The sequence below is a fragment of the Enterobacter cloacae complex sp. 372C4 genome (genome assembly GCF_050030615.1).
Lineage (GTDB): Bacteria > Pseudomonadota > Gammaproteobacteria > Enterobacterales > Enterobacteriaceae > Enterobacter > Enterobacter intestinihominis.
In genome coordinates this window covers 3,386,905-3,845,822 of the sequence record NZ_JBLGUQ010000001.1, presented here as the reverse complement: position 1 = coordinate 3,845,822, position 458,918 = coordinate 3,386,905, and the positions used below count along the sequence as shown (strand labels likewise).

Here is a 458,918-nt window from a genome sequence, read left to right as displayed (position 1 = left end):
CAGCACACTGCCAGGCGTAACACCCTGTGCCTGCAACATTTTGCCCACCATCGGCTGCATCGCGCCGTTCCAGTCATAGTGCCGCACTCGCGGCGCAGGCTGCGCGGTATCGTCCGGATGTTCGATCGGGCCAGGCTGCGCCGGAATAGTCGGTACAGACGGCACGGTTGGAACAGGTTGCGCCGGTGTTGTTGGCTGTTCCGTTCCCGGCTTCGCCTGATCCACCGGTGCAGGTTCTTCCGTTCGCGTCACACAGCCTGCCAGAAAGAGTGCGAACGCACTCAGGAGCGCATAACGGCTCATTGTTTTAATCAAGGTTCACTCCTTACAAATAAAGATAAAGTCTCACCTTATGTGCACCCAGATAGCTGGCGCTGCCGTAGAGCGTGACCGACGATCTTGCCGGGACCGTCACGCTACGCGGCGCCTCAAGCGGGTGCATCTCAAGACCTCTCACGTCATACCAGTAGAAGCGATAATGCACCGTCACTGGCTCTTGCCTTTCGTTATAGAGCGTAGAGGAGGCAGAAGACTGGATTTCGCTTATGGTCAACGAAGGATTTTCCGCCGTGATGCCCGCAGCAAGCACTGAGGACTCCATCACCAGCGTCTGTTCTTCACTGACCGGGATGGCGGGACGCGCGCTGCACCCAACCATAACCAGCGTCACGATCAGCGCTGCAATACGCCCAGTTAACATATTAAAGACCTTTATGTGCCAGCATCGGTCCCAGTGGACGTCCACCCAGAAGATGCATATGAATATGATAGACTTCCTGGCCGCCATGGCGATTACAGTTCATGATCAAACGGTATCCATCTTCAGCAATCCCTTCCTGCTCAGCAATTTTCGCGGCCACCGTAAGCATACGGCCCAGCGCAACTTCATGCTCGGTTTTAACGTCATTGACGGTCGGAATCAGAATATTGGGAATAATAAGGATGTGCGTCGGCGCCTGGGGAGAAATGTCGCGGAAAGCCGTGACCAGTTCATCCTGATAGACAATATCCGACGGAATTTCGCGGCGGATAATTTTACTGAAAATCGTTTCTTCAGCCATGACCTTTTCCTTTTATGTTTAATCTGGCGTCGTGCGTCCGTTGTTAACACACATTGTCTGTTTTACTGTGTGACACAACACAAGAGTATGAGCGAGTTTCTCCTGTCCTTTCAACCTTCTCCCGTTATTTCTTTCCTGATTATCGCCCATCTGGCTGAAGAGGCATCGCTTTAGGACATTTCTTTTCTGAAACCTGATTTCAGTTCATCCCGAAACATCTGTTTACAGCGTTAATCACAATGCGTATATTTCGCATTTGCATTTTCATGCGCATTTTTAACATAGAAAACGACGTCAGCCCGTGCTAGCGGGACTGTCGCGCACTACCTTCACCATTCACTAAGGGTTTGATGATGTCTTTCATTAATCACATCAGGGATGGGCAACGTCAGCCTGCCGCAACACCTTCGTTGCTGGCCGCCTGCATTGCTATGGCATTGACGCCAACCACCGCTTTCGCTGCTTCAACAGCCGAAGATACCGTCGTCGTTGATGGGGGTTTTGATAACACACAGGATCTTTCTGCCAGCCAGGATCAGGATTACAGCGTAAAAACCACCACCACCGGCACCAAACTGTTGCTGGTTCCCCGCGACATCCCACAGTCCGTCAGCGTTATCAGCCAGCAACGTATGGCTGACCAGAATCTGCAATCCATCGGCCAGGTGCTGACGAACACCACGGGCATTACGGCGCAGGTGCAGGACAGCGACCGTACCGTATTTTACTCACGCGGATTTTTCGTCAGCAACTACGCCTATGACGACCTTCCAACGTCCATCAGTGAAGTGTGGAACTTTGGTGATACCGCCGCCGATACCGCAATTTATGACCGCATTGAAGTGGTCCGCGGCGCCACAGGCCTGATGTCCGGGACGGGCAACCCGGCGGCGTACGTTAATATGGTGCGCAAGCATGCGGACAGCCAGGAATTTAAAGGCAACGTCTCCGCCAGCTATGGCAGCTGGGACAAGCAGCGTTACGTGCTGGATCTCCAGGCGCCGCTGGTGGAATCAGGTAAGGTACGGGGTCGTCTGATCACGGGTTATCAGGACAACGACAGCTTCGTGGATAACTACCACTACCGGAAGAAATTCCTCTACGGCGTGATGGATGCAGATGTTACCGACAGCACGACCCTCTCTGTAGGGTATGAGTATCAGGAAAGCCATACCGCCGACCCAACCTGGGGCGGGCTGCCGACCTGGTACAGCGACGGAAGTAAGACCAACTACAATCGCAGCCAGACCGTCGCGCCTGACTGGGCCTATTCAGATAAAGACAGCACCCGCATCTTCGCTAACCTGACCCAGCGTTTCGATAATGGCTGGGAAGCGCACATCAACGGCATGCATGCTGAAACCAACTTTGACTCTAAGCTGATGTATATGTCCGGTTATCCGGATAAAGAGACCGGCGCGGGCCTGGTGGGTTACGGCGGCTGGAACCGCGGGGAACGCAAACAGGATGCGGTCGATGCCTTCCTGCGCGGCGGCTTCGATCTCTTTGGCCGTCAGCACGAGATGATGTTCGGCGGCAGCTTTAGCCGTCAGCGTAACCATTACGACAACACCATGCCGGATGCAGTATACGGCATGGTTGATGTCGGCAACTTTAAGAACTGGAACGGGAACATTGCCGATCCGCAGTGGACGCCGTGGAAACTCTACAGCAAGGATGATATTCGCCAGTCTTCAGCCTATTCCTCTGCGCGTTTCTCACTCGCCGATCCGTTGCATCTGATCCTGGGGGCGCGTTACACCCAATACAACATACGCTATAACCCCGCTGGTTCGCCGAATACCCGTCTGGAAAGCACCAAAGATGATGTCACGCCGTATGCCGGCCTGGTGTATGACATCAATGAGGACTGGTCGACCTACGTCAGCTATACCTCTATCTTCCAGCCGCAGGATAAGCGCAATGCCAGTGGACGTTATCTCGACCCTACCACGGGTAAAAGCTACGAAGCCGGGGTGAAGGCAGACTGGTTTAATACCCGCCTCACCACCTCGTTGGCGATTTTCCGCATTGAGCAGGATAACGTGGCCAGCAACACGTATACCTACATGCCGAGCGGTGAGTCGATTTATGAATCGATGGACGGGGTGGTCAGCAAAGGGGTCGAGTTTGAGCTCAACGGTGCACTAACCGATAACTGGCAGCTGACCTTTGGCGCGACGCGTTACGTTGCAGAAGATAAGAATGGCAACGCTGTCAGCTCCGATCAGCCGCGCACAACCATGAAGTTGTTCACCCGTTATCAACTGCCAATGCTGCCGGAACTGACCGTGGGCGGTGGCGTAAACTGGCAGAACAAAGTGTGGACGGACGTGGAAGGCGGTCCGGCAGGACGTTCCCGCGCGGAGCAAGGCAGCTATGGGCTGGTGAACCTGTTCAGTCGCTATCAGGTCACCAAAGACTTTGCTGTTCAGGCTAACGTCAACAACCTGTTCGACAAAGAGTATTACGACTACGTCGGATCGTATGTAGTGTATGGCGCGCCACTGAACGTTTCGGTGAGCGCGAGCTACGACTTCTGAGTATTAGGCCCGGTGGCGCTGCGCTTGCCGGGCCTACCCATCACGTAGGCCGGGTAAGGCGCAGCCGCCACCCGGCCCCCCAAACCGAGTAATAAAAAAGGCAGCCATTCGGCTGCCTTAGTCTCCCCAGATCACAGCTTAGTTGTTGCGGATGTACTCATCCATTTCGGTTTTCAGGTTATCGGATTTCGTTCCGAAGATTGCCTGAACACCAGAACCTGCAACAACGACACCTGCTGCGCCCAGTTTTTTCAGACCCGGCTGGTCGACTTTCGCAACGTCGGCAACGCTCACACGCAGACGAGTGATACACGCGTCCAGGTTAGTGATGTTCTCTTTACCGCCGAAAGCAGCAACCAGAGCAGGTGCCATTTCGCTGGTCACACCGGCTTTGCTGTCTTCCGTTGCATCTTCACGACCCGGCGTTTTCAGGTCCAGTGCTTTGATCAGCACGCGGAAGACGGTGTAGTACACCACTGCGTAGCCCGCACCCACGATTGGGAACAGCCACAGCTTGCTGCTGTTACCGGACAGAACGATGAAGTCGATCAGGCCGTGAGAGAAGGACGTACCGTCACGCATACCCAGCAGGATACAGATTGGGAATGCCAGACCTGCCAGTACCGCGTGGATGATGTACAGGATCGGCGCAACGAACATGAAGGAGAACTCGATCGGCTCGGTGATACCGGTCAGGAACGAGGTCAGCGCTGCGGAGATCATGATACCGCCCACTTTTGCACGGTTCTCTGGTTTAGCAGAGTGCCAGATAGCAATTGCAGCGGCCGGCAGACCGTACATTTTGAACAGGAAGCCACCAGACAGTTTACCTGCCGTTGGGTCGCCCGCCATGTAGCGTGGGATGTCGCCGTGGAACACCTGACCTGCTGCGTTGGTGTATTCACCAATCTGCATCTGGAATGGAACGTTCCAGATGTGGTGCAGACCAAATGGTACCAGGCAGCGCTCAATGAAGCCGTAGATACCGAACGCCACAACCGGGTTCTGGTAAGCTGCCCACTGAGAGAAGGTCTGGATTGCCGTACCGATTGGTGGCCAGATGAAGGACAGGACCACACCGGTGAAAATCGCGGCCAGACCAGAAATGATCGGCACAAAACGTTTACCCGCGAAGAAGCCCAGATACTCAGGCAGCTTGATGCGATAGAAGCGGTTAAACATATACGCTGCAATCGCACCGGAGATGATACCACCGAGAACACCGGTGTCCGCCAGGTGCTTAGCGGCAATCTCTTCAGCAGGTAAATGCAGTACCAGCGGCGCAACCACAGCCATGGTTTTCACCATGATGCCGTAAGCAACAACGGACGCCAGAGCGGAAACACCGTCGTTATTGGTGAAGCCCAGAGCAACACCGATAGCGAAGATCAGCGGCATGTTAGCAAAAACAGAACCGCCTGCTTCGGCCATCACGTGGGAAACTACGGCTGGCAGCCAGCTGAAGTTTGCAGAACCGACACCCAGCAGGATACCTGCGATAGGCAGTACGGATACTGGCAGCATCAGCGATTTACCGACCTTTTGCAGGTTAGCAAATGCATTCTTAAACATAATTGAGAGTGCTCCTGAGTATTTGTGCTTTTTTTTACGTTTTCACGCATTGGCCCGGGGGGAGTACCGCGCCGTGGACAGGACATCTAAGCGCCCTTTATTTATTACACAGAGTAAAATAATTCCCTCTGAGTTTGTTTGACGGCTATCACGTTTCAGTTCAAGACGGCCAAAAAACTTGCAGATATTTACATAAAGCATGTCTGGATGTGTCTAAAAACGCCATCACCGCCCCGAATGAGGCGGTGAACTTTACTCGCTTTAGTTATTAATTACGAGCCTAAAAATAACAGGTGTATCAGACAGATTGCAGGCGGGCGGGGTCAATATGGAACAGGCTGGCGAAGTTTTCCGTTGTCACGCGAGCCAGTTCTTCAATACTGACACCTTTCAGAACGGCCATATACTCAGCGACATCCCGGGTCATCGCTGGCTGGTTCTCTTTGCCACGATGAGGCACCGGCGCCAGGTACGGGGAATCGGTTTCCACCAGAATACGATCCAGCGGAACATAGCGCGCCGCATCACGCAGTTGCTCAGCATTACGGAACGTGACAATCCCCGAGAACGAGATATAAAAGCCCAAATCAAGCAGCTTACCCGCCGTTTCTCTGTCTTCTGTGAAACAGTGTAGTACGCCACCGCAATCCGTCACCTTTTCTTCCCGCAGGATACCCAGCGTGTCGGCGCGCGCATCTCGGGTGTGAACGATAACCGGCTTATTCAGTTCCCGGCCAATGCGGATGTGGTTACGGAAGGATTCCTGCTGGCGAGGTTTCGTTTCCGGAGTGTAGAAATAGTCCAGGCCGGTCTCGCCCATCGCCACTACGCCCTCTTCTGCGGCAAGACGGCGTAAATCCTCAACGTCGTACGCTTCATCCTGATTCAGCGGATGCACGCCGCAGGAGAAGACGACATTATCGCGCTCGCCTACCAGTTCACGCATGGAGCGGTAACCCGGCAACGTGGTTGCCACGGCCAGGCAAAATTTCACATCGCGCGCGGCGGCTTTCGCCAGCACGTCGTCCACATTTTTATGCAGGGATTGATAATCCAGGCCATCGAGATGGCAGTGTGAGTCGACTAAAAACATAATGTCTCTCTCAGAGGTGGGAAACCGGCGGTATGACACCCGGTTGCAGGTAGTGTTCGATACGCAGTAACTGGTCAGTCAGTAAAAGCTCGCGATTGAGACCGGTTACCGTCAAAAGTTGTTCACGACTCTGGCAGATATCATGAAGGATAGCGTGCAGCGACTGCCCTGACAGGCGATTCGCCAGCGTGGTGACCAGCGCCCACACGTCAGGGTTAGTCAGAAGCGTAGCCCCCTGCTGAATTTTGAGCGCATCCAGCAGCAGCGCGGCCAGCCAGTGCAGCCGTTCCGGAGCCTGATCGCTGTTCAGCGCTGGCAGCACGCTCAGCCAGTCATGGATGTCGAGGGCTGATTCAACCGCACGACACAGCGTTTCACGCTGGGACCACACCTCGGGCTGTAATAAGGCCAGCGCAGCCGCAGGCGCACCGCTGCACAGGCGCAACGCTGAGAGCGCCGCGTCTTGTGACACCGTCACTTCCCGCTCAAGCCAGGCGAGTGCCCAGGATTCCTGAGGGACAGCAAGGTGGTGAAGACGGCAGCGACTGCGCAGCGTCGCCAGCAAGCGTTCCGGCTCGCGGCAGGAGAGGAAAAACCAGGTGTTTTCTGGCGGCTCTTCCAGGGTTTTTAACAGCGCGTTGGCTGCGGCTTCCGTGAGCAGCGCGGCATCTTTCAGCCACACCACTTTCGCCCCCACCAGACGCGCATATTCGTACAGTTTCTCACTGACCTCACGCACCGCGTCGATACCGAGCGTATTTTTGCCCTTCTCAGGTTCGAGGGTGTAATAGTCAGGATGCGTGCCCGCCTGCATGAGCTGGCAACCCCGGCACTTACCGCAGCTTTTATGTCCTTCCGGCTGTTGGCACATCAGAAAGCGGGTGATGGCGTAAATCAACGCATCATCACCCATTCCCGGCAGCGCCTGGATCAGTAACGCATGATGCCCCCGACCAACCTGATAGCTGCCGATCAGCTGTTCAAAGTGTGGGCGCAACCATGGATACCATTTCATGCCTGCTGCTCCTGTAGCCACTGCGTAACGGTCTGCTGAATATCACATGTAACGTCTTCAAGGGATTGCGTCGCATCGATGGTACGAATGGTCTTGTCCTGCCCGGCCAGTTCCAGATAACGCGCACGGGTGCGGTTAAAGAAATCAAAAGACTCCTGTTCGATGCGGTCCAGTTCGCCGCGGGCACGGGCGCGCTTCAGGCCCACCTCAGGGGTCACGTCCAGATACAGCGTCAGGTCAGGACGGAAATCGCCCAGAACCGCGTCGCGAAGCGTAGCCAGCATGGCCTGATCGATACCCCGGCCACCGCCCTGATACGCCTGGGTTGAGAGATCGTGGCGATCGCCAATCACCCATTTGCCTTCTGCCAGAGCGGGTTTGATCACCGTCTCCACCAGCTGAACGCGCGCCGCATAGAACATCAGCACTTCCGCTTTGTCGGTAATAACTTCATCGCCAACGGATTTGATATCCAGAACCAGGCTGCGCAGTTTTTCCGCCAGCTGCGTACCGCCCGGCTCGCGGGTGAAGACCATGTCGGCGACGCCAAGCGATTTCAGCGTATCCACCACCACGTTACGGGCGGTGGTTTTGCCCGCCCCTTCGAGTCCCTCAATGACAATGTATTTACTGCGCATTTTTTTCCTTAAGTGCCTTCAGATAGTCCTGAACGGAGCGATTGTGACTGGCCAGGTTGGTATTGAACGTATGCCCCCCTTTTCCGTCAGCCACAAAATAGAGATACGGCGTTTTGGCCGGGTGCGCGGCGGCCTTCAACGATGCTTCACTCGGCGTCGCAATCGGTCCAGGCGGCAGGCCGCTAATCACGTAGGTATTATACGCCGTTGGCGTTTCCAGATCTTTTCTGGAAATCCTGCCGTTGTAGTTTTCGCCCATGCCGTAGATGACGGTAGGATCGGTTTGCAAACGCATGCCGATGCGCAGACGGTTAATAAACACCGAGGCAACCTGGTCACGTTCGGCAGCAACGGCCGTCTCTTTCTCGATGATCGAGGCCATCGTCATGAACTGGTTTTGATCTTGATAAGGCAGGCCCTCTGCTCGCCCTTTCCAGGCAGCGTCTACCGCCGCGACCATTTTGTTGTGCGCTCGCTTCAGAATTGCCACATCCGTCGTGCCTGCCGTATACATCCACGTATCGGGCCAGAACCAGCCTTCCACCCACTCGGGATGTTCGAATTTTAAGGCGTCTGCCACGGTCTGGTAGCGGTCATCTTTCAGCGTATGCTTGATGTACGGCGCGTCACGCAGTTGCCTGAGATAATCGCTCAGACGCATACCTTCCACAAAACGCAATGGGAACTGGGCTTCTTTACCACTCTCCAGCAGTTGCAGCATCTCGCGCACGGTCATGCCAGGGGTGAAACGATAGGTACCGGCCTTGAAATGGGACAGGTCCGGCTGAATACGCAGCAGCCACTGGAATACGCGTGGACGATTGATAATTTTGTCGTCATACAGCTGCTGACCAAGCGCCTGCCGCCCGGTCCCCGCTTTCAGGGTAAAAATCGTCTCGTCTTTAATCAGGATCTGACTTTCAGCCAGCTGACGGACTTTCCACACTCCCGCTCCGCCAGCGATTCCGAACGCAACGATAAGAAGGAGGACAAAGCGTAACATTTTCTTCATGACTACCTGGTTTGCTCACATAACGGGGCCAGAAACTGGAACAGCTCGCGGGATGACCAGCACTTGCGGTCATAAGCGCGAACGGGGACAACGGGCATCAGCGCATTGCAGATAACAACTTCTTCGGCAGCCAGCAGCGCCTCTTCCTTAGCGTTAACTTCGACAACGCGAAAGCCTGCGCGTGCCAGCTGTTGCAAACAAAACTGCCGCATAATGCCGTTGACTCCGGCCTGCTCCAGCGAAGGCGTGAATACGTCACTGCCCTTCCGCCAGAGTAAATTAGCCGCACAGCATTCCGTAATGTACCCTTCGCTGTCAAGAACCAGCGCCTCCCCGGCCTCCGTCTGCTCAAGATGAGTACGAATAAGCACCTGTTCAAGACGGTTAAGATGTTTTATGCCAGCGAGCATCGGGTTTCGCCCCAGACGTACCGGGCTAAGCGCCAGGACTACGCCCTCTTCACGCCAGTGCGCGTAATGGGAAGGATAATCTGAAACGGAAAGGATCCGCGCAGGATGCTGGCAGGCAGAACCGCTATAGCCCCGACCACCGCTGCCGCGGCTGATAATGACTTTCAGGACGCCGCTTGCTTTCTCTGACGCCAGCCGACGCATTTCACTTTCAAGAATGTCCCACTGCGAGAAGGGGATCAGTAATGCTTCGCAGGCTTTTTGTAAACGAAGGATATGGGCCCCGAGCAGGCACACGCCACCGTCGAGAATACGCGCGGTCGTGAAACAGCCATCGCCAAACTGGGTCGCCCTGTCGCTTGCCGGCAGCATTTCTTGCTCAAGGCCATTAATTAAAAACATAGTGGCTCCTTATGCATGGAGGCTCAGTCTGGCAGGATGTGGTTAGCCGGACAAGGGGATATCACCTAATAAAAAAGGCCCGGCAAGCGGACCTTTATTATCGTCAGCGACTAACCAGACTCAGACCTTTTTGAAGATCAGAGAACCGTTAGTCCCACCGAAGCCGAAGGAGTTACACAGGGTGTACTCCATACCGCTAACCTGGCGCGCTTCGTGGGGAACGAAGTCCAGATCGCAACCTTCATCTGGATTATCCAGGTTGATGGTTGGCGGTACAGCCTGATCGCGCAGCGCGAGAATAGAGTAGATTGATTCTACTGCACCCGCCGCACCCAGGAGGTGACCGGTCATGGATTTCGTGGAGCTCACCAGTACACGGCTGGCAGATTCGCCGAAGATAGACTTAACCGCCTGCGCTTCTGCTTTATCGCCCGCAGGGGTAGATGTCCCGTGCGCGTTAACGTAGCCAATCTGTGCCGGCGTAATGCCCGCATCACGGATGGCGTTTTCCATCGCCAGCGCAGCACCTGCGCCGTTCTCTGGAGGAGACGTCATGTGGTAAGCATCGCTGCTCATGCCAAAGCCAACAACTTCAGCATAAATTTTCGCGCCACGTTTTTTCGCGTGTTCGTACTCTTCCAGTACGATCATGCCTGCACCGTCACCCAGCACGAAACCATCACGGTCTTTATCCCACGGACGGCTCGCCGCCTGAGGATTATCGTTTCGGGTAGAGAGCGCACGCGCTGCACCGAAGCCACCGACGCCCAGCGGGGTACTGGCTTTTTCAGCACCGCCCGCAACCATAGCATCTGCATCGCCGTACGCGATGATACGCGCGGCCTGGCCGATGTTATGCACGCCAGACGTACAGGCTGTCGCGATTGAGATGCTTGGACCACGCAGGCCGAACATAATGGTCAGGTGACCTGCCACCATGTTTACAATCGTAGACGGAACGAAGAACGGGCTGATTTTACGCGGGCCGCCATTCACCAGAGATGTATGGTTTTCCTCGATCAGGCCAAGACCGCCAATCCCGGAGCCGATAGCAGCGCCGATACGGGTAGCGTTCTCTTCCGTAATCTCAAGGCCAGAATCCTGCATGGCCTGAACGCCAGCGACAATTCCATATTGAATGAAGGCATCCATCTTGCGCTGTTCTTTGCGCGAGATGATCTCTTCACAGTTAAAATCCTTTACTAAGCCAGCAAATTTCGTTGCATAGGCGCTAGTATCGAAATGGTCGATTAGGCTGATGCCGCTCTGACCGGCAAGGAGAGCTTTCCAGGTGGACTCTACGGTATTGCCGACAGGAGACAACATGCCAAGTCCGGTCACAACTACACGACGCTTAGACACGTTTGTCCTCCAGGGAGGGATAAAAAAAGAGATTCGTGGGACTACAAAAGATAAAACTCAGGCGGTCGAATGACCGCCTGGAGATGTTCACTTACGCCTGGTGACCGTTGATGTAATCAATGGCAGCCTGAACGGTGGTGATTTTCTCAGCTTCTTCGTCCGGAATCTCAGTATCAAACTCTTCTTCCAGAGCCATTACCAGCTCAACGGTGTCAAGAGAATCTGCGCCCAGGTCTTCAACAAAGGAAGCGGAGTTCACAACTTCTTCCTGCTTAACGCCCAGCTGTTCGCCGATAATTTTCTTAACGCGTTCTTCGATAGTGCTCATACTCTTAAATTTCCTATCAAAACTCGCTTTCGCGATGGTTTTCGTAGTGTATAAAATGTTGAAAAATTTGCAACTAAATCCCGGCAGGTCTTACCACGATTTTACGTTATTTTGAGGCCATTTGCCCAAATAACGCAAATATTTTCGATCGTGATTAAACCATGTACATCCCGCCGTTGACGTGGAGGGTTTCACCAGTGATGTAACCCGCTTCGTCAGAGGCTAAAAATGCAACCGCGCTGGCGATTTCTTTAGGGTCGCCAAGACGACCCGCTGGAACTGCCGCCAGCGTACCCGCACGCTGATCATCGGTCAGCGCACGCGTCATGTCCGTTTCAATAAAGCCCGGAGCAACAACGTTTACAGTAATTCCGCGGGACGCGACTTCGCGCGCCAGCGACTTACTGAAACCGATCAGACCTGCTTTCGCCGCAGCGTAGTTAGCCTGACCAGCATTTCCCATGGTACCAACCACAGAACCTACAGTGATAATACGTCCATGACGCTTTTTCATCATAGCGCGCATTACCGCTTTTGACAGACGGAATACCGATGACAGGTTGGTTTCGATAATATCGTTCCACTCATCATCTTTCATTCGCATCAACAGGTTGTCGCGAGTGATCCCGGCATTATTGACCAGAATATCCACTTCGCCAAACTCTGCGCGAATATTTTCCAGAACAGATTCGATAGATGCTGGTTCAGTCACATTCAGTACCAGACCTTTGCCGTTCGCACCCAGATACTCGCTGATGGCCTGTGCGCCATTCTCGCTGGTCGCAGTCCCGATCACCGTCGCGCCGCGCGCAACCAGTGTTTCAGCAATAGCACGCCCGATACCGCGGCTTGCGCCGGTCACCAGGGCAATTTTTCCTTCAAAACTCATGGTATTCCTCTTTTATTGCGAGAGTGCCGCTTTCATTGCTTCCGGCTCGTTAATCGCCGAGGCAGTCAGGGTGTCTACAATACGTTTTGTCAGACCGGTAAGTACCTTACCTGGACCGACTTCATACAGATGTTCAACGCCCTGAGACGCCATAAATTCAACGGTTTTGGTCCACTGAACTGGGCTGTAGAGCTGGCGAACCAGCGCGTTACGGATAGCCTCCGGCGCGGTTTCGCACTTGACATCGACGTTATTCACAACGGAAATCGTCGGTGCGTTAAAGGTCATTTTTTCCAGCTCAACCGCCAGTTTATCGGCAGCGGGCTTCATCAGCGCACAGTGAGACGGCACGCTCACCGGCAGCGGCAGTGCACGTTTTGCACCCGCAGCTTTACAGGCAGCGCCTGCACGCTCAACCGCTTCTTTATGACCCGCGATAACTACCTGGCCTGGCGAGTTAAAGTTTACCGGAGAAACGACCTGACCTTCAGCAGATTCTTCACAGGCTTTAGCAATAGAAGCATCATCCAGACCGATGATGGCAGACATGCCGCCCGTGCCTTCTGGCACCGCTTCCTGCATAAACTTACCACGCAATTCAACCAGACGGACCGCGTCAGCGAAGGCAATCACCCCTGCGCAGACCAGCGCAGAGTATTCACCCAGGCTATGACCCGCCATCAGCGCCGGCGTTTTGCCGCCCTGCTGCTGCCATACGCGCCACAATGCGACGGAGGCTGCCAGCAGTGCCGGTTGAGTCTGCCAGGTTTTGTTCAGCTCTTCAGCTGGGCCCTGCTGGGTCAGCGCCCACAGATCATAACCCAGCGCGTCAGAAGCTTCACGGAAAGTCTCTTCAATAACCGGATAGTTTGCTGCCATTTCAGACAACATCCCAACAGTTTGTGAGCCCTGTCCCGGGAACACAAAAGCAAATTGCGTCATTTTTTAATCCTTATCCTAGAAACGAACCAGCGCGGAACCCCAGGTGAACCCGCCACCAAAGGCTTCAAGCAAGACCAGTTGGCCCCGTTTAATTCGTCCATCGCGTACCGCTTCGTCAAATGCGCACGGTACCGATGCCGCAGAGGTGTTGCCGTGGCGATCAAGCGTCACCACAACGTTATCCATAGACATGCCCAACTTCTTCGCCGTCGCGCTGATAATACGCAGGTTAGCCTGATGCGGTACCAGCCAGTCGAGTGCGGCGCGATCCAGATTGTTCGCTTCCAGCGTCTCATCAACAATGTGAGCGAGTTCGGTCACGGCCACCTTGAACACTTCATTACCCGCCATTGTCAGGTAAATCGAACTGTCCGGATTAACGCGATCGGCGTTAGGCAGCGTTAACAGCTCGCCGTAGCGACCGTCAGCGTGCAGGTGCGTGGAGATAATGCCTGGTTCTTCGGACTGCCCCAGCAGTACCGCGCCCGCGCCATCGCCAAAAATAATGATTGTGCCGCGATCGGTTGGATCGCAGGTACGCGCCAGCACATCAGCACCGATCACCAGCGCATATTTTACGGCACCCGATTTAACATACTGATCGGCGATGCTCAGCGCATAGGTGAAACCCGCGCACGCCGCTGCAACATCAAATGCCGGGCAGCCTTTGATGCCGAGCATGTTCTGCACCTGGCACGCTGCGCTTGGGAAGGCATGCGTGGCAGATGTTGTCGCCACCACAATAAGCCCGATCTGTTCTTTATCAATGCCAGCCATCTCAAGCGCTCGCTGAGCGGCTTCGTAGCCCATGGTGGACACAGTTTCGTCTGGCGCGGCGATACGACGTTCACGGATACCTGTGCGCGTGACAATCCACTCGTCAGACGTATCTACCATTTTTTCAAGATCGGCGTTGGTACGCACTTGTTTTGGCAGGTAGCTGCCGGTACCTAAAATCTTCGTATACATGTACGCTCAGTCACTTTTAGCTAATACAGATCCCAGGCGAGCGGCAATCCTCTGAGGGACTTGTCGCTGCACCGCCTGCACTGCCTGTTCAATCGCGACGGTAAATGCTCGCTGATTGGCGGCGCCATGACTCTTAATCACGATGCCGCGCAATCCTAACAGACAGGCGCCATTATACTGGTCGGGGTTGAGGTGACTGAATCGCCGCGTCAGGCTTTTTTGTAACCAACGCTTTAATAAAATCAGCCACCAGGACCTTTTTTTACCTTCTCCCTGCGATTTCAGCAGAGAAAGGAACATTCGTACGACCCCTTCCATGGTCTTCAACGTCACGTTTCCGGTGAAGCCATCACACACTAATACATCCGTTTTGCCCGTCAGCAACTCATTGGCTTCGAGATAACCAATATAGTTGATGGAGGGAACCTGTTTGAGTATTTCCGCAGCGTCGCGGATACTGTCCAGGCCTTTGGTCTCTTCTTCACCAATATTCAATAACGCAACGCGGGGATTGGTAATCCCGACCACGTCTTCTGCCAGCACCGACCCCATCACGGCAAACTGAGCCAGCATTGTACTATCACAATCTACGTTAGCGCCCAGATCGAGCACCACCGTTTTGCCCTTCTGCTGATGCGGTAACACCGTCACCAGCGCCGGACGCTCAATGCCCTCAATCGGCTTGAGCAATAATTTCGACAGTCCCATCAGCGCGCCAGTATTTCCCGCGCTGACGCAAGCCTGCGCTCGCCCTTCTTTCACCAGCTCCAGCGCCATTCGCATAGAGCTGCCGCGGCTATTACGAATAGCCTGCGATGGCCGGGCATCACTGGCAATAACTGACTGCGCAGGAATAATCTGCAGACGCGAACGTTGTTCAAAGTCAGCTTTTGCAAGTAATGGCGTGATTGTGTCGGGATTACCGACTAAAAGAAGTGTGAGTTGCGAATTAGAATTCAGTGCCTGCAATGCTGCAGGCACTGTCACGGTAGGGCCAAAATCTCCCCCCATGACATCTAACGCCAGGGTTAGACGTGTCAAGGTATCGTCGCAGCCTGGTTCGGTAAACTCCCCGTTTTCACGGGGAAGTTCCTCACTAAGCCTAATCACGCTGACGTGTGATTACTTAGTGATAACCTTGCGGCCGCGGTAGAAACCGTCAGCGGTGATGTGGTGACGCAGGTGTTTCTCACCAGAAGTCTTGTCTACAGACAGGCTGGTAACTGCGGTCAGCGCGTCATGGGAACGACGCATGCCACGTTTGGAACGGGTTGGTTTATTCTGTTGTACGGCCATGGACCTTACTCCTCAATTACTTACGCTTTAAGCTGGCTAATACGGCAAATGGATTTGGTTTTTGCGCTTCATCAGGCAGTTCCCCAAAGACCATGTCCGCCTCGGACACTTCACAGTGTTCAGAATCATGCACCGGAACGACTGGCAGGGAGAGGATGACTTCATCTTCAACCAGCGCCAGAAGATCGATTTCACCGAATTCGTTAACCTCAATCGGTTCATACGCTTCCGGGAGTGCTTCAGCCTGTTCGTCAGAACGAACCGGACTGAAACAATACGTTGTGTGAACATGCTGTACAAACGGTTTCCCGCAGCGCTGACATTCGAGCGTTACCGTCACCTTTGCATCACCGGTTAAAACGGCGAGGCGCTGGTTGTCGATAGCGAACGACATGGAGCACTCTACATCACTGTCCACACTGACTACAGATTCGGCAATACGCTCAGCCTGATCGGAAGAATAGATTCCTTCGTAATCGAGGCGTTTTTGAGCCGTACGAACCGGATCAAGAGTCAGGGGTAATTTTACCTTTTGCATAGGGCGCGCATATTAACTTTGTAACGTCATAGAGTCAAAGAAAAAGGCAACCAGAGCTGCCTTTTGCCAATTATTCGCACACATTGCGGCCTGTAGTTTAAAATGGCTGGCATCGATACGCTATATCTGGTGATAAAAATATGCCAAATCTCGTCCTTGCTTCCACTTCACCTTATCGCCGAATGCTGCTGGAAAAGCTCGGGATCCCGTTTGAATGCGCCGCGCCGGAGGTGGATGAAACGCCACAGCCGGGCGAGTCACCGCGTCATCTGGTGACCCGTCTCGCGAAAGAGAAAGCACAGTCGCTGGCCGTACGTTACCCCGCTCATCTGATTATAGGCTCCGATCAGGTTTGTGTGCTGGACGGCGAAATCACCGGTAAACCGCATACGGAAGAAAACGCCTGCCAGCAGCTTTTGCGTGCGCGAGGCAGTATCGTGACCTTTTATACCGGCCTGGCGCTTTATAATTCCGCCTCCGGTCATCTGCAAACCGAGTGTGAGCCATTTGATGTGCACTTCCGTCATCTCAGCGAGGAGGAGATTATGGATTACGTGCGTCGGGAACGTCCTCTGAACTGCGCAGGGAGTTTCAAAAGTGAAGGGCTGGGAATTGCACTGTTCGACAAGCTGGACGGGCGGGATCCCAACACGCTGGTGGGGTTGCCGCTGATTGCGCTGTGCCAGATGTTAAGGCGAGAAGAGTGTAATCCGCTGACGATGTGATTTTTGCCCAGCGGCGCTTCGCTTGCATGGGCCTACGGATTTCGTAGGCCGGGTAAGCGCAGCGCCCCCCGGCACATAATCAGCCGCGCAGAACTTTCAGGCAGCGTTTCAACTGATCATCCAGCGGCGCTTCAATACGGATAACTTCACCGGTATTAGGATGGGTAAACTTCAGCGCTGCCGCATGCAGGAACAGACGCGACAGCCCCGTACCCGCCAACTGCTTATCAAACTCGCGATCGCCATAGCGATCGTCGAACGCAATCGGATGGCCTGCAAACTGGGTATGGACGCGAATCTGGTGAGTACGCCCCGTCACCGGACTACAGCGCACCAGCGTGGCGAATTCGTAGCGCTCTTCTACTTTAAATCGCGTCTCAGACGGTTTCCCTTCCTGATTTACACGAACAATGCGCTCACCGCTTTGCAGAATATTTTTCAGCAGCGGCGCCTGCACCACTTTCACGTGGGACTGCCACTGGCCGCGCACCAGCGCCAGATAATCTTTCTGCATCCCTTTTTCGCGCAGCTGTTCATGCAGGGAACGCAGTGCAGAACGTTTTTTCGCCACCAGCAGCACGCCTGAGGTATCACGGTCAAGACGGTGAACCAGTTCGAGGAAACGCGCTTCCGGGCGCAGCGCACGTAAACCTTCGATCACGCCGAAGCTCAGACCGCTCCCCCCGTGTACCGCCGTTCCGGACGGTTTATTCAGCACCAGAATGTGGTCGTCCTCATAAAGGATAACGTCGCTCAAAGCCGCGACTTTTTGCAGCTTCGGAGAAACGACCTCTTCTTCACGCTCTGCAACACGTACCGGTGGAATGCGGACTTCATCGCCCGCCTCGAGCTTGTACTCGGGCTTCACACGTTTTTTGTTCACCCGCACCTCACCCTTACGCAAGATGCGATAAATCATACTTTTTGGCACACCCTTCAATTGGGTGCGCAAAAAATTATCGATACGTTGCCCTGCCTCGTCGTCGGCGATGGCAACCATTTTTACGGCTGGAGTCTCTGTTTTCATGGTTGGCGATTCTAAATAGCGTCTGACATTAGCGCCACTCATTTTTCTATGCTTATATTTACTTTTATCCGGACCACTCCCCTTTCGCGCAATCGATTTGGTGGTTATTAAACCAATCACCCCGTTGAAGTGAAGAAACTGTGAGTAACCGGGTGATAATTGGTAAAAGTCATCTTGCTATAACCCGGCGAGCAGTGGAATAATGAATCCGTTTTCCGCGTTAAATCCGGGTTTTGTAAGGATGTCGACGGAATGACCAATTTTGTCTGACCGATCATCCACGCAGCAATGGCGTAAGACGTATTGATCTTTCAGGCAGTTAGCGGGCTGCGGGTTGCAGTACTTCCCGGTATAAGGATTGTTCTCTGGAGAGTTTTCCCAGGCAATTCCCCTGATAATTGCGCTGTGTTTCCCTATGAAATACAGGCAACCGACACTCTGCGCCTCTTAAGCGAGCGACAACCGTGAGGTTGGCGACGTGAATAGACACGAGGCCATCGGTTCATACCCCGGAAAGCGTCACCTTGCCCGCAGCTTTGTCGTCAATGTAAGAATAACGAGTAAGTTACGATGAAAAGAATGTTAATCAACGCAACTCAGCAAGAAGAGTTGCGTGTCGCCCTTGTGGATGGGCAGCGCCTGTACGATCTGGATATCGAAAGTCCTGGACACGAACAGAAAAAAGCGAACATTTACAAAGGCAAAATCACCCGCATTGAACCAAGCCTTGAAGCTGCATTTGTCGATTACGGTGCTGAGCGTCACGGTTTCCTTCCTCTCAAAGAAATCGCCCGCGAATATTTTCCTGCAAACTACAACTCCCATGGCCGTCCGAACATCAAAGATGTTCTGCGTGAAGGTCAGGAAGTTATCGTCCAGATCGATAAAGAAGAGCGTGGCAACAAAGGCGCCGCGCTGACCACCTTTATCAGTCTGGCAGGAAGCTATCTGGTATTGATGCCAAACAACCCGCGTGCGGGTGGCATCTCTCGCCGTATCGAAGGCGATGACCGTACCGAGCTGAAAGAAGCACTGGCAAGTCTTGAACTGCCAGACGGCATGGGCCTTATCGTGCGCACCGCAGGCGTTGGCAAATCTGCCGAAGCGTTGCAGTGGGACCTGAGCTTCCGCCTGAAACACTGGGAAGCCATCAAGAAAGCGGCAGAAAGCCGTGCTGCGCCGTTCCTGATCCACCAGGAAAGCAACGTCATCGTGCGTGCCTTCCGTGATTATCTGCGTCAGGACATCGGTGAAATTCTGATTGATAACCCGAAAGTGCTTGAGCTGGCTCGCCAGCACATCGCCGCACTGGGTCGCCCGGATTTCACCAGCAAAATTAAACTGTACACCGGTGAAATCCCGCTGTTCAGCCATTATCAGATTGAATCCCAGATCGAGTCTGCCTTCCAGCGTGAAGTGCGTCTGCCGTCCGGCGGTTCTATCGTTATCGATACCACCGAAGCGTTGACCGCCATCGACATCAACTCCGCGCGTGCAACCCGCGGCGGCGACATCGAAGAGACCGCCTTCAACACCAACCTTGAAGCCGCTGATGAAATCGCCCGCCAGCTCCGCCTGCGCGACCTGGGTGGTCTGATCGTTATCGACTTCATCGACATGACCCCGGTTCGCCACCAGCGTGCGGTTGAAAACCGTCTGCGTGAAGCGGTGCGCCAGGATCGCGCGCGTATCCAGATCAGCCATATTTCTCGCTTTGGCCTGCTGGAGATGTCCCGTCAGCGCCTCAGCCCGTCTCTGGGTGAGTCCAGCCATCACGTCTGCCCGCGCTGTTCCGGTACAGGTACCGTTCGTGACAATGAATCTCTCTCCCTCTCTATTCTGCGTCTGATTGAAGAAGAAGCGCTGAAAGAGAACACCAAAGAGGTTCACGCTATTGTTCCAGTGCCGATTGCCTCCTACCTGCTGAACGAAAAACGTGCAGCGGTGAGCGCAATCGAAGCGCGTCAGGGCGGCGTTCGCTGCATCATCGTGCCAAACGACGAGATGCAAACCCCGCACTATCACGTGCTGCGCGTGCGCAAAGGGGAAGAGACAAGCACCCTCAGCTACCTGCTGCCGAAGCTGCATGAAGAAGAAATGGCGCTGCCGTCTGATGAAGAGCCTGCCGAGCGTAAACTGCCTGAGCAGCCAGCTTTAGCGACCTTCATCATGCCGGAAGCACCGCCAGAAGCGACGCTGGAAAAACCAGCGGAAAAACCTGCTGTGCAGAAAGTGGCTCCTGCCGCGCCAAAAGCGCAGCCTGAGCAGCCTGGTCTCCTGAGCCGCATCATCGGTGCGCTGAAAAAAATGTTTGCCGCCGAAGAAGTTCAGCCTGAGGAGCCGAAAGAAGCGCCAAAAGAAGCGAAACCAGAGCGTCAGCAGGACCGTCGTAAGCGTCAGAACAACCGTCGCGACCGCAACGACCGTGGCGATCGTAATGAGCGCCGTGATAATCGTTCCGATAACAACGAAGGCCGTGAACAGCGCGAGGACAACCGTCGCAACCGTCGCGAGAAGCAACAGCAGAACGTTGAAGATCGTGAGATTCGCCAGCAGGCGGGCGATGAGTCCGAGAAGAGCAAACAGCGTGACGAGCAGCAGCCTCGCCGCGAGCGTAACCGTCGTCGTAACGATGACAAACGCCAGGCTCAGCAGGAAGTCAAAAACCTGAATCGCGAAGCGCCTGTAGAACAGCAGGACACTGAGCAGGAAGAGCGTACTCAGGTTATGCCGCGTCGTAAGCAGCGCCAGCTGACCCAGAAAGTACGTGTGGGTGTTGTTCAGGCCGAAGAAAACGACGTTATCGCGGTTGAAGCGGCTGAAAGCACAACGGGTACTCAGGTTGCGAAAGTTGACCTGCCAGCCGTAGTGGAAAATCAGGTTGAGCAGGACGAAAGCAGCGAAAACCGTGATAACGCAGGTATGCCGCGTCGCTCCCGCCGTTCTCCACGCCATCTGCGCGTGAGCGGTCAGCGTCGCCGTCGTTATCGTGACGAGCGTTACCCGACCCAGTCTCCAATGCCAATGACCGTGGCGTGCGCGTCACCTGAGATGGCATCCGGTAAAGTCTGGATCCGTTATCCGGTTGCACGTCCGGAGCAGGCTGTTGAAGAACAGGCTGTGACTGAAGAGGTGATTGCACCGGTCGTCGCAGTGGAAGACGTCGTGACTGAAGCGGCAACCGTGGTCGAACCGCAGGTTGTTGAAACAGCGCCGCCGCAGGCTGTGGAAGTGGAAACGACCCATCCTGAAGTGATTGCTGCACCGGTTGATGCCGCACCGCAGATCATTGCCGAAGAAGATACCGTGGTGGCTGAAGAAGTCGCGGAAGACGCTAAGCCTGTATCCGCAGCAGAAGAGCCCGCAGACGTTGCCGTCGAAACGGTGACGGAAGAGGTTGTTCAGGACGTCGAGATTCAGGTTGAACCTGTTGTCGAAGAGGTCAAAGCGCCTGAAGTGAAATCTGAGCCGGTTGAGATCGTTGAAGCTGTAGCGCCTGCTCACATTGCTACCGCGCCAATGACTCGTGCCCCGGCACCTGAGTACGTGCCTGAAGCACCACGCCATAGTGACTGGGTTCGTCCGGAATTCAACTTCGAAGGTAAAGGTGCTGCCGGTGGTCACAGTGCGACGCACATGGCTACTGCCCCAGCTACTCGTCCTCAGCCTGTTGAATAACGCACGCTAAGACTGAAAGCCGACCTTCGGGTCGGCTTTTTTATGGCTGTTGCAGGGGCTTTCTCATCCCGGTGACCTCCGGCATTATCTGCCGCATCAGCTCCAGAAAACGCCGCAAGCGCGCCGGATAATAGCGTGACCAGGGATAAACCAGATGTACCGGTAGCGCTGCTGGCTGCCACTCTGGCAGTAAATGCACCAGTCGCCCTTCCCGAATATCATCCTGTACCGTCCAGCTGGATACCACCGCCACGCCTAGCCCGGTGAGTGCCGTATTGCGCGCTACATACAAGCTGTCGGTACTCAGGCGTGGCGTAATGGTAACTCTCGCCGGGGTGGGTGTTGCCTCGTGGAAGAGCTCCACATGGCGTTGATAAAAAGAGCTAATGGCAATCCAGGGGAGATGTTGCAGATCGTCCGGCGTGTTAACCGCGGGAAAACGGGCAAGGAGTGCCGGTGACGCTACCACCGAGCGCGGCACTTCAGCCAGTAGCACAGACACGGTTGCCGGATCGACTTCCACGCCCACCCGAATAGCACAGTCAAGGTTGTCGCCGAGGAAATCAACCGAGCGATCGTTAAGCATCCACTCAACAGAAAGCTGGGGATAGCGCTGCAAAAATTGGGTTAACGGTTTTAGTAGCTGATCCTGGCCAAACGCGTGAGGCGCGCGCACCCTCAGCACCCCGACCGGTTCATCTTCCGTCTGCCCCACCTCGTCTTCCAGCGCCAGCCAGCTGTCAATCACCCGTCTGGCATGCTGATAGCAACGTTCACCGTCATCGGTAAGCCGTGTGGTATGGGTTGTGCGCAGCATCAGGCGCACGCCCAGCATGGTTTCAAGTGACTGCAACCGTCGGCTCACCGTGGCCTGGGTTGTTGCCAGCTGACGTGCCGCCGCAGAAAGGGACCCCGCCTCCACAATGCGAACAAAGGTTCGCATCAGCTCTACCCGATCTATACGCTCAGTCCGTTTCATATCATTTACACCTATACGCTACACGTATAAGCGTTTTACCACCGCGCCCGCTACCGTCGCAAGGCGTACTGATAAAAAATAGGCGCACACGACGAATGAGGAACATCTTATGAACACAACCACCACCCGGGCCGTAAGCCGCTGGGTAATCTTAATGCTGGCGCTCGGTGCGGGCTTCAGCGTGGCATCCATCTATTATGCCCAGCCTCTGCTGCCGCTGATGGGCTCAGACCTGCACCTGAGCATCGAAGGCATGGGCATGGTCCCGACGCTCACCCAGGCGGGTTATGCCTTAGGTATCCTGTTTCTGCTCCCGCTCGGCGATCGTTATGACCGCAGAACGTTGATCCTGATAAAAAGTGCAGCTCTGGCGCTGTTCCTGCTGGGTTGTAGCCTGACCGGACAACTGCATTCCCTGCTGCTCACCAGCCTGCTGATTGGCATGGCCGCCACCATGGCGCAGGATATTGTCCCGGCCGCAGCGATCCTCGCGCCGGAAGGCAAACAGGGAAAAACGGTCGGCACGGTGATGACCGGCCTGCTGCTGGGGATTTTGCTCTCCAGAACCGTGAGCGGCGTGGTGGGTGAAGCCTTTGGCTGGCGAGTGATGTATCAGCTGGCCGCCGCAAGCATTGCCTTTATCGGCGTGGTGATGTGGGCCGTACTTCCCCGCTTCGCCGTTCATTCCACGCTGAGCTACCCGGCACTGATGCGCTCCATGGAACACCTCTGGCGTCGCTACCCGGCGCTGCGTCGGGCTGCGCTGGCTCAGGGTTTTCTGTCGATTGCTTTTAGTGCGTTCTGGTCGACGCTGGCGGTCATGCTGCTGGAACGGTATCACCTTGGCAGCGCCGTGGCGGGTGGTTTTGGTATTGCCGGAGCCGCAGGCGCGCTGGCCGCACCGCTGGCAGGCGGTCTGGCCGATAAGCTGGGCGCCGGTAAAGTGACCCAACTGGGTGCCGCGCTGGTGACCCTCTCGTTTGCCCTGATGTTCCTGATGCCAGCCCTGGGTGTACACGGCCAGTTGCTCCTGATTGCCCTCTCCGCGGTCGGTTTCGATCTCGGTTTGCAGTCCAGCCTCGTGGCGCACCAGAACCTGGTCTACAGCCTTGAGCCGCAGGCCCGTGGGCGCCTTAACGCCCTGCTGTTTACCGTCATTTTCATCGGAATGGCGCTGGGTTCGGCATTAGGCAGCAATATCTATACGCTGGCAGGCTGGACGGGCGTGGTAGCACTGGCAACCCTGTGTGGTGCCATTGCGCTGGCTATCAGAGTGATTGAAAGCGCCCGGGTGGTGTCCGCTCAGGCAGAAAGTGTGTAAAAAAAATGCCCAACCCGGACGGGTTGGGCAGTCAAAACATGCCCAGTTTCAAGACATGTCAAACAGGTCAGAGTCTTATCTGTTCATCTGGAACAAAGACATACCCTGCATATCGCTAAAGGCTTTATACGAGGCCTGCAACGCCGCCTGCTGCATGGTGTAGGACGAAATCACCGAGTTCCAGTCTACGTCAACCAGGTCGCTCATCTGCTGAGTCTGGCCCAGCGCGCGGTCTTCACCCAGAGAATCCAGCTTGCCCAGCTCGTCCAGCTTGATGCCGAGGTCCGCGCGAACGGTCAGCACGTTGTTGAGGGAGTTGCTCAGGCCACGGTTGGCTTTATCAATAGCCGCCGTAAATGCTTCAGCCTTCGTTTCGTCATCGCCAATCGGCTTATTCAGCGCTTCAATTGCGGAGTCGAGGATCTTGAACAAATTCGTTTCCGGCGTACTACCATCTGGCTCTGGCTTCGCATTGCTGGTGAAGCTATCAAAAACTTCAGTGCCCGTATGGCTGATTTGCATCGTGCGCGCAGAGTCAACCTGCTGGCTGATTGGCGTTCCGCCACCCTTATAATCACCCGTAGCCTGGTCGAAAGCCGCCGCTTCGGTTTTGTAACCGGAAAAAATATAGCGACCGTTACCGTCCGTGCTGTTAGCCAGGTTCATGAGCTGATCGCGAATACCTTGCAGGTTCGTTGCCAGCGAAGCGCGGTCATCGTCACTTAACGTACCGTTGCCCGCATTGACAATCTTTTCCTGAGCAGCCTGGATAGCGGTTGTCACTTGCGATAACACGTTTTCTTCCAGCGAGACTTTCGTCGTAGCGAAGGAGCGCGCCAGCGCATACTGGCTGTTTTGCGTTTGGGCCTGAGAGAGCACAACAGCCTGCGAAGCGGCAATCGGATCGTCAGACGGACGGTTGATACGCTTCCCCGTAGACATCTGCTCGCCGTAGCTGAGCCAGAGGCTTTGGGAGTTCGTCACGCCGCGCATGCTTTGCTCATACATCATTTGAGTACTAATACGCATTTTTTATGCCTCAGCCTTAGCGGATATTGATCAATGCATCAAACAGCGTGCTCGCCGTTTGCAGCACCTGCGCATTCGCCAGATAGTACTGCTGATAGCGTTGCAGGTTGCCATACTCTTCATCCAGGTTAACCCCGGAGATTGACTGCTGTTGTTTGGTCAGCTGCGTAACAACGTTAACTTTGGTTTCGCTGCTGGTTTTCAGCGACGCCGTGGTGCTGCCCACCGTACTGACCAGCGCGGCATAAGCATCGTTAAAGGTTTTGTTCCCCCCCACCAGCTTGGCGCTCTGCAAATCCAGCAGCTTTTGGCCATTGGTATTGTCGCTTTCTCCGCTTCCTTGCGCGGAAGCCATCGCCAGTTTGGATTCGTCGCTGATCGCAACGTCCATATTCACGATAACGTCATTCACCGGCTTCACGATAAAGCTGTCTTTATTATTGGCCGAGCCGCTAATGTTGACGTTGAGGCCATCAAACGACAGATTACCGCTGGTATCCGGCATAGCCGTGAAGCTGGTGTTGTCTGACAGACGCGTGATTGTCCAGTCAGTACCGTTATACTCAACTTTGTAGTTTGTCGCCTGGACCTTGGTACTGTCCGTCATCGTTGCCGTCACGGACGCGCTTCCGGTGTTCTTACCGTTACTCAGCACTGCCGGGGAGCCAAAATCAAACAGCTTGCCGCCTGGGTCCCCGTTGGCATCAAAGCCCGCCTGGTGCTGGGTATTCATGGCATCCGCAAACGCCAGCGCCATCTGGTTAAGCGTATTTCGCGCCTGATCCAGATCCTGAGAACGGAACGTTAACAGCCCCCCAAGCGACCCCGTGGTGATCTGTTTTTCTGAGATCTCCACGTTGCCTGCTGCGGCATCCACATACGCAATCGTTGTACGTGCAGGGTCCGCGCTGGATTTCACCGCAGCCAGCTGGCTGGCGTTGCTGCCCTGGACCAGGGTGTAGCCGTTGGCGATAGAGATGTTGTAGGTGCCGCTGTCCTGTACGGTCACGTCCACACCGACTATTTTGTTCAGTTCGCTCACCAGCTGATCGCGCTGATCGAGCAGTTCGTTCGGGGATGCGCCCGCCCCTACGCCAGTCAGCCGGGAAATCTGATCGTTAAGGTTGGCAATCTGCTTCGCATAGTTATTGATCTGATCGACGCTGGTAGAAATCGCCGTATTGACCTGCGCATCCTGATCGCGGAGATATTGATCGTTAGTTTTGAACTGGTTTACCAGACCATCTGCCTTCCCGAGTACCGTCTGGCGTGCAGCCGGATCTTCTGCGTTACTCACCAGCATTTGCAGGCTTTTAAAGAAATCCTGGAGGTTGGCAGAAAGCGAGTTCGTGGTATCCGACAGCACGTCGTCAATTTTCGACATCTGCTGGTAGCGCGTGGTCAGGCCGCTGCTCTGGTTCTGCGCCGCGCGCAGCTGGTTGGTAATAAACGCATCATATTCACGCTGAACGCCGGAGACATAGACCCCGTTACCCACCCAGCCGCCACCGGTCAGGGTGCTGTTTGATGCGCCCAGAATGGTAGTCTGGCGGGTATAACCTGCCACGTTGTAGCTTGAAATATTATTACTGACGGTATTGAGTGCCGACTGCGCAGCACTGAGGCCACTCATGGCGCTGTTAATCAAACTGGACATGGGGGTTCCTTTTATACGTTCAGACACGAGTCCTGATGAAGGTTATCGGCAACCTCCACCGGGACTTGAGAACTTTCAGAACAGATTTTCGAGATCTGTGCTATACGCTTTGCTGACCTTCTCAGACATGGATTTCAGCTGCTGGATCATGCTGGTCAGCTTGCGTGCATAGTTTGGATCGGTCGCGTAGCCGGCATTCTGCAATGCCTGAGCGCCCTGCTCAGGCGTGGTGGCCTGGGTCACGGCGGTGTAGCGCGGATTCCGGCTCAACAGCCCGACATAATCCGACAACGCTTCCAGATACGAGCTGTAGACGCGGAATTTGGCTTTCACCTTCACTGCCGCACCGTTCTCATATTCGGTGGTGGTAATTTCCGTGGTCGGCCCCTTCCAGCTGGAGGTGGCCTTCACGCCAAAGATGTTGAAGCTCGGCTCGCCGTTCTCCCTGCGGATCTGGCGTTGCCCCCAGCCCGACTCCAGCGCCGCCTGCGCCAGAATCAGATGGTGTGGCACGCCGCTTTCTTCACTGGCAAGACGCGCCGGCAGGGAGAGCTGCGCCAGGAAGTCTTTGCTGTCGCCGGAGAGCGGCTCGTCACGCGTTTCTGCCGGCTTCGGCATCGCCTTACGCACCATCTGGGTCAGCGCCTGATTTTGATAACTGGTCACCTTTTCCAGATCAAACTTCAGCGGCACCTGCGGCGGAGCCTCTTCAGGTGGCAGCCCCTGAGCGGCTGCGGTCTGTTTCACAATCATGTCTGCCAGGCCGAGCCCCTTTCCGGCGGTCATTTGCTGGGCAATCTGCTGATCGTACATGCTGGTGTAAAGCCGTGTGGAATCGCTGCTGAACATGCCATCTTTCGGCAGGGTTTCACGCATGCTTTTCAACATCATCTGCACGAACATGCCTTCCACCTGACGGGCAACCGGGCGGATATTCGCCGCCGGATCCTTGCCCGCTTTGGTTTTCAGCTCGTTGAGCGACTGGGCATCCCAGGCGGCACTGGTCAACAGTTTGCTATCGGTCAGCATTTAGATGATTTCCAGTTTAGCGCGCAGGCAGCCTGCACTTTGCATGGATTGCAGAATGGACATCAGATCCATTGGCGTTGCACCCAGCGCGTTCAGGGCACGCACCACGCTGTTCAGGTTGGCGCTGGAGCGCACGCTCTGCAACGATCCGCCGCTCTGTCGTAAATCTATCTGCGTTTGCGGGGTCACTACCGTCTGACCGCCACCAAACGGGGTATCCGGCTGGCTGACGTTGGCCGAGCGGTTAACCGTGACGGAGAGATTGCCCTGCGCCACGGCGCAGCTGTCCAGCGTCACTTCGCGGTTCATCACCACCGATCCGGTACGGGAGTTGATAATGACTTTTGCATCCTGCACCGACACGTTCACTTCCATATTCTGGATATCGGCCAGCATCCGCACCTGATTGCTGCTACCGGTTGACGTGCGGATCTGCACGGTGCGGGCATCCAGCGCGGTGGCGCTGCCGTAACCCCGGCTGCGGTTGATGGTGTCAGCAATCTGCTGCGCCATCGTGAAGTCTTCGTTATTCAGTTGCAGGTTAATGGTGTTGCCGGTGCCGAACTGGGTCGGCAGCTCACGTTCGATGATCGCGCCGTTGGTAATACGTCCCCCGTTCAGCTGGTTCACCTGCACGCTGCTGCCGCCCGCCGACGCACCTGCCCCGCCAACCAGAATGTTGCCCTGCGCCAGAGCATACACCTGGCTGTCGACGCCTTTCAGCGGCGTCATCAACAACGTACCGCCGCGCAGGCTTTTGGCGTTACCCATCGACGAGACAACCACGTCGATGGTTTGCCCCTGACGCGCAAAGGCCGGATAAGACGCGGTCACCATCACCGCCGCCACGTTTTTCAGCTGCATGTTGGTCCCCGCCGGTACGGTAATACCGAGCTGAGAGAGCATGTTGTTCAGGCTCTGGGTGGTGAACGGCGTCTGGGTCGTCTGGTCACCCGTCCCATCCAGCCCCACCACCAGGCCGTAGCCAATCAGGGAGTTTTCGCGCACGCCCTGCACGCTGGTGAGATCGCGAATGCGATCGGCCTGCGCAACGGTAGCGACCAGCGACAGCGCCACGGCGAAGAGAAATTTATACATAGGTCACCTCGCTTACATCGGCGATAAGTTAAGGAAGAAGCGTTGCAGCCAGCCCATATTTTGCGCTTCGTTGATGTAGCCGTTGCCGACGTACTCAATGCGCGCATCCGCCACCTGTGTGGACGGTACGGTGTTGGTGCCGCTGATAGTGCGAGGGTTAACCACACCGGAGAAGCGAATGAATTCCGTACCCTGGTTAATGGCGATCTGTTTTTCGCCCACCACGTGCAGGTTGCCGTTCACCAGAACCTGGTCAACCGTTACCGTCAGCGTTCCGCTGAAGGTATTGCTGGCGTTCGCGCCACCTTTACCGTTAAAGGTGTTGCCGCCGGAGGCTTCCACATCCGCACGGGCGTTGCCGAACAGCCCTTGCAGATAGCGCGGTACGGTGTCGAAGCCAAAATTGGTTTTGCCGTCGCGGCTGGCGTTCGCCGACGAGCTCTTGCTCGCGCTGACGTTTTCCTGCAACACAATGGTCAGCGTATCGCCGACGTTACGCGGACGACGGTCTTCAAACAGCGGCTGATAACCGTAGTTAATCGGCTGCGCGGTCTGGAAAATAGAGCCGTTCACCACCGGCGAGGGGCCGGGAACGGGTTGGGCGGTAGTCGCACCCTGTACCAATGGTTTAGACGGGATCCAGGCACACCCGCTGAGGGTGACAGCCAGAACAGTCAGGATCGGATAACGAAACGCCGCGTTTTTTTGCATTGCCTTCATCTTCGAAAACAGGGAGCCGGTGCGACGTTTACCGCACCGGGCTACACCTTAGAGTTGCGTCAGTTTTTGCAGCATCTGGTCGGTCGTCGACACTGCTTTACTGTTAATTTCATAGGCGCGCTGGACCTGGATCATATTCACCAGCTCTTCCGCCACGTTAACGTTCGAGGTTTCCACATACCCCTGGTACAGCAGCCCCGCACCGTTCAGGCCGGGGGTACTTTCATTTGGCGTGCCGGAAGACTGCGTTTCGGTGTAGAGGTTCTCACCGATGCTTTCCAGTCCGGTATCGTTCATGAAGGTCGTCAGGTTGAGCTGACCAACCTGGACCGGCGCGGCCTGACCTTGCTGAGTGACACTGACGATACCGTCACGGCCAATGGTGATGCTCAGCGCGTTCGCCGGGATGGTGATCGCAGGCTGAACCTGGAAGCCGCCCGCCGTCACCAGCTGACCATTCTGATCCACCTGGAACGAGCCATCGCGGGTATAGGCGGAGGTCCCGTCAGGCAGTTGCACCTGGAAGAAACCCTGACCTTTGATGGCAACGTCTTTGCTGTTGTTGGTCTGGGACAGGTTGCCCTGGCTGTGCAGACGCTCGGTGGCGACAGGGCGTACGCCGGTACCAATTTGCAGACCGGACGGCAGCGTGGTTTGCTCAGAAGACTGCGCCCCTGGCTGACGAATCGTTTGATAAAGCAAATCTTCGAAAACCGCACGCTGGCGCTTGAAACCATTGGTGCTGACGTTTGCCAGGTTGTTGGCAATTACATCCATATTGGTTTGCTGTGCGTCCAGACCGGTTTTCGCGATCCATAAAGAACTGATCATAGGGAGTCCTGTTAACTCATAGCCAGAAGTTGGTTAGCCTTGCCTGCGTTTTCATCGACGCTGCTGATGATTTTCATCTGCATTTCGAAGCGGCGGGCGCTGGCGATCATGTCGGTCATGGCTTCGACCGGTTTGACGTTACTGCCTTCCAGCACGCCGGACATCACGCGGATGGTCGGGTCGGCCTGTAACGTGGCGCCACGCGTGGCCTGCGCCGCCTGGGTCAGACGGAACATACCGTCATCACCACGCTGCACTTCGTTGCCTTCCGCTTTCACCAGCTTCAGACGACCGACAGGCGCAACGGTGTTCGCCGGGTCGCCCGGATTCAATGCCGAGATCGTCCCGTCTGCCGCAATGGTCAACTCTGACCCTTCCGGCACCGTCAGCGGACCGGCTTCGCCCATCACCGGATGCCCCTGAATCGTCAACTGTCCGGTGGCGCTCACCTGAATGTTACCGTTGCGGGTATACCCTTCTGCGCCGTCAGCCGTTTGCACCGCCAGCCAGCCGTCCTGCTGAAGGGCAACGTCCAGCGGACGCGCGGTGTAATCCATCTGGCCTGGCGTCATGTCGGCGCCCGGCGTGGAGGCGGTGACCAGCGTACGCGTGGGCAATGACAGCCCTTCTACCGGCACCGCACGCAGTGCGTTGAGCTGTGCACGAAAACCAGGCGTGGAGGCGTTCGCCAGGTTGCTGGCGGTAACAGCCTGCTGATTGAGCGTCTGGCTTGCAGCCCCCATCGCTGTATATATTGCGTGATCCATTGCGCTTTCCCGTCAGCCGCTTAACGCAGGTTAACCAGCGTGTTGAGGATCTGATCCTGGGTTTTGATGGTCTGCGCGTTGGACTGGTAGTTACGTTGCGCGACAATCATGTTCACCAGCTCTTTACTCAGATCGACGTTGGAGGCTTCCAGCGCGCCGTTGGTCAGCGTGCCGAAGTTACCGGAACCCGCGGTACCCAGCAGGGCAACACCGGAAGACTGCGTGGCAGACCAGACGTTATCCCCTTCGGACTTCAGGCCTTCGTTGTTGGCAAAGTTTGCCAGCACGATCTGGCCCAGCACCTGGGTCTGTTCGTTGGAGTAGTTACCGACAACGGTACCGTCATCGTTGATCTGGTAGCTCACCAGATCGCCCGGCTTATAGCCGTTCTGGCTCGTCGCCACGATGTTGTTCGCACCGGTGTTTTGCTGCATGGAGTTGGCGAAACTCATTTTGAAGGTTGCCGCCGTTGCACCAGTGATCTCCCCGGTCTCGATATCGACTTCCCCACCGCCGGTCAACACACCGCTCTCATTAAAGACCAATGTGGTTGCCAGTTTCGCTGCATCTCCCGCTACGCTGCCGTCCTGCGAATACACCTTCCAGGAGTTAGCTGGAGTAGCGTCTTTGACATAAAACAGGTTCATGTTGTGCGCATTACCCTGACTGTCAAACACCGTCACGGTGCCTTTCTTGTTGTAAGAGTCAGGGTTGGCCGGGTCGAATGCGACGGTTGGCGCGGTATCGGTGGAGTTCAGGTTGATCTGCTGAGAGGCCGTGGTGGTGGACTTCGCCGCCATCAGCGTCGTTGGGATGGTGATCGCCTGCGGATTCGCACCGGTTTGCACCGTCGGCGGCGTGCCGGCAACCGGATATCCGGTTAACTGTAGCCCCTGCATGTTCACCAGGTTACGGTTTTCATCCAGCTTAAACTGGCCGTTGCGGCTGTAGAACACGGAACCGTTGGCATCCACCATACGGAAGAAACCGTTCTGGCTGATGGCGACATCCAGACCACGACCGGTGTTGGTGGTCGTCCCGTCGGTGAAGTCCTGGGTGATACCCGCAACCTTCACGCCCAGGCCCACTTTAGAGCCTGCAAACATATCTGCAAAAGACGCAGAACCGGATTTAAAACCATAGGTCGCGGAGTTGGCGATGTTGTTGCCAATGACGTCCAGGTTGGTGGCCGCAGCATTCAGGCCGCTGACCGCTTGAGAAAAGGCCATGACTTACTCCTGATAAGTATGAAGGCTTAGATAATCTGCCGAACTTCGTCGAGTGTGGTGGTACCGGAGGTACCCAAATCCAGTTTGTTGCCATCGCTACCTTTGATGACGCCCTGAACCAGGGCAAACTGTAGCGGCTGAGCCACCAGCTGCGTGGTGCCGTTGCTGGCGCTAATCGCAACCTGATACGAGCCGTTAGGCGCTTTAGTGCCGTCGGTCAGGCTGCCATCCCAGGTAAATGTATGAACGCCCGCTTTAAGCTCGCCAATCTCAATCGTGCGCACCACGTTGCCGCTGGCGTCTTTGATGGTGGCGGTGACTTTGTCGGCTGGCTGCTGCAACTCAACGCCAAACGGCGTCGTGGTGGTGGTGGACGTGCCATCGGTGGTGCTGGTGCCCGCCAGAATCGTGGTCCCCGGGATCATCACCCCGTGACCGATCAGGTTGGCGGCCTGCAAGGACTGGCTGTTATCGATTTGACCGGAGACCGAGCCGAGCGTGGTGTTCAGTTTCTCAATGCCGCTGACGGTACTGATCTGCGCAAGCTGCGTGGTCAGTTCGTTATTCTGCATCGGATTGGTCGGGTCCTGATTTTTCAGCTGTGCCACCAGCAGGGTCAGAAAGCTGCTCTGTAAATCGGAGGCATTGCTCCCGGTGAGAGAGCTGGAACCGGTTGCACTACTGGTGCTGTTGACGCCGGTATTTGTCGGGTCATTCACGTTTACGGCGATGGACATGCGTGTCTCCTTTACTGGCCGAGAGTGAGTGTTTTGAGCATCATGCTCTTCACGGTATTAAGCACTTCGACGTTTGCCTGGTAGCTGCGTGACGCGGACATGGAGTTCACCATCTCCCCGACCACATCCACGTTCGGCATTTTCACGTAGCCGCTGGCATCCGCGAGCGGGTTGCCTGGCTCGTAAACCAGCTTGTCGGGCGCCTGGCTCTCAACCACGTCCGCCACTTTCACGCCGCCCGTTGCCGCACCCGGTGCAGCATCAACCTGGAAGACGACCTGTTTAGCGCGATACGGTTGTCCGTCAGGTCCGGTCACGCTGTCGGCGTTGGCCAGGTTACTGGCTGCCACGTTCAGTCGTTTGGACTGCGCCGTTAATGCCGAACCGGCGATATCAAAAATATTCAGCAAGGCCATTTACTAATTGCCCCCCTGCAGGACGGTCATCATGCCTTTGATTTGCCCGCCGAGTAGCGTCAGGCCTGTCTGGTATTGCAGGCTGTTATCGGCAAACTGTGTGCGCTCCCGGTCCATGTCGACGGTATTGCCGTCAAGCGAGGGCTGATCGGGGACACGATAAAGTAAGTCAGTTGATGGCGCGGTCATCGCCTGAGCGGGAATATGCCGTGAGGATGTCAGGGCAAGTGAGACACCCGTCCCTTCGGCACGTCCACGCTCCATCACTTTTTTGAGTTCACTGGAAAAATCAATATCGCGCGCCTGATACCCGGGGGTGTCCGCGTTGGCGATATTGGCGGCTAAAATTTCCTGCCGCTGGGCGCGTAAGTTGAGCGCTTCCTGCTGAAAACGTAACGCGGCGTCGAGTTTATCGAGCATGTCTCCTCCGCTGATGAGAAAATTTCAGTTCACAGCTTAAATCTCACCCCGTCTCCCCTATCGACGGAATAAGCGCAAAATGCGTCGCTATTTGTTGCGTTGATGGAAAACCACTGCGGGTAGAATTTGCTTAATTCTGGACATGGTGGAACGTGCGATGCGGACTTTTAAACGTGGCCTTGCGGCGACCCTGCTGCTTTTGAGCCCTCTTGTGCAGGCTGAGGGGTTAGAGAACCAGCTCAATGCATTCTTTGCGCAGAAGCTGGCCGGTTTCAGCGATGACGTACGCGTGACCGTACGCACCCCGCCTAACCTTTACCCTTCCTGCGAAGCCCCGTCATTTAGCGTGACCGGCAGCACCCGATTATGGGGCAACGTGAATGTGCTGGCGCGTTGCGCCAACGAAAAACGTTATTTACAGGTTGCGGTTCAGGCGACAGGCAATTATGTTGTCGCCGCCGTTCCCATTCCCCGGGGCAGCCTGCTGCAACCAGACAGCGTAACGCTGAAGCGAGGCCGTCTGGATCAGCTTCCACCGCGGACGATGCTGGATATTAACCAGGCTCAGGAGGCAGTCAGCCTGCGCGATGTCGCTCCTGGACAGGCGATACAGCTCTCTATGCTGCGACAGGCGTGGCGGGTGAAGGCGGGACAACAGGTGATGGTAGTCGCCAATGGCGAAGGCTTTAGTATCAACAGTGAAGGAAAAGCGCTGAATAATGCCGCAGTGGCGCAAAATGCCCGGGTCAGAATGTCCTCAGGCCAGGTGGTCAGCGGCACGGTCGGTCCTGATGGGAATATTCTGATTAACCTGTAATCTTTTTAAAGATTTCGCGGCGACTGCCGATAAATATTCAACAAATGATGATGTCAGGCGCAAACGCCGCGAACCCTCGATGAGGACAACACTATGAGCATTGATCGTACATCAGCCCTGAAGCCGGTTAGCACTGTACAACCTCGCGAAACGAATGAGGCTGCCCCGCAAAAAACGCGTCTGGAAAAAACCTCGACGGCTAACAGCACCAGCGTCACGCTGAGCGATGCGCAGTCGAAGCTGATGCAGCCAGGCAGCAGCGATATCAACATGGAACGAGTTGAAGCGCTGAAAACGGCTATCCGTAACGGCGAACTGAAAATGGATACCAGCAAAATCGCTGATGCGCTGATTCAGGACGCACAGAGTTTCCTCCAGAGTAACTAACCGTATGAGTCGACTGTCAGAAATACTGGATCAGATGACGGTGGTCCTGAACGACCTGAAAACGGTGATGGACGCAGAACAGCACCACCTCTCTTCTGGTCAAATCAACGGCAGCGCGTTGCAACGCATTACTGAAGATAAAAGCTCGCTGCTGGCGACCCTGGATTATCTGGAAAAACAGCGACGCGCTGAGCAAGACACGAAACGCAGCGCCAATGATGAGATCAACGAACGCTGGCAGACCATTACAGAAAAAACCCAGCATCTTCGCGATCTCAACCAGCATAACGGCTGGCTGCTGGAAGGTCAGATTATCCGTAATCAGCAGGCGCTTGAGGTGTTAAAGCCCTATAAAGAGCCGGGGCTGTACGGTGCGGATGGTCAAACGGCCACGGCACGTATCACGGGCGGGAAAAAGATTTCGATTTGACGCACTAGCGGCATGTCATGAAGCGGGGAGCACCTTCTGGTGACTCCCCTTTTGGCGTTTATACCGTGCGGCGGGTAAACTCTTTCACCTTGAAGCCAAGCACCGCCAGCGTGGCAAAGTACGCCACCACCCCGACCACCACCACGGCCATCAGACGCATCAGGCGGTAAGGCATGGTGCCCTGCGCCCACTCAGGCATCACGTACAGCATGCCAACCAGCGCGGCCGCCATCACTACTACCGCGATCGCCAGACGCAGCAGGAAGCTTGCCCAGCCCGGCTGCGGGGTGAAGATATCCTGCTTACGCAGCTGCCAGTACAGCAGCCCGGCGTTGAGACAGGCCGCCAGACCAATCGACAGTGACAGACCCGCGTGTTTCAGCGGACCAATAAACGCCAGGTTCATCAGCTGCGTCATGATCAGCGTCACAATGGCAATCTTAACCGGCGTTTTGATGTCCTGACGAGAATAGAAGCCGGGCGCAAGCACCTTCACGACAATCAGCCCCATCAGCCCCACCGAGTAGGCTACGAGCGCACGCTGGGTCATGGCGGCATCAAAGGCGGTGAATTTTCCATACTGGAACAACGACACCGTCAGCGGTTTCGCCAGGATCCCCAGCGCCACCGCGCTTGGCAGCGCCAGCAGAAAACAGAGACGCAGACCCCAGTCCATCAGGCGGCAGTATTCATCGTGGTTGCCGCTGGCGAAACTTTTCGACAGCGACGGCAGCAGAATAGTCCCCAGCGCCACGCCCAGCACCCCGGATGGAAACTCCATCAGACGATCGGCGTAGTACATCCAGGACACCGAGCCCGACACCAGGAAAGAGGCGAAGATGGTATTGATGATAAGCGAGATCTGGCTGACGGACACGCCGAGTATTGCCGGTCCCATCTGTTTGATAACGCGCATTGCGCCCGCATCTTTGAAATTAATGCGCGGCAGAACCAGCATGCCGATCTTTTTCAGGTGCGGGAGCTGGTAAGCAAGCTGTAACACCCCGCCGACGGTCACGGCCCAGGCCAACGCCAGCACCGGTGGGTTAAAATGCGGCGCGGCGAACAGCGCAAAGCCAATCATGCTGACGTTGAGGAACGTGGGGGCAAAGGCCGGCACGGAGAAGCGGTTCCAGGTATTCAGGATGGCACCCACCAGCGACGCCAGCGAAATCAGCAGAATATAGGGGAAGGTTATCCGCAGCAGTTGCGTCGTCAGGGCAAATTTATCCGCCGTGTCGGCAAAGCCCGGCGCCGTTACCATGATTACCCAGGGCGCAGCCAGCATCCCCAGTACGGTCACGATCGCCAGCGCCAGCGTCAGTAAACCGGAAACGTAAGCCACAAAGACGCGGGTGGCATCTTCGCCCTGCTTGCTTTTATATTCCGCGAGGATCGGGACAAATGCCTGTGAGAAAGCCCCTTCGGCAAAAATACGGCGCAGCAGGTTCGGCAGCTTGAACGCAACGAAAAAGGCGTCAGTCGCCATCCCTGCGCCAAAAACCCTTGCCACAATGGCATCGCGCGCAAAGCCAAGCACGCGGGAAAACATGGTCATCGAGCTGACGGCCGCCAGCGATTTTAATAAGTTCATTAACGTGAAGTTCCACAACCCTACGGATTTCCAGGACGGATAAGCGAAAGCGCCACCCGGCAAAGCCAACAAGCGGCGCTTAGTCTAACCGGATTTCAACGAATTACTATCGGCAGATGTTACAGCGAGTTATTCCGACATGGCTTCGCGCCAGAGTCGTTCCACGATGCGCTGCGCCAGAATGGCCTGCTCCCCGGACGTTTCAGGAACCGTCTGATTCTGCACGCAGGTAATGAAGTGACGCGCGCAGCCCACAAAGCCACGCTGCTCCAGGGTGCTCTGCCAGCCGGGAACGGGTAACGCGAGCACGCCATTGCCCTTCTCTTCCCGCCACTCTCGCATATCGGTGACGTCATACAGCGCGCCATCCGTAACGGCCTGCACGGACTCGCGTTGGCTGCCCGCACGACGATGCATGCTGGTCGTCACCTGTAAATGCTCAACGGCAAAATGATGTTCGGCGTAAACCATTTCACCCTGCTCGTTGGTCAGCAGCGTGCCGCTTTGCAGCTGGGCTTTTCCGTTACTCAGCCACAGGGCCGTATCCACGACGTGGAGATAATCATCCAGCAGCGTGAACCGCAGATCGTTCGGCCCTACGCTGTCGGTACGGTGCTTATCCATACGCAGAGAGGCAAACGAGCCGGACTGCGCTTTAAGCTGCTGATAGAGCGGCGCAAAACGGCGGTTGAAGCCGACCATCAGCGTCAGCTTTTTACGCGCGGCCAGCTCAATCAGTCGTTCAGCATCCTGCACATTTTCCGCCAGCGGCTTATCAACGCAGACGTGAACGCCTGCGTTCAGCAACTCGCTCACCACCTGGAAGTGCGTCGCGGTTGAGGTATGCACAAATACCGCATCACATTCACGGGCTAAATCCTGGAGTGAGCCAGCATAAGGGATGCGCCAGGTTTTGCAGATGCGCTCTGCTTTCTCGCGGGTGGGCGACCACGCCCCTTGCAGCGTCCAGTCTGACGCGGCGCCTAAAACGGGCAGCCAGGCTTTTTGCGCAATCCCGCCCAGCCCCACCACTCCAATGCGTAATGTAGTCACGGTTAATCTCCCAGGTGTGCGAGTAAAGCATCCAGACGCTGCTTCAGCCCGGCAACCTCGTCTTCCAGGGCTGCCACGCGCGCGGTCAGGCTGTCGTTTGATGCTGGCGTGTCGGATTCGACGGCCAGCGTAGAGGACTCCACGTCGCCGCTAAACAGGTGCATGTAGCGGCTTTCACGCTTGCCCGGCTCGCGGGCCAGACGCACCACGTAAGGACCGTCCTCGCGTGAGGCTAATCCCTCCAGCGTCTGTTCAACGTCCTGCATATCCTGAAACTCATGCATGCGGGAGGCGCGTGTGCGCAGTTCACCCGGCGTCTGCGCCCCGCGCAGCAGCAGCGTGGTGATAACCGCCACTTCTGCGGCGCTGAGTTTTAAATCGCCAAATTCGGAATTACAAAAGCGCTGTTCATATTTAGTGACGCGATTACCGAAGCCGCTGACGGTGCGCAGGTAGTGGCGCTTCACCAGCTCATCAAGGATATCCTGCACCTCGTACTCGCCAAGGTTCATCACCGGCTCACGGTTCGTCTTTTGGTTGCAGGCCATCGTGACGGCATTCACGGAAAGAGGATACTGTTCCGGCGTCGTAACCTGCTTTTCCAGCAGGCAGCCAATCACGCGCGCTTCGGCGCCATTTAACTGATATTTCATCTTTTCTCCTTAACGACCCGCGGTCCACTCCTGCGTGGTGAGCGCGGTGAGGACATGGTCCCGCCACTCGCCGTCAATCAGCAGATAATCTTTGGCATAGCCCTCTTTCTCAAACCCCAGGCGGGCCAGCAGATCGCCGCTGCGCTTATTGTGCGGCATGTAGTTCGCCATAATGCGATGGATATGTTGCGTGCGCTGCATGTAGCGAATCGCCGCCGTCAGCGCCTCAAACATGAGCCCCTGCCCCTGCCATTTCTGGCCGATGGAATACCCGAGATAGCAGGCGTGAAACGACCCGCGTACTACGTTTGAAAAATTGGCAATGCCAACGATCTCTTTCTCTTCCGGATCGAGAAGCGCGAAATAAAACGCACTTCCCTGTTTGTGAAATTCCGCAATCATACTGAGGCGCGCCTGCCAGCCAGAGGGGTAGCAATGGCTCTCGTCCCGAACGGGTTCCCAGGGTTTTAAAAACTGGCGATTCTCGGCGTAATAATCCGCCAGACGCCAGGCATCACGCTCATGCACCAGACGAACGACCAGCCTGTCCGTCGTCAGACGCACTTTTGGCACATTACTGCGATAGCCAAACATCGATACCACTCCTTCCCGTCGCTTCTGCTCTGCCTGTTAGCTTTACTATACCTGCGCCTGTGCCTTCTGTGAAAACAGTGACATACCATTTTTATCGCTTTTCACATTTTTCGATGAGAACTCTCTATCAAAGCACCTTTTTGATAAAAAAATATTGTCGCCAGCAGGTATGTGAAAAAGCGCGGCGACACCGCAGAATATTAGCGTGCTCACCTTTTATTTTCCCTGGAGGGAAAATGTCCCGCGTATCACAGGCCAGGAGCCTGGGTAAATATTTCCTGCTCGTCGATAACATGCTGGTCGTGCTCGGCTTTTTTGTCGTTTTTCCACTTATATCGATTCGTTTTGTCGATCAAATGGGCTGGGCGGCGCTAATGGTCGGGATCGCGCTGGGCTTACGCCAGTTTGTACAACAGGGTCTTGGCGTGTTTGGCGGGGCAATAGCCGACCGCTTTGGTGCGAAACCGATGATCGTCACCGGCATGCTATTACGTGCGGCGGGATTCGCCACGATGGCAATCGCTCATGACCCCTGGCTGCTGTGGTTCTCCTGTTTCCTTTCCGGGATTGGCGGCACCCTTTTCGACCCACCGCGTACCGCGCTGGTGGTTAAGCTTATCCGTCCGCAACACCGGGGTCGTTTCTTCTCAATTTTGATGATGCAGGACAGCGCTGGCGCGGTAGTGGGCGCCCTGCTGGGAAGCTGGCTGCTGCAATACGATTTCCGCCTGGTCTGCGCCACCGGCGCGGTGCTGTTTATTCTCTGCGCGCTGTTTAACGGTCTGTTTCTGCCTGCATGGAAGCTGTCGACGGTAAAAGCGCCGGTGCGGGAAGGGCTTGACCGCGTGCTGAGCGATAAACGCTTCGTCACCTATGTTTTAACGTTGACCGGCTACTACATGCTCGCCGTGCAGGTCATGCTGATGCTGCCGATTATGGTTAACGATATTGCCGGCACGCCGGCGGCGGTAAAATGGATGTATGCCATTGAGGCCTGCCTTTCTCTGACTCTGCTCTATCCGATTGCCCGGTGGAGCGAGCGCCGTTTCCGGCTTGAGCACCGTCTGATGGCCGGGCTGTTGCTGATGACGCTGAGCATGATGCCCATCGGCCTGGTGAGCTCACTCCAGCAGCTGTTTATGCTGATTTGCACCTTCTATATTGGCTCAATCATTGCCGAGCCGGCCCGTGAAACCCTGAGCGCGTCACTTGCCGACGCCCGGGCCCGTGGCAGCTACATGGGCTTCAGCCGTCTCGGACTGGCGCTTGGTGGCGCGCTGGGTTACACCGGTGGCGGCTGGCTGTTTGATGCCGGAAAAGCGCTCCATCAGCCGGAGCTGCCGTGGGTCATGCTCGGTATGGTCGGCTTTATGACGCTGATTGCCCTCTGGTGGCAGTTCAGTGATAAACGCAGCACCCGCGGGATGCTGGAGCCTGGCGCCTGACCTTCTGGGGGAGGATATTTACCTCCCTTCACTATCAGTTTTTTCTGCTGGTTTCTCCAGGATCACCCTGACATACTGGCGTATCAGGACAGATGCGCCGATTTTATGTTGAGGAACACCATGAAAAAGATCGTTATTGCCGCTGCGTTAATTGTCAGTGGGCTGCTGGTGGGATGTAACCAGCTTACGCAGTACACCGTCAGTGAGCAGGAAATTAATCAGGCGCTGGAAAAACATAATAACTTTTCAAAAGATATCGGCGTGCCCGGCCTTGCGGATGCACATATCGTCCTGACGAATCTCGCCAGCCAGATTGGGCGCGAGGAGCCTAACAAAGTCACCCTGTCCGGCGATGCCAGCCTGGACATGACCTCGCTCTTCGGCAATCAGAAAGCGGATATCAAGCTGAAGCTCAAGGCGCTGCCGGTCTTCAATAAAGAGAAAGGGGCAATTTTCCTGCAAGAGATGGAAATCGTCGATGCGGTCATCACGCCGGATAAAATGAAACCGGTGCTGCAAACGCTGATGCCTTATCTCAACCAGTCGTTACAGAACTATTTCAACCAGCAGCCCGCCTACGTTCTGAGCGAAGACAAGAGTAAGGGCGAATCTCTGGCGAAAAAATATGCCAAAGGGATAGAGGTGAAACCGGGTGAAATCATCATTCCTTTCACCGACTAAATACTCCGGGCGCTCAGGCGCCCGTTTTTTTTAACGGAATAGTGTGCAAACGAAAACGTTTCCGCTTATGATTTGTGTCCGGCAAAAACAGCCATCTTATGACTGATCCCTTTCAAGCCGGAGCTTCCATGACTGTACAATCCCAGGTTCTCAAAATCCGCCGCCCAGACGACTGGCATATCCATCTTCGTGATGGCGACATGCTGAAAACCGTCGTGCCGTATACCAGCGAAATTTATGGCCGTGCGATTGTTATGCCTAACCTGGTTCCGCCAGTCACCACCGTCGAGGCCGCGATCGCCTATCGCCAGCGTATCCTTGACGCCGTTCCGGCCGGGCACGATTTTACTCCGTTGATGACCTGCTACCTGACGGACTCGCTGGATCCCAATGAGGTTGAGCGCGGATTTAACGAAGGTGTGTTCACCGCCGCGAAGCTCTACCCGGCAAACGCCACCACCAACTCCAGCCATGGGGTGACGAGCATTGACGCCATCATGCCCGTTCTGGAGCGTATGCAAAAACTGGGAATGCCACTGCTGGTGCACGGGGAAGTGACCCACGCTGACATTGATATTTTCGATCGCGAAGCGCGTTTTATCGAAACGGTCATGGAGCCGCTGCGCCAGCGTCTTCCTGGGCTGAAGGTAGTGTTTGAACACATTACGACCAAAGATGCCGCAGAGTATGTCCGGGATGGAAACGAATTGATTGCCGCCACCATCACCCCGCAGCACCTGATGTTTAACCGTAACCACATGCTGGTGGGTGGCGTTCGCCCACATCTGTATTGTCTGCCGATCCTCAAGCGCAATATCCACCAGCAGGCGCTACGTGAGCTGGTCGCCAGCGGCTTCCCGCGCGCGTTCCTCGGCACGGATTCCGCCCCGCATGCCCGTCACCGAAAAGAGGCGAGCTGCGGCTGTGCAGGCTGCTTTAACGCCCCGACCGCCCTGGCAAGTTACGCAACCGTCTTTGACGAGATGAATGCGTTAGGCCATTTCGAAGCCTTCTGCTCCCTTAACGGCCCGCGTTTCTACGGTCTGCCGGTTAATGACACGTTCATTGAGCTGGAGCGCAAAGAAAGCCAGGTTGAAGCGTCGATTGAGCTCACCGACGATACGCTGATCCCCTTCCTGGCCGGTGAAACCGTAAGCTGGACGGTAAAAAGCTAAAAAATTGTCATCCCCCTGTTGTCAAACCGCCAATATAACTGTATAAATAAACAGTATATTACACAGGGGGCATTTATGCGTATTGAAGTCACCATTGCCAAAACCACCGTCCTGCCTGCTGGCGCACTCGACGCTCTGGCGGGTGAGCTATCCCGACGTATTAACAGCACTTTTCCTGAAAACGATGGCGCCATAACGGTACGTTATGCGACAGCAAACCATCTTTCCGTCATTGGCGGCGCGAAAGAAGACAAAGACCGCATCAGCGAAATTTTGCAGGAAACATGGGAAAGCGCCGACGACTGGTTTATCACTGATTAAAATTTGCTCCCTCATTGTGTTTTTTTGCCGGGTCGCCCCGGCTTTTTTTCGTTTCGTCTCCTGAAAGTTCAAAATATTTCAGTATCTTCTTAGAAAATCGTGAACAAGATGACGTTTTATTGTTCGAACAATCCTAAAAAGCAGAAAAATGTGTTGCTACCCGTTTATTTTTTCCTGCGGAACCCTTATTAATTGATATACTGAAAAAGCTTTCAGAAAAACATGCATTGAACCTCAAAGTCGTTGTCTTCTAACACGCATTAAGGGGGTTATAATGGAAAAGAATAATGAAGTCATCCAGACCCATCCACTCGTTGGCTGGGATATCAGCACCGTAGACAGCTACGATGCGCTGATGCTGCGTTTGCACTACCAGACCCCGAATCAGCTAAACCGTGACGAAGCGGAAGTTGGACAGACGCTGTGGCTTACAACAGACGTCGCCCGTCAGTTTATTTCTATTTTGGAAGCAGGCATCGCAAAAATAGAATCTGGCGACTACCAGGAAAATGAGTATAAACGGCATTGACCTTATGCCCCTTTTCACTCAACAGGCACCCTCGCGGTGCCTTATTTATTTCGCTCTTGTATAAGCCCACATAGTTAATTACTCTGCTAACAAAGCGTTAGTAAAGAGAAGCCTATGAAATACGATTTGATCATTATCGGAAGCGGCTCCGTTGGATCTGCAGCCGGTTATTACGCTACGCAGGCGGGTCTGAATGTGCTGATGATTGACGCCCACCATCCCCCTCATTCTGAAGGAAGCCATCACGGCGATACCCGTCTTATCCGTCACGCTTACGGCGAAGGTGAGCGCTATGTACCGCTGGTGCTTCGGGCTCAGACGCTGTGGGATGAGCTGGCCGCACTCACCGAAGAACGCATTTTTGAGCGCACCGGGGTTATTAATCTGGGGCCCGCCAACTCCACGTTTCTGGCGACGGTCGAGGAGAGCGCGAAAGCCTACCGTCTGGACGTTGAGCGTCTGGATGCGAACGACATAATGGCGCGCTGGCCGGAAATTTCTGTCCCTGAAGACTACATTGGATTGTTTGAATCCAATTCCGGGGTACTGCACAGCGAAACGGCCATTAAGACATGGATTGATCTCGCCGCCAAAGCGGGCTGCGCACAGTTGTTTAACTGTCCGGTCACGGGCATCACCCACCATGCCGGGGGTTCAAACGTCACCACGTCTGAAGGTGAATATACCGCCGCACGCCTGCTGGTCAGTGCGGGAACGTGGGTGACGAAACTGCTGCCGGATCTGCCCATCCAGCCGGTACGCAAAGTCTTCTCCTGGTTCCAGTCTGACGGGCGTTACAGCAGCCAGAACAAATTCCCGGCGTTCACGGGCGAGTTACCTAATGGCGACCAGTACTACGGTTTCCCCTCGGAAAAAGACGCGCTCAAGATTGGCAAACATAACGGCGGACAGGTAATTTCCTCTGCGGAAGAACGCAAGCCGTACGGAGCCTATCCGCAGGATGGTTCCGAAGCCTTCACGTTCCTGCGTAATATTCTGCCGGGCGTAGGCGGGTTGCTTTATGGCGCAGCGTGCACCTACGACAATACGCCAGATGAAGACTTCATCATCGACACCCTGCCTGGGCACGACAACACCCTGATCGTAACCGGGCTCAGCGGTCACGGGTTTAAATTTGCCTCTGTGTTAGGTGAAATCGCCGCCCAGTTTGCTCAGGGGATTGCGCCTTCGTTTGATCTCAAACCCTTCGCGCTCTCGCGCTTTAGCCGATAATACCGCTACAGGCTCCGAATAACCGGAGCCTGATTTGCGAGAGGATCATGATGCGCAGACTGGTGAATTACCTTATCAATAACATCCGCGAGCATTTCATGCTCTACATTGTCCTTTGGTCGCTGCTGGCGATTGTTGACGTCATCTTTATTGTATTCTTCTGAAAACCATCACTGACGTTTATTGACACTCCTTTAAACTTATTTAACTTATAGTTTTTATAAAAAGTCATCTCAAATTTATTGAACGAAGCGATTGAAATACATTGCGGAAACATATTCAAATTCGCTGAAATAAAATAACTAAATAACATTATTCCTTTTTTTCAGTTGCATTATTTAATTAATCCGGCCATTTTTATTGCTCAGTCATTTGAGAACGGAAATTCATATGCAATGGCGTAACTCATCCAGCCGCTACGGAATAATATCCATGTGTTTACACTGGCTATTTGCACTTGCTGTCTATGCCATGTTTGGTCTCGGCCTCTGGATGGTGACATTAAGCTATTATGACGGTTGGTATCATCAGGCCCCCGAATTGCACAAAAGCATTGGGGTTCTGCTGATGATGGGTCTGGTTTTTCGCGTGATCTGGCGACATCTCTCTCCGCCCCCTCCTGCCCCCAAAAGCCATGGCCGTCTTACCCGCATAAGCGCTGTTGGCGCACATATCGCACTCTATGCCCTGCTGTTCGCCATTCTGATCAGCGGTTATCTCATTTCGACCGCAGACGGCAAACCGATCAGCGTGTTTGGGCTCTTTGACGTCCCTGCCACGCTGGCTGACGCCGGTTCACAGGCTGACACCGCAGGTGTGGTTCATCTGTGGCTGGCATGGAGCGTGGTGATCCTGTCTGTTCTGCATGGCCTTGCGGCCCTGAAACACCACTTTATCGATAAAGACGATACGCTGAAGCGCATGCTTGGCCGTTCGTCAGTTGACTCTGGAGCATAAAATGAAAAAACGCCTGTTGGGTATCGCATTAGGTTCGCTGTTATTTACCACCGGTTCGGCCATTGCCGCCGACTATAAAATTGATAAAGAAGGCCAGCATGCCTTCGTCAATTTCCGTATTCAGCATCTGGGTTACAGCTGGTTATATGGTACGTTCAATGATTTCGATGGCACATTTAGTTTCGACGAGAAAAACCCTGCTGCCGATAAAGTAAACGTCACCATTAATACTAACAGCGTCGACACTAATCACGCCGAGCGTGATAAACATCTGCGCAGCGCTGAATTCCTGAACGTAGGCAAATTCCCGCAAGCTACTTTCGCGTCGACAGAAGTGAAGAAAGACGGTGATAAGCTCGCTATTACCGGTAATCTTACGCTGAACGGCGTAACAAAACCGGTAACACTGGATGCGAAATTAATCGGCCAGGGCGACGATCCGTGGGGCGGAAAACGTGCTGGCTTTGAAGCCGCCGGCAAAATTCATCTGAAAGATTTTAATATCACCACAGATTTAGGACCGGCATCGCAGGATGTAGAGCTGATTATTTCGGTGGAAGGCGTTCAGCAGAAGTCATAAAACAGGCCCGGCAGGCTTTTACGCCGCCGGGCAATGTTTTACTCCGGGTCCGGAATACCCAGTTTGGTATTCAGTCGGCCCCGGGATTTATTAAAGATCTTATTCCCGTTCTCGCGCCCGGCACGGCGACGACGTTGCTCTTCTTCAGGCAGGATACTCTCTTCACTGCACAGCTCGCTACAGCAGCCATTAAACTTCTCGGCACATGCAGGACACTGAATAAACAGAAGATGACAACCGTCGTTTTTGCAGTTGGTATGCGTGTCGCACGGCGTACCGCACTGGTGGCAGTGAGCGATTACGTCCTCTGAAATTCGCTCGCCCATACGCTCATCAAACACAAAGTTTTTACCGATAAAACGCACCGGTAACCCCTGCTCGCGGGCGCGGCGGGCATATTCAATGATCCCACCCTCAATATGCCAGACTTTATTAAAACCGTTGTGTTTCATCCAGGCACTGGCTTTTTCGCAGCGGATCCCCCCGGTGCAATACATAACGATCTTTTTGTCTTTATGCTCCTGCATCATCTCAACCGCTTTCGGCAGCTGTTCACGGAAAGTGTCGGCAGGAATTTCCATCGCATTCTCGAAGTGGCCCACTTCATATTCGTAGTGGTTACGCATATCGATGAACACTGCATCCGGATCGTCGAGCATCGCGTTCACTTCAGCGGCCTTGAGGTACTCCCCCACATTCGCGGCATTGAAGCTCGGATCGTCGATGCCATCCGCCACAATACGCTCACGCACCTTCATGCGCAGCACCCAGAACGATTTGCCGTCATCATCCAGCGCAATGTTCAGGCGTAAGCCGTTAAGCGCCGGATCAAAACCATAAAGGAGATCGCGGAAGGCGCTGACTTTGCTTTCCGGCACGCTGATCTGCGCGTTAATACCCTCACGCGCCAGATAGACGCGACCAAACACGTTCAGGGCGGTGAAAGCCTGGTAAAGCGCATCGCGGGTCGCCTGTGGATCGTTGATGGTAAAATATTTATAGAAAGAGATCGTTGTGCGCGGTTCGGTTTCGGCCAACATACGCGCTTTCAACATCTCATTCGAAACGCGGTTGTGTAACACTGGCATGGTGTACAAGTCCTGCAATCGTTGAGAAATAAAAATCGGTCGGCATGATATAGCAAACAAAGACAATTTACATCCACACAATTTACGCTACATTTCAGTCAACCTGATTAATCAGACTTAACACTTGCATATTCTTTCATGTTTCGATGACAGACATTTTGGCTATGCCTCAAAAAATGAGACAATAGCCCTTCAGGACGTTAGAACACAGGACAGACATGACCCAGTTACCGAAATTTACTGCCGCGCTTTTACACCCACGCTATTGGTTAACATGGTCAGGCATTGGCTTGTTGTGGCTAATTGTACAGCTGCCTTATCCCGTAATTTTCCGCATGGGTAAAGGACTGGGCCGCATTGCTCAACAATTTATGAAGCGTCGCGCCAGGATCGCGTATCGAAATCTTGAGCTTTGCTTTCCTCAGATGAGCGAATCTGAGCGTCACGACATGGTGGTTAAAAACTTCGAATCTGTCGGCATGGGACTGATGGAGACCGGTATGGCCTGGTTCTGGTCGGATAAGCGCATGGCGCGCTGGACGGAAGTGGCCGGAACCGGCATGGATCCGGTGCATAATCTCCAGGCCAACCAGACTGGCGTCCTGCTGATTGGCGTTCATTTCCTGACGCTCGAAATTGGCGCGCGCATGTTCGGCATGCAGGCGCCGGGTATTGGCGTTTATCGTCCCAACGATAATCCGGTGATCGATTTGATACAGACCAACGGACGCATGCGCTCGAATAAAAGCATGATCGACCGCAAAGACCTTAAAGGGATGATCCGCGCCCTCAAATCAGGTGAAGTGGTCTGGTATGCCCCGGATCATGACTATGGCCCGCAATCCAGCGTGTTTGTCCCGTTCTTTGCGGTGGAAGAGGCCGCGACGACCACCGGGACCTGGATGCTGGCGCGGATGTCCAAAGCGGCTATCGTGCCGTTTGTACCGCGCCGTAAGCCGGACGGTTCAGGCTATCAGCTCATCATGCTGGAGCCGGAACTCGCTCCGCCGCTCGACGACGCGGAAACTACCGCGCGCTGGATGAACGGCATTGTGGAGAAATGCATTATGCTCGCTCCCGAGCAGTACATGTGGCTGCATCGCCGCTTCAAAACCCGGCCTCAGGGCGTCCCTTCTCGTTATTAATCTGCATGCGGTCTTCCGGGCCGCAAGCAGTTTTAGCTTTAAAAGCTCCCCGTCATTGCGGCAATCATACCCCAGGCGCATAATTAGCAGGCTTATTACCTCACTGGCCACGGTGCCCTGCACCTCATTATGCGGATAGTTATGTCCTCCACAGATGCTCCCATAAACTGGAAACGCAACCTGACGGTTGCATGGCTGGGCTGTTTTCTTACTGGCGCCGCCTTTAGCCTGGTAATGCCCTTCCTGCCCCTCTACGTTGAACAGCTCGGCGTCACCGGCCATAGCGCACTGAATATGTGGTCCGGCCTGGTGTTCAGCATTACGTTCCTGTTCTCCGCCATTGCGTCGCCTTTCTGGGGTGGGCTTGCGGATCGCAAAGGCCGCAAAATTATGCTGCTGCGCTCCGCGCTCGGCATGGCGATCATAATGCTGTTGATGGGGGTGGCGCAAAATGTCTGGCAGTTCCTGATATTACGCGCGCTCCTGGGTCTGCTCGGGGGATTTATCCCCAATGCCAACGCCCTGATCGCAACCCAAATCCCACGCCATAAAAGCGGCTGGGCATTGGGTACGCTCTCCACTGGCGGCGTAAGCGGCGCACTGCTGGGTCCGCTGGCGGGCGGGCTGCTGGCCGACCACTACGGACTGCGGCCGGTATTCTTCATTACCGCCAGCGTGCTGTTCCTCTGCTTCCTCGTGACGCTTATCTGCATCCGTGAGAATTTCACGCCGGTAGCCAAAAAAGAGATGCTGCACGCCCGGGATGTGCTGGCCTCGCTGAAAAACCCAAAGCTGGTGCTGAGCCTGTTTGTGACCACCATGATTATTCAGGTGGCCACCGGTTCAATCGCGCCTATTCTGACGCTCTATGTCCGCGATCTGGCGGGAAACGTCAGCAACATTGCTTTTATTAGCGGCCTGATCGCCTCTGTTCCCGGCGTGGCCGCGTTGCTGAGCGCGCCGCGACTCGGCAAGCTGGGCGATCGCATCGGCCCGGAGAAAATTCTGATCTGCGCCCTGATCCTCTCCGTCCTGCTGCTGATCCCCATGTCGATGGTGCAGTCTCCCTGGCAGCTCGGCGTGTTGCGCTTTCTGCTGGGCGCAGCGGACGGCGCGTTGCTTCCGGCGGTGCAGACGCTGCTGGTTTATAACTCCACCAACCAGATTGCCGGGCGTATTTTCAGCTACAACCAGTCGTTTCGCGATCTGGGTAACGTCACCGGGCCGCTGGTCGGCGCGGGGGTTTCGGCCAGTTTCGGTTTCCGGGCGGTCTTTATCGTGACGGCAGGCGTCGTGCTGTTCAACGCTGTTTATTCCTGGCTCAGCTTATCCCGGGCGCTACGCCCGGCGCGCATAACACAACATCGTGACGGCTAATTTACGCATTCATACTTGCAAAATCATATAATCAGCTATTCTTTCCCTGAATACCTTCACGAAAAACAGGGAGACACCAATGACCATGTACGCCACGCTGGAAGAAGCTATCGATGCCGCTCGCGAAGAATTCCTCGCCGATAATCCCGGCATTGAGGAAGAAGATGCTGACGTGCAACAACTCAATATCCAAAAATACGTCCTTCAGGACGGCGATATTATGTGGCAGGCCGAATTCTTTGCTGATGAAGGTGAAGACGGAGAATGTCTGCCGATACTGAGTGGTGTAGGTGCGCAGGCGGTATTCGACGGCGACTATGACGAAATTGAGTTACGTCAGGAGTGGCTGGAAGAAAATACGCTGCATGAATGGGATGAAGGTGAGTTTCAGCTCGAACCGCCGCTGGATACCGAAGAAGGTCAGGCCGCAGCGGACGAATGGGACGAGCGATAAGCTCTCGTTACTCGTAAGGGCCGTGGCTGGCATCGATGGGCAGCAGTAGCGTGTCGAAAATCAGCGAAAACGGCAGATCGAGCACGGTGAGATAGCGCCATGCGGAATCGCGGACATCCCACTGTACGCCGGGGTAGTACTGATTCCCGTGGCCCTGTCCGGGAATGGTGCGGCTGATGATGCTGCCGCAGCCGCTGAGCAGGCATGCCATCATGACGACGATGATTACTTTCATTTCTGACCTCTAAAAAAATACCGGCCTCACAGCCGGTATTTTATTTGGCGGGTGGCGCTTCGCTTACCCGCCCTACTTAACAACTTACTTCGCCTTCAGGGCCAGCGGATTCAGCTTCACGTCCTTGTAGTAGTTCACCCACGAAGAGTATCTCTCCGGAGAAGTCCACACGCGGTAGTGAAGCCGTGCCATCGTCACCGGATCGCTCAACAGCACCAGACGACGGTCGCGGTTAAGCTTTTCTGGCGTCTCATTCAGCGCCTGCTCAACGTGGCGATCGCGGGCGATCTCCAGCACCTGGCTGGCGCGGTGACGCGCAGTCGCCATCGCGGTTGCCAGCGCGTTGAATGACGGGTTAAACACGGCGTGCATAAAGCCATCATCCAGCGTGCGTTTGCGGTTCTGCTCCAGATAGGTATCGGTATCCACCAGCACCTGCGGCGGAGAATACTCTTCCGGGATCAGGAACAGCTTCCAGCGTTTGGTACGCAGGCCCACCGTAGAACGGCTGGAGATCACCGACACAAATGGCGACAGGATCAGCGAGAAGACGATTGGCGCCAGCCAGAACAGGAAACGCAGATCCAGCCAGGCCATACCAACGGCCCACACCAGGCCCAGCAGCAGCTGAGAGCCGTGGCGCATAAAGGCTTCACTCCATGGCGTAGAGTCATCGTCACGCTGCGGTGAATTCCACACCACTTCCCATCCCAGGAACGCGCTCACCACGAATACCGTGTGGAACAGCATACGCACCGGTGCCAGCAGGACCGAGAACAGCACTTCCAGCAGCAGTGAAAGGGTTACACGGCAGAAACCACCGTACTCCTTCGAACCTTTACACCAGATCAGAATGATACTGAGCAGCTTAGGCAGGAACAGCAGCACCATGGTCGACGCGAACAGCGCAATCGCCAGCTCCGGACGCCACTGCGGCCACACCGGGAACAGCTGGCGCGGTTGCAGGAAGTACTGCGGCTCCGTCAGGGCATGCACAACCTGCAACGCGGTCGAGAGTGCCAGGAACATAAACCACAGCGGCGCAGACAGATAGGACATGACGCCCGTCAGGAACACCGCACGGTGAACAGGGTGCATCCCCTTCACCAGGAACAGGCGGAAGTTCATCAGGTTACCGTGACACCAGCGGCGGTCGCGCTTGAGCTCATCCAGCAGGTTCGGCGGCAGCTCTTCATACGAGCCCGGCAGATCGTAGGCAATCCAGACGCCCCACCCTGCGCGACGCATCAGCGCGGCTTCCACAAAGTCATGCGACAGAATGGACCCGGCAAACGATCCTTCACCCGGCAGCGGCGCCAGGGCGCAGTGCTCGATGAATGGCTTCACGCGGATAATGGCGTTGTGGCCCCAGTAGTGAGATTCACCCAGCTGCCAGAAGTGCAGACCGGCAGTAAACAGCGGCCCGTAGACGCGGGTCGCAAACTGCTGGCAGCGCGCATATAGCGTGTCCATACCGGACGCTTTTGGCGAGGACTGAATAATACCCGCGTTCGGATTGGCTTCCATCAGACGGACCAGCCCGCTCAGGCAGTCGCCGCTCATCACGGAGTCCGCATCCAGTACCACCATGTAGCTGTACTGGTTACCCCAGCGACGACAGAAGTCATCGATGTTCCCGCTCTTACGCTTAACACGACGACGACGACGACGGTAGAAGATCTGCCCTTCGCCCTGCACTTCAGCAATCAGCTCCATCCAGGCTTTTTGCTCTGCCACGCAGATATCCGGGTTGTAGCTGTCGCTCAGGATGTAGACGTCGAAATGCGCCGCGTTACCGGTCGCCTTTACGGACTCCCAGGTGGCACGCAGCCCGGCGAATACGCGGTCAACATCTTCGTTACAGATAGGCATGATCAGCGCGGTACGGTGCTCAGGATTGAGGGGTTCATCCCCGACCGTCGACGCGGAAATGCTGTATTTGTCACGCCCCATCAGCAGTTGCAGGAAGCCCATCAGCGCCGTCCAGAACCCGGCGGAGACCCAACAGAACAGCACGGCAAACAGCAGAAGGATGCCGCTCTGTAAAATATACGGCAGCAGCTGCATGAAGGAGACCCAGATATCCTGGCCAATCATGTCAGCAGGGTTAATCAATGCCCAGCCCTGGTACGGCAGAATAGTTTTCATGTACCAGGTGGCGACAACCGTCTGTGCCAGCGTCAGCAGCAGCAGAATGTAACGACGAATCGTTCCCACGGTACGCCATTTCTGCTCGGACGCCTGCTGTTCTTTGGTCAGACGTGACAGATAGCGCGGCGTCACGTCACGCCCACGCAGGCGATCCCAGAAGCGACCCACCGGGTTGGTGCGCCACGGATCGGGGAACATAGAGGAACGCGTGGCCTTCGGCATCGCCTGTAGCTGGTCACGCCCTTCGTCATCCTTGATTAACTGCCCTTCTGCCAGCGAGTCTGGCCATGCCTGCTCCAGACGTGCCTTCACTGACCCCAGCGGCGTATCATCATCACGGGAAAAGTGACGATGTTCACCATCCAGCGCGGTGTGAACCGCGCGGATGTCGCTCGCAGGGAGTGCCGCTTTTTCAATGTCCGTTAGCGGCATGGCATCAATATATTCAGATGTATTATTCATTGGCAGGTAGCTGATAGCTCCAGGTTTCACTCAGCGGCTTATCGTTACTGACCAGCGCGGCGCGCATTTCAGTGGTCTGTTTCGGATCTTTCACCTTCACGCGCAGGGTCAAACGCCACCCTTTGGTGACCGGATTGTAACGCACGGCGTTCTCAACGATTTCACCGTTATCGCCAATGCTGGCCTGTGCCGTCACGGCAGTATCCGGCGCCAGTTTTTTCATATCCTGCCCGGTGAAGTCCACGATAAATGCCAGCGTGCCATCCGGCTGACGAATCAGGTTGGACTGCTTCACGTCCCCCGTAGAACGACGCGTCTGCATCACATACGCGTTATCCGGTGCGTGCAGTTTGTCTTCGTCACGGCTGAAGGTGATCGCATACTTGAAGTTCATCTCTTTACCGGCTTCAGGCAGCTGATCCGGTGTCCAGTACGCCACGATGTTATCGTTGGTTTCATCATTGGTTGGAATTTCAACCAACTCAACCTTGCCTTTACCCCAGTCGCCTTTCGGTGTAACCCAGGCGCTTGGGCGCAGATCGTAGCGGTCGTCCAGATCTTCAAAGCGGGAGAACTGACGGCCACGTTGCAGCAGACCAAAGCCCTGCGGGTTTTCCATCGCAAAGCTGCTGACGGCGAGGTGTTTCGGGTTGTTCAGCGGACGCCAGATCCACTCGCCGTTACCAGCATGAATGGAAAGGCCATTAGAATCATGCAGTTGAGGGCGGAAGTTAGTCGCCGGAGACGGCTGATTCGGCCCGAACAGGAACATGCTGGTCAGCGGCGCGACGCCCAGTTTGCCCACTTTATCGCGCAGGTAAACTTTAGACTGCACGTCAACCACCGTGTCACGCCCTGGCATGATCACGAAGCGATAAGCGCCTGTCGCACGAGGGGAGTCCAGCAGCGCATAAATTGTCAGACGTTTGTCGGTTGGTTTTGGACGTTCGATCCAGAACTCGCGAAAACGTGGAAATTCTTCACCTGATGGCAGCGCGGTATCAATTGCCAGACCGCGCGCAGAAAGCCCGTACACCTGCCCCGCGCCAATCACGCGGAAGTAGCTGGCGCCAAGCATGCTGACGATTTCGTCGTTTTTATCTTTGCTGTTAATCGGGTAAAGCACCTTGAAGCCTGCGAAGCCGAGGTCTTTCACCGTGTCTTTATCGTGTTGCACATCGCCAAAATTGAAATAATCCGGGCTGTACTTGATTTTACGTACCGCGGTCGCCGTCACTTCATTGATGGCAACCGGCGTGTCGAAGTACATACCCTGGTGGTAAAATTCAAGCTTGAACGGGGTTTTAATATTGTTCCAGTACGCTTTATCGTGATTGAACTGGATCTGCTGATAGTCCGCGTATTTCATGTCGCGGAAAACGGAGGGCAGGTTACTTTTTGGCGCTTCGTAGCTCTTGCCCGCCATCGATTTAGCCTGTTTTGCGACATCATCGATGTTAAAGGCCAGTGCAGATGAGGTATACAGTGACAACAGCACTGCTACACCCAACCAACGCATTTTCATCATTTGTGGTTTATGTTTCATAATAAGTAAGCACTTCCCCCTTTGTGTGCTTATATCGATCCGATCCATTTTAATGGAAACTCAGGCAATCCGACAACATTATCACTGCTTTGTTCAGCTCGCTGGCTCATGGATTAAGCAAATGAAAGAACCCGCTTTTCACTTTGCGTGCTTATCCTGGAGACAGGGTGTCGGTCTTGGTGTAGGGTTGGCTCCGAATGTAACCATTATGAGCCTTAGGGATAAGGCGAAAAGTCTGAGAATGCGCAAAGTTATATGAGCACAACCCCTGTACAACGTGAATATTTCCTCGACTCGATCCGCGCATGGCTCATGCTATTGGGGATCCCTTTTCATATTTCACTGATCTATTCCAGCCACACCTGGCATGTGAACAGCCAGATGCCCTCCTGGTGGCTGACGCTGTTCAATGATTTTATCCATGCCTTCCGCATGCAGGTGTTTTTCGTCATTTCAGGCTATTTCTCTTACATGCTCTTCTTGCGCTATCCCCTCAAGCGGTGGTGGAAAGTGCGCGTGGAGCGCGTGGGCATACCCATGTTGACGGCCATTCCGCTGCTGACGCTGCCGCAGTTCATCATGTTGCAGCATGTTAAAGGCAAGGCGGAAAACTGGCCTAATCTCTCGTTCTATGAGAAATACAACACCCTGGTCTGGGAGCTGATTTCCCACCTCTGGTTCCTGCTGGTACTGGTGGTGCTTACCACGGTGAGTTTGCTGATCTTCAGTCAACTGCGCCAGCGCGCGAGCGCCGCAACCTCGACCTTCTTCGCCAACATCACCCTGGGCAAGCTGTCGCTGCTGTTTCTTGCGCTGGGGGTCGCGTATGCCGCCGTCAGGCGTACCCTGCTCATTGTCTACCCTCCCATTCTGAGTGATGGGCTGTTTAATTTCGTGGTGATGCAGACCCTGTTCTACATTCCCTTCTTCCTGATTGGGGCGCTGGCATTTATTCATCCCCGGCTTAAAGCGCTGTTTACCACCCCCTCCCCCTGGTGTGCGGTGGGTGCTGCGCTGGCCTTCGCCGCCTATCTTCTCAATCAGCGCTTTGGCAGCGGGGACGCGTGGATGTATGAGACAGAGAGCGTGATAACGATGCTGATGGGCCTGTGGATGGTTAACGTGGTGTTTGCCCTTGGCCATCGTCTGCTGAATTTTAAATCAAGTCGCGTCACCTATTTCGTTAATGCTTCACTGTTTATCTACCTGGTCCACCATCCGCTGACGCTGTTTTTCGGGGCGTACATTACGCCGCATATCAAATCGAATGCGCTGGGCTTCTTCACCGGTTTGGTCTTTGTGGTTGGCATTGCCATCGTGTTGTATGAAATCCACCTGCGGATCCCGCTTTTGCGTTTCCTGTTCTCAGGCAAACCTCAGGTTAAAGCGGGATAACAAAACGGCGCCTCCAGAGCGCCGTTTTTGCTTTTCAGACATCAAAATGCTTGGCTGCGCGCGGTCAAAAGCCGCTGATACAGGTCGGCGGTGTGCTCATCGAAACAGACAAAAATGACTTTTTCCGGCATGGGTTTGAGGGAAAGGTAGTGATAAACGGTATTCACGGCGATCGTAGCTGCCGCTTCCTTTGGATAACCGTACACCCCGGTGCTAATGGCGGGGAACGCCATTGTCTTATAGCCGTTATCTGCCGCAAGCCGCAGGCAGTTACGATAAGCCTGCTCCAGAATCTCAGCCTCATGGCGGTCGCCACCGTGCCAGACGGGTCCAACGGTATGGATCACCGCTTTGGCCGGGAGATCGCCCGCAAGCGTAATAACAGCATGCCCCGGCGGGCACTCTCCCTGCTGCTGGCGCACGGTTTTGCATGCTTCAAGGAGCTGAGGGCCCGCGGCCCGGTGAATGGCACCGTCTACCCCGCCCCCACCCATCAGGGAGGAATTGGCTGCGTTGACGATCACGTCAACGTGCACCGTCGTGATATCGCCATGAATAACGTCGATTTGCGGTCTCATAAACACCCTCTGCAACCCGCCTTTTTCATCAGTGTATCGCAGAGGGAGAAGGAGAAAAACTGTCGCGAAAAAAACGGCGGTTAACGGTAATCCACCTGAACGACCGCAAGCGTTTTCTTTTCATTCAGGTATTTCATGGTGACAGCGGCCAGCGCTGAGTGAGGATGATGGCCCCGGAGCGCCTCGTCATAACTGATGGTATGCGTTTTCATACGGTTATTTTCCGGGCAGGAAATCGCAAACTGCCGATGCCGGGGCGTGACTTCGCACGGGTCAGCGACCACCGCGCCACGAAAATGAATCACCCCACCATTCTCTATAGTTGCTGAATAAGCCGGAGAAAAAAAAGAGGACAGGATCAGTCCCAGACCAGAAATAATACACGCTGCGGATTTGAACATTATTTGTACTCCTCAATGAAATTCGTCCTTGAGGGGTAAAAACGCTCCGTTATGACGTATCAATTTAAGCAACCCGTTTGCTGGGTTCTTGATATCAGCATAGCTTACCTGTGCAGCGCCGCCACTTTATTAAATCATTGATTTTATGAATGATTAAAGCGTCCTTGCCGGTGCGTTCCACTGCTGTGATAAATGAAGCGATTTTCCATCGGAAACGGTGACGATTATTTTTACCGCATCCCCTGAGCGAATATTTAAACTGATTCGCGTTAAATCAATCGGCTGATTAGCGGGTATAAAAAGAGTATTTTTCTGCCGCGATGTACTTTGTCCCCCCTGCCCCTGTCGGACAGATAACACCTCAACCTGACATTCGCAGGCGTCTGCCAGCGTGACCTGAGGAATAATGGTTGTCACATTTGCCTGCTGTGAGGTGCTGAACGTTATCTGGCTGGCAAGCGCGGCAAGGAGAATGAAGGTGCTCATGAGATCCTCCCGAAAAAAAACAGGGCGCATGCCCTGTTTTTTGGTACAGAAATGAATCAGTACTGGTGTGCGGTCGCGTTGTTGCCGAAGCCAACCTGGTGCACAGTCACCGTTGAGCCGGACGCTGTCTGGTCTACCGCCGCGCCGTTGCCGCCGCCGAACTGTTTCACGTTGATAACAGAGTCTTTGCTATTCCACTGGTCGATGGTGGCGCTGTTACCAAAGCCTTTTTGCAGCAGATCGATAGAACTGTCATCAGAGCCCTGGCCAACATCTGCGCCGTTACCGCCACCATGCTGGGTAATGGTCAATTCAGAATCTCGGGCGTCCGTCTGCAAAGCAAGCGCGGAGTTACCGCCGCCGTACTGGTAAATGCTCAGGGTTGAGTCAGGGCCGTTATTGCCGCCACCCCAGCCACCACCGTGACCGCCGCCAAATTGTGGTACCGCACCTGCGAAAGCACTGCCAGAAACTACGATTGCTGCAATAACTGCCACTTTGAAAAGTTTCATGGTAAACCCCCATCGGATTGATTAAGGCGTCACACATCGCTAGCGTTGAATAACGCGAATAGCCATTTGCGACTGTCTCTGTACTACAACTGCTGTTTTCTGCGTACCATACTGCGTTATATTCGCCCTGTTACCCGAGCCTTTCTGGATAATCATGGCGGTGTTGCCAAAAGCGCCCTGCTTAATACTCGCATCGTTGCCGTTGCCGGTCTGATCGATATAAGCAAGGTTATACGTCCCTGACTGATCAACATTCGCGCGGTTATTCCCGCCCTCCTGGGAAATAACGGACAGCAATTTAGAACCGCCCTGGCGTACATCAGCATTATTTCCTGAACCCTGTTGACCAATAATGGCTGCCTGATTGTATGAAGCTTTACTTAATTCATTTATCGCAAAATTATATTCAGAACTGGCTAAATCTGAATCACCTGCGATTACAAACCCAGGCGCACCCAGTAATGTAAACATCATAAACAACGTTTTGTTTTTCATGCTGTCACCCTGGACCTGGCTATAAAAAAGGTATTCCTTACTCCGTTAACGCGATTCGTTTTGTTAACGCCGCGTTACGGAAAAGAGTATGTCTGCCGAAACATGTTTAATATCTCACCCGTGCGCCTTATTTTTATATTCCCCTTCACCTCAAAGTCGTAAATCTCGCCTGAAACGACGGGATACTCGCCTAAAGCAGAAACCAAAAATGTCTTCCTGCGCTTGTACAACAGCGAGACAGGCTGTCCAACCTGTACCGGCTTCTTCAGACAAAAACGACAATGCCCTTTGTCACGCGCGTGACACGAAGCAAGTTTTCTTAAGAAAAAATTCCGGCTTAGGGAAGTCTTATGTTTTTAGCAGAGTTCATACTTTTTACCGGCTGGCTTACAATAATAAAAAACCAGATAATACAACTCATTATAATATACCGTATGGTTTTTAAAATCTGTGCACGTTTATACACCTGTACAACTTTCCCCTTATCTTAAAATCTATTAACCCCGCAAAATACACAAATAAATATCGAATTTTACATTCTGTTACACGATTAACACTTGCTTTAAAGTTTGCAATAGCTAGATTGAAAACAGCAGTACGTTATTTGTTTTTAATTTTACCGCCTCCTTTGGAGGAAGGTTTTTTAACTACACACAGCAGTGCCACACCTGCAGTACTTCTGGTGCCCTTTTCAATAATACGAGGGCAGCTGCCGGGTGTCATAAATAACGTGGGGTTTCATCATGTTTAATGAAGTCCATAGCTTACCCGGTCATACATTATTGTTGATCACAAAACCTTCCTTACAAGCGACAGCGTTATTGCAGCATTTAAAACAATGCCTGTCACTTAACGGGAAACTTCATAACATTCAACGTTCTTTTGATGATATCGCTCCTGGCAGCATCATTCTTCTCGATATGATGGAAGCGGATAAAAAACTGATCCATTACTGGCAAGATAATTTAAGCAGGAAAAACAATAATATCCGCGTATTGTTATTGAATACGCCTGATGAGTATCCTTTCCGCGAAATTGAGAGCTGGCCGCATATTAACGGCGTGTTTTACGTTACAGAAGAAGAAAACCGTGTCGTGGAGGGTTTGCAGGGCATATTGCGGGGGGAGTGTTATTTCTCGCAAAAACTGGCCAGCTACCTCATTACCCACTCCGGAAATTATCGCTATAACAGTTCGGAATCGGCCCTTCTGACGCACCGTGAGAAAGAGATCCTGAACAAACTGCGTATTGGTGCTTCAAATATTGAAATCGCCCGTTCGTTATTTATCAGCGAAAATACGGTTAAGACGCATCTTTATAATCTTTTCAAAAAGATAGCTGTTAAAAATCGCACGCAGGCGGTGTCGTGGGCAAACGATAACCTCAGGCGTTAATAGCATGAAACGCACCCTAAGTTGGATTGCCGCCGCAGGCATTATGCTTGCTGCCGGAAACCTTCAGGCTGTTGAGGTGGAAGTTCCTGGACTGTTGACCGACCACACTGTCACCTCTGTCGGACACGATTTTTATCGTGCCTTCAGCGATAAGTGGGAAAGCGATTATCCGGGTAATTTAACCATCAACGAACGGCCCAGTGCGCGGTGGGGAAGCTGGATCACAATAACCGCTAATCAGGACGTTATTTACCAGACTTTTTTATTCCCAACGAAAAGAGACTTCGATCAGAACGTCGCTTTCGCACTGGCACAAACAGAAGAAGCTATTAACCGCCTACAGTTAGATAAAGCCCTTTTGAGCACAGGCGATTTAGCAAAAGATGAGTTCTAGCAACGACACCTATTTCGGAGGCTGTAATGCGTCTCGCACACACAGTGATTTCGTTAATGCTCATTGCGCCGTTGAGTTGGGCCGGAAATATGACATTCCAGTTCCGCAACCCTAATTTTGGCGGCAACCCGAATAACGGAGCCTTTATGCTTAACCAGGCGCAGGCTCAAAATTCCTATAAAGACCCCAGCTATGACGATGATTTCGGTATCGAGACCCCGTCAGCTCTGGATAATTTTACTCAGGCCATCCAGTCGCAAATATTAGGTGGCTTATTAACCAACATTAATACCGGAAAACCCGGCCGGATGGTCACTAATGACTTTATCGTCGATATTGCCAATAAAGACGGGCAGCTTCAGTTAAATGTGACAGACCGAAAAACCGGTAAAACGTCGACAATCCAGGTTTCCGGTTTGCAGACCAGTTCAACTGATTTCTAAACAACCCCGAAATAAGGACAATTATTATGCAGCGCTTTTTTATTTTAGTTGCAGTGTGCTTATTAAGCGGTTGTTTAACTGCCCCGCCAAAAGAAGCCACTAAACCCACCCTAATGCCCCGTGCCCAGAGCTATCGGGATCTGACGCATCTGCCGGGTCCTACCGGGAAGATATTCGTCTCGGTCTATAACATTCAGGATGAGACGGGCCAGTTCAAACCGTATCCGGCCAGTAACTTCTCCACGGCCGTACCGCAGAGCGCCACCGCGATGCTGGTTACCGCCCTGAAAGATTCGCGCTGGTTTATCCCGCTGGAACGCCAGGGGCTGCAAAACCTGCTTAACGAACGAAAAATCATTCGTGCTGCACAGGAGAATGGTACCGTTGGCGTCAATAACCGCATGCCGCTACAGTCTCTCACCGCAGCCAATATCATGGTGGAAGGCTCGATTATCGGCTACGAAAGTAACGTGAAATCGGGCGGCGCGGGTGCCCGTTACTTTGGTATCGGGGCCGACACGCAGTATCAGCTGGATCAGATTGCCGTCAACCTGCGCGTGGTTAACGTGAGCACGGGTGAAATTTTATCCTCCGTGACCACCAGCAAAACGATTCTCTCATATGAAGTGCAGGCGGGGGTATTCCGCTTTATCGACTACCAGCGTTTGCTGGAGGCTGAAATTGGCTATACCTCTAACGAGCCGGTCATGCTGTGTCTGATGTCGGCCATCGAAACCGGGGTGATTTTCCTGATTAATGACGGCATCGATCGCGGCTTGTGGGATCTTCAGAATAAAAGTGACGTGAGTAATGCGGTGCTGGTGAAATACCGTGAGATGTCGGTTCCGCCGGAGTCATGATTGGCGGCGTATAAAAAGGCGAGATTTTCGTCTCGCCTTTTTTTTATTTACTTACCACAGGAACGTTCTGGCTCTTCTCGCGTCGGGCTGCAAGCCAGAGACCGCTGTTCTTCATAGCGTAGCCAAACAGTAATCCCAGCATGAGCGAAGGGACCACCAGCTTCCAGTCCCCCTGGCCTGCAAAGGTCGCGCAGGCACCCATGAACGTGCCGGGCACAAAGGACAACAGCAGATGTTTTGCCTGAACGCACATCAGGAAAGCCACAATACCGGTCATGACGTACCCCAGGATTTCCACATGCGGCGCCAGCGCGCTGCCCTTCATAATGATCAGCGCCCAGACCACGCCACTCAGTAACGTGCTGCCTGAAATAAAGAGCCCTTTAAAACCACCCTGCGGACAGGCGAAATAGGCCGTGCAGCCAAGAAAACCGGCCCAGCTCAACAAACCGAGAGATACCGCCACCCAACCCCAGAGGCCGGAGAGGATGCCAGTCGTGATTGCAATACAAAGTAATATGTTCATGGTGCGCATCTTAGCAGATGCGCACCCTAGAAATGAGATCAGAAGCACGTTACGTGCAAGCTGAAATGTATCGTTGCAGGATTTTTGTGATTAAAATCACTCTTCACTCTCTTCTTCCAGCTCATCCCACATGGCAGCGATAGCGTCACGCGTCAGCGGAGCCAGCGTTCTCCAGAACGGAGAGGTGGCGTGGGCTTCAACTTTACCCAGGAAGGTTCCGACCCACGGCAGCAGATACGTTTCGAACAGGGTTTCAATCGCCTCATTCTCATCATCACCTGCTTTATCTTCAATCCATGAGGCCGCCAGCAACAGGGTACCGATATGATCGGCAGGCATATCCGTCAGCGGCATGCCGCGTTCTGAAAGAAACGCCCGAACTTCCGCTTCGGTCGCACCTTCCTGCCAGGCAGAACGATACGGCGACACGCGACACTCTTCCCCCACGAACAGCGCGTTGTAATCCGTTGAAATCTGCTGCATATCGCAACTTTTTTGCAAGCGTTCCAGTAACTCATCCTGTTCCAGCGGCCAGCTCTGCGCCAGTTTACCTTCACGAATCAGGGTAAACAGCGGAACCAGCAGCGGATCCTGCGGCTGGCGGTAATATAAGGTGCCCAGCACGCGGCAAAGGATGGAAAACTCATTCATGTTTTTATTCCGTTATTAATTAAAGATCGGCAAATTCATCAATCGGCGCCATACCGCGCGACTCAAGGAAGTCGAGCATACGACGCGGCGTGACATTCAGGATCTGTTCTTCCGGGAAATTCACGTCCCGCAATATTTTCAGGCACTCACTAAAATCACCCAGCGTGAAGGCCGTGTGTGAATCAGAGCCCAGCGCCACCATTCCGCCCGCGTCACGCACGGCCGCCGCAACGTCGCGGCAGTTGGCCTCACTGCCCTTACGCGAATGCACGAACGAGGAGTTGTTGATCTCCAGCGCCACGCGGTGCTTCGCTGCGGCCTGTGCCACGGCCTGAATATCGATCGGGTATTTCGGGTTTCCCGGGTGGCTGATAATGTGCACATTGCCGCTGGCAATGGTGGCAATCATCGCCGCAGTGTTGGTCTCTTTATCCTGGGGCGCAAAGACCGGCTCGTGGAAGCCGGCGAGGATCAGATCTAACGAGGTCAGCATCGGGCCGGTGCAGTCAATTTCACCGTCGGTATTTTTGATGTTCGCTTCGATGCCTCGCAGTATCCCGATACCGTCAACCAGACGTGGCCAGATACGCATATTCACAAAATGCCAGTAGTGCGGCGCATCCGCCATATCCGGACCGTGATCGGTTATCGCAAACAGCTTGATGCCTTTCAGCTTCGCCTGAGCGATATAATCATGGAGGTTACTGTAAGCGTGAGTACTGGCGACGGTGTGCATATGCAGGTCAACGGGATACATCTTTCTCTCCTCTGCGGTTTTTCCAAAGGATAGCAGTTATCAGCGGCGAATATTAGCAAAAACCCGGCGAACGCCGGGTTTCTCTCAGTAGCCTCGCTGTCTGTCGACCTGTCCGGTCACCGCGTTGCCCTTCTCTATTTCGCTGATGGTATGCGAGATATACGCCACGGCCTCCGCCGGTCGCGTCACGGCCGCAATATGGGGCGTCATCGCCACGCGTGGATGTGCCCAAAGCGGGCTGTCTGTCGGCAGCGGTTCGCGGCTATACACATCCAGCATTGCGCCTTTCAGTTTACCGCTATCCAGCGCTTTCAGCAGATCGTCTTCCACAACGTGTACCCCGCGCGCCAGGTTCATTAAGTAGCTATCTTCTGCCAACTGGTTGAGGAGCGTGCCATTGATAATGCCGACCGTTTCCGCCGTATTCGGCAGCAGGTTAATGAGAACGCGTGTCCCTTTCAGGAACGCCGGGAGTTCGTCCAATCCGGCAAAGCTCTCGACGCCCGGATAATCCTTACGGCTCCGGCTCCAGCAGCGCAGTGGGAAGCCCCACGGGGCGAGCGCTTCGGCGACTTTCGAACCCAGCACACCCGCCCCGAGGATGCCGATGGTGAAATCTTCACGCTGATAATCCGGGAGCGGTTCCCAGTGGGATTGCTGTTTAAACGCCTGATAATCGTCGAAGCGGCGGAACCAGTGCAGCACCTGGCTTACGGCGTATTCCTGCATCTGCTCACCCATACCGGTATCTTCCAGACGAAACAGGGGAATATCTTCCGGCAGCATTTCAGGGTGTGCCTTAAGCTTACTGAGAATGGAATCCACCCCCGCACCAAGAGCAAACACCGCCTTCAAACGGCGTCCCTGAAGCATTTCGACCGGGGGATGCCAGACCAGCGCGTAGTCGGCATGTTCATTATCGCCCTGTTTCCATTCGCGAACGCGTGCGCCAGGCAGTGCCGCCGTGAGCGCCTTAATCCAGTAAGCCGTATCAAAAGTGGGGTGAAAGAAGATAATATCCATAGTCATTGCCTTTTAGTGCGCTGTTTTATTTCATTTTCAACTGGCTTGCCAGCATAACAAATTTATCGCTAAACCGCGTTGCTGATAAAAGAGGCGCTTTTCGCACATTTCGAAATCAGGTTGCCTGAAGTTTGTCTAAACACGCTAAATTACTGAAAAAGTGGGTTGACGGCAGTACGGCTTTTCCTTACATTAGCGCCCGTCCCGACAACAACGGGATGACAATATGGTGAGGTGTCCGAGTGGCTGAAGGAGCACGCCTGGAAAGTGTGTATACGGCAACGTATCGGGGGTTCGAATCCCCCCCTCACCGCCATATTTTAAGAAAAGCTCGCATGAAAATGCGGGCTTTTTTTTCGCATGTTGCACGACTGCGGGGGGATGAGAACCCCCGACCGGGGTTCGACAACTGGCGCAGCCAGTTGGACAGACTGTGAGCGTAGCGAACAGGCTGCCCGCAGGGCGAGCGAAGCGAGTCAATCCCCCCCTCACCCTAACCCTCTCCCCGGAGGGGAGAGGGGATAGTTAGGTGCTCGCATTCAGTTGTCCCCTGGAAACGTTACTCCTCCACCATCCGGGCATATTCTTCGGTTAGAAAATCCACCAGCGTCCTGACCGATGGCAGCAGGCCGCGCCGGGAAGGATACACCGCATGGATCACTTCCCTTCTGGGTTCCCAGGCATTCAGCACCCGAACAAGCTCACCTGAAGCCAGCTGATCCTTCACCATCAAAATGGGCAACTGTACCACGCCCACGCCCGCCATCGCTGCCTCCCGCAGCGCCAGCATATCGGTAGTCACCAGGCGCGGCGTGAAGTGAATGTCTGCTTTCGCCCCCTCCGGCCCGCTCAGCTCCCACTTATGCAGGTGTTTACCAGCGCCCATACTTAAACCCGGCCATTCGCTGAGCTCAGAAGGCATCGCCGGGTTGCCCATCCGTTCAATCAGTGTCGGCCCGGCAACCAGACAGTGACCCCTGTCCGCCAGCACCCTTAATACCAAATCGCTGTCATCAAACGGGCGCGGACGAACGCGGATCGCCACATCCACCCCCTCCCCCACCAGATCGACCCGGCGGTTGGTGGCTTCAAGCTGGAGGTTAATTCCCGGATAGCGCGCCATAAACCTCGCCAGCATGGGCCCCACGTGAACGTGCAGTAGGGTTACGGGGCAAGTGATCCTGACCATACCGCGCGGCTCAGCCTGTAAAGCAGCCACCGCCTCCTCCGCAGCTTCAGCCTCCACCAGCATGGCTTTACAGTGCTGATAGAACGTCTGCCCCACTTCAGTCACCGCAAACTGCCGCGTGGTACGTTGTATCAACCGAACACCCAGGCGTTCTTCCAGCTGCGCAATCCGACGGCTCAGTTTCGACTTTGGCTGATCGAGCGCCCGCCCCGCCGCCGCAAAGCCGCCATGCTCCACCACCTTCACAAACCATACGAAATCATTGAGATCCTGCATACGCCCTATTGTTCTATTTAAGGAACAGTGAATGTCATTTTTGCTATCTACCGGGATATTAACCCTGAATATAAGCTAATTACATCAACAGGACATCAGGAGTTAATCATGAAAAACGTAACAGGCGTGTATACCGCACCTCGTCCGCACTGGGTCGGTGATGGTTTTCCGGTTCGTTCGATGTTTTCTTACCAGACGCACGGCGAACCGCTGAGCCCGTTCCTGCTGCTTGACTACGCCGGACCACATACCTTCCCGGCGGATGGCGCAAAACGCGGCGTGGGCGAGCATCCTCATCGCGGTTTTGAAACGGTGACCATCGTCTACTCAGGCGAAGTTGAGCACCGTGATTCCACCGGCAGAGGCGGCGTTATTGGTCCAGGCGATGTGCAGTGGATGACGGCAGGCGCAGGCATTTTGCACGAGGAGTTCCACTCCAGCGCGTTCTCGCAGAAAGGCGGTGAACTGAAAATGATGCAGCTGTGGGTCAACCTGCCCGCCAAAGACAAAATGGCGACGCCTGGCTACCAGAGCATCACTCAGGCGGATATCCCGGTGGTCACCCTGCCGGATAACAGCGGAACAATGCGCGTGATTGCTGGCCGCTTTGGAGAGGTAACCGGCCCGGCGCATACCTTCTCACCGCTTAACGTATGGGATCTCGCGCTGCACCAGGGCAGCCACCTGACGCTCAATCAGCCCGAAGGCTGGAGCACGGCGCTGGTTGTTGTTGAGGGCAGCGTGACAGTGAACGGCACCACGCCTGCGGGTGAGGCGCAGCTGGTCGTGCTGAGTCAGAGCGGCGACAAGCTGCATCTCGAAGCCAGCAGCGATGCCAAAGTGTTGCTGATGGCCGGGGAGCCACTGAATGAACCCATCGTGGGCTATGGCCCGTTTGTGATGAACAGTAAAACCGAAATCGCCGAAGCTATTCGCGATTTCAACTCCGGCCGCTTTGGCCAAATCTAAACGTAATAAAGGAGCGCATTATGTCTACCCCTGCAAACTTCAACGGTGCACGTCCCGTTATTGACGTCAATGATGCCGTTATGCTGCTTATCGATCACCAGAGCGGATTGTTCCAGACTGTTGGAGACATGCCAATGCCTGAGCTGCGCGCTCGTGCAGCAGCGCTGGCAAAGATCGCCTCGCTGGCGAAGATCCCGGTGATCACCACGGCATCGGTTCCACAGGGACCGAACGGCCCGCTTATCCCGGAGATCCACGCCAATGCGCCGCACGCACAGTATGTGGCACGCAAGGGTGAAATCAACGCCTGGGATAATCCGGAGTTCGTGGCGGCGGTGAAAGCCACCGGACGCAAAACGCTGATTATCGCGGGGACGATTACCAGCGTTTGCATGGCCTTCCCGTCCATCAGCGCGGTGGCGGACGGATATAAAGTGTTTGCGGTGATTGATGCCTCCGGCACCTACAGCAAAATGGCGCAAGAGATCACCCTGGCGCGCGTGGTGCAGGCAGGCGTGGTACCGATGGACACAGCGGCAGTGGCCTCAGAGATCCAGCGCACGTGGAACCGTGAAGATGCGGGAGAATGGGCAGAGGTGTACACACACATCTTCCCTGCCTACCAGCTGCTGATCGAAAGTTACAGCAAAGCGCAGGACGTCGTGAAAAACAGCGAAGTGCTCGATTCGCAGCGTTGATCCTGCGCGGTGCGCCATAAGCTGATTAAGGCTTAACCGAACAGGCACGAATGCAGAAAATCTGCTTGACCGCTTTCGCGCAACTCCCTATAGTAGCGCCCCGTTGCCCCCCAAGCGGTCAGGCAGCAAAACAATATGGTGAGGTGTCCGAGTGGCTGAAGGAGCACGCCTGGAAAGTGTGTATACGGCAACGTATCGGGGGTTCGAATCCCCCCCTCACCGCCATATTTAAGATGAGAGCTCGTACGAAAGTACGGGCTTTTTTCTTTTATATTCTCCGAAAAGGGGGGGATGAGAACCCCCGACTGGGGTTCGACAACTGGCGGCAGCCAGTTGGACAGACTGAGAGCATAGCGAACAGGCTGCCCGCAGGGCGAGCGAAGCGAGTCAATCCCCCCCTCACCGCCATATTTGAAGAAGAGCTCGCATGAAAATGCGGGCTTTTTTTTCGCATGTTGCACGTCTGCGGGGGGATGAGAACCCCCGACCGGGGTTCGACAACTGGCGCAGCCAGTTGGACAGACTGAGAGCGAAGCGAGTCAATCCCCGCCGGTGCGGGTGATACCGCCTCACCCATAAAAAAAGCCCGCGCATAAGCACGGGCCCGTTTTAAACTATTCCTTAGTTATTCAACTTCCCCGCCGGCTGCTTTCCTTCAGGAGAAGAAACCTGCCCCGGCAATCCCCCCTCTTCATCTCTGCGCTCCCCCAGCCAGTAATCCGCATTTTTAATCCCAAGCCGAACCGGATCAAACTGTGGATCAATTCCCTGCGCATTCTGGGTTTCATAATCCTTCAGGCTGGCAAAGGCTTTTTTATGCAAGAGGACAATGGCAATAATGTTGAGCCAGGCCATCAGCCCTACCCCGATATCCCCTAATCCCCATGCCAGATCCGCGGTGCGGATTGTGCCATATACCGTGGAAGCCATCAGACATAATTTAAGCAGGAATGTCAGCCACGGACGGTGAATTTTACGGTTGATGTAGGCGATATTGGTTTCAGCGATATAGTAATAGGCAATGATGGTGGTGAAGGCAAAGAAGAATAGCGCGATGGCGACAAAGTAATTACCAAAGCCCGGCATCATACTTTCCATCGCTGTCTGCACATAGCCAGGACCCGCCGCCACGCCTGCAATACCGGTATAAAGGGCTGCGCCGTCGACGCCCTGAACATTATAAAGCCCGGTGATCAACAGCATAAACCCGGTCGCGGAGCAGACAAACAGCGTGTCGATATATACGGAGAACGCCTGAACCAGCCCTTGTTTCACCGGATGACTTACGGCTGCTGCCGAGGAGGCATGTGGCCCGGTGCCCTGCGCCGCCTCGTTGGAATAGACACCGCGTTTAACGCCCCACATGATAGCCTGGCCCAGAATAGCGCCAAATCCCGCTTCAAGGCCAAAAGCACTTTTCCAGATCAGCAGGATAACAGCAGGCAGTTTTTCAATATTGATCGCGATAATAACGCAGGCAACAATAATATAGCCGAGCGCCATAAACGGAACGACCATACTGCTAAAGCTGGCGATCCTTTTTACACCACCGAAAATAATGAAGCTTAACAGTACAGCCAGTATTGCCGCCGTAACGTTTGGGTTAAGACCGAAGGCAATATCCAGGCTGGCGGCAATTGAGTTTGCCTGTACGCCCGGAAGTAATAAACCGCAGGAGAAAATGGTCACAATAGCAAATAACCATGCGTACCACTTCACCCCCAACCCTTTTTCAATATAAAAGGCAGGTCCCCCACGATATTCGCCGTTAATTTTTTCTTTATAAACCTGACCTAACGTGGATTCAACAAAAGCAGAGCTGGCGCCTAAAAATGCCACTACCCACATCCAGAAAAGCGCACCGGGGCCACCAAAGGTAATGGCGGTCGCCACACCGGCGATATTCCCTGTCCCTACGCGGCCCGCCAGCGTCATCGTCAACGCCTGAAACGATGATACGCCGGCATCGGTAGCCCCGCCCTGAAACATCAGGGTAATCATATGTTTTATATGACGTAATTGCAGAAAACGACTACGCAGTGAGAAATAGAGACCGACACCCAGACATAAAAATATTAACGCAGGGCTCCAGATAACACCGTTAATTGCACTAACCAGTTCGTTCATGTATGACCCTCAGCGTGATGTTCCAGAGGAAACGATCCCCTGGTGTGTTTCTTCTTAGAATTTAATTTGAACAAGTACGAAACATAGATAATTACCCAAAAGACACCAACTTAATTTTTACTGCTTAGTCATGTTCTGTGACAACATTCACGTTTAATTTTCACCTAACAATTAGCGCGATCATTATATTCACAGGTATTTTGTGGGTATTGTAAATACATATCACATTTTTTCTAACTGTATAAAAAGCGTTCGCAGCAAATTAACAGTAATATTATTATTACCGCAAAACGGTGCGTAAATGCCGTTGAATGCTATAGGAAATAAATATGATTTAAAAAAAGCCATGCGAACAGAGGGAATAAAAGAAGCTTCCCGGCATGACGCCGGGAAGAAATGACTTAAAATGTGAAATGATCTTAGTCGGAGTACACTTCCAGCGTTCGTTGACACAGCGCTGAGCGGACGCAGTCCTCTTTTGTGAAGCGGACCACCCCTATCATCTCATCTTCCTCAAAACGTGACATAGCATCGCTCAGGCCAGACTTCACGCCCGACGGCAGGTCACACTGGGTAATATCGCCGTTGACGATAACCGTCACGTTCTCCCCGAGGCGCGTTAAAAACATCTTCATTTGCGCAGCGGTCACGTTCTGAGCCTCGTCAAGAATAACGACCGCATTTTCAAATGTACGTCCGCGCATATAGGCGAACGGCGCGATTTCCACCTTGCCAATCTCTGGTCGCAGGCAGTACTGCATAAAGGAAGCGCCCAACCGCTTCACCAGCACGTCATAGACGGGCCTGAAGTACGGGGCAAACTTCTCAGAAATATCGCCAGGCAGGAAGCCCAGATCTTCATCCGCTTGCAGTACCGGACGGGTAACGATGATCCTTTCCACGTCCTTATGAATCAGCGCCTCCGCCGCTTTGGCGGCACTGATCCAGGTTTTCCCGCATCCGGCTTCCCCGGTTGCAAAGATGAGCTGTTTACTCTCGATAGCATTCAGGTAGTGCGCCTGAGCTTCATTCCGCGCCACTATTGGCGATGCATCGCGGCTGTCCCGCGCCATGCCAATGGATTCTACGCCGCTCATCTGCACAAGCGAGGTGACCGATTCTTCTTCACGCTGTTTATGGCTACGTGAATCCCGTCTCAGCACACGTTTTGCTTCGCGACGAGCTTTGATCACTGCTTTCTGTCTTCCCATGGATAGCACCTTGAGTTGTTGGTATTCATCACACGCGCCAGCATCGGCACGATTATGCGCACGAACATCAGAGGGTTGGCTTCCTTGTAAGCCATTGCTTGCATTACCGGATGACGATACAGAACGGCTACGCGCACCGTTATGCACGTCGGTAGAAATCGTATTTAGAGGTGGAGGGGAGAATTTTGTGGTGAGGAAATCGCTGCCGGAGTCTGAGCCTCCGCGCCGGGTGCTGCGGTTGATGTGTTTACCTTGTCCAGTACAGGACGCAACCATTCGCGATCTCCATAGTGAGTCAATATCACTGCCGGGAACTACCGCTGTCTTATCTTAAGTACATCAGGAATTATCATAAATGCAACATTTATTTTACCTAGATGCAACCTTTAAGACTGCTCCTGCAGCGGAATCAGTCTCATATATGAATATTACAGAAATATAACAACAAGATAGTCATATGGAAAAATAATGTCCCCGCGAACTGTCGCAGGGACGATTATCAGGCTTCTATCAGACCCTGAGCGAGCCAGGTCTTCGCGTCACGCGCGCCGGGCAGGGCAAAGAAATAGCCGCCGCCGATGGGCTTGATGTACTCCTCCAGCGCTTCGCCGTTGAGCCGCTTCTGCACGGTGAGGAACCCTTTCTCCAGATCGTGCTGATAGCAGACAAACAGCAGTCCCATATCAAGCTGACCGGAATTGGTCACCCCCAACGAGTAGCTGTAGCCCCTGCGCATCATCAGGCTGGACTGGGTCTCTTTGGTGCGAGGATTAGCGAGACGAATATGGCTGTCCAGCGCGATAACATCTCCGTTCGGATCGCGGGCGTAGTCGGGTTCATTGTGCTCGTGCTTCATGCCGAGCGGTGCGCCGGTTTGCTTATCGCGGCCGAAGATCGTCTGCTGCTCTTTCAGCGGCGTGCGGTCCCAGAACTCCACGTGGAACTGAATGATACGCACCGCCTGATAGCTGCCACCCACCGCCCAGGCCGGTTCGCCCTGATCCGCCGTCACCCAGACCACGTTTTTCATCAACACGGTATTGCTGCTGTCCGGGTTGGCGGTACCGTCTTTGAAGCCCAGCAGGTTGACCGGCGTCTCTTTCCCTTTACTGCGCGCGGCGTGGTCTGAGATAAAACCTTCCCGCTTCCAGCGCACGCTGAGCAGATCCGGGGTGTGCTTGATGATATCGCGCAGGGCGTGGATCACCGTATCCTGGGTATTGGCGCAGATCTGCAACAGCAGATCGCCGTGGCACAACGCCGCGTCGAGAGAGTCATTCGGGAATCGCGTCATTTTTTGCAGCGCTTTCGGCTTCTGCTTCGCCAGACCGTAGCGATCATCAAACAGCGATTCCCCCACCGACACGGTGATGGTCAGATTATCGGGAGCGATAAACGCCCCGAGGATCCCGGAATCCATCGGCGGCAGGCGCGGATTCGGTGTTTCCGGTGCCGGACCGCCCGCCGTAAGGAAGGCAATGCGCGTGGTCAACAGCCTGAACAGACGCTCAAGGTCAGCCTTATCACTCGCCAGCGAATCGAAAGCCACCAGCATCATCGAGGCCTGCTGCGGCGTCAGGATTCCTGCCTGGTGCTCACCATAAAATGGCTGCGTTTCCATACGCGCATCCGGGGAGAGCGTGCCGGGGGCACTTTGCGGTTTTGCCGCATGCGCCACCGGACAGCCGCCCGCCAGGGCAAACACGCCGCCCAGCGCCCCTACCCCTTTTAACAACCGACGTCGGGAAGGTTCCGCCACGTCGTACTCATCATGCTTGTTCATCGCTTAGTCCAGACCCAGAACGCCACGCAGCAGGGAGAGATCTTCCGCCAGCGTCGTAATCGGGCCTTTCAGCGCGTTACGGTCAGCATCGGTCAGCTTGTCGTAGGTTTCGAACCCGTCTTTGGTACGGTATTTCGCCAGGATGGCGTCAACTTTCTTAAAGTTGGCATCCACTTTCGCCAGCAGTTCGCCGTTCTCTTTTTGCAGCTGGGGCCGCAGCAGATCGACAATTTTCTGTGCGCCGTCGACGTTTGCCTGGAAGTCCCACAGGTCGGTGTGGCTGTAGCGATCTTCTTCGCCGCTGATTTTGCTCGCGGCCACTTCTTCAATCAGACCCGCAGCACCCCCCACCACTTTCGACGGCGGGAAGGCCAGCTCGCTGATGCGTTTTTGCAGTTCCAGCACGTCGCTGTTGAGCTGATCGGCGTATTTCTCCATCCCTTTGGTGGAGCTATCGCCAAACAGGGCTTTTTCCAGGCGGTGGAAGCCGGTGAATTTCGGATCGGCGGCCTTCTGCTCGTAGTCATCTTCGCGGGCGTCAATGCTGCCATCGAGGTCAGAGAACAGCTCGGCAATCGGCTCGATGCGCTCGTAGTGCTGACGTGTAGGCGCATACAGAGATTTCGCTTTTTCGATATCGCCCGCTTTCACCGCGTCGGTAAAGGCTTTGGTGCCTGCCACCAGGTCAGCCGTCTCTTTGGTGACGTAGGCTTTATAGGCGGTAATGGCGTCGCCGAGGCTCAGCAGCGCGGTGCCTTTGGCCGCGTCCGCCGTCGCTGCGCCTTTGACGATCAGCTTACCTTTCGGGTTAGTCAGCAGGCCGCAGGTCATGTCATATTCCCCCGGCTGAAGATTTGCGGTCATTTTCTGGCTGAAGCCAGGCGCGATATTTTCACGCTCTTCCACCACCATCACGCCTTTCAGGATCTCCCACTCCAGCGCCTTCTGGCTGTGGTTCTGAATAATAAACTGGGTTTTACCGCTGTTAACCGTGATGGTCATCGGCTCGCACTGTTTATCGTTGACGGTGACTTTTACCTGCGGAATATCTGCTGCCTGAGCGGCGAAGGCAGACGCGAACAGCGCTGCCACACCAACCTGTAACGCGCTACGACGGAATTGAATAGCCATGTCTCTTCCCTTTAAAGTATGTTGTAACTAAACAAAGCGCTTCACGGCGCAGTACGCGACGGCTGAGCGCTGGGGCGCGATGGCATGAAGAACAGCACCAGCGCCGGAATAAGATAGATAAAGTACATCGCCACCTCGCTGACGCTCGGCGTTTCCTGGTAGCCGAAGATCCCTTCGAGCAGGGTACCGGTCAGTGAATGGGTCGACAGGACGTTGCTGAGATCGAACGCCACGTCCTGGAAGTGGTTCCACAGGCCCGCTTCGTGGAAGGCGCGGATCGCCCCTGCCGCCAGCCCCGCGGCCACCAGCAAAATAAACAGGCTGGTCCACTTGAAGAACGCGCCCAAGTTAAGACGAATGCCGCCCCAGTAGAGCAGGAAGCCAAGCACAACCGCCGTGGCCAGCCCAAGCATCGCGCCCAGCGGCGGCCAGATGCCCACGTCCTGCTGAAAAGCCGCGAGCAGGAAGAACACTGACTCCAGGCCTTCACGCGCCACGGCGAAAAAAACCATCATGATCAGCGCCCAGCCGTGTTGGTTGCCTTTTTGCAGGGCGTTATCCACCGCCTGCTCCAGCTGTACCTTCACGTTACGGGAGACCTTGCGCATCCAGAACACCATCCAGGTGAGGATCACCACCGCTATTACGGCAACAATGCCTTCAAAAAGCTCTTGCTCTTTCTGAGGAAATTCACCGGTGGTTTCGTTGATAAGAATACCCAGCCCCAGGCAGAGCGCCGCGGCCAGGAAGACGCCAACCCACATCACGCCGATCCAGCGTCCACGCTGGGTGCGCTTCAGATAACTGGCGATAAGGCTAACAATCAGGGCCGCTTCAAGGCCTTCACGTAACATAATGAGAAAAGGAACAAACATGCAGACACCTTAAATGTTTATCGCGGTCAACTGATGCAAAGAAAGGTAAATTCTTGTGATAGTGATTATCATTACGGCCACAAGAAAAACAAGCGAAATATGTGGAGTTTTGATGACCAGATGTAAACGCATTGCGGAATAATAATTGCCTGAGTAACCGTTGCGTTTATAAGGTATAACGAAAATGCCCATTTACGGTTAACCGGGGCTGTGGCTAAATGTCCGCCTCGAAAACCAACTGAAAATAAACCATGTTTAAAATTGTCCATTTCCTGCTGGCGCTGGTGATTATTCTTGCGCTCGCCTGGCTGGTGAGTTTCGACCGCCGAAAAATTCGCATTCGTTTCGTTTTACAGCTGATCGTGATTGAAATCGCGCTGGCATTCTTTTTTCTGCATGCAGAAAGCGGCCTGTTCATTATTAAACATGTCTCCGGTTTCTTTGAGTCACTGCTTAAATTCGCTGCCGAAGGGACGAATTTTGTCTTTGGCGGGATGGGTGAAAAAGGGCTGGCGTTCATTTTCCTTGGCGTGCTCTGCCCCATTATTTTTATCTCGGCGCTGATTGGTATTCTGCAGCACTGGCGTATTCTGCCGATCTTTATTCGGGTTATCGGGACGCTGCTGTCAAAACTGAACGGCATGGGCAAGCTGGAATCCTTTAACGCGGTGAGCTCACTGATACTCGGTCAGTCGGAAAACTTCATTGCCTACAAGGGCGTGTTGGGCGATCTCTCCTCGCGCCGCCTGTTTACGATGGCTGCAACGGCGATGTCGACGGTTTCGCTGTCGATTGTCGGTGCCTATATGACCATGCTCGACGCCAGATTTGTCGTCGCGGCACTGATCCTGAACATGTTCAGCACCTTTATTATCCTTTCGGTCATTAACCCGGCCCGCCCGGAAGCCGAACCCGATATCAAACTGGAAAAGCTGCATGAATCCCAGAGCTTCTTTGAAATACTGGGCGAATATATTCTGGCCGGTTTTAAGGTGGCGATGATTATTCTGGCGATGCTGATTGGCTTTATCGCCCTTATTAGCGCCGTTAATGCCCTCTTCTCCAGCGTATTTGGCCTGAGCTTCCAGCAGATTCTGGGTTACGTGTTTTATCCGCTGGCGTGGCTTATTGGTATTCCGCTGAGCGATGCCTTAAGCGCGGGCAGTATTATGGCAACCAAACTGGTGGCGAATGAATTTGTGGCGATGATCGAGCTGCAAAAAATAGCCCACCAAATGTCACCGCGCGGACTGGGGATTTTGTCAGTGTTCCTGGTGTCGTTCGCTAACTTTGCCTCCATTGGTATTGTGGCGGGGGCAATAAAAGGCCTGAACGAGCAACAGGGTAATGTGGTGTCGCGGTTTGGTTTACGCCTGGTATACGGGGCAACGCTGGTGAGTTTGCTGTCGGCGAGCTTTGCGGGGTTGGTGTTGTAAGTTTTGTGCGGTTAATGCCCGGCGGCGCTTCGCTTGCACGGGCCTACGATACAACAACGGCGGGATTTCCCGCCGTTTTTTATTAAAACTGTAAGCACACCGGCTGGTCGACCCGCATCACCGACTCCTGTGCGAAGCGGGATTTATAAATACCGCGTAAAGCCTCGATGTTTTTCTCGCTCTGCGCGTCTTTGCCGTGGATCAGCATCAGCGCCTTGCTCGGCTCGCGCGCCACCTTGCCGTCGTTACCCAGCCACTGACCGCGGGCATCAAATACCGTTAAGCCATCGCGAAAGCGCGGCGTCACGTCCTGGTCGACAAACTGCTGCCATTCGTTGCCTGTGATTTGCGCCCCGGCAGGACGGTTTAAGCCGAAATAGAGCGTGGTTTGCTGCATCTGATTTTCTGCTTTGCAGGTTTCCACCGCCGCATGCTGCGCGGGTGCGTTACAGCCCGCCAGCATCACGCATGCTGCCACCATTAGCCCTGTTTTAATTCTCATTGATGAAGACTCACATAGGTGAAAGGACTATCCCCTCTCCCCACCGGGGAGAGGGTTAGGGTGAGAGGGAAATTACTCAGCCTGGAGCTTAGACGGCGGCGCTGAGTGGTAATGCGCATCCGCTTCCGCAAAGCGCTTCTGCATAGATGCAGACGGCGCTTTACCCAGCAGGCTAAACACCACAATACCGAGGCTGCCGAAGATGAAGCCCGGGATAATTTCGTACAGGCCCAGCCACGCGAACTGTTTCCAGACGATAACGGTAACCGCACCGATGATCATCCCCGCCAGCGCGCCGTTGCGGGTCATGCGTGACCACAGAACGGAGAACAGCACCACCGGACCAAATGCGGCGCCAAAGCCCGCCCACGCGTAGCTCACCAGCCCCAGCACGCGGTTTTCCGGGTTAGCCGCCAGCGCAATCGCCACCAGCGCCACCAGCAGCACCATAAAACGCCCTACCCACACCAGCTCTTTCTGGCTCGCGCCCTTACGCAGGAACGCTTTGTAGAGGTCTTCGGTGATGGCACTGGAGCACACCAGCAGCTGACAGCTCAGGGTGGACATGACTGCCGCCAGGATCGCGGAGAGCAGGATACCGGCAATCCACGGGTTGAACAGGATCTGCGCCAGCTCGATGAACACGCGCTCGGCGTTCTGGTTCACCGCGCCCGCCTGCGCCGGGTTGTTGTTGAAGTAGGCGATACCGAAGAAACCGACCGCGCACGCCCCCGCCAGACACAGGATCATCCACGTCATGCTGATGCGACGCGCGTGAACGATGGTGTGGTGAGAATCCGCCGCCATAAAGCGCGCCAGAATGTGCGGCTGACCGAAGTAGCCCAGGCCCCAGCCCATCAGGGAGACGATGGCCACGAAGTTCAGCCCTTTCAGCATATCGACGTTTTCGATGCTCTTCTGCTTGATCACTTCCAGCGATTCACCAAAGCCGCCGACGGTAAAGATCACAATTATCGGGGTCAGGATCAGGGCGAAAATCATCAGACTCGCCTGCACGGTATCGGTCCAGCTTACCGCCAGGAATCCGCCCACGAAGGTATAGAGGATGGTCGCGGCCGCACCGGCCCACAGCGCCGTTTCATAGCTCATGCCGAAGGTGCTTTCGAACAGACGCGCGCCCGCCACAATGCCGGAGGCACAGTAGATGGTGAAGAACAGCAGGATCACCACCGCAGAGATAATACGCAATATGCGGCTGTTATCTTCAAAGCGTCCGGTGAAGTAATCCGGCAGCGTCAGGGCGTTGTTGTTGGCTTCGGTATGCACACGCAGACGGCCTGCTACCAGCTTCCAGTTGATCCATGCGCCAACGGTCAGGCCGATGGCGATCCAGCTTTCGGAGATACCGGAGATGAAAATCGCACCCGGCAGCCCCATCAGCAGCCAGCCGCTCATGTCGGATGCGCCCGCTGAGAGTGCGGTGACCATCGGGCCCAAGCTGCGCCCGCCGAGGATGTAGTCGTCAAAGTTTTTAGTGGAACGCCATGCCAAAAACCCTATCAGGATCATGCCAAAAATATAAACGAGAAATGTCACCAGCATCGGTGTGCTAATAGCCATTCAAATTCTCCAAAATGTCGAGCGACAGCCGTCCGGGCTGCCTTGTTATGTCATCACCGGAACGTAGTGATGTGTGTATGTGTTTCCGTTGGGCGCGCTATCCTGCCGTATACGCATCCCACTGACAAACGATTTAACACTGCATTTACATGAATTTCATCCCTGGTTTTATACGTCTTTCCTATAGGTTGCACTCGCTCACGCTTTTATGGGTTGCACCTTTAAAAAGTGTTAAGCACCGCATAAAAACTGGGCTCAGAAACCGCCGCGCGTTCTTTTTCACAGCTAACTAATCGTTAACAATCCATTCATTTTCCAGCTTGCAGACCAGGTCACATTTAACACGGTTGCACAAAGTTGCAACATGGTGGATATTTCACGCTATCAACAGAACGCTATTACAGAACAACAGGAGTTTTGGCATGGGGATGACCACCATGGGGGTTAAGCTGGATGACGCTACCCGCGAACGGATTAAAACCGCTGCGACCCGTATCGACCGCACGCCGCACTGGTTAATCAAGCAGGCGATTTTTAACTATCTGGAAAGACTGGAGAGTGAAGAAGGTCTGCCGGAGCTGCCTGCCCTGCTGGCGGGCGCTGCGAACGAAGGCGAAGAGGCCGCGACGGCCGCTGATGAGAACCACCAGCCGTTCCTGGAATTTGCCGAGCAGATCCTGCCGCAGTCCGTCAGCCGCGCCGCCATTACCGGCGCCTATCGCCGTGCCGAAACCGACGCCGTGCCGATGCTGCTGGAGCAGGCGCGCCTGCCGGAAGCCGTTGCCGCTCAGGCGCACAGCCTGGCGTATCAGCTCGCCGACAAGCTGCGTAATCAGAAAACCGCCAGCGGACGCGCCGGCATGGTGCAGGGTCTGTTGCAGGAGTTCTCCCTCTCCTCGCAGGAAGGCGTGGCGCTGATGTGTCTGGCGGAAGCGCTGCTGCGTATCCCAGATAAAGCCACCCGCGATGCCCTGATCCGCGACAAAATCAGCAACGGCAACTGGCACTCCCACATTGGCCGCAGTCCGTCCCTGTTCGTGAACGCCGCCACCTGGGGCCTGCTGTTTACCGGCAAGCTGGTCTCCACCCATAACGAAGCCAACCTGTCGCGTTCCCTGAACCGTATTATCGGCAAGAGCGGCGAGCCACTGATCCGCAAGGGTGTGGACATGGCGATGCGCCTGATGGGCGAGCAGTTCGTCACCGGGGAAACCATTGCCGAAGCGCTGGCGAACGCCCGCAAGCTGGAAGACAAAGGCTTCCGCTACTCCTACGACATGCTGGGCGAAGCGGCGCTGACCGCCGCCGACGCGCAGGCCTACATGGTCTCTTACCAGCAGGCGATCCACGCCATCGGTAAAGCGTCCAACGGTCGCGGTATTTATGAAGGGCCAGGCATCTCTATCAAGCTTTCCGCTCTGCACCCGCGCTACAGCCGCGCGCAGTACGACCGGGTGATGGAAGAACTCTACCCGCGCCTGAAGTCCCTGACCCTGCTGGCGCGCCAGTATGACATCGGCATCAACATCGACGCCGAAGAGGCGGATCGTCTGGAGATCTCCCTCGATCTGCTGGAAAAACTGTGCTTCGAGCCGGAGCTGGCGGGCTGGAACGGGATTGGTTTCGTTATCCAGGCCTACCAGAAACGCTGCCCGTTCGTCATTGACTACCTGATTGACCTGGCCAGCCGCAGCCGTCGCCGCCTGATGATCCGTCTGGTGAAGGGTGCCTACTGGGACAGCGAAATCAAACGCGCCCAGATGGAAGGACTGGAAGGCTATCCGGTCTATACCCGCAAGGTCTACACCGACGTCTCTTACCTCGCCTGCGCGAAAAAACTGCTCGGCGTGCCGAACCTGATTTATCCGCAGTTCGCCACCCACAACGCCCACACCCTGGCGGCGATCTACAGCCTGGCGGGTCAGAACTACTATCCGGGCCAGTACGAGTTCCAGTGTCTGCACGGCATGGGTGAACCGCTGTACGAGCAGGTGACCGGTAAAGTGGCCGACGGCAAGCTGAACCGTCCGTGCCGTATTTATGCCCCGGTAGGTACTCACGAAACCCTGCTGGCCTACCTGGTGCGTCGTCTGCTGGAGAACGGGGCGAACACCTCCTTCGTTAACCGCATCGCCGATACCACCCTGCCGCTGGACGAACTGGTGGCCGATCCGGTACAGGCCGTAGAGAAGATGGCGGCGCAGGAAGGCCAGATTGGTCTGCCGCATCCGAAGATTGCCCTGCCGCGCGAGCTGTATGGTGCAGGCCGCGTCAACTCGGCGGGTCTGGATCTCGCCAACGAACACCGTCTGGCGTCGCTCTCTTCTGCCCTGCTTAACAGCGCATTGCAGAAGTGGCAGGCCAAACCGATCCTTGAGCAGTCCGTTGAAGACGGTGAAATGCAGCCGGTGATCAACCCGGCAGAGCCGAAGGATATCGTCGGCTACGTGCGCGAAGCCACAGAAGCGGAAGTGGATCAGGCTTTGGAGAGCGCGGTGAACAACGCGCCAATCTGGTTTGCCACCCCGCCGCAGGAGCGTGCCGCCATTCTGGAACGCGCGGCGGTGCTGATGGAAGATCAGATGCAGCAGCTTATCGGCATTCTGGTGCGTGAAGCGGGTAAAACCTTCAGCAACGCCATCGCCGAAGTGCGTGAGGCGGTCGACTTCCTGCACTACTACGCCGGTCAGGTGCGTGATGATTTCGACAACGAAACGCACCGTCCGCTCGGCCCGGTGGTCTGTATCAGCCCGTGGAACTTCCCGCTGGCAATCTTCACCGGCCAGATTGCCGCGGCCCTTGCCGCAGGCAACAGCGTGCTGGCAAAACCGGCAGAGCAGACTCCGCTGATTGCCGCTCAGGGCATTAACATTTTGCTGGAAGCGGGCGTACCGGCGGGCGTGGTGCAACTGTTGCCGGGGCGCGGTGAAACGGTGGGTGCCAAACTGACCTCCGATAACCGCGTGCGCGGCGTGATGTTTACCGGTTCGACCGAAGTAGCCTCCCTGCTGCAACGCAACATCGCCACCCGTCTGGATGCGCAGGGCCGTCCAACGCCGCTGATCGCTGAAACCGGCGGCATGAACGCCATGATCGTGGACTCCTCCGCGCTCACTGAGCAGGTCGTCGTTGACGTGCTGGCCTCTGCCTTCGACAGCGCGGGTCAACGCTGTTCCGCCCTGCGCGTGCTGTGCTTACAGGATGACGTGGCTGACCACACGCTGAAGATGCTGCGCGGTGCGATGGCGGAATGCCGCATGGGCAACCCGGGCCGTCTCACCACCGATATCGGGCCGGTGATCGACGCGGAAGCCAAAGCCAACATCGAAAACCACATTCAGACCATGCGTGCCAAAGGCCGTCCGGTGTTCCAGGCGGTGCGTGAGAACAGCGAAGATGCCCGCGAGTGGCAGACCGGCACCTTCGTGCCGCCAACGCTGATTGAGCTGGCAAGCTTCGACGAGCTGAAAAAAGAGGTCTTCGGCCCGGTACTGCACGTTGTGCGCTACAACCGTAACAACCTCAACGAGCTGATCGATCAGATCAACGCCTCGGGTTACGGCCTGACGCTCGGCGTGCATACCCGTATCGACGAAACCATTGCCCAGGTGACCGGCAATGCTAAAGTCGGCAACCTGTACGTCAACCGTAATATGGTCGGCGCAGTCGTGGGCGTGCAGCCGTTCGGCGGCGAAGGCCTCTCCGGCACCGGCCCGAAAGCGGGCGGTCCGCTCTATCTGTACCGTCTGCTGGCAAACCGTCCGGAAAATGCGCTGGGCGTGACGCTGGCGCGTCAGGACGCGGACTATCCGGTGGATGCGCAGGTGAAAGCCGTGCTGACCCAGCCGCTGGACGCGCTGATTAAGTGGGCAGAAAACCGCCCTGAACTGCGTGCAATTGCGCAGCAGTACGGCGAGCTGGCGCAGGCCGGTACCCAGCGCCTGCTGCCGGGTCCAACCGGTGAGCGCAACACCTGGACGCTGATGCCGCGCGAGCGCGTACTGTGCGTGGCCGATAACGAGCAGGACGCGCTGGTGCAGCTGGCAGCCGCTACAGCAACGGGCTGTGAGGTGCTGTGGCCGGAAGATGCGCTGCATCGCGACCTCGCCAAACAGTTGCCAAAAGCGGTCTCGGCTCGCATTCGCTTTGCGAAGGCCGATGCCCTGCTGACCCAGCCGTTTGACGCGGTGATCTACCACGGTGATTCCGACCAGCTGCGCGAACTGTGTGAGCAGGTTGCGGCCCGCAGCGGTGCCATCGTTTCCGTGCAGGGCTTTGCGCGCGGGGAAACCAACCTGCTGCTGGAGCGTCTGTACGTGGAGCGCTCGCTCAGCGTCAACACCGCGGCGGCAGGCGGTAACGCCAGCCTGATGACAATCGGTTAATCGTGTAAACTCTCCCCGGTGACGCTACGCTTACCGGGGCTATATAACAGCCGCAGGCCGGATAAGCACAGCGCATCCGGCTTTTTTACATGGAGGGGATGATGAAAAGAGTATTTCTCGCAGGTGCAGCCCTGCTCATGAGCGCCAGCGCGCTTGCCGACGAGTGCAACAACGCGACCACCCAGCTCGAACTGAACACCTGTAGCGCGCAGCAGTACCAGGCCGCCGATAAAAAGCTCAACGAGACCTATCAGGCCGCCATCAAACGTGCGGCTGCACCTCAGCGCGATCTGCTGAAAAAGGCGCAGCAGGCGTGGATCAGCCTGCGCGACGCGGACTGTGCGTTTATCGGTTCGGGTACGGAAGGCGGGAGCGTTCAGCCAATGATTGTGAACCAGTGTCTGGCGGAAAAAACCGTGGAGCGCGAAGCGTTTCTGGCCACGCTGATGCAGTGTGAAGAGGGCGACTTAAGCTGTCCCCTCCCGCCGGGCTGACGCGGCACTGAACTATTCCCTCTCCCACAGGGCTGAGGGTTCCCCACAAATTAATGCGAGCACTGAGCAATCCCCTCGCCCCTCCGGGGAGAGGGTTAGGGTGAGGGGAACATACGGCGGTGGTGGTCATTCCGTTCACTTTATGTTCCTTGCTACTCTGTAACGACATGACCGGTGAACGTGCCAGGGTGGCTCAGTCGCCACCACCCTGGCGACCCGGGCTCCCGGCGGAAAATCGCCGCTTCGCGGTGCCCTCGGCTTATTCCTTCCGGCTTATCGGGTACGGGCGGAGGCAACGTCCCTGTAAAGCCGCCCTCTCGGCGCATCCCTGCGCCTCGCCCCGGCCGGAAGGCAAACGCCTCAGCGATTTACAGCCGGACCAGGGCATCGCTGACAGCCCTCAGTCATTTAGAAAGCAACTTTATTGCTTCTGCATAAAAAAATTACTGGGGATCCCTCAGCCCCGCGGGAGAGGGTTAGGGTGAGGGAAATTAGCGCACACGGATCCCTTCGATAATCATCCGCTGCACGTTTTCCAGGGTGCTCTGGAAAAACGCCTCGTCCTGGAGCGTTTTACCGGTTACCGCCTCGACCTGGACCGCGAAGTCAGCGTAGTGCTGGGTTGAGGCCCAAATCATGAAGATCAGATGATGCGGATCGACGGGCGCCAGTTTTCCGCTGGCGACCCATCCGGCAATAATGGCCGATTTTTCGTCCACCAGCTGCTTTAGATCTCCCGTCAGCTCCGCCTGCAACAGCGGCGCGCCCTGTAACATCTCCAGACAAAACAGCCTCGATGCCTGGGGATAATCACGCGATACCTCCAGCTTCAGGCGTATGTACTCCTCTATCGCCACCAGCGGGGCCAGCTCTTCGCGAAATGCTTTAAGCGGTGCGAGCCAGATATCCAGGATCTGCTGCATCACCGCCACATATAGCGCCTCTTTCGACGGGTAGTAGTAGAGCAGATTGGTCTTGGACACCCCGGCCTGCTCCGCCACCTGCTCAAGGCGCGTACCGTGAATACCAAACTGCGAAAATGTCTCCAGCGCAGCGCTGAGGATCGCCTGTTTCTTGGCGCTCACCGCCTGCGAACGTTTACCGGGTGTTTTCACTGCGCCTTGTGTCATTTTCGCTCTCCTTATTGGTTTGCCATAGCATAGCAAAAGCCCTGCTTTCTCTCGACATTTTGGGGAGCGGGGCTGCACCAAATCAAAAAGGAAAATGTACGGACAGGTAGACTTAACAGCCCACTTATATTACAAATTTGATATCACTTTTTTCTCGTTAAGTAAGGGCTTTTCCCATGCCTTTAGTCATACGACAAGCAACATTAGCCGATTCAGTATTACTAAAAGAGCTTGGCTATCGCATCTATCCAGCGCACTTTAAGCATATGTGGCAGTCAGAATCAGGATTGTATAATTATTTGGAATGTGAATATTCTCTTCCTGTTATTGAGCAGAATATTAATGACAAAACATAAGCTGGTATATAGCGGAAATAGATCATCGGATTAGTTTTGCGAAGCTGACATGGCAAGCGACTATCACTAATACAGACATTAGTGGTGTTCTTCTTGACAAACTCTACCTTGCCCCAACTAAAACGAATCAGCATTACGGTCAATTAATGTTTAAAAAAGTCATAGATCTTGCCCGAAGTGATGGAAAAAAATTTTTATGGTTGGAGGTTCTCGAGCAAAGCGAACATGCTCATAGATTCTATAAAAAGCAGGGAATACAATACATCAGCGACATCGTTTTCGAAACAGATTCACAGCGGAGCATACTCAAGATAATGGGGATGTGTATATAACGTCCGATTTTCGCTCACAGCGGACCATCGGTGCTGGCTGCATCGTGTCAGGAGTGGACCTTACAAATATCAGCGCAAGAATCAATAGAGAACAAACATACCAGCTCTGGGAGTGATCGTTTCACACAGGTAAAGAACAGACGCAATCACCAATTCTTATACCAAATCCAACCTCACCCGATGGTTTAATGTTTTACTGTTATTCTTCTTTGCTGACGAGAGTAAAAAATGATTGACCACACCGGATTCAACGTCATAAATCTTGAAGACAGTAAGTAATGTTACACAAATGTTCTTGCCAGTCTTGGCCGGGCAAGGCGGTAGGTTTTGGTCCCGCCCAACTCGATGAAGGGCAAGATCCTGGCGGTGCGTTCTGGTTAACACAGGGAACTCCTTCCACACCCCGAATGCATCTTGCCTTCAATGCAAAAAACAAAGAGGATGTTGAGGCATTCCACCGTGTCGCCCTCCAGGCAGGTGGAAAAGATAATGGTGCGCCGGGTTACAGGCCCCATTATCACCCTGGATATTACGCCGCGTTCATCCTTGATCCTGATGGGTACAATATAGAGGCGGTTTAACACGAGACGCGATAGTCGCTAATATACTTCCCCAATGCTGATAGACGATCCTGCGCAAATATTCAGGCAGGATCGTCTGACGGGTGATATCAGTTCAGTAAAAGCGTTGGTCAATTAATGCGTTTGGCATAATTACTTTCTCTGTATCATGAAAAGCGCTTACATCATTTCCTGTATTTCCGTTCCTCTGCTCATAGCAGCCGGTCAACTACCGTGATTTCTGAAGGTGTATCGGCTGTTATTTTACATAAATGGACGGAACTTTCTGTTTGTCAGGGTGACACGGAAAAGGACACAGGCGATACTTATCCTGGAAGATCGAGAGCTGACTGCTTTAGATTACAACAAAACTGGTCTGAAATATTGCTGAAATGGCGCGTTCCGGGTCTGAATCCCAGAAAATTGGCCCACGAAGCACCACGGTAGAAAACCCAGTTTTGCAGTATGGGGGATTATTATGGCTGAAGTCGTAGCTCATTTTTTGTCCTCGCTAACGCTGCGGGAGTTTCGTCGTTAAATGCCTCCCATGCCCTGACGGATATAGAGAGAACAGTCTGAGCATCCCGAGGAAGCAGATATTACAATGAAAGGATCAGTGATGTATTATCAATTATGCCAAAATTAACGGTGTTTTTTGTGGTATGGAGACTGCCTGCTCTGGCTTTTCTTCTTTTGGTTTTTATGGTTTTTATGGTTTTAAAATACGAGTCCGGTCTTGGGAAAAGCTCACTAGCAGCATTTATTTTTTTAGTTGCAGTTGTTTTATATAGGATATTTTTGAACTGATATGTTATCAGTCCCAGTGGATATAAAATGCTGTATGTCCAAGTGATTGCGGAGAATTAAAAGAGTGAAGAAAAGACGGCTGGTGCGGCTCGATGGCTGCATCCAGCTCTTATTGGGAGTGCATCTAGTGGGATCGCATGATAGATGATTTTTTAATCAACATTGCGAGTAGTGGTTATAAATATCCCGTCCTCCCTTCTGCGATAGTTTGAAAACATTACCCGGTTCATTACACATGCGACTTTCATAAAAGTTATCCGTTGTTATATTATGTAAACAGATAAGTCGTGTTCCATAGGTAATATCTTCGCGATCACTAGGAATTACTTCGTGTTCCGGTCCATACCAATATAGTTTGGTTTTATCGCCCTTTGCAATAAATGGAGCTGGATCACCAGAAGCCTCCTTATACTCAAATGTAAATTTTTCTCCATCACAAACCATATTCACCATGCATTTTGTATAACTTGTACTATAAGACAAATCTGAACCAGTATTGGGCTCGTATACAGTTACTTTTCTTCTCTCCCGGTATACAGAGTCTATTGTAACTATTCTTCGGTTGAGTTCCTTAGGTAATCTTAGGTTTAGCTCATAATCTTGTTTATGCTGGCAACTTTTTGATAAGTTTGTAACAGAGGAAAATAAATCTTTTTCTTGCATAAGGTTTTTTCGCATCAAATCTCGAAATTGAAGGAATTCATCTGAGTATGTATGACAAAAATTAAGGAGTGTCAGGATAAAACCAAACAAACTTAGTAATAAAAATGGGACATAACATACAAATATATCTGTGCTAGATGAGTAATACGCACCTATAGAAAGTGTACATAAAATCAGACCAAGCAATACAGCTAAACATGCAGATTTACCACGATTTCTTTCAGTGTCCATCATTCTGAACTCGATGCAATCGCAATCTCCTAGCCAGCATATCCTATAGCTATTAGGTGATATTTTATATACAATGATATAAAGATCGCTGTTTTTGGGAATGCATTCAATGGAATTAAAATTTGGTGTGACTGGTCTCAGATCGTAGTAACTTAAATAATAGTAGAACTCATTGTAGGTGATTCTTACGTATGAGGCATTGTTACCTTTCTCATCACACATTCTGTCGATTTTTACTTTGTCAAAAGGCAACCTGAGGCATTTATACATATCTTTGCGACCTAAATTATGTTTGATGTTTATGTCCTGGCACAAATTATAGAAGAAACAGGTCATGAAAACAATTCATACACATGATACATGGATTTGTGAAATATATTTACATGGTGAATTTCCCATTACCTGAAATTGGACAGAACAACCTGAACGTCCAAGCTGGTGATTGCTCCGAACCGTTGAATTCACAGCCAGCAGCGGGCTTTTAGTTGTTGTCAATGGGAGGGTATTTCAGCAAAATGAAATTACCTTTAAACACGGCAATTTTTTATGCAGTCTCCAACTATTAAATCTAGCTCCGGCAGGAGTTACTAACTCATAGAATAAAGGATGCACGGGATCGAATTATGCGTCCTCATAAACAGAATAAGCCTCGTAAACTGTATTGCAGCGTCAACACGACTACGCGGCACCATTCTAATAATCCAGGTGCTGAATATTGCTGGGAACGTAATCGTAAAAGAGTCGGGGATGAACTACTGGCCAAGCGCGAGTCAATACATGGCGGACAGAAGCATGGCCGAGACTACACACCATTGTTTTATTTTCTGATCAAAAAGATTGGCAAATCGTGGAATGAAATATTCAGCGAAGTATGTGGACGTCTTGATACCACCGAGCCTGTATTCTGGTTGGTCGCGCTACATGAGCATCAGCGAAGAGATTTATTCTGCATTGGCGAAAGCAGTTTTTATCCGGGTCTGTTTGTTGATGAGAATGGAATTCTGCAAGAGGTAAATACTTCAATCACGATAAAGGATGTTAAGGTGACTTGCCGCTGCTGCACACACACTTATATTGGAGAATCTGTACCCTGGATAGATTGAATAACAACACCTTTTATCCTGCCACGGGTGCGGCCCTCATCAGCAACGAGAGCGATTACTAACTTTTGCTTTTTGCTCAATGCGGACGACCCGCTCCCCAATCCCTTACCGCCCCTGCACCGCCATCGCGCATCGTTGCCTGTTTGCGTGCATCTATTTTGACCATTTAGTCCACTTTATTTGCACTCTATTCACCAACCTTGCGTTAACACATTAACAATAAAGCCCTTTTAAAAACTGGCATCCCCTTTGCAAAACCCTTTTCACGAGGCTGAACAGGATATGCAGGATGCAGCGCCACGTCTGACTTTCACCCACACAGAGATGAAGAGAGGTTCGTGATGAAAATTGGCGTATTTGTACCGATCGGCAACAACGGCTGGCTTATCTCGACCACGGCCCCGCAATACATGCCGACCTTTGAGCTGAATAAAGCCATCGTGCAGAAAGCGGAGCATTACCACTTCGACTTTGCGCTCTCGATGATCAAGCTGCGCGGTTTCGGCGGTAAGACCGAATTCTGGGACCACAACCTGGAGTCCTTTACCCTGATGGCGGGCCTGGCGGCGGTAACCTCGCGCATCCAGATTTACGCCACCGCCGCCACCCTTACCCTTCCCCCGGCAATCGTGGCGCGGATGGCCTCCACCATCGACTCCATCTCCGGCGGGCGCTTTGGCGTCAACCTTGTCACCGGCTGGCAAAAGCCGGAGTACGAGCAGATGGGGATCTGGCCGGGTGACGATTACTTCTCCCGTCGCTACGACTACCTGACTGAATACGTGCAGGTGCTACGCGATCTGTGGGGCACCGGCAAAAGCGATTTCAAAGGCGACTTCTTTACCATGAACGACTGCCGCGTCAGCCCGCAGCCGTCGGTGCCGATGAAGGTGATATGCGCCGGACAGAGCGACGCGGGAATGGAATTCTCGGCGAAATACGCCGACTTCAACTTCTGCTTCGGCAAAGGCGTTAACACCCCTGCCGCCTTCGCGCCCACCGCGGCACGCATGAAAGCGGCCGCCGACAAAATCGGGCGCGACGTGGGCTCCTACGTGCTGTTTATGGTGATTGCCGACGAAACCGACGACGCCGCGCGCGCCAAATGGGAACGATACAAGGACGGCGCCGACGAGGAAGCCCTGAGCTGGCTGACCGAGCAGAGCCAGAAGGATACCCGCTCCGGCGCGGACACCAACGTTCGCCAGATGGCCGACCCGACGTCTGCCGTCAATATCAACATGGGCACCCTGGTTGGCTCGTATGCCAGCGTCGCCAGAATGCTCGACGAAGTGGCTGCCGTGCCCGGCGCCGAAGGCGTGCTGCTGACCTTCGATGATTTTCTCACCGGCGTGGAAACCTTCGGCGAGCGTATTCAGCCGCTGATGCAGTGCCGCGCCCACATCCCTGCCGTGACGAAGGAGGTGGCGTAATGACGACCCTCAACGCTCGCCCGGAGGCCATCACCTTTGACGCGCAGCAGAGCGCGCTGATCGTGGTGGATATGCAAAACGCCTATGCCAGTAAAGGCGGGTATCTGGATCTGGCCGGGTTCGACGTCTCGGCCACGCAGCCGGTGATTGAGAATATCAAAACCGCCGTGAGCGCCGCGCGTGCTGCGGGCATGCTGATCGTCTGGTTCCAGAACGGCTGGGACGACCAGTACGTCGAAGCTGGCGGTCCCGGCTCACCCAACTTTCACAAATCCAACGCCCTGAAAACCATGCGCCAACGGCCTGAACTCCAGGGCACGCTGCTGGCGAAAGGCGGCTGGGATTATCAGCTGGTGGATGAGCTGGTACCGGAAGCTGGCGATATCGTACTGCCGAAACCGCGCTACAGCGGCTTTTTCAATACCCCGCTCGACAGCCTGCTGCGCAGCCGGGGCATTCGTCATCTGGTCTTTACGGGCATTGCCACCAACGTCTGCGTGGAGTCCACCCTGCGCGACGGCTTCTTCCTCGAGTATTTTGGCGTGGTGCTGGAAGACGCTACCCATCAGGCCGGGCCGGATTTTGCCCAGAAAGCCGCCCTGTTCAATATCGAAACCTTTTTTGGCTGGGTCAGTAACGTCGCCGATTTCTGCGACGCGCTGGATCCCCCGTTCGCCCGCATCGCCTGAGGAGAACCGCTATGCCGAAATCCGTGATTATTCCGCCGGGCACCAGCACCCCGATAGCCCCGTTTGTCCCCGGTACCCTCGCCGACGGCGTGGTGTATGTCTCAGGCACGCTGCCGTTTGATAAAGACAACAACGTGGTGTTTATCGATGACCCAAAGGCGCAAACCCGCCACGTGCTGGAGACGATCAAAACCGTGATCGAAACGGCGGGTGGCACGATGGAGGACGTGACCTTCAACAGCATCTTTATCACCGACTGGAAAAACTACGCCGCGATTAACGAGATCTACGCGGAGTTTTTCCCCGGCGATAAACCGGCGCGATTTTGCATCCAGTGCGGGCTGGTAAAGCCTGAAGCGCTGGTTGAAATTGCCACCGTTGCGCACATCGCGAAGTGAGGCCGCCATGAAACTGTCCATTTCCCCGCCCCCCTTTGCGGGCGCGCCCGTGGTGGTGCTGATTGCCGGGCTCGGAGGCAGCGGGAGCTACTGGCTGCCTCAGCTCGCCGTGCTGGGGCAGGAGTATCAGGTGGTGTGCTACGACCAGCGGGGCACGGGGAATAACCCGGATACCCTGCCGGAAGACTACACCCTCGCACACATGGCCGACGAGCTCGCGCTGGCGTTAACCGGGGCCGGGATCGCCCGTTACTGCGTGGTCGGCCACGCGCTGGGGGCGCTGGTCGGCCTGCGGCTGGCTATCGATAAGCCTGACGCCCTCACCGCGCTGGTTTGTGTCAACGGCTGGCTGACCCTCAATGCCCATACCCGACGCTGTTTTGACGTTCGCGAACGTCTGCTGCATGCGGGCGGGGCTCAGGCGTGGTTAGAGGCACAGCCGCTGTTTCTTTACCCGGCAGACTGGATGGCTGCCCGCGCTCCGCGGCTGGAGGCCGAGGAAGCGCTGGCGCTGGCCCATTTCCAGGGCAAAGCCAATCTGCTGCGCAGGCTGCATGCGCTGAAACAGGCCGATTTCAGCCGCCACGCTGCACGCGTTCGCTGCCCCGTGCAGATTATTTGTTCCACCGACGATCTGCTGGTGCCGTCCGTCTGCTCCGCGGAACTGCACGCCGCCCTCCCGCACGCCCGCAAAACGGTCATGCGCCAGGGCGGGCATGCCTGTAACGTGACCGCGCCGGACATCTTTAACACGCTGCTGCTGAACGGGCTTGCCAGCCTGCTGCACAGCCCTGAACCCGCTTTGTAAGGAGCCTGAATGAGCGAAGCCATCACGCCCGCCGCGCTGGAAACGCTGTTTACCGGCGCACGTACCCATAACGGCTGGCTGGATATACCGGTCAGTGACGAGACGCTGCGCGAGATTTATGACCTGATGAAATGGGGGCCGACGTCCGCCAACTGTTCCCCGGCGCGCATTGTCTTTGTGCGAAGCCCGGAAGGAAAAGAGAAGCTGCGCCCGGCGCTCTCCAGCGGCAACCTTGAGAAAACGCTCACCGCCCCGGTCACGGCAATTGTCGCCTGGGACAGCGAGTTTTATGAGCGCCTGCCTGTACTGTTCCCGCACGGCGATGCCAGAAGCTGGTTTACCTCCAGCCCCGCACTGGCGGAAGAGACCGCCTTTCGCAACAGCTCGATGCAGGCCGCGTACCTGATTTTCGCCTGCCGCGCGCTCGGGCTCGACACCGGGCCGATGTCCGGCTTTGACCGGGAAAAAGTGGACGCGGCCTTTTTCACGGGCACGCTGCTTAAAAGCAATCTGCTGATTAACATCGGCTATGGCGATATGAGCAAAGTCTATGGGCGCTTACCGCGTCTGACCTTCGAAGACGCCTGCGGGCTGGCGTAAGGAGCCATCATGACGACACCCGATCAACAAACCTTCCGTGATGCCATGGCCTGCGTCGGTGCGGCGGTCAATATCATCACCACCGACGGCCCTGCGGGAATGGCGGGCTTTACCGCCAGCGCGGTATGCAGCGTGACCGATTCCCCGCCCACTCTGCTGGTTTGCCTCAACCGTGGCGCGTCCGTCTGGCCGATTTTCAGCGAGAACCGCACCCTGTGCGTTAACACGCTGAGTGCCGGACAGGAGCCATTATCCAACCTGTTTGGCGGTAAAACGCCGATGGCGGAACGCTTTGCCGCTGCCCGCTGGCAGACAGGCGACACGGGCTGTCCACGTCTGGAAAATGCCCTGGCCTCGTTCGACTGCCGCATCAGCCAGGTGGTTAGCGTCGGCACCCACGACATTCTGTTTTGCGACATCTTATCCATCGTTCGCCACCCGGCACCGCAAGGGCTGGTGTGGTTCGACCGCGGCTATCACGCACTTATGCGACCCGCCTGTTAATCCGCATTCAGGAGACAGAACATGTTCGGACTTCCTCACTGGCAGTTGAAATCGACCTCCACAGAAGCAGGCGTGGTCGCGCCGGATGAAAGGCTCCCGCTCGGGCAGACAATGGTGATGGGCGTGCAGCATGCGGTCGCGATGTTTGGTGCGACGGTGCTAATGCCCATGCTGATGGGGTTGGATCCTAACCTCGCCATTTTGATGTCGGGTATGGGTACCCTGCTGTTCTTTTTTGTCACCGGCGGGCGCGTGCCCAGCTATCTGGGCTCCAGCGCCGCCTTTGTGGGAGTCGTTATTGCAGCGACCGGGTTTAACGGTCAGGGCATTAACCCCAACCTGAGCGTGGCCCTCGGCGGCATTATCGCCTGTGGGCTGGTCTACACCCTTACCGGTCTGGTGGTGATGAAAGTCGGCACGCGCTGGATCGAGCGGATGATGCCCCCCGTCGTCACCGGGGCGGTGGTGATGGCGATAGGCCTGAACCTCGCGCCGATTGCGGTGAAGAGCGTATCCGGCTCGCCGTTTGAAAGCTGGATGGCGGTGATTACGGTGCTGTGCATCGGCGTGGTGGCGGTCTTTACGCGCGGGATGATCCAGCGGCTGCTGATCCTGGTCGGGCTGATTGCGGCCTGTCTGATCTACGCGCTGCTGGCGAACGTGTTTGGTCTCGGCAAGCCGGTTGATTTCACACTGATTCACCAGGCCGCCTGGTTCGGGATGCCGCACATGACCTCGCCCACCTTTAACGCTCAGGCGATGATGCTCATCGCGCCTGTCGCGGTGATCCTGGTGGCTGAAAACCTGGGCCACCTGAAAGCCGTAGCGGGAATGACCGGGCGCAATATGGATCCGTATATGGGGCGGGCGTTTGTGGGAGACGGTCTGGCGACCATGCTCTCCGGCTCGGTCGGCGGCAGCGGCGTGACGACCTACGCGGAAAATATCGGCGTGATGGCAGTGACCAAAGTCTACTCGACGCTGGTCTTCGTGGCGGCGGCGGTGATGGCGATGCTGCTCGGCTTTTCCCCAAAATTCGGCGCATTGATCCACACCATCCCGGCACCCGTGATTGGCGGCGCCTCGATTGTTGTATTTGGTCTAATTGCCGTCGCGGGGGCACGCATCTGGGTGCAGAATCATGTTGATCTGAGCCAGAACGGTAACCTGATCATGGTGGCGGTCACGCTGGTGCTGGGCGCAGGCGACTTCGCCCTGACGCTGGGCGGGTTTACGGTGGGCGGGATTGGTACGGCGACCTTCGGCGCGATCCTGCTCAACGCCCTGCTTAGCCGACGCAAAGGGGATGAAGCGCAAGCGGAAGCCATCACCCCCTGAACCTGAAATAGCCGGGTGACGCTACGCTTACCCGGCCTACATGCCAATTGTAGGCCCGTGCAAGCGAAGCGCCGCCGGGCAAAACGGACAGCGTGCGCGTTGTTAGCTATCTGCCCCTTGTTCAGTGCCGAACCCGGCAGTCGCCTTACGTCGTTTTTTTAACTTTAACTCGCTCACCAGCACCCCGGCGACAATAAATGCCGCGCCCACCAGCGCCAGCAGCGGCAGACGCTCCCCGGCGAGTCGCCCGAAAATACCCGCCCACACCGGTTCACCGGTATAGATGACCGTCGCCCGTGTCGGAGATACGCTGCGCTGCGCCCAGTTCATGGTGACCTGAATAATAGCGCTAAAAATGCCCAGCCCCAGCGCCACGACGATAAGCCCGGTAGACATCGGCGGGACGGACTCCCCTGCCGGCACCATCGTCGCGAACGCCACCAGCGACGCGGTGGCAAGCTGCACGACCGTCACCCGCTTGACGTCCACTTTTCCTGCCCAGGCGCTAATCAAAATAATTTCTGCCGCAATGGCAACGGCCCCCACCAGCGTGATGATCTCTCCCGGCCCCAGCGCCAGCAGATTATTTCCCGGCCCGGCTAATAAAATGAGGCCGATGAACGCCAGCACGATACCAATGCACGACATCAGGCCCGGTATTCTGCCCAGGCACAGCCACTGCAACAGCGGCACCAGCGGTACGTACATGGCGGTGATGAAAGCGGATTTACTGCTGGAGATAGACTGAAGCCCCCACGTTTGCAGGCTATAGCCCATGGCAATCGCCACGCCAATAGCGACACCCGCTTTAAGCTCTGTCAGGGTCAACCCGCGCAGGGTTTTCAGCGAAATAAGCGCCACGGCAACCGCCGCGGTTGCAAAACGCAGCCCTACAAAGAAAAACGGATCGCTCATCGTGACCGCGTACTGAACGGCAAGAAAGGTTCCGCCCCAGAACATGGTGATCAAAATCAGGATGGCTTCCTGAGGCTTAATGGAGAAAGTAAAACGGGAAACGGACATGGGACACCAGCACGAAGAATCAATCCTGTAGTGTGCGATGCCTTTGATGACAGTTCAATGTAGCAGACATAAAAAAACCGCCGGGAAACCCGGCGGCAGAGAGTTAACCCGGCGTACTACTTGTTGCTGCCGTGGCTATTTTTACCCCCTTTTTTGCCAGCCTCTGATGCGCGCTGAGGGTCATTTTTAAAATTGCCCCCGCTAGACTGGCCACCTTTACGACCTGCTTCTGATGCTCTTTCACGGTCTTCAGCGAAATTACCTGAACCACCACGATGGTTTGCCATCTCTAACCTCCAGAGTGTGAAACATTAGACATCATATTGCATTCAGTAAAAGAGGATTCTTTCACCTCGCGGCTCAAGGACAGTGCCTTTATCTGTGCCGCGTGAAACTAAGCTTAGTGTAATGCGGCTATCCGGCAAGCGAGAGGTAATATTCTGCAACATGATCTCAGCCTTTCGTATGAAATATTGAGGAGGTTATCCATAAGCCATTCTTATATTTTGAAAAATCAGCGCCGCTAAAGTTGTTTCATTTTGCTACAAAGCACATAACGAAAAGATATTGTTATATATCAAATAAATGCCGTTCATTTTTGCAGTCTGGCCGTGATGTCATATCTTTAAAGTAACGCAGCGATCCGCTGTAAGAAAAACCAACGAGGAGTGATGCAAAATGGCAAAAGTTCTGGTGCTCTATTATTCCATGTATGGACACATTGAAACCATGGCTCACGCAGTTGCAGAAGGCGCAAACAGAGTAGACGGCGTTGAGGTTGTGGTTAAACGCGTACCGGAAACCATGCAGGCGGAAGCCTTCGCCAAAGCCGGGGGAAAAACACAAAACGCCCAGGTCGCCACCCCGCAGGAGCTCGCGGACTATGATGCCATTATCTTCGGCACCCCGACCCGCTTCGGCAATATGTCCGGCCAGATGCGCACCTTCCTCGACCAGACGGGCGGGCTCTGGGCCTCCGGCGCGTTATACGGCAAGCTGGCCAGCGTGTTCAGCTCTACCGGCACAGGCGGCGGCCAGGAGCAGACGATCACCTCAACCTGGACTACCCTTGCACATCATGGGATGGTGATTGTGCCGATTGGCTACGGCGCGCAGGAACTGTTCGATGTTTCCCAGGTTCGTGGCGGGACACCGTATGGCGCGACAACCATTGCCGGTGGGGATGGTTCACGTCAGCCAAGCAATGAAGAACTTTCGATCGCCCGCTATCAGGGTGAATACGTCGCGGGTCTTGCCAAAAAACTGAACGGCTAACCCAACAGGAGGACAAGTATGCCAACTCAAGAATCCAAAGCTCACCACGTGGGCGAATGGGCAAGTTTACGCAATACCTCTCCGGAGATTGCAGAAGCCATCTTTGAAGTCGCCAGGTATGACGAAAAGCTGGCTGAGCAGATTTGGGAAGAAGGCAACGATGAAGTGCTGGTTCGCGCTTTCGAAAAAACCGACAAAGACTCGCTGTTCTGGGGCGAGCAAACCATCGAACGTAAAAACGTCTGAATGTTCCCCCCGCCCGCGCGGGGGTTTTCTTCTATTTCGCCGCGTTGTTCATCACCGCATTGAATTTATCGATCGGACAGAAGCCGTTGCCATCTACCGGACAGCCCTTCAGCTCCAGCGTCACGCGCTGCGCAGGAGATTGCAGCGACAGCACGCTGGCATTACGCAACTGCTCAGAACTCTGGTAGACATACTCAATTTTCATCAGCTCCTGGTTAGTGTTGTTGTCATGCCAGCGCTGGAAGACAATTTTACCGCCAATCGGGGTTCGTTCCTGCTGGTCGTGCAGCTGATACGGCCTGAAATCCAGCGCGGTCAGCAGCGAGGCAATGTTGGAGTCGTGCCCCACCAGCAGGGTAATTTTTGGCGCTTTGGCCTGTTCGGTCACCAGCGCTTTATCAATGTACTTCACCAACGGTTTAGCCACGTTCTGCGCCACGTCCGTCGAGGTAAACAGCGAGTCCTGGTAGCCGTTTTTCAGCTTCGACAGCACGCGCCACTGCTGATCGGTTTTGATTTCCCCCCATGCCACCTGGTCTGCCGGGAATCCTTCGTAATACTGTAGGGTGAACGCATCCACCAGCGAGTTACCCACTTTCAGCGGCCCGGAGACACCCGGCTCTTTTTCATAATCGGCGCTGAACGTATCTTTCGCCTCCGTCAGGGAACAGACTTTTTTCTCCTTGCAGGACGGCGAGTCGCTATAGTTTGTCAGCTGCTCCAGCAGTTTGTAGCTTTCATCCAGCTGCATTTTCTGCCGTTCTGTCTCCATCGCTTTCAGCGCTTTCTCACGAAACTCAGGGGAATTATCGGTAATGACCGGATTGAAGGTGGGGTCCATGGTGCCCATTTTTTCCTGATGATGCACAGGCACATCGCACCCCGGGAACGCGCCGGTGATAAAGAACTGCGCGGTCGCCACGGTGCGCTGGAGGCTGTTGGCGTAGGCATAGACGGTACCCGCTGGTGGGCATTCACCCGTCTTCACCATCCCCTGCTCTGCCAGCCACTCGCGTATATAGTGACCCATATACACTTCCAGTACGCCCCCTTTGGTGGTGAGCTGTCCACCCGGGACGTCCCACTCCGGCCACTGCTTCGGCGTGGACTGCTCCAGCACGCTGCCGTTATTGGCGAGCGGCGCACGCAGGTTGTGGCGGCTCATGATGAGTACCTGTTCCAGCTGATAGCCGTCCGGTGTGTCCTGCGCCTGTGCGCCAAAGGTCACGGCAAGGGTACCTGCCACGGCAACTGCAAGTAGTGCTTTTCTCATCCCTAATTCCTCACACGTTTTTTTATGTCGCATTGAGTGTGACAGATTCGTGACAGGTTTTTCGGGAAGCATTTCTCAAACTGATGAATACGTGACACGCTGATTCAGAGGCTGATGCTGGTGACGATACCGACATACAGCGCCGCCCATGCGCAGGCTGAAAGCAGGCTGATGGCGTAAACCTTTATCGCGCTCAGCCTGAGCATGCCCGCCGCCAGCGGAACGATATAGCGCAGTACCGCCAGGAAACGCGAGGTGAACAACACCAGCAGGCCATTTTTATGCAGCTGGTGCTGTACCCGCAAAAACTTCCCGGCATGTTTTGCCGTGAAGCGTGACACTCGCCGGGTATGCCCCATCAGCTGGCCGATATGGTAATTCAGCACCGATCCTGCCGTAGCGCCCATCACCACCGCCAGCCACGTCAGCGCCGGATGCATACTCGACTGGCTGACGGCAATCCCCGCCAGCAGCATGACCGATGCGGGCGGGAGCACGGAAGAGATCAGTACCGTTGATTTACTCAGTGCCATAACAACGAGCAACGCGAAGAGATGCGTTGGATAATGCGCAAAATGATCCAGCAGCGTGTCCAGCCATGCCATTTTACTCTCCCCGGTAACATCAGAATTCCCCATTAGAAGTGAAAATAGTTAAATAAAACGTCAACATTCATTCAATAATATTCATTTAAACCATACTTAAACATTATTTAAATTCCTCAGCAGCCATTTTAAATCAGCGTATTATCCCTCACGTTTTACAACGATCTCGTTATGGCGAGGCTCCTGTACAAATACACGTTATCGCTCTGGTGGGTTCGAGAGAACCGGCACAGGGTAAAACAGGCACTGTCGAATCAAGGCTTTGCCAGTATAACTTCCCTTACGGGATACGGTGTACAGTGCTGAACCCAGGACGTGGGGATCTCCTTTCCGACATGCCCTGTCTTGCTCGCCCCTGAGAGATTTTATTATTCAAAGGGAAGTTACAATGTCTTACGCTATTCACAACCATAATCTGGCTTTTAACGACAGCGCCATCGCGCAATATATGAATACCGATTTTATCGTTATTGATATTTCATTATGCGTGGCTCTGGCACGCGAGCAGTTCTTTGAAAAATTAAAAGATGATGATATTCCGTCACATATTTTTATCGAAGACAACGGTCGCCTCGCGGGTTTGATTGCCGTACGTAAATTATTGCAGGCCACGGATACCGTACAGCCCGTTAAAGGTCTGATGATATCGGATTTTATCCAGCTTAAACCGGAAGATGAGCGGGCGGATGTCGCCGGGTTGCTGGCGCACGCAGGTGCGGATGTCGTACCGGTGGTGACCCACGGCAAGCTGGTGGGCTGCCTTACCGAGCGTGAAATCGCCCATCTGCTGGAAGATGACGTTACTGAAGATGCCCAGCTTCAGGGGGCAACGCTGCCGCTGGAGAAGCCCTATCTGGAAACCAGCGCCTTTAGCCTGTGGAAGAAACGCTCCGTCTGGCTGCTGCTGCTGTTTGTCGCGGAAGCGTATACCAGCTCGGTGATCCAGCATTTTGAAGAGGCGCTGGAATCCGCCATTGCGCTGGCGTTCTTTATTCCGCTGCTGATTGGCACCGGCGGAAACAGCGGGACGCAGATTACCTCGACGCTGGTGCGCGCCATGGCGCTGGGTGAAGTCCACCTTCGCGACGTGGGTCGCGTGCTGCGCAAAGAGATGAGCACCTCGTTAATGATTGCCGCCACGCTGGGCCTGGCGGGCTGCGTTCGTGCCTGGATGATGGGCATTGGGATGGAAATCACGCTTATCGTCAGCCTGACGCTGGTCTGCATTACGCTCTGGAGCGCCATTGTCTCATCGGTGATCCCGATGGTATTGAAACGTTGCAAAATCGACCCGGCGGTCGTTTCCGCGCCGTTTATCGCCACGCTGATCGACGGTACCGGGCTCATTATCTACTTCAAAATCGCACAGTATACGCTGGGGCTGGAATAACGAAAAAACCCTGCGATATTGCTATCGCAGGGTTTTCGAATTTGGCGGAAGCGTAGAGATTCGAACTCTAGAACCCTTTCGGGTCGCCGGTTTTCAAGACCGGTGCCTTCAACCGCTCGGCCACGCTTCCAAAGTGAGGCGCACTATAAACATCTCTGAGCATGATGTAAAGCAGGAAATTGCATTACGTTGAGCTTCTTGCCTCATTCCCTTCCGCTCCGATCACTTCTTCGTCATCGGCTGGCTAAAATGTAAACATTTATTTTTACATCACATAAACTTATTAGAATGAAAGTTTGTGATCTAGACTCTTTTTCATACACCGCAGCTTATCCGTGCAACATTGCCACCTCAATATGCCCTTGTAAGACCCTATTCACGCAGGTCACTGCGATAAGAGATTTTCCATGAAATTATTCGATACCGGTAACTACAGACTTATTCTCTGGCGTAAATTTCTGCCGTGGCTGATCCAGAACGGTGCGCAAAAAAACAACCCGCATGACTATTTTCTGGTGTACTTAAAAGATGCCGACAATACGCGTTATATTCTGAAGAAGCACGAAAGCAGCAACGTTGTGCTCTGCCCGATGCATAAAAGCGAAGATGTCAGTATGAGCGTGGAAGATATCAGCGAAATGCAGGCTGAAATCATTCACTATAAGCGCAATGGGTTTCAGGCTTACAAAGGCATTATCCCGTTTGCCTTTGACCATTATACGAAAATCATCACCTTAAAAACGGCCCTTGCTCGTCTGAAAGGGCGCTGTATTTCTGGCCTGAAATCTGATTCAGAAACCATCAGCCGGGACCGTTACAACTTGCTCAGGCTGCTGGTGACCGACTACGTCAACCAGCGCCCTTCGCGCGTTTCGTCTGGTTTCACCCAGCGGGAAGTGATCGCCATGCTTTACGGCACACTTTGGTATAAACATATCAAAAATGAGTCGTTTAGCAGAAAAATCGCGCTCTTACTTGAGTCGCTCGTGATCACGGGCGATCTCAGCGAAGAGGGTAAGGTGTACTACGTGCAGGGCCAGGCTATTACCACCATGGTCGAGTATGAAAAAGAGGACCAGCGGGTAACGCATCAGCAAAAAATGCAGAAAAAAATTACGCGTTTTATGTTTGCGATAACGCTATCTACGCTGCTGATTATTCTGGTTCTGCTGTCGATGGCCGGGGTCGTCGACCTCGCCGCTGTCTGGCAGAAAATACTACAGATTAAGCCTCTCAGATTTTTAATGAATTTTATCTAATACCCTGCCCATTAATTATGAATTTTATTTTTATCAGCGATAACTATTACCTTTGCCACGGTGTCTCAAGCTCACTGACATCTACCCATTTGATTCGCGATGAGGAGGATATTCACCATCTTTATGAGGTCGATCCCGAGCTGGATTTTATCATTGCGATTGAACAGGATAAGTTACGCAATAAAACCATTCAGCAGGTCAAAAAAGTCAAGCGTGATTACATTGTCCTGATGCATGAGATAGAAGCCAACAGCGCGGTGAGAATTGATAATATTATCTATTCGTCGATGCATTTTACTGCTCACCCTTTTCAGCAGCTGATGCGTTTTTATCGGGCGCTCAGGACACACTCCTTTACCCGACGCGAATATGACGTGCTAAAGCTTTTCCATATGGAAAATCATGAAATCGCGAAAAAGCTGCAACTGTCACAAAAAACGACCAGCACCTACCGCGTGAGGATCCTCGAGAAATTGAATATGCGTTCAAAAAACATTCTGGCGATGACCCGTATAAAATCGGCGATTGTCGATCAGAAACTGTGATCTTTTGGCTTACCTTGGGAAAACCGGGGCCTCAGGTTTCGCCCTGAGGGGGTTTGGCGGGCGCGGTATACCAGTTCTCTTTGGCAACCATTACGCTGCCCTCTGGCTGCATAACAAAATTCGGAGACATGATCTGCACGTTAAATTCGTTAAACACATCCTGTATCTGGCTATGCAGTTCATTGCGGGCAACCGCGAGGGACTGGTCGGGCAGCAGACGAACCTGCAACTCGTAGGCGATATACCAGTCCATTAACCCTAACTGGCGCACCAGCGGCGGCTCAGAAAGATCAATCCCTTTTGCCCGTTTCGCGGCCAGCTCCAGCATGGCATGCACCTGACGCCATGGGGTGTCATAACCAATAGTGACGCTGACCGTCAGATTGAGGCTGCCATCGGGCTGTAGCGCGCTAAGGTTGGTGATCTTACCGCTCACCACCACCGCATTGGGCACGGTAACGACATAATTTTCCCGGGTAATAATTTTGGTCGCCAGCATGCCTATTTCACTGACCTTACCTTCGTTATCCGCCACCCGAATGACATCGCCTTTACGCAGTGCGCGGGAGTAAATCAGGACCAGACCGCTCATGGCATGGTTCATCACCCCTGCCGAACCCAGCGTTAACATCAGGCCGAAGAAGACGCTAATACCTTTAAACGCCAGTGAGTTTGCGCCGGGCAGAAACGGCCAGGCAGCGGAGAGAGCAAATAGCCAGACGGCGACGGAAATGAGCTTACGGGTAGCCCCCACGGTTTCCGGATGTACGCCGGGAAGTTGCAGACGACCAGCCTCCACCTGATTCAGCACCATCCTCAGAAGCTTCAGAATAAAAGCGGTAATGAGGAAAATGATCAGAACAATCGTCAGCCCCGGCAAAGCCGAGACAATCGCCAGGGCAATTTGCTGCACCACGCGAAGCGACCAGTCTCCCAGCGACGTGCCCCACACCCGCGTCCACGGAAACAGACTAAATGCCCAGCTCAGCCAGACGTAAAAGCCAATCAAACCCAGCAGGAACATCAGCAAGGCGTAAAGCCGAATCTCAATGGCGCCAATGTACCGCCGCCAGCTTTGCGGCACCCGGCTGCGATTCTCCACAATACGCAGACGGTAGACGCGTCGAAACCAGCGCCAGGATCGCCAGGCGCCATAGCAGAGCAGCAAAAGCGCCAGCAGGCCAGCGGCAGCTTTTACCGTCGACAGCGCCAGCCAGCCGGTATCGTATTGATCGCGCAGCGCCATTCTCTGCGCTTCCATGCGCGCCAGCACGCGCTGCGCGGCCTGATCGAGGGTGAGATCGTCCCCTTCGTCCAAATCCCCTTCCGTCAGCAGCATCACGGGCTTACCGTTCATCACGATCAGCCGCCCCTGCTGGTTATAGCGGGTCACGGGGACGATAGTGAGCGGCTCACGCACGTCCGCCTCGGTAAAATTGCGCAGGGTGTTGCGGATGCGTAAAACGCGCTCCTCCGGCGTGGTCAGGCCAAATTTCGCCTGAAGCATGACGATCGGCTGATGAAAGATATAGACCGTCCGGGCGCGCTCCTGCTCAGAAGGCGCCTGGCGGGGCTCAGCGGCATACGATGAGAAGGCGCTCAGGGAGGCAAAACAGAACGCAAACGCGAGCAGGATCTTTTTCATCCTCACTACCCCAAATCAGAAATCTTGTTGTTTTTCAGGCAACCCGCGAATGCCAGGTGGGTATGTTGAGAATAGTCCAGCCTTTCGTTTCTGCAACAAGCGACGGTGAGCGTGTTGCTCTCAATCACAATATATGTATTATGTTATAACATAACAATTTGGGATTGTGTTCTATGTTACTTAAAAAAGGGTTATTTCTGGCTTTATTGCTCTCCACGGCGCCTGCCGCTTTCTCAGCAACCTCATGGCCCCTCACGATTGAAAATTGCGGCGTAAAGCAGACCTTTGCGCAGGCTCCTCAGCGCGTCGTGACCGTGGGACAGCATGAAACAGAATTACTGCTCGCACTGGGGCTGGAGAAAAAGATCGCCGCAACGTCGGTCTGGTTCGGCAAGCTCCCGGATCCGCTGGCAGATGCCGGGAAAAATATCCCCCGGCTTGCAGATAATTCCCCCTCATTTGAAGCCGTGGTGGGACAGAAACCTGAGTTCGTTCTCGCGCAGTATCACTGGCACATTGGTCCGCAGGGAGAAGTGGGCACCCGTGAGCAGTTTGCCTCGCTGGGGATTAATACGTGGATCTCTCCTGCCGACTGCACGGATAAAGCGGTGACGGAAACGTCAAACGCAGACGGAGCACGCAGCGCGCCGTTTTCGCTGGCCGAAATTTCACGGGAAGTGACAGATCTGGCGACGATATTTGATGTTTCCGCGCGAGGTGAGCAGCTTAATCATACGCTGACGGAACGTATCAAAAAGGCCCAGGGGCGCGTCTCAGCGAAACCGCTTCGCGTCGTATTCTGGTTCTCAAGTAGCCGTCTGAATGGCGATCCCTGGGTGGCGGGGAATTACGGCGCGCCTGGCTGGATCAGCCGCACGCTGGGGTTGAAGAACATTATTGACTCTCATGACGAATGGCCGGCTGTAACCTGGGAACATATTGCCCAGTCGCAGCCGGACGTGATTGTTATCGCCGGGATGTCCCGCAGGCTTTACCCTGCCGATGACGTTGAGGTAAAAAAAGCATTCTTGCGTAATGACCCGGTGACGAAGAACATGCCTGCGGTCAGGAACAACCACATTATTGTGGTGCCGGCGATGTCGTTAAACCCTTCATTACGTAACGTCGATGCGGTTGAGCTTATCAGCGAGCGGCTGGCTTCTTTCCGGGATGAACAATGAGTCATTTCGCTTTTGACCGCCGCCAGCAAGGTTTACTGGCAGCAGGCGTCATGGCGCTGCCGCTAATGCTGGTTTTTGCCGCCAGTATCGGTGATATGCCGGTGTCGTATGCCAGTACCGGGAAAGCGATCCTCAACGGACTGGGTTTGACCTCTTATGCGTTGCCACAAACGGAGGAGGGTATCGTCTGGCAATATCGCATGAGCCGGGCAGTGATGGCCGCGTGCAGCGGCGGTGGCCTGGCGCTGTGCGGGCTGGTGTTACAGTCGATCCTGCGTAACCCTCTGGCTGAGCCTTATCTGTTGGGGATTTCCGCGGGCGCCTCGCTGGGGGCCGTCTGCGTGATGCTTCTCGGCATGGGGGGAAGCGTGATTGGCGTGAGCAGCGGTGCGTTTGTCGGCTCCTGCGCCGCCTTTGCGCTCATCATGGTGATTACGAACGGGATGAGTGAAAGCCCCTCGCGCATTTTGCTGGCCGGTATTGCGGGCACCCAGCTCTTCAACGCCATGACCGCGTACGTCGTCAGCACGTCCGCCAATGCCGAGCAGTCTCGTAGCGTCATGTTCTGGCTGATGGGGAGTCTGAGCGGCGTGCGCTGGCCTGACGCGCTGCTGGCGCTGGCCGTTACGCTTGCGGGTTTACTGGTGGTATTGCTCTTTTCCCGGGCGCTGGACACCTTCACCTTCGGGGATGAGGTCTCCACCACGCTGGGGATCCCGGTTACCGCCGTGCGTATTGTCCTATTGCTGACCTGTGCCGTTGTCACCGCCACGTTGGTGAGCGCTACAGGCGCAGTGGGGTTTGTCGGGCTGGTCATTCCCCATGTGACGCGCATGCTATGCGGGCCGGGCCATCGCCGCTCGATCCCGCTGACGTTTCTCATCGGCGCCCACTTTATGATCCTTGCCGATATCGTCTCACGCACACTGATCGTGCACCAGGTTCTGCCCATCGGGGTGGTGACTGCGCTGGTGGGCGCCCCCGTCTTTGTGGCGTTGCTTTATCAAAACCGAAAGGAGCATCCATGAATATTACAGTGGCCGGGTTAACCGTAGCCCGACAGGCGCAGACGGTGCTTAAGGATATCGATCTCGACCTGCCATCCGGGCAGATTGTCGGCCTGTTAGGGCCAAACGGCTCAGGCAAGTCCACGCTGCTGCGCTGCCTCGCCGGGCTGTTTCCACGACACAGCGAATGTGTTGCGCTTAATGGCACAAGGCTTGGCTTGATGCCGCTGAAAATACGGGCGCAGCAGATGGCGTTTGTCCCGCAACATGCTGAGGTCGACGGGGAACTGACCGTTGAGGATATTGTCAGGCTGGGGCGTACGCCCTACCGGAAAACATTCCAGAGAACCACGCGCGACGATGAGGCTGCGGTTGAACAGGCGATTGGCCTGATGCAGTTATGCAGCTTACGCCAGCGGCGATGGCACTCTTTGTCAGGCGGAGAACGACAGCGAAGTCAGATAGCCCGCGCGCTGGCCCAGCAGCCGCAGGTGCTGTTGCTCGATGAACCGACAAACCACCTGGACATTCAGCACCAGCTGGAGCTGATGCGGCTCGTTTCACAGCTGCCGCTTACGGTGGTGGTTGCACTGCACGATCTCAATCTTGCGGCCAATTATTGCCAGCGTCTGATCCTCCTGAAGGCCGGGCAGATCGCAGCCACGGGCGCGCCCGAAGCGGTGCTGACGCCCTCGAACATCGCGGATACCTGGTGCGTAAAAGCTCAGGTCTGTAAGGCCGACGCCGGGATCACGATAAGCTATAACATGGGTAACATGGCGGAGAGCCAGAACAAAAGCAAAAACCCCTGCGATATTGCTATCGCAGGGGTTTCGAATTTGGCGGAAGCGTAGAGATTCGAACTCTAGAACCCTTTCGGGTCGCCGGTTTTCAAGACCGGTGCCTTCAACCGCTCGGCCACGCTTCCTAAGTGAGGCGAACTATAAACACCTCACCGCGCGCTGTAAAGGGTGCGCGCATTCGTTCGCTTTAAAAATAGCCAAAATGCGTTTAATCGGTTGAATAGCCAACAGATTGACCGTTTTACCAGCATAATATCCACCGCGGATCGTTAGTGCTTTTTGATGTACATATCTTTGGTGTAGTAGTAGCCAAGCTTATCCGGCGTGAAGCCCCCTACCCACGGTTTCACCAGGTGCGTGCGCACGTAGTGATAGACAGGGATCGCCGGCACATCGCGCCCCAGCAGATCTTCTGCCTGCTGATAGAACTTACCGCGCTCCTCCGCCGTTTTCGCCTTCGCCGCATTCACCAGAGCCAGATCGTATTCCGGATTGCTGTACTGAGTGGTGTTTTGGCTGTCACCGGTACGGAAGTTATTCAGGAAGGTTGCGGCGTCATCGTAATCAGCAATCCAGGCGTAGCGCACCGCGTCAAAGTTATGGGTGTGCATGGTATCAAGCATGGTTTTCCACTCCTGGTTTTGCAGCTTCGCCTCTACGCCGAGGTTCTTCTTCCACATCGAGCTGGCGGCAATCGCAATACGCTGGTGCGATTCCGAGGTGTTATAAAGGAGATTAAAGCTGAGCGGATGGCTGTCGTTAAATCCGGCTTCGGCCAGCAGTTTTTTCGCCTCGGCAATGCGTTTATCCATCGGCCAGCTGGCGTAATCAGGGTTCTGTAACTTGACGCCGCCAATATCCGGCTGGCTGATGAGCCATGCCGGGCGTTGCCCCTGCCCTAAAACTTTCCCGGCGATAATATCTTTATCCAGCGCCAGATTCAGCGCCTTACGCACGCGGGCGTCGCTGAACGGCGGCCGGGTGGTGTTGAATTCGTAATAATAGGTGGCAAGCTGCGGCGATACGTCCAGCTCGTTCCCCAGCGTTTTCTTCAGCTGAGCAAACTGGTTGATCGGCACCGTGTAGGCGATGTCGATTTCGCCCGCTTTGTAGCGGTTGACGTCAGCGGCTTCGGAGGAAATGGGCAGATAGGTCACCTTGTTGATGACGGTATGTTCGTTATCCCAGTATTTCGGGTTTCGCACCGCCACAATGCGTTCGTTCACCACCCACTGTGACAGTTTATAGGCCCCGCTGCTGACGAAGTGCTCCGGTTTGGTCCACTTATCACCGAAACGACCTACCAGGACTTTATCTATCGGCACCAGAGACGGGTGAGCCAGCATCGCCAGGAAAGCAGCATTTGGCTGGGTGAGCGTCACTTCCAGCGTGGTGTCATTGATGGCTTTCACGCCCAGCGACTCGGGTGCTTTTTTGCCTTCTGCGATATCAGTGCCGTTGACGATACGCATACTGCCGGGATAGCTGGCATACGGAGAGACGGTTTTCGGGTCGACCAGTCGCTGCCAGCTCCAGACAATATCTTCCGCGGTGATGGGGGTGCCATCGCTCCAGGTTATGCCCGGGCGCAGATGGAAAGTCCAGACGGTGTTATCTTTATTTTCCCATTTCTCCGCCAGGCGCGGCTGGATTTCACCTGCCGGAGAGACGCTGACCAGCCCGTCGAATAAATCGCTGATAATATTGAATTCGACATCGCTTTCGACTTTATGCGGGTCGAGCGAGGCGGGTTCACTGCCGTTGTTCCTGACCAGTTCCTGCTTATCTGCCAGCTGGGTTCCTGCCGGCACGTTAGCCGCCCAGGTTGCCGTGCTGGCGCACAGGACCCCTGCGGTTAACAAAGAGAGCGTAAAGTGCATGCGTGTTTGTGGTTTCATTTCCTTCGCCTTATTGTCTGTTTTTATGACGATCCGGAAATAACTCTTAGCGGCCTTAGGGAAATAACGCAATATTTTTCAGTGACCTATAAGAGGTTGATCTGAATACGCCTTGCATACCGCACTTCATTCTGAGTACAAAGGCTTTACCAGAATAAAAAACCAGCATAATCCCTAAGGGGCTGAGTAAAGATGGGTAAAACCACTTTGCGTCTGCCGCGCCGTTTCCTATTCTTTGCGCTAATTACATCTGTCATAAGAGAGTGACTCATGGATCGTATAATTACTTCTTCACGCGACCGCACATCGCTACTCAGCACCCATAAGGTGCTGCGCAATACCTATTTCATGCTCAGCCTGACGCTGGCGTTTTCGGCGATCACCGCGACGGCCAGCACCGTACTGATGCTGCCTTCTCCGGGCCTGATCCTGACGCTGGTGGGTATGTATGGTCTGATGTTCCTGACCTATAAAACCGCGGATAAACCGGTGGGTATTCTCTCCGCTTTCGCCTTCACCGGCTTCCTGGGCTACATCCTGGGGCCAATCCTGAACGCCTATCTGTCTGCCGGAATGGGCGACGTGATTGGTATGGCGCTGGGCGGTACCGCGCTGGTGTTCTTCTGCTGCTCGGCCTACGTGCTGACCACCCGTAAGGACATGTCCTTCCTCGGCGGTATGCTGATGGCGGGTATCGTGATTGTGCTGGTCGGTATGCTGGCGAACATCTTCCTGCAATTGCCTGCTCTGCATCTGGCAATCAGCGCGGTGTTTATCCTGATTTCATCCGGCGCAATCCTGTATGAAACCAGCAACATCATTCACGGCGGTGAGACGAACTATATCCGCGCCACCGTGAGCCTGTATGTGTCGCTGTACAATATTTTTGTCAGCCTGCTGAGTATCCTGGGCTTCGCCAGCCGCGATTAACTCACCGTGCTGTGAACAAAGCCCCGCTTATGCGGGGCTTTGTTTTTTTGGTAGACTGAGGCGGTTTTTGACTAACGCGTGAATGAATATGTTGAGTTTTGAAGGCAAAGAGATCGAAACCGATAACGACGGTTATCTGAAAGAGAGCAGCCAGTGGAGCGAAGCGCTGGCGGAGAAAATTGCGGAAAACGAAGGAATTACCCTCTCCCCGGAACACTGGGAAGTGGTGCGCTTTGTGCGCGAATTCTACCTCGAATTCAACACCTCTCCGGCTATCCGCATGCTGGTCAAAGCCATGGCGAATAAATTTGGCGAAGAGAAAGGCAACAGCCGTTATCTGTATCGCCTGTTTCCGAAAGGCCCGGCTAAACAGGCGACAAAAATTGCCGGCCTGCCAAAGCCGGTAAAATGCATTTAATAGCGAATACTGAAGTCAGCGTATTCCCGGCCGGGTTGATGCGGTTCCGTTAGCACCTTATCAACCCGCGCGCTGCGCGGTCCGCCCGCTTTCAGCCACGCCACCAGCTTCTCTACCCGATCCGCCTCACCGCAGGCCACAACCTCCACGCTGCCATCATCCATGTTACGCGCATACCCCGTCAGTCCGAGCTGAAGGGCTTCGCGCTGGGTGCTGTAGCGGAATCCGACGCCCTGTACAAGGCCATGGACCCAGGCAATGGTGCATACATTTGACATCATCCTTCTCCTTATCCGACTGGCGCGTTGCATTTCCTCGCTGAAGTCGGGAAAATGGCGGCCATTTCATTGGAATCGACAGAATAGCAAATTATGAGTGTACGTTTAGTGTTAGCCAAAGGGCGCGAGAAGTCATTACTGCGCCGCCATCCCTGGGTCTTTTCCGGCGCGGTTGCCCGCATGGAAGGTAAAGCCAGCCTCGGTGAAACCATCGATATTGTTGACCATCAGGGGAAATGGTTAGCACGCGGCGCATACTCGCCTGCATCTCAGATCCGCGCGCGCGTCTGGACGTTCGATAAAGAAGAAGCCATCGATATCGACTTCTTTGTCCGTCGTCTGCAACAGGCGCAGCAGTGGCGCGAGTGGCTGGCAAAGCGTGACGGGCTGGACAGCTATCGTCTGATTGCCGGTGAATCCGACGGGCTGCCGGGCGTGACCATTGACCGCTTCGGCAATTTCCTGGTGTTGCAGCTGCTGAGCGCCGGGGCGGAATACCAGCGTGCCGCGCTAATTAGCGCCCTGCAAACCCTGTTCCCGGAATGTGCCATTTACGACCGCAGCGACGTGGCGGTACGTAAAAAAGAGGGCATGGAGCTGACGCAGGGCCCGGTCACCGGCGAACTGCCGCCTGCCCTGCTGCCTATCGAGGAGCACGGCATGAAGCTGCTGGTGGACATCCAGGGCGGCCATAAGACCGGTTATTATCTCGACCAGCGTGACAGCCGTCTGGCAACGCGCCAGTACGTTGCCGATAAGCGCGTGCTGAACTGCTTCTCCTATACCGGCGGCTTTGCGGTCTCTGCCCTGATGGGCGGCTGTGCCCAGGTTGTGAGCGTCGACACCTCACAGGAAGCGCTGGATGTGGCGAAACAGAACGTTGAGCTGAACAAGCTGGATCTGAGCAAAGCGGAGTTTGTGCGCGACGACGTGTTCAAACTGCTGCGTAAATACCGCGACCAGGGCGAGAAATTTGACGTTATCGTGATGGACCCGCCGAAGTTTGTAGAAAATAAAAGCCAGCTGATGGGCGCCTGCCGTGGCTATAAAGACATCAACATGCTGGCGATCCAGCTGCTGAACCCGGGTGGCGTTCTGCTGACGTTCTCCTGCTCTGGCCTGATGACGACAGATTTATTCCAAAAAATCATCGCCGATGCCGCAATAGATGCGGGTCGTGATGTACAATTTATAGAGCAGTTCCGTCAGGCCGCCGATCACCCGGTGATCGCTACCTACCCGGAAGGGCTGTATCTGAAAGGGTTTGCCTGTCGCGTCATGTAACTTGAAAAGAGAAATATTGCCCGCACATAGTGTGTATGTAATGTTTCCCGGGAGGTGACTATGATTGCCAGCAAATTCGGTATCGGCCAGCAGGTCCGCCACACCTTGCTTGGATATTTGGGTGTGGTCGTGGATATCGACCCGGAGTATTCCCTTGATGAACCGTCAGCAGACGATCTGGCCGTTGACGCAGAGCTTCGCGCCGCGCCCTGGTATCATGTGGTTATGGAGGGCGACGATGGTCAGCCTGTCCATACCTATCTTGCCGAAGCGCAGCTGAGTGGTGAACTACAGGATGAGCATCCGGAACAACCCACTATGGACGAGCTTGCTCAGACCATCCGCAAACAGTTACAGGCGCCAAGACTGCGTAACTAAAGGTGTAAAAAAGCCCGTCAAGCGGGCTTTTTTTATTTTGCCAGCCCCAGACGGGGGATGTCGATTGCCGGACAGCGATCCATCACCACCTTCAGCCCGGCATCGCGTGCCAGCACGGCCGCCTGCTCATTAATCACGCCCAGCTGCATCCACAGCGTTTTCGCGCCGATGGCAATCGCCTCCTGCGCCACGCCCCAGGCCGCCTCTGAATTACGGAAAACGTCCACCATATCCACCTTTTCCGGCACGTCCGCGAGCGTCGCATAGCCCTGCTGACCCAGCAGCGTTTTCCCCGCCACCTTCGGCGAGACCGGGATCACGTTATATCCCTGGTCCAGAAGGTATTTCATGACCCGGTAGCTTGGGCGATCCGGTTTATCGCTCGCGCCGACCAGCGCGATAGTGCGCGTGGACGTCAGAATCTCGACAATGTCGTTCTCTTTCATGCTGTTCCTCCTGGTTTTTTTCAAAGTGTACGTCAAAGCAGACATCTCAACCACGCATCCCATACAGAAGTATGAGGGCAAAACGGCAAAATATGTCTATATGTTAGTAAACGTGTTTATCGAAAAATTTTGATACATTCTTACCAGGTAGTTTGTCTACAGGAGTCTGCTATGAAAACCGGCATTGCCTGGGCTGTGGTTGCGTTAATCATGCCGGTTTGTGTTTTCGCAACCACCCTCAGACTCTCAACCGACATTGACCTGCTGGTGCTGGACGGGAAAAAAGTCTCCAGCTCCCTGCTGCGGGGCGCAGACAGCATCGAGCTGGATAATGGCCCGCATCAGGTGGTTTTTCGGGTTGAAAAGACGATTCGCCTCGCCGACAACGAACAGCAGGTGTACATTTCGCCTCCGCTGGTGGTCAGCTTTAATACCCAACGCATCAGCCAGGTCAATTTTCGTCTCCCGCACCTTGAAACAGAAAAAGAGTCACTGGCATTTGATGCCTCACCGCGCATTGAGCTGGTGGACGGGGATTCTATGCCCATCCCGGTAAAGCTGGATATCCTGGCGCTGACAAAAAGGCCAAAAGGAACAGATTACGAAGCGGACACGGAGATCTATAACAGAGCCAGCAGGCGCGCCTCCCTGCCCCAGTTCGCCACCATGATGGCGGATGACAGTACCCTGCTTTCGGGCGTATCGGAGCTGGATGTACTCCCTCCTCAGTCGCAGACCCTTACTGAGCAACGCCTCAAATTCTGGTTCCAGAATGCCGATCCGGACACGCGCGCCCGTTTTCTGCAATGGGCGAAACGACAACCTTCGTCGTAAGCCACATTTTTTCGTCCTTTCTCTTGCAGCATCAGTCAGTTCCCGTCATCGTGTAGCGAGGTAACCTCACGGATAAGATTATGGAACTGACAACACGCACACTTCCGGCGCGCAAGCACATTGCTCTGGTTGCGCACGATCACTGTAAACAAATGCTGCTTAACTGGGTTCGTCGCCATCAGCCTCTTTTACAGCATCATGCCCTTTCTGCCACGGGAACAACCGGCAACCTGATCCACCGCGAAACCGGTCTGGAAGTGAATGCCATGCTGAGCGGCCCGATGGGGGGTGACCAGCAGGTCGGCGCTCAGATTTCGGAAGGTAAAATTGACGTTCTGATATTCTTTTGGGATCCGCTGAACGCGGTTCCGCATGATCCGGACGTTAAAGCGCTGCTGCGTCTGGCGACGGTATGGAACATTCCGGTAGCCACCAATCTTTCAACGGCAGATTTCATCATTGAATCGCCGCAGTTTAACGATCCGGTGGAGATTTTGATCCCGGATTATCAGCGTTATCTTGCGGAGAGACTGAAGTAGTTTTTTGCCCGGTGGCGCAGCGCTTACCGGGCCTACAGAATTTGCCCGGCGCGTTACGGCTTTCTCGCCACCGGCACGTCAATACTTTTCAAAATATCGACAAACACCGACGGCTCCTCTTTGTTGAACAAGAGCCACACGCGATGGCGCGCGCGGGTTATCGCCACGTACAGTAAGCGCCGCTCCTCTGCATCCGGGAAATCTTCCGGAACAGGCAATAACGCCTCTTCCATCACGGATTCCCGCGCCGGTGCCGGGAAACCGTCGCTCCCCTCTTTCAGCCCCACCACAATTACGTAGTCGGCCTGCTGCCCTTTACTGGCGTGAATGGTCATAAAATCGAGCTGTAGTTTTGGCCAGCGCGTTGCCGCTTTTTCCAGCGCCGTCGGCTTGAGGTGGTGATAACGCGCCAGGACCAGAATCCGTTCATCCGGTTTCGCATAGCCGCTCAGTTTATCCAGCAGCGGTTCCAGCTGATCGTCCGCCAGCAGCGTGACGGCCTTTTTATCCCCCGACGTCAGGCTGTTAAGCGGCTTCAACAGCTGATGCGGGTTCTGCTGAATAAAACGGTTGGCAATTTCACCAATCCGCGAGTTGAAGCGGTAGGTGGTGTCCAGATCGCTGCGATCGCCTTCCCCAAAATAGTGATGGAAGGCCGTCGTGAGGGAAAGTTGCGCCCCGCTGAAGCGGTAGATAGCCTGCCAGTCATCGCCCACAGCAAACAGCGACGTGTGTTTATTCTGCGCCCGCAGCGCCGAAAGCAGCGCAGCGCGCTGCGGCGAAATATCCTGAAACTCATCCACCAGAATGTGTTTCCACGGGCTGACGAAGCGCCCTTTCTCCAGAATGATAATGGCCTGATGGATTAGCCCGGAAAAATCGACCGCGTTTTCGTCTTTCAGCGCGGTTTTCCACGCTTTCAGCATCGGCGCCATCAGTTTAACCCGCTTAGAAAACACGGCGCGGATCGACTCCGGTGCGCTTTCTATCATCTCCGCCTGAGAGCCGCCGTGCATGCGCATCAGGCTTACCCACCGGTCGAGACGAGAGCCCAGCCGGCGCGCCAGCTTTTCATCCTGCCAGAAACTGCCCTCCGGCACCTCCCAGTTGAGTTCCTCTTCAAGCCACTGACGCCAACCTTTCGCCTGCGCCTTTTTTTCACTGCACTGCTGACGCCATGCCTTGATAAACAGCGCCTGGCGAGCCTGAGCATCATTCTCCAGCTTGCTGACAACAGGGACTTTTTTGCTGCCCTGTTGAATAATGTGTAAAGCGAGGGAGTGGAACGTGCGCGCCGAGATATCCTGAGTATGCAAACGCGCCTGAATGCGCTCATCCATCTCCTGCGCCGCCTTGCGACCAAAAGCCAGCAGCAAAATCTGGTCGGCAACTGCCTCGCCCGTTGTCAGAAGCCAGCCCGCGCGCGCCACCAGCACCGACGTTTTGCCGCTCCCTGCGCCTGCCAGCACCAGTAAAGAGTGCTCGCCATTCACCACTGCGCGCGCCTGGGCAGGATTGAGAGGCGATGATTCCACCGTACTGAAGAAATCGGCATATTGCGTAAGCATCGCCTCAGTCCAGGCCTGGTTATGCGCCAGACGGCTTTTCTCGATATCGCTAAGCCAGGCCTGACACTTCCGCCACGCATCGCGACAGTTATCAAATTCCTCAAGCCGCGCCACCGGTAAAGGCAATGCCGTCAGCGCCTGGGTGATTTTTTGCTGAAGCCCGGCGGTTTGCTGGCGCGTCAGCCACTTCTGCTGCGTATTGCTTAGCGCGATATCGTCCAGCACCTGATGCAGCACCTGTGCGGCAATCACGCTCATCTCCTGGCTCCACTGGTGCCAGCGCATGTTCAGATGATGGTGGAAGCGTTGGGTTTCCGCCCACTCGGTCCCGTGGAGTCGCACCACTTTCTCTGCCGGCAGAACGAACTCCAGCTCCCCCCATACCAGCCCTCGTTTACAGTGAATGGCCAGTAGCTGATTAAACGGAATAAGGTATTCGTGGCGTTCACCGGAGACTTTCACTCCCGCATTAAGAAGCACAACCTTGTCGTAAGGGTGCTGCGCCAGGCGTTTGCCCATTGAAGTTGCTTTCAGTTCCATATCCTGCCGGATCCACGAGGTCATAATTTGTCAGACAGTTTAACTGCCAGTTTTAAGGTGCTCCAGCCCAAAAAAACGTTACAATCACCGGGCGTTAATCATATCGAAGGAAATGAGGGTTTATGCGTACCGTTCTGAATGTGTTGAATTTTGTCCTTGGCGGTTTTGCCACCACCCTTTCCTGGCTTTTTGCCACCCTGGTGAGCATCGTGCTTATCTTCACCCTTCCGCTGACGCGCTCCTGCTGGGAAATCACCAAACTGTCCCTCGTTCCTTATGGAAATGAAGCCGTGCACGTGGATGAACTGGAGCCGGAAAGAAAAAATGCCCTGATGAATACCGGCGGCACGCTGCTGAATATTTTATGGCTAATCTTCTTTGGCTGGTGGCTGTGTCTGATGCATATCTTCGCCGGTATCGCCCAGTGCATTACGATTATTGGCATTCCGGTTGGCCTCGCTAATTTCAAAATTGCCACCATCGCCCTGTGGCCGGTAGGACGCCGAGTGGTTCCGGTCGAAGTGGCGCAAGCCGCGCGTGAAGCCAATGCCCGTCGTCGTTTTCAGTAATAAGGACTGGCCGCTCTCATGCTAAGCCCCCTGCTTCGTCGTTATACATGGAACAGTAACTGGCTGTATAACGTCAGGATATTTATCGCCCTCTGCGGCACCGTCGCTCTGCCGTGGTGGCTGAATGATGTGAAGCTCACCATCCCCCTCACGCTTGGGGTGGTGGCCGGCGCGCTGGCAGATCTCGACGACCGCCTGGCCGGTCGTTTGCGTAATCTGGTCATCACGCTGGTCTGCTTCTTTATTGCTTCCGCCTCCGTTGAGCTGCTTTTCCCGTGGCCCTGGCTGTTTGCCTTAGGGCTGACGGTGTCCACCAGCGGCTTCATTTTGCTCGGCGGCCTCGGGCAACGCTACGCCACTATCGCGTTTGGCGCCCTGCTGATTGCCATTTACACCATGCTGGGCGTCTCTCTTTACGATCAGTGGTATCAGCAACCGGTCCTGCTGCTATTGGGCGCTATCTGGTATAACCTGCTGACCTTAACCGGGCATCTTATTTTTCCGGTTCGTGCCTTACAGGACAACATTGCCCGCAGTTACGAACAGCTGGCCCACTATCTGGAGCTGAAATCCCGGCTGTTTGATCCGGATATCGAAGAGGACAGCCAGGCGCCCTTGTACGATCTGGCGCTGGCAAATGGCCAACTGGTCGCCACGCTGAATCAGACCAAAGCGTCTCTGCTCACCCGTCTGCGCGGCGATCGCGGTCAGCGCGGTACCCGGCGCACCCTGCACTACTACTTTGTTGCCCAGGATATTCACGAGCGCGCCAGCTCCTCGCATGTGCAATACGCTGACCTGCGCGAGAAATTTCGCTACAGCGACGTGATGTTCCGTTTCCAGCGTCTGCTGTCGATGCAGTCTCAGGCCTGCCAGCAACTTGCGCGCTCAATACTGCTGCGCACGCCCTATCAGCACGATCCTCGCTTTGAACGCGCATTCAGCCACCTGGATGCGGCGCTCGATCGCGTTCAGGCCAGTGGAACTTCGCCGGAACAGTTCAAAGCCCTGGGATTCCTGCTCAACAACCTGAGAGCCATCGATGCTCAGCTCGCCACCATTGAGTCTGAACAGGCGATGGCGATGCCGGGCAATGACGCTGACAACCAGCTTGCCGACGACAGTCTCAACGGTTTCAGCGATATATGGCTGCGCCTGAGCCGTCATTTTACGCCGGAATCCGCCCTCTTTCGCCATGCGGTAAGGATGTCGTTGGTACTGTGCGTCGGCTACGCGTTTATCCAGATAACAGGATTGCACCACGGCTACTGGATCCTGCTGACCAGCCTGTTTGTCTGCCAGCCGAACTATAACGCTACCCGCCATCGGCTCGCGCTGCGTATTGTCGGGACATTAGTCGGGGTCGCCATCGGACTGCCGGTGCTCTATTTTGTGCCTTCAGTAGAAGGGCAACTGATCCTGATTGTGATTACCGGGGTACTGTTCTTCGCCTTCCGCAATGTGCAGTATGCCCACGCCACGATGTTCATCACGCTGCTGGTTCTGCTCTGCTTCAATCTGCTGGGTGAAGGCTTTGAAGTGGCCCTCCCCCGTGTGATCGACACGCTTATCGGCTGCGCCATCGCCTGGGCGGCGGTGAGCTTTATCTGGCCGGACTGGCGTTTCCGAAATTTACCGCGCGTGTCCGACAGAGCAATGAACGCCAACTGCCGCTATCTGGACGCCATACTTGAGCAATACCATCAGGGTCGCGATAACCGTCTGGCCTATCGGATTGCCCGTCGCGATGCGCATAACACTGACGCAGAGCTGGCTTCCGTTGTCTCGAATATGTCAACTGAGCCGCGCGCCACGGCAGAAATCCGGGAGATAGCCTTCCGCCTGCTGTGTCTGAACCACACGTTCACCAGCTATATCTCTACCCTTGGCGCCCACCGAGAGAAACTGACGAATCCGGGCATCCTGGCACTGCTGGACGATGCCGTTTGCTACGTTGATGATGCGCTTCATCACCAACCTGCGGATGAGCCACGGGTTCACCAGGCACTGGATGAACTGGTGCAACGTATCGCACACCTTGATCCAGGCACCGACAACAAAGCTCCGCTGGTCCTTCAGCAAATTGGCCTGCTTATCGCTTTGCTGCCGGAAATTTGTCGGCTGCGACAGCAGATCGCTACCTGGCGGAATGATGGCCCTGCGACTCAGGCAGCGCATTAAACCACTCCGTAAGCTCCCGGCGAATATCCGCCGGGAGTGCCGCTTCATGTAACCCTTCAATCGCGCCTTCAAGCGCGAACAATACCCGGATACTCAGCGCTTTATTCTTAGAGCGCATTTTCAGCCAGCTCGTCTTCGCCCCCAACTGTCGTAGCGTCTCTTCATTAGTAATGCCCGCCTCCATAAGCAGGACCTCAATCTGAAAGGTCAGGTTCGGCAGATCTTTAAGCCGGTTACGCTGATGGCGCTGGTAGCGCTCTTTCCTGGCGGCATCGAGCGCAAACGAGGAGAGCTGAAGCAGTTTTTCCCTGTTTTGCCACAGACCTTCATCCACACGGTAGTAATTAAGCAGCACAGGACGTCCTCGTTTCATCAGGGTCAGAAAAGAAGAGGCGTTTTTTACACAGTATTTTGCACTTTGCTCACAGGCGCGAAGGTAAAGCTCACCGTCAGACACCATCGCGAACACCGCTTCATCCACGGCCAGGGTATAACCGCCAAACAGGGCGCGATGATGAATTTCGCCCAGCGGAGAGAGGTATTCTTGAGATTGATAAATCCGATCATAAGATATCTTTTTCATGATAATTCCATTAAAAATCATACAGTAACCACGATATTTCTTACTAACGGATCCGTTAGCAGGAAAATAGGCAACTTATTGCCGTTGGGCAAGATGATTTTTTCAGGTTCACCAGGAATGGATGAAATTTGCGAGTCGCTTTCCGAAAATGAGGTTGATCTTTATGCATACAGGGGTTACTGTATATCCATACAGTAACTACAGGGCTGGAATGAATATGTACACTTCAGGCTATGCAAATCACTTAACACCTTCTACTTCTGCCGCAGGCAATGCTGCGCAGAATTCTATCGGGCGTGAATCGACAGGGCTTATCAGTGAAGTGGTTTACCGTGAAGACCAGCCGCTGTTGACACAACTCTTACTCCTGCCGCTTTTGCAGCAGCTCGGGCAACAGTCTCGCTGGCAGCTCTGGCTGACGCCACAGCAAAAATTAAGTCGCGAATGGGTTCAGTCGGCTGGCCTGCCGTTAGCGAAGGTGATGCAGATTAATCAACTCTCCCCTTGCGATACGGTCGAGTCGATGGTCCGGGCATTACGTACCGGGAACTATAGCGTCGTGATTGGGTGGTTGCCTGAGGATCTGTCGCAAGAGGAACATTTGCGTCTGACTGAAGCGGCTGAAGAAGGTAACGCGATGGGTTTCATCATGCGGCCAGTTCGTGGAGATTCCTATCGCAGAGGACAACATCCCGGGCTAAAAATTCACTCAAATGTGTACCATTGAGTCATTTTAAGAGTTTTCCTGGAATTTTTTTCGACCGCAGTATGCAAAAAAAGTTCAACGCGCCAAAACTGCGGCAAGGCTTGTCTGACGCGGTTCTCGTTAATTTTACTGCACAAAATTCGTTCAAAAATTGTTAAATATTAGGTATACGGAACTTTTTTTTTCATATGCCTGACGGACTTCACACTTGTAAGTTTTCAGCTACGTTGTAGACTTTACATCGCCAGGGGTGCTCGGCCTAAGCCGAAGATATCGGTAGGTTTATATTTGACCACGCCCCCCGGTGAAGGATTTAACCGTGATTCCTCCGATGGAGATATTCATGGCAAATTTTGGATGATAACGAGGCGCAAAAAATGAAAAAGACAGCTATCGCGATTGCAGTGGCACTGGCTGGCTTCGCTACCGTAGCGCAGGCCGCTCCGAAAGATAATACCTGGTATGCAGGTGGTAAACTGGGCTGGTCTCAGTTCCATGACACCGGTTGGTACAACAGCAGCCTGAACAACGATGGCCCTACTCACGAGAGCCAGCTGGGTGCAGGTGCGTTCGGTGGCTATCAGGTTAACCCGTATGTTGGCTTTGAAATGGGTTACGACTGGTTAGGTCGTATGCCTTACAAAGGCGACAACGTAAATGGCGCTTTCAAAGCTCAAGGCGTACAGCTGACCGCTAAACTGGGTTACCCAGTAACTGACGATCTGGACGTGTACACCCGTCTGGGCGGCATGGTATGGCGTGCAGACTCCAGCAACAGCATCGCTGGTGACGACCACGACACTGGTGTTTCCCCAGTATTCGCTGGTGGCGTTGAGTGGGCAATGACCCGTGACATCGCTACCCGTCTGGAATACCAGTGGGTTAACAACATCGGTGACGGTGCTACCGTTGGTGTTCGTCCAGACAACGGCATGCTGAGCGTTGGTGTTTCTTACCGTTTCGGTCAGCAGGAAGATGCGCCAGTCGTAGCTCCAGCTCCGGCTCCAGCGCCAGAAGTACAGACCAAGCACTTCACTCTGAAGTCTGACGTTCTGTTCAACTTCAACAAAGCTACCCTGAAACCAGAAGGTCAGCAGGCACTGGATCAGCTGTACACCCAGCTGAGCAACCTGGATCCTAAAGACGGTTCTGTAGTGGTTCTGGGCTTCACCGACCGTATCGGTTCTGACGCTTACAACCAGGGTCTGTCTGAGAAACGTGCTCAGTCTGTAGTTGATTACCTGGTATCTAAAGGTATCCCAGCTAACAAGATCTCCCCACGTGGTATGGGCGAATCTAACCCAGTTACCGGTTCTACCTGTGACAACGTGAAACCACGCGCTGCACTGATCGACTGCCTGGCACCAGATCGTCGCGTAGAGATCGAAGTTAAAGGTATCAAAGACGTTGTAACTCAGCCTGCGGCATAAGTTATCGTCTTATAAAAAAACCCCGCCATGCGGGGTTTTTTATTATCTGAAGAAAAGTAAAAAGCTTATTTTTTACCTAACAGTGCCTGTAGATCGTTTTTCAACGTCGACATCTGGCTGGCATACTTCTCTTTGTGCTCGGCATCTTCAATCAGCTGCACCACCGTTTCCGACAGGGTTTTCCCGCGCCGTTGCGCAAGCCCGGCCAGACGCTGCCAGACCATGAATTCCAGGTCGATGGATTTCTTACGGGTGTGCTGATGCTCGGCATTGAAATGCCGTTTACGACGAGCACGGATAGTTTGCTTCATCCGGTTTAACAAGGCCGGATTAATGTGTTTCTCGATCCAGCCGTTGACCTGTACCGGTTCGTTTTCGAGGGTCAGCAACATATCCACAGCTTCTTGTGCCGCGCTGGCTTCGATGTAGCAGGTGATCAGCTCCCCTTCACGGTGCTTTTTGACCAGGTACTTCCATTTCCAGCCGCTTTCGAGGTTTTCCAGTTGTTGATATTTCATTGCGATCTCAGTGTTACCGTGTAACTCTGTTCAGAATATCAGTTTTTTGGCAATCTGCTGAAAAGAAATCATATCCTGTGAAACGTCGCAGGCGATCCGCATGACGAAAACCCGAATCCTGATTGGGCAGAGTGCGCCGCTTACGGTATACTCCACGGTTTTACTTCTGACTAAAAAACATCAACTTTGACCATTACGAAACTTGCATGGCGTGACCTGGTTCCGGATACCGAGAGCTATCAGGAGCTGTTTGCACAGCCAGACCTCACAAAAGAACACAAATTCATACTTAGCGAGACACAACCGCGTTTGCATTACGCGCTGGAGCAGATGTCATCCCCATGGGCTACATCTCCTTTCATGCTGCTCAAAGCCCCGGAAGAAGCCGAGTATCTGACGCTTCTCGGTGATGCCATGCGCCAGTTGCAGCCAAAAACGAATGCCGTTTTTGGTGGTCAGTATCATATTGCCGGACGCGACGTGACATTCGAACCTGCCACGCAGGCAGATGGACTGTTCGCTGCAAAAGGCGAGGTGATCACCGCCAACTGGGTGGAAGCAGAACAGTTGTTCGGCTGCCTTCGTCAGTTCAATGGCGATGTTTCACTGCAACCCGGGCTGGTACACCGCGCTAATGGCGGCGTATTGCTCATCTCCCTTCGCACACTGCTTGCGCAGCCGCTGCTGTGGATGCGCCTGAAAACGGTGGTGACGCAGCAACGTTTAGACTGGGTAGGCTTCGACGATTCACGTCCTCTGCCTGTTTCCATTCCGTCTATGCCGCTGTCGCTGACCGTCGTGCTGACGGGTGACCGTGAATCACTGGCTGACTTCCAGGAAATGGAGCCAGAACTCGCGGAGCAGGCGGTTTACAGCGAATTTGAAGACAATATTCAGATTGCAGATGCCGATGACATGGCGCAGTGGTGTCAGTGGGTTATGGCCGTGGCGGAACGTTTCGCGCTGCCCTCACCTGCCGAGGATGCGTGGCCGGGCTTAATCCGCGAGGCCGTACGCTACACCGGCGATCAGGAAACCCTGCCGCTCTGTCCGCTCTGGATCGGCAAACAGCTGCGTGAAGTGGGCGTTATCAGCGGCAACGGTACGTTCAACGGTGAGCAACTGTGCCAGATGCTGGCCCAGCGTGAATGGCGCGAAGGCTATCTTGCTGACCGTATGCAGGATGAAATTCTGCTTGAACAGATTCTGGTGGAGACCGAAGGCGAACGTATCGGGCAAATCAATGCCTTGTCCGTCATCGAGTTCCCCGGGCACCCACGCGCCTTTGGTGAGCCTTCCCGTATCAGCTGTGTCGTACACATTGGTGACGGCGAATTTACCGATATCGAACGCAAGGCCGAACTGGGCGGAAACATTCATGCCAAAGGCATGATGATCATGCAGGCATTCCTGATGTCTGAACTTCAGCTCGAGCAGCAGATCCCCTTCTCTGCCTCGCTGACCTTTGAGCAGTCCTACAGTGAAGTCGACGGCGACAGCGCCTCAATGGCAGAGCTGTGCGCCGTGATCAGCGCGCTTGCAGACGTGCCGATTAACCAGAATATTGCGATTACCGGGTCCGTGGATCAGTTTGGCCGTGCCCAACCGGTGGGCGGACTGAATGAGAAAATCGAAGGCTTCTTCGCAATCTGCCAGCAGCGCGGTTTAAACGGCAAACAGGGCGTGATAATTCCGGCACCTAACGCTCGCCATTTGAGCCTGAGCCAGGCGATTCTGGATGCGGTAGAGCAGGAACAATTCACCGTCTGGGCCATCGAAGGGGTTGAGGATGCACTACCCTTACTGACAAACCTGGTCTGGGACGGCGAAGGCCAGACAACCCTGATGCAGACCATTCAGGAACGTATAGCTCAGGCGACACAGCAGGATGCTCGTCATCGTTATCCGTGGCCGTTACGCTGGTTAAGTTGGTTTAGTGCGAACTGATCGGACTTGTTCAGCGTACACGTGTTAGCTATCCTGCGTCCTTCACTAAAATAAGGCTTACTGAGAACATGGTAGATAAACGCGAATCCTATACTAAAGAAGACCTTCTTGCCTCTGGTCGCGGTGAACTGTTTGGCGCGAAAGGCCCGCAGTTACCAGCCCCAAATATGCTGATGATGGACCGTGTCGTGAAAATGACCGAAACCGGCGGCAACTTTGATAAGGGTTACGTAGAAGCAGAACTCGATATCAACCCGGACCTGTGGTTCTTCGGTTGCCACTTTATTGGCGATCCGGTAATGCCTGGCTGCCTGGGCCTCGATGCCATGTGGCAGTTGGTTGGCTTCTATCTGGGCTGGCTTGGCGGTGAAGGCAAAGGCCGTGCGCTGGGCGTAGGCGAAGTGAAATTCACCGGTCAGGTTCTGCCTACCGCGAAGAAAGTCACCTACCGTATCCATTTCAAACGCATCGTTAACCGCCGTCTGATTATGGGCCTGGCGGACGGTGAAGTGCTGGTTGATGGTCGTCTGATCTATACCGCGAACGACCTGAAAGTGGGTCTGTTCCAGGATACCTCCGCTTTCTGATAACGGATTTTAGCCCCTTCCAGAAAGGCGAAACCTCCGCATTGCGGAGGTTTCTTTTTAAAGAGACGGTATCAAGCAAGTACTGCCCTGTCTCCGATGGCTTCTCGCCAGCCCCCTAGCCATTGGGACCTTTGATTCAGGGCCTGATAGGGACACATTTCTTTAGAACGTCCGGCGATGCCAGCCTGATAACCACGTTGATGAGCCCTTTCCAGGCGATCTCGTTTCTGTCTCTTCATGCCTCGTTTCCCTCATTCTTTTGTCTGGTGGAAAGAAAACAGTGGTTGCAATATGTGCAAGCACAGTTAACGAATACCCCGAATCTGCGTCAGCGTCAACGTTCAAAATTCATACGGGTGTCATATTTGTGAGCTACATGGAAGATCGTTTGTACAAAAAGTGTGATGCGGGACAAGTAACAACCTGAACGTAAAACGAAAAAAAAGCCGCAATCAGCAAGAAGCTGAGTGCGGCTTTCGTCGATGAATTTTACTTATGGCAGGCGGGAAATCTCTCTTGCTATAGTAGCCGACTCCTGTGCCCATCCCTGCGCAAGTACTTTCACCATTTCGTCATAGCCATCTTTCTGCTGCTTGAGTTCAAGATGGAAAGGACGCTTAATCAGCTGACCCTGGTGATTCAGCAGCCACTCCCCGCTGATAACAACGGCACCATCATAGCGGCCATGGAATCCCGTCACGTTAACATTCAGAGTGTCCTGATCGCTTCCCAGAGGCTGCGAGGCAACGACCCAACCGGGGAGCTGGCTGCTCAGATTCGCCACCAGCGTATTGCGTAGCTGCTGATCCAGCGGGCTGGCCCACAGGTTGTTGTTGGCGATTACGTACTGCACATCGCTGGTCTGGTAGACCACCCCATTGCCCGCCAGGTAATCTGGCACGGCAACCTGCTCAACCCACAGCAGACGGCTGCCCTGCGAGGCGCTGCTCTGCGCCCCCGACTGCGCGCTTAACGGCAGCTGGTAGTAGCTTTTGTTATCGCTTCCAGAGCTACAGGCCGTTAATACCAGTGCGCCTGCGATGATTAGCCATTTTTTCATTGTTTCGCCCTCTTAGGCTCAGGATCCTTTTTATCTTTCGCTTCAAACACCAGCGCGTTGCTCTTTTCATTGAGCGTTTTCAGAACGGGCTGTAGCTCGCGTAAAACCTGATCAAGACGTTGCATATCCGCCACCATCTTGTTGTAGGCCGCTGAGCCCGGCTGGAAGCCCTGCATACTGCGATTCAGTTCACGCAACGTTTTCTGCATATCCTGCGGCAGCTGCTGCATGGACTGGTTGGCCGTGATCTTGTTGATATTATCCAGGGTGGTTTGCAGACGTTGCATCGTCGCCTGGCTCTGATGCAGTGATCCCGTCGCAGCCTCAAGCATTGGATTCAGCGGCAGATTGTTGATCTTATCCAGCGTTTCCATCAGACGCTGTTGGATCTGCGCCAGGCCACTGCTGACCGTAGGAATGATTTTGTAGCCGCCAAATTCACGGACTCCCGTCATAGGTGGCGCTTTTGGATAGAAGTCCATATCGACATACAACGCCCCTGTCACCAGGTTGCCGGTTTTCAGCGAGCCACGCAGACCGCGATTCATCAGGTCGCTGATATGCTCCCCAATATCCTGATCTTCACCTATCTGGTTAATTAAACGCTCAGGCTCAATGCGTATCAGCACCGGAATACGATAATCATCATCAAGCATTTGCTTGAGTCCCGGAACAAAGTAAGGCACTTGCCCCACTGTACCCAGACGGATACCGCGGAACTCAACTGGCGCTCCTGGCTGCAAGCCGCGTACAGAGTCCTTAAAGAACATCAGATAATCGATGTGATCGGTATAGAGCGCATCCTGAATGCTTTTTTGATCGTCAAACAATCTGAAGGCGGTTTTTTCCGCCACCGGTTGTCCCAGATCTATACCTTCCGGCACGTCAAAACTGACGCCCCCACCAAACAGCGTGGTGAGTGAACCCATCTCAACGCGCATCCCCGCAGAGGTCAGATCCACAGCGATCCCACTGTCTTTCCAGAAACGAACGTTACTGGTCACCAGTCGGTCATTAGGCGCATTGATAAATAGCTGATAGCTGATGGTCCGTTTTTGCGGATCGAAGGTGCTCGTTTCAACCGAACCGACACGATACCCACGGAACAGCACCGGATCGCCCGGCGAGAGCTGGCCCGCTTTTTTGCTGTCCAGAATGACGCGGATCCCTTTTGCATCCGGTGGCGCAAGCGGCGGTGAATCCAGCAACTGATAGTTTGCTGGCTGGGCGCCTTTATTGCCGGGCTGGAGTTCAATGTAAGCCCCTGACAATAGCGTCCCTAAGCCGCTGATCCCTTCTCTTCCGACCTGCGGTTTCACCACCCAAAAAACGGAATCTTCATGGAGCAGTTTTTCCATGCCAGCATTCAGGCGGGCCTTAATTTCAACATGGGTTAAATCATCCGTCAGGGTCGCGCTTTCCACGACACCCACATCCACGCTGCGGCTCTTGATGGTGGTTTTTCCGCCCTCAATTCCCTCTGCATTGGTGGTAATTAGCGTGACTTCCGGTCCCTGATGGCTGTAATGATAAAACAGGATCCATGCACCGATCAGCGCGGTCACGATGGGGAAAATCCACACCGGCGACCAGTTTCTGACCTTCTGCACTTTAGCCTCTCCACTCTTATTTTCCATGCTCTTACTCTTCCTCATGGCTTGAATCGGGCTCACGATCCCACGATAAACGAGGGTCGAAGGTCATGGCCGCAAACATGGTCATAATGACGACCAAAGCAAACATCAGCGCTCCCATAGCGGGATAAATACTCATCAGCCCACCCATACGCACCAGCGCTGAGAGAACCGCAATCACGAACACGTCAATCATCGACCAGCGGCCAACAAATTCCACGACCTCATAAATCAGATGCATGCGCTCACTGTCACGCTTACCGTGCCCTTTTGCATCCCAGCAAAGCCAGGCAATGGCAATCATCTTTAAGGTCGGAACCATAATGCTGGCGAGAAATATGACGCCTGCAACAGGGTATGACCCTTCGCTCCACAGCAAAATCACCCCGGCAAGGATGGTCGAGGGCATTCTGTCGCCGAGCAGATCGGTGATCATGATCGGCAAAATATTGGCGGGCAGATAGAGCATGACAGAGGTCACCAGCAGCGCCATGGTCCATTGCAGGCTATTTTTGCGTCGGACGTGACCTTTTGTTTCACAGCGGGGACACACCTCGACATCCGCGGGCAGCACGGCGGTGCAGCAGGAGCAGGAGCGCAGCCCCTGACGGATACCCGGTACGCCCACCTTTACCGTCTGCGAGAGCGTCGGTGCCGGGGCAATATCGTCCCAGGTCCAGCGTCGGTCCACGCACTGGAAAGCGCGCAGTTGCAGCACGCAATACAGACACCACGGAATAAAGCTACTGCCAATCCCCACATCGCCGTAGGCCATCAGCTTCACGAAGCTGACCAGGATACCCGCCAGAAAAATTTCCGCCATCCCCCAGCTTTTCAGCTGGAACAGGATCCGCGCGAGTTTGATTTTAAGGGCGGTGGGCATCCTGACGCGATTGACCAGTAACAGAATGACGACCAGGCAAAAAGCCGGGACTATCTGCACGAACAGAAGAAAGAAGGTGCCAAGGCTGGCGTAATCTTCCGAAAACATCACGCCTGGAATTTCCAGTAACTCCACCTGGCTTACCATCCCGCCCACTTTCATAGAGATGAAAGGGAAGAGATTGGAGAGCAGTAACATGAACAGGGCTGCCAGTGCGTAAGCCGTAGGACGCTGCCTTGGCGCGTCCCACTCGGTCGTCAGCGTAGCTCCGCAGCGCGGGCAGGCAGCCTTATGTCCGTGACCAAGCTCTGGCAACGCCACGAGCATATCGCATTGCGAGCATAAAATATGCCGATCGGCATGGTGCTGGTCACACATAGATTATCCCTGTTTATGCGCCGTTTTTCAGAGACTCAAGGTACTCCCAGCGCTCAAATGCCTCTTCCAGCGCCTGCTCGGCCTGGGAGAGTTCAGCCAATACTTTCTGAGTATAGTCGTGAGGCTGCGTAAAGAATGACGCATCAGCGACCTGAATTTGCAGTGCTTCCAGTGCCGCTTCCAGCTCTTCCAGACGCTGCGGCAGCCCTTCGAGCTCGCGCTGCAAGTTATAGCTCATTTTAGCAGGAGACTTTTTGACAGTTTCTGCTTTCACAACAACAGGTTCAGCGAGATTTTTGGTCTTCGCCTGTTTTTGCGCCAGCGACTGCGATTGCTGTCCACGCGCGTCATGATAGCCGCCCACATATTGACCGATGCGTCCTTCGCCTTCGAAGATCCAGCACTCGGTCACGGTATTATCGACAAATTGACGATCGTGGCTGACCAGCATCACGGTTCCCTGATAGCCATCAATCAACTCTTCCAGCAGTTCCAGCGTTTCGACATCCAGATCGTTCGTCGGTTCATCGAGAATCAGTAAGTTACTGGGTTTCAGGAACAGGCGCGCCAGTAAAAGACGGTTACGCTCACCGCCGGACAGCGCGCGCACAGGCGTCAGGGCGCGTTTTGGGTGGAACAGGAAGTCCTGAAGGTAGCCCAGCACGTGACGCGGCTTGCCGTTAACCATCACCTCCTGTTTACCCTCTGCGAGGTTGTCCATCACCGTACGGTCCGGATCCAGCTCTGCGCGATGCTGGTCAAAGTACGCTACTTCCAGCTTGGTACCACAGTGAATACGACCGCTGTCGGCCTGCAACTGGCCCAGCATCAGTTTCAACAGCGTGGTTTTGCCGCAGCCGTTTGGACCAATAAGCGCAATTTTGTCGCCGCGCTGAACCTGTGCGGAGAAATCGTTCACCAGCACTTTGCCGTCAACCGAATAACTCACGTTCTCCATTTCGAAGACAATCTTGCCCGAGCGGGACGCCTCTTCCACCTGCATTTTGGCGCTACCCATGACTTCACGGCGTTCGCTACGTTCGCGGCGCATCGCCTTCAGGGCGCGAACGCGGCCTTCATTACGGGTACGACGCGCCTTGATGCCCTGACGGATCCATACCTCTTCCTGCGCCAGCTTGCGGTCGAACTCGGCGTTTTGCAGCTCTTCCACGCGCAGGTTCTCTTCTTTCTCCAGCAGATAGGTATCGTAATCGCCCGGATAGGTCACCAGCTTGCCGCGGTCGAGGTCGACAATGCGCGTGGCCATGTTGCGGATGAACGAACGGTCGTGGGAGATGAAGATAATGGTGCCATTGAAAGTTTTCAGGAACCCTTCCAGCCAGTCAATCGCTTCGATATCCAGGTGGTTCGTTGGTTCGTCCAGCAGCAGTACCCTGGGCCCGCTCACCAGGGCACGGCCCAGCGCGGCTTTACGCAGCCAGCCGCCGGAGAGCGCCGACAGCTCCATATCCGCTTCCAGGCCAAGCTGAGCCAGCACTTCGTTAATGCGGTTTTCCAGCTGCCACAGGCCATGGTGATCGAGCATCTCCTGCACTTTTGCCAGCTCGTTGAGATTTTTGTCGCTCGGGTCGGTCATGACCAGATGCGAAATCTCGTGGTAGCGCTTGAGGTATTCCGCCTGCTCTGAAATTCCTTCGGCCACAAAATCGTACACGCTGCCGGTAACGTTACGCGGCGGATCCTGTTGCAGACGAGAGACGACCAGATCCTGCTCGTAAACAATACGGCCGTCGTCCAGCCCCTGCTCACGGTTGAGGATTTTCATCAGCGTCGATTTACCTGCGCCGTTACGGCCGACCAGACAGACGCGCTCGTTATCTTCGATATGCAGCTCTGCATTATCAAGAAGCGGTGAGTCGCTGAAAGAGAGCCACGCGCCGTGCATACTAATTAAAGACATTTATTTTTCCTTTCAGACCGCGGAGATCAGCCAGCAGTTGTGGATTTGACGGTTACGGGCAAAGTCCTGAGACAGCGTTTTTTGGCTGATTTCTTGTGCTTTCAGTCCCAGTTCGGCCAGGCCGTCGTGATCCATGCGGAATCCGCGCTTGTTATTCGAGAACATAATGGTACCGCCTTTACGCAGCAGACGCTTAAGGTCGGTCATCAGGCGCAGGTGATCGCGTTGAACGTCAAAGCTATCCTCCATACGCTTGGAGTTAGAGAAGGTCGGCGGATCGATAAAGATCAGATCAAACTGCTCGTCGGTATCGCGCAGCCAGCCCAGCACGTCGGCCTGTAACAGGCGATGCTGACGACCGGTTAAGCCGTTAAGACGCAGGTTGCGCTCTGCCCACTCCAGATAAGTACGGGACATATCGACCGTGGTGGTACTACGCGCCCCACCAAGCCCTGCATGAACGCTGGCGCTGCCGGTATAGGAGAACAGGTTCAGGAAGTCTTTGCCCTTACTCATCTGGCCCAGCATGCGGCGGGCGATGCGGTGATCGAGGAACAGACCGGTATCAAGGTAATCGGTCAGGTTAACCCACAGGCGCGCGTTATATTCGCCCACTTCGATGAAGTCGCCCTTCTCGCCCATCTTCTGATACTGGTTTTTGCCTTTCTGACGCTCACGGGTTTTCAGCACCAGCTTGTTTGGCGAAATGCCGAGTACGGCGATGGTGGCCGCAATCACATCCAGCATACGCTGACGCGCTTTTTGCGCATCAATGGTTTTCGGCGGGGCGTATTCCTGAACCACCACCCAGTCTGCATAGCGGTCAACCGCCACGTTGTATTCCGGCAGATCAGCGTCGTAAAGGCGATAACATTCGATGCCTTCCTGCTTCGCCCACTTCTCAAATTTCTTCAGGTTTTTGCGCAGGCGGTTGGCATAATCTTCCGCCACGCCAGACGGTTTGCTGTCCGCTGCTATCTCTGCCAGATGGTAGTTTTTCTGCACGCAGTCCAGCGGGCCGTTTTTCGCCTTGAACTGGCGATCGGCACGTAATTGCAGGCAGCTCAGCAGCTCCGGCGAGGCGCTAAACAGGGAGAGGTTCCAGCCGCCGAAATGCGCTTTCATGTTGCGGCCCAGCAGGCTGTGTAGCGCAATCAGCGCTGGCTCACTGCCAAGACGCTCACCATACGGCGGATTGCTGATCACCGTACCGTACGGGCCTTTTGGCAGCGGATTGGTCAGGTTCGCCACATCTTTGACGTCGAAGGTCACCAGCTCACCGATACCGGCTCGACGGGCGTTGCTGCGCGCGCGTTCAATCACCCGTGGGTCGTTGTCCGAACCGTAAAAGTGAGAGGTGTACTCCGCCAGCCCTTTACGGGCACGGGTCTGCGCGTCGTCTTTGACCTCTTTCCAGAGGGCTTCATCGTGCTGCGCCCAGCCTTTGAAGCCCCACTGTCCACGATGCAGCCCTGGCGCGCGGTCGGTGGCCAGCATCGCGGCTTCAATCAGCAGCGTACCGGAACCGCACATTGGATCGAGCAGCGGCGTACCCGGCTGCCAGCCGGAGCGCATCACAATAGCGGCGGCCAGTGTCTCTTTGATTGGGGCCATGCCGGTGCGATCGCGATAGCCGCGCAGATGCAGGCCTGCGCCGCTCAGATCCAGGGAAATACTGGCAGTGTCGCCGTTCAGCCAGACGTTGATACGCAGATCCGGGTTTTCACGATCAACGTTCGGACGTTCTCTATTACGACGCGTGAAGCAGTCCACAATGGCGTCTTTGACGCGCAGGGCACCGTACTGGCTGTTGCGGATCTCATCGTTGACGCCGTTGAAATGCACCGCAAAGGTGGCGTCCGGGGTGAAGATCTCTGTCCAGTCGATCATCTGTACACCGGTGTAGAGATCAAGATCGCTGTAGACCTTGCACTCTTTCATCGGCAGCATGATGCGCGACGCCAGACGGCTCCACATCAGGCTCTGGTAAATAAGCCGCGTGTCGCCCTCAAAATGGACACCACCCTGAACCACCTGGCACTCTTTCGCGCCCAGGGTTTCCAGTTCAGTTTTTAACAGCTCTTCCAGCCCACGGGCCGTACTGGCAAACAGAGAATTCATATCGTCACTTTTACTCATAGAAAATTGTCGCGCATTATAGCTAATATGGCGTGTATGTCATAAAGTTGAAGGCTTATTTTATTTAGCGGGAGTGTGCAGTGGCGACGTTATCCAGGCTTTTTATTCATCCGGTGAAATCCATGCGTGGTATCGGCGTGACGCACGCGCTGGCCGATATGAGCGGATTCGCCTTCGATCGTATTTTTATGATCACCGAGCCTGACGGTACGTTCATCACCGCACGTCAGTTCCCGCAGATGGTTCGCTTTACGCCTTCCCCGCTTCATGACGGATTGCATTTGACCGCGCCAGACGGTTCAAGCGTCGTGATCCGCTTTGCTGATTTTGCGCCGGTTGAAGCGCCAACGGAAGTGTGGGGCAATCATTTTACCGCGCGTATCGCGCCGGATAACATTAACCAGTGGCTGAGCGGCTTTTTCTCACGTGACGTTCAGCTGCGCTGGGTTGGGCCTGCGCTGACTCGTCGCGTGAAACGCCACGACGCGGTTCCCCTCTCCTTTGCGGATGGTTTTCCCTTCCTGCTGACCAGCGAGGCCTCGCTGCGTGATTTACAAACCCGTTGCAAAGCCAGCGTGCAGATGGAGCAGTTTCGCCCGAATCTGGTGGTGACCGGAGCGGATGCCTGGGATGAAGATACCTGGAAAGTGATCCGCATCGGCAGCGTTATCTTTGATGTCGTGAAGCCGTGCAGCCGCTGTATTTTTACCACCGTCAGCCCGGAGAAAGGCCAGAAACACCCTTCCGGCGAACCGCTGAAAACCTTGCAGTCATTTCGTACCGCGCAGGATAACGGTGATGTCGACTTCGGCCAGAACCTGATCCCCCGCTCCAGCGGCGTAATCCGCGTGGGCGACGAGGTCGAAATTCTTACCCGCGGGCCTGCAAGAGTGTACGGCGCAGGCCAGGAAGAAGAAATGGTTGACGTTGTCACCAACGTCGCTTCCGCGGTGGATATTCACTGGGAAGGCAAAGTTATTCGTGGTAACAATCAGCAGGTGCTACTGGAACAGCTGGAGCAGGCGGGTATCCGCGTACCTTATTCCTGTCGCGCGGGGATTTGCGGATGCTGTCGCATTAAACTGGTCGATGGTGAAGTGAGTGCCCTGAAGAAATCTGCGATTGGCAGTGACGGCACGATCCTGTGCTGTAGCTGTGTACCGAAAACATCCGTACAGCTGGAAGCTTAAACCGCCTGTTCGAGGCTGAAGGAATCGACGCGCAGCTGAGGCTTCAGCCTGTCATTCATCACTTTGATGGCATCACCTAACTGCATGACTCGCCCGGCAATGGTCAAGCCGGGTTGGGCCAGCAAACAGAGCGCAGCGTTTTCACCGGGTTCAACCACCAGCAGATTCACCTCTTCTTCGGTATCGCTCAGATTGACGCTGGCCGCATCGCCGATAGCCGGGGTCCAGCTCATACCGTGCGCGAGGAAATGCCAGCTTTTCGGCATTTGTGGTTTCAGGAAACGGATCGCCACCAGCGCATTTAGTACCAGTTCAGCGCGCTGTTCTTTGGAGAGATTGAAGTCGCGGCATTTTTCTTCAAAAGAGAAATAGAGTGCAGCGTCGTCAACGCAAAAGCCTGAGGGAGCAAACGCGTCTGGCGTTAACATTCGGCGCGCAAAACGAGAGCGAAACAACATGCCATTGGCTAAGTCGAGCATCATACGGTCATGCTCGTCACAAAAATACCAGCGCCAGTTATCGTCAGGTTTAATTCGCATGTTTCTCTCCCGTCCCCAAAACGTCCTGTACTAAAAATGTCCTGTTTGCCGCTTCGCTTATAACACTAGTAATAAAAGACTATAATGTCTAAATAAGCAACAATGACGGAATATAAAACAACCAGGGCTGGAAATAAAGCCCTGGTTGTCTGATTAAGAGAAAAGATTAGATATGCGTGACAATTTCTTTAATCAATGGCGGCCCTTTAAAAATAAAGCCGGAATAAATTTGCACCAGTGAAGCCCCTGCCGCCATCTTCTCACGTGCAGCGATGACGGAGTCAATGCCACCCACGCCAATAATCGGCAGCTGGCCTTTTAATTCCGCAGAGAGTGCGCGAATAATTTCGGTGCTTTTTAATTGTACCGGACGGCCACTTAATCCACCCGCTTCGTCACAGTTTTTCATTCCCTGGACGAGGGAGCGATCGAGCGTTGTATTGGTCGCAATCACACCATCAATATTATGGCGAACTAAACTGTCGGCAACCTGGATCAATTCTTCTGCCGAAAGATCCGGGGCGATCTTAACCGCGACCGGAACATATTTATGGTGGATCGCCTGTAGTGCCGTTTGTTTATTTTTAATGGCGCTAAGAAGATCGTCAAGCGCTTCGCCATATTGTAATGAACGCAGCCCTGGGGTGTTAGGCGAGGATATATTCACCGCGATATAACCGGCATAGGCATAGACTTTTTCCATACAAATCAGATAGTCATCTTTACCCTGCTCGACGGGCGTGTCTTTATTTTTGCCAATATTAATACCCAGCACACCATCAAAATGGGCTTTCTTAACGTTCTCAACCAGATGATCGACGCCAAGGTTATTAAAGCCCATGCGGTTGATCAGCCCCTCGGCTTCAACCAGGCGGAACAGACGTGGCTTGTCATTTCCCGGCTGCGGACGCGGCGTCACCGTCCCGATTTCGATCGAGCCAAAGCCCATCGCGCCGAGTGCATCAATGCATTCGCCATTTTTGTCCAGACCGGCCGCAAGGCCCAGTGGATTTTTGAACGTCAGGCCCATGCATTGGACGGGTTTTTCCGGCACGTTTTGACGCACCAGCGCGGCCAGAGGCGTTCCTGTAATACGACGTAACTGCTGAAATGTAAATTCATGAGCGCGCTCAGGATCGAGCTGGAAAAGGGCTTTACGAACGAAGGGGTAGTACATGAACTCTCCTGGATTCCCGGTGTGCAAACCGGGAGGGGATTATGTGCGATCCCGCCCGGAAAGGGAATTGACCTGTGGCAAAAAAAAGCCATGTAAAACGCAATCGTTTACTTATCGGTTCGCTTCTTATGCTTTTTTCTGCATTCATCCTGAGGATAAATCATTTAGTGGAATAACCACGCAATGTCACACTCCTGAAAATTGTTATGAATGTTAGATAAAAGCAAACAATTAGTTATAAGGAGCAACCATGCGCGTCATTACCCTGGCCGGAAGCCCCCGCTTCCCCTCTCGATCCAGCGCACTGCTGGAATACGCTCGCGAAAAGCTTAATGCTCTGGATGTCGAAGTGTGTCACTGGAATTTGCACAATTTCGCGCCTGAAGATCTGCTCTACGCCCGTTTCGACAGCCCGGCGCTGAAAACCCTGATCGAACAACTTAAGCGTGCTGACGGGTTGGTCGTCGCGACACCAATTTATAAAGCCTCTTTTTCCGGTGCACTGAAAACGCTGCTCGATCTGCTGCCCGAGCGCGCGCTGGACGGTAAGGTCGTCCTGCCGCTGGCCACAGGCGGTACGGTAGCCCATTTACTGGCGGTGGATTATGCCCTCAAGCCGGTTCTGAACGCGCTGAAAGCGCAGGAGATCCTGCATGGCGTCTTCGCTGACGACTCACAGGTAATCGACTACCAGCATAAACCGCATTTCACGCCGAATCTGCAAACCCGCCTCGACAGCGCGCTTGAAACATTCTGGCACGCCCTTAATCGTCGGGATCGCCACGCGGCGGCATTTCATCAATCACAAGGAGTGGCGCATGTTTAAAACAGTTACCCGCATCGGGCTGGCAGGTCTGCTGGCAGTGGCATCGCTGGCTCAGGCAGCGGAGAAAACGCCGGAGAGCCTGCGTATCGGTTATCAGAAAGGCAGCGTCAGCATGGTGCTGGCGAAAAGCCATGCGTTGCTGGAGAAACGTTTCCCGCAGACCAAATTCTCATGGGTCGAGTTCCCTGCCGGACCGCAGATGCTGGAGGCGCTGAACGTCGGGAGTATTGATTTAGGCAGCACCGGCGATATCCCGCCGATCTTTGCCCAGGCGGCCGGGGCGGATCTGGTTTACGTTGGCGTTGAACCCGCCAAGCCGAAGGCAGAGGTTATTTTGGTGCCGGAAAACAGCGAGATCAAAAGCGTCGCCGATCTCAAAGGCCATAAGGTTGCTTTCCAGAAAGGTTCCAGCTCGCACAACCTGCTGCTGCGCGCGTTGCAGGAGGCCGGCCTTAAATTCACCGATATCCAGCCCGTTTACCTGACGCCTGCCGATGCGCGCGCGGCGTTTCAGCAAAAAAATGTTGATGCCTGGGCTATCTGGGATCCGTACTACTCCGCCGCACTGTTGCAGGGCGGTGTGCGGGTGCTGAAAGACGGCACCACCCTGAAACAAACCGGTTCGTTCTACCTGGCGGCACGTCCTTACGCTGAAAAAAATGGCGCATTTATTCAGCAGGTGCTGGATACCTTCTCTCAAGCCGATGCGCTGACCCAAAGCCAGCGTCAGCAGAGCATCACGCTACTGGCAAAAACCATGGGCCTGCCTGAACCGGTGATCGCCACCTATCTTGACCACCGTCCTCCCACCACCATAGCGCCGGTTGACGCCCACGTTGCCGCCCTCCAGCAGCAAACGGCAGACCTCTTTTATCAAAACCGCCTGGTTCCAAAGCAGGTGAATATTCGCGAACGCATCTGGCAACCCGCTGGCATTGAAGGAAAAAAATCATGAGTCTGAATCTTTTCTGGTTTTTACCCACCCACGGTGATGGACACTATCTTGGCACAGAAGAAGGCGCCCGCCCGGTCGATCACGGCTATCTACAGCAGATCGCCCAGGCGGCAGACCGCATCGGTTTTACCGGGGTGCTGATCCCGACGGGCCGTTCATGTGAGGATGCGTGGCTGGTTGCCGCGTCGATGATCCCCGTCACCCAGCGCCTGAAATTCCTGGTAGCCTTGCGCCCGAGCGTGGTGTCGCCCACCGTCGCGGCACGTCAGGCGGCAACGCTGGACAGGCTCTCCAACGGCCGCGCGCTGTTCAACCTGGTGACGGGCAGCGATCCGCAGGAGCTGGCGGGCGATGGCGTTTTTCTCGATCATACCGAGCGCTATGAAGCCTCCGCAGAGTTCACCCGCGTCTGGCGACGTCTGCTGGAAGGGGAAACCGTCACCTTCGAAGGAAAACATATCCACGTTCGCGATGCGCAACTCTACTTCCCGCCGGTACAGCAGCCGCGCCCTCCCCTTTATTTCGGCGGATCGTCGGACGTGGCGCAGGAGCTGGCGGCTGAGCAGGTCGATCTCTATCTGACCTGGGGCGAGCCACCGGAGCTGGTTAAAGAGAAAGTTGCTCAGGTACGCGCCAAAGCCGCAGAACATGGCCGTACGGTGCGCTTCGGCATTCGCCTGCACGTGATCGTACGCGAAACCAACGACGAGGCCTGGCAAGCCGCCGACCGTCTGATCGCTCATCTGGACGACGACACTATCGCCAAAGCACAGGCGGCGTTTGCCAAAACCGACTCCGTGGGCCAACACCGAATGGCCTCCCTGCACAACGGCAAGCGTGAAAATCTTGAGATCAGCCCGAACCTGTGGGCCGGGGTGGGTCTGGTGCGCGGCGGCGCCGGTACGGCGCTGGTCGGCGACGGTCCAACCGTAGCGGCACGCATTAATGAATACGCGGCGCTGGGGATCGACAGCTTTATCCTGTCTGGCTACCCGCATCTGGAGGAGGCCTACAAGGTGGGTGAACTGCTCTTCCCGCACCTGGATGTCGCTATCCCGGAGATTCCGCAGCCACGTCAGCTTCAGTTGCAGGGCGAAGCCGTGGCGAATGCGTTTATCCCGAGAAAAGTCGCGCAAAGTTAAGGAGCCACCATGTCTTCAACCGCACAAAAATGGCTGCTGCGCGCCGCGCCGTGGTTTCTGCCCGTCGGCATTGTCCTCGTCTGGCAACTGGCGTCTTCAACTGGCTGGCTGTCGAGCCGTATTTTGCCCTCTCCGGAGGGCGTTGTGGAAGCGTTCTGGTCGCTAAGCGCCAGCGGTGAGCTGTGGCAACATCTTGCCATCAGCTCCTGGCGCGCGGTAATCGGCTTTTCGATTGGCGGGAGCATCGGCCTGACGCTGGGGCTGATCAGCGGCCTGTCCCGCTGGGGTGAGCGGCTGCTGGATACCTCCGTTCAAATGCTGCGTAACGTGCCGCATCTGGCGCTTATTCCGCTGGTTATCCTGTGGTTCGGCATTGATGAGAGCGCCAAAATTTTCCTCGTGGCGCTGGGAACATTATTCCCGATTTATATCAATACCTGGCATGGGATCCGCAATATCGATCGCGGTCTGGTTGAGATGGCCCGCAGCTATGGCCTGTCAGGTTTTGCCCTGTTTACCCATGTGATCCTGCCGGGCGCCCTGCCCTCCATTATGGTTGGGGTGCGTTTTGCGCTCGGCCTGATGTGGCTAACCCTGATCGTGGCGGAAACCATTTCGGCCAACTCCGGCATTGGTTATCTGGCGATGAACGCCCGCGAGTTCCTGCAAACGGACGTGGTGGTGGTTGCCATTATCCTTTATGCCCTGCTTGGCAAACTTGCGGACGTCAGCGCCCAGTGGCTGGAACGTAGCTGGCTGCGCTGGAACCCGGCCTACACCGCTCAGGAGGCGAAAGCATGAATACTGCACGACTGAACCAGGGAACACCGTTACTGCTGAACGGCGTGACCAAACGCTACGGCGACAACACCATTCTGAATGCACTGGATCTGCATATTCCTGCCGGACAGTTTGTAGCCGTTGTTGGCCGCAGCGGTGGCGGCAAGAGTACCCTGCTGCGTCTTTTAGCCGGGCTGGAGGCGCCAAACAGTGGTGACATTCTGGCAGGCACTACGCCGCTGTCCACGATTCAGGATGATACGCGCATGATGTTTCAGGACGCGCGTCTGCTGCCGTGGAAAACGGTGATGGATAACGTCGGGCTGGGCCTGAAGGGCAGCTGGCGGGAGGACGCCCGGCAGGCACTCGCCGCGGTAGGGCTGGAGAATCGCGCGGGAGAGTGGCCTGCGGCCCTGTCGGGTGGACAAAAGCAGCGCGTGGCCCTGGCACGCGCGCTGATTCATCGTCCCGGCCTGCTGCTGCTTGATGAACCGCTCGGCGCGCTTGATGCCCTGACGCGGATCGAGATGCAGGATCTGATTGAAACCCTCTGGCAGACGCACGGCTTTACGGTGCTGCTGGTGACGCATGACGTAAGCGAAGCTGTGGCAATGGCAGACAGGGTGCTGTTAATAGAAGAGGGTAAAATTGGTCTGGATCTGACGGTGGATATTCCACGTCCTCGCCGGGTGGGATCGGCCAGACTGGCGGAGCTGGAGGCGGAAGTGCTGGATAGAGTGATGAAACGTGGAGAAGCGGAGATTCAGCGGATAAAGGCTAATGCCTGATGCCCTCACCCCGGCCCTCTTCAACAGGGAGCACGGCGCAAGGGCAAATCGTAGGCCCGGTAAGCGTAGCGCCACCGGGCTTTTTTACATCAGGCCAGCGCCTTTGTAATCTTCTCGTACAGATCGCCAGACAGATTTTCCAGCCCTTTCAGCTGCTCAAGCGCGGCGCGCATTTTCGCCTGACGCTGCGCATCGTAGCGTTTCAGGCGGATCAGCGGCTCAATCAGACGAGACGCCACCTGCGGGTTACGGCTGTTCAGCTCGGTTAGCATTTCAACCATGAACTGATAACCGCTGCCGTCTTCAGCATGGAACGCGGCCGGGTTGCTGCTGGCAAACGCGCCAATCAGGGAGCGGACGCGGTTCGGGTTGCTCATGGTGAACGAACGGTGCTTCAGCAGGCTGCGGACCTTGCTGAGTACATCGACTGCCGGACTGGTGGCCTGAAGAATGAACCACTTGTCCATCACCAGACCATCCTGATGCCACCTGTCGTCGTACTCCTGCATCAGCGCATCGCGGCACGGCAGCTCGGCGGCAACGCTTGCGGCCAGCGCGGCCAGCGCATCCGTCATGTTATCGGCTTCGTGGTACTGCTTGCTGACCAGCGTGTTCGCCAGCTCTGCCTCACCAAATGCCAGATAGCGCAGGCAGGTATTGCGCAGGGAACGTTTACCGATATCCGCATGTTCCACCCGATATGCGTCCAGCTTGTTGGCGTTGTAAATTGCGAGGAACTCATCTGCCAGTTCGGTCGCCAGCGTGCGGGTCAGCGCTTCACGCACGGCGACGATCGCAATGGGGTCGATGATGTCAAACAGCTCGGCGATTTCAGTCGCAGACGGCAGCGTTAAAATTTCAGCCGCCAGCGCCGGGTCAATATTCTCATCCAGCAGGATGGCACGGAAGGCGTCTGCCACATGAACCGGCAGCGTCAGCGGCTGGCCCTGCTGGTAACGGTTCACGTTCAGCTTGATGTAGGTCGCCAGCAGGCTTTGTGCCGCATCCCAGCGCGAGAAATCGTTGCGCGCGTGACGCATCAGGAACGTCAGCTGCTGATCGCTCCACTTGTATTCGAGTTTCACCGGCGCGGAGAACTCGCACAGCAGGGCAGGAACAGGCTGGAAATAGACGTTATCGAAGATAAAGGTCTGCTCTGCCTGGGTCACATTCAGCACGTTATGTACCGGGTGACCGCCCTTCTGTAGCGGGATCACGTTGCCTTCGTTGTCGTACAGCTCAACGCTGAACGGAATGTGCAGCGGATGTTTCTCTTCCTGCTCCGCCGTTGGCGGTGTGCGCTGGCTGATGGTCAGCGTGTACTGCTCAGTTTCCGGGTTGTAGTCGTCTTTGACCGTCACAATCGGCGTACCGGCCTGGCTGTACCAGCGGCGGAAATGAGACAGATCCACGTTAGAGGCGTCTTCCATCGCCTGGACGAAATCGTCGCAGGTGGCCGCACTGCCGTCATGACGCTCGAAGTAAAGCTGCATCCCTTTCTGGAAATTCGCTTCGCCCAGCAGGGTGTGGATCATGCGGATAATTTCAGCGCCTTTTTCGTACACCGTCAGGGTGTAGAAGTTATTCATCTCAATGACTTTATCCGGGCGGATCGGATGGGCCATTGGGCTGGCATCTTCTGCAAATTGCAGACCACGCATAGTGCGCACGTTGTTGATGCGGTTTACCGCCCGCGATCCCAGATCGGAGCTGAACTCCTGATCGCGGAAGACGGTTAAGCCCTCTTTCAGGCTCAGCTGGAACCAGTCGCGGCAGGTGACGCGGTTCCCGGTCCAGTTATGGAAATATTCGTGGCCGATAACGCGTTCGATATCGAGGTAATCTTTATCCGTTGCGGTATCGGTACGCGCCAGCACGTATTTGGAGTTGAAGATGTTAAGACCTTTATTCTCCATCGCGCCCATATTGAAGAAATCGACAGCAACGATCATATAGATGTCGAGGTCATATTCGAGGCCAAAGCGCGTTTCATCCCACTTCATGGAGTTGATGAGGGAGGTCATTGCCCACGGGGCGCGGTCAAGGTTGCCACGGTCCACGAACAGCTCCAGCGCGACTTCACGGCCAGAGCGCGTTTTAAAGGTGTCGCGCAGAACATCGAAATCGCCCGCCACCAGCGCAAACAGGTAGCAGGGTTTAGGGAACGGATCCTGCCACTGTACCCAGTGACGGCCATTCTCCAGTTCCCCTTCACCAATCCGGTTGCCGTTGGAAAGCAGGTACGGGTACAGCGTTTTGTCGGCAATAATTTTGGTGGTAAAGCGCGCCAGGACGTCCGGGCGATCCAGATACCAGGTAATGTGGCGGAACCCTTCGGCTTCACATTGGGTGCACAGGGCTACGCCTGACTGGTAAAGCCCTTCCAGCGCGGTATTGGCGGCAGGGCTGATTTCATTCACGATGCGCAGGGTAAAGCGTTCCGGCAGGTTGTCGATGACCAGCTGGTTGCCTTCTTCTTTATAGTCTGACCAGGCTTCATCATTAATATGCAGGGAAACCAGCGTCAGGTCTTCACCATCCAGACGCAGCGGCACGGCTGTCGCGCTCTGGCGCGTCACCTGGCTTACCGCCGTCACGACGGTTTTTGTGGCATCCAGGTCGAAGGTCAGATCGATATCGCTTATCAGGTAATCCGGCGCACGGTAGTCGTGGCGGTATTTAGCTTGTGGCTGTTGTGTCATAGAAAACCTTATGCATCGTTTGTCGAGTAACGATTCAATATATTCCGGTTGTGTAAAACGCGCTATGCAGAATGTTCATCTTTTCAGGCACAACGCCGTTTTTGCTACATTTTTATAACACGGGGCACGAAATGCGCTCGACCATAAAGTGTGCTTATGTTGTGATCGGGGTTCAATAAATCACTAAACAGGGTATACTCCGGAGTTGTTTATTGTACTAAACGCTCCCGTGAGAGGATGCTACAGCGCACCTATGACTCAATTCGCTTCTCCGGTTCTGCATACGTTGCTGGATACCGACGCGTACAAGCTGCATATGCAGCAAGCCGTGTTTCACCACTATCATGATGTTCATGTTGCGGCGGAATTTCGCTGCCGGGGTGACGACTTGCTGGGTATCTACGCAGATTCCATTCGTGAACAGGTCGATGCCATGCAGCATCTGGCGCTCACCGATGACGAATATCAGTGGCTTTCAGGCCTGCCTTTCTTTAAAGCGGACTATCTGAACTGGCTGCGTGAGTTCCGCTATAAGCCGGAACAGGTCACCGTCACCAATGATAACGGCAAGCTGGACATTCGTCTGACCGGCCCGTGGCGCGAAGTGATCATGTGGGAAGTGCCGCTTCTGGCCGTGATCAGCGAGCTGGCCCACCGTTATCGCTCCCCTGAAACCGGTGTAACGCAGGCGGTTGCCGCTCTGGAGAATAAACTCGTTGAGTTTTCCAGACTGACAGAAGGGCTGGATATGTCCCGCTTCCGTCTGATGGACTTTGGCACGCGCCGCCGCTTCTCTCGCGAGGTTCAGGAAGCCATTGTCAGACGTCTGCAACAGGAGCCGTGGTTCGTTGGCACCAGTAACTACGATCTGGCGCGTCGCCTTGATTTAACGCCGATGGGTACCCAGGCGCACGAATGGTTCCAGGCGCACCAGCAGATCAGCCCTGACCTTACCAACAGCCAGCGCGCCGCCCTCGCCGCGTGGCTTGAGGAGTACCCGGATCGGCTGGGTATTGCCCTTACCGACTGCATTACCATGGACGCGTTCCTGCGCGACTTTGGCCCTGAGTTTGCCGAACGCTACCAGGGTTTGCGCCATGATTCCGGGGACCCGGTTGAATGGGGTGAGAAAGCCATCGCCCATTACGAAAAACTGGGTATCGATCCCATGAGTAAGGTGCTGGTCTTCTCCGATAACCTTGACCTGGCGAAAGCCGTCGACCTTTATCGCCACTTCTCATCGCGGGTGAACCTGAGTTTCGGGATTGGTACGCGCTTAACCTGTGATATCCCCCAGGTGAAACCGCTGAACATCGTCATAAAGCTAGTGGAATGTAACGGTAAGCCGGTCGCGAAGCTCTCCGACAGCCCTGGCAAAACCATCTGCCATGACAAAGCGTTTGTCCGCGCATTACGTAAAGCCTTCGATCTGCCTCAGGTTAAAAAAGCCAGTTAACGGCTTCGGGGGAGCCTTCATGGCTCCCCTTCTCTTATTAATTTCTTATTTCTTCTCTTAAGACGGTGAAATTTACTTGTCTGATAGCGGATGGCAGGTAACATAGATATCCCCCCTATAAGGGCGGACAAGTGTTTATTTTTTCCGACTATTAACAGAGAGAATATTATGAGCGTTGTGCCTGTAGCCGACGTACTCCAGGGCCGTGTCGCCGTTGACCAGGAGGTCACCGTGCGCGGATGGGTGCGTACTCGCCGAGATTCTAAAGCTGGCATCTCCTTCCTCGCCGTCTATGACGGTTCCTGCTTTGATCCTGTACAGGCCGTCATTAATAATTCTCTGCCCAATTACAATGATGACGTTCTGCACCTGACAACCGGCTGTTCCGTGATCGTCACCGGTGTTGTGGTGGCCTCTCCGGGCCAGGGTCAGAGCTACGAAATTCAGGCGACCTCGGTGGAAGTGACCGGCTGGGTTGAAGATCCGGACACCTATCCGATGGCTGCAAAGCGTCACAGCATCGAATATCTGCGTGAAGTTGCGCACCTGCGTCCGCGCACCAACCTGATTGGTGCAGTGGCGCGCGTGCGTCATACGCTGGCGCAGGCGCTGCATCGCTTCTTTGACGAGCAGGGTTACTTCTGGGTGTCTACTCCGCTGATCACGGCATCCGATACCGAAGGCGCAGGTGAAATGTTCCGCGTTTCAACGCTGGATATGGAAAACCTGCCACGTACGCCGGAAGGAAAAGTCGATTACGACAAAGACTTCTTTGGTAAAGAAGCCTTCCTGACGGTTTCCGGCCAGCTCAACGGCGAAACCTACGCCTGTGCGCTGTCTAAGATCTACACCTTCGGCCCAACCTTCCGTGCGGAAAACTCTAACACCAGCCGTCACCTGGCGGAATTCTGGATGCTGGAGCCGGAAGTCGCCTTTGCCGATCTGAATGACGTGGCTGGCCTGGCAGAAGCGATGCTGAAATACGTGTTCAAAGCGGTTCTCGAAGAGCGCGCAGACGACATGAAATTCTTCGCTGAGCGTGTCGATAACGACGCCATCGCCCGTCTTGAGCGCTTCGTCTCCGCAGACTTCGCGCAGGTGGATTACACCGACGCGGTCGCTATCCTGGAAAAATGCGGCGAGAAATTCGAAAACCCGGTTTACTGGGGCGTGGATCTCTCCTCCGAGCATGAACGTTATCTGGCAGAGAAGCACTTCAAAGCACCGGTTGTGGTGAAAAACTATCCGAAAGACATTAAGGCGTTCTATATGCGCCTTAACGAAGATGGTAAAACCGTTGCCGCGATGGATGTTCTGGCGCCGGGCATCGGTGAGATCATCGGTGGCTCCCAGCGTGAAGAGCGCCTGGATGTGCTGGACGCGCGTATGCAGGAGATGGGCCTGAACCCGGCGGACTACAGCTGGTATCGCGATCTCCGTCGTTACGGCACCGTTCCGCACTCTGGCTTTGGCCTGGGCTTCGAACGTCTGATTGCTTACGTAACAGGTGTTCAGAACGTACGTGATGTGATTCCGTTCCCACGTACACCGCGTAACGCAAGTTTCTAACCGACCAAATCATTAATGGCCAGCAAATGCTGGCCATTATTTTATCCTGCAATGTCAGTTTTCGTCAGTCAAAAGTAAGCGTCTATAAACCACAACCCCGCCATTCCCTCTACCTGTTACGTTTTGTTTCCACGAAATATCCTTAGACAAAAAAATAACCTTATTCTTATTGTGCTTAATACAATCCTTACGCAATAGCACAAAAAACAACCACTTTCACAGCCATCTGGATGGCTTTTGTCGAATATAAGAAAAAATGAGCCGTTTAACTTCTGTTTATACGAAAGGCCTTTAGCTAAATTAAACATAAGGAAATCATATATATAAGAATAAAGTGGAGGTTTAATTCACCAGAACGCGCTGAAGTTTGAGGTGCTTCACAAAGTTCCCAAAAATACATATTTAGTTACACATATTTTCTTTTGGTAACTGAATCTTGAAGATTGTAGCACTTTCAGTGTAGCGAAACGGTTCTATGAATGGAAAGATGCCTGTCAGACACATAAAGACACCTAACTCTCATCAATAGTTCCGGAAATATTTATTGACAGAATTTATTGACGGCAGTGGCGAGTGTCATAAAAAAACCAATGAGGGTAATAAATAATGATGAAGCGCAATATCCTGGCAGTGGTAGTCCCTGCCCTGCTGGTAGCCGGTGCAGCAAACGCTGCTGAAATCTATAACAAAGACGGCAACAAATTAGATCTTTACGGGAAAGCAGTTGGCCTGCATTACTTCTCTGATTACGCGGGCAACGATGGCGACAACACTTACGCGCGTCTGGGCTTCAAAGGTGAAACTCAGATCAACGATCAGCTGACTGGCTACGGTCAGTGGGAATACAATTTCCAGGGTAACAATTCTGAAGGCGGCGATGCGCAGAACGGCAACAAAACCCGTCTGGCATTCGCAGGTCTGAAATTTGGTGACGCAGGCTCCTTCGACTACGGTCGTAACTACGGTCTGGTCTATGACGCAATCGGCATCACCGATATGCTGCCTGAGTTCGGCGGCGACACCGGCGCGAGCGATAACTTCTTCGCAGGCCGTACGGGTGGTCTGGCGACTTACCGTAACAGCAACTTCTTCGGCCTGGTTGACGGTCTGAACTTTGGTGTTCAGTACCTGGGCAAAAATGAACGTGATGACGCGGTACGTTCCAACGGCGACGGCTGGGCGACCTCTCTGAGCTATGACTACGAAGGCTTCGGCATTGTCGGTGCTTATGGCGCCGCTGACCGTACCAACAACCAGCAGACGCTGGAATGGGGTGAAGGCGACAAAGCTGAACAGTGGGCAACCGGCCTGAAATACGACGCGAACAACATCTACCTGGCAGCCATTTATGGCGAAATGCGTAACGCAGCGCGCCTGGGCAGCCGTGGTTTCGCTAACAAGTCTCAGGACTTCTCTGTTGTCGCTCAGTACCAGTTCGATTTCGGCCTGCGTCCATCCATCGCTTACTACAAATCTAAAGCGAAAGACGTAGAAGGTATCGGTGACGAAGACTACATCAACTACGTTGATATCGGTGCGACCTACTACTTCAACAAAAACATGTCTACCTATGTTGACTATCAGATCAACCAGCTGAAAGACGACAACAAGCTGGGCATCAACAACGACGACATCGTGGCTCTGGGTCTGGTTTACCAGTTCTAATCAGCACACCTCGTTGCTATATGCTTAATGAACAGGGCTTCGGCCCTGTTTTTTTATTCCCGAGAGAAAATAATAGCGACTTTTGAAAAGCCGCACGCTTTTCGTCGCAAACGGTTGGCATTTTGTAAATCTACCGTTAACCTGATAGCGGATTTCACTTCTGTAATCACAATGGAACTTCGTCATGTTTGAGAACATTACTGCCGCTCCTGCCGACCCAATTCTGGGCCTGGCCGATCTGTTTCGTGCCGACGACCGCCCTGGCAAAATCAACCTGGGTATTGGTGTATATAAAGATGAAACCGGCAAAACTCCGGTACTGACCAGCGTCAAAAAAGCTGAGCAGTATCTGCTGGAAAACGAAACCACCAAAAACTACCTCGGTATTGATGGTATCCCTGAATTTGGTCGCTGCACCCAGGAGCTGCTGTTCGGCAAAGGCAGCACCATTGTGAGCGAAAAACGCGCCCGCACGGCGCAGACCCCAGGCGGTACCGGCGCACTGCGCGTGGCGGCAGATTTCCTGGCGAAAAACACCTCTGTTAAGCGTGTCTGGGTAAGCAATCCAAGCTGGCCGAACCACAAGAGCGTGTTTAATTCTGCGGGTCTGGAAGTCCGTGAATACGCCTACTATGACGCGGCAAACCACGCGCTGGACTTCGATGGTTTGCTGGCCAGCCTGAGCGAAGCCCAGGCGGGCGATGTGGTGCTGTTCCATGGCTGCTGCCATAACCCAACTGGTATCGATCCTACGCTTGAACAGTGGGAACAGCTGGCTAAGCTGTCCGTTGAAAAAGGCTGGCTGCCGCTGTTCGACTTCGCTTATCAGGGCTTTGCCCGTGGTCTGGAAGAAGATGCTGAAGGTCTGCGCGCATTCGCCGCCGTCCATCAGGAGCTGATTGTCGCAAGCTCCTATTCCAAGAACTTTGGTCTGTATAACGAGCGTGTCGGCGCCTGTACGCTGGTGGCCGCTGACGATCAAACTGTCGATCGCGCATTCAGCCAGATGAAGTCCGTGATCCGCGCTAACTACTCCAACCCACCGGCACACGGTGCGTCTGTAGTTGCGACGATCCTGAGCAACGATGCGCTGCGCGCAATCTGGGAACAAGAGCTGAACGATATGCGTCAGCGCATTCAACGCATGCGTCTGCTGTTTGTGAACACGCTGGCTGAGAAAGGCGCCGACCGTGACTTCAGCTTCATCATCAAGCAGAACGGCATGTTCTCCTTCAGCGGCCTGACCAAAGAGCAGGTGCTGCGCCTGCGTGAAGAGTTTGGCGTCTATGCCGTTGCCTCTGGCCGCGTGAACGTTGCAGGTATGACGCCTGACAACATGGCGCCACTGTGCGAAGCCATTGTCGCGGTGCTGTAACCTGCACCCATAAAAAAAGCCTGCATCGCGCAGGCTTTTTTATTGAAAGGGTTTACCAGACAGGCATTTCATCCTGAAGGAACGGGTTATGCAACCGCTCATCGCCCAGCGTTGACATTGGTCCGTGTCCAGGGATAAACGTCACATCATCACCTAACGGTAATAACTTCTGCTTAATCGACTGAATCAGCTGACCGTGATCGCCGCGTGGGAAATCGCTGCGTCCTACGCCCCCTTTGAAAATCACGTCACCGGAAATCAGCAGGCGTGACACGTCATCAAAGAAGACAATATGGCCAGGCGTATGCCCGGGGCAATGCAACACCTGTAAAGTTACATTCCCTACGTTAACGCGATCGCCTTCGTTCAGCCAGCGGTCCGGTGTCAGTGGCTGACAGTCATCCAGACCAAACATGCGGCTTTGGGCAGGCAGCCCCTGAAGCCAGAACTCATCTTCTTTTTCCGGGCCGATAATCGGCACACCGTAGTGTTCAGCCAGTTCAGCCGCTGCACCCACATGGTCAAGATGGCCATGGGTCAGTAAAATCTGCATCAGCGTTACACCGCTGGCAGCGACTTCCTGCTTGATTGTCTCTGCGTCGCCACCGGGATCAACAAGCGCGGCCAGTTTAGTTTGTTCACACCAGATCAATGAACAGTTCTGTGAGAACGCGGTAACCGGAATAATACGATAGTTCATACTGCTCCTGTGTTTCGTTATTACCAGTGCCGAACCGGCCCGGTATCAATATGCACAAAGTTGCTACGTGGGTAGTATCCTACACCACCTGCGCGCATAGATAACGCCGCTTTGCGAATATTGGCTAACGAAACGCCTTCAATATGGAAATCCATCGCCTGCCCTTTGGTGTGATAGCTTTTTTTCGCTACCCCACGGCTGTGGGCGCGCAGTTCATTGTTGGTATCCAGAGAGCGATAGCCAGAAATGAGTTGCACCGGCCTTTTGGTCCCCAGCAGTCCCTGCAAGCGGTAAAGCTGATCGAATAATCCAGGGTCGATGGCTTTGATTTTGTTCGCGCGGAAATCACGGAAAAAATGGTTGAGTCGTGCTAATTCATCCTGAATATAGCCCCTGCCATCGAAAAATTCCGCTTTAAGCGTCTCACCAGTATGCAGATTGTTGAGCGTTAAAATACGCGGACGAGGTGTCGAGAGGGTGGCAAATGCTGGCGTCGGAAGGATGGCTGCTGCGCCCAGCGCAACGCCACCTAACGCCAGCAATTTGCGGCGATTAGCGTCAAATTTGTCCATGATAATCAGGTCTACAGGTAAAAGAAATTGTCAATATGCTTAGCGCACGAAGGGCACCATAACTGGCAAAGCCTGCTACGTCAAGGCGCCCAATCCCAGTGAATACGCGGCTTGCAGCCAGATCGCCTCATATTCACCATAACTTACGACAATCATTTTTACCGAACTACTTCATTTACCTGATTAATTGTTCCGCTTTTGGCAAGATTTGTGCGCCGGATCGCGCTGTCAGATCATAATTGTAAATATCTGTACGATACTGGGTACGTCCGTCCGCGCCCACAAACGCCGTCAGATAGTAAAGATTGACCGGAATATTGTGGCGGATATTGACGTAACGCGTATCCCCCTGCTTCAGGGCGTCTGATATCCGCGTATCGTTCCAGCCTGCATCCTGCAACAGCATATTCGCCAGCTCCGAGGCCTTATTCACGCGAACGCAGCCAGAACTGAGCGCGCGTGCATCTTTCTGGAACAGATTATGGTTCGGGGTATCATGCAGATAGATTGCGTCCGAACTTGGCATATTGAATTTGTAACGTCCGAGCGAGTTATGCGCACCCGGTGCCTGCTGGAAACGGAACGGCAGGTTCGAAGGCGTAATCGTTGACCAGTCGACCATCCAGGGGTCAATCGCTTCTTTGCTGTTCCAGCCACGCATCACCGTATAGTTGTGTCGCTCCAGATATCCCGGGTCATTCCAGACCTTAGGCAGGATATCTTTGCGCGCCAGCGTCGGCGGCACGTTCCACGGCGGGTTAACCACCACGTTATTCAGCGCGCTGCTCATCATCGGCGTTTTGCGGTCAGGTCGACCCACAATCACGCGGGACGCCAGCACTTCGCTACCGTCCTGATAGTAGACCAGAGAGTACGCCGGAATGTTGACCATAATGCCGGTGGATAACGTGCCCGGCAGCAAGCGCAAGCGCTGGATATTCAACGCCAGCACCCCTGCCCGCTGGGCCGGAGAGACGTTCAGCCAGTCGCGAGTCGATGGACCAATCACGCCGTCGGCGCCCAGCCCCTGCGCGGCCTGGAACTGCTTCACTGCCGCGACCAGCTCGCGATCGTAAGCGGCGGACTTATTGCTCAGCGCAACGGCGGTTTTCTCTTTTACCGGCGCCGACGGGCTGACGACTGCGTTTTGCGTCTCGTCGCCGGGCAGCGCAATTTTAGGGCCGCTGTCAAGCATGCCAGACCGTTTCATAATTTCGCGAATCGCAGGCACATCGCTGCTCCATTGTCCCGGACGCAGCGTTGCTGTTCCACGCAGCTGAGGCCACGGGCGGGAATCCGCGACCAGCTCAAGAAGCGACTGATGCATCGTGGCATACTGCGGGTGGGCGGGCGCAAGGCTTGCGATAAAGCGCGGCAGTTCACCGTTGTCCAGCGACAGCTGCCACTGATTAATGACGGACAGCGCGGGCGTCGCCAGCTTGTACGGTTTACTGCTGTATAACCAGCGGTTGCCGTTCACCGAAATCCCCGCCACAAACTGCAAGTAGCCCATCATGGCATCAGACAGCACCACATCACGCGCCTGTCCGGTAACGGCAGGGTCGGTCAGGAGTTCAACCCAGGTCGTGAACTGTGGCTGAAAACCTGCAATCGCCACTTCAGCCAGCTGCTGCTGGAAGGCACGTACCGCCTCGCGATTTTCCCACATCGGTTTCATATCGCGCGCAGCGTAAAGCAGCGTGAGCTGGTTAATATAAGCGGGAGTATAGCCCGAGGGCAGCCCGGTCATAAGCTGCTGGCGTAATGATTCAGTATCGATGCCTTCCGGCAGCGGTTTAATGCCGGCCATGATGGCCGTCGCCAGAGACTGATCCAGCGGTTGTGACAGCGACGTCGGCTGCGCGCCCATCGTCGCGGAGCTGTCAGTCGGTACAATTTCAGGCTCATCGGCCTGAGCGGTAAACAGTGGAGCAAACATCACTGTCAGGCACAAACTCAGCGCAGACAGCTGACGACCACGATCTTTCTTAAGCAACATCCCTTGCCCCCTGTTTTTCACGACATGCCCAGTATTCTGGAGCTTTCCTTCAGTATAGAAAGGCATACACGCTGCTGCCTTACCTTATGTAAAGAAGTTTAAAGATAACGCAGCCCTGAACACAAGTTAAGTGAATAAAAAAAGCGACGCCTGAGCGCCGCCTTTTATCATACCCGGGGTTAAGAGGCGTCAGCCGTGCCCGGTAAAGACTCCGGAGGCTGCGGCGCAAAGCCACGCAGACCTACGACGTGTACATGTTCACTGTTCTGGAACACTTTACGCACCAGCTTATAGGTTGTCCCTTTTTCCGGACTGATGTTTTCCGGCGCCGCGATGATGAGCTGCATATCGAGTCGCTCGCAAAGCTCAAACAGCGTGGCGATGGAGCGGGCGTCGAGACGCGCGGCTTCATCGAGGAACAGCAGACGGCATGGAGAGATGTCCTTGCCGCGCAGACGACGCGCTTCATCTTCCCAGCTCTGCACCACCATCACCAGAATCGACATACCGGTACCGATGGCTTCACCGGTAGAGAGCGCACCGGATTCCGCGCGCAGCCAGCCGTCTGAGCCACGGTTAACCTCAACTTCCATTTCCAGATAGTTGCGGTAGTCCAGCAACTCCTCGCCGATGGTTTGCGGCGTACGCTGGCCCATGTCAATCTGCGGATTCAGACGCTGATACAGCTTCGCCAGCGCTTCGGAGAAGGTCAGGCGGTTACTGTTGAACAGATCCTGATGCTGCTCATGCTGTTCAGACAACACGTCCAGCAGCGTGGAGTGCGCCTCACGCACGTTCACGTTCAGCCGCACGCTGTTTACCTGGCCAAACGACACGCTTTGCAGGCCCTGGTTCAGCTGACGGATACGGTTCTGCTCGCGCTGAATGGTTTTACGAATAATATTCGCCACGCTGCGGGAGCTGATTGCCAGCTTCTGCTCGCGGGAGGTCAGCTCCTCCGTCAGACGGCCCAGCTCGATCTCCATCTGTTCGATCGCTTCAACCGGATCGTCGGTACGGATGATGTCCTGACGAATACGTTCGCGTAAGTGCTGATAAACCGCCACGAAGAACTGAATTTTGCGCTCAGGACGCTTCGGATCTTCGGACATGCGCAGCACGTCGCGCAGGTGTTCATTGTCCGCCACGGCCAGACGCAGCGCACCCAGCGCCTTATCCGACATAGAGCGCAGTTCATCGGCTGACAGGTACGCCAGCTCGCGACGGTGCAGACGACGCTCCACGTTGTTGTCCTTCACCATGCGCATCACCGCGCACCAGCCCGCCTTCGCGGTCACAACCTGTTCACGCATCTCAAAATAGTCGCGCTCCAGCTTGCGCAGACGACGCGTCAGGTTGTCCATCTCCGCCTCACAGAAGGTCAGCGCTTTTTCGAGCTGATTACGACGCGCACGGTTGTTGCTGAGCTGAGCATGCAGCTCATCGCGGCGAATACGCGCCCGCTCTTCTGCGCCGCTGTCGGCGCGCACGCCAATGTCCTGCAACTCTTTATGCAGGTCATTTAACAGCTCTTTCTTGGTGTCGAAGGAGCTTTTCAGCGACGCCATGACCTGGCTGTACTGGCTCAGCTGTGCAGCGTGAGTACGCATCGCTTCACGGGCGCGCGTTCGTTCCGCTTCGGCCTGCTCAAGACGCTGGCGCAGCTTTTCATTCAGATCGCTGTTCCCGCTCAGCATTTCTGCTGAATCGGAGTAGCCGAAGTGTGCGCGACGTTGCACCACTTCCGTGAGGGCAAACGCCTGCTGACGCGCTTCGCGCTGCACCTGCTGTGACCAGGCGTAATCTTCTTTTAACTGCTCAAACTGTTCCGGGTCGCTCTGGAGAACGGAAACCATCGGCTCCAGTTTTGCCAGTTGATTGCCGTGTTGCTGCACAAAGCGCGCCGCTTCCTGCGCTTCGTCCAGACGTTCCTGAATCTCATCCACGCGGTCGGCGAGCGTATCGTCCGCCAGCAGGTTCAGGCGCGGCAGGATGCGGTTAAGGGCCGCAACGCCCTCTTTCGCCTGCTCAAACTGCACGCGACTTTGCTGGTTGTCATTTTCATGGCTGGCAAGCGCACGCTCCAGCTCACCACGGCGGGTGTTGAGCTTACGAATTTCGGCTTCCGGATCGGGCTGAAAGGCAACGCCCAGATGGCTGCCGATAAAGCGGCTGAACGCCTGATGCAGACGCTGGGTTTTCTGCACGTCAAACGACAGGGTCGCAAAACGCTCTGAAAGCGTTTCACGCTCGGCGTGCAGGCTTTCAATACGGTTTTCACGCGCGGCGCGGCCAAACAGCGGCAGTTCCGGGAAGCGCGAATAGCGCCACTGGCGATCGGCGATTTTCACCACCACCGCTTTTTCCAGCTCGTCGACGCTGAATACGCTGTCATCAAACGACTGCGGATCCCCTTCGATGAGGTAGAGATCTTCCGGGCAGTCTTCCAGCCCTGCAAGCTGGTCAGAAATCAGCGACAGATCCGGCACTACAATCGCGTTACGGGACGGACCGTACAGCGCGGAGAAGTACGGCGCATCGTCCAGGCCGACGTCGTCGTAAATTTCAGACAGCAGCACGCCGCCGAAACGCTCGGCTAACGCATTCAGGCGCGGATCTTCTGAGCCGCCTGGCTGGCTTAAACGCTCGATTTCTTCATCGACGTCACGCTTACGCGCGCCCACTTCGTCACGCTCAACAATCGCTTCGCGTTCGCGCTCTAGCAGCTGTTGCATGTATTCGGTGACGTCCTGGCTGGAGGCAAACTCCTGACCACACTGCTCGCTGAGCTGGTTCAGGCTGCTTTGTGCGGCCAGCCAGATCGGCGCACGCTGTAAGAGCGTCTTCGAACGGGACTGAAGCTGTTCCAGCTCCTGACGCAGCGTCATGCGCTGTTCGCTGGCGTTCGATACGGTATCGGACAGGGCCGCAATACGCGCTTCCAGCTCCTGATGCAGAGCCTCAAGCTCGTCGAAATCGTAATTTTTACCCTGACGTTTGCAGAATTCCGCCAGCAGACGCTCAGCTTCCTGCTGTTCACGCAGACGCTGTTCCAGCTCGTTCAGGCGCATGCGCAGCGGCTGCACCTGCTCGGCCAGATGGCGCTGATTAACGCCGTCGCGCAGTAGCTCACGGGCAACGTCCCATGCTTCGTTACGCGCCAGCGGACCGTTGATCGCCACCACCAGCTGGTACGCCTGCTCAAACTGGCTGTGTGCCGTTTGCGCCACGCTCATTTTCTGATCGAGAGAAAGCAGTTTCTCAGTGGCTTCCTGCTCTTTGGCCTGGAAGGTATCCAGCCATTCGTCAGCGCTTTCAGGGGTCAGGTCCGGCAGGTGGCACAGCTCTTTGGCACGCTGCAACGCCTGCAGCGCCTGGTTGTATTGGATCGCGCGGGTCTGCTGCACGTCCAGCGCCTGCTGGTAGTCTGCGAGCTGGCTTTTCAGCTCATCCACTTCCAGCTCGGCGGCTTCCGCGCGGGCTTCGTTCTCTTCCTGCAAATCGGCGGCTTCTGCCACCACTTCATTTTGCTCTTCAAGACGAATTTGCAGCTCATCGAGATCGGCTTCATAACGCTCGATTTTTTCCTGCTGACGCAGCGCGGTTTGCACCAGGTTCAGATGATCGCTGGCCGCCTGGTAATCGGCTTCCAGATCCCCTTCGGCACCGTTGTGCTCGCCCAGTTCGCGCGCCATTTCGACATGCTTATACTGCTCGGCGACCAGCTGTTTGCGGGAGGTAAACAGCTCGCGGCGGTATTCCAGCGCCTGATCGAGATGAATACGGCGCTCGTTGGCGTGACGCATATAGTCTGCCGCCACGTAGTTGGTGGCTTCGCTGATCAGGTGCTTAAACAGATCGCGGTCAGATTGCGTAACGCGAATCGCTTCCAGCGTCATGCGGTTTTCACGCAGCGCGGCTTCCATATCCTGGAAGGCCTTACGCACGCCGCTGTTTTCCGGCAGCAGGTAGTCGCGCAGGGAGCGGGTAATGGCGCTTGAGATACCGCCGTACAGGGAGGCTTCAATCAGACGGTAGTATTTACTACGATCTGACGCGCTGCGCAGACGACGGGCCACCACGCCGAGATCGAACATCAGAGAGTGGTAGTCGGTAATGGAGTTAAACTGCTTAAACTGCACGCCTTCGATGGCTTCCAGCTTGTCTTTCAGCTCCTGGAGCGTCAGAACGCGCGCCTGTCGTTCATTCAGGGTTTCCGTCAGCAGCGCGGTCGGCTGCACGGAGGTTGGCAGCCCCTGGATCGCAAACGGTTTGATATCTACTTTACGGTCGCGGCCGGCAACCTGCTGCAGGCGCACGCCTACAACCACGCGCTGATGACGGGAGTTGATCACGTCCAGCACCGAATAACAGACGCCCGCTTTCAGCTTACCGTGCAGCCCTTTATCTCGGGAGCCGCTCGTTGCACCCGCTTCAGTGGTGTTACGGAAGTGCAGCAGGGTCAGGTCAGGGATCAGCGCCGTCACGAAGGCCGCCATGGTGGTGGATTTACCTGCCCCGTTACCGCCGGAGAGCGTTGTCACCAGCTCATCCAGATCGAAGGTTCGGGCAAAGAAGCCGTTCCAGTTAATCAGCGTTAGTGAGCGAAATTTACCGCGTTCAATCATTACTCTTCCTCCCCGCTATCCGGCTGATTCTCTTCGTGCTCGTCATTGAGCTGCAAATGGTTTTCCACCGGCATCGCTTCACCGTCACGGATCATGCGCAGCTGTGCTTCACGCGCATCGTCACCCGCACGCACGTCGGCACCAAAGCGGAAGACCGATTCGGTAATGCGGAACTTGCTGCTGTCGTGACCCATGAACCAGACCATTCCCAGACGGCGCAGACGGTTCAGGGAAGAGCGAACTTTTTCCTGTAATTTCTGACGGTCCAGATCGGACCCCGTCGAGCGGTTATTTACCAGCTTGAGCAGCTTGCTTTCATCCGCCAGCGACAGCAGCTCATCGTAAAGCTCCTGCTGGGTGAAGATCCCTTCATTCGCCAGACGTTCCGGGCTGAGGTAGAGGTAGCAGAGAATTTTGCCGACCATCATATCCAGTTCGGAAAGCACCGAGCGCGGAATAAGCGTAGTAGAGCGCGGACGCAGGTAGAAAAACCCTTCCGGCGCGCGGATCAGCTCAACGTTATAGCGAGCGTAAAACTCTTCCAGATACTCCTGAAAGTCCATCAAAAAGGCGTGATTATCCAGCTCGTCAAGGCCAATGTGACGACCGGCACGCAGCTGGCTGTCCAGCGCCGGAAACAACGGATTCGCCAGCGCCTGTGCCAGCTTAACTGGCATCACTTGTTCAATATTTGTCAATGACATGCGCCTGTACCTTGGCTCCGTAATCGTTAATCGGCTGCCACTTCGGCGGCAGTCCGGTGAAATCGGCTTGTGCGATGCCCAGGCGCACCGCCTGGTCTACAACAATGCGGGCTACATCGAAGTGGCGCGCTCGCGGATACTGCGCCAGATAGTCGCGTACCACGAGGCCAAGATCCAGCGGTGCTTGTCTGGCTTTATAGACAGCGAGCTGTTCTTCGATCATCGCCGCAAGCTGCTCGCGAATTTCGTTAAATTCTTCGTATTCCAGATCCGGCGGCAGTTCCCCGGTAACCTCTTCATCACGCAGCGCCATCTCTTCGTCGCGCATATCCAGAAGACGATCGGCGTTGGCGTAGGTCAGCGCCCACGGCGCATCAAAGTAGGTCTGTACCGACTGGCGCAGACGCTGAGCAAAGACGCGGTTCTTATCCATATCGATGGCGGTACGGATAAATTTATGCACGTGGCGGTCGTAACCGATCCACAGGTCGATCGACTGCTGGCCCCAGCTGATAATGCGGTCAAGCTTACTCTGCAAATCAAACACCAGACGATCGATAAAATGCAGATCGTCGTGCGCAATCGTCGCGTCCTGGATGCGCAGCAGGTTGGCCTGTAGCTTATCCCCAGCCGCCTCCAGCGTATCCTGCAACTCACGTAGCGTACCGGACGTTTCTGACAGTAAAAGTTCACAGCTGGAGATGGCCGCACGCCAGTCTTTATTCAGCAGTTGAGCGATATCGTCTTTGACCTGCTGCTGCTGTTCGTCCATCAGACGTTGAGTCAGATCGATACTGTCGAAAATCTCGGCGACCGAGTATTTTAGCGGCGCGTAAACGTTGCGATGCCAGTGGAATTCGTCACCGTTTTCATCAGCCGCGTCGGCGGCACGCTTCAGCTCGCCTGCAACAATGGAGAGCTGCATGGAGAGACGCAGCGTGGAAAATTCGCGCTGGCGGATGTAATAGTCGGTAATGCCAATGCCCAGTGGCGTAAGACGATAGATGGCGTTTCCTTCCGCCTGCTCGCTGGTAAAGCGGTTCAGCAGACGTTGACGCACCATATCATTGATTGCGTTGTTGGCACGCACGCTAATGGTTTCGCTGGTTTGCTCAAACGCATCACTGACGTGGCGGAACGCATCCACCAGTTCGCCTTCACTCATTTCGCCATCCAGGCGTTCGCCGTTTAGCGTCGCAACCGCCAGCAGGAATGAGAGTCTGTCTACCGGCAGCGAGATGGAGAAATCGTTTTTCCTGGCCCAGGCAACCAGTTCGGGGACTGTCTGGGAAAATTCACTCATAGATTATCCTTGCATCTGCGGCTTGCGCGCGGTGACGTGGATATAGCGGCCAAGGCTCAGATAAGGCTCCTGGCGGCAGTACCGCGTCTCTATTTCTGTTAAGGCGTCTAAACAGTCATCCTGTTTTTGTTTATCACGCAGATAATCATGAAACACCCTCACGCCGGTTTTGCCGGTAATTTCCCAACCGATCTCCTCCAGCCAGCCATAGACCTGCTGCGGTTCACGGGGGAAATCCGGTGAAAGCGTGCGTCGTTTCTTTTTATACATGCCCTGCTGTACATAGCCAAAATTGCCGACCAGCACGTTTCGCATTAGCAGGCCGTTGGCATTGTAAAACATCAGCGATAACGCACCGCCCGGGCGCAACATCGACCACAGCGTTTTTAACATCGCTTGTGGTTCGGCGACCCATTCGAGCACAGCATGAAACAATATCAGATCAACCTGCGTTTCCAAATGCTGCGGAATGTCCTGAGCGGCGCAATGTATAAAATGCATGTTGTCGCTCACACCTTTCTCTTCTGCCGCTCGCCCGGCGCGCGCAACCATCTCGGCAGAAAGATCGCAAAGCGTGACGTGATGTCCCCGCTGCGCCATCAGAATTGCAGTCTGCCCTTCCCCACCGCCGGCATCCAGTACGCGCAACGGTCGGTCACCAAATTCAGCCAGCAGCTTATCCAGATCCTGCCAGAGGATCGTCTGACGAAGCTGACCTTTGGTGGTGCCATAAATGTTGCGCGAAAACTTTTCCGCGATGTCATCAAAATTGCGATCCCGCATTGGGAGGGTTCCACTCACTGCAAAACCGCTATTTTGTCACACCCGCGCGGAGAATGAACCACTCTGGTGTAATATCACGGGCAATCGCCTGCTGTATGGTTAAAAAAGGAACCAAAAAGGATGCTTTTTACCCTAAAAAAATATATCGGAGGCATGATGCTTCCCCTTCCCCTGCTGTTGCTTCTCATCGCGCTGGGGCTGGCATTGATATGGTTTAGCCGCTTTCAGAAAAGCGGTAAATCCCTCGTCACCGTGGGCTGGCTGGCGCTGCTGTTACTCAGCCTGCAACCGGTCGCTGACGGTTTGTTACGCCCGATTGAAAACACCTACCCGACATGGCAGGGAAATCAGAAGGTGGGCTATATCGTGGTGCTGGGCGGCGGGTATACCTGGGATCCGAACTGGGCGCCCAGCTCGAACCTGATCAACAACAGTCTGCCGCGTCTGAACGAGGGGATCCGCCTGTGGCTGGCCAATCCGGGATCGAAGATGATCTTCACGGGCGCTGCGGCAAAAACCAACCCGGTAAGTACCGCTGAAGCAGGGGCAAGAGTGGCTGAATCGCTTGGCGTACCACGTTCCGCCATCATCACGCTGGATAGCCCAAAAGATACCGAAGAAGAAGCTGCTGCGGTGAAACAAGCCATCGGTGATGTGCCGTTCCTGCTGGTGACCTCTGCTTCACACCTGCCGCGCGCAATGATTTTCTTTGAGAATCAGGGCCTGCATCCGCTTCCTGCTCCGGCAAACCAGCTGGCCATTGACGCCCCGCTCAACCCGTGGGAACGGATAATCCCGTCCCCGGTATGGCTGATGCACAGCGACCGCGTCGGTTACGAGACGCTTGGCCGCCTGTGGCAGTGGCTTAAGGGTTCGTCAGGCAAGCCAGGGCAGGAGTGATTTTGCGGCCAGATCGAAACTGGCCCGATTAAAGCGCCCGGTGTTGACCAGTTGCGCCACCTCATCCCAGAGAAGATAGAGCCAGCGTCGCCAGAGAAAGGCCTCCGCAACGGGGGCGCGCTGAAGATAGTGCCAGAGCAAATCTTCCGCCGCCCCGCCCTCGCTCAGCCTGAACAGTTCGTACTCGCGCGGCGCCCAGAGCATGATCCCCGGCCCGACCATTGCCAGAAGCTGATCGCTGCGCGAGTCTTTAAGCATACTGCGCAGCGTGAAGTTGCCGTGAACCAGCACGCAGTTGTCGTTAAAACCCTCAAACAGCGTCGGCAGACACTCCCGGGTGCGGAATAAAATACGTTTGTCCTGCATCGTTAAACCGGTGTTGTTGAACTGGTTCAGCGTGCCCCACAGCACTTCAACACGCTGGCGATACCACAGCGGCCACAGGTTTTCCTGGGTGCTGTCTACTGCGCCAACAAGACCCCGGCTGTCCTGCCGATGCCAGGCAAGCAGAGCCTCGACAATTTGATCTTTCAGCTGTTCCCAGCGCTCCGGTGTACGCGTCGGGGCTTCAACAGAAACCCCGCGTAAACGTTCGATAAGCAAAACATCCGGGCCGGGATGCTCCTCATGGGTCATCACGCCGTAGACCGTCGGCATACGGACTGTCCCTTCCCGCGCCAGCATCGACATTTTCCAGGCCAGCTGTCTGGCGACGCCCGGCGAGGTAAAACTTCTGGCCATCAGCGGCATGGGGTTTCCCTGACTGTCGTACAACGACCAGAGTGCGGTATCGGCCTTTTCATTCACGCATTCCACCCGGCTTAGCTGTTCGCCAAGGAGATGGCTGAGTTCAGCACGCAGCTGTTCCATATGAGATTACCCCCATTAAGACTACTGCTTTTATAATGAGCGCGCGAACCCCGGATGTCACCCGGTCGAGATCAATAATGAAAAAGAAAAGGAAGAGAACATCCCCCCAGAACGAGGGGATGGCAGCGAATTAACGCAATTCGACGCGTACGCGATCGAGATCTTCAGGCGTATCCACGCCGGTGCCAGGGACTTCCTGGGCAACCGCAACGTGAATTTTCTCGCCGTACCACAGCACGCGAAGCTGTTCGAGCATTTCGATATGCTCAAGCGGGCTTGGTGCCCAGGCGACATAGCGACGAATAAAGCCGGCGCGGTAGCCGTAAATACCGATGTGGCGCAGGAAGGTTTCACCGATCGTCTCTTTCGATTGCGCGAAACGATCGCGATCCCACGGAATGGTGGCGCGGGAGAAATAGAGCGCGTAGCCCTCTGCGTCCATGACCACTTTCACCGCATTCGGATTGAACGCCTCTTCAGCGTGGTGAATCGGCACCGCGAGGGTCGCCATGCCAACCTTACGCTGGGCCAGGTTGTCGGCCACCTGACGGATAATAGCCGCCGGGATCATCGGCTCATCGCCCTGCACGTTCACAATCACCGTCTCGTCACTGAAACCGCATTTTTCGACGACTTCCGCCAGGCGCTCGGTGCCTGACTGGTGGTCGGCACGGGTCATGCACACTTCCCCTCCCGCGGCCTCAACCGCTCGCGCGACATCCGGGTGATCGGTGGCGACGATGACGCGTCCGGCGCCCGATTCGCGTGCCCGTTCAAGGACATGCACAATCATCGGTTTACCGTTGATATCCACCAGCGGTTTACCTGGCAGGCGCGTTGAAGCATAACGCGCAGGGATAATGACAACAAAACTCATGGTTTGATCTCTTCTGCCACCAGAGAACGGGCTTCATTTTCCAGCAGGACCGGAATACCGTCACGCAGCGGGAACGCCAGGCTGTCCAGTTTGCAAATCAGCTCTTGTTTATCCTGGCTGTAATACAGTTTGCCGTTGCACACCGGGCAGGCAATAATTTCAAGTAAACGGTGATCCATAGTTCCTCCGTATGGGTAATTGCTAAAGCTTACCACATTCTTTTTTCAGGGAGTGCCTGTTTCCCAGCCACCTCGACAGGTCGTAAACAGCCCCGCAGGCACGCGACCGAGTACAATTTCATACGCCCCCTGCCAGCGCGCAAATTCACTGAGCGCAGACGTTAGCCCTTTTTCCAGGCCAGCCGTGACTTTTATGCCCTCTTCCAGCCAGAGCGCGATAATTTCAAGCGTGCCGGTTTTACGGTGCATTTTAGCGTCCATGCGCCCGACAAGCTGCCCTTTATGAAGCAACGGCAAAACAAAATAACCGTACTGACGCTTTTGCGCCGGGGTGTAGCATTCCAGACGGTAGCTGAAATCAAACAGCTGTTCGGCCCGCTTTCTGTCCCAGACTACGGGGTCGAATGGCGAGAGCACGGCACTGTGGGTCGCCTGGAGTTTGCCATCTTGCGCCTGCGCCAGCAGAGGGAACAAATCCGCATGCAGCCACATTTCACCTAACGACTCAACCGAGACCGGCATCACGCGCTGTTCACGCTGCCACGTTTCCAGCAGCGGTTTTAGCTGCGGCTGACGCAGGCGATAATAATCCGCCAGCCACTGTGGGCGGAATATGCCCAGGCTGCGGGCGCTGTTCCCGAGCATGATGGCTTCGGCTGCGTCCTGAGACAGCAGGTCACGCGTATCGTCCCAGTGAGGCATAACGCGGTGCGTGAGGTCATAAACGCGCTGAAAGTTGCGGCGCTCGACCACCATCACTTTGCCCGACGTAAACAGCCCTTCAAGATGGCGTTTGTGCGGTTTCCACTCCCACCATCCGCTTGCGCCTTTTCGCGGGTGTTCAAAATCCGCGGAGCGTACCGGACCGTTTTCCTGAATATGGGCAATCAGTTGTTCTATTTCATCCGCGTGTTCCACCATCCACTCCTGACGGTATTTCCAGCCCATTTTGTCCGGGGCGAGCATGCGGTGACGCACCAGTGCAAAATCGCTGCGCGGGAGAAAACAGGCTTCATGCGCCCAGTATTCCATCAGTTCGCCCTGACTTAGCGCATTATCCAGCCACTGCGGAGGATAGTTTCCCAGGCGGCTAAACAGGACCAGATACGGGCTACGCGCCACGATGTTAATGGTGTCGATTTGCAGCAACGACATGCGTTGCACGGTAGAGAGGATATCCGCTGGCTGCGCGCGGCGGCGGGGCTTTTTCAGAAGCCCCTGGGCGGCAAGATGCAGGTTTCGTGCGGCTGCAAGTGAGAGTTGCGGTAGAGACATGCGTTTTCCTGTCAGTCAAAGCGCCACCGGAACCGCGTAGAAGTTACTGCACTAACGCGAGCAGTTCCTTGAGCAAATGTTCCGGCTGTTCGCCGCTGAGTTCAGCATCAACCGGCAGATACCACCAGTTTTCTTTCGCAAAGGCCCGGCATTTTACCGCGTCTTTTTCCGTCATGATCAGCGTCTGGCCCGGTGCGGCCAGCCTCTCAACCTCTTCGGCAACCAGCGCCTGGTGATCGGCCAGCGGTACCCGTTTCTCCAGCCGCGCGCCGCACTGCTCCAGCGTCGCGAAGAAACGCGGCGGATGACCAATCCCGGCCATCGCAATCAGATGATCCAGTAACGCGACGTCTTTACGCTCGCCGGTCAGCATATTCACTGCCTTTCCGGGACGAAGATGCATCGGGATCTCACCCGCTCTGGCTTCACCACCGTTTACAATCACGGCATCGACGCTCTTCAGGCGCGACGCACGCTCACGCATTGGACCGGCTGGCAGCCACCAGCCGTTGCCAAAACGCCGCACGCCGTCAATAACCACGATCTCTTTGTCACGCGCCAGCGCGTAATGCTGCAAACCATCATCGGTAATTATGATTTGTACGTCATGCTCTGCAAGCAGTGCCTTTACGGCATCACTGCGCATCGGCGATACCGCAACCGGCGCGCCAGTACGTTGGTAAATCAGTACCGGCTCATCACCGGCTTCAGCGGTAGTCGTAGCTGGGCTCAGCACCAGTGGATACTGCGCCGCTTTACCACCGTAACCGCGTGAAACAACTCCCGGGCGGATACCGCGCTTCTGGAGCTGTTCTACCAGCCAGATCACCACCGGCGTTTTGCCGTTTCCACCCGCCGTCAGGTTGCCGACCACCACGACCGGTACCGGTGCGCGCCAGGCGCGCTTGATCCCGAGGCGATAAAGCAGACGAATAGCACCGCTCACCAGGCCATACAGCCAGGAGAGCGGGAGAAGCAGCACCCACAGAGGGGATTCACCCGACCAGATGCGTGCAATCATTGACCGAACTGCATTTTATGAAGCTGCGCGTATACACCACGTTGTTCCAGCAGGTCCGCATGGCTGCCGCGTTCAACGATAACGCCGTCTTCCACCACCACGATTTCGTCAGCCTGTTCGATGGTCGACAGACGGTGCGCGATAACCAGCGAGGTACGGTTTTTCTGTAATTCATCCAGAGCCGACTGGATAGCGCGTTCAGATTCCGTATCCAGTGCGGACGTTGCTTCATCGAGGATCAGAATCGGGCTGTTGCGCAGCAGCGCTCGGGCAATCGCGATACGTTGACGCTGACCACCGGAGAGCAGCACCCCGTTTTCGCCAATGATCGTATCCAGACCGTTATCCATTTTGTTAATGAAGTCCATCGCATAGGCCATACGCGCCGCATTCTCGATCTCTTCACGGCTGTACTCTTCGGTACGGGCATACGCAATGTTGTTTGCCACCGTATCGTTGAACAGATGCACGTTCTGCGAAACCAGCGCGACCTGGTTACGCAACGACTGTAGGGTATATTCCCGCAGGTCGTGACCATCAAGCAGGATTTCGCCCTGGTCGATATCGTAGAAACGGGTAATCAGGCTGGCAATAGTCGACTTGCCCGAACCGGAACGACCGACCAGTGCAACGGTTTTACCCGCCGGGATGGACAGGCTGATATCACGCAGCGCCGGCACTTCACGGCCTGGATAGGTAAAGGTCACGTTGCGGAATTCCAGGTCACCTTTAGCGCGCTCGATCACGCGTGTACCTTCATCTTTTTCCTGTTCGGAATCGAGGATGCTGAACAGCGTCTGACAGGCTGCCATCCCGCGCTGGAACTGGGCGTTGACGTTAGTCAGCGATTTCAGCGGACGCATCAGCGCAATCATGGATGAGAACACCACGGTAATGGTACCCGCAGTCAGGGTTTCCATGACGCTCGGGAAGCTTGCTGCATACAGGACGAAGGCCAGGGCCAAAGAGGCAATCAGCTGAATGATCGGATCGGAAATCGACGAGGCCGATACCATTTTCATCCCTTGCAGGCGCATTCTGTTGCTGACCTTGTCAAAGCGTTTGGTTTCGACTTCCTGACCGCCGAAGATTAACACTTCCTTATGGCCTTTCAGCATCTGCTCGGCGCTGGTAGTCACCTGCCCCATCGTATTCTGCATATTTTTACTGATGTTGCGAAAACGCTTTGATACCACGCGGATCGCGATGGAGACAATCGGCGCCAGCACAATAAGGATCAGCGACAGTTGCCAGCTGTAATAGAACATCATCGCAAAAAGACCGATGATGGATGCGCCTTCACGCACAACGGTAATCAGTGCGCTGGAAGAGGACGACGCCACCTGCTCTGAATCGTAGGTAATACGCGACAGCAGGGTACCGGTTGACTGTTTGTCAAAGAATGAGACTGGCATCCCCATCATATGGCTGAATAACCGACGGCGCATGGTCATCACCACTTTACCGGATACCCAGGAGATGCAGTAGCTGGATACATAGCTGGAGATTCCGCGTAAGATCATCAGCCCAATAACCACCAGCGGCATCCATAGCAGCACTGAACGATCCGTTTTACCAAAACCGTCATCCAGTAACGGTTTGAGAAGCGATAACATAAACGTATCGCTGGCTGCGTTGAGGATTAACGCTACGCCCGCCACGATCAAGCCTGCTTTGAAAGGTGCAATCATCGGCCAGAGCCGGCGGAACGTTTGCCACGTGGAGAGATCTTTGTCGTTATGCATTCAAAAAACCAGCATTTGTTGAAATAGCCGCATATTCTACCCGTTATCTACGGGCGCGCCAAACCACTGATGATACCAACGCGGTAAATAGTGTTCACGTAAGCGGCGAATTTGCCGACTTTGGTGCGAAAACGTCACAGTTATCTGTCCGGACTGCGGGGTATCAAGCCAGAGATATCCCTCAGTTCGATAGCGCCTGACTACTTTGATGGAAGGGAAACGCCACGCGTTATAGCGGGCCATCGAGGCCAGCGAAACCTGCCCCTCCACGCGCTGTAGCAGCGGTGTTGAAGATGACGTGTTACTCCCATGGTGCGGCACCTGAATCAGTGTAGCCGCAAGTTGACGCCAGCGGTGGCTCAACATTGCCAGTTCTGCCTGCGCTTCAATATCTCCGGTCAGTAAAACGCTCTGTTCACCGTCATCGATTTTTACCACGCAGGAGCGGTTGTTACCTTTCGCCGAGGTGTTTTCGGGTGGCCAGTGCACGGAGAACGTTAACCCATGCCACTGCCATCGCTGTCCACGAAAGCACGGAAGATGTCCGGTCCAGGCTAAGGGGCTTCTGATCCACATTGCAGGCCAGGCAGCTTTTAGCGATGTCAGTCCCCCCGCGTGGTCGAGATGTTCATGGCTCAGGATCACCCCTTCCGGCCTCAGATGATGCCAGCGTAGCCAGGGGATAATCAGCTGCTGCGCGCTGTCCCCACCGGGCCATGCCAGCCCGGTGTCATACAGAATGGCCTTCCCGTGACGCTCAATGACCATCGCCAGCCCTTGCCCTACATCCAGCATATGCAGGGACCAGCTGTCAGTTTTAATCCTGTGCCAGAGGGGAAATGCCATCACCACGCTGCCTGCCAGACAGACTGCGGGTACTGCGCTGAAGGCCCTGAATCGCCAGCCAATGATCAGCAGCCACGGCAGTAACGTCAGGTATTGCCAGCGTTCATCTACGTCCTGCCAGCCATTCGGTAAACGCATCAATAGCCAGAAAAGTCCTGCCAGAGATTTATCGGCTGCCAGCCAGACGATACTTTCCAGCGTCGCCACCGGAAACAGATGCAGAAACATGCCGAGCAGGATCAGTGGAACTGAGATAAACGTTACCAGAGGAACAGCAAACAGATTCGCCACCAGCGAGGAGAGACTGAAACCATGGAAAATCAGTACCTGAAGCGGCAACAGAAGCAGCAGCATTCCAACCTGCAAATACAACAGCGTAACCAGCGGCCGCAGGCACCGGCCACGTTGCCAGTGCGGGAGAGGCAACCACTGATACCAAAAAATAAGCGCGGCGACCGCAAACGCGGATAACGCCAGGCTTTGTGACAGTACCGCCAGCGGATCGAAAAACAGGATCGCCGCCACGCAAGTAAGCCATACCTGCCAGGGCGACCACTGGCGACCGCTCATTTTTAATGCGGCCAGCACCACAAGCGCCATAACCGTACGCAGCGCGGGCGGCTGCAAGCCCGTTAGCCATGCGTAAAACGCGGCAAAAATCAGACCTGCCAGTAAGGGCATATGCCAGATAATCCAGCGGCCCGGCAGGAAAAACTGGATGCCCCGAGCCAGTAGCCAGACAGCAGAAGCTGCCAGCGCAATATGCAATCCCGAAATGGCCATGAGATGCATCGTTCCGGTCTCACGCATCAGGTTTTTTATCTCCCGCGAGACCGACAGCCGCTCCCCCATTCCCAGCCCCAGGATCACGGGCCCCCACTGATATGCTGAAAGCGTATTCTGTAGTGATGTCAGGTATTGCGAACGCAGGCTACAGCGTGCGTCGATAATCTCCGCATGGGTAAACCGTCCGCTCAGCGTCTGGTGTCGGGCAAAGGCGTTTTTCTGCGAATCATAGCCGCCATCGTTGAGTTCTCCGTGTACCGCCCTGAGCCGCAGGGTCATCGCCCAGCGTTGACCCACGCAGACATTTTGAGGCAGGTAGTTGCCGTAGAGTGACACGCCCATAGCAGCCCACACGCGTTCTCCATTGAGGCTGATAATCCTTCCCTGATGCATCGTTGCGCCGTCAGTTGCGGTAATGACCACCTCGGCCTGCTGCGGTGCTCTCGTTAAATGGTTCATCGGCCACACGCTTTCCTGAGCGGCCAGGATCCCCCAGCACATAAAAAGCAATGCGAGGCCTGAAAACCTGAGCCATTTTCTCTGCTGTACGGATAACGCAATTCCTGCGGCAATCAGCAACCAGACAATATGCAAGTCTGGCAAAACGGGTAACCAATAGAGCGGGATTATGGCCAGAATGGCGCACATACTGATAACGTGGATCCCCATCTTCACCTCCATGTTTCAGGCGATTATGCGGCAGGAGTGATGCGTCGTCAGACAGAAAAGGCGTGATTTACAGCGGGCGCTGCAACGTTTTTAAGCGTTTACAGCAAAGAGAAAATTTAAATGCGGCGCGTATTCAGAAATGCAGGGCGGGATACAAAAAAAGCACCCTAAGGTGCTTTCTTTAAACTCAGTTTAACCCTGATGATTAAACTCAGTTACCGTAAATATTGGCGCGATCGCGCAGTTCTTTACCCGGCTTAAAGTGCGGAACATACTTTCCTTCCAGCTCCACTTTATCGCCAGTCTTCGGGTTACGCCCGGTACGTGGTGCACGATAGTGCAGGGAAAAACTACCGAAACCGCGGATTTCAATGCGCTCGCCCTGGGCAAGAGTGGTAGCCATATGCTCCAGCATCTCTTTAACGGCATCTTCCACAGCCTTGGCAGGGATATGCGGTTGCTGACTGGCAAGTCTTTCAATCAATTCTGACTTGGTCATGATTCCTCCGGTTCCTTTCAAACCCATTAGCTGAACAGCTTATTAAACAAGGGCGGCCGTAGCCGCCCTTTGTTATTGATTACAGGACGAATCCTGCAATCTGTCAAGTCTGCTCTCCATCCTTCGCGCTGTAAATGCGTTACAGCTCAAATGATGGTGCGAACCTGAACTTACTCGCCTTTAGCTGCTTTGAAAGCTTCAGCCATTGCGTTGTTAGAGAAGTTTGCATCTTCCTGTTTGTTCACAGTTGCGATTGCATCTTTCTCATCAGCTTCGTCTTTAGCACGAACAGACAGGCTGATTGCACGGTTCTTACGGTCAACACCGGTGAACTTAGCTTCAACGTCGTCACCAACGCTCAGAACCAGAGTTGCATCTTCAACGCGGTCACGTGAAGCTTCGGAAGCGCGCAGGTAACCTTCAACGCCGTCAGCCAGTTCTACGGTTGCGCCTTTAGCGTCAACAGCAGTCACTTTACCGTTTACGATTGCGCCTTTCTTGTTCAGTGCAACCCAGTTGTTGAACGGATCTTCTGCGAGCTGTTTAACGCCCAGGGAGATACGTTCACGCTCTGCGTCAACCTGCAGAACAACTGCTGCGATTTCGTCGCCTTTTTTGTATTCACGAACTGCTTCTTCGCCTGCAACGTTCCAGGAGATGTCAGACAGGTGAACCAGGCCATCGATGCCGCCGTCCAGGCCGATGAAGATACCGAAGTCAGTGATAGACTTGATTTTACCTTCAACACGGTCGCCCTTGTTGTGGGTTTCCGCGAACTGCTGCCATGGGTTGTTTTTGCACTGCTTCAGGCCCAGGGAGATACGACGACGTTCTTCGTCGATATCCAGAACCATCACTTCCACTACATCACCAACGTTAACAACTTTGGATGGGTGGATGTTTTTGTTGGTCCAGTCCATTTCGGAAACGTGCACCAGGCCTTCAACGCCTTCTTCGATTTCAACGAAGCAGCCGTAGTCGGTCAGGTTGGTAACGCGACCAGTCAGTTTAGTACCTTCTGGGTAACGCTTAGCGATAGCTACCCATGGATCTTCGCCCAGCTGTTTCAGGCCGAGGGATACACGAGTACGCTCGCGGTCGAACTTCAGCACTTTAACAGTGATTTCGTCGCCCACGTTCACGATTTCGCTTGGGTGCTTAACGCGTTTCCACGCCATGTCGGTGATGTGCAGCAGGCCATCAACGCCGCCCAGGTCAACGAATGCGCCGTAGTCAGTGAGGTTCTTAACGATACCTTTGACTTCCATGCCTTCCTGCAGGTTTTCCAGCAGCTGATCGCGTTCTGCGCTGTTTTCGGATTCGATAACGGCACGACGGGAAACAACAACGTTGTTACGCTTCTGGTCCAGCTTGATTACTTTGAACTCAAGCTCTTTGCCTTCGAGGTGCAGGGTGTCACGGACTGGACGAACGTCTACCAGAGAACCTGGCAGGAACGCACGAATACCATTCAGCTCAACAGTGAAGCCACCTTTAACTTTGCCGTTGATAACACCGACCACAGTTTCAGCTTCTTCGTAAGCTTTTTCCAGCGTGATCCATGCTTCGTGACGTTTAGCTTTCTCACGAGACAGCAGGGTTTCGCCGAAGCCGTCTTCTACTGCGTCCAGAGCAACGTCAACTTCGTCACCTACCTGGATTTCCAGCTCGCCCTGGGCGTTTTTGAACTGCTCAGCCGGGATGGCGGACTCAGATTTCAGACCGGCGTCAACCAGTACTACGTCTTTGTCGATAGCAACAACAACACCGCGAACGATGGAACCCGGACGGGTTTCGATTTCTTTTAAGGATTCTTCAAACAGTTGAGCAAAAGATTCAGTCATGTTTAATCTTCAGGTTAATATTAACGTCCACCTGGCTCCGTGCCGGATGGGGTTGTTTCACATACCCGCCGTCAATCCATTGCAGCGGGGGTACTGCTAAATCGGTCGCGATTACGCGAGTGCCAGTTTTTGGCGCGCATATTGTAGCGCTTTTTCAATCACTTGCTCAATAGTTAAACTGGTTGAATCCAGCACTAATGCGTCTTGCGCGGGAACAAGTGGTGCGACGGCGCGGTTACGATCGCGGTCATCGCGCTCTTTTATCTCGGATAAAAGGCGATCAAAGTTAACACTAAACCCCTTTTCCTGCAACTGAAGCATGCGGCGTTGAGCACGTTCTTCCGAAGAAGCGTCAAGGAAAATTTTCACTGGCGCATCAGGGAATACCACGGTTCCCATGTCGCGGCCGTCGGCGATCAGCCCCGGCGCTTCGCGGAAACCGCGCTGGCGACGTAACAGCGCTTCACGAACGCGTGGGAAAGCCGCCACCTGAGAGGCCGCATTGGCCACTTCCTGCGTACGGATTTCACCGCTGACATCTTCCCCTTCCAGGATCACTTCAAGGTTGCCATCAGTAGAGACAAAGCGCACATCCAGATGTGCAGCCAGCGGTACCAGCGCTTCTTCAGACGCAACATCTACATGATGATGCAGCGCAGCCAGCGCCAGCACGCGATAGATTGCTCCCGAATCTAAAAGATGCCATTGCAATGCTTCCGCCATCGCTTTGCACAGAGTACCTTTCCCTGCGCCACTTGGCCCATCAATGGTGATTACCGGGGCAATTGCCGTCATCTTTTTCTCCTTAATTAAGGCATACCGTTTACATGAACGCCGCGCATTATACGCGCCAACGTGCGCAACTGTTACCTTTGCGTGCAAATTACGGAATGATTGAAGCAGAGTGTAGAAGAAATGAAAGAGGATGACTGTCAGAAAGCGTAAGGAAATGCCGCATCAGGAGATGCGGCATACGATCGTCAGGCCAGGGTGCTAATGCGCGCCAGCTGTTCGAAGTAGTCCGGGAAGGTTTTCGCCGTGCACTTCGGGTCAAGGATGGTGACTGGCGTATCTGACAGCGCCACCAGCGAGAAACACATCGCCATGCGGTGATCGTTGTAGGTGCCAATTTCTGCAAATTGCAGTTTTGCCGGCGGCGTGACGCGAATGTAGTCTTCGCCCTCTTCTACCACCGCCCCCACTTTACGCAGCTCGGTTGCCATTGCGAACAGGCGGTCAGTCTCTTTTACGCGCCAGTTATAGATGTTGCGCAGCGTGGTGGTGCCTTTCGCAAACAGCGCAGCGGTGGCAATGGTCATTGCCGCGTCAGGAATATGGTTCATGTCCATGTCGATGGCGTTCAGCTCACCGTGCGTACAGGAGATGAAGTCATCGCCCCAGGTCACAACCGCGCCCATTTTTTCCAGCACGTCGGCAAAACGAATGTCGCCCTGCACGCTGTTGCGACCAATACCCGTCACTTTTACCGTACCGCCTTTAATCGCGCCTGCGGCAAGGAAATAGGAGGCGGATGAAGCATCGCCTTCAACCAGGTAGTGACCCGGAGACAGATACTGTTGGCCACCGCGAACCACGAAGCGTTGGTATGACTGGTTTTCCACCTCAACACCAAAGGTTTTCATCAGGTGCAGCGTGATATCAATGTACGGCTTAGAGACCAGATCGCCTTTAATGCTAATCACGGTATCATTTGGAGCCAGCGGTGCGGTCATCAGCAGTGCCGTCAGGAACTGGCTGGAGACGCTACCATCAACCTCAACATTACCGCCAGTGAAACCACCGCGCAGACGCAGTGGCGGGTAATTTTCTTGCTCAAGATAATCAATCTGCGCGCCGCCCTGACGCAGGGCATCGACCAGGTGGCCGATCGGACGCTCTTTCATGCGCGGCTCGCCGGTCAGCACAATATCGTTGCTCCCAAGACACAGCGCAGCGGCCAGAGGACGCATCGCCGTACCGGCGTTACCCAGGAAAAGCTCCAGCGCTTCAGCGGAATGTAATGCGCCGCCGTTACCGGTGACTTCACAACGGGTACGATCGTCTGACAGCGCGTACTGAACGCCCAACGCTTTCAGTGCATTGAGCATATGGCGCACGTCATCGCTGTCCAGCAGGTTGGAAAGGACGGTGGTGCCGTTTGCCAGAGCTGCCAGCAGCAGAGCGCGGTTCGAGACACTTTTTGAACCAGGCAGATTAATGGTGCCATCTACCCGCGCGATAGGTTGTAACGTCAGGGATTCCATGAAACTCAACTCTCAACTCAACATAATAAAAACCCCGCAGGAACGCTGCGGGGGTGAAAAACAGCCAATTAACCGTGACGACGTTCGAAGTCGATCATGAAATCAGTCAGGGCTTTAACGCCTTCCAGCGGCATCGCGTTATAGATAGAGGCACGCATACCGCCTACCACACGGTGACCTTTCAGCGCATGCAGACCCGCCGCGAAGGACTCTTCCAGGAACACGTTATCCAGGTTGTTGTCCGCCAGCTGGAACGGCACGTTCATGCGCGAACGGTTAGTTTTGGCGACATCGTTACGGTAGAAATCGCTCTTGTCGATCACGCCGTACAGCAGTTCAGCTTTTTGCTGATTGATCTTGTCCATCTGCGCCACGCCGCCTTTTTGCTTCAGCCATTTGAAGACCAGGCCGGAGAGATACCAGGCGAACGTTGGTGGAGTGTTGAACATGGAATCGTTGTCGTTCAGGACGGTGTAATCCAGAATTGACGGGCAAGACTTATGGGCTTTCCCCAGCAGGTCTTCACGCACGATAACGATAGTCAGACCCGCAGGACCGATGTTTTTCTGGGCACCCGCGTAGATGACGCCGTAGCGGCTGACGTCCAGCGGCGTGGACAGAATGGTGGAGGAGAAGTCCGCCGTCACAATGACATTTTCGCCAAAGTCTGGCTCTTCGTGAATAGCGATACCGTCGATGGTTTCGTTCGGGCAGTAATGAAGATACGCGGCGTTGTCAGAAAGCTGCCACTCACTCATCGGCTTCACGGCGCGCATACCGTCAACGGTCACTTTGGCATCGATAACGTTCGGCGTGCAATATTTGTGCGCTTCTTTTACCGCACTGGCCGCCCAGTAGCCGGCATCAACGTAATCAGCGGTGGATTTGTCGCCCAGCAGATTGAGCGGAATACCCGCAAACTGACCGCGTCCACCGCCGTGACAGAACAATACTTTGTAGTTCGAGGGAATGTTCAGCAGATCGCGAAAATCCTTTTCTGCCTCTTCCGCCACCTGAATAAACGCTTTACCCCGGTGGCTGACTTCCATCACCGACGTACCCAGACCGTTCCAGTCACACAGCTCCTGTTGAGCCTGTTTGAGCACGTCTGCCGGTAACATTGCCGGACCTGAACTGAAATTAAAGACTTGAGCCATTTCCCCTCACCACGCTAAAAGCCATAAGTTATAACTGTGGATATCGGTTTTATCACTCAGTGACACGCGCCGCAATGTCTAAAACTTATGGCCGAAGAAATGTGCCCCTCGTCACACAAAACAATCTGCCGTACCGTTGTCGCAAAACCGACAATATCGCTGTCAGGTAATGCGTTTAGCACGGCTAACCTTCGTCCATTCTGGATTTGTACAGCGAGGGCATAATTGATGATCGCCCGCCTGCATGACCACCACGTGGCTGCATTTTATGCAGGCATACTGGCCCGCATCAGGGACGGTTTTGTATCGCTCGATAAGCATATCCGGCAGTATGCACAGGCCGGGCTTGACCTCATCGTCAGGATAGTAATAAACGCTGATTTGACCGTTCGTTTCCATAATCGCCAGACGCACCTGCCCCAGTTGTTCAACGCTGCTTATACGTAGCTCCATAAAGAACTCAAACTCCGTCATATTGGCGCTTTGCACATTCTCCCAGGCCAGTTGACCATCTTCGACAATCACCACCGGTTTTCCTTCGAACAGATCTTCCAGTTTTTCACTTTTCGACATCAGCCACATGACCAGCCGGTACAGCAGCGCAAGCGTCACGAAGACGATAAAAACCGGCACCATCGGCACATCGTCATAAAAGGCAACGTCCCCTGCCGCCGAACCCAGCGTCAGGATAATCAGCACTTCAAACAGTGACATCTGCCGCACGCCGCGACGTCCGGTGATTTTCAGGAACAGGAAGACGAGTACAAAGGTGTACAGGCTACGCAACGCCACTTCGCCTAAAAACTCAGGTGGGACTTTATCAAACGCCATCCGCTGGAGATCAAATGCTTTCATTTTTTTATGCCTTAACAGTAGGTTACTGCTTATAAGCATAGCCCAGCCATTTATTTTCGCCGGAGATAGCACCCGTCACGCAAAACCCGTATCATTGCGCGCTTTACGTACGATAAAAGTGAACGCCATGACTCAAACGTTTATCCCCGGCAAAGACGCCGCTCTGGAAGATTCCATCGCTCGCTTCCAGCAGAAACTGACCGACCTGGGCTTTAATATCGAAGAAGCCTCCTGGCTGAATCCGGTGCCTCACGTCTGGTCCGTGCATATTCGCGACAAAGACTGTGCGCTGTGCTTTACCAACGGCAAAGGCGCGACCAAAAAAGCGGCACTGGCCTCTGCGCTGGGTGAGTATTTTGAGCGTCTGTCCACCAACTATTTCTTCGCCGACTTCTGGCTGGGTGAAACGATTGCCAACGGCCCGTTCGTTCACTACCCGAACGAAAAATGGTTCCCGCTACCCGAAGACGACGAACTGCCGGAAGGCATTCTCGATGCCCGCCTGCGCGCGTTCTACGATCCGGAAAACGAACTGACCGCCAGCATGCTGATCGACCTGCAATCCGGCAATGAGGATCGTGGTATCTGCGCCCTGCCGTTCACCCGTCAGTCTGACGAGCAGACCGTTTACATTCCAATGAACATCGTTGGCAATCTGTATGTGTCTAACGGTATGTCTGCCGGTAACACCCGTAACGAAGCGCGTGTACAGGGGTTGTCTGAAGTTTTCGAGCGTCACATCAAAAACCGTATTATTGCTGAATCCATCAGCCTGCCGGAGATCCCGGCTGACGTGCTGGCGCGCTACCCGGGCGTGGTGGAATCCATCGCCAAACTGGAAGCGGAAGGTTTCCCAATCTTTGCTTATGACGGCTCTCTGGGCGGCAAATATCCGGTTATCTGCGTGGTACTGTTCAACCCGGCAAATGGCACCTGCTTCGCCTCTTTCGGCGCGCACCCGGACTTCGGCGTGGCGCTGGAGCGTACCGTGACCGAACTGCTGCAAGGTCGTAGCCTGAAAGATCTCGACGTATTCACCCCGCCAACCTTTGATGACGAAGAAGTCGCCGAGCACACCAACCTCGAAACGCACTTCATCGACTCCAGCGGTTTGATCTCCTGGGATATGTTCAAACAGGACGCAGACTATCCGTTCGTGGACTGGAGCTTTGCCGGTACGACGGAAGAAGAGTTCGCCACCCTGATGGCGATCTTCAACGCGGAAGATCAGGAAGTCTATATTGCCGACTATGAACACCTCGGCGTTTATGCGTGCCGTATTATTGTGCCGGGTATGTCGGACATCTATCCGGCAGAAGATCTGTGGCTGGCGAACAACAGCATGGGCGCGCATCTGCGTGAAACCCTGCTGGCCCTGCCGGGCAGCGAGTGGGATAAAGAAGATTATCTGAACCTGATCGCCCAACTGGACGAAGAAGGACACGATGATTTCACCCGCGTACGCGAACTGCTGGGTCTGGCAACCGGAAAAGATAACGGCTGGTACACGCTGCGCATCGGCGAGCTAAAAGCGATGCTGGCGCTGGCGGGCGGCGATCTGGATCAGGCTTTGGCCTGGACCGAGTGGACGATGGAGTTTAACCAGTCCGTCTTCTCCGCCGAGCGCACTAACTATTACCGTTGCCTGCAAACGCTGCTCCTGCTTTCTCAGGAAGACGACCGCGAGCCATTGCAGTATCTGAACGCCTTCGTCCGCATGTACGGTGCAGATGCCGTTGAAGCTGCCAGCGCTGCGCTGAGCGGTGAAGAACCGTTCTATGGCCTGCAAGCGGTTGACAGCGATCTGAAAGCCTTCCCGGCGCATCAGTCGCTGCTGAATGCGTATGAAAAATTGCAGAAGGCTAAAGCCGCTTACTGGTCAAAATAAGCGCATATAACATTAATGGCTGTAGGCGTATTCAATCGCCTGAGCTATATTACGGGGCAATTTCATTGCCCCTTTTTTTTATTTTTCCGCAATGACGTTTAATTGTAATAATTAAGTTAACCACGGGTAAATATAAAAACGCTTACCTGGGCTTTACTGTTACTAATTCTAATAAATACTCCATTTTAATTAACTGTTCCACGGGAGGCTGAAGGAAAAAATTCAACTCTTTTCATAACTTTTAAAATTTATTTTTATACGGATAATCAAATACTTACTCCGCTTTTGCTGTAAAACCATACACATTGCGGGCCTATAAGCCAGGCGAGATATGATCTATATCAATTTCTCTTCTATAATGCTTTGTTAGTATCTCGTCGCCGACTTAATAAAGAGAGAGTTAGTGTGAAAGCTGACAACCCTTTTGATCTATTACTCCCCGCTGCGATGGCGAAAGTTGCCGAAGAAGCGGGTGTCTACAAAGCAACGAAACATCCGATGACGACGTTCTTTCTGGCCATTACGGCTGGGGTGTTCATCTCCATCGCTTTCGTCTTCTATATCACAGCCACCACCGGCACTGCCGGGATGCCTTTCGGCATAGCGAAACTGATTGGTGGTATTTGCTTCTCACTGGGCCTGATCCTCTGCGTCATCTGCGGCGCCGACCTCTTCACCTCAACGGTGCTGATTGTTGTGGCAAAAGCCAGCGGAAGAATTACCTGGGGTCAACTGGGGCGCAACTGGCTCAACGTCTACGTTGGCAACCTGATTGGCTGTCTGCTCTTTGTTCTGTTGATGTGGCTTTCTGGCGAGTACATGACCGCCAACGGCGGCTGGGGGCTTAACGTCCTGCAAACCGCCGACCACAAAATGCACCATACATTTATCGAAGCCGTTGCTCTCGGCATCCTTGCAAACCTGATGGTCTGCCTGGCGGTCTGGATGAGCTACTCTGGTCGTAGCCTGATGGATAAAGCCATGATTATGGTTCTGCCGGTTGCGATGTTTGTTGCCAGCGGCTTTGAGCACAGTATTGCGAATATGTTCATGATCCCGATGGGGATTGTTATCCGCAACTTTGCAAGCCCGGAGTTCTGGACTGCTGTTGGTTCAACCCCGGAAAGTTTTTCACACCTGACTATTATGAATTTCATTACTGATAACCTGATCCCCGTCACTATCGGGAACATTATCGGTGGGGGTCTGTTAGTTGGGTTGACATACTGGGTCATTTACCTGCGTGGCGGCGATCATCATTAATGGTTGTCTCAGGCAGTAAATAAAAAATCCACTTAAGAAGGTAGGTGTTACATGTCCGAGCTTAATGAAAAGTTAGCCACAGCCTGGGAAGGTTTTACGAAAGGTGACTGGCAGAATGAAGTCAACGTCCGTGACTTCATTCAGAAAAACTATACCCCGTATGAAGGTGACGAATCCTTCCTGGCTGGTGCGACTGATGCAACCACCAAGCTGTGGGACAGCGTAATGGAAGGCGTTAAACTGGAAAACCGCACTCACGCGCCAGTTGATTTTGACACCTCCGTTGCTTCTACCATCACTTCTCACGATGCTGGCTACATCAACAAAGCCCTTGAGAAAATCGTTGGTCTCCAGACTGAAGCACCACTGAAACGCGCAATCATCCCGTTCGGTGGCATTAAAATGGTTGAAGGTTCCTGCAAAGCGTATAACCGCGAGCTGGACCCAATGCTGAAAAAAATCTTCACCGAATACCGTAAAACCCATAACCAGGGTGTATTCGATGTTTACACCAAAGACATTCTGAACTGCCGTAAATCTGGCGTTCTGACCGGTCTGCCAGATGCCTATGGCCGTGGCCGTATCATCGGTGACTACCGTCGCGTTGCGCTGTACGGTATCGACTTCCTGATGAAAGACAAATACGCGCAGTTCGTCTCTCTCCAGTCTGACCTGGAAAACGGCGTAAACCTGGAAGCGACTATCCGTCTGCGTGAAGAGATTGCTGAACAGCACCGTGCGCTGGGTCAGATCAAAGAGATGGCGGCTAAATACGGCTGTGATATCTCTGGTCCTGCAACCAACGCTCAGGAAGCTATCCAGTGGACCTACTTCGGCTACCTGGCCGCTGTTAAGTCTCAGAACGGTGCAGCAATGTCCTTCGGCCGCGTATCTACCTTCCTGGATGCGTATATCGAACGCGATATCAAAGCAGGCAAAATCACCGAGCAAGACGCTCAGGAAATGATTGACCATCTGGTCATGAAACTGCGTATGGTTCGCTTCCTGCGTACTCCAGAATATGATGAGCTGTTCTCTGGTGACCCAATCTGGGCAACCGAATCTATCGGCGGTATGGGCGTAGATGGCCGTACGCTGGTAACCAAAAACAGCTTCCGCTTCCTGAACACCCTGTACACCATGGGTCCTTCTCCGGAGCCGAACATCACCGTTCTGTGGTCTGAAAAACTGCCACTGAACTTCAAGAAATTCGCCGCTAAAGTGTCCATCGACACCTCTTCTCTGCAATACGAGAACGATGACCTGATGCGTCCGGACTTCAACAACGACGACTACGCTATCGCGTGCTGCGTAAGCCCAATGGTTGTTGGTAAGCAAATGCAATTCTTCGGTGCGCGTGCAAACCTGGCGAAAACCATGCTGTACGCAATCAACGGCGGCGTTGACGAAAAACTGAAAATGCAGGTTGGTCCTAAGTCTGAACCGATCAAAGGCGACCTTCTGAACTTCGACGAAGTGATGGAGCGCATGGATCACTTCATGGACTGGCTGGCTAAGCAGTATGTCACTGCGCTGAACGTCATCCACTACATGCACGACAAGTACAGCTACGAAGCCTCTCTGATGGCGCTGCACGACCGTGACGTCGTTCGCACCATGGCGTGTGGTATCGCAGGTCTGTCCGTTGCGGCTGACTCCCTGTCTGCAATCAAATATGCGAAAGTTAAACCAATTCGTGACGAAGATGGTCTGGCTATCGACTTCGAAATCGAAGGCGAATACCCGCAGTTTGGTAACAACGACGCTCGCGTTGATGACATGGCGGTTGACCTGGTAGAACGTTTCATGAAGAAAATTCAGAAACTCACTACCTATCGTAACGCTATCCCGACTCAGTCTGTTCTGACCATCACCTCTAACGTTGTGTATGGTAAGAAAACCGGTAACACCCCAGACGGTCGTCGTGCTGGCGCGCCATTCGGCCCAGGTGCTAACCCAATGCACGGTCGTGACCAGAAAGGTGCGGTTGCCTCTCTGACCTCCGTTGCTAAACTGCCGTTTGCATACGCGAAAGATGGTATCTCTTACACCTTCTCTATCGTGCCAAACGCGCTGGGTAAAGACGACGAAGTGCGTAAAACTAACCTCGCGGGTCTGATGGATGGTTACTTCCACCACGAAGCGTCCATTGAAGGTGGTCAGCACCTGAACGTGAACGTGATGAACCGTGAAATGCTGCTCGACGCGATGGAACATCCTGAGAAATATCCTCAGCTGACCATTCGTGTATCAGGCTACGCAGTACGTTTTAACTCCCTGACGAAAGAACAGCAGCAGGACGTTATCACCCGTACTTTCACTCAGTCCATGTAAGTGGAATTGACTGAAATCACGCGTTAAAAAGCGTACAATAAAGGCTCCACGCAAGTGGGGCCTTTTTAACACCCTCGCTTCATCAGTCTCTTTTGTCCGCTATCTATACTTAATGGATAACAGCCAAAACAGACTCGACATAGCCTTTGAGCTGTGCATCTACATAGGCCCCCGGATGGGCCAAATTCGGAGATATCACCGCAATGTCAATTATTGGTCGCATTCACTCCTTTGAATCCTGTGGCACCGTCGATGGCCCGGGGATCCGCTTTATCACTTTCTTCCAGGGCTGCCTGATGCGCTGCCTGTACTGCCATAACCGTGACACCTGGGACACCCATGGCGGTAAAGAAGTCACCGTTGAGGATCTGATGAAAGAGGTGGTGACCTATCGCCACTTCATGAACGCGTCCGGTGGTGGCGTGACGGCATCCGGCGGTGAAGCTATTCTTCAGGCTGAATTTGTGCGCGACTGGTTCCGCGCCTGCCATAAAGAAGGTATTCATACCTGCCTCGACACCAACGGCTTTGTGCGCCGTTACGATCCGGTTATTGATGAACTGCTTGAAGTGACCGATCTGGTGATGCTCGATCTCAAGCAGATGAACGATGAGATCCACCAGAATCTGGTTGGCGTCTCAAACCACCGTACGCTGGAATTTGCCAAATACATTGCCAACAAAGGCGTCAAGACCTGGATCCGCTACGTGGTGGTACCGGGCTGGTCAGATGATGATGATTCTGCACATCGTCTGGGCGAATTTACCCGGGATATGGGTAACGTGGAGAAAATTGAACTCCTGCCCTATCACGAGCTGGGTAAACACAAATGGGTGGCAATGGGTGAAGAGTACAAGCTCGATGGCGTGAAGCCGCCGAAAAAAGAGACGATGGAGCGCGTCAAAGGTATTCTTGAGCAGTATGGCCACAAGGTCATGTATTAACGAAAAGGCCCGGTGAAAACCGGGCCTTTTTATATTCTATTTAAAGACGCCGTTAATCACCGAAGTCACAATCGCGGTACTCAGCGCAATTAAGACCAGGTCGTCACCCACCACGCGCCATTCATAGCCCGGATAAGAAGGAAGCTGACCCAGCATATCGGCTGGCACGGTTTTCTTCGCAATGCCCGGAGGCAGTGGCTTACCGCGCGCCAGGTTTTTCGCAATACCCGGAGGCAGGGAGTCGTAGCCCGTTAAGCCGTAATTCAGTGCCAGATGGCGGGCATGATCGAAGCTCACGCGGACGTCAACATCATGACCAACATCGTTGCTGTTTTTAAAGCTCTTATCCGATTTCCCTGGATTATCCTGGCCGTTATTGTGCTTATTACCATGGTTACCAGCGTTCCCGTTACCATGATTGCCGCTATTACCTTGTCCGCCACCGTTTCCGTGACCACCGCCATTCCCGTTTCCAGGATTAGCCATGGCCGGAGCCGTTGCAAACGTTAAAGCCAACACTACGGCAAGTGCGGTAGTGGAAAAACGACGAGTAGACATGATTGCTGCCTTTTAGTGGTAGAACTCATTTGAATTATCGCCAGGCAGTAAAAACTCACAATAAGTAAAAGTCTTATATGTGACAGGGACAAAAAAGCCTGTCATCGACAGGCTTTTATTTAATCAGGCATGTGCCACTGGCGTTGGGTGCTCGCCCGCTTTGCGCAGCAGCATTAACAGATAAATAAACGATACGCTGGCGATCATGATAAACAGCAGATTATCAGAGTAATTTTGCATGAGCATAGCGGTAAAAGTCGGCCCCAGTAAACTGCCGATGGTGTAACTCAGCAACAATGCCTGGTTCATCGCCACCAGCTGGTGATGCTCAACTTTCTCACAGGCCCAGGCCATCGCGACCGGATAGAGCGTAAAACCCGCAGCCCCCAGAATGAACAGCGCAGGCGCCATCGCGGCGTTGCTGAGCATGGCGAGACAGCCCATGATGACCGCGAAAACCTGGACGCGCAGCACCAGCAGACGACCAAAGCGGTCCGCCAGGCGGCCAATCGGCCACTGGCCGACAATCCCCGCGCTGACCATCACCGCCATCCAGAAACCGATCCCGGAATCGCTGACGCCCTGATGGTTGAGATAGAGCGGCATCAGGCCATAGAGCGACCCCAGCACAATCCCGGAAATAATACAGCCGTTTATCCCCAGGCGCGCCTGACGCAGTCTCAGCATCGGCCAGACGTGCGTGGCCTCCTGATGCTCACTGCTCTGGTTCACGATACGGGTAAAGAGCAGCGGCAGAATTGCGGCCAGCACCATCCCTGTTACCCATGGCAGAACGCTCATCAGGTCGGTTGGGAATTTGCTGACCATCAGTTGTCCCAGAACGGTACCGACGTAGTAAACCATCATATAAGCCGCCAGCAGACGCCCGCGATTACGGGACGTGCCGCTGCACATCAGCGCACTTTCAACCACCACCCAGATCATGGCGCAGCCAACGCCCGCAATAAAGCGCCAGACCATCCAGCTCCAGAAGCCGACCATCAGTCCTAAACCGGCGCATCCGACGGCAAAGATCAGTGACGCCAGATAATAACTGCGGTTAAAACCAAAGCGCTTAATAAGGCTGCCCGTTAATAAGGTACCCAGCAGATTGCCCGTAAAAAAGGACGAGCTAACCATACCCACCTGCCAGGTTGGTAAGTTTTCATGGGCGAGCCATAGCGGGACGAGTGTGTTCAACACCGCGATCGCCAGGGTCAGCAAAAGCAGGCCACAGAGCAACAAAAGCACCGGGCGGGTATAGGTGGTCATGGATTAAAAACCGTGAGGAAGTTCAGATTTCGTGCGCATCATGCCACTGGCAAAAACAAAGTCAATCCACCGATTCAGGCGTCACGCACGATATGCGCCTTGTCGATTTAAAAAACTCATCCTGCTAATGCAAAGCCTGCTACCAATATTAATTATCTATTTGTTTTTATTTATTTCCGGGAATTTTTACAACGAAACATCAGTCGAAAAATTTCATGAATGAAAAAAGAAAAGCCGGGCACTATGTCCCGGCTTTTTATAACAAAATCTAAAATTAGCTGGCGACAGCCATACCGACCGTCATATGCAGACCGTAAAATACGCCGCGACCAATTAACTCCCCTGCCAGCACCAGCACAAAGGCCAGTGACAGCAACGGTAGCGCAGGCGCGTAACCTTTAAGCTGAGGGGCAATCCAGCACACCAGCGCCGCCGTCAGCAGCACCACACGCCAGGCCATCAGAGAACCGTAATCCGGTACCAGCGCCGAAGCCTGTTGGATAGAGCTGTGAATCGTCGCCAGCTCCGCTCCCTGCATAAGCGCTACAACGGTACTGATGACCAGTGCCAGCAGCGAGACCGCGGGCAGCAGGCGCATCGCCCAACCATTAATGCCAGCTACACGCAGAAGCAGATAACCCAGCAGCGGCCCGCCAATAAACATGGTCAGGAAGAAGCTCATCGGCGTCCAGACGCTGTACCAGGTCGGAACGGTATCGATGGTGTTGTACACCCGGACCATCATCCAGACGAAGACAACGCCCAGTACCATGGTGACGATGAGCCACAACGCACGTAACCCTGACGGCAGCTTTTTCAGCGCTGCCAGTAACCACCCCAGCCCGCCAACTGCAAAGAAGATTGCGCCGCTGGCAATCTCGTTACTCAGCGAAGAGGCACCTACGCGGTTCAGGGAGTTAAACGCGCGCATCGGTGAGCCCAGGTGCAGCGTAGAGGCGATAAACCCAATCCCCATCAACACCCACAGGCCAAACATGCTCAACACTAAACGCTGCTGCTGTTCAGCATTGAGGTTCCCTTTTAACAGCGCCAGCGCAAGGACGATAAACCCGCCTGCAACACACTGCCCAAAGACCGTGAAGATCATAAGCGGCCATTCATGCCATCCACTTCCCATCTCACACCTCCTTCGGGTTTGCCAGGTAGCCGGTGGTGTCACCCGTCGGACGGCTGTTGGCGTTAGGTTTAATCACAATACTCGGCTTCGTGAAGTGCGCAGACGGCAGCGGCGCGACCGCAGCAAGTTGACCGTGTTTTTTACGCAGCTCTTCAATCGGGCCAAAGTCCAGCGCGCGCAGCGGGCAGGACTCGACGTAGATGGGCTTTTTGCCGTCCGCCACGCGGCTGTGGCAGCCGTCGCACTTGGTCATGTGGCCTTTAGCCGCGTTATACTGCGGCGCACCGTACGGGCAGGCCATGTGGCAGTAGCGACAGCCAATGCAGACATCCTCGTCCACCACCACAAAACCGTCGTCGCGCTTGTGCATTGCCCCGCTCGGGCAGACCTTGGTGCAGGCCGGATCTTCGCAGTGGTTGCAGGCAATCGACAGGTAATAGGCGAAGACGTTCTGATGCCAGACGCCGTTATCCTCCTGCCAGTCGCCGCCCGCGTATTCATAAATACGACGGAAGCTGACGTCCGGGGTCAGGTCTTTATAATCCTTGCAGGCCAGCTCGCAGGTTTTGCACCCGGTGCAGCGGCTGGAATCAATAAAAAATCCATACTGGGTTGTCATCGGTTACTCCTTACGCCTTTTCAACCTGAACGAGGTTTGTGTGGGATGGGTTGCCCTTCGCCAGCGGCGATGGACGCTGCGTAGTGAGAACGTTGATGCAGCCCGCCTGATCGATACGGTTCGCATCCGGGTTATACCAGGCCCCTTCCCCCAGCGCGACAACGCCAGGCATCATGCGCGGAGTCACTTTAGCTTCGATATGCACTTCGCCACGTCCGTTGAAGATACGTACGCGATCGCCATTACTGATGCCGCGCGCTTTCGCATCCATCGGGTTGATCCACATCTCCTGTCGGCAGGCCGCTTTCAGAACGTCAACGTTGCCGTAGGTGGAGTGAACACGCGCTTTGTAGTGGAAACCGGTTAACTGAAGTGGGAATTTCTCCGTCAGCGGATCGTTGTAGTTTTCGAAGCCAGGCGTATAGATCGGTAGCGGATCGATAACGTCCCCTTCCGGCAATTCCCACGTTGCGGCAATTTTTGCCAGCTCTTCGGAGTAGATCTCGATTTTGCCCGACGGCGTGGTCAGCGGATTGGCCTGCGGATCGTCGCGGAAGGCTTTATACGCCACGTGATGCCCTTCCGGATCGCGCTGCTTGTACATGCCCTGCTTGCGGAAGGTATCGAAGTCCGGCAGGTCTGGAATGGCTTTGCGTGAGAGCTCGTGCAGATGGCGCATCCACTCTTCCTGAGTACGCCCCTCTGTGAACTGCTGCTCAACGCCAAGGCGTTTCGCCAGCTCGGACGTCATCTCATAGATAGTTTTGCACTCGAAGCGCGGTTTGATGGCCTGGTCTGTGAAGATCACATAGGACATGTTGCCGCAGGAGGCGTCCAGCGCGAAATCCATCTGCTCAGAGGCGGTGCAGTCTGGGAGCAGAATATCGGCATACTTCGCCGATGAGGTCATGTGGCAGTCGATCACCACAATCATTTCGCACTTCTTGTCGTCCTGCAAGATTTCGTGGGTGCGGTTGATTTCAGAGTGCTGGTTGATCAGGCAGTTACCGGCATAGTTCCAGATCATTTTGATCGGCACATCCAGCTTATCTTTGCCCCGAACACCGTCGCGTAGCGCGGTCATTTCCGGGCCGCGCTCGATCGCGTCCGTCCACATAAACATGGAGATGCTGGTCTGAACCGGGTTATCCAGCGTTGGCATACGTTCAAACGGTACTTCATACGAGCCTTCACGCGCCCCGCTATTACCGCCGTGAATGCCGACGTTGCCAGTCAGAATCGAGAGCATAGAAATAGCGCGGGTGGCAATTTCGCCGTTCGCGTGACGCTGCGGTCCCCAGCCCTGGCTGATATAAGCCGGTTTTGCTGAACCAATTTCACGGGCCAGCTGAACAATACGTTCGACTGGAATGCCGGTGATGGTGGATGCCCACTCAGGGGTTTTCGCTACCCCGTCGCTGCCCTGACCAAGAATATACGCTTTGTAATGCCCGTTAGCCGGTGCGCTGGCTGGCAGCGTCTTCTCGTCATAGCCGACGCAGTATTTATCAAGGAACGGCTGATCGACGAGGTTTTCAGTGATCATCACATACGCCAGCGCATTGACCAGCGCCGCATCGGTACCAGGGCGGATAGGGATCCACTCGTCTTCTCGCCCCGCGCCGGTATCGGTGTAGCGCGGATCGACGATGATCATACGTGCGTTGGATTTGGCGCGCGCCTGCTCAAGATAATAGGTTACCCCACCGCCGCTCATACGCGTTTCGCCCGGGTTGTTGCCGAACAATACCACCAGCTTGCTGTTTTCTATATCCGACGGGCTGTTACCGTCTGCCCAGCCGCCATAGGTGTAGTTCAGGCCCGCGGCAATCTGTGCGGAAGAGTAGTCGCCATAATGATTGAGATAGCCGCCGCAGCAGTTCATCAGGCGCGCTACCAGCGTTTTACCCGGCGGCCAGGAGCGGGTCATGGTGCCGCCCAGCGTCCCGGTGCCATAGTTCAGGTAGATGGATTCGTTGCCGTACTCTTTGATCAGGCGCTGCATGTTGGTCGCGATAATATCGTAGGCTTCGTCCCAGCTAATGCGCTCGAACTTCCCTTCCCCACGCTTACCGACACGCTTCATCGGATATTTCAGACGATCCGGGTTATAAACGCGACGGCGCATTGAGCGGCCACGCAGACAGGCACGAACCTGGTGTAACCCTTCGTAGTTATCATCGCCGGTATTGTCGGTTTCAACGTATTTGATTTCACCGTCCACAACATGCATACGCAGCGGACAACGGCTACCACAGTTAACGGTACAGGCACTCCACACCACTTTTTCCGGGGCTGAAGCGGGAGACAGAGCCTCCGCCGCCGACGCCAGACGGGTAAAAGGAAGCGTAAAGGCGCTGCTGGCAACCGCCAGACCACCTATTGCCGTGGTTTTCATCAACCCACGGCGAGTGACCTCGGCAGCCATTAACGCTTCAGGCGCTTTGATTTTCATAAAGACTCACTTTGGTTGCTCACAAAGAAAAGAGAGGCGGCGCATACCGCTATGTAGTTTTATATATAACGAATTCCTTCGTTACAGGTGTTTTATGCTAACTTTCGTTCGGAGGAGTATTACTACTTTAGAGGGAGGGAATATTGCGTCGTATCAAATCAAAGATATAAAAAAAGCGCCCTGAGGCGCTTTTTTGTTTTGCAGCAAAATATTAGCCGATGAACTGCTGGCCTTTCATGTAAGGACGCAGCACCTCAGGGATCTCAATACGACCATCTGCCTGCTGGTAGTTCTCCAACACGGCAACCAGCGTACGGCCAACCGCCAGACCAGAACCGTTCAGGGTATGAACCAGACGGGTCTTCTTGTCGGACTTGCTGCGGCAACGCGCCTGCATACGACGCGCCTGGAAATCCCAGACGTTAGAGCAAGAGGAGATTTCACGGTAGGTGTTTTGCGCAGGCACCCAGACTTCGAGGTCGAAGGTTTTGCAGGCGCCGAAGCCCATGTCACCGGTGCACAGCGCCATACGGCGGTATGGCAGCCCCAGCAGCTCCAGCACTTTCTCTGCGTGACCTGTCATCTCTTCCAGCGCGTCCATAGACTCTTCCGGACGAACGATCTGCACCATCTCAACTTTATCGAACTGGTGCATACGGATCAGACCGCGCGTATCACGACCGTAAGAACCGGCTTCAGAACGGAAACATGGAGAGTGCGCAGTCAGTTTGATTGGCAGATCGTCTTCGTCGATGATCTCATCACGCACGAGGTTGGTCAGCGGCACTTCCGCGGTTGGGATCAGCGCGTAGTTGCTGCTGTCAGCTTCTTCGTCCAGCGGACGGGTATGGAACAGATCGCCGGCAAATTTCGGCAGCTGGCCTGTACCGTACAGCGTATCGTGGTTAACCAGATACGGAACGTAGGTTTCGCTGTAGCCATGCTGCTCGGTGTGCAGATCCAGCATAAATTGCGCCAGCGCGCGATGCAGGTGAGCAATCTGACCTTTCATTACCACGAAGCGAGAACCGGTCAGCTTAACCGCAGCCGCAAAGTCCAGGCCCGCGTGCATTTCGCCCAGCGTCACGTGATCGCGCACCTCGAAGTCAAACTCGCGAGGCGTACCCCAGCGTTTCACTTCAACGTTGTCGTTTTCGTCTTTGCCGACAGGGACGCTGTCGTCAGGAATGTTCGGGATCGCCAGAGCGATATCACGAATTTCAGCCTGAAGAACGTCCAGTTCAGCTTTCGCCTGATCCAGCTCTTCACCCAGTTTGTTCACTTCCAGGCGTAATGGCTCAATATCTTCCCCGCGCGCTTTCGCCTGGCCAATGGATTTCGATCGAGAATTACGCTCTGCCTGCAGATTTTCTGTTTGTACCTGCAAAACTTTACGACGCTCTTCAAGAGCGCGCAGCTTATCTACATCCAGCTTAAAGCCCCGGCGTGCCAGTTTTTCAGCGACTGCGTCTGGCTCATTACGCAGCAGATTGGGATCGAGCATGCTTATCCTGTGCTTATCGAATTAAAAGAGGAAAAAGTGACCACAGCCTGCGGCCACAGAGATATATTGCCAACATTACCGCAACGATTGAACTAACGGTAGCGTTTTATAGGGCTATTTTGATCCTGTCCGGCAAGCCAGGCGAGCTTTTCGCCAATCTTACCCTCAAGACCTCTGTTTGTGGGGTGATAATAGCGGGTTTGTGCCATCTCCTGCGGGAAATACTCCTCGCCGGCGGCGTAGGCGTTGGGTTCGTCATGGGCGTAGCGATACTCCTGCCCGTAACCCATCTCTTTCATCAATTTAGTTGGCGCATTGCGCAGATGAACCGGCACATCGTAGTCCGGACGTTCACGTGCATCCGACATCGCCGCTTTGAAGGCGGTATACACCGCGTTACTTTTCGGTGCGCAAGCCAGATACACAATCGCCTGCGCAATGGCACGCTCGCCCTCCGCAGGCCCGACGCGGGTAAAGCAGTCCCAGGCGGAAATAGCGACCTGCATGGCGCGTGGATCGGCATTACCGACATCTTCTGACGCAATCGCCAGGCAGCGACGCGCGACATATAACGGATCGCCACCGGCGGTAATGATACGCGCGTACCAGTAGAGCGCCGCATCCGGAGCGCTGCCGCGCACGGACTTATGTAATGCAGAGATGAGGTCGTAAAAACGATCGCCTTTATTATCGAAGCGCGCGCTACGCTCACCGGCAATTTCGGTGAGCAGTTCAGGCTTTAATACGCGCTTGCCCGCATCGTCCACTTCGGCCATATCGACCATCATTTCGAGCGTGTTCAACGCACGACGGGCATCACCGTTAACCAGTTCGGCGATAGCAAGACGCGTCTCGTCCGGCAGAACGATATCCTGCCCACCGTAACCACGCGCGTTGTCCTCCATCGCCTGCGTCAGAACTTTTTCGATATCTTCCGTGGTCAGCGATTTAAGCAGATACACGCGCGCCCGGGAGAGCAGCGCAGAGTTCAGTTCAAACGACGGGTTTTCCGTGGTGGCGCCGATAAAGAAAATCGTACCGTCTTCAATGTGCGGCAGAAAGGCGTCCTGCTGGCTCTTGTTGAAGCGGTGAACTTCGTCGACAAACAGAATGGTGCGACGTCCGGCATTGCGGTTTTGTCGCGCCCGCTCGATCGCCTCGCGGATCTCTTTCACCCCCGACGTGACCGCCGAGATGCGCTCAACGTCCGCGTTGGCATAGCGGGCGATCACTTCAGCGAGCGTGGTTTTTCCGGTGCCGGGTGGCCCCCAGAGGATCATGGAGTGCAGATGCCCCGCCTCAATAGCGCGCGGCAAGGGTTTCCCCGCAGCCAGCAGATGTTGCTGACCGATGTACTGCGCTAAATTTTCTGGCCGCATACGGGCGGCCAGAGGTTGAAACGCATTATCTGAAAAATCGAGCGACAGGTTGCTCACTCATGCCTCTTACTTATTGCGTTGGTCGTCCACCGTTACGCCCTGCGGCGGGGTAAAGGTGAATTTCGATGCATCAATGGCGCCGTTTTGCTGAGACTTCAACTGATAGCTGCTGCGCTGATCGTCCTGCTCAACCGCGCCGAACTGATTGATGGTACCGTTGCTGCTCACGTTAATGGTGAACTGCTTCAGATTACCGTTGCTGCCTTTTGGCGTAAGGACGAACTCATCACCGTTTTGTTTGATGTTGTACTGCTGCCAGTCGCTGGACTGGTTACGGGCAATGAGCATAAACGGCGTATTGCTGGTCGCGTCTTTTAGCCAGGTGGCGGTCGCCTGCTCAACAAACGGATTGTAGAACCACAGGGTTTTACCGTCAGACACCAGAACGCTTTCATCTGGCTGGGTCATGTGCCAGTTGAACAGATTTGGGCGTTTCACCCACAAATCTCCCTGGCCTTCCTGCACCGCGTTGCCGCTGCCGTCAGTCACTTTTTGCGTGAAGCTGGCGTGGAAACTGCTCACTTTATCCAGTCGGCTTTTAAGGTCGCTGGCTGCATCAGCCCAGACGCTGCTGGCAACAAAACTGGAGAGTAATGCACAGGCGATGGCGATTTTTTTCATTGTTATTCCTTAAAATACGTCTTCCCGATATGGGGGTTCCGTTTCTATTCTGTACCTGCCCGAAGGCAGGCGACAGAAGAATATGCTTAATTTTTGCTGATTTACCCTTCTTTGCAATCGCTGAAGATTACTCAAAAGGCGGTGGCGCCAGCACCTCACGGTTACCGTTGTGCCCCTGTTCGCTCACGATGCCCTGGGCTTCCATCTGCTCAATGATACGCGCCGCGCGGTTGTAACCGATACGGAACTGGCGCTGCACGCCGGATATGGACGCTTTGCGTTTTTCGGTGACGAAATTAACCGCCTGGTCGAATAACGGATCCAGCTCTTCGCCGCCGTCAAAACCACCGCCGCCACCTTCGTTTTCGCTGTCAGAGGTGATGCCGTCAACATATTGCGGTCGCCCGCGCGCTTTCCAGTCTTGCACAACCGCGTGCACTTCCTGGTCGCGAACAAACGCACCGTGAACACGCACCGGCGAGGTGGAGTTCGGCCCGGAATAGAGCATATCACCCATCCCCAGCAGCGACTCTGCTCCGCCCTGGTCAAGGATAGTACGGGAGTCAATTTTACTCGACACGGTAAACGCGATACGGGTCGGGATGTTTGCCTTAATAAGACCGGTGATTACATCCACGGACGGACGCTGCGTTGCCAGTACCAGGTGGATGCCCGCCGCACGCGCTTTCTGTGCCAGACGCGCAATCAGCTCTTCCACTTTCTTGCCAACGGTCATCATCAGGTCGGCAAATTCATCCACCAGCACCACGATGTAAGGCAGTTTTTCCAGCACCGGATGCTGGGCATCCATGCTGTCACCCGGCTTCCAGTATGGGTCCGGAATCGGACGGCCCATACGCGCCGCCTCGGCGATTTTCTCGTTATAACCGGCCAGGTTACGCACACCCAGCGCCGACATCAGCTTGTAGCGACGCTCCATTTCATTGACGCTCCAGCGTAATGCGTTGGCGGCGTCCTTCATGTCGGTAACCACTTCCGTTAACAGATGCGGAATGCCTTCGTAGACGGACAGTTCGAGCATTTTTGGGTCGATCATGATGAAACGCACGTCTTCAGGCTGCGCTTTGTAGAGCATACTGAGGATCATGGCGTTCACACCGACCGATTTACCCGAGCCTGTTGTACCCGCAACCAGCAGGTGCGGCATCTTCGCGAGATCGGCAACCACCGGATCGCCGGCGATATCTTTACCCAACACCACGGTCAGCGGGGACGGGTTGTCGCGGAATTTGGTGTTATCCAGAACTTCACGCAGATAAACGGTCTGGCGTTTCTTGTTTGGCAGCTCAAGGCCAACGTAAGGCTTGCCTGGGATCACTTCCACCACGCGTACCGCCACGGTGGACAGAGAACGCGCCAGGTCGCGGGAGAGGTTAGAAATACGCGCCGCTTTTACGCCCGGTGCCAGGTTCAGTTCGAAACGGGTGATCACCGGGCCCGGTGAGTAGTTCACCACGTCCGCTTTAATGCGGAAGTCAGCCAGACGCGCTTCCACCAGACGGGCCATCTGCTCAAGGGCAAAGGTATCCACCGGCTCGACTTCCGCTGGCGGTGGCGTTAACAGATCCAGCGACGGCAGCGGCGTACTTGGTCGTTGCAGCGGTCGGCTGTCTCCGTTACGCATCAGCAGCGGGTGAATCAGGCTCTCCTGCGGCTGTGGTGCTGGCTGCTGGAACTGTGGCTGAGGCGGTTGAGAAGGTGTCTGCGGCTGCGCATACGCCTGCGGCGCCGGCTGTTGCGGCTGCCCGTAAGCCTGTGGTGCAGGCGGCTGACGCACCGGCTCCGCTTCCGGCATTACGCTCGGCGTGAACAGCGGTTCGCTTGGGCCATCATCCACCAGATCTTTCATTGGTGAGAATTCGAAATCCGACAGCGAGAACGGGTTTGCCCCCGAAGGTTGCTCACCGGAATAACGCTGCTGCTGCGTTGCTGCAAACTGGCGCGCCAGCTCCGCTTCGGCCGCATCATCGTCGTCCTGCTGTGAAGGCACGTGATGCTGTGAAGGCACGTCATGCTGATACTCTTCGCCGTAACGCTGATTCTGCTGGGCAGCAAACTGACGCGCCAGCTCATCCTGATGCAGTTCGTCGGCATCATCTTCGTAGTCGGACTCACGGGCTTTTTCTTCCGCCATACGCTGGGAAGGCAATTTAATGCCATAAGAGGCCAGCTCCCGGCGAGTCGGTACGCGCACGCGGTTAGGGCGCGGCAGCTGTGGACCAATGCCCTCTTTCACCTGAGGACGCGGGGCGCTGTCGGTTGCCGGGCTGAATAGCGGAGCGGACGCGGCAGCTGCTGCCGTTGCCTGCTTCACGGCTTCTGCACCCGACGCAACGGCTGGCGTAGGTTCTACAGGTGGAACGCTGACCGAAGGCGCTTTTGCAACAGGCTCCTGCACCGGCTCGGGCACGGGCTGATACCAGGCGGCAAGCTGCTCGCGCTCACGGGCGCGGCGCTCTTCCACTTCTTCAAAATAGTATAATGGCGGACGGGATGGCTTCGCTTCCTCCACCACTTCGGGTTCAGACACCGGTGCAACGTATGGCTGTTCAGGTACAGCGGGTTCGGGCGTATAAGCCTGATACGGTTGTTGCGGCACGCTGGCAGGCTCAGGCGGCTGATACGGTTGCTGCCACTGTTCCTGCTGCACAGGAATATAACTTTCAGGCTCAGGCGCAATGGTCGGTTCAGGCGTATGGACGCCTGGCGCAGTCTGCCAGTCTACCTGCGGTTGCTGGATCGCGGACTCCGGTGCCGGAACAGGCGAGGACGGCATCACGGCTTCAACAGGCGCAACATGGGCCTGAGCAGCCGTCGTTGCGGCAGCAGCAGCGGCTACCGGTTCAGTCACGGAGTGGCCATTCAGCAGCGGATCGTATTCGTCATACTCTCCCGGCGTGGCTCGATGGCCAGAGAACAGTACGTCATCAGGGTCGACGGCCGCACCGCGATACTCAATCTGCTCGTCTTCATCCATACGTTTGCCGGAGAACAGCGCGGCATCCGTTTTACGGCCTAACGGGTTAGCAAATTTTTCAGCGACGCGCTGGCGGCGCGCCAGAGCACCGCGCAGAATACGCGCGCGGCGAGATTCACGCCGCTGTACAGGCGCCTCGTCTTCCTCTTCGTACTCATCTTCATACTCGTCTTCATCGACCCACGTATCGTCACGACGGGTACGGTTGCTGGCGAACGTCAGCAGCGTCAGAATAAAGCTGCCGATCTTCTCAGCAATGCTCACCCAGGACCAGCCGGTAAACAGCGTCAGGCCCGCCGCCCAGATACAGAGCAGCGCCAGCGTGCCGCCGCTGCTATGAAGCATCGGTTGCAGCGCGGAGCTCAACAGGCTGCCGATCACCCCGCCGGAGGCGAAGTACCAGATATCATCGGCGTTGATCGCCGCCAGCCCACAGGAGGTGAGGATCAGCGCCAGGGCGCCAATCAGGCGCAGCGAAACGGCAAAATAATCGATGTAGTCGTCGTTCTGTCGATGACGCCAGGCAAACCAGCATCCGCCAATAATGATGACGGGAAGGGTATAAGCCATCACTCCGAAAATGAAAAAGAGCGTGTCCGCAAGCCAGGCACCGGGAACGCCACCTAAGTTATGAATAGGCTCATGCCATGCGGTTTGCGACCAGCTGGGATCTGAGGGGTTGAAACTGAGTAAGGCGGCCATCAGCCAGACGGCAAAAAGGGCAATAACAATCAGTAACGCCTCGAGGAGACGACGTCCGCTGCTTAGCTTAGATAATGTGACTTCTTTGTCTTCAGTGTATTCCTGGCTCAAGAAAGGCTCTCCAGGTATCAGGCATGTCCTGCCTGTGTGCTAAAACGGACAACAGCGCCGGGTATCCCCGGCACTGTTGCTGTATGGATTAACAGGAGTGTAATCAAACTACACTGATTTTGCACCTGTTCCGTGTTAGCGCGTCTTAATAACCAGACGATTGCTCTGTTTGACCTCTTCCATCACCACATAAGTACGGGTGTCGTTCACGCCTGGCAGACGCAGCAGGGTTTCACCCAGCAGCTTACGGTAGGCGGACATATCAGGCACACGGGTTTTTAACAGGTAGTCAAAATCACCGGAAACCAGATGACACTCTTGAATTTCTTCAAGTTTTTGTACAGCGGCGTTAAATTGCTCAAACACATCCGGCGCACCACGATTCAGAGTAATCTCAACAAATACCAGAAGTGAGGCATCCAGATAATGCGGGTTTAGCAGAGCCGTATAGCCCTGGATAAAACCCTGTCTTTCCAGTCGACGCACACGCTCAAGGCACGGCGTCGGGGAAAGTCCCACACGTTTTGAAAGCTCGACGTTGGAAATACGCCCATCCTTTTGCAATTCATTAAGAATGTTACGATCGATACGGTCGAGATCTTTGCCAGGGCGCTTCTTGCTATCTACCATTATTATTGTCTCTCTGTATTCCTTCCCTACTCCTGCCTGGACCCTGTGCACATCACTGTTCAGAGCCTGCACCCGTTATTCATCACATCGCCTGGTTATGTATTAGACGCGATGTGGATTCGGGTTCTGCGGTAAGAAGACCGTTGCCCGAAAGCAGTCACAGACATCACGTATGGCGTCTGTCCACACCATGCGTAGATTTCACTGACCCGGTAAAAATGGCATTTACGTGCATGTCTATTCGGCATGCAGTTCATGCGTCTTTTTTTCTTCCTTGAATGTTTTCGCAAAAGCGCAGGGGATTGTCAAAGCAAAACATCGATTTTTAGTACAAGATGCCGGATATTCATTACGGGGGGGTATTAATCATCATTTTATTGCCTTATAAACGCGCGATTTTCAGTAGCAGACGTGATATGACCGTATCTGATCCATAGGGCGTGACTATTGCATATATCGGAAGCAAAACTGTCGTGCTCTTTTTTTACGGCAACAAATTCCCTACAATCCAGCCCATTGCCTGCCAACAACAATGGGGATCTCATGGGCACGACCAAACACAGTAAGCTGCTAATCCTTGGTTCTGGACCTGCGGGATATACCGCAGCGGTCTATGCTGCACGCGCTAACCTGCAACCGGTACTGATTACCGGGATGGAAAAAGGCGGTCAGCTGACCACCACCACGGAAGTGGAAAACTGGCCGGGCGACCCGAACGACCTGACCGGGCCGCTGCTGATGGAGCGCATGCACGAGCATGCTGCTAAATTCGAAACCGAAATCCTGTTCGACCACATTAATAAAGTGGATTTGCAGAACCGTCCGTTCCGTCTGACCGGCGACAGCGGTGAATACACCTGCGATGCGCTGATCATCGCTACCGGTGCCTCTGCCCGTTATCTCGGTCTGCCGTCTGAAGAAGCATTCAAAGGGCGCGGCGTATCAGCCTGCGCGACCTGCGACGGTTTCTTCTATCGCAACCAGAAAGTTGCGGTGATCGGCGGCGGCAACACCGCTGTGGAAGAAGCGTTGTATCTGGCGAACATCGCCTCAGAAGTACACCTGATCCACCGTCGCGACACCTTCCGCGCCGAGAAGATCCTGATCAAACGCCTGATGGATAAAGTGGCGAGCGGCAACATTGTGCTGCATACCAACCGTACGCTGGAAGAAGTGACCGGCGATCAGATGGGTGTGGCGGGTCTGCGAATTCGTGATACGCAGAACACCGACACCGTCGAAACGCTGGAGGTGGCAGGCCTGTTTGTGGCAATCGGTCACAGCCCGAACACGGCCATTTTCGAAGGCCAACTTGAGCTGGAGAACGGCTACATCAAAGTGCAGTCTGGCATTCACGGCAATGCCACGCAGACCAGCATCCCAGGCGTCTTCGCGGCTGGCGACGTGATGGACCATATTTATCGTCAGGCGATCACCTCTGCGGGCACCGGCTGTATGGCCGCGCTGGACGCAGAACGCTATCTGGACGGACTGGCAGAACAAGGTAAATAATCTTTACAAGTCAGTAACAAACGTAAATAAAGGCGGCCACTGGTCGCCTTTATTTTTGCTCACGTGTAACATGCAGATGTCTAATTTCTTATAACGTCACCTGCAAAGTACGCAATGGAAAAAACCCGTCAACAAGAGTTAACGCGCTGGCTGAAACAGCAAAGCGTTCTGTCCCGCCGCTGGCTTATGATTTCCCGCGTTCTGGGATTTATCAGCGGTCTGTTGATTGTTGCCCAGGCATGGCTGCTGGCCCGCATTCTCAATCATATGATCATGGAGAGCATCCCGCGCGAAGCGCTGCTGCTGCCGTTTATCGTTCTGGTGCTGGTTTTCGTCCTGCGTGCGTGGGTGGTCTGGCTGCGAGAACGGGTTGGGTTCCATGCCGGCCAGCACATCCGCTATGAGATCCGCCGCAAAGTGCTCGACCGGCTTTCGGAAGCCGGGCCTGCGTGGATCCAGGGCAAACCGGCCGGTAGCTGGGCGACGCTGATCCTTGAGCAAATCGACGATATGCACGATTACTATGCGCGTTATCTTCCACAGATGGCGCTGGCAGTGTTTGTGCCTCTGATGATTGTTATCGCCATCTTCCCTGTTAACTGGGTAGCGGCTCTGATCCTGATGGGGACCGCCCCGCTCATCCCGCTGTTTATGGCGATGGTCGGCATGGGCGCGGCAGATGCCAACCGTCGCAACTTCCTGGCGCTGGGCCGGTTAAGCGGCCATTTCCTGGACCGTCTGCGCGGTATGGAAACCCTGCGGATCTTTGGTCGCGGTGAAGCGGAGACCGAAAACATTCGCCTGGCGTCGCAGGATTTTCGTCAGCGCACCATGGAAGTGTTGCGCATGGCCTTCCTTTCTTCCGGCGTGCTCGAGTTCTTCACCTCCCTGTCGATTGCGCTGGTGGCGGTTTACTTTGGCTTCTCCTACCTCGGCGCGCTGGACTTTGGCCACTACGGTACGGCGGTCACGCTTTCCGCCGGGTTCCTGGCGCTGATCCTGGCCCCGGAATTTTTCCAGCCGCTTCGCGATCTCGGCACCTTTTACCATGCTAAAGCGCAGGCGGTTGGCGCTGCCGACAGCCTGAAAACCTTCATGGAAACGCCGCTGGCGCATCCTGAGCGTGGTGAAGTGACGCTGAATACGAACGATCCGGTGACCATTGAAGCACAGGATTTTTCTGTTCTGTCGCCTGAAGGCAAAGTGCTGGCAGGTCCGCTGAACTTTACCCTGCCCGCCGGGCAACGTGTGGTGCTGGTGGGCACCAGCGGTTCAGGTAAAAGCTCATTGTTGAATGCGCTGTCAGGTTTTATGGCGTACACCGGATCGCTGCGTATCAACAAAACGGAGCTGCGCGAGCTCGATCCTGATGCCTGGCGTAAACAGCTAAGCTGGGTGGGTCAAAACCCTCAGCTGCCTGCCCCGACGCTGCGCGAGAATGTGCTGCTGGCAAGGCCGGATGCACGTGACGATGAGCTGCAATCGGTCCTCGACCGCGCCTGGGTCAGCGAGTTTTTGCCGCTGCTTGCGCAGGGTGTCGATACCCTCATTGGCGATCAGTCTGCCGGGCTGTCAGTGGGCCAGGCACAGCGCGTCGCGGTTGCCCGTGCGCTGCTGAACCCCTGTTCGTTAATGCTGCTGGACGAACCCGCCGCCAGCCTGGACGCTCACAGCGAGCAGCGCGTGATGGATGCGCTTAACGCAGCCTCACGCCAGCAAACTACCCTGATGGTGACCCACCAGCTGGAAGGTATTGCCGACTGGGATCAGATCTGGGTGATGGAAAACGGACACATTGTTGAGCAAGGCGATTACGCCGCGCTTGTTGCCGCGCAGGGGCCCTTTGCGACCCTGCTGGCGAACCGTCAGGAGGATATCTGATGCGCGCCCTGCTTCCCTATCTTGCTTTGTATAAACGCCACAAATGGATGCTGACGCTCGGGATCGTACTGGCGATTATCACTCTGCTCGCCAGCATTGGCCTGCTTACGCTTTCTGGCTGGTTCCTCTCCGCGTCTGCGGCCGCAGGCTTTGCCGGGCTATACAGCTTTAACTACATGCTGCCTGCCGCCGGGGTGCGCGGCACGGCGATTACGCGAACTGCCGGGCGCTACTTCGAACGCCTGGTCAGCCACGACGCGACCTTCCGCGTGCTGCAACACCTGCGTATTTATACGTTCAGCAAATTGCTGCCCCTCTCCCCTGCCGGGCTGGCACGTTTTCGGCAGGGCGAATTACTCAACCGCGTAGTTGCGGATGTGGATACGCTGGATCACCTCTATCTGCGCGTCATCTCGCCCATGGTGGGCGCGTTTGTGGTGATTGTCGTGGTCACGCTGGGGTTGAGTTTCCTGGATGTTCCCATCGCACTGACGCTCGGCGGCATCATGCTGATGACGCTGATCATTCTGCCGCCCCTGTTTTATCGTGCAGGTAAAACCACCGGGGAAAACCTGACGCGTCTGCGCGGGGAATACCGCCAGCAGCTCACCTCCTGGTTGCAGGGTCAGGCCGAGCTCACCATTTTTGGTGCCAGCAAGCGCTACCGCACCCGTATGGAAAATACGGAACTGAACTGGCATGAAGCCCAGCGTCGCCAGTCTGAACTGACCGCGTTTTCTCAGGCGCTGATGATGTTAATCGGTGGGTTTGCCGTTATCGCCATGCTCTGGATGGCCTCCGGTGGCGTGGGCGGTAACCCGCAGCCTGGCCCGCTGATTGCGCTGTTTGTTTTCTGTGCCCTGGCAGCCTTCGAAGCCTTAGCCCCGGTCACCGGCGCCTTTCAGCATCTCGGCCAGGTGATTGCCTCTGCGCTGCGCATTACGGATATTGCAGAGCAGGAGCCGGAAGTGAAGTTCAGCGCGGGTCAAACCGCTGTGCCGGAGCAGGTCGCGCTGACGCTCAGCAACGTCACCTTCGCCTACGACAAGCAGGCGCAAAACGCGCTGGAAGACATCAGCCTTTCTGTTGATGCCGGGCAGCGCATTGCGATCCTTGGCCGTACGGGATGTGGCAAATCGACGCTTCTGCAACTCCTCACGCGCGCCTGGGACCCGCAGCAGGGCGAGATTCGGTTTAACGACCTTCCGCTGTCTGATTATAGCGAAGCGGCCTTGCGTAAAACCGTCAGCGTCGTGCCCCAGCGTGTGCACCTGTTCAGCGCTACGCTGCGCGATAATCTTCTTCTGGCGGCACCGGACGCCTCTGACGATACGCTGCGGGCGATGCTGGAACAGGTTGGGCTGTACAAGCTGCTTGAGGACGACGGGTTGAACAGCTGGCTGGGTGAAGGGGGCCGACAGCTTTCCGGCGGCGAACTGCGTCGTCTGGCCATCGCGCGCGCCTTGCTGCACGATGCTCCGCTGATGTTGCTGGATGAACCGACAGAAGGTCTGGATGCGACAACCGAGAGTCAAATTCTTGATTTACTGACAAAGGTGATGAAAGGCAAAACCGTGCTGATGGTCACTCACCGCCTGCGCGGGCTGGTGAATTTCGATCGAATAATTGTGATGGACAACGGACACATAATTGAGCAAGGTAATCACGCAGAGCTGCTGGCAAAACAGGGTCGCTACTACCAGTTTAAACAGCGCCTGTAGACTATATTTGTAGCGTCCTCTCTCGCGTACTGGAGTTCTGTTGTCATGCGCCTGGTGCAGCTTTCTCGCCATAATATTGCGTTCCCTTCTCCGGAGGGGGCGCTGCGTGAACCTAACGGATTGCTGGCTTTGGGCGGCGATCTCAGCCCGGCGCGTCTCTTAATGGCTTACCAGCGCGGCATCTTCCCGTGGTTTTCTCCCGGCGACCCGATTTTATGGTGGTCTCCGGACCCGCGAGCCGTGCTGTGGCCCGGGCAGTTTCACCTGAGCCGCAGCATGAAGCGTTTTCACGCAAATTCGCCCTATCGCGTCACGCTCAATCACGCCTTCGGGCAGGTTATCGAAGGCTGCGCTGAAGATCGTCATGAAGGCACCTGGATAACCCGCGACATCATTATCGCCTACCACCAGCTTCATGAGCTGGGCTACGCGCATTCCATCGAAGTATGGAAAGATGATGACCTCGTTGGGGGGATGTACGGCGTGGCGCAGGGCACGCTTTTCTGCGGCGAGTCGATGTTCTCCCGCGCCACGAATGCGTCGAAAACCGCGCTGCTGGTTTTTAGCCAGGAATTTGCCCAACGCGGCGGACAACTGATGGATTGTCAGGTGCTGAATGAGCACACCGCCTCGCTCGGCGCGGTTGAAATTTCCCGCCGACGCTATATCGAACACCTTGAACAGTGCCGACAGGAGACTCTTCCGCGCGATTTTTGGGTTCCCAGAATGCTCTTTATGCCCAATGCCTAAATGTTTTCCGCATATTTTTTATGAGGGTGTTATAATTACGCCGCAGAGTAGCTTCTGCCTGTTGCCCCGCCGCCGTTTGGGACCCTCGCTTCAGATAACGTCCTGACGTTTATCCTGTCGTATCCCCTTTACGAATGCGCTTTCCGTTCGGTTGTACCGTGACGCTTGGGCAATACGCTGAAATTGTTTTGCTGCGTTTTAAACGCGCAATTCTTTACTTAATTGATGAATTTCGGCATTATCTTGCCGGTTCAAAACTTGGTAGTGATACCCCAGAGGATTAGATGGCCAAAGAAGACAATATTGAAATGCAGGGTACCGTACTTGATACGTTGCCTAATACCATGTTTCGCGTAGAACTGGAAAACGGTCACGTGGTAACTGCGCACATCTCCGGTAAAATGCGCAAAAACTATATCCGCATTTTGACGGGCGACAAAGTGACTGTTGAACTGACCCCGTACGACCTGAGCAAAGGCCGCATTGTCTTCCGTAGTCGCTAATTGTTTTCGCCTGTAATGGCAGATGAATATTTAAAAGGTCGGGACAATCCCGGCCTTTTTTATTTATGGCCTTAGTGTGGCTGTGTCGGCAGATGTATTGTCATGCACGGGTTCATGGGTACGATTAAATCTTCAGCTATCGCGTGGGTAATGTCATGCAACAGTCCCGTCAGGTGCGGCAACATATCGCGGTCAAAATGCGAAACCAGCAGCACGTGGTTTAACGCCCGGCAGTAGTCACATTTCGTTTCTGTATCTTCCAGCAACCACTCTTTTTGTCGCGGCTGTTCCGCTTCGTCCTCAAATTCCACCACCTGAAAATCACGCATGGATTCTGTGAGGCCGGATTTTACCTCTTCCAGATAAGCTCCGAGACAGCGGCAAACGGGCTGCGTTTGCGGGAGAGATTTGCAGTCGAGAAGGATTTCGGTGAGCAGCTTGCAGCGCTCGGCCAGGGTTGGGAGATCGGGGTTGAGGGAGAGTTCGGTGTAGAGCTGGGCGAAGCTATTAATATTAGTCATATGTAATCCTTTATGCACGCAAGATTGTCTGTGCACACACTTTCAGGACGCCAATCCCGGCACCCGATTTTGCAGGTGCGACGCCATTTTATTACTGTAGATTTATCCAGCAACTGACTTCGAAAGAATCTGGAAAGCGCCTCGCAAAATTCCTCTGCGGCCTGATGCCCTCACCCCAGCCCTCTCCCACTGGGAGAGGGAGCAAACAAAAAAAACGGCAACCGAAGTTGCCGTTTTGCTTTTACCTTTCAACTCAGTGAGCCGCTTCCGGCTTGTGCTTCGCCGCACTCTGGAAATCGTACGTCAGTTCGTTCTTCGCCTGATCCAGCGCCACGGTCACCTGGCCGCCGTCAACCAGCGATCCAAACAGCAGTTCGTTCGCCAGCGGTTTCTTCAGGTTGTCCTGAATCACGCGCGCCATCGGACGGGCACCCATCGCACGGTCGTAGCCTTTCTCGGCCAGCCAGTTGCGGGCCTCCTGGCTCACTTCCAGCGACACGCCTTTCTGATCCAGCTGAACCTGCAGCTCGACGATGAACTTATCCACCACCTGATGGATCACCTCGGTAGACAGGTGATCGAACCAGATAATGTTGTCCAGACGGTTACGGAACTCCGGCGTGAAGATCTTCTTGATCTCCTCCATCGCATCGGTGCTGTTATCCTGATGGATCAGGCCGATGGATTTGCGCTCGGTTTCACGCACCCCGGCGTTGGTGGTCATCACCAGCACCACGTTGCGGAAATCGGCCTTGCGCCCGTTGTTATCGGTCAGCGTCCCGTTGTCCATCACCTGCAACAGGATGTTGAACACGTCCGGGTGCGCTTTCTCGATTTCATCGAGCAGCAGGACCGCGTGCGGATGCTTGATCACCGCGTCGGTGAGCAGGCCGCCCTGGTCAAAGCCCACGTAGCCCGGAGGCGCACCAATCAAACGGCTGACGGTGTGACGCTCCATATACTCGGACATATCAAAGCGCAACAGCTCAATGCCCAGCGCTTTGGAGAGCTGCACCGTTACCTCGGTTTTACCCACACCGGTCGGGCCGGCGAACAGGAAGGAACCGACAGGCTTGTGGTCATGCCCCAGGCCAGCACGGGCCATCTTGATCGCTTCGGTTAAGGCCTCAATAGCTTTATCCTGACCAAAGACCAGCATTTTCAGGCGATTGCCGAGGGTGCGCAGCGTATCACGGTCGCTCTGAGAGACGCTCTTCTCAGGGATACGTGCGATACGGGCCACCACGGACTCGATATCCGCTACGTTCACGGTTTTCTTACGCTTGCTCGCTGGCATCAGGCGCGCACGCGCACCCGCTTCATCAATCACGTCGATCGCTTTATCCGGCAGATGACGATCGTTGATGTATTTCACCGCCAGCTCCACCGCCGCACGCACCGCTTTCGCGGTGTAACGCACGTCGTGGTGCGCTTCGTACTTGGTTTTCAGGCCGTTGATGATCTGCACCGTTTCGTCAACCGACGGCTCGGTTACGTCGATTTTCTGGAAACGACGCGCCAGCGCACGATCCTTCTCAAAGATGTTGCTGAACTCCTGGTACGTCGTAGAGCCCATCACGCGGATCTTGCCGCTGGAGAGCAGCGGTTTGATCAGGTTGGCGGCATCTACCTGACCACCGGAAGCCGCGCCTGCGCCGATGATAGTGTGGATCTCATCGATAAACAGGATGCTGTTGGTGTCCTGCTCCAGCTGTTTTAACAGCGCTTTGAAACGTTTTTCAAAATCACCGCGGTATTTGGTGCCCGCCAGCAGCGAGCCGATATCCAGCGAGTAGATGGTGCAGTCGGCAATCACTTCCGGCACGTCGCCCTGCACAATGCGCCAGGCCAGACCTTCGGCAATCGCGGTTTTACCCACGCCAGATTCCCCCACCAGCAGCGGGTTATTCTTACGGCGACGGCACAGCACCTGGATGGCACGCTCCAGCTCTTTGTCGCGGCCAATCAGCGGGTCGATACCGCCAACGCGAGCAAGCTGGTTAAGGTTGGTGGTGAAGTTTTCCATACGATCCTCCCCGCCTGCTTGCTCTTCATTGCTGTTGATCTGTCCGCTGGGATCCGATGCCTGGTTAGGCTCGTCTTTTCGCGTTCCGTGAGAGATGAAGTTGACCACGTCGAGCCGGCTGACTTCGTGTTTACGCAGCAGGTAGGCCGCCTGGGACTCCTGCTCACTGAAGATGGCGACCAGCACATTGGCGCCCGTCACTTCGCTACGTCCGGAAGACTGGACGTGGAAAACCGCGCGCTGCAGCACGCGCTGGAAGCTGAGCGTCGGCTGTGTGTCGCGCTCTTCTTCACTGGCTGGCAGCACCGGTGTGGTTTGTTCGATGAAGGCTTCGAGTTCCTGACGTAGCGCCACCAGATCCACGGAGCAGGCTTCCAGCGCTTCGCGGGCAGATGGGTTGCTAAGCAGTGCGAGCAGCAAATGCTCGACGGTCATAAACTCATGTCGGTGCTCACGCGCTCTGGCGAAAGCCATGTTTAAACTGAGTTCCAGTTCTTGATTGAGCATAGGCACCTCCCCCAATTTTATGCCTTATCAGGCCTTTTCCAGCGTACACAGCAACGGATGCTCGTTCTCCCTTGCATAGTCGTTCACCATCGCTACTTTGGTTTCCGCTACTTCGGCAGTAAAGATGCCGCAGATCGCTTTGCCACGATAATGAACGGTAAGCATCAGTTGCGTTGCACGTTCAACATCATAAGAAAAGAACTTTTGTAGCACGTCAATAACAAATTCCATCGGCGTGTAATCATCGTTCATTAACATAACTTTATACATAGATGGCGGTTTTAGCGCGTCGCGCACTTTATCTTCCGCCAGCTGGTCAAAATCCAGCCAATCGTTGGTCTTACCCATTATGCATAACCACTTTGAATCTACCTCAGATGTTAGATAACAATCATCTATTACTGTCATCCGCGATGTCTGTCACAAACTGTTGCAATAGCGTTAACTGCCTCAAATTTTGGTTGATTATTGTCCCAACTCCAGCGCCAAACGCTTGACGGCTTCTTCCGTTTCTCTAAATTGTACAAGCGTGAGTTGGCGAGGTTTTGAACAGCCCCCACTCCACCACCGGTTCATTCCATCTTAATTTATAAGATTTACGAAGGATGTCGAAGCATGGAAATGGGTACTGTTAAGTGGTTCAACAACGCCAAGGGGTTTGGCTTCATTTGCCCCGAAGGCGGCGGCGAGGATATCTTCGCTCACTATTCCACCATTCAGATGGATGGTTACAGGACGCTCAAAGCCGGGCAGTCCGTCCGGTTCGATGTACACCAGGGGCCAAAAGGCAATCATGCCAGTCTGATCGTCCCCGTTGAAGCAGAAGCGGTTGCATAGCTCTCTGATTCATTGTGTACACCCTGCAGGCAAAATGCCAGCCCGATCGGCTGGCATTTTTATTTTCGGGTTATTCGCGCGCCAGCGCATCCACCGGATCCAGCCGCGCCGCGTTTCGCGCCGGTAGCCAGCCGAACAGAATACCGGTGAAGGTGGAACATAAAAACGCCGTCAGGATCGCCATCGGCGAGAAGCCAATCTCCCAGCCCGGTAAGAAGAGCTGGAGCGCAAAGGCGATCATCATCGAGAGCGCAATCCCCATCGCACCGCCCACCAGACACACCAGCACCGCTTCAATCAAAAATTGCTGCAGCACGTCGCTGGCTCTGGCTCCGACCGCCATGCGGATGCCGATCTCCCGCGTACGTTCGGTCACCGACACCAGCATAATGTTCATCACCCCTATCCCGCCGACGACCAGCGAAATCACCGCCACCAGCGTCAGGAACAGCTGAAGAGTACGTGTGGTCTTTTCCGCCGTTTTCAAGAGGCCATCCATATTCCAGGTGAAGAAATCCTTTTTCCCGTGGCGCAGGGTTAACAGCCGCTCCAGCTGCTGTTCCGCCAGCCCGCTGTCGTAGCCCTCCTTCACTCGAACGGTAATAGAGTTAAGCCAGGACTGCCCCATGATGCGCCCGGAAATGGTGGTGTACGGCAGCCAGACGCGCAGGATTTTGCTGCTGCCGAACATCGACTGCTTCTCTTCCGCCACGCCGATCACCGTCGCTGGCATGTTGCCTACGAGGATCACTTCCCCCACCACATTGGTCTTATTCGGGAACAGCTGCCTGCGGGAGTTAGCGTCTAACACAACCACCTGCGCCCTGCCCGCCAGCTGTTCAGCGTTGAAGGTCGCCCCTTCGCTGAAGGTCATGCCGTAGACGTTGAAGTAATCTCCGCTGACGCCGTTAGCGCTGGCCGCCACGTCGATGTTGCCGTAGCGCAGACGCAGGTTTTGCGAGACGGCAGGCGTGGCGGAGTTCACCCACGGCTGCTTCTGAATAGCCGCCAGATCGTCATACTTCAGCGCCTGCTGATACTGCGGCTCGTCGTCGCCAAAATCTTTGCCGGGGTAAACGTCGATGGTGTTAGTCCCGATGGCGCGAATATCTGCCAGCACCAGCTGTTTCGCCGCATCGCCCACCACCACAATCGACACCACTGAGGCAATACCAATAATGATGCCAAGCATGGTCAGCAGAGTGCGCATTTTGTTGGCCGCCATCGCCAGCCAGGCCATGGTCAGCGCCTCGCGGAAACCGCTGGAAAACTGGCCCCAGCCGGTTGCGGCCGGCAGCGGCTCTTTCGGCGCCGCCGCTCTGGACTGACGTGGCGGCGGGTTGCTGACCAGCTCGCCGTCGTGGATCTCGATAATGCGTTCCGCCTGCGCTGCCACCTGCGGATCGTGGGTGACGATAATCACCGTATGCCCCTGATCGCGAAGCTGATGCAGGATCGCCATCACCTCTTCACCGGAATGGCTGTCGAGCGCACCGGTTGGCTCATCGGCGAGGATCACCTGCCCACCGTTCATCAGCGCGCGGGCAATACTCACGCGTTGCTGCTGACCGCCGGAAAGCTGCGAAGGCTGATAATCAACACGCTCCGCCAGCCCAAGACGCGTTAATAGCGCCTTCGCGCGTTCGAGGCGTTTTTTGCGCTCGACGCCCGCATACACCGCCGGCACTTCCACATTCTGCGCCGCGCTCAGGTGTGAAAGCAGATGGTAACGCTGGAAGATAAAGCCAAAATGCTCGCGACGCAGCTTCGCCAGCGCGTCGCCGTCCAGGGTGGAAACATCCGTCCCGGCCACGCGATAGGTGCCGCTGGTAGGCTTATCCAGACAGCCGAGAATGTTCATCAGCGTTGATTTACCCGAGCCCGATGCCCCGACAATCGCCACCATTTCACCGGCTTCAACGCGCAGGGAGATGCCTTTCAGCACCTCCACCGGCCCGTCGCCGGACGGATAGCTGCGACGAATGTCATTCAGCTCAAGCAGCGCCGTCATTGCGCGGCTCCAGGCAGGCTTTCGCTGGTGACCACTTCCTCACCCTCTTCCAGCCCTTTAACCACCACCACGTCGGTGTCGTTACGTGCGCCAATCACCACTTCCCGCTCGCGGGTTTCACCGTTGCGCAGCACTTTCACCTTGTAGCGATTGTCCCCGGCGGATTCGCCCAGCGCGGAGAGCGGAACCGTCAGCACGTTTTTCACGCCGGTCAGCTGGATATGCACCTGAGCGGTCATGTCCAGACGCAGCACGCCCTGCGGGTTAGGCACCTCAAAACGCGCATAGTAGAAGATGGCGTCGTTGACCTTCTCCGGCGTCGGCAGGATATCTTTCAGCACCCCTTCATAGCGGGTTTGCGGATCGCCCAGCACCGTAAACCAGGCTTTCTGCCCCGGCTTAAGGTGAATGACGTCCGCTTCAGATACCTGGGCTTTCACCAGCATGGTGCTCATATCCGCCAGGGTCAGGATGTTCGGCGCCTGCTGCGCGGCGATGACCGTCTGGCCTTGCAGGGTGGTTATCTGCGTCACTTCCCCGGCCATTGGCGCAACGATTTGCGTGTAATCGAGGTTGGTTTTCGCCGTATCCAGCGAGGCCTGATTCCGCTTGATTTGCGCATCGATGGTGCCAATCTGCGCCTGCTTCACCGCCAGCTCCGTGGCGGCTGTGTCCAGATCCTGTTTCGAGATGGCCTGCGTTTTCGCCAGCGCCTGCTGGCGCGACAGGGTGACCTGAGCGAGATTACGCTCCGCCTGAGCCTGAGCGCGCTGCGCGCGCAACTCCATCAGCGTCGCTTCCACTTCGCGGATCTGGTTTTGCGCCTGCTCAGGATCGATCACGCCAAGCAACTGGCCTTTTTTAACCTTATCGCCAATCTCAACCGACAGGGTTTTAAGCTGACCGCTGACCTGCGCGCCCACGTCAACCTTACGCAGGGCATCCAGCTTCCCCGTCGCCAGCACGTTTTGTTGCAGCTCGCCCGGACGAACAATCAGCGTTTGATACTGTGGTACCGGCGCGTTCAGTACCTTCCATAACCAGAATCCGCCTGCTAACACCACTACCGCCAGCAGCAGAAACAGCTTTCTGCGTTTTCCCTTCAGGTTCATAAATATTCCAAATAATTGTTCTGGCTATCATCACCGTTGATTTTATCTAAACCACTCCTCAACGAAACCCCCGATCCCCGTAATCGTCGGGAATTGTTTACCCAATGTTGATAAAGCGCCTGCTGAAATAGCGAAATTCCACCAGAAGCAGGATCTAACATGTCTTCCATCGTCGATACACCTTATTCAACGCTGTCCCAGCCTAAATCGGGCTGGCAACTGTTTAAAAGCCTGGCATCGGGTTCCCTCACGCCGGGGCTGGCGTGGCAAAATCCGGCCTATCGACGTAAGTTTATGTTGCGCTCGCTGGCAACGCCGTTCACCACTGCGCGCCTGCTCGGAAACCTTGCAAAACAGCCCCGTCTGATGCAGATCCTGCGCGTGCAGCCCGGCCTGCCGTGCCGCCTGCACCGACCGTGGCTGACCGTCAATATGGGCCGTCAGAATACGCTGGACGCATTGGACAATCACTATCAGATGATGAGCCGCCATCTTCCGGCGTCACTGCTGAACGGCTACCTTTCCAGCCAGGGCATCACGCTGGTGACGTTAACGGGCAAAGAGGAGCAGCAGTTTAGCGTTCGCCTGAGCGCGGATGCGTTTCTGGACAAAGAAGGGGAAGCGACCCTCACTTTTTGTGACCACCAGAACACGGTGCTGGCCGAGCTGACCTTTACGCTGTGCAAATACCAGGGCAAGTCAACGCTCTTCATCGGCGGAATGCAGGGGGCGAAAGCGCATGTGCCGCACGAGCACATTCAGCTGGCGACCAAAGCCTGTCACGGACTGTTTCCAAAACGTCTGCTGGTTGAAGCGGTCATGACGCTGGCAGGCGCCTTCCCCGTCGAGCAGATCCTCGCGGTGAGTAACGCCACCCACATCTACCGCAGCTGGCGCTATCGCAAGAAAAAAGAGGGAAAATTGCTGGCTGACTATGACAGCTTCTGGCGCTCCCTTGGCGGACAGCAGCAGGAGAACGGCAACTTTGCCCTGCCACTGACCATGCCACGCAAACCGATGGAAGAGATTGCGAGTAAAAAACGATCCGAGTACCGCCGCCGCTATATCCTGCTTGATAGCCTGCATCAACAGGTATCGCAGGCGACTGCCCGTTAATCGGCCCTCCCGCGAGCCAGCCAGAGGACGCGGGAGAACATTTTACGCAGCAGCGTGGGCACCGACTCCACGCCCCGCCTGCCCGCTTCCGTCGCGACTTCAATGGCCAAATCCGGTTTTGACGACCGATGGATAGCTTTGGCAATCACCCGACGCATATTCATGGGCACATCCACCGGGATCATCGCCACGCGGTGAAAGACGTCGTCAAATCCCTGGCGGTACATAAAGTGCTCCATGTCCATCGCGGGCAACGTGGTCAGATGTTCCCGCTCCTCTTCACGATCGTTATTGAGCAGGCTGCGCACGGTCGCCGCATATTTTTTACCCGCCTCATCGCCATCCACCAGCACGTGCCACTCTATCCCCATCCGGCGCGCAAATTTGATCAGCGGCTTTAAGCCAGACTGAGCAAATTCGATCACTTTGATCCCTTCGGCATCAAAGTGGTGCCCGCACTGGCGCGCCAGCTCGTTTATCACCCAGGTTTCAGTTTCACCTTCCACCAGCAACCAGCAGCGGGCAAACAGGGAAGAGGCTCGGTTAAAACGGATATGAAACGCAATGCGCCGGCCATCTTCGGCATTTAACCCGCCGGGCCCGAGCCGGTAGGCGGTGACCCGCGAGGATTCACGCACCAGGCGGCAGACATACTCCACCGGCGTCAGGGAGAGCAGCTCGCCGGAATTCGTGGTGGTGACACGCTGCAACGGCAGCAGATTAAGAAGATGCCACGCCACGGAAAGCATAATCGGGTGCAGCCGCGTTTCCGGATCTTCCACCAGCAGCAGAGGGCGCGCGTCCCGATCCAGGCGCACCGTCCCTTTCGCCTGTAAAAGCGTGGAGAATAATCCCAGCAGGATCACCCGATGCGTGCGCCCGCTGGGGCGGTCGATCATGCGGTTGATAATATCGAGATAGCGCCAGCTTCGTTGCTCGTCGTGCGAGCGGCGGCGCATCAGGCGGTGGCGCGCCTGCCCCGTTCCCTGCTCGGAGAAGTAGTGCTCCAGCAGTTGGACCATGGCAGACAGTCCCTGACGGATCTGGCCGTCGGTGAGATTCTGCGGCCGCGAGACCAGTTCACGGGCGAGGAAATCCAGCTCGCGGGCGGTTACTTCCACCTCGGGCATATTCGGTACGGTGCCGTTACGGATCCGCCGCATAAAGCGCGCGTCTCGTAAGCGCAACACGGGGGAGAGGCGGATAAGATGGCGGGCAAGCTCGTCAATATTATCGAGCGGGATCGGATTCCCCTTCTCATCAAGAAATTCACGCAGGGTTAATACCCCGTCGTTTTGCGCCATTTCGCCCTCAAGGCGATAGAAAATACGCTGGAACCCATCTTCACAGGGCACCCAGCAGGGCGACATAGGGCGAAAACGACGCACGCGATGGCGTCCGGGCTCGGATTCGCGGAAGGTCAGAATGATATGCAGGTGTTTCTCGCGCCCGTTGACATCCCCCGGCGGAAACCAGAAGTCATCATGGACGAAGTGGTACAAGTTCTCTTCGGGCGAAAGCAGCAGCGTCAGGGCATCCAGCAGGCTGGATTTACCCCAGGCGTTTTCGCCTATCAGGACGTTGTTCTGTTCCAGTTGCAGCGACAGGCGGTTAATCCCGCGAAACCCGACAATCTCCACACGTTCGAGTAGCATACATCCCCCGCATTTCGGCCACTTTTTCCTTCAAGTTATCAGCAGTATAGCGGCAGGCTGTAGGTCACGACAGCAGAATATACGCCCCCTTAATTATTGGGCTATGCTCTAATTACCTCCTTTCTGAACAAGGATTGACATCACATTGCCTTAAATCAAATTTAGTGAATTTATTTGAGTGGCGAAGGGATGTTGATGGTTTCAAAATACTGGCTCTTTGAGTCGTCATCCCTTTATGGCGATATAACCCGCGCGCAGGAATGGGCGCGGACGTTTATTATTGAGGTGGTTATGTTCAGAAAATTAGCGGCAGAATGCTTTGGTACATTCTGGCTGGTGTTTGGTGGCTGCGGTAGCGCAGTACTCGCAGCCGCATTTCCGGAATTAGGTATTGGATTTGTCGGCGTCGCGCTGGCATTCGGTTTAACCGTATTAACCATGGCATTCGCCGTGGGGCATATTTCCGGCGGTCATTTCAACCCGGCCGTCACGTTAGGTTTATGGGCGGGCGGACGTTTCCCGGCGAAAGATATTATTGGCTATATTATTGCCCAGGTTATTGGCGGTATTATTGCCGCGGCGGTGTTGTACGTCATTGCCAGCGGAAAAGCCGGGTTTGACGCCGCGGCCAGCGGATTTGCATCAAACGGCTTCGGCGAACACTCTCCAGGCGGCTACTCAATGCTGTCTGCTATCGTGATTGAAATTGTGCTCACAGCAGGTTTCCTGTTGGTGATCCACGGCGCAACGGACAAATACGCGCCTGCGGGCTTTGCCCCCATTGCTATTGGTCTGGCGCTGACGCTTATCCACCTGATCTCCATCCCGGTGACCAATACCTCCATTAACCCGGCACGCAGCACCGCGGTGGCTATTTTCCAGGGCGGCTGGGCGCTTGAACAGCTGTGGCTGTTCTGGGTGATGCCAATTATTGGCGGTATTCTGGGCGGCGTGCTGTATCGCACCCTGCTGGAAAAACGCGATTAATTAAGTGCGGCCTGTAATGTCGGGTGGCGCTAAAGCTTACCCGACCTACGTGAGTGTGCACTTTGTAGGCCGGGTAAGGCGCAGCCGCCACCCGGCTTTCTTTTGCCGCTTTACTGTACAGCCTTTATTGGGTAGTGTCTCTGGCGCTTAAATGATACTCAAAAGGACCGGCTGTTCATGTTCTCAGGACTCCTCATCATTCTTCTGCCCCTGATTGTGGGCTATCTTATTCCGCTGCGTCATGAATCGGCCTTAAAGCTTATTAATCGTTTTCTCAGCTGGATTGTTTACGTCATTCTGTTCTTTATGGGGATCAGCCTGGCCTTCCTGGATAATCTGGCGACGAACTTGCTTTCCATCCTGCATTATTCTGCGGTTACGGTAGTGGTTATTCTGCTGTGCAATATTGCCGCGCTGTTCTGGCTTGAACGCACTATTCCCTGGAAAAATCACCATCATCAGGAAAAGCTTCCCTCCCGAATTGCGATGGCGCTGGAATCATTAAAGCTGTGCGGCGTGGTGGTGCTCGGTTTTTTACTGGGGCTAACCGGATGGGCTTTTTTACAGCACGCTACGGAAGCCAGCGAATATACGCTGATTTTCCTGCTCTTCCTGATCGGTATTCAGTTGCGAAATAATGGCATGACGCTGAAGCAGATTGTCCTTAACCGCCGGGGCATGATGGTTGCCATTATCGTTGTGGCCAGCTCAATGGCGGGGGGAGTGATTAACGCCTTTATTCTCGATCTGCCGCTGAAAACCAGCCTGGCGATGGCATCCGGTTTTGGCTGGTATTCGCTGTCCGGTATTCTGCTGACCGAATCGTTTGGTCCGGTGATCGGCAGCGCCGCCTTCTTTAACGATCTGGCGCGCGAACTGATAGCCATCATGCTGATCCCCGGCCTGGTACGCCGCAGCCGCTCTACCGCGCTGGGCCTGTGCGGGGCCACCTCAATGGACTTTACCCTGCCGGTGTTACAGCGCTCGGGAGGGCTTGAGATGGTCCCTGCCGCTATTGTACACGGCTTTATTCTGAGCCTGCTGGTCCCCATTCTGATGGCGTTCTTCTCAGCCTGATACTGCTTTGGCGGTAGTGAACCTGCCGCCAAAATTGCGCTAAATCAATAACCCTCCACTTAGTATAAGAAAGCACTTTTCTCCGTTGTGGCACAGGCATAACCTTAAACATGTATCTAAAATATAACTTTAACAGGTGTGATTATGTTTTGTGTGCAATGTGAACAAACCATCCGTACCCCGGCAGGCAACGGCTGCTCTTACGCGCAGGGTATGTGCGGCAAAACCGCAGAAACGTCCGATCTCCAGGACCTGCTGATTGCGGCGCTGCAAGGCTTATCCGCCTGGGCCTTCAAGGCCCGTGAATATGGCCTTGTCGATCACTATGTCGACAGCTTTGCGCCGCGCGCATTTTTCTCCACGCTGACTAACGTTAACTTCGATTCTCCACGCATTGTGGGCTATGCCCGCGAAGCGATTGCCCTGCGTGAAGCCCTGAAAGCGCAATGCCTGAATGCCGACGCCAGCGCCCGCGTGGACAACCCGATGGCGGAACTACAGCTGGTGAGCGACGACCTGGGCGAGCTACAGCGTCAGGCCGCCGATTTTACTCCCAATAAAGACAAAGCGGCGATTGGCGAGAACATCCTCGGCCTGCGCCTGCTGTGCCTGTACGGTCTGAAAGGTGCTGCGGCGTATATGGAGCACGCGCACGTACTCGGCCAGTACGACAACAACATTTATGCCCAGTACCACAAAATCATGGCATGGCTGGGCACCTGGCCTTCCGACATGAACGCCCTGCTGGAATGCTCGATGGAAATCGGCCAGATGAACTTCAAAGTGATGAGCATTCTGGATGCCGGTGAAACCAGCACCTACGGCCACCCAACGCCGACGCAGGTCAATGTCAAAGCGACCGAAGGTAAATGCATCCTGATCTCCGGCCACGACCTGAAAGATCTCTACAACCTGCTGAAGCAGACCGAAGGCACCGGCGTTAACGTCTATACCCACGGCGAAATGTTGCCCGCGCACGGCTACCCGGAACTGCGTAAATTTAAGCATCTGATCGGTAACTACGGCAGCGGCTGGCAGAACCAGCAGGTGGAGTTCGCCCGCTTCCCTGGCCCAATCGTCATGACCTCTAACTGCATCATCGACCCTACCGTGGGCGCGTATGACGACCGTATCTGGACCCGCAGCATCGTCGGCTGGCCGGGCGTGAGCCACCTTGAAGGCGATGATTTCGGTCCGGTTATCGCGCAGGCGCAGCAGATGGCAGGCTTCCCGTACAGCGAAATTCCGCACCTCATCACCGTCGGTTTTGGCCGTGAGACCCTGCTGGGTGCGGCGGATTCCCTGATTGACCTCGTCAGCCGTGAAAAACTACGTCACATCTTCCTGATCGGCGGCTGTGACGGCGCGCGCGGGGAACGTAACTATTTCACCGATTTCGCCACCCGCGTTCCGGAAGACTGTCTGATCCTGACCCTGGCCTGCGGTAAATACCGTTTCAACAAGCTGGACTTCGGCAACATCGAAGGTCTGCCACGCCTGGTGGATGCTGGTCAGTGTAACGATGCGTATTCAGCCATCATTCTGGCGGTCACGCTGGCAGAGAAACTGGGCTGCGGCGTGAACGATCTGCCGCTGTCGCTGGTGCTCTCTTGGTTCGAGCAGAAAGCGATCGTTATTCTGTTGACCCTGCTCTCTCTCGGCGTGACCAACATCGTCACCGGGCCGACCGCGCCAGGCTTCCTGACGCCGGACCTGCTGGCCATCCTGAACGAGAAATTTGGTCTGCGTTCCGTGACCAACGTTGAAGATGATATGAAGCAACTGCTGAGCGCGTAAGGAGTAACTCATGACCATGCCAACCTCACAATGTCCGTGGCGGATGCAGGTTCATCACATCCAACAGGAGACGCCGGATGTGTGGACACTGTCGCTGCTGTGCCATGACTACTACCCGTACCGCGCAGGTCAGTATGCGCTGGTGAGTGTGCGTAATTCGGCGGATACCCTGCGCGCCTACACGATCTCCTCCACGCCGGGCGTGAGCGAATACATAACGCTCACCGTCCGTCGTATTGATGACGGCGCAGGCTCCCGGTGGCTGACCCGTGACGTGAAGCGCGGGGATTACATCTGGCTGTCTGACGCGCAGGGCGAGTTCACCTGTGACGACAAGAAGGAAGACAAATTCCTGCTTCTGGCGGCAGGCTGTGGCGTAACGCCGATTATGTCGATGCGCCGCTGGCTGGCGAAATACCTTCCTCAGGCCGACGTGCAGGTGATCTTTAGCGTGCGTTCCCCGGAAGATGTGATTTTTGCCGAGGAATGGCGAAATTATCCGGTGACCCTGGTGGCTGAGCACAACGCGACGCACGGTTTTGTCGCGGGGCGTCTGAGCCGCGAAATGTTGCAAAGCGTGCCGGACATTGCGGATCGTACCGTGATGACCTGCGGCCCGGCGCCGTACATGGAGATCGTGGAGAAAGAAGTGAAAGCGCTCGGCGTGACCCGCTTCTTTAAAGAGCAGTTCTTCACGCCTGTAGCGGCAGCGGCGACCAGCGGGATGAAGTTCACGAAGCTGCAACCGGCGCAGACCTTCTTTGGTCGCGTGGGCACCACGCTGCTTGAAGCGCTCGAAAGCAATAACGTGCCGGTAGCGGCAGCCTGTCGCGCGGGTGTGTGCGGCTGCTGTAAGACGAAGGTGGTTTCCGGTGAATACACCGTCACCAGCACCATGACGCTGACCGATGCGGAAATTGCAGAGGGTTACGTGTTGGCGTGTTCATGCCATCCGCAGGGGGACCTGGTTCTGGCATAATCTGGCGCAGTGCCCCCATTTGTTGCCGGGTGGCACTGCGTTTACCCGGCCTACTTTGTACATGTTGGCTCTTCGTAGGCCCGGTAAGCGTTAGCGCCACCGGGCTTTTTGCCGGGTGACACTGCGTTTACCCGGCTTACGTTGTGCCTACTGCCTGTGCGTATGGAATACCAGGCAGCCAATACAGTGACTTTCTTCTAAGCTTGTAAGCGATATCACATAAAGGAGAAGGACCACCATGAAACAAACCGTGGCTGCATACATAGCGAAAACCCTGGAACAGGCTGGCGTAAAGCGTATCTGGGGCGTCACCGGCGATTCGCTGAACGGACTCAGCGACAGCCTCAACAAGATGAAGACCATTGAATGGATGCCCACCCGCCATGAAGAGGTCGCCGCCTTTGCCGCGGGTGCCGAAGCGCAGCTCACGGGCGAACTCGCCGTCTGTGCAGGTTCCTGCGGACCGGGAAACCTGCACCTTATCAACGGTCTTTTCGACTGTCACCGCAACCATGTTCCGGTGCTGGCGATTGCCGCACATATTCCGTCATCCGAAATCGGCAGCGGCTATTTTCAGGAGACGCATCCTCAGGAGCTGTTCCGTGAATGCAGCCACTACTGCGAGCTGGTCTCGTCGCCGGAGCAGATCCCACAGGTGCTGGCGATAGCCATGCGTAAGGCGATCCTGAATCGCGGGGTTTCGGTGGTTGTGCTGCCGGGGGACGTGGCGCTGAAGGCTGCACCTGAAACCGCCACCACCCACTGGTACTCTGCGCCACAGCCAACCATTACCCCTGCGGATGAAGAGCTTAAAAAGCTGGTGCAACTGCTGCGATACTCCAGCAATATCGCCCTGATGTGCGGCAGCGGCTGTGCCGGCGCGCATAAAGAGCTGGTGGAATTTGCCGCTAAGCTGAAGGCGCCAGTTGTGCACGCCCTGCGCGGGAAAGAACACGTTGAATACGATAACCCGTACGATGTGGGCATGACCGGGCTGATCGGTTTTTCCAGCGGCTTCCATACCATGATGAACGCCGATACGCTGATCCTGCTCGGCACCCAGTTCCCGTACCGCGCGTTCTACCCGACGGATGCCAAAATTATCCAGATCGACATTAATCCCGGTAGCATCGGCGCGCACAGCAAGGTGGATATGGCGCTTATCGGCGATATTAAATCCACCCTCGCCGCCCTCCTGCCGCTGCTGGAAGAAAAAACGGACCGCAAATTCCTCGATAAAGCCCTGAGCGACTATCGCGATGCGCGTAAGGGGCTGGACGATCTCGCCAAACCGAGCGAAAAAGCGATCCACCCGCAGTATCTGGCGCAGCAGATCAGCCACTTCGCCGACGACGATGCCATCTTCACCTGCGACGTGGGTACGCCCACCGTCTGGGCCGCGCGCTATCTGAAAATGAACGGCAAACGACGCCTGCTTGGCTCGTTCAACCATGGCTCAATGGCCAACGCCATGCCGCAGGCGCTGGGCGCGAAAGCAACGGCACCGGAACGTCAGGTGGTGGCGATGTGCGGCGACGGCGGGTTCAGTATGCTGATGGGGGATTTCCTGTCGGTGGCGCAGATGAAGCTTCCGCTGAAAATCGTGGTCTTTAACAACAGCGTGCTGGGCTTTGTGGCGATGGAGATGAAGGCCGGAGGCTACCTCACGGACGGCACCGAGCTGCACGACACCAACTTCGCCCGCATCGCCGAAGCCTGCGGTATCACCGGTATTCGGGTGGAGAAAGCCTCAGAGGTGGACGAAGCCCTGCAACGTGCCTTCGCCATCGACGGCCCGGTGCTGGTGGATGTGGTGGTCGCCAAAGAAGAGCTGGCGATCCCGCCTCAAATCAAGCTGGAACAGGCTAAAGGTTTTAGCCTCTACATGCTGCGCGCCATCATCAGCGGGCGCGGTGACGAAGTGATCGAACTGGCAAAAACCAACTGGCTCAGGTAAAACATTTCACAAGACCTCTTAAATGAAAGGGATGTGAAATGATTGATTTACGTAGTGATACCGTTACCCGTCCGGGCCGCGCCATGCTCGAAGAGATGATGGCCGCCCCGGTCGGGGACGACGTCTACGGCGATGACCCGACGGTCAACGAACTCCAGCGCTATGCGGCCGAGCTGAGCGGTAAAGAGGCTGCCCTGTTCCTGCCCACCGGCACGCAGGCTAACCTGGTGGCGCTGCTGAGCCACTGCGAGCGCGGCGAAGAGTATATCGTCGGCCAGGGGGCGCATAACTACCTGTATGAAGCCGGCGGCGCGGCGGTGCTTGGCAGCATTCAGCCGCAGCCGATCGATGCCGCGCCGGATGGTACGCTGCCGCTGGACAAAGTCGCGGCAAAAATCAAAGCCGACGATATTCACTTCGCCCGCACTAAACTGCTGAGCCTTGAAAACACCCATAACGGTAAAGTTCTGCCGCGCGAATACCTGAAAGCGGCATGGGATTTTACCCGCGAGCGCAAGCTCGGCCTGCACGTTGACGGCGCACGTATCTTCAACGCCGTGGTGGAGTACGGCTGCGAGCTGAAAGAGATCACCCAATATTGCGACTCGTTCACCATTTGCCTCTCTAAAGGGCTGGGCACGCCGGTAGGTTCCCTGCTGGTTGGCAGCGCAGACTACATCAGACGCGCCAACCGCTGGCGCAAAATGACCGGCGGCGGGATGCGTCAGGCGGGTATTCTGGCGGCTGCCGGACTGTACGCCCTGAAAAATAACGTGTCACGCCTGAAAGACGATCACGACAATGCGGCGTGGATGGCAGCGCAGCTGCGTGAAATCGGCGCTGATGTCATGCGTCATGACACCAACATGCTGTTTGTCCGCGTCGGCAATGAGCATGCTGCCGCGCTGGGCGAATTTATGAAAGCCCGAGGCGTGCTGATCAACGCCTCCCCGGTCGTGCGACTGGTGATGCATCTTGACGTTAACCGCGAGCAGTTGACCGAGGTGGTGAAACACTGGCAGGCGTTTTTACAGCGTTAAGGAGCATACCGTGCCGCAACGTATTCTGGTGCTCGGTGCCAGCGGGTATATCGGTCAGCATCTGACCACTGCGTTAAGCCAGCAGGGGCACCAGGTGCTGGCAGTGGCACGCAACACGGAACGCCTGCAAAAGCTACATTTGCCTGGCGTGACGTGTCACAACGTTGACCTTAACTGGCCGAAAGCGCTTCCTGCGCTGCTGGAAGGGGTCGATACGCTTTACTACCTTGTTCACAGCATGGGCGAAGGCGGCGATTTTATCGCCCACGAGCGTCAGGTGGCGATGAACGTACGTGATACGCTGCTGCAAACGCCGGTAAAGCAGGTGATCTTTCTAAGCTCGCTTCAGGCGCCTGAGAACGAGCAGTCAGACCATCTGCGCGCGCGGCAACTGACGGCAGAGACATTGCGAAGCGCCCGTATCCCCGTCACCGAACTGCGGGCAGGGATCATCGTCGGCGCGGGTTCCGCCGCGTTCGAAGTGATGCGCGATATGGTCTACAACCTGCCTGTGCTGACACCGCCGCGCTGGGTACGCTCGCGCACCACGCCCATTGCGCTGGAGAATTTACTCCACTATCTGGTGGCATTGCTGGATCATCCGGCGGCGGCGCATCGCGTGCTGGAGGCGGCTGGCCCGGAAGTGTTGAGCTATCAGGCGCAGTTCGAACATTTTATGCGGGTGAGTGGCCGCCGCCGCTGGCTGGTGCCCGTCCCCTTCCCGACCCGCTGGATTTCGGTGTGGTTTTTGAATGTGATCACCTCCGTGCCGCCGACGACTGCCAAAGCGCTTATACAGGGACTGAAACACGATCTGCTGGCGGACGATCGTGAACTGCGTGCCTTGATCCCTCAGGAATTGATCCCCTTCGACGATGCCGTACGCAATACGCTGAAAGAAGAAGAGAAGCTGGTGAACTCCAGCGACTGGGGCTACGATGCGCAGGCGTTTGCCCGCTGGCGGCCCGAGTACGGCTATTACCCAAAACAGGCGGGCTGTACGGTAAAAACCACTGCCAGCCTCTCAGCGCTGTGGGACGTTGTGAACCAGATCGGCGGCAAAGAGCGCTATTTCTTCGGCAATATCCTCTGGCAAACGCGCGGCGCGCTGGATCTGATGGTGGGTCACCGGCTGGCAAAAGGCCGTCCTGCCGCCCCGTATCTGAACGTGGGCGATACGGTCGACAGCTGGAAGGTGATCATCGTTGAGCCGGAAAAACAGCTGGCGCTGCTGTTTGGCATGAAGGCACCGGGGCTGGGGCGGCTCTGCTTCACCCTTAAAGACAAAGGCGATCACCGCGAGCTGGACGTTCGGGCGTGGTGGCACCCGCACGGAATGCCCGGGCTGTTCTACTGGCTGCTGATGATCCCGGCACACCTGTTTATCTTCCGCGGAATGGCGAAACGGATTGCGCAACTGGCAGAAGAAAAGCGGGAAAGTAACTAAATAAAACTCTTAATCTTTCACCTTTCCCATTGCAACACATCGTAATTCACGAAAGAATGCGCACGAAATTCTTTTCAACACAGTGGATTGTTATGAAGGTACTGGTTACCGGGGCGACCAGCGGCTTAGGCCGAAATGCGGTCGAATTTCTGCGCAACAAAGGCATCAGCGTGAGGGCCACCGGTCGCAACGAGGCGATGGGCAAGCTCTTGCAAAAAATGGGCGCTGAGTTTGTCCATGCCGACCTGACGGAGCTGGTCTCCTCTCAGGCCAAGGTGATGCTCGCCGGTATCGATACGCTGTGGCACTGCTCCAGTTTTACCTCCCCGTGGGGTACCCAGGAAGCCTTCGATCTCGCCAACGTGCGCGCCACGCGCCGTCTGGGCGAATGGGCCGTCGCCTGGGGCGTGCGTAACTTTATTCATATCTCTTCCCCGTCGCTCTATTTTGATTATCACCATCATCGTGATATTCAGGAAGATTTCCGCCCTGCGCGCTTTGCCTGTGAATTTGCCCGCAGTAAAGCGGCTGGCGAAGAGGTGATCGACCTGCTGGCCCAGTCAAATCCGCACACCCGCTTTACCGTGCTGCGACCACAGAGCCTGTTTGGGCCGCACGACAAAGTCTTTATCCCGCGACTGGCCCAGATGATGCACCATTACGGCAGCGTGCTGTTACCGCGCGGCGGCGATGCGCTGGTAGACATGACCTATTACGAAAATGCCGTTCACGCCATGTGGCTGGCGAGCCAGCCGGAGTGCGATAAGCTGGTGTCGGGCCGCGCCTATAACATTACCAACGGCGAACCCTGTACCCTGCGCAGCATTGTGCAAAGGCTGATTGATGAGTTAAAAATCGACTGCCGGATCCGTTCCGTTCCCTACCCGATGCTGGACATGATTGCCCGCAGCATGGAGCGCTTTGGCAGTAAATCGGCGAAAGAGCCTGCGCTGACGCATTACGGTGTGTCGAAGCTCAACTTCGATTTTACGCTGGATATTTCTCGGGCGGAGAACGAGCTGGGGTATAAACCGATTATCTCGCTGGATGAAGGGATAGTGCGTACGGCGGCGTGGTTGCGGGATCACGGGAAGTTACACCGGTAAGCGTTCCAGCCTCATGTAGGCCGGGTAAGCGCAGCGCCACCCGGCAAAAAACAGAGAGTGCGGACTGATGCCCTCACCCCGACTCTCTCCCACAGGGCTGAGGGATCCCCAGTAATTTTTTTATGCAGAAGCAATAAAGTTGCTTTCTAAATGACTGAGGGCTGTCAGCGATGCCCTGGTCCGGCTGTAAATCGCTGAGGCGTTTCCTGCAGGCCGGGGCGAGGCGCAGGGATGCGCCGAGAGGGCGGCTTTACAGGGACGTTGCCTCCGCCCGTACCCGATAAGCCGGAAGGAATAAGCCGAGGGCACCGCGAAGCGGCGATTTTCCGCCGGGAGCCCGGGTCGCCAGGGTGGTGGCGACTGAGCCACCCTGGCACGTTCACCGGTCATGTCGTTACAGAGTAGCAAGGAACATAAAGTGAACGGAATGACCACCACCGCCGTATGTTCCCCTCACCCTAACCCTCTCCCCGGAGGGGCGAGGGGATTGCTCAGTGCTCGCATTAATTTGTGGGGAACCCTCAGCCCACAGGTAGAGGGTGCAAACATTAAAACGGCAACCCGAGGGTTGCCGTTTGCTTTTACAGAGCCGTCCAGGCTTCAGCCCATGCCAGGCCTGCACCCGGCTCATAGTACGTCGGCGCACTGTTACACCAGCCGCTGTACGGGAACGGTTTGCACTGGAACAATTTACCGTGGTTGTTCACGATATCACCGGCGTTGTACTTGCTGTTCGCGCTCCATGCCGGGTAAGACGTATCTTCTCCGGATGGCGTTGTCGCTTTCGCTTTCACGTTCAGCAGGTAAGACGTGGTGCTGCTCAGCTCGCCATCGCTGACGGTCAGGCTCACTTCATACTGCTGCGCCGTTGTAGACTCAGGCGCCTTAAAGGTCACCACCGCTTTATCTTCGCCGGTCACGGTCTGGCCATCCTGAGAACGCCAGGTGTAGGTCAGCTTGTTGCCGTCTGCGTCGGTAGAGCCTTCCGCGCTCAGAGAAACCTGCGCGCCCGCTTCTACGGCACCGATTGGGCCCGCAAACTGCGCAACCGGCGCGTGGTTCACCGCGACAGGTTCAACCGGAGTTTCATCCGGAACTGGCGCTGGCGTTGGGGCCGGCGTAACATCTTCAGAAGGTGTTGGCGTTGGCGTGACCGGGGTTTCGTCCGGCGTCACCGAGGAACCGTCGTCATTCACGATATTCACGTTATAGAACTTCTGCACGCACTTGCTGTAGTCGCCCTCTTTGAACGCGCTGAACGGTGTCTGATAACCCACCAGCTGGCAAGAGTAAGTCTTGCCGTCCGGGGTATCCGCGCTCCATCCCCAGTCCTGTTCCCAGTAAATCTTCAGGGCGCCTGCGCCACCTTCGTCAAACTGCTTCATGTTGGCGCAACCCAACACTTCGTTCGCCGGAACAGGGACTTTCAGGTAGTTCGCAAATTCTTTGTAATACTTGATACGGTTCTGAGACTGCGCAATTTCAGTCGGGCCGCCGCACTCAACGCCGCCGTTGATGATCTGGGTTGTTACACCGAAGCCCGGGACCAGGCCGTTGGCTTTATCGTGATCGTTCGGCTGCCATGTACCGTCGATTACCTGCAACATGCTTGGTTTTGGCGGCTGTGGATAGGCGAAGAAGAAGATAGCACTGGCCAGGTTCAGCCAGGTGTCCGCCACCAGCTCAGGTTTATCGAGCAGGGTACGCACGTCGCCGTACATCGCTTCAGAGAATGGACCGTAGTTGTAGTTGTAGGACAACTGTTTCGCACCGCGTCCGAAATAGCTCAGAAAATCGCCGTCTTTGTCTTTACCGCAAGGCCAGGTCTGTCCCTGCCAGACGTCCGGATTACATTCGCCGTTATAGCCCCCCTTCTGCCCTTCGCTCCAGCCCATTTCACGCACGTGGACCAGCGCCTGACGCCATTCGGCTTCCGGACGCCAGCTTTCGTGGCCGCCGGTTTCCTGGGCAAAGTGGGCAAACATGGTCGCCAGCTCTTTGCGGCAGATAGCGTCGCTGTCACGACCGTCGTTGTAGGTCTTACACAGCGCCGGGAATTTACCCACGGCTTTCAGGAAGTTGCTGTAGGTATAAGCCTGTGCACGCAGCGGGAAGAGATATTCCCAGTCGCTGGCTTTCACAATCCCTTCAACGCGTTTGACGTTGTCCGGGTTCGCCGCGCGGCCTGGCTCAATCAGTTCGACCTGCGCGTTGTCCAGGGTCTGAATAGTCTCTTTAACGGAGGCCATCAGCGGGAAGTTAGTGAGCTCATGCTCTTTCTTCGCCAGATCGCTGGCTTTCATGGTGTACGGCTCGCCGGTGGTCGCCTGCAAAGAGGCGGCCTGCGCCATAAAAGGTGCAACGCAAGCACCAGCAACAAGTACACTCAGTAACGTCCTTTTGTTCATTTCAGTTTTCCTGTTCGTTTCAAATTAAATGTTAATATCCCGGCTTAGGTATTATTCCGTTAATACATAAACCACATTCAGCTGTTTTCACTTTTCGAAGAACACCTTCAGGAATTCTTCAAAAATAAAAAACGTTAATCGCGTGCTGCTAATTTTAATTGCTGATATTTAGCCCAGACCTTATGGGCATATTTCATCCGCTGCGGATAATTCTCTTTCTTCAACCCGGCGTTATAAGCGCCTACCGCTTCCCAGTTATAGCCATATACTCTTATCATTCCGGAGAGAATGGAGGCACCCACCATGATGGAGGTACACGGCTCGGTCATTAAGCGATACTCATCGATGCCTCTGCTTTCCAGCGCGGTAAAATGCGAGCTGTTGATTTGCATCAGCCCGACATCCCGCGTGCCATCGCGGTTTTTCCCAACCGCGTACGGATTCATACCGGATTCCACATTCGCTATCGCGTAGAGTAAATAAGGGTCGACATGATAATAACGCGCCGCTTTATCCCAACAGTTTGCCAGAGCACCCTGGCTTATTATTAATAACAACAAAATGAGCTTTTTCATTTTTACCTGCTGACTTTATTGGTTATTTCTCCTTAGAAACATCCTGTAAAATGAATTTTTAATTACTCCCCCTCAGAAGGGGGGAGTAATTAATGGGTTAGATTATTTGCAATCTGTTGATGCGCCTTCTTTTACCCATACGTCGCTATTTGCTGGGTTATCACCACGGGTCCACCATTTCGCACGGTAAACGTTACCTTCATAGGTGGTGGTGTCGCCGCCGTTGTAGACCAGGTCAGAACGCCAGTTCATCTTCACGTTGCTTACCAGCTCCCACGCGTCCATACCGAAGCCAGGCTGATTGCCCTGAGTCCAGTATTTCGCTTTCCACACGAGGTGGTCGAAGCTTACGGTATCGCCGTTGTTATAGATTTTGCTCGCGTCCCACGCAGCGTATTTGCTGGCGTTGGCATCGACAGGTGCGTCGCAGCTGCCGGTGGTATCATCAGCTGGCGGGGTTACGTCGTCAGCCGGTGGTGTGACGTCATCGGCAGGAGGCGTTACGTCGTCAACCGGTGGGGTTACGTCATCGGCAGGAGGCGTTACCTCGTCAGCCGGCTTAGGCTCCACCGTCACCTGCACGTCAGACTGCACGCTGGTTTTACCGTCCGTCACAATAACGCTCAGGGTGTAGGAAGAGGTATTGTGCACTTCTGGCGCAGTGATGCGAACGTTCGCCGAATCAGTGCCGGTCGCGTTCATATCAGCCGGTACGCTCCAGCTGTAGGTCAGCGCGTCACCATCAGGATCGGATGCCTGTGCGTGCAGAGAAATTGCTTCACCGGACTGAACGGTAACGGCTTCCATAGCATTGATTACCGGCGCCTGGTTGGCTTTAGGCGCTTTATTCACAACCTGGACGTCAACAGCATTGCTCAGCCCTTTAGCGTCGGTTACGGTCAAACGGAAGACCAGGTTCTGGTCGCTTGTCACAGCCGGAACGCTAAAGCTGGCTTTTGCTTTGGTGCTATTGGCGATGGTCACAGAAGGGCCTGAAACCTGCGTCCATTTATAGGTCAGCGCATCGTCGTCCTGGTCGCTGGAAGCAGAGCCATCCAGGGTCACGGTTGCAGGACCGGTGACATTTTGATCGGCAGCTGAAGCCACTGGCGCATGGTTAGTCTCAACAGGCAGATCCGGGATGGAACTTCCGCCCAGCAGGCTTTCGTTCATGGCGTTCAGGATATCGCCGTTATCAGACTCGATAGACCATGCGAACAGTCCGCCCAGGTTTTTGTTCAGTACGTATTTGCCTTTCGCCATAACGGAACGGGCGTTATCGTACGTCACCAGCTCACCGGTGGACTTGTTGAACACGTACGGCGCTTCAGCCGCTTCGTCATATTTGTATTCCCAGCCCGGTTTGCCCAGCATCTGGTTGACGATTTGACGATAGTCAACGATACAGTTTTCCCATGTCCCTTTAATTGGTCCGGTTGCGGTGCCGGTAAATGGATTATCGCCGGTATAACCATGAACGCCGGTCCAGCCGCGGCCATACATACCTGCGCCTACCACGATCTTGCCTGGCTTAACGCCCTGCTCCAGCATCGCTTTTACCGCGTTATCGGTGGTGTAGTTAGTGTCTGGTTTCCAGGAAGCACCGTACAGGGCGGTCTGGTGGCCCAGATCGGTATTGCTCCAGGCACCGTAGAAGTCGTAGCTCATCAGGAAGATATGGTCGAGGTACTGCTGCGTGGTGTTATAGTCCACGTCTTCGATCTTATCTTTACCGGCACCGATTGCAGTAGTCAGCTCGTAGGTACGACCGGTTTCCGCAGACAGTTCATTCAGCATCTGACGCAGGTCGTGCATCAGCGCGGTGTAGGTGGCTTTATCGGTCTGAGGATTGCCGAGTTTGGCGTTTTCACCGCCGCCGCCCGGGAATTCCCAGTCAATATCCACGCCGTCAAACACTTTCCAGGTGGTCAGGAAGTCTTTTACCGACGCCACGAAACGGTCACGCAGTACTTTGTTATCCATCTGATAGAACGGATCGGACAGGGTCCAGCCACCAATGGATGGCAGAATTTTCAGGTCAGGATGGGCTTTTTTCATCGCCATCAGCTGCCCATAGTTACCTTTGTAGGGATCGTCCCAGTTGCTTACGCCTTTCTGCGGTTTCTGCAACGCAGCCCATGGATCGTGAATGGCCACGGTGTAGTCCTGACGGCCAGCACAGGCGCGTTTCAGGGATTCCAGTGCACCTGAAGATTTGGCGCTGTCGTTAATACCGTCGCCGCCGCAAATTGGAATAAAGCCATACAGCAGGTGGTTAATGTTCGCGACCGGGATCTTATCCGCAGAGAAGTTTCGATCGTAAACGCCCCACTCAGGGAAATAGGCACCGACGACTTTATCGGTATGCTGAGCGAAAGCTTTGTTATTTTCCAGCAGCGGCGTATTCAGCGGCAGCAAATGGCTTCCGTCGGTATCCGCCACGATAATCAGTTTGCTTGCGCTTTTGGTACAACCGCTGTCGTTACACAGTTCGACCTGTTCCTGATAGCGGCCCCCTTTTTTGACTTTGAAGGTCGCAGAACCCGCCGCGCTGCCCGCGCCGGTCCAGACGGTCTTGCCGTCCAGCAGCACTTTTGCAGACGTTGGGGCGTCACCGCTCCAGACGTTCCATTCCACTTTTACATCAACACCCTCTTTATGCACTTTGATGAGGTTGTTGTAATCCTGTGCCGCCTGATCCACTTCTACCAGCGCAAATTTATCATTGCCCGATGTAATAGAAGGCGTACCCGGCGCAGCTGCAAATGCGGAGCTGGTGGCCGCCGCAATAAAGAGCGCCAGATATTTTGGTTTCATAAATTTCATTTTTATTTCCTGATAAATTTATTTATAACGTAATAACCCATGCCTTCCGTGAGATCATGGATGCGTTTCGCGTAATGCGTATTTAACCAACGTGAGTGCCGTGAACAAAAAATTGTTGCTGCGCTGTATTCCTCCATAAAAAGATACAAGCCAAATCCCGTGTAGCTTATATCTCCTACGATACACCGAGTGTAAAGAGTCGTCCTTCTCTCCCAGCATCAAAAAGATTTATAAAAAACCTTGACCAGTATATTTAAAATATGAAAGCAAACTGCTGACTAATAAACACCACGATTCCAGAAAAGGCGAGGTAAGGACCAAAAGAAATAGTGAGGTTATTTTTATTTAAATTATTGACGGCGAAATAACCGACAATACCGCTTAACGCTGCCGCCAGTTCAATGGAGGGTAATGCCTGCCAGCCGCACCAGGCGCCCAGCGCCGCCAGTAGCTTAAAATCCCCGTAACCCAGCCCTTCTCGTCCGGCGATCAGACGAAAAGCCCAGTAGAGCAGCCAGAGCGACAGATAGCCCGCCACCGCGCCAAACAGCGCATCGCGTAGCGGCAATGTGTGGTCAATAGCATGGAGCACTAACCCCGCCCACAGCAGCGGCTGGGTCAGGCAGTCCGGCAACAACTGATGCTGCCAGTCGATCATGGCCAGCGGCAGTAAAAAAGCCGCCAGTAACCACAAAGAGAACAGCGCCTGAACGTCCGGCATGCACCAGGCCGTGATGCCAAAAAACAGCGCGGAGAACAGTTCCACCATAAAGAGTCGCAGCGGGATCGCGCTGCCGCACTGGTGGCAGCGCCCCCGTAATAACAGCCAACTGAGCAGCGGGATATTTTCCCATGCAGCAAGCGTGTGCTGACACACCGGGCAGTGCGAGGCAGGAAAGAGCAGATTGCCGCTCCCCTCCTCATCCATCACCATTCCCGGTACGCGCTCGGCAACAACGCCGAGAAAACTGCCCATAATCCCGCCCAGGATAGCACTCATCATCGGGAAACCGAGCGGACAGGCCTCCCGCATCAGCGTGAAGGTATTCATGCGCTTTTTGACCAGGTAAGCTGCACCTGTGCTTTCACATCGCTGAGGTGGTCAACCGGCGTGAGGTTTATTTTTTGCAATGTCACGCCGGAGGTCTGATTAATTTCACGCAGCCAGCTTTTTAATTCATATACATTTACCCGATTCACCACGAACGATAAAGTTTGCCCCTCCTGGCGCACATCCGTCAGTGAAAGATTAATTTCATGAGCGCTGTTCTCGACCACCGTACGCGGATTATTCGTTTTAACTAACTGGACCTGAAGATGATTTTTATCAATTTCACTGCGCATCCAGTTGAGCGTCTCTTTTTGTCTTTTAAGCGTCGATTTACTATTTTGGATCATATTATCCAGGGGAATTACTCCTGTGTAATACACCGCAGCCCCCACAATGGCAACGGCACATATTTTTAAAATGATTTTTTCCCGAGCGCTGTAATTCTGATAGCGTGATTTCAGCTGCGCGATTCGCTCTTTCATTTATGTTTCCCTGCGATCATGGCGGTATACGGTTCGGTTGTTGAAACAGGTTGTAAGGTAAAATCAAAATTCTCACTGGTCTGGTTCACAAACGCCTGCAACGCGGGCTGGCTTTGCGCGCTAACGCTCAGCGTCAGGGTGTTTTGCTGCGCATCGTATTCCAGCAGATCGATCTCCATCGCAGGGACTGACTGCCGGGCTTTCTCCAGCTCCTCAAGCTGAAGAAAGAACCCCTTGCTCTGTTTTTTCAGGCTTTGGCCAAAGTGATATTTGATATTGGTCTGCTGGCGCATGCTGGGGAAATGGTGCTGATAAACCTGAACGATCTCCTGCTGAACCCGATTTTCCTGCTGCACCAGCATCCAGGCCATCGCAATGCGCGGCCCCAGCAGCAGACCAACGGACAGCAGGCCCGCCGCTATCATCGCTGCTTTCATGCTTTTTGCGGCCTGGCCATGACCGGCCTTAAGGCTGAATTCACCGTGAAGCAGATTCACACGACAGGTTTTCCACTGCGGCTGGATCAGCACCAGCGGATGCTGCCAGGCATGCTGTACGTCAACGTGAACGTCCGCAGGCGCGTCGCCGTAGCAACACACTTCCCCGTCTCCGGCTTTCTGCATCAACAGCGGCAGCAGGGTTCCCTCCATTTCACCCGCCACGTGGGGAGATAAACGCAGCCAGTAGCCTTTATCCTGTGCGACCAGCGTGCTGCCCCCTGCCGCCACGGGCAGCAGCCAGGCATCAGGCAGGGCCTGAATCACGTTTAATCCGGCCTCGTGACAGCGGGTCAATGCCGCACGCAGGCGGTCGGCGTCAATGGCAACGGCGTCGACGTCAGCGCCTTTTTTGTAGAGCACTGTCCAGTGGAGGTTGTCCACGTCGCCAATCAGCGTCTCTTCCGCCATCCACGAGAAGGCCATCGCCTGAGAAGCCACCTTTTTCGGCAGCGTGAAATGGCGGAAAATCATGTCGCTGGCGGGCAGCAGGAGACAAACGCGTGTAGCCAGCGGGTGTTCGGCCAGCATCTCCAGGCTGTCGAGCACCTCGACGCGCTCGCTGCCGGACTCACAGCACATTATTTTCCCGCCCTCGCGGCTGTCGGGGCGAACAAAAAGTACCTGTTTCATAACGTTCTACTTTTCTTATTCAATCATTCGGTAACGACGCTGCCACGTCACGATCTCACCGGCTTCGTTATTCATCTGAAGCTGGCTGACCACGCGAAGCGTTAATTCATCGGTATTGCCGCTGTAATTCACGCGGAAGTACCGGCTGTTTATAGAAAATTGATCTGCCACCTGCGGGAGATCGTCTTTTAACTGCGGGAAGGTCTGCTCCAGCGCTTTGCTGAACGCGTCCATATTTTCCCAGCCCGATTCCGGACGTGTATCCAGCAGACGAACCGCGTCATCCTGCGTGAATTTTCCCGGAAACATGGCCGCCAGCACCATGGCCTGTTCCGGTTGCAGGGTGTTAACGTCCACCTTGCTGGCGGCGTCCGGCAGCGCGCATAACACCTTGCTCACCTTCGGATATGCCGTAACCGGGAACGCTGGCAGCAGTTTGATCTCCGCGATGCTGCGCATCATCTGGTTTGCCGGTTGCCGGGCGGGCACGACGCCAGCCCACGCATCGCTTTCGGCACCCTCTTTCGCCGTGGTGCTGTCACCATCGAGATAATCCACCAGCTGGAAATAGACCGCCTCCGCCGTGCCCGGACTGAGCCCGCTTTCCGTCAGGAGTTGTTCAACAATCCGCTCTTTACGCGGTTTTTCCGCCACCGCGGGAGCGCTTTGCCCCTGGGGCGCGACGTCGGCGGTCAACAGGTTATTGACGTTAAAGCAGTCCTGAGCGTCTTCCACCTGGCTCACGACCGTGTAGTCTTCTCCCTGCGTCTCCAGCGGCTGATGCCAGTCGCCGTCCAGCGCCAACGGCTTGCTCTCGCCGCTGGCATCGGTCTGTAACCTGTCCTTCACCACTTTTTCCTGGGCCTGCATCGCCCAGCGCAGCTGCTGCTGGCTTATCTGATAATGCGTTTTCTGCAAATTACGGCAGAACTGCTGGCTGATTTTGGCGGCCAGCGCCGACATCATCACCAGCAAAATCAGCACCACCAGCAGGGCGACGCCCTTTTGTTGACGGATTCGGTTCATGGTCTGGTCTCCGGCGAAGGCGCAGGGGTTGCGTCCGGAGTCGTCGCAGGCGCGTCGGCGGCTTTCTCTGGGGCAGCGGCAGCGGCCACCTCCGGCATATCCCCCGGCGTGGTGAACACCCAGCGCCAGGTATCCCCGTTTTCCATCGTCAACGTAACCTCCACGCCGTCCGGCAGATGGGCGGCGTCGTGCCAGGCTGTCTGCCAGCCCTGACGATAAAACCGCCACTGCAATGCTTTTACGCCGCTGACAATCGGCACTTCGTCAGGCTTAACGTCCACCGGGCCGTCAATGACCGGCCAGACGTCGCGGTACAAACGCCCCTCTTCCAGCCGCCAGCGTACGCGCTCCAGCTGGACCGTTCCGCTCACGCCATTCAGGGTGGTCAGTTCAAGGGCATCGCCCTCCTGACGGAACAGATCTGGCTCATTACGCGGCGCTCGCGCCTGTAGCTGGAAAAAATCGCGCTCCATCAGACTCCAGCCGCGCTGAAGCTGGTTGAGCTTAGCGGCGCTGGCATCGGTGGCCGAGCTGGTACGCATCGCGCCGTCCAGAATTTGCCAGGCCAGGGTGCTGATTACCGCGAAAATAGTCAGCGCAATCATGATCTCCAGCAGGGTAAATCCGCGCTGGCGTCGCGTTTTCTTCACTTGCTCTCTCCCGGCGGAATGATGTGCAGGGAAACAACCGGCTGGCTCTCATCGCCTTCCGCATAGACGCGAATGGAGTTCGCCCAGCCGTTGTCGGCGGTTTTCACCCGCTGCTTACGCCAGTTCCAGCTGCGCCCGCCCATGATTTCCGTCCCCTGCTGCTCAGCATCCGGGAAGTCGGTTTTGGTGAGTTGCGCTTCCGCCAGCTGATTTTCCGCCACCCAACTGGCCTGCAAGGTATCGGCCAAGCCATGGGTAAAACGCACGTTCAGGGAGACCGAGTTCATTAGCGCCAGCGCGGCGGTGGAGAAAATCACCAGCGCGACCATCACCTCCAGCAGCGTCATCCCCTTTTGCTTTGTGTTGTCGTTAGCCATCGTTTTCTACCGATACCGGCGCCGCACCCTGCGACACCACGCGGAAATGGTGCTGTTTGTCGTAACTTTGCAGCGTCAGCGTAAAGCGGCTGATTTCACCGTCCGGTAAAAAGATCACCTGTGGCTCGGACGCCACCGTCGCGGCCAGGCGCTGCGGCGAGAGCGACACGTGCATCTCTTCCGGAAAATCACCTTTGGTGGTAATACGTCCGGCAGATAATGGCACCCAGTGACGCTCGCCATTTTTATCCGCGATCGTCACCAGCTGATATTTATCAGTGGCGATCACCAGCCCGACAATATTTCCGTCCATCACCGCACGGTCTGAACCATAATCAACGAGCGCTTTTAATTGCTGGCCAAATATATCCGCGCCGCTGCGCGAAGGAATGGTGGACACCACCATCATGGCGCAGCTGGCAAATATCACCAGCGCCAGAATAATTTCCAGCAACGTAAAGCCGCGTTGATTTTTCATTACTTCTCGTTCTTATCCAGAGACCAGTTGGTAATGTCATCGGCAGTATTCGCTTCGCCGTCCGGACCCGCAGAGAAAATGTCCACCGCACCGTGTTCACCTGGGCTGACCAGAATATAATCGCTGCCCCATGGATCCTGCGGCAGGCGGCGAATATAGCCATCCGCGCGATAGCCGTTCGGGATTGGTGCGATTTCCGGCTTCGTCACCAGCGCCTGCAAACCCTGCTCTGTGGTCGGGTAGCGGTGGTTGTCCAGCTTATACATATCCAGCGAGCCTTCGAGCGCGACAATATCGCTGGTCGCCTTTTGCGTATCCGCTTTTTCTTTATTACCCATTAAGTTTGGCACTACCATACTCGCCAGAACGCCAAGAATAACAATCACCACCATTAATTCGAGCAATGTGAAGCCCGCCTGGCGGGCCAGGTTTTTACGTTTTAGAGCCATGATTTAACCTACCATATTATTAAGTTGCAGAAGCGGTTGTAATATTGAAAGAACGATGAATAAAACAATCGTCGCCATGGATACCACCAGCGCCGGTTCAAATACCGACAGCGTTAATGTAATTCGATGCTGTAATGCCGATTCCTGATTTTCTGCAGCGCGATCCATTAAATTACCTAATTCCCCGCTCTCTTCACCGGAGGCAATCATATACAGCATGGTTGGCGGGAATAATTTCGCCTGTTCCAGCGCCGCATACAGCGACGCCCCCTGACGTACGGTATCGGCGGCCTGCTCCAGCACCTGCCGGGCATAGAGATTTTCAATACCGTCCATCGCGATATACATCCCCTCCAGCAGCGGCACGCTGCTGGCCTGCAAAATGCTCAGGGTACGGATATAGCGGGCGCTGTTGATGGCGCACACCAGCTTTTTAATCGGCGAGCCGTTCACCAGCCAGCTGTGCCAGCGAAAACGGTTTTTCACGTTTCGCACCCAGGTTTTGAAGCCGACGAACGCCCCCGCCAGGCTGCCGACAATATAGATACCCCAGGCTTGCAGGAAATCACTTACCGCAATCAGCGTCCGGGTGGTGATCGGCAGTTGCTGTTTCATGTGGGTAAACTGCTCAATCACCTGCGGCACCACCGCCACCAGCAGAATGCCGATCACCGCGATAGCGACCACGGTGAGGGTAATCGGGTAGACCATCGCCTGCGTCAGCTTGCTTTTCATCTTCTGGCGCTGTTCGTTGTACTCCGCCAGCTTCTCCAGCACGTCGCCCAGGTGGCCGGTCTTTTCACCGGCCATCACCAGCGTGCAGTAAAGTTTGTCGAAGGTGCGTGGAAACTGGCTAAAGGCGTCGAACAGCGTATGCCCCTCGACCACCTTCTCGCGGATCTCCACCACCATCGCCGCCAGCTTTTTATCTTCCGTCTGCTTAGAGATCGCCTTCAGCGCACTTTCCAGCGGCAGCGCGGCGTTCACCAGCGTCGAAAGCTGACGGGTAAACATCGACAGCACCGGGGTAGAGAGCTTCGCCCCGGTTTTCGCTTTCCCGCCTGTCGCCGTTTCGCGGGTTTCGGTGATGCTCACGGGCATCAGCTTTTGCTCGCGAAGCCACTGGCGAACCTGCTTCTGTCCCTCGGCCTGTAACGTCCCGCGCTGGGTTTTTCCCGCGGCACTCGTCGCCGTCCAGGCGTAGAAAGCCATTACGCATCCCCCCCACGCTCGGCGGTGACGCGCATGACTTCTTCCAGAGACGTCACGCCGCTAATCACCTTCAGCAGCCCGTTTTCACACAGGCTGTAGGCCTGCTTAAAGAGCTGCGTTTCTATGGACATTTCGTCCTTATCTTCATGGATGGCGCGGCGCATGGTACTGTCCACCACCAGAAACTCATGAATACCGGCGCGGCCCTGATAGCCGCTCTGACGGCAGTGTTCACACCCCACCGCGCGATAAATCGCTTTTGGTGGCGCGTCCATAAAGCTGAACAACGCTTTTTCATTGGCATCCAGCGGACTGGTGGTCCGGCAGTGCGTACACAGCCGACGCACCAGACGCTGGGCAATGACACCGAGCAGCGATGAACCGATTAAAAACGACTCCAGCCCCATATCCCGCAGACGGGTTATCGCCCCAGCGGCACTGTTGGTGTGCAGCGTCGACATCACCAGGTGACCGGTCAGCGACGCCTGCACCGCGATCTGGGCGGTCTCACCGTCGCGAATTTCCCCGATCATCACCACGTCCGGGTCCTGACGCAGAATCGCGCGCAGCCCGCGGGCAAAGGTCATGTCCACGCGCGGGTTAACCTGCGTCTGCCCCACGCCTTCCAGCTCGTATTCGATCGGGTCTTCCACTGTCAGAATGTTGCGCTCGTGACCGTTCAGCGCCGAAAGAATGGCGTACAGCGTGGTACTTTTACCGGAACCCGTCGGGCCGGTAACGAGGATGATCCCGTGCGGGCGGTCAATCAGCCCTTTCAGCTTCTCCAGCTCTTCATCAATCAGCCCAAGCTTGTTGATGTCGGGCTTGAGATTGCTTTTATCGAGCAGGCGCATGACCACGCGCTCGCCGTACTGAGACGGAATGGTCGACACACGCACGTCGATGGCCTTACGGCCAATGCGCAGGGAGATACGTCCATCCTGGGGGAGACGTTTCTCGGCGATGTCGAGTTTCGACATCACCTTAATACGCGACACCAGCAGCGGCGCGAGCTTACGCGCCGGTTGCAACACCGGGCGCAGCACGCCGTCAACACGAAAGCGGATGCTCAGCGTGCGCTCGAAGGTTTCGATATGAATATCCGACGCGCCGTCCTTCACCGCCTCGCCGAGAATGGCGTTGATCAGGCGGATCACCGGTGAGTTTTCGTCGTTATCGAGCAGATCTTCGTTATCCGGGATCTCCTCGGTTAAGGCCATCAGATCGATATCCGCGTCCATGTCGTCCACCAGCTGCTGCGACACGCCGCTGCTCTGCTGCCAGATTTTGGCCAGCATCTCGTCAAACGCTTCCGGCGTCACAGTGACGGGGATGAAAGCACGGCCCAGCACCCGGCGCACCTCCAGCAGAGCATGCGCAGGAGTGTCGTCCCGGATATAGACATCATTGTTGTAAAACAGAACGCCGTTATCTTTTGCGTAGTTGCTGCTACACAGTGTTTTACTCAGTTCGTCCACGTTACCCCTCCGCGCTATTCTTTAAACGGATTGCGCGTGGCGCTGGTTTTCACCGGTGCGGCGCCAGTGCTTGCAGAGGGAAACGCGGGCAGGACGGCGTTGTCAGTCGGCTCAACAATACCGAGCTTTTTCTCCTCCACTCGCTGCATCTGGCGCACCCGGATCTGGTCATATTTCTCTTTCGAGGCCGCGCTGTAGTTGTCGTCGTCACGCAGGACGGTGGTATGAATAAACACCATCAGGTTGCGTTTGGAAGTATCCTGCGAGGTGTAGCGGAACAGCTGACCGACCAGCGGGATATCGCCGAGCAGGGGCACTTTGGACACGGACTGTTTGGTCACATTTTCCATCAGACCGCCGAGCACCACCGTCTGACCACTGTGGACCATCACTTCGTTATTAATCGTGCGCGTGTTGAAGGTTGGGCCGAGGCTGGAGTCTTCCGTCGCGCTGTTGTCGACACTCGACACTTCCTGCTCAATCTTCAGATGGATCATGTCGCCATCGTTAATCTGCGGCACAATCTTCAGCTTGGTCCCTACGGTTTTACGCTCAACCGAGTTAAAGACGTTGTCGCCGCTGGTGGTTTGCGAACCGGAAAGCACCGGCACATCCTGACCGACGTTGAACGACGCTTCTTTGTTATCCAGCGTGACCACGCTTGGCGTGGAGAGGATGTCATTTTTGCCGTCAGTGGAAAGCGCGGTCACCAGCGCACCGAAGTCACCGTTAAAGAAGCCGGTCGCAAGGCCAGTGAAACTTGCCCCTTTCATGGTGCCATTTTTAATCTGGCTGATTGGCAGGCCGGTGGAGCCAAACTGCACCCCGCCGTGCTTGCTGGTCCACTGCACGCCAAGATCCAGGCCGTTACCGTCCTGCACTTCGGCAATGATCGCTTCCACCAGCACCTGCGGACGGCGAATATCCAGCTTGTCGATCACTTTCTCGAGGGAGTTCATCACGTTAGGCTGTGCGGTGATCACCAGGGAGTTGGTTGACTCGTCGGCGGTAATATTCAGATCGGTTGAGGCGCTCGCGGATTTCGCTTTGGCCGCACCCGGCTTGTCTTTCAGCTGCTCACCAATCCCGGTGAGAACCGGCACCACTTTGGTGGCGCTGGCATACTTGAGGTAGAAGACGCGGGTATTGCCCTCGTTATTCTGCTCACGATCCAGCTGATGAATAAGGGAACGGGTGCGCGCCCGCGCATCTTCCGCGCCGCTGATCACCAGGCTGTTGGTTTCGTCATCCGCGACGACTTTAGTCGCCAGCTGCGGCGCGTTCTGCCCTTTCTGTTCTTCATTGTTGAGGTTATTCAACATCTCCGAGAGTTCTTTGGCGGACGCAAAGCGCAGCGGGATGATTTCGCGACGCTGGATGCCGTCTTTATCGACGCGCTGCACCAGATCCACCAGCCGGTTCACCACCGAGGCTTTACCGGTTAACAGCAGGACGTTGGACGGCTCAAAGTGGACCACATTCCCGATACCGGTGGCATCGTTGAGCTGACGCAGCAGCGGGGCCAGCTCACGAACAGGCACGTTTTCCATGCGCACCACGCGGGTGATGATCTCGTCACCTTTGCCCGGATTTTTGCTGTCTGCCAGCGGCGCACCGGCGGTACGCGCTACGCTTGAGCGCACCACTTTGACCATGCCGTTGTCCATCGGGATCACCGACAGGCCGTAGAGATCCAGCACGCTCAGAAAGAATTGATAGTACTCATCTTCCGTCAGCACGTTGTAGGTTCGGACCGAGACGGTTCCCTGGACGGACGGATCGACCAGAATGGTTTTATTGAGATTGCGGCCTACCGTATCGATAAACTCGCGAATATCAGTATTTTTAAAACTCGCGCTAAAGTTAGCTGCAAGCAGCGAACTGGAATATAACGACAATGCGGTCAGCGCCACGCACGCCCAGGGAATTTTTTTCATGTCTGCACACTTTTTAATTGTTTAGAACATTAATCCGAATATTTTCAAGGTGAGCGTGACGTCGTACGATGACCTCCGCTTCTTTCATTTTTGACCAGTTGGCAATAATGCTTTTCGCTTTTGCTTCATCGGTCATATCGACAGAGTTAACCTGAACCGCCACATCGCCTTTTACCAGACCTGACTGGCTGTAAAAGGCGGAGGCATTCCTTGGGTTTATCCTGTAGCCTTCCAGTCGGCCCTTTTCAATTATGGGTTTTAACACCAGATAATCATCAAGATGCACACTCTCTGCGCCAACATCTTTTGTCGATTTCGTTATCGGGCCGCTATCCACGCCACCCTTAAAATAGTCCGGTTTATTTAATGCCAGAACCTGCGTAGTACCTTCATAATTAACCACCACATTATCTTTGTTTATTTCCTGAATAAATGCGTCGTTAAATCCAGAGAGAGGTTCACCCTCACGGTAGCTTCTCTGACCGCCTGGCGTTTTGATGACAGCAAAGGAGAGCCAGGCGTCATCGCTGTTCACAATACCTTCGATTTCAGCTGCCAGCGGGGCTTTCACCGCACCCGGTAAGATTTCCTGACGCACGGCTGCCGTAAAAAGCGAAAAGGATTTCTCTTCGCGCGTTTTTTTCAGCGGCTGTTGATCGGCATTAGCCAACTTATTCATAACTTTTTTATAATCTTTAAAGGTGAGATACCCTTGCTGGCCGCAAAAGATCAGCAGCACAAACATAATACAAGGCGTTATCCACCGTGAAAGAAATGAGAACCTCATTTTTTATCCGGCCTATAGCAAAGCAAAAATAAGCAGCGTCATACTGCGCCAATATGGATGAAAATAGTAATAAGCTGGTGCAAATGCGACCACTGACTTCGCCGCTAACTTTCATAAAGAAAAATATTGACCGTATAAAATCCAAATGTTAGACGCTGCCAGCAGGATATTTTTACCCTGTTTGCAAATTGACCGTTCAGGGGCGTTACCTTACTTTCTGATGCTGTTGCTATTCCTAATCAGAGACGGTAAGTCGTTATGTATCAGAGCCACTTTAATTTTAAAAATCCGCCATTCAGATCGATCGCCCGTTTATCCGGGGATTTTCTGGTGCCTTATCATCAGGATGTGTTCAACCTGTTGAAAGAGAAAACCCAGCAGGCGGGAATTATCGGGCTCTTTTGCGACGACGCCCCGCTTCTGGGTCACTTCAGCGATGCGCTAAAAACCCGCCACAGTAACGTCCTTGTTATCAATGCGTTTCCCAAACTGAGTGCCAGTAGCCTGCTGTACAAGCTCAATCCGGTAACGAAAGAGAGCAAGAATCGCCTGCAGGCGGTGGATGCCATCCTGCGCCAGTGGCACGAGGGTAAAGCGAAAACCAGAGTGCTGGTGATTTCACACGCCGAAGCCATGAAAGAGAGCTGCCGTGAAGTCCTGGGTACGCTGCTCACGCGAGCCCAGGAGCTGAACTTCCGGCTCTCCGTGGTGCTGACGGGCACTGCGGATCAGGAAATCCTGCTTAAGCAACCTGAACTGCGCGAATATACACACACTCGTCATGTCCTGCGCCCCCTGACCTGCCGCGAATTCCTGGGCTATGTGCAGGCGCAATGCGAAGAACACGGCTGTGAAAATTCGCCGTTAACGCCGGCCCGCGTGCGCAAAATGCACACGTTGACCAAAGGCAACATCAGCAAACTTAACGAACTGGCGCACCTGTCAATGCTCGCCGCCTGGACGGAACGCGCGTCGCAGGTCAGCCCGCGTCATTTACGCCTGGCGGCGGGAGAGATCCTGCCCGCGAAAAAACACGGTAAGCGTCTGGCAAACGTGGCGCTGTTCGCATCGGTGCTGTTTGCCGCCTGCGGCTGGTATTTAACCTCATCCATCAGCGGGCATCTTCCCATCCAGCTGCCGGTCCCCGTCAGCTGGAAACAGCCGACGCGAAAAACGGAGGCGCCCGTGGTGCCGGTTATCGACAATGAAATGGTTAATCAGCCGGATGCGATGCACCAGCTCTATCTGATGTGGGGATATGACGCCTCGGCCGAAGATGCGCTGTGCCAGAACGCCGCTAAAGTGAACCTGATGTGTAAACAGGGGAACGCGTCGCCGGAGACGCTGGCGCAGGAAGGGTATCCGTGGGTCAGTGAACTGAAAACCAGCGGTCACCTTAACTATGCGGTGGTCGCCAGGGTCGGAGATACATCAATTGACCTGTTAATGAATAACCGGACCTGGCAGGTGAGCCGCAGCTGGTTTAACCGGCATGCGACCGGCAACTTCACCCAGTTGCACCGCCTGACACCGGAAGGAAAAGACGCGATCGGCGCGGCCAGCGACAGCAAAGACATGGCCTGGCTCGATCAGCAGTTAAGCCTGGCGCTGAACCAGCCCAAAACGCATGCCCGGATCTGGACCGCTGAGATGATGAAACGCACCCGTGAGTTTCAGCAAAAAATGCATCTGCACGTGGATGGCATCCCCGGCGAAGAAACGCTGATGCAGCTGATGCGCGTAACCAACAGCACGCCGAGCGTACTGATTCAGGCCACCCGCACTACCCCGGACGCAAAAATGCAGGAGAAGAAAGCCTAATGTCGACCATCTGCCTTGCGGCCCAGCGCAGCTATACAACCGGGGAAGCGGTCTGGTTTTCGTACCGCCTCCCCAGCCTGAAAAACGTTTTCGGCAAAACAGCATTATGGATGGTCGGCCTTTGCGCCATGCTGGTTGTCGGCCTGTATATGCATGTCTACTGGAACATGCGCAACCCGGCGCCTGAACCGGTCAACGCCAGCGTTGCCAAACCGGAAACCCAGCTTTCGGAGATGCACTACGTGTACGTGAGTAAACCGTTCCCGCATCCGCAGCCTAAAGCTGCGCCAGTGCCTGTTGATGTTCCACCGATGCAGGATCTGCCGATCATCAGTGATGATGCCGACTGGCAGCAGGCGCCCGAGGGCGCGGTGCCGCAAGACCCCTCGCGGGATACCCTACCCGGAACTGAGGCGCATGAGCACGATACCGCCCCCGCCAGCACGAGCAGTGAAGAGTCATCATTAACGGAATTATTTAAACAGGCATTAAAAGAGCAGGAGCAGGATTATTCTCAAGGAAAAATTCCCGCACCGCCGGTTGACGAAACGCAGGATAATTCACAAGCAAGTGTTAAAAACAGTGAAAACAGCCGTTCCCCTTTCAGTGATAAAGGAGACCGGCGGGAGTAGGCATTAATATTTTTCAGGCAGTGCGGTGAGGTTAAGCAGTCGACCTTTTTCCACCACAATATATTGACCTTTTTTCAGATCGGAGAGGATTTTAATAATGGTGCTACGTGCCAGGTTAGTGTATTCCTGAATGTAATCATAAACGTTAATATCACGCTGATGCTGTACAATCAGGTCGTTGATCTCATATAAAAATTCGCGAACAACAGAATATGCGCTGCGAGCGACCAGAATATCATCGCGCTTGCTCATCAGGCATATGTACCATGAAAGCACTTTTGTCAGCTCAGGCCACAGGTTTTTCTCGGTCATCAGCTGGGCGAAGACCTCTTTCTTGATCGAGCGAACAACCGTATTCGACCGAACAAGGCCGTACATATGGGTGGCGTTGTAATACATCGACGACAGGCCGAAAATGCATTGCCCGGTAACGGTGAACAAGCACAGTTCGTCAGAGTCACGTCGAAATTCGACTTCGCCGCTGACAATAATATGAATTAAACCGGAATCAGCAGTGGAAATCTTCTGCCATTTTTTTAACGTTCTTTCTTCAACGCATGAGGTTGCAGAAATAATTTTTTCCATTTCATGTTGCGGACGTAATTTTTTTCCATAGATGCTTAACATTGTTATACCCGTTTTAAGATGTGATTTTAAAAAAACATGGCAACGGCATTCATACCGAACCATAAATATTTTCCTGATGAAAAACTCAAGAATAAAAAAAAGAGTAAAGTTTTTTATTCGCTAAATTGCTTAGCGTGCTATGTGTCCATCTTAAATCCGAATAATTTTAAGTCAATTAACTAAAAATGAAATGAGATTGTACTTAGGATTAATCTAATAGAAACTTGCGGAAATATACTCATTTGGGGGTAAGCCAAAGGTTTACCCCTGCCCGTATTTCTCTAAAAGTGCTTCGGCAATCGCCATGGTTTCAACATCCGCTACGCCATTCCATAACTGCGGACGGAAATGCATCTGGAACACCATGATGATGCGTTTTTGCTGTGCAGGCGTGCTGTTTTCTGGCACCTCGTAACCGTAGCGCGCCAGCAGATCGAGCAGTGCTGCGGTATCAACCTGCTGATAATGCGGTCGCCCGTTGATATAAAAATTTACCCGCGCCGGTTCGGGCCAGGCTCCGATGCCCTGCTGCGCCAGCTCGCGCCACGGAAACAGCGGGCCAGGGTCGTCTTTACGCTGCGGGGCGATATCCGAATGGGCCACAACGTTCTGCGGTTTAATGTCGTAGCGGGCGATGATGTCTCTGGCAAGCGGGATCAGCGCCGCAATTTGCCCCGGTTCGAAGGGGGTAAAGATTTTCACGCCATCGGTTTTCCGCCAGCCGCGGTTTTCCAGCTCAATGCCGACGGAGGTATCATTTATGCGGTTGGTCCCACGCCAAAAGCTAATACCTGCATGCCAGGCCAGCTCGCTCTCCGGCACCAGCTGCCAGATACGCGGTTTGCCCTGCGGAGCTGGGGGCTTTGCGGGGATGAGATAGTGAGAGCTGACGTTTTTATCGGTCAAGGTCGCAAGCGAGGTGTCGAAATCATCGGCGGTGTAATGGATCACCAGCACCTTTATGCGCGGGTAGGCCGCCTGCGCCTGATGGCGCGTATCAAGTTCGTACGCGCCTTTATCAACAATGCCCTCTTCCGAGGCGCATCCTGCCAGCAACAATGCCAGCAGGAGGGTTGAGAGCGAACGCTTCATCGACGGGTTTTCACCGCCGTGCCGCTTACGCTCACCATCAGCATGCTGGCATCTTTCCCGACCGTTTCGTAGTCGATATCAATGCCCACCACCGCATCCGCGCCCAGCGCTTTGGCCTGCTCGCCCAGCTCCTTAAACGCAATGTCACGCGCTTTACGCAGTTCTTTCTCGTAGGCACCGGAGCGCCCGCCGACGATATCCCGAATGCCAGCAAAGAAGTCCCGGAAGATGTTGGCGCCCAGAATCGCCTCACCGGTGACCACGCCGCAGTACTCGGTAATGGGTTGACCTTCCAGGGTTGGTGTTGTTGAAAATTGCATATTTCCTCTCCTTCTTTAGCGTTCAATGCGTTAGCAACTGCATTATCGGTTCGTTACGCTATGATTGAAAGGATAGTTAATAAATAAGGAAATCAACATGCGCTACTCTGCTTTAACGCTTTTAGTGCCCTGCGCGCTGGTGCTCAGCGCCTGCACTACGCCGGTCACGCCAGCCTTTAAGGATATCGGTTCCCGCAGCGGCCCCTGCATTGAGGGCGGCCCGGACGCCGTGGCGCAACAGTTCTATGATTACCGCATTCAGCATCGCGGTAATGACCTCACCGCCCTGCGCCCGTACCTGAGCGATAATCTGGCGAAACTGCTTAATGACGCCTCGCGCGATCCGCAGCAAAACGCGCTGCTTTCATCCGATCCGTTCTCCAGCCGCGCCACGCTGCCGGACAGCGCCGACGTCGCCAGCGCGTCCACCATTCCGAATACCGACGCACGGAATATTCCTCTGCGCGTGAAGCTAACCCAGGGGACGCAAACCTGGCAGGATGAGGTGCTGATGATCCGTGAAGGCCAGTGCTGGGCAATAGATGATGTGCGCTACATTGGCGGCAGCGTTCATGCTCCGGCGGGCACCCTTCGCCAGTCGATTGAGAACCGCTAACGCATACGTTAAATAAACGTTAACCCCGTAAAATGTCCGGCATTTCATGCGGAATGCCGACATTTATTCTCGCCCCCCTTTCCCGTCGCTATTTTGTGCTATGTTTAAGAGGAAACACGGGTTATATTTAACTTTTAACGCAGAAATATTGCATAACTATTCTGTCAACGGTACTATCTGCGGCCTCAATTGCTATAGATTGCCTGGATGAGTAAAGACTGCCCCGATGAGTATTAAACTAAACGGCATTAACTGCTTCTACGGCGCACACCAGGCGCTGTTCGACATTACGCTGAGCTGCCCGGAGGGCGAAACGCTGGTTTTGCTCGGCCCAAGCGGCGCGGGAAAAAGCTCCCTTCTGCGTGTTTTAAATCTGCTTGAAATGCCCCGTTCGGGAACGCTGGCCATCGCCGGTAACCATTTTGACTTCGCGAAAACCCCTTCTGATAAAGCGATTCGTGAACTGCGTCAAAACGTGGGCATGGTTTTCCAGCAATATAATCTCTGGCCGCATCTGACGGTGGTGCAAAACCTGATTGAAGCCCCGTGCCGCGTGCTTGGCTTAAGCAAAGACCAGGCGATGGCGCGAGCTGAAAAGCTGCTGGAACGTCTGCGTCTGAAACCGTACAGCGACCGTTATCCTCTGCATCTCTCTGGTGGTCAGCAACAGCGTGTGGCAATCGCCCGTGCGCTGATGATGGAGCCAGCGGTGCTGCTGTTCGACGAACCAACCGCAGCGCTGGACCCGGAAATTACTGCCCAGATCGTGAGTATCATTCGTGAACTGGCGGAAACCAACATTACCCAGGTCATCGTGACCCACGAGGTGGAAGTGGCGCGCAAAACCGCCAGCCGCGTGGTCTACATGGAAAACGGGTATATCGTTGAGCAAGGTGATGCGAGCTGCTTCACCAACCCGCAAACCGATGCCTTCAAAAACTACTTATCACACTGATGTGTTAGGGAAATTATAATGAAAAAAGTATTGATTGCCGCGCTGCTTGCTAGCGTCAGCCTTTCCGCTACCGCAGCCCAGACCATCCGTTTCGCCACTGAAGCGTCCTACCCTCCGTTTGAATCCATTGATGCGAACAACAAGATTGTTGGCTTCGACGTGGATCTGGCAAATGCCCTGTGTAAAGAGATCGACGCGACCTGTACCTTCAGCAACCAGGCGTTCGACAGCCTGATCCCAAGCCTGAAGTTCCGCCGTATCGACGCCGTGATGGCCGGTATGGACATCACTCCGGAGCGTGAAAAGCAGGTTCTGTTCACCACCCCTTACTACGACAACTCGGCGCTGTTCATTGGTCAGAAAGGTAAATACGCCTCCGTTGACCTGCTGAAAGGCAAGAAAGTCGGCGTGCAGAACGGCACCACGCACCAGAAATTCATCATGGATAAGCACCCGGAAATCACCACCGTGCCGTATGACAGCTACCAGAATGCGAAGCTGGACCTGCAAAACGGCCGTATCGATGCGGTGTTCGGGGACACGGCTGTCGTGACTGAATGGCTGAAAGCGAACGACAAGCTGGCCGCCGTGGGTGACAAGGTGACAGATAAAGACTACTTCGGTACAGGTTTGGGTATTGCCGTACGTCAGGGCAACACCGAGTTGCAGCAGAAATTCAACGCTGCGCTGGAAAAAGTGAAGAAAGACGGCACCTACGAAACCATCTACAAAAAATGGTTCCAGAAGTAATTCCTGATGAATGAAATTTTTCCTTTAGCAAGCGCCGCCGGGATGACCGTCGGCCTTGCCGTTTGTGCACTGATTATCGGCCTCGTACTGGCGATGTTCTTTGCGGTGTGGGAGTCCGTTAAGTGGCGCCCTGTCGCATGGCTCGGTTCAGCGCTGGTAACTGTGCTGCGTGGACTGCCGGAAATTCTGGTGGTTCTGTTTATCTATTTCGGCTCCTCACAGCTGCTGTTAACGCTGTCGGACGGCTTTACGATTAATCTCGGCTTTGCGCAGATCCCGGTGCAAATGCAGATTGAGAACTTCGACGTCAGTCCGTTCCTGTGCGGCGTAATTGCGCTCTCCCTGCTCTATTCGGCCTATGCGTCACAAACGCTGCGCGGCGCGCTGAAAGCGGTACCGCAGGGACAGTGGGAATCCGGTCAGGCGCTCGGCCTGTCGAAAGCGGCGATCTTCTTCCGCCTGGTGATGCCGCAGATGTGGCGTCATGCCCTGCCAGGGCTGGGCAACCAGTGGCTGGTACTGCTGAAAGATACCGCGCTGGTGAGCCTGATCAGCGTGAACGATTTGATGCTGCAAACCAAAAGTATCGCCACCCGTACGCAGGAGCCATTTACCTGGTACATCGTCGCGGCGGCTATCTACCTGGTGATCACGTTGCTGAGCCAGTACGTTCTGAAGCGTATTGATCTGCGCGCAACGCGTTTTGAACGGAGACCAGGCTGATGCTGGATTATTTACCCGAACTGATGAAAGGGCTGCACACCAGCCTGACGCTGACCGTTGCGTCTATCATCGTAGCGCTGATCCTGGCGCTGTTCTTCACCATCGTCCTGACGCTGAAAACGCCGGTGCTGGTGTGGATTGTCCGTGGCTACATTACGCTCTTTACCGGTACGCCGCTGCTGGTGCAGATCTTCCTGATTTACTACGGTCCAGGGCAGTTCCCGTCGTTACAGGAATATCCGGTTATCTGGCATTTGCTCTCTGAGCCATGGCTCTGCGCCCTGATAGCTCTCTCACTGAACAGCGCGGCCTATACCACGCAGCTGTTTTACGGCGCGATCCGCGCGATCCCGGAAGGCCAGTGGCAGTCCTGCGGTGCGCTGGGCATGAGCAAGAAGGACACGCTGGCGATCCTGCTGCCATACGCCTTTAAGCGTGCGCTCTCTTCCTATTCCAATGAAGTCGTTCTGGTGTTCAAAAGCACCTCTCTGGCCTACACCATCACCCTGATGGAAGTGATGGGCCACGGGCAGCTGCTGTACGGACGTACCTACGACGTGATGGTGTTCGGTGCGGCGGGTCTGGTCTATCTGGTGGTCAACGGTCTGCTGACGCTGATGATGCGTCTTATCGAGCGTAAGGCGCTGGCGTTTGAGCGCAGGAATTAATCACGCCAATGCATAAAACGGTATTGATTGAGCGGGTAACCTGATGGGTTATCCGCTTTTTTTTGCAACAAAGGTAATATTTAATCATTTTTATTGCATATAAATTCAGTAGATGGCATTGTATATCCAGGCCGCAGACACGGCGCATAAATAAGACAGACGGGAGCATTACAATGAAAAAGTTAGTTCTGGCCGCATTACTCGCAACCTTCGCCGCAGGCGCATCCGCCGCAGATAAAATCAATTTTGGCGTTTCTGCCACCTATCCGCCGTTTGAATCGCTGGATGCCAGCAACCAGATCGTCGGCTTTGACATTGACCTGGCGAAAGCGCTGTGCAAGCAGATGCAGGCCGACTGCACCTTTACTAACCACGCGTTTGACAGCCTGATCCCGTCCCTGAAATTTAAAAAATACGATGCGGTGATCTCCGGCATGGATATCACCCCAGAGCGCAGCAAGCAGGTCGCGTTCACCGACCCGTACTACGCGAACTCTGCGGTAGTGATTGCGAAGAAAGGGGCTTATAAGTCTTTCGACGAGCTGAAAGGCAAGCGCATCGGCATGGAAAACGGCACCACGCACCAGAAATATCTCCAGGACAAGCATCATGAAGTGAAAACCGTGGCCTATGACAGCTACCAGAACGCAATTATCGACCTGAAAAATGGCCGTATCGATGGCGTATTTGGCGACACCGCGGTCGTGAATGAGTGGCTGAAAACCAACCCGCAGCTGGGTACAGCGACGGAGAAAGTGACCGATCCGCAGTACTTTGGTACCGGCCTCGGCATCGCGGTACGTCCGGATAACAAAGCCCTGCTGGAAAAACTGAACGGCGCGCTGAAAGCGATCAAAGCTGACGGCACATACCAGAAAATCAGCGAGCAGTGGTTCCCGCAGTAATCTCTTTTTGCCGGGTGGTCTGGCCTACGGGGGTGGTCTGTAGGCCGGGAAAGCGCAGCGCCACCCGGCAATTTCTCATAGCGGCACAAAGAACCTGAACCGCGCCCCACTCACGGACTCCATCAGCCTGATCCCGCCACCGTGCAGCTCCAGCATTCTCTTCACGATTAACAGCCCTAATCCCCCACGGTTCTCCCGCGACGCCTGAGGATTTAACGCTGAAGGCCGCTGGAACAAATCGTCGCGCAGCGAGGCATCTACGCCCGTACCATTGTCTGCCACTTCGACCTGAAGTCGTTCATTCTCCTGCCAGACCGCCAGACGAATTTCTCCGCCGCTCGGCGTATGACGGATGGCGTTATCCAGAAGATTAGTGACCACGCGCTCGATCATCGACACGTCGGCGTTCACCAGCGGCAATCGCCCCGGCACATCAATACGCAGGTTCACCTCGCGCGTGCGGGCGGTAAGTTCAAACTTCTGCGCCACGTCGGAAATCAGTTCAGCCATGGCAAAACGCTCGCGCTGGGGCTTGATGCCGCCGTGCTCAAGACGCGCCAGCTCGAACAGCTGCTGCGACAGATGGCGTACCTTTTGCCCCTGACGCAGAGCGGTAGCGAGGTACTGCTGATGCTCCTGCGGCGTCAGCGTGGCGGATTTCAGCGACAGCGTTTCCAGATAACCCAGCAGCGACGTCAACGGGGTGCGTAAGTCGTGCGAAATGTTGGCGATAAACTCCCGGCGCTGGCGGTCGCTGTCGGCCAGCCGATCCCACTGAGAGGTGATTTTGCGCGCCAGCTCGATAAAGGTATTGCGCAGGATCGCCACTTCATCCTGGCCGGCAGGCTTGAGCGGCTGGGCCGCCAGCTGCTTAATCGCGCTGATGCTGTCCTGCTCCAGCCCGGCCACGTCCAGCGTGAGCTGTTTAACCGGGCGCGTCACCCAGTACCAGAGCAGCAACCCGGCCAGCAGACCAAACAGCGCCACCAGCAGCATCGACCACAGCGCCGTACTCCAGAGCGCTTTGTGCCAGGCCATCTCCGCCAGCGCGTTGGACTCCTCCCCCTGCAAAATAATGTACAGATACCCCTTCAGCTCGCCGTCCTGTCGCAGCGGGGTGGCGCTGAAGACTTTCTTATTCTGGCTTCGGGGATCGTCGCCAAACACCGGCATCACCGTCCCGCTCAGGAAATTCTGTATCGGCGCGAGGTCAATTTTTTGCCGCTGAATGTGCCCCGGCGGGGCGGCATCGGCCAGGATATCGCCATCAGGCGAGACAACATACAGCTCGACGCTCGGATTAAAGGTCATCAGCCGGTCGAACAGCGGCTTTAAGGCGCTGCGATCCACCCTGCCCTGCGTATCCAGAATCGCTTCCCGCTGCGCAATCTGCTGCGCCAGCCCGCCGGAGAGACGCTGCACCATCGCATTGCCGTACTGCATGCTAACGTAGAGCTGCACCGCACAGGCGACGGTGGCGCAGAGCAGCAGTAATACCGTAAACAGCAGCGTCAGGCGCTGGCTCAGGCTAAAGCGACGCATCATGATTCTGCTCCGCAAATTTGTAGCCTTTGCCCCAGACGGTGCGAACGATCTCCGGCTCGGCGGCATCTTTCTCTATTTTGATGCGCAGGCGGTTAATATGAGTGTTGACGGTGTGTTCGTAGCCTTCGTGCTGATACCCCCACACCTGCTCCAGCAATGCCAGCCGTGAAAAGACCTCTCCGGGATGGCGGGCAAAAAAATAGAGCAGTTCAAATTCACGCGGGGTGAGATCGACGTGTTGACCGTTAAGACGCACGGTGCGCGCCAGCGGATCGATAGTCAGACCGTGCGCCTGAATAATGCCGTCCGTCTGCGCCTGGCCCATCGCCTGCTGTCGGCGGAACAGCGCCTTAATGCGGGCAATCAGCTCCTGCACCGAGAAAGGTTTTGCCAGATAATCATCCGCCCCGGTTTCCAGGCCGGTAATACGGTCAGTTTCACTGCTGCGGGCGCTAATGATGATAATGGGCAGGTAGCGGGTCATCTGGCGGATACGGCGGCAAATCTCCAGACCATCAACATTCGGCAGCATCAGATCGAGGATCACCGCGTCCCACGGCTGTTTTTCCAGAAGCGGTAACGCCTTTCCCCCGTCCGGCTCGTGGGTAATGGCGTAGCCTTCATCTTCCAGGTTAAGACGCAGGAGTGCAGCGATATCGTGGTCGTCTTCTACCAGCAGGATCTGCTTCATGGGTAAGCCTTCAATCATTTGTTATGACGTAAGCTTACCTGATTTCGAGCGGGGGAAGAGTTCACATTTTGTTTAAGATTTCACGAGCAACGTCAGCACTTCGTAATGCGCAGTGTGCGGGAACATATCAAAGAGCTGAACGCGCGCAATGCGGTAGCCCGGCAGGCTGGCGATATCCTTCGCCATGGTCTGCGCGTTACAGCTGGAGTAGACGATGTACTCCGGCGCCATCTGGCTCAGGTAGTCGCAGAGCGCCTGGCCGATACCCCGGCGCGGCGGGTTCACCAGCACCAGCTCCGGCACGTTGCCCTGGCCGGTGGCGAACCGGGTCGAGTCCAGCGCCTGGAAGTGCAGATTCGTCAGCCCCAGCTCCGCGGCGGACTGTTTCGCGCAGGCGATGGCCTCCGCAGAAATTTCAATCCCGGTGAGCTGCATGTCTGGCGTGGCACAGTGCAGGCCAAAGCCGCCGACGCCGCAGAACAGATCCCACATGTGATGAACCTGTAACGCACGCACCCAGTCGCGCGCGGTCGCGTACAGCGCGCTGGCGACGGTGGGGTTAGTCTGGAAGAAGCTTTGCGGACGGATCCACAGCGGCACGCCGTTGAAATTCTCCGCCAGCGCATGCTGTTCGGTGAAGAAAATCTCTTTCTCTCCTTCCATGATCGCCATATGCACCGGCTGAATATTAGCGGTAATGACCTTGAGCTGCGGAAGCTGTTCCTGCAGCCACGGCAACACCGCGCGAAGCTGCTCCAGTTTGGTTTCCGAACGCAGCACAAAGCGCAGCATCATCCCGCCGTCGATTTGGCTTTCGGTCAGCAGAAGGTACTTAAGCTCGCCGCGCCTGCGGGCAACGTTATAGGGCGTTAACCCCGCGCGGGCGATAAAGGGTTTCAGGGCGGTAAACACCGGCTCAAACGAGGCGGGATACAGCGGACAGCCGGTGAGATCGACGGGCGTGCCGTCACGGTGCAGCATGCCCAGCAGCGGCTTTTCGACGCTGCCGCTGACCACCATTTTGGCTTTATTACGAAAGCCCTGCTCCGGCCCGCTGACGGGTGCGCACCACTCGCCCACCGCATGTGCTGCCAGCAGCTGTTGCAGGTCGGCCATTTTGGCGGTGAGTTGTTGAGGGACCGGCTGTTCTATCCACTGACAGGAGCGGCAGCGTCCGGCGTCATAGAGTGCGCACTGCATATGAAAACCTTAAGAATCACGAGGGCTGCGATTATACACATTATTGCAGGCGGAAGAACCGCCGACTGGAGGCGGGAACATAGAGCAGGCAGAGCACCAGCATGTCCGGCAATTTTTGCATCACTAAGGAATGGAAAATCTCGCGGCGGGAGCCGCCGGGAATGCTGAATAGCTCCGGATAGCCATAGCCCAGCGAGGCGGCCCACAGATAGCTGGCGGCGGTGATCTGCGTAAGAAAATATACCCAGCGCGCCCAGTTGCGCCCCTTTACCAGCGAGAACGCACAGTAGATCTCAATAAACACCAGCATCAGGCTGCTGAGAAACACCAGCGTCAGATTCCACGTCTGCGCGCTGCGGTGAATGAACTCCCCCATGCCTCGCGGGCCCAGCGTGTTCATAATCATCAGCACATCCAGGCAGCGGATCATAATAATGGCGAGCGCCGCCACCTGCACCAGCGCAGGGACGTTCGGACGGGCGTGCGAATGACGTGTTTTTTGCAAGAATCCCAATGTTTTTACTTCCCTGAAAAACAGTGCCGCGTCATACGCGGCACATCACTGGAAATAATAATTCCTTCAGCCGCGTCTTGCACGCTGGATATCGCGCACGCGCTGCTTTTCCGCGCGCGCCATCAAATACCAGGCGATAAATCCGACAATTCCGACCACGCCGAGGATGATGGAGGCCAGGGCATTAATCTCCGGATTCACCCCCATGCGCACGCTGGAGAAGACCAGCATCGGCAGCGTCGTCGCGCCTGGGCCCGACACAAAGCTGGCGATAACCAGATCGTCGAGCGAGAGCGTAAACGCCAGCAGCCAGCCGGAGATCACCGCCGGCATAATCATCGGCAGCGTGATGATGAAAAAGACCTTCAGCGGCGTGGCGCCGAGATCCATCGCCGCCTCTTCAATGGAGCGATCCAGCTCGCGCAGCCGCGAGGAGATGACCACCGCCACATACGCCGTACAGAAGGTGACGTGCGCCAGCCAGATGGTGAGCATCCCGCGATCCGCTGGCCAGCCGATGGCGTGCGCCAGCGCGACAAACAGCAGGAGCAGCGACAGACCGGTGATGACGTCCGGCATGACCAGCGGGGCGGTGATCATAAACGCAAAACCATTTGCTCCGCGAAAACGGCCGAAGCGCACCATCACCAGCGCGGCAATAGTGCCCAGCACGCAGGCCATCGTCGCCGCCAGCGCCGCAATGGTCAGGCTCAGCCCCACCGCACTCATCATCGCATCATCGTGGAACAGCTCGCTGTACCAGCGCGTCGACCAGCCCGCCCAGACGGTGACCAGCTTAGAGCTGTTGAACGAGTAGATCACCAGCATCAGCATCGGCGCGTACAGGAAGGTAAAGCCGATAATCAGGATCAGAATTCGCCACGGGGAGCGTACTACCGGTAAGTTGTTCATCCGTGGTCTCCCATCTGTTTCTGCTGATGTTTGTGGAACCACATGATCGGCACGATCAGCAGCAGTAACATGACAATCGCCACCGCCGAGGCCACCGGCCAGTCGCGGTTATTGAAGAACTCCTGCCACAGCACGCGGCCAATCATGATGCTGTCCGGGCCGCCGAGCAGTTCGGGGATCACAAACTCCCCGACCGCCGGGATAAACACCAGCATCGATCCGGCGATGATCCCGCCTTTTGTGAGCGGCACAATGACGCTGAAGAACGTCTTCAACGGGCGTGCGCCGAGATCCAGCGAGGCTTCCACCAGCGAGTAATCGATTCGCGTCAGCGCCGTATAGATTGGCAGCACCATAAACGGCAGATAGGCATAGACAATCCCGATATACACCGCAAGGTTGGTATGCAGGATCGTCAGCGGCTGGTCGATCACCCCAAGCCACAGCAGGAAGTTATTCAGTATGCCGTTATTCTTCAGGATCCCCATCCACGCGTACACGCGGATCAGGAACGATGTCCACGACGGTAAAATGACCAACAGCAGTAAAATATTTCGCGTCGACGGCTTGCTGTGCGCCACTGCCCACGCCAGCGGGTAGCCCATCAACAAGCAGCAGATCGTTGAGATCGCCGCAACCTGTAACGACTGTAAATAGGCTTCGAAATAGAGCGGATCCTCAGTCAGTTGCAGGAAATTCCCGAGGTTTAAGGTCAGCGTCAGCTGCCCGTCGGCCCACTCCCACAGATCGGTATACGGTGGGATCGCCCGCGCCATCTCCGCCAGGCTGATCTTAAAGACGATCAGGAACGGCAGCAAAAACAGCAGGATCAGCCAGATATAGGGCATGGCGATGACCAGCTTGCGGCCATGCGCCATCTGCACGCGCGCCAGCCAGTGCGAGAAACCGCCCGGTTTTTTGACGCGGGCTGGAGGTTCAAGTGTGCTCATGACCGCTCCTTATACCGTCAGGACTACGCAACTGTCCGCATCCCAGCAGAGGCTCACTTCGTCGCCCCAGGTTGGCTGTCCCTTGCGATACCGGTGTTCGTTCTGTAACTGGGCGCTGAGCATCTGGCCGCTTTTCAGGCGGACATGGTAAATCGACAGATCGCCGAGATAGGCGATGTGTACCACTTCGCCCACGGCAAAGTTATAGCCATCGGCGGGCGGCTCATCGCAAAGCATGATTTTTTCCGGGCGCAGGGCAACGTAAACCGGCACGTTGTCCACCACGGAATTATCAGAATCAACCTTAAGCGGGTGCACCAGCCCCGGCGATTCAATCACCAGACCGTCTTCCTGGCGTTCCTTCAGCAGCCCTTCGAAGACGTTTACCGAGCCGATGAACTCCGCGCTGTAGCGGGTTGTCGGGTGTTCGTAAATCTCCTCCGGCTCGCCTATCTGCACGAACTTACCGCGATTCATGATCGCAATGCGCCCGGCCATGGTCATCGCCTCTTCCTGGTCGTGCGTCACCATCACGCAGGTCACCCCTACGCGCTCAAGGATATCCACCACTTCCAGCTGCATCCGGTCGCGCAGTTTTTTGTCCAGCGCGCCCATCGGCTCGTCGAGCAGTAATAATTTTGGACGCTTCGCCAGACTTCTTGCCAGCGCCACGCGCTGACGCTGGCCGCCGGAAAGCTGATGCGGCTTACGCTTCGCGAACTCCTGCATGTGCACCAGGCTCAGCATCTCCGCCACGCGCGCGGTGATTTCGGCTTTCGGCAGTTTGTCCTGCTTCAGGCCGAAGGCGATGTTCTGCTCGACGGTCATGTGCGGGAACAGGGCATAGGACTGGAACATCATGTTAATGGGCCGCTGGTACGGCGGCACGCTGGAGAGGTCTACCCCATCCAGCACGATCTGCCCGGCGGTAGGTTGTTCAAACCCGGCCAGCATGCGCAGCAGGGTCGATTTACCGCAGCCGGATGCGCCGAGCAAAGCAAATATTTCACCTTTGTAGATCGTCAGGCTGACATCGTCCACGGCATGCTGGCCGTCGAAGGATTTGGTGAGGTTACGAATTTCAAGAAGCGGGGTCAGCGCTTTACGGACTTTCGCCTGCGGGCGGGGGATCGCGTCATTCACGGGGTGCTCTCCGGCATAGATCAACACTGGTGCAAACGCACCGTCAGGGTGCGCATCGCCGGGCGGCGCTAACGCTTGCCCGGCCTACGGGATTTGTCGGCCCGGTAAGCGACAGCGCCACCGGGCAACGATATCAAACGCCGTTACTTACCGCTTTTCACCTTCGTCCACGCGCGGGTACGCACACGGTCAATTTTCGGTTCCTGCACTTTCAGGGTGAAGAGCTTGGCAAACACATCGGCTGGCGGGTAGATCGCCGGATTATTGCGGATTTCTTCGCTCACCAGCGGCACGGAGGCCTTGTTACCGTTGGCGTAGTAGACGTGGTCGCTGATGTGGGCAATCACTTCCGGACGCATCAGGTAGTTGAGGAACTGATACGCTTCCTCTTTGTTTTTCGCATCAGCTGGCATCGCGAAGACGTCGAAGAACGCCAGCGCCCCCTCCTTCGGAATGAAGTAGGAAACATTCACGCCGTTTTTCGCCTCTTTCGCACGGTTCGCTGCCTGCCAGACGTCACCCGCCCAGCCGATGGCCACGCAGATATCCCCGTTAGCCAGGTCGTTGATGTACTGAGAGGAGTGGAAGTAGCGAATATTCGGACGCAGCTTTAATAGCAGGTCGGTCGCCGGACCGGTGTAGTCGTCGGCCTTGCTGCTGTTTGGATCTTTGCCGAGATAGTTAAGCACGGTGGCGAAAATCTCTTCCGGCGCATCGAGGAAAGAGACGCCGCAGCTTTTCAGCTTCTCGAGATTTTCCGGCTTCAGCACCACGTCCCAGCTGTCCAGTTTGACGTCCGGGCCCAGCGCCGCTTTGACTTTATCCACGTTAAAGCCAATACCAGTGGTCGCCCACAGGTAAGGCATGGCGTATTTGTTGTCCGGATCATGCTTCGCCACCAGCTTCAGCACTTCCGGATCGAGGTTTTTCCAGTTCGATAACTTGTTCTTGTCCAGCGGCTGGAAGACACCGGCGGTCAGCTGACGCTCCAGGAAGCTTGCAGAGGGCACCACCAGGTCGAAACCGGTACTGCCCGCCATCAGTTTGCCTTCCAGTACTTCGTTGGAATCGAATACGTCGTAGACAACCTTAATGCCGGTCTCTTTTTCAAAATTCGCGACGGTGTCCGGCGCAATATAGTCAGACCAGTTATAGACGTGCAGCGTTTTTTGTTCCGCAGCGAGCGTGCCGGCAGAGACGGCCATCAGAGCACCCGCAACCAGACCCGATAACCATTTTTTATTCAAGGCGATCATATTGTTATTCCTTCTGAAAGCTCGTTAACAAACGAACCAAAACTGTGCAGCCTGAAGATATGCAATATTCATGCATAGTTTGTCGCTCTGCCCGAAATAAAATATACCCCTCTTCCCGGCAGGTTCCGCTCGCTTTTTTTTAAGCACCGCAAGAATAACTGTAGCCCGTGTCTCCGGCTATAGCCCAGACGAAAAAACGCCTTTTATCAATTTTTTATGCAGATTATGTCTACGTGATAAGCCGAAACGGCCCGAGAGGAGGTGAAAAATTCTTTAAAGAAAGGTTAAAAGCAGCAGAAAAAGCGGTGTTATGCAGCCGCTCTGGTAGCGACTGCGCAAAAGTCAGACAGGCTTAGTGGAGAAAATTGGAAGATGCATCATTATTCTCGGCATCATCTTCCGCGCTATACAGCAGGTGATGTGCGTTGGCTTCCATCATTACCATGGAAATTTGCTCTTCGCTCAGGCGCATAAACCAGGCGAACTGTTTGAAGGAGAGCCCCGCGCCGGAGAATAAAGACTGGCAAACCACCAGCTTCGGCAGATTATCATCCTGTATGTCGAGAAACGCTTTCACGGTCAAAGAACTGGCGTTAATCGCTGACAGATCGGATGCCAGTGCAAGCAGCGCTGAAGGCTTCACTTCAGCCAGCGCCGAGAATAGGATCACGTCGTTAATCAGATCGATTTTGGCATCAAAAATACCATCGAAATTTTGCATGTGAGGCAGATGCAGCGCCTGGCAGGAGTCGCATTCGAAAAAAGTAATACCGGCATCATCGAGCCATTGACGTAACGTATCCAGTGTAGGTACGACCTGTAAATCCATCGCTGTGCAGCCTCTTAAATAAAAACGTTGTCCAGCTTACGCAAAAAGTGCGCGCCGATCCATTTAACCGCCCGTTTTCAGGCAAAATCCCGGCGTCGCATGGCGTTCAATCCATGCGATCATTTTACCTGCAATATCGACGCCTGTGGTTTTTTCCACCCCTTCCAGCCCCGGCGAGGCGTTAACTTCCATCACCAGCGGCCCGCGGTCGGCACGCAGCAGATCGACCCCCGCCACGTCCAGGCCCAGCGTCTGCGCCGCTTTCACCGCAATCTCGCGCTCGCGCTCGCTGATAAGGGCCACCCGCGCGATACCGCCGCGGTGCAGGTTAGAGCGGAAGTCGCCCTCTTTCGCCTGCCGCTCTATGGCGGCCACCACTTCATCGCCCACCACAAAGCAGCGGATGTCGCACCCTTTGGCCTCTTTAATATACTCCTGCACCAGAATATGGGCATTCAGACCGCGAAAGGCGTCAATCACGCTTTCCGCCGCCTGACGCGTCTCCGCCAGTACCACCCCAATACCCTGCGTGCCTTCCACCAGCTTAATGACCAACGGCGCACCACCCACCATGTCGATTAAATCGCTGGTGTCGTCCGGGGAGTGAGCAATCCCGGTGACGGGCAAATCGATCCCCTGGCGCGCCAGCAGCTGCAGCGAGCGCAGCTTATCGCGGGCGCGTGAGATCGCCACGGACTCGTTGAGCGGATAGCTTCCCAGCATTTCAAACTGGCGCAGCGCGGCCGTGCCGTAATAGGTGATCTGGGAGCCAATGCGGGGAATTACCGCATCAAAATGCGGGAGTTTGCGGCCTTTGTAATGAATCGACGACGCCGCAGGGTCGATGTTCATATAGCAGGACATCGGATCGAGGATCTCAACCTGATGTCCGCGTTTCGCCGCCGCTTCTCGCAGGCGTTTACATGAATAGAGCGTTCCATCCCGGGACAATATGGCAATTTTCACCCTGCACCTCTCTAAAGACATGGGAAAAGCCTGCCTATCATACACGAGGCGCAGGAGGAAGGGACTATCGCGTTGCCCAGCCCTGTTTGTGCAGGTAATCAAGAATGAACGGGCGGTTTTCTTTAATGATGGTGCGACGAATATGGTCGCTCCAGGTATCGCGGCGGTTGTTGCTGTCGCGCGTCAGATAGTAGTTCGCCAGCTCTTCATCGTATTGATGCAGAACGTCCTGATCGACCGGCTGGTAGTGGTTTTCATGCACCAGCATCGCAGCAGGAATACGCGGCTTCAGATCCGGGTTATCCGCCGGCCAGCCGAGGCACAGACCAAACAGCGGCAACACGTGTTTCGGCAGCTTCAGCAGTTGCGTCACGCTTTCGATGTTATTACGCAGCCCGCCGATATAGACGCCGCCAAGCCCCAGCGATTCCGCCGCCGTGAACGCGTTTTGCGCCATCAATGCCGTATCCACCACGCCCAGCAGCAGCTGTTCCGCCAGCCCCAGCTCCGCCTCAGGACAGATTTGCAGGTGACGGTTAAAATCGGCGCAGAACACCCAGAACTCAGCCGCCTGGGCAACGTGCTTTTGTCCGCCCGTCAGCGTTACCAGCTGCTCACGCATCGCCGGATCGGTGATGCGGATAATGGAGCTGCACTGCAAAAAGCTGGAGCTGGAGGTGCCTCTTGCGCTGTCGATGATCGCGTCCCGCTGCGCCTGGGTGATCGGCTCATCGGTGAAATGGCGAATGGAACGGTGGGAACGAAGCAGGTCAATGGTTGGCGTCATTTTGTCTCTCTTTGTATTGCGTAAAACGTATGGCAGCCAGTATAGGCAATGATCCACCTGATGTAATTGGCGAAACATAGCCTGACTGTATCAAAGTGACAGGTGAAACCTTCTTTCCATGACGGCAGGTTATCGTGCACTATAGGGATTATTCGCCGTCAGGCTTGTTTTTTGAGGAGAGAGAAATGTTTGCAGTAATTTTTGGTCGTCCAGGATGCCCTTACTGTGTGCGCGCGAAAGAGCTGGCTGAGAAACTGACTGAAGAACGTGATGATTTCAACTTCCGTTACGTGGATATCCACGCGGAAGGCATCAGCAAAGCCGATCTGGAAAAAACCGTGGGTAAACCGGTTGAAACCGTGCCGCAAATCTTCCTCGATCAGAAACACATCGGCGGCTGCACCGATTTCGAAGCGTACGCCAAAGAGCACCTGGGCCTGTTTGCCGCTCAGTAATGCTAAGACGCCCTCACCCTGAGGGCGCTTTTATTTATGGTGCTTCCGCTGTTGCAGCAGGCTGCGCATAAATAAGAAACAGAGCGCCCCCAGCGCACACCAGAAAACGCCACTTAGTAGCCACGCCACTTCCTGCCAGACGCTTCTCGACGAGAGAAACAGCACGCGCATCAGAAGCAGGCAGAGGGGCGCCGCAAGGATGGCCCCCAGCAGCGGCATTACCACCTCGCCTTTGCGCGAGAGAAAACTGGCCACTACCCCCGGCAGGATGAAGAACAACAGGCCCAGCTCGGGATGACCGGACGCTCTGAAGGCGCCCTTCACATTAAAAGCAAGCGACATGCAAACGACCGTAAACAGCAAAAAGCAGCTGATTACGCCAACCCAGTTTCGTTTAAAGTTCAAACTATCCTCCTGACTTATCTCTATCAAATACAAAAATCGTCCGGTGGACGCCCAGTCAGATAAAGCATTGCGGCAATCCTTGCCAAAGCACGCACACAAGTCGTGCGATAATAGGTGGCTGTCGGTAGCTATTACGATTAAACTAACCGCCTGCTAGTGTTTAGGGTATTTATCAGGAAGCAGGGAGGTGCAAAGTGATTCCCTGACTCTGAAAACAGTAGCCCAAATAGTCCTTTCATTCAACAACTTACTGGTAAACAAGAAGTTAGCCTCCGTGAATATAAACGTCGCAGACTTGTTAAATGGGAATTACATCCTGTTATTATTTGTGGTACTGGCACTGGGCCTTTGTCTGGGTAAATTGCGCCTGGGTTCAGTTCAACTTGGTAATTCCATTGGCGTTTTAGTCGTCTCCCTGTTATTAGGTCAGCAACATTTCAGTATTAACACGGACGCGCTTAACTTAGGTTTCATGCTGTTTATTTTCTGCGTTGGCGTGGAAGCCGGTCCGAACTTTTTTTCCATTTTCTTCCGAGACGGCAAAAATTATCTGATGCTGGCGCTGGTGATGGTCGGCAGCGCCCTGCTGATTGCGTTAGGGCTGGGCAAACTGTTTGGCTGGGACATCGGCTTAACGGCCGGTATGCTGGCAGGCTCGATGACCTCCACGCCGGTGCTTGTTGGCGCGGGGGATACGCTTCGTCATTCTGGCATGGCAGGCACGCAGCTTTCCGCCGCACTGGATAACCTGAGCCTGGGCTATGCCCTGACCTATCTGATTGGTCTGGTGAGCCTGATTGTGGGCGCGCGCTATCTGCCAAAACTTCAGCACCAGGATCTCCAGACCAGCGCCCAGACCATTGCCCGAGAGCGTGGTCTGGATACGGACTCCAAACGTAAAGTATACCTGCCGGTGATCCGCGCCTACCGCGTCGGGCCAGAGCTGGTTGCCTGGACCGACGGGAAAAACCTGCGCGAGCTGGGGATCTACCGTCAGACCGGCTGCTACATCGAACGTATCCGTCGTAACGGCATTCTGGCAAACCCGGACGGTGACGCGGTGCTCCAGATGGGCGATGACATCGCCCTTGTTGGCTACCCGGACGCCCACGCGCGTCTCGATCCGAGCTTCCGCAACGGGAAAGAGGTGTTTGACCGCGACCTGCTGGACATGCGTATCGTCACCGAAGAGATTGTGGTGAAGAACCACAACGCCGTGGGCCGCCGTCTGGCGCAGTTGAAGCTGACCGACCACGGCTGTTTCCTCAACCGCGTGATCCGCAGCCAGATTGAAATGCCTATAGACGATAACGTGGTGCTTAATAAAGGCGATGTGTTGCAGGTCAGCGGCGATGCCCGACGTGTTAAAACCGTTGCCGACCGTATCGGCTTTATCTCGATTCACAGTCAGGTGACGGACCTGTTAGCCTTCTGCGCCTTCTTCATTGTTGGCCTGATGATCGGAATGATCACCTTCCAGTTCAGTAACTTTAGCTTCGGCATCGGTAACGCTGCCGGTCTGCTGTTCGCCGGGATCATGCTGGGCTTCCTGCGAGCGAACCATCCCACCTTCGGCTACATCCCTCAGGGAGCGCTGAACATGGTGAAAGAGTTCGGTCTGATGGTCTTTATGGCGGGTGTCGGCTTAAGCGCCGGGAGCGGCATTGGCAATGGCCTGAGTGCGGTCGGCTGGCAAATGTTGGTTTCCGGACTTATCGTCAGCCTGGTACCGGTGGTGATCTGTTTCCTGTTCGGCGCTTACGTGCTGCGCATGAACCGCGCCCTGCTCTTCGGCGCGATGATGGGCGCGCGCACCTGCGCACCGGCGATGGAGATCATCAGCGACACCGCGCGCAGCAATATCCCGGCGCTGGGCTATGCAGGCACGTACGCAATCGCCAACGTGCTGCTGACGCTGGCGGGTACGCTGATCATCATTATCTGGCCAGGACTCGGATAAATCTCAAGTTTGCGTGTGGCGCAAAAAATTTTCGTTACGCGCAGAACTTTTTACGCAGGGTGCAGTCATAATTAGTGCCACTGCTTTTCTTTGATGTCCCCAATTTGTGGAGCCCATCAACCCCGCCGTTTTGGTTCAAGGTTGATGGGTTTTTTGTTTCCCTAAAAAATAGCTTTTAAATTCAATCAATTGCATAGTTTCGGGTTATTGGCGACATTATGCGACGGATTTTTTGTATGTCAGGTTTGATTCGACAAAATCGAGCGATAAAGCTCACCCGCCTCTAATTTTTGCGGCTCCGTATGAAAGCACATAGCCAACTATCAACGCCCCAAAACACCCGGTGAATTTCATCCATGTACTTTCAAACCAGAAGAATGACCCCATAGCAAAAAGCACAGCCAGAAAGGTGATAGTTCCCTCAATTGCGTGGGACATTAACGATTTTACAAATTTCATTCTGTATTCCTTTGCAATCAATAGGGTGTCCTTCAATGAACACCAGGTAAGGCTCTAACTGCTGTTCAACGAGAAAGTAGACCATATCCAGACTCTCTTTTGACACCCTGGCGTATGTAGAGGGATATTTGGCTTTCATCCGTCTTGACGCTCTGGCTGATTCTTCAATGATTCCCTGAAACATCACGACGTTTAACGCTGCTGAAGCGCTGAACCGAATAAAATGCTTGTACGCCTGATCAATCGCCAGACGATTCAACATCAGACTTGCGGTTGTCTGTGCCAAAGCTATTTGCCCTGCTGCTCGCCCACCAACGCTCCCGGCTCCGTAACCCAATTTATTGTTTACGGCCTCTTTACCATCATCATTGAGTTTCTGATAGAACGACGTGAAAACGATAGTTATCAGTCTGCGTAATGGTGACTCAGCATTACCCAGGCTCTTGAGCATATAGAAAAAACGCTCCGTCTCAGCCTGGTTTCTTTGTTTAGCGCTATCCCCGGCAAGCCCGCTTCCCTCCCAGCTTCTTACAACGCCCATGTAAGCTGTGTTCGGTATGGAGGAGATCCCATCGAGAATCCCTAATGCAACCTGTTTAATATCCATATCTCATACGTATTGTTCTGAACCCGAACAAAGAATAACCAAAGCTCACGGGCGCTTCCAGACGTAATTTTTCAGTTTCCCAGAAATCCTTAAATTCCCCTTGTACCGTGCCAGCTCTGCCCTGTCGCCCGGTTGCGCCGTTAAAACAAGAAACCCAAACGATCCTCCAAATCTCACATAAAATTATTTTTTATCTTAACCAATGGAACAAAATAAGATCCGGTGCGGAATTTGGCCGTGATGAGTGGTTTGCTTTATATAAGGATGACTGGGGAATCGACGATGGAACATGGATTGATCACGTCTATCGCGGGCTGTTCAGACTCCATCCCGGTACAGTGTCAGAAGGGTGTATATCAATCGCCCATAACTCCGATTAGCATTAATCCGTAACGCTCTTATGAACACAGAGCTTATTCAGGTTCCATGTATGCGTTCACATATGGCTCGCGGCTGTATTGAGGTTATTGACGGTGGATATCACTACCCTTGCCTGTAAATGGGGCTCAAGACTACTTAAGGCCGTCTGGTTTGTGTTAATTAGCTTCCTGGCAGGACGTATGCTGGGTCCTTCAACAGCTTATATTAACCACGACGTTGCAACTGCTATTTGCGGCTTCATCTATGGTGATATTAATGCGGAGACAATGTACGAAACATATACAAATATTGATATTTTGATTCTGTTAACATCTGCAACGATCGTCTGTCTCATAACATTGAAGATATTCAACAAAACCAGGAATCATTAATCTTCTAATCCCGCCCTGTCTGTGGCTCAAAGACGACGGCTCAACGTAGTGGTACTTCTCTAAGGGCATTTATTTGTCCTTATTGCCCTTCCCTCACTCGCCACAAACATATATGATTTAATGTATATGACAAAAACCACGCAGGATCGCCAGATGCTTCACCCCGTTCAGCTCTTCAAAACCCTCTCCGACGAAACGCGCCTCTCCATCCTCATGCTTCTGCGTGAAGCGGGCGAGCTGTGCGTCTGCGATCTCTGCTCCGCTACCAACGAGCCGCAGCCGAAAGTCTCCCGCCACATGGCCTTACTGCGCGAGGCCGGGCTGGCCATCGACCGTCGCGAGGGTAAGTGGATCTACTACCGTCTCTCTCCCAACATGCCTGCATGGGCGGCAACCGTTATCGACACCAGCTGGAACTGCCTGCGAGAAGAGACACGTATGAAGCTGAAAAACCGCCTCCCGGGCTCGTGCTGACCACAACACATTCACAAAAACAGATATAAGGGAGTAAAAGATGTTTCTGGCAGGGGCTATTTTTCTGTTTACGCTGGTACTGGTTATCTGGCAGCCCAAAGGGCTCAGTATCGGCTGGAGTGCCACCATTGGCGCCGCGCTGGCGCTGGCGAGCGGTGTGATCCACGTTAACGATATTCCGGTGGTCTGGAACATCGTCTGGAATGCGACGGCCACGTTTATCGCGGTAATCGTTATCAGTTTGCTGCTGGATGAGTCCGGTTTTTTCGAGTGGGCGGCGCTGCACGTTGCTCGCTGGGGAAACGGTCGCGGGCGGTTGCTGTTTACCTGGATCGTGCTGCTGGGTGCGGCCGTGGCGGCGCTGTTCGCCAATGACGGTGCGGCATTGATCCTGACGCCTATCGTTATCGCCATGCTGCTGGCGCTGGGATTCAGCAAGCAGGCCACGCTGGCGTTCGTGATGGCGGCGGGATTTATCGCCGATACCGCCAGCCTGCCGCTGATTGTCTCCAACCTGGTCAACATCGTCTCAGCGGACTTCTTTAAGCTGGGCTTTAGCGAATACGCCTCGGTGATGATCCCGGTTGATATCGCCGCAATTGCCGCGACGCTGGTGATGCTGCATCTGTTCTTCCGCAAGGAAATACCGCCGGAATATGACCTGGCAAAACTCCGCGAGCCCGCACGGGCCATTCATGACCTGCCGACATTCAGAACGGGCTGGATCGTGCTGCTGCTACTGCTCGTCGGTTTCTTTGTGCTTGAACCTCTGGGTATCCCGGTCAGCGCTATCGCAACAACTGGCGCGCTGATTTTATTTGCCGTTGCGAAACGCGGGCACGCCATTAACACCGGGAAAGTGCTGCGCGGCGCACCCTGGCAGATCGTTATCTTTTCGCTGGGGATGTATCTGGTGGTGTATGGCCTGCGTAATGCCGGGCTGACGGAGTCTCTTTCAGGCGTTCTTGATCGCTTAGCCGGACACGGACTCTGGGCCACTACGCTGGGAACCGGATTTATCACCGCCTTTCTGTCATCCATAATGAACAATATGCCAACGGTATTGATCGGCGCGCTCTCCATTGAGGGTAGTGCGGCAACAGGCTTGATTAAGGAGGCGATGATTTACGCTAACGTGATTGGCTGCGATCTGGGGCCGAAAATCACCCCCATCGGTAGCCTGGCCACCCTGCTATGGCTTCATGTGCTGGCACAGAAAAACATGACCATTACCTGGGGCTACTATTTCAGGACGGGCATCATAATGACGCTGCCGGTTCTGTTTGTGACGCTCGCCGCGCTGGCGCTACGTCTCTCCTTCACACTGTAATGAGTAACGGATATGAGCAACATCACTATCTACCACAACCCGGCCTGCGGCACGTCGCGCAATACGCTGGAGATGATCCGCAACAGCGGTACGGAACCCGAAATTATTCTCTATCTTGAGAACCCACCGTCGCGTGATGAACTGACCAGGCTGATTGCAGACATGGGGATTCCCGTGTGCGATCTGCTGCGCAAAAACGTCGAGCCTTATGAGCAACTGGGCCTTGCCGGGGGAAATTTCACCGATGACCAGCTTATCGATTTCATGCTGCTGTACCCCATTCTGATTAACCGTCCGATTGTGGTGACGCCGCTGGGTACACGTCTGTGCCGCCCTTCTGAAGTCGTTCTCGACATCCTTCCGGACGCGCAAAAAGGGGCATTTACAAAGGAAGATGGCGAAATCGTCGTTGACGCCAGCGGGAAAAAAATCTCCTGACATCAGGCGTGGCCGGGGCGAGCGCTATCAGACGGTATCCTCGCCTGCAATCCGTCCCACTATCGCCCGGATCTCCTCCCGGGTTAACGGCGACCGGTCGGTTACAAAATGCAGCGTCATCCCCTCGATAAACGCATCCAGCGCACGGGCGGTGGCCGGATCAAACCACTGCTCAAGCGTAGTCTGGCTCATCTTCATCCAGTCCTGCATCACCGTTTTCAGCGCGGCGCTGCGGTGCATAAAAGCGTACAGCTGATACATCAGCGCCATATTGTGTGGCGTGGTCACGGCTGAACTGTGGATCAGCGTGGTAATGGCCTCGCACGCCCTCTCACGCCCGGTCACCCCCGCGAAGAAATCCCGGTACTGCTGAGACATCTGCTGCGTAAACCACGTGAACGCCTCCTCCAGAAGCGACTCCATCCCGTCGAAATAGTAGGTCATCGACCCCAGCGGTACGCCTGCGCAGGTGGCAATTTTGCGGTGCGTGACGGCATGAATACCGTGCTCAGCAATGGTGTCCAGCGTCGCCTGGAGTATCTTCTCGCGGCGGTTAGGGTCGTTTGGTGGTCTGCTCATAAAATCCTCATCCGGTTTATGTACAAATGTACACAAAGTTGCTAGTGTTGTCGCTATTGTTGTACTTCTGGTGCTGATCCCAATGACGCTAACTTCTCCTCGCAAAGCCCTGCATCTGCGCATGTGGGCGCTGTTTATGTTCTTCTTCATCCCCGGGCTGCTGATGGCTTCCTGGGCAACGCGCACCCCGGCAATCCGCGATACGCTATCCGTCTCGACGGCGGAGATGGGGATCGTGCTGTTTGGCCTGTCGATTGGCTCGATGAGCGGCATCCTCTGCTCGGCCTGGCTGGTGAAGCGCTTTGGCACGCGCGCGGTGATCCGTACCACCATGTGCTGCGCCGTGGTGGGAATGTTCGCTTTGAGCGTGGCGCTGTGGTTCGCCTCGCCGCTGATGTTTGCCCTTGGGCTGATGGTATTTGGCGGCAGCTTTGGTGCGGCTGAAGTGGCCATTAACGTTGAGGGGGCCGCCGTCGAACAGGCAATGAACAAAACGGTGCTGCCCATGATGCATGGCTTTTACAGTCTCGGCACGCTGGCGGGCGCGGGCGTGGGGATGGCGCTGACGGCGCTGGGCATTGCGGCCAATGTGCACATTTTGCTGGCGGCGCTGGTCTGTATTATCCCGATCCTCACCGGCATCAGGGCTATTCCCGCAGGCACAGGACAACACGCCTCGGACGAACAGAAGTCTGCGGCAAAAGGGTTGCCCTTCTATCGTGATTTCCAGCTAATGCTGATTGGCGTGGTGGTGCTGGCGATGGCATTTGCTGAAGGCTCCGCCAACGACTGGCTACCGTTGCTGATGGTGGACGGGCACGGATTTAGCCCCACCTCCGGCTCGCTGATCTACGCTGGATTTACGCTCGGCATGACCGTCGGACGCTTTACCGGCGGCTGGTTTATCGACCGTTACAGCCGCGTGGCGGTCGTCCGTGCCAGCGCCCTGCTGGGTGGGCTGGGCATCGCGATGATCATCTTTGTGGATGTGGACTGGATTGCCGGTGTGTCGGTGATCCTGTGGGGGCTGGGCGCCTCCCTTGGCTTCCCGCTGACCATTTCCGCTGCCAGCGATACCGGTCCCGATGCGCCGACGCGCGTGAGCGTTGTGGCGACCACGGGCTACCTTGCCTTCCTGGTGGGGCCACCGTTGCTTGGATTCCTCGGTGAGCACTACGGGTTGCGCAGCGCCATGCTGGTGGTGTTAGGGTTGGTGATTATTGCCGCCCTGGTGGCGCGTGCGGTGGCAAAACCGGAAGCAGAACAAACGACAATGGAGAAGGGATATGAGCGTTAAACTGATTGCAGTCGACATGGATGGCTCCTTCCTGAGCGATGCGAAAACCTATAATCGCGCGCGTTTTCTGGCGCAGTACGCGCGCATGAAAGCGCAAGGCATCCGTTTTGTGGTCGCCAGCGGAAACCAGTACTACCAGTTGATCTCATTTTTCCCCGAGATCGCCCATGAAATCGCCTTCGTCGCCGAAAACGGCGGCTGGGTGGTGGATGCGGGCGAAGACGTGTTTAACGGCGAACTGTCGAAAGAGCATTTTCTGACCGTCGCCACCCTGTTAAACGACGTGCCCGGCATTGAGATAATTGCCTGCGGAAAAAACAGCGCCTACACGCTGAAAACGTATAACGACCTCTTCAAAGAGATTGCGGCGAAATACTATCACCGCCTTGAAAGCGTCAGCAGCTTTGACAATCTCAACGATATTTTCTTCAAGTTCGGGCTTAACGTCTCTGACGACGAAATACCGCGCATTCAGGCGCTGCTGCATGAGAAGCTTGGCGACATCATGGTGCCGGTGACCACGGGTCACGGCAGTATCGACCTGATAATCCCTGGCGTGCACAAAGCTAACGGCCTGCGGATCCTGCAAGCGCGCTGGGGCATTGAGGACAATGAAGTGGTGGCCTTTGGCGACAGCGGTAACGACGTGGAGATGCTGCGCCAGGCTGGGTTTGGCTTCGCGATGGCCAACGCCAGACCGCATATAAAGGCTGTGGCCCGCTATGAAGCGCCGAACAATAATGACGAAGGGGTGCTGGACGTGATTGATATGGTGCTGGAGGGGAAGGCGCCGTTTAATTGATTCCGTGCGGTCTGGTGCCTTCACCCTAACCCTCTCCCACAGGGCTGAGGGTTCCCCACAAAATAATGCCTGCACAGATGGCCCCCTCTCCCTTGAGGGAGAGGGCTGGGGTGAGGGGGAACATACGGCTCTGGTGGTCATTCCGTTCACTTTATGTTCCTTGCTACTCTGTCACGACATGACCGGTGAACGTGCCAGGGTGGCTCAGTCGCCACCACCCTGGCGACCCGGGCTTCCGGCGGAAAATCGCCGCTTCGCGGTGCCTTCGGCTTATTCCTTCCGGCTTATCGGGGACGGGCGGAGGTAACATCCCTGTAAAGCCCGCCCTCTCGGCGCATCCCTGCGCCTCACCCCGGCCTACAGGAAACGCCTCAGCGATTTACAGCCGGACCGAGGCATCGCTGAAAGCCCTCAGTTATTCTGAGGCAACGTTATCGCTTTTGCTTTCAAATTACTGGGGATCCCTCAGCCCACAGGGAGAGGGAACTGTCCCGAGCTCGCCCAGGGGGGAGAGGGAATAAGGATTACGGTTGCAGGGCATTTCCGACGCGTTTGTCCTTCAGGAACACCACCATCAGCCCTACCCACAGCACACCGTTTGCGAGGTTGAACAGGCTGAACAGCCCGTTACCGCCGAAAGCATAGGCATGTTTGCTCACCTCAATACCGACGGTGAAAATCAGCATTTGCAGCATCCCCATCGCGGCAGACACCGTGCCTTTACTCATTTCACTGGCGAACAGTGTCAGGCGCACCAGGCCAGCATTCGCCACGCCGATACCAAACGCGTAAACACTCAGCCCCGCCGTCATCCACAGATACGCATGAGACGAGGCTACGGTCGCCACCGCCGCGATAATCAGCCCTGCCGCTATGGGCCAGCCGCCCAAAATAATCAGCGAACGCACGGTACGGCGCGACGTCAGACGCGCCAGCACCAGGTTACCGATAATCAGCGCGCCAAAAATCGGCACCTGTAACAGGCCATACTCATAGCTGCTAAGCTGTTCGCCGCTGATGATAATGACCGGCGACTGGGCAATCCACGCCAGCAGCGGCAGGCTGACAAAGCCCGTCGCCAATGCGCCCGCGACAAAACGGCCATTTTTCAGCACCGCCTTATAATCCCGCCCCAGCTCTTTAAGCGAGAGCTTTTCGCCCAGGCGGGTGGCGGTTTCCGGCATCGCACGGTGCAGGCCAAAGAAAGAGATAGCCGCAAGCGCGGCAAAGAGGACGAACATCCCCTCCCACGGCGCGACGTGAACCCATGCGGCTCCCACCAGCGGCCCAAGAAGCGGTGCAATCAGCGCCACGTTTGCCATCAGCGCGGTAATTTTGATACACACCGCCTCCTCAAACGACTCCTGAATAGCGGCATAGCCCACGGCGCCAATAAAGCACAGGCTCACGCCCTGAAGGAAACGCAGCAGCGTGAACTGCTCAATACTCTGCGCCAGCAGCGTGGCGAGACAGGTGACGATAAACCACACTACGCCCGTCAGCATCACCGGACGGCGGCCAATACGATCCGACAGCGGCCCTAACAGCCACTGTAAAAACATGCCGCCCGCCAGATAGGCGGTCATGGATGTCGGCACCCACTCAATACCTGCGTTGTACTGCTCAACCACAGCCAGCATGCCGGGCTGGATCATGTCGTTGCCGATGTAGGTAGAGAATTCGTAAAGCACCAGACACAGAGGAAAAAGTAACGCCTGACGACCCAGACGATTACCGGAAGAAGAACGGTTTATCATGCAATCTCTTTAGTATGAAAAAATCGCGATGAGTGTAATGAATTGCCGCTGTCTGAGATAGCAAATTAACGTGGAAAAACAGAAATAACGCACTTATCGTTGTTGTTTAAGGTTTCCTTAAGTTGCCCTCCCTATGATAGTGCTATTTCACGTTATTGACCGAAACTATGACACACGCCGTCAGCCCTTCAGAATTATCTAAGTTACCGACAAATAAGACAAAACGTCTTTACCGTTTGCCTCCCCGCTTTTATGGTTATCAACTTTTCGTGCTTATTGCCCTTGCGGTGCTTTTTACCTGGCTTTCGCGCGATGAATCGCTTGACCGATGGATAACCGGTTTCTGGTATGACGCAGCGGCGCATCATTTTCCGCTACAGCAAAACCCGTTGCTGGATCTGCTGAACCATCGGCTGGCGAAATATGTGACCATTGTTATCGCTGCCGCATCGCTGATTTACGGCGCTTACAAACGCAATGCCCGACTGGTAACGGCCGCGATTCTGATGGGGCTGGGTGCGCTGGTAGTAGGGGTGCTGAAAAGCATAAGCCACCACAGCTGTCCGTGGGATCTGGTGGAATATGGCGGCAGGTCCGTTTCGTATCCCCTGTTCAGCGCCGTTCCGGCAGACAGCGGACCGGGACGCTGCTTTCCCGGCGGCCACGCCTCCAGCGGGTTTATGGTGATGGGGCTGTTTTTTGTCTTCTGGCGTGAACGTCCGCGCCTGGCATGGTCCTTTGTCGCGTCAGGCGTTGTTATGGGGCTGGTGATGGGCTTCGGGCAGGTCATGCGCGGCGCGCATTTTTTCTCTCACAACCTGTGGGCCGGGTGGTGGGTCTGGTTTTCCCAGGTGCTAGTTTACGGGCTGGTTTCCGCCCGGTTTGCTAAAGAGTAACGAGATTATGTTAGAAAATCTGAACTACGAACTGTTTTACCTGCTCAACGCCACACCGTCGTCACCGGAATGGATGATCGATCTCGCCACCTTCATTGCGAAAGATCTGATTAGCATTGTACCGGCGCTGGCGGTGATCCTCTGGTTATGGGGACCTCGTACACAGGTCACCGCCCAGCGCCATCTGGTGATCAAAATGGCGATGGCAATTGGCGTGAGCGTGCTGGCAAGCTACGTGCTGGGTCACGCCTTCCCGCACGATCGTCCGTTTGTCGATCGCGTCGGCTACAACTTCCTGCACCATGCGCCGGATGACTCGTTCCCGAGCGATCACGGCACGGTGATCTTCACCTTTGCGCTGGCCTTCCTGTTCTGGCATCGCCTGTGGTCCGGCGTAGTGCTGATGGGCGTGGCAGTCGCCATCGCCTGGTCCCGCGTCTACCTGGGGGTGCACTGGCCGCTGGATATGGTCGGCGGTTTCCTGGTGGGGCTGATGGGCTGCGTCAGCGCAGCCATCCTGTGGAGCCTCTTTGGCCCGGCGCTTTATCGTGCATTATCACAGGCCTATCGCGTTCTGTTTGCCCTTCCGATCCGCAAAGGCTGGATACGTGACTAACCCCGGTCCGTCAGGTTACACTTGAGCCCCCGCCCTGCGGGGGCTCACTTTTTTAGCCCGAGGATCTATGGAAACACGTCGCGATGACCGCATTGCTCAGCTGCTTCAGGCGCTGAAGCGCAGCGATAAGCTGCATCTTAAGGAAGCCGCTTCCCTGCTTGGCGTGTCTGAAATGACCATTCGTCGCGATCTGAACAGCGACAGCGCCCCCGTTGTGCTGCTTGGCGGGTATATTGTTCTGGAGCCGCGTAGCGCCAGCCATTATCTGTTAAGCGATCAAAAAACACGCCTGGTGGAAGAGAAGCGCAAAGCCGCGCGGCTCGCCGCCTCGCTGGTGCAGCCGCATCAAACGCTGTTTTTTGACTGCGGTACGACAACCCCGTGGATCATCGAGGCCATCGACAGCACCGTTCCCTTTACCGCCGTCTGTTATTCGCTAAATACCTTCCTGGCTTTGCAGGAGAAACCAGCATGCCGGGTGATTTTGTGTGGCGGCGAGTTTCATGCCAGCAACGCCATCTTCAAGCCGCTGAATATTCAGGACACGCTGAGCAATGTATGCCCTGATATCGCCTTTTACTCTGCGGCGGGCGTGAATGTGAAACAGGGGGCAACCTGTTTTAATCTTGAAGAGTTACCGGTGAAACAGTGGGCGCTCAACGCCGCGCAGCAGCATGTGCTGGTGGTTGATCACAGTAAATTTGGCAAGGTCCGTCCGGCAAGGATGGGAGAACTGTCGCGCTTTGACGCCATCGTCAGTGATTGCCGCCCGGATGACGAGCTGGTGGCATACGCGAAAGCGCAGCAGGTGAAGTTGATGTATTGAGGTTATGCCGGGTGGCGCTGCGCTTACCCGGCCTACGTTCGAGCCGTTGTAGGCCGGGTAAGGCGAAGCCGCCACCCGGCAAAAACTTAGCTGAACCAGCTGCCAAACCAGCCGTGGAATTTCATTAACACAAAGTCCCACATCCGGCTTAAGAAGCCGCCCTCTTCCACCGCTTCCATTACCACCAGCGGACGCTGCTCAATAGATTTGCCGTTAAGCTGGAAATCTATCGTCCCGACCACCTGACCTTTTTTCAACGGTGCGGTGAGCTGTGGCTCGGTCAGGGTATAGCTGGCTTTCAGGTTTTTCAGCTGACCGCGTGGAATGGTGACGGAACCCGCTTCACCCGCTCCCAGGTTCACTTCACTTTTATCACCAAACCAGACACGCTGGCTGACGAAGGTGGCGTCCGGCTTAATCGGCGTGACGGTTTCAAAGAAGCGGAAACCCCAGGTCAGCAGTTTTTCGGATTCGTTAAAACGAATTCGGTCGGTTTTCGTTCCCAGCACCACTGAGATCAGGCGCATATCGCCCTGCGTCGCAGAAGCCACCAGGTTGTATCCGGCCCCGGCAGTTGTACCGGTTTTCATGCCGTCCACGTTAACGTTACTACTCCACAGTAGACGGTTACGGTTAGGCTGGCGGATATTGTTGAAGGTAAATTCTTTCTCTTGATGGATAGCGTACTCATCCGGCACGTCATGGATCAGCGCTTTGCCCAGCAGCGCCATATCGCGCGCGGTACTGAACTGACCCGGCGCATCCAGGCCGTGAACAGTTTTAAAAGTGGTATTGGTCAGACCCAGTTTTTTCGCGTAGCCATTCATCAGCCCAATAAATGAGTCCTGACTGCCCGCGACGTAATCGGCCAGCGCAATACAGGCATCATTTCCCGACTGAATAATGACCCCTTTATTCAGATCGGACACGGAGACCTGGTCGCCAGGCTTCAGGAACATCACGGACGAGCCGCGCAGCGCCGGGTTACCGGTCGCCCAGGCATCTTTCCCGACGGTGACCATGTCATTAAGCTTGATCTTGCCCGCTTTCAACGCCTGGCCGACCACATAGCTGGTCATAATTTTCGTCAGGCTCGCCGGGTCGAGTTTTTCGTCGGCGTTACCTTCCGCCAGCACTTTCCCGCTGGCGTAATCCATCAGGATCCAGGCGCGCGCATCAACAGGCGGCGCTTCGGGCGCTGTCTGTTCCGCCGCATGGAGCGTTGGGGCAAAAAGGAAAAGCAGCGCCGAGCCTGCCGCCAGGCTGCGCAGAGAGGAAGTTTTTTGCGTCATAAATGCCACCCGAGTGTCCATTCTAAAAATCACGTCACAATCACCGTGTCGCAAGAAGCGATGAGTAATAGCGCACTACAGCCCTCAAAGAAACCTGTTCCAGGTAAAGTTTTTAAAGTTTATGCAATAACATTCAGATACGCTTTGATTGCGGTGTTTTTTTTAGCATCTGTTGCGTAATTGTTAGGTTTATCTCACCATGGCGAAAAGCTGACTCGGATTCACATCTCATCGGGAGTAAATATGATTACGCTGTGGGGCAGGAACAATTCGACCAACGTGAAAAAAGTGCTCTGGACGCTGGAAGAGCTGGATTTACCGTTTAAGCAGGTTATGGCGGGCCTGGAGTTTGGCGTGAATAAAGACGCGGACTACCTGGCGATGAACCCAAACGGACTGGTGCCGCTACTGCGCGATGACGAGACAGACGCCACGCTGTGGGAGTCTAACACCATCGTGCGATACCTCGCCGCGCAGTACGGCCAGGGTCGGCTGTGGGTAGAAAATCCAGCCCAGCGCGCGCAGGGCGAAAAATGGATGGACTGGGCAAACCAGACGCTTTCCCCAACGCACCGCGTGATCCTGATGGGGCTTATCCGTACGCCGGAAGCCGATCGTGATTATCCCGCCATTCATGCCGCCCAGGACGCGTGCGAGTCGCTGTTTGCGATGATGGACGACGAACTGGCGAAGCATACCTGGTTCTCCGGCGACACGTTCGGCGTGGGCGATATCGCCGTCGCCCCTTTCGTCTGGAACCTCACTAACATGGGTCTCAGCTGGACCCCGCGCCCTCACCTTGAGCGCTGGATCCAGCAGCTCAGCGAGCGCCCGGCGTATCGCAACGTGGTGATGATCCCGGTGACCTGATTACGACCCGGACGGGCTGACTTTCCAAAGCTGCCCGTCCGTCTCGTCGGTCAGCACGTACAGATAACCATCCGGCCCGACGCGCACATCGCGAATTCGCTGATCTTTATCCCCAAGAATGCGCCCGTCCTCCGTCACGGTATTGCCCTTCACGCTCAGCACGATGACGTCTTTCTCCTTCAGCGCGCCGATAAACAGCTTGTTTTTCCACTGCGGGAAGACGTCGCTGTTGTAGAACGCCATGCCGCTGACGGCGGGCGACACTTTCCAGACAAACAGCGGTTTTTCAGTGCCCTCAACGTGCTCGCCTTTCGCTTCCGGGATTTTCAGGCCGCTGTAGTTGATCCCGTGCGTCGCCATCGGCCAGCCGTAGTTTTTGCCTTTTTCAGGAATGTTGATCTCATCCCCGCCGCGAGGGCCGTGTTCATTAAGCCACAGCGCGTCGCTCCACGGGTTCATCGCCATCCCCTGCGGGTTGCGAATGCCGTAAGACCAGATTTCAGGCCGTGCACCGGCGGTGTTCACAAACGGGTTATCCGGCGGCACTTTCCCGTCCTCCGTCAGGCGCACCACCTTGCCCTGAAGCTTATCCAGATCCTGCGCCGTCGGGCGCTGGTTGTTTTCACCCAGGCCAATAAAGAGATGGCCTTTGCCGTCGAACACCAGCCGTCCGCCAAAGTGGTTGCCAGTAGAGAGCTTCGGCATCTGTCGGAACACCACCTGGAAGCCCTCAATGCGCGAGAGGTCATCGCTCAACCGCCCGTAGCCCACCGCGGTGCCCGCTTTTCCATCATCACCCGCCTCGGCGAAGCTGAGCCAGATCCGCCGTGATTGTTCAAAATCCGGGGCCAGCACCACGTCCAGCAATCCGCCCTGGCCGCTCGCCCAGACCTTCGGCACGCCGACAATCGGATCGGAGAGCCCTTTCCCTGCCTGCCAGTGCTTAAGCTGCCCGTCTTTTAGCGTGATCAGCAGCCCCTTATTATCAGGCAGAAACGCCAGCGACCAGGGGTGATCCAGTTTTGTCTGTAGCACGTCGACCTTAACCGTCTCGGGCGCCGCAAGCAGCGAAAGCGGGAATAACAGTACAGGGAGGAAAAGCAGCGAGGATCGAGGCATAACGCACTCCTTTATCGGCATATGGCTTAAAGATTAGCCACTGTTCCCGGGTGCGTTAACACTTTTACAAAAGCTTAATCAAAAGGGGGAGTTGCCTCCCCCGGGTTCAGTGTCGGGCAAGCGTTTCCGGCTTGTTCAGACACATGATGCAAAGCGCGAGCGTGGTCAGGCAGTTTTCAAGCTTCTCCGCGTTAACGGCAATAAAATTCGGGCAGTCGTGACGTCCGTTCATCAAACAGACCCCGGCGATGGAAAGCACCTCGGCGGCGCGGCGCAGCGCCACTAGTTCGTTTTCAGCGCAGTGCGCTTTCAGGATGGGTGCTTTTTCACGCATGAAATTGCAAAGTTCAAAGAAATTATCACGCAGATTTTCGCTTTCGCTGACTGACATATACCCTTTCGCCTTGCGGAGTTGCAGATATGCAGCCAGGTCGATTCGGGCGTTGATCAGCTTGTTAAGCAGATCGCGTTTCAGTCTGTCAACGGACATGCTATTTCCCCCTCTGTCAGCCATGTTACCCTATTAATAATAAGGTCATTTTTTGTACAATGTGATGCCTGAGATCAATAAACGATAACTGATTAACATTCTTTACAATGTTACAACGATTGCCCGCCTCAACTGCGCTATCAAGAGTGTATAAATCCCCCGCGATACGCTGTAAAATCCCGCCCTGATAACTCCATAATTGATGAATTTTTAACCTATGAGCAATGTTACGCACCCGCCGAAAATCGGCTTTGTCTCCCTGGGCTGCCCGAAGAACCTGGTGGATTCCGAACGCATCCTGACTGAACTTCGCACTGAAGGCTATGACGTGGTGCCAAGCTACGACAACGCCGACATGGTGATCGTCAACACCTGTGGGTTCATCGACAGCGCGGTCCAGGAGTCACTGGAAGCCATTGGTGAAGCCCTGACGGAAAATGGCAAAGTGATTGTCACCGGCTGCCTGGGCGCGAAGGTGGATCAGATCCGCGAAGTGCACCCGAAGGTACTGGAGATCACCGGCCCGCACAGCTACGAGCAGGTGCTGGAACATGTTCATCACTACGTACCAAAGCCAAAGCACAACCCGTTCCTGAGCCTGGTACCGGAACAGGGCGTGAAGCTGACGCCGCGCCACTATGCTTACCTGAAAATTTCCGAAGGCTGCAACCATCGCTGCACCTTCTGCATCATCCCGTCGATGCGTGGCGATTTGGTGAGCCGTCCGATTGGCGAGGTGCTGGCAGAAGCCAAACGCCTGGCCGACGCGGGCGTGAAGGAGTTACTGGTCATCTCCCAGGACACCTCCGCCTACGGCGTGGACGTCAAACACCGCTCCGGCTTCCATAACGGCGAGCCGGTAAAAACCAGCATGGTTGGCCTGTGCGAGCAGCTTGCTAAGCTCGGGATCTGGACGCGTCTGCACTACGTCTACCCTTACCCGCACGTTGACGACGTGATTCCGCTGATGGCGGAAGGCAAAATACTGCCGTATCTGGATATCCCGTTACAGCACGCCAGCCCGCGCATTCTGAAGCTGATGAAGCGTCCTGGATCCGTTGACCGCCAGCTGGCGCGCATCAAGCAGTGGCGCGAGATCTGCCCTGAACTGACCCTGCGCTCAACCTTCATCGTTGGCTTCCCGGGTGAAACCGAAGAAGATTTCCAGATGCTGCTCGACTTCCTGAAAGAAGCGCGTCTGGATCGCGTGGGCTGCTTCAAGTACAGCCCGGTTGAAGGCGCAACGGCCAACGAGCTGGCGGACCAGGTACCGGAAGAGGTCAAAGAGGAACGCTGGAACCGCTTTATGCAGCTGCAACAGCAGATCTCTGCTGAACGCTTGCAGGAGAAAGTGGGCCGCGAAATTCTGGTCATTATCGACGAAGTGGACGAAGAAGGCGCGATTGGCCGCAGCATGGCGGATGCGCCTGAAATCGACGGCGCGGTGTACCTGAACGGGGAAACCAACGTCAAGCCGGGCGATATTATTCGCGTGAAGGTTGAAAACGCCGACGAGTATGATTTGTGGGGCAGCCGGGTTTAATCTTTAACCCCTCACCCCGGCCCTCTCCCCAAAGTGGCGAGGGGGAACAGACCGCACCGAGCAGCCCCCTCTCCCCTCAGGGGAGAGGGTTAGGGTGAGGGGTAAGTTCCTGCAAAAACCTACCCCTTAATCCGCGGATCCAGCGCGTCGCGCAGCCCATCCCCCAGCAGGTTAAACGCCAGCACGGTCAGGAAAATCGCCAGGCTCGGGAAGATCGCCACGTGCGGGGCGATCACCATATCCGCCCGCGCCTCGTTCAGCATCGCGCCCCACTCCGGCGTCGGCGGCTGTGCGCCTAACCCCAGAAACGACAGGCTGGCCGCCGAGATAATCGACACGCCTATGCGCATGGTGAAATAGACCACGATAGACGAGACCGTTCCCGGCAGAATATGGCTGAACAGGATTGTGGCATCGCTGGCTCCCATGCTGCGGGCCGACTCGATAAAGGTCTGCTGCTTCAGCACCAGCGTGTTGCCACGTACCAGGCGCGCGAAAGCGGGAATCGTGAATACCGCCACGGCGATGATGACGTTCGCCATGCCACTGCCCATCACCGCCACCACGGCAATCGCCAGCAGAATACCGGGAAAGGCAAACAGCACGTCGCAGATACGCATGATGATGCGGTCCCACCAGCCTTCATAGTACCCGGCCACCAGCCCCAGCACGGTGCCAATTGCTGCGCCCATCAGCACCGCAAAGACCCCGGCCGCCAGCGAGATCTGCGCCCCTACCAGCACGCGGCTGAAAATATCGCGCCCGAGCGAGTCCACGCCAAACCAGTGCATCATCGACGGTCCATCGTTCAGCCGGTCGTAATCGAAGTAATTTTCCGCATCAAATGGGGCTATCCAGGGGGCGATAATCGCCACCAGGATCAGCAGTAACACAAACAACCCGGCGACCATAGCGACGGGCTGACGACGGAATCGACGCCAGAACTCAACCCACGGGGTGCGAATATGGTCCGGCCTGATCCCCGGCATAGCGTTTAAAATGGCCTGGCGACGCCAGTTCAGTAATCGCATCTTACTTATACCTGATGGCCGGGTTAATGGCGGCGTACAGCACATCCACCACTAAGTTGATAAGAATAAACTCCAGCGAGAAAAGCAGAACTTCAGCCTGAATAACCGGATAGTCACGCATATCGACCGAGTCGACCAGCAGGCGCCCCAGCCCCGGCCAGTTAAAGACCTTCTCAACCACGATAGAGCCGCCCAGCAGGAAGCCGAACTGTAGCCCCATCATCGTGACCACCGGGATCATCGCATTACGAAAACCATGCTTCAGAATGACCCATTTCTCACTCACCCCTTTTGCCCGCGCGGTGCGAATGTAATCTTCGCTCAGCACGTCAACAAACGAAGCGCGGGTGAAGCGGGCCATCACTGCCGCAACGGCTGCGCCAAGCGTCATAGAGGGCAGAATGTAGTGCTTCCAGGTGTCGGCCCCGACGGTGGGCAACCAGCCCAGCTCGACGGAGAAAATCTGCATCAGCAGCATACCCAGCGCAAACGCCGGGAAAGAGATACCGGTGACCGCCAGCGCCATACCGAGCTTATCCGGCCAGCGGTTGCGCCAGACGGCGGCGACAATCCCCGCGCCCAGGCCAAACACAACCGCCCAGCTCATACTGGCAATCGTTAACCAGAAGGTGGGCATAAAGCGGCTGGCAATCTCCTCCGACACCGGACGACGCGACACCATCGAGATGCCGAAATCGCCCTGAAGGACATTGCCAATGTAGCGCAGAAATTGCCGATACAGCGGCTGGTCAAGACCGAGCTGTTTACGCACCAGTTCGATAACCGTGGCATCCGCTTCCGGTCCGGCAATCAAACGCGCCGGATCGCCGGGCAGCATGTGGACAAACAAAAACACCAGCACGGCCACAATCAGCAGCGTCGGGATAAGCCCCAGCAGGCGTTTACACACATAATTCAGCATGAGTTTTATTTTAGATCCGCGTCATCAAAGCTAAAGCCCGTATCCGGCATGATGTAAAAACCGGTCAGCGCTTTATTGTGGGCTGAGACCAGTTTTTCCACCACCAGCGGCACCCACGGCGACTCTTTCCAGATAATGTCCTGCGCCTCTTTGTACAGGCGCGCTTTCTCTTCCGGTTTGGTGGTTTTCAGGGCATCGGCCAGATCCTTATCCACCTGCGGATTACTGTAGAACGCGGTATTGAACAGCGTTGGCGGCCAGTTCTGGGAAGCAAACAGCGGCGACAGGGACCAGTCCGCTTCACCGGTTGAAGCCGTCCAGCCGGTGTAGAACATCCGCACGCCGCTCTCTTTCTGTCCTTTGCCTTCCACTTCCGCCGCGCGCTGTCCGGCATCCATCGCCGTGACCCTGGCTTTAATGCCCACCTGCGCCAGCTGCTGCTGGGTAAATTGCAGCACCTTCTGCGCGGTACTGTGGTTATGCGACGACCACAGCGTGGTGCTAAAGCCGTTCGGATAGCCCGCCTCTTTCAGCAGTTCCCGCGCTTTCGCCGGATCGTACGGCCACGGCTGATAGCGCTGCGCGTACTCAATGGTTGGCGGCATCACGCCCGTCGCCGGGGTGGCGTAGCCGGCAAAGGCCACCTTCACCAGTGCCTGGCGGTTAATGGCGTAGTTGATGGCTTCGCGCACCTTCGGGTTATCAAACGGTTTTTGCGTGACGTTCATGCTGATGTAGCGCTGCATAATCGACGGGCTGGCCACCAGCTCCAGCTTGCTGTTTTTCGCCAGCAGCGCTGCCTGTTCGTAGGGGATCGGGAAGGCAAACTGCGCTTCGCCGGTTTGCAGCATCGCGGCGCGGGTATTGTTGTCCACGACCGGCCGCCAGGTGAGGGTATCCAGCTTCGGCAGCCCCGGCTGCCAGTATCCGGCGAATTTCTTCACCTTCACATAATCGGTCTGGTTCCAGGTAAGCAGTTCGTACGGTCCGGTCCCCACCGGGTGGAAGCCAATCTCTTTGCCGTATTTCTTCAACGCCGCAGGGGAAATCATCACCGTCGCGGGATGCGCCAGGATATTGATAAACGCCGAGAACGGCTCTTTGAGGGTGATCTTCACCGTCGCCGGATCAACCACCTCGGTTTGGGCGATATTTTTATACAGGTTGTAGCGCTTAAGACCGTTTTCCGGATTGCTGGCTCGGTCCAGGTTGACCTTAACCGCCTCGGCGTTGAAGTCGGTGCCATCCTGGAACTTCACGCCGGTACGGAGCTTAACGGTATAGACCAGCCCGTCGTCCGACACGGTATAGCCTTCCGCCAGCACGTTTTTCAGCTTCATCTCGCGGTCCAGGCCGAACAGCCCCTGGTAGAAGGATTTTGCCACCGCCTGGGAAAGGGTGTCGTTAGCATCATACGGATCCAGCGTCGTGAAGTTAGACCCCACAGCCACCACCACGTCTTTCGCCGCGATCGCGGGGGCGGCGGCCAGCGCAGCCGTCACGCTCGCGGCAAGCAGCCATTGACGAGCAACAAAAGGAACCATTGTGTTCTCCTGCCTGTTGTAAGTTATAACCGCGAGAATGCATTGCCCTGACGCGGGGGTGCGACAAAATGACCGGGACCGACTTCACGCAGCGCCACGCGCTCCAGAGTTTCGCCCCGTTTACGAATATTGCTCGGCATTTCGTCCTGCAACAGCACGCGCTGGGCGTGACGATGCTCAGGATCGGCAACCGGTACGGCGGCCATCAGCTTGCGGGTGTACGGATGCTGCGGGTTTTCAAATACCGCCCGACGGGGGCCAATTTCAACAATTTGCCCCATGTACATCACCGCCACGCGATGGCTGATCCGCTCAACCACCGCCATATCGTGAGAGATAAACAGAAACGCAATGCCCAAATCCCGCTGTAAATCGAGCAGGAGATTGATGATTTGCGCGCGGATGGAGACATCCAGCGCTGACACGGACTCATCCGCAATCACCACTTTCGGATTCAGGGCCAATGCCCGGGCTATGCAGATACGCTGTCGCTGACCGCCAGAAAATTCGTGCGGATAACGCCAGGCATGCTCCGGCTTCAGGCCCACGCGCTCCAGCAGCCATGCGACGCGGCGCTGCGCGGCTTCACCGTCGAGCAGGTTATGTACCCGCAGCGGCTCCATAATCGAGTACCCCACCGTATGGCGCGGATCGAGCGACGCATAAGGATCCTGGAATATAAACTGAATATCCCGGCGCACCGCCTGCAATTTACTGTTAGGGAGCGTGTCGATGCGCTCACCGTTGAAGGTGATGCTCCCCTCCTGCGACGCCACCAGCCTGAGCAGCGCCCGCCCGGTGGTGGATTTACCGCAGCCGGACTCCCCCACCAGCGCCAGCGTTTCGCCCGGCCAGAGATCAAAACTGACGTTTTCAACCGCATGCACTTCGCGCTTCACGCGATTGAGGATCCCGCTACGCAGCGGGAAACGGGTCACCAGGTCACGCACTTCGAGGATTGGCCTGCCGGGAACCACGGTATCCTGCTCGGTTTCGTCTTCCTGCTGGCCCTGTTCGGTCTGTGAGAACAGCGGAAAACGGCGCGGAAAATCACTGCCATTCATGGCCCCCAGACGCGGGACCGCCGCCAGCAGCGCTTTGGTATAAGGATGCACCGGCGCATGAAAGACCTGCTCCACCGTGCCGGTTTCCACGGCATTGCCCTGATGCATAACCAGCACCCGATCGGCAATATCCGCCACCACCCCCATATCGTGGGTGATGAAAATCACCCCCATCTCCATCTCCTGCTGCAACACCTTAATCAGTTGCAGGATCTGGGCCTGAATGGTGACATCCAGCGCCGTGGTGGGTTCGTCCGCAATGAGCACCGCCGGACGGCACGACAGCGCCATCGCAATCATCACCCGCTGGCGCATGCCGCCGGAAAGCTGATGCGGATAGCGGGACAAAATCGCGTGCGCCTCAGGGATACGCACCAGCTCCAGCATCCGTTTAGCTTCGTTGAGCGCCTCATCACCGCTCAATCCCTGATGCAGGCGGATAGATTCGGCAATCTGCTCGCCCACCGGGAAGACCGGGTTCAGGGAGGTCATCGGCTCCTGAAAAATCATCGCAATATCCGCCCCGCGCACCCCCTGCATCCGGGACGCGCTCAGCTCGTTGAGATCGATAACCTGACGGTTGCGACGGCGCAACAGCATCCGCTCGCTGGTGACCTGCCCGCCCGTCTGCTCAAGCAGACGCATCAGCGCCAGCGCGGTAACCGATTTACCGGATCCGGACTCGCCGACAATCGCCAGCGTCTCGCCGCGCCTGAGCGAAAACGATAAATTCTGTACTGCAGGGATGAACTGCCGCTCTTCCTGAAAGGCAATATTCAGTTGGTGGACAGCCAGCACTTCGCAGTTGTCCAGCTCTTCACTGTGCGGCACGCAATGCCCCCTTATTCACGATAAATGCCTGTGCTGGGCGCATCGCCGGCATACCCCCACGCCCGGTACATCCCTTCACTGTTGAACGGCAGCGCCACGTTGCCCTCCCGATCCACCGCGATTAAGCCACCTTCTCCGCCCAGGGCTGGCAGTTTCTCCATTACCACCCGCTCGCAGGCCTCACTCAGGCTTAATCCGCCGTAATCCATTAGCGCGGTAATGTCGTAGGCCGCCAGCGCGCGGATAAACACTTCGCCGGTTCCGGTGCATGACACCGCCGCCGTGGCGTTATTAGCGTAACACCCGGCCCCCGGCAGCGGACTGTCGCCGACGCGTCCGGGAAGCTTGTTGGTCATACCGCCTGTCGACGTCGCGGCGGCGAGGTTACCGGCTTTATCCAGCGCCACCGCGCCTACCGTGCCCATTTTGCTGCGCTCATCGAGCGGCGCGGCATGGTCCAGCTGCGTCATCCCCGCTGTACGGGCCTCCAGCAACTGCCGGTAACGCTCCTCGGTGGAAAAAAGATCGGGCGAGACCGTATCCATCCCGTGCTCGACGGCAAATTTCTCCGCCCCCGCCCCGGTCAGCAGCACATGCGGGCTTTGATCCATCACCAGACGCGCGGCCAGTACGGGATTGCGCAGTCGGCTGACGCCCGCCACCGCCCCCGCTTTCAGGGTGATACCGTCCATCACGCAGGCATCCAGTTCATGCGTTTCATCGCGCGTAAAGACCGAGCCAATACCGGCATTAAACAGCGGACACTCCTCAAGCAGGCGCACCGCTTCGGTCACCACGTCCAGCGCGCTTTCGCCCGCTTCCAGCATGCGCTGGCCTGTTTCCACAATGGCGTTCAGCGCATCAATATAACGCTTCTCCTGCTCGGGACTGAGCTGTGCACGGGTGATTGCCCCGGCACCGCCATGAATTGCGATAACCGCTTTACTCATTTCGCATCACCCATCAGCCTGGCTGGCTGCTTTTTCTATAAATATCATTATCGTCGACGAATCTTCAGATGATTTTTGAATATAGAAAGACGCAACTGTGATGTAAAGCTTACACCCATCGGGTCATACAGTTAGCCGCACTTTTCTGCCATAATGAGCGCTTTCGTTGTTACTCCGCAGGAGCCCACCATGGATTTTACCGCCGGACTGATGCCGCTTGAGACGGCACTCTCGCAGATGCTTGATCGTATTACTCCCCTGCACGACGTTGAGACGCTGCCGCTTGTGCGCTGTTTTGGCCGTATTGCCGCGCGCGATATCGTCTCGCCGCTGAACGTGCCGGGGTTCGATAACGCGGCGATGGACGGCTATGCCGTACGTCTGGCGGATTTGCAAACGGGTCAGCCGCTGCCGGTGGCAGGTAAAGCCTTTGCCGGGCAGCCGTTCAACGGTGAGTGGCCAGCGGGCACCTGCGTGCGCATTATGACCGGCGCGCCGGTGCCAAAAGGCTGTGAAGCCGTGGTGATGCAGGAAGAGACCGAACTAACGGACGACGGCGTGCGTTTTACCGCCAGCGTCAAAGCGGGACAGAATATCCGCCACATCGGGGAAGACATTACCCTCGGCGCAACGGTCTTTGCCGCCGGGCAAAAACTGACGGTCGCCGAACTGCCGGTGCTGGCATCGCTTGGCATCGCGGAGATTGACGTTGTCCGCAAGGTACGCGTGGCGGTGTTCTCCACGGGAGACGAGCTACAGCTTCCGGGTCAGCCGCTGAACGAGGGGCAGATTTACGACACCAACCGTCTGGGGGTGCACCTGATGCTTGAGCAACTGGGCTGCGAGGTGATTAACCTCGGCATCATTCCTGACGATCCGGAGAAACTGCGCACGGCGTTTATCGACGCGGACGCCTCTGCCGACGTGGTGATCAGCTCCGGCGGCGTTTCGGTTGGCGAAGCGGATTACACCAAAACCCTGCTTGAAGAGCTGGGTGAAATCGCCTTCTGGAAGCTGGCGATTAAACCGGGCAAACCGTTCGCGTTTGGCAAACTTCCGCACAGCTGGTTCTGTGGCCTGCCGGGTAACCCGGTCTCTGCCGCGCTGACCTTCTACCAGCTGGTGATCCCGCTGCTGGCGAAGCTTTCAGGCAACAATGCCGACCCGCTGCCGGAACGTGTGCGCGTGCGGGCGGCAACGCGCCTCAAAAAATCTCCGGGCCGTCTCGATTTCCAGCGCGGCATTCTGGCGCGCAACGCCGATGGCGAGCTGGAGGTGAGCACCACCGGGCATCAGGGTTCGCACATCTTTAGCTCCTTCAGCCAGGGTAACTGCTTTATCGTGCTGGAGCGCGATCGCGGCCACGTTGAGGCGGGCGAATGGGTTGAAGTGGAACGCTTTAACCACCTGTTCGGAGGCTGACATGACGGTGGAACTGAGCGACCCGGAGATGATGCGCTATAACCGCCAGATCGTGCTGCGCGGGTTTGATTTCGAGGGTCAGGAAGCGCTCAAGGCGGCCAGCGTGCTGGTTGTCGGCCTTGGCGGGCTGGGCTGCGCGGCGGCGCAATATCTGGCTGCGGCGGGCGTCGGCCGCATGACGTTACTGGATTTCGATACCGTGTCGGTGTCGAACCTGCAACGCCAGACGCTCCACAGCGACGCGACGGTTGGTCAGCCGAAAGTGGAATCTGCGCGCACGGCGCTGGCGCGAATTAACCCCAACGTTCAGTTCACCCTGATTGACGCGATGCTGGATGACGACGCGCTGTTTGCGCAGATTGCACGGCATGACCTGGTGCTGGACTGCACCGATAACGTCGCCATTCGCAACCAGCTCAATGCGGGCTGCTTTGCCCATAAAACGCCGCTAATTTCCGGCGCGGCCATCCGCATGGAGGGTCAAATCAGCGTTTTCACCTACGCTGAGGGAGAGCCCTGCTACCGCTGCCTGAGCCGTCTGTTTGGCGAGAATGCGCTGACCTGCGTCGAGGCGGGCGTGATGGCGCCGCTGGTTGGGGTTATCGGTTCCTTGCAGGCCATGGAGGCGATCAAGGTGCTGGCGCATTACGGCACGCCCGCAGCGGGCAAAATCGTGATGTATGACGCGATGACCTGTCAGTTCCGCGAGATGAAGCTGATGCGTAATCCGGGGTGTGAGGTGTGCGGAGGTTAAACCCTGCTGCGGCCTGATGCCCTCACCCCGGCCCTCTCCCACAGGGAGAGGGAGAAAATCGTAGGCCGGGTAAGCGTCAGCGCCACCCGGCAACAGCATCAAATAGACGTCCGCCCAAACGCCCCCTGCCAGTCCTGCTCAAACTTCACAATTGCCGCATCTACTGCCGGAGAGGTAATAAACTGCTGCGCCACGTCCAGCGGCAGCGTGATGGACTCGCACCCTGCCAGCAGGCAGTCCAGTGCCTGGCGCGGGGTTTTAAAGCTCGCGGCGAGCACTTTCGACTGCGGTGCGTGCAGCGTCAGCAATTGTTGCAGTTCAATCACGGTCTGGATCCCGTCCCCGCCCTGCGCGTCCACGCGGTTCACGTAAGGGGCGACATACTCAGCACCCGCCAGCGCGGAGAGCATCCCCTGCGCTGCGCCGTATACCGCGGTACCCAGCGTCGGGATCCCTTCTGCTTTCAGCATTTTGATCGCCGCCAGCCCTTCAGCGGTCACGGGCACTTTCACCACCAGGTCATTGATTATCGCGCGTAGCTTACGTGCGTCTTCCACCATCCCCTCGGCGGTCTTCGCCATCACCTGGGCGAACAGCCGGCCCCTGCCGCCCAGCGCGTCGTGCAGCGCGTCGTGCAGCGCGGGCAGCAGTTCTTCCAAAGGCGTTTTACCCGCCGCCACAATGCTTGGGTTAGTGGTCACGCCCGCCAGCGGGAAGATACGCGCCAGCTTTTTGACTGCCGCAACGTCAGATGTGTCGAGATAAAGTTCCATGATGTCACCCTCAAAATTAGCCTGCATTTACCCTATCACGAGAAAACCTGCTCATGAATTGACCCATATCAAGATAACTTTCATTCGAAAGTAATTTAATCTTCATATGTAATCAGAGGGCAAAAAAATGATCTTCAACATACAGCGTTACTCCACCCACGACGGCCCCGGTATTCGAACCGTGGTGTTCCTGAAAGGCTGCTCGCTGGGCTGTCGCTGGTGCCAGAACCCGGAAAGCCGCTCCCGCACGCGGGACGTCCTGTTTGACGCCCGTCTGTGTCTGGACGGCTGTGACCTGTGTCAGCAGGCCGCGCCAGGGTGTGTTGAACGTGCGCTGAACGGGTTGATCATCCATCGTGAAAAATTAAGCGATGAGACGCTCACTGCCCTCACCGACTGCTGCCCGACGCAGGCGCTTACCGTCTGCGGTGAAGAGAAGCAGGTGGAGGAGATTATGGCCACCGTGCTGCGCGACAAGCCCTTCTACGACCGCAGCGGCGGCGGGATCACCCTTTCCGGCGGCGAGCCGTTTATGAATCCTGACCTGGCGCACGCCCTGTTTAAAGTCAGCCATGAACAAGGCATTCATACTGCGGTTGAAACCTGCCTTCACGTGCCCTGGCATTATATCGAGCCTTCACTGCCGTATGTCGATCTGTTCCTGGCGGACCTGAAACATGTCGACGGCGAGGTGTTCAAGCAGTGGACCGATGGCTCTGCTAAGCGGATCCTGGACAACCTGAAGCGCCTGGCTACCGTCGGGAAGAAGATCACCATCCGCGTGCCGCTGATCCAGGGCTTTAACGCCGATGAAGCGTCGGTTACCGCCATTACCAACTTCGCCGCCGATGAACTCGGCGTCGATGATATTCATTTTCTGCCGTATCACACGCTGGGCATGAACAAATACACCCTGCTCGGCCAACCCTACTCTGCCCCTGACAAACCGCTGGATAACCCTGCCCTGCTGGACTTCGCGCAGCAGTATGCCTGCCAGAAAGGGTTAACCGCGACCTTACGAGGATAAACTTATGACCACCCTGAATCTCAACACCCTCAGCGAGCGCATCAAGGCGCACAAAACGGCTCTGGTGCATATCGTTAAGCCGCCGGTCTGTACCGAACGCGCGCAGCACTATACCGAAATGTACCAGCAGCATCTGGACAAGCCGATCCCGGTACGTCGCGCGCTGGCCCTCGCCCACCACCTGGCAAAACGCACCATCTGGATCAAGCACGATGAGCTGATTATCGGTAACCAGGCCAGCGAAGTGCGTGCCGCGCCGATCTTCCCGGAATATACCGTCTCCTGGATTGAGAAAGAGATTGACGATCTGGCGGACCGTCCAGGTGCAGGCTTTGCGGTGAGCGAAGAGAATAAACGCGTTCTGCATGAAATCTGCCCGTGGTGGCGCGGCCAGACGGTACAGGATCGCTGCTACGGTATGTTTACCGACGAGCAGAAGGGCCTGCTGGAAACCGGCATCATCAAAGCGGAAGGCAACATGACCTCCGGTGACGCACACCTGGCGGTGAATTTCCCGCTGGTGCTGGAGAAAGGGCTCGACGGCCTGCGCGCGAAAGTAGCCGAGCGCCGCTCGCGCATCAACCTGACGGTACTGGACGATCTGCACGGCGATCAGTTCCTGAAAGCCATTGATATCGTGCTGGAAGCCGTAAGCCTGCACATCAGGCGCTTCGCCGATCTGGCACGTGAGATGGCCGCCAGCGAAACCCGCGACAGCCGCCGCGACGAGCTGCTGGCGATGGCGGAAAACTGCGACATCATCGCCCACCAGCCGCCAAAAAGCTTCTGGCAGGCGCTACAGCTGTGCTACTTCATTCAGCTGATCCTGCAAATTGAGTCCAACGGTCACTCCGTCTCCTTTGCCCGTATGGACCAGTACCTTTACCCGTACTATCGCCGCGACGTGGAGCTGGACCAGAGCCTGGATCGCGAGCACGCCATCGAGCTGCTGCACAGCTGCTGGCTGAAGCTGCTGGAAGTGAACAAAATCCGCTCCGGCTCGCACTCCAAAGCCTCTGCGGGCAGCCCGCTGTATCAGAACGTCACCATTGGCGGCCAGAAGCTGGTCAACGGCGAGCCAATGGACGCGGTCAACCCGCTCTCCTACGCAATTCTGGAATCCTGCGGCCGTCTGCGCTCCACCCAGCCAAACCTGAGCGTGCGCTACCACGCTGGCATGAGCAACGACTTCCTCGACGCCTGCGTGCAGGTGATCCGCTGCGGCTTCGGGATGCCGGCGTTTAACAACGATGAAATCGTCATCCCGGAATTTATCAAGCTCGGCGTGGAACGAGAGGACGCGTATGACTATGCGGCGATTGGCTGCATCGAAACCGCCGTCGGCGGAAAGTGGGGCTATCGCTGCACCGGCATGAGCTTTATCAACTTCGCCCGCGTGATGCTGGCAGCGCTGGAAGGCGGTCGCGATGCCACCAGCGGCCAGGTATTCCTGCCGCAGGAAAAAGCGCTTTCGGCCGGTAATTTTGGCAATTTCGACGAAGTGATGGCGGCGTGGGATAACCAGATCCGCTACTACACCCGCAAATCTATTGAGATCGAGTACGTGGTGGACACCATGCTGGAAGAGAACGTCCACGATATTCTCTGCTCGGCGCTGGTGGACGACTGCATCGAACGCGCGAAAAGCATTAAGCAGGGCGGCGCGAAGTATGACTGGGTTTCCGGCCTTCAGGTGGGGATCGCCAACCTCGGTAACAGCCTGGCCGCGGTGAAGAAGCTGGTGTTTGACCAGGGCGTTATCGGTCAGCAACAGCTGGCGGCGGCGCTGGCGGATGACTTCGAGGGGCTGACCCACGAGCAGCTGCGCCAGCGCCTGATCAACGGCGCGCCGAAGTACGGCAACGACGACGACAGCGTGGACCTGCTGCTGACCCGTGCCTACGAAACCTACATTGAAGAGCTGAAGCAGTATCACAACCCACGCTACGGCCGTGGCCCGATTGGGGGTAACTACTACGCGGGCACGTCGTCTATCTCCGCAAACGTGCCGTTTGGCGCAGCAACCATGGCGACGCCGGACGGACGTAAAGCGCACACCCCGCTGGCGGAAGGGGCAAGCCCGGCCTCCGGTACCGACCACCTCGGCCCGACGGCGGTGATTGGCTCCGTGGGTAAACTGCCGACGGAAGCGATCCTCGGCGGCGTGCTGCTTAACCAGAAGCTGAACCCGTCGACGCTGGAAAACGACAGCGATCGCCAGAAGCTGATGGTGCTGCTGCGCACCTTCTTCGAGGTGCATAAGGGCTGGCATATTCAGTACAACATTGTCTCGCGCGAAACGCTGCTGGAAGCGAAGAAACACCCTGATCAGTATCGTGACCTGGTGGTGCGCGTCGCGGGTTACTCGGCGTTCTTCACCGCCCTGTCACCGGATGCGCAGGACGATATTATTGCCCGTACCGAGCATACACTGTAAAAAAACGCCCGGTGGCGCTTCGCTTACCGGGCCTACATTGTCTCCCCGTAGGCCGGGTAAGGCGAAGCCGCCACCCGGCTTTCTGACTTTCATTCGAAATTAAATTTGTGCTCCCCGTCACCTTGTTATTAGAATGTTTCAAAACGCAGTGACCCAGGAGCACAGTATGACCGTAAAAGTTATCGTCACCGATATGGACGGAACTTTCCTTGATGATGCCAAGCAGTACGATCGTGACCGCTTCCAGGCACAGTTTGAGCAGCTTAAAGCCCGTAACATCGAATTTGTTGTCGCCAGCGGCAACCAGTATTACCAGCTCATCTCCTTTTTCCCGGAGCTGAAAGATCAGATCTCCTTCGTCGCGGAAAACGGCGCGCTGGTGTTCGACCACGGCGAACAGATTTTCCACGGTGAGCTAACGCGTCATGAGTCGCAGATCGTCATTGGTGAACTACTGAAAGACAAAGGGCTGAATTTTGTGGCCTGCGGGCTGGAGAGCGCGTACGTCAGCGATAAGGCTCCAGAAGCGTTCGTGAAGCTGATGTCGAAACACTACCATCGCTTAAAACCCATCAGCGATTACCGCGACATTGACGACGTGCTGTTTAAATTCTCCCTGAACCTGCCGGACAGCGATATCCCGAACCTGGTAGATAAACTGCATGTCTCCCTGGACGGCATCATGAAGCCGGTTACCAGCGGCTTCGGTTTTGTCGATTTGATTATCCCGGGCCTGCACAAAGCCAACGGCATCAGTCGTCTGCTGAAACGCTGGAAAGTCTCCCCGCAGGCGTGCGTCGGCATTGGCGACAGCGGCAACGATGCGGAAATGCTGAAGCTGGTGAAATATTCATTTGCGATGGGCAATGCGGCGGAAAGCATTCAAGCGGTCAGCCGTTACACTACCGACGATAACAACCATCAGGGCGCGCTGAATGTGATTCAGGCCGTGCTCGACGCCCACTCCCCGTTCGACGTCTGATCCCCTACCTGCCGGAGCCTCGCTCCGGCCCCTTCACTCTTTTTCCATCCTGTGGCGCCCGTCAAGGTTTTAAACTTGCATTAACTTATTTTTAACTTAAAGTATCACTTGTAGACACTTTTACTTTCGAATGAAAGATGCGAGGCAGTTATGACCTTTACCAGCGAAACGTTGCCAGCGGACCACAAAGCGGCAATTCGTCAGATGAAACGCGCGCTACGGGCCCAGATCGGTGACGTGCAGGCAGTGTTCGACCGGCTTAGCGACAAAATCGCCGCACGCGTGGCGGAAATTAACGCCCTTAAAAATAAAGGTGAATCCGTATGGCCGGTAATCCCCTTTACGGATGTGAAAAACGGTACGATCACCGCCGAACAGCGCGAAGCGGTTAAACGTCGCGGCTGCGCGGTGATCAAAAGCCACTTCCCGCGCGAGCAGGCGCTGGCATGGGATCAATCGATGCTCGACTACCTCGATCTGAATAAGTTTGACGAGGTTTACAAAGGACCCGGCGATAACTTCTTCGGCACCTTAACGGCCTCTCGCCCGGAGATTTATCCGATCTACTGGTCTCAGGCGCAAATGCAGGCGCGCCAGAGTGAAGAGATGGCACAGGTACAGTCGTTCCTGAATCGTTTATGGACATTTGAGAGCAACGGTAAGCAGTGGTTCGACCCGGACGTGAGCGTAATTTATCCGGACCGCATTCGCCGCCGCCCACCAGGAACAACCTCGAAAGGACTTGGCGCACACACCGATTCCGGCGCGCTGGAGCGCTGGCTGCTGCCCGCTTATCAGCAGGTCTTTGCCCGCGTGTTTGACGGCAACGTTGAGAAATACGATCCGTGGAATGCTGCGCACCGTACCGAGGTGGAAGAGTACACGGTGGATAACACCACCAAATGCTCCGTGTTCCGCACCTTCCAGGGCTGGACGGCACTGTCGGACATGATCCCCGGCCAGGGGCTGCTGCACGTGGTGCCGATCCCGGAAGCGATGGCTTACATTCTGCTGCGTCCGCTGCTGGACGACGTGCCGGAAGACGAACTGTGCGGCGTGGCGCCGGGGCGCGTGCTGCCGATTTCTGAGAAGTGGCATCCGCTGCTCATCGAATCGTTGACCAGCATTCCCGCGCTGGAAGCCGGTGATTCTGTCTGGTGGCACTGCGATGTGATCCACTCGGTCGCGCCGGTGGAAAACCAACAGGGCTGGGGCAACGTGATGTATATTCCTGCCGCGCCGATGTGCGAGAAAAACCTCGCCTACGCGAAAAAGGTTAAGGAAGCGCTGGAAACCGGCGCGTCACCGGGAGATTTCCCGCGCGAGGATTATGAGAAAAGCTGGCAGGACCGTTTCACCGTGAACGATCTGAACATCCACGGCAAGCGCGCGCTGGGCATGGCTTAACTGTCGTAAAGCCCTTCCCGCTCAACGGCGGTGCGTCGTTTTCCCTGACGTATCCGCCGTACCGATTCCCGCACGGCCAGCGTGCCGTTTAGCAGCAATGTTCCGACCGGCGCGTCCGGGCGCATCAGCCGCTGCTGGAGCATATATACCGCTTCTGTTCCCAGCTCATCGCGCGGGACATGCACCGCCGTCAGAGGCACATCCTGAATCGCCGCGAGATTAAAGCCGTCGATGCTCATCACCGAGACATCCTGCGGCACGCGCAGACCGTGTTTTTGCAGGGCGCTGATGGTCCCCGCCGCCATAAAGTCGCCGCCCACCAGGAACGCCGTCGGCAGATCTTTCCCTTTTTGCTGGTGAAGCCACTCACTCACCAGTTGCTCCGTCTCTTTGGCGCTGAAGCTTGGCACCATCAGCAGATCGCGCCGGTCGCTGAACCTGAGGTTATGGCCGTGCCACGCGTCGCGGATCCCCGCCAGGCGCAACTCCATGGTATAGCGACGCAGACACAGCACATTCATCACCTCCCGGTGCCCCATCTCGAACAGGTACTCCGCCGCCCGCTCGCCAATGGCGCGGTGATCCGGCGCGACGGCGGGCAGGCGCATGTGGCGGTCCCGGCAGTTAATCAGCATGCAGGGTTTGCCCACGTCTACCGCCAGATCGTGGATATGCTGATCGTCGATACCGAGGAGGATCGCCGCCTGGGTGTCCGCTTCGTTCATGCGGGCCAGAAACAGCTGGGCATCGCTGTCGTTCTCCTCCAGCGCACAGTAACGCAGGCGAACCTCGTGCGAAGCCAGCCCTTTGCTCACGCTCTGGATGACGCGGTAGTAAAAGATGTCGGACCGCTCATCAAACGCCCGCTGCGGGGCAAACACCATCAGGCTGTTAAGCAGCAGACGCCCCGCCGCCATGCCCTCCATTACCCCCAGCTCCCGCGCGCATGCCAGCACCGTTGCCCGTGCTTTTTCGCTGGTGTTTGCCTTTCCCGCCAGCACGCGGGAAACGGTGCTGATGGAGAGCCGGGTACGGGCGGCGATTTCGGTGATTTTAAGCCTTTTATCCATTTTGTGATCTGGCTCCGGAAGTGAAATGAAAAAATTTTCACAACATCTTTATCAGGTAATAACTTGCGAGAAGGCCATAATGCCGAAAATTAAACCTCGGTTATGAGAAAGTTTGCACAAAATACACTATTTCCTGCTCAATTTCTCTCTTAAGGTGAACCTGTCACACAACTTCCATACTAGTTGTATAGCAGCTTAGCACTCTAAAACAGATAACTTTCAAACGCCTGACGCTGTGTGACACCTGAACCTTTGTCCCTTACCGTCCGTCTTGTGGAGAAGAAAATGAGTCAGGACATCAACAACACCGTTGCGACAAGCAAAACCCGTCGCGTCATTAAGAATCTGCGCTGGTACGTACTGGTGCTGTTTCTTCTTGGCGTGACCGTAAACTACATCACCCGTAACTCGTTAGGTATTCTCGCCCCCGAGCTGAAAGAGAGCCTTGGTATCACCACCGAGCAATACTCTTGGATCGTCGGCGCGTTCCAGATCGCCTATACCATTTTCCAGCCCCTGTGCGGCTGGCTGATTGACGTTATCGGCCTCAAGATAGGCTTTATGGTCTGCGCCGGGATTTGGGCGCTGATGTGTATCTTCCACGCAGGTGCCGGGAGCTGGCTGCATCTCGCGATCCTGCGCTTCTTTATGGGCGCGTCCGAAGCCGCCGCCACGCCAGCGAACGCCAAAACCATCGGTGAATGGTTCCCGAAATCAGAGCGTCCTGTTGCCGCCGGTTGGGCGGGCGTGGGCTTCTCCATCGGTGCGATGCTGGCTCCGCCAATCATTTACTTCGCTCATGCGTCGTTCGGCTGGCAGGGTGCGTTTATGTTTACCGGCGTACTGGCGCTGCTGTGGGTGATCCTGTGGTGGATCTTCTATCACAACCCGGAGCAGCACCCGAACCTGAGCCGCGACGAGCTGGCGTTTATCAAACAGGATAACGAACCCGCACCGGTCAGGCTGCCCTTTCTGACCGCGCTGAAAACCGTCTCGAAGAACAAACGGTTCTACGGTATCGCCATTCCGGCCTTTATGGCGGAACCCGCCTGGGCGGTGCTGAGCTTCTGGGTGCCGCTTTACCTCGCCAAAGAGCACGGCATGGATTTGAAACAGATCGCGATGTTCGCCTGGCTGCCGTTCCTCGCCGCCGACCTCGGCAGCGTGGCGAGCGGCTACCTCACCCGGCTTTACACCCGCTGGTTCGGCTGCACCCGCGTCAACTCGGTGGTGGCAAGTTCAGTGACCGGCGCGTTTCTGATGATTTCTCTGGCCGTTGTGGCCGTGACCCGCGACCCGTATATCACCATCGTGCTGATCTCCATCGGCGGTTTCGGCCACCAGATTATCTCCTGCATGCTGAGCGCGCTGGTCGTGGAGTCGTTCGACAAGGGCCAGATGGCGACGGTTAACGGCATGCGCGGCTCGGCGGCGTGGATCGCCAGCTTCCTGTTCTCTCTTTTGATTGGGGTGACCGCCGACAAAATCGGCTTCAACCCGCTCTTTATCGCCATGGGCTTCTTTGACCTGATTGGCGCTTTCTTCCTGGTGGCATTTATTGCTGAACGTCGCGCCAAGCGCGCCTGATAGTGGATGTATTGCATATGAAAACCCTGAAAAACTGGACCATCGATACGCAGTCAGCGAATCATCTGGAACTGCTGGTGGATAACCAGCACCGTCTGTGCCTGTATGTGCTGGAAGAGAATCTGTTCCGCGTGCTGATCAAGCGTAAAGGCCAGCTGGCGCTGGACCGCACCTGGAGCATCGCGCCGGAACAAGACGTACCGTGGGAAGGCCGCCGTCGCGACGATGTCAGCGGCTTCACCTGCCCGGCCTGGACACTGACGCAGCAGGGCGATGCGTTAACCGTAGCGACCGAACAACTGCGCGTCACCGTCCACCAGCCCCTGTGGCTGGAGTGGCACTACCGCAATGAAGCGGGCGAGTGGCAGCCGCTGGTTAACGACCGTCCCACCAGCGCCTACCTGCTCAATGCCCACGGTGACGGCGTGGCGCACTATCTCAGCCGTCGCAAGGATGAACGTTTTTACGGTCTGGGTGAGAAAGCGGGGGATTTACAGCGTAACGGCAAACGCTATGAGATGCGTAACCTGGACGCGATGGGCTATAACGCCGCCAGCACCGATCCGCTGTACAAGCACATCCCGTTCACCCTCACCCGTCGCGATGACGTGAGCTACGGCCTGTTCTACGATAACCTGAGCAGCTGCTGGCTGGATCTGGGTAACGAGATCGACAACTATCACACCGCCTACCGCCGCTGGCAGGCGGAAGCGGGCGATATTGACTACTACCTCTTCACCGGCAAGCGCGTGCTGGACGTGACGAAAGCCTTCGTGCGCCTGACGGGGAAAACGCTGTTCGGACCGAAGTGGAGCCTGGGCTACAGCGGCTCGACCATGCACTACACCGACGCGCCGGACGCGCAGGACCAGCTGATGAACTTCATCCGCCTGTGCGATGAGCATGCCATTCCGTGCGACTCGTTCCAGCTCTCCTCCGGCTATACCTCGATTAACGGCAAGCGCTACGTTTTTAACTGGAACTACGACAAAGTGCCGCAGCCGAAGGTGATGAGCCAGGCGTTCCACGACGCGGGGCTGCGGCTTGCGGCAAACATCAAGCCGTGTCTGTTGCAGGATCATCCCCGCTACGGCGAAGTGGCGGAACGCGGCCTGTTCATTCGCGATTCAGAAACCGATGCGCCTGAACGTTCCAGCTTCTGGGATGACGAAGGATCGCATCTCGACTTCACCAACCCGCAGACGGTGCAGTGGTGGCAGAACGGCGTGACCACGCAGCTGCTGGAAATGGGCATCGACTCCACCTGGAACGACAACAACGAGTATGAAGTGTGGGACGGGGAAGCGCGCTGCTATGGCTTCGGCCAGGCGATCGCCATCAAGCATATTCGCCCGGTGATGCCGCTGCTGATGATGCGCGCCTCGCTGGAAGCACAGCAGCGCTTTGCGCCGGATAAACGTCCGTATCTGATCTCCCGCTCCGGCTGTGCCGGAATGCAGCGCTACGTTCAGACCTGGAGCGGCGACAACCGTACCAACTGGGACACCCTGCGCTATAACATCCGCATGGGCCTGGGCATGAGCCTGTCCGGACTGTTCAACGTCGGTCACGACGTCGGCGGTTTCTCCGGCGACAAGCCGGATGCCGAGCTGTTCGTGCGCTGGGTACAGAACGGCGTGATGCATCCGCGCTTTACCATCCACTCGTGGAATGACGATCGCACCGTGAACGAACCGTGGATGTACCCGGGCGTGACCCCTGCGATTCGCAGCGCCATTGAACTGCGCTATCGCCTGCTGCCGTATCTCTACACCCTGCTCTGGCAGGCGCACGCCGACGACGAGCCGATGCTGCGCCCGACCTTCCTCGATCATGAACACGATGCGCAGACCTTTGAAGAGTGCGACGACTTCCTGCTGGGCCGTGACCTGCTGGTGGCCAGCGTCGTCGAAGCCGGGCAGCGCGAGCGCCGCGTCTGGCTGCCGGATAACGAAACCGGCTGGTACGATTTTTACACCCACACGTGGTATGCGGGCGGGCAATCGATCGTCCTTGATGCGCCGCTGGAAAAGCTGCCGCTTCTGGTGCGCGCAGGGGCCGGTTTGCCGCTCAGCGAACGCATCCGTCACGTGAGCGCCGATAAAGACGTTACCCGTGAGCTAAAACTGTTCCCGGTGAAAGGCGTCGGCACCCCCTCCGGGCTGCTGTTTGAGGATGACGGCGAAAGCTGGGGCTACCTGAACGGCAATGCGCTGTGGGTGGAATGGGAGATGGTGTGCGACGGCGCAAGTATCAACCTGAAGGTGAATGCGCGCGGCGACTATCGTCCGGCATGGAAGGCACTGAAGGTGTCGTTACCGACGGGGGAAAAACGTACGCTGCGGGTGAACGGGGTTGAAGGGGGCGAGTGGGTGGTTTAGTGCGGCCTGATGCCCTCACCCTAACCCACTCCCACAGGGAGAGGGGATAGAACGTAGGCCGGGTAAGGCGAAGCCGCCACCCGGCTATTTTTTTAACTCTCGATACCTTTACTGCGCAGGTAATCTTCGTAGTTACCGGTGAAGTCCACCACGCGCTCTGGCGTGATTTCGATCACGCGGGTCGCCAGGGAGCTGACGAACTCACGGTCGTGAGAGACGAAGATTAGGGTGCCCTGATACATCTCCAGCGCCATGTTCAGGGATTCGATCGATTCCATATCCAGGTGGTTGGTTGGTTCGTCCATCACCAGGATATTCGGTTTTTCCATCATCAGCTTGCCGAACAGCATACGGCCCTTTTCACCACCGGAGAGCACTTTGGCGGGCTTTTTGATGTCGTCCTGGCTGAACAGCAGACGCCCCAGAATGCTGCGTACCGCCTGCTCGTCGTCGCCTTCCTGCTTCCACTGGCTCATCCAGTCGAAGACGGTCAGATCGTTTTCGAACTCATATTCATGGTCCTGCGCGTAGTAACCAATCTGCGCGTTTTCAGACCATTTCACGGTACCGTTATCCGGTTGCATTTCGCCCACCAGAGTTTTCAGCATAGTGGATTTACCCACGCCGTTGGCACCCAGGATAGCAATCTTCTCGCCCACTTCCAGCAGCAGGTTGAAGTTTTTGAACAGCGGGCCTTCATCGAAGCCTTTGGTGAGGGCTTCCACTTCCAGCGCGTTACGGAACAGCTTCTTGTCCTGCTCGAAGCGGATGAACGGGTTCTGACGGCTGGAGGCTTTTACCTCTTCGAGCTTGATTTTGTCGATCTGACGGGCTCGCGACGTTGCCTGGCGCGATTTAGAGGCGTTGGCGCTGAAGCGGCTCACGAAGGATTGCAGGTCCGCAATCTGCGCTTTCTTCTTGGCGTTGTCGGCAAGCAGACGTTCACGCGCCTGGGTTGCCGCCGTCATGTACTCATCGTAGTTACCCGGATAAACGCGCAGCTCGCCGTAATCCAGATCCGCCATGTGCGTACACACCATGTTAAGGAAGTGACGGTCGTGCGAGATGATGATCATGGTGCTGTCGCGATCGTTCAGGGTCTGCTCCAGCCAGCGGATGGTGTCGATGTCCAGGTTGTTGGTCGGTTCGTCGAGCAGCAGGATGTCCGGGTTAGAGAACAGCGCCTGCGCCAGCAGCACACGCAGCTTCCAGCCTGGCGCAACTTCGCTCATCGGACCATAATGCTGTTCAACAGGAATGCCGACGCCCAGCAGCAGTTCGCCCGCACGCGCTTCCGCAGAGTAGCCGTCCATTTCGCCGTATTGCGTTTCCAGGTCGGCCACTTTGTAACCGTCTTCTTCGCTCATCTCAGCGAGACCGTAGATACGATCGCGCTCCTGCTTCACTTCCCACAGCTCCGCATGCCCCATGATCACGGTGTCGAGCACGGTGAACTCTTCGAAGGCGAACTGATCCTGACGCAGCTTACCGATACGCTCGTTCGGGTCGAGCGACACGTTGCCCAGCGTCGGCTCCAGGTCACCGCCGAGGATCTTCATAAAGGTGGATTTTCCGCTACCGTTGGCACCAATCAGGCCGTAACGGTTGCCGCCGCCAAATTTGACGGAAATATTTTCGAACAGCGGCTTACTGCCAAACTGCATAGTGACGTTGCTGGTAACTAACACGGAGAGATTCCTGCGAAAAGTGTGATAAACGCGGCATTATGCCACAATTCCGAATTGAGATCCTGTGTTGCGGTAATCCACTAAACTTTAACAAAATCGAAAAAAATGTGATTTCGTACACATCTGAATTCCCAGTTAACGGGAATGCACATATAATGCGCTCCCATTACAGATTCAGACTTCTCAACTCATCGCCAGAATGGCTTAGATACCTCGCATAACATGAACATGAAATTAACAACGCTTTTTGCGGCGGCGTTAGCCGTAGTAGGTTTTTGTAAGACCGCGTCTGCGGTGACGTATCCCCTGCCGACAGACGGAAGCCGTCTGGTGGGTGAAAACCAGGTGGTGACGGTTCCGGAAGGTAACACTCAGCCGCTGGAATACTTCGCGGCGCAGTATCAGCTCGGCCTGTCTAACATGCTGGAAGCGAACCCGGGCGTTGACCCGTATCTGCCGAAAGCGGGTACCGTACTCAACATTCCACAGCAGCTAATCCTGCCGGATACCGTGCACGAAGGTATCGTGATTAACAGCGCCGAAATGCGTCTGTATTACTACCCGAAAGGCACCAACACTGTGATCGTGCTGCCTATCGGTATCGGTCAGCTGGGTAAAGACACCCCGCTGAACTGGACCACCAAAGTGGAGCGTAAGAAAGCGGGCCCAACCTGGACGCCGACCGCCAAAATGCACGCTGAGTACATTGCTGCCGGTGAACCGCTGCCGGCCGTTGTGCCTGCTGGCCCGGATAACCCGATGGGTCTGTACGCGCTGTACATTGGTCGTCTGTATGCCATCCACGGTACTAACGCCAACTTCGGTATCGGCCTGCGCGTAAGCCACGGCTGCGTACGTCTGCGTAATGAAGACATCAAATTCCTGTTCGATAACGTGCCGGTCGGTACGCGCGTGCAGTTCATTAACGAACCGGTGAAAGCGACGTCAGAGCCGGACGGCAGCCGTTACATTGAAGTGCATAACCCGCTGTCCACCAGCGAAGATCAGATCAACAACAACGAAATCGTACCGATTAAGCTGACCAGCGCGGTGCAGTCCGTTACCTCTCAGGCGGATGTTGACACGACCATCGTTGACCAGGCGATTCAGAACCGTTCCGGTATGCCGGTGCGTTTGAACTAATCGCGAGCACGAACAAAGCGGGCCTCGAGGCCCGCTTTTTTTTATCCGTTATTCACAATTACGATGCCGCCATGGTCATAGCGATAGTGACAATGGGCGTACTCCAGCGGCGTACCATCTTCCAGATAGATCACCTGCTCCACCTCCAGCACCGGGTCGGTTGGCTCACAGACCAGATGCTGCATATCCAGCGCACTGGGCTTCAGCGCCCGCACCACACGATACGATCCCATGATCTTCAGCCCCAGCGTCTCCTGCACATACCGGAATACCGAACTTTCAAGATGGGTTTTGTTCAGGCCGGGCACCAGATTGAGCGGCATCACCGTGGCGTCCAGGGACATCGGCTCACCGTTGAGTAAACGCAGACGGATGAAGTCATAGATCGGCGTATCCGGATTTATCATCAGCGAGGCCTGCTCTTTCTCGTTCGGGAAGCGAAGTTCGAAGTGCACCACCTGGCTCGTCACCGTGCCTAAATGTTCCCAGGTTTTGGTCGCCCCAAAGTAGTCGCTGCCGGAGAGATCCCACTGGGAAAGCTGGAGGAAATTTTTGCGGATGAACGTGCCCTGTCCCTGCCGGGTATAGACCAGCCCTTCTACGATCAGCTGACGCATCGCCTGCTGAATGGTCATCCGGCTGGTGCTGAATTCCGCCGCCAGCGCGAACTGGTCCGGCAACGGTTCATTGGCGGCGTACTGCTGGGTAATAATGCGTTTCTTAATTTCCCGCGCTATGGTGATGTACTTCGCCGCCATCTTCCTTCCTTAAATTAGTTTTCTGTCCCGCTGTTTTTCACGGCCACTCGCTCGGCCACCTTGAGGAAAGGCAGGTAGAAGAATACACCAAATACGATGATTGCCAACTGCACCACCACCGCCCGCCAGTCCCCCGCCGTCGCCAGCCAGGCGCTGAGGATCGGCGGCGTGGTCCACGGGATCATCACCACGCAGCGCGACATCAGACCCAGCGTGGTACAGAGCCACGCAAAGTAAATCCCGATGGCGGGCAGCAGCACAAACGGGATCATCAGCGGCAGGTTAAAGACAATCGGCAGGCCGAAAATCACCGGCTCGTTGATGTTGAACAGACCCGGCGCCAGTGACAGACGCGCCACCTGCTTCGCTGATTTCTGTCTTGAGAAGATGAAGATAGCGATCAGCAATGAGATAGTGCTGCCCGTCCCGCCCACCATGCCAAAGGTCGGCACAAAGATGTTGTTGATGATGTGTGGGATCGGCTGGCCGTTGGCAAAGGCCAGCATGTTCTCGTTGGTGTTGATCAGCAGAAACGGCTCCAGCACCACGCTGTTGACTACCGACTGATGAATACCGAGCGTGAACAGGAAGTTACCGAAGCTGTAAATGAAGATCGTCCCGGGCAGACTGGTGTTGATCAGCCGCAGCGGCTGCTGAATGAATGTCGTAATGAGATGGATCAGATCCGTATGCAGCACGTTCGCCAGTATGGCCGCCAGCACCGCAAACAGGGAGAGCGTGAGGATTGTCGGGATCAGCGCGGTAAAGGATTTGCTCACCGCCGGAGGCACGTTCTCCCCCAGCGAAATGTGCAGCGCCTTCAGCCGTGAAATGGCGATAAACAACTCGGTTGAGAGCAGCCCAATCAGCACCCCGGCGAAAATCCCGGTGGAGCCGATATTGGCGAACGTCAGCACCTGGGTGACGTTCACCGTGGCGTCGCTGCCGACAGGCGTAATCTGTAAGCGCATCGGCATCATGATGATGAAGCTGCTGACGGCGATAACCACTGCCGAGACCGGATTGTCGAAATCTTTGTTGCGCGCCAGCGACCAGGCGATCATCGGTGCCAGCAGCAGCGCGGCGATGTTCAGCGTGCCGTTGATAATCGCCTCGCCCCACACCTTAAACTGCGTGAGCGTGTCGCCTTCCAGCACCCATGGAAACACGACGTTGTTCACCAGCACCGCCAGACCGGCGAGGATGAAAATCGGCATCACCGTGGCGAAAGCGTCCCGCAGGGATCGCAGGTGTACCTGGTTTGCCAGGCGCGCCGAGAACTCAACAAATTTATCGACAAAAGACTGCATGTGCGGTGTTATTTTTGTTTCAGACATAGCGGAGTATTCCCATCAATCAGTCACAAAAACGGCCCGGCAGCGTACGGCTTACATCTCGCGTCCGTTAGTATGGATAACCTGTTTTAACCACGCGTAGCTCTTCTTCGGCACGCGCTTAAGGTCTTTCAGGTCGTGATTTTCACGGTTGACGTAGACCACGCCGTAGCGCTTACGCATGTCACCCTGCGAGCTGAGAATGTCGATTAAGCCCCAGCCGAGGTAGCCCATTACCTCTGCCCCGTCCTCGAATATTGCCGCTTTCATCGCCTCGATGTGCGCCCGGTGGTAGTCGATGCGGTAGGTGTCCTCGATCGGGTTTACCCCGTCCCAGGACTCGATCACGCCGATGCCGTTTTCAATCGGGAATACCGGCATCCGCCAGTCGTTGGCATAGCGGGTGATGATGGTGCGAAAGCCCAGCGGGTCGATCTGCCAGTTCCACTCGGTGGCTTTCAGGTACGGGTTATTTTTCTCGCCATGCAGCAGGTAATGGTTCACCGGCGTGCCTTCCGGGATGGCATCGCTGTCCAGCGTTTTGCTGGCGTAATAGCTGAAGGCCATAAAGTCGTTCTTCGTGCGCGCAAACAGCGCGAGATCGTCTGCGCGGTAGATATCACCGAAGCCCTCCTGCTCCACCACCGCCATCACCGCCGGGCTGTAGCCCTGTCCCGCGAAGACGCGCAGCAGGTTCTGGTTGAGGAATTCGTCGTACTGCTGGGCGCAGAAGATATCGCGCGGTTTGCAGGTGGCTGGATAAATCAACTGGTGCGCCAGCATGCCGCCCATCAGCTTGCCTGGCTTAGTCTGGTGCAGGTATTCGGTCAGAGTCATGTGCGCCACCATCGCATGGTGCTGAAGCTCATACAGCTCGCGCAGGGTTTGCTCGCCTTTCATGTAACCGGAAATGCGAAAAGCTTCCGGCATATGGAAAATGTTCTGCTCGTTGAAGGTCAGCCAGTACTTCACGCGATCGCCGTAGCAGTCGATCATCTTCTTGCCGTAGCGGATAAAGGCCTCCATCACCCGGCGGTCGTTGAAGCCGTTGTACTCCTGCGCCAGCGCCAGCGGCATATCGAAGTGGTAGAGGCAGACCATCGGCTCAATACCGCGGGCGAGCAGATCGTTAATAAAGCTGTCGTAAAACGCGATACCTTCGGCGTTGAACTCGCCGTCACCCTGCGGGCAGACGCGGCTCCAGGAGATCTGGAAGCGGTAGCAGTTCATGCCCAGATCCTGCATCAGATCGAAATCTTCCCGGTAGCGGTGGTAGGAGTCGGTCGCCACTTTCCAGTCGGAGATGTTTTCTCCTGCTTCCCGAATGTCATATACCGACATCCCCTTCCCGCCCTCATTCCATGCCCCTTCCGTCTGCATGCTGGATACCGAGTTGCCCCATAAAAAGTTGGCTGGCAGTGATTTGTTCATGATTGCTCCCTATATGACTAGTCATTTAAATTTCATGACTAGTCATATAGATCGAGATCAAACATCAGGCAAAGAGAAGGAGCATTTTTTGTGAGGTGGGTTGAAATAAAGACCAGAGATAGTAGCCCCGGTAAGCGAAGCGCCACCGGGGAAAAGGAAGGTTACTGCTGCGCGAGCTGACTACGACGGTATTCCCCCTGCCGCTCCAGCATCCAGCCTGGATATTCGCGCGGCAGCGCGCTGACGGCATCAAGCTGTTTAAGCTCGTCTTCGCTTAAACGGATCCCGGTGGCGGCAATATTATCGTCCAGCTGATCGACGCGTTTCGCACCAATAATGACGCTGGTCACCGCTTTTTGATGCAGCAGCCATGCCAGCGCGATTTGCGCCACGGAGACGCCCCTACGCTCGGCAATGACGCGCATTACGTCCACGCAGTCGAAGGCGCGATCTTTATTCACCGGCGGGAAGTCAAATTCCAGACGGCGGCCTCCGGTTTCGCTCTGCCCGTCACGACCGTATTTTCCGCTCAGCAGGCCGCCCGCCAGCGGGCTCCAGACCATCAATCCGACGCCTTCGCTCTGCATCATCGGCACCAGCTCGCGCTCCAGGTCACGTCCGGCAATGGTGTAATACGCCTGCAACGATGCGAAACGCGCCAGCCCAAGACGGTCAGAAATACCGAGCGCTTTGGCAATCTGCCACGCAGTCCAGTTCGAAACGCCGATGTATCGCACGTGACCGTGCTGCACAAGGTTATCCAGTGCGTAAAGCGTCTCCTCGATGGGGGTCGCGGGGTCGAAACCGTGCAGCTGATAGAGATCGATATGATCGAGCTGCAGGCGGCGCAGGCTCTTCTTTACGCTGTCGATAATGTGATAGCGCGAGCCGCCGCGTGAGTTCACTCCCGCCGTGCCCGTTTCACCAAACACCTTTGTGGCGACCACCACGTTTTCACGTGGAACGTTCAGGTTTTTCAGCGCCTGCCCGAGGATCTCCTCCGAGCGTCCTTCCGAATAGACGTCGGCAGTGTCGATAAAGTTGATGCCCGCGTCCAGCGCGCGGCCCACCAGCTGCTCGGCTTCGTTTTGCCTTAGCTGGCCAATCTTGCCCCACATGCCGCCCTCGCCGCCGAAGGTCATGGTGCCGAGGCAGAGTTCAGAAACAAACAGTCCGGTATTGCCCAGTTTTTGATAACGCATAACGCTTTCCTCGCATGTCGATTGGGTGTCTGTTAGTTATACCCGCCCCCCAGCCATCGCGAATGTGGCGTTCCTGTCCGTTTCTTGCCCAATCCTCTGAATCTATCCGCGCGGGGCATCGCCAAAGACGCTGTAGTCTGGCAGCTGAACCTGCTGATACGGCTCCCAGCCGCCGCCGAGGGCTTTGTAGAGCGCCACCAGGTCAAGCGCGCTCTGCACCTGCGCCTGCGCCCGCTGCTGTTCGGCCTGAGCGAGCTGACGCTGGGCGTCCAGCACGTCAATAAAACTGGCGATCCCCTGTCGGTAGCTGTCGCTGGCGAGATCAAAAGCGTTTTGCAGCGCGTCGATGGTTTTCGCCAGGCCCGCCTCACGCTGCTGGTCAGTGCGATAGCTCACCAGCGCGTTTTCAACGTCGCCGAGCGCCGTCAGCACCGTCTGACGATAGTCCAGCACCGCCGCCCCTTGCTGTGCGCGGGCCACCTTGACGCTGGAGACCAGCCGACCGCCCTGGAAGATGGGGATGGAGACCTGCGGACCGAAGCTGTAAAAGTGGCTGCTCCAGTCGGTCAGCCAGCCGGATTCGCTGTTACGCAGGCCAAACTGCCCGGAGAGGGTGAAGCTTGGGAACAGTTCGGCTACCGAGACGCCAATTTGCGCCGTAGCGGCATGGAGGTTCGCCTCAGCTTCGCGCACGTCCGGGCGACGACGCGCCAGCGTTGACGGAATGCCGGTTTGCACAATATCCGGCAACGCTGGCATCGGCTGCACGGATTGTAATTCGGCATCCAGCGCCCCCGGCGGTTTGCCGAGCAGGATGGCCAGCCCGTTCATCGCCTGGCGTTCCTGCGCCTGATACTGCGGCAATTGGGCTTCAAGATTGCCCAGCTGCGCCCGGGCGTTTTCTACGTCCATCTGCGGTGACAGCCCGCCCCGCTGGCGGCTTTCGGTCAGATCCAGCGTCTGCTGCGCGCTTTCAATTTGCGTATTAAGCGTGGCAATGATGCTCTGCGCCCCTCGCAGCTGTAGCCACGCCCGCGCCACTTCGGCTTCCAGCGAGACCAGCGCATCGTTACGCTGCTCGATCGCCGCCCGCTGCTGCGCCTCGGCCGCTTCTACCTGACGGCGCACCTTGCCCCACAGGTCGATTTCCCACTGAGCGTCGAAGCTGCCCTGATAGAGGTTAATCGGCTGCGTCAGCGGGCCTAACGCGCTTCGCAACTGCGGATCGACATTATTCAACTGGTCATACACGCCGTGGGATTTCAGCTCCCCTTCCAGCCCAAGCTGCTGGCGCGTCGCCTGCACATTGCCATTCACCGACGGGAAAAATGCCCCGCCGGCCTGGTTAATCTGTTCGCGCGCGCCGGCAATGCGTAATACGGTTTGCTGTAGCGTCAGATTTCCGGCGATGGCGCGTTCAATCAGGCTGTCGAGCTGCGGCGAGCCGAAGGTTTTCCACCAGCGCGGGTTGGTGGCGGCGGAAGACGTTTGTGATTTCACCGCGCCGTCGCCCTTATCGTTCCAGTGCGTGGTGGCGGGCGGTGCAGGCTGTTGGTAGTCCGGCCCGACGGCGCAGCCCACCAGCAGCATCATTATCATCAGGGGGTGTAAACGTCTGTGTATCATCAGTGTGCTCCTGCACTCCCCTCGCTCTTAACCGGCGAGAGCAACAAACAAAACGGAATCAGTAAGAAGGCCACCGCGCTCAGAATGGTGAAGACGTCAATGTAGGCCAGAAAGCGCGACTGCTCGATCATGGTCTGGTACATCCGCCCGGTGGCAATGCCGGTCGGATCGCCCACCTGAGTGGTGAAGTTCTGGATCGCCTGGGCGCTTTCGCGTATCGCCAGCTGGAACTGCTCATTAAACGGCGAAGCGTGGTAAGCCAGATGCGCGCTGTGCGCCTGTGAGCGCTCGGTGATCGCCGCCGTCGAGAGCGAAATCCCAATCGAGCCGGCCACGTTGCGGAACATGGTAAACAGCGCCGCCGCGTCGGCGTTAAGCCGCCTCGGGATCGAGATAAAGGCGATGGTGGTAAGGGGCACAAACAGGAACCCGAGTCCAATCGACTGGGCGCTGCGGAACAGCACCAGCGTTTCGAAATCGATATCCGGCGTCAGCGTCCGGGACCAGAAGAACGACACCGCCAGGCAGGTAAAGCCGAAGGCGATGATCCAGCGCGTCTGCACCACCGGCATCAGCTTCAGTACCAGCGGAATAGTCAGCACAATCAGCACCGCGCCGGGCGAGAGCACCAGCCCGGACCAGGTGGCGGTATAGCCCAAATCCTGCTGCGCCAGTTGCGGAATAACCACCGAACTGCCGTAGAGGATCATCGACATCCCCGCCATCAGCAGGCTGGAGATCGCAAAGTTGCGATCCTTCATACAGTGCAGATCCACCACCGGCTTTTTGGCATACATCAGCCAGTAGATCGCGCCGATAATGCCGACCAGCGTCAGTACCGCGAAGGTGCGGATAAAGTTCGAATAGAACCAGTCATCATCTTCGCCCCGGTCGAGCATCACCTGCAAACAGCCAAGTCCGAGAGCGATCAGGCCGATCCCCGTCCAGTCGACGGTGAGCTTCTCTTCCGACTTTTTCTCCCACGGCGGATCTTCCAGCAGCTGATAGATGGCCAGCACCGTCACAATCCCTACCGGAATATTGATAAAGAACACCCAGCGCCAGGAGTAGTTATCGGTGATCCAGCCTCCCAGCGTCGGGCCAAGTACCGGCGCGACGATAATGGCAATGGATGAAAGGCCAAAGGCTTTGCCCCTGTCCTCCGGCTTGAAGTAATCGAGCAGCACCGATTGCTGCGTGGGCTGCAACCCGCCGCCAAAAAAGCCCTGCATCACACGGAACAGGATGATTTGCCAAAGCTCGGTGGCGATGCCGCACAGGAACGAGCAGATGGTGAACATCACAATGCAGATCAGGAAGAACTGCTTGCGGCCAAACAGCCGGCTCAGGAAGGCCGAGATCGGCAGCACGATGCCGTTCGCCACCAGGTAGCTGGTGAGCACCCAGGTGGATTCGTCATAGCTGGCCGAGAGCGACCCCGCGACGTGGGGCAGCGCCACGTTGACGATGGTGGTGTCCAGAATTTCCATAAACACCGCCAGGGTGACCACAATCGCCACCGCCCACGGGTTACTGGCGGGCTTCCAGTTTTCGTGGCTGCTGTCCGTCATTCCACGGTGACCTTCGGTTCAACCGACAGCCCCAGCGGCAGCGGTTTGTTCGGATCCAGCCCCTTATCAATGACGATTTTCACCGGCACGCGCTGAACGATCTTCACAAAGTTACCGGTGGCGTTTTCCGACGGGAAGGCGGAGAAGCGCGAGCCGCTGCCCTGCTGGATGCTGTCAATATGGCCTTCGAGCGCCATATCCGGCCAGGCATCGACGGACACGGTCACTTTGTCGCCCGGCTTCATACGTTCAAGCTGCGACTCCTTGAAGTTCGCCACCACCCACACGTTCGGGGAAACCAGCGAGAACAGTGCCGTGCCTGCCTGCACCAGCGTACCAGGCTGGACGTTGCGTTTGGTGACAAAACCGTCGAACGGGGCGCGGACTTCGGTATAAGAGAGGTTCAGGTTGGCGGTTTCCAACTGCGCTCTGGCCTGATCGACCTGCCGTTCGCGGGCTTCGACGTTAGTCTCCTGCTGGCGGATTTGCAGCTGGACCTGCTCCGCCACCTCCAGCTGCGCCTGCGCGCTGGCCAGACCCGCCTGGGCACTCCGCAGTTGAGCGTTCGCGGCATCGATGCTTTGTTGTGTGGTCGCGCGGGGGTCAACGCCGCGCTGACGGCGGTACTCCGCCTGAGCGTTGGTCATATCCGCCTGGGCTTTCAGTACCTGGGCTTTGGCTTCATCGCGCTGGGCGGGATATTGCACCTTCGAGAGCGCCAGCTGCGCCTGCGCCTGATGCAACTGCGCAACCGCCAGCCCAAGCTGGGCCTGAGCCTGATCGCGCTGGGCGGTGGTATCACGCGGATCGATCACCACCAGCACATCCCCTTTCTTTACACGCTGGTTATCCCGCACGCGAAGTTCGGTAACGTAGCCTGCCGTTTTTGGGGCAATGGTCACTACGTCGCCGTCGGTGAAGGCGTCGTCGGTGGTCTCTTCGTTACGGGTTAAAAACCACCAGACCAGCGCCACGATCACCATCACGATGACCACGATGCCAAGGATAATTAACGGTTTTTTGCCCGGGCGCTTGCGCTCGTTATTGTTTTGATCCTGCTCGTCAGCAGGTGGATTTTGATCTTCTGCCATAGTTCAGCAACGGTCCTGTCAGTGAGCGGCATCACACTATGCCGTTCACTAAAGCTAGGACGTTGCTATACATTTGCCAGGAAAAACTGACAAATTGCGCACTATATGAGAAGGAATAGTCCGAAACCGACCGCCGCAGACCAGAGCAGCATCGGGATTGACCATAAATGGAAGCGCCACCAGATGCGGCGATCGTTGGCCATCCGCAGGGCGATGAGGTTGGCCAGCGAGCCGGGCAGCAGCCCAAAGCCGCCGACGTTGACCGCCCACGCCAGCAGAACCGTTGGGGGAACATAGTTAAGCAGCAAAATGGTGGACGGCACGTTACTGATCACCTGCGAGAGACCAATCGCCGTCAGCCATAGTCCCGGTTGCGACAGACCGCTGACGCTATGGAGAACGGTCTGCAATACCGGGAGCTGGATCAGCAGATGCACGTCAATAAACATCGCCATAAACACCAGCAGCAGCGTCCAGTCAACACTCACCAGCACCCGCCGGGCGAGGAACAGGAAGCCACACGCCACCAGCAGCGCGCCCGCCAGCGCCTGGTTTAACTCCAGCGCGGTAATGAAAACGATATACAGTCCCAGGCAGCTCCAGACGAGACGCGGCTGCCACTGGGGGCCGGTGGTACCGCTGTGGTACTGCAACGATTTATTCGGGAAAGCAAACCAGCCCACCACCAGCAGCGTCGCCACGATCGCCAGCGCCAGCGGCGCCATCTGCCAGGTAAATGCGGTAAACGACAGGCCGGAGCGTCCCCACAGCAGAATGTTCTGCGGGTTACCGATCGGCGTGAGCAGCGAGCCTGCATTGACGGCCAGCGCTTCAAAGATAATCAGACGGGTAACCGGTATTTCGCACAGCTTACGCAGCGTGAGCGTAAGCGGCACCACGATAAACAGCGCTACGTCATTAGTGAGGAACGTCGACAGCAGCGCCGCCGAAAAGACCATGAACAGAGCCAGTTTGCGCTCGGTGGCGAAGCGGCGCACCATTTTGCGCCCCAGCACGTCAAAATAGCCGCTCAGCTCTACGCCTTTGGTGAGCATCATCAAACCGCTCAGGGTAATAATGGTGCGCCAGTCTATGGCCGCCGGCCAGGTGTGCGGCGTGAAGGGCACAAAGACGCTGAGCCCAACGCCAGTGATAAGTAAAAGATGGAAAAAACGATCGCGTTTCAGGGCCTGCAAGCCGGGGATGTTCATTCAGCGGCGGGGCCATATTTGAGCGTAAATTCGCGGAACTTCACCAGCGTCTCTTCGCTGACGTGGTGTTCCATACCTTCGGCATCCCGACGGGCAATTTCCGGGCTGACGCCCAGCACCAGTAAAAAATTCTCGACGATCTGATGGCGCTCGCGGCTCTCCTGCGCCAGCTTTTCGCCTTCAGCGGTGAGAAACACCCCGCGCCAGGGGATCATCTCGATCAGCCCGACCGACGCCAGACGTTTTAACATTTTGGCAACGGTTGGCTGCGACACCCCCAGGCGTGCGGCCATATCCACCTGGCGCGCTTCTCCAACTTCACGAATCAGATCGGAGATCAGTTCGACATAATCATCAATCAGCTCCCGGCGGTGCGCCTCACGCACCTGGCGGAAGCCTTCCACATGTTCTTCAACGTTCACCAGTTGCGTCGTTTTTTTTGTTGTTGGCTTACCTGCGCGACGGTTCATTGTGCTTCCTCAATGGGTTGACGCTTCCAGCGCCCTGTAACGGAGCGCACATTGTAAACCATAGCTCTACAAGCACAAAAAATTAACGAATTAGCCATAGCTATACAATATAGCCTGTGCTATATCTGTATGTAATGCAGTCACCCTTCACGGATCGAAGGGATCATGAATCAGGAGGTCTTATGAATGAATTCAAGAGGTGTATGAACGTGTTTACCCACTCTCCTTTTAAAGTGCGTCTAATGCTGTTGAACATGCTGTGCGATATGTTTAACGCCAAACCGCATCAGGACGATAAATCTTCTCACTAAGCGGCGTCGCGGCACGCCGCTTCATTTTCCTGTCACACTTTCGTTGTAAACTCGCTTTTTCCTGATTATTTTTGCGGATTTGCAGCCCCCTTCGCAAAACATCTGTTTAGCAACTGTTGACCTTAATTCACGCTCGCACTATCTTCTTGCAGCCCTGCACAATTTGCGGCTCGCTGAAGCGGACCTCCATTCCCTTTCCACGCACTGTCCGGCAGGCTTTGACCCTTGACGCCAGGGTGAGCACATGGCGTTTTCGTGATAGTGATCTATGAACGTAACCCTGATTGATACACTTGTTACCCGCAGCCGGGCCCTAAGCCCGTGGACGGGATTTTATTTTTTGCAATCGCTGTTGATTAACTTTGCTCTTGGCTACCCCTTTAGCCTGCTTTATGCCGTCGGGTTCACCTGCATTCTTCACCTGCTATGGCGAAGCGCACCGCGCATGCAGAAAGTGCTTATCGGGATCTGTTCTCTGGTGGCTGCCGCCTATTTCCCGTTCGGCCAGGCCTATGGCGCGCCGAACTTTAATACCCTGCTGGCGCTCCACTCCACCAATATGGAAGAGTCTACAGAGATCCTGACGATCTTCCCGTGGTACAACTACGTGGTTGGCCTTTTCATTTTTGCTCTCGGCGTGATTGCGGTTCGCCGTAAGCAGGTCGGGAAAAAAACATGGGGTAAAATTGAAAGCCTGTGCCTGGCCTTTAGCGTAGTGACGTTTTTTGTTGCGCCGGTACAAAATCTGGCCTGGGGCGGCGTGTTTAAGCTTAAAGATACCGGGTATCCGGTGTTTCGCTTCGTTAAAGACGTGGTAGTGAATAACGAGGAAGTGCTCGACGAGCAGGCGCGTATGGCCGAGCTTTCCACCATGAAAGATACCTGGAACGTGCTGGCGGTGAAACCGAAGTATCACACCTATGTGGTGGTGATCGGTGAAAGCGCGCGTCGCGATGCGCTCGGCGCGTTTGGCGGTCACTGGGATAACACGCCGTTTGCCAGCTCCGTCAACGGTACGCTGTTTACCGATTACGTGGCGGCCAGCGGTTCGACGCAGAAATCTCTCGGTCTGACGCTCAACCGTGTTGTGGATGGAAAACCGCAGTTTCAGGATAATTTTGTCACCCTGGCCAACCGGGCAGGTTTTCAGACGTGGTGGTTCTCCAACCAGGGGCAGATCGGCGAGTATGATACCGCCATTGCCAGCATCGCGAAGCGTGCCGACGAGGTACAGTTCCTGAAAAGCGGTGATTTCGAAGCCGATAAAAACACAAAAGATGAAGCGTTGCTAAAAATGACCGCGCAGGTCTTTGCCACTCAGCGCACCCAGCCGCAGCTGATCGTCCTGCACCTGATGGGGTCACACCCGCAGGCATGCGATCGTACCGGGGGAAAATATGCGGAGTTTGTGCAATCCAAAGAGACCTCGTGTTATCTGTACACCATGACGCAAACCGACGATCTGCTCAGCAAGCTGTACGCGCAGCTGCGCAACAGCGGCGATAGCTTCTCGATGGTCTATTTCTCTGACCACGGTCTGGCGTTTAAGGAGCGCGGTAAAGAGGTGCAGTATCTGGCCCACGATGACAAGTTTCAGCAGAACTTCCAGGTACCGTTTATGGTGCTGTCGAGTGATGACAAAACGCATCGCATCATCAAAGCGCGCCGTTCCGCGAACGATTTCCTGAAATTCTTCTCACAGTGGACGGGGATTAAGGCGAAAGAGATAAAAAATGATTACCCGTTTATCTCCGGGAAGAAGGGCCCGCCAGTTTACATTACCAACTTCAGGTTACAGAAAGTTGACTATAACCATCTGGGGACGGATATTTTCGATATTAAGAGTAAGTGATCTCTGCCGTCTCGTGCAGGCTGATGCCCTCACCCTGGCCCTCTCCCACGGGGAGAGGGTACAAACAAAAAAAATCCGCCACATTGGGCGGATTTTTTACTGGCTCACCGAAGTGATTAGAAGCGGTAACCTACGCCCGCGATCCAGGTGCCAACGTCAACGTTGCGGATACGGCTCTGCTCATAGGAGAAGTCCAGAGCAACGTTTTCGATTGGGTTAAACTGCATACCTGCGCCATAGGAGAAACCGTAGTCGCTGTTGCTTGCAGTACGGTTCAGACCCTGGTTTTCGGTCTGCTGGAATTTACCGTAGCCAACACCTACAACACCGTAGATGCTTGCCCAGTCATTCAGGCGGTAAGCAGGACCCGCGGTGATGCCGTAGTACTGACCTTTATTGTAAGAGCCATTTTCAGTACGATCTTTCTCGGTGTAAGTGAAAGAACCGATCACACCCAGCGGGTTGTTGTCTTGCTCGTAACGGTACTTCAGGTTGAAACCGTTGGTTTTGTTCATCACGCCCTGCATATCGCTCTGAGCGTAACCACCAGTTACAGTAGAAGTTGCCGCTACAGCGGTACCTGCGGAAACAGCCAGAACAGCTGCCAGTGCTGAAAGACATGCAATTTTTTTCATAACCACCTCAAATGTGCTTCAAGTAAGTCCGTAAGTTTTAAATATATCAAAAAAATCTGTGAAACTCTTTGTCATTCACGATGTCTAATGCGACCTTTCCTGTAACAGAACATTTCCAGCACCAGCTATCTCGTTCAAATAACTCCAGATTTTCACCTGTAAATGCTAATAGTGCGCGTCATCGCCATTTAGTTCATCCAGATTATTCCTAATCTTTCAGGCGATAAAATCAGCAACGTTTTCTCATTTTACGGATTTTCCCTGGATTTTTTTTCAACAGTAGCTCAACCGTTGCAGGTTATTTCCATTACACTGCGACTTTTACCTCTTTTGACAAAAATTGACAGGAGAAAGGATGCCAGGTTTACCTCGTAAATCGTCGGTCTGGATGCCGGTGGCAGTCATACTTATCGCGATGATGTCCATACAAAGCGGCGCGTCGCTGGCAAAATCGCTGTTTCCGCTGATTGGTGCGCCCGGCGTCACGGCGCTGCGTATCGCATTAGGCACCCTGATCCTCGTGGTTGTCTTTAAACCCTGGCGGCTACGGTTTAAAAAGGAGCAGCGACTGCCTCTGCTTTTTTATGGGCTGGCGCTGGGAGGGATGAACTACATGTTCTACCTCTCTATTCAGACTATCCCGCTGGGGATCGCGGTCGCGCTTGAATTTACCGGCCCGCTGGCGGTTGCCCTCTTTTCTTCTCGTCGCCCGGTAGACTTTATCTGGGTCATACTGGCCGTGCTGGGGCTATGGTTCCTGCTGCCGCTCGGCCAAAGCGTTTCACAAATCGATTTGACAGGGGCCGCTCTGGCGCTAGGCGCAGGGGCGTGCTGGGCGGTGTATATTCTCACTGGCCAGCGTGCGGGCGAAGAGCACGGCCCCGCGACGGTCGCCTTAGGCTCGCTGATTGCCGCGGTTATCTTTGTCCCGATCGGCATGGCACAAGCAACGGACTCAATATGGCAGTGGTCAATCCTGCCGGTTGGGCTGGCGGTCGCCATTCTTTCCACGGCGCTGCCCTACTCTCTGGAGATGATCGCCCTGACGCGTCTGCCTACGCGTATTTTTGGTACGCTCATGAGCATGGAGCCCGCGCTGGCTGCCATCTCTGGAATGATGTTCCTCGGCGAAACCCTGACACTGGTGCAGACGCTGGCGCTCTGTTCCATTATCGCGGCGTCAATGGGCTCTACATTGACCATGCGCCCGGAACCAAAAGTACATAAGATTGACCTCAACTAGCCCTTAAATTCTGCATGGCTTACCGGCCATGCAGAATATAGGTCTCGTCAGCCCTTCAAATAATTTCTTACAAACTCTCTTATATTGCCAAAATATTTCACCTGCCCGCCTTGTCACTTAACGAATTAAGATTGATCTGCATCAATTTATATAAAAAACTTTAAAATCATTAAGTTAAAAGTTCAACCATCCTTTCGCTATTAAACCGATAGGCAGCGCCAAACCGCAGAGAAAAAATCCGGTGCTATACTTAATCCCGTAATTACCTGGGACACAAACATCAAGAGGATATGAGATTATGAGTACCGCTAAACTGGTGAAAACGAAAGCGTCTAATCTGCTTTATACCCGTAACGATGTATCGGATAGCGATAAAAAAGCGACCATTGAGCTGCTGAATCGCCAGGTGGTCCAGTTCATCGATCTTTCGCTGATCACCAAACAGGCCCACTGGAATATGCGCGGTGCAAACTTTATTGCCGTTCATGAAATGCTGGATGGCTTCCGCACAGCACTGGTGACTCATCTGGATACCATGGCCGAACGCGCCGTACAGCTGGGCGGTGTGGCTCTGGGTACCACGCAGGTGATCAACAGCAAAACGCCACTGAAAAGCTATCCGCTGGATATCCATACCGTTCAGGATCACCTGAAAGAGCTGGCGGACCGTTATGCGATTGTCGCGAACGATGTTCGTAAAGCGATTGGCGAAGCAAAAGATGAAGACACCGCTGATATCTTCACTGCCGCGTCACGCGACCTGGATCAGTTCCTGTGGTTCATTGAGTCAAACATCGAATAATCCCTGCGGATTGTCTGAATAACCCTCGCCCCTGGCGGGGGTTTTGCACATTTATGGTGCACACTTTTGTCCGCAACGGCCGCAAAAGTGAATAAAATGTAATAATCACCTCACACAACCGTTAACGGAAGATTGTTTTTTCGTCAGATTCTGCGCTAAATATCCCCCTGTCAGAAGACCTTAACGAAGCGCACCAAAACGGTGCTCCATTCTGGTGCAACCTGACAGAATTGCCACGCTTTTTGTGCAATGCGTGACATTATCCCCTTTGCAAAACAACAGCTTGTAAAACTGGCACGATTTTTTCATTGTGCCTGAGGTTCTCGCAGGGGATCGCCCCGTGGATATAAAAGGAAATGCTATGAAGTCTGTATTAAAAGTTTCACTGGCTGCACTTACCCTGGCGTTTGCGGTGTCCTCGCAGGCTGCCGACAAACTGGTTGTGGCGACTGACACGGCGTTCGTACCGTTTGAATTCAAACAGGGTGATAAATACGTTGGTTTTGACGTTGATCTGTGGGCCGCTGTCGCAAAAGAACTCAAACTGGATTACACCCTGAAGCCAATGGATTTCAGCGGCATTATCCCGGCACTGCAAACCAAAAACGTTGACCTGGCGCTGGCGGGCATCACCATTACCGAAGAACGTAAAAAAGCTATCGATTTCTCTGATGGCTACTACAAAAGCGGCCTGCTGGTGATGGTGAAAGCGGATAACAACGACGTGAAAAGCGTGAAAGATCTCGACGGTAAAGTGGTCGCCGTGAAGAGCGGCACCGGTTCCGTTGATTACGCGAAAGCCAATATCAAAACCAAAGACCTGCGTCAGTTCCCGAACATCGACAACGCTTACATGGAACTGGGCACCAACCGCGCAGACGCGGTGCTGCACGACACGCCTAACATCCTTTACTTCATCAAAACCGCCGGTAACGGCAAGTTCAAAGCGGTAGGTGATTCCCTGGAAGCTCAGCAGTACGGTATTGCGTTCCCGAAAGGCAGCGACGACCTGCGTAATAAAGTTAACGGCGCGCTGAAAACCCTGAAAGAGAACGGCACCTATAACGAAATCTACAAAAAATGGTTCGGTACCGAGCCTAAATAATTTCACCTGACTTCAGGTTTGTAACGCCCGGTGGCGCTACCGCTTACCGGGCCTACGTTTTTCGTTTTTCACCACGGTATACAGGAATACATCATGCAGTTTGACTGGAGCGCCATCTGGCCTGCCATTCCTCTCTTGCTTGAAGGCGCTAAAATGACCTTGTGGATTTCGATCCTCGGTCTGGTTGGCGGGTTAATTATCGGTCTGGTGGCCGGTTTCGCCCGCACCTACGGCGGCTGGATTGCAAACCACATCGCACTGGTTTTCATCGAAGTGATCCGCGGCACCCCCATTGTGGTGCAGGTCATGTTTATCTACTTCGCCCTGCCGATGGCCTTCAACGATCTGCGCATTGACCCGTTCAGCGCAGCTGTCGTCACCATTATGATCAACTCCGGCGCCTACATTGCGGAAATCACCCGCGGTGCGGTGCTGTCGATTCATAAAGGCTTCAGCGAAGCTGGCCTGGCGTTAGGTCTTTCCCGTCGCGAAACGATCCGTCACGTGATCCTTCCGCTGGCGCTGCGCCGCATGCTGCCGCCGCTGGGCAACCAGTGGATCATCAGCATTAAAGACACCTCGCTGTTTATTGTTATCGGCGTGGCCGAGCTGACCCGTCAGGGCCAGGAGATCATCGCGGGTAACTTCCGCGCCCTGGAAATCTGGAGTGCGGTCGCCGTTGTCTACCTGATTATCACGCTTGTCCTGAGCTTTGTTCTGCGTCGTCTTGAAAGAAGGATGAAAATCCTGTGATTGAATTTAAAAATGTTTCCAAGCACTTTGGTCCAACCCAGGTGCTGCACAATATCGATTTGAACATCAGGCAGGGTGAAGTGGTGGTGATCATCGGGCCGTCGGGTTCCGGAAAATCCACCCTGCTGCGCTGTATTAACAAGCTCGAGGAGATCACCAGCGGCGATTTGATCGTCGATGGTCTGAAGGTGAACGATCCGAAAGTGGACGAGCGCCTGATCCGCCAGGAAGCGGGCATGGTGTTCCAGCAGTTCTACCTGTTCCCGCACCTGACGGCGCTGGAAAACGTGATGTTCGGTCCTTTGCGCGTGCGTGGGGCCAGCAAAGCGGCGGCAGAAACGCTGGCAAAAGATCTGCTGGCGAAAGTGGGTCTGGCGGAGCGTGCCCACCACTATCCTTCCGAGCTGTCCGGTGGCCAGCAGCAGCGCGTGGCCATTGCCCGTGCGCTGGCGGTGAAGCCAAAGATGATGCTGTTTGATGAGCCAACCTCCGCACTCGACCCGGAGCTGCGTCACGAGGTGTTGAAAGTGATGCAGGATCTGGCAGAAGAAGGCATGACGATGGTGATCGTTACCCACGAAATCGGCTTTGCCGAAAAAGTGGCGTCCCGTCTGATCTTCATTGATAAGGGCCGCATCGCGGAAGACGGTAATCCGCAGGCGCTGATTGCGAACCCACCGAGCCAGCGCCTCCAGGAGTTCCTGCAACACGTCTCCTGACAGCCATACACAGAGCCGGGCATGCCCGGCTTTTTTATGCCGGATTGTTCCCAAAAACTCCCCTCCGCTCAGCGCGCTCTATACTTATCATTTTGCACGATATTTTTGTCGGAGGACGCCGTGCCGTGGATCCTGTTGCTACTGTTTACCCTGTTTAGCGCGCCATCACTTGCTGTAACCATTCCCGGCGTCACCACCGGAGCCACCGCCACCCAGCAAAATGCGCCGCCAGAACCCGACGCTGAAAAGAAAAAAGCCGCTTACAGCGCACTTGCCGACGTGCTTGAGAACGACACGTCCCGGCAGGAGCTTATCGATCAGCTGAGGAAAGTGGCCGCCACACCGCCTCAGGATCCGGTTCCGACTATCGCGCCGCCGGAAGTCGAAGACGAAAAGACGGTACTGGAAAACGTCACCGATATCAGTCGCCGCTACGGGGAAGCCCTGTCGTCGCGTTTTGCCCAGCTCTATCGCAACCTTGTTGGTACCTCGCATAAGCCTTTTAATCCCCACACCTTTTCTGCAGCCGCGACCCAGTTTTCTATTCTGGCCGCCGCGGTATTCATTTTTTACTGGCTGTTGCGCCTGTCTGTCTGGCCGCTTTACCGGAAGATGGGCCACTGGGGACGTAAAAAGAATCAGCATAAAAGCAGCTGGCTGCATCTTCCGGCAATGATTACCGGGGCCTTTATCATCGATTTGCTGCTGCTGGCGCTGACGCTGTTTGTCGGCCAGATGCTGGCCGACCGTCTTAATACCGGGAACAAAACCATCGCCTTTCAGCAGGGGCTGTTCCTGAACGCCTTTGCCCTGATCGAGTTCTTTAAGGCGCTCCTGCGGTTAATATTCTGTCCGCGCGTGCCGGAACTTCGCCCGTTCGCCATTTCGGATCGGAGCGCCAAATACTGGGCGGTTCGGCTCAGCGTGCTGAGTGGGTTAATCGGCTATGGCCTGCTGGTTGCCGTCCCGATTATTTCCAACCAGGTTAACGTGCAGTTCGGGGCCCTGGCGAACGTGCTGATCATGCTCTGTATTACCGTCTGGGCGCTGTACCTCATCTTCCACAATAAAAAAGCGATCACCGACAGTCTGCTTCACCTGGCCGATCGCTCCCTCTCCTTTTTCAGCCTCTTTATTCGCGCCTTTGCGCTGGTGTGGCACTGGCTGGCCAGCGCCTATTTTATTGTGCTGTGTTTCTTCTCGCTGTTCGATCCGGGCAACAGCCTGAAATTTATGATGGGGGCGACGTTCAAAAGCCTGGCGATTATCGGCATCGCGGCCTTTGTTTCTGGCCTGCTCTCCCGCTGGCTGTCGAAGACGATCACCCTGTCGCCGCAGGTTCAGCGTAATTACCCCGAGCTGCAAAAACGGGTAAATGGCTGGACATCGGTGTCGCTGAAGGTGGCGCGTATTTTGACGGTCTGCGTGGCAATTATGCTGCTGCTGAATGCGTGGGGACTGTTTGATTTCTGGAACTGGCTGCATAACGGCGCCGGGGAAAAGACCGTCGATATTCTTATTCGTATCGCGCTGATCCTGTTCTTCTCCGCCGTCGGCTGGACGCTGCTGGCAAGCCTTATCGAAAACCGTCTGGTGTCGGATGTCCACGGCAGGCCCCTGCCAAGCGCCCGCGCCCGCACACTGCTGACGCTGTTCCGCAACGCGCTGGCGGTGATCATTAGCACCATTACCATCATGATTGTGTTGTCGGAAATCGGCGTAAATATCGCCCCACTGCTGGCGGGTGCCGGTGCCCTGGGACTGGCGATCTCCTTTGGTTCGCAGACGCTGGTGAAGGATATTATCACCGGCATTTTTATCCAGTTTGAGAACGGGATGAACACCGGGGATCTGGTGACCATCGGACCGCTTACCGGCACGGTGGAGAGGATGTCCATTCGCTCCGTCGGCGTACGTCAGGATACCGGGGCGTACCACATTATTCCGTGGTCATCGATCACCACCTTTGCCAACTTTGTGCGCGGCATTGGTTCGGTGGTGGCGAATTATGATGTCGATCGTCACGAAGATGCAGATAAGGCGAAACAGGCGCTGCGGGATGCGGTGAGCGAACTGATGGAGATGGAGGATATTCGCGGGCTGGTAATTGGTGAGCCGTCGTTTGCGGGCATCGTCGGGCTGACGAACACTGCCTTTACCCTGCGCGTGTCGTTCACCACCCAGCCGCTGAAACAGTGGACGGTGCGCTTTGCTCTCGACAGCATGGTGAAAAAACACTTCGATCTGGCGAACGTGAGAGCGCCGGTGCAGACGTATCAGGTATTGTCGCCGCCCGCTTCGCCGCTCCCTCCGCAGGAGCCGACGCTGTAACCGAGCCGGGTGGCGGCTTCGCCTTACCCGGCCAACGATGGGGTGCTATTTGCGACGTTTGTTATCGTCCATAAAGGACCAGGCAATAAAGCGGCTCTGCTTCTGACCCTGCGCCATCTCTTTTTTGACCACCTTCACCGCGCCGGCTTCGGTCAGCGCGCGGTAAAGCGGCGGCAGGTTATCGCCACGAGAGACCAGCGTGGTAAACCATTTCACCTGACGACCGAAGCCTTTACTCTCGGCAATCATGCGCAGAATAAAGGCTACTTCCCCGCCCTCGCACCACAGCTCCTGCTGCTGGCCGCCAAAGTTCAGCGCGCCATCTTCGGCCTGGCCCAGGTTACGCCGCTTGCGTTCACTTCCCGCACGCGCGGAGGCGGCGGAGTCGTGGAATGGCGGGTTGCACAGGGTGGCATCATATTGTTCGTTCTTATGAATTATGCCGGTGAAAATAGCAGCGGCATCCTTCTGACGACGCAGACGTATGGCCCGGCTTAACCCCGGGTTAGCGTTGATAATGGCCTGCGCGCTGGCGAAGGCCTCATCACCGATCTCGCTGCCGGTAAATCGCCACTGGTACTCATGTGCGCCTATCAGGGGGTAGATCAGGTTCGCGCCCGTACCGATATCAAGGACGGTAGCCTGTTTCGGCACTACGCCATCGTGGTCATCCGCCAGCAGATCGGCAAGATGATGGACGTAATCCGCACGGCCCGGGACCGGCGGGCAGAGAAAGCCATCAGGGATGTCCCAGTGCGTCACACCATAAAAATGGGCCAGCAGCGCTTTGTTCAGCGTTTTAACCGCCAGCGGATCGGCAAAGTTTACCGACGGTTCACCGGCTGGTGTCTGAACGATAAAACCCTGCAATTCAGGGCAGCTCAGACACAGGGCTTTCATATCGTAGCGGCTACGGTGGCGGTTACGCGGGTGCAATCCCGGCTTGTGGGAAGTCATGGCATTCTCCTTTAAACAGCCGCGTAAGATACCCTGTGACGGCGCGGGGGTAAATATCTGTCTGAGTCGCACAAAAACACGACAAAAATCAGCAACCTGTATGTCTATGATCTGTCAACAAATTGTCAGAATTTATCGTTCAAAAAATAAGCAGATCATCATCAAATTTTTGCGCTAAATCACACGCATCAGGCTTCTAAACTTAACAGGAATCACCTGTTGTTTCCCCTGAGGATGTGATTATGAAAAAGTATCTGACCTTTATTATTGCGGGTGCGCTGGCAGGCGCATCGTTCTCTGCCTTGTCCGTTCAACCTCTGACCGACAGTACCGACACCAGCCAGCTACGCGCGGCCGGGACGGTCTCTGTCAGCCGGGCAAGCAACCTTGATGACCTTCAGGACAAGCTGGCCGAAAAAGCCCGTCAGGAAGGCGCTAAAGGCTTCGTGGTGAACGCCGCCGGTGGCGATAACCATATGTACGGTACCGCGACTATCTATAAATAACTTACCGCCTTCCAAACTGCATCTGCCCGGCAGATGCAGTTCTCTCTGCCTGCGCCTTGACTGTGCGTTTTTTCACCCCATATTAAAATGCATGACTTGACCCTTTCAGGAGAACATCATGGCTTCCGGCTGGGCGAATGACGACGCCGTTAACGAACAGATCAACAGTACCATTGAAGATGCGGTTGCGCGTGCTCGCGGTGAAATTCCGCGCGGCGAAAGTTTGACGGAATGCGAAGAGTGCGGGGATCCCATTCCTGAGGCACGACGTAAAGCCATTCCCGGAGTACGGCTTTGCATCACCTGTCAGCAGGAGAAAGATTCAAAAAATGCTTCACATTCAGGATATAATCGTAGAGGATCGAAAGACAGCCAGTTACGTTGACTTTCCTTTACCGTAGTTAACCGCACCAACAGTTTACTTTACGCTCACGACTTTCAGCGAAGCGCGTAGCAAAACGTGCCCTTCTGATTGTGTCTGTAAAGCGTATCCGCAAGAAGTGTCAATTGCGCTTCTGATTTTATTAATAATCAATAAGTTATTTGTCATTCAATTTTTTTGACCAACCACGTCAATTCTCTTCGATTTTATCTTCCGCTAAAAAGCGTGATACTTATCACATCGACGGAACATCGTCCCCTTAACAGAATAACCTGCGAGAATTGACCTATGAAAACCATCAAATATGCTGTTGCCGCTGTTGCCCTGTCCGCTCTGTCTTTCGGCGCTTTCGCTGTAGAGCCAGTCTCCTCTACTCAGGCACAGGATCTGAACAAAATCGGTGTGGTGAGTGCTGAAGGCGCGACCACGCTGGACGGTCTGGAAGCAAAACTGGCTGAAAAAGCTGCCGCCGCGGGCGCAAGTGGATACACCATCACTTCCACTAACGGTAATAACAAACTGAGCGGTACTGCGGTTATCTACAAGTAATCGAACAAATTATGCTCCACCCTCGCCATACCCTCTGGTGAGATGCTCCAACCCTCATTGACCCTGTTGTTGTTACCCTTGTTTGCCCGTCCGCCACTGGACGGGCTTTTTTTTGCTTAAAATGACTGCGCCACGCGCTGCAACCCGGCTTCCACGGACTCGACTTCCCCTGCAGCCAGCAGGCAGCAGGCCAGTTGCAGCTTGATTGACTGCGGAACCGGCACCTTCCCGGCCAGACACTGCACAATCCAGCGCGCGGTGACCTGCGGATCTTTCGACTCAGGCAGGATCGCATCTCTGTTCTCTTCCCCACGTTCGACAACGACCCGCGTCCCGGCGGGCTCAATCAGCATCAGCTGTGGACAACGCTGCGGGTTGGCGTAAACCTCGCCTTCTGTCCCGTGCATCAGCAGCGCGCGTCCACCGATTTCGGCAAAGAATTGCCCGACTCGCGTCACGTATTCCGGATGGGAGACGCTGGAAAGACGCAGCGCGGCGTCTTCGGCAAACGGCGTCGCCAGCTTCGCCAGGGTGTGAGCGCTGTTACGTACACCCATGCGCCAGCGCATGTCCAGCTGCTTTTCCAGCGGTGGGCAGAGCGCGCTAACGGGGATATAGACCGGCTGATTCCCCTCCAGCTTTGCCTGTGCCTGACCGGCATGGAGGGTCGGTTCAATACCTAACAACGCCAGGATGGTTTCTGTCAGCACGCGCGTCGGATCTTCGCTCACGCCATGCACTACTACCGGGAAACCGAGTTTCTGCAACAGAATAGCCAGCAGCGGCGTGAGGTTTGCCTGCTTACGCGCGCCGTTGTAGGTCGGGATCACAATTGGCATCGGCTTCGTGACGGGCGGGGTTAAGCGCATGGTCTGCGACTGCATGGCCTCATAAAAGCCGCGCATCTCCGCCTCACCTTCCCCTTTAATACGCAGCGCAATCAAAATGCCGCCCATTTCCAGTTCCGGCACGTCGCCATTCAGCATATGCGTGTACAACGCGCGGGCTGTTTCCTGGTCCAGATCGCGAGCGTGGTTTTTCCCACGCCCTACCTCTTTGATAATTTTGCGGTAATCCACGACATTTCTCCTGACTGCATTATCTTGTTAACAATATAGCCCGATGAACACAGACCCGATAGTGTTTTGTGATCATTATCAACCTGCTGTTTTCATATAAAAAAATTAAACTCAAGCACTATTTACATTATTTGTGATTGGGACAAAAGATCCGCAGCGACCCTTTTTTTGATTAAATAAACATCGAAAAATCATTAAGGGTCAACGGTAAAAACGTCCAGGCAACGCTTTTACCAGAATCACATCAGGATTAACTATGAACAAGGTTGCATTAGTTTTTTTTATCGCCGCAACGGTGGGATGTTCTGCATCCGCATTTGCGGCAACTAACGGTGAAGGTCAGATTAATTTCACCGGTGAAATTATCGATTCTGCTTGCCAGGTCGTGAATGGATTAAGTAATCCATTAAACGTTCAGTTGGGTAAGGTGTCTAAAACGGTATTTACCGGCGCAGGCTCTACCAGCACATCAACGAAGTTTGATATTAAGTTAACCAATTGTCCGGAAACAGTGACCTCGGCTGCGATTAACTTCGGTGGTACCCCGGATGCGGATAATAATGCCGCGCTGGCATTAACGCCAGATACCGATGCGGCAACCGGTGTAGCCATTCAGTTGATGGATGCTTCCGGGCAGCCTGTCACTCTGTATACGCCTTCGCAGCAATATCCTTTAGCCTCCGGCACGGCAGTTAACGACCTGGAATTCGGTGCGCGTTATATTCAAACTCAGGCCGCCATTACCGCAGGCCCTGCCAACTCTGTATCGACTTTCACCGTTATTTATAACTGATCTTATCAATCCTGAGATATTAATGCTTTTGCGGGCATTAATATCTCTTCTATTTATTGAGAAATCTTTATGCGCCACGGTTATTTACTGAGCACTCTTTTACTGATAGCAGCCTCTGCACATGCGGGCGTCGTGATTAATGGTACCCGGCTGGTCTATCAAGGAGATAAAAAGGAATCATCTCTTGGCCTGTCAAACCCAGATACGACGGATTATCTGGTACAGTCCTGGGTCGATTCTGGCGGTAAAAACCCGGCCAAAGCCCCATTCCTGATCACCCCGCCGCTTTTCCGTCTGGATGCAAAAGAAGATAACGTTCTGCGCGTGGTACGCACGGGCGGAAATTTACCGGAAGACAGGGAATCTCTGTACTGGTTGAATATCAAAGCGATCCCTTCCTCAAAACACGTTGAGGGAGTAAATACGCTGCAAATTGCCATTAATACCCGCATTAAATTGCTGTATCGCCCGTCCTCGGTAAAAGGCCGACCAGAAGATGTGGCGGATAAGCTTGAATGGCATCGCGAAGGTAACGACCTGGTGGTGAATAACCCTACGCCTTTCTATATGAATTTCCAGACCGTCACGCTTAACGGTCAGAAAGTCACAAAAGCGACCTGGGCTGTTCCGAAATCAGAAACACATTTTGCCATACCGGGTAATGTCGGGGGCTCAAACGTGACGTATTCCATTATTAATGATTACGGCAGCATCAGCCATTCCTGGTCGAAATCCGTTCATTAATTGTTCCGGTAATAAAATAATCATGTACAGCCACAAAAAGCCGTTCACCTGCCGAATGTCTTCATTGCTGGTCATTCTCTGTGGCCTGGCAATAGCCATCTTTGCGCAGCAGGTTATGGCTGATGATTATTTTAACCCCGCCCTGCTGGATATAGATAATCCCCAGCAGGGTAAAACCGATCTGTCCGTCTATGAAAAAGGTCCCGGCCAGGCACCGGGGAAATATGAGGTCGCGGTGTTTATCAATAATAATAAAATTGATACCCGCAACGTGACCTTTACGCTTGAGAAAGATTCGCAGGGCAACGACACGTTACAACCTTGCTTTAGCATGGGTGAGTTAAAAAGCCTCGGTATCAGGACCCAAAAGTTTCCTCAGCTAATGGCCAAAGGCCAGTGTGCCGATCTAGGTGTCATCCCTGCTTCATCTGCAATCTTTCACGTTCGCAACCAGCAGCTGCTGCTGAGCATTCCGCAAAAGGCGCTCGGACAGGTGCCACGCGGTTACATCGACCCGAAAGAGTTTGACGAAGGGATCAACGCGGGCCTGCTTAATTACAGCGTCAACGCCAGCCAGAGCCATGCGCGCCAGCAGGGTGAAGAGGATAGCAGTAGCCAGTACGTAAACCTGCGTCCGGGTTTAAACGTTGGCGCATGGCGCCTTCGCAACTATTCCACCTGGAATCGCAGCACCACAGGCAATGAGGAGGAACAGAAATTCACCTCCGTTTATACCTATGCGCAACGCGATATTGTGGCGATGAAAAGCGATATCACCGTTGGTCAGAGCTCATCACCTGCTGATGTTTTTGACAGTGTCCCTTACACCGGCGTGGAGCTGAAATCCGATAACGACATGCTTCCCGACAGCGAAAAAGGCTATGCGCCTATTATTCGTGGCACCGCCCACAGCAACGCGCTGGTGATGGTGCGCCAGAACGGGTACGTGATTTATCAGAACACGGTCGCGCCGGGGGCCTTCGAAATTAACGATCTCTACCCCACCGGCAGCAGCGGCGACCTCCAGGTCACGGTGAAAGAAACTGACGGCAGCGAAAGCCATTTCGTGGTGCCGTTTGCCTCCGTTCCGGTATTGCAGCGTGAAAAAAACCTGCGCTACAGCGTAACTGCCGGGCGTTATCGTTCTTATGACAAAGATGTTGAAAAGACCCCGTTTGCTCAGGGGAGCGCCATCTATGGTTTACCCCATGGCTTCACGGCCTACGGCGGCGTACAGCAGAGCAGTCATTATCAGTCGCAGGCGATAGGCGCCGGGAAAAACATGGGTGATTTAGGGGCGTTCTCCATTGACGTGACTCGCGCCAGAGCCCTGCTGAAAAAACAGCAGTCCAGCACAGGCAAATCGTGGCGCGTACGCTACAGCAAAGATTTCGCCGGTTCAGGCACCAACTTTTCGCTTGCGGGCTATCGCTACAACAGCAAGGGGTTTTACACCCTGGACGACACCATGGAGTCGTATACCCGCGCCGACAACTGGTCTGCGCCACAGCAGCGCCGCGCCCGTACCGAAGCCACCATCGACCAGACGCTACCAGAAGGCTGGGGATCGGTCACGCTGAGCATGGTGAAGGAAACCTACTGGAGCCAGAACCAGGACATGACCTCCATGAGCGTCAGCTACAACAACAGCTGGCACGGCGTTAGCTACAGCCTTAGCTACAGCATGAATAAAAACACTCACGACAGCGATCTGGACGGTAATGCGGTGACGAACGACAACCAGTTCTCGCTGAGCGTTTCGGTTCCGCTGGAGCGCTGGATGCATAACACCTGGGCCACGTACAACCTGAACAACACGAAAGATGGCACCACGCAGAACATCGGCCTGAACGGTACGGCCCTGAAAGAAGACAACCTGAACTGGAATCTCCAGGAGGGGCTGAGCAGCACCGGCAGCGGTAACTCCACCAGCGTTAACGCCGACTACAAAGCGACATACGGTGAAGTGAGCGGTGGCGTCAGTCAGGATAAATATCAGCAAACACTGAACGTCGGCTTGCAGGGAGGCGTGATTGCCCATGCAAACGGCATCACGCTGAGCCAGCCGCTCGGTGAGACCATTGCGCTCGTGAAAGCCCCGGGTACGCACGGCACGCATATCACTAACCAGACCGGCGTTGAAACCGACTTCCGCGGCTACACCGTCGTACCGTTCGTCACCGCGTATCGCCACAACACTATTGCGCTGGATACGGAAACGCTGCCGGAGGACGCCGACGTCACCCATGCGGCACAAATTGTGACGCCAACCCGCGGAGCCATTGTGCGCGCCAGCTTCACGACGCGCGTGGGCAATCGCGTCCTGATGACGCTCACGCAAAACGGTAAACCGCTGCCGTTCGGCGCAACGGTTACCACCGAGGACAAGGACAGCGAATTTATCGTCGGGAATGACGGCCAGACCTATCTCTCGGGTCTGCCACAGCAAGGGCATCTCCGCGTTTCCTGGGGACAGGAGGCAAACGAGCATTGCGTCGCTGACTATGTGCTCACGGATGAGAAAGCGAAAACCAGCATCATTAACGCTGCCGCGCAGTGTCACTGATCTCCCCTAAAGGCAAAACATTATGCAAATGATTAAACAGTGCTTTTTCTTACTGATTCTGGGAACCGCTGCGTTATTCATGCCGCATGCGAAGGCGACCTGCACCACGCCGGATCTCCCCAAAATGATCAACGTGGCATCCATTTCTGTCCCGACGACGCTGGCAGTTGGCGCAACTATCCCGGGTACAGAGCAGAGCGTTCATGTTGCCGGGCATTGCGATCAGAGTACCGACAGCGGCCTGGAGATTGTCTCCTGCTACTACGGCACCGGAGCGGAAATGCCAGGGCTCAGGGGGGTATACGAATCCGGTGTGCCGGGGATTGGCGTAGCATTGATGAATGATCACGGGCAGCGAATTAGCGGCGCTGGCGGCGTGCAGTGCGATTCACGTGGAACGCCTGTTGGCTACGTCTCTACCGATGGAACACAGACTTTTAGCTTTGAAATAACGCTTGAGCTGGTTAAAACGAGTGACACCGTGACATCCGGTACGCTGGTGCAGTCTCAAACCGAATTTGGCATTGGCGTTTTCGGCCATGAAGGGATCGGCAACCCTAACCACATCGCCTATGCAGGTAATGTTATTCTTCATCAGGTCACCTGCTCCGTTTTACCGAAAAATCTCACCGTTAATTTGGGCGATTTTCCCGTCAGTGATTTCATCAGCGTAGGTTTTTTATCCAGCCCTGCTCAAAAATTTAATATCACCGTCAACTGTGACACAACCGTACAGCCTGAGCTAAAAATCACCAGCGCGAATGGATATGACACAGCATTTGAGGGGGTGATCAAACTCACGCAGCAGACCGGCATGGCTACAGGCGTCGGAGTAAGAATGCTATTTGATGACCATCTCGCCACCTTCGGTACCTATGTAAGTACCCAAAATCAGGCCGTAGCCAACGAAACGCTGGTGATCCCGTTTGAGGTTCGCTACGAGCAGGTCAGCAATGTAGTCACCCCCGGGCCAGCCAATACTGTGGCAACCATCACCCTCGCTTATAAGTGAACGTCATGAAAAAAACCGCATTGATTCTCGCGCTGGGGCTGATCGCCCAGGCCCACGCCGATGATATACAGATCCAGATGACGGGTAACATTTACGCCAACACGTGCGTCATTGACAGTGCCAGCCGCAACCTGACGGTGGACTTAGGCCAGGCGGCATCGGGTAGTTTTAAAGACGTGGGCGATACCGGCGAGTGGAAGGACTTTTCCCTTTCGGTGTCGCACTGCCCGGCCACGCTGGCGCTTGCCACCGCCTTTTTCTACGGTCAGGCCGACAGCACCCATCCCACCAAATTTGCCAATCTCGGTAGCGCAAAGGGGCTGGCACTGGAGCTGGCAGATCGTCAGGACAAGATACTGATTGCCCCGCAGGCCGCCTTTAACGCTGCCATAAACCCGTCAGACCACACGGCCACGTTCCCGCTGGCCGCACGCTATTACGCCACCTCGATGCCCATCTCTGCCGGCACGTTCAGCAGCGTGATCCAGGTGACCTTCACTTACCAGTAGGACCGCGCCCCTTAGCACGGAAGCTTTTTCGACGCCCGGCAGCCAGTTTTGTCGGGCGTTTTTTTACTTCCGGCACGTCCGGCTGCTCAATCGGGAAGATCGGCAGCGCATTCAGCAGCCGCTGGCCGTAGTTTTTGGTGAGCAGTCGTTTGTCATAAATCACCACCTCGCCCCAGCAGCCGTGGCTACGGATCAAGCGCCCGACCTGCTGAATCAGGTTAAACGACGCTGCAGGCAGGCTTTGCACTTCAAACGGATAACGGTTAAGGCTTTTCAGCCATTCGCCTTCGGTGATCACCACCGGGCTGTCGATGGGCGGGAAGGCGATTTTATGGATATGCACCTGCGTCAGGTAGTCGCCTTTCAAATCAAGCCCTTCCGCAAAGGACTGTAACCCCACCAGCACGCTGCGCTCGCCGTTATCAATGCGTTTACGGTGGGTTTCCACCAGCCGATAGCGTGGCTGATCGCCCTGCACCAGCAGGAGTAAGCGCAGATCGGTGACGTGCTCCAGGAAGCGTTGCATCGCCCGACCGCTGGCAAACAGCACCAGCATACCGGGGTATTTTTTACTCTCAACCTGCTCGCGGAAGTAGGCCGCCATTTCCGCAATATGCTGCTCTTCGTTATCGATAAGCGGCTCATAATTCATGCGCGGAATGACCAGCTTGCCCTGCTCACAGTGGTTGAACGGCGAGTCCAGGGCCACAAAGCGGTCGCCCGCTTTCTCTTTCAGGCCGCTCATCTCCTGCAACCTTGAGAAGCTGTTCAGGGAACGCAGAGTCGCTGACGTCACTACCACGTGCGGAACGCTGCGCCAGATCAGCTTTTCCAGCTGATCGGCCACGCGGATGCCCACGCAGTGGAAGAAGAGATGTCCCTGCCCGTCTCGTACTTCGCGGGTGGCCCACTTAGTCACCGGCGCGCCGGACGCCTGCGCCATCGAAGCCAGCCGCCAGAGTTTGCTCTGCGCTTCAAACATCCCCAGCGCACGATTCATTTGCAGCAGAATGCGGTGCAAACGCACCACGTCGTGAGTACCGGTTTTCTCGCTGAGATCGTTTAAGAACATCTCCGCCAGCCCGCGCAGCTTTTCTAGGTGCTTCGCCAGCTGCTGGCAAATCTCCATCACTTCCTGCGGCAACTCACCCATCGCAAAGCGGTGTTCCGCCTCCTGGGTGGCGGGGAGATACAGGTTAAGAATATTATTCAGCGAGGCGATGAGGCTGTACACCTCTTCACAGTGCTCGCTCAACCGCTCCGGAACCGCCAGCGGCGGCGTGGTTTTCGGACGGAACTGCTCCATGCAGGTTGCCACCAGTTTGCAGAACAGATCCAGTTGCAGGCGAAACCACGGGGCGGTAATTTCCGCGCTCATCTCCAGCGCATCTCGCGCCACGTCGGGCAGATGATGACCTTCATCGAGCACCAGCAGCAGGTTTTTGGGCTCCGGTAGGACCGCTTCACTCTCCAGTGCAGCCATGACCAGCGCGTGGTTGGCGACAACCACCTCCGCATCCTGAATCTCACGCCGGGCGACAAAGAACGGGCACTCGCGATAGTAGTGACAGTTACGGTTCAGGCAGCTTGCTTTATCGGTGCTGAGCCTGCGCCACAGGTCGTCGCCGATCGCCTGGTTGGTGTGATCCCGCAGGCCGTCCCACTTGTAACCGTCGAGATCGGCCTTCAGCTTTGCGCACTGCTCCTGCTCCGCCTTGTTGTTTGGCGTCAGCTCGTCATCAAGAAACGCGAGCAGATCCTGTTGGGAGGGTTCACTGCTGGCCAGAGCCGCCAGATTGCGCGGACAGACGTAGCGCCCGCGACCAAAGGCGGCGGTAAACCGTAAATCGGGGATAATTTTGCGCAGCAGCGGCAAATCTTTGCTGAAGATCTGATCCTGCAAGGCCACGTTAGCGGTACTGACCACCAGCGTTTTATCTTCTTCCCGCGCGATGGCAATGCCGGGAATAAGATACGACAGGGTTTTCCCGACGCCGGTCGGGGCTTCAATCGCCAGATGTCGCCCGTCGTCCCCGGCGAGCGTTTTTGCCACGTCGGCAATCATCTGCCGCTGCGGGGCTCGGGGAATAAAATCGGGGATCTGCTGTTGTAGCGCCTTATACCATGCGCCAATTTGCGCCTTGAGCGCAGCGGTTAAAGCCATCGGAAAACCTGAAATACTGTATAAACAGCCACTATTGTGGCACTTTCTCTCCGCTGCCGCAAAAAGAAAAGCCCGGCTTTACGACCGGGCTTCCAGATTACTGCGGGTTAGCAGGCTTACGCGGGCGGCGTCGGCGCTGCCCCTCGCCTGCCGGTTTCCCTTCGCCGCTACGCCATGGGTTTTCACCGGCCGGTTTGCTGTCGTTATTACGACGCGGCGGTTTGCCCGAAGATTTCGGCGCGCCGCCTTCGGCACGACGCGGCTGCTGACCGCGACCACCGCCGCCCTGACCGCGCCCGCCACCCTGACGACCGTTCTGAATTGGCTCGGCTTTGATTGACGGGTCAACTTCATAGCCCGGGGTTTCAATGCGCGGGATCTCTTTCTTCAGCAGGCGTTCGATGTCGCGCAGCAGCTTGTGCTCATCCACGCAAACCAGAGAGAGCGCTTCCCCGGTTGCCGCCGCGCGTCCGGTACGGCCGATACGGTGAACGTAATCTTCCGGCACGTTTGGCAGCTCGTAGTTCACCACGTGCGGCAGCTCTTCGATATCCAGACCGCGTGCGGCGATGTCGGTTGCCACCAGCACGCGTATGTCGCCGGACTTGAAGTCTGCCAGCGCGCGGGTACGCGCGCCCTGGCTCTTGTTGCCGTGAATGGCCGCGCTGCGGATGCCATCTTTATTCAGCTGTTCCGCCAGGTGATTGGCGCCGTGCTTGGTGCGGGTAAAGACCAGCACCTGCTGCCAGTTGCCCTGGCCGATCATCTGGGAGAGCAGTTCCCGCTTGCGCTTCTTATCTACAAAGTGCACGTGCTGCGTCACCTGCTCGGAGGCGGTGTTGCGGCGCGCGACTTCCACTTCCAGCGGGTTATGCAGCAGCTTTTCCGCCAGCGCCTTGATCTCGTCGGAGAAGGTCGCGGAGAAGAGCAGGTTCTGACGACGCGTCGGCAGCTTCGCCAGCACGCGGCGAATGTCGTGGATGAAGCCCATGTCGAGCATACGGTCGGCTTCGTCCAGCACCAGAATTTCGATGTTATCGAGCTTCACCGCGTTCTGGTGTTCGAGATCCAGCAGACGCCCCGGGGTTGCCACCAGCACGTCGACGCCGCCGCGCAGCTTCATCATCTGCGGGTTAATGCTTACCCCGCCGAAAACTACCAGCGAACGAATGTTGAGATAGCGGCTGTATTCACGCACGTTCTCACCAATCTGGGCCGCCAGCTCGCGGGTTGGGGTGAGGATCAGCGCACGCACCGGACGACGGCCTTTGGCGTGTGGCTGGTTTTTTACCAGCAGCTCCAGCAGCGGCAGGGTAAAGCCCGCGGTCTTACCGGTACCGGTCTGCGCGCTTGCCATCAGGTCACGGCCCTGCAAAACGGCCGGGATAGCCTGCTGCTGAATAGGGGTTGGCTCAACGTAGCCCTGCTCTGCGATGGCGCGCAGAATTTCCGGGTTCAGACCAAGGGAATCAAAAGACATAAAAACTCCGAACCGCCCCGACCATCACAGGTGTAGTTTTCAGGGAGATATAACGAATAGAAGGACAAAAACCACAATGTCGCGAAGGAGCGGAGTGTAGCAGCTTTTGTGACGTGGCGCATAAAATATCCCCGGCGATGACTCGACGTTTGCGCAAATCAGGCATAATCTTAATCAATCGATTGATTAATTTTTAATGCTGCTATGAATACAACCCCAACGACAACCAAAGGCGAACAGGCGAAAAGTCAGCTTATCGCCGCTGCGCTGGCGCAGTTTGGCGAGTATGGTCTGCATGCCACCACGCGGGATATCGCCGCGCAGGCCGGGCAGAATATTGCGGCCATTACCTACTATTTTGGCTCAAAAGAGGATTTATACCTCGCCTGCGCCCAGTGGATCGCGGATTTTATCGGCACCAGCTTTCGCCCACACGTGGAAGAAGCCACCGCGCTGTTCAGCCAGCCAGAGCCGGACCGGGTTGCCATCCGCCAGCTGATCCTTAACGCCTGTCACAACATGATCCGCCTGCTGACGCACGACGATACGCTGAACCTGAGCAAATTTATCTCCCGCGAGCAGCTCTCCCCCACTGCCGCGTACCAGCTGGTGCACGATCAGGTGATCGCCCCGATGCATAGCCATCTGACCCGGCTGATTGCCGCCTATACCGGACGGAACGCCAGCGATACGGACACCATTTTGCATACCCACGCCCTGCTGGGCGAAGTGCTCGCCTTCCGTCTGGGGCGTGAGACCATCCTGTTACGTACGGGCTGGACACAATTCGATGAGGATAAAGCCGCGCAAATTAGCCAGGTCATTACCTGTCACGTTGATCTGATCCTGCAAGGCTTAACGCAAAGGAGCCAGAAGTCATGAAAAAACCTGTCGCCATCATTCTGGTGGTTGTTGTCTTGCTTGCTGCGGGAACAGGCGGCTGGCTGTGGTATCAGAGCCAGCAGGATCGTGGCCTGACGCTGTACGGCAACGTGGATATCCGCACCGTGAACATGAGCTTCCGCGTCGGCGGACGGCTGGCCTCGCTGAGCGTTGACGAAGGCGATGCCATCAAAACCGGGCAGACGCTGGGGATGCTGGACAAAGCCCCGTTTGAAAACGCGTTGATGCAGGCAAAAGCGGGCGTCGCCGTCGCACAGGCGCAGTACGACCTGATGCTGGCGGGCTATCGTGATGAAGAGATCGCCCAGGCGGCCGCTGCCGTTAAGCAGGCAAAAGCCGCCTATGACTATGCGCAGAATTTCTATAACCGTCAGCAAGGCTTATGGAAAAGCCGCACGATTTCCGCCAACGACCTGGAAAATGCGCGCTCATCCCGCGACCAGGCGCAGGCGACGCTGAAATCTGCCCAGGATAAGTTAAGCCAGTACCGCACCGGTAACCGCGCGCAGGACATTGCCCAGGCGAAGGCCAGCCTTGAGCAGGCGCAGGCGCAGTTAGACCAGGCGGAGCTGGATCTGCACGATACCACCTTAATCGCCCCGTCTGACGGTACGCTGATGACCCGCGCCGTGGAGCCGGGCAGCATGCTCAGCGCGGGCAGCACCGTGTTAACGCTCTCCTTAACCCGTCCGGTGTGGGTGCGCGCTTACATTGATGAGCCGAATCTTGGCCAGATGCAGCCGGGCCGCGAACTGCTGCTCTACACCGATGGTCGCCCGGACAAGCCGTATCACGGCAAAGTGGGCTTCATCTCCCCAACGGCCGAGTTCACGCCAAAAACCGTTGAAACCCCGGATCTGCGTACCGACCTGGTGTATCGCCTGCGCATCATCGTCACCGATGCGGACGACGCGCTGCGTCAGGGCATGCCTGTTACCGTGACCTTAAACGACGGGGAACAACATGAATGATGCGGTTATCCAGCTCAATAATCTGGTCAAACGCTTCCCGGGAATGGCTAAACCGGCGGTCGCGCCGCTGAACTGTACGATTCAGAAAGGCTATGTGACCGGGCTGGTGGGGCCGGACGGCGCGGGTAAAACCACGCTGATGCGGATGCTGGCGGGATTGCTGAAGCCGGATGAAGGCAGCGCCAGCGTGCTTGGCCTTGATCCCATCAAAGACGACGCGGCGCTCCACGGCATACTCGGCTATATGCCGCAGAAGTTTGGTCTGTATGAAGATCTGACGGTAATGGAAAACCTCAACCTGTATGCCGATCTGCGCAGCGTTACCGGCGAAACCCGGCAGAAAACCTTCGAGCGTCTGCTGGCGTTTACCTCCCTCGGCCCGTTCACCGATCGGCTGGCGGGCAAACTTTCCGGCGGGATGAAGCAGAAGCTGGGGCTGGCCTGCACGCTGGTGGGCGAACCGAAGGTGCTGTTGCTGGATGAACCCGGCGTCGGCGTGGACCCGATTTCCCGCCGCGAGCTGTGGCAGATGGTGCACGAGCTGGCGGGTGACGGCATGCTGATCCTCTGGAGTACCTCTTACCTTGATGAAGCAGAGCAGTGCCGTGACGTGCTGCTGATGAACGAAGGCGAACTGCTCTATCAGGGCGAGCCCACCGAGCTGACGCAAACCATGGCCGGGCGCAGTTTTCTGCTACACAGCGCGCAGGAATCCAACCGCAAGCTGCTGCAACGGGTGCTGAAGCTGCCCCAGGTGAGCGACGGGATGATTCAGGGCCGTTCGGTACGCGTGATCCTCAAAAAAGAGGCCACCGCCGACGATATCCGGCGTGCGCAGGGGATGCCTGAAATCGACATGACAGAGACCGCGCCGCGCTTTGAAGATGCGTTTATCGATCTGCTGGGCGGGGCGGGAACCTCAGAATCACCGCTTGGTGCCATTCTGCACACGGTGGAAGGCACGCCGGGCGAAACGGTCATTGAAGCGAAATCGCTCACCAAAAAATTCGGCGATTTCGCTGCCACCGATAACGTCAATTTTGCCGTGAAGCGCGGCGAGATATTTGGCCTGCTCGGGCCGAACGGTGCGGGGAAATCCACCACCTTTAAAATGATGTGCGGCCTGCTGGTACCGACCTCCGGCAAAGCGCTGGTGCTGAACATGGATCTCAAAGTCAGCTCCGGCAAGGCGCGCCAGCATCTGGGCTATATGGCGCAGAAGTTTTCGCTCTACGGCAACCTGACGGTGGAGCAAAATCTGCGATTTTTCTCCGGCGTCTACGGCCTGCGGGGACGGGCGCAGAACGAGAAAATCGGCCGCATGTGCGACGCCTTTGGCCTGACCGATATCGCCTCACACGCTACCGACGCGCTGCCGCTTGGCTTCAAACAGCGGCTGGCGCTGGCCTGTTCGTTGATGCACGAGCCCGATATCCTCTTTCTTGATGAACCTACGTCAGGCGTGGACCCCCTCACCCGCCGTGAATTCTGGTTGCATATCAATAGCATGGTGGAAAAAGGCGTGACCGTGATGGTCACCACCCACTTTATGGACGAGGCAGAGTACTGCGACCGCATCGGGCTGGTCTATCGCGGCAAGCTGATTGCCCACGGCACGCCGGATGACCTGAAAGCGCAGGCCGCCGACGACGCACAGCCGGACCCGACCATGGAGCAGGCGTTTATCACCCTCATCCACGACTGGGATAAGGAGAATCCTCATGCGCAGTAACGCCCTCTCCTGGCGCCGGGTGCGCGCCCTGTGCGTCAAAGAGACGCGGCAGATTGTGCGTGACCCCAGCAGCTGGCTGATTGCGGTGGTGATCCCCCTGCTGCTGCTGTTTATTTTTGGCTACGGGATTAACCTCGATTCCAGCAAGCTGCGGGTCGGGATCCTGCTGGAGCAGCAGAGCGAAGAGGCGCTGGACTTCACCCACGCCATGACCGGCTCGCCCTACATCGATGCCACCATCAGCGACAACCGGCAGGAACTGATCCAGAAAATGCAGGCCGGTAAAATTCGCGGTCTGATCGTCATCCCGGTCGATTTCGCCGCCAACATGGCACGCCCGGGCGCCGATGCGCCAATTCAGGTGATCACCGACGGCAGCGAACCGAACACCGCCAACTTCGTGCAGGGCTATGCGGAGGGGATCTGGCAGCTCTGGCAGATGCAGCGCGCCGAAGACCGGGGGGAGAAGTTTGAACCGCTGATTGACGTGCAGACGCGCTACTGGTTTAACCCCGCCGCCATCAGCCAGCATTTTATTATCCCGGGTGCTGTCACTATCATCATGACGGTGATTGGCGCGATCCTCACCTCGCTGGTGATCGCCCGCGAATGGGAGCGCGGCACCATGGAGGCGCTGCTCTCCACCGAAGTGACGCGCGTCGAGCTTTTGCTCTGCAAGCTGATCCCCTACTACTTCCTCGGCATGCTGGCGATGCTGCTCTGTATGCTGGTCTCGGTATTTATTCTTGGCGTGCCGTACCGCGGTTCGCTGGTGGTGCTGTTCTTTATTACCAGCCTGTTTTTACTCAGCACGCTGGGAATGGGGCTGCTGATCTCCACCATCACCCGCAACCAGTTTAACGCCGCGCAGGTGGCGCTTAATGCCGCCTTCCTGCCGTCGATCATGCTCTCCGGCTTTATCTTCCAGATTGACAGTATGCCAGCGGTGATCCGTGCCGTGACCTACATCATTCCGGCACGCTACTTTGTGAGCACCCTGCAAAGCCTGTTTCTGGCGGGGAACATCCCGGTAGTGCTGATTATCAACACCCTGTTTTTGCTGGCGTCGGCGGTGATGTTTATCGGGCTGACGTGGATGAAAACGAAAAGAAGATTAGATTAGCCATCGGATTTTGTAGGTCGGGTAAGCGCAAGCGCCACCCGACAGGAGGACGACGCGATGTTTCACCGTTTATGGACATTGATCCGCAAAGAGCTGCAATCCTTGCTGCGCGAGCCGCAGACCCGCGCCATTCTGGTGCTGCCGGTGCTGCTTCAGGTTGTACTGTTTCCGTTTGCCGCCACGCTGGAGGTCACCAACGCCACCATCGCCATTTACAACGAAGATAATGGCAAGCATTCCGTCGAGCTGACGCAGCGTTTCGCCCGCGCCAAAGCCTTTACCCATGTCCTGCTGCTGCAAAGCCCGCAGGCGATCCAGCCCACCATCGACACGCAGAAAGCATTATTGCTGGTGCGCTTCCCGGCGGATTTCTCCCGCAATCTGGACACCTTCCAGACCGCGCCGATGCAGCTGATCCTCGACGGGCGTAACTCCAACAGTGCCCAGATAGCGGCGAACTATTTGCAGCAGGTAGTGAAGGACTACCAGCAGGAGCTGATGGCGGGCAAACCCAAACCCAACAACAGCGAGCTGGTGGTGCGCAACTGGTACAACCCGAATCTGGACTACAAGTGGTTTGTGGTGCCGTCGTTAATCGCCATGATCACCACTATTGGCGTGATGATTGTCACCTCGCTGTCCGTGGCACGCGAACGTGAGCAAGGTACGCTGGATCAGCTGCTGGTCTCGCCGCTCGCTACCTGGCAGATATTTGTCGGCAAAGCGGTGCCAGCACTGATTGTCGCGACGTTCCAGGCCACCATCGTACTGGGGGTGGGAATATGGGCGTACCAGATCCCGTTTGCCGGATCGCTGGCGCTGTTTTACTTCACGATGGTGATTTACGGCCTGTCGCTGGTGGGGTTTGGGCTGCTGATTTCCGCGCTCTGCTCAACGCAGCAGCAGGCGTTTATCGGGGTGTTTGTCTTTATGATGCCGGCGATTTTGCTTTCAGGGTACGTGTCGCCAGTGGAGAACATGCCGGTGTGGTTACAGGATCTGACATGGATAAACCCGATTCGTCACTTCACGGATATCACCAAGCAAATCTATCTGAAGGATGCGAGTCTGGATATTGTGTGGGGAAGTTTGTGGCCGCTACTGGTCATCGCGGCCACAACGGGCTCAGTGGCCTATGCGATGTTTAGACGAAACATCGCGTAGCTTTTTCTCTTTGGTGAGCAACGACACCACCGCAGGCCCTGCGAGGATAACCAGACCCGCCAGGGCCAGCAGCAGATTGTTTTGCAGCACGCGTGACAACAGCCACAGGACGATCATTGCCGCACCAAAATACCAGGTGGTGGTGAGCTCTTCGAGCACATCACCCACTTCACGCCAGCGCGCGTCGTGGTGACGCTGTAAAAACAGCATCGACAGCACGGTCACGCCGTAAACCACACATAACCCTAAGCCGACACGCACCAGCGTGCCGCTCATCCAGCCCATCACCAGTACGGCCACGACCAGTAAATGCAACATTATCTGCCAGCAACTCAAACCGGTTGCGACACGAACGCGTTGTTGCCACTTCATGGCTTCTCTCCTGAAGGATTTTTCTCTGCTAATTCAGACTACCGCACTTTACGGAAAATTCCGTAACGCCGCATCTTTTTGTGACGCCTACTACACTTTATTTTCATCGGGATAGTCACCCAGGAAGGTGTTTATGAGCAAAAGAACGCAGCATTTCTCGCTTAAGGTGCTGACGATAAATATTCATAAGGGCTTCACAGCATTTAACCGCCGCTTCATTTTACCGGAGCTGCGCGACGCGGTACGCACCGTCAGCGCCGATATTGTCTGCCTCCAGGAGGTCATGGGCGCGCACGAAGTGCACCCGATGCATTTCGAAAACTGGCCCGACACGCCCCATTACGAGTTCCTGGCGGATACCATGTGGAGCGATTACGCCTACGGGCGCAATGCGGTCTACCCGGAGGGGCATCACGGTAACGCAGTGCTGTCGCGTTTTCCTATCGAGCATTATGAGAACCGGGACGTCTCCGTTGGCGAGAGCGAAAAACGCGGGTTGTTATACTGCCGCATCACGCCACCGGCGCTCGATTTTCCCATTCATGTGGGCTGCGTTCATCTTGGCCTGCGTGAGGCCCACCGTCAGGCTCAGCTACAGATGCTGGCAGACTGGACCAATGCGCTGCCGGAGGGCGAGCCCGTGGTGGTGGCCGGTGATTTTAACGACTGGCGACAGCGTGCCAATCATCCTCTGAAGGTGAATGCGGGGCTGGAGGAGATTTTTACCCGCTCACGCGGTCGTCCCGCGCGGACGTTTCCGGTGCGCTTCCCCCTGCTGCGCCTTGACCGCATCTACGTAAAAAATGCCCACGCCAGCAGCCCGACGGCGCTGGCTTTACTCAACTGGCGACATCTCTCCGACCATGCCCCACTCAGCGCGGAGATCCACTTATGAAATGCACATGGCAGGAAGGTAACCGTATTACGCTGCTGGAAAATGGCGATAACTTTTATCCGGCGGTCTTTGAGGCGATTAGCCACGCACAGCAGAAAGTCTTTCTGGAAACGTTTATCTGGTTTGAAGACGACGTGGGCAGGCAGTTGCACAGCGCGCTGCTGCAAGCCGCTCGTCGCGGTATAAAAATCGAGGTCCTGCTCGACGGATATGGTTCGCCGGATCTCAGCGACGAATTTGTTAACGAGCTCACTGCCGCAGGGGTGGTATTCCGCTATTACGATCCCGGCCCGCGTCTGTTCGGGATGCGCACCAACCTGTTCCGCCGAATGCACCGCAAAATTGTGGTGGTGGACGAAACGGTGGCCTTCGTTGGCGGCATTAACTACTCCGCCGAGCATATGTCGGATTATGGTCCCGAAGCGAAACAGGACTACGCGATCCGTATCGAAGGGCCGGTGGTTCAGGACATCCAGCTGTTCGTGCTGGAAAACTTACCCGGCAAAGAGGCCGCTCGCCGCTGGTGGCGACGCCGCCATCGCCCGGAAGAGAACCGCAAGCCCGGCGAGGCGCAGGCGCTGTTCGTCTGGCGGGATAACGAGGAGCACCGGGACGATATCGAACGTCACTACCTGAAGATGCTGGCGAACGCGAAGCGCGAGGTGATTATCGCCAACGCCTATTTCTTCCCCGGTTACCGGATTTTGCACGCCATGCGCAACGCGGCCCGACGCGGCGTGAGCGTGAAGCTCATCGTCCAGGGTGAGCCCGATATGCCGATTGTGAAGGTGGGCGCGCGTCTGCTCTATCGCTATCTGGTCAAAAGCGGCGTGCAAATCTATGAATATCGCCGCCGCCCGCTGCACGGCAAAGTGGCCGTGATGGATGACCACTGGGCGACCGTTGGCTCAAGCAACCTCGATCCGCTGAGCTTATCGCTCAATCTGGAAGCGAACCTGATCATCCACGATCGCCAGTTTAATCAGACCCTGCGCGATAACCTTCAGGGTCTGATCAATAAAGACTGCGTGCGTGTGGATGAGTCCATGGTGCCGAAACGCAGCTGGTGGAACGTTGGCATCGGCGTGGTGGTGTTCCACTTCCTGCGCCACTTCCCGGCCATGGTGGGCTGGCTGCCCGCGCATACACCGAAACTGGCGCTGGTGGATCCGCCAGTGCAACCCGAAATGGAAACCCAGGACCGCGTAGAGGCGGAAGATGGAGGGAAAACCTGATGTCGAAATCTCATCCTTGCTGGCGGCTGGCGAAAAAAATCCTGACCTGGCTGTTCTTCATTGCCGTCGCGGTCCTGCTGGTGGTGTATGCCCAAAAGGTGGACTGGGAAGAGGTGTGGAAGGTTATTCGCAACTACAACCGGACAGTCCTGCTGGGGGCGGTTGGCCTGGTGATTGTGAGCTACCTGATGTACGGCTGCTATGACCTGTTGGGACGCGCCTACTGCGGGCATAAGCTTGCCAAACGGCAGGTTATGCTGGTGTCATTCATCTGCTACGCCTTTAACCTGACGCTGAGCACCTGGGTGGGCGGGATTGGCATGCGCTATCGCCTGTACTCCCGCCTTGGCTTACCGGGCGGCACCATCACGCGTATTTTCTCGCTGAGTATCACCACCAACTGGCTGGGGTATATCCTGCTCGGCGGGGTGATTTTCACCATTGGCGTGGTGCAGCTGCCTGCGCACTGGTACATCGATGAGGCCACCCTGCGCATTCTGGGCATCGTACTGCTGCTGATCATCGCCGCCTACCTGTGGGCCTGCGCCTTTGCCAAACGTCGTCACATGACCATTAAAGGCCAGAAGCTGGTGCTGCCGTCATGGAAGTTTGCCGTCCTGCAAATGGTGGTTTCCAGCGCTAACTGGATGGCGATGGGGGCCATTATCTGGCTGTTGATTGGCGAAGATGTGAACTACTTCTTCGTGCTGGGCGTGCTGCTGGTAAGCAGTATTGCCGGGGTGATTGTGCATATTCCGGCGGGTATTGGCGTACTGGAGGCGGTGTTTATCGCGCTGCTTGCAGGGGAGCATGTGTCTCACGGGACGATTATCGCTGCCCTGCTCGCGTACCGCATGATCTACTACTTCCTGCCGCTGGCGCTGGCAACGATCTGTTATCTGGTGCTGGAGAGTCGGGCGAAGAAGCTGCGCGCCAAAAACGAGAAGGCGATGGCAAAATAAAAGCAAAACGGCAACTTCGTTGCCGTTTTTAGGGTTTGTTCCCTCTCCCTGTGGGCTGAGGGATCCCCAGTAATTTTTTTATGCAGAAGCAATAAAGTTGCTTTCTAAATGACTGAGGGCTGTCAGCGATGCCCTGGTCCGGCTGTAAATCGCTGAGGCGTTTCCTGCAGGCCGGGGCGAGGCGCAGGGATGCGCCGAGAGGGCGGCTTTACAGGGACGTTGCCTCCGCCCGTACCCGATAAGCCGGAAGGAATAAGCCGAGGGCACCGCGAAGCGGCGATTTACCGCCGGGAGCCCGGGTCGCCAGGGTGGTGGCGACTGAGCCACCCTGGCACGTTCACCGGTCATGTCGTTACAGAGTAGCAAGGAACATAAAGTGAACGGAATGACCACCACCGCCGTATGTTCCCCTCACCCTAACCCTCTCTCCGGAGGGGCGAGGGGATTGCTCAGTGCTCGCATTAATTTGTGGGGAACCCTCAGCCCAAAGGGAGAGGGTCAGGGTGAGGGCATCAGACAGCGCCACCCTCACTAACGCCGGTTGCCAAAAATACGCAGCAGCATCAGGAACAGGTTGATGAAGTCCAGATACAGCGTCAGCGCGCCCAGAATCGAGTATTTGCGCAGGTTTGAACTGTCGCGAACATCAATTTGTTCACCGATGTTTTTCAGTTTCTGGGTGTCGTAGGCGGTTAAGCCCACGAAGATCACCACCCCGATATAGGTCACCGCCCACATCAGCGCGTCACTCTTCAACCACAGGTTCACCAGCGACGCCAGCACAATCCCTATCAGCCCCATAAACAGCATGTTGCCGAAGCCGCTCAGGTCACGTTTGGTGGTGTAACCGTACAGGCTCATCACACCGAACATCCCGCCGGTCACCACAAAGGTGCTGGCGATGGAGGAGTAGGTGTAAACGATGAAAATACTGGAGAGCGTCAGCCCGGTCAGCGCCGAATAGAGCATAAACAGCGTGGTCGCCATGCCCGCGCTGAGCTTGTGCACCAGCCCGGAGAGCACGAATACCAGCGCCAGTTGCGCAATAATCAGCCCAAAGAAGGTGATTTTGCTGGAGAAGATAAACATCATCAGTTCAGGCGTGTTTGCCGCATACCACGCGATAAACGCGGTAAGCAGCAGGCCAACCGTCATCCAGCCATATACCTGAGCCATGTAGGTTTGCAGCCCGCTACGGGTCTGCTGAACTATCGAATCGGAACGCGGAAATCGGTCCATGATTCACTCCTGATTAAGTAAACACACACGTTAAGACTAACACATCCACGTAAACCTGTTACCAGCGGCTGGCAGCCTGTTTGTCGCTGTCCCGCGATTCCACCCAGCGCTCACCTTCCGGCGTCGCTTCACGCTTCCAGAACGGCGCTTTAGTTTTGAGGTAATCCATGATGAACTCCCCCGCCGCAAAAGCACTCCCGCGATGGGCGCTGGTGACGCCGACAAACACAATTTCTTCGCCGGGCCACATTTCGCCGATGCGATGGATAACCGTAACGCGCCCCAGCGGCCAGCGGCCTCGCGCCTCTTCGACAATGGCCGCCAGCGATTTTTCGGTCATTCCCGGATAATGCTCCAGCGTCAGCGCTTTTACGCTGTCGCCGAGATTATGATTACGCACTTTCCCGGTAAAGGTCACGACCGCGCCGTCTTCGTCGCGCCCGGCCAGCCAGTCATATTCCGTGCCCACGTTAAAACGCTCATGGCCAACCAGAATTCGGGTTTCCGTCATCTCAACCCCCTGTGACCGGCGGGAAGAAGGCCACTTCATCCCCATCGGCCAGCGGGTGGGTCAACTCCACCAGCGTCTGATTCACGGCGGCCAGCAGTTTGCCTTCATCCAGCGCCAGCGCCCAGCGGTCGCTTTGCGCCGCCAGATGCGCACGCAGGGCGGCGACGTTTTCGAAAGAGCCGTCCAGCGTCAGGCTGTCGGTATTAACCAGCTCACGGACCTGGGCAAAAAAGAGCACCTTAATCATGGATTTCCACCTTAAAATCACCGGATTTGCCGCCGCTTTTTGCCAGCAGACGCACCGGGCCAATCACCATATCTTTCTGCACCGCTTTACACATGTCGTAGATGGTCAGCGCCGCCACGGAGGCTGCCGTTAACGCCTCCATCTCCACACCGGTTTTCCCGGTTAAGCGGCACAGGGACTCGATACGCACGCGGTTATGCTCCGGCTGCGCCTGCAAATTTACCTCCACTTTGCTGAGCATCAGCGGATGGCAGAGCGGGATGAGGTCCCAGGTACGTTTAGCGGCCTGAATACCGGCGATGCGGGCGGTGGCAAACACATCACCCTTGTGATGGCTACCGTCGATAATCATCGCCAGCGTCTCCGGCTGCATGGTGACGAACGCTTCAGCACGCGCCTCGCGCACCGTTTCGGCTTTGGCGGAGACATCCACCATATGCGCTTCGCCAGCGGCGTTTATGTGGGTCAGTTGTGACATAGCTTATTTCTTTAAATGGGGATGGAAATTACACGGACGGGTACGGGCATCCAGCTGCGGGGCAATAATGTTTTCCCACGCGGTGCGGCAGGCTTTGGTCGAGCCCGGCATGGCGAAGATCAGCGTCTTGTTCGCTACCCCCGCGACGGCACGGGACTGGAGCGTAGAGGTGCCAATCTCTTCAAATGAGAGCATGCGGAACACTTCGCCGAAGCCTTCTACTTCGCGATCGAACAGCGGAAGCAGCGCTTCCGGCGCCTGGTCGCCTGCGGTAAAGCCGGTGCCGCCAGTGATCAGTACAACCTGGACGTCATCACTCGCAATCCACTGTGAAACCTGAGCGCGAATGGCGTAACGGTTCTCTTTGACGATCGCTTTATCAACAATCTGGTGCCCGGCTTCGTGTGCCGCCTCGCGCAGCCAGTGGCCGGAGGTATCATCCTCTTCACCACGACGTTCGGAAACGGTAAGAATAGCAATGCGTGTCGGGATAAATTCCGCGCTTACCTGACTCATCTTCTGGTTCCTTCTAAAGCCTGATTACCCGCCGATATAGGACAGGTTCTGAGTAATGCCGGTGTTGCCCTGATGCAGGAAATGGGTCTGCTTTTTGTGCGTCAGCGCCTCGGAAATGCGTGCTTCAAGCGCGTCCTGTTGGGCGTCGTCTTCCAGCAAATCGCGCAGATCGACGCCGCCATCCCCGAACAGGCAGAGGTGCAGCTTGCCAACAGAGGAGACGCGCAGGCGGTTGCAGCTGGCACAGAAGTCTTTTTCATAGGGCATGATCAGGCCGATTTCGCCTTCATAATCCGGATGACAAAAGACCTGCGCCGGGCCATCGCTGCGCTGGCGGATCTGGTGGATCCAGCCGCGTTTCAGCAGTTCGTCACGCAGGACCATGCCGGAGATGTGATGGCGACGGAACAGCTCGCTGCCCTCCCCGGTCTCCATCAGCTCAATAAAACGCAGTTGAATGCGGCGCGGTTTGATCCACGCCAGAAAGGTGTCCAGCTGATGGTGGTTCACATCACGCATCAATACGGTATTGACTTTGACCTTGTCGAAACCGGCGGTGAACGCGGCATCGATGCCGTCCATTACCTGCTGGAACTTATCCTGGCCGGTAATGGCGTGGAACTGACGGGCGTCCAGGCTATCGACGCTGACGTTGATCGCCGTCAGCCCCGCATCGCGCCAGTTCGCCACGTCACGCGCCATGCGGTAACCGTTGGTGGTCACCGCTATCTGGCGGATACGTTCGTTTTCACGCACGGCGGCAATGATGTCAGGGAAATCACGGCGCAGGGAGGGCTCTCCCCCGGTAAGACGCACTTTTTCCGTACCGAGTTCAGAGAACGCGCGCGTGACGCGGCGTACTTCATCCACGGAGAGAAAGCCATTATTGGTGACGCTGCCCGGCTTGTAGCCATCGGGCAGGCAGTAGGTGCAACGGAAGTTACACACGTCGGTAATCGACAAACGTAAGTAGAAAAACTTACGCGCGAAAGCATCAGTAAGTTGTGAAGCCATGTACACCTTTCCAGATCGGGAGGCACAGTCATTTCTTTCTGTACCCTGGTGGCAAATCCGCCACGGCCAGGGCGCCATATCTCTCGACACAGGCGCCAGGGCTAGAGTGTATGTTTTCAGTTTTGAAAACGTGGTTATGGCGATAGTAGCGTGGAAATCGCCACTTCGCCATTGTCGCTTTTCGCTATATAAATTTATACATAACGATGTTATCGTGCATTTTCACTACAGAATACGCAAAAACAGCGCTTTCGCATTGATATACGTCATTATGGTTTGTGAGAGGCATCGTCTTTTAGGAGTAGTTGCGTTACTGTGACGCAAGCTTAACAGGATAAGGAATAGGTATGCGCAATCGCACTTTTGCGGATCTGGACCGCGTGGTCGCTCTTGGAGGAGGTCACGGTCTGGGACGGGTTATGTCGTCGTTATCGTCACTGGGCTCACGCCTGACGGGCATCGTGACAACAACGGACAACGGCGGCTCAACCGGGCGGATCCGACGTGCTGAAGGCGGGATAGCCTGGGGTGATATGCGCAACTGCCTCAACCAGCTCATCACTGAGCCAAGCGTGGCCTCGGCGATGTTTGAGTACCGTTTTGGGGGAAATGGCGAACTTTCAGGCCATAACCTTGGAAATCTGATGTTAAAGGCGCTGGATCACCTGAGCGTGCGCCCTCTGGAAGCGATCAATTTAATTCGTAACCTGCTAAAAGTGGATGCGTTCCTGATCCCGATGTCCGAACAGCCGGTAGATTTGATGGCGATCGATGCTGACGATCACGAAGTGTATGGTGAAGTGAATATCGACCAGCTTCTTCTTCCGCCAAAAGAGCTGATGACCTACCCCAGCGTACCCGCAACGCGTGAAGCGGTTGAAGCGATTGGCGAGGCCGATCTGATCCTGATTGGGCCGGGGAGTTTTTATACCAGCCTGATGCCGATCCTGCTGGTGAAAGAGCTGGCGCAGGCGCTGCGCAGAACGCCTGCGCCCATGGTCTATATCGGTAATTTAGGCCGCGAACTCAGTCCGGCGGCGGCAAGCCTGTCGCTGGCGGATAAGCTGGACCTGATGGAACAGTATGTTGGTAAGAAAATTATCGATGGTGTCGTGGTCGGGCCAAAAGTAGATGTGTCGGGGATTGGCGCTCGCGTGGTGGTGCAGGAGCCGCTGGAAGCCAGCGATATTAAATATCGCCACGACCGCCATCTGCTGCGCGAGGCGCTGGAGAAGGCGATTCAGGCATTAGGTTAGGTTCGTTTTGTGCGGCCTGATGCCCTCACCCCGGCCCTCTCCCACAGGGCTGAGGGTTCCCCACAAATTAATGCGAGCACTGAGCAATCCCCTCGCCCCTCCGGGGAGAGGGTTAGGGTGAGGGGAATATACGGCGGTGGTGGTCATTCCGTTCACTTTATGTTCCTTGCTACTCTGTAGCGACATGAGCGGTGAACGTGCCAGGGTGGCTCAGTCGCCACCACCCTGGCGACCCGGGCTCCCGGCGGTAAATCGCCGCTTCGCGGTGCCCTCGGCTTATTCCTTCCGGCTTATCGGGTACGGGCGGAGGCAACGTCCCTGTAAAGCCGCCCTCTCGGCGCATCCCTGCGCCTCGCCCCGGCCGGAAGGCAAACGCCTCAGCGATTTACAGCCGGACCAGGGCATCGCTGACAGCCCTCAGTCATTTAGAAAGCAACTTTATTGCTTCTGCATAAAAAAATTACTGGGGATCCCTCAGCCCACAGGGAGAGGGAGAAAACCCCACCGGGCAAAAAACTACGATGCCGCAATAAACAGATCCCGCAGCTGATGAAGCTGATCGCGGATTTGCGCAGCCTCTTCGAACTCCAGATTCTGCGCGTGCTGCATCATCTGCCCTTCCAGCTCGTGGATCTTTTGCTGCAACGCTTTCGGGGTCAGCGCGACGGTATCCTCTTCCACCACTGAACGGGCCTTGCCGCGCCCTTTCGCTTTGGTCTTCGCAATGTTCTGACCCAGCGCCAGGATATCCACCACTTTCTTGTTCAGCCCCTGCGGCGTGATGCCGTGCTCTTCGTTATAGCGCTGCTGCTTCTCGCGACGACGTTCCGTTTCGCCAATCGCTTTGGCCATCGACGGGGTGATTTTATCCCCGTACAGAATCGCCTTCCCGTTGACGTTACGCGCGGCGCGGCCAATGGTCTGGATCAGCGAGCGCTCGGAACGCAGGAAGCCCTCTTTGTCCGCGTCCAGAATCGCCACCAGCGACACTTCCGGCATATCCAGACCTTCTCGCAGAAGGTTGATACCCACCAGCACGTCGAACTCGCCCAGGCGCAGGTCGCGGATGATCTCCATACGCTCCACGGTATCAATATCCGAGTGCAGATACCGCACCTTCTCGCCGTGTTCTTCCAGATACTCCGTCAAATCCTCCGCCATACGTTTGGTGAGCGTGGTCACAAGCACGCGCTCGTTGATGGCAGAGCGGGCACGTATTTCCGAGAGCAGATCGTCCACCTGCGTCGCCACCGGACGCACCTCGATAATCGGATCCAGCAGCCCGGTCGGACGCACAACCTGGTCCACCACGTCATCACCGGATTTCTCCAGCTCGTAGTTGCCCGGCGTCGCCGATACGTAGATGGTCTGCGGAGCAAGCGCCTCAAATTCTTCAAACTTCATCGGACGGTTGTCCAGCGCTGACGGCAGTCGGAATCCGTACTCCACCAGCGTCTCTTTACGCGCGCGGTCACCGCGGTACATCCCGCCGATCTGGGGGATCGTAACGTGGGATTCGTCGATCACCAGCAGGCCGTCCGCCGGAAGGTAGTCAAACAGCGTCGGCGGCGCTTCGCCCGGTCCGCGCCCGGAGAGGTAGCGTGAGTAGTTTTCAATGCCGGAGCAGTAGCCCAGCTCGTTCATCATCTCCAGATCGAACTGGGTACGCTGGCTCAGGCGCTGCTCTTCCAGCAGCTTGTTGTTCGCCAGCAGCACCTTGCGGCGGTCTGCCAGCTCAATTTTAATCTCTTCCATCGCCTGTACGATACGCTCGCGTGGCGTCACGTAGTGCGTTTTCGGGTAGATGGTGAAGCGCTGGATCACCGACTCCACGTGACCGGTCAGCGGATCGAACAGCGACAGGCGTTCAACCTCTTCATCGAACAGCTCCACGCGCAGCGCCATGTCGTCCGATTCCGCCGGGAAGATATCAATCACCTCACCACGTACGCGGAAGGTCCCGCGCTGGAACGCCTGATCGTTACGGGTGTACTGCAGCTCCGCCAGACGGCGCAAAATTGCACGCTGATCGATGATCATCCCCTGCGTCAGGTGCAGCATCATCTTGAGATAGAGATCCGGATCGCCCAGGCCGTAGATCGCCGACACCGAGGCCACCACCACCACATCACGACGCTCCAGCAGCGCCTTGGTCGCCGACAAACGCATCTGCTCGATATGTTCGTTCACCGAGGCATCTTTCTCGATAAACGTGTCGGAGCTGGGAACGTAGGCTTCCGGCTGGTAGTAGTCGTAGTAGGAGACGAAATACTCCACCGCGTTTTCCGGGAAGAACTCTTTCATCTCACCATACAGCTGCGCCGCCAGCGTTTTGTTCGGCGCGAGAACCATCGTAGGACGCTGAAGATCGGCAATGACGTTGGCAATGGTGAAGGTTTTACCCGAACCGGTTACCCCCAGCAGGGTCTGGTGCGCCAGCCCGTCTTCCAGCCCCTCTTCCAGGCGACGAATGGCCTCGGGCTGATCCCCGGAAGGACGGAAAGCAGAATTCAATTTGAACGGTTTACTCATGGGCGACGACCTGATGACAGAATAAGCGGCAGGTGAGTAATTTTACTCGTTGTGGCCAGGATTGCCAGTAAAAAACACTGGATGGAAAACCAGTAGCGTGTCAGGATATTTAGCGTAGCGCAGAGAGGATTAGTGCGTTCGCGAGCTAAATTTCAACTGTGACAATATAAAACACCAGCCGCAGGGGGTTATCCCCAGAACTATTACTTTTTTAACATTTGTCAAGGGCGGTTATGAAAGTTTTATGGCAACAGGTGTCGCTGGCGCTGAGGGAATTGCTTTTATCTAATTCGTTAAAAAATATAGACTATTTCCTAAAGCCGCGTTTCGCATCAATTTGGGCGTAACCCGCGTATTCTCTCGCTTATCGCGTGTTTTCTAACTCTAATGCACAAGGTTATCCACAGGAATAGTGGATAACTGCCTCCAGCCCGTACAGCATGCACTCCAGCAAATTCCCGGTTTTTCCCACGAAGCGGCAGTAAAAAATTTTTATCACTCTTTTTTGCCTGGAAAACGTTCATTTTTTCATAAGTAACCGGCGAGATCTTAATCACAATTCCGTCATTTTCCCTGCACCACGATTCGACACGCACGGCACCGGGAGCGTGCAATTCGAACAAACGTTAAGCTTTTAGCAGTGGGTTATTCCTAAAAATGGCTCTTTTTTAATCATTATTTTGTTTCTGGCAGGCGTTTTGCAGATATCAGCCTGAGCATTACCCCACACATTTTTAAGGAGAGAAAGATGTTGAGTCTGCGTGCTGTAAATCAGTTTTACGGAAGCCAACATACGCTATGGAACGTGAATATCGATTTCCCGCAAGGCATCTGTACGGGCATTGTTGGCCTGCCTGGCATGGGTAAATCCACGCTCATGAACTGCATTACCGGAAAGGTGCCCGTTGAGAGCGGCACCATCATATGGCATGAGGCTGGCGCGCCGCCGCGTAATTTGCTTAGCCCTGCGTCAGCATTCACGGCGCCGCCAACGATAGGCTACGTCCCGCAGGATCGGCGGATATTTTCCCAGCTGACCGTCGATGAAAATCTGCATATCGCTATGCGGGCGACGGGGAAATCCGACCCGACATCAAAAAATGACGTGTACGCCCTGTTTCCGGAGCTCTATCCGCTGCGACAAATGCGTGCCTCTGCGCTGTCCCCCGACGACCAGTATCAGCTGGCCCTCGCCAGTGCGCTGGTTAATCGCCCGCGCGTGTTGATTCTGGATGAGCCCATGTATGGCGCAGGGCAAGGCTTCGCCCGCAGGCTGGGTCAACTGCTGGTACGGTTGAATCGGGAGCTGGGAATGACGGTGCTGTTAGCGGAGCAACAGCTGTCGTTTATCCGCCGGGTAGCGGATCGTTTCTGCATGCTCTATCGCGGGCGTAACGTGGCACAGGGCCACGTTAACGAGCTGGATGACGACCTTATTGCGCACTGGATGGCGCGAGACATAAGGCGCTGAGGTCAAGATAGCGTCCGGTTTCCGCCTGCTCTGCGCCGTCGGCAAGCCACGGGATCTCGCCGAGAAACGGCGCAGGCAGCACCCGCTTCAGCGTCGCCAGATACTCAGCATGACGTTTACCCGGTGCAACCACGTCATTGGCAATCCACCCTGCCAGACGCAACCCGGCCTGCTGCACGGCCTGAGCGGTCAGCATGGCGTGATTGATACAGCCAAGCTTCACGCCGACCACCAGAATGACCGGAAGCTGTTCGGCCTGCACCCAGTCAGCAAATGTCTGCTCGTCGGACAGCGGGGTAAACCAGCCGCCAGCCCCCTCCACCAGCACCCAGTCGGCCTGCGTTTCCAGGTTGCGTAATCCGGAAGAGAGCACCGAAAAATCAATCGGACGATCTTCATCGGCGCTGACGATGTGCGGCGAGGTGGGTTCAGCAAAGGTATAGGGGTTCACCGCAGAATAGGCCAGCACAAGGCTGCTGTTACGCTGTAGCGCCAGCGCATCAGTATTGCGTAAGCCTTCCGGCGTCATCTCGCTGCCGGAGGCTACGGGCTTATACCCGGCCGTTGTTTTCCCCAGCAGACGCGCCGCCTGCAACAGCGCGGCGCTGGCAACCGTTTTACCGACTTCGGTGTCCGTACCGGTAACAAAATAACGTTCAGTCACGTTCAATAATCCCATGAAAAAGATGATAAGAGAGCGGGAACCGGCCCCGATCCTGCGGCCAGGCCAGCCCGAGACGCTGGAGTTGTCCGCGGGTAAGGGGTTTCTTCTCCCGACCGGCGTGCAGGTGCGTCGCGCCTATGCCCTTAAGAGAGCGCATGGCGCTTAACGCATCGCTAAATTCGAGGGTGACGGTCTGGACCTCACTGCGATAGCGCCAGCCTGCCAGCGCCTGAGTGACCTGTTCGTGCGAGAGAAACCGGTTGGCGTGCGGCTGCGCATCCACCGCCCTCCACGCCTGATTCAGCTCCGGCAACGAACTTTCCAGCAGGGTGGTAAAGGCCACCGCTCCGCCGGGCCGTGCCACGCGGTAAAGCTCGCGTAGCGCCTGCGACAGGCTGGTGCACCACTGCACCGCCAGATGGCTCCAGACGAGGTCAAAAAGCGCATCCTCCAGCGGGATGGCCTCGATATCGGCCACCAGATAACGGTCTGCTGACTGCTGCTGGCGGGCTTCATCCAGCATCTGCGCGGATAAATCCAGCGCCGTGACGCGGCTGCCCGTTGCGCGCCAGTAGCGGCTATTGCCGCCTGGCCCGCAGCCCGCGTCGAGCACCTGCGCAAAACGCCCGTCACCGAGCGCGGCCAGCAGCCCGCGCGCGCTCAGGCGTTGCAGCTCATCGTGCTGTGAATAGCTTTGCGCTGCCCGGCCAAACGCGGCGGCAACGGCCTGTTTATTGACGGGAGACATACAGTGCCTCCAGAAGCGTATCGATATCCTGCGGCTCGTGCGCTGCCGTAAGCGTCAGACGCAAGCGCGCGGTGCCTGGCGGCACGGTGGGTGGGCGGATCGCCGTGACCCACTGCCCGCGTTCTCGTAGCGCCTGTGCCAGCATCAGCGCCCGATGGTTTTCACCCACAATCACGGGCTGAATGGCGCTGCGGGAGTCGGTAAGCCGGTAAGGCAGTTCGCTTACCCCCCGGCGGAAACGCTGAATATGGTCGGCCAGGCGAGCCCGGCGTTCAGCGCCGTCTTCGCCGCGGATCACCGCAAGCGACGCAGAGAGTGCCACGGCCTGCGCCGGGGGCATGCTGGTGCTGTAGATCAGGTGCCGGGCGAACTGCACCAGGTAGTCGGCCACCGGCTCGCTGCACAACACCGCGGCACCGCTGGCGCCGAAGCCTTTGCCGAAGGTGACCACCAGCAGTTCCGGCCTGACGCCCTGCTGATAAGCGCTTCCGCGCCCCTCCTCGCTGGTGACGCCAATGCCGTGGGCATCGTCGACCAGCAGCCATGCGTTTTGCTGTTTTGCGGCGTCGTGCAACGCGGCCAGGGGCGCGCTGTCGCCGTCCATGCTGAATACCCCTTCCGTGACCGCCAGCTGAAGCCCTGAACAGGGTTTACCCAGCAGGACGTTCAGCTGAGAGGCATCGTTATGGGCAAAACGCCGCAGCTGTGCCGGGCTGAGACTGGCGGCTTCAAGCAGGGAGGCGTGGCTCAGGCGGTCCGCGATGATGCGGTCGTCTTTGCCCATCAGGGCGGCAATCACCGCCTGATTCGCGGCAAAACCGGAGATAAACAGCAGCGCCCGCGGGTAGCCCAGCCAGTCGGCCAACGCTTCCTCCAGCGCCTGATGGGCCGTGGTGTAGCCGCTGACGTGCCCGGAGCCACCGCTGCCCACGCCGTAACGATCCGCGCCCTGCTGCCAGGCACGAACGATTTGCGGGTGCTGGCTCAGGCCCAGATAATCGTTGCTGGAGAAATTACAGAACCGCTCTCCTTCCCGGGTGAGAAAACGGCCTGCACCGTTTTCCACTACCCTGCGTACCCGAAATGCATCCGCCGCCCGCCGCTCGTCGAGCGCGGTCCTGATACGTGCCTGCCAGGTCATACGGCTGCCGCGTTGTAGAACTGGTCAGTGTCGGCGTTGAAAATCTGCTGCTCCAGCTGCTGCTGTTGCTCGTTATCCCCCGCCTGTACCCCGGTCTGGTGTGGGTTCAGCCCCAGCTTGCGGAACAGCTGAACGTCTTTGTCCTCTTCCGGGTTTGGTGTGGTCAGCAGTTTGCAACCGTAGAAGATGGAGTTGGCCCCGGCCATAAAGCACATTGCCTGGGTCTGCTCGCTCATCTGCTCGCGACCGGCAGAGAGGCGAACGTAAGAGGTTGGCATCATGATGCGCGCCACCGCGATGGTGCGGATGAAATCGAAGGCATCCACGTCCTCATTATCCGCCAGCGGCGTGCCTTTTACCTTCACCAGCATGTTGATGGGCACGCTTTCCGGCGGGTTCGGCAGGTTCGCCAGCTGTAACAGCAGGCCGGCACGATCTTTTACCGTTTCGCCCAGTCCCACGATCCCGCCGGAACAGACCTTGATCCCCGCATCACGCACTTTATCCAGCGTGTCCAGACGCTCCTGATAGGTGCGCGTGGTGATGATGTTACCGTAGAATTCCGGCGAGGTATCGAGGTTGTGATTGTAGTAATCCAGCCCTGCCGCCGAGAGGCGCTGCGCCTGCTCCTCGTTAAGCGTACCCAGGGTCATGCAGGCTTCAAGCCCCATCTCCTTCACCCCCTTCACCATCTGCTCCAGATAGGGCATGTCGCGGTCATGGGGGTTTTTCCACGCCGCGCCCATGCAGAAGCGGGTTGAGCCAGCGTTTTTGGCCTTGCGCGCGGAGTCGAGCACCTGCTCGACTTCCATCAGGCGCTCGGATTCGAGACCGGTTTTATAGCGCGCGCTTTGCGGGCAATATTTGCAGTCTTCCGGGCAAGCCCCGGTTTTAATCGACAGCAGCGTGCTGACCTGAACATGACGCGGATCGAAGTGCTGGCGGTGCACCTGTTGCGCCTCAAACATCAGCTCCAGGAAAGGTTTGTTGAATAATTCAGTGACTTGCGACATCGTCCAGCGTGCGTGGTGAGCCATCGGGCTTCTCCAAAGGGTTTTGTTAATTGTCGGTTCGGTTTATACTTGTAAACCTAAAACTTTTCAAAATGGTTTACAAGTCGATTATGACCCAGGACGATCTCACCTTCGACAAGCAGCATATCTGGCACCCTTACACCTCCACGACCCGCCCCCTTCCCGTCTATCCGATAGCCTCGGCCCACGGCTGCGAGCTGCATCTCGCCAGCGGCGAGCGGCTTGTTGACGGGATGTCCTCCTGGTGGGCGGCGATCCATGGCTACAACCACCCGCGTCTGAACGCGGCGATGAAAGCGCAGATTGACCAGATGTCACACGTGATGTTTGGCGGGATCACGCATCAGCCCGCGGTGGATTTATGCCGTCGCCTGGTAGCGATGACGCCTGAATCGCTGGAGTGTGTTTTCCTGGCTGATTCCGGCTCGGTGGCCGTGGAAGTGGCGATGAAAATGGCGTTGCAGTACTGGCATGCGAAGGGCGAAACGCGCCAGCGGTTCCTCACCTTCCGCAACGGCTATCACGGCGACACCTTCGGGGCGATGTCGGTGTGCGATCCGGACAACTCCATGCACAGCCTGTGGAAAGGCTACCTGCCGGAAAACCTGTTTGCGCCAGCCCCGCAGAGCCGCTTCGACGGCGAATGGGACGAGATGGACATGGTGGGCTTCGCGCGGTTGATGGCGGCCCATCGCCACGAGATTGCCGCCGTTATTCTCGAACCGATTGTGCAGGGCGCGGGCGGAATGCGGATGTATCACCCCGAGTGGCTGAAGCGCATTCGGAAGATGTGCGACCGCGAAGGGATTTTGCTGATTGCCGATGAGATCGCCACCGGCTTTGGTCGTACCGGGAAGCTGTTTGCCTGCGAGCATGCGGGGATCGCGCCGGATATTCTGTGCCTGGGGAAAGCGCTCACCGGCGGCACCATGACGCTCTCCGCCACGCTCACCACCCGCCAGGTTGCCGACACCATCAGCGACGGCGACGCGGGCTGCTTTATGCACGGCCCGACGTTTATGGGCAACCCGCTGGCCTGCGCCGTGGCAAGCGAAAGCCTCGCCATTCTGGAGAGCGGCGAGTGGCAGACGCAGGTGGCGGCGATTGAGGCGCAGCTGAAGCAGCAGCTAAGCGCGGCAGCGGATGCGGAATACGTCGCGGACGTCCGCGTGCTGGGCGCCATCGGGGTGATCGAGACAACGCATCCGGTGAACATGGCCGCGTTGCAGCGCTTCTTCGTTGACCAGGGCGTTTGGGTGCGACCTTTCGGTAAGCTGATTTACCTCATGCCGCCGTACAGCATTTCTCCGGATCAGCTCCACAAGCTGACCGGGGCAGTGGTTAAAGCCGTTAACATATCAGCGCATTTCACGATTTAACCCCATGCGTTACACTTTCTGAATGAGTGAGTAACGAGGGAAATAGGATGAAAATCATCAGTAAAGATTTGCGCGACGGCGAAAAGCTGCCGGAACGTCACGTGTTTAACGGGATGGGTTATCAGGGAGATAATATCTCTCCCCATCTGGCGTGGGACGATGTACCAGCGGGAACCAAAAGTTTTGTCGTGACCTGCTACGATCCGGATGCGCCAACCGGCTCGGGCTGGTGGCACTGGATCGTGGCAAACCTGCCCGCCGACACCCGCGTGCTGCCGCAGGGTTCCGGTTCCGATCTGGTTGCCCTGCCCGACGGTGCGATTCAGACCCGCACGGACTTTGGCAAAGCGGGCTACGGCGGCGCGGCGCCGCCAAAAGGGGAAACGCACCGCTATATCTTCACGGTGCACGCGCTGGATGTGGACAAGATTGAGGTTGACGAAGGGGCGAGCGGGGCAATGGTAGGCTTTAACGTCCATTTCCATTCGCTGGGCAGCGCGTCGATTACGGCGATGTATTCATAAAAAAAGCCGGGTGGCGGCTACGCCTTACCCGGCCTACATTTCGCATTCGTAGGCCCGGTAAGCGCAGCGCCACCGGGCAAAAAAATCACAGCACGGAAGGTAGCAATCCTGCAAGGGTTTCTTCTTCCAGAAGCTGTATCGCCTTATCAATATCCGGCGCAAAGAAGCGGTCCTCATCGTAGTGCGTAACGTGCTCGCGCAGCGTATGACGCGCCTGCTCCAGCAGCGGGCTGGATTTTAGCCCTTCGCGCAAATCAATACCCTGACACGCCGCCAGCCATTCCACCGCCAGCACGCCGCGGGTGTTGGAGGCCATCTCCCACAGTCGACGCCCGGCAGCCGGGGCCATCGAAACGTGATCTTCCTGATTTGCTGACGTTGGCAGGCTGTCCACGCTGTGCGGATGCGACAGGGCTTTGTTTTCGCTTGCCAGTGCTGCGGCGGTGACCTGGGCGATCATAAAGCCCGAGTTCACGCCGCCGTTGCGCACCAGGAACGGCGGCAGCTGGGACATGTGTTTATCCATCATTAGTGCGATTCGACGCTCGGACAAGGCTCCGATTTCGGCAATCGCCAGCGCGATATTATCTGCGGCCATCGCCACCGGCTCGGCGTGGAAGTTGCCGCCGGAGACCACCTCGTTTTCCTGAGCAAACACCAGTGGGTTGTCGGACACCGCATTGGCCTCCACCAGCAGCACTTCTGCCGCCTGGCGAAGCTGTGTCAGGCATGCGCCCATCACCTGCGGCTGGCAGCGCAGAGAATACGGATCCTGCACCTTCTCGCAGTTGTGATGCGAATCGGCAATGTCGCTGGTATCGGTAAGTACGTGGCGGTACATGGCTGCGGCATCAATCTGACCACGCTGGCCGCGCACCTCGTGGATGCGGGCATCGAACGGACGACGCGAGCCGAGCACCGCTTCAGTGGTCAGCGCACCACACACCACCGCGGAGGCGAACAGATCTTCCGCTTCAAACAGGCCGCGCAGCGCAAAGGCCGTCGACGCCTGCGTGCCGTTGAGCAGCGCCAGCCCTTCTTTTGCCGCGAGGGTGATCGGCGCTAAGCCGGCTTTTTTTAGCGCCTCTTTCGCAGGCAGCCACTCCCCTTGCCAGCGCGCCTGGCCTTCACCCAGCAGGAGCAGCGACATATGCGCCAGCGGTGCCAGATCGCCGGAAGCTCCGACGGAGCCCTTCGCCGGGATCCACGGATAAACTTCAGCATTCACCAGCGCCATCAGCGCCTGGATCACGCTCAGACGAATGCCGGAAAACCCACGCGCCAGGCTGTTGATTTTCAACACCATCATCAGGCGGACGATCTCATCGTCCAGCGGCTGGCCAACCCCCGCCGCGTGCGACAACACCAGCGAACGCTGTAAATTCTCCAGATCGTGCGTGGCAATGCGGGTCTGCGCCAGCAGGCCAAACCCGGTATTGATGCCGTAGGCGGTGCGCCCCTCCGCTACAATCGCCTCCACGCAGGCCACGCTGTCGTTAATGGCACGGTGGGCGCTTTCATCAAGGGCGAGTGTCACCGGCTGACGCCAGACGTGACGCAGCTGTTTGAGCGACAAAGAGCCGGGAGTAAGTGTTAACGCGTTCATGCAGGCTTTCCTTGTGTGGCGGGGATCATCGGCAGGTTCAGGCCCTGCTCTTTGGCACAATCAATGGCAATCTCGTAACCCGCATCCGCGTGGCGCATCACGCCGGTTGCCGGGTCGTTATGCAGCACGCGAGCAATACGTGCCGCCGCTTCGTCGGTACCGTCACAGACGATGACCATCCCGGAGTGCTGGGAGAAGCCCATCCCGACGCCGCCGCCGTGGTGCAGCGACACCCAGGTTGCGCCACTGGCGGTGTTCAGCAGGGCATTCAGCAGCGGCCAGTCGGAGACCGCATCCGAGCCGTCGCGCATGGCTTCGGTTTCACGGTTCGGACTGGCGACAGAGCCGGAGTCCAGGTGGTCGCGGCCAATGACGATCGGCGCGGAGACTTCGCCGCTGCGCACCATTTCGTTAAAGGCGAGGCCGAGTTTTTGCCGCCACTCCAGCCCGACCCAGCAGATACGCGCTGGCAGGCCCTGGAAATTAATGCGCTCGCGCGCCATGTCCAGCCAGCGGTGCAGGTGCTCGTCGTCGGCGACAATTTCCTTCACTCTGGCGTCGGTTTTGTAGATATCCTCCGGGTCGCCGGACAGGGCAACCCAGCGGAACGGCCCGATGCCGCGGCAGAACAGCGGACGAATATAGGCGGGCACGAAGCCGGGGAAGTCAAAGGCGTTATTCACCCCCATCTCTTTCGCCATCTGGCGGATGTTATTCCCGTAATCAAAGGTCGGAATCCCCATCTTACTGAAGGCGAGCATCGCGGAGACGTGTTCCGCCATGGCGCGTTTAGCCGCCAGTACCGTGCCCTCAGGATCGGTTTCCGCTTTTTGCTGGTAATCTTCCCACGTCCAGCCTTTTGGCAGGTAACCATGAAGCGGATCGTGAGCGCTGGTCTGGTCGGTGACCAGATCCGGACGCACGCCGCGCGCCACCAGTTCCGGCAGAATATCCGCCGCGTTGCCGCACAGGGCAACCGACACGGCTTTGCCTTCAGCGGTGTACTTTTTGATGCGCGCCAGCGCGTCATCGAGGTTGTCGGCCTGTTCATCAACATAGCGGGTACGCAGACGGAAATCGATGCGGCTCTGCTGGCACTCAATGTTCAGGGAGCACGCGCCGGCCAGCGTCGCGGCCAGCGGCTGCGCGCCGCCCATGCCGCCCAGTCCGGCGGTGAGCACCCAGCGGCCTTTCAGTGAGCCGTTATAGTGCTGTCGGCCCGCTTCCACGAAGGTTTCATAGGTGCCCTGCACAATCCCCTGGCTGCCGATGTAGATCCAGCTACCCGCGGTCATCTGGCCGTACATGGCCAGCCCTTTTGCGTCCAGCTCGTTGAAGTGTTCCCACGTCGCCCAGTGCGGCACCAGGTTGGAGTTGGCAATCAGCACACGGGGCGCATTTTTATGGGTTTTGAATACGCCAACCGGTTTGCCGGATTGCACCAGCAGCGTTTCGTCGTTTTCGAGATTCGTCAAAGACTCAACAATCGCGTCATAGCACGCCCAGTTGCGCGCGGCGCGGCCAATGCCGCCGTAGACCACCAGCTCATGGGGATTCTCTGCTACCTCAGGATCAAGGTTGTTCATTAACATGCGCAGCGGTGCTTCGGTGAGCCAGCTTTTTGCGGTGAGCGTGGTGCCGCGCGCGGCGCGGACATCCTGCTTGCGGTATTTATCTGACGACATTGTGTGTTCCTCATAAGGGACAGGTGATGCATTTAGATATACTTGTATAGACAAGCACACACAAGGTCGGATTTAACAAAAAAGATACAATTTTGCTATATTGCGTTAGCGATCACGCTTATAAAACTTATGACATAAAGTGGCCCTGCAACCGGTAACGATTCCCCGGGAACAGCAGCTTCGCATGCGACACGATCTGCGAGGCTGACCAGGTACGACGGCGGATCAGCAGGCAGGGATCGTGCTCTTTAATACGCAACAACTCGCACTCCTGAGGCGTGGCGCGCACGGCCTCCACGATATGCTCCCCTTCCGTCAGCGGGGCGACGAGCGAGAGATACGCATGCGGTGTGGTTTGGGTGTAATCCTGGTTCAGGTAGTCCGGGATCCGCTCCGCGTTGACGCAGCGATCTTCAATCTGGACCGGAATATCGTTCTCATAATGCACCATCACCGAATGGAAGATCCGGGTGCCCTCTTTAACGTTCAGCTCAATGGCCTGTTCGGCGCTGGCCTGCGTCTCTTCAAGCACCAGCACTTCGCAGTGGTGCTGATGGTTGCGGGCGGCAATTTCATCGGCAATGCTGCGGATTTCAAACAGCGCCGACTGTCCTTTTGGCTCGGCGACAAAGGTTCCGACACCCTGCAAACGCACCAGCAACCCTTCATCGGTCAGTTCCCGCAGCGCCCGGTTAATGGTCATTCGACTAAAGCCAAACTGCGCGACCAGTTCAGCTTCGGAGGGAATACGGTCGTGCGGACGCCAGACGCCGGCAGCAATTTTTTCGCTGATCGCCTGCTTCACCTTTTCGTAAAAAGGCGCGGGAGGGCTCGGCTGCGGCAGGGGCGAGCGTGAAAACATCATGACTCCTTGAATGTTGTTATGCCCACCAGTGAGCAATTTGCCAGGCCAGTCGGGCGGCAAGCTTCGCCCCCTGACCGTCCCGGTCGTAGTGCGGATTATATTCCACCAGATCCACCGCCTGTAGTTTACCGCTTCGGCAGATACGCTCAATCGCCGGGAACAGATCCAGCGCCGGGATCCCCAACGCCGCAGGGGCGGATACGGCGGGCATTTCTGCGGCGGGCAGCACATCGAGGTCAATGGTGAGATAAACCCGGTCTGCCTGCGCAAGCACGCTATCCAGCGCGGATAGCGCATCCCGGCGAAAATCGAGATCTTCAACCAGCATCACGTTCAACCGTTCAGCTTCCTCCCACAGCGCCTGGGTATTCGCCGCACGGCTTACCCCCAGGCAGGCGTAGTGAAACGACCGCGACTGCGACGCGCAGTAGAGCGCCAGCTGGCGGAACGGCGTGCCGGACGTAGCCCGTTCAGCCTTACGTAAATCGAGGTGCGCATCCAGGTTGATCACCGCAATGCGATCGTTCGGAAAGGCATCCAGCACGCCGCGCCCGTGCGCCCAGGCGGTTTCATGTCCACCGCCGAAAACCAGAGTACGCATCCCGGATTGCTGGCACGCGGTAATGGCCTCGCTCAGCGCCTGCTGTGCCGCCTCCAGCGCATTGCCTTCAACAAAAATGGAGCCCATATCCACGAGGCGCGCATGCCCCTGATGGCTCGCCATATTCGCCAGCGCGCCGCGCAGCACATCGGGAGCCTGTGCAGCACCGGGCCTGCCCTGGTTACGCTTAACCCCTTCATCACATTCAAAGCCCAGCAGGGCGATGCCTGACGGCACGGGTGCAAAGTGTTCGCGCTGCTTTATGGTCTGGAAGAGACGTTTCGCGGTGCTGGATTCGGCGCTGTCGTCACGTCCCTGCCAGACCTGCGGGGAAACGGGATGCCACAATTTCATGCTACCTGCCCCCGAAACACGCGTTGATATAAAGGATTCCGCCCCGGCTCGTAAACCATCTCAACCGGATGATTCGCCTCCCAGACGACGAAATCAGCCACATAACCGGGCTTTAACTGCCCGTGCGTCGCGCCACGACCTAGCGCCTGCGCCGCATGCCGCGTCACGCCAGCCCAGGCCTCTTCCGGCGTGAGGCCAAACTGGACGCAGGCCATGTTCATTGCCAGATGCAGGCTGGCAAACGGGCTGGTGCCCGGGTTGTAGTCGGTAGCCACCGCCATCGGCACGCCCTGCTCTCTGAGCTGCGCCACCGGTGGACGCTGGCGCTCCTGAAGAAAATAGAACGCGCCGGGGAGCAATACCGCCACCGTGCCGCTTTGCGCCATCGCCTGAATACCTGCATCATCGAGATACTCAATATGATCGGCCGACAGCCCCTTATACTGGCTGACCAGCGCCGCGCCGCCCAGATTCGACAGCTGCTCTACATGCCCTTTAACCGGTATCCCGAGCGCGGCGGCGGCCTGGAACAGGCGCTCGGTTTGCACCGGGCTAAAGCCGACGTTTTCACAAAACACGTCCACCGCTTCAAATAACTCTTTTTGCCACAGCGTGGGCATGATCTGCTCACAGACCAGCGTGAGATAGGCATCCGGATCCTGTAGGTACTCGGCAGGAACGGCGTGCGCGGCCAGCAGCGTCGGGCTGATTTCGACCAGATTGTTCAGGCTGAGCTGGCGGGCAACCAGCAGCATTTTCTCTTCGGCCTGGGCATTCAGTCCGTATCCCGATTTGATTTCAATGGTCGTTACGCCTTCATTCATCAGCCGCTGGAGCCGCTGCTGTGCCACCGTCAGGAGCATTTCCGGCGAACTGTTGTGGGTCGCCGTGACCGTGGCGTTAATACCGCCGCCCTGCGCGCTAATGGTCTGATACGACACGCCGTTAAGCCGTTGCTCCCATTCCGCTGCGCGATCGCCGCCGAACACCAGATGGGTGTGGCAATCGATCAGGCCGGGAGTAACCAGACGCCCGTCGAGATCGACACACTGACGATGCCCGGAGGGGATCTCGGCTTCAGGAATAACGGCCGCAATCGTCTGGCCGCGCACGACGAGGGCATGTTGTTCTTTCAGGCCGTAGGGTTCCGGCTCACCTGTCGCCAGGGTCGCCAGTCGCGCATTTCGCCATATCACATCATCGGGATGAAGCTGCTGCATGTGCCTTCCGCTTGTCATGGGTTGTATAGACATTTATTTTCATCTGTCACCTGCTGTCAACCGCCTTGCAGGAAAATGTTATTTATTTGTGATGACTTTCCCGTCGCCTGCGGGCAAAAATGCAACTTTTCCCGTTTTTATCTTCCCGTTTCGCTCAACTTAGTATAAAAAAGCAGGCTATTTCGTCTATTCAGATAAGACTTGCATACCCAGGAGCATTACCTTGAATATTTCCAGGATTTCCCGTCTGGCGTTGGCACTCGCCTTTGGCGTGACTTTATCCGCTTGCAGTTCAACACCACCGGATCAGCAACCTTCTGAGCAGGTTGCTCCGGGCACCGCTTCCCGTCCGATCCTGTCAGCGGCTGAAGCGAAGAACTTCACCCGTGCGCACTATTTCTCGGCGATGGATCCCAATGCAGCCCCATGGACGCCTTCTTCTATTAACCTGCCGAAACAGCCAGACTTCGTTGTCGGCCCGGCCGGAGCAGAGGGCGTTACGCACACCTCAATTCAGGCAGCTGTTGATGCCGCAATCACCAAACACAGCGCATCTCGTCAGTACATTGCCATCCTGCCGGGTGAATACGAAGGAACCGTTTATGTTCCGGCTGCACCGGGAAGCATTACGCTTTACGGACTTGGCGAAAAAGCGGTCGACGTGAAAATTGGCCTGGCGATTGATTCAGAGATCGACAGCACCACCTGGCGCCATCTGGTGAACCCGGCCGGTAAATACATGCCAGGTAAACCGGCGTGGTATATGTTTGATAACTGCCAGCGCAAACGTGCCGCCACCATTGGCGTGATGTGCTCGGCAGTATTCTGGTCACAGAACAACGGCCTGCAATTGCAGAACCTGACCATTCAGAACACCCTGGGCGACAGCGTTGACGCCGGTAATCACCAGGCCGTGGCGCTGCGTAGCGATGGCGACAAGGTACAGATTAACAACGTCAATATCCTGGGCCGCCAGAATACCTTCTTCGTGACCAACAGCGGCGTGCAGAATACCCTTCAGAACAACCGTCTGACGCGTACTCTGGTCACCAACAGCTACATTGAAGGCGACGTGGATATGGTCTCCGGTCGCGGCGCGGTGGTGTTTGATAACACCGACTTCCGCGTGGTGAATTCACGTACGCAGCAGGAAGGTTACGTCTTTGCCCCGGCCACGCAGTCCAACCTGTTCTATGGCTTCCTGGCCGTGAATAGCCGCTTTACTGCTGCTGGCGATGGCGTGGCGCAGCTTGGCCGCTCTCTGGACGTGGACTCCACCACTAACGGCCAGGTCGTGATCCGCGACAGCGTGATTAACGAAGGCTTTAACATGGCGAAACCGTGGGCGGATGCGGCGATCTCGAAACGTCCTTTCTCCGGCAACACCGGCACGGTGGATGATAAAGACAACGTGCAGCGTAACCTGAACGACGCTAACTTCAACCGCATGTGGGAATACAACAACCGCGGTCTGGGTAGCAAAGTGGTTGCTGAACCGAAGCAGTAAAATGCCTGCTGCCGGGTGGCGGCTACGCCTTACCCGGCCTACCTCATGCATTAACCACGCATAAAAAAACCTCGCATGTGCGAGGTTTTTTTTCGTCTACGGATCAGTGAGCGTTAATCACAACCCACATCGGCCCTTGTCCGACCGCATAGCGTCCTTTCTCTTCCAGTAGACCCTGCACGCCTTTGATTTCATAGAGCGCGATGTGGTGGGATTTCTGCCCCGCCGCAATCAGGTATTTGCCGCTGTGGTCGACATTAAAGCCGCGCGGCTGGGTTTCTGTCGGCTGGAAGCCCTCAACTGCCAGAACGCTGCCGTCTTCTGAGACGCTGAAGACGGTGATCAGACTGGAGGTACGGTCACAGGCATACAGGTGGCGGCCATCCGGCGTGATGTGAATGTCTGCCGCCCAGCGTGTGTCGGAGAAATCAGCTGGCATCATGTCCAGCGTCTGTACGCACTCGATCTGCCCGTTAGGATCGTTCAGCTCCCAGACATCTACCGAGCTGTTCAGCTCGTTAACGACATAGGCATACTGCTGATTCGGGTGGAAGACCATATGGCGCGGGCCTGCGCCTTCCACGGTGGTGACTTCCGCCGGGCTCTGCGCGACCAGATGACCGTCACCGCTCAGGGTAAACAGGCAGATGCGATCCTGCTTCAGCGCTGGCACCCACAGCGTGCGGTTATCCGGCGAAATGTTGGCGGAGTGGCAACCCTCAAGCCCTTCTACCACGTCGACGGTTTCAACGGGAATACCGTCTTCCAGGCGGGTGACGCTCACGCAGCCTGCATTGTAGGAGCCGCTGAAGATAAAGTTGCCTTTATGGTCGGTAGAAATATGGGTCGGGCTGCCCGGCAGCGGCGCTTCTGCGGTATAGGTCAGCGCGCCGTCATCCGGGGAGATGCGGTATGCGAGTACGCGGAATTCCGGGCGTACCCCGACATAAAGAAAACGTTTATCCGGGCTGACGACCATCGGCTGCACCTGGCCTGGCACATCAACAACCTGAACCAGCGTAAGCGAACCTTCTGTATTCAAACGCCAGACATGGATCTGCTGACTTTCAGGACTGGCGGTATAAACGGTTTGTTTCATGAATACTCCTGATTATTTTTAACGGTGAATGCTGAATTGTAGTCCGGGATTTTGCAGGGTTCCGCTCTCGGTGTACCATCCCGACAGACCTTAAATTCAACATTAACCCGGAAGAAAAAATGACCTCGCGAGTGATTGCCCTGGATTTAGACGGAACACTGCTTACCCCTCAGAAAACCCTGCTCCCCTCTTCTCTTGAGGCCCTCAAACGAGCCCGGGAAGCGGGGTATCAACTTCTCATCGTAACGGGTCGACATCACGTAGCCATTCATCCTTTTTATCAGGCACTGGGCTTAGATACACCTGCAATTTGTTGTAATGGCACTTATTTGTATGATTATCAGGCAAAAAAGGTTTTAACCTCTGATCCGCTTCCCGTTCCGCAGGCGCTGCAATTGGTTGATTTACTGGATGAGCACGCGATTCACGGCCTGATGTATGTGGATAACGCCATGCTGTATGAACGCCCTACCGGCCATGTGATCCGCACCAGCAACTGGGCCCTGTCTCTGCCGGAAGCGCAGCGTCCGGTGTTCACTCAGGTTTCCTCCCTGCGCCAGGCGGCGGAAGACGTCCAGGCAATCTGGAAATTTGCCCTGACCGATGAAGACACTGCCAAACTGAATACCTTCGCAAAACATGTCGAGCATACGCTGGGTCTGGAATGTGAATGGTCCTGGCACGATCAGGTGGATATCGCCCGCAAAGGCAACAGCAAAGGAAAGCGTCTGACCCAGTTCGTTGAGTCACAGGGCTGGTCAATGCAGGACGTGATTGCCTTCGGCGATAACTATAACGACATCAGCATGCTGGAAGCGGCCGGAACGGGCGTGGCGATGGGCAACGCCGATGATGCGGTGAAAGCGCGTGCTAACGTGGTGATTGGCGATAACACCACCGACAGCATCGCGCAGTATATTTATACCCACCTGCTGTAATCAGGCGGTGATAGAGACGCTCTTGATTTGCGCGTAAAGCCACAGGCCAGGCTTGATGCCTAACTCATCCCTGGCCCACGGGCTGATGCGCGCCCACAGCGTTCTGTTGCCCACTTCCAGTTGCACTTCCACCTGGCCGTTATCATCAAAACACTGCGCCACTTTTGCGCGCAAAATATTGCGGATACTGGTTTGCAGCGGCGGTTGCAGCACCAGGGAGACATCCGACGCCTGAATGCGGATCCGTAACGTGGACTGAATCGGCGTATCGATTTTATTCACCCACAAATGCTGGTCACCCAGCGCCAGCGCGGTCATCGCATAATGTGGATGGTGCTCCAGCACGCTCACCTTCAGAATGCTGCTCTGCTGCTCCTTTGGCAGCCACGGATGCATAACGCTGCTGCCCCATACCTCTTCCAGATTGCCGAATGCCTTCACCCTGCCCGCCTCCAGCACCAGCACTTTGTCGGCCAGATGTAAGATCTCATCCAGCGAATGGCTGACGTACAGCATGGGCACGTTGATTTCCCGCGCCAGACGTTGCAGATACGGCAGCAACTCGCGCTTGCGCGGAATATCCAGCGAGGCCAGCGGCTCATCCAGCAGCAACAATTCCGGCGCGGTTAACAGGGCGCGGCCAATCGCCACGCGCTGTTTTTCACCACCCGACAGCGAAGACGGGAGACGATCGAGCAGCGGTTCGATGCCCAGCAGCACCACCAGCTTATCGAACTGTCCGGCCATGCTTTTTGCCATGCCATAGCGCAGATTTCCGCGCACGCTGTAGTGTGGAAGCAGGCGCGCATCCTGAAACACATAGCCGATGCGGCGCTTGTCCGGTGACAGGCAGACCTTCTTCTCCGCGTCGTTTAAGACGCGGTTATTTAACACAATACGGCCAGACTGGGGACGCGTCAGGCCGCTAATCGCATTAATCAGCGACGTTTTCCCTGCCCCGGAAACGCCAAAAATGGCGGTGATACCGCTGGCAGGCAGCGTTTCGTTAAGCGTCAGAGTGTGGCTGCCCAGGGTTTGCGTAAAGTTGAGTTCCAGCATCACGGTTTCCCCATCCGTTCACGGCTGAGGCGCGCCAGCCATTCAGACACCAGCAGCGAGATCAGGGCGAGTACAATCGAAATAATACACAGCCGGGCCGCCGCACCTTCGCCACCCGGGGTTTGAATCAGGGTATACATGGCCGACGGGATGGTCCGCGTCTCGCCGGGAATGTTGGACACAAAGGTGATGGTCGCGCCGAACTCACCCAGTGAGCGGGCGAAGGCTAACACCGTACCGACGATAATGCCCGGTAAGGTGAGCGGAAGCGTAATGGTCAGGAATACCCGCCAGCGGCCTGCGCCCAGCGTGCGGGCGGCCTGCTCTAGCCGGATATCCACCCCTTCCAGCGCCAGGCGGATAGCGCGCACCATTAGCGGGAAGGACATTACTGCCGCGGCCAGAACCGCGCCGCGCCAGCTGAAAGCAAAGGTCAGGCCGAACCAGTCGTACAGCCATTCGCCGATAAAACCGCGTCGCCCCATGGAGATCAGCAGCAGATAGCCGACCACCACAGGCGGTAACACGAGCGGAAGATGGAGAACACTGTCGAGCAGGGCTTTGCCTGGAAACTTCACGCGAACCAGTAACCAGGCAAAGAACACCCCAAAGGGCAAACTCAGCGCAACCGCCAGGGAAGAGACTTTCAGGCTCAGCAGCACGGCCTGCCATTCAGGTTCGGTCAATATCATTCGTGAGTCGTAAATCCGTAACGTTTAAAGATAGCGGACGCTTCAGGCCCCTTCAGGTAGTCAACGAAGGCCGTCACGGTCGCATTTTTATGTCCATCAACTATCGCAACAGGATATTCTACTTTCTTATGCGAGTCTTCCGGGAAGGTTCCGACCACCTTCACACCTTTACTGGCGACGGCATCGGAGCCGTAAACGATCCCGAGTGGGGCTTCGTTACGCTCCACCAACGCCAGCGCGCCGCGCACATCTTCTGCGGGAGCCAGCTTCGGCGATAAGGTCTCCCATGCGCCCAGTTTTTGTAGCGCTTCTTTCGCATAAATCCCGGCAGGGACATGCTCCGGATCGCCCACCGCCAGACGGCCACCGTTGAGCAGACGGGTCCAGTCCGTCTGTTTGTTGATGGCGATGTCGCCCTGCTTGCTGTTTGCGGGCGCGACCACCACCAGGCTATTTCCCAGCAGGGTTTCGCGGCTAGCCGTATCAACAGATTTTTTCTCCACCGCGTAGTCCATCCATTTCTGATCGGCAGAGATGAACAGATCAGCCGGAGCCCCCGCTTCGATCTGGCGGGCCAGCGTGGACGAGGAGGCAAACGACGAAACGACCTCGACGTTTTTCTCTTTTTTGTATACCGCAGCAATATCCTGCATCGCGTTAGTCAGCGACGCCGCCGCAAAGACCGTGATTTTTCCTTCATCCGCCAGCGCGTGGGCGGTGAGTGAGAGAGTCAGCGTTGCCCCTGCGAAAAGGCGTACCCATGAACGTGCCATTTGAAGCTCCTGTGCGTATCGTTATATACAAACAAATATAACGACATATCGCAGGCGTTCCTAGCGCTAAATCGTACCCATTAATGCGTAAACTCAAGGAACGTTGTAAAAGATATCGGCGGGAGAGGAATAAACTTGAGAGCAAAACGCCCGGGCTGGCCGGGCGTTTTGGAGGAAATCATTGCTGCTTTTTAGGCTGGTCACGACGATGACCAATGTTCGAAAAGACGTTGAACACTTCACCCAGGCCGTAGATGGCACCGAGGATGATAGCCATCACTACTGGCACCATGATTACCGCGAATACCAGACTTTTCAACAACTCTAACATGGTTTTCTCCAGATCTTGTGAACGGCTTATTCTACCCTGAAAAGTAAGAAAAACATCCCCTTTTGTGCGGTGCGCTTTCCGCACCCGGACATTTGGGTCACAATAACCTTTTTGCCGGGACATTGTTATGCAGGCCGAAATTCTCCTCACCCTACGACTTCAGCAGAAGCTTTTCGCCGATCCGCGACGCATCGCCCTGTTAAAACAAATAGAACAAACTGGCTCGATTAGCCAGGGAGCCAAAAACGCCGGCATCAGCTATAAAAGCGCCTGGGATGCGATTAACGACATGAACACCCTGAGCGAACAAACGCTGGTAGAGCGCGCCACCGGCGGAAAAGGCGGCGGCGGCGCCGTGTTGACGCGTTACGGGCAACGCCTGATCCAGCTCTATGACTTACTGGCGCATATCCAGCAAAAAGCATTTGATGTGCTGAGCGATGACGACAACCTGCCGCTGGACAGCCTGCTGGGCGCCATCTCCCGCTTCTCTTTGCAGACCAGCGCCCGCAACCAATGGTTTGGTACGGTGACGGGGCGCGATCATTCGCAGGTGCAGGAGCATATTGAGATCCTGCTCGCGGACGGCACAACGCGCCTGAAAGCCGCCATCACCGCGCAAAGCGGTCAACGCCTCGGGCTGAACGAAGGTCAGGAGGTGCTGGTATTACTCAAAGCGCCCTGGATCAGCATCACGCTTAACCCTGAGCAGGCCGCCGAGGCCGACAACCAGCTACGCGGGCGTATCAGCCACATCGAGCGCGGCGCAGAACAGTGTGAAGTGCTGATGACCCTGCCGGATGGACAGTCGCTCTGCGCCACCGTTCCGGTGAACGACGCGACCGAATTAGATGAAGGTGCTGTGGTGACCGCATATTTCAATGCAGACCGGGTAATTATCGCCACATTGTGCTAAGCGCATTGACAACCTCACCAACACTGAGTATCCCTGACATCTGTTGCTGCAAAAAATGGGATAACACATGTCATCATTGCATATTTCGCAAGGCACGTTTCGTCTTAGCGATACCCGTACCTTATCGCTGCCAGAGTTAACCCTTCGCGCCGGAGAAAGCTGGGCGTTTGTGGGCACGAACGGCAGCGGAAAATCCGCGCTGGCCCGCGCTCTGGCAGGCGAATTAACCCAGCTGAAGGGTGAGCGTCAGTGCACCTTTACCCGGCTGACGCGCCTTTCCTTTGAACAGCTGCAAAAGCTGGTCAGCGATGAGTGGCAGCGTAACAATACCGATTTGCTCAGCCCCGGCGAAGAAGATACCGGCCGCACGACGGCGGACATTATCCAGGATGAGATAAAAGATCCTGCCCGCTGTCAGCAGCTGGCGGAGCAATTTGGCATTACCGCCCTGCTTAACCGCCGCTTTAAATATCTCTCTACCGGCGAGACGCGCAAAACGCTGCTGTGCCAGGCGCTGATGAGCGAGCCGGAACTCCTGATTCTGGATGAACCGTTTGACGGACTGGATGTGCAGTCCCGCGCGCAGCTGGCAGCGTTGCTGGCGTCGCTTAACCAGCAGGGATACACCCTTGTGCTGGTCCTTAACCGCTTTGATGAGATCCCGGATTTCGTACATTACGCGGGCGTGCTGGCGGACTGTAGCCTGACCGAAACCGGCGAGAAAGCCGTACTGCTCCGGCAGGCGCTAATTGCACAGCTGGCCCACAGCGAGAAACTGGACGGTATTGCGCTGCCGGAGCCGGATGCCCCTTCGGCACGCCACGGGCTGGATCCTGACCAGCCGCGCATTGTGCTGCGCGATGGGGTGGTTGCTTACGACGATCGCCCTATTCTTAATCATCTCAGCTGGACGGTTAATCCTGGTGAGCACTGGCAGATCGTCGGCCCCAACGGGGCGGGTAAATCCACGCTGCTAAGCCTGATCACTGGCGATCACCCGCAGGGTTACAGCAACGATTTGACCCTCTTCGGCCGCCGCCGCGGCAGCGGGGAAACCATCTGGGATATCAAAAAGCACACCGGCTATGTCAGCAGCAGCCTGCATCTGGACTACCGGGTGAGCACTACGGTGCGAAACGTGATCCTCTCTGGCTTCTTCGATTCCATTGGTATTTATCAGGCGGTATCCGACAAGCAGCACAAGCTGGCGCAGCAGTGGCTGGATATTCTGGGTATGGACAACCGGGTAGCCGATGCGCCATTCCACAGCCTGTCGTGGGGGCAGCAGCGGCTGGCATTGATCGTCCGCGCGCTGGTTAAGCATCCTACGCTGCTGATTCTTGATGAACCGTTGCAGGGGCTGGATCCCCTCAACCGTCAGCTGATCCGCCGCTTTGTGGATGTCCTGATTAGCGAAGGTGAAACCCAGTTGCTGTTTGTCTCCCACCATGCTGAGGATGCCCCATCCTGCATCACCCATCGGCTGGAATTTGTGCCTGACGGCGAGCATTACCGCTACCTGCTGAGCAAAATCGATTAACGCGTGGAGGGCGCTGCCCTCCGCTTTTCAGACAACCTGCAACAATACATCTCTATCTCTTTGATCTACAATGCACTCAGTCTGTGAAAAAGCGCCTGTGAAAACCAGTGTAAACGATACCACTATTTTATCCCATGTCACACTTTTCGCGTCTCTGATATGCTATGGTTAATTCATACCATAAGCCTAATGGAGCGAAATATGCGAGTTCTGGTAACAGGTGGTAGCGGTTACATAGGAAGTCATACCTGCGTACAACTTCTGCAAAGCGGCCACGATGTCGTCATTCTTGATAACCTGTGCAACAGTAAGCGCAGCGTGCTGCCGGTCATTGAACGCCTTGCGGGTAAACAGCCGACTTTCGTGGAAGGCGATATCCGCAATGAAGCATTGATGACTGAAATCCTTCACGATCACGCGATTGAAACCGTTATCCACTTCGCGGGCCTGAAAGCGGTGGGCGAATCGGTAGCAAAACCGCTTGAGTACTACGACAACAACGTCAACGGTACCCTGCGTCTGATCTCCGCCATGCGTGCGGCGAACGTTAAAAACTTTATCTTCAGCTCTTCCGCGACCGTCTACGGCGATCAGCCAAAAATTCCTTACGTTGAAAGCTTCCCGACCGGTACGCCGCAAAGCCCGTATGGCAAAAGCAAGCTGATGGTAGAGCAGATCCTGACCGACCTGCAAAAAGCCCAGCCTGAGTGGAGCATCGCGCTGCTGCGCTACTTCAACCCGGTTGGCGCGCATCCGTCAGGCGACATGGGTGAAGATCCGCAGGGCATTCCAAATAACCTGATGCCGTATATCGCGCAGGTTGCCGTAGGGCGTCGCGACTCCCTGGCGATTTTTGGTAACGATTATCCCACCGAAGACGGCACCGGCGTGCGCGATTACATTCACGTGATGGATCTGGCCGACGGCCACGTGGCGGCGATGCAGCAGCTGGCGGATAAACCGGGCGTGCATATTTACAACCTCGGCGCCGGCGTCGGCAGCAGCGTGCTGGATGTGGTGAATGCCTTCAGTAAAGCCTGCGGCAAGCCAGTGAAGTATCACTTCGCGCCGCGTCGTGATGGCGACCTCCCGGCTTACTGGGCCGATGCCACCAAAGCGGATAAAGAGCTTAACTGGCGTGTTACCCGCACGCTTGATGAAATGGCACAGGATACCTGGCACTGGCAGTCACGCCATCCGCAGGGTTATCCGGATTAAGGATTTGTCATGACACAATTCAATCCCGTTGATCACCCGCATCGTCGTTTTAACCCGCTCAGCGGGCAATGGATTTTAGTTTCACCGCATCGCGCCAAGCGCCCCTGGCAGGGGGCGCAAGAGACGCCTGCCAAACAGTCGCTGCCGCAGCACGATCCGGACTGCTTCCTCTGTCCGGGCAACACGCGCGTGACGGGCGATACAAACCCGAACTACAAGGGCACCTTCGTTTTCACTAACGATTTTGCGGCGCTGATGACCGACACGCCGGACGCGCCGGAAAACAACGACCCGCTGATGCGCTGCGAAAGCGCCCGCGGCACCAGCCGCGTGATCTGCTTCTCTCCCGATCACAGCAAAACGCTGCCGGAGCTGAGCGTTGAGGCGCTGAAAGAGGTGGTCAGCACCTGGCAGGCTCAAACGGCGGAGCTGGGCCAGACCTATCCGTGGGTGCAGGTATTTGAAAATAAAGGCGCGGCGATGGGCTGCTCTAACCCGCATCCGCACGGCCAGATCTGGGCGAACAGCTTCCTGCCGAACGAAGCCGAACGTGAAGACCGGCTGCAAAAAGCCTATTTCGCCCAGAACGGTTCGCCGATGCTGGTGGATTACACCCAGCGTGAACTGGTGGACGGCAGCCGCACTGTGGTGGAAACCGAGCACTGGCTTGCGGTAGTCCCTTACTGGGCGGCGTGGCCGTTTGAAACGCTGCTGCTGCCAAAGGCCCATGTTCAGCGTATTACGGACCTCAGCGACGCCCAGCGAGACGACCTTGCCCTGGCGCTGAAAAAACTGACCAGCCGCTACGACAACCTGTTCCAGTGTTCCTTCCCCTACTCCATGGGCTGGCACGGTGCGCCGTTTAACGGCGAAGAGAATCAACACTGGCAGTTACATGCACACTTCTATCCGCCGCTGCTGCGTTCTGCGACGGTACGTAAATTCATGGTGGGCTATGAAATGCTGGCGGAAACCCAGCGCGACCTGACGGCGGAACAGGCGGCAGAACGCCTGCGTGCCGTTAGCGACGTCCATTACCGCGAATCAGGAGTCTAAAAATGAGTCTGAAAGATAAAACACAATCCCTGTTTGCAGAAAAATTTGGCTACCCTGCCACCCATATTATCCAGGCGCCAGGCCGCGTTAATCTGATCGGCGAGCACACCGACTATAACGACGGTTTTGTCCTGCCGTGTGCCATCGACTACCAGACGGTGATCGCCTGCACGAAACGTTCAGATCGTAACGTGCGAGTGATCGCCGCGGATTACGGCAACGAAATTGACGAATTTTCCCTTGATGCGCCGATCGTGACCCACGACAGCCAGCAGTGGTCGAACTATGTTCGCGGCGTGGTGAAGCATCTTCTGAAGCGTAACAAGAATTTCGGCGGGGCCGATCTGGTGATCAGCGGCAACGTGCCGCAAGGGGCGGGATTAAGCTCTTCCGCATCGCTGGAAGTGGCGGTCGGCACCGTGTTCCAGCAGCTTTATCATCTGCCGCTGGACGGGGCGCAAATCGCCCTCAACGGTCAGGAAGCGGAAAACCAGTTCGTGGGCTGCAACTGCGGCATTATGGATCAGCTGATTTCCGCGCTGGGCAAGAAAGAACATGCTTTGCTGATTGACTGCCGCTCCCTCGGGACCAAAGCGGTTCCACTGCCAAAAGGTGCGGCTGTGGTGATCATCAACAGCAACTTCAAACGCACACTGGTGGGGAGCGAGTACAACACCCGCCGCGAGCAGTGTGAAACCGGCGCGCGCTTCTTCCAGCAGCCAGCCCTGCGTGATGTCTCACTTGACGAATTTAACAAGGTTGCCCACGAACTGGATCCGGTTGTCACGAAGCGCGTGCGTCACGTGCTGACGGAAAATGCCCGTACCGTAGAAGCCGCCTCCGCGCTGGCGAAAGGTGACCTGAAACGGATGGGCGAGCTGATGGCCGAATCGCATGCCTCCATGCGTGACGATTTCGAAATCACCGTGCCACAAATCGACACCCTGGTTGAAATTGTGAAAGCCACGATTGGCGACAAAGGCGGCGTGCGTATGACCGGGGGTGGATTTGGCGGCTGTGTCGTCGCCCTGGTGCCGGAAGAGCTGGTCCCTGCCATTCAGGACGCGGTGGCTAAACAGTACGAAGCCAAAACGGGCATCAAAGAAACTTTCTATGTCTGCAAAGCATCACAAGGAGCCGGACAGTGCTAAACGAAACACCTACTCTCGCACCGGATGGTCTGCCGTATCGCCTGTTGACCCTGCGCAACAGCGCCGGGATGGTGGTTACGCTGATGGACTGGGGCGCAACGTTACTTTCTGCCCGCGTACCAATGCCTGACGGCAGCGTGCGCGAAACCCTACTCGGCTGCGCATCGCCCGAGCAGTATATCGAGCAGACCGCTTTTCTGGGCGCATCCATAGGCCGTTACGCCAACCGCATCGCCAGAAGCCGGTTTACGCTGGACGGCGTAACCTATTCCCTGCTTGCCAGCCAGGGTGAAAATCAGCTGCACGGCGGCCCGGAAGGGTTTGATAAACGTCGCTGGAAGATTGTGCAGCAAAATGACGGTGAGGTCTGGTTCTCTCTGGACTCCCTCGACGGAGACCAGGGCTTCCCGGGCAATCTCACCGCAACCGCACGCTTTACCCTGACCGAAGATAATCGTATCGCCATTGAGTACCGCGCGACCGTCGACAAGCCGTGCCCGGTCAACCTGACTAACCACGCCTATTTCAACCTTGACGGCAATCAGACCGATGTCCGCAGCCACAAACTTCAGATCCTGGCGGACGCGTATCTGCCGGTCGATGAGATGGGTATCCCTTATCAGGGGCTGAAACCGGTAAGCGGTAATAGCTTTGATTTCCGTCAGCCGAAAACCATCGCCCAGGATTTCCTGAGTGATGACGATCAGCGCAAGGTGAAAGGCTACGACCACGCTTTCCTGTTGCAGGCGAAAGGCGATCTTTCTCAACCTGCCGCACAGGTCTGGTCTGCGGATGAGAAGTTACAGATGACGGTCTACACCACCGCCCCTGCCCTGCAGTTCTACTCCGGTAACTACCTGGAGGGGACCACGGCGCGTGAACATAACGACTACGCCGCCTGGCAAGGTCTGGCGCTGGAGAGCGAGTTCCTGCCGGACAGTCCTAACCATCCTGAATGGCCGCAGCCTGACTGTGTGCTGCGTCCGGGTGAAGAGTACGTAAGCGTCACAGAGTATCATTTCATTCCGCGCGCATAATGTCCGGCGGCGCTACGCGTGCACGGGCCTACGAATGTAGGCCGGATAAGCGAAGCGCCATCCGGCAAAAAGCCTGGCCCTCACCGCGAGGGCTTTTTTCCGCTCAGCTTGCTGAAAATAGCGGCGATCGCAGACAAAATCATAACCCTGGATTCACATGCATCTTACACTCTCGAACTATTTTCGCTATGGTTAGGGTTAAGCGTTGCTGCTGGCACAGTCACGGCAATATAATGAGAATTGTTATCATTCAAAATGCTTGAGGAGTAAGAAATGGCTAATACTAAGCTTGTCCTGGTGCGCCACGGCGAAAGCCAGTGGAACAACGAAAACCGCTTCACCGGTTGGTATGACGTTGATCTGTCCGAGAAAGGCGTGAGCGAAGCAAAAGCGGCAGGTAAACTGCTGAAAGAAGAAGGCTTCACCTTTGACTTTGCTTACACCTCTGTGCTGAAACGTGCCATCCATACCCTGTGGAACATTCTGGACGAGCTGGATCAGGCCTGGCTGCCGGTTGAGAAATCCTGGAAACTGAACGAGCGTCACTACGGTGCGCTGCAAGGTCTGAACAAAGCAGAAACCGCAGAAAAATACGGTGACGAGCAGGTTAAGCAGTGGCGTCGTGGTTTTGCGGTCACGCCTCCAGAGCTGAGCAAAGATGACGAGCGCTACCCGGGCCACGATCCGCGTTACGCGAAGCTGACTGAGGCTGAACTGCCGCAGACCGAAAGCCTGGCGCTGACCATCGACCGTGTTGTGCCTTACTGGAACGAAACCATTCTGCCACGCCTGAAAAGCGGCGAGCGCGTCATTATCGCTGCTCACGGTAACTCCCTGCGTGCGCTGGTGAAATACCTGGACAACATGGGTGAAGATGAAATCCTCGAGCTGAACATCCCTACCGGCGTGCCGCTGGTGTACGAGTTCGACGAAAACTTTAAGCCAGTTAAACATTACTACCTGGGTAACGCCGACGAAATCGCTGCAAAAGCGGCGGCCGTGGCGAACCAGGGTAAAGCGAAGTAATTTTCGCCGGACATAAAAAAAGCGTGGAGCAATCCACGCTTTTTTATTGCCCGCGATAAACTTAACCGCGACGCGCTTTTACCGCATCCGCCAGCTGACGCAGGATCGCATCGGTATCATCCCAGCCAATGCAGGCATCCGTCACGCTCTTACCGTAGACCAGCGGCTCGCTGCCCTCCAGGTTCTGATTGCCTTCCACCAGATGGCTCTCAATCATCACCCCAATCACTGCGCGTTCACCGTTGGCGATTTGCTGACAAACGTCTGCACCAACTTCCATCTGCTTTTTGAACTGTTTGCTTGAGTTCGCATGGCTGAAATCGATCATGATCTGCGGCGCCAGTCCCGCTTTCTCCAGACCCGCCTTCACTTCCGCCACGTGTTTTGCGCTGTAGTTAGGCTCTTTACCGCCGCGCAGAATGATATGGCAATCGCCATTACCGCTGGTATTCACGATAGCCGAGTGGCCCCACTTAGTCACCGACAGGAAGCAGTGCGGCGCGCCAGCCGCATTGATGGCATCAATAGCGACTTTGATGGTGCCATCAGTGCCGTTTTTGAAACCCACCGGGCATGACAGGCCAGACGCCAGCTCACGGTGAACCTGCGATTCAGTCGTACGCGCACCAATAGCGCCCCAGCTCATCAGGTCAGCCAGATACTGCGGGGTGATCATATCGAGGAATTCTCCGGCAGCAGGCAGCCCGCTGTCGTTAATCTCCAGCAGCAGCTTACGCGCAATACGCAGGCCGTCGTTGATCTGGAAACTGTTGTCCATGTGCGGATCGTTGATCAACCCTTTCCAGCCCACGGTGGTACGCGGTTTTTCGAAATAAACGCGCATCACAATTTCCAGTTCGCCCTTCAGCTCTTCGCGCAGGGTGAGCAGACGTGACGCGTACTCTTTGGCCGCAGCAGGATCGTGAATGGAGCACGGTCCGATGACCACCAAAAGACGATCGTCGCTACCTTTCAGGATCTTGTGGATCGCCTTGCGGGCATGAGACACCGTGTTGGCGGCATTTTCGGTGGCGGGGAATTTTTCAAGGAGCGCTACGGGAGGTAATAACTCATTGATCTCTTTAATGCGTAAATCGTCGTTCTGATAATTCATCTTCTTTCCGGCTCTGCCATATCTTTAGTAATGAAAGCAATGCTTTCAATCTAACTTGTCGGTCACGAAGTGTAAACGGGCTTTTACACTTCGCGCAGATAATTCCTGGAATTCGCCTAAAATACGCAACAAAATAGCGAAAAATGAGATCTCGCCTAAGCTTTTTACTTGTAACGACTGTTTTTAAATACTTATACGCGATTCCATCCTGACATAATTCAGGAATCTGGGATCTTTCGCCACTGAACAAGATGCACTGTTGGAGAATGTTATCCAGCGTAACGATAAGAACAGGAGCACCATGATGAAAATGACGAAACTGACTACGCTTTTCCTGACGGCAACCCTTACCCTGGCAAGCGGTAGCGTACTGGCAGCCGATACAGGCTCCTCCGGCAGCAACGGCGACGCGAATGCCGCTGCCGAAGCGGGCCAGGTTGCGCCGGATGCAAAACAGAATATCGCGCCAAATAATGTTGATAACAGTAATATCAACACGGGCAATACCAACACCGGCGGTACGAATACCGGCACGATGAACCATGACGGTATGAGCACTGACGAAGTTCACAAAAACTCAATGTGTAAAGACGGGAAATGCCCGGACCCGAATGACAAAGTGGGCAGCGATGCCAATACCAAAACGGACGGTACTACCCAGTAACCTTCCGTAAGGTAAAAGAGGGAGAGCGAATGCTCTCCTTTTTTATTTAAGCTCTTAAAAACGCTACACTAAAAATAATAATAAATCAGGAACGATACCATGGCGCACTCCCATTCCCACTCCACTGGCGATGAAAATGCCAAACGGCTTCTGCTGGCTTTTGGCGTCACTGCCACCTTTATGATTATTGAGGTGACAGGCGGACTGATCTCCGGATCGCTGGCGCTGCTGGCCGATGCCGGGCATATGCTGACCGACGCTGCCGCGCTCCTGTTTGCTCTGCTGGCCGTGCAGTTTGCCCGTCGCCCTCCCAATGCCCGCCACACCTTTGGCTGGCTCAGACTGACCACACTTGCTGCGTTCGTGAATGCGATTGCACTGGTGGTTATTACCATTCTTATCGTCTGGGAGGCGTTTCAGCGCTTTCGTCATCCACAACCGGTAGCCGGAACGACGATGATGGTGATTGCTATTGCCGGGTTGGTCGCCAATATTCTGGCATTCTGGATATTGCACCGCGGCAGCAGCGAAAAAAATCTGAACGTACGGGCCGCGGCGCTTCACGTGCTGGGCGATCTGCTGGGTTCCGTAGGTGCCATCGTCGCCGCGCTGATCATTATGGGTACGGGCTGGACCCCCATCGACCCGATTCTTTCCGTGCTGGTATCGTGCCTTGTATTACGCAGTGCCTGGCGGCTGTTGAAAGAGAGCGTGAATGAACTGCTGGAAGGCGCTCCCACGTCGCTGGATATTGGCGAGCTAAAACGCAATCTGTGTCGTTCCATTCCTGAAGTCCGTAACGTTCACCACGTTCACGTCTGGCTGGTGGGTGAGAAACCGCTTATGACGCTGCACGTTCAGGTTATTCCGCCCCACGATCACGATGCGTTGCTTGAACGTATTCGGCACTTCCTTGAGCATCACTACGAAATTGCGCACTCCACCATCCAGATGGAGTATCAGCCCTGTAACGGGCCAGACTGTCACCTGAACGAGGCGCAGTCCGGCCACTCACACGAGCATCACCATTAGCGGGAAAGCGCGCGAGAGCCACGCTCACGCGCGCTGTTGATCCACATGCGGCTACCGTTCAGGGCAATGACGGTCAGCAGCATATACTCCAGCGACATGGCATAAACGCCCTGACGGGCAAAAATCACCACGCTAATCACGTTGATGACCACCCACAGCAGCCAGTTTTCAACGTATTTACGGGTCATCAGGATCATTGCGGCAATCGACAGCACCATCATGCAGGAATCCCAGAACGGGAAGGCATCAGGCTGAAGCTCAGGCATCGTCACGTTTAATCCCAGACCCGACATGACCGAGACCGCCACGCGCGTCAGGAAGGCAAATACCGGGTCAATAAAGACGGTCATAAAGCCGATTGCCACCACGCAGGCCGCGAGCCAGGCAATGGCTTTTGGCAACGGCAGCCAGCGGATTTGCAGCTCCGCCTCCTGCTGACTGTTTTGCCGCGACCAGGCGTACCAGCCATAGATATTGGCCGCGAAGAAGAACAGCTGCAGAAGCAGGCTGGCGTAGAGCTGGATCTGGAAGAAGATGATCGCAAACAGCGTGACGTTTATCAGCCCGAACGCATAGTTACTGATCTTCTCAAGGCTGGCCAGCCAGATACAGAGTAAACCGGCCAGCGTACCTACCGCTTCAATCCACGACAGGTCATAGCCGCCCGCACCAATCGGGATATGAACCAGGATATTCTGTGTGCTAAAAAAATCCATTTTTTCTCCGGGGCGTAATAAGTTAAGTACGTAGTGTAGCCGCAAAATCCAGCATACGGTTAAGCGGAATTAACGCGCCTTCGCGCAGGGCGGCGTCTACGTGGATCTCATGCGCTGCGCCACCGATCTCCAGCCCCTCCGCTATCGCCTTAAGTCCATTCATCGCCATCCACGGGCAGTGCGCGCAGCTTCGACAGGTCGCCCCTTCTCCGGCGGTTGGCGCTTCGAGCAGCTCTTTTTCTGGTACGGCCTGCTGCATTTTATAGAAGATACCGCGATCGGTCGCCACGATGAGCTGCTTGTGCGGCAGGGTTTTTGCCGCGTTTATCAACTGGCTGGTTGAGCCGACGGCGTCCGCCATCTCAACAATCGACTGCGGCGACTCCGGATGCACCAGAATTGCGGCCTGCGGGTATAAGCGTTTCATCCTGGTCAGTGCCTGGGTCTTAAACTCGTCGTGAACGATACAGGCGCCCTGCCAGCACAGTACATCCGCACCGGTCTGTTTTTGTACGTAGTTTCCCAGGTGACGATCGGGCGCCCAGATGATTTTCTCCCCCAGGCTGTCCAGATGTTCAATCAGCTCAACGGCAATACTGGACGTTACTACCCAGTCTGCCCGGGCTTTCACCGCCGCAGACGTATTGGCATAGACCACCACGGTACGGTCAGGGTGGGCATCACAGAAGGCGGTGAACTCATCAATCGGGCAACCGAGGTCAAGAGAACATTCGGCATTCAGCGTAGGCATCAGAATCGTTTTTTCCGGGTTGAGGATTTTTGCCGTTTCACCCATAAAACGAACCCCCGCGACCAGCAGCGTGGAGGCTGAATGCTTAGCACCGAAACGCGCCATCTCCAGGGAGTCTGAGATACAGCCACCCGTCTCTTCCGCCAGCTGCTGAATTTCCGGGTCGGTGTAGTAATGCGCCACCATCACCGCATCACGCTCTTTAAGGAGGCGCTTGATTTTTTCACGATAGAACTGCTTCTCATCCCGGCTTAGCGGAGCTGGCTTCGGCGGGAAGGGATAGATTGCGGTTTCGGGATCAAACATCACACTCATTATGGCTTCTCGTTTTACTGGCTTAACAATATTGCCTTTGTTTTGCATGAGCTAACAAAAATGAGGCAATGGTGTTTTATATACTAAACAAGATAGCGAATTTGAGGGGGAATGTCATCGGGAATTGATGCCGGTAGCATTTGTCGGCTGGTGGCTTCGCCTTACCCGACCAACAAGGTACTGGCGAAAGACAGATAGCAAAAAGGCGCCTTTAGGGCGCCTTTCTACACTGGTGGGCCGTGCAGGATGACTCGGCTTCGCCTCGCCCTTCGGGCCGTTGCTAAAGCAACGTTATCCTTCACGTGTAATATCTGAGTAAGACATTAAAATTGGTGGGTCGTGCAGGATTCGAACCTGCGACCAATTGATTAAAAGTCAACTGCTCTACCAACTGAGCTAACGACCCCTTGCGGGATGTACTTCAAATCTATTCAGGCTGGTGGGTCGTGCAGGATTCGAACCTGCGACCAATTGATTAAAAGTCAACTGCTCTACCAACTGAGCTAACGACCCATTCGGGTGTTGCCTGAATTATCACTCGGAACCAATAAAATTGGTGGGTCGTGCAGGATTCGAACCTGCGACCAATTGATTAAAAGTCAACTGCTCTACCAACTGAGCTAACGACCCGAGTGGTGGGTGATGACGGGCTCGAACCGCCGACCCCCTCCGTGTAAAGGAGATGCTCTACCAACTGAGCTAATCACCCACTCTGTACTGCCGGAACTGCTTTAAGTGGTGGGTCGTGCAGGATTCGAACCTGCGACCAATTGATTAAAAGTCAACTGCTCTACCAACTGAGCTAACGACCCACTTTTGCGCTGCTTTCACGTTGTTTGATATCCCGTGGCAACGGCGGCATATATTACTGATTTAAGAATTCTGCGCAACAAAAATTTCGATGAAGATCACTTAACTGCTTAGGAATCATGCTGCACGACCAGAAATAACGCGATTTCTGGTCATGCGATAATCAACCCATCGAACTCAAACGTTTTTGCGCTTGTTTGGCGCCGTCTGTACCCGGGAATTTCGCAACCACCTGCTGATAAACCGCTTTGGCTTTTGCAGTGTCGCCTTTGTCCTGCATGATCACGCCGACTTTATACATCGCATCCGGCGCTTTCGGTGATTTCGGGTAATTTTTCACCACAGAGGCAAAATAAAACGCCGCATCATCCTTTTTACCCTTGTTGTAATTCAACTGACCCAGCCAGTAGTTCGCATTTGGCTGATAAGTAGAATCAGGGTACTTCTTAACGAAGTTCTGAAACGCAACGATAGCATCGTCCTGGCGCGATTTGTCCTGTACCAGGGCAATGGCCGCGTTATAGTCCGTATTCGCGTCACCGCTCTGTACAGGCGCACCTGACGACGGGGAGGCATCTGCCGCAGGTGCAGGCGTCGCCGCACCGCTTTGATCGCCTGCTGCTGGCTGTGCTGCTGCTCCGCCACTGTTCAGGCTATCCATCTGCAACAAAATTTGCTTCTGGCGCTCCACAACCTGATTAAGCTGATACTGGCTCTCCTGAATCTGACCACGAAGGGAATCAATATCATTCTGGTTATCGGAAAGCTGCTGCTGGAGTTGAGTTAAAAGTTGGCTGTGAGCGTTAGAAATACGCTCGAGTTGTGTAACCCGGTCTTCTACCGAGCCTGAGCCGACACTACTGATTGGTGCCTGAGCAAAAGCGGCCCAGGGGGCCGCTATTCCAACCAGTAACGACAGACTCATCAGATGATGTCTGAAGTTACTGCTCATGCAATTCTCTTAGTAAACGAGTACGGCACGACGGTTTTTGGAGTAAGCCGCTTCGTCGTGACCCAGTACTGCTGGTTTTTCTTTACCGTAAGAAACGATGGAGATCTGGTCAGCAGAAACGCCTTTACCCTGCAAATACATTTTAACAGCGTTTGCACGACGTTCACCCAGGGAGATGTTGTACTCCGGAGTACCACGTTCGTCCGCGTGACCTTCTACGGTGACTTTGTAAGACGGGTTGCTACGCAGGAAGTTTGCGTGCGCATCCAGCATCGCAGCGAAGTCAGAACGGATGTCGTATTTATCCAGATCGAAGTAAACGATGTTGTTCTGCTGTAACTGCTGCATCTGAAGACGCGCTTGCTCTTCAGAAGACATATTGCCATTGCCGTTAGCGTCCATACCGGTGCCGGCACCCATCATGCCTTCGCCGCTCTGGTCATTGCTTGCGTTCTTGTTAGAAGAACACGCTGCGATTGCCATAACAGGCAGAGCGATCATCAGCCCCTTCAGCACTTTGTTCAGTTGCATTTCTAAGATTCCTTTAGTAATCAATTAATTATTATTACAGATACGGCGACCAGGCAGGTGATTTTACCTGTCCATCAGTTGCCGGAAGACGCGCTTTGAAACGCCCATCTGTAGAAACCAGATTCAGCACGGATCCCATCCCCTGAGAAGAGCTGTAGATTACCATGGTGCCGTTAGGTGCCAGACTTGGCGTTTCATCCAGGAACGTTGACGACAGTATTTGTACGCCTCCCGTTACCAGATCTTGTTTGGCAATGTGCTGCTGACCACCCGCAGTGCTGACCATTACCATTGTTTTACCATCGGCACTGACGTCAGCATCCTGGTTCTGAGAACCTTCCCAGGTAATACGCTGCGCTGCTCCGCCGTTGATATTCACTTTATAAACTTGTGGACGACCTGCCTGGTCGGACGTAAAGGCCAGATTCTGGCTGTCCGGGAACCAGGTTGGCTCAGTGTTATTGCTACGACCATCCGTGACCTGACGGATCTGACCAGAACCAATATCCATTACGTACAGATTCAGGCTACCGGTTTTAGACAGGGCAAACGCCAGTTTGGTACCGTCCGGAGAGAACGCAGGTGCACCGTTGTGACGTGGGAATGACGCAACCTGACGAACAGCACCGTTAGAGAGCGTCTGGATGACCAGCGCGGAGCGGCCGCTTTCGAAGGTCACATACGCCAGCTTAGAGCCGTCCGGAGACCATGCCGGAGACATCAGCGGCTGCGGTGAACGGTGTACGGTGAACTGGTTGTAACCATCGTAGTCAGAGACGCGCAGCTCATAAGGGAACTGGCCGCCGTTGGTCTGTACCACGTACGCGATACGGGTACGGAACGCACCTTTAATACCGGTCAGCTTCTCAAACACTTCGTCACTCGCCGTGTGGCCTGCGTAACGCAGCCACTGCTTGTTCACTTTATAAGTGTTTTGAGCCAGAACGGTACCCGGCGCACCGCCGGTATCAACCAGCTGATAAGCGACGTTATAGCCGCCGTCTGGCGCAGGGGTAACCTGCCCGACAACCACGGCATCAATACCCAGCGCAGACCATGCAGCAGGCTGAACGTCCTGCGCAGTACCCGGCTGCTGAGGCAGACGAGAACGATCTAAGGGGTTAAATTTACCGCTGTTACGCAGGTCAGCGGCAACGATGCCGCCAATATCTTCAGGCGCAGCGCCCGGGCCTGCCCACTGGAACGGAACGACACCAATCGGACGCGCCGAGTCCACCCCCTGGGTGATCTCGATACGTACTTCTGCGTGCAGTACAGCTGCCCACAGCATTAAAAAACTAACTGCTACACGTAATGCCTGCTTCATCATATCTCCCTTATCTGGGTAACCTTACCCACGATAATTTAGCAGAATGTTAACAAACCCAAATAGACAAAACTACTTATCCTGTTTACGACCATAGACTGTTTTTCATACTTCCGTTAGAAGAGTTGATTACAGCTTAAAGTCCAGTTTGGCATCTTTTATCCTTTCATAAACAGCCTCGCTAGGCGGTTTAGGAATGTTCGCCGATCTGGCTGCGGCCAGCGCAGCCTGACAGAGCGCAGGATCGCCCCCTTCAGACGTCACGCTTTTCAACCTGCCGTCTGGCGCAAGATTGATGTGCAGTACGCATTGCTTGCCCTGATACAGGCCTGCATCAAAGAGTCGGCTCTGAATCGCAACCTGGATCTGTTTGGCATAAGCACTGATATCTGCACCTGTTGCCCCACCGTTGGCTCCGGAGGTACCGCTGTCTTTTGACGGCTGTCCATTTCCTTTCGCCCCACCGCCCGTTTTCGGTGCATTCTTACCGGAACTCAGGTCGCCCAGCAGATCGTCAACTCCTGCGGCTGCGGCAGCTTTCTCAGCGGCAGCGGCCTTTTTAGCAGCGGCTTTTTCGGCTGCTGCTTTCTTATCGGCAGCGGCTTTCTCAGCTGCAGCTTTTTTATCAGCAGCGGCTTTTTCCGCAGCGGCGGCTTTTTCTGCCGCAGCTTTCTCAGCGGCAGCCGCTTTCTTCGCCGCTTCGGCGGCCGCTTTTTTCTCTGCTTCCTGGGCGGCTTTCTTCGCGGCTTCTGCTTCGGCTTTCTTCTGTGCGTCAGCAGCGGCTTTTTTCGCGGCTTCGGCTTCCGCTTTCTTCTTCGCATCAGCAGCGGCTTTCTTCGCGGCTTCTGCTTCGGCCTTCTTCTGCGCGTCAGCAGCGGCTTTTTTCGCTGCTTCTGCGGCTACTTTCGCCTGAGCATCTGCCTGCGCCTTAGCGTCTGCTGCGGCTTTGGCTGCCGCCTCCTCCGCCTGCTTCTGCTGTTCCTGCGCTTTCTTCGCTGCGGCTTCAGCCTGTTTCTGCTGCTCCGCCTGCTCTTTCGCGGCTTCCTGCGCCTGCAAACGCTCTTTCTCAAGCTGCTTCAAACGTTCCTGCTCGGCGGCCTGCTTTTCACGCAGCTCTTCCGCCTGCTGTTGCGCCTGTTTTTCACGCTGCTCTTCAGCGCGTTTTGCGCTCGCCTGCTGCTGTTGCTGACGATTATAGTTCTGCACTACCGCACCGGGATCTACCATGACGGCGTCGATGGATGAGCCTCCACCACCGCCCGATGCATCAATGTGCTCATCGAACGAACTCCAGATCAGCGCTGCAAAAAGAATCACGTGCAGCACTGCGGAGACGATTATCGCTCGCTTAAGCTTGTCGTTCTGTTCGGTTGCCTTTGACACTATCGGTTCCCAAAAACTACGCAGATGATCAAATAGGCTGAGTCATTAAGCCAACTGACTTAACGCCCGCGCTATGTAGCAAGTTCAGCGCTTTGATAATTTCATCATATGGTACGTCTTTCGCACCACCGATTAAGAAGACCGTCTTCGGATTTGACTCCAGGCGTCGTTGCGCTTCAGCAATAACCTGCTCTGGGGGGAGCTGATCCATACGATCCTTCTCGACCACCACGCTGTACTGCCCTACGCCGGAAACCTCAATGATGACCGGAGGATCGTCATTGGTGCTTACCGCCTGTGATTCTGTCGCATCCGGCAGATCAACTTCTACGCTCTGGGTGATGATGGGGGCTGTCGCCATAAAGATCAGCAGCAGCACCAGCAGCACGTCCAGTAACGGAACGATATTGATTTCGGACTTGAGCTCGCGACGACCTCGTCCACGCGATCTGGCCATGGTTTACCCCTTGTTGCTCTCGGTGCTGGTAAACGCCTGACGATGCAGAATCGCGGTGAACTCTTCCATAAAGTTGTCGTAGTTCAGTTCCAGTTTATTCACGCGCTGGTTCAGACGGTTGTACGCCATTACCGCCGGAATTGCCGCGAACAGACCGATTGCGGTCGCGATCAGTGCTTCTGCGATACCCGGTGCCACCATCTGCAAGGTTGCCTGCTTCACCGCCCCCAGGGCGATAAAGGCGTGCATGATCCCCCACACCGTACCAAACAGGCCGATATACGGGCTGATGGAGCCAACGGTTCCGAGGAAAGGAATATGCGTTTCAAGATTTTCCAGTTCGCGATTCATGGAAATGCGCATCGCACGCGACGCACCTTCTACCACGGCTTCCGGCGCATGGTTGTTAGCACGGTGTAAGCGAGCGAACTCTTTGAAACCACTATAAAAAATTTGTTCGGAGCCTGAAAGGTTATCACGGCGTCCCTGGCTTTCCTGATAGAGACGAGAAAGCTCTATACCCGACCAGAACTTATCTTCAAACGCTTCGGCTTCGCGGCCAGCGGCATTGAGGATACGCGTTCTCTGGATGATGATGGCCCAGGATGCGATTGAAAAACCAATCAAAATCAACATGATAAGTTTAACCAGAAGGCTTGCCTTCAGGAACAAATCAAGGATATTCATGTCAGTCACTGCTTAAACTCCGCGACAATAGACTTAGGAAGCGCACGAGGCTTCATTATGGTTGGATCAACACAGACAATCAGGACTTCAGCTGAGTTCAGTACCGTGTTCTCTGCATTGACTATCCGCTGCGTGAAAACCAGTGAAGTTCCGCGCATTGATGTAATTTCTGTTTGGACTTCGAGCATATCGTCGAGTCTGGCAGGCGCAAAATACTCAAGCGTCATCTTGCGTACCACGAAGGCAACTCGCTCAGCCAACAGCACCTGTTGACTAAAGTGATGATGGCGCAGCATCTCTGTGCGTGCCCGTTCATAAAAAGCAACGTAGCTGGCGTGGTAGACCACACCACCGGCATCGGTATCTTCGTAATAGACACGTACCGGCCATCGAAACAGCGTTGTATTCACTTTACATCCCGGTAATACAAGAAAAGTTGGAGCTTTCAAACTTCGCTACTATACGCGCGGGAATGATGGTTTGGAATGGGGGAAAGTAAACGGAGAGTAAATTTTTATGGGCTCGGGTAAGCCCATATCATTAACGGACATTTCTTATTCAGAAGAAGAAGAAAATCAAACCGGCGAGAAGAACCAGATCGGCAATCAGCGGGCAGAAGATGCCCTGCCAGTGAAGCGCTTTTGGACGAAAGCCGACACCGTGAATCACACCTGCACACACCGCCCACATAATCAAGAAGCCGTGCCAGATCTCAAGCTCGCTGGTTTTAGCCGCGAAGCGCGACGGGTCCCAGAAGATACAGCCCGCCAGCAGTAATGCCATAATGAGGGAAAGCGCCCGCAGGGGGCGCTTGTCCATTACCGCATATAACGTTGCGATAATATTCATTAGTGCTTATCTTCACCTGCTTTAGACGCTTCTACATGCTCAAGCGCCAGGGCAGTGATGACACCAAATGCACAGGCAAGAAGCGTCCCTAAAATCCATGCGAAATACCACATATTCAGCTCCTTACTTAATACATAGAGTGGGTGTTGCTTTCGATATGTTCTTTAGTGATGCGACCGAACATTTTCCAGTAACACCAGGCGGTGTAGAGCAGGATAATCGGCACGAACACGCAAGCAACGTACGTCATCAGGTTCAACGTCAACTGGCTGGACGTTGCATCCCACATGGTCAGGCTAGCATTCAACATGGTGCTGGATGGCATCACGAATGGGAACATAGCAATACCTGCCGTCAGGATAATGCACGCCAGCGTCAGGGAAGAGAACACGAACGCCATAGCGCCTTTCTCCAGACGAGACATTAACACTGTCAGCAGTGGCAGCAGCACACCCAGAGCAGGGATAGCCCATAGCGCAGGCATATTGTTGAAGTTCACCAGCCATGCGCCAGCCTGACGCGCCACCTCTTTGGTCAGCGGGTTAGACGGTGCGGTATGGTTAATGGCGGAGGTCACCACGTAGCCATCAATACCGTACACGACCCACACGCCTGCCAGCGCGAAGCAGACCAGCGTCACCAGCGCCGCCACCTGAGCGGTCGCACGAGAACGCAGGTGCAGTTCACCTACGGTACGCATCTGGAGATAGGTTGCGCCCTGGGTGATGATCATCGCCACGCTCACCACGCCCGCCAGAAGACCAAACGGATTCAGCAGCTGGAAGAAGTTACCGGTGTAGAACAGACGCATATATTCGTCGACGTGGAATGGTACGCCCTGTAACAGGTTACCGAACGCCACACCAATGACCAGCGGTGGAACGAAGCTACCGATGAAGATGCCCCAGTCCCACATGTTGCGCCAGCGGGTGTCTTCAATCTTGGAGCGGTAGTCAAAACCTACCGGACGGAAGAATAAAGAGGCCAGCACCAGAATCATCGCCACATAGAAGCCGGAGAACGCAGCCGCGTAAACCATCGGCCAGGCAGCGAACAGCGCGCCGCCTGCGGTGATCAGCCACACCTGGTTACCGTCCCAGTGCGGGGCGATGGAGTTGATCATGATTCGACGCTCGGTGTCATTACGACCGAGGAAACGGGTGAGCATGCCCACGCCCATATCGAAACCATCGGTGACCGCAAAACCAATCAGCAGAACGCCGATCAACAGCCACCAGATAAAACGCAATACTTCATAATCGATCATTTGATGACTCCTGTCTTAGCGTGCCGGCTGAGTAGTCGTAACAGACTGCTCGTAGTGGTAGCGACCGGTTTTCAGGCTGCTTGGGCCAAGGCGCGCGAACTTGAACATCAGGAACAGTTCAGCCACCAGGAACAGGGTGTACAGACCGCAAATCAGCAGCATGGAGAAGATCAGGTCGCCTGCGGTCAGGGAGGAGTTCGCTACCGCTGTTGGCAGCACCTCACCGATCGCCCATGGCTGACGGCCATATTCCGCAACAAACCAGCCGGACTCGATAGCAATCCATGGCAGTGGGATACCGTACAGCGCGGTGCGCAGCAGCCATTTTTTCTCACCGATACGGTTACGAATGACTGACCAGAACGAGGCCGCGATGATCAGCAGCATGATAATGCCGCAACCCACCATGATGCGGAACGCGAAGTACAGCGGCGCAACGCGTGGAATAGAGTCTTTGGTTGCCATCTGAATCTGCGCTTCCGTCGCGTCGGAGACGTTCGGGGTATAGCGTTTCAGCAGCAGACCGTAACCGAGGTCTTTCTTCACGTCGTTAAATTGATCGCGAACGGCCTGGTCGGTAGAGCCGGCGCGCAGCTGTTCCAGCAGCGAGTAGGCTTTCATCCCGTTACGGATACGCTCTTCATGCTGCACCATAAGATCTTTCAGGCCAGTCACCTGTTTGTCGACGGAGCGCGTGGCGATAATACCCAGAGCGTAAGGAATTTGAATGGCGAAGCGGTTTTCCTGCGCGTCCTGGTCAGGCACGCCGAACAGGGTAAACGCTGCAGGTGCCGGCTGGGTTTCCCATTCAGCTTCAATTGCGGCGAGTTTGGTTTTCTGCACGTCGCCCATTTCGTAACCGGATTCATCACCCAGAACAATAACGGACAGAATCGCGGCCATACCGAAGCTTGCTGCGATAGCGAAAGAACGCTTGGCGAACGCGAAGTCACGGCCGCGCAGCATATAGTAGGAGCTGATGCCCAGCACGAACATCGCGCCGCACACATAGCCAGACGCCACGGTGTGCACGAATTTAACCTGGGCAACCGGGTTCAGGACTAGCTCAGCGAAGCTGACCATCTCCATACGCATGGTTTCGAAGTTGAAATCAGATGCGATTGGGTTTTGCATCCAGCCGTTCGCCACCAGGATCCACAGTGCGGACAAGTTGGAGCCTAATGCCACCAGCCAGGTTACCGCCATATGCTGGACTTTACCCAGACGGTCCCAACCGAAGAAGAACAGACCTACAAAGGTGGATTCGAGGAAGAAGGCCATCAGACCTTCAATGGCCAGCGGCGCACCGAAAATATCCCCTACATAGTGGGAATAGTAAGACCAGTTTGTCCCGAACTGGAACTCCATGGTCAGACCGGTTGCCACGCCCAGCGCAAAGTTGATACCAAACAACTTGCCCCAGAACTTGGTCATATCTTTATAAATCTGTTTGCCGGAGAGGACGTAAACCGTTTCCATGATGGCCAGCAGGAACGCCATACCGAGCGTCAGCGGCACAAAAAGGAAGTGGTACATCGCGGTCAAGGCAAACTGTAAGCGCGACAGTTCGACTACGTCTAACATTATGACTCCTTGCTCATCGCATGAAGACTCCGAGAGTGAACCCCGTTAGATAAGGATCCACACGCATGCCCCAATACAAAGTTATCTGCTTCCCTTCTTCGTTGCTTATTCTCTACAGGAGGAAAAAGCAATGATGAAAGGTTACAAATACGTTAAGAAAAAACCAAATTGATCCCGTAAATATAATACGCTGCAAAACCCTTACAATAAACAGGTTTTTATTCGAACAGATTTACGTTTTTCGACGGCGATCAATTTATAGCAAAATTACCACTTTTCGGCCATTTTGATCGGGAACAATTTAACGCCTTTTGGAGCCTTTTTCCAAGGATTAAACATTGATTTAAATCAAAAACAGCCGGTACTGTTAATGATGTTTCTTTGTGATATGGATAGTAAAAACCTTGTTAATAACATGTATATTTAAAGGCATTAATGGTTATAAAAGCCAGAAGATAATATAAACAGTTGTGATTTTTATTAACGCGTGTGAAAAAAGACCTTTTTGCAGGGAGAGAAACATATAATGTTATCCGCTTCACAGTATTTTTCTTTCGCTTTACTACCCGCCTAAAAGATTACATTTCATTCACCTTCGCTAATCTTAAAATTAACACCTTTTGGTGACTATTTGATGAAATAAAGGCCGCAGGGGATGCGGCCTTGATATTGTTCTTGAGATTACCTTTCAATTTTGATGCTGAAGGTCCGTGACTGGCCTGGCCTGAAAGACCCCGTAATGGCTGAGCCCTCCTCCCCTTGCGCTTTGCACACCTCATTCATGTCCGTTTCGCAACAGGCCTGGACCTCACGGTTCACAGACAAAGCCACGTCACAGGAGCGGGTCTCCGAAGGGTTGTACAGACGAAGAATCATCTCGTCACGATCCTCCGCTTTTTTCAGCGCACTGAGTACACATCCGTTAGGCGCCAGCGTTAGCAGGCTATAGCTACAGGGTGTGGTGAAAGAGGCACGGTTAAGCTTCATCGCATCCCACGGAATTTTGTTATAACAGTGCACTGGCGTTAACCACGACTTCGCCTGCTGCGCAACGCCAGCACTGACGGGCGTACCATTAAAACTGAACAGGCTAAAGCGACAGGTTAACTGACCCCGCATCTGCGAATCAGGCACCGGCATTTTGATCCCGGACGGTCTGCCAGGGCGCAGAAGTAAGTCTTCCTTCCCAAGCAACCCGACGCCGCGAAGCAACGTCAGGGCAAACGTGTTTTGACGCTCACCTGTTACTTCAAATTCGCGCAACCCTTCGGTAAATAGCGCCATCCCGTTACGCCGTTCCTGGAGCACCGCGTAGTTGAGCAGATTCCACACCGGCAGCGGCGCTTCCTTCCATCCCTCCTCCTGCCAGTTTGCCATCGCTTCATCCTGTACAGGGCGCGTCAGCGAACCAAACTGGGTATCGGCTAAGACCGTCTCTGTGGTGAATGGTGTCGGGATCAGCACCCGCACACGGTGGTCATCCGCGTGATTTCCGAGACGTGCCTCGACGTCGATACGTCGGCTGTTATGGCTGAGCGTGACCGTGAGTTCTGCCTCAAGCGTTCCCGTCTGCTGACGCGCAGAACGTTCAGCGAGATCCGCTGGCACTGCCATTCGATGGCGGATCACCGCCCTGCTCTGCCAGGCCTCGTGGATCACCTCAACCTCATGTTCGCCCTGCGCGGAAGAGAGTCTCCACTCTTCCCGTGAAGGCGAGTAGTCGTACTCATCGCCATCATCCGAGCTCTCTTCAATTTCCAGCGCGCGGTCATAGATAAGCCCGGACGCTTTATCGAGCAAACGCAAAGTACCGTCCTCGTTTAACGTTACTTCCCAGAAAGCATTTTCCAGTAACGCCTCCGGCGATTTATCTGGCGTCTGCAGTTTGCCGGCCACGTGCGGCTCGATATAGAGCGTGCGGTAACCCATAGATGGCAGGATCTGTTTGAGCTGGATGTCAAACTCCATGAAGGGATCGTAGTTGCCGTAATGCACTATCTGCCGGTCAATCAGCCCGGGGTCTATCTCACGCGCGCTGCGGAGATAATAAGGGATTTCATTTCCCTTTTCGTCCAACAGGCGGAACTGGCTGGCGCGCAGACGTATCGTGGTGTTGATCACTTCCTCACGCGGCCAGGGCGTGAGGTTAAACATCACCAGTTTGTCTTCCTCGCTCTGCGGCATGTTGTCGACAATCTTGCGCATATAGAAACACGTCAGGTTATCGGCCATGTCTTCCGCCAGCTCAAAGCGTGACATCACCTCGCGATGCACTTTATCGCTGCAGCAGCAGCCGATACTGTCGTGGGCGTGATTCTTGAGGATCTCTTTCCACATTTTTTCCAGCAAGCCGTGGTGATAGTCAAAGCCCAGCGTCCAGGCAAGCGTAGCCAGCGGCTCGAGGACGTTGACGATTTTATTCTCTATCCGGGCGTGGGCGATTTTGATGTCCATCCGCGTGGAGCCGATCGTCCGGTGCACCCGCATATATTTACCGTCAATAAATTCCCCTTTCAGCGTCGCCAGTTCATCGCGGTGCGCATCGATATGGTCAAACACCTCCTCGAAGCGGCTCATCACAAACTGACGCTGCGGGTAGATTTTGCGCAGCTTATCCATCACCGCAAATATGTTCTGCTGGAGCGGCATCTGATCATGGCCGTTAGGCAGCAAAATTTCTTTCGTCACGGAGGCTTTTTCGAGCACCTCGAAGTAGTTGTCGAGCCGTTTGCGCAGTCCGGCTTCATCCTCCGGTAAGTACTTACCAATCGCGTAGCCCAGCGGCAGTACCTGTGCCGTCACTTCGCTGCCGTCCTGGCTTTGCCAGAGAAATTCGGTTTTATCGGTACCGTGCCGCTCGGAACACCCGCGCCAGAACATGGTGCGCGTGATGCCAAAACCGTTGTAAATGTGTGGCAGCTGGGAAGACATGCCGAAGGAGTCCGGCAGATAGCCAATTTTCATCGGCTCACCAAAGGCCAGACAGTCGCGCATGCCGTACATCAGATTGCGCACAATCGACTCGCCGGAGACAAGGGTGGTGTCCGTCTGGGTATACCACGGCCCGATAATCAGCTTCCCGGCCGCCACCAGCGCCTTCACGCGTGGCCTGTTTTCCGGTTTCACGGCAAAATAATCTTCCAGCACCGCCGTCTGGCCGTCGAGAACGTAGTATTTATACTCTGCGTCCTGCTCAAGACGGGTGAGGATCTCTTCCATATTATTGACCAGAAGAATACGTGACGCTTCGGTGGTGAAGTACCACTCCCGGTCCCAGTGCATATGTGGCGTTATATGAACGCGAGATACAGCTTTCATCTTCGTTTCCTGTCAGTGCGTGTTTAGGATGGTATGTCTTCAGTCACGTAGGTACCGCTCTTCACGGCCTGGCGTCGCCAGAGCAGTAAAATGAGCGTAGAGATTGCGGCGCCCACCAGCGCGGCGCCAAACCAGCCGGCAGCGGCTATCACGCCGCCCAGCCCGGCATCATGCAGTAAGAAGAGAGAGAAAATGCCCGCGCCCGGGGTGGAGAGCCCAATACCCATCGCTCCGACAATCGCTCCGGTCGCCATTGACCCCAGAACAAATGAGCCGATGACTCGCAACGGATCCTCGATAGCCATCGGAATTGCCCCTTCGGTGATGCCCGCCAGCCCCAGCAGCCAGGTGGATTTGCCGGTCTCAATTTCGAACTGTTTAAACAGATTCGGAGCCAGCATCGTTGATGCCGTCACGGTAAAGGCCGAAACCATTTTGACGGAGGCGAAGATCGCATAAGGCCCGTATACGCCGTTGGCCATCGCGCCCAGACAGAACGCGTAAGAGGCTTTGTTGACCGGACCGCCCAGATCGAACGAGCACATAAAGCCCAGGATCGCCCCCAGCAGCAACGCGTTCGCACCGGAGAGACCATTAAGCCAGGCGGTCAGGGCGTTATTGATCCAGGCCACCGGTTCGCCGATCACAAACAGCATCAGACTGCCTGCGCCCAGTACGCCAATCACCGGATAGAGATAAAAGGTCAGAAAGCCGTTGTAGCGGCTACTCAGCCGGATGTGGTTTTTCACCCAGCGCATCAGGTAGCCCGCAATCAGCCCGCCGACGATGGCCCCCAGAAAGCCGGAGCCGATCATATTGGCGGCAAGGCCCGCCGCAAATCCCGGCGTAAGCGCAGGTTTATCCGCCAGCGAGTAAGCGGTATAGGCCGCCAGAACAGGAACCATCAGAATGCCGAGCATCCCACCGCCCAGTTTGCGGTACATCCACAGCCACGAGTTTTCCTGATCGAACAGGTGCTGCAAGCCCAGGATTTGCGCCAGCAGTACCGACACGGCCAGCACCGTGCCGCCAGCGACGATCAGCGGCACCGCAAAGGAGATACCGCTGAGCAGCGCTTGCTTGAGTTCGGTTTTAACGGACTTTTTCGCGTCCGTGTCGACGTGCGCAGGACGCGCATCGGATACAGGCTGTAGCGCCAGCGCACGCTCAATGAGCGCTTCCGCATGGCGCAAGGGTTCCGCGACGGGCACGGAAATGGCGGGGATCCCCTGAAAACGCTCACGCTCTTTGATCGCCACTTCCGCCGCGAAGATACACGCTTTTGCCTCCTGCAAATGCTTCGCGGTGATGCGCCCCTCAATACCGTTTGCCCCCTGCTTTTCGACCACTACATTGACGCCGAGCTTACGTCCCGCTTTTTCGAGATATTCCGCTGCCATGTAGGTATGGGCGATCCCGGCCGGACAGGCGGTAACGCAGACGATCGTCGGGGCATTCTCTGCGACGGCGGTTTCTTGCGCCTCAGGCGCCGTTTCCAGCGCAGCAAGCACCGCTTCCGCGCTGGTCGCCGTCATCACGTGCGCCCTGAGATCGTCATCCGCCAGGCGGGATGTCAGTTCCGTCAGCACCTGAATATGCGTTGATCCCGCTTGTGCGGGAGGAATGGCGAGCAGAAAAATCAGCTCGACCTCCTCCGGTCCGTCCACGCCTTCCCAGATCAGCGGCTCGCGCAGTGTTGCCACGGCAAAAGCCGCTTCCTTTACTGCCGCTGATTTACCATGGGGTACGGCCAGCCCCTCGCCCAGCGCCGTCGGGCCAAGCGATTCGCGATGGAAAACCTCTGCCAGAAACGTATCGGCGTCGGCTATTTTGCCCAACGCTACCAGCCGCGTCGCAAGCTGACGGATTGCCTCATCACGGCTGGTAAACTGCGCCTGCACGCAGACAGCACGGGGGTCGGTCAGAGTCGTCAGGTTCATAAGATCCTCACCTATCCAAAGTTATTGTCTGGGGAGGATTGTGGCAGACTGGATAATACATTTATGTGATCATTTTCACTAACAACGATATTTGTATTTAATTTGTATTATTTACAAATCAGTCACTGAAGGCATAATTCCCCTAAAAAGGTATTAAAAAGGCGTAACACAATGGGCAATAAACCGATGTACCGGCAGATCGCCGATGCGTTCCGCGAGAAGATTAACGCCGGGGAATTAAAACCCGGAGACGCGCTGCCGACGGAATCCAGCCTTCAGGAGGCATTTAACGTTAGCCGTGTCACCGTGCGGCAGGCTTTGAAGCTGCTCGCCGACGAGCAGATCATCGAAAGCATTCAGGGCAGCGGCTCGTATGTAAAAGAGGAGCGGGTGAATTACGATATTTATCAGCTTACCGGCTTTTACGAAAAACTGGCGGATCGCAACGTTGATACGCACAGCGACGTCAGCGTCTTCGAAGTGGTGAAAGCCGATGAGCGGCTCGCGGCAAAACTGGCGCTCAATCCGGATGATAAGGTCTGGCACGTCAAGCGCGTACGCTTCATCAGGGAAAAGCCGGTGAATCTGGAAGAGACATGGATGCCGCTGGCGATGTTCCCCGACCTCACCTGGGAAGTGATGGAACAGTCGAAATACCATTACATTGAGCAGGTCAAAAAGCTGGTTATCGATCGCAGCGAGCAGGAGCTGGTGCCAGTCATGCCATCGGACGAGGCGATTGCCGCCCTGGCGCTCGATCCGGCAAAACCAATTCTTGAAAAAGTTTCCCGCGGCTTCCTAAAAGACGGCCGGGTATTTGAATACAGTCGCAACGTGTTTAATACCGACGACTATAAATTCACTCTGGTGGCTAAACGCAGACAATAAAAAAAGGCCGCTTTACAGCGGCCAACCATGTCGAAACGGACATTTTTTTATACTTCAACGCGCCCCATTCGGGGAGCAGAGAGGACTTACTTAATGATGGATTTCAGTGCTTCACCGATATCCGCCAGGCTGCGAACGGTTTTCACGCCTGCGGCTTCCAGTGCTGCGAATTTCTCATCAGCCGTACCTTTACCGCCAGCGATAATCGCACCCGCGTGACCCATACGTTTGCCTTTCGGCGCGGTCACACCCGCGATGTAACCCACCACCGGCTTGGTCACATGATCTTTGATGTAAGCAGCCGCTTCTTCTTCCGCGCTACCACCGATCTCACCGATCATCACGATCGCTTCGGTCTGTGGATCTTCCTGGAACAGCTTAAGGATGTCGATGAAGTTAGAGCCTGGGATCGGGTCACCGCCGATGCCCACGCAGGTGGACTGGCCGAAGCCGTAATCGGTGGTCTGCTTAACTGCTTCATAGGTCAGGGTACCGGAACGGGACACGATGCCCACTTTGCCCGGTTTGTGAATGTGGCCCGGCATGATGCCGATTTTGCATTCGCCCGGGGTGATAACGCCTGGGCAGTTCGGACCGATCATGCGCACGCCTGCTTCGTCCAGCTTCACCTTCACGGTCAGCATATCCAGCGTCGGGATACCTTCGGTAATGGTGATGATCAGCTTAATGCCTGCGTCGATCGCTTCCAGAATAGAGTCTTTGCAGAACGGCGCTGGAACGTAGATCACGGTCGCGGTTGCGCCCGTCGCTTCTACTGCTTCACGCACGGTGTTGAACACCGGCAGGCCCAGGTGCGTGGTGCCGCCTTTACCTGGGGTTACGCCGCCAACCATCTGCGTACCGTAGGCAATCGCCTGTTCGGAGTGGAAAGCCCCCTGGCTACCGGTGAAGCCCTGGCAGATAACCTTGGTATCTTTATTAATTAAAACGGACATTATTTCCCCTCCACTGCGGCAACAACCTGCTGAGCTGCATCCGTCAGACTTTTCGCTGCAATAATATTCAGGCCGCTGTCAGCCAGTTTTTTCGCGCCGAGTTCAGCGTTATTCCCTTCCAGACGTACAACAACCGGAACGTTAACGCCCACTTCTCCTACCGCGCCGATGATACCGTCGGCGATCAGGTCGCAACGTACGATACCGCCGAAGATGTTCACCAGAACCGCTTTTACATTGCTGTCAGAGAGAATGATTTTGAACGCTTCGGTTACGCGCTCTTTGGTTGCGCCACCGCCCACGTCGAGGAAGTTCGCTGGCTCACCGCCGTGCAGCTTAACGATGTCCATGGTGCCCATTGCCAGGCCCGCACCGTTAACCATGCAGCCGATGTTGCCATCCAGCGCCACGTAGTTCAGCTCCCACTGGGCAGCCTGCGCTTCACGCGGATCTTCCTGAGACTGGTCGCGCATTTCGCGCAGATCCGCCTGGCGGAACAGCGCGTTGCCGTCAGCGCCCAGCTTGCCGTCGAGGCAGATCAGGTCGCCCTGGGTGGTGATCACCAGCGGGTTGATCTCGATCAGCGCCAGATCGCGCTCCAGGAAGATGGTCGCCAGCCCCATGAAGATCTTGGTGAACTGCTGAACCAGCTTGCCTTCCAGACCCAGTTTGAACGCCAGCTCACGACCCTGGTAAGGCATTGGGCCCGCCAGCGGATCGATTGCCACTTTGTGGATCAGGTGCGGGGTCTCTTCCGCCACTTTTTCGATTTCCACGCCGCCTTCGGTAGATGCCATGAACACCACGCGACGGGAGCTACGGTCTACGACTGCGCCGAGGTACAATTCTTTCGCGATGTCGGTTGCCGCTTCAACCAGGATCTGGTTGACCGGCTGGCCATTCGCATCTGTCTGGTAGGTTACCAGACGCTTGCCGAGCCAATGTTCAGCAAACGCACGGATCTCTTCTTTGCTCTTAACAACCTTCACACCGCCCGCTTTACCACGGCCACCAGCGTGAACCTGACATTTAACTACCCACGGGCCGGAACCGATTTTAGATGCGGCTTCTTCTGCTTCACGCGGGGTAGTACAGGCATAACCCACCGGAGCCGGTAAGCCTGACCTGGCAAACAGCTGTTTGGCCTGATATTCATGTAAGTTCATGTGTTCTATCCATCCTTCAGGGTAATCGTTATCTTCAAACCTGTAGACCGGCGCTACGCTTATCCGGCCTACAGGGCAGGTGATGCTAAATAGTTACTAAACGTCCAGCAGCAGACGCGTTGGATCTTCCAGCAGCTCTTTAATGGCAACCAGGAAGCCTACGGACTCGCGGCCGTCGATCAGGCGGTGATCGTATGAGAGCGCCAGGTACATCATCGGCAGGATCTCAACTTTACCGTCTACCGCCATTGGACGATCTTTAATGGCGTGCATACCCAGGATCGCGCTCTGCGGCGGGTTGATGATCGGGGTAGACATCAGCGAGCCGAACACGCCACCGTTGGTAATGGTGAAGTTACCGCCAGTCAGGTCTTCAACGGTCAGCTTGCCGTCGCGGCCTTTCACGGCCAGCTCTTTGATTTTCTTCTCAATGTCAGCCATACCCAGGGTGTCCACATCACGCAGAACCGGGGTGACCAGGCCGCGTGGGGTAGAAACCGCCATGCTGACGTCGAAGTAGTTGTGGTAAACCACGTCATCGCCATCGATAGACGCGTTCACTTCCGGGTAGCGTTTCAGCGCTTCAACTACCGCTTTCACGTAGAAGGACATGAAGCCCAGACGGATACCGTGACGTTTTTCAAACGCGTCACCGTACTGCTTGCGCAGGTCCATGATTGGCTTCATGTTGACTTCGTTGAAGGTGGTCAGCATCGCGGTGGAGTTTTTCGCTTCCAGCAGACGCTCGGCCACGCGCTTGCGAAGGCGGGTCATCGGCACGCGTTTTTCGCTACGTGCGCCAAGAGCTGGCTGTGCCGCTGGTGCTGCCGCAGGGGCTTTCGCTTCCGCTTTCGCCTCTGAAGGCGCTTTTGCCAGATGCTTGTCGATATCTTCGCGAGTCAGACGGCCACCCACGCCGGTACCTTTGATGGCTGCCGGATCGAGGCTGTGCTCAGCCAGCAGGCGACGGATCGCCGGGCTGAGCGCGTCATTAGTTTGCTCTTCCAGAGACGCCTGCTGGCGCTGGGCTGGGGTAGACGCTTTCTCTTCAGATTTCGCGCTGGACTCTTTGCCCGCGCTGTTGCCTTCACGCAGGCGACCCAGGATCTGGCGAGAAGTCACGGTCGTACCTTCGTCTTCCAGGACTGCATCCAGAATGCCATCCGCTGAAGCCGGTACTTCCAGTACCACTTTGTCAGTTTCGATTTCTACCAGCACTTCGTCACGGGTTACCGCGTCGCCTGGTTTTTTGTGCCAGGTGGCGACGGTTGCATCTGCTACGGACTCAGGCAGGTCGGGAACAAGAATATCTACGCTACTCATTATGTATCCTTTAATTAATCGACGTTCAGCGCGTCATTGACCAGATCTTGTTGCTGCTTCTGGTGAACGGACATATACCCTACCGCCGGAGAGGCGGAGGCCGGGCGACCTGCATAACGCAGGGCAGACCCAAATGGAATCACTTCACGGAAATGATGCTGGCTGCAATACCATGCGCCCTGGTTGAGCGGCTCTTCCTGGCACCAGACAAAATCATGAACGTGAGCGTACTGTTTCAGTACTTCCTGCATCGCCTGATGCGGGAACGGATAAAGCTGCTCGATACGCACGATGGCGACATCTTTCTGATCGTTCTTACGGCGCTGTTCCAGCAGGTCGTAATAAACCTTACCAGAACACATTACGACACGCTTAACGGCCTGCGGATCCAGCTCGTCAATTTCACCGATGGCTGGCAGGAAGGTGCCGTTAGCCAGTTCATCCAGGCTCGAAACCGCCAGCGGATGACGCAGCAGGGATTTTGGCGACATGACCACCAGCGGACGGCGCATACCGCGCAGCGCCTGACGACGCAACATGTGGTACACCTGAGCCGGGGTGGACGGCACGCAGACCTGCATGTTCTGCTCGGCGCAGAGTTGCAGATAACGCTCCAGACGCGCGGAGGAGTGCTCCGGCCCTTGTCCTTCATAGCCGTGCGGCAGCAACATCACCAGACCACACATACGGCCCCACTTCTGCTCACCGGAGGAGATGAACTGGTCGATGACGACCTGCGCACCGTTGGCGAAGTCACCGAACTGCGCTTCCCAGATAGTCAGGGTGCGGGGTTCTGCGGTGGCGTAGCCGTATTCGAAGGCCAGAACCGCTTCTTCTGACAGCACGGAGTCCCAGACCTTGAACTGGCCCTGACCGTTATGCACGTGCTGAAGCGGAGTATAGGTTGAACCGTTAGACTGGTTGTGTACAACCGCATGACGGTGGAAGAAGGTGCCACGACCCGCATCTTCACCGGACAGACGAACCGGAATACCTTCGTCAACCAGCGTCGCATAGGCCAGCGTTTCCGCGCCGCCCCAGTCGAACAGCTTCTCACCCGCCGCCATGGCCTGGCGGTCGCCATAGATCTTGGCCACGCGGGATTGCATCTCGATCGCTTCCGGCACGGTGCTGATGCGTTTAGCCAGCTCCTGCAAACGCTTCATCTCAACCTTGTTCGGGTAGCTCTCGTCCCACTCGTGGTTGAGGTACGGCGACCAGGTAAAGGAGTGCATGTTCATTGGGCGCAGCTCTTTGACCACGCATTCACCCGCGTCCAGCGCGTCGCGATAAAGATTGACCATTTCGGTCGCATCTTCCAGCGTCGCCACTTTTTCGCTTTCCAGCTTGTCAGCATAGATTTTACGCGGCGTCGGGTGTTTTTTGATTTTCTGGTACATCAGCGGCTGGGTTGCACTTGGCTCATCCGCTTCGTTGTGGCCGTGACGGCGGTAGCAGAAGAGGTCAATGAACACGTCGCGCTTAAAGGTGTTACGGAAGTCCAGCGCCAGACGGGTAACGAAAGCAACGGCTTCCGGGTCATCCGCGTTTACGTGGAAGATTGGCGCCTGAACCATTTTACCGATGTCGGTGCAGTACGGGGTAGAACGCGCATCCAGCGGGTTAGAGGTGGTGAAGCCCACCTGGTTGTTGATTACGATGCGAACGGTACCGCCCACTTCATAACCACGCGCTTTCGACATGTTCAGGGTTTCCTGAACCACGCCCTGCCCTGTGACTGCCGCATCACCGTGAATGGTGATTGGCAGCACTTTATTGCTGCTCGGCTCGTCCAGACGATCCAGACGCGCACGCACGGAACCGATAACCACCGGACTGACGATTTCCAGGTGCGACGGGTTAAACGCCAGCGCCAGGTGAACCTGACCGCCCTCGGTTTCGATATCTGACGAGAAGCCCATGTGATACTTCACGTCACCGGTGCCGAGGTGCTCTTTATGTTTACCCGCAAATTCGTCGAACAGATCCTGCGGTTTTTTACCCAGCACGTTAACCAGCACGTTCAGACGGCCACGGTGCGCCATGCCCAGCACCACTTCGCGCGTGCCGCTCTTACCGGCATGACGAATCAGCTCTTTCAGCATCGGGACTAACGCATCGCCGCCCTCCAGTGAGAAGCGTTTTGCGCCCGGGAATTTCGCGCCCAGATAGCGCTCAAGGCCTTCGGCTGCCGTCAGTTCGCTCAGGAAACGTTTTTTCTCGTCTGCTGAGAAATTCGCGTGACCCGCCACGGATTCGATACGCTGCTGGATCCAGCGTTTCTCTTCGGTGGAGGTAATGTGCATATATTCCGCGCCGATGGAGCCGCAGTAGGTTTGCTTGAGCGCATCAATCAGATCGCCCAGCTTCATCGTGTCTTTGCCGATGGCAAAGGAACCTACGTTAAAGCTTTCCTGGAAATCGGCCTCGGTCAGATCGTGATAAGCCGGATCGAGATCCGCTACACGTTCCTGCTGCCACAGTCCCAGCGGATCGAGATTCGCATGCTGGTGACCACGGAAGCGATAAGCGTTGATAAGCTGCAGGACTTTTACCTGCTTCGCATTGGTGTCAGGGTCGGAAATCGCAGAAGAGTAACGTGAGGCATCCTTCGCCAGACGACGGAAATAATCACGTGTTTTTGAATGGAATTGATCCGGTTTGACCCCTGTACCAGGCAACTGCTGGAACATGGAACGCCAGTTTGCGTCCACTGAGTCAGGATCGGTTAAGAAGTCTTCATAGAGCTGTTCTATCCAGCTCTGGTTTGAACCAGAGAGGTAAGAAGAGTCCAGCCAGGCTTTCATTGCGCCGTTCTGCATCGTGATCCCTTAAGCATTTTTATGCTTACTTTCGCCGTAGAAACTACCACGCACACCACGTGTACGTGCCGGGGTTCACCTGCGAGCTCTTTTCATTTGGCCCGCGAAGGAACCTTTAGAAACTGTCTAAACTTCAGGGCAGTTTTTAAAGGTTTCTGCAATTTGCCCGGTGGCGCTACGCTTACCGGGCCTACTGTTACGTAGGCCGGATAAGCGCAGCGCCATCCGGCGTTGTTACTTACGCACTGCGCTGCAACAACATCGACTTAATATGGCCGATGGCGCGCGTCGGGTTCAGCCCCTTAGGACACACACTGACGCAGTTCATGATGCTATGGCAGCGGAATACGCTGAAAGCGTCACTTAACCCTTCCAGACGAGTCTCGGTTTCGGTATCGCGGCTGTCGATCAGGAAGCGATAGGCAGCCAGCAGACCCGCAGGGCCGATAAATTTATCCGGGTTCCACCAGAATGACGGGCATGACGTTGAACAGCATGCACAGAGAATACACTCGTACAACCCATCGAGTTTTTCACGCTGCTCAGGCGACTGTAAGTGCTCGCGAGCGGGTGGATTTTGCCCATTATTCAATAAGTAAGGCTTAATCTTCTCATATTGTGCATAGAATTGCCCCATGTCCACCACCAAATCACGCACGACCGGCAGGCCAGGCAGAGGACGGATGACAATTTTCTGGCCTGCACGCTGTAGCGCTGAAATTGGCGTGATACAGGCCAGACCGTTTTTGCCGTTCATGTTTACACCGTCAGAGCCACATACCCCTTCACGGCAGGAGCGGCGGAACGACAGCGTAGGATCTTTTTCTTTCAGCTGGATTAAAGCATCCAGCAGCATCATGTCACGACCTTCTTCCGCTTCGAGGGTGTAATCCTGCATACGCGGAGCATCGTCTACATCCGGGTTATAACGATAAACTGAGAATTCGAGTTTCATTATCCTGTCTCCGCATTAGTAAGTACGAATCTTCGGCGGGAACGCCGGACGCAGTTTCGGTTCCATGTTAACGCTACGACGCGTCATGGTTTCCGACTCTGGCAGATACAGGGAATGGCACAGCCAGTTTTCGTCATCACGATCCGGGAAGTCGAAGCGGCTATGGGCGCCACGGCTTTCGGTACGGAAGTTTGCCGACATCGCGGTCGCGAACGCGGTTTCCATCAGGTTATCCAGCTCCAGGCACTCAACGCGCTGGGTGTTGAACTCGCTCGAGGTATCGTCCAGACGGGCATTCTTCAGACGCTCGCGGATCGCTTTCAGCTGCTCCAGCCCTTTGGCCATTGCGTCACCTTCACGGAATACCGAGAAGTTGTGCTGCATACACTCTTGCAGCGCTTTACGGATTTCCACCGGATCTTCCCCGTTACGGTTGCCGTTCCAGCGGTTGAGGCGCTCAAGAGAGGCATCAATTTCGTCGTCGGTCGCATCACGCAACGCGCCCTGCTCGGCAATAGATTCCTGGAGATGCAGCCCCACCGCACGGCCAAATACCACCAGGTCCAGCAGGGAGTTGCCGCCCAGACGGTTTGCGCCGTGGACGGATACGCAGGCAATTTCGCCTACCGCGAACAGACCAGGGATGACCACGTCTTCACCCTGCTCGTTCACGGTCAGCGCCTGACCGGTCACTTTGGTCGGAATACCGCCCATCATGTAGTGACAGGTTGGGATAACCGGAATCGGCTCTTTCACCGGGTCGACGTGGGCGAAGGTGCGGGACAGTTCCAGAATGCCCGGCAGACGGGATTCCAGCACTTCTTTACCCAGATGGTCGAGTTTCAGCTTCGCGTGCGGGCCCCAAGGGCCGTCGCAGCCGCGGCCTTCACGGATTTCGATCATGATGGAACGCGCCACCACGTCACGACCCGCCAGGTCTTTCGCATTCGGGGCATAACGCTCCATAAAGCGCTCGCCATGTTTATTCAGCAGATAGCCACCTTCACCACGGCAGCCTTCTGTCACCAGCACGCCCGCACCGGCGATACCGGTTGGGTGGAACTGCCACATCTCCATGTCCTGCACCGGCACGCCAGCGCGGATAGCCATCCCAACGCCGTCACCGGTGTTGATGTGGGCGTTGGTAGTGGACTGATAGATACGACCTGCGCCGCCGGTGGCCAGCACGGTTGCGCGCGCTTTGAAATAGACCACTTCACCAGTTTCAATGCACAGTGCGGTACAACCCACCACCGCGCCATCGGCGTTTTTCACCAGATCCAACGCATACCACTCGGAGAAGATGGTGGTGTGGTTTTTCAGGTTTTGCTGATAAAGGGTGTGCAGCAAAGCGTGACCGGTACGGTCAGCCGCTGCTGCGGTACGTGCCGCCTGTTCGCCGCCGAAGTTTTTCGACTGGCCGCCAAACGGACGCTGATAGATGGTGCCATTTTCCAGACGGGAGAAAGGCAGACCCATGTGGTCCAGCTCCAGAATCGCTTCCGGGCCGGTTTTACACATATATTCGATGGCATCCTGGTCGCCGATGTAGTCGGAACCTTTTACCGTATCGTACATGTGCCATTCCCAGTTATCTTCATGGGAATTACCCAGCGCAACGGTGATACCGCCCTGCGCAGACACAGTGTGGGAACGGGTCGGGAATACTTTAGAGAGCAGCGCACAGGTCTGGCCGCTCTGGGAAATTTGCAGTGCGGCGCGCATACCTGCGCCACCCGCACCAATCACAACAGCATCAAATTCTCTGACTGGCAGTTTCATTACACACCCCACACCACAACAAATCCATAAATGACGTAAACCAGCAGAGCAACAACAATAATCAGTTGCAGCGGAAGGCGAATCGCCAGCGGTTTAACGTAATCGGTCAACACCTGCCACATGCCAATCCAGGCATGAATAAGGATGGAGAACAGGGCCAGCAGGGTGAACACTTTGGTGAAGGCCGATCCGAAGAAACCACTCCAGATTTCCCACGTCAGTGTGCCGCTAGTGGCGAAGAAACCGATCATATAGATGATGTAGAGCGTGAGGACGATGGCGGTAGCGCGGACCAGGATGAAGTCATGTACGCCGTTGCGTCCTAATGCGGAGGCGTTGCTTACCATACGAGAACTCCTGCGAGAAGTGAAAGCACGACAGTGATCACAAATGAAATGTTAGCGGTACGTTTACCGGCCTCGAACGTCTCTTCCAGGTAGCCAAAGTCCATCAGCATATGGCGAACGCCGCCAACCACGTGATAGGCCAGCGCGGTCAGAATGCCCCACATGATAAATTTCACGAAGAAGCTGTTCATGATGGCTGAGGCCTGGAGGAATCCTTCAGGAGATGAGAGGCTGGTTCCCAGTAACCACAGCAAGATACCAACCGCCACAAACGTAATCACACCAGAAACACGGTGCAGAATGGACGCTATTGCTGTTACAGGGAATCGGATCGTTTTGAGATCCAGATTGACAGGTCTTTGTTTTTTCACATTTCTTATCATGAATAACGCCCACATGCTGTTCTTATTGTTTCCTTCCTCCGGACTGCGATGCGGGTCAGACAGCGTTCCTTTTCTATAACTGCGCGTCATGCAAAACATTGCTTCCAAATGCTAAAACGACACGTTACAACGCTGGGTGGCTCGGGATTGCAGGGTGTTCCGGAGACCTGGCGGCAGTATAGGCCGTTCACAAAATCATTACAATTAACCTACATACAGTTTGTTGGGTTTTCTCTGGAACAGTGATCGGGGTCACGATAACAACATCTTTTTAATTTTTAATCATCTGATTTGACAAATGTTAAACAATATTGTTACAAACGTCATCAGAAAAGGCATATAATGCGCAAAAGTTATGAGGTCTCTCTTTCACCTGACAAATAGTTATGTAACAGTGTGATGGTATTGACCGAAGTTATCAGGACAGTTATTAGTGATATACAGGTTTGAATAATTCGGACTGCAAAAACGCTGATTTGCTGTTGTTTCACTGATATTTCATTCGTTTACCTGCAAGGCGCCATAGCTCTGTACCCTGGTTTCTCCTCGTGAGCTGAGCGGTAAGCCAAATAACAATCTGGTAACGATGATTAACAGCTGAAAGCAAATCCGGTAAAGCGCAGTCTTAAGCATAAGGCGCTAAGGAGACCGTAAATGGCTGATACAAAGGCAAAACTCACCCTAAATGGTGATGATGCTATTGAACTGGATGTGCTAAAAGGCACGCTCGGTCAGGATGTTATTGATATCCGTACGCTGGGTTCCAAAGGGGTATTCACCTTTGACCCTGGATTCACCTCCACCGCATCTTGCGAATCCAAAATCACCTACATTGACGGTGACGAAGGTATCCTGCTCCATCGCGGCTTCCCCATCGATCAGTTAGCCACCGAATCCAACTATCTGGAAGTGTGCTACATCCTGCTGAACGGCGAAAAACCGACGCAGGCCCAGTACGATGAATTTAAAACCACCGTGACCCGTCACACCATGATCCATGAGCAGATTACCCGTCTGTTCCATGCGTTCCGTCGTGACTCTCATCCGATGGCGGTCATGTGCGGTATTACCGGTGCGCTGGCGGCGTTCTACCACGATTCTCTGGACGTGAATAACCCACGTCACCGTGATATCGCGGCGTTCCGTCTGCTGTCCAAAATGCCTACTATGGCGGCGATGTGTTACAAATACTCTATCGGTCAGCCGTTTGTGTATCCACGCAACGACCTCTCCTACGCAGGTAACTTCCTGCGCATGATGTTCTCTACGCCGTGTGAAGAGTATGAAGTGAACCCGGTGCTGGAACGCGCGATGGACCGTATTCTGATCCTGCACGCTGACCACGAACAGAACGCCTCGACCTCTACCGTCCGTACCGCGGGCTCTTCCGGCGCGAACCCGTTCGCCTGTATCGCTGCGGGTATCGCCTCCCTGTGGGGACCGGCGCACGGCGGCGCGAACGAAGCAGCACTGAAGATGCTGGAAGAGATCAGCTCCGTTGAGCACATTCCTGAGTTCGTGCGCCGCGCGAAAGACAAGAATGACTCCTTCCGTCTGATGGGCTTCGGTCACCGTGTTTACAAAAACTACGACCCGCGCGCGACCGTTATGCGTGAGACCTGCCACGAAGTGCTGAAAGAGCTGGGCACCAAAGATGATCTGCTGGAAGTGGCGATGGAGCTGGAACACATCGCGCTGAACGACCCGTACTTCATCGAGAAGAAACTCTACCCGAACGTCGATTTCTACTCTGGCATTATTCTGAAAGCGATGGGCATTCCGTCTTCCATGTTCACCGTAATCTTCGCCATGGCGCGTACCGTGGGCTGGATTGCGCACTGGAACGAAATGCACAGCGAAGGCATGAAAATCGCGCGTCCTCGTCAGCTGTATACCGGCTACGAGCAGCGTGATTTTAAGTCTGACATTAAGCGCTAAAAAACACGCCCGGCGGCGCTTCGCTTGCCGGGCCTACAAGTGCGAGATGTAGGCCGGGTAAGGCGTAGCCACCACCCGGCTTTTTTACATCTGGCACCCAGGACACCAGTAAAACGGCCTGGAAGAGATCGTCGCCTTCTCAATCACCCCGCCGCACCGCTCACACTTTTTACCTGCCCGATGAAACACCTTGAAGCGGAACAGCGCCCCGTGATGCTTGTTCTCATCCACCACGCCGCGCGTGTTGTACGACAGCCGTGGAATATCCAGTAACGCGTGGGACAGCGCCTCCAGCTGTTCATCGCTCAGCTGCGACGCTTTGCGCTGCGGCGCCAGCCCCACTTCCCAGAGGATCTCCACCCGCAGGTAGTTTCCCAGCCCCGCCAGAAATGCCTGATCGAGCAACAGCCCGGAAAACTGCCGGTTGCGGAATGTGGGCGATAACAGCCGGGCTTTCACATCGCTTGCCGTCAGGCGCATATCCAGCACGTCCGGCCCAACCCGCTGTAAGAACGGGTGCGTGAGCAACTGCTCCGGCGTTAACATTTCGATATCAGAAGCGCTATAGAGTAGGATCGCCTTATCCGCCGTTTGTAGCCGCACGCGCAGCACGCGGGTCGTTTGCGGCTGCTCGTCCGCCTTTACCACCCGCCAGACGCCGTAAAGCTGATTGTGGCTATATAACGTAAGGTTATGGGAAAAGTGGGTGAGCAACGCTTTGCCGCGCGTTTCAATGTGGGTCACCGTCTGTCCCACCAGCTCTGTTTCAAACGGTTTGAGTTGAGGAAAGGCAAACCAGACGTGTGTCAGAGGTTTGCCCTTTATCGCCGCCTCCAGGCTATCCGCCGCGCGGCGGATCTCCGGACCTTCTGGCATGTTATTGTCCTTTCATGATTATTCTGCGCTGACAACAATGCCCTCTTCCGAGAACGCCGCCCGCAGGCGTCGTGCAAACTGGAGCGCATGCTCGCCGTCACCGTGTAAGCACACCGTATCAGCCTGAACGTTTGCCGTTGTACCCTCCGTTGAGGTTACTCGCCCGAAGCGCACCATCTCCAGCGTCTGCGCCAGCGCTTTACCTTCGTCGGTGATCAGCGCACCGGCCTGCGTACGCGGAACCAGGCTGCCGTCCGGCAGGTATCCCCGATCGGCAAACACTTCCTGCCGCGTAGTCAGCCCCAGCCGTTCGCCGGCACGGATAAGCTCGCTGCCCGCCAGGCCCACCAGAATCAGACGCGGATTGCAGTCCCGTACCGCGCGAGCAATGGCGTCTGCCAGCGCCGGATCTTTCGCCGCCTGGTTATAGAGCATGCCGTGCGGCTTGACGTGACGCAACACGCCCTTCTCAGCGCGCACTATCGCCTCCAGGGCGCCGATCTGGTAGAGCATTTGCGCGTAAACCGTCTCAGGCGGCAGATCCATCGCCGTGCGACCAAAGTTTTCCCGGTCCGGAAAGCTGGGGTGAGCGCCTATCGCCACGCCGTTTTTCATGGCATTGCGCACGCTCGCCAGCATGGTCTGCGCATCGCCGGCATGAAACCCACAGGCGATGTTCACCGAGGAGACCAGCGTCATCAGCGCCGCATCGGCGCTGCTGCCCTCCCCCAGATCGGCGTTTAAATCAATCTTTACCATCGAGCCTCCACGCCAGCTGTTCGAGATAACGCTGCTGATCCTGACGGGCTTTCAGCGCCTCCTCCAGCGAACACTGCACAAAATGAATTGGCTGACCGAGAGGAATTTGCGCCAGATGGTAGCGATCCGCTTCGATAATGCAGGCAATACGCGGATATCCTCCCGTGGTTTGCGCATCGTTCATCAGTACGATAGGCTGGCCGTTGCCCGGCACCTGAATCACCCCCGGCAACAGACCATGGGAAAGCAGCTCCCGGTCAGTCGTGCGGGTCAGCGGCTGGCCCTGAAGCCGGTAACCCATGCGGTTACTCTGCGGGCTGATCTTCCATGGCGAGCGCCAGAAAGACTCTTTTGAGGCCTCATCGAACTCATGATATTCCGGCCCCGGCAGGGCGCGGATCAGGTTCCCCCACAACAGCTGCTTCACGCCCTGCGTGGTGGTGAAATGGCGCGCTGATGGCTTAATCGCCAGGCGATCGCCGTCGCGCAGCAGCCGTCCTTCATGTCCGCCCATTCCCGCTTTCTGGTCGGTGCTGGATGAGCCCAGCACCTCCGGCACGTCGATACCTCCCGCCACCGCAAGATAGCTGCGCACGCCGTGCAGAGGACGCTTGAGCGTCAGACGCTGTCCGGCTTTCGCCCGCAGGCGCCAGCCGGTCCACACCGCTTTGCCGTCCAGCGTCGCGTCACAGCCCGCGCCGGTTAAGGCAAACCAGGTTTCCTGACCAAACTCAATCACGCACTGACCCAGCGTAATTTCTAACGCCGCCGTGCTGCCGGCGTTGCCTACCAGCAGGTTGGCAATCTCCAGCGAGGGACGATCAAGCGCACCGCAGTAGCTCACGCCCGACTGACGCAGGCCAAAGCGCCCGGTATCCTGTACCGAGGTGTAAAGCCCTGCGCGAATAAGCGTTAACATATCCCCTCCTTTTGCGGGATAAAGCGCAGGGTATCCCCCGGACGCAGGAGTATGGGCGCGTCCTGGCCTGGTTCAAATAACGGCGTGGACGTGTGCCCGATAAGCTGCCAGCCTCCCGGCGAGGCGAGCGGATAAATTCCCGTTTGCTCACCACCAATCGCCACGCTGCCCGCCGGTACGCTCAGGCGTGGCTCAGCCCGGCGCGGCGTATGCAACTGGGGCGATAACCCGCCCAGATAGGGGAAACCCGGCTGAAATCCCAAAAACCAGACGACATAGTCGACTGAGCTATGCAACTCCACAACCTGCTTCTCCGTTAATCCACAGTGTTCGGCCACGACGCCAAGGTCGGGGCCTCCCTTGCCGCCATAGACAACCGGGATCTCAATCGTCCGCGATTCCGGCTCCAGCGCCTCGCTCTCCTCCCACCAGCGTTGCAGGCGCTCAATGGCATCCAGCGCCCCCGTGTGCGGATCACGCAGCACCACGGTGATATTATTCATACCCGGAATAGCTTCAACCACGCCAGGTAGCTCGGGCAGTCGTTGAGCCAGACGCCAGATACGCTTTTGCGTGGCAAGCGTCACCGGAGGCTCAAGTTCCAGAACCACTGCGGTTTCACCCAGAAGATAACAACGCGCTCGCTGCACTTAACTACCTCTCATCAGGCCGGATTAGGGATATCAATAAACGTCACATCCAGATCGGTATTTTCCGTCAGCCACTCGCTGAGGGCGCGGATGCCGCCACGCTCGGTGGCGTGATGGCCTGCCGCGTAAAAATGCAGGCCTTGTTCACGGGCAGAGTGAATGGTCTGCTCGGAAACCTCGCCGGTAATGAAGGCGTCGACACCGAAACGCGCCGCGCTATCAATAAAGCCCTGGCCGCCGCCGGTGCACCATGCCACGCGCTTCACGGTATCCGGCCCGGTGTCGCCGCACCACAGCGGACGACGCCCCAGGCGTGCTTCGATCCACGATGCCAGCTCCAGACCCGGAACCGGCATCGACAGTTCACCCCACGGCACCAGGGGTTCAATTTCGCCCATCACGGTAATCCCCAGCAGCTGCGCAAGCTGAACGTTATTCCCCAGTTCAGGATGCGCATCGAGCGGCAGGTGATAGCCGTACAGGTTGATGTCATTCGCCAGCAGCGTTTTGAGACGGTTGCGCTTCATGCCGCGAATAATCGGTGATTCGTTTTTCCAGAAATAACCGTGATGGACAATCACCGCGTCGGCTTCCTGACGCACCGCCTCATCCAGCAGCGCCTGGCTTGCCGTTACGCCGGTGATGATTTTTTGCACCGTCTCGCGACCCTCCACCTGTAAGCCATTCGGACCGTAGTCGCTAAACGAGGCGGTGTTGAGTTTTTCGTTAATCAGGCGTTCCAGTTCACTGTTTTTCATCATCATTCTCTCAAACTTTTCGGGCGGTTTCGTACGCCGCCAGCGTGGCGACGCGCGCCTGTTTATGGTCGACAATGGGACGGGGATAGTTCAGGGTAACACGCTGTTTATCCGCCCATGCCCAGGGTTCATGAATGGCTTTGGCGGGGACATCCTTAAGTTCAGGCAGCCAGCGACGGATAAACTCGCCGTCGACGTCAAATCGTTGTCCCTGCGTGGTCGGATTAAAGATCCGAAAATAGGGAGCCGCATCCGTGCCGGTGGAGGCCGCCCACTGCCAGCCGCCGTTATTCGCCGCCAGATCGCCATCGATCAGCTGAGAGATAAAATAACGCTCTCCGGTTCGCCAGTCGATAAGCAGATCCTTTACCAGGAAGCTGGCGGTAATCATACGCAGACGGTTATGCATCCACCCGGTTTCATTGAGCTGCCGCATAGCCGCATCAACAATCGGGAAGCCGGTGAGCCCACGCTGCCATGCCTTCAGCAGCTTATCATTCGACTGCCACTGTACCTTATCGGTCCAACGAATGAAGGGGCGATGTTTACATAAATCAGGATGATACGTCATCAGATGGCGATAAAACTCACGCCAGATCAGTTCGTTCAGCCACACTGCGCCCGCCCCCCCGTCTACCGCCTGAGGCTGTTCCGCCAGTAGCCGATGTAAACACTGGCGCGGGGAGAGCGCGCCCAGCGCTAAACAGGCCGACAGGCGGCTGGTGCCTTCAATCGCTGGAAAATCCCGCCGCGCCTCGTAATCCGCCGCCCCCTGCGCGCAGAACTGACGCAACCGGGCGATAGCCGCTTTCTCGCTGGCGGGGAATACCGTTTCATCAAACGACTGCTGGGGATAATTCAGCCTGATGTCCTGCAGATCCGTTATCGTTTCCCCTCTTATGGCCGGGGCGGGAACGCATTCTGGCAGCCCCTCTTTCAGGCGTTTGATAAAAGCATTTTTAAACGGCGTGAAAACTTTATACATTTCGTGACTGCCGGTCATCACGCTGCCCGGTGCGAGCATCACGCTGTCATCAAAGCCTTCACAGACCACGCCCGTAAGGTTTTTCTCCAGCTGACGATCCCGCTGCTGCTCGTTAAATTCATACTGGTAGTTGTAAAAAAGACGCGTTACCGCGTGCTGCTTACAGATTGCCTGCACCATCTCAAGCTGTGCGGCAAAATCATGGGCCTCTTTATAGATCAGCAGAATGCCTTTTTCGGCCAGTGAATGTTGCAGGTCATTCAGATACGCGCTGAGTAATGCCGCTTGCCGGGGCGCCATGTCATGCTGCCGCCACTGTTCAGGCGTGGCGATAAACAGGGCCAGCACATTCGCGTCTTTAGCGCGGCAGGCGGCCGCGAGAGCGAAGTTGTCGTGAATGCGTAAATCCGCGCGAAACCAAACCAGATGGGTGGGCATAAAACTCCAGGCAATTGTCCATTATGTCCGTAAGGGCATGCCGTAAAAGGAAAAAGGCACGCATTGAACTACTTTGCCATGAAGTGTAGACGGGATGAAATAAAAAAGGCCGCCCGAGGCGGCCTTAACGCTACTTGTCCTGCGCTATCGGGGTAAAGGCAATAAACACATCCGGTTTATCACTCTTTACAACGAGTGCGCTGGCGACAATGAACGCGATGCATAAATAGCGTTTCACTATGCGGTCCCTGCTGCTAACCGCTCCACCTATCACCACCGGTGATAAATCGGTGGACACAAGCCCGGGTAGGCGCGCTGCTTTACGGCTATGGATACACCTTTCCCAGGACCGATGCCCATTTGCGAGATGGCGGAAAGGGACGTGGCATCATAATTAACACCAACGCCAAAAGTAAGTTATTTCAGTAAAATTAGGAATTTATAAAGGTGAAGTGGATTGCGAACTTTTTAAAGAAGGGTATGATAAAAATCCCGGGTAGGGGCTGCAAGATTACCCAACGGACCGCGAATCCCGAGGGACAAAAAAACCGCCACTTTGCTGTAGGCGGTTTTTTTATGGCTACGATGTCACACCGTATCAGTAGAAATCGCAGGTTGCTTTCTCGGCCTGATCCATCCACACCGGCTTTTCGCTGGTTTTCGCCCAGACGCGGTGCAGATAGCTGTAAAAACGTGCGCGATCTTTCCAGAACAGCATCACCGGCAGGGCCAGCACGCCAGCCACTACGGCGAAAGTGCGACGCATGAACACGATATGAGCCGGATACTCTTTATAAAGATCCATATTTTTCTCCCCTGTAGTTGGCCGGAAACCGTCTCCGGAAAATGTGAAATCTGTGACCTGGTTAAAATAATACCGCTTTGTTTGTAATTTTACTACTCATCCGACCACTTATTTTCATCCATTTCGTGAATGTTTACATTCACGCCTGTAATTAAGTTACAAAAAAGTTAACAATTTACTTACCAATAGTTAAATTGTGGTCTTTCCCATTTTTATACTTTTTTTACACCTGCCCTTCTGATTTTTGCGAAATCTTTGCGCCACAAATCCTACCGTTTGTACAACAACAAAAGTCACCCGGAGGTGGAGTGTGAGTGCAGGTCTGATTGCCGGCATCGTGCTGGTGTTCCTGTTATTGGGTTATCTGATTTATGCCCTGATTAATGCGGAGGCATTCTGATGGCTGCTCAGGCGTTTTTGCTTATTGCCAGCTTTTTACTGCTGCTGTTTGTGCTCGCCAGGCCGCTGGGAACAGCGCTGGCGCGGCTGATAAACAACGTGCCACTGCCGGGTACGCGAAAAATTGAAAACGTGCTCTGGCGCATTTCAGGTATCAGCGACCGCGAAATGAGCTGGGGCCAGTACCTGATGGCGATACTGCTTCTGAATATCGTGGGGCTTATTGCCCTCTTTACGCTGCTCATGCTCCAGGGCAATTTGCCGTTGAATCCGCAGCAGTTACCAGGTTTATCCTGGCATCTGGCGCTGAACACGGCGGTCAGCTTTGTCACCAATACCAACTGGCAGTCTTACGCCGGTGAAACCACGCTCAGCTACTTCAGCCAGATGGCCGGGTTAACCGTGCAAAACTTTCTGTCTGCAGCCAGCGGTATCGCGGTGATCTTCGCCCTGACGCGCGCGTTTGCCCGCCAGAATGTCAGCACGCTCGGCAACGCGTGGGTTGATGTCACGCGCATCACCCTTTGGATCCTGGTGCCTGTTGCGCTGATTATTGCCCTGTTCTTTATACAGCAAGGCACTCTGCAAAACCTGCTGCCTTATACCCCTTACACCTCGCTTGAAGGGGGCAGGGAACTCCTGCCAATGGGGCCAGTGGCGTCGCAGGAAGCAATCAAGATGCTGGGCACCAACGGGGGCGGCTTCTTCAACGCCAACTCATCGCATCCGTTTGAAAACCCAACGGCATTAACCAATTTTGTACAGATGCTGGCGATCTTCCTGATCCCCGCCGCGCTCTGCTTCGCCTTTGGCGATGTGGTTAACGATCGCCGCCAGGGCCGTACGCTGCTGTGGGCCATGTCGTTAATCTTCGTGGTCTGCGTAGCACTGGTGATGTGGGCCGAATGGAACGGCAACAGCCACTTCATGCTGCTGGGGGCTAACAGCAATATCAACCTGGAAGGCAAAGAGAGCCGCTTCGGCATTCTTGCCAGCAGCCTCTATGCGGTGGTCACCACGGCGGCCTCCTGCGGGGCGGTGAACGCCATGCACGACTCTTTCACCGCGCTTGGCGGCATGATCCCGATGTGGCTGATGCAGATTGGCGAGGTGGTCTTCGGTGGGGTCGGTTCGGGGCTGTACGGCATGCTGTTGTTCGTTCTGCTCGCCGTGTTTATCGCCGGGCTGATGATCGGCCGCACGCCGGAGTATCTCGGCAAAAAAATCGACGTCCGCGAAATGAAATTAACCGCGCTGGCAATCCTGGTCACCCCCGCCCTTGTGCTGCTCGGTACCGCGCTGGCGCTGATGACCGACGCCGGGCGCAGCGGCATCTTTAACCCGGGCATTCACGGCTTTAGCGAAGTGCTTTACGCCGTTTCGTCTGCCGCAAACAACAACGGCAGCGCCTTTGCAGGGTTAAGTGCCAACTCACCGTTCTGGAACTGTCTGCTGGCGTTCTGCATGTTCTTCGGTCGTTTCGGCGTGATTATTCCCGTCATGGCGATCGCCGGAACACTGGTGAATAAGAAGATCCAGCCGACCACTATCGGTACGTTACCGACTCACGGCGCGCTGTTCGTCGGCCTGCTGATTGGCACCGTTCTGCTGGTAGGTGCCCTGACCTTTATCCCCGCCCTCGCGTTAGGCCCGGTTGCGGAATATCTCTCTTTACGCTGATTTTGCGGAGAATTTGTCATGAGTCGTAAACAACTGGCCCTGCTCGAACCGACGTTAGTTCGTCAGGCCCTCATGGATGCGGTAAAAAAACTGAGCCCGCGCGTGCAGTGGCACAACCCGGTGATGTTTATTGTCTGGACTGGAAGTTTACTCACCACCGCATTGGCGATTGCCATGGGAACGGGACACCTTTCAGGAAATGCAACCTTTACCGGCGCCATCAGCCTGTGGCTGTGGTTTACCGTGCTGTTCGCCAACTTTGCCGAAGCGCTGGCGGAAGGCCGCAGTAAGGCGCAGGCCAACAGTCTGAAAGGGGTCAAAAAAACCGCCTTTGCGCGCAAATTACGCGAACCTAAATACGGCGCGCAGATGGACCACGTTCCGGCGGATGAACTGCGCAAAGGTGACGTGGTGCTGGTGGAAGCCGGGGACATCATCCCCTGCGACGGGGAGGTAATTGAGGGCGGCGCGTCGGTAGACGAAAGCGCTATTACCGGGGAATCCGCGCCCGTGATCCGTGAGTCGGGCGGAGATTTCGCCTCAGTTACTGGCGGAACGCGCATTCTTTCCGACTGGCTGGTGATCCAGTGCAGCGTTAACCCGGGCGAAACCTTTCTCGACCGGATGATCGCCATGGTGGAAGGCGCACAGCGTCGTAAAACGCCGAACGAGATCGCCCTGACCATTCTGCTGGTGGCGCTCACCATTGTCTTCCTGCTGGCAACGGCGACCCTGTGGCCCTTCTCCGCCTACGGCGGTACAGCGGTCAGCATCACCGTACTGATCGCCCTGCTGGTCTGTCTGATCCCCACCACTATCGGCGGCCTGCTTTCCGCGATTGGCGTGGCGGGGATGAGCCGTATGCTGGGCGCGAACGTCATCGCCACCAGCGGACGCGCCGTTGAAGCGGCGGGTGACGTAGACGTACTGCTGCTGGATAAAACCGGGACCATCACCCTGGGTAATCGTCAGGCCTCTGACTTTTTACCTGCTCCCGGCGTGGATGAAAAAACGCTGGCCGACGCGGCACAGCTTTCTTCGCTGGCCGATGAGACGCCGGAAGGTCGCAGTATCGTGATCCTCGCCAAGCAGCGCTTTAACCTGCGCCAGCGCGACGTACAAAGCCTTCACGCCACGTTCGTGCCCTTTACGGCGCAAACCCGCATGAGTGGAATTAACATTCAGGACCGGATGATCCGTAAAGGGTCCGTTGATGCCATTCGCCGTCATATTGAAGCCAATAATGGACATTTCCCTCCGGAAGTCGACCACCTGGTGGAAAGCGTAGCGCGTCAGGGGGCAACCCCGCTGGTGGTGGCGGAAGGTGCAAGCGTTCTGGGGGTTATCGCTCTGAAGGATATCGTTAAAGGCGGTATTAAAGAGCGTTTCGCCCAGATGCGTAAGATGGGCATTAAAACGGTGATGATCACCGGGGATAACCGTCTGACTGCGGCGGCCATTGCCGCCGAAGCGGGCGTGGATGATTTCCTTTCCGAAGCGACACCGGAAGCAAAGCTGGCGCTCATTCGCCAGTATCAGGCGGAAGGTCGTCTGGTGGCGATGACCGGCGACGGCACCAACGACGCCCCGGCGCTGGCGCAGGCTGACGTGGCGGTGGCGATGAACTCCGGCACGCAGGCGGCAAAAGAGGCGGGCAACATGGTGGATCTCGACTCGAACCCGACCAAGCTGATAGAAGTGGTGCATATCGGGAAGCAGATGCTGATGACGCGCGGCTCGCTGACCACGTTCAGTATCGCCAACGACGTGGCGAAGTATTTCGCCATTATCCCGGCGGCCTTTGCGGCAACCTATCCGCAGCTGAATGCCCTGAATGTGATGCACCTGCACTCTCCAGCCTCGGCCATTTTGAGCGCGGTGATCTTCAACGCGCTGATTATTGTCTTTCTTATTCCGCTGGCGCTGAAAGGGGTGAGCTATAAGCCACTGACGGCCGCCGCCATGCTGCGCCGTAACCTGTGGATTTACGGTCTGGGTGGGCTGGTGGTGCCCTTTATTGGGATCAAGGTTATCGACATGTTGTTAACGCTGTTCGGGCTGGTTTAAAAGGTGAATCTCATGACGATGTTACGTCCCGCTATACTGTTGTTTATTCTGCTGTCTCTGATTACCGGCGGGCTTTACCCGCTGATGACAACCGCGCTGGGCCAGTGGTGGTTTGAGGACCAGGCCAACGGCTCGCTGATTATCCAGAACGGTGAAAACCGTGGCTCGCGTCTGATTGGGCAAAACTTTACGGACCCGCGCTACTTCCAGGGACGCCCTTCCGCCACTGCGGAAAGCCCGTATAATCCAATGGCCTCCGGCGGCAGCAATCTGGCTGGCAGTAATCCTGACCTGGACAAAGCCGTTGCTGAACGCGTTGCCGCCCTGCGCGCCGCGAATCCGCAGGCCAGCCGTGAGGTGCCGGTTGAGCTGGTCACCGCCTCCGCGAGCGGGCTGGATTACAGCCTGACGCCGGACGCAGCGGCGTGGCAGATCCCACGCGTGGCCGCCGCCCGTCAGCTGACCGTCGAGCAGGTGAGCCAGCTGGTTGCAGAACATACGCAAAAGCCGCTGGTCAGCTTCATCGGCATGCCGGTAGTGAACATTGTTGAGCTGAATCTGGCGCTGGATGCGCTAAGGAAGAACTAAATGACCGAAGAGCCCATGCGCCCGGATCCGGACAGGCTGCTTGAACAAACGGCTGAAGCCCACCGCGGCAAGCTGAAAATTTTCTTCGGCGCCTGCGCGGGCGTCGGGAAAACCTTCGCCATGCTGACGGAAGCCCAGCGGCTTCGGGCGCAGGGGCTTGATATTCTCATCGGCGTGGTGGAAACCCACGGTCGCAAAGAGACGGCGGCGCTGCTGACGGGGCTGGCGACGCAGCCGCCCCAGCGTATCAGCCATCGCGGTCGGCTGGTGACGGAGTTCGATCTTGATGCCGCCCTCGCCCGCCGCCCCGCGCTGATCCTGATGGACGAACTGGCGCACAGCAACGCGCCTGGCTCACGCCACCCGAAGCGCTGGCAGGATGTTGAGGAGCTGCTTGAAGCCGGCATCGACGTCTTCACCACGGTGAATGTTCAGCATCTGGAAAGCCTGAACGACGTGGTGAGCGGGGTAACCGGTATCCAGGTGCGGGAAACCGTCCCCGATCCGTTTTTTGATTCTGCCGATGAAGTCGTACTGGTTGACCTGCCGCCTGACGATCTGCGCCAGCGCCTGCACGAAGGCAAGGTGTATATTGCCGGCCAGGCCGAACGCGCCATCGAACATTTTTTCCGCAAAGGAAACCTGATTGCCCTGCGCGAGCTGGCCCTGCGCCGCACCGCCGATCGCGTGGATGACCAGATGCGAGCCTGGCGAGACCTGCAGGGGCGGGAGCGCGTCTGGCACACGCGTGACGCCATTCTGTTATGCATTGGTCACGGCAGCGGCAATGAAAAACTGGTCCGCACCGCCGCCCGGCTTGCGGCGAAGTTTGGCAGCGTCTGGCACGCGGTGTATGTCGAAACGCCACAGCTTCACGGCCTGCCGGAAAATCAGCGTCGCGCCATTTTGAGTGCGCTGCGGCTGGCGCAGGAGCTGGGTGCCGAAACCGCAACCCTGTCCGATCCGCAGGAAGATAAAGCCATTCTGCGCTACGCGCGCGAGCATAACCTGGGCAAGATTGTCATTGGACGTCGCCAGCATCGCCGCTGGTTTAGCCGCGAATCTTTTGCCGACAGGCTGGCACGCCGCGCGCCGGATCTGGATTTAGTCATCGTCGCGCTGGATGACAAGCCCGCCCCCCTGCCCGGCCGTACGCCGGACGCACGCACCTTTGGCGATAAATGGCGCGTCCAGATCCGGGGCTGCCTGGTGGCCGTGGTCCTTTGCGCCCTGATTACGGTGATTGCCAGCCAGTGGCTAATCGCCTTCGATGCCGCCAATCTGGTCATGATTTATCTGCTGGGCGTCGTTGTGGTCGCGCTCTTTTATGGCCGCTGGCCGTCGGTGCTGGCAACGGTGATCAACGTCATCAGCTTCGACCTCTTTTTTATCGCTCCGCGCGGGACGCTTGCTGTCTCGGACGTGCAGTACATTCTGACCTTTGCCGTGATGCTTACCGTCGGGCTGGTGATCGGGAATCTGACGGCAGGCGTGCGCTACCAGGCACGCATTGCCCGCTATCGCGAGCAGCGCACCCGCCATCTGTATGAGATGTCAAAATCGCTGGCGGTCGGCCGCACGCAGCAAGATATCGTCCAGACCAGCGAGCAGTTTATCCGTTCGACCTTTCATGCCAGTAACCTGATTTTGCTCCCCGACGAGCAGGGGCGCCTTCGCCCGCTGACCTCCCCTTCGGGGATGACGCCCTGGGATGAAGCGATTGCCCGCTGGAGCTTTGATAAGGGTTTACCTGCCGGTGCCGGCACCGACACTCTGCCCGGGGTGCCTTACCAGATCCTGCCGCTGCGCAGCGCGGATAAAAATCACGGGCTGGTCATCGTCGAGCCGTCTAACCTGCGTCAGCTGATGATCCCCGAGCAGCAGCGCCTGCTGGAAACCTTCACCCTGCTGGTCGCCAGCGCCCTTGAACGGCTGGCGCTCACCGCCAGCGAAGAGCAGGCGCGGCTGGCAAGCGAGCGCGAAAGTATTCGCAATTCGCTGCTGGCAGCGCTGTCTCACGATTTGCGCACCCCGCTTACCGTGCTGTTTGGTCAGTCCGAAATTCTGACGCTGGATCTGGCGGCGGAAGGATCAAAACATGCGATGCAGGCCAGCGAAATTCGTCAGCACGTGCTAAATACCACGCGTCTGGTGAACAACCTGCTGGACATGGCGCGCATTCAGTCCGGCGGGTTTAGCCTCAAAAAAGAGTGGCTCACCCTTGAGGAGGTTGTCGGCAGTGCGCTGAAGATGCTGGAGCCGGGTCTCGGCGGGCGCCATATTGAGCTGGACATGCCGGAACCCCTGACGTTAATCCATGTGGATGGCCCGCTGTTTGAGCGCGTGCTGATTAATCTGCTGGAAAACGCGGCTAAATACGCCGGGACAAAGGCCCGGCTGGGGATTGCTGCCAGGGTGGATAAACGTGTGCTGCGGCTCGACGTCTGGGATAACGGGCCGGGTATTCCGGCCGGTCAGGAGCGCGCCATATTCGAAAAATTTGCGCGCGGTAATAAGGAATCCGCCATTCCGGGCGTTGGGCTGGGTCTGGCGATCTGCCAGGCGATTGTTGACGTGCATGGTGGCACCATTTCCGCAGAGAACCGCCCGGAAGGTGGGGCACGCTTTTGTGTTACACTTCCTCTTGAAACCCCACCAGAACTTGATGAATTACCAGAGGATTTGTGATTAACGTTCTGATTGTTGAAGATGAGCTCGCTATCAGCCGATTTCTGCGTACCGCGCTGGAAGGCGACGGTTTGCGCGTTCATGAAGCCGGAACGCTTCAACGGGGGTTAATTGAAGCCGCCACCCGCAAGCCAGATCTGGTGATCCTGGATCTGGGACTCCCGGATGGCGACGGCATCGATTTTATTCGTGAGGTGCGTCAGTGGAGCCAGATGCCCATTCTGGTGCTCTCTGCCCGCACCGAAGAGACGGATAAAATCGCCGCGCTGGATGCCGGAGCGGATGATTATCTGATCAAACCGTTTGGCATTGGCGAGTTACAGGCCCGGCTGCGTGTGGCGCTGCGTCGACACAGTGCCACCACTCCTTCTGAACCGGTGTACGTCTTTGGCGATATCCGCGTCGATCTTGCCGCCCGCCGCATCGTGCGAGGGGAAGAAGAGATCCACCTTACGCCTATCGAGTTTCGTCTGCTGGCCGTGTTGCTCAGTAACCATGGAAAAGTGTTAACGCAGCGACAGCTGTTAAGCCAGGTCTGGGGACCGAATGCTGTCGAACATAGTCACTATTTACGCATTTATATGGGACACCTTCGCCAGAAACTTGAAGCCGATCCCGCGCGTCCTCGTCATTTATTAACAGAAACCGGTATCGGATATCGGTTTATGATCTGAATAAGTATTCACTTTAATTTTAAATAAAGAACACACCAGCCTGAATATAGCCATGAAAATAACGCCGAGATTATTTTCATGCCTATATTCGCCCTCACTAAACATAATTAGAACACCAATTTAACACCAAACCAACAAAACAGCATTTTGATCTGCGTTATTCACTCATAACGACTAATTATTTCTGAAATGATCGGTTATTGGTGATCTGTTTCACAGTTAATCCCTTTTTCCTGGATAAAATGACCGTGCTTTCAATTACTGAAAGGAAAATGAACATGGAAAACAATAATCGTTTAATGCCCCATATAAGGCGGACAACACATATCATGATGTTTGCCCACCGAAACTGTTTTGACTTTCATCTCTTTAACGCCCGGTAGTCCTTCGACTTCTGGCGCATCTGCTTACAGGTTATCCTGAAAAACGCTATTTTACAGGCTGTTGCCTGTGAACACCTGCGCTCATTCCTTGTGATTCAGATTCTCCGCAACCGGGCGGACTGAATTCTACTCAGCAAAAAAGCAATTAACTGATTTCGTATCAGCGGACGCGCTTTGCTTTTTTTTCCGGAAAAAATCGATTTCTTTACCGCAAGAAGTCGAGGGACCCATATTGCCTGAAATAAAGAGATAAAGATGAAAAAGTTAAAAATTGCCGTCAGCCGTGCCTGCCCTGAATGCTTTACCACTTCGCGCGAGATCGTGGATATCACCGCATCGGATTATATTGATGTGGCAGCCGTGGTTCTGGCCGTCAGTGATATTTTCAATGGCGCCATAGAAGAAATAGAAGCCACGGGATTCGGTATTCCGGTGTTTATTGCCACGCATAAAGAAGAAAGGGTTCCGGCTGAATTTTTGTCGCGTATTCACGGCGTTTTTGAGTACTCCGACACCAGCAATGCGTACTACGGACGCCAGCTTGAAGCGGCTGCGCAGAAGTACGAAACCCAGCTCCGTCCGCCGTTCTTCCGCGCGCTGGTCGATTACGTCCAGCAGGGGAACAGCGCGTTTGACTGCCCCGGACATCAGGGAGGCCAGTTCTTCCGCCGCCATCCGGCCGGAAACCAGTTTGTCGATTTCTTTGGCGAAACGCTTTTCCGCGCCGATCTGTGCAATGCCGACGTGGCAATGGGCGATCTGCTGATCCATGAAGGTGCGCCATGCATCGCCCAACAGCATGCGGCAAAAGTCTTTAATGCGGATAAAACCTACTTCGTGCTGAACGGCACCTCCTCTTCCAATAAGGTGGTGCTCAATGCCCTGCTCACGCCAGGCGATCTGGTGCTGTTCGATCGCAATAACCATAAATCTAACCACCACGGGGCGCTGTTACAGGCGGGAGCGACGCCGGTGTATCTGGAAACAGCCCGCAACCCGTACGGGTTTATCGGCGGTATTGACGCACACTGTTTCGACGAGAGTTACCTGCGGGAACTGGTGTCAGAGGTCGCGCCTGGTCGCGCGCGGGATGAACGTCCCTTCCGTCTGGCGGTGATCCAGCTGGGCACCTACGACGGTACCATTTATAACGCCCGTCAGGTGGTGGATAAGATTGGTCACCTGTGCGATTACATCCTGTTTGACTCCGCCTGGGTGGGTTACGAGCAGTTTATCCCGATGATGGCCGACTGCTCGCCGCTGCTGCTGGAGCTGAACGAAAACGATCCGGGCATTCTGGTTACCCAGTCGGTGCATAAGCAGCAGGCGGGCTTCTCGCAAACCTCGCAAATCCATAAGAAGGACAGCCACATAAAAGGCCAGCCGCGCTATGTTCCGCATAAGCGCCTCAACAACGCCTTTATGATGCACGCCTCCACCAGCCCGTTTTATCCGCTATTTGCCGCCCTGGATATCAACGCCCGCATGCACGAGGGGCAAAGTGGGCGCAACATGTGGATGGACTGCGTGGTGACGGGTATCGAAGCGCGAAAACTGATCCTTCAGAACTGTCAGTTTATTCGCCCGTTCGTGCCGGAGACGGTGGATGGCCGTCCGTGGGAAAGCTGGGATACGGCGGAGATCGCCACCGATCTGCGCTTCTTCCATTTCGTTCCGGGCGAACGCTGGCACGCCTTTGAGGGATATGCCGAGCATCAGTATTTTATCGATCCCTGCAAACTGCTGCTGACCACGCCAGGCATCAACGCCCGCACCGGCGAGTATGATGATTTCGGCGTGCCCGCCACCATCCTCGCCAACTTCCTGCGTGAAAACGGCATCGTGCCGGAAAAATGCGACCTCAATTCCATTCTGTTCCTGCTCACCCCGGCGGAGGACATGGGCAAATTGCAGCAGCTCGTCGCCCAGCTGGTGCGCTTCGAAAAACTGCTCCAGAGCGATGTGCCGCTGAAAGAGGTTCTGCCCTCTCTTTATAAGCAACATCCGGAACGTTATGCGGATTATTCCCTGCGTCAGATTTGTCAGGAGATGCACGACCTCTACGCCCGCCATAACGTGAAGCAGTTGCAGAAAGAGATGTTCCGCAAGTCTCACTTCCCGCGCGTCATGATGAACCCGCAGGAGGCGAACTATGCCTATCTGCGCGGTGAGGTCGAGCTGGTGTCACTGCGCGACGCGGAAGGCCGTATCGCCGCGGAAGGCGCGCTGCCTTACCCACCGGGGGTGTTGTGCGTGGTTCCGGGGGAAGTCTGGGGCGGTTCCGTGCTGCGCTATTTCGCCGCGCTGGAAGACGGGATCAATCTGCTGCCGGGCTTTGCGCCGGAGTTACAGGGGGTTTACGTCGAGGAGTGTGACGGGCGCAAACAGGTGCGCTGCTACGTCATTAAACAACCCGCCGCTCAGCCGTCTCTGCTGAAAGGAGAAAAATTATGAGTAAGTCCAACAAGATGGGCGTGGTACAACTCACTATCCTCACCATGGTGAATATGATGGGGTCCGGGATCATCATGCTGCCCACTAAGCTCGCTGAAGTGGGGACGATTTCGATTATCTCCTGGCTGGTAACGGCAGTCGGCTCAATGGCGCTGGCGTGGGCGTTTGCCAAGTGCGGGATGTTCAGCCGTAAGTCTGGCGGCATGGGCGGCTATGCCGAATATGCGTTTGGCAAGTCGGGCAACTTTATGGCCAACTATACCTACGGGGTGTCGCTGCTGATCGCCAACGTGGCGATTGCCATTTCCGCTGTCGGTTACGGTACGGAGCTGTTTGGCTCGACGCTGACCCCGGTGCAGATTGGGCTGGCGACCATCGGCGTGCTGTGGATCTGCACCGTCGCCAACTTTGGCGGCGCGCGCATCACCGGACAGCTCAGCAGCATCACCGTCTGGGGCGTGATCATTCCGGTTGTCGGTCTGTGCATCATCGGCTGGTTCTGGTTTAGCCCGACGCTGTACGCCAATTCCTGGAACCCGCACCACGTGCCGTTCTTCACCGCCGTGGGATCGTCGATCGCCATGACGCTATGGGCTTTCCTCGGTCTCGAGTCAGCCTGTGCGAATGCGGAAGTGGTGGAAAACCCGGAAAAGAACGTGCCGATCGCGGTACTCGGCGGGACGCTGGGGGCGGCGGTGATCTATATCGTCTCAACCAACGTGATTGCGGGAATTGTGCCCAACATGGATCTCGCCAACTCCACGGCGCCGTTCGGGCTGGCGTTTGCGCAGATGTTTACGCCAGAGGTAGGGAAAGTGATCATGGGACTGATGGTGATGTCCTGCTGCGGCTCGCTGCTGGGCTGGCAGTTCACCATCGCCCAGGTATTCAAATCCTCCGCTGACGAAGGTTATTTCCCGAAAATCTTCTCCCGCGTCACCAAAGCGGATGCGCCGGTACAGGGTATGCTGGCGATTGTGATTTTCCAGAGCGGTTTGTCGCTGATGACCATCAGCCCGTCACTGAACAGCCAGTTTAATGTACTGGTCAACCTGGCGGTGGTGACGAACATCATTCCGTACATTCTGTCGATGGCGGCACTGGTGATTATTCAGAAGGTGGCGAAGGTGGATCCGCGCAAAGCCCGGGCGGCCAATATCGTGGCGCTGATTGGGGCGATTTACAGCTTCTATGCGCTCTACTCGTCCGGTCAGGAGGCGATGCTGTATGGCGCGATGGTGACCTTTATGGGCTGGACGCTGTACGGTCTGGTGTCACCACGGTTTGAACTGAAGAATAAGCATAGTTAAAAAAGAAGCCCGGTGGCGCTAACGCTTACCGGGCCTACGAGATCAATGTTTTCTCCCTCTCCCTGTGGGAGAGGGCCTGGGTGAGGGCATCAGCCCGCACCAGACACCACTTACGCGTTTTTCAGCACTTCGCTGACAATCTCTACCGCTTCTTTCTCAATCTGCTGACGGTGCTCAGCGCCGAGGAAGCTTTCGCAATAGATTTTATACGCATCTTCCGTACCGGATGGACGCGCGGCGAACCAGCCGTTTTCGGTCATCACCTTCAGGCCGCCGATGGATGCGCCGTTACCCGGTGCCGCCGTCAGACGCGCGGTGATCGGGTCACCTGCCAGGGTGCTTGCGCTGACCATCTCCGGAGAGAGTTTGGACAGAGCGGCTTTCTGAGCAGAGGTCGCGCCAGCCTGAATACGGTTATAGCTTGGCGCACCAAAGCGTGCTGCCAGGTCGTTGTAATGTTCCTGCGGGTTCTTACCGGTAACCGCGGTGATTTCCGCCGCCAGCAGGCACATTATGATGCCGTCTTTATCGGTTGACCATGGGGTGCCGTCGAAGCGCAGGAAGGATGCCCCCGCGCTCTCTTCACCACCAAAGCCGAAGCTGCCGTCGTGCAGACCGTCAACAAACCACTTGAAGCCCACCGGCACTTCCACCAGCTTGCGGCCCAGCGCATCGACCACACGGTCAATCATGGCGGAAGAGACCAGCGTTTTACCCACCGCAACCTCTTTGCCCCACTGCGGACGATGCTGGAAGAGATAATTGATCGCCACAGCCAGGTAGTGGTTAGGGTTCATCAGCCCAGCCGGGGTGACGATACCGTGGCGGTCGTAGTCCGGGTCGTTGGCAAACGCCAGATCGAACTTGTCGCGCAGCGCCAGCAGGCCCGCCATCGCGCATTCGGAGGAGCAGTCCATACGGATCGCGCCGTCTTTGTCCAGGTGCATAAAGCGGAAGGTCTGATCGACGTGATCGTTCACGATGGTCAGATCCAGCTTGTAGTGCTCGGCAATGCGTTTCCAGTATTCAATACCGGAGCCGCCCAGCGGATCCACGCCCAGCTTCAGACCGGCTTTCTGGATAGCGGCCATATCGACGATATCCGCCAGCCCTTCCACGAACGGCTGCACCAGATCCTGCTCTTTCACGTGGCCGGACGCCATGGCTTCATCCAGCGAGATGCGCTTCACGCCGTTCAGACCGTTAGCCAGTAACGCGTTGGCGCGATCTTCCACCACTTTCGTGACGTTGGTATCCGCCGGGCCACCGTTAGGTGGGTTGTACTTGATGCCGCCATCTTCCGGTGGGTTGTGGGACGGGGTGATCACAATACCGTCCGCCTGCGCGCCACCTTTTTTGTTATGTACCAGAATAGCGTTAGAAACCGCAGGCGTTGGCGTGAAACCGTTGTTCTCCTGAACAATCACGTCTACGCCGTTTGCCGCCAGTACTTCCAGCACGGAGATAAAGGCAGGTTCAGACAGGGCGTGGGTATCTTTCCCAACATAGCACGGACCGGTGACGCCATTTTTGGCGCGCTCTTCCGCGATGGCCTGAGCAATGGCCAGAATGTGCGGTTCGTTAAAGCTATGGCGCGCCGCGCTGCCGCGGTGGCCAGATGTACCAAACTTCACTGCGTGTTCTGCGTTGCCCACCACCGGCTTCAGCACGTAGTACTGCGCGGTCAGTTGAGCGACGTTAATCAAATCGCGTTGTTGTGCAGGTTGTCCTGCACGGCTGTGATTTGCCATTGCCTGGTCCTTCTGATGCAAGGGTTAAATTGTACCGCAAACCTTTTCGATCAATTCCGCCGGGAACTGCATGGACTGCATGATATGTTCGATCATGCTGCACTTGCGGCCCGTATTGGTATTGGTGATCACCCAGTATGGCGTACCGGGAACATGTTTGGGTTTGGTTTGGTTGCCATTTTGCAGCAGGGTCTGCTCGTCACCTGCGAAGTAAACGCGCGTGCGACCGTGCAGCGACTCTGTCGCTTCTGCAAATGCGTTGTTATCCAGTGAGTAAAGTGTAGACAGCACCAGCATAAAGCGGTTAACCGCCTTTTTCTGCTCTGCATATTCATCGGACAGCAGCAGCTCGCGCATCGCGCGCACTTTGTCTTTTGCCGGCATGACGGCAGGTTTTACTTGTGCAACAACGCTCGGCTGAGACACGACATCTTTAGTGACAGGAGTGGGCTGTGAGGCGGCGGAAATTTTAAGCATGCGCCGTAAAATGTCGGACGCGCTCTCCCCAATATGCCGCGTCTGGCTGGCAATATACTGATAGAGTTCGTCATCAACTTCGATTGTTTTCATCTTAATCCAGTGCGATATCTTATCTGAATACAAGTCGTTGAGATTATAAGGTCTAATCCCAACAGCGGATAGCGTCAAACCAGGTTGGCGGCAAAAGTCAGATTAAACTGGATCCTTGCCCCCGGGCGGCAGAATGGTCAACATGATACCCTAACCTGACAAACCTAAAAAAAGAACTTTGCCATGAAATTGAATACCCGAGCGCAAACTGCACAATCGCCGAACAATAATTCTCCCATCGTACTGGTTCACGGCCTGTTTGGTAGTCTGGATAACCTGGGCGTGCTGGCGCGCGATTTAGTGACCGATCACGAGATCCTCCAGGTTGATATGCGCAATCACGGTCTTTCAGGGCGCTCTGAGGAGATGACCTACGCAGCCATGGCGCAGGATCTGCGTGACACCCTCGATGCGAATAATATCCAGAAAGCGACGCTCATCGGGCATTCAATGGGCGGTAAAGCGGTGATGGCGCTTACAGCGCTGGCCCCTGAGCGAATTTCCGGTCTGGTGGTCATTGACGTTGCGCCCGTCAATTACGACGTTCGCCGTCACGATGAGATTTTCGCTGCGATCAATGCTGTGACAGAGTCAGGCGTCTCCACACGCCAGCAGGCGGCAGCCGTTATGCGCGAGCATCTCGATGAAGAAGGCGTGGTCCAGTTCCTGCTGAAATCCTTTGTTGACGGACAATGGCGCTTTAACGTCCCGGTACTGTGGGATCAGTATTCGCATATTGTGGGGTGGGAAAATGTCCCCGCCTGGCCGCACCCTACCCTCTTTATTCGCGGCGGCAACTCCCCTTACGTCACTGACGCGTACCGTGACACGCTGCTGGCGCAATTTCCGCAGGCTCGCGCTCACGTCATCGCCGGTGCCGGGCACTGGGTACACGCGGAAAAACCGGATGCGGTCCTGCGCGCCATTCGCCGCTATCTTACTGATACAGCGAATTGATTAAAAAGCCAGCGACCGGAAGACGACGGGCTTCCAGTCGTTGGCGTGTGGATATGGGTGATGTATGATGGCGCGCTTATCGCCCGGGCATTAGCAGGGCGGCGTGTTTCCCCCGAAGTCTCAGAATCATGGCCAAAGAACAAACGGACCGTACGACACTAGATCTGTTCGCGAATGAGCGTCGACCGGGACGACCGAAAACGAATCCGCTTTCGCGCGATGAACAGCTGCGTATCAATAAACGCAACCAGCTTAAACGCGATAAAAATCGTGGGCTTAAGCGTGTCGAACTCAAGCTGAATGCCGATGCCGTCGATGCGCTTAACGAGTTAGCTGACGCGCGCAACATCAGCCGCAGCGAACTGATCGAAGAGATGCTGATCGCCCAGCTTGAGACGTTACGCGGCAAGGCGTGAGTCAGAAAATCCCCAATATTACCTTTTTCATGTAGCACAGAGTGCAGTCCTGCGTGATAGCTGTTTCCGCAGGGTTGCCTGTTCTGCTATTATTGCCCTTATCCGTGGACAATTTGCGCCACCATACCATTAAGTTTCAAGAGGTTATTTTACTCATGGCAATCATCGGCATTTTCTTTGGCAGTGATACCGGCAATACTGAAAATATCGCAAAAAACATTCAAAAACAGCTCGGTAAAGACGTTGCTGATGTGCATGACATCGCCAAGAGCAGCAAAGAAGATCTCGAGGGCTATGACATCCTGCTGCTGGGCATCCCGACCTGGTACTACGGTGAAGCACAGTGTGACTGGGACGATTTCTTCCCGACGCTGGAAGAAGTCGACTTCAACGGCAAGCTGGTTGCCCTGTTTGGCTGTGGCGATCAGGAAGACTACGCTGAGTATTTCTGTGATGCGCTGGGCACTATTCGCGACATCATTGAGCCGCGCGGTGCGGCGATCGTTGGTCACTGGCCAACAGCGGGTTACCACTTCGAAGCTTCCAAAGGTCTGGCAGATGACGATCACTTCGTTGGCCTTGCCATTGATGAAGACCGTCAGCCAGAGCTGACCGCAGAGCGTGTAGAAAAATGGGTTAAGCAGGTTCGTGAAGAGCTGAACCTGGACGATATCCTTAACGCCTGATATCCCTGCGGCGCAACTCCGGTTGCGCCCGTTGTCCAGGTAAAACCGATTAAATTAATTGCTACAAACTTTTAACTTTTTCGTCCAGACCTGTACAATATCCCCCTGGTAAAAAGTGGGTGCCATCGAACAAGTTTGTTGGTGATACCACGTTTTTATAAGCATACTTTGCTTGAGACTTGCAGTTTTCATTTAGCCATGGCAGTTCTATAATGAGACGCATTATCCCAAGTGCATTTTCTGTCACTTCTTCTTTTGAAGTGAATCGTTTAGCAACAGGACAGATTCCGCATGACTGACAACAATACCGCATTAAAGAAAGCTGGCCTGAAAGTAACGCTTCCTCGGTTAAAAATCCTTGAAGTGCTTCAGGGGCCAGACAATCACCATGTCAGTGCGGAAGACCTTTATAAGCGTCTTATCGATATGGGTGAAGAGATTGGGCTGGCAACCGTCTATCGTGTGCTGAACCAGTTTGATGACGCGGGCATTGTTACTCGTCATAATTTCGAAGGCGGTAAATCCGTGTTCGAGCTGACTCAGCAGCACCACCACGATCACCTGATCTGCCTCGACTGTGGCAAGGTCATTGAATTTAGCGATGATTCCATTGAATCACGCCAGCGTGAAATCGCCGCCCGTCATGGCATCCGCCTGACCAACCACAGCCTGTACCTGTACGGTCACTGTGCTGAAGGGGATTGCCGCGAAAATGAACATGCGCACGACGCAAAATAAGTCAGTGTTCATACTCTGAGCCAGCCGTGAGGTTGGCTTTTTTTTGCCTGGAAAAAGCCCGGTAAGCGCAGCGCCACCGGGCGTAAAGCAACTTATTTATTGTTATTGCGAATCTCGTCCCAAATCTTATCGCAACGCTTCGCCACTTCCTGATCGTTACCGGTTTTACGCGCCTGAATACAGGCCTGGTAATCCATCACGCGAACGTTTTCCTGCGTGGCGAATTGCTCATGGGCTTTGTCTTTTTTCAGCACGTTCAGCACGCTTTGACAGGCTTCAATCTTCTCAGGTGAACCTTGTGCGGTATTGATGCAAGCGCTATACGCCTCTTTAAGACGGGAGTCTTCTTTCGGCGCCTGATCCTGCGCGCACGCCACCAGCCCGAATGCCAGCAGCGCAACGATTACCCTTTTTTTCATCATGTTCAGTCTCCATAACGGCGGGACACAGCCCGCCGCAGCATTCATCAGAAGATGGTAAATGGCGCAATGACCATGAATTTCACGTCGCGCTCATCCTGGAAGATGTTGCCGTAACCGCCCGCGTAGCTCGGGATATCGGAGTGGTTGTCATACTGGGTGAAGTGCAGTTTGAACATCGTGCCTTTCGCACGGCCCTCCTGCAGGGTATAAATCGCATCCAGACTGTATGAAGACTCTTTCAGACGGTAGTTCGGATCGTAGTAGGCGTCTGGCGTAGCCATATCCGCTGGCTTCGCGTCCCAGGCGTACGCGTAGGACGCGCCCACTGCCCAGCCAGGCAGGTTCCAGTTCTTCAGGTCATACATTGCGCCGAAGAAGACTGCCTTTTCGCCGTCGGCGTTGAAGTCAGAGCGGTTATCCCACCAGATATCCAGACGACCGTTGGAAGAGGCGTAGGTTGGCGTCATACGTTGCAGGAAATAGCCCTGCTGCCCTTCTGCCTTGACCCATGTACCCTCCAGACGCAAATCAACCTGACCCACTTTGTAGCCGAAGGTTAGCGCCTGTAACCACGCGGTGCCGTCATAAATATCATTTACGCTGCCATCGCTGACCTTGTCGCGCGTACCGTAGAACTGATAGCTGGTGCTCAGCGGGCTACCTGCGATATCAAATTTGTAGCTGGCTTTAGCAAAGTACTGATCAATATAACCTTCAGCCTGACCAAAAGCCGCTTCCAGCACCAGATCGTTTTTGAAGTCGTACTTCGCCCCCAGCGAGTGGAGATAATCAACTTTGGTTTTTTTATCGTTTTGATAGAACTTGTCCATCTCAATGTGCCACGGCGCTTTGTACTCGTTGGTCCACATATAGGAGAAGCTCAACGCCCCCGCATCGCCGTAGTCAAAATTAGCACCGGCTTCCGCGCCCTGATAGGTACCTGGCATAAAGCTCCAGTGCGGCGCTAACAGCGTCTGACCGGTTGGCTGGATATAACCACCACGCGCCCAGACCGGGCCATATTTGAATTTTGCAGCCGCTTTATACAGGCTGATTCCGCTTTTATCGCCGGACCAGTCTTCGTCGTAAGCTTTATTGCTGGAGGAGAACGCAATTTCGTTCGGATGGCCGCTGTCGCCATTTTCGGCCATTTCAATTGCGGTGAACGCTGCAATATCGATCCCGAACATATCGGCGGCATATCCCGACTGGAAATCCAGGTTGGCGTTCCAGGTCGAGTGAGAGAGGTTAGTTTTGTATTTATCTTCAGTGACGTCTTTACGGTCACGCTCACGTTGCCAGTAATAAATACCGCCCGTAAGGGTGGAATCTTCAATGAAACCTGCTGCTTTTGCCTCTGGCGCAACCACCAGGCCCGACATTGCTGTCACACCGGCGATAGCCAGCGCCAGCGCACTACGTTTGCCACTGAACGTACGCATAGATTATTCCTCTTTGACGAATTAAAACGCCTTAAACGGCGAAAAACAGAAAAGACCAAATGGTCAGGGGTAGTCAGAAATACCCTCGAATTAACTACCGTCTTTAGGTTATTTTTCGCGACGCGAATTATCAATGCTTTTAATCAGGCAAAAGTCAGGATTATGACGAAGAGCACATATTTCGTAGTGCTTTGTAACATTTACCGGGAAGCGAGTACTGGCGGGGGAATACGCTAATTTTCAGTAAGTAACATTGAGAATGAGAATATATTTTTCAGCGTTTCTGTTTTTGGAAAACAACAAACTTTTTTTAAATAAAATAAGTAGCACCACATTGACCTGGAATGTTGGCTTTAAAAGATTATCCCGATGCTTAACGACATGATCGTTAAATAAAAAAACGCCGCATTACGCGGCGTTTGTTTCTCATTGACCAGAGCAGCGTTATTATTCGCCGATCTTAGTCCAGGTATCACGCAGACCCACGGTACGGTTAAATACCGGTTTTTCTGCCGTGCTGTAACGACTGTCCAGGCAGAAATAACCCTCACGTTCGAACTGGAACGCTTTACCGGCTTCAGCGGCTTTCAGAGACGGCTCGGCATACCCCTGCTTGATAATCAGCGACTCAGGGTTAATAACCGCCAGGAAGTCTTCCGCTGCGCCTGGGTTAGGCACGCTGAACAGACGGTCGTAGAGACGGATCTCAACCGGCAGCGCATGCTGCGCGCTCACCCAGTGGATTACGCCTTTCACTTTACGGCCATCCGCCGGATCTTTGCTCAGCGTTTCTGCGTCGTACGTACAGAAGATGGTCGTGATGTTACCTTCCGCATCTTTCTCTACGCGCTCGGCTTTGATTACATAGGCGTTACGCAGACGTACTTCTTTGCCCAGCACCAGACGCTTGTACTGCTTGTTCGCTTCTTCGCGGAAGTCGGCACGATCGATCCAGATTTCACCGCTGAACGGCACGTCGCGGGTGCCCATTTCCGGTTTGTTCGGATGATTAGGCATAGAGACCAGTTCGCTCCCGCCCTGCGGATAGTTTTCGATAACCAGTTTCACTGGATCGATCACCGCCATCGCGCGCGGCGCGTTTTCGTTCAGGTCTTCACGAATGCAGGATTCCAGAGACGCCATTTCGATGGTGTTGTCCTGCTTGGTGACGCCGATACGTTTGCAGAACTCACGAATGGAGGCGGAGGTGTAGCCACGACGACGCAGGCCAGAAATGGTCGGCATACGTGGGTCGTCCCAGCCTTCAACGTGCTTGTCAGTGACCAGCAGGTTCAGCTTACGCTTGGACATCACGGTGTATTCCAGGTTCAGACGAGAGAACTCGTACTGACGCGGATGCACAGGAATGGTGATGTTATCCAGCACCCAGTCGTACAGACGACGGTTGTCCTGGAATTCCAGCGTGCACAGAGAGTGCGTAATGCCTTCCAGCGCATCGCTGATGCAGTGGGTGAAGTCGTACATCGGGTAGATGCACCACTTGTTACCGGTCTGGTGGTGTTCTGCGAACTTAATGCGGTACAGCACCGGATCGCGCATCACGATGAACGGAGACGCCATATCGATTTTGGCACGCAGACACGCTTTACCTTCTTCAAAGCCACCGGCACGCATTTTTTCAAACAGCGCCAGGTTCTCTTCCACGCTACGATCGCGGAACGGACTGTTCTTACCGGGCTGAGTCAGCGTACCGCGGTATTCACGGATTTCGTCAGCAGAGAGCTCGTCGACGTATGCCAGACCCTTGTTAATCAGTTCAACCGCATAGGCATACAGCTGATCGAAATAGTCTGAGGAGTAGCAGATATCGCCAGACCAGTTGAAGCCCAGCCATTGCACGTCGTTTTTAATCGACTCAACGTATTCGATGTCTTCTTTTACTGGGTTGGTGTCATCGAAACGCAGGTTGCACTGCCCCTGGTAGTCTTGCGCAATACCAAAGTTCAGGCAGATCGATTTGGCGTGACCAATGTGCAGGTAGCCATTTGGCTCCGGCGGGAAACGCGTGTGGACTGTGGTGTGCTTACCACTGGCCAGATCTTCATCGATGATCTGACGAATAAAGTTACTCGGGCGGGCTTCTGCCTCACTCATCGTGGATTCCTCAAAGCGTAAACAACGTATAACGGCATATGATCTTATAAGCCGGACGTAGTGACAACCCTTAAAACGTCCCGGAAGAAAATAATGGGGGCAATTGCTGCAAAAAAAAGCGGCGGAGGATATCCCCCGCCGCTAAAGGCATAACTCTACTCAGGAGCGATTACTTGCCTTTAATCTCATACAGTGGCGTTTGGCCTGCAACTACCTGCCCCTGCGCCTGGATCACCAGACCGCTGAAGTCGTCGATGTTGCTGCACACTACCGGGCTTATCATGGAGCGCGCGTTGGCGTTCAGGAACTCCAGATCCATTTCCAGAATCGGCTGGCCTGCCGCCACTTCAGCGCCCTCTTCCACCAGGCGAGTAAAGCCCTGACCGTTCAGCGCAACGGTATCGATACCCATATGGACAACGATCTCCGCGCCTTTTTCCGTTTCCAGGCAGAACGCGTGGTTGGTGTTGAAGATTTTCACGATAGTACCGGCTGCCGGAGAGACCACGGTTTTGTCCGTTGGTTTCACCGCCACGCCATCACCGACCGCTTTGCTGGCGAACGCTTCGTCAGGCACCTGCTCAAGCGCAACAACGTCACCTGTCACCGGAGAAACCAGCGCAGCGATGGTCACCGCATTTGGCACAGCCTGCGGTTTTGCAACCGGCGCGTCAGCCACTGGCGCGTTATCCGTTGAGGCGGCAGCGACCGGCCCACGGGCAACCACTTTTTTCATTTCATCGCCGATAGATTCGGCTTTCGCACCCACGATAACCTGGATGGTTTGTTTGTTCAGCTTCACCACACCAGACGCACCAAGGCGTTTGCACATTGCATCGCTCACGCGTGCGGAGTCGCCCACGGTCAGACGCAGACGGGTAATACAGGCATCGATCGCTTTCAGGTTGTCGGTGCCACCCACAGCGGCAATATAGCTGGTTGCCAGCTGGGTTAAACCCTCTTCGGTATTGCTGTTGGCTTCACTGGTCACAACATCATCTTTCGTATCTTCGCGGCCCGGCGTCTTCAGGTTAAACATACGAATAACCGCGCTGAACAGAACGAAGTAGATAACGAAGAAGATCAGGCCCATCACCACCAGCATCCAGACGTTGCTGCTTGCCGCTGGCAGGTTGTACATCAACACATAGTCGATAGCGCCTGCGGAGAAGGAGAAGCCTGCATGGATACCCAGAAGGGTGGCAACGAACAGGCTGATACCGGTCAGGATCGCGTGCATCAGATACAGCAGCGGAGCCAGGAACATGAACAGGAATTCCAGTGGCTCGGTCACGCCGGTCAGGAAGGCGGTGATCGCAACGGACAGCAGCATCCCGCCAACCATTGGGCGACGCGCTTTCGGCGCAGCCAGGTACATTGCCAGCGCGGCGCCAGGCAGACCAAACATCATGATTGGGAAGAAGCCGGACATGAACATGCCCGCGGTGCCGTCACCTGCGTAGAAGCGGTTGATATCACCGTGGAATACCGCGCCAGCCGCGTTGGTGAACTCACCAATCTGGAACCAGGCGATGGTGTTCAGTACCTGATGCAGACCGGTTGGGATCAGCAGACGGTTAATGAAACCGAAGATGCCCGCGCCCATTGCGCCCGCAGATACGATCCACTCGCCACCCGCATGGATAGCATGCTGAACCGGTGGCCAAACGTAGCCAAAGATGGCGGCGAGGATCAGACAGAAAAAGCCCGTCGCAATCGGCACAAAACGTTTACCGCCGAAGAAGCTCAGGAAGTCAGGCAGTTTGATACCCGCCCAGCGGTTGTACACGGCGCCACCGACCAGACCGGTAATGATACCCGCCAGTACACCCATGTTGATTTCCGGGTTGATGGTTACCATCGCTTTCGTGAGGATGAAGTAACCTACCGCCCCTGCCAGTGCCGCAGCACCGGCGCTGTCTTTTGACCAGCTTGACGCCACGCCGATGGCGAAAATCAGCGCAAGGTTGTCAAAAATGGCGCCGCCTGCCTGGGCAATAAACGGCACATTAAGAAGATCGGGTTGCCCGAATCGCAGCAGCAACGCTGCAACCGGTAGCACGGCGATAGGGAGCTGCAAAGCCCTACCGAGGCGCTGGAAAAAACCTAAAATATTCATCCTATTCCCCCTACGAGACCCTTTGTTAAGACTCGCGCATAAACTATGTTTTTATTGTGTCACGAACGATAGATACTGTTGATGATTCACTGGCAGTGTGAGTGTGTGAAAAATTAATTCGTATCGCAAATTAAACACCTATTTTTTGTGATTATTGTCACCAAATATCGTATTAAACCCTCCCTTTCACTGGCTAACCACGAAAACTTATTTTATCATTCAAAAAATCAAGGCGGATTGATCCGGCCTGAAAGGTTCCAGGTTACGCTTAGTTCAGGTTGCACTAATCATCCGCCCACTTTTACTTAAACTTTAGAGGTGAATAATGAGACTGATTCCCCTGGCAACAGCTGAACAAGTCGGAAAATGGGCTGCTCGTCATATCGTTAACCGCATCAACGCGTTCAAACCAACAGCCGATCGTCCTTTCGTACTCGGTCTTCCAACCGGTGGTACTCCCCTGACCGCGTATAAGGCTTTGGTTGAAATGCACAAAGCGGGCCAGGTTAGCTTTAAACATGTTGTGACCTTCAACATGGACGAATATGTCGGCCTGCCAAAGGAACATCCGGAAAGTTACCACAGCTTTATGCACCGTAATTTCTTCGATCACGTTGATATTCCGGCTGAAAACATTAACCTGCTGAATGGAAACGCGCCTGATATTGACGCAGAATGCCGTCAGTATGAAGAAAAAATCCGTTCTTACGGTAAAATCCACCTGTTTATGGGCGGCGTAGGCAACGATGGTCATATCGCGTTCAACGAACCGGCATCTTCACTGGCTTCCCGTACCCGTATTAAAACGTTGACCCATGACACGCGTGTGGCTAACTCCCGCTTCTTTGACGGCGACGTCAATCAGGTGCCTAAATACGCGCTGACCGTGGGTGTGGGTACGCTGCTGGATGCCGAAGAAGTGATGATTCTGGTGCTGGGCGCAGTGAAAGCGCAAGCGCTTCAGGCTGCCGTTGAAGGCAACGTGAACCATATGTGGACGATCAGCTGCTTACAGTTGCATCCAAAAGCGGTTGTCGTGTGTGACGAACCGTCCACCATGGAGCTGAAAGTGAAAACGCTGAAATACTTCAACGAGCTGGAAGCTGAGAACATTAAAGGTCTGTAATTGAATAACCGCCTCTTTTATCAGGGGCGGTCGCTTTTTTAACCGGGGGTCGATATGTACGCTTTAACCCACGGTCGGATTTATACCGGCCATGAAATTCTGGATGACCATGCGATTGTAATCGCCAATGGCCTGATTGAACGTGTTTGCCCGCTGGCTGAACTGCCGCCGGAGATCGAACAGCGTTCCCTCAATGGAGCAGTAATCTCCCCCGGTTTCATCGACGTACAGCTTAACGGCTGCGGCGGTGTCCAGTTTAACGATACCACAGAGGCGGTAACGGTTGAAACGCTGGAAATCATGCAAAACGCCAACGAGAAATCGGGCTGCACCAGCTATCTGCCAACGCTGATTACCAGCAGCGATGACCTGATGAAACAGGGTATCCGCGTCATGCGTGAATACCTGGCAAAACATCCGAATCAGGCGCTGGGTCTGCACCTGGAAGGACCATGGCTGAATATGGTCAAGAAAGGCACCCATAACCCGAACTACGTGCGCAAACCGGATGCCGAGCTGGTGGATTACATGTGCGCCAATGCCGATGTGATCACTAAAGTGACGCTGGCACCGGAAATGACCGGCACGGACGTTATCAGCAAACTGGCCGCCGCCGGGATTGTGGTATCTGCGGGCCATTCGAACGCGACGCTTAAAGAGGCGAAGGCCGGTTTCCGCGCAGGTATTACATTTGCCACACACCTTTATAACGCGATGCCGTATATTACCGGTCGCGAACCGGGACTGGTTGGCGCAATTCTGGATGAACCAGACGTCTACTGCGGCATTATCGCCGACGGCTTGCATGTCGATTACACCAACATCCGCAACGCCAAGCGCCTTAAAGGCGACAAGCTCTGCCTGGTCACGGATGCTACCGCTCCGGCAGGAGCGAATATTGACCAGTTCATTTTTGCTGGTAAAACAATATACTACCGGAATGGACTGTGTGTGGATGAGAACGGCACGCTGAGCGGTTCTTCTCTGACGATGATCGAAGGGGTACGTAACCTCGTTGAACATTGCGGCATTGCGCTTGAGGAAGTGCTGCGCATGGCCACGCTTTATCCGGCGCGCGCTATTGGCGTCGATAAACAGCTCGGCGGTATTGCACCAGGTATGGTTGCAAACCTGACGGCGTTCACACACGATTATAAAATTATTAAGACCATCGTTAATGGTAACGAGGTCGTCACTGAGTAAGTAAAAGTATGACACCAGGCGGACAAGCTCAAATCGGTAATGTCGATCTCGTTAAACAACTTAACAGCGCGGCAGTTTATCGCCTGATTGACCAGCACGGGCCAATCTCACGCATTCAGATAGCCGAACAAAGCCAGCTTGCTCCCGCCAGCGTGACAAAAATTACACGTCAGCTTATTGAGCGCGGCCTGATCAAAGAAGTGGATCAGCAGGCCTCCACCGGCGGCCGCCGCGCGATTTCCATCGTCACTGAAACCCGCAATTTTCAGGCCATTGGCGTTCGCTTAGGACGTCATGACACCACGCTTACGCTCTACGATCTGAGCAGCAAGGCCATTGCCGAAGAGCATTACCCCCTTCCTGAGCGCACGCAGGAGACGCTCGAACACGCGTTACTGAATACCATTGCGCAGTTTATCGAAAGCTGTCAGCGCAAGATCCGTGAACTCATCGCCATCTCGGTGATTTTACCCGGTCTGGTTGACCCGGAAAGCGGCGTTATTCGCTACATGCCGCACATTAAGGTAGAGAACTGGGGGCTGGTTGAGGCGCTGGAAAAACGCTTCAAGCTGACCTGCTTTGTTGGTCACGATATCCGCTCGCTGGCGCTGGCGGAGCACTACTTTGGTGCGAGCCAGGACTGCGAAGACTCTATTCTGGTGCGCGTTCACCGTGGTACAGGTGCGGGTATCATCTCGAATGGCCGCATTTTTATTGGTCGTAACGGTAACGTAGGCGAGATCGGTCATATCCAGGTGGAACCGCTTGGCGAGCGCTGCCACTGCGGTAACTTTGGCTGTCTTGAAACCGTTGCCGCCAATGCCGCCATTGAACATCGCGTCCGCCACCTGCTGGAGCAGGGTTATCAGAGCCGCGTCACGCTGGGCGACTGTAAGATCGGTGCCATCTGCAAAGCGGCAAACAAAGGCGATGCGCTGGCCTGCGAAGTGATCGAACAGGTAGGACGCCACCTGGGTAAGACCATCGCCATTGCCATCAACCTGTTTAATCCGCAAAAAGTGGTGATTGCCGGCGAGATCGTTGAAGCCGAAAAAGTATTACTGCCTGCCATTGAAGGCTGCATCAATACCCAGGCGCTGAAGGCATTTCGCCAGAATTTGCCGGTGGTGCGATCTACGCTCGATCACCGCTCGGCAATTGGCGCATTCGCCCTGGTAAAACGTGCCATGCTCAACGGGATCCTGCTGCAACATTTGCTGGAATCCTGATCGGACCTTATAGTAACGCCTTCTTTTTTTGATGTCGGATAGTCCATGACCATTAAGAATGTAATTTGTGATATCGACGGCGTGCTGATGCACGACAACGTTGCCGTGCCAGGTGCTGCGGAGTTTCTTCACCGCATCATCGACAAAGGAATGCCACTGGTTCTTCTCACGAACTACCCTTCACAGACTGGTCAGGATCTGGCAAATCGCTTTGCTACTGCGGGCGTCAATGTCCCGGACAGCGTGTTTTATACCTCTGCGATGGCGACCGCGGATTTCCTGAAGCGTCAGGAAGGCAAAAAAGCCTACGTGGTTGGCGAAGGCGCGCTGATCCACGAGCTGTATAAAGCGGGCTTCACCATCACCGACGTGAATCCGGACTTTGTCATCGTGGGCGAAACGCGCTCCTTTAACTGGGAGATGATGCATAAAGCAGCCTACTTTGTCGCCAATGGTGCACGTTTTATCGCCACTAACCCGGATACGCATGGTCGTGGTTTTTATCCCGCCTGCGGTGCGCTGTGCGCCGGTATCGAAAAAATCTCAGGCCGTAAGCCGTTTGTTGTCGGCAAACCGAGCCCGTGGATCATCCGCGCTGCACTGAATACGATGCAGGCACACTCAGAAGAAACCGTCATTGTTGGCGACAACCTGCGCACCGATATTTTGGCTGGCTTCCAGGCCGGGCTTGAAACCATCCTGGTGCTTTCTGGCGTTTCACAGCTTGATGACATTGATACGATGCCGTTCCGGCCAAGCTGGATTTACCCCTCTGTCGACGAAATCGACGTTATTTGATTCAGAACCACGCCTCAGGGCGTGGTTTTTCATTTCTGCTGCCTGAAAATATTACTTCATCTAACGAAATCAGCTCTTCATTGAGAAATCATCAATAGAATGGCTTAATGCATACTCTTTTTTTAAGATTCGGCAATTGCCATTGCACTTTTTACGTTTTCATCGGTAAAACGCTTGCGCCCCCTCCCCTTTTTGCGGCATTTTCATAAGCAAGCAACATCACAACGCAACAGGGTTAACGGAGAAGGTTATGTGTTCTATTTTTGGCGTACTGGATATTAAAACTGACGCGGGCGAACTGCGTAAAAAAGCACTCGAATTGTCCCGCCTGATGCGCCATCGCGGTCCGGACTGGTCAGGCGTTTACGCCAGCGATAAAGCGATTCTGGCTCACGAACGTCTTTCCATTGTTGATGTCAACGCTGGCGCACAGCCGCTGTATAACGAGAAAAAAACGCACGCGCTGGCTGTTAACGGTGAAATTTACAACCATCAGGCGCTGCGCGCTGAGTACGGCGATCGCTACGCGTTTCAGACCGGCTCAGACTGCGAAGTGATCCTGGCGCTGTATCAGGAGAAAGGCCCGGAGTTCCTCGACGACCTGCAAGGTATGTTCGCCTTCGCGCTGTACGACAGCGAAAAAGACGCTTACCTGATTGGCCGCGACCATATTGGTATTATCCCGCTGTACATGGGACACGATGAACACGGTAACTTCTACGTTGCCTCAGAGATGAAAGCCCTGGTACCGGTGTGCCGCACCATCAAAGAGTTCCCGGCAGGTAGCTACCTGTGGAGTAAAGACGGCGAGATCCGCCCGTACTACCAGCGCGACTGGTTTGATTATGAGGCGGTGAAAGACAACGTGACGGATAAAGCCGAACTGCGTCAGGCCCTGGAAGAGTCAGTGAAAAGCCACCTGATGTCAGACGTACCTTATGGCGTACTGCTCTCCGGCGGTCTGGACTCCTCCGTGATCTCCGCGATCACCAAGAAATTCGCTGCACGTCGCGTGGAAGATCAGGAGCGCTCTGAAGCCTGGTGGCCGCAGCTGCACTCCTTTGCCGTGGGTCTGGAAGGGGCACCTGACCTGAAAGCCGCCCAGGAAGTGGCGAACCATCTCGGCACGGTGCACCATGAAATTCACTTCACCGTACAGGAAGGTCTGGATGCGATCCGCGATGTGATCTATCACATTGAAACCTATGATGTGACCACCATTCGCGCCTCCACGCCGATGTATTTGATGTCGCGGAAGATCAAAGCGATGGGCATCAAGATGGTGCTCTCCGGCGAAGGTTCTGACGAAGTGTTTGGCGGTTATCTCTATTTCCACAAAGCGCCAAACGCCAAAGAGCTGCATGAAGAAACGGTGCGTAAGCTACAGGCGCTGCACATGTTTGACTGCGCGCGCGCCAACAAAGCGATGTCCGCCTGGGGTGTGGAAGCCCGCGTGCCGTTCCTCGATAAGAAATTCCTCGATGTGGCGATGCGCATCAACCCGCAGGACAAAATGTGCGGCAACGGCAAAATGGAGAAACATATCCTGCGTGAATGTTTTGAATCCTACCTGCCGGCGAGCGTGGCGTGGCGTCAGAAAGAGCAGTTCTCCGATGGCGTAGGTTACAGCTGGATCGACACCCTGAAAGAGGTGGCGGCAAAACAGGTTTCTGATCAACAACTGGAAACTGCGAGCTTCCGCTTCCCGTACAACACGCCAGCCTCGAAAGAAGCGTATTTGTACCGTGAGATCTTTGAGGAGCTGTTCCCGGTTCCAAGTGCAGCCGAGTGCGTACCGGGTGGTCCATCGGTCGCCTGCTCTTCTGCTAAAGCCATTGAATGGGATGAATCCTTCAAAGCCATGAACGATCCGTCAGGACGCGCAGTGGGCGTTCACCAGTCTGCCTATAAATAATGTTCAGAGTATCATCAGGCCCTCCGGGGCCTGATTTTTTTTCCTCTCTTTTCCCCGCATAAAATCGATTAATAACCAATAATTGTCGAATATTCGGCCTCGCTGTTCGCAACCTAACCAAACAGTCACATTCCGGCTATTTTCATTGAAAAAGGTGTTGACGCTGCAAGGGTCTATACGCATAATGCGCCCCGCAACGCCGATAAGGTAACGCGAAAAAAAGATGGCTACGTAGCTCAGTTGGTTAGAGCACATCACTCATAATGATGGGGTCACAGGTTCGAATCCCGTCGTAGCCACCATCTTTTTTGCGGGAGTGGCGAAATTGGTAGACGCACCAGATTTAGGTTCTGGCGCCGCAAGGTGTGCGAGTTCAAGTCTCGCCTCCCGCACCATTCCCAGGTAAGCGTTGCACGGATGGGGTATCGCCAAGCGGTAAGGCACCGGTTTTTGATACCGGCATTCCCTGGTTCGAATCCAGGTACCCCAGCCATATTTCTTCGATCATGCGGTTCTCCGCGGTATTGGGGTATCGCCAAGCGGTAAGGCACCGGTTTTTGATACCGGCATTCCCTGGTTCGAATCCAGGTACCCCAGCCATCGAAGATTGCAGTACTGGCTACGTAGCTCAGTTGGTTAGAGCACATCACTCATAATGATGGGGTCACAGGTTCGAATCCCGTCGTAGCCACCATATTTATGTTATCGAATACGATTCGGTAAACTGAACATTGTTGGGGTATCGCCAAGCGGTAAGGCACCGGATTCTGATTCCGGCATTCCGAGGTTCGAATCCTCGTACCCCAGCCACTTTAAAGTCGTTAAGCAGTTTGTTTAACGCAATTGGGGTGTCGCCAAGCGGTAAGGCTCTGGTTTCTGATACCAGCATTCCGGGGTTCGAATCCCTGCACCCCAGCCACTTAAAACAAACAAGCCCGCTCTGCGGGCTTGTTTGTTTTTGTTGCTCAGAATAGTGCGGCCTGATGCCCTCAACCTAACCCTCTCCCACGGGGCTGAGGGATCCCCAGTAATTTTTTTATGCAGAAGCAATAAAGTTGCTTTCTAAATGACTGAGGGCTGTCAGCGATGCCCTGGTCCGGCTGTAAATCGCTGAGCCACCCTGGCACGTTCACCGGTCATGTCGTTACAGAGTAGCAAGGAACATAAAGTGAACGGAATGACCACCACCGCCGTATGTTCCCCTCACCCTAACCCTCTCCCCGGAGGGGCGAGGGGATTGCTCAGTGCTCGCATTAATTTGTGGGGAACCCTCAGCCCACGGGGAGAGGGAATAAAGATTAGAGTCCGAGGGCGTATTTCAGTGCCTGACGCTTCAGACCACCGGCACGTTCCGCTGCCATCAATCCAATATTGCGCAATATCCGCACCGGACCAACATCATTGCTGAACCCGGCATAGAACAGATCCATCCCCGACTGCATAATGAAGTTATCCGCCATACGGCGCGTCTGGTAGCGCTTCAGTACCTCATGGCTGGCCCAGGCTTCCGCGTGGGCGCGAGCGTTACCCAGCACATCCAGTAACGCATCGACGTCACGGTATCCCAGGTTAACCCCCTGCCCCGCCAGCGGATGAATGGTGTGCGCCGCGTCTCCCACCAGGGCCAGCCCTTCACGGGCATACTGCAACGCATGGCGTCGCATCAGCGGGAATGCGCCAGCGGCAACCGGGGTCACGTTACCCAGACGGCGCGGGAAGTGCTGGCGGATTTCGCGCTGCAACTGTTCCATAGACAGCCCCTGCAACTGTCGAATGCGCGCCGGCTTGTCGTACCACACCAGCGAAGCCCAGTTATCAAACAACGGTAAGAATGCATGCGGGCCGTTCGGCGTAAAATGCTGCCAGGTGCTTTCGCCCGGCGCGTTTTCTGACTGCACGGTGATCAGCATGCAGGACTGGTGATACTGCCAGGCATGGATCCCAATGCCTGCCATCTGCCTGACCTGCGAGTTCGCGCCATCCGCCCCCACCACCAGCTTTACGGCCAGCTCATCGTCGTTATCCAGCGTCAGGAGATATCCACCTTCATGACGATGCAGGGCTTTCAGCGAGTCCGGAACGCGCAGCGTCACCTTCGGGTGCGCCTCCAGCGCCTGCCAGAGCGCCTGCTGGAGCACGTTGTTTTCCACCATATAGCCCAGGCGCGGCAGTTTCAGCTCGGCGGCGTCAAACGAGACGTGAGCATTTTCCCACTCCCAGGTTTCAAGACGGCTGTAAGGGTGCGCGCGCATCGCCAGCACCCCCTCCCAGACGCCCAGCCCGCGAAGCAGATCAACAGAGGACGCGCTGATGGCGGAAATACGCACGTCCGGTTGGCTGGCAGGATCGAATACCGGCGGAGCCGCCTGTTCAATAACGGTTACGTCAAATCCCTGCTGCGCCAGCCCCAGCGCCAGTGCGCCGCCGACCATACCGCCGCCAACAACGGCAACTTCGGTGTTCAGGAGTGTCATGGTCACTATTCCTTATTGGAGAATACCTTAAGTTTACCGGATTTTTGCGGCCCTGAGGTTGACAACCTTCATACTGGTCACAACCGCACCAAAGCATTACAATACGCGGCTTGCAATCCTGAGCTGAGCAAGTCGATGACTAAAAAACTCCATATAAAAACCTGGGGCTGTCAGATGAACGAATACGATTCATCTAAGATGGCCGATCTGCTGGATACCACCCACGGATACCAGCTGACTGAAAATGCGAAAGAAGCCGATGTGCTGCTGCTGAACACCTGTTCAATTCGTGAAAAAGCACAGGAAAAAGTCTTTCATGTGTTAGGCCGCTGGAAGCTTCTCAAACGGAAAAATCCGGACCTGATCATTGGCGTGGGTGGCTGCGTCGCATCGCAGGAAGGTAAGCTGATCCGCCAGAGAGCCCCCTATGTGGATATCGTTTTTGGCCCTCAGACCCTGCACCGCCTGCCAGAGATGATTAATCAGGTTCGCGGCAGCCGTAGCCCGGTGGTTGACGTGAGTTTCCCGGAGATCGAGAAATTTGACCGTCTGCCAGAGCCGCGCGCTGATGGCCCGACCGCCTTCGTCTCCATCATGGAAGGCTGCAACAAATACTGTACTTACTGCGTGGTACCTTACACCCGCGGTGAAGAAGTGAGCCGCCCGGCAGACGATATCCTGTTTGAAATCGCGCAGCTTGCCGCGCAGGGCGTTCGCGAAGTGAACCTGCTGGGCCAGAACGTGAACGCCTGGCGCGGGGAAAACTACGACGGCACCACTGGCAGCTTTGCTGAACTGCTGCGTCTGGTGGCGGCGATTGACGGCATTGACCGCATTCGCTTTACCACCAGCCATCCGATGGAATTTACCGACGACATTATTGACGTCTATCGCGATACGCCAGAGCTGGTGAGCTTCCTGCACCTGCCGATCCAGTGCGGCTCTGACCGCGTGCTGAACCTGATGGGTCGTCCACATACGGTGCTGGAGTATAAGTCCACCATCCGCAAGCTGCGTGAAGCGCGCCCGGATATCCAGATTAGCTCCGACTTTATCGTCGGCTTCCCTGGCGAAACCGCTGATGACTTCGAGCGCACCATGAAGCTCATCGGCGAGGTGAATTTCGACGTCAGCTACAGCTTCATCTTCTCAGCACGCCCGGGCACCCCAGCGGCCGATATGGTTGACGATGTGCCGGAAGAAGAGAAAAAGCAGCGTCTGTATATTTTGCAGGAGCGTATCAACCAGCAGGCCAACGCCTGGAGCCGTCGTATGCTCGGCACTGTCCAGCGTATTCTGGTGGAAGGCACTTCCCGTAAGAGCATCATGGAACTGTCTGGTCGAACCGAAAATAACCGCGTGGTGAATTTTGAAGGCACCCCGGACATGATTGGTAAGTTTGTGGACGTCGAGATTGTCGAAGTGCTCACGAACTCGCTGCGCGGGAAGGTGGTACGCACTGAGGACGAAATGGGTCTGCGTATTGCACAGACTCCGGAATCCGTTATCTCTCGCACCCGTAAAGTCAACGATTCTGGCGTAGGTATTTACCAGCCCTGATCCCTCTGGCCTGCCTGTCCGGCAGGCCTTGTATTTCCTCTCATCACCCCCAATATCTACCGCAACGCTTGCGCCTTTATTCTATGGCGTGAATAATTTCGGTAATGACCGTTTTATTACGCCGTGTGGCCACAGGTCAGTTAACCAAATAAAGAGGAACAGTTTGAACATAGATACGCGTGAAATTAGCCTTGAGCCCGCAGACAACGCTCGCCTGCTGAGCCTGTGCGGGCCGTTTGATGACAACATCAAACAACTGGAGCGACGTCTGGGTATCGAAATCAATCGTCGCGATAACCATTTCAAACTCACCGGACGCCCAATCTGCGTCAACGCCGCGGCAGATATTCTCCGCAGCCTGTATGTTGATACCGCCCCGATGCGCGGTGAGATCCAGGATATTGAACCTGAACAGATCCACCTGGCCATCAAAGAGGCGCGCGTGCTTGAGCAGAGCGCGGAAAGCGTGCCGGACTATGGCAAAGCCATCAACATTAAAACCAAACGCGGCGTGATTAAGCCTCGTACCCCGAACCAGGCACAGTACATCGCCAACATTCTCGACCATGACATCACCTTTGGCGTGGGTCCGGCGGGTACGGGTAAAACCTATCTGGCCGTTGCTGCTGCGGTCGATGCACTTGAGCGTCAGGAGATCCGCCGTATCCTGCTGACCCGCCCTGCTGTAGAAGCCGGTGAGAAACTCGGCTTCCTGCCGGGCGATTTAAGTCAGAAAGTGGACCCCTACCTGCGCCCGCTGTACGACGCGCTGTTCGAAATGCTCGGCTTCGAGAAAGTTGAAAAGCTCATCGAGCGTAACGTGATTGAAGTTGCTCCGCTGGCCTACATGCGTGGCCGTACGCTTAACGACGCGTTCATCATTCTGGATGAGAGCCAGAACACCACCATCGAACAGATGAAGATGTTCCTGACGCGTATTGGCTTTAACTCGAAAGCGGTTATCACCGGTGACGTCACCCAGATTGACCTGCCGCGTAACACCAAATCGGGTCTTCGTCACGCCATCGAAGTGCTGGCCGAGGTAGACGAAATCAGCTTCAACTTCTTCCACAGCGAAGACGTGGTACGCCACCCGGTGGTCGCGCGTATCGTTAACGCTTATGAGGCCTGGGAAGAGGCAGATCAGAAGCGCAGGGCCGAGCTGGCCGCAGAACGTAAGCGCGAAGCGCAGGAGCATGAACAGAAATGAGTCAGGTGATCCTCGATTTACAGCTGGCCTGTGAAGATAATTCCGGCATGCCAGAAGAGGCACAGTTTCAGAAATGGCTGGATGCCGTTATCCCCCAGTTTCAGGAAGAATCAGAGGTCACGATTCGCCTGGTGGATGAAGCAGAAAGCCATGAGCTCAACCTGACCTATCGCGGGAAAGATAAGCCGACCAATGTGCTCTCTTTCCCATTCGAAGCCCCTCCGGGCATTGAGATGCCGCTGCTGGGCGATCTGATCATCTGCCGTCAGGTGGTTGAGCAGGAAGCCAAAGAGCAGCAAAAGCCGCTGGAAGCGCACTGGGCACACATGGTGGTGCACGGTAGCCTGCATCTTCTGGGTTACGACCATATTGAAGATGACGAAGCGGAAGAGATGGAATCCCTCGAGACAGAGATAATGCTTGCTCTGGGCTATGAGGATCCGTACATTGCCGAGAAAGAATAGTCAGTCACTGACTACCATGCCGCCGCGCAGGGACATAGCGCGGCGGTTAACGTTGAACTAACAAGAGAACCCTTAACAAACGCCATGAGCGACGACAATTCACACAGTAGCGACACGACAACCACTAAAAAGGGATTTTTCTCCCTCATCCTGAACCAGCTTTTCCACGGCGAACCGAAAAACCGTGATGAACTGCTGGAGCTGATTCGTGATTCCGGGCAGAACGACCTTATCGACGAAGATACGCGCGAAATGCTCGAAGGGGTGATGGACATCGCCGACCAGCGCGTCCGCGACATCATGATCCCCCGCTCGCAGATGATTACCCTGAAACGCAACCAGACGCTGGACGAGTGCCTCGATGTGATTATCGAATCGGCTCACTCACGTTTCCCGGTCATCAGCGAAGACAAAGATCACATCGAAGGGATTTTGATGGCGAAAGATCTGCTGCCGTTTATGCGCAGCGATGCCGAAGCCTTCAGTATGGAAAAAGTGTTACGCCCGGCCGTGGTTGTGCCGGAAAGTAAGCGTGTGGATCGGATGCTGAAGGAGTTTCGCTCCCAGCGCTATCACATGGCGATTGTTATTGATGAATTTGGTGGCGTTTCCGGTCTGGTCACAATCGAAGACATCCTTGAGCTGATCGTGGGCGAAATCGAAGATGAGTATGACGAAGAAGAGGATATCGACTTCCGTCAGCTGAGCCGCCACACCTGGACCGTGCGCGCGCTGGCCTCCATTGAAGACTTCAATGACACCTTTGGCACCAGCTTCAGTGATGAAGAAGTGGACACCATTGGTGGTCTGGTGATGCAGGCCTTCGGCCATCTTCCGGCCCGCGGTGAAACCGTTGACATCGATGGTTACCAGTTCAAGGTCGCAATGGCTGACAGCCGACGTATTATTCAGGTTCATGTCAGAATGCCGGACGACTCACCGGTGCCAAAACTGGAAGATTAATGTAAATGGCATTTGCCCCACTCTTTGAACGCCAGCGCGTCCGTTTGCTGCTGGCGCTGTTACTCGGAGCCAGCGGTACGCTGGCTTTTTCTCCTTACGATATTTGGCCAGCCGCTATTCTCTCCCTGATGGGGCTACAGGGTCTTACCCTGAACCGTCGTCCGGTACAGGCCGCGGCCATAGGCTACTTCTGGGGGCTGGGGCTGTTTGGCTCTGGTATCAACTGGGTCTACGTCAGTATCGCGCAATTTGGCGGAATGCCGGGGCCGGTTAACGTCTTCCTGGTTGTGCTGCTCGCCGCCTATCTTTCGCTCTACACTGGCCTGTTCGCCGGTATTCTATCTCGTCTGTGGCCTAAAACGACCTGGCTGCGCGTCTCGATAGCGGCTCCCGTTGTCTGGCAAATCACCGAATTTCTGCGCGGCTGGGTACTGACCGGCTTCCCGTGGTTGCAGTTCGGCTATAGCCAGGTGGACGGCCCGCTGAAAGGTCTGGCTCCCGTCATGGGCGTGGAGGCGATTAACTTCCTGCTCATGGCGGTCAGCGGCCTGCTGGTGCTGGCTCTGGTAACACGTAACTGGAAGCCGCTGGTTGCCGCGTTAATCCTGTTTGCCCTGCCTTTCCCACTGCGTTATATCCAGTGGTTCACGCTGGAGCCCGCGCGCGCCACGCAGGTATCGTTGATACAGGGCGATATCCCGCAGTCATTGAAATGGGATGAGAATCAGCTGCTGAACACGCTGAAAATCTACGCCAACGCCACTGAAAAGGTGATGGGCAAATCGCAGCTCATCATCTGGCCTGAGTCTGCGATCCCGGATCTGGAGATCAATCAGCAGCCCTTCCTGAAGATGATGGACGATCTGCTGCGCGCGCGCGGCAGTACGCTGATTACCGGAATTGTGGATGCGCGTCTCAATCAGCAGAACCGCTATGACACGTACAACACGATCATTACGCTCGGTAAGGACAGCGAATACAGCTATACCTCCACCAATCGTTACAACAAAAATCACCTTGTACCGTTTGGCGAATTTGTTCCGCTGGAGTCTATTCTGCGCCCACTGGCACCGTTCTTTGACCTGCCGATGTCCTCATTCAGCCGGGGCCCTTACGTTCAGCCGCAGCTGCATGCGCACGGTTTTGCCCTGACGGCCGCTATTTGCTACGAGATTATCCTCGGCGAGCAGGTGCGCGATAACTTCCGCCCGGACACCGACTATCTGCTGACCATCTCAAACGATGCGTGGTTCGGTAAATCGATCGGCCCGTGGCAGCACTTCCAGATGGCACGAATGCGTTCTCTGGAGCTGGCACGACCGCTGTTGCGCAGCACCAATAACGGCATCACCGCCGTGATTGGTCCGCAGGGTGAAATCCAGGCCATGATCCCGCAGTTCACCCGTGAGGTGCTGACCACGAAAGTCACGCCAGCTACGGGCCTGACGCCTTATGCGCGCACCGGGAACTGGCCGCTGTGGATCCTGACCACGCTGTTCGGTTTTGCCGCCGTAGTGATGAGCCTGCGTCAGCGTCGTAGATAACCTGGCCTTCTGTTGCCGGGTGGCGGCTACGCCTTACCCGGCCTACTCTCCGGCGCAGCCGCCACCCGACAATTTCCTCCTAAACTTCAATTCTGGCACGCCTGTTGCTTTGTTTAATTACGCAAACGCTGTCTGGCTTAACGTGCAACCTTGTCGCACCAGCATGGATCTCCGGTAGCACCGAAACGGTGCAACGAGAGATTATTGCCTCTGAATGGTGCGGCGCGCTTCGCAAAAATAAACAATAACGCAGCAAAATCTTTACATTAAGCCAGACTAAATGTTAACAAGCTTGCATAACACTGCACTCGCATTGCGCGAGATATAACAACATCACAATGGGTATCAAAGCGTCACTGGCGCTGATAAGAAAGGAGTTGGGTATGCAATTACGTAAACTGGCCACAGCAATGCTGGTTATGGGAATGTCTGCGGGCATCGTTCACGCTGAAGACGCTCCGGCAGCAGGAAGCACTCTCGACAAGATTGCCAAAAACGGCGTGATCGTGGTCGGCCACCGTGAATCTTCTGTCCCGTTCTCTTACTACGACAACACGCAAAAAGTCGTGGGCTATTCACAGGATTACTCCAACGCCATCGTTGAAGCCGTGAAGAAAAAGCTGAACAAACCTGACCTGCAAGTGAAGCTGATCCCCATCACTTCACAGAACCGTATTCCTCTGCTGCAAAACGGCACATTTGATTTTGAATGTGGCTCAACCACCAACAACCTTGAGCGTCAGAAACAGGCCGCTTTCTCGGACACCATCTTCGTTGTAGGCACCCGCCTGCTGACGAAGAAAGGCGGCGATATCAAAGATTTTGCTGACCTGAAAGGCAAAGCGGTTGTCGTGACCTCCGGTACCACGTCCGAAGTGCTGCTGCACAAGCTGAACGACGAGAAGAAAATGGACATGCGCATCATCAGCGCGAAAGATCACGGCGACTCCTTCCGTACCCTGGAAAGCGGTCGTGCCGTTGCGTTTATGATGGATGACGCTCTGCTGGCAGGCGAGCGCGCCAAGGCGAAGAAACCAGACAACTGGGAAATCGTCGGGACTGCGCAGTCGAAAGAAGCTTACGGCTGTATGCTGCGTAAAGGCGATGAAGGCTTCAAAAAGCTGATCGATGACACCATCGCTCAGGCGCAAACCTCTGGCGAAGCGGCAAAATGGTTCGACAAATGGTTCAAGAACCCAATTCCACCAAAAAACCTGAACATGAACTTTGAACTGTCTGACGACATGAAAGCGCTGTTCAAATCACCAAACGACAAAGCTCTTAACTAACTAGAACGACAGGGGCGGGATCTCCTGCCCTCTCGATTGTCGGGAAGCATGGACAGACTATACGTTGAGTGGTCGTTCCCCACTCAGCGCAAAAATTGAGCTTCTCACCAATCTTCGAGGGTAGCGCTGCTACCCTCTTTTTTCTGGAGTTTACTATGTCAATTGACTGGAACTGGGGCATCTTTCTGCAACAAGCCCCGTTCGGCAACACCACCTATCTCGGCTGGCTGTGGAGCGGCTTTCAGGTTACCGTTGCGTTATCGATAACGGCGTGGATTATCGCGTTTCTTGTCGGTTCGCTGTTCGGTATTCTGCGTACCGTCCCTAACCGTTTTCTCTCTTCGATTGGCACGCTCTATGTGGAACTGTTCCGTAACGTTCCGCTGATCGTGCAGTTCTTTACCTGGTATCTGGTGATCCCGGAACTGCTGCCGGAAGATCTCGGCATGTGGTTCAAGGCCGAGCTGGATCCTAACGTACAATTCTTTGTCTCCTCCATGCTGTGTCTGGGACTGTTCACCGCTGCGCGCGTCTGCGAGCAGGTGCGTGCCGCCATACAGTCACTGCCACGCGGACAAAAGAATGCGGCACTGGCGATGGGCCTGACCCTGCCACAAGCCTACCGTTACGTACTGCTGCCTAACGCTTACCGCGTCATCGTTCCGCCGATGACCTCCGAGATGATGAACCTGGTAAAAAACTCGGCCATCGCCTCAACCATTGGTCTGGTAGATATGGCGGCGCAGGCGGGCAAACTGCTGGATTACTCCGCTCACGCATGGGAATCCTTCACGGCAATCACGCTCGCCTATGTTCTGATTAACGCTTTCATCATGCTGGTGATGAACCTGGTTGAACGCAAAGTACGCCTGCCGGGCAATCTGGGGGGCAAATAATGTACGAATTTGACTGGAGTTCCATTGTTCCCTCCATGCCCTATCTGCTGGATGGACTGGCGATCACCTTAAAGATCACCGTAATCGCCATTATCGTCGGTATTGTCTGGGGCACCCTGCTGGCAGTGATGCGCCTGTCGAGCTTTAAACCGCTCGCCTGGTTTGCTACGGCTTACGTTAACGTGTTCCGCTCCATTCCACTGGTCATGGTGCTGTTGTGGTTTTACCTGATTGTTCCCGGCTTTTTACAGAACGTGCTGGGACTGTCGCCGAAAACCGATATCCGCCTGATCTCTGCCATGGTGGCATTCTCTATGTTTGAAGCCGCCTACTACTCCGAGATCATCCGCGCAGGTATTCAGAGTATCTCGCGCGGGCAGTCCAGCGCTGCGCTGGCGCTCGGTATGACGCACTGGCAGTCCATGAAGCTTATTATTCTGCCACAGGCGTTTCGCGCCATGGTTCCGCTGCTGCTGACGCAGGGCATCGTCCTGTTCCAGGATACCTCCCTGGTCTACGTGCTGAGCCTGGCAGACTTCTTCCGTACCGCCTCCACCATTGGCGAACGTGACGGAACGCAGGTTGAGATGATCCTCTTCGCGGGCGGGGTCTATTTTGTGATTAGTTTAAGCGCATCGCTGTTGGTCAGCTGGCTGAAGAAAAGGACCGTATAATGATTTCCCTGAAAAATGTTTCTAAATGGTATGGGCACTTTCAGGTGCTGACCGACTGCTCAACAGAAGTGAAAAAAGGCGATGTGGTGGTGGTATGCGGCCCGTCCGGCTCCGGTAAGTCGACGCTTATCAAAACCGTTAATGGGCTGGAACCTGTCCAGCAGGGCGAGATTGTCGTTAACGGCACCAAAGTGAATGACCGCAAAACCAACCTTGCCCAGCTTCGCTCCCACGTTGGGATGGTGTTCCAGCATTTTGAGCTGTTCCCTCACCTCTCCATCATTGAGAACCTGACGCTGGCGCAGGTGAAAGTGCTGAAGCGCGACAAAAAAGCGGCGCGTGAAAAGGGACTGAAGTTGCTGGAACGCGTCGGGCTGTCTGCACATGCGGATAAGTTCCCTGCGCAGCTTTCAGGTGGCCAACAGCAGCGCGTGGCAATCGCGCGTGCGCTGTGCATGGATCCGGTGGCGATGCTGTTTGATGAGCCGACGTCCGCGCTCGATCCTGAGATGATCAACGAAGTGCTGGACGTTATGGTGGAACTGGCGCACGAAGGGATGACCATGATGGTGGTGACGCACGAAATGGGCTTCGCCCGTAAAGTGGCCAACCGTGTGATCTTCATGGATGAAGGGAAAATTGTTGAAGACTCACCGAAAGAAGAGTTCTTCGCAAATCCTAAATCTGAACGTGCAAAAGACTTCCTCGCCAAAATCCTGCATTAATCTTTTTAGTGCGCAATCTGTGGATTGCGCACTGCTTCACGCTTTAGATCTCTTTTTCTATTCGGCGTCACATCGCAGCGTTAACCTTGTCACAAATAATGCTAAGAATGGAGAACGCCATGGCACAGCCTATTATTCTCGACTGCGATCCTGGTCATGATGACGCAATCGCACTCGTCCTTGCTCTTGCCTCCCCTGAACTGGACGTAAAAGCTGTCACCTCCTCTGCAGGGAACCAGACGCCGGATAAAACCCTGCGAAACGTGTTGCGCATGTTAACGCTGCTAAAACGCACCGATATTCCGGTCGCAGGTGGCGCCATTAAGCCGCTAATGCGCGAGCTGATCATTGCGGATAACGTTCACGGTGAAAGTGGGCTGGATGGCCCGGCGCTGCCGGAGCCGGGTTTCGCACCACAAAACTGCACTGCCGTCGAGCTCATGGCGAAAGTTCTGCGTGAAAGCGCAGAGCCCGTGACGCTGGTGGCGACCGGCCCGCAG

419 protein-coding genes, 16 tRNA genes, 2 other RNA genes, 1 pseudogene and 2 riboswitches (2 of these 440 only partly in view) are annotated in these 458,918 nt (G+C 55.5%); of the genes and pseudogenes, 199 read left to right on the top strand and 239 right to left on the bottom strand.

Features of this window, described 5'->3' with window-relative positions; genetic code table 11:
• The 3 genes in view from lpoB to hinT are tightly spaced (at most 13 nt apart) and all read right to left on the bottom strand, a layout consistent with a single transcriptional unit that may run on beyond the window.
• A protein-coding gene (gene lpoB / locus ACQG11_RS18680) for a penicillin-binding protein activator LpoB (RefSeq protein WP_085929697.1) crosses the window boundary here: on the bottom strand, positions 1-312 show its beginning. It extends 333 nt beyond the left edge of the window; the window shows 312 of its 645 coding nt (coding positions 1-312); the start codon lies at positions 310-312; its stop codon lies off the left edge, out of view.
• Positions 313-325: 13 nt separating this feature from the next.
• Complete coding sequence (locus tag ACQG11_RS18675) at positions 326-700, bottom strand: YcfL family protein (protein WP_022647747.1); 375 nt, start codon at positions 698-700, stop codon at positions 326-328.
• Position 701: 1 nt separating this feature from the next.
• Positions 702-1,061, bottom strand: a complete 360-nt coding sequence (hinT, locus tag ACQG11_RS18670) for a purine nucleoside phosphoramidase (protein WP_006809243.1) — start codon at positions 1,059-1,061, stop codon at positions 702-704.
• 353 nt (positions 1,062-1,414) lie between these two features.
• Between hinT and fhuE the strand changes: the two genes are divergently transcribed.
• On the top strand, positions 1,415-3,604 hold the full coding sequence (gene fhuE, locus ACQG11_RS18665) for a ferric-rhodotorulic acid/ferric-coprogen receptor FhuE (protein WP_426728657.1): 2,190 nt from the start codon (positions 1,415-1,417) through the stop codon (positions 3,602-3,604).
• A 138-nt stretch (positions 3,605-3,742) separates the two neighbouring features.
• Here the strand turns inward: fhuE and ptsG are convergent, their stop codons facing one another.
• From ptsG to yceD, 14 genes are all read right to left on the bottom strand, one after another.
• Entirely contained in the window at positions 3,743-5,176 is a 1,434-nt protein-coding gene (ptsG, locus tag ACQG11_RS18660; RefSeq protein ID WP_006809245.1) for a PTS glucose transporter subunit IIBC, read from the bottom strand.
• A 298-nt stretch (positions 5,177-5,474) separates the two neighbouring features.
• A complete protein-coding gene (locus ACQG11_RS18655) occupies positions 5,475-6,269 on the bottom strand; it encodes a metal-dependent hydrolase (RefSeq protein ID WP_023299800.1) in 795 nt (264 codons plus the stop codon).
• A gap of 10 nt (positions 6,270-6,279) precedes the next feature.
• Positions 6,280-7,284 carry a DNA polymerase III subunit delta' gene (gene holB / locus ACQG11_RS18650; RefSeq protein ID WP_048966197.1) on the bottom strand — a complete coding sequence of 335 codons (1,005 nt, stop codon included), beginning with the start codon at positions 7,282-7,284 and terminating at the stop codon, positions 6,280-6,282.
• The gene (tmk, locus tag ACQG11_RS18645; RefSeq protein WP_022647743.1) at positions 7,281-7,922 is read right to left on the bottom strand and encodes a dTMP kinase; all 642 of its coding nucleotides are present in this window, start codon (positions 7,920-7,922) and stop codon (positions 7,281-7,283) included. The genes holB and tmk overlap by 4 nt, the downstream gene beginning before the upstream one ends.
• Positions 7,912-8,934: a cell division protein YceG gene (gene yceG / locus ACQG11_RS18640; RefSeq protein WP_038415832.1), complete on the bottom strand. Its 1,023-nt coding sequence runs from the start codon at positions 8,932-8,934 to the stop codon at positions 7,912-7,914. The genes tmk and yceG overlap by 11 nt, the downstream gene beginning before the upstream one ends.
• 2 nt (positions 8,935-8,936) lie before the next feature.
• Complete coding sequence (gene pabC, locus ACQG11_RS18635; protein WP_023299796.1) at positions 8,937-9,746, bottom strand: aminodeoxychorismate lyase; 810 nt, start codon at positions 9,744-9,746, stop codon at positions 8,937-8,939.
• Between the two features lie 120 nt (positions 9,747-9,866).
• Entirely contained in the window at positions 9,867-11,108 is a 1,242-nt protein-coding gene (gene fabF, locus ACQG11_RS18630) for a beta-ketoacyl-ACP synthase II (RefSeq protein ID WP_022647740.1), read from the bottom strand.
• 91 nt (positions 11,109-11,199) lie between these two features.
• Positions 11,200-11,436, bottom strand: coding sequence for an acyl carrier protein (gene acpP / locus ACQG11_RS18625; RefSeq protein WP_003857954.1), 237 nt, complete (start codon positions 11,434-11,436; stop codon positions 11,200-11,202).
• A gap of 154 nt (positions 11,437-11,590) precedes the next feature.
• Positions 11,591-12,325, bottom strand: a complete 735-nt coding sequence (gene fabG, locus ACQG11_RS18620) for a 3-oxoacyl-ACP reductase FabG (protein ID WP_022647739.1) — start codon at positions 12,323-12,325, stop codon at positions 11,591-11,593.
• 12 nt (positions 12,326-12,337) lie between these two features.
• On the bottom strand, positions 12,338-13,267 hold the full coding sequence (gene fabD, locus ACQG11_RS18615; RefSeq protein WP_022647738.1) for an ACP S-malonyltransferase: 930 nt from the start codon (positions 13,265-13,267) through the stop codon (positions 12,338-12,340).
• Between the two features lie 15 nt (positions 13,268-13,282).
• On the bottom strand, positions 13,283-14,236 hold the full coding sequence (locus tag ACQG11_RS18610; RefSeq protein ID WP_003857960.1) for a beta-ketoacyl-ACP synthase III: 954 nt from the start codon (positions 14,234-14,236) through the stop codon (positions 13,283-13,285).
• Between the two features lie 6 nt (positions 14,237-14,242).
• Positions 14,243-15,277, bottom strand: a complete 1,035-nt coding sequence (plsX, locus tag ACQG11_RS18605) for a phosphate acyltransferase PlsX (RefSeq protein ID WP_152811225.1) — start codon at positions 15,275-15,277, stop codon at positions 14,243-14,245.
• Between the two features lie 81 nt (positions 15,278-15,358).
• Complete coding sequence (rpmF, locus tag ACQG11_RS18600; RefSeq protein ID WP_003857964.1) at positions 15,359-15,532, bottom strand: 50S ribosomal protein L32; 174 nt, start codon at positions 15,530-15,532, stop codon at positions 15,359-15,361.
• Between the two features lie 16 nt (positions 15,533-15,548).
• On the bottom strand, positions 15,549-16,070 hold the full coding sequence (gene yceD / locus ACQG11_RS18595; RefSeq protein WP_003857966.1) for a 23S rRNA accumulation protein YceD: 522 nt from the start codon (positions 16,068-16,070) through the stop codon (positions 15,549-15,551).
• A 140-nt stretch (positions 16,071-16,210) separates the two neighbouring features.
• Here yceD and ACQG11_RS18590 point away from each other — a divergent pair, with 140 nt between their 5' ends.
• Positions 16,211-16,795 (top strand): Maf family protein, encoded by a 585-nt coding sequence (locus ACQG11_RS18590; RefSeq protein ID WP_032622147.1) that lies wholly within the window; start codon positions 16,211-16,213, stop codon positions 16,793-16,795.
• A 79-nt stretch (positions 16,796-16,874) separates the two neighbouring features.
• Here the strand turns inward: ACQG11_RS18590 and rluC are convergent, their stop codons facing one another.
• On the bottom strand, positions 16,875-17,822 hold the full coding sequence (gene rluC, locus ACQG11_RS18585; RefSeq protein WP_041907418.1) for a 23S rRNA pseudouridine(955/2504/2580) synthase RluC: 948 nt from the start codon (positions 17,820-17,822) through the stop codon (positions 16,875-16,877).
• Between the two features lie 570 nt (positions 17,823-18,392).
• Between rluC and rne the strand changes: the two genes are divergently transcribed.
• Positions 18,393-21,500, top strand: a complete 3,108-nt coding sequence (gene rne, locus ACQG11_RS18580; RefSeq protein WP_023305866.1) for a ribonuclease E — start codon at positions 18,393-18,395, stop codon at positions 21,498-21,500.
• A 40-nt stretch (positions 21,501-21,540) separates the two neighbouring features.
• Here rne and ACQG11_RS18575 read toward each other — a convergent pair whose 3' ends face one another.
• On the bottom strand, positions 21,541-22,479 hold the full coding sequence (locus ACQG11_RS18575; RefSeq protein ID WP_022647733.1) for a LysR family transcriptional regulator: 939 nt from the start codon (positions 22,477-22,479) through the stop codon (positions 21,541-21,543).
• 109 nt (positions 22,480-22,588) lie between these two features.
• On the opposite strand from ACQG11_RS18575, the gene ACQG11_RS18570 reads away from it, so the two are divergent.
• Positions 22,589-23,800 carry an MFS transporter gene (locus tag ACQG11_RS18570; RefSeq protein WP_022647732.1) on the top strand — a complete coding sequence of 404 codons (1,212 nt, stop codon included), beginning with the start codon at positions 22,589-22,591 and terminating at the stop codon, positions 23,798-23,800.
• A 75-nt stretch (positions 23,801-23,875) separates the two neighbouring features.
• Here ACQG11_RS18570 and flgL read toward each other — a convergent pair whose 3' ends face one another.
• The 11 genes from flgL to flgB form a co-directional block, all read right to left on the bottom strand.
• Positions 23,876-24,829: a flagellar hook-associated protein FlgL gene (flgL, locus tag ACQG11_RS18565; RefSeq protein ID WP_022647731.1), complete on the bottom strand. Its 954-nt coding sequence runs from the start codon at positions 24,827-24,829 to the stop codon at positions 23,876-23,878.
• A gap of 16 nt (positions 24,830-24,845) precedes the next feature.
• Complete coding sequence (flgK, locus tag ACQG11_RS18560) at positions 24,846-26,486, bottom strand: flagellar hook-associated protein FlgK (RefSeq protein WP_426728656.1); 1,641 nt, start codon at positions 26,484-26,486, stop codon at positions 24,846-24,848.
• A 75-nt stretch (positions 26,487-26,561) separates the two neighbouring features.
• Positions 26,562-27,515 (bottom strand): flagellar assembly peptidoglycan hydrolase FlgJ, encoded by a 954-nt coding sequence (gene flgJ / locus ACQG11_RS18555; RefSeq protein ID WP_063147631.1) that lies wholly within the window; start codon positions 27,513-27,515, stop codon positions 26,562-26,564.
• Positions 27,516-28,613, bottom strand: a complete 1,098-nt coding sequence (locus ACQG11_RS18550; protein ID WP_022647728.1) for a flagellar basal body P-ring protein FlgI — start codon at positions 28,611-28,613, stop codon at positions 27,516-27,518. It lies immediately after the preceding gene.
• A 12-nt stretch (positions 28,614-28,625) separates the two neighbouring features.
• Positions 28,626-29,324, bottom strand: coding sequence for a flagellar basal body L-ring protein FlgH (gene flgH, locus ACQG11_RS18545; RefSeq protein WP_023299788.1), 699 nt, complete (start codon positions 29,322-29,324; stop codon positions 28,626-28,628).
• 57 nt (positions 29,325-29,381) lie between these two features.
• On the bottom strand, positions 29,382-30,164 hold the full coding sequence (gene flgG, locus ACQG11_RS18540) for a flagellar basal-body rod protein FlgG (RefSeq protein ID WP_000625853.1): 783 nt from the start codon (positions 30,162-30,164) through the stop codon (positions 29,382-29,384).
• Between the two features lie 11 nt (positions 30,165-30,175).
• Entirely contained in the window at positions 30,176-30,931 is a 756-nt protein-coding gene (locus ACQG11_RS18535) for a flagellar basal body rod protein FlgF (protein ID WP_022647727.1), read from the bottom strand.
• A gap of 20 nt (positions 30,932-30,951) precedes the next feature.
• On the bottom strand, positions 30,952-32,160 hold the full coding sequence (gene flgE, locus ACQG11_RS18530; protein ID WP_045622627.1) for a flagellar hook protein FlgE: 1,209 nt from the start codon (positions 32,158-32,160) through the stop codon (positions 30,952-30,954).
• Between the two features lie 26 nt (positions 32,161-32,186).
• A complete protein-coding gene (flgD, locus tag ACQG11_RS18525; RefSeq protein ID WP_003857994.1) occupies positions 32,187-32,897 on the bottom strand; it encodes a flagellar hook assembly protein FlgD in 711 nt (236 codons plus the stop codon).
• An 11-nt stretch (positions 32,898-32,908) separates the two neighbouring features.
• Positions 32,909-33,313 carry a flagellar basal body rod protein FlgC gene (gene flgC / locus ACQG11_RS18520; RefSeq protein WP_003857997.1) on the bottom strand — a complete coding sequence of 135 codons (405 nt, stop codon included), beginning with the start codon at positions 33,311-33,313 and terminating at the stop codon, positions 32,909-32,911.
• Positions 33,314-33,316: 3 nt separating this feature from the next.
• A complete protein-coding gene (gene flgB, locus ACQG11_RS18515; RefSeq protein ID WP_022647724.1) occupies positions 33,317-33,733 on the bottom strand; it encodes a flagellar basal body rod protein FlgB in 417 nt (138 codons plus the stop codon).
• 157 nt (positions 33,734-33,890) lie between these two features.
• On the opposite strand from flgB, the gene flgA reads away from it, so the two are divergent.
• From flgA to flgN, 3 genes are all read left to right on the top strand, one after another.
• Positions 33,891-34,550: a flagellar basal body P-ring formation chaperone FlgA gene (flgA, locus tag ACQG11_RS18510; protein WP_022647723.1), complete on the top strand. Its 660-nt coding sequence runs from the start codon at positions 33,891-33,893 to the stop codon at positions 34,548-34,550.
• Positions 34,551-34,643: 93 nt separating this feature from the next.
• Positions 34,644-34,937 carry a flagellar biosynthesis anti-sigma factor FlgM gene (flgM, locus tag ACQG11_RS18505; protein WP_003858002.1) on the top strand — a complete coding sequence of 98 codons (294 nt, stop codon included), beginning with the start codon at positions 34,644-34,646 and terminating at the stop codon, positions 34,935-34,937.
• Positions 34,938-34,941: 4 nt separating this feature from the next.
• Entirely contained in the window at positions 34,942-35,367 is a 426-nt protein-coding gene (flgN, locus tag ACQG11_RS18500; RefSeq protein ID WP_022647721.1) for a flagella biosynthesis chaperone FlgN, read from the top strand.
• 58 nt (positions 35,368-35,425) lie between these two features.
• On the opposite strand, the gene murJ is transcribed toward flgN, so the two are convergent.
• The 4 genes from murJ to rimJ form a co-directional block, all read right to left on the bottom strand.
• Positions 35,426-36,961, bottom strand: coding sequence for a murein biosynthesis integral membrane protein MurJ (murJ, locus tag ACQG11_RS18495; protein WP_017384735.1), 1,536 nt, complete (start codon positions 36,959-36,961; stop codon positions 35,426-35,428).
• A 129-nt stretch (positions 36,962-37,090) separates the two neighbouring features.
• The gene (locus ACQG11_RS18490) at positions 37,091-38,014 is read right to left on the bottom strand and encodes a Gfo/Idh/MocA family protein (protein ID WP_023305857.1); all 924 of its coding nucleotides are present in this window, start codon (positions 38,012-38,014) and stop codon (positions 37,091-37,093) included.
• Positions 38,015-38,016: 2 nt separating this feature from the next.
• The gene (locus ACQG11_RS18485) at positions 38,017-38,667 is read right to left on the bottom strand and encodes a YceH family protein (RefSeq protein ID WP_045307934.1); all 651 of its coding nucleotides are present in this window, start codon (positions 38,665-38,667) and stop codon (positions 38,017-38,019) included.
• Between the two features lie 9 nt (positions 38,668-38,676).
• Positions 38,677-39,261 (bottom strand): ribosomal protein S5-alanine N-acetyltransferase, encoded by a 585-nt coding sequence (rimJ, locus tag ACQG11_RS18480; RefSeq protein ID WP_003858007.1) that lies wholly within the window; start codon positions 39,259-39,261, stop codon positions 38,677-38,679.
• Between the two features lie 236 nt (positions 39,262-39,497).
• On the opposite strand from rimJ, the gene mdtH reads away from it, so the two are divergent.
• The 9 genes from mdtH to ACQG11_RS18435 all read left to right on the top strand — a co-directional run bounded on the left by mdtH (position 39,498) and on the right by ACQG11_RS18435 (position 46,182).
• The gene (mdtH, locus tag ACQG11_RS18475) at positions 39,498-40,706 is read left to right on the top strand and encodes a multidrug efflux MFS transporter MdtH (RefSeq protein WP_022647718.1); all 1,209 of its coding nucleotides are present in this window, start codon (positions 39,498-39,500) and stop codon (positions 40,704-40,706) included.
• 120 nt (positions 40,707-40,826) lie between these two features.
• Complete coding sequence (locus tag ACQG11_RS18470; RefSeq protein ID WP_022647717.1) at positions 40,827-41,387, top strand: lipoprotein; 561 nt, start codon at positions 40,827-40,829, stop codon at positions 41,385-41,387.
• 128 nt (positions 41,388-41,515) lie between these two features.
• Positions 41,516-42,562: a dihydroorotase gene (gene pyrC, locus ACQG11_RS18465; RefSeq protein ID WP_063853809.1), complete on the top strand. Its 1,047-nt coding sequence runs from the start codon at positions 41,516-41,518 to the stop codon at positions 42,560-42,562.
• Between the two features lie 75 nt (positions 42,563-42,637).
• A complete protein-coding gene (gene dinI / locus ACQG11_RS18460; RefSeq protein WP_022647715.1) occupies positions 42,638-42,883 on the top strand; it encodes a DNA damage-inducible protein I in 246 nt (81 codons plus the stop codon).
• A gap of 274 nt (positions 42,884-43,157) precedes the next feature.
• Entirely contained in the window at positions 43,158-43,412 is a 255-nt protein-coding gene (gene bssS, locus ACQG11_RS18455) for a biofilm formation regulator BssS (RefSeq protein ID WP_023299782.1), read from the top strand.
• A gap of 114 nt (positions 43,413-43,526) precedes the next feature.
• On the top strand, positions 43,527-44,645 hold the full coding sequence (solA, locus tag ACQG11_RS18450; RefSeq protein WP_426728655.1) for an N-methyl-L-tryptophan oxidase: 1,119 nt from the start codon (positions 43,527-43,529) through the stop codon (positions 44,643-44,645).
• A 50-nt stretch (positions 44,646-44,695) separates the two neighbouring features.
• Positions 44,696-44,809, top strand: coding sequence for a YceO family protein (locus ACQG11_RS18445; RefSeq protein ID WP_022647713.1), 114 nt, complete (start codon positions 44,696-44,698; stop codon positions 44,807-44,809).
• A 226-nt stretch (positions 44,810-45,035) separates the two neighbouring features.
• Positions 45,036-45,602: a cytochrome b gene (locus ACQG11_RS18440; RefSeq protein ID WP_022647712.1), complete on the top strand. Its 567-nt coding sequence runs from the start codon at positions 45,036-45,038 to the stop codon at positions 45,600-45,602.
• Position 45,603: 1 nt separating this feature from the next.
• Positions 45,604-46,182 carry a YceI family protein gene (locus ACQG11_RS18435; RefSeq protein ID WP_022647711.1) on the top strand — a complete coding sequence of 193 codons (579 nt, stop codon included), beginning with the start codon at positions 45,604-45,606 and terminating at the stop codon, positions 46,180-46,182.
• Between the two features lie 38 nt (positions 46,183-46,220).
• Here the strand turns inward: ACQG11_RS18435 and ACQG11_RS18430 are convergent, their stop codons facing one another.
• Positions 46,221-47,270, bottom strand: a complete 1,050-nt coding sequence (locus ACQG11_RS18430) for a rhodanese-related sulfurtransferase (protein ID WP_022647710.1) — start codon at positions 47,268-47,270, stop codon at positions 46,221-46,223.
• A gap of 218 nt (positions 47,271-47,488) precedes the next feature.
• On the opposite strand from ACQG11_RS18430, the gene ACQG11_RS18425 reads away from it, so the two are divergent.
• From ACQG11_RS18425 to ACQG11_RS18415, 3 genes are all read left to right on the top strand, one after another.
• Positions 47,489-48,415, top strand: a complete 927-nt coding sequence (locus tag ACQG11_RS18425) for a Kdo(2)-lipid IV(A) acyltransferase (protein WP_022647709.1) — start codon at positions 47,489-47,491, stop codon at positions 48,413-48,415.
• 141 nt (positions 48,416-48,556) lie between these two features.
• Positions 48,557-49,792, top strand: a complete 1,236-nt coding sequence (mdtG, locus tag ACQG11_RS18420; RefSeq protein WP_022647708.1) for a multidrug efflux MFS transporter MdtG — start codon at positions 48,557-48,559, stop codon at positions 49,790-49,792.
• 79 nt (positions 49,793-49,871) lie between these two features.
• Positions 49,872-50,246, top strand: coding sequence for a MysB family protein (locus ACQG11_RS18415; protein ID WP_302214973.1), 375 nt, complete (start codon positions 49,872-49,874; stop codon positions 50,244-50,246).
• Positions 50,247-50,253: 7 nt separating this feature from the next.
• On the opposite strand, the gene ACQG11_RS18410 is transcribed toward ACQG11_RS18415, so the two are convergent.
• The 3 genes from ACQG11_RS18410 to mdoG all read right to left on the bottom strand — a co-directional run bounded on the left by ACQG11_RS18410 (position 50,254) and on the right by mdoG (position 54,640).
• Positions 50,254-50,481, bottom strand: a complete 228-nt coding sequence (locus tag ACQG11_RS18410; RefSeq protein ID WP_003858030.1) for a YceK/YidQ family lipoprotein — start codon at positions 50,479-50,481, stop codon at positions 50,254-50,256.
• A gap of 84 nt (positions 50,482-50,565) precedes the next feature.
• Positions 50,566-53,094 (bottom strand): glucans biosynthesis glucosyltransferase MdoH, encoded by a 2,529-nt coding sequence (gene mdoH / locus ACQG11_RS18405; protein WP_023299777.1) that lies wholly within the window; start codon positions 53,092-53,094, stop codon positions 50,566-50,568.
• A complete protein-coding gene (mdoG, locus tag ACQG11_RS18400; RefSeq protein WP_032622136.1) occupies positions 53,087-54,640 on the bottom strand; it encodes a glucans biosynthesis protein MdoG in 1,554 nt (517 codons plus the stop codon). Before mdoG ends, mdoH begins: the two co-directional genes overlap by 8 nt.
• A 255-nt stretch (positions 54,641-54,895) precedes the next feature.
• Between mdoG and mdoC the strand changes: the two genes are divergently transcribed.
• Positions 54,896-56,035, top strand: coding sequence for a glucans biosynthesis protein MdoC (mdoC, locus tag ACQG11_RS18395; protein ID WP_022647705.1), 1,140 nt, complete (start codon positions 54,896-54,898; stop codon positions 56,033-56,035).
• Between the two features lie 41 nt (positions 56,036-56,076).
• Here the strand turns inward: mdoC and ymdB are convergent, their stop codons facing one another.
• The 5 genes from ymdB to csgB all read right to left on the bottom strand — a co-directional run bounded on the left by ymdB (position 56,077) and on the right by csgB (position 58,507).
• Positions 56,077-56,613 carry an O-acetyl-ADP-ribose deacetylase gene (gene ymdB, locus ACQG11_RS18390; RefSeq protein ID WP_038415816.1) on the bottom strand — a complete coding sequence of 179 codons (537 nt, stop codon included), beginning with the start codon at positions 56,611-56,613 and terminating at the stop codon, positions 56,077-56,079.
• Between the two features lie 80 nt (positions 56,614-56,693).
• Positions 56,694-57,014 carry a type 1 fimbrial protein gene (locus ACQG11_RS18385; protein ID WP_045307928.1) on the bottom strand — a complete coding sequence of 107 codons (321 nt, stop codon included), beginning with the start codon at positions 57,012-57,014 and terminating at the stop codon, positions 56,694-56,696.
• 153 nt (positions 57,015-57,167) lie between these two features.
• Positions 57,168-57,500 (bottom strand): curli assembly chaperone CsgC, encoded by a 333-nt coding sequence (gene csgC, locus ACQG11_RS18380; protein ID WP_045307927.1) that lies wholly within the window; start codon positions 57,498-57,500, stop codon positions 57,168-57,170.
• A 56-nt stretch (positions 57,501-57,556) separates the two neighbouring features.
• The gene (csgA, locus tag ACQG11_RS18375; protein WP_003858043.1) at positions 57,557-58,012 is read right to left on the bottom strand and encodes a curli major subunit CsgA; all 456 of its coding nucleotides are present in this window, start codon (positions 58,010-58,012) and stop codon (positions 57,557-57,559) included.
• A gap of 39 nt (positions 58,013-58,051) precedes the next feature.
• On the bottom strand, positions 58,052-58,507 hold the full coding sequence (csgB, locus tag ACQG11_RS18370) for a curli minor subunit CsgB (RefSeq protein ID WP_023299774.1): 456 nt from the start codon (positions 58,505-58,507) through the stop codon (positions 58,052-58,054).
• 743 nt (positions 58,508-59,250) lie between these two features.
• Here csgB and csgD point away from each other — a divergent pair.
• Genes csgD through csgG form a run of 4 tightly spaced genes read left to right on the top strand, consistent with a single transcriptional unit; the run spans position 59,251 to position 61,598 of the window.
• Positions 59,251-59,901, top strand: coding sequence for a biofilm master transcriptional regulator CsgD (gene csgD / locus ACQG11_RS18365; protein WP_006809293.1), 651 nt, complete (start codon positions 59,251-59,253; stop codon positions 59,899-59,901).
• A gap of 4 nt (positions 59,902-59,905) precedes the next feature.
• Positions 59,906-60,295 carry a curli production assembly/transport protein CsgE gene (gene csgE, locus ACQG11_RS18360; protein WP_003858052.1) on the top strand — a complete coding sequence of 130 codons (390 nt, stop codon included), beginning with the start codon at positions 59,906-59,908 and terminating at the stop codon, positions 60,293-60,295.
• Positions 60,296-60,321: 26 nt separating this feature from the next.
• Complete coding sequence (csgF, locus tag ACQG11_RS18355; protein ID WP_003858054.1) at positions 60,322-60,738, top strand: curli production assembly/transport protein CsgF; 417 nt, start codon at positions 60,322-60,324, stop codon at positions 60,736-60,738.
• A gap of 26 nt (positions 60,739-60,764) precedes the next feature.
• Positions 60,765-61,598, top strand: coding sequence for a curli production assembly/transport protein CsgG (gene csgG / locus ACQG11_RS18350; protein WP_199159999.1), 834 nt, complete (start codon positions 60,765-60,767; stop codon positions 61,596-61,598).
• A gap of 43 nt (positions 61,599-61,641) precedes the next feature.
• On the opposite strand, the gene ACQG11_RS18345 is transcribed toward csgG, so the two are convergent.
• The 4 genes from ACQG11_RS18345 to ghrA form a co-directional block, all read right to left on the bottom strand.
• Positions 61,642-62,124: a DUF1097 domain-containing protein gene (locus ACQG11_RS18345; protein WP_072202167.1), complete on the bottom strand. Its 483-nt coding sequence runs from the start codon at positions 62,122-62,124 to the stop codon at positions 61,642-61,644.
• A gap of 96 nt (positions 62,125-62,220) precedes the next feature.
• Entirely contained in the window at positions 62,221-62,775 is a 555-nt protein-coding gene (locus ACQG11_RS18340) for a TorD/DmsD family molecular chaperone (RefSeq protein WP_022647698.1), read from the bottom strand.
• Between the two features lie 19 nt (positions 62,776-62,794).
• On the bottom strand, positions 62,795-63,532 hold the full coding sequence (locus tag ACQG11_RS18335; protein ID WP_022647697.1) for a phosphatase: 738 nt from the start codon (positions 63,530-63,532) through the stop codon (positions 62,795-62,797).
• An 84-nt stretch (positions 63,533-63,616) separates the two neighbouring features.
• Positions 63,617-64,555 (bottom strand): glyoxylate/hydroxypyruvate reductase GhrA, encoded by a 939-nt coding sequence (gene ghrA, locus ACQG11_RS18330; protein ID WP_426728654.1) that lies wholly within the window; start codon positions 64,553-64,555, stop codon positions 63,617-63,619.
• Between the two features lie 228 nt (positions 64,556-64,783).
• On the opposite strand from ghrA, the gene ACQG11_RS18325 reads away from it, so the two are divergent.
• Positions 64,784-64,871, top strand: a tRNA-Ser gene (locus ACQG11_RS18325).
• Between the two features lie 44 nt (positions 64,872-64,915).
• Positions 64,916-65,052: non-coding RNA, RtT sRNA (locus ACQG11_RS18320), on the top strand.
• Positions 65,053-65,114: 62 nt separating this feature from the next.
• On the opposite strand, the gene ACQG11_RS18315 is transcribed toward ACQG11_RS18320, so the two are convergent.
• Positions 65,115-66,020: a LysR family transcriptional regulator gene (locus ACQG11_RS18315; RefSeq protein ID WP_023299771.1), complete on the bottom strand. Its 906-nt coding sequence runs from the start codon at positions 66,018-66,020 to the stop codon at positions 65,115-65,117.
• A 108-nt stretch (positions 66,021-66,128) separates the two neighbouring features.
• Here ACQG11_RS18315 and ACQG11_RS18310 point away from each other — a divergent pair, with 108 nt between their 5' ends.
• The 4 genes from ACQG11_RS18310 to ACQG11_RS18295 all read left to right on the top strand — a co-directional run bounded on the left by ACQG11_RS18310 (position 66,129) and on the right by ACQG11_RS18295 (position 68,095).
• Positions 66,129-66,989, top strand: a complete 861-nt coding sequence (locus ACQG11_RS18310) for a pirin family protein (protein ID WP_022647694.1) — start codon at positions 66,129-66,131, stop codon at positions 66,987-66,989.
• A gap of 20 nt (positions 66,990-67,009) precedes the next feature.
• Positions 67,010-67,687 carry an isochorismatase family protein gene (locus ACQG11_RS18305; RefSeq protein ID WP_003858068.1) on the top strand — a complete coding sequence of 226 codons (678 nt, stop codon included), beginning with the start codon at positions 67,010-67,012 and terminating at the stop codon, positions 67,685-67,687.
• Between the two features lie 137 nt (positions 67,688-67,824).
• Positions 67,825-67,912 (top strand) — tRNA-Ser (locus ACQG11_RS18300).
• Between the two features lie 45 nt (positions 67,913-67,957).
• Positions 67,958-68,095: non-coding RNA, RtT sRNA (locus tag ACQG11_RS18295), on the top strand.
• A 213-nt stretch (positions 68,096-68,308) separates the two neighbouring features.
• Here ACQG11_RS18295 and ACQG11_RS18290 read toward each other — a convergent pair.
• From ACQG11_RS18290 to efeU, 5 genes are all read right to left on the bottom strand, one after another.
• A complete protein-coding gene (locus ACQG11_RS18290; RefSeq protein WP_022647693.1) occupies positions 68,309-69,814 on the bottom strand; it encodes an alanine/glycine:cation symporter family protein in 1,506 nt (501 codons plus the stop codon).
• A 419-nt stretch (positions 69,815-70,233) separates the two neighbouring features.
• Positions 70,234-71,025, bottom strand: a complete 792-nt coding sequence (gene phoH / locus ACQG11_RS18285; protein ID WP_017384762.1) for a phosphate starvation-inducible protein PhoH — start codon at positions 71,023-71,025, stop codon at positions 70,234-70,236.
• Positions 71,026-71,524: 499 nt separating this feature from the next.
• Positions 71,525-72,808 (bottom strand): iron uptake transporter deferrochelatase/peroxidase subunit, encoded by a 1,284-nt coding sequence (gene efeB, locus ACQG11_RS18280; protein ID WP_426728653.1) that lies wholly within the window; start codon positions 72,806-72,808, stop codon positions 71,525-71,527.
• A gap of 3 nt (positions 72,809-72,811) precedes the next feature.
• Positions 72,812-73,939 carry an iron uptake system protein EfeO gene (efeO, locus tag ACQG11_RS18275; RefSeq protein WP_022647690.1) on the bottom strand — a complete coding sequence of 376 codons (1,128 nt, stop codon included), beginning with the start codon at positions 73,937-73,939 and terminating at the stop codon, positions 72,812-72,814.
• Positions 73,940-73,980: 41 nt separating this feature from the next.
• Complete coding sequence (gene efeU / locus ACQG11_RS18270; protein ID WP_032624499.1) at positions 73,981-74,814, bottom strand: iron uptake transporter permease EfeU; 834 nt, start codon at positions 74,812-74,814, stop codon at positions 73,981-73,983.
• A gap of 251 nt (positions 74,815-75,065) precedes the next feature.
• Here efeU and ACQG11_RS18265 point away from each other — a divergent pair, with 251 nt between their 5' ends.
• On the top strand, positions 75,066-76,250 hold the full coding sequence (locus ACQG11_RS18265) for a NupC/NupG family nucleoside CNT transporter (RefSeq protein WP_426728652.1): 1,185 nt from the start codon (positions 75,066-75,068) through the stop codon (positions 76,248-76,250).
• A gap of 82 nt (positions 76,251-76,332) precedes the next feature.
• On the opposite strand, the gene ACQG11_RS18260 is transcribed toward ACQG11_RS18265, so the two are convergent.
• The gene (locus tag ACQG11_RS18260; RefSeq protein WP_126502937.1) at positions 76,333-76,752 is read right to left on the bottom strand and encodes a DUF3574 domain-containing protein; all 420 of its coding nucleotides are present in this window, start codon (positions 76,750-76,752) and stop codon (positions 76,333-76,335) included.
• Between the two features lie 72 nt (positions 76,753-76,824).
• The gene (putP, locus tag ACQG11_RS18255) at positions 76,825-78,333 is read right to left on the bottom strand and encodes a sodium/proline symporter PutP (protein WP_022647686.1); all 1,509 of its coding nucleotides are present in this window, start codon (positions 78,331-78,333) and stop codon (positions 76,825-76,827) included.
• Between the two features lie 422 nt (positions 78,334-78,755).
• Between putP and putA the strand changes: the two genes are divergently transcribed.
• Positions 78,756-82,718, top strand: a complete 3,963-nt coding sequence (gene putA / locus ACQG11_RS18250; protein WP_192970487.1) for a trifunctional transcriptional regulator/proline dehydrogenase/L-glutamate gamma-semialdehyde dehydrogenase — start codon at positions 78,756-78,758, stop codon at positions 82,716-82,718.
• 101 nt (positions 82,719-82,819) lie between these two features.
• The gene (locus ACQG11_RS18245) at positions 82,820-83,212 is read left to right on the top strand and encodes a lysozyme inhibitor LprI family protein (RefSeq protein ID WP_038415806.1); all 393 of its coding nucleotides are present in this window, start codon (positions 82,820-82,822) and stop codon (positions 83,210-83,212) included.
• Positions 83,213-83,703: 491 nt separating this feature from the next.
• Here ACQG11_RS18245 and rutR read toward each other — a convergent pair whose 3' ends face one another.
• Positions 83,704-84,342, bottom strand: coding sequence for an HTH-type transcriptional regulator RutR (gene rutR / locus ACQG11_RS18240; RefSeq protein ID WP_032624504.1), 639 nt, complete (start codon positions 84,340-84,342; stop codon positions 83,704-83,706).
• Positions 84,343-84,844: 502 nt separating this feature from the next.
• Between rutR and ACQG11_RS18235 the strand changes: the two genes are divergently transcribed.
• Together ACQG11_RS18235 and ACQG11_RS18230 are read left to right on the top strand one after the other, a co-directional pair.
• Positions 84,845-85,030: a GNAT family N-acetyltransferase gene (locus ACQG11_RS18235; protein ID WP_421767612.1), complete on the top strand. Its 186-nt coding sequence runs from the start codon at positions 84,845-84,847 to the stop codon at positions 85,028-85,030.
• A 278-nt stretch (positions 85,031-85,308) separates the two neighbouring features.
• Positions 85,309-85,611 (top strand): VOC family protein, encoded by a 303-nt coding sequence (locus ACQG11_RS18230; RefSeq protein ID WP_421767611.1) that lies wholly within the window; start codon positions 85,309-85,311, stop codon positions 85,609-85,611.
• Between the two features lie 942 nt (positions 85,612-86,553).
• On the opposite strand, the gene ACQG11_RS18225 is transcribed toward ACQG11_RS18230, so the two are convergent.
• Entirely contained in the window at positions 86,554-87,294 is a 741-nt protein-coding gene (locus ACQG11_RS18225; RefSeq protein WP_426728651.1) for a hypothetical protein, read from the bottom strand.
• A 620-nt stretch (positions 87,295-87,914) separates the two neighbouring features.
• Here ACQG11_RS18225 and ACQG11_RS18220 point away from each other — a divergent pair.
• The 8 genes from ACQG11_RS18220 to rutG all read left to right on the top strand — a co-directional run bounded on the left by ACQG11_RS18220 (position 87,915) and on the right by rutG (position 94,164).
• Positions 87,915-88,394: a hypothetical protein gene (locus ACQG11_RS18220; RefSeq protein ID WP_426728650.1), complete on the top strand. Its 480-nt coding sequence runs from the start codon at positions 87,915-87,917 to the stop codon at positions 88,392-88,394.
• A gap of 341 nt (positions 88,395-88,735) precedes the next feature.
• Positions 88,736-89,827 carry a pyrimidine utilization protein A gene (rutA, locus tag ACQG11_RS18215; RefSeq protein ID WP_023305836.1) on the top strand — a complete coding sequence of 364 codons (1,092 nt, stop codon included), beginning with the start codon at positions 88,736-88,738 and terminating at the stop codon, positions 89,825-89,827.
• Positions 89,827-90,516 carry a pyrimidine utilization protein B gene (gene rutB, locus ACQG11_RS18210; protein WP_105322621.1) on the top strand — a complete coding sequence of 230 codons (690 nt, stop codon included), beginning with the start codon at positions 89,827-89,829 and terminating at the stop codon, positions 90,514-90,516. Before rutA ends, rutB begins: the two co-directional genes overlap by 1 nt.
• Positions 90,517-90,527: 11 nt before the next feature.
• Positions 90,528-90,914, top strand: a complete 387-nt coding sequence (gene rutC, locus ACQG11_RS18205; RefSeq protein WP_015570870.1) for a pyrimidine utilization protein C — start codon at positions 90,528-90,530, stop codon at positions 90,912-90,914.
• Positions 90,915-90,921: 7 nt separating this feature from the next.
• Positions 90,922-91,722, top strand: coding sequence for a pyrimidine utilization protein D (gene rutD / locus ACQG11_RS18200; RefSeq protein ID WP_105322620.1), 801 nt, complete (start codon positions 90,922-90,924; stop codon positions 91,720-91,722).
• A 9-nt stretch (positions 91,723-91,731) separates the two neighbouring features.
• On the top strand, positions 91,732-92,322 hold the full coding sequence (locus ACQG11_RS18195) for a malonic semialdehyde reductase (protein WP_022647679.1): 591 nt from the start codon (positions 91,732-91,734) through the stop codon (positions 92,320-92,322).
• A 9-nt stretch (positions 92,323-92,331) separates the two neighbouring features.
• Positions 92,332-92,826, top strand: coding sequence for an NADH-dependent FMN reductase RutF (rutF, locus tag ACQG11_RS18190; protein WP_105322619.1), 495 nt, complete (start codon positions 92,332-92,334; stop codon positions 92,824-92,826).
• 21 nt (positions 92,827-92,847) lie between these two features.
• Positions 92,848-94,164: a pyrimidine utilization transport protein G gene (rutG, locus tag ACQG11_RS18185; protein WP_155025263.1), complete on the top strand. Its 1,317-nt coding sequence runs from the start codon at positions 92,848-92,850 to the stop codon at positions 94,162-94,164.
• A 102-nt stretch (positions 94,165-94,266) separates the two neighbouring features.
• On the opposite strand, the gene ACQG11_RS18180 is transcribed toward rutG, so the two are convergent.
• Positions 94,267-95,187: a DMT family transporter gene (locus tag ACQG11_RS18180; RefSeq protein WP_063152034.1), complete on the bottom strand. Its 921-nt coding sequence runs from the start codon at positions 95,185-95,187 to the stop codon at positions 94,267-94,269.
• A gap of 116 nt (positions 95,188-95,303) precedes the next feature.
• Positions 95,304-95,474: a general stress protein gene (locus ACQG11_RS18175; protein ID WP_001273664.1), complete on the bottom strand. Its 171-nt coding sequence runs from the start codon at positions 95,472-95,474 to the stop codon at positions 95,304-95,306.
• A gap of 391 nt (positions 95,475-95,865) precedes the next feature.
• On the opposite strand from ACQG11_RS18175, the gene wrbA reads away from it, so the two are divergent.
• Positions 95,866-96,462 carry an NAD(P)H:quinone oxidoreductase gene (gene wrbA / locus ACQG11_RS18170; RefSeq protein ID WP_022647675.1) on the top strand — a complete coding sequence of 199 codons (597 nt, stop codon included), beginning with the start codon at positions 95,866-95,868 and terminating at the stop codon, positions 96,460-96,462.
• Positions 96,463-96,480: 18 nt separating this feature from the next.
• Entirely contained in the window at positions 96,481-96,708 is a 228-nt protein-coding gene (locus ACQG11_RS18165; protein WP_022647674.1) for a YccJ family protein, read from the top strand.
• 31 nt (positions 96,709-96,739) lie between these two features.
• On the opposite strand, the gene agp is transcribed toward ACQG11_RS18165, so the two are convergent.
• Together agp and ACQG11_RS18155 are read right to left on the bottom strand one after the other, a co-directional pair.
• Entirely contained in the window at positions 96,740-97,981 is a 1,242-nt protein-coding gene (gene agp, locus ACQG11_RS18160) for a bifunctional glucose-1-phosphatase/inositol phosphatase (protein ID WP_105322617.1), read from the bottom strand.
• Positions 97,982-98,085: 104 nt separating this feature from the next.
• On the bottom strand, positions 98,086-98,586 hold the full coding sequence (locus ACQG11_RS18155; protein WP_023299758.1) for a DedA family protein: 501 nt from the start codon (positions 98,584-98,586) through the stop codon (positions 98,086-98,088).
• Positions 98,587-98,744: 158 nt separating this feature from the next.
• Positions 98,745-98,914: riboswitch (M-box (ykoK) riboswitch) on the top strand.
• A 60-nt stretch (positions 98,915-98,974) separates the two neighbouring features.
• Here ACQG11_RS18155 and ACQG11_RS18150 point away from each other — a divergent pair.
• Positions 98,975-99,976 carry a magnesium transporter gene (locus ACQG11_RS18150; protein ID WP_023299757.1) on the top strand — a complete coding sequence of 334 codons (1,002 nt, stop codon included), beginning with the start codon at positions 98,975-98,977 and terminating at the stop codon, positions 99,974-99,976.
• Between the two features lie 42 nt (positions 99,977-100,018).
• On the opposite strand, the gene ACQG11_RS18145 is transcribed toward ACQG11_RS18150, so the two are convergent.
• Positions 100,019-100,106, bottom strand: a tRNA-Ser gene (locus ACQG11_RS18145).
• 277 nt (positions 100,107-100,383) lie between these two features.
• Here ACQG11_RS18145 and ACQG11_RS18140 point away from each other — a divergent pair.
• Both ACQG11_RS18140 and ACQG11_RS18135 read left to right on the top strand, forming a co-directional pair.
• Positions 100,384-101,235, top strand: a complete 852-nt coding sequence (locus tag ACQG11_RS18140) for a hypothetical protein (protein WP_426728649.1) — start codon at positions 100,384-100,386, stop codon at positions 101,233-101,235.
• A 17-nt stretch (positions 101,236-101,252) separates the two neighbouring features.
• Positions 101,253-101,780, top strand: a complete 528-nt coding sequence (locus ACQG11_RS18135; RefSeq protein WP_023305829.1) for a helix-turn-helix domain-containing protein — start codon at positions 101,253-101,255, stop codon at positions 101,778-101,780.
• 31 nt (positions 101,781-101,811) lie between these two features.
• Here ACQG11_RS18135 and ACQG11_RS18130 read toward each other — a convergent pair whose 3' ends face one another.
• A complete protein-coding gene (locus ACQG11_RS18130; protein ID WP_023299754.1) occupies positions 101,812-103,425 on the bottom strand; it encodes a mechanosensitive ion channel family protein in 1,614 nt (537 codons plus the stop codon).
• Positions 103,426-103,598: 173 nt separating this feature from the next.
• Between ACQG11_RS18130 and ACQG11_RS18125 the strand changes: the two genes are divergently transcribed.
• Genes ACQG11_RS18125 through ACQG11_RS18115 form a run of 3 tightly spaced genes read left to right on the top strand, consistent with a single transcriptional unit; the run spans position 103,599 to position 106,467 of the window.
• Positions 103,599-104,606: an ABC transporter substrate-binding protein gene (locus ACQG11_RS18125; protein WP_426728648.1), complete on the top strand. Its 1,008-nt coding sequence runs from the start codon at positions 103,599-103,601 to the stop codon at positions 104,604-104,606.
• Complete coding sequence (locus ACQG11_RS18120; RefSeq protein ID WP_038415793.1) at positions 104,603-105,634, top strand: FecCD family ABC transporter permease; 1,032 nt, start codon at positions 104,603-104,605, stop codon at positions 105,632-105,634. The genes ACQG11_RS18125 and ACQG11_RS18120 overlap by 4 nt, the downstream gene beginning before the upstream one ends.
• Positions 105,631-106,467 (top strand): ABC transporter ATP-binding protein, encoded by an 837-nt coding sequence (locus ACQG11_RS18115; RefSeq protein WP_426728647.1) that lies wholly within the window; start codon positions 105,631-105,633, stop codon positions 106,465-106,467. Before ACQG11_RS18120 ends, ACQG11_RS18115 begins: the two co-directional genes overlap by 4 nt.
• Here the strand turns inward: ACQG11_RS18115 and ACQG11_RS18110 are convergent.
• Positions 106,454-106,541: transfer RNA gene (locus ACQG11_RS18110), tRNA-Ser, on the bottom strand. The genes ACQG11_RS18115 and ACQG11_RS18110 overlap by 14 nt on opposite strands.
• A 144-nt stretch (positions 106,542-106,685) precedes the next feature.
• Positions 106,686-108,314, bottom strand: a complete 1,629-nt coding sequence (locus tag ACQG11_RS18105) for an ABC transporter substrate-binding protein (protein ID WP_038415792.1) — start codon at positions 108,312-108,314, stop codon at positions 106,686-106,688.
• 270 nt (positions 108,315-108,584) lie between these two features.
• On the opposite strand from ACQG11_RS18105, the gene yccA reads away from it, so the two are divergent.
• Both yccA and tusE read left to right on the top strand, forming a co-directional pair.
• Complete coding sequence (gene yccA / locus ACQG11_RS18100; RefSeq protein ID WP_003858127.1) at positions 108,585-109,244, top strand: FtsH protease modulator YccA; 660 nt, start codon at positions 108,585-108,587, stop codon at positions 109,242-109,244.
• An 88-nt stretch (positions 109,245-109,332) separates the two neighbouring features.
• Positions 109,333-109,662 (top strand): sulfurtransferase TusE, encoded by a 330-nt coding sequence (tusE, locus tag ACQG11_RS18095; protein ID WP_003858129.1) that lies wholly within the window; start codon positions 109,333-109,335, stop codon positions 109,660-109,662.
• On the opposite strand, the gene yccX is transcribed toward tusE, so the two are convergent.
• Positions 109,659-109,940, bottom strand: coding sequence for an acylphosphatase (gene yccX / locus ACQG11_RS18090; protein ID WP_003858131.1), 282 nt, complete (start codon positions 109,938-109,940; stop codon positions 109,659-109,661). The two genes, tusE and yccX, sit on opposite strands and share 4 nt — an antisense overlap.
• 93 nt (positions 109,941-110,033) lie before the next feature.
• Between yccX and rlmI the strand changes: the two genes are divergently transcribed.
• Positions 110,034-111,224 (top strand): 23S rRNA (cytosine(1962)-C(5))-methyltransferase RlmI, encoded by a 1,191-nt coding sequence (gene rlmI / locus ACQG11_RS18085; protein WP_023299749.1) that lies wholly within the window; start codon positions 110,034-110,036, stop codon positions 111,222-111,224.
• 60 nt (positions 111,225-111,284) lie between these two features.
• Entirely contained in the window at positions 111,285-111,602 is a 318-nt protein-coding gene (gene hspQ, locus ACQG11_RS18080) for a heat shock protein HspQ (RefSeq protein WP_003858136.1), read from the top strand.
• 32 nt (positions 111,603-111,634) lie between these two features.
• Here hspQ and ACQG11_RS18075 read toward each other — a convergent pair whose 3' ends face one another.
• Positions 111,635-112,048, bottom strand: a complete 414-nt coding sequence (locus ACQG11_RS18075; RefSeq protein ID WP_154848766.1) for a CoA-binding protein — start codon at positions 112,046-112,048, stop codon at positions 111,635-111,637.
• A 171-nt stretch (positions 112,049-112,219) separates the two neighbouring features.
• Here ACQG11_RS18075 and csgI point away from each other — a divergent pair, with 171 nt between their 5' ends.
• Both csgI and mgsA read left to right on the top strand, forming a co-directional pair.
• Positions 112,220-112,882: a curli synthesis inhibitor gene (gene csgI, locus ACQG11_RS18070; protein WP_023305822.1), complete on the top strand. Its 663-nt coding sequence runs from the start codon at positions 112,220-112,222 to the stop codon at positions 112,880-112,882.
• An 80-nt stretch (positions 112,883-112,962) separates the two neighbouring features.
• On the top strand, positions 112,963-113,421 hold the full coding sequence (gene mgsA, locus ACQG11_RS18065) for a methylglyoxal synthase (RefSeq protein ID WP_003858146.1): 459 nt from the start codon (positions 112,963-112,965) through the stop codon (positions 113,419-113,421).
• 53 nt (positions 113,422-113,474) lie between these two features.
• On the opposite strand, the gene helD is transcribed toward mgsA, so the two are convergent.
• Positions 113,475-115,529 (bottom strand): DNA helicase IV, encoded by a 2,055-nt coding sequence (gene helD, locus ACQG11_RS18060; RefSeq protein ID WP_417930312.1) that lies wholly within the window; start codon positions 115,527-115,529, stop codon positions 113,475-113,477.
• Between the two features lie 122 nt (positions 115,530-115,651).
• On the opposite strand from helD, the gene ACQG11_RS18055 reads away from it, so the two are divergent.
• Positions 115,652-116,098, top strand: a complete 447-nt coding sequence (locus ACQG11_RS18055) for a YccF domain-containing protein (RefSeq protein ID WP_022647660.1) — start codon at positions 115,652-115,654, stop codon at positions 116,096-116,098.
• Between the two features lie 18 nt (positions 116,099-116,116).
• The gene (gene yccS, locus ACQG11_RS18050) at positions 116,117-118,279 is read left to right on the top strand and encodes a YccS family putative transporter (protein ID WP_022647659.1); all 2,163 of its coding nucleotides are present in this window, start codon (positions 116,117-116,119) and stop codon (positions 118,277-118,279) included.
• Here the strand turns inward: yccS and ACQG11_RS18045 are convergent.
• Positions 118,236-118,862, bottom strand: a complete 627-nt coding sequence (locus tag ACQG11_RS18045; protein ID WP_023299743.1) for a TfoX/Sxy family DNA transformation protein — start codon at positions 118,860-118,862, stop codon at positions 118,236-118,238. The genes yccS and ACQG11_RS18045 overlap by 44 nt on opposite strands.
• Before the next feature lie 217 nt (positions 118,863-119,079).
• On the opposite strand from ACQG11_RS18045, the gene sulA reads away from it, so the two are divergent.
• Together sulA and ompA are read left to right on the top strand one after the other, a co-directional pair.
• Positions 119,080-119,589 carry an SOS-induced cell division inhibitor SulA gene (gene sulA / locus ACQG11_RS18040; RefSeq protein ID WP_032610196.1) on the top strand — a complete coding sequence of 170 codons (510 nt, stop codon included), beginning with the start codon at positions 119,080-119,082 and terminating at the stop codon, positions 119,587-119,589.
• A gap of 356 nt (positions 119,590-119,945) precedes the next feature.
• Positions 119,946-120,998, top strand: a complete 1,053-nt coding sequence (gene ompA, locus ACQG11_RS18035; RefSeq protein ID WP_017694761.1) for a porin OmpA — start codon at positions 119,946-119,948, stop codon at positions 120,996-120,998.
• 65 nt (positions 120,999-121,063) lie between these two features.
• Here the strand turns inward: ompA and matP are convergent, their stop codons facing one another.
• Positions 121,064-121,516: a macrodomain Ter protein MatP gene (gene matP, locus ACQG11_RS18030; RefSeq protein WP_006809347.1), complete on the bottom strand. Its 453-nt coding sequence runs from the start codon at positions 121,514-121,516 to the stop codon at positions 121,064-121,066.
• A gap of 186 nt (positions 121,517-121,702) precedes the next feature.
• On the opposite strand from matP, the gene ACQG11_RS18025 reads away from it, so the two are divergent.
• Positions 121,703-123,463 carry an AAA family ATPase gene (locus tag ACQG11_RS18025; RefSeq protein WP_423398051.1) on the top strand — a complete coding sequence of 587 codons (1,761 nt, stop codon included), beginning with the start codon at positions 121,703-121,705 and terminating at the stop codon, positions 123,461-123,463.
• A 68-nt stretch (positions 123,464-123,531) separates the two neighbouring features.
• Positions 123,532-124,050 carry a bifunctional 3-hydroxydecanoyl-ACP dehydratase/trans-2-decenoyl-ACP isomerase gene (fabA, locus tag ACQG11_RS18020; RefSeq protein ID WP_000227926.1) on the top strand — a complete coding sequence of 173 codons (519 nt, stop codon included), beginning with the start codon at positions 123,532-123,534 and terminating at the stop codon, positions 124,048-124,050.
• Between the two features lie 71 nt (positions 124,051-124,121).
• On the opposite strand, the gene rmf is transcribed toward fabA, so the two are convergent.
• The 6 genes from rmf to rlmKL form a co-directional block, all read right to left on the bottom strand.
• Positions 124,122-124,289: a ribosome modulation factor gene (gene rmf / locus ACQG11_RS18015; RefSeq protein WP_003858162.1), complete on the bottom strand. Its 168-nt coding sequence runs from the start codon at positions 124,287-124,289 to the stop codon at positions 124,122-124,124.
• A gap of 254 nt (positions 124,290-124,543) precedes the next feature.
• Positions 124,544-125,110 (bottom strand): membrane integrity-associated transporter subunit PqiC, encoded by a 567-nt coding sequence (gene pqiC / locus ACQG11_RS18010; protein ID WP_022647654.1) that lies wholly within the window; start codon positions 125,108-125,110, stop codon positions 124,544-124,546.
• A complete protein-coding gene (gene pqiB, locus ACQG11_RS18005; protein WP_022647653.1) occupies positions 125,107-126,747 on the bottom strand; it encodes an intermembrane transport protein PqiB in 1,641 nt (546 codons plus the stop codon). The genes pqiC and pqiB overlap by 4 nt, the downstream gene beginning before the upstream one ends.
• Positions 126,748-126,751: 4 nt before the next feature.
• Positions 126,752-128,005, bottom strand: a complete 1,254-nt coding sequence (gene pqiA, locus ACQG11_RS18000) for a membrane integrity-associated transporter subunit PqiA (RefSeq protein WP_022647652.1) — start codon at positions 128,003-128,005, stop codon at positions 126,752-126,754.
• Between the two features lie 13 nt (positions 128,006-128,018).
• Positions 128,019-129,926: an ABC transporter ATP-binding protein gene (locus ACQG11_RS17995; protein ID WP_426728646.1), complete on the bottom strand. Its 1,908-nt coding sequence runs from the start codon at positions 129,924-129,926 to the stop codon at positions 128,019-128,021.
• A 12-nt stretch (positions 129,927-129,938) separates the two neighbouring features.
• Complete coding sequence (gene rlmKL / locus ACQG11_RS17990) at positions 129,939-132,047, bottom strand: bifunctional 23S rRNA (guanine(2069)-N(7))-methyltransferase RlmK/23S rRNA (guanine(2445)-N(2))-methyltransferase RlmL (RefSeq protein ID WP_032622253.1); 2,109 nt, start codon at positions 132,045-132,047, stop codon at positions 129,939-129,941.
• 98 nt (positions 132,048-132,145) lie between these two features.
• On the opposite strand from rlmKL, the gene ACQG11_RS17985 reads away from it, so the two are divergent.
• Positions 132,146-133,255 (top strand): YcbX family protein, encoded by a 1,110-nt coding sequence (locus ACQG11_RS17985; RefSeq protein WP_022647649.1) that lies wholly within the window; start codon positions 132,146-132,148, stop codon positions 133,253-133,255.
• On the opposite strand, the gene zapC is transcribed toward ACQG11_RS17985, so the two are convergent.
• Both zapC and pyrD read right to left on the bottom strand, forming a co-directional pair.
• Positions 133,252-133,794 (bottom strand): cell division protein ZapC, encoded by a 543-nt coding sequence (gene zapC / locus ACQG11_RS17980; protein ID WP_023305817.1) that lies wholly within the window; start codon positions 133,792-133,794, stop codon positions 133,252-133,254. The genes ACQG11_RS17985 and zapC overlap by 4 nt on opposite strands.
• A 166-nt stretch (positions 133,795-133,960) precedes the next feature.
• A complete protein-coding gene (gene pyrD, locus ACQG11_RS17975) occupies positions 133,961-134,971 on the bottom strand; it encodes a quinone-dependent dihydroorotate dehydrogenase (protein ID WP_015570907.1) in 1,011 nt (336 codons plus the stop codon).
• A gap of 250 nt (positions 134,972-135,221) precedes the next feature.
• Here pyrD and ssuE point away from each other — a divergent pair, with 250 nt between their 5' ends.
• From ssuE to ssuB, 5 genes are read left to right on the top strand one after another with little or no spacing between them, the layout of a single operon-like run.
• Complete coding sequence (gene ssuE / locus ACQG11_RS17970; RefSeq protein WP_022647647.1) at positions 135,222-135,797, top strand: NADPH-dependent FMN reductase; 576 nt, start codon at positions 135,222-135,224, stop codon at positions 135,795-135,797.
• Positions 135,790-136,752: a sulfonate ABC transporter substrate-binding protein gene (locus ACQG11_RS17965; RefSeq protein ID WP_022647646.1), complete on the top strand. Its 963-nt coding sequence runs from the start codon at positions 135,790-135,792 to the stop codon at positions 136,750-136,752. Before ssuE ends, ACQG11_RS17965 begins: the two co-directional genes overlap by 8 nt.
• On the top strand, positions 136,749-137,894 hold the full coding sequence (ssuD, locus tag ACQG11_RS17960) for an FMNH2-dependent alkanesulfonate monooxygenase (RefSeq protein ID WP_038415787.1): 1,146 nt from the start codon (positions 136,749-136,751) through the stop codon (positions 137,892-137,894). Before ACQG11_RS17965 ends, ssuD begins: the two co-directional genes overlap by 4 nt.
• A gap of 9 nt (positions 137,895-137,903) precedes the next feature.
• Entirely contained in the window at positions 137,904-138,695 is a 792-nt protein-coding gene (ssuC, locus tag ACQG11_RS17955; protein WP_023299738.1) for an aliphatic sulfonate ABC transporter permease SsuC, read from the top strand.
• On the top strand, positions 138,692-139,462 hold the full coding sequence (ssuB, locus tag ACQG11_RS17950) for an aliphatic sulfonates ABC transporter ATP-binding protein (RefSeq protein ID WP_022647644.1): 771 nt from the start codon (positions 138,692-138,694) through the stop codon (positions 139,460-139,462). Before ssuC ends, ssuB begins: the two co-directional genes overlap by 4 nt.
• 89 nt (positions 139,463-139,551) lie before the next feature.
• On the opposite strand, the gene pepN is transcribed toward ssuB, so the two are convergent.
• The gene (pepN, locus tag ACQG11_RS17945; RefSeq protein WP_023305813.1) at positions 139,552-142,164 is read right to left on the bottom strand and encodes an aminopeptidase N; all 2,613 of its coding nucleotides are present in this window, start codon (positions 142,162-142,164) and stop codon (positions 139,552-139,554) included.
• Positions 142,165-142,417: 253 nt separating this feature from the next.
• Between pepN and pncB the strand changes: the two genes are divergently transcribed.
• From pncB to ACQG11_RS17925, 4 genes are all read left to right on the top strand, one after another.
• Complete coding sequence (gene pncB, locus ACQG11_RS17940; protein WP_426728645.1) at positions 142,418-143,620, top strand: nicotinate phosphoribosyltransferase; 1,203 nt, start codon at positions 142,418-142,420, stop codon at positions 143,618-143,620.
• Positions 143,621-143,788: 168 nt separating this feature from the next.
• Positions 143,789-145,189 (top strand): asparagine--tRNA ligase, encoded by a 1,401-nt coding sequence (asnS, locus tag ACQG11_RS17935; protein ID WP_003858191.1) that lies wholly within the window; start codon positions 143,789-143,791, stop codon positions 145,187-145,189.
• A 606-nt stretch (positions 145,190-145,795) separates the two neighbouring features.
• Complete coding sequence (ompF, locus tag ACQG11_RS17930; RefSeq protein ID WP_022647640.1) at positions 145,796-146,854, top strand: porin OmpF; 1,059 nt, start codon at positions 145,796-145,798, stop codon at positions 146,852-146,854.
• A gap of 184 nt (positions 146,855-147,038) precedes the next feature.
• Positions 147,039-148,229, top strand: a complete 1,191-nt coding sequence (locus ACQG11_RS17925; protein WP_023299734.1) for an amino acid aminotransferase — start codon at positions 147,039-147,041, stop codon at positions 148,227-148,229.
• A 52-nt stretch (positions 148,230-148,281) separates the two neighbouring features.
• Here the strand turns inward: ACQG11_RS17925 and ACQG11_RS17920 are convergent, their stop codons facing one another.
• The 7 genes from ACQG11_RS17920 to cmoM all read right to left on the bottom strand — a co-directional run bounded on the left by ACQG11_RS17920 (position 148,282) and on the right by cmoM (position 158,918).
• Positions 148,282-148,929: an MBL fold metallo-hydrolase gene (locus ACQG11_RS17920; protein ID WP_023299733.1), complete on the bottom strand. Its 648-nt coding sequence runs from the start codon at positions 148,927-148,929 to the stop codon at positions 148,282-148,284.
• A 20-nt stretch (positions 148,930-148,949) separates the two neighbouring features.
• Positions 148,950-149,501, bottom strand: coding sequence for a YcbK family protein (locus ACQG11_RS17915; RefSeq protein ID WP_003858202.1), 552 nt, complete (start codon positions 149,499-149,501; stop codon positions 148,950-148,952).
• A gap of 175 nt (positions 149,502-149,676) precedes the next feature.
• Positions 149,677-151,500 carry a L,D-transpeptidase gene (gene ldtD / locus ACQG11_RS17910; protein ID WP_426728644.1) on the bottom strand — a complete coding sequence of 608 codons (1,824 nt, stop codon included), beginning with the start codon at positions 151,498-151,500 and terminating at the stop codon, positions 149,677-149,679.
• Between the two features lie 179 nt (positions 151,501-151,679).
• Positions 151,680-156,128 carry a chromosome partition protein MukB gene (gene mukB / locus ACQG11_RS17905; protein ID WP_023299731.1) on the bottom strand — a complete coding sequence of 1,483 codons (4,449 nt, stop codon included), beginning with the start codon at positions 156,126-156,128 and terminating at the stop codon, positions 151,680-151,682.
• Positions 156,128-156,832 carry a chromosome partition protein MukE gene (gene mukE, locus ACQG11_RS17900; RefSeq protein WP_003858208.1) on the bottom strand — a complete coding sequence of 235 codons (705 nt, stop codon included), beginning with the start codon at positions 156,830-156,832 and terminating at the stop codon, positions 156,128-156,130. The genes mukB and mukE overlap by 1 nt, the downstream gene beginning before the upstream one ends.
• Positions 156,813-158,135: a chromosome partition protein MukF gene (gene mukF, locus ACQG11_RS17895; protein WP_426728643.1), complete on the bottom strand. Its 1,323-nt coding sequence runs from the start codon at positions 158,133-158,135 to the stop codon at positions 156,813-156,815. Before mukF ends, mukE begins: the two co-directional genes overlap by 20 nt.
• Positions 158,136-158,138: 3 nt before the next feature.
• Entirely contained in the window at positions 158,139-158,918 is a 780-nt protein-coding gene (gene cmoM / locus ACQG11_RS17890) for a tRNA uridine 5-oxyacetic acid(34) methyltransferase CmoM (protein ID WP_006809373.1), read from the bottom strand.
• Between the two features lie 120 nt (positions 158,919-159,038).
• Between cmoM and elyC the strand changes: the two genes are divergently transcribed.
• Positions 159,039-159,818, top strand: a complete 780-nt coding sequence (elyC, locus tag ACQG11_RS17885) for an envelope biogenesis factor ElyC (RefSeq protein WP_105322608.1) — start codon at positions 159,039-159,041, stop codon at positions 159,816-159,818.
• Here the strand turns inward: elyC and ACQG11_RS17880 are convergent.
• The 13 genes from ACQG11_RS17880 to ACQG11_RS17820 form a co-directional block, all read right to left on the bottom strand.
• Positions 159,795-160,688 (bottom strand): YcbJ family phosphotransferase, encoded by an 894-nt coding sequence (locus ACQG11_RS17880; protein WP_023299729.1) that lies wholly within the window; start codon positions 160,686-160,688, stop codon positions 159,795-159,797. The genes elyC and ACQG11_RS17880 overlap by 24 nt on opposite strands.
• A gap of 130 nt (positions 160,689-160,818) precedes the next feature.
• Positions 160,819-161,565, bottom strand: coding sequence for a 3-deoxy-manno-octulosonate cytidylyltransferase (kdsB, locus tag ACQG11_RS17875; protein WP_023299728.1), 747 nt, complete (start codon positions 161,563-161,565; stop codon positions 160,819-160,821).
• Positions 161,562-161,744: a protein YcaR gene (gene ycaR / locus ACQG11_RS17870; RefSeq protein ID WP_003858220.1), complete on the bottom strand. Its 183-nt coding sequence runs from the start codon at positions 161,742-161,744 to the stop codon at positions 161,562-161,564. The genes kdsB and ycaR overlap by 4 nt, the downstream gene beginning before the upstream one ends.
• A 45-nt stretch (positions 161,745-161,789) precedes the next feature.
• Entirely contained in the window at positions 161,790-163,019 is a 1,230-nt protein-coding gene (locus tag ACQG11_RS17865) for a winged helix-turn-helix domain-containing protein (RefSeq protein WP_426728642.1), read from the bottom strand.
• 43 nt (positions 163,020-163,062) lie between these two features.
• Positions 163,063-164,040 (bottom strand): tetraacyldisaccharide 4'-kinase, encoded by a 978-nt coding sequence (lpxK, locus tag ACQG11_RS17860; protein ID WP_426728641.1) that lies wholly within the window; start codon positions 164,038-164,040, stop codon positions 163,063-163,065.
• A complete protein-coding gene (msbA, locus tag ACQG11_RS17855) occupies positions 164,037-165,785 on the bottom strand; it encodes a lipid A ABC transporter ATP-binding protein/permease MsbA (RefSeq protein ID WP_003858227.1) in 1,749 nt (582 codons plus the stop codon). The genes lpxK and msbA overlap by 4 nt, the downstream gene beginning before the upstream one ends.
• Positions 165,786-165,821: 36 nt before the next feature.
• On the bottom strand, positions 165,822-168,086 hold the full coding sequence (locus ACQG11_RS17850) for a ComEC family protein (RefSeq protein ID WP_426728640.1): 2,265 nt from the start codon (positions 168,084-168,086) through the stop codon (positions 165,822-165,824).
• A 211-nt stretch (positions 168,087-168,297) separates the two neighbouring features.
• The gene (gene ihfB, locus ACQG11_RS17845) at positions 168,298-168,585 is read right to left on the bottom strand and encodes an integration host factor subunit beta (RefSeq protein WP_003858233.1); all 288 of its coding nucleotides are present in this window, start codon (positions 168,583-168,585) and stop codon (positions 168,298-168,300) included.
• Between the two features lie 170 nt (positions 168,586-168,755).
• On the bottom strand, positions 168,756-170,429 hold the full coding sequence (rpsA, locus tag ACQG11_RS17840; protein WP_003858235.1) for a 30S ribosomal protein S1: 1,674 nt from the start codon (positions 170,427-170,429) through the stop codon (positions 168,756-168,758).
• 111 nt (positions 170,430-170,540) lie between these two features.
• Positions 170,541-171,224 (bottom strand): (d)CMP kinase, encoded by a 684-nt coding sequence (cmk, locus tag ACQG11_RS17835; protein ID WP_015570968.1) that lies wholly within the window; start codon positions 171,222-171,224, stop codon positions 170,541-170,543.
• 185 nt (positions 171,225-171,409) lie between these two features.
• Positions 171,410-172,693, bottom strand: coding sequence for a 3-phosphoshikimate 1-carboxyvinyltransferase (gene aroA, locus ACQG11_RS17830; RefSeq protein WP_426728639.1), 1,284 nt, complete (start codon positions 172,691-172,693; stop codon positions 171,410-171,412).
• Between the two features lie 68 nt (positions 172,694-172,761).
• Positions 172,762-173,850, bottom strand: coding sequence for a 3-phosphoserine/phosphohydroxythreonine transaminase (gene serC / locus ACQG11_RS17825; protein ID WP_022647627.1), 1,089 nt, complete (start codon positions 173,848-173,850; stop codon positions 172,762-172,764).
• Between the two features lie 162 nt (positions 173,851-174,012).
• Positions 174,013-174,705: a DUF421 domain-containing protein gene (locus tag ACQG11_RS17820; protein WP_023299721.1), complete on the bottom strand. Its 693-nt coding sequence runs from the start codon at positions 174,703-174,705 to the stop codon at positions 174,013-174,015.
• Positions 174,706-174,832: 127 nt separating this feature from the next.
• Between ACQG11_RS17820 and ycaO the strand changes: the two genes are divergently transcribed.
• The 4 genes from ycaO (at position 174,833) to pflA (ending at position 181,134) form a co-directional block, all read left to right on the top strand.
• Positions 174,833-176,593 (top strand): 30S ribosomal protein S12 methylthiotransferase accessory factor YcaO, encoded by a 1,761-nt coding sequence (gene ycaO / locus ACQG11_RS17815; protein ID WP_022647625.1) that lies wholly within the window; start codon positions 174,833-174,835, stop codon positions 176,591-176,593.
• Positions 176,594-176,998: 405 nt separating this feature from the next.
• Complete coding sequence (gene focA, locus ACQG11_RS17810) at positions 176,999-177,856, top strand: formate transporter FocA (RefSeq protein ID WP_017384832.1); 858 nt, start codon at positions 176,999-177,001, stop codon at positions 177,854-177,856.
• Positions 177,857-177,907: 51 nt separating this feature from the next.
• The gene (gene pflB, locus ACQG11_RS17805) at positions 177,908-180,190 is read left to right on the top strand and encodes a formate C-acetyltransferase (RefSeq protein WP_022647624.1); all 2,283 of its coding nucleotides are present in this window, start codon (positions 177,908-177,910) and stop codon (positions 180,188-180,190) included.
• A gap of 203 nt (positions 180,191-180,393) precedes the next feature.
• Complete coding sequence (gene pflA / locus ACQG11_RS17800; RefSeq protein WP_003858250.1) at positions 180,394-181,134, top strand: pyruvate formate lyase 1-activating protein; 741 nt, start codon at positions 180,394-180,396, stop codon at positions 181,132-181,134.
• Positions 181,135-181,170: 36 nt separating this feature from the next.
• Here the strand turns inward: pflA and ACQG11_RS17795 are convergent, their stop codons facing one another.
• The 10 genes from ACQG11_RS17795 to lrp form a co-directional block, all read right to left on the bottom strand.
• A complete protein-coding gene (locus ACQG11_RS17795) occupies positions 181,171-181,692 on the bottom strand; it encodes an anti-virulence regulator CigR family protein (RefSeq protein WP_032624534.1) in 522 nt (173 codons plus the stop codon).
• Positions 181,693-181,815: 123 nt separating this feature from the next.
• Entirely contained in the window at positions 181,816-182,964 is a 1,149-nt protein-coding gene (locus ACQG11_RS17790; protein WP_426728638.1) for an MFS transporter, read from the bottom strand.
• 274 nt (positions 182,965-183,238) lie between these two features.
• Positions 183,239-184,102 carry a dimethyl sulfoxide reductase anchor subunit family protein gene (locus tag ACQG11_RS17785; protein ID WP_023299719.1) on the bottom strand — a complete coding sequence of 288 codons (864 nt, stop codon included), beginning with the start codon at positions 184,100-184,102 and terminating at the stop codon, positions 183,239-183,241.
• Position 184,103: 1 nt separating this feature from the next.
• Positions 184,104-184,721, bottom strand: a complete 618-nt coding sequence (locus ACQG11_RS17780; protein WP_426728637.1) for a DMSO/selenate family reductase complex B subunit — start codon at positions 184,719-184,721, stop codon at positions 184,104-184,106.
• A gap of 10 nt (positions 184,722-184,731) precedes the next feature.
• Positions 184,732-187,176, bottom strand: coding sequence for a dimethylsulfoxide reductase subunit A (gene dmsA / locus ACQG11_RS17775; protein ID WP_023299718.1), 2,445 nt, complete (start codon positions 187,174-187,176; stop codon positions 184,732-184,734).
• Between the two features lie 211 nt (positions 187,177-187,387).
• Positions 187,388-188,680 (bottom strand): serine--tRNA ligase, encoded by a 1,293-nt coding sequence (serS, locus tag ACQG11_RS17770; protein WP_003858266.1) that lies wholly within the window; start codon positions 188,678-188,680, stop codon positions 187,388-187,390.
• A gap of 92 nt (positions 188,681-188,772) precedes the next feature.
• On the bottom strand, positions 188,773-190,116 hold the full coding sequence (rarA, locus tag ACQG11_RS17765; RefSeq protein ID WP_063853952.1) for a replication-associated recombination protein RarA: 1,344 nt from the start codon (positions 190,114-190,116) through the stop codon (positions 188,773-188,775).
• A gap of 9 nt (positions 190,117-190,125) precedes the next feature.
• On the bottom strand, positions 190,126-190,740 hold the full coding sequence (gene lolA / locus ACQG11_RS17760) for an outer membrane lipoprotein chaperone LolA (protein ID WP_022647618.1): 615 nt from the start codon (positions 190,738-190,740) through the stop codon (positions 190,126-190,128).
• 127 nt (positions 190,741-190,867) lie between these two features.
• Positions 190,868-194,551, bottom strand: coding sequence for a DNA translocase FtsK 4TM domain-containing protein (locus ACQG11_RS17755; RefSeq protein WP_395036126.1), 3,684 nt, complete (start codon positions 194,549-194,551; stop codon positions 190,868-190,870).
• A 135-nt stretch (positions 194,552-194,686) separates the two neighbouring features.
• Positions 194,687-195,181 carry a leucine-responsive transcriptional regulator Lrp gene (gene lrp / locus ACQG11_RS17750; protein WP_000228469.1) on the bottom strand — a complete coding sequence of 165 codons (495 nt, stop codon included), beginning with the start codon at positions 195,179-195,181 and terminating at the stop codon, positions 194,687-194,689.
• Between the two features lie 543 nt (positions 195,182-195,724).
• Between lrp and trxB the strand changes: the two genes are divergently transcribed.
• The 5 genes from trxB to infA all read left to right on the top strand — a co-directional run bounded on the left by trxB (position 195,725) and on the right by infA (position 201,548).
• Complete coding sequence (gene trxB, locus ACQG11_RS17745) at positions 195,725-196,693, top strand: thioredoxin-disulfide reductase (protein WP_022647616.1); 969 nt, start codon at positions 195,725-195,727, stop codon at positions 196,691-196,693.
• A gap of 114 nt (positions 196,694-196,807) precedes the next feature.
• A complete protein-coding gene (gene cydD, locus ACQG11_RS17740) occupies positions 196,808-198,574 on the top strand; it encodes a heme ABC transporter permease/ATP-binding protein CydD (protein WP_058676867.1) in 1,767 nt (588 codons plus the stop codon).
• Positions 198,574-200,295, top strand: a complete 1,722-nt coding sequence (cydC, locus tag ACQG11_RS17735; protein WP_337257742.1) for a heme ABC transporter ATP-binding protein/permease CydC — start codon at positions 198,574-198,576, stop codon at positions 200,293-200,295. Before cydD ends, cydC begins: the two co-directional genes overlap by 1 nt.
• 45 nt (positions 200,296-200,340) lie before the next feature.
• The gene (aat, locus tag ACQG11_RS17730; RefSeq protein WP_023299713.1) at positions 200,341-201,045 is read left to right on the top strand and encodes a leucyl/phenylalanyl-tRNA--protein transferase; all 705 of its coding nucleotides are present in this window, start codon (positions 200,341-200,343) and stop codon (positions 201,043-201,045) included.
• A gap of 284 nt (positions 201,046-201,329) precedes the next feature.
• Entirely contained in the window at positions 201,330-201,548 is a 219-nt protein-coding gene (gene infA / locus ACQG11_RS17725) for a translation initiation factor IF-1 (protein WP_002211347.1), read from the top strand.
• A 71-nt stretch (positions 201,549-201,619) separates the two neighbouring features.
• On the opposite strand, the gene ACQG11_RS17720 is transcribed toward infA, so the two are convergent.
• The 3 genes from ACQG11_RS17720 to clpS form a co-directional block, all read right to left on the bottom strand.
• On the bottom strand, positions 201,620-202,069 hold the full coding sequence (locus ACQG11_RS17720) for a hypothetical protein (RefSeq protein WP_045309092.1): 450 nt from the start codon (positions 202,067-202,069) through the stop codon (positions 201,620-201,622).
• A 253-nt stretch (positions 202,070-202,322) separates the two neighbouring features.
• Positions 202,323-204,602 carry an ATP-dependent Clp protease ATP-binding subunit ClpA gene (gene clpA, locus ACQG11_RS17715; protein ID WP_022647611.1) on the bottom strand — a complete coding sequence of 760 codons (2,280 nt, stop codon included), beginning with the start codon at positions 204,600-204,602 and terminating at the stop codon, positions 202,323-202,325.
• 27 nt (positions 204,603-204,629) lie between these two features.
• Complete coding sequence (gene clpS, locus ACQG11_RS17710) at positions 204,630-204,950, bottom strand: ATP-dependent Clp protease adapter ClpS (protein ID WP_006174393.1); 321 nt, start codon at positions 204,948-204,950, stop codon at positions 204,630-204,632.
• 267 nt (positions 204,951-205,217) lie between these two features.
• On the opposite strand from clpS, the gene cspD reads away from it, so the two are divergent.
• On the top strand, positions 205,218-205,439 hold the full coding sequence (cspD, locus tag ACQG11_RS17705) for a cold shock-like protein CspD (protein ID WP_006174390.1): 222 nt from the start codon (positions 205,218-205,220) through the stop codon (positions 205,437-205,439).
• A 70-nt stretch (positions 205,440-205,509) separates the two neighbouring features.
• Here the strand turns inward: cspD and macB are convergent, their stop codons facing one another.
• Genes macB through ACQG11_RS17690 form a run of 3 tightly spaced genes read right to left on the bottom strand, consistent with a single transcriptional unit; the run spans position 205,510 to position 208,732 of the window.
• On the bottom strand, positions 205,510-207,450 hold the full coding sequence (macB, locus tag ACQG11_RS17700) for a macrolide ABC transporter ATP-binding protein/permease MacB (RefSeq protein WP_058676869.1): 1,941 nt from the start codon (positions 207,448-207,450) through the stop codon (positions 205,510-205,512).
• Positions 207,447-208,562 carry a macrolide transporter subunit MacA gene (gene macA, locus ACQG11_RS17695; protein WP_022647609.1) on the bottom strand — a complete coding sequence of 372 codons (1,116 nt, stop codon included), beginning with the start codon at positions 208,560-208,562 and terminating at the stop codon, positions 207,447-207,449. Before macA ends, macB begins: the two co-directional genes overlap by 4 nt.
• Entirely contained in the window at positions 208,559-208,732 is a 174-nt protein-coding gene (locus ACQG11_RS17690; RefSeq protein WP_426728636.1) for a hypothetical protein, read from the bottom strand. Before ACQG11_RS17690 ends, macA begins: the two co-directional genes overlap by 4 nt.
• Between ACQG11_RS17690 and ACQG11_RS17685 the strand changes: the two genes are divergently transcribed.
• Complete coding sequence (locus tag ACQG11_RS17685) at positions 208,722-209,678, top strand: VirK/YbjX family protein (RefSeq protein ID WP_038415768.1); 957 nt, start codon at positions 208,722-208,724, stop codon at positions 209,676-209,678. The two genes, ACQG11_RS17690 and ACQG11_RS17685, sit on opposite strands and share 11 nt — an antisense overlap.
• Here the strand turns inward: ACQG11_RS17685 and ACQG11_RS17680 are convergent.
• Positions 209,675-211,333, bottom strand: a complete 1,659-nt coding sequence (locus ACQG11_RS17680; protein WP_023299709.1) for an ATP-dependent endonuclease — start codon at positions 211,331-211,333, stop codon at positions 209,675-209,677. The genes ACQG11_RS17685 and ACQG11_RS17680 overlap by 4 nt on opposite strands.
• 291 nt (positions 211,334-211,624) lie before the next feature.
• On the opposite strand from ACQG11_RS17680, the gene aqpZ reads away from it, so the two are divergent.
• The 8 genes from aqpZ to ACQG11_RS17640 all read left to right on the top strand — a co-directional run bounded on the left by aqpZ (position 211,625) and on the right by ACQG11_RS17640 (position 221,723).
• Positions 211,625-212,320: an aquaporin Z gene (gene aqpZ, locus ACQG11_RS17675; RefSeq protein WP_426728635.1), complete on the top strand. Its 696-nt coding sequence runs from the start codon at positions 211,625-211,627 to the stop codon at positions 212,318-212,320.
• Between the two features lie 177 nt (positions 212,321-212,497).
• A complete protein-coding gene (locus tag ACQG11_RS17670) occupies positions 212,498-213,397 on the top strand; it encodes a lysine exporter LysO family protein (protein WP_161177788.1) in 900 nt (299 codons plus the stop codon).
• Positions 213,398-213,541: 144 nt separating this feature from the next.
• A complete protein-coding gene (gene hcp, locus ACQG11_RS17665; RefSeq protein WP_426728634.1) occupies positions 213,542-215,194 on the top strand; it encodes a hydroxylamine reductase in 1,653 nt (550 codons plus the stop codon).
• 10 nt (positions 215,195-215,204) lie between these two features.
• The gene (gene hcr, locus ACQG11_RS17660; RefSeq protein ID WP_426728633.1) at positions 215,205-216,173 is read left to right on the top strand and encodes an NADH oxidoreductase; all 969 of its coding nucleotides are present in this window, start codon (positions 215,205-215,207) and stop codon (positions 216,171-216,173) included.
• A 238-nt stretch (positions 216,174-216,411) separates the two neighbouring features.
• Positions 216,412-218,130, top strand: coding sequence for a ubiquinone-dependent pyruvate dehydrogenase (gene poxB / locus ACQG11_RS17655; protein ID WP_426728632.1), 1,719 nt, complete (start codon positions 216,412-216,414; stop codon positions 218,128-218,130).
• A 38-nt stretch (positions 218,131-218,168) separates the two neighbouring features.
• A complete protein-coding gene (ltaE, locus tag ACQG11_RS17650) occupies positions 218,169-219,170 on the top strand; it encodes a low-specificity L-threonine aldolase (protein ID WP_032624552.1) in 1,002 nt (333 codons plus the stop codon).
• Positions 219,171-219,180: 10 nt separating this feature from the next.
• Positions 219,181-220,617: an SDR family oxidoreductase gene (locus ACQG11_RS17645; protein WP_046618463.1), complete on the top strand. Its 1,437-nt coding sequence runs from the start codon at positions 219,181-219,183 to the stop codon at positions 220,615-220,617.
• Positions 220,618-220,709: 92 nt separating this feature from the next.
• Positions 220,710-221,723 carry an NAD-dependent epimerase/dehydratase family protein gene (locus tag ACQG11_RS17640; protein ID WP_022647600.1) on the top strand — a complete coding sequence of 338 codons (1,014 nt, stop codon included), beginning with the start codon at positions 220,710-220,712 and terminating at the stop codon, positions 221,721-221,723.
• Between the two features lie 581 nt (positions 221,724-222,304).
• Here the strand turns inward: ACQG11_RS17640 and ACQG11_RS17635 are convergent.
• From ACQG11_RS17635 to gspC, 15 genes are all read right to left on the bottom strand, one after another.
• Entirely contained in the window at positions 222,305-224,131 is a 1,827-nt protein-coding gene (locus ACQG11_RS17635; protein WP_426728631.1) for a glycoside hydrolase family 19 protein, read from the bottom strand.
• A gap of 134 nt (positions 224,132-224,265) precedes the next feature.
• Positions 224,266-224,706, bottom strand: a complete 441-nt coding sequence (iagB, locus tag ACQG11_RS17630; protein ID WP_023299704.1) for a type III secretion system invasion protein IagB — start codon at positions 224,704-224,706, stop codon at positions 224,266-224,268.
• 102 nt (positions 224,707-224,808) lie between these two features.
• The gene (locus ACQG11_RS17625) at positions 224,809-227,532 is read right to left on the bottom strand and encodes a glycosyl hydrolase family 18 protein (protein WP_426728630.1); all 2,724 of its coding nucleotides are present in this window, start codon (positions 227,530-227,532) and stop codon (positions 224,809-224,811) included.
• A gap of 253 nt (positions 227,533-227,785) precedes the next feature.
• The gene (locus tag ACQG11_RS17620; RefSeq protein ID WP_169441026.1) at positions 227,786-228,583 is read right to left on the bottom strand and encodes a prepilin peptidase; all 798 of its coding nucleotides are present in this window, start codon (positions 228,581-228,583) and stop codon (positions 227,786-227,788) included.
• Positions 228,580-229,065: a type II secretion system protein GspM gene (gspM, locus tag ACQG11_RS17615; RefSeq protein WP_022647595.1), complete on the bottom strand. Its 486-nt coding sequence runs from the start codon at positions 229,063-229,065 to the stop codon at positions 228,580-228,582. Before gspM ends, ACQG11_RS17620 begins: the two co-directional genes overlap by 4 nt.
• The gene (gspL, locus tag ACQG11_RS17610) at positions 229,062-230,195 is read right to left on the bottom strand and encodes a type II secretion system protein GspL (protein ID WP_023299701.1); all 1,134 of its coding nucleotides are present in this window, start codon (positions 230,193-230,195) and stop codon (positions 229,062-229,064) included. Before gspL ends, gspM begins: the two co-directional genes overlap by 4 nt.
• A 15-nt stretch (positions 230,196-230,210) precedes the next feature.
• Complete coding sequence (gspK, locus tag ACQG11_RS17605) at positions 230,211-231,221, bottom strand: type II secretion system minor pseudopilin GspK (RefSeq protein ID WP_038415755.1); 1,011 nt, start codon at positions 231,219-231,221, stop codon at positions 230,211-230,213.
• Entirely contained in the window at positions 231,218-231,871 is a 654-nt protein-coding gene (gspJ, locus tag ACQG11_RS17600) for a type II secretion system minor pseudopilin GspJ (protein WP_058676877.1), read from the bottom strand. Before gspJ ends, gspK begins: the two co-directional genes overlap by 4 nt.
• Positions 231,868-232,248, bottom strand: coding sequence for a type II secretion system minor pseudopilin GspI (gspI, locus tag ACQG11_RS17595; RefSeq protein ID WP_045308510.1), 381 nt, complete (start codon positions 232,246-232,248; stop codon positions 231,868-231,870). Before gspI ends, gspJ begins: the two co-directional genes overlap by 4 nt.
• On the bottom strand, positions 232,241-232,726 hold the full coding sequence (gspH, locus tag ACQG11_RS17590) for a type II secretion system minor pseudopilin GspH (RefSeq protein WP_023299697.1): 486 nt from the start codon (positions 232,724-232,726) through the stop codon (positions 232,241-232,243). The genes gspI and gspH overlap by 8 nt, the downstream gene beginning before the upstream one ends.
• Positions 232,726-233,175 carry a type II secretion system major pseudopilin GspG gene (gene gspG / locus ACQG11_RS17585; protein WP_023299696.1) on the bottom strand — a complete coding sequence of 150 codons (450 nt, stop codon included), beginning with the start codon at positions 233,173-233,175 and terminating at the stop codon, positions 232,726-232,728. Before gspG ends, gspH begins: the two co-directional genes overlap by 1 nt.
• Positions 233,176-233,178: 3 nt before the next feature.
• On the bottom strand, positions 233,179-234,387 hold the full coding sequence (gene gspF, locus ACQG11_RS17580; RefSeq protein WP_023305783.1) for a type II secretion system inner membrane protein GspF: 1,209 nt from the start codon (positions 234,385-234,387) through the stop codon (positions 233,179-233,181).
• Positions 234,387-235,865, bottom strand: coding sequence for a type II secretion system ATPase GspE (gene gspE / locus ACQG11_RS17575; RefSeq protein WP_426728629.1), 1,479 nt, complete (start codon positions 235,863-235,865; stop codon positions 234,387-234,389). Before gspE ends, gspF begins: the two co-directional genes overlap by 1 nt.
• Positions 235,866-235,879: 14 nt before the next feature.
• Positions 235,880-237,802, bottom strand: a complete 1,923-nt coding sequence (gene gspD, locus ACQG11_RS17570) for a type II secretion system secretin GspD (RefSeq protein ID WP_023299693.1) — start codon at positions 237,800-237,802, stop codon at positions 235,880-235,882.
• Positions 237,803-237,815: 13 nt separating this feature from the next.
• Entirely contained in the window at positions 237,816-238,547 is a 732-nt protein-coding gene (gspC, locus tag ACQG11_RS17565) for a type II secretion system protein GspC (protein WP_058646191.1), read from the bottom strand.
• Positions 238,548-238,847: 300 nt separating this feature from the next.
• Between gspC and ACQG11_RS17560 the strand changes: the two genes are divergently transcribed.
• Both ACQG11_RS17560 and ACQG11_RS17555 read left to right on the top strand, forming a co-directional pair.
• Positions 238,848-240,410, top strand: coding sequence for a peptidoglycan-binding protein (locus ACQG11_RS17560; protein WP_426728628.1), 1,563 nt, complete (start codon positions 238,848-238,850; stop codon positions 240,408-240,410).
• The gene (locus tag ACQG11_RS17555; RefSeq protein ID WP_426728627.1) at positions 240,410-241,042 is read left to right on the top strand and encodes a hypothetical protein; all 633 of its coding nucleotides are present in this window, start codon (positions 240,410-240,412) and stop codon (positions 241,040-241,042) included. Before ACQG11_RS17560 ends, ACQG11_RS17555 begins: the two co-directional genes overlap by 1 nt.
• A gap of 3 nt (positions 241,043-241,045) precedes the next feature.
• On the opposite strand, the gene ACQG11_RS17550 is transcribed toward ACQG11_RS17555, so the two are convergent.
• The 3 genes from ACQG11_RS17550 to ACQG11_RS17540 all read right to left on the bottom strand — a co-directional run bounded on the left by ACQG11_RS17550 (position 241,046) and on the right by ACQG11_RS17540 (position 243,081).
• Entirely contained in the window at positions 241,046-241,669 is a 624-nt protein-coding gene (locus ACQG11_RS17550; RefSeq protein ID WP_022647582.1) for a helix-turn-helix domain-containing protein, read from the bottom strand.
• Positions 241,670-241,930: 261 nt separating this feature from the next.
• The gene (locus tag ACQG11_RS17545) at positions 241,931-242,761 is read right to left on the bottom strand and encodes an N-acetylmuramoyl-L-alanine amidase (protein ID WP_038415746.1); all 831 of its coding nucleotides are present in this window, start codon (positions 242,759-242,761) and stop codon (positions 241,931-241,933) included.
• Complete coding sequence (locus ACQG11_RS17540) at positions 242,758-243,081, bottom strand: heavy metal-binding domain-containing protein (RefSeq protein ID WP_003858361.1); 324 nt, start codon at positions 243,079-243,081, stop codon at positions 242,758-242,760. Before ACQG11_RS17540 ends, ACQG11_RS17545 begins: the two co-directional genes overlap by 4 nt.
• Before the next feature lie 97 nt (positions 243,082-243,178).
• Here ACQG11_RS17540 and ACQG11_RS17535 point away from each other — a divergent pair, with 97 nt between their 5' ends.
• From ACQG11_RS17535 to artJ, 6 genes are all read left to right on the top strand, one after another.
• The gene (locus ACQG11_RS17535; RefSeq protein WP_022647580.1) at positions 243,179-243,697 is read left to right on the top strand and encodes a lipoprotein; all 519 of its coding nucleotides are present in this window, start codon (positions 243,179-243,181) and stop codon (positions 243,695-243,697) included.
• 226 nt (positions 243,698-243,923) lie between these two features.
• Positions 243,924-244,652 (top strand): arginine ABC transporter ATP-binding protein ArtP, encoded by a 729-nt coding sequence (gene artP, locus ACQG11_RS17530; protein ID WP_006809439.1) that lies wholly within the window; start codon positions 243,924-243,926, stop codon positions 244,650-244,652.
• Positions 244,653-244,670: 18 nt separating this feature from the next.
• Positions 244,671-245,402, top strand: coding sequence for an arginine ABC transporter substrate-binding protein ArtI (gene artI / locus ACQG11_RS17525; RefSeq protein WP_006174322.1), 732 nt, complete (start codon positions 244,671-244,673; stop codon positions 245,400-245,402).
• A gap of 6 nt (positions 245,403-245,408) precedes the next feature.
• Entirely contained in the window at positions 245,409-246,125 is a 717-nt protein-coding gene (gene artQ / locus ACQG11_RS17520) for an arginine ABC transporter permease ArtQ (RefSeq protein ID WP_003858367.1), read from the top strand.
• Positions 246,125-246,793: an arginine ABC transporter permease ArtM gene (gene artM, locus ACQG11_RS17515; protein ID WP_022647579.1), complete on the top strand. Its 669-nt coding sequence runs from the start codon at positions 246,125-246,127 to the stop codon at positions 246,791-246,793. Before artQ ends, artM begins: the two co-directional genes overlap by 1 nt.
• Before the next feature lie 173 nt (positions 246,794-246,966).
• Positions 246,967-247,698: an ABC transporter substrate-binding protein ArtJ gene (gene artJ / locus ACQG11_RS17510; RefSeq protein ID WP_426728626.1), complete on the top strand. Its 732-nt coding sequence runs from the start codon at positions 246,967-246,969 to the stop codon at positions 247,696-247,698.
• 75 nt (positions 247,699-247,773) lie between these two features.
• Here artJ and ACQG11_RS17505 read toward each other — a convergent pair whose 3' ends face one another.
• From ACQG11_RS17505 to nfsA, 11 genes are all read right to left on the bottom strand, one after another.
• Positions 247,774-249,243 (bottom strand): sensor histidine kinase, encoded by a 1,470-nt coding sequence (locus ACQG11_RS17505; RefSeq protein ID WP_045623376.1) that lies wholly within the window; start codon positions 249,241-249,243, stop codon positions 247,774-247,776.
• Entirely contained in the window at positions 249,227-249,934 is a 708-nt protein-coding gene (locus ACQG11_RS17500; RefSeq protein ID WP_023299686.1) for a response regulator transcription factor, read from the bottom strand. The genes ACQG11_RS17505 and ACQG11_RS17500 overlap by 17 nt, the downstream gene beginning before the upstream one ends.
• A 72-nt stretch (positions 249,935-250,006) precedes the next feature.
• Positions 250,007-251,134, bottom strand: a complete 1,128-nt coding sequence (rlmC, locus tag ACQG11_RS17495) for a 23S rRNA (uracil(747)-C(5))-methyltransferase RlmC (protein ID WP_032676348.1) — start codon at positions 251,132-251,134, stop codon at positions 250,007-250,009.
• 40 nt (positions 251,135-251,174) lie between these two features.
• Positions 251,175-251,672 (bottom strand): YbjO family protein, encoded by a 498-nt coding sequence (locus ACQG11_RS17490; RefSeq protein ID WP_087878582.1) that lies wholly within the window; start codon positions 251,670-251,672, stop codon positions 251,175-251,177.
• A 42-nt stretch (positions 251,673-251,714) separates the two neighbouring features.
• Entirely contained in the window at positions 251,715-252,560 is an 846-nt protein-coding gene (gene potI, locus ACQG11_RS17485; protein ID WP_022647574.1) for a putrescine ABC transporter permease PotI, read from the bottom strand.
• Positions 252,557-253,510, bottom strand: a complete 954-nt coding sequence (gene potH / locus ACQG11_RS17480) for a putrescine ABC transporter permease PotH (RefSeq protein ID WP_022647573.1) — start codon at positions 253,508-253,510, stop codon at positions 252,557-252,559. Before potH ends, potI begins: the two co-directional genes overlap by 4 nt.
• 9 nt (positions 253,511-253,519) lie before the next feature.
• The gene (gene potG, locus ACQG11_RS17475) at positions 253,520-254,653 is read right to left on the bottom strand and encodes a putrescine ABC transporter ATP-binding subunit PotG (protein ID WP_006809449.1); all 1,134 of its coding nucleotides are present in this window, start codon (positions 254,651-254,653) and stop codon (positions 253,520-253,522) included.
• Positions 254,654-254,796: 143 nt separating this feature from the next.
• A complete protein-coding gene (gene potF / locus ACQG11_RS17470; RefSeq protein ID WP_022647572.1) occupies positions 254,797-255,909 on the bottom strand; it encodes a spermidine/putrescine ABC transporter substrate-binding protein PotF in 1,113 nt (370 codons plus the stop codon).
• 352 nt (positions 255,910-256,261) lie between these two features.
• A complete protein-coding gene (locus ACQG11_RS17465; RefSeq protein ID WP_022647571.1) occupies positions 256,262-256,738 on the bottom strand; it encodes a YbjN domain-containing protein in 477 nt (158 codons plus the stop codon).
• Between the two features lie 63 nt (positions 256,739-256,801).
• Positions 256,802-257,704: a 30S ribosomal protein S6--L-glutamate ligase gene (gene rimK / locus ACQG11_RS17460; RefSeq protein WP_032621711.1), complete on the bottom strand. Its 903-nt coding sequence runs from the start codon at positions 257,702-257,704 to the stop codon at positions 256,802-256,804.
• A gap of 64 nt (positions 257,705-257,768) precedes the next feature.
• The gene (nfsA, locus tag ACQG11_RS17455) at positions 257,769-258,491 is read right to left on the bottom strand and encodes a nitroreductase NfsA (RefSeq protein WP_023299683.1); all 723 of its coding nucleotides are present in this window, start codon (positions 258,489-258,491) and stop codon (positions 257,769-257,771) included.
• Positions 258,492-258,676: 185 nt separating this feature from the next.
• Between nfsA and ACQG11_RS17450 the strand changes: the two genes are divergently transcribed.
• Positions 258,677-258,946, top strand: coding sequence for a GrxA family glutaredoxin (locus ACQG11_RS17450; protein WP_014169305.1), 270 nt, complete (start codon positions 258,677-258,679; stop codon positions 258,944-258,946).
• Positions 258,947-258,976: 30 nt separating this feature from the next.
• On the opposite strand, the gene ACQG11_RS17445 is transcribed toward ACQG11_RS17450, so the two are convergent.
• Positions 258,977-259,351, bottom strand: a complete 375-nt coding sequence (locus ACQG11_RS17445; RefSeq protein WP_023299682.1) for an inner membrane protein YbjM — start codon at positions 259,349-259,351, stop codon at positions 258,977-258,979.
• A gap of 274 nt (positions 259,352-259,625) precedes the next feature.
• On the opposite strand from ACQG11_RS17445, the gene ACQG11_RS17440 reads away from it, so the two are divergent.
• Positions 259,626-261,311 (top strand): aspartate:alanine antiporter, encoded by a 1,686-nt coding sequence (locus ACQG11_RS17440; protein ID WP_426728625.1) that lies wholly within the window; start codon positions 259,626-259,628, stop codon positions 261,309-261,311.
• 421 nt (positions 261,312-261,732) lie between these two features.
• Here the strand turns inward: ACQG11_RS17440 and ACQG11_RS17435 are convergent, their stop codons facing one another.
• Positions 261,733-262,377: a hypothetical protein gene (locus tag ACQG11_RS17435; RefSeq protein WP_046618550.1), complete on the bottom strand. Its 645-nt coding sequence runs from the start codon at positions 262,375-262,377 to the stop codon at positions 261,733-261,735.
• A gap of 197 nt (positions 262,378-262,574) precedes the next feature.
• Between ACQG11_RS17435 and ACQG11_RS17430 the strand changes: the two are divergent.
• From ACQG11_RS17430 to arsC, 4 genes and pseudogenes are all read left to right on the top strand, one after another.
• A pseudogene (locus ACQG11_RS17430) lies at positions 262,575-262,876 on the top strand (tlde1 domain-containing protein); the annotation flags it as partial.
• A 406-nt stretch (positions 262,877-263,282) separates the two neighbouring features.
• Positions 263,283-263,603, top strand: a complete 321-nt coding sequence (locus tag ACQG11_RS17425) for a metalloregulator ArsR/SmtB family transcription factor (protein ID WP_032624576.1) — start codon at positions 263,283-263,285, stop codon at positions 263,601-263,603.
• A 40-nt stretch (positions 263,604-263,643) separates the two neighbouring features.
• The gene (locus ACQG11_RS17420) at positions 263,644-264,933 is read left to right on the top strand and encodes an arsenic transporter (protein WP_023299679.1); all 1,290 of its coding nucleotides are present in this window, start codon (positions 263,644-263,646) and stop codon (positions 264,931-264,933) included.
• Between the two features lie 12 nt (positions 264,934-264,945).
• Complete coding sequence (arsC, locus tag ACQG11_RS17415; protein WP_421767721.1) at positions 264,946-265,371, top strand: glutaredoxin-dependent arsenate reductase; 426 nt, start codon at positions 264,946-264,948, stop codon at positions 265,369-265,371.
• A 27-nt stretch (positions 265,372-265,398) separates the two neighbouring features.
• On the opposite strand, the gene ACQG11_RS17410 is transcribed toward arsC, so the two are convergent.
• A complete protein-coding gene (locus tag ACQG11_RS17410) occupies positions 265,399-265,950 on the bottom strand; it encodes a TetR/AcrR family transcriptional regulator (RefSeq protein ID WP_032624580.1) in 552 nt (183 codons plus the stop codon).
• Between the two features lie 82 nt (positions 265,951-266,032).
• Here ACQG11_RS17410 and ACQG11_RS17405 point away from each other — a divergent pair, with 82 nt between their 5' ends.
• Both ACQG11_RS17405 and ACQG11_RS17400 read left to right on the top strand, forming a co-directional pair.
• Complete coding sequence (locus tag ACQG11_RS17405; RefSeq protein ID WP_023299676.1) at positions 266,033-267,247, top strand: MFS transporter; 1,215 nt, start codon at positions 266,033-266,035, stop codon at positions 267,245-267,247.
• Positions 267,237-268,049 carry a Cof-type HAD-IIB family hydrolase gene (locus ACQG11_RS17400; protein ID WP_332953862.1) on the top strand — a complete coding sequence of 271 codons (813 nt, stop codon included), beginning with the start codon at positions 267,237-267,239 and terminating at the stop codon, positions 268,047-268,049. Before ACQG11_RS17405 ends, ACQG11_RS17400 begins: the two co-directional genes overlap by 11 nt.
• A 524-nt stretch (positions 268,050-268,573) precedes the next feature.
• Here the strand turns inward: ACQG11_RS17400 and ACQG11_RS17395 are convergent.
• Positions 268,574-269,806, bottom strand: coding sequence for an MFS transporter (locus ACQG11_RS17395; protein WP_045621923.1), 1,233 nt, complete (start codon positions 269,804-269,806; stop codon positions 268,574-268,576).
• A gap of 167 nt (positions 269,807-269,973) precedes the next feature.
• Here ACQG11_RS17395 and ACQG11_RS17390 point away from each other — a divergent pair, with 167 nt between their 5' ends.
• The 3 genes from ACQG11_RS17390 to deoR all read left to right on the top strand — a co-directional run bounded on the left by ACQG11_RS17390 (position 269,974) and on the right by deoR (position 272,144).
• A complete protein-coding gene (locus tag ACQG11_RS17390; protein WP_426728624.1) occupies positions 269,974-270,702 on the top strand; it encodes a phosphatase PAP2 family protein in 729 nt (242 codons plus the stop codon).
• Positions 270,703-270,709: 7 nt separating this feature from the next.
• A complete protein-coding gene (ybjG, locus tag ACQG11_RS17385) occupies positions 270,710-271,318 on the top strand; it encodes an undecaprenyl-diphosphate phosphatase (RefSeq protein ID WP_045308522.1) in 609 nt (202 codons plus the stop codon).
• Between the two features lie 67 nt (positions 271,319-271,385).
• Positions 271,386-272,144: a DNA-binding transcriptional repressor DeoR gene (deoR, locus tag ACQG11_RS17380; RefSeq protein ID WP_022647554.1), complete on the top strand. Its 759-nt coding sequence runs from the start codon at positions 271,386-271,388 to the stop codon at positions 272,142-272,144.
• An 86-nt stretch (positions 272,145-272,230) separates the two neighbouring features.
• On the opposite strand, the gene dacC is transcribed toward deoR, so the two are convergent.
• On the bottom strand, positions 272,231-273,436 hold the full coding sequence (gene dacC / locus ACQG11_RS17375; protein ID WP_426728623.1) for a serine-type D-Ala-D-Ala carboxypeptidase: 1,206 nt from the start codon (positions 273,434-273,436) through the stop codon (positions 272,231-272,233).
• Between the two features lie 243 nt (positions 273,437-273,679).
• Between dacC and ACQG11_RS17370 the strand changes: the two genes are divergently transcribed.
• Positions 273,680-274,306, top strand: coding sequence for a glutathione S-transferase family protein (locus tag ACQG11_RS17370; RefSeq protein ID WP_063138193.1), 627 nt, complete (start codon positions 273,680-273,682; stop codon positions 274,304-274,306).
• Here the strand turns inward: ACQG11_RS17370 and ACQG11_RS17365 are convergent, their stop codons facing one another.
• Together ACQG11_RS17365 and bssR are read right to left on the bottom strand one after the other, a co-directional pair.
• Positions 274,307-275,425 carry a PQQ-dependent sugar dehydrogenase gene (locus ACQG11_RS17365; RefSeq protein WP_046618555.1) on the bottom strand — a complete coding sequence of 373 codons (1,119 nt, stop codon included), beginning with the start codon at positions 275,423-275,425 and terminating at the stop codon, positions 274,307-274,309.
• 106 nt (positions 275,426-275,531) lie between these two features.
• Entirely contained in the window at positions 275,532-275,915 is a 384-nt protein-coding gene (gene bssR / locus ACQG11_RS17360; protein WP_063149500.1) for a biofilm formation regulator BssR, read from the bottom strand.
• Between the two features lie 217 nt (positions 275,916-276,132).
• Here bssR and rimO point away from each other — a divergent pair, with 217 nt between their 5' ends.
• The gene (gene rimO / locus ACQG11_RS17355; RefSeq protein ID WP_023299671.1) at positions 276,133-277,458 is read left to right on the top strand and encodes a 30S ribosomal protein S12 methylthiotransferase RimO; all 1,326 of its coding nucleotides are present in this window, start codon (positions 276,133-276,135) and stop codon (positions 277,456-277,458) included.
• A gap of 119 nt (positions 277,459-277,577) precedes the next feature.
• Here rimO and gsiD read toward each other — a convergent pair whose 3' ends face one another.
• From gsiD to iaaA, 5 genes are read right to left on the bottom strand one after another with little or no spacing between them, the layout of a single operon-like run.
• Positions 277,578-278,489, bottom strand: coding sequence for a glutathione ABC transporter permease GsiD (gene gsiD / locus ACQG11_RS17350; protein ID WP_023299670.1), 912 nt, complete (start codon positions 278,487-278,489; stop codon positions 277,578-277,580).
• 1 nt (position 278,490) lies between these two features.
• Entirely contained in the window at positions 278,491-279,411 is a 921-nt protein-coding gene (gsiC, locus tag ACQG11_RS17345) for a glutathione ABC transporter permease GsiC (protein WP_006809475.1), read from the bottom strand.
• 5 nt (positions 279,412-279,416) lie between these two features.
• Positions 279,417-280,955 (bottom strand): glutathione ABC transporter substrate-binding protein GsiB, encoded by a 1,539-nt coding sequence (gene gsiB, locus ACQG11_RS17340; RefSeq protein WP_426728622.1) that lies wholly within the window; start codon positions 280,953-280,955, stop codon positions 279,417-279,419.
• 23 nt (positions 280,956-280,978) lie between these two features.
• Positions 280,979-282,850 (bottom strand): glutathione ABC transporter ATP-binding protein GsiA, encoded by a 1,872-nt coding sequence (gene gsiA, locus ACQG11_RS17335; protein WP_023330116.1) that lies wholly within the window; start codon positions 282,848-282,850, stop codon positions 280,979-280,981.
• Positions 282,851-282,861: 11 nt separating this feature from the next.
• Entirely contained in the window at positions 282,862-283,800 is a 939-nt protein-coding gene (gene iaaA, locus ACQG11_RS17330; RefSeq protein ID WP_023299667.1) for a beta-aspartyl-peptidase, read from the bottom strand.
• Between the two features lie 189 nt (positions 283,801-283,989).
• Here iaaA and moeA point away from each other — a divergent pair, with 189 nt between their 5' ends.
• The gene (gene moeA, locus ACQG11_RS17325) at positions 283,990-285,222 is read left to right on the top strand and encodes a molybdopterin molybdotransferase MoeA (RefSeq protein ID WP_069596387.1); all 1,233 of its coding nucleotides are present in this window, start codon (positions 283,990-283,992) and stop codon (positions 285,220-285,222) included.
• A 1-nt stretch (position 285,223) separates the two neighbouring features.
• A complete protein-coding gene (gene moeB, locus ACQG11_RS17320) occupies positions 285,224-285,976 on the top strand; it encodes a molybdopterin-synthase adenylyltransferase MoeB (RefSeq protein ID WP_038415730.1) in 753 nt (250 codons plus the stop codon).
• 98 nt (positions 285,977-286,074) lie between these two features.
• On the opposite strand, the gene fsa is transcribed toward moeB, so the two are convergent.
• The gene (fsa, locus tag ACQG11_RS17315) at positions 286,075-286,749 is read right to left on the bottom strand and encodes a fructose-6-phosphate aldolase (protein WP_426728621.1); all 675 of its coding nucleotides are present in this window, start codon (positions 286,747-286,749) and stop codon (positions 286,075-286,077) included.
• Positions 286,750-286,876: 127 nt separating this feature from the next.
• Between fsa and ACQG11_RS17310 the strand changes: the two genes are divergently transcribed.
• From ACQG11_RS17310 to ACQG11_RS17295, 4 genes are all read left to right on the top strand, one after another.
• Complete coding sequence (locus tag ACQG11_RS17310; protein ID WP_426728620.1) at positions 286,877-287,776, top strand: glycyl-radical enzyme activating protein; 900 nt, start codon at positions 286,877-286,879, stop codon at positions 287,774-287,776.
• Positions 287,777-287,780: 4 nt separating this feature from the next.
• On the top strand, positions 287,781-290,213 hold the full coding sequence (locus tag ACQG11_RS17305; protein WP_126503619.1) for a formate C-acetyltransferase/glycerol dehydratase family glycyl radical enzyme: 2,433 nt from the start codon (positions 287,781-287,783) through the stop codon (positions 290,211-290,213).
• A gap of 166 nt (positions 290,214-290,379) precedes the next feature.
• Positions 290,380-291,195, top strand: coding sequence for a Cof-type HAD-IIB family hydrolase (locus tag ACQG11_RS17300; protein ID WP_032624595.1), 816 nt, complete (start codon positions 290,380-290,382; stop codon positions 291,193-291,195).
• A gap of 150 nt (positions 291,196-291,345) precedes the next feature.
• Positions 291,346-292,602, top strand: a complete 1,257-nt coding sequence (locus ACQG11_RS17295) for a DUF1479 domain-containing protein (RefSeq protein ID WP_169441020.1) — start codon at positions 291,346-291,348, stop codon at positions 292,600-292,602.
• Here ACQG11_RS17295 and ACQG11_RS17290 read toward each other — a convergent pair.
• A complete protein-coding gene (locus tag ACQG11_RS17290; protein ID WP_063146186.1) occupies positions 292,599-293,672 on the bottom strand; it encodes a LacI family DNA-binding transcriptional regulator in 1,074 nt (357 codons plus the stop codon). The two genes, ACQG11_RS17295 and ACQG11_RS17290, sit on opposite strands and share 4 nt — an antisense overlap.
• A gap of 285 nt (positions 293,673-293,957) precedes the next feature.
• Between ACQG11_RS17290 and ACQG11_RS17285 the strand changes: the two genes are divergently transcribed.
• Together ACQG11_RS17285 and ACQG11_RS17280 are read left to right on the top strand one after the other, a co-directional pair.
• Positions 293,958-295,259, top strand: a complete 1,302-nt coding sequence (locus tag ACQG11_RS17285) for an MFS transporter (RefSeq protein ID WP_023299659.1) — start codon at positions 293,958-293,960, stop codon at positions 295,257-295,259.
• Positions 295,260-295,276: 17 nt separating this feature from the next.
• Entirely contained in the window at positions 295,277-297,640 is a 2,364-nt protein-coding gene (locus ACQG11_RS17280) for a TIM-barrel domain-containing protein (protein ID WP_426728619.1), read from the top strand.
• Positions 297,641-297,732: 92 nt separating this feature from the next.
• On the opposite strand, the gene ACQG11_RS17275 is transcribed toward ACQG11_RS17280, so the two are convergent.
• Entirely contained in the window at positions 297,733-299,328 is a 1,596-nt protein-coding gene (locus ACQG11_RS17275) for an ABC-F family ATPase (protein ID WP_022647534.1), read from the bottom strand.
• Positions 299,329-299,550: 222 nt separating this feature from the next.
• Here ACQG11_RS17275 and ldtB point away from each other — a divergent pair, with 222 nt between their 5' ends.
• Positions 299,551-300,471, top strand: a complete 921-nt coding sequence (gene ldtB / locus ACQG11_RS17270; RefSeq protein ID WP_003858435.1) for a L,D-transpeptidase — start codon at positions 299,551-299,553, stop codon at positions 300,469-300,471.
• 41 nt (positions 300,472-300,512) lie between these two features.
• Here ldtB and ACQG11_RS17265 read toward each other — a convergent pair whose 3' ends face one another.
• The 9 genes from ACQG11_RS17265 to mntR form a co-directional block, all read right to left on the bottom strand.
• Positions 300,513-301,229, bottom strand: coding sequence for a GntR family transcriptional regulator (locus ACQG11_RS17265; protein ID WP_015571043.1), 717 nt, complete (start codon positions 301,227-301,229; stop codon positions 300,513-300,515).
• A gap of 14 nt (positions 301,230-301,243) precedes the next feature.
• Positions 301,244-302,566 (bottom strand): PTS sugar transporter subunit IIC, encoded by a 1,323-nt coding sequence (locus tag ACQG11_RS17260; RefSeq protein ID WP_023299655.1) that lies wholly within the window; start codon positions 302,564-302,566, stop codon positions 301,244-301,246.
• Between the two features lie 51 nt (positions 302,567-302,617).
• Positions 302,618-303,994, bottom strand: a complete 1,377-nt coding sequence (locus ACQG11_RS17255) for a glycoside hydrolase family 1 protein (RefSeq protein WP_063146189.1) — start codon at positions 303,992-303,994, stop codon at positions 302,618-302,620.
• A gap of 161 nt (positions 303,995-304,155) precedes the next feature.
• Entirely contained in the window at positions 304,156-305,196 is a 1,041-nt protein-coding gene (locus ACQG11_RS17250; RefSeq protein WP_320683937.1) for an aldo/keto reductase, read from the bottom strand.
• Between the two features lie 102 nt (positions 305,197-305,298).
• Positions 305,299-306,822, bottom strand: coding sequence for an efflux transporter outer membrane subunit (locus ACQG11_RS17245; protein ID WP_058646137.1), 1,524 nt, complete (start codon positions 306,820-306,822; stop codon positions 305,299-305,301).
• Positions 306,822-308,393, bottom strand: coding sequence for a DHA2 family efflux MFS transporter permease subunit (locus ACQG11_RS17240; RefSeq protein WP_426728618.1), 1,572 nt, complete (start codon positions 308,391-308,393; stop codon positions 306,822-306,824). Before ACQG11_RS17240 ends, ACQG11_RS17245 begins: the two co-directional genes overlap by 1 nt.
• Positions 308,390-309,484 (bottom strand): HlyD family secretion protein, encoded by a 1,095-nt coding sequence (locus ACQG11_RS17235; RefSeq protein ID WP_023305746.1) that lies wholly within the window; start codon positions 309,482-309,484, stop codon positions 308,390-308,392. The genes ACQG11_RS17240 and ACQG11_RS17235 overlap by 4 nt, the downstream gene beginning before the upstream one ends.
• Before the next feature lie 101 nt (positions 309,485-309,585).
• Positions 309,586-310,695: an anion transporter gene (locus ACQG11_RS17230; protein ID WP_023299650.1), complete on the bottom strand. Its 1,110-nt coding sequence runs from the start codon at positions 310,693-310,695 to the stop codon at positions 309,586-309,588.
• Positions 310,692-311,165 (bottom strand): manganese-binding transcriptional regulator MntR, encoded by a 474-nt coding sequence (gene mntR / locus ACQG11_RS17225; protein ID WP_022647526.1) that lies wholly within the window; start codon positions 311,163-311,165, stop codon positions 310,692-310,694. Before mntR ends, ACQG11_RS17230 begins: the two co-directional genes overlap by 4 nt.
• A gap of 182 nt (positions 311,166-311,347) precedes the next feature.
• Here mntR and mntS point away from each other — a divergent pair, with 182 nt between their 5' ends.
• A complete protein-coding gene (gene mntS, locus ACQG11_RS17220) occupies positions 311,348-311,476 on the top strand; it encodes a manganase accumulation protein MntS (protein WP_022647525.1) in 129 nt (42 codons plus the stop codon).
• A gap of 268 nt (positions 311,477-311,744) precedes the next feature.
• Positions 311,745-313,328, top strand: a complete 1,584-nt coding sequence (locus ACQG11_RS17215) for a phosphoethanolamine transferase (protein WP_022647524.1) — start codon at positions 311,745-311,747, stop codon at positions 313,326-313,328.
• Positions 313,329-313,444: 116 nt separating this feature from the next.
• Here ACQG11_RS17215 and ompX read toward each other — a convergent pair whose 3' ends face one another.
• Positions 313,445-313,963 carry an outer membrane protein OmpX gene (ompX, locus tag ACQG11_RS17210; protein WP_003858450.1) on the bottom strand — a complete coding sequence of 173 codons (519 nt, stop codon included), beginning with the start codon at positions 313,961-313,963 and terminating at the stop codon, positions 313,445-313,447.
• Positions 313,964-314,318: 355 nt separating this feature from the next.
• On the opposite strand from ompX, the gene rhtA reads away from it, so the two are divergent.
• From rhtA to ybiO, 6 genes are all read left to right on the top strand, one after another.
• Entirely contained in the window at positions 314,319-315,206 is an 888-nt protein-coding gene (rhtA, locus tag ACQG11_RS17205; RefSeq protein ID WP_023305742.1) for a threonine/homoserine exporter RhtA, read from the top strand.
• 298 nt (positions 315,207-315,504) lie between these two features.
• Entirely contained in the window at positions 315,505-316,008 is a 504-nt protein-coding gene (gene dps, locus ACQG11_RS17200; RefSeq protein WP_000100801.1) for a DNA starvation/stationary phase protection protein Dps, read from the top strand.
• Between the two features lie 361 nt (positions 316,009-316,369).
• Positions 316,370-317,113 (top strand): glutamine ABC transporter substrate-binding protein GlnH, encoded by a 744-nt coding sequence (glnH, locus tag ACQG11_RS17195; RefSeq protein ID WP_003858455.1) that lies wholly within the window; start codon positions 316,370-316,372, stop codon positions 317,111-317,113.
• A 93-nt stretch (positions 317,114-317,206) separates the two neighbouring features.
• On the top strand, positions 317,207-317,866 hold the full coding sequence (glnP, locus tag ACQG11_RS17190; protein ID WP_108367324.1) for a glutamine ABC transporter permease GlnP: 660 nt from the start codon (positions 317,207-317,209) through the stop codon (positions 317,864-317,866).
• Positions 317,863-318,585 carry a glutamine ABC transporter ATP-binding protein GlnQ gene (glnQ, locus tag ACQG11_RS17185; RefSeq protein ID WP_022647522.1) on the top strand — a complete coding sequence of 241 codons (723 nt, stop codon included), beginning with the start codon at positions 317,863-317,865 and terminating at the stop codon, positions 318,583-318,585. The genes glnP and glnQ overlap by 4 nt, the downstream gene beginning before the upstream one ends.
• A 120-nt stretch (positions 318,586-318,705) precedes the next feature.
• The gene (ybiO, locus tag ACQG11_RS17180) at positions 318,706-320,916 is read left to right on the top strand and encodes a mechanosensitive channel protein (RefSeq protein WP_022647521.1); all 2,211 of its coding nucleotides are present in this window, start codon (positions 318,706-318,708) and stop codon (positions 320,914-320,916) included.
• A 45-nt stretch (positions 320,917-320,961) separates the two neighbouring features.
• On the opposite strand, the gene rlmF is transcribed toward ybiO, so the two are convergent.
• Entirely contained in the window at positions 320,962-321,873 is a 912-nt protein-coding gene (rlmF, locus tag ACQG11_RS17175; protein ID WP_045308538.1) for a 23S rRNA (adenine(1618)-N(6))-methyltransferase RlmF, read from the bottom strand.
• Positions 321,874-322,115: 242 nt separating this feature from the next.
• Here rlmF and mcbA point away from each other — a divergent pair, with 242 nt between their 5' ends.
• The 3 genes from mcbA (at position 322,116) to ybiJ (ending at position 323,310) form a co-directional block, all read left to right on the top strand.
• The gene (gene mcbA / locus ACQG11_RS17170) at positions 322,116-322,379 is read left to right on the top strand and encodes a DUF1471 family periplasmic protein McbA (RefSeq protein WP_022647519.1); all 264 of its coding nucleotides are present in this window, start codon (positions 322,116-322,118) and stop codon (positions 322,377-322,379) included.
• Positions 322,380-322,497: 118 nt separating this feature from the next.
• Positions 322,498-322,764: a DksA/TraR family C4-type zinc finger protein gene (locus ACQG11_RS17165; RefSeq protein ID WP_022647518.1), complete on the top strand. Its 267-nt coding sequence runs from the start codon at positions 322,498-322,500 to the stop codon at positions 322,762-322,764.
• Between the two features lie 285 nt (positions 322,765-323,049).
• A complete protein-coding gene (gene ybiJ, locus ACQG11_RS17160; protein ID WP_003858474.1) occupies positions 323,050-323,310 on the top strand; it encodes a DUF1471 family protein YbiJ in 261 nt (86 codons plus the stop codon).
• Between the two features lie 116 nt (positions 323,311-323,426).
• Here the strand turns inward: ybiJ and ybiB are convergent, their stop codons facing one another.
• The gene (gene ybiB / locus ACQG11_RS17155; protein ID WP_023299646.1) at positions 323,427-324,389 is read right to left on the bottom strand and encodes a DNA-binding protein YbiB; all 963 of its coding nucleotides are present in this window, start codon (positions 324,387-324,389) and stop codon (positions 323,427-323,429) included.
• A gap of 256 nt (positions 324,390-324,645) precedes the next feature.
• Here ybiB and ACQG11_RS17150 point away from each other — a divergent pair, with 256 nt between their 5' ends.
• The 5 genes from ACQG11_RS17150 to ACQG11_RS17130 all read left to right on the top strand — a co-directional run bounded on the left by ACQG11_RS17150 (position 324,646) and on the right by ACQG11_RS17130 (position 330,013).
• Positions 324,646-325,182, top strand: a complete 537-nt coding sequence (locus ACQG11_RS17150) for a fimbrial protein (RefSeq protein ID WP_063146195.1) — start codon at positions 324,646-324,648, stop codon at positions 325,180-325,182.
• 69 nt (positions 325,183-325,251) lie between these two features.
• Positions 325,252-325,926 carry a fimbrial biogenesis chaperone gene (locus ACQG11_RS17145; RefSeq protein ID WP_045308539.1) on the top strand — a complete coding sequence of 225 codons (675 nt, stop codon included), beginning with the start codon at positions 325,252-325,254 and terminating at the stop codon, positions 325,924-325,926.
• A gap of 22 nt (positions 325,927-325,948) precedes the next feature.
• Positions 325,949-328,492 carry a fimbria/pilus outer membrane usher protein gene (locus ACQG11_RS17140; protein WP_139156971.1) on the top strand — a complete coding sequence of 848 codons (2,544 nt, stop codon included), beginning with the start codon at positions 325,949-325,951 and terminating at the stop codon, positions 328,490-328,492.
• 22 nt (positions 328,493-328,514) lie between these two features.
• On the top strand, positions 328,515-329,504 hold the full coding sequence (locus tag ACQG11_RS17135; protein ID WP_022647513.1) for a fimbrial protein: 990 nt from the start codon (positions 328,515-328,517) through the stop codon (positions 329,502-329,504).
• Between the two features lie 5 nt (positions 329,505-329,509).
• Positions 329,510-330,013 carry a fimbrial protein gene (locus tag ACQG11_RS17130; RefSeq protein WP_023299643.1) on the top strand — a complete coding sequence of 168 codons (504 nt, stop codon included), beginning with the start codon at positions 329,510-329,512 and terminating at the stop codon, positions 330,011-330,013.
• On the opposite strand, the gene dinG is transcribed toward ACQG11_RS17130, so the two are convergent.
• Together dinG and rhlE are read right to left on the bottom strand one after the other, a co-directional pair.
• On the bottom strand, positions 330,000-332,177 hold the full coding sequence (dinG, locus tag ACQG11_RS17125; protein WP_161177828.1) for an ATP-dependent DNA helicase DinG: 2,178 nt from the start codon (positions 332,175-332,177) through the stop codon (positions 330,000-330,002). The genes ACQG11_RS17130 and dinG overlap by 14 nt on opposite strands.
• A 97-nt stretch (positions 332,178-332,274) precedes the next feature.
• Positions 332,275-333,657, bottom strand: a complete 1,383-nt coding sequence (gene rhlE, locus ACQG11_RS17120) for an ATP-dependent RNA helicase RhlE (RefSeq protein WP_017693771.1) — start codon at positions 333,655-333,657, stop codon at positions 332,275-332,277.
• Between the two features lie 204 nt (positions 333,658-333,861).
• Between rhlE and cecR the strand changes: the two genes are divergently transcribed.
• Genes cecR through ACQG11_RS17095 form a run of 5 tightly spaced genes read left to right on the top strand, consistent with a single transcriptional unit; the run spans position 333,862 to position 339,550 of the window.
• A complete protein-coding gene (gene cecR / locus ACQG11_RS17115; RefSeq protein ID WP_046618586.1) occupies positions 333,862-334,539 on the top strand; it encodes a transcriptional regulator CecR in 678 nt (225 codons plus the stop codon).
• On the top strand, positions 334,536-335,531 hold the full coding sequence (gene hlyD, locus ACQG11_RS17110; RefSeq protein ID WP_426728617.1) for a secretion protein HlyD: 996 nt from the start codon (positions 334,536-334,538) through the stop codon (positions 335,529-335,531). The genes cecR and hlyD overlap by 4 nt, the downstream gene beginning before the upstream one ends.
• On the top strand, positions 335,524-337,263 hold the full coding sequence (locus ACQG11_RS17105) for an ATP-binding cassette domain-containing protein (protein ID WP_022647508.1): 1,740 nt from the start codon (positions 335,524-335,526) through the stop codon (positions 337,261-337,263). The genes hlyD and ACQG11_RS17105 overlap by 8 nt, the downstream gene beginning before the upstream one ends.
• A complete protein-coding gene (locus tag ACQG11_RS17100; RefSeq protein WP_022647507.1) occupies positions 337,253-338,386 on the top strand; it encodes an ABC transporter permease in 1,134 nt (377 codons plus the stop codon). The genes ACQG11_RS17105 and ACQG11_RS17100 overlap by 11 nt, the downstream gene beginning before the upstream one ends.
• 57 nt (positions 338,387-338,443) lie before the next feature.
• Positions 338,444-339,550 carry an ABC transporter permease gene (locus ACQG11_RS17095; RefSeq protein WP_022647506.1) on the top strand — a complete coding sequence of 369 codons (1,107 nt, stop codon included), beginning with the start codon at positions 338,444-338,446 and terminating at the stop codon, positions 339,548-339,550.
• On the opposite strand, the gene ACQG11_RS17090 is transcribed toward ACQG11_RS17095, so the two are convergent.
• Positions 339,512-339,922, bottom strand: coding sequence for a YbhQ family protein (locus tag ACQG11_RS17090; protein WP_426728616.1), 411 nt, complete (start codon positions 339,920-339,922; stop codon positions 339,512-339,514). The genes ACQG11_RS17095 and ACQG11_RS17090 overlap by 39 nt on opposite strands.
• A gap of 133 nt (positions 339,923-340,055) precedes the next feature.
• Here ACQG11_RS17090 and ACQG11_RS17085 point away from each other — a divergent pair, with 133 nt between their 5' ends.
• From ACQG11_RS17085 to ACQG11_RS17075, 3 genes are read left to right on the top strand one after another with little or no spacing between them, the layout of a single operon-like run.
• Positions 340,056-340,817: an endonuclease/exonuclease/phosphatase family protein gene (locus ACQG11_RS17085; RefSeq protein WP_022647505.1), complete on the top strand. Its 762-nt coding sequence runs from the start codon at positions 340,056-340,058 to the stop codon at positions 340,815-340,817.
• Positions 340,814-342,052 (top strand): cardiolipin synthase ClsB, encoded by a 1,239-nt coding sequence (gene clsB / locus ACQG11_RS17080; RefSeq protein ID WP_022647504.1) that lies wholly within the window; start codon positions 340,814-340,816, stop codon positions 342,050-342,052. The genes ACQG11_RS17085 and clsB overlap by 4 nt, the downstream gene beginning before the upstream one ends.
• A complete protein-coding gene (locus ACQG11_RS17075; RefSeq protein WP_426728615.1) occupies positions 342,052-343,014 on the top strand; it encodes a lysylphosphatidylglycerol synthase domain-containing protein in 963 nt (320 codons plus the stop codon). The genes clsB and ACQG11_RS17075 overlap by 1 nt, the downstream gene beginning before the upstream one ends.
• 531 nt (positions 343,015-343,545) lie before the next feature.
• Here ACQG11_RS17075 and ACQG11_RS17070 read toward each other — a convergent pair.
• The 6 genes from ACQG11_RS17070 to moaA form a co-directional block, all read right to left on the bottom strand.
• On the bottom strand, positions 343,546-344,253 hold the full coding sequence (locus ACQG11_RS17070) for a Bax inhibitor-1/YccA family protein (protein ID WP_015571081.1): 708 nt from the start codon (positions 344,251-344,253) through the stop codon (positions 343,546-343,548).
• A gap of 58 nt (positions 344,254-344,311) precedes the next feature.
• Positions 344,312-344,764, bottom strand: a complete 453-nt coding sequence (gene moaE / locus ACQG11_RS17065) for a molybdopterin synthase catalytic subunit MoaE (RefSeq protein WP_022647503.1) — start codon at positions 344,762-344,764, stop codon at positions 344,312-344,314.
• Position 344,765: 1 nt separating this feature from the next.
• Positions 344,766-345,011 (bottom strand): molybdopterin synthase sulfur carrier subunit, encoded by a 246-nt coding sequence (gene moaD, locus ACQG11_RS17060; protein ID WP_038415713.1) that lies wholly within the window; start codon positions 345,009-345,011, stop codon positions 344,766-344,768.
• On the bottom strand, positions 345,004-345,489 hold the full coding sequence (gene moaC, locus ACQG11_RS17055; protein WP_199008381.1) for a cyclic pyranopterin monophosphate synthase MoaC: 486 nt from the start codon (positions 345,487-345,489) through the stop codon (positions 345,004-345,006). Before moaC ends, moaD begins: the two co-directional genes overlap by 8 nt.
• Positions 345,490-345,492: 3 nt before the next feature.
• Positions 345,493-346,005: a molybdenum cofactor biosynthesis protein B gene (moaB, locus tag ACQG11_RS17050; protein ID WP_022647501.1), complete on the bottom strand. Its 513-nt coding sequence runs from the start codon at positions 346,003-346,005 to the stop codon at positions 345,493-345,495.
• A gap of 24 nt (positions 346,006-346,029) precedes the next feature.
• A complete protein-coding gene (moaA, locus tag ACQG11_RS17045) occupies positions 346,030-347,019 on the bottom strand; it encodes a GTP 3',8-cyclase MoaA (protein WP_017384935.1) in 990 nt (329 codons plus the stop codon).
• Positions 347,007-347,140: riboswitch (molybdenum cofactor riboswitch) on the bottom strand. (Overlaps the previous gene by 13 nt.)
• Before the next feature lie 226 nt (positions 347,141-347,366).
• On the opposite strand from moaA, the gene yvcK reads away from it, so the two are divergent.
• Positions 347,367-348,275, top strand: coding sequence for a uridine diphosphate-N-acetylglucosamine-binding protein YvcK (yvcK, locus tag ACQG11_RS17040; protein ID WP_426728614.1), 909 nt, complete (start codon positions 347,367-347,369; stop codon positions 348,273-348,275).
• A 516-nt stretch (positions 348,276-348,791) separates the two neighbouring features.
• Here yvcK and uvrB read toward each other — a convergent pair.
• The gene (uvrB, locus tag ACQG11_RS17035) at positions 348,792-350,807 is read right to left on the bottom strand and encodes an excinuclease ABC subunit UvrB (RefSeq protein ID WP_003858519.1); all 2,016 of its coding nucleotides are present in this window, start codon (positions 350,805-350,807) and stop codon (positions 348,792-348,794) included.
• Between the two features lie 748 nt (positions 350,808-351,555).
• On the opposite strand from uvrB, the gene ACQG11_RS17030 reads away from it, so the two are divergent.
• A complete protein-coding gene (locus ACQG11_RS17030) occupies positions 351,556-352,278 on the top strand; it encodes an ABC transporter ATP-binding protein (RefSeq protein ID WP_023299635.1) in 723 nt (240 codons plus the stop codon).
• Here ACQG11_RS17030 and bioD read toward each other — a convergent pair.
• The 4 genes from bioD to bioB are packed head-to-tail and all read right to left on the bottom strand — an operon-like array spanning position 352,241 to position 355,868.
• Complete coding sequence (gene bioD / locus ACQG11_RS17025; RefSeq protein ID WP_426728613.1) at positions 352,241-352,942, bottom strand: dethiobiotin synthase; 702 nt, start codon at positions 352,940-352,942, stop codon at positions 352,241-352,243. The two genes, ACQG11_RS17030 and bioD, sit on opposite strands and share 38 nt — an antisense overlap.
• A complete protein-coding gene (bioC, locus tag ACQG11_RS17020; protein ID WP_426728612.1) occupies positions 352,935-353,690 on the bottom strand; it encodes a malonyl-ACP O-methyltransferase BioC in 756 nt (251 codons plus the stop codon). Before bioC ends, bioD begins: the two co-directional genes overlap by 8 nt.
• A complete protein-coding gene (bioF, locus tag ACQG11_RS17015; RefSeq protein ID WP_426728611.1) occupies positions 353,674-354,831 on the bottom strand; it encodes an 8-amino-7-oxononanoate synthase in 1,158 nt (385 codons plus the stop codon). The genes bioC and bioF overlap by 17 nt, the downstream gene beginning before the upstream one ends.
• Positions 354,828-355,868, bottom strand: coding sequence for a biotin synthase BioB (gene bioB / locus ACQG11_RS17010; RefSeq protein WP_426728610.1), 1,041 nt, complete (start codon positions 355,866-355,868; stop codon positions 354,828-354,830). The genes bioF and bioB overlap by 4 nt, the downstream gene beginning before the upstream one ends.
• An 86-nt stretch (positions 355,869-355,954) precedes the next feature.
• Between bioB and bioA the strand changes: the two genes are divergently transcribed.
• Positions 355,955-357,244: an adenosylmethionine--8-amino-7-oxononanoate transaminase gene (bioA, locus tag ACQG11_RS17005; RefSeq protein WP_426728609.1), complete on the top strand. Its 1,290-nt coding sequence runs from the start codon at positions 355,955-355,957 to the stop codon at positions 357,242-357,244.
• A 47-nt stretch (positions 357,245-357,291) separates the two neighbouring features.
• On the top strand, positions 357,292-357,768 hold the full coding sequence (locus tag ACQG11_RS17000) for a kinase inhibitor (protein ID WP_003858531.1): 477 nt from the start codon (positions 357,292-357,294) through the stop codon (positions 357,766-357,768).
• A gap of 85 nt (positions 357,769-357,853) precedes the next feature.
• On the opposite strand, the gene hutH is transcribed toward ACQG11_RS17000, so the two are convergent.
• The 5 genes from hutH to hutI all read right to left on the bottom strand — a co-directional run bounded on the left by hutH (position 357,854) and on the right by hutI (position 364,099).
• A complete protein-coding gene (gene hutH, locus ACQG11_RS16995) occupies positions 357,854-359,374 on the bottom strand; it encodes a histidine ammonia-lyase (protein ID WP_199159609.1) in 1,521 nt (506 codons plus the stop codon).
• Complete coding sequence (gene hutU / locus ACQG11_RS16990; protein ID WP_003858533.1) at positions 359,371-361,059, bottom strand: urocanate hydratase; 1,689 nt, start codon at positions 361,057-361,059, stop codon at positions 359,371-359,373. Before hutU ends, hutH begins: the two co-directional genes overlap by 4 nt.
• Positions 361,060-361,186: 127 nt before the next feature.
• Positions 361,187-361,921, bottom strand: a complete 735-nt coding sequence (locus ACQG11_RS16985) for a histidine utilization repressor (protein WP_063853888.1) — start codon at positions 361,919-361,921, stop codon at positions 361,187-361,189.
• 19 nt (positions 361,922-361,940) lie between these two features.
• The gene (gene hutG / locus ACQG11_RS16980; RefSeq protein ID WP_426728608.1) at positions 361,941-362,879 is read right to left on the bottom strand and encodes a formimidoylglutamase; all 939 of its coding nucleotides are present in this window, start codon (positions 362,877-362,879) and stop codon (positions 361,941-361,943) included.
• Positions 362,876-364,099, bottom strand: a complete 1,224-nt coding sequence (hutI, locus tag ACQG11_RS16975) for an imidazolonepropionase (RefSeq protein ID WP_426728607.1) — start codon at positions 364,097-364,099, stop codon at positions 362,876-362,878. The genes hutG and hutI overlap by 4 nt, the downstream gene beginning before the upstream one ends.
• 223 nt (positions 364,100-364,322) lie before the next feature.
• Between hutI and ACQG11_RS16970 the strand changes: the two genes are divergently transcribed.
• A complete protein-coding gene (locus ACQG11_RS16970; RefSeq protein WP_426728606.1) occupies positions 364,323-365,606 on the top strand; it encodes a putative acyl-CoA thioester hydrolase in 1,284 nt (427 codons plus the stop codon).
• A gap of 103 nt (positions 365,607-365,709) precedes the next feature.
• Here the strand turns inward: ACQG11_RS16970 and pgl are convergent, their stop codons facing one another.
• A complete protein-coding gene (pgl, locus tag ACQG11_RS16965) occupies positions 365,710-366,705 on the bottom strand; it encodes a 6-phosphogluconolactonase (protein WP_426728605.1) in 996 nt (331 codons plus the stop codon).
• Positions 366,706-366,824: 119 nt separating this feature from the next.
• Between pgl and ACQG11_RS16960 the strand changes: the two genes are divergently transcribed.
• The gene (locus ACQG11_RS16960; protein WP_108367314.1) at positions 366,825-367,643 is read left to right on the top strand and encodes a pyridoxal phosphatase; all 819 of its coding nucleotides are present in this window, start codon (positions 366,825-366,827) and stop codon (positions 367,641-367,643) included.
• On the opposite strand, the gene modC is transcribed toward ACQG11_RS16960, so the two are convergent.
• From modC to ACQG11_RS16940, 4 genes are all read right to left on the bottom strand, one after another.
• Positions 367,644-368,702, bottom strand: a complete 1,059-nt coding sequence (modC, locus tag ACQG11_RS16955) for a molybdenum ABC transporter ATP-binding protein ModC (RefSeq protein ID WP_426728604.1) — start codon at positions 368,700-368,702, stop codon at positions 367,644-367,646. It lies immediately after the preceding gene.
• Entirely contained in the window at positions 368,702-369,394 is a 693-nt protein-coding gene (gene modB, locus ACQG11_RS16950) for a molybdate ABC transporter permease subunit (RefSeq protein WP_047353038.1), read from the bottom strand. The genes modC and modB overlap by 1 nt, the downstream gene beginning before the upstream one ends.
• A complete protein-coding gene (modA, locus tag ACQG11_RS16945; RefSeq protein ID WP_032624637.1) occupies positions 369,391-370,167 on the bottom strand; it encodes a molybdate ABC transporter substrate-binding protein in 777 nt (258 codons plus the stop codon). The genes modB and modA overlap by 4 nt, the downstream gene beginning before the upstream one ends.
• Before the next feature lie 178 nt (positions 370,168-370,345).
• Positions 370,346-370,498 carry an AcrZ family multidrug efflux pump-associated protein gene (locus ACQG11_RS16940; RefSeq protein WP_003858549.1) on the bottom strand — a complete coding sequence of 51 codons (153 nt, stop codon included), beginning with the start codon at positions 370,496-370,498 and terminating at the stop codon, positions 370,346-370,348.
• Between the two features lie 127 nt (positions 370,499-370,625).
• On the opposite strand from ACQG11_RS16940, the gene modE reads away from it, so the two are divergent.
• From modE to gpmA, 7 genes are all read left to right on the top strand, one after another.
• Positions 370,626-371,414, top strand: coding sequence for a molybdenum-dependent transcriptional regulator (gene modE / locus ACQG11_RS16935; RefSeq protein ID WP_426728603.1), 789 nt, complete (start codon positions 370,626-370,628; stop codon positions 371,412-371,414).
• A gap of 67 nt (positions 371,415-371,481) precedes the next feature.
• Positions 371,482-372,954: a molybdate ABC transporter ATP-binding protein ModF gene (gene modF / locus ACQG11_RS16930; protein WP_023299623.1), complete on the top strand. Its 1,473-nt coding sequence runs from the start codon at positions 371,482-371,484 to the stop codon at positions 372,952-372,954.
• Positions 372,955-373,155: 201 nt separating this feature from the next.
• Positions 373,156-374,172 carry a UDP-glucose 4-epimerase GalE gene (gene galE / locus ACQG11_RS16925; protein ID WP_022647482.1) on the top strand — a complete coding sequence of 339 codons (1,017 nt, stop codon included), beginning with the start codon at positions 373,156-373,158 and terminating at the stop codon, positions 374,170-374,172.
• Positions 374,173-374,181: 9 nt separating this feature from the next.
• Positions 374,182-375,228: a galactose-1-phosphate uridylyltransferase gene (gene galT / locus ACQG11_RS16920; protein ID WP_276170409.1), complete on the top strand. Its 1,047-nt coding sequence runs from the start codon at positions 374,182-374,184 to the stop codon at positions 375,226-375,228.
• 2 nt (positions 375,229-375,230) lie between these two features.
• Positions 375,231-376,379 carry a galactokinase gene (gene galK / locus ACQG11_RS16915; protein WP_045309135.1) on the top strand — a complete coding sequence of 383 codons (1,149 nt, stop codon included), beginning with the start codon at positions 375,231-375,233 and terminating at the stop codon, positions 376,377-376,379.
• The gene (gene galM / locus ACQG11_RS16910) at positions 376,373-377,416 is read left to right on the top strand and encodes a galactose-1-epimerase (RefSeq protein ID WP_023299620.1); all 1,044 of its coding nucleotides are present in this window, start codon (positions 376,373-376,375) and stop codon (positions 377,414-377,416) included. Before galK ends, galM begins: the two co-directional genes overlap by 7 nt.
• A 273-nt stretch (positions 377,417-377,689) precedes the next feature.
• Complete coding sequence (gpmA, locus tag ACQG11_RS16905) at positions 377,690-378,442, top strand: 2,3-diphosphoglycerate-dependent phosphoglycerate mutase (protein ID WP_003858562.1); 753 nt, start codon at positions 377,690-377,692, stop codon at positions 378,440-378,442.
• Between the two features lie 61 nt (positions 378,443-378,503).
• On the opposite strand, the gene aroG is transcribed toward gpmA, so the two are convergent.
• On the bottom strand, positions 378,504-379,556 hold the full coding sequence (gene aroG / locus ACQG11_RS16900; RefSeq protein ID WP_022647478.1) for a 3-deoxy-7-phosphoheptulonate synthase AroG: 1,053 nt from the start codon (positions 379,554-379,556) through the stop codon (positions 378,504-378,506).
• A 304-nt stretch (positions 379,557-379,860) separates the two neighbouring features.
• Here aroG and ACQG11_RS16895 point away from each other — a divergent pair, with 304 nt between their 5' ends.
• A complete protein-coding gene (locus ACQG11_RS16895; RefSeq protein WP_022647477.1) occupies positions 379,861-380,220 on the top strand; it encodes a protein YbgS in 360 nt (119 codons plus the stop codon).
• Positions 380,221-380,319: 99 nt separating this feature from the next.
• A complete protein-coding gene (zitB, locus tag ACQG11_RS16890; RefSeq protein WP_426728602.1) occupies positions 380,320-381,252 on the top strand; it encodes a CDF family zinc transporter ZitB in 933 nt (310 codons plus the stop codon).
• On the opposite strand, the gene pnuC is transcribed toward zitB, so the two are convergent.
• From pnuC to mngA, 20 genes are all read right to left on the bottom strand, one after another.
• On the bottom strand, positions 381,249-381,968 hold the full coding sequence (pnuC, locus tag ACQG11_RS16885; protein ID WP_022647475.1) for a nicotinamide riboside transporter PnuC: 720 nt from the start codon (positions 381,966-381,968) through the stop codon (positions 381,249-381,251). The two genes, zitB and pnuC, sit on opposite strands and share 4 nt — an antisense overlap.
• Positions 381,969-381,990: 22 nt before the next feature.
• Positions 381,991-383,034 (bottom strand): quinolinate synthase NadA, encoded by a 1,044-nt coding sequence (nadA, locus tag ACQG11_RS16880; protein ID WP_023299618.1) that lies wholly within the window; start codon positions 383,032-383,034, stop codon positions 381,991-381,993.
• Positions 383,035-383,364: 330 nt separating this feature from the next.
• Positions 383,365-383,440: transfer RNA gene (locus ACQG11_RS16875), tRNA-Lys, on the bottom strand.
• Between the two features lie 31 nt (positions 383,441-383,471).
• Positions 383,472-383,547: transfer RNA gene (locus ACQG11_RS16870), tRNA-Lys, on the bottom strand.
• A 41-nt stretch (positions 383,548-383,588) separates the two neighbouring features.
• A tRNA-Lys gene (locus ACQG11_RS16865) sits at positions 383,589-383,664 on the bottom strand.
• Positions 383,665-383,667: 3 nt separating this feature from the next.
• A tRNA-Val gene (locus tag ACQG11_RS16860) sits at positions 383,668-383,743 on the bottom strand.
• 27 nt (positions 383,744-383,770) lie between these two features.
• Positions 383,771-383,846, bottom strand: a tRNA-Lys gene (locus ACQG11_RS16855).
• 161 nt (positions 383,847-384,007) lie between these two features.
• On the bottom strand, positions 384,008-384,796 hold the full coding sequence (gene cpoB / locus ACQG11_RS16850) for a cell division protein CpoB (RefSeq protein ID WP_045308831.1): 789 nt from the start codon (positions 384,794-384,796) through the stop codon (positions 384,008-384,010).
• Positions 384,797-384,805: 9 nt separating this feature from the next.
• On the bottom strand, positions 384,806-385,327 hold the full coding sequence (gene pal / locus ACQG11_RS16845; protein ID WP_003858578.1) for a peptidoglycan-associated lipoprotein Pal: 522 nt from the start codon (positions 385,325-385,327) through the stop codon (positions 384,806-384,808).
• A 34-nt stretch (positions 385,328-385,361) separates the two neighbouring features.
• The gene (tolB, locus tag ACQG11_RS16840; protein ID WP_022647472.1) at positions 385,362-386,654 is read right to left on the bottom strand and encodes a Tol-Pal system beta propeller repeat protein TolB; all 1,293 of its coding nucleotides are present in this window, start codon (positions 386,652-386,654) and stop codon (positions 385,362-385,364) included.
• Between the two features lie 129 nt (positions 386,655-386,783).
• Entirely contained in the window at positions 386,784-388,037 is a 1,254-nt protein-coding gene (gene tolA, locus ACQG11_RS16835; protein WP_023299616.1) for a cell envelope integrity protein TolA, read from the bottom strand.
• A 28-nt stretch (positions 388,038-388,065) separates the two neighbouring features.
• Positions 388,066-388,494, bottom strand: coding sequence for a colicin uptake protein TolR (gene tolR / locus ACQG11_RS16830; protein WP_003858589.1), 429 nt, complete (start codon positions 388,492-388,494; stop codon positions 388,066-388,068).
• Positions 388,495-388,497: 3 nt separating this feature from the next.
• Positions 388,498-389,190: a Tol-Pal system protein TolQ gene (gene tolQ / locus ACQG11_RS16825; protein WP_022647470.1), complete on the bottom strand. Its 693-nt coding sequence runs from the start codon at positions 389,188-389,190 to the stop codon at positions 388,498-388,500.
• The gene (gene ybgC, locus ACQG11_RS16820; protein WP_003858593.1) at positions 389,187-389,591 is read right to left on the bottom strand and encodes a tol-pal system-associated acyl-CoA thioesterase; all 405 of its coding nucleotides are present in this window, start codon (positions 389,589-389,591) and stop codon (positions 389,187-389,189) included. Before ybgC ends, tolQ begins: the two co-directional genes overlap by 4 nt.
• A gap of 148 nt (positions 389,592-389,739) precedes the next feature.
• On the bottom strand, positions 389,740-390,030 hold the full coding sequence (gene ybgE, locus ACQG11_RS16815) for a cyd operon protein YbgE (RefSeq protein WP_003858596.1): 291 nt from the start codon (positions 390,028-390,030) through the stop codon (positions 389,740-389,742).
• On the bottom strand, positions 390,030-390,143 hold the full coding sequence (gene cydX / locus ACQG11_RS16810; protein ID WP_014169181.1) for a cytochrome bd-I oxidase subunit CydX: 114 nt from the start codon (positions 390,141-390,143) through the stop codon (positions 390,030-390,032). The genes ybgE and cydX overlap by 1 nt, the downstream gene beginning before the upstream one ends.
• Before the next feature lie 14 nt (positions 390,144-390,157).
• On the bottom strand, positions 390,158-391,297 hold the full coding sequence (cydB, locus tag ACQG11_RS16805) for a cytochrome d ubiquinol oxidase subunit II (RefSeq protein ID WP_426728601.1): 1,140 nt from the start codon (positions 391,295-391,297) through the stop codon (positions 390,158-390,160).
• Positions 391,298-391,312: 15 nt separating this feature from the next.
• Positions 391,313-392,881 carry a cytochrome ubiquinol oxidase subunit I gene (gene cydA, locus ACQG11_RS16800; RefSeq protein ID WP_023299615.1) on the bottom strand — a complete coding sequence of 523 codons (1,569 nt, stop codon included), beginning with the start codon at positions 392,879-392,881 and terminating at the stop codon, positions 391,313-391,315.
• Positions 392,882-393,562: 681 nt separating this feature from the next.
• Positions 393,563-396,199, bottom strand: coding sequence for a mannosylglycerate hydrolase (mngB, locus tag ACQG11_RS16795; protein WP_426728600.1), 2,637 nt, complete (start codon positions 396,197-396,199; stop codon positions 393,563-393,565).
• A gap of 23 nt (positions 396,200-396,222) precedes the next feature.
• A complete protein-coding gene (gene mngA / locus ACQG11_RS16790; RefSeq protein ID WP_426728599.1) occupies positions 396,223-398,139 on the bottom strand; it encodes a PTS 2-O-a-mannosyl-D-glycerate transporter subunit IIABC in 1,917 nt (638 codons plus the stop codon).
• 171 nt (positions 398,140-398,310) lie between these two features.
• Between mngA and ACQG11_RS16785 the strand changes: the two genes are divergently transcribed.
• Positions 398,311-399,027 (top strand): GntR family transcriptional regulator, encoded by a 717-nt coding sequence (locus ACQG11_RS16785; RefSeq protein ID WP_022647465.1) that lies wholly within the window; start codon positions 398,311-398,313, stop codon positions 399,025-399,027.
• 86 nt (positions 399,028-399,113) lie between these two features.
• On the opposite strand, the gene sucD is transcribed toward ACQG11_RS16785, so the two are convergent.
• The 8 genes from sucD to sdhC all read right to left on the bottom strand — a co-directional run bounded on the left by sucD (position 399,114) and on the right by sdhC (position 408,776).
• Positions 399,114-399,983, bottom strand: a complete 870-nt coding sequence (gene sucD / locus ACQG11_RS16780; protein WP_426728598.1) for a succinate--CoA ligase subunit alpha — start codon at positions 399,981-399,983, stop codon at positions 399,114-399,116.
• Positions 399,983-401,149 carry an ADP-forming succinate--CoA ligase subunit beta gene (gene sucC, locus ACQG11_RS16775; RefSeq protein ID WP_022647464.1) on the bottom strand — a complete coding sequence of 389 codons (1,167 nt, stop codon included), beginning with the start codon at positions 401,147-401,149 and terminating at the stop codon, positions 399,983-399,985. The genes sucD and sucC overlap by 1 nt, the downstream gene beginning before the upstream one ends.
• Before the next feature lie 96 nt (positions 401,150-401,245).
• Positions 401,246-402,472 carry a 2-oxoglutarate dehydrogenase complex dihydrolipoyllysine-residue succinyltransferase gene (gene odhB, locus ACQG11_RS16770; protein ID WP_023299612.1) on the bottom strand — a complete coding sequence of 409 codons (1,227 nt, stop codon included), beginning with the start codon at positions 402,470-402,472 and terminating at the stop codon, positions 401,246-401,248.
• Between the two features lie 14 nt (positions 402,473-402,486).
• On the bottom strand, positions 402,487-405,294 hold the full coding sequence (sucA, locus tag ACQG11_RS16765) for a 2-oxoglutarate dehydrogenase E1 component (RefSeq protein WP_022647462.1): 2,808 nt from the start codon (positions 405,292-405,294) through the stop codon (positions 402,487-402,489).
• 238 nt (positions 405,295-405,532) lie between these two features.
• Positions 405,533-406,249: a succinate dehydrogenase iron-sulfur subunit gene (locus ACQG11_RS16760; protein WP_426728597.1), complete on the bottom strand. Its 717-nt coding sequence runs from the start codon at positions 406,247-406,249 to the stop codon at positions 405,533-405,535.
• A 15-nt stretch (positions 406,250-406,264) separates the two neighbouring features.
• Positions 406,265-408,031: a succinate dehydrogenase flavoprotein subunit gene (gene sdhA / locus ACQG11_RS16755; protein WP_003858619.1), complete on the bottom strand. Its 1,767-nt coding sequence runs from the start codon at positions 408,029-408,031 to the stop codon at positions 406,265-406,267.
• On the bottom strand, positions 408,031-408,378 hold the full coding sequence (sdhD, locus tag ACQG11_RS16750) for a succinate dehydrogenase membrane anchor subunit (RefSeq protein ID WP_003858621.1): 348 nt from the start codon (positions 408,376-408,378) through the stop codon (positions 408,031-408,033). Before sdhD ends, sdhA begins: the two co-directional genes overlap by 1 nt.
• Positions 408,372-408,776: a succinate dehydrogenase cytochrome b556 subunit gene (gene sdhC / locus ACQG11_RS16745; RefSeq protein ID WP_026080740.1), complete on the bottom strand. Its 405-nt coding sequence runs from the start codon at positions 408,774-408,776 to the stop codon at positions 408,372-408,374. Before sdhC ends, sdhD begins: the two co-directional genes overlap by 7 nt.
• A 639-nt stretch (positions 408,777-409,415) precedes the next feature.
• Between sdhC and ACQG11_RS16740 the strand changes: the two genes are divergently transcribed.
• A complete protein-coding gene (locus ACQG11_RS16740) occupies positions 409,416-410,699 on the top strand; it encodes a citrate synthase (protein WP_006809584.1) in 1,284 nt (427 codons plus the stop codon).
• A gap of 84 nt (positions 410,700-410,783) precedes the next feature.
• Here ACQG11_RS16740 and nei read toward each other — a convergent pair whose 3' ends face one another.
• The 7 genes from nei to ACQG11_RS16705 form a co-directional block, all read right to left on the bottom strand.
• Complete coding sequence (nei, locus tag ACQG11_RS16735; RefSeq protein WP_320684400.1) at positions 410,784-411,575, bottom strand: endonuclease VIII; 792 nt, start codon at positions 411,573-411,575, stop codon at positions 410,784-410,786.
• 18 nt (positions 411,576-411,593) lie between these two features.
• Positions 411,594-412,334, bottom strand: coding sequence for a 5-oxoprolinase subunit PxpA (gene pxpA, locus ACQG11_RS16730; protein WP_022647459.1), 741 nt, complete (start codon positions 412,332-412,334; stop codon positions 411,594-411,596).
• On the bottom strand, positions 412,321-413,253 hold the full coding sequence (gene pxpC / locus ACQG11_RS16725) for a 5-oxoprolinase subunit PxpC (protein WP_320684401.1): 933 nt from the start codon (positions 413,251-413,253) through the stop codon (positions 412,321-412,323). The genes pxpA and pxpC overlap by 14 nt, the downstream gene beginning before the upstream one ends.
• Entirely contained in the window at positions 413,247-413,903 is a 657-nt protein-coding gene (gene pxpB, locus ACQG11_RS16720) for a 5-oxoprolinase subunit PxpB (protein ID WP_022647457.1), read from the bottom strand. The genes pxpC and pxpB overlap by 7 nt, the downstream gene beginning before the upstream one ends.
• A 14-nt stretch (positions 413,904-413,917) precedes the next feature.
• Positions 413,918-414,661 carry a type 2 GTP cyclohydrolase I gene (locus tag ACQG11_RS16715; protein WP_003858635.1) on the bottom strand — a complete coding sequence of 248 codons (744 nt, stop codon included), beginning with the start codon at positions 414,659-414,661 and terminating at the stop codon, positions 413,918-413,920.
• Between the two features lie 10 nt (positions 414,662-414,671).
• On the bottom strand, positions 414,672-416,084 hold the full coding sequence (gene phrB, locus ACQG11_RS16710; protein WP_426728596.1) for a deoxyribodipyrimidine photo-lyase: 1,413 nt from the start codon (positions 416,082-416,084) through the stop codon (positions 414,672-414,674).
• 598 nt (positions 416,085-416,682) lie between these two features.
• On the bottom strand, positions 416,683-416,889 hold the full coding sequence (locus ACQG11_RS16705) for a YbfA family protein (RefSeq protein ID WP_014069366.1): 207 nt from the start codon (positions 416,887-416,889) through the stop codon (positions 416,683-416,685).
• A 310-nt stretch (positions 416,890-417,199) separates the two neighbouring features.
• On the opposite strand from ACQG11_RS16705, the gene kdpF reads away from it, so the two are divergent.
• From kdpF to potE, 9 genes are all read left to right on the top strand, one after another.
• Complete coding sequence (gene kdpF, locus ACQG11_RS16700; RefSeq protein ID WP_003858638.1) at positions 417,200-417,289, top strand: K(+)-transporting ATPase subunit F; 90 nt, start codon at positions 417,200-417,202, stop codon at positions 417,287-417,289.
• Complete coding sequence (gene kdpA, locus ACQG11_RS16695; RefSeq protein WP_426728595.1) at positions 417,289-418,968, top strand: potassium-transporting ATPase subunit KdpA; 1,680 nt, start codon at positions 417,289-417,291, stop codon at positions 418,966-418,968. The genes kdpF and kdpA overlap by 1 nt, the downstream gene beginning before the upstream one ends.
• A gap of 18 nt (positions 418,969-418,986) precedes the next feature.
• A complete protein-coding gene (kdpB, locus tag ACQG11_RS16690) occupies positions 418,987-421,035 on the top strand; it encodes a potassium-transporting ATPase subunit KdpB (protein WP_023305699.1) in 2,049 nt (682 codons plus the stop codon).
• 12 nt (positions 421,036-421,047) lie between these two features.
• Positions 421,048-421,623, top strand: coding sequence for a potassium-transporting ATPase subunit KdpC (gene kdpC, locus ACQG11_RS16685; protein ID WP_022647452.1), 576 nt, complete (start codon positions 421,048-421,050; stop codon positions 421,621-421,623).
• Positions 421,624-424,311: a two-component system sensor histidine kinase KdpD gene (gene kdpD, locus ACQG11_RS16680; protein WP_426728594.1), complete on the top strand. Its 2,688-nt coding sequence runs from the start codon at positions 421,624-421,626 to the stop codon at positions 424,309-424,311.
• Positions 424,308-424,985, top strand: coding sequence for a two-component system response regulator KdpE (kdpE, locus tag ACQG11_RS16675; protein WP_022647450.1), 678 nt, complete (start codon positions 424,308-424,310; stop codon positions 424,983-424,985). The genes kdpD and kdpE overlap by 4 nt, the downstream gene beginning before the upstream one ends.
• 278 nt (positions 424,986-425,263) lie before the next feature.
• Positions 425,264-425,368, top strand: a complete 105-nt coding sequence (gene speFL / locus ACQG11_RS16670; RefSeq protein WP_003858645.1) for a leader peptide SpeFL — start codon at positions 425,264-425,266, stop codon at positions 425,366-425,368.
• A gap of 255 nt (positions 425,369-425,623) precedes the next feature.
• Positions 425,624-427,822 (top strand): ornithine decarboxylase SpeF, encoded by a 2,199-nt coding sequence (speF, locus tag ACQG11_RS16665; protein ID WP_426728593.1) that lies wholly within the window; start codon positions 425,624-425,626, stop codon positions 427,820-427,822.
• The gene (gene potE / locus ACQG11_RS16660) at positions 427,819-429,132 is read left to right on the top strand and encodes a putrescine-ornithine antiporter (RefSeq protein WP_426728592.1); all 1,314 of its coding nucleotides are present in this window, start codon (positions 427,819-427,821) and stop codon (positions 429,130-429,132) included. The genes speF and potE overlap by 4 nt, the downstream gene beginning before the upstream one ends.
• 110 nt (positions 429,133-429,242) lie before the next feature.
• On the opposite strand, the gene pgm is transcribed toward potE, so the two are convergent.
• Together pgm and seqA are read right to left on the bottom strand one after the other, a co-directional pair.
• A complete protein-coding gene (gene pgm / locus ACQG11_RS16655) occupies positions 429,243-430,883 on the bottom strand; it encodes a phosphoglucomutase (alpha-D-glucose-1,6-bisphosphate-dependent) (protein ID WP_023305695.1) in 1,641 nt (546 codons plus the stop codon).
• Between the two features lie 24 nt (positions 430,884-430,907).
• Entirely contained in the window at positions 430,908-431,453 is a 546-nt protein-coding gene (gene seqA / locus ACQG11_RS16650) for a replication initiation negative regulator SeqA (RefSeq protein WP_003858650.1), read from the bottom strand.
• A 183-nt stretch (positions 431,454-431,636) separates the two neighbouring features.
• Here seqA and ybfF point away from each other — a divergent pair, with 183 nt between their 5' ends.
• From ybfF to fur, 4 genes are all read left to right on the top strand, one after another.
• Positions 431,637-432,410, top strand: coding sequence for an esterase (gene ybfF, locus ACQG11_RS16645; protein ID WP_022647446.1), 774 nt, complete (start codon positions 431,637-431,639; stop codon positions 432,408-432,410).
• Positions 432,411-432,538: 128 nt separating this feature from the next.
• The gene (ybfE, locus tag ACQG11_RS16640) at positions 432,539-432,826 is read left to right on the top strand and encodes a LexA regulated protein (protein WP_003858652.1); all 288 of its coding nucleotides are present in this window, start codon (positions 432,539-432,541) and stop codon (positions 432,824-432,826) included.
• A gap of 155 nt (positions 432,827-432,981) precedes the next feature.
• Positions 432,982-433,512, top strand: a complete 531-nt coding sequence (gene fldA / locus ACQG11_RS16635) for a flavodoxin FldA (RefSeq protein WP_003858653.1) — start codon at positions 432,982-432,984, stop codon at positions 433,510-433,512.
• 291 nt (positions 433,513-433,803) lie between these two features.
• Positions 433,804-434,250 carry a ferric iron uptake transcriptional regulator gene (fur, locus tag ACQG11_RS16630; RefSeq protein ID WP_003858655.1) on the top strand — a complete coding sequence of 149 codons (447 nt, stop codon included), beginning with the start codon at positions 433,804-433,806 and terminating at the stop codon, positions 434,248-434,250.
• A 92-nt stretch (positions 434,251-434,342) separates the two neighbouring features.
• On the opposite strand, the gene chiQ is transcribed toward fur, so the two are convergent.
• From chiQ to nagE, 4 genes are all read right to left on the bottom strand, one after another.
• Positions 434,343-434,669: a ChiQ/YbfN family lipoprotein gene (gene chiQ / locus ACQG11_RS16625; protein ID WP_032621829.1), complete on the bottom strand. Its 327-nt coding sequence runs from the start codon at positions 434,667-434,669 to the stop codon at positions 434,343-434,345.
• Positions 434,670-434,716: 47 nt separating this feature from the next.
• Positions 434,717-436,114 carry a chitoporin ChiP gene (chiP, locus tag ACQG11_RS16620; protein ID WP_017694280.1) on the bottom strand — a complete coding sequence of 466 codons (1,398 nt, stop codon included), beginning with the start codon at positions 436,112-436,114 and terminating at the stop codon, positions 434,717-434,719.
• A 447-nt stretch (positions 436,115-436,561) separates the two neighbouring features.
• Positions 436,562-438,229, bottom strand: coding sequence for a glutamine--tRNA ligase (gene glnS / locus ACQG11_RS16615; protein ID WP_015571127.1), 1,668 nt, complete (start codon positions 438,227-438,229; stop codon positions 436,562-436,564).
• Between the two features lie 169 nt (positions 438,230-438,398).
• On the bottom strand, positions 438,399-440,348 hold the full coding sequence (gene nagE / locus ACQG11_RS16610; protein ID WP_022647444.1) for a PTS N-acetyl glucosamine transporter subunit IIABC: 1,950 nt from the start codon (positions 440,346-440,348) through the stop codon (positions 438,399-438,401).
• Positions 440,349-440,673: 325 nt separating this feature from the next.
• Between nagE and nagB the strand changes: the two genes are divergently transcribed.
• The 12 genes from nagB to ACQG11_RS16550 all read left to right on the top strand — a co-directional run bounded on the left by nagB (position 440,674) and on the right by ACQG11_RS16550 (position 447,538).
• Complete coding sequence (gene nagB, locus ACQG11_RS16605; RefSeq protein WP_003858663.1) at positions 440,674-441,474, top strand: glucosamine-6-phosphate deaminase; 801 nt, start codon at positions 440,674-440,676, stop codon at positions 441,472-441,474.
• 54 nt (positions 441,475-441,528) lie between these two features.
• Positions 441,529-442,677, top strand: a complete 1,149-nt coding sequence (nagA, locus tag ACQG11_RS16600) for an N-acetylglucosamine-6-phosphate deacetylase (protein WP_426728591.1) — start codon at positions 441,529-441,531, stop codon at positions 442,675-442,677.
• Between the two features lie 8 nt (positions 442,678-442,685).
• Positions 442,686-443,906, top strand: a complete 1,221-nt coding sequence (gene nagC, locus ACQG11_RS16595; protein WP_022647442.1) for a DNA-binding transcriptional regulator NagC — start codon at positions 442,686-442,688, stop codon at positions 443,904-443,906.
• A gap of 45 nt (positions 443,907-443,951) precedes the next feature.
• Positions 443,952-444,704, top strand: a complete 753-nt coding sequence (nagD, locus tag ACQG11_RS16590) for a ribonucleotide monophosphatase NagD (RefSeq protein WP_003858667.1) — start codon at positions 443,952-443,954, stop codon at positions 444,702-444,704.
• A gap of 250 nt (positions 444,705-444,954) precedes the next feature.
• Positions 444,955-446,619, top strand: coding sequence for an asparagine synthase B (gene asnB / locus ACQG11_RS16585; RefSeq protein WP_015571128.1), 1,665 nt, complete (start codon positions 444,955-444,957; stop codon positions 446,617-446,619).
• A 225-nt stretch (positions 446,620-446,844) separates the two neighbouring features.
• A tRNA-Met gene (locus tag ACQG11_RS16580) sits at positions 446,845-446,921 on the top strand.
• Between the two features lie 8 nt (positions 446,922-446,929).
• A tRNA-Leu gene (locus ACQG11_RS16575) sits at positions 446,930-447,014 on the top strand.
• A gap of 23 nt (positions 447,015-447,037) precedes the next feature.
• A tRNA-Gln gene (locus tag ACQG11_RS16570) sits at positions 447,038-447,112 on the top strand.
• Positions 447,113-447,144: 32 nt separating this feature from the next.
• A tRNA-Gln gene (locus tag ACQG11_RS16565) sits at positions 447,145-447,219 on the top strand.
• Between the two features lie 17 nt (positions 447,220-447,236).
• Positions 447,237-447,313: transfer RNA gene (locus ACQG11_RS16560), tRNA-Met, on the top strand.
• Positions 447,314-447,354: 41 nt separating this feature from the next.
• Positions 447,355-447,429, top strand: a tRNA-Gln gene (locus tag ACQG11_RS16555).
• A gap of 34 nt (positions 447,430-447,463) precedes the next feature.
• Positions 447,464-447,538, top strand: a tRNA-Gln gene (locus tag ACQG11_RS16550).
• Between the two features lie 379 nt (positions 447,539-447,917).
• Here the strand turns inward: ACQG11_RS16550 and ubiF are convergent.
• Entirely contained in the window at positions 447,918-449,093 is a 1,176-nt protein-coding gene (gene ubiF, locus ACQG11_RS16545; RefSeq protein WP_395036430.1) for a 3-demethoxyubiquinol 3-hydroxylase, read from the bottom strand.
• A 135-nt stretch (positions 449,094-449,228) separates the two neighbouring features.
• Between ubiF and miaB the strand changes: the two genes are divergently transcribed.
• The 10 genes from miaB to rihA all read left to right on the top strand — a co-directional run.
• Positions 449,229-450,653 (top strand): tRNA (N6-isopentenyl adenosine(37)-C2)-methylthiotransferase MiaB, encoded by a 1,425-nt coding sequence (gene miaB / locus ACQG11_RS16540; protein ID WP_003858672.1) that lies wholly within the window; start codon positions 449,229-449,231, stop codon positions 450,651-450,653.
• 163 nt (positions 450,654-450,816) lie between these two features.
• Positions 450,817-451,863: a PhoH family protein gene (locus ACQG11_RS16535; RefSeq protein WP_022647440.1), complete on the top strand. Its 1,047-nt coding sequence runs from the start codon at positions 450,817-450,819 to the stop codon at positions 451,861-451,863.
• Positions 451,860-452,327 (top strand): rRNA maturation RNase YbeY, encoded by a 468-nt coding sequence (gene ybeY / locus ACQG11_RS16530; RefSeq protein WP_003858677.1) that lies wholly within the window; start codon positions 451,860-451,862, stop codon positions 452,325-452,327. Before ACQG11_RS16535 ends, ybeY begins: the two co-directional genes overlap by 4 nt.
• 84 nt (positions 452,328-452,411) lie before the next feature.
• Entirely contained in the window at positions 452,412-453,290 is an 879-nt protein-coding gene (corC, locus tag ACQG11_RS16525; protein WP_003858679.1) for a CNNM family magnesium/cobalt transport protein CorC, read from the top strand.
• A gap of 5 nt (positions 453,291-453,295) precedes the next feature.
• Positions 453,296-454,834 (top strand): apolipoprotein N-acyltransferase, encoded by a 1,539-nt coding sequence (gene lnt, locus ACQG11_RS16520; RefSeq protein ID WP_317578871.1) that lies wholly within the window; start codon positions 453,296-453,298, stop codon positions 454,832-454,834.
• A gap of 383 nt (positions 454,835-455,217) precedes the next feature.
• On the top strand, positions 455,218-456,123 hold the full coding sequence (locus ACQG11_RS16515; RefSeq protein ID WP_022647438.1) for an amino acid ABC transporter substrate-binding protein: 906 nt from the start codon (positions 455,218-455,220) through the stop codon (positions 456,121-456,123).
• 155 nt (positions 456,124-456,278) lie between these two features.
• Positions 456,279-457,019: a glutamate/aspartate ABC transporter permease GltJ gene (gene gltJ / locus ACQG11_RS16510; protein WP_015571133.1), complete on the top strand. Its 741-nt coding sequence runs from the start codon at positions 456,279-456,281 to the stop codon at positions 457,017-457,019.
• Positions 457,019-457,693: a glutamate/aspartate ABC transporter permease GltK gene (gltK, locus tag ACQG11_RS16505; RefSeq protein ID WP_022647437.1), complete on the top strand. Its 675-nt coding sequence runs from the start codon at positions 457,019-457,021 to the stop codon at positions 457,691-457,693. The genes gltJ and gltK overlap by 1 nt, the downstream gene beginning before the upstream one ends.
• Positions 457,693-458,418, top strand: coding sequence for an amino acid ABC transporter ATP-binding protein (locus ACQG11_RS16500; RefSeq protein WP_006809622.1), 726 nt, complete (start codon positions 457,693-457,695; stop codon positions 458,416-458,418). Before gltK ends, ACQG11_RS16500 begins: the two co-directional genes overlap by 1 nt.
• 119 nt (positions 458,419-458,537) lie before the next feature.
• Positions 458,538-458,918 carry the start of a pyrimidine-specific ribonucleoside hydrolase RihA gene (rihA, locus tag ACQG11_RS16495; protein WP_023299593.1) on the top strand. 555 nt of this gene lie beyond the right edge of the window, so the window shows 381 of its 936 coding nt (coding positions 1-381); its start codon is at positions 458,538-458,540; its stop codon lies off the right edge, out of view.

What these genes read in the sequence shown, in the direction of transcription:
- ACQG11_RS17075 (WP_426728615.1), top strand. Translation starts at nt 342,052, where the DNA reads ATGTCGAAATCTCATCCTTGCTGGCGGCTGGCGAAAAAAATCCTGACC.
- ACQG11_RS18130 (WP_023299754.1), bottom strand. Translation starts at nt 103,425, where the DNA reads ATGAAAAAGATCCTGCTCGCGTTTGCGTTCTGTTTTGCCTCCCTGAGC.
- ACQG11_RS17820 (WP_023299721.1), bottom strand. Translation starts at nt 174,705, where the DNA reads ATGAAAGCATTTGATCTCCAGCGGATGGCGTTTGATAAAGTCCCACCT.
- odhB (WP_023299612.1), bottom strand. Translation starts at nt 402,472, where the DNA reads ATGAGTAGCGTAGATATTCTTGTTCCCGACCTGCCTGAGTCCGTAGCA.
- flgJ (WP_063147631.1), bottom strand. Translation starts at nt 27,515, where the DNA reads ATGCTGACCGATAGCAAACTGTTGACCAGTGCCGCCTGGGATGCCCAG.
- flgH (WP_023299788.1), bottom strand. Translation starts at nt 29,324, where the DNA reads ATGCAAAAAAACGCGGCGTTTCGTTATCCGATCCTGACTGTTCTGGCT.
- ACQG11_RS16740 (WP_006809584.1), top strand. Translation starts at nt 409,416, where the DNA reads ATGGCTGATACAAAGGCAAAACTCACCCTAAATGGTGATGATGCTATT.
- hcp (WP_426728634.1), top strand. Translation starts at nt 213,542, where the DNA reads ATGTTTTGTGTGCAATGTGAACAAACCATCCGTACCCCGGCAGGCAAC.
- artQ (WP_003858367.1), top strand. Translation starts at nt 245,409, where the DNA reads ATGAATGAAATTTTTCCTTTAGCAAGCGCCGCCGGGATGACCGTCGGC.
- csgG (WP_199159999.1), top strand. Translation starts at nt 60,765, where the DNA reads ATGCAGCGCTTTTTTATTTTAGTTGCAGTGTGCTTATTAAGCGGTTGT.
- dinI (WP_022647715.1), top strand. Translation starts at nt 42,638, where the DNA reads ATGCGTATTGAAGTCACCATTGCCAAAACCACCGTCCTGCCTGCTGGC.
- cmoM (WP_006809373.1), bottom strand. Translation starts at nt 158,918, where the DNA reads ATGCGGGATCGCAATTTTGATGACATCGCGGAAAAGTTTTCGCGCAAC.
- ACQG11_RS18610 (WP_003857960.1), bottom strand. Translation starts at nt 14,236, where the DNA reads ATGTATACGAAGATTTTAGGTACCGGCAGCTACCTGCCAAAACAAGTG.
- ACQG11_RS18245 (WP_038415806.1), top strand. Translation starts at nt 82,820, where the DNA reads ATGAAAAGAGTATTTCTCGCAGGTGCAGCCCTGCTCATGAGCGCCAGC.
- rlmF (WP_045308538.1), bottom strand. Translation starts at nt 321,873, where the DNA reads ATGACTTCCCACAAGCCGGGATTGCACCCGCGTAACCGCCACCGTAGC.
- ACQG11_RS17670 (WP_161177788.1), top strand. Translation starts at nt 212,498, where the DNA reads ATGTTCTCAGGACTCCTCATCATTCTTCTGCCCCTGATTGTGGGCTAT.
- ACQG11_RS18470 (WP_022647717.1), top strand. Translation starts at nt 40,827, where the DNA reads ATGAAAAAGATCGTTATTGCCGCTGCGTTAATTGTCAGTGGGCTGCTG.
- ACQG11_RS17500 (WP_023299686.1), bottom strand. Translation starts at nt 249,934, where the DNA reads ATGAAGCAGATCCTGCTGGTAGAAGACGACCACGATATCGCTGCACTC.
- nfsA (WP_023299683.1), bottom strand. Translation starts at nt 258,491, where the DNA reads ATGACGCCAACCATTGACCTGCTTCGTTCCCACCGTTCCATTCGCCAT.
- rutG (WP_155025263.1), top strand. Translation starts at nt 92,848, where the DNA reads ATGTTCGGACTTCCTCACTGGCAGTTGAAATCGACCTCCACAGAAGCA.
- ymdB (WP_038415816.1), bottom strand. Translation starts at nt 56,613, where the DNA reads ATGAGACCGCAAATCGACGTTATTCATGGCGATATCACGACGGTGCAC.
- hcr (WP_426728633.1), top strand. Translation starts at nt 215,205, where the DNA reads ATGACCATGCCAACCTCACAATGTCCGTGGCGGATGCAGGTTCATCAC.
- hutH (WP_199159609.1), bottom strand. Translation starts at nt 359,374, where the DNA reads ATGAACGCGTTAACACTTACTCCCGGCTCTTTGTCGCTCAAACAGCTG.
- ACQG11_RS17260 (WP_023299655.1), bottom strand. Translation starts at nt 302,566, where the DNA reads ATGTCTGAAACAAAAATAACACCGCACATGCAGTCTTTTGTCGATAAA.
- ACQG11_RS17865 (WP_426728642.1), bottom strand. Translation starts at nt 163,019, where the DNA reads ATGTCTCTACCGCAACTCTCACTTGCAGCCGCACGAAACCTGCATCTT.
- tusE (WP_003858129.1), top strand. Translation starts at nt 109,333, where the DNA reads ATGTTGAGTTTTGAAGGCAAAGAGATCGAAACCGATAACGACGGTTAT.
- bioF (WP_426728611.1), bottom strand. Translation starts at nt 354,831, where the DNA reads ATGACCTGGCAGGCACGTATCAGGACCGCGCTCGACGAGCGGCGGGCG.
- rlmC (WP_032676348.1), bottom strand. Translation starts at nt 251,134, where the DNA reads ATGCAGTGCGCACTCTATGACGCCGGACGCTGCCGCTCCTGTCAGTGG.
- macA (WP_022647609.1), bottom strand. Translation starts at nt 208,562, where the DNA reads ATGAACCTGAAGGGAAAACGCAGAAAGCTGTTTCTGCTGCTGGCGGTA.
- fldA (WP_003858653.1), top strand. Translation starts at nt 432,982, where the DNA reads ATGGCAATCATCGGCATTTTCTTTGGCAGTGATACCGGCAATACTGAA.
- ACQG11_RS18575 (WP_022647733.1), bottom strand. Translation starts at nt 22,479, where the DNA reads ATGAAACGGACTGAGCGTATAGATCGGGTAGAGCTGATGCGAACCTTT.
- ACQG11_RS18150 (WP_023299757.1), top strand. Translation starts at nt 98,975, where the DNA reads ATGTCTTACGCTATTCACAACCATAATCTGGCTTTTAACGACAGCGCC.
- ACQG11_RS17310 (WP_426728620.1), top strand. Translation starts at nt 286,877, where the DNA reads ATGATCTTCAACATACAGCGTTACTCCACCCACGACGGCCCCGGTATT.
- speFL (WP_003858645.1), top strand. Translation starts at nt 425,264, where the DNA reads ATGGAAAACAATAATCGTTTAATGCCCCATATAAGGCGGACAACACAT.
- pqiA (WP_022647652.1), bottom strand. Translation starts at nt 128,005, where the DNA reads ATGTGTGACCAGCACCATGCCGATCGGCATATTTTATGCTCGCAATGC.
- ACQG11_RS17450 (WP_014169305.1), top strand. Translation starts at nt 258,677, where the DNA reads ATGTTTGCAGTAATTTTTGGTCGTCCAGGATGCCCTTACTGTGTGCGC.
- ACQG11_RS18135 (WP_023305829.1), top strand. Translation starts at nt 101,253, where the DNA reads ATGAATTTTATTTTTATCAGCGATAACTATTACCTTTGCCACGGTGTC.
- aqpZ (WP_426728635.1), top strand. Translation starts at nt 211,625, where the DNA reads ATGTTCAGAAAATTAGCGGCAGAATGCTTTGGTACATTCTGGCTGGTG.
- tolB (WP_022647472.1), bottom strand. Translation starts at nt 386,654, where the DNA reads ATGAAGCAGGCATTACGTGTAGCAGTTAGTTTTTTAATGCTGTGGGCA.
- pqiC (WP_022647654.1), bottom strand. Translation starts at nt 125,110, where the DNA reads ATGAAAAAATGGCTAATCATCGCAGGCGCACTGGTATTAACGGCCTGT.
- iaaA (WP_023299667.1), bottom strand. Translation starts at nt 283,800, where the DNA reads ATGAGTAAAGCGGTTATCGCAATTCATGGCGGTGCCGGGGCAATCACC.
- moeA (WP_069596387.1), top strand. Translation starts at nt 283,990, where the DNA reads ATGGATTTTACCGCCGGACTGATGCCGCTTGAGACGGCACTCTCGCAG.
- ACQG11_RS17135 (WP_022647513.1), top strand. Translation starts at nt 328,515, where the DNA reads ATGCAAATGATTAAACAGTGCTTTTTCTTACTGATTCTGGGAACCGCT.
- ACQG11_RS18075 (WP_154848766.1), bottom strand. Translation starts at nt 112,048, where the DNA reads ATGAAAGAGAACGACATTGTCGAGATTCTGACGTCCACGCGCACTATC.
- yceD (WP_003857966.1), bottom strand. Translation starts at nt 16,070, where the DNA reads ATGCAAAAGGTAAAATTACCCCTGACTCTTGATCCGGTTCGTACGGCT.
- ghrA (WP_426728654.1), bottom strand. Translation starts at nt 64,555, where the DNA reads ATGGATATTATCTTCTTTCACCCCACTTTTGATACGGCTTACTGGATT.
- lolA (WP_022647618.1), bottom strand. Translation starts at nt 190,740, where the DNA reads ATGAAAAAAATCGCCATCGCCTGTGCATTACTCTCCAGTTTTGTTGCC.
- moaA (WP_017384935.1), bottom strand. Translation starts at nt 347,019, where the DNA reads ATGGCTTCACAACTTACTGATGCTTTCGCGCGTAAGTTTTTCTACTTA.
- gspI (WP_045308510.1), bottom strand. Translation starts at nt 232,248, where the DNA reads ATGGCTAACGACAACACAAAGCAAAAGGGGATGACGCTGCTGGAGGTG.
- nei (WP_320684400.1), bottom strand. Translation starts at nt 411,575, where the DNA reads ATGCCAGAAGGTCCGGAGATCCGCCGCGCGGCGGATAGCCTGGAGGCG.
- ACQG11_RS18225 (WP_426728651.1), bottom strand. Translation starts at nt 87,294, where the DNA reads ATGATGGACACTGAAAGAAATCGTGGTAAATCTGCATGTTTAGCTGTA.
- dps (WP_000100801.1), top strand. Translation starts at nt 315,505, where the DNA reads ATGAGTACCGCTAAACTGGTGAAAACGAAAGCGTCTAATCTGCTTTAT.
- mdtG (WP_022647708.1), top strand. Translation starts at nt 48,557, where the DNA reads ATGTCCTCCACAGATGCTCCCATAAACTGGAAACGCAACCTGACGGTT.
- flgM (WP_003858002.1), top strand. Translation starts at nt 34,644, where the DNA reads ATGAGCATTGATCGTACATCAGCCCTGAAGCCGGTTAGCACTGTACAA.
- hlyD (WP_426728617.1), top strand. Translation starts at nt 334,536, where the DNA reads ATGAAAAAACCTGTCGCCATCATTCTGGTGGTTGTTGTCTTGCTTGCT.
- ACQG11_RS17880 (WP_023299729.1), bottom strand. Translation starts at nt 160,688, where the DNA reads ATGGAACAGCTGCGTGCTGAACTCAGCCATCTCCTTGGCGAACAGCTA.
- ACQG11_RS16500 (WP_006809622.1), top strand. Translation starts at nt 457,693, where the DNA reads ATGATTTCCCTGAAAAATGTTTCTAAATGGTATGGGCACTTTCAGGTG.
- ACQG11_RS17925 (WP_023299734.1), top strand. Translation starts at nt 147,039, where the DNA reads ATGTTTGAGAACATTACTGCCGCTCCTGCCGACCCAATTCTGGGCCTG.
- pabC (WP_023299796.1), bottom strand. Translation starts at nt 9,746, where the DNA reads ATGTTTTTAATTAATGGCCTTGAGCAAGAAATGCTGCCGGCAAGCGAC.
- ACQG11_RS18105 (WP_038415792.1), bottom strand. Translation starts at nt 108,314, where the DNA reads ATGAAACCACAAACACGCATGCACTTTACGCTCTCTTTGTTAACCGCA.
- ACQG11_RS17540 (WP_003858361.1), bottom strand. Translation starts at nt 243,081, where the DNA reads ATGCAATTTTCAACAACACCAACCCTGGAAGGTCAACCCATTACCGAG.
- rimJ (WP_003858007.1), bottom strand. Translation starts at nt 39,261, where the DNA reads ATGTTTGGCTATCGCAGTAATGTGCCAAAAGTGCGTCTGACGACGGAC.
- ACQG11_RS17555 (WP_426728627.1), top strand. Translation starts at nt 240,410, where the DNA reads ATGTCGACCATCTGCCTTGCGGCCCAGCGCAGCTATACAACCGGGGAA.
- mgsA (WP_003858146.1), top strand. Translation starts at nt 112,963, where the DNA reads ATGGAACTGACAACACGCACACTTCCGGCGCGCAAGCACATTGCTCTG.
- rhtA (WP_023305742.1), top strand. Translation starts at nt 314,319, where the DNA reads ATGCCAGGTTTACCTCGTAAATCGTCGGTCTGGATGCCGGTGGCAGTC.
- gpmA (WP_003858562.1), top strand. Translation starts at nt 377,690, where the DNA reads ATGGCTAATACTAAGCTTGTCCTGGTGCGCCACGGCGAAAGCCAGTGG.
- bssS (WP_023299782.1), top strand. Translation starts at nt 43,158, where the DNA reads ATGGAAAAGAATAATGAAGTCATCCAGACCCATCCACTCGTTGGCTGG.
- ACQG11_RS17165 (WP_022647518.1), top strand. Translation starts at nt 322,498, where the DNA reads ATGGCTTCCGGCTGGGCGAATGACGACGCCGTTAACGAACAGATCAAC.
- ACQG11_RS18590 (WP_032622147.1), top strand. Translation starts at nt 16,211, where the DNA reads ATGCCAAATCTCGTCCTTGCTTCCACTTCACCTTATCGCCGAATGCTG.
- ACQG11_RS17545 (WP_038415746.1), bottom strand. Translation starts at nt 242,761, where the DNA reads ATGAAGCGTTCGCTCTCAACCCTCCTGCTGGCATTGTTGCTGGCAGGA.
- ACQG11_RS18430 (WP_022647710.1), bottom strand. Translation starts at nt 47,270, where the DNA reads ATGCCAGTGTTACACAACCGCGTTTCGAATGAGATGTTGAAAGCGCGT.
- gsiB (WP_426728622.1), bottom strand. Translation starts at nt 280,955, where the DNA reads ATGGTTCCTTTTGTTGCTCGTCAATGGCTGCTTGCCGCGAGCGTGACG.
- mngA (WP_426728599.1), bottom strand. Translation starts at nt 398,139, where the DNA reads ATGAACCTGACGACTCTGACCGACCCCCGTGCTGTCTGCGTGCAGGCG.
- putA (WP_192970487.1), top strand. Translation starts at nt 78,756, where the DNA reads ATGGGGATGACCACCATGGGGGTTAAGCTGGATGACGCTACCCGCGAA.
- csgD (WP_006809293.1), top strand. Translation starts at nt 59,251, where the DNA reads ATGTTTAATGAAGTCCATAGCTTACCCGGTCATACATTATTGTTGATC.
- uvrB (WP_003858519.1), bottom strand. Translation starts at nt 350,807, where the DNA reads ATGAGTAAACCGTTCAAATTGAATTCTGCTTTCCGTCCTTCCGGGGAT.
- ACQG11_RS17140 (WP_139156971.1), top strand. Translation starts at nt 325,949, where the DNA reads ATGTACAGCCACAAAAAGCCGTTCACCTGCCGAATGTCTTCATTGCTG.
- trxB (WP_022647616.1), top strand. Translation starts at nt 195,725, where the DNA reads ATGGGCACGACCAAACACAGTAAGCTGCTAATCCTTGGTTCTGGACCT.
- ACQG11_RS17000 (WP_003858531.1), top strand. Translation starts at nt 357,292, where the DNA reads ATGAAAATCATCAGTAAAGATTTGCGCGACGGCGAAAAGCTGCCGGAA.
- ACQG11_RS17465 (WP_022647571.1), bottom strand. Translation starts at nt 256,738, where the DNA reads ATGGATTTACAGGTCGTACCTACACTGGATACGTTACGTCAATGGCTC.
- bioB (WP_426728610.1), bottom strand. Translation starts at nt 355,868, where the DNA reads ATGGCTCACCACGCACGCTGGACGATGTCGCAAGTCACTGAATTATTC.
- cydD (WP_058676867.1), top strand. Translation starts at nt 196,808, where the DNA reads ATGGAAAAAACCCGTCAACAAGAGTTAACGCGCTGGCTGAAACAGCAA.
- pepN (WP_023305813.1), bottom strand. Translation starts at nt 142,164, where the DNA reads ATGACACAACAGCCACAAGCTAAATACCGCCACGACTACCGTGCGCCG.
- seqA (WP_003858650.1), bottom strand. Translation starts at nt 431,453, where the DNA reads ATGAAAACAATCGAAGTTGATGACGAACTCTATCAGTATATTGCCAGC.
- ACQG11_RS18425 (WP_022647709.1), top strand. Translation starts at nt 47,489, where the DNA reads ATGACCCAGTTACCGAAATTTACTGCCGCGCTTTTACACCCACGCTAT.
- gspG (WP_023299696.1), bottom strand. Translation starts at nt 233,175, where the DNA reads ATGGCTCTAAAACGTAAAAACCTGGCCCGCCAGGCGGGCTTCACATTG.
- ACQG11_RS17915 (WP_003858202.1), bottom strand. Translation starts at nt 149,501, where the DNA reads ATGGACAAATTTGACGCTAATCGCCGCAAATTGCTGGCGTTAGGTGGC.
- phrB (WP_426728596.1), bottom strand. Translation starts at nt 416,084, where the DNA reads ATGCCCACCCATCTGGTTTGGTTTCGCGCGGATTTACGCATTCACGAC.
- acpP (WP_003857954.1), bottom strand. Translation starts at nt 11,436, where the DNA reads ATGAGCACTATCGAAGAACGCGTTAAGAAAATTATCGGCGAACAGCTG.
- bioC (WP_426728612.1), bottom strand. Translation starts at nt 353,690, where the DNA reads ATGTCTCCCGTCAATAAACAGGCCGTTGCCGCCGCGTTTGGCCGGGCA.
- ompA (WP_017694761.1), top strand. Translation starts at nt 119,946, where the DNA reads ATGAAAAAGACAGCTATCGCGATTGCAGTGGCACTGGCTGGCTTCGCT.
- sucD (WP_426728598.1), bottom strand. Translation starts at nt 399,983, where the DNA reads ATGTCCGTTTTAATTAATAAAGATACCAAGGTTATCTGCCAGGGCTTC.
- flgE (WP_045622627.1), bottom strand. Translation starts at nt 32,160, where the DNA reads ATGGCCTTTTCTCAAGCGGTCAGCGGCCTGAATGCTGCGGCCACCAAC.
- nagD (WP_003858667.1), top strand. Translation starts at nt 443,952, where the DNA reads ATGACCATTAAGAATGTAATTTGTGATATCGACGGCGTGCTGATGCAC.
- flgN (WP_022647721.1), top strand. Translation starts at nt 34,942, where the DNA reads ATGAGTCGACTGTCAGAAATACTGGATCAGATGACGGTGGTCCTGAAC.
- agp (WP_105322617.1), bottom strand. Translation starts at nt 97,981, where the DNA reads ATGAGAAAAGCACTACTTGCAGTTGCCGTGGCAGGTACCCTTGCCGTG.
- ACQG11_RS17230 (WP_023299650.1), bottom strand. Translation starts at nt 310,695, where the DNA reads ATGAACATCCCCGGCTTGCAGGCCCTGAAACGCGATCGTTTTTTCCAT.
- ACQG11_RS17720 (WP_045309092.1), bottom strand. Translation starts at nt 202,069, where the DNA reads ATGACTAATATTAATAGCTTCGCCCAGCTCTACACCGAACTCTCCCTC.
- ACQG11_RS18410 (WP_003858030.1), bottom strand. Translation starts at nt 50,481, where the DNA reads ATGAAAGTAATCATCGTCGTCATGATGGCATGCCTGCTCAGCGGCTGC.
- kdpC (WP_022647452.1), top strand. Translation starts at nt 421,048, where the DNA reads ATGACGATGTTACGTCCCGCTATACTGTTGTTTATTCTGCTGTCTCTG.
- matP (WP_006809347.1), bottom strand. Translation starts at nt 121,516, where the DNA reads ATGAAATATCAACAACTGGAAAACCTCGAAAGCGGCTGGAAATGGAAG.
- cydB (WP_426728601.1), bottom strand. Translation starts at nt 391,297, where the DNA reads ATGATCGATTATGAAGTATTGCGTTTTATCTGGTGGCTGTTGATCGGC.
- sucA (WP_022647462.1), bottom strand. Translation starts at nt 405,294, where the DNA reads ATGCAGAACGGCGCAATGAAAGCCTGGCTGGACTCTTCTTACCTCTCT.
- ACQG11_RS17090 (WP_426728616.1), bottom strand. Translation starts at nt 339,922, where the DNA reads ATGAAGTGGCAACAACGCGTTCGTGTCGCAACCGGTTTGAGTTGCTGG.
- ssuE (WP_022647647.1), top strand. Translation starts at nt 135,222, where the DNA reads ATGCGCGTCATTACCCTGGCCGGAAGCCCCCGCTTCCCCTCTCGATCC.
- ACQG11_RS17150 (WP_063146195.1), top strand. Translation starts at nt 324,646, where the DNA reads ATGAACAAGGTTGCATTAGTTTTTTTTATCGCCGCAACGGTGGGATGT.
- ACQG11_RS17095 (WP_022647506.1), top strand. Translation starts at nt 338,444, where the DNA reads ATGTTTCACCGTTTATGGACATTGATCCGCAAAGAGCTGCAATCCTTG.
- kdpD (WP_426728594.1), top strand. Translation starts at nt 421,624, where the DNA reads ATGACCGAAGAGCCCATGCGCCCGGATCCGGACAGGCTGCTTGAACAA.
- ACQG11_RS18055 (WP_022647660.1), top strand. Translation starts at nt 115,652, where the DNA reads ATGCGTACCGTTCTGAATGTGTTGAATTTTGTCCTTGGCGGTTTTGCC.
- ycaO (WP_022647625.1), top strand. Translation starts at nt 174,833, where the DNA reads ATGACTCAAACGTTTATCCCCGGCAAAGACGCCGCTCTGGAAGATTCC.
- rpsA (WP_003858235.1), bottom strand. Translation starts at nt 170,429, where the DNA reads ATGACTGAATCTTTTGCTCAACTGTTTGAAGAATCCTTAAAAGAAATC.
- fur (WP_003858655.1), top strand. Translation starts at nt 433,804, where the DNA reads ATGACTGACAACAATACCGCATTAAAGAAAGCTGGCCTGAAAGTAACG.
- yceG (WP_038415832.1), bottom strand. Translation starts at nt 8,934, where the DNA reads ATGAAGAAAATGTTACGCTTTGTCCTCCTTCTTATCGTTGCGTTCGGA.
- serS (WP_003858266.1), bottom strand. Translation starts at nt 188,680, where the DNA reads ATGCTCGATCCCAATCTGCTGCGTAATGAGCCAGACGCAGTCGCTGAA.
- ACQG11_RS17690 (WP_426728636.1), bottom strand. Translation starts at nt 208,732, where the DNA reads ATGGAAGACATGTTAGATCCTGCTTCTGGTGGAATTTCGCTATTTCAG.
- fhuE (WP_426728657.1), top strand. Translation starts at nt 1,415, where the DNA reads ATGTCTTTCATTAATCACATCAGGGATGGGCAACGTCAGCCTGCCGCA.
- moaB (WP_022647501.1), bottom strand. Translation starts at nt 346,005, where the DNA reads ATGAGTCAGGTAAGCGCGGAATTTATCCCGACACGCATTGCTATTCTT.
- moaD (WP_038415713.1), bottom strand. Translation starts at nt 345,011, where the DNA reads ATGATTAAGGTGCTCTTTTTTGCCCAGGTCCGTGAGCTGGTTAATACC.
- pal (WP_003858578.1), bottom strand. Translation starts at nt 385,327, where the DNA reads ATGCAACTGAACAAAGTGCTGAAGGGGCTGATGATCGCTCTGCCTGTT.
- artP (WP_006809439.1), top strand. Translation starts at nt 243,924, where the DNA reads ATGAGTATTAAACTAAACGGCATTAACTGCTTCTACGGCGCACACCAG.
- deoR (WP_022647554.1), top strand. Translation starts at nt 271,386, where the DNA reads ATGGAAACACGTCGCGATGACCGCATTGCTCAGCTGCTTCAGGCGCTG.
- ACQG11_RS18440 (WP_022647712.1), top strand. Translation starts at nt 45,036, where the DNA reads ATGCAATGGCGTAACTCATCCAGCCGCTACGGAATAATATCCATGTGT.
- ACQG11_RS18290 (WP_022647693.1), bottom strand. Translation starts at nt 69,814, where the DNA reads ATGAACGAACTGGTTAGTGCAATTAACGGTGTTATCTGGAGCCCTGCG.
- galE (WP_022647482.1), top strand. Translation starts at nt 373,156, where the DNA reads ATGCGAGTTCTGGTAACAGGTGGTAGCGGTTACATAGGAAGTCATACC.
- ACQG11_RS18120 (WP_038415793.1), top strand. Translation starts at nt 104,603, where the DNA reads ATGAGTCATTTCGCTTTTGACCGCCGCCAGCAAGGTTTACTGGCAGCA.
- bioA (WP_426728609.1), top strand. Translation starts at nt 355,955, where the DNA reads ATGACCCAGGACGATCTCACCTTCGACAAGCAGCATATCTGGCACCCT.
- rlmKL (WP_032622253.1), bottom strand. Translation starts at nt 132,047, where the DNA reads ATGAATTCTCTGTTTGCCAGTACGGCCCGTGGGCTGGAAGAGCTGTTA.
- rne (WP_023305866.1), top strand. Translation starts at nt 18,393, where the DNA reads ATGAAAAGAATGTTAATCAACGCAACTCAGCAAGAAGAGTTGCGTGTC.
- ACQG11_RS17685 (WP_038415768.1), top strand. Translation starts at nt 208,722, where the DNA reads ATGTCTTCCATCGTCGATACACCTTATTCAACGCTGTCCCAGCCTAAA.
- solA (WP_426728655.1), top strand. Translation starts at nt 43,527, where the DNA reads ATGAAATACGATTTGATCATTATCGGAAGCGGCTCCGTTGGATCTGCA.
- rutR (WP_032624504.1), bottom strand. Translation starts at nt 84,342, where the DNA reads ATGACACAAGGCGCAGTGAAAACACCCGGTAAACGTTCGCAGGCGGTG.
- nadA (WP_023299618.1), bottom strand. Translation starts at nt 383,034, where the DNA reads ATGAGTGTGATGTTTGATCCCGAAACCGCAATCTATCCCTTCCCGCCG.
- rutD (WP_105322620.1), top strand. Translation starts at nt 90,922, where the DNA reads ATGAAACTGTCCATTTCCCCGCCCCCCTTTGCGGGCGCGCCCGTGGTG.
- ACQG11_RS18220 (WP_426728650.1), top strand. Translation starts at nt 87,915, where the DNA reads ATGCGTCCTCATAAACAGAATAAGCCTCGTAAACTGTATTGCAGCGTC.
- ACQG11_RS18485 (WP_045307934.1), bottom strand. Translation starts at nt 38,667, where the DNA reads ATGAAATATCAGTTAAATGGCGCCGAAGCGCGCGTGATTGGCTGCCTG.
- ybeY (WP_003858677.1), top strand. Translation starts at nt 451,860, where the DNA reads ATGAGTCAGGTGATCCTCGATTTACAGCTGGCCTGTGAAGATAATTCC.
- moeB (WP_038415730.1), top strand. Translation starts at nt 285,224, where the DNA reads ATGACGGTGGAACTGAGCGACCCGGAGATGATGCGCTATAACCGCCAG.
- ACQG11_RS17370 (WP_063138193.1), top strand. Translation starts at nt 273,680, where the DNA reads ATGATTACGCTGTGGGGCAGGAACAATTCGACCAACGTGAAAAAAGTG.
- ACQG11_RS18045 (WP_023299743.1), bottom strand. Translation starts at nt 118,862, where the DNA reads ATGAAAAAGATATCTTATGATCGGATTTATCAATCTCAAGAATACCTC.
- cspD (WP_006174390.1), top strand. Translation starts at nt 205,218, where the DNA reads ATGGAAATGGGTACTGTTAAGTGGTTCAACAACGCCAAGGGGTTTGGC.
- murJ (WP_017384735.1), bottom strand. Translation starts at nt 36,961, where the DNA reads ATGAACTTATTAAAATCGCTGGCGGCCGTCAGCTCGATGACCATGTTT.
- gspF (WP_023305783.1), bottom strand. Translation starts at nt 234,387, where the DNA reads ATGGCTTTCTACGCCTGGACGGCGACGAGTGCCGCGGGAAAAACCCAG.
- ACQG11_RS17070 (WP_015571081.1), bottom strand. Translation starts at nt 344,253, where the DNA reads ATGGACCGATTTCCGCGTTCCGATTCGATAGTTCAGCAGACCCGTAGC.
- ACQG11_RS18655 (WP_023299800.1), bottom strand. Translation starts at nt 6,269, where the DNA reads ATGTTTTTAGTCGACTCACACTGCCATCTCGATGGCCTGGATTATCAA.
- rpmF (WP_003857964.1), bottom strand. Translation starts at nt 15,532, where the DNA reads ATGGCCGTACAACAGAATAAACCAACCCGTTCCAAACGTGGCATGCGT.
- ACQG11_RS17235 (WP_023305746.1), bottom strand. Translation starts at nt 309,484, where the DNA reads ATGGCAGAAGATCAAAATCCACCTGCTGACGAGCAGGATCAAAACAAT.
- ybjG (WP_045308522.1), top strand. Translation starts at nt 270,710, where the DNA reads ATGTTAGAAAATCTGAACTACGAACTGTTTTACCTGCTCAACGCCACA.
- ybfF (WP_022647446.1), top strand. Translation starts at nt 431,637, where the DNA reads ATGAAATTGAATACCCGAGCGCAAACTGCACAATCGCCGAACAATAAT.
- gspH (WP_023299697.1), bottom strand. Translation starts at nt 232,726, where the DNA reads ATGAAAAATCAACGCGGCTTTACGTTGCTGGAAATTATTCTGGCGCTG.
- ACQG11_RS18345 (WP_072202167.1), bottom strand. Translation starts at nt 62,124, where the DNA reads ATGAACATATTACTTTGTATTGCAATCACGACTGGCATCCTCTCCGGC.
- ldtB (WP_003858435.1), top strand. Translation starts at nt 299,551, where the DNA reads ATGAACATGAAATTAACAACGCTTTTTGCGGCGGCGTTAGCCGTAGTA.
- cydC (WP_337257742.1), top strand. Translation starts at nt 198,574, where the DNA reads ATGCGCGCCCTGCTTCCCTATCTTGCTTTGTATAAACGCCACAAATGG.
- ssuC (WP_023299738.1), top strand. Translation starts at nt 137,904, where the DNA reads ATGTCTTCAACCGCACAAAAATGGCTGCTGCGCGCCGCGCCGTGGTTT.
- pgm (WP_023305695.1), bottom strand. Translation starts at nt 430,883, where the DNA reads ATGGCAAATCACAGCCGTGCAGGACAACCTGCACAACAACGCGATTTG.
- gspC (WP_058646191.1), bottom strand. Translation starts at nt 238,547, where the DNA reads ATGTTTGTGCTGCTGATCTTTTGCGGCCAGCAAGGGTATCTCACCTTT.
- sdhC (WP_026080740.1), bottom strand. Translation starts at nt 408,776, where the DNA reads ATGTGGGCGTTATTCATGATAAGAAATGTGAAAAAACAAAGACCTGTC.
- ACQG11_RS16785 (WP_022647465.1), top strand. Translation starts at nt 398,311, where the DNA reads ATGGGCAATAAACCGATGTACCGGCAGATCGCCGATGCGTTCCGCGAG.
- efeO (WP_022647690.1), bottom strand. Translation starts at nt 73,939, where the DNA reads ATGGCTATTCAATTCCGTCGTAGCGCGTTACAGGTTGGTGTGGCAGCG.
- ACQG11_RS17795 (WP_032624534.1), bottom strand. Translation starts at nt 181,692, where the DNA reads ATGTCTACTCGTCGTTTTTCCACTACCGCACTTGCCGTAGTGTTGGCT.
- potI (WP_022647574.1), bottom strand. Translation starts at nt 252,560, where the DNA reads ATGAACAACTTACCGGTAGTACGCTCCCCGTGGCGAATTCTGATCCTG.
- pyrC (WP_063853809.1), top strand. Translation starts at nt 41,516, where the DNA reads ATGACTGTACAATCCCAGGTTCTCAAAATCCGCCGCCCAGACGACTGG.
- glnS (WP_015571127.1), bottom strand. Translation starts at nt 438,229, where the DNA reads ATGAGTGAGGCAGAAGCCCGCCCGAGTAACTTTATTCGTCAGATCATC.
- ybiJ (WP_003858474.1), top strand. Translation starts at nt 323,050, where the DNA reads ATGAAAACCATCAAATATGCTGTTGCCGCTGTTGCCCTGTCCGCTCTG.
- nagB (WP_003858663.1), top strand. Translation starts at nt 440,674, where the DNA reads ATGAGACTGATTCCCCTGGCAACAGCTGAACAAGTCGGAAAATGGGCT.
- pgl (WP_426728605.1), bottom strand. Translation starts at nt 366,705, where the DNA reads ATGAAACAAACCGTTTATACCGCCAGTCCTGAAAGTCAGCAGATCCAT.
- ACQG11_RS18535 (WP_022647727.1), bottom strand. Translation starts at nt 30,931, where the DNA reads ATGGATCACGCAATATATACAGCGATGGGGGCTGCAAGCCAGACGCTC.
- ACQG11_RS17145 (WP_045308539.1), top strand. Translation starts at nt 325,252, where the DNA reads ATGCGCCACGGTTATTTACTGAGCACTCTTTTACTGATAGCAGCCTCT.
- yccX (WP_003858131.1), bottom strand. Translation starts at nt 109,940, where the DNA reads ATGTCAAATGTATGCACCATTGCCTGGGTCCATGGCCTTGTACAGGGC.
- ACQG11_RS18175 (WP_001273664.1), bottom strand. Translation starts at nt 95,474, where the DNA reads ATGGCAAACCATCGTGGTGGTTCAGGTAATTTCGCTGAAGACCGTGAA.
- speF (WP_426728593.1), top strand. Translation starts at nt 425,624, where the DNA reads ATGAAAAAGTTAAAAATTGCCGTCAGCCGTGCCTGCCCTGAATGCTTT.
- rutB (WP_105322621.1), top strand. Translation starts at nt 89,827, where the DNA reads ATGACGACCCTCAACGCTCGCCCGGAGGCCATCACCTTTGACGCGCAG.
- ptsG (WP_006809245.1), bottom strand. Translation starts at nt 5,176, where the DNA reads ATGTTTAAGAATGCATTTGCTAACCTGCAAAAGGTCGGTAAATCGCTG.
- ACQG11_RS17785 (WP_023299719.1), bottom strand. Translation starts at nt 184,102, where the DNA reads ATGGGAAGTGGATGGCATGAATGGCCGCTTATGATCTTCACGGTCTTT.
- galK (WP_045309135.1), top strand. Translation starts at nt 375,231, where the DNA reads ATGAGTCTGAAAGATAAAACACAATCCCTGTTTGCAGAAAAATTTGGC.
- ihfB (WP_003858233.1), bottom strand. Translation starts at nt 168,585, where the DNA reads ATGACCAAGTCAGAATTGATTGAAAGACTTGCCAGTCAGCAACCGCAT.
- kdpA (WP_426728595.1), top strand. Translation starts at nt 417,289, where the DNA reads ATGGCTGCTCAGGCGTTTTTGCTTATTGCCAGCTTTTTACTGCTGCTG.
- serC (WP_022647627.1), bottom strand. Translation starts at nt 173,850, where the DNA reads ATGGCTCAAGTCTTTAATTTCAGTTCAGGTCCGGCAATGTTACCGGCA.
- wrbA (WP_022647675.1), top strand. Translation starts at nt 95,866, where the DNA reads ATGGCAAAAGTTCTGGTGCTCTATTATTCCATGTATGGACACATTGAA.
- ltaE (WP_032624552.1), top strand. Translation starts at nt 218,169, where the DNA reads ATGATTGATTTACGTAGTGATACCGTTACCCGTCCGGGCCGCGCCATG.
- rutA (WP_023305836.1), top strand. Translation starts at nt 88,736, where the DNA reads ATGAAAATTGGCGTATTTGTACCGATCGGCAACAACGGCTGGCTTATC.
- pflB (WP_022647624.1), top strand. Translation starts at nt 177,908, where the DNA reads ATGTCCGAGCTTAATGAAAAGTTAGCCACAGCCTGGGAAGGTTTTACG.
- ssuB (WP_022647644.1), top strand. Translation starts at nt 138,692, where the DNA reads ATGAATACTGCACGACTGAACCAGGGAACACCGTTACTGCTGAACGGC.
- dmsA (WP_023299718.1), bottom strand. Translation starts at nt 187,176, where the DNA reads ATGAAAATCAAAGCGCCTGAAGCGTTAATGGCTGCCGAGGTCACTCGC.
- ACQG11_RS18260 (WP_126502937.1), bottom strand. Translation starts at nt 76,752, where the DNA reads ATGAGAATTAAAACAGGGCTAATGGTGGCAGCATGCGTGATGCTGGCG.
- artI (WP_006174322.1), top strand. Translation starts at nt 244,671, where the DNA reads ATGAAAAAAGTATTGATTGCCGCGCTGCTTGCTAGCGTCAGCCTTTCC.
- ACQG11_RS17030 (WP_023299635.1), top strand. Translation starts at nt 351,556, where the DNA reads ATGTTGAGTCTGCGTGCTGTAAATCAGTTTTACGGAAGCCAACATACG.
- cecR (WP_046618586.1), top strand. Translation starts at nt 333,862, where the DNA reads ATGAATACAACCCCAACGACAACCAAAGGCGAACAGGCGAAAAGTCAG.
- moaE (WP_022647503.1), bottom strand. Translation starts at nt 344,764, where the DNA reads ATGACGGAAACCCGAATTCTGGTTGGCCATGAGCGTTTTAACGTGGGC.
- asnS (WP_003858191.1), top strand. Translation starts at nt 143,789, where the DNA reads ATGAGCGTTGTGCCTGTAGCCGACGTACTCCAGGGCCGTGTCGCCGTT.
- gspK (WP_038415755.1), bottom strand. Translation starts at nt 231,221, where the DNA reads ATGAACCGAATCCGTCAACAAAAGGGCGTCGCCCTGCTGGTGGTGCTG.
- ACQG11_RS17105 (WP_022647508.1), top strand. Translation starts at nt 335,524, where the DNA reads ATGAATGATGCGGTTATCCAGCTCAATAATCTGGTCAAACGCTTCCCG.
- flgL (WP_022647731.1), bottom strand. Translation starts at nt 24,829, where the DNA reads ATGCGTATTAGTACTCAAATGATGTATGAGCAAAGCATGCGCGGCGTG.
- elyC (WP_105322608.1), top strand. Translation starts at nt 159,039, where the DNA reads ATGCTTTTTACCCTAAAAAAATATATCGGAGGCATGATGCTTCCCCTT.
- ACQG11_RS17390 (WP_426728624.1), top strand. Translation starts at nt 269,974, where the DNA reads ATGACACACGCCGTCAGCCCTTCAGAATTATCTAAGTTACCGACAAAT.
- ACQG11_RS18180 (WP_063152034.1), bottom strand. Translation starts at nt 95,187, where the DNA reads ATGTCCGTTTCCCGTTTTACTTTCTCCATTAAGCCTCAGGAAGCCATC.
- dacC (WP_426728623.1), bottom strand. Translation starts at nt 273,436, where the DNA reads ATGACGCAAAAAACTTCCTCTCTGCGCAGCCTGGCGGCAGGCTCGGCG.
- pxpC (WP_320684401.1), bottom strand. Translation starts at nt 413,253, where the DNA reads ATGTTAACGCTTATTCGCGCAGGGCTTTACACCTCGGTACAGGATACC.
- ACQG11_RS18310 (WP_022647694.1), top strand. Translation starts at nt 66,129, where the DNA reads ATGAAAAACGTAACAGGCGTGTATACCGCACCTCGTCCGCACTGGGTC.
- nagC (WP_022647442.1), top strand. Translation starts at nt 442,686, where the DNA reads ATGACACCAGGCGGACAAGCTCAAATCGGTAATGTCGATCTCGTTAAA.
- ACQG11_RS18305 (WP_003858068.1), top strand. Translation starts at nt 67,010, where the DNA reads ATGTCTACCCCTGCAAACTTCAACGGTGCACGTCCCGTTATTGACGTC.
- ACQG11_RS18155 (WP_023299758.1), bottom strand. Translation starts at nt 98,586, where the DNA reads ATGGCATGGCTGGACACGCTGCTGGATCATTTTGCGCATTATCCAACG.
- ACQG11_RS17280 (WP_426728619.1), top strand. Translation starts at nt 295,277, where the DNA reads ATGAAAACCCTGAAAAACTGGACCATCGATACGCAGTCAGCGAATCAT.
- ACQG11_RS16705 (WP_014069366.1), bottom strand. Translation starts at nt 416,889, where the DNA reads ATGGATCTTTATAAAGAGTATCCGGCTCATATCGTGTTCATGCGTCGC.
- ACQG11_RS17560 (WP_426728628.1), top strand. Translation starts at nt 238,848, where the DNA reads ATGTATCAGAGCCACTTTAATTTTAAAAATCCGCCATTCAGATCGATC.
- rluC (WP_041907418.1), bottom strand. Translation starts at nt 17,822, where the DNA reads ATGAAAACAGAGACTCCAGCCGTAAAAATGGTTGCCATCGCCGACGAC.
- flgA (WP_022647723.1), top strand. Translation starts at nt 33,891, where the DNA reads ATGCGGACTTTTAAACGTGGCCTTGCGGCGACCCTGCTGCTTTTGAGC.
- potF (WP_022647572.1), bottom strand. Translation starts at nt 255,909, where the DNA reads ATGATCGCCTTGAATAAAAAATGGTTATCGGGTCTGGTTGCGGGTGCT.
- hspQ (WP_003858136.1), top strand. Translation starts at nt 111,285, where the DNA reads ATGATTGCCAGCAAATTCGGTATCGGCCAGCAGGTCCGCCACACCTTG.
- poxB (WP_426728632.1), top strand. Translation starts at nt 216,412, where the DNA reads ATGAAACAAACCGTGGCTGCATACATAGCGAAAACCCTGGAACAGGCT.
- ACQG11_RS17505 (WP_045623376.1), bottom strand. Translation starts at nt 249,243, where the DNA reads ATGATGCGTCGCTTTAGCCTGAGCCAGCGCCTGACGCTGCTGTTTACG.
- fabD (WP_022647738.1), bottom strand. Translation starts at nt 13,267, where the DNA reads ATGACGCAATTTGCTTTTGTGTTCCCGGGACAGGGCTCACAAACTGTT.
- holB (WP_048966197.1), bottom strand. Translation starts at nt 7,284, where the DNA reads ATGAAATGGTATCCATGGTTGCGCCCACACTTTGAACAGCTGATCGGC.
- nagE (WP_022647444.1), bottom strand. Translation starts at nt 440,348, where the DNA reads ATGAATATTTTAGGTTTTTTCCAGCGCCTCGGTAGGGCTTTGCAGCTC.
- ACQG11_RS17255 (WP_063146189.1), bottom strand. Translation starts at nt 303,994, where the DNA reads ATGAACAAATCACTGCCAGCCAACTTTTTATGGGGCAACTCGGTATCC.
- ACQG11_RS18115 (WP_426728647.1), top strand. Translation starts at nt 105,631, where the DNA reads ATGAATATTACAGTGGCCGGGTTAACCGTAGCCCGACAGGCGCAGACG.
- mcbA (WP_022647519.1), top strand. Translation starts at nt 322,116, where the DNA reads ATGAAAAAGTATCTGACCTTTATTATTGCGGGTGCGCTGGCAGGCGCA.
- ompF (WP_022647640.1), top strand. Translation starts at nt 145,796, where the DNA reads ATGATGAAGCGCAATATCCTGGCAGTGGTAGTCCCTGCCCTGCTGGTA.
- ACQG11_RS16985 (WP_063853888.1), bottom strand. Translation starts at nt 361,921, where the DNA reads ATGTTTTCACGCTCGCCCCTGCCGCAGCCGAGCCCTCCCGCGCCTTTT.
- cydA (WP_023299615.1), bottom strand. Translation starts at nt 392,881, where the DNA reads ATGTTAGACGTAGTCGAACTGTCGCGCTTACAGTTTGCCTTGACCGCG.
- efeU (WP_032624499.1), bottom strand. Translation starts at nt 74,814, where the DNA reads ATGTTTGTTCCTTTTCTCATTATGTTACGTGAAGGCCTTGAAGCGGCC.
- ACQG11_RS17405 (WP_023299676.1), top strand. Translation starts at nt 266,033, where the DNA reads ATGACGCTAACTTCTCCTCGCAAAGCCCTGCATCTGCGCATGTGGGCG.
- ACQG11_RS17265 (WP_015571043.1), bottom strand. Translation starts at nt 301,229, where the DNA reads ATGGCGGCGAAGTACATCACCATAGCGCGGGAAATTAAGAAACGCATT.
- pflA (WP_003858250.1), top strand. Translation starts at nt 180,394, where the DNA reads ATGTCAATTATTGGTCGCATTCACTCCTTTGAATCCTGTGGCACCGTC.
- clsB (WP_022647504.1), top strand. Translation starts at nt 340,814, where the DNA reads ATGAAATGCACATGGCAGGAAGGTAACCGTATTACGCTGCTGGAAAAT.
- lrp (WP_000228469.1), bottom strand. Translation starts at nt 195,181, where the DNA reads ATGGTAGATAGCAAGAAGCGCCCTGGCAAAGATCTCGACCGTATCGAT.
- mntR (WP_022647526.1), bottom strand. Translation starts at nt 311,165, where the DNA reads ATGAACCGTCGCGCAGGTAAGCCAACAACAAAAAAAACGACGCAACTG.
- ACQG11_RS17245 (WP_058646137.1), bottom strand. Translation starts at nt 306,822, where the DNA reads ATGATACACAGACGTTTACACCCCCTGATGATAATGATGCTGCTGGTG.
- ACQG11_RS18675 (WP_022647747.1), bottom strand. Translation starts at nt 700, where the DNA reads ATGTTAACTGGGCGTATTGCAGCGCTGATCGTGACGCTGGTTATGGTT.
- ACQG11_RS17965 (WP_022647646.1), top strand. Translation starts at nt 135,790, where the DNA reads ATGTTTAAAACAGTTACCCGCATCGGGCTGGCAGGTCTGCTGGCAGTG.
- ACQG11_RS17085 (WP_022647505.1), top strand. Translation starts at nt 340,056, where the DNA reads ATGAGCAAAAGAACGCAGCATTTCTCGCTTAAGGTGCTGACGATAAAT.
- artM (WP_022647579.1), top strand. Translation starts at nt 246,125, where the DNA reads ATGCTGGATTATTTACCCGAACTGATGAAAGGGCTGCACACCAGCCTG.
- ssuD (WP_038415787.1), top strand. Translation starts at nt 136,749, where the DNA reads ATGAGTCTGAATCTTTTCTGGTTTTTACCCACCCACGGTGATGGACAC.
- cmk (WP_015570968.1), bottom strand. Translation starts at nt 171,224, where the DNA reads ATGACGGCAATTGCCCCGGTAATCACCATTGATGGGCCAAGTGGCGCA.
- potE (WP_426728592.1), top strand. Translation starts at nt 427,819, where the DNA reads ATGAGTAAGTCCAACAAGATGGGCGTGGTACAACTCACTATCCTCACC.
- cydX (WP_014169181.1), bottom strand. Translation starts at nt 390,143, where the DNA reads ATGTGGTATTTCGCATGGATTTTAGGGACGCTTCTTGCCTGTGCATTT.
- ACQG11_RS17635 (WP_426728631.1), bottom strand. Translation starts at nt 224,131, where the DNA reads ATGAACAAAAGGACGTTACTGAGTGTACTTGTTGCTGGTGCTTGCGTT.
- ACQG11_RS17780 (WP_426728637.1), bottom strand. Translation starts at nt 184,721, where the DNA reads ATGACAACCCAGTATGGATTTTTTATTGATTCCAGCCGCTGCACCGGG.
- ACQG11_RS17425 (WP_032624576.1), top strand. Translation starts at nt 263,283, where the DNA reads ATGCTTCACCCCGTTCAGCTCTTCAAAACCCTCTCCGACGAAACGCGC.
- ACQG11_RS17625 (WP_426728630.1), bottom strand. Translation starts at nt 227,532, where the DNA reads ATGAAATTTATGAAACCAAAATATCTGGCGCTCTTTATTGCGGCGGCC.
- ACQG11_RS17850 (WP_426728640.1), bottom strand. Translation starts at nt 168,086, where the DNA reads ATGGGGATCCACGTTATCAGTATGTGCGCCATTCTGGCCATAATCCCG.
- ACQG11_RS17550 (WP_022647582.1), bottom strand. Translation starts at nt 241,669, where the DNA reads ATGTTAAGCATCTATGGAAAAAAATTACGTCCGCAACATGAAATGGAA.
- kdpB (WP_023305699.1), top strand. Translation starts at nt 418,987, where the DNA reads ATGAGTCGTAAACAACTGGCCCTGCTCGAACCGACGTTAGTTCGTCAG.
- lpxK (WP_426728641.1), bottom strand. Translation starts at nt 164,040, where the DNA reads ATGATTGCACGCATCTGGTCGGGTGAATCCCCTCTGTGGGTGCTGCTT.
- mntS (WP_022647525.1), top strand. Translation starts at nt 311,348, where the DNA reads ATGAATGAATTCAAGAGGTGTATGAACGTGTTTACCCACTCTCCTTTT.
- ycaR (WP_003858220.1), bottom strand. Translation starts at nt 161,744, where the DNA reads ATGGATCACCGTTTACTTGAAATTATTGCCTGCCCGGTGTGCAACGGC.
- fabG (WP_022647739.1), bottom strand. Translation starts at nt 12,325, where the DNA reads ATGAGTTTTGAAGGAAAAATTGCCCTGGTGACCGGCGCAAGCCGCGGT.
- sdhD (WP_003858621.1), bottom strand. Translation starts at nt 408,378, where the DNA reads ATGGTAAGCAACGCCTCCGCATTAGGACGCAACGGCGTACATGACTTC.
- flgB (WP_022647724.1), bottom strand. Translation starts at nt 33,733, where the DNA reads ATGCTCGATAAACTCGACGCCGCGTTACGTTTTCAGCAGGAAGCGCTC.
- ACQG11_RS18315 (WP_023299771.1), bottom strand. Translation starts at nt 66,020, where the DNA reads ATGCAGGATCTCAATGATTTCGTATGGTTTGTGAAGGTGGTGGAGCAT.
- ACQG11_RS18230 (WP_421767611.1), top strand. Translation starts at nt 85,309, where the DNA reads ATGTTACACAAATGTTCTTGCCAGTCTTGGCCGGGCAAGGCGGTAGGT.
- ACQG11_RS16760 (WP_426728597.1), bottom strand. Translation starts at nt 406,249, where the DNA reads ATGAAACTCGAATTCTCAGTTTATCGTTATAACCCGGATGTAGACGAT.
- ACQG11_RS18550 (WP_022647728.1), bottom strand. Translation starts at nt 28,613, where the DNA reads ATGTATAAATTTCTCTTCGCCGTGGCGCTGTCGCTGGTCGCTACCGTT.
- zapC (WP_023305817.1), bottom strand. Translation starts at nt 133,794, where the DNA reads ATGCGAATTAAACCTGACGATAACTGGCGCTGGTATTTTTGTGACGAG.
- sucC (WP_022647464.1), bottom strand. Translation starts at nt 401,149, where the DNA reads ATGAACTTACATGAATATCAGGCCAAACAGCTGTTTGCCAGGTCAGGC.
- ACQG11_RS17620 (WP_169441026.1), bottom strand. Translation starts at nt 228,583, where the DNA reads ATGAATACCTTCACGCTGATGCGGGAGGCCTGTCCGCTCGGTTTCCCG.
- fsa (WP_426728621.1), bottom strand. Translation starts at nt 286,749, where the DNA reads ATGGAACTTTATCTCGACACATCTGACGTTGCGGCAGTCAAAAAGCTG.
- dinG (WP_161177828.1), bottom strand. Translation starts at nt 332,177, where the DNA reads ATGGCTTTAACCGCTGCGCTCAAGGCGCAAATTGGCGCATGGTATAAG.
- aat (WP_023299713.1), top strand. Translation starts at nt 200,341, where the DNA reads ATGCGCCTGGTGCAGCTTTCTCGCCATAATATTGCGTTCCCTTCTCCG.
- ACQG11_RS17640 (WP_022647600.1), top strand. Translation starts at nt 220,710, where the DNA reads ATGAAGGTACTGGTTACCGGGGCGACCAGCGGCTTAGGCCGAAATGCG.
- ACQG11_RS17100 (WP_022647507.1), top strand. Translation starts at nt 337,253, where the DNA reads ATGCGCAGTAACGCCCTCTCCTGGCGCCGGGTGCGCGCCCTGTGCGTC.
- nagA (WP_426728591.1), top strand. Translation starts at nt 441,529, where the DNA reads ATGTACGCTTTAACCCACGGTCGGATTTATACCGGCCATGAAATTCTG.
- ACQG11_RS18335 (WP_022647697.1), bottom strand. Translation starts at nt 63,532, where the DNA reads ATGTATCCCGTTGACCTGCATATGCACACCGTCGCCAGTACTCACGCT.
- mukF (WP_426728643.1), bottom strand. Translation starts at nt 158,135, where the DNA reads ATGAGTGAATTTTCCCAGACAGTCCCCGAACTGGTTGCCTGGGCCAGG.
- phoH (WP_017384762.1), bottom strand. Translation starts at nt 71,025, where the DNA reads ATGGGAAGACAGAAAGCAGTGATCAAAGCTCGTCGCGAAGCAAAACGT.
- miaB (WP_003858672.1), top strand. Translation starts at nt 449,229, where the DNA reads ATGACTAAAAAACTCCATATAAAAACCTGGGGCTGTCAGATGAACGAA.
- chiP (WP_017694280.1), bottom strand. Translation starts at nt 436,114, where the DNA reads ATGCGTACGTTCAGTGGCAAACGTAGTGCGCTGGCGCTGGCTATCGCC.
- mukE (WP_003858208.1), bottom strand. Translation starts at nt 156,832, where the DNA reads ATGTCATTGACAAATATTGAACAAGTGATGCCAGTTAAGCTGGCACAG.
- tolR (WP_003858589.1), bottom strand. Translation starts at nt 388,494, where the DNA reads ATGGCCAGATCGCGTGGACGAGGTCGTCGCGAGCTCAAGTCCGAAATC.
- ubiF (WP_395036430.1), bottom strand. Translation starts at nt 449,093, where the DNA reads ATGACACTCCTGAACACCGAAGTTGCCGTTGTTGGCGGCGGTATGGTC.
- pyrD (WP_015570907.1), bottom strand. Translation starts at nt 134,971, where the DNA reads ATGTACTACCCCTTCGTTCGTAAAGCCCTTTTCCAGCTCGATCCTGAG.
- kdsB (WP_023299728.1), bottom strand. Translation starts at nt 161,565, where the DNA reads ATGAGTTTTGTTGTCATTATCCCTGCGCGTTATGCTTCAACGCGCCTG.
- ACQG11_RS16515 (WP_022647438.1), top strand. Translation starts at nt 455,218, where the DNA reads ATGCAATTACGTAAACTGGCCACAGCAATGCTGGTTATGGGAATGTCT.
- sdhA (WP_003858619.1), bottom strand. Translation starts at nt 408,031, where the DNA reads ATGAAACTGCCAGTCAGAGAATTTGATGCTGTTGTGATTGGTGCGGGT.
- macB (WP_058676869.1), bottom strand. Translation starts at nt 207,450, where the DNA reads ATGACGGCGCTGCTTGAGCTGAATGACATTCGTCGCAGCTATCCGTCC.
- glnH (WP_003858455.1), top strand. Translation starts at nt 316,370, where the DNA reads ATGAAGTCTGTATTAAAAGTTTCACTGGCTGCACTTACCCTGGCGTTT.
- ACQG11_RS18125 (WP_426728648.1), top strand. Translation starts at nt 103,599, where the DNA reads ATGTTACTTAAAAAAGGGTTATTTCTGGCTTTATTGCTCTCCACGGCG.
- ACQG11_RS16940 (WP_003858549.1), bottom strand. Translation starts at nt 370,498, where the DNA reads ATGTTAGAGTTGTTGAAAAGTCTGGTATTCGCGGTAATCATGGTGCCA.
- rmf (WP_003858162.1), bottom strand. Translation starts at nt 124,289, where the DNA reads ATGAAGAGACAGAAACGAGATCGCCTGGAAAGGGCTCATCAACGTGGT.
- cpoB (WP_045308831.1), bottom strand. Translation starts at nt 384,796, where the DNA reads ATGAGCAGTAACTTCAGACATCATCTGATGAGTCTGTCGTTACTGGTT.
- ACQG11_RS18570 (WP_022647732.1), top strand. Translation starts at nt 22,589, where the DNA reads ATGAACACAACCACCACCCGGGCCGTAAGCCGCTGGGTAATCTTAATG.
- aroG (WP_022647478.1), bottom strand. Translation starts at nt 379,556, where the DNA reads ATGAATTATCAGAACGACGATTTACGCATTAAAGAGATCAATGAGTTA.
- galT (WP_276170409.1), top strand. Translation starts at nt 374,182, where the DNA reads ATGACACAATTCAATCCCGTTGATCACCCGCATCGTCGTTTTAACCCG.
- hutI (WP_426728607.1), bottom strand. Translation starts at nt 364,099, where the DNA reads ATGCAGCAGCTTCATCCCGATGATGTGATATGGCGAAATGCGCGACTG.
- potH (WP_022647573.1), bottom strand. Translation starts at nt 253,510, where the DNA reads ATGAGCACACTTGAACCTCCAGCCCGCGTCAAAAAACCGGGCGGTTTC.
- clpS (WP_006174393.1), bottom strand. Translation starts at nt 204,950, where the DNA reads ATGGGTAAGACCAACGATTGGCTGGATTTTGACCAGCTGGCGGAAGAT.
- ACQG11_RS17295 (WP_169441020.1), top strand. Translation starts at nt 291,346, where the DNA reads ATGACCTTTACCAGCGAAACGTTGCCAGCGGACCACAAAGCGGCAATT.
- gltK (WP_022647437.1), top strand. Translation starts at nt 457,019, where the DNA reads ATGTACGAATTTGACTGGAGTTCCATTGTTCCCTCCATGCCCTATCTG.
- flgC (WP_003857997.1), bottom strand. Translation starts at nt 33,313, where the DNA reads ATGGCCTTGCTGAATATTTTTGATATCGCCGGTTCGGCATTAACGGCG.
- gspD (WP_023299693.1), bottom strand. Translation starts at nt 237,802, where the DNA reads ATGAAAAAAATTCCCTGGGCGTGCGTGGCGCTGACCGCATTGTCGTTA.
- aroA (WP_426728639.1), bottom strand. Translation starts at nt 172,693, where the DNA reads ATGGAATCCCTGACGTTACAACCTATCGCGCGGGTAGATGGCACCATT.
- mdoH (WP_023299777.1), bottom strand. Translation starts at nt 53,094, where the DNA reads ATGAATAATACATCTGAATATATTGATGCCATGCCGCTAACGGACATT.
- rutF (WP_105322619.1), top strand. Translation starts at nt 92,332, where the DNA reads ATGACGACACCCGATCAACAAACCTTCCGTGATGCCATGGCCTGCGTC.
- gsiD (WP_023299670.1), bottom strand. Translation starts at nt 278,489, where the DNA reads ATGCGATTACTGAACTGGCGTCGCCAGGCCATTTTAAACGCTATGCCG.
- hinT (WP_006809243.1), bottom strand. Translation starts at nt 1,061, where the DNA reads ATGGCTGAAGAAACGATTTTCAGTAAAATTATCCGCCGCGAAATTCCG.
- ACQG11_RS17680 (WP_023299709.1), bottom strand. Translation starts at nt 211,333, where the DNA reads ATGCTACTCGAACGTGTGGAGATTGTCGGGTTTCGCGGGATTAACCGC.
- artJ (WP_426728626.1), top strand. Translation starts at nt 246,967, where the DNA reads ATGAAAAAGTTAGTTCTGGCCGCATTACTCGCAACCTTCGCCGCAGGC.
- ACQG11_RS18195 (WP_022647679.1), top strand. Translation starts at nt 91,732, where the DNA reads ATGAGCGAAGCCATCACGCCCGCCGCGCTGGAAACGCTGTTTACCGGC.
- ybgE (WP_003858596.1), bottom strand. Translation starts at nt 390,030, where the DNA reads ATGAATATTATCGCAACGTTATATGCGGTAATGGACAAGCGCCCCCTG.
- ACQG11_RS16715 (WP_003858635.1), bottom strand. Translation starts at nt 414,661, where the DNA reads ATGAAAAACAGTGAACTGGAACGCCTGATTAACGAAAAACTCAACACC.
- chiQ (WP_032621829.1), bottom strand. Translation starts at nt 434,669, where the DNA reads ATGAAAAAAAGGGTAATCGTTGCGCTGCTGGCATTCGGGCTGGTGGCG.
- flgK (WP_426728656.1), bottom strand. Translation starts at nt 26,486, where the DNA reads ATGTCCAGTTTGATTAACAGCGCCATGAGTGGCCTCAGTGCTGCGCAG.
- fabA (WP_000227926.1), top strand. Translation starts at nt 123,532, where the DNA reads ATGGTAGATAAACGCGAATCCTATACTAAAGAAGACCTTCTTGCCTCT.
- ACQG11_RS17920 (WP_023299733.1), bottom strand. Translation starts at nt 148,929, where the DNA reads ATGAACTATCGTATTATTCCGGTTACCGCGTTCTCACAGAACTGTTCA.
- csgI (WP_023305822.1), top strand. Translation starts at nt 112,220, where the DNA reads ATGAAAACCGGCATTGCCTGGGCTGTGGTTGCGTTAATCATGCCGGTT.
- asnB (WP_015571128.1), top strand. Translation starts at nt 444,955, where the DNA reads ATGTGTTCTATTTTTGGCGTACTGGATATTAAAACTGACGCGGGCGAA.
- ACQG11_RS17410 (WP_032624580.1), bottom strand. Translation starts at nt 265,950, where the DNA reads ATGAGCAGACCACCAAACGACCCTAACCGCCGCGAGAAGATACTCCAG.
- corC (WP_003858679.1), top strand. Translation starts at nt 452,412, where the DNA reads ATGAGCGACGACAATTCACACAGTAGCGACACGACAACCACTAAAAAG.
- moaC (WP_199008381.1), bottom strand. Translation starts at nt 345,489, where the DNA reads ATGTCACAACTGACCCACATAAACGCCGCTGGCGAAGCGCATATGGTG.
- bssR (WP_063149500.1), bottom strand. Translation starts at nt 275,915, where the DNA reads ATGTCCGTTGACAGACTGAAACGCGATCTGCTTAACAAGCTGATCAAC.
- ACQG11_RS17305 (WP_126503619.1), top strand. Translation starts at nt 287,781, where the DNA reads ATGACCACCCTGAATCTCAACACCCTCAGCGAGCGCATCAAGGCGCAC.
- pncB (WP_426728645.1), top strand. Translation starts at nt 142,418, where the DNA reads ATGACTCAATTCGCTTCTCCGGTTCTGCATACGTTGCTGGATACCGAC.
- ACQG11_RS17290 (WP_063146186.1), bottom strand. Translation starts at nt 293,672, where the DNA reads ATGGATAAAAGGCTTAAAATCACCGAAATCGCCGCCCGTACCCGGCTC.
- gspL (WP_023299701.1), bottom strand. Translation starts at nt 230,195, where the DNA reads ATGAAACAGGTACTTTTTGTTCGCCCCGACAGCCGCGAGGGCGGGAAA.
- tmk (WP_022647743.1), bottom strand. Translation starts at nt 7,922, where the DNA reads ATGCGCAGTAAATACATTGTCATTGAGGGACTCGAAGGGGCGGGCAAA.
- ACQG11_RS17365 (WP_046618555.1), bottom strand. Translation starts at nt 275,425, where the DNA reads ATGCCTCGATCCTCGCTGCTTTTCCTCCCTGTACTGTTATTCCCGCTT.
- mdtH (WP_022647718.1), top strand. Translation starts at nt 39,498, where the DNA reads ATGTCCCGCGTATCACAGGCCAGGAGCCTGGGTAAATATTTCCTGCTC.
- ACQG11_RS17300 (WP_032624595.1), top strand. Translation starts at nt 290,380, where the DNA reads ATGACCGTAAAAGTTATCGTCACCGATATGGACGGAACTTTCCTTGAT.
- modA (WP_032624637.1), bottom strand. Translation starts at nt 370,167, where the DNA reads ATGGCACGTTCATGGGTACGCCTTTTCGCAGGGGCAACGCTGACTCTC.
- ACQG11_RS18165 (WP_022647674.1), top strand. Translation starts at nt 96,481, where the DNA reads ATGCCAACTCAAGAATCCAAAGCTCACCACGTGGGCGAATGGGCAAGT.
- csgE (WP_003858052.1), top strand. Translation starts at nt 59,906, where the DNA reads ATGAAACGCACCCTAAGTTGGATTGCCGCCGCAGGCATTATGCTTGCT.
- ACQG11_RS18385 (WP_045307928.1), bottom strand. Translation starts at nt 57,014, where the DNA reads ATGTTCAAATCCGCAGCGTGTATTATTTCTGGTCTGGGACTGATCCTG.
- ACQG11_RS18445 (WP_022647713.1), top strand. Translation starts at nt 44,696, where the DNA reads ATGCGCAGACTGGTGAATTACCTTATCAATAACATCCGCGAGCATTTC.
- csgC (WP_045307927.1), bottom strand. Translation starts at nt 57,500, where the DNA reads ATGAGCACCTTCATTCTCCTTGCCGCGCTTGCCAGCCAGATAACGTTC.
- ACQG11_RS17400 (WP_332953862.1), top strand. Translation starts at nt 267,237, where the DNA reads ATGAGCGTTAAACTGATTGCAGTCGACATGGATGGCTCCTTCCTGAGC.
- rlmI (WP_023299749.1), top strand. Translation starts at nt 110,034, where the DNA reads ATGAGTGTACGTTTAGTGTTAGCCAAAGGGCGCGAGAAGTCATTACTG.
- ACQG11_RS16895 (WP_022647477.1), top strand. Translation starts at nt 379,861, where the DNA reads ATGAAAATGACGAAACTGACTACGCTTTTCCTGACGGCAACCCTTACC.
- ACQG11_RS17215 (WP_022647524.1), top strand. Translation starts at nt 311,745, where the DNA reads ATGAACGTAACCCTGATTGATACACTTGTTACCCGCAGCCGGGCCCTA.
- ACQG11_RS17435 (WP_046618550.1), bottom strand. Translation starts at nt 262,377, where the DNA reads ATGGATATTAAACAGGTTGCATTAGGGATTCTCGATGGGATCTCCTCC.
- modB (WP_047353038.1), bottom strand. Translation starts at nt 369,394, where the DNA reads ATGATATTGACCGAACCTGAATGGCAGGCCGTGCTGCTGAGCCTGAAA.
- ACQG11_RS18235 (WP_421767612.1), top strand. Translation starts at nt 84,845, where the DNA reads ATGTTTAAAAAAGTCATAGATCTTGCCCGAAGTGATGGAAAAAAATTT.
- ACQG11_RS17535 (WP_022647580.1), top strand. Translation starts at nt 243,179, where the DNA reads ATGCGCTACTCTGCTTTAACGCTTTTAGTGCCCTGCGCGCTGGTGCTC.
- ompX (WP_003858450.1), bottom strand. Translation starts at nt 313,963, where the DNA reads ATGAAAAAAATTGCATGTCTTTCAGCACTGGCAGCTGTTCTGGCTGTT.
- ldtD (WP_426728644.1), bottom strand. Translation starts at nt 151,500, where the DNA reads ATGTTGCTTAAGAAAGATCGTGGTCGTCAGCTGTCTGCGCTGAGTTTG.
- hutU (WP_003858533.1), bottom strand. Translation starts at nt 361,059, where the DNA reads ATGTCGTCAGATAAATACCGCAAGCAGGATGTCCGCGCCGCGCGCGGC.
- ACQG11_RS18140 (WP_426728649.1), top strand. Translation starts at nt 100,384, where the DNA reads ATGAAATTATTCGATACCGGTAACTACAGACTTATTCTCTGGCGTAAA.
- rimO (WP_023299671.1), top strand. Translation starts at nt 276,133, where the DNA reads ATGAGCAATGTTACGCACCCGCCGAAAATCGGCTTTGTCTCCCTGGGC.
- gltJ (WP_015571133.1), top strand. Translation starts at nt 456,279, where the DNA reads ATGTCAATTGACTGGAACTGGGGCATCTTTCTGCAACAAGCCCCGTTC.
- mukB (WP_023299731.1), bottom strand. Translation starts at nt 156,128, where the DNA reads ATGATTGAACGCGGTAAATTTCGCTCACTAACGCTGATTAACTGGAAC.
- ACQG11_RS17790 (WP_426728638.1), bottom strand. Translation starts at nt 182,964, where the DNA reads ATGACCACCTATACCCGCCCGGTGCTTTTGTTGCTCTGTGGCCTGCTT.
- ACQG11_RS17995 (WP_426728646.1), bottom strand. Translation starts at nt 129,926, where the DNA reads ATGTCTTTAATTAGTATGCACGGCGCGTGGCTCTCTTTCAGCGACTCA.
- ACQG11_RS18265 (WP_426728652.1), top strand. Translation starts at nt 75,066, where the DNA reads ATGTTTAAAATTGTCCATTTCCTGCTGGCGCTGGTGATTATTCTTGCG.
- clpA (WP_022647611.1), bottom strand. Translation starts at nt 204,602, where the DNA reads ATGCTCAATCAAGAACTGGAACTCAGTTTAAACATGGCTTTCGCCAGA.
- yccA (WP_003858127.1), top strand. Translation starts at nt 108,585, where the DNA reads ATGGATCGTATAATTACTTCTTCACGCGACCGCACATCGCTACTCAGC.
- mngB (WP_426728600.1), bottom strand. Translation starts at nt 396,199, where the DNA reads ATGAAAGCTGTATCTCGCGTTCATATAACGCCACATATGCACTGGGAC.
- mdoG (WP_032622136.1), bottom strand. Translation starts at nt 54,640, where the DNA reads ATGAAACATAAACCACAAATGATGAAAATGCGTTGGTTGGGTGTAGCA.
- ACQG11_RS16960 (WP_108367314.1), top strand. Translation starts at nt 366,825, where the DNA reads ATGACCTCGCGAGTGATTGCCCTGGATTTAGACGGAACACTGCTTACC.
- modE (WP_426728603.1), top strand. Translation starts at nt 370,626, where the DNA reads ATGCAGGCCGAAATTCTCCTCACCCTACGACTTCAGCAGAAGCTTTTC.
- gspM (WP_022647595.1), bottom strand. Translation starts at nt 229,065, where the DNA reads ATGAAAGAGCGAATCGCGCAGCTGAAATCACGCTATCAGAATTACAGC.
- rhlE (WP_017693771.1), bottom strand. Translation starts at nt 333,657, where the DNA reads ATGTCTTTTGATTCCCTTGGTCTGAACCCGGAAATTCTGCGCGCCATC.
- csgF (WP_003858054.1), top strand. Translation starts at nt 60,322, where the DNA reads ATGCGTCTCGCACACACAGTGATTTCGTTAATGCTCATTGCGCCGTTG.
- arsC (WP_421767721.1), top strand. Translation starts at nt 264,946, where the DNA reads ATGAGCAACATCACTATCTACCACAACCCGGCCTGCGGCACGTCGCGC.
- pxpA (WP_022647459.1), bottom strand. Translation starts at nt 412,334, where the DNA reads ATGGTAAAGATTGATTTAAACGCCGATCTGGGGGAGGGCAGCAGCGCC.
- yvcK (WP_426728614.1), top strand. Translation starts at nt 347,367, where the DNA reads ATGCGCAATCGCACTTTTGCGGATCTGGACCGCGTGGTCGCTCTTGGA.
- flgD (WP_003857994.1), bottom strand. Translation starts at nt 32,897, where the DNA reads ATGTCCATCGCCGTAAACGTGAATGACCCGACAAATACCGGCGTCAAC.
- rutC (WP_015570870.1), top strand. Translation starts at nt 90,528, where the DNA reads ATGCCGAAATCCGTGATTATTCCGCCGGGCACCAGCACCCCGATAGCC.
- msbA (WP_003858227.1), bottom strand. Translation starts at nt 165,785, where the DNA reads ATGCATAACGACAAAGATCTCTCCACGTGGCAAACGTTCCGCCGGCTC.
- helD (WP_417930312.1), bottom strand. Translation starts at nt 115,529, where the DNA reads ATGGAACTGAAAGCAACTTCAATGGGCAAACGCCTGGCGCAGCACCCT.
- ACQG11_RS17250 (WP_320683937.1), bottom strand. Translation starts at nt 305,196, where the DNA reads ATGCGTTATCAAAAACTGGGCAATACCGGACTGTTTGTTTCTGAACTC.
- pnuC (WP_022647475.1), bottom strand. Translation starts at nt 381,968, where the DNA reads ATGGATTTTTTTAGCACACAGAATATCCTGGTTCATATCCCGATTGGT.
- ACQG11_RS17395 (WP_045621923.1), bottom strand. Translation starts at nt 269,806, where the DNA reads ATGATAAACCGTTCTTCTTCCGGTAATCGTCTGGGTCGTCAGGCGTTA.
- flgG (WP_000625853.1), bottom strand. Translation starts at nt 30,164, where the DNA reads ATGATCAGTTCTTTATGGATCGCGAAAACCGGTCTGGACGCACAGCAA.
- modC (WP_426728604.1), bottom strand. Translation starts at nt 368,702, where the DNA reads ATGCTGGAACTCAACTTTACGCAAACCCTGGGCAGCCACACTCTGACG.
- csgB (WP_023299774.1), bottom strand. Translation starts at nt 58,507, where the DNA reads ATGAAAAACAAAACGTTGTTTATGATGTTTACATTACTGGGTGCGCCT.
- gsiC (WP_006809475.1), bottom strand. Translation starts at nt 279,411, where the DNA reads ATGCTGAATTATGTGTGTAAACGCCTGCTGGGGCTTATCCCGACGCTG.
- putP (WP_022647686.1), bottom strand. Translation starts at nt 78,333, where the DNA reads ATGGCTATTAGCACACCGATGCTGGTGACATTTCTCGTTTATATTTTT.
- zitB (WP_426728602.1), top strand. Translation starts at nt 380,320, where the DNA reads ATGGCGCACTCCCATTCCCACTCCACTGGCGATGAAAATGCCAAACGG.
- infA (WP_002211347.1), top strand. Translation starts at nt 201,330, where the DNA reads ATGGCCAAAGAAGACAATATTGAAATGCAGGGTACCGTACTTGATACG.
- ACQG11_RS18435 (WP_022647711.1), top strand. Translation starts at nt 45,604, where the DNA reads ATGAAAAAACGCCTGTTGGGTATCGCATTAGGTTCGCTGTTATTTACC.
- efeB (WP_426728653.1), bottom strand. Translation starts at nt 72,808, where the DNA reads ATGAACAAGCATGATGAGTACGACGTGGCGGAACCTTCCCGACGTCGG.
- pqiB (WP_022647653.1), bottom strand. Translation starts at nt 126,747, where the DNA reads ATGGAAAATAAGAGTGGAGAGGCTAAAGTGCAGAAGGTCAGAAACTGG.
- sulA (WP_032610196.1), top strand. Translation starts at nt 119,080, where the DNA reads ATGTACACTTCAGGCTATGCAAATCACTTAACACCTTCTACTTCTGCC.
- hutG (WP_426728608.1), bottom strand. Translation starts at nt 362,879, where the DNA reads ATGAAATTGTGGCATCCCGTTTCCCCGCAGGTCTGGCAGGGACGTGAC.
- modF (WP_023299623.1), top strand. Translation starts at nt 371,482, where the DNA reads ATGTCATCATTGCATATTTCGCAAGGCACGTTTCGTCTTAGCGATACC.
- csgA (WP_003858043.1), bottom strand. Translation starts at nt 58,012, where the DNA reads ATGAAACTTTTCAAAGTGGCAGTTATTGCAGCAATCGTAGTTTCTGGC.
- ACQG11_RS17420 (WP_023299679.1), top strand. Translation starts at nt 263,644, where the DNA reads ATGTTTCTGGCAGGGGCTATTTTTCTGTTTACGCTGGTACTGGTTATC.
- mdoC (WP_022647705.1), top strand. Translation starts at nt 54,896, where the DNA reads ATGAGCACAACCCCTGTACAACGTGAATATTTCCTCGACTCGATCCGC.
- lnt (WP_317578871.1), top strand. Translation starts at nt 453,296, where the DNA reads ATGGCATTTGCCCCACTCTTTGAACGCCAGCGCGTCCGTTTGCTGCTG.
- ACQG11_RS17285 (WP_023299659.1), top strand. Translation starts at nt 293,958, where the DNA reads ATGAGTCAGGACATCAACAACACCGTTGCGACAAGCAAAACCCGTCGC.
- ACQG11_RS18340 (WP_022647698.1), bottom strand. Translation starts at nt 62,775, where the DNA reads ATGAATGAGTTTTCCATCCTTTGCCGCGTGCTGGGCACCTTATATTAC.
- iagB (WP_023299704.1), bottom strand. Translation starts at nt 224,706, where the DNA reads ATGAAAAAGCTCATTTTGTTGTTATTAATAATAAGCCAGGGTGCTCTG.
- ACQG11_RS18415 (WP_302214973.1), top strand. Translation starts at nt 49,872, where the DNA reads ATGACCATGTACGCCACGCTGGAAGAAGCTATCGATGCCGCTCGCGAA.
- ACQG11_RS17130 (WP_023299643.1), top strand. Translation starts at nt 329,510, where the DNA reads ATGAAAAAAACCGCATTGATTCTCGCGCTGGGGCTGATCGCCCAGGCC.
- ACQG11_RS17240 (WP_426728618.1), bottom strand. Translation starts at nt 308,393, where the DNA reads ATGACGGACAGCAGCCACGAAAACTGGAAGCCCGCCAGTAACCCGTGG.
- ybfE (WP_003858652.1), top strand. Translation starts at nt 432,539, where the DNA reads ATGGCCAAAGAACAAACGGACCGTACGACACTAGATCTGTTCGCGAAT.
- yccS (WP_022647659.1), top strand. Translation starts at nt 116,117, where the DNA reads ATGCTAAGCCCCCTGCTTCGTCGTTATACATGGAACAGTAACTGGCTG.
- glnP (WP_108367324.1), top strand. Translation starts at nt 317,207, where the DNA reads ATGCAGTTTGACTGGAGCGCCATCTGGCCTGCCATTCCTCTCTTGCTT.